412 protein-coding genes, 5 tRNA genes, 2 pseudogenes and 4 riboswitches (2 of these 423 running past the window's edge) are annotated in these 461373 nt (G+C 44.6%); of the genes and pseudogenes, 61 read left to right on the top strand and 358 right to left on the bottom strand.

Going from position 1 to position 461373, the window contains the following annotated elements:
* Positions 1 to 184, top strand: the end of a protein-coding gene (locus K401_RS0112460) for an ABC transporter ATP-binding protein (RefSeq protein ID WP_027352470.1). Its footprint begins 599 nt before the window's first position; the window shows 184 of its 783 coding nt (coding positions 600–783); its start codon lies beyond the left edge, outside the window; the stop codon is at positions 182 to 184.
* 47 nt (positions 185 to 231) lie between these two features.
* Here K401_RS0112460 and K401_RS0112455 read toward each other — a convergent pair whose 3' ends face one another.
* The 4 genes from K401_RS0112455 to K401_RS0112440 form a co-directional block, all read right to left on the bottom strand.
* The gene (locus tag K401_RS0112455) at positions 232 to 801 is read right to left on the bottom strand and encodes a DUF1697 domain-containing protein (RefSeq protein ID WP_024293261.1); all 570 of its coding nucleotides are present in this window, start codon (positions 799 to 801) and stop codon (positions 232 to 234) included.
* A 32-nt stretch (positions 802 to 833) separates the two neighbouring features.
* On the bottom strand, positions 834 to 2396 hold the full coding sequence (locus tag K401_RS0112450; RefSeq protein ID WP_051152900.1) for a sensor domain-containing diguanylate cyclase: 1563 nt from the start codon (positions 2394 to 2396) through the stop codon (positions 834 to 836).
* Positions 2397 to 2415: 19 nt separating this feature from the next.
* Positions 2416 to 2727 (bottom strand): nucleoside triphosphate pyrophosphohydrolase, encoded by a 312-nt coding sequence (locus K401_RS0112445; protein ID WP_024293259.1) that lies wholly within the window; start codon positions 2725 to 2727, stop codon positions 2416 to 2418.
* A gap of 226 nt (positions 2728 to 2953) precedes the next feature.
* A complete protein-coding gene (locus K401_RS0112440) occupies positions 2954 to 3928 on the bottom strand; it encodes an SIS domain-containing protein (RefSeq protein ID WP_024293258.1) in 975 nt (324 codons plus the stop codon).
* A 170-nt stretch (positions 3929 to 4098) separates the two neighbouring features.
* On the opposite strand from K401_RS0112440, the gene K401_RS0112435 reads away from it, so the two are divergent.
* Complete coding sequence (locus K401_RS0112435) at positions 4099 to 5067, top strand: SIS domain-containing protein (RefSeq protein ID WP_024293257.1); 969 nt, start codon at positions 4099 to 4101, stop codon at positions 5065 to 5067.
* A 113-nt stretch (positions 5068 to 5180) separates the two neighbouring features.
* Here the strand turns inward: K401_RS0112435 and K401_RS0112430 are convergent, their stop codons facing one another.
* From K401_RS0112430 to K401_RS0112405, 6 genes are all read right to left on the bottom strand, one after another.
* A complete protein-coding gene (locus tag K401_RS0112430) occupies positions 5181 to 6080 on the bottom strand; it encodes a PfkB family carbohydrate kinase (RefSeq protein ID WP_024293256.1) in 900 nt (299 codons plus the stop codon).
* Between the two features lie 28 nt (positions 6081 to 6108).
* Complete coding sequence (locus K401_RS0112425; RefSeq protein ID WP_024293255.1) at positions 6109 to 6915, bottom strand: histidinol-phosphatase HisJ family protein; 807 nt, start codon at positions 6913 to 6915, stop codon at positions 6109 to 6111.
* Positions 6912 to 7751: a carbohydrate ABC transporter permease gene (locus K401_RS0112420; RefSeq protein ID WP_024293254.1), complete on the bottom strand. Its 840-nt coding sequence runs from the start codon at positions 7749 to 7751 to the stop codon at positions 6912 to 6914. The genes K401_RS0112425 and K401_RS0112420 overlap by 4 nt, the downstream gene beginning before the upstream one ends.
* A 14-nt stretch (positions 7752 to 7765) precedes the next feature.
* Complete coding sequence (locus tag K401_RS0112415) at positions 7766 to 8641, bottom strand: carbohydrate ABC transporter permease (RefSeq protein ID WP_024293253.1); 876 nt, start codon at positions 8639 to 8641, stop codon at positions 7766 to 7768.
* 71 nt (positions 8642 to 8712) lie between these two features.
* Entirely contained in the window at positions 8713 to 10071 is a 1359-nt protein-coding gene (locus tag K401_RS0112410) for an ABC transporter substrate-binding protein (RefSeq protein WP_024293252.1), read from the bottom strand.
* A gap of 271 nt (positions 10072 to 10342) precedes the next feature.
* Entirely contained in the window at positions 10343 to 11050 is a 708-nt protein-coding gene (locus K401_RS0112405) for a GntR family transcriptional regulator (protein WP_024293251.1), read from the bottom strand.
* Between the two features lie 246 nt (positions 11051 to 11296).
* Between K401_RS0112405 and K401_RS31225 the strand changes: the two genes are divergently transcribed.
* Together K401_RS31225 and K401_RS0112395 are read left to right on the top strand one after the other, a co-directional pair.
* Positions 11297 to 13336 (top strand): methyl-accepting chemotaxis protein, encoded by a 2040-nt coding sequence (locus K401_RS31225; RefSeq protein ID WP_024293250.1) that lies wholly within the window; start codon positions 11297 to 11299, stop codon positions 13334 to 13336.
* Between the two features lie 101 nt (positions 13337 to 13437).
* Positions 13438 to 14049 carry a hypothetical protein gene (locus K401_RS0112395; RefSeq protein WP_024293249.1) on the top strand — a complete coding sequence of 204 codons (612 nt, stop codon included), beginning with the start codon at positions 13438 to 13440 and terminating at the stop codon, positions 14047 to 14049.
* 204 nt (positions 14050 to 14253) lie between these two features.
* Here K401_RS0112395 and hydE read toward each other — a convergent pair whose 3' ends face one another.
* Positions 14254 to 15291 carry a [FeFe] hydrogenase H-cluster radical SAM maturase HydE gene (hydE, locus tag K401_RS0112390; RefSeq protein ID WP_024293248.1) on the bottom strand — a complete coding sequence of 346 codons (1038 nt, stop codon included), beginning with the start codon at positions 15289 to 15291 and terminating at the stop codon, positions 14254 to 14256.
* Positions 15292 to 15343: 52 nt separating this feature from the next.
* Complete coding sequence (locus tag K401_RS0112385; protein ID WP_024293247.1) at positions 15344 to 15706, bottom strand: VOC family protein; 363 nt, start codon at positions 15704 to 15706, stop codon at positions 15344 to 15346.
* Between the two features lie 300 nt (positions 15707 to 16006).
* On the opposite strand from K401_RS0112385, the gene K401_RS0112380 reads away from it, so the two are divergent.
* A complete protein-coding gene (locus K401_RS0112380) occupies positions 16007 to 18178 on the top strand; it encodes a glycoside hydrolase family 88/105 protein (RefSeq protein ID WP_024293246.1) in 2172 nt (723 codons plus the stop codon).
* Between the two features lie 101 nt (positions 18179 to 18279).
* Here the strand turns inward: K401_RS0112380 and K401_RS31850 are convergent, their stop codons facing one another.
* The 19 genes from K401_RS31850 to K401_RS0112285 form a co-directional block, all read right to left on the bottom strand.
* Positions 18280 to 18564, bottom strand: coding sequence for a GGDEF domain-containing protein (locus tag K401_RS31850; protein ID WP_242842354.1), 285 nt, complete (start codon positions 18562 to 18564; stop codon positions 18280 to 18282).
* Positions 18561 to 18686 carry a hypothetical protein gene (locus tag K401_RS33850; protein ID WP_278246362.1) on the bottom strand — a complete coding sequence of 42 codons (126 nt, stop codon included), beginning with the start codon at positions 18684 to 18686 and terminating at the stop codon, positions 18561 to 18563. The genes K401_RS31850 and K401_RS33850 overlap by 4 nt, the downstream gene beginning before the upstream one ends.
* A 61-nt stretch (positions 18687 to 18747) precedes the next feature.
* A complete protein-coding gene (locus K401_RS33845; protein ID WP_024293244.1) occupies positions 18748 to 19905 on the bottom strand; it encodes a GGDEF domain-containing protein in 1158 nt (385 codons plus the stop codon).
* Between the two features lie 382 nt (positions 19906 to 20287).
* A complete protein-coding gene (locus K401_RS0112365) occupies positions 20288 to 22831 on the bottom strand; it encodes a bifunctional diguanylate cyclase/phosphodiesterase (protein WP_024293243.1) in 2544 nt (847 codons plus the stop codon).
* Between the two features lie 538 nt (positions 22832 to 23369).
* A complete protein-coding gene (locus tag K401_RS0112360; protein ID WP_024293242.1) occupies positions 23370 to 24071 on the bottom strand; it encodes an MBL fold metallo-hydrolase in 702 nt (233 codons plus the stop codon).
* 136 nt (positions 24072 to 24207) lie between these two features.
* A complete protein-coding gene (locus tag K401_RS0112355) occupies positions 24208 to 24750 on the bottom strand; it encodes a DUF4256 domain-containing protein (protein WP_034620242.1) in 543 nt (180 codons plus the stop codon).
* 13 nt (positions 24751 to 24763) lie between these two features.
* Positions 24764 to 26944: a HelD family protein gene (locus K401_RS0112350; RefSeq protein ID WP_024293240.1), complete on the bottom strand. Its 2181-nt coding sequence runs from the start codon at positions 26942 to 26944 to the stop codon at positions 24764 to 24766.
* Between the two features lie 213 nt (positions 26945 to 27157).
* The gene (locus tag K401_RS0112345; RefSeq protein WP_024293239.1) at positions 27158 to 27823 is read right to left on the bottom strand and encodes a class I SAM-dependent methyltransferase; all 666 of its coding nucleotides are present in this window, start codon (positions 27821 to 27823) and stop codon (positions 27158 to 27160) included.
* A 10-nt stretch (positions 27824 to 27833) separates the two neighbouring features.
* Positions 27834 to 28364 carry a PadR family transcriptional regulator gene (locus K401_RS0112340; RefSeq protein WP_024293238.1) on the bottom strand — a complete coding sequence of 177 codons (531 nt, stop codon included), beginning with the start codon at positions 28362 to 28364 and terminating at the stop codon, positions 27834 to 27836.
* Positions 28365 to 28473: 109 nt separating this feature from the next.
* Positions 28474 to 29358: a VOC family protein gene (locus tag K401_RS0112335; RefSeq protein WP_024293237.1), complete on the bottom strand. Its 885-nt coding sequence runs from the start codon at positions 29356 to 29358 to the stop codon at positions 28474 to 28476.
* A gap of 288 nt (positions 29359 to 29646) precedes the next feature.
* A complete protein-coding gene (locus tag K401_RS0112330; protein WP_024293236.1) occupies positions 29647 to 30249 on the bottom strand; it encodes a class I SAM-dependent methyltransferase in 603 nt (200 codons plus the stop codon).
* Positions 30250 to 30363: 114 nt separating this feature from the next.
* Positions 30364 to 30843: a flavodoxin family protein gene (locus K401_RS0112325; RefSeq protein WP_024293235.1), complete on the bottom strand. Its 480-nt coding sequence runs from the start codon at positions 30841 to 30843 to the stop codon at positions 30364 to 30366.
* A 150-nt stretch (positions 30844 to 30993) separates the two neighbouring features.
* Positions 30994 to 31557, bottom strand: coding sequence for a PadR family transcriptional regulator (locus K401_RS0112320; protein ID WP_024293234.1), 564 nt, complete (start codon positions 31555 to 31557; stop codon positions 30994 to 30996).
* A gap of 112 nt (positions 31558 to 31669) precedes the next feature.
* On the bottom strand, positions 31670 to 32884 hold the full coding sequence (gene mef(A), locus K401_RS0112315; protein ID WP_024293233.1) for a macrolide efflux MFS transporter Mef(A): 1215 nt from the start codon (positions 32882 to 32884) through the stop codon (positions 31670 to 31672).
* Positions 32885 to 33441: 557 nt separating this feature from the next.
* Positions 33442 to 34197 (bottom strand): MerR family transcriptional regulator, encoded by a 756-nt coding sequence (locus K401_RS0112310; protein ID WP_024293232.1) that lies wholly within the window; start codon positions 34195 to 34197, stop codon positions 33442 to 33444.
* Positions 34198 to 34269: 72 nt separating this feature from the next.
* Positions 34270 to 34824 carry a flavin reductase family protein gene (locus K401_RS0112305; RefSeq protein ID WP_024293231.1) on the bottom strand — a complete coding sequence of 185 codons (555 nt, stop codon included), beginning with the start codon at positions 34822 to 34824 and terminating at the stop codon, positions 34270 to 34272.
* Between the two features lie 371 nt (positions 34825 to 35195).
* Positions 35196 to 36110, bottom strand: coding sequence for an aldo/keto reductase (locus K401_RS0112295; protein ID WP_024293230.1), 915 nt, complete (start codon positions 36108 to 36110; stop codon positions 35196 to 35198).
* A 68-nt stretch (positions 36111 to 36178) separates the two neighbouring features.
* Positions 36179 to 37357 (bottom strand): iron-containing alcohol dehydrogenase, encoded by a 1179-nt coding sequence (locus K401_RS0112290; protein ID WP_024293229.1) that lies wholly within the window; start codon positions 37355 to 37357, stop codon positions 36179 to 36181.
* A 35-nt stretch (positions 37358 to 37392) separates the two neighbouring features.
* Entirely contained in the window at positions 37393 to 38244 is an 852-nt protein-coding gene (locus tag K401_RS0112285) for an aldo/keto reductase (protein WP_024293228.1), read from the bottom strand.
* A gap of 171 nt (positions 38245 to 38415) precedes the next feature.
* Here K401_RS0112285 and K401_RS0112280 point away from each other — a divergent pair, with 171 nt between their 5' ends.
* The 3 genes from K401_RS0112280 (at position 38416) to K401_RS0112270 (ending at position 39524) form a co-directional block, all read left to right on the top strand.
* Entirely contained in the window at positions 38416 to 38814 is a 399-nt protein-coding gene (locus tag K401_RS0112280) for a MerR family transcriptional regulator (RefSeq protein ID WP_024293227.1), read from the top strand.
* Between the two features lie 293 nt (positions 38815 to 39107).
* Positions 39108 to 39257 carry a hypothetical protein gene (locus K401_RS33195; protein ID WP_013274485.1) on the top strand — a complete coding sequence of 50 codons (150 nt, stop codon included), beginning with the start codon at positions 39108 to 39110 and terminating at the stop codon, positions 39255 to 39257.
* A gap of 27 nt (positions 39258 to 39284) precedes the next feature.
* Positions 39285 to 39524, top strand: coding sequence for a hypothetical protein (locus K401_RS0112270; protein ID WP_024293226.1), 240 nt, complete (start codon positions 39285 to 39287; stop codon positions 39522 to 39524).
* Positions 39525 to 39624: 100 nt separating this feature from the next.
* Here K401_RS0112270 and K401_RS0112265 read toward each other — a convergent pair whose 3' ends face one another.
* From K401_RS0112265 to K401_RS0112215, 11 genes and pseudogenes are all read right to left on the bottom strand, one after another.
* The gene (locus K401_RS0112265; protein WP_024293225.1) at positions 39625 to 40365 is read right to left on the bottom strand and encodes an SDR family oxidoreductase; all 741 of its coding nucleotides are present in this window, start codon (positions 40363 to 40365) and stop codon (positions 39625 to 39627) included.
* 154 nt (positions 40366 to 40519) lie between these two features.
* Positions 40520 to 41458, bottom strand: a complete 939-nt coding sequence (locus tag K401_RS0112260) for a metallophosphoesterase (protein ID WP_024293224.1) — start codon at positions 41456 to 41458, stop codon at positions 40520 to 40522.
* 262 nt (positions 41459 to 41720) lie between these two features.
* On the bottom strand, positions 41721 to 44153 hold the full coding sequence (locus K401_RS0112255) for a glycoside hydrolase family 94 protein (RefSeq protein WP_024293223.1): 2433 nt from the start codon (positions 44151 to 44153) through the stop codon (positions 41721 to 41723).
* A 20-nt stretch (positions 44154 to 44173) separates the two neighbouring features.
* Positions 44174 to 50293 (bottom strand): glucoamylase family protein, encoded by a 6120-nt coding sequence (locus tag K401_RS0112250; protein ID WP_166435269.1) that lies wholly within the window; start codon positions 50291 to 50293, stop codon positions 44174 to 44176.
* Positions 50294 to 50806: 513 nt separating this feature from the next.
* The gene (locus K401_RS0112245; RefSeq protein WP_024293221.1) at positions 50807 to 51625 is read right to left on the bottom strand and encodes a P-loop NTPase family protein; all 819 of its coding nucleotides are present in this window, start codon (positions 51623 to 51625) and stop codon (positions 50807 to 50809) included.
* A gap of 93 nt (positions 51626 to 51718) precedes the next feature.
* A complete protein-coding gene (locus K401_RS0112240) occupies positions 51719 to 52078 on the bottom strand; it encodes a cupin domain-containing protein (RefSeq protein ID WP_024293220.1) in 360 nt (119 codons plus the stop codon).
* Positions 52079 to 52189: 111 nt separating this feature from the next.
* Positions 52190 to 52336 (bottom strand): annotated as a pseudogene (locus K401_RS31215) (TIGR04076 family protein); the annotation flags it as partial.
* 25 nt (positions 52337 to 52361) lie between these two features.
* The gene (locus K401_RS0112230; protein ID WP_024293218.1) at positions 52362 to 52883 is read right to left on the bottom strand and encodes a nitroreductase family protein; all 522 of its coding nucleotides are present in this window, start codon (positions 52881 to 52883) and stop codon (positions 52362 to 52364) included.
* A gap of 28 nt (positions 52884 to 52911) precedes the next feature.
* Complete coding sequence (locus K401_RS0112225) at positions 52912 to 54786, bottom strand: ABC transporter ATP-binding protein (RefSeq protein WP_024293217.1); 1875 nt, start codon at positions 54784 to 54786, stop codon at positions 52912 to 52914.
* 3 nt (positions 54787 to 54789) lie between these two features.
* Complete coding sequence (locus K401_RS0112220) at positions 54790 to 56508, bottom strand: ABC transporter ATP-binding protein (protein ID WP_024293216.1); 1719 nt, start codon at positions 56506 to 56508, stop codon at positions 54790 to 54792.
* Between the two features lie 175 nt (positions 56509 to 56683).
* Positions 56684 to 57586 (bottom strand): LysR substrate-binding domain-containing protein, encoded by a 903-nt coding sequence (locus K401_RS0112215; protein ID WP_024293215.1) that lies wholly within the window; start codon positions 57584 to 57586, stop codon positions 56684 to 56686.
* Positions 57587 to 57699: 113 nt separating this feature from the next.
* On the opposite strand from K401_RS0112215, the gene K401_RS0112210 reads away from it, so the two are divergent.
* The 3 genes from K401_RS0112210 to K401_RS0112200 all read left to right on the top strand — a co-directional run bounded on the left by K401_RS0112210 (position 57700) and on the right by K401_RS0112200 (position 60137).
* Positions 57700 to 58155 carry a hypothetical protein gene (locus tag K401_RS0112210; RefSeq protein WP_024293214.1) on the top strand — a complete coding sequence of 152 codons (456 nt, stop codon included), beginning with the start codon at positions 57700 to 57702 and terminating at the stop codon, positions 58153 to 58155.
* Between the two features lie 14 nt (positions 58156 to 58169).
* Positions 58170 to 59450 carry a cation:proton antiporter gene (locus tag K401_RS0112205; RefSeq protein ID WP_024293213.1) on the top strand — a complete coding sequence of 427 codons (1281 nt, stop codon included), beginning with the start codon at positions 58170 to 58172 and terminating at the stop codon, positions 59448 to 59450.
* A gap of 183 nt (positions 59451 to 59633) precedes the next feature.
* Positions 59634 to 60137, top strand: coding sequence for a cupin domain-containing protein (locus K401_RS0112200; RefSeq protein ID WP_024293212.1), 504 nt, complete (start codon positions 59634 to 59636; stop codon positions 60135 to 60137).
* Positions 60138 to 60229: 92 nt separating this feature from the next.
* Here K401_RS0112200 and treC read toward each other — a convergent pair whose 3' ends face one another.
* Both treC and K401_RS0112190 read right to left on the bottom strand, forming a co-directional pair.
* Positions 60230 to 61921, bottom strand: coding sequence for an alpha,alpha-phosphotrehalase (treC, locus tag K401_RS0112195; protein ID WP_024293211.1), 1692 nt, complete (start codon positions 61919 to 61921; stop codon positions 60230 to 60232).
* Positions 61918 to 63297, bottom strand: a complete 1380-nt coding sequence (locus K401_RS0112190; RefSeq protein WP_024293210.1) for a sulfatase family protein — start codon at positions 63295 to 63297, stop codon at positions 61918 to 61920. The genes treC and K401_RS0112190 overlap by 4 nt, the downstream gene beginning before the upstream one ends.
* Positions 63298 to 63584: 287 nt before the next feature.
* On the opposite strand from K401_RS0112190, the gene treB reads away from it, so the two are divergent.
* Complete coding sequence (treB, locus tag K401_RS0112185) at positions 63585 to 65003, top strand: PTS trehalose transporter subunit IIBC (protein ID WP_024293209.1); 1419 nt, start codon at positions 63585 to 63587, stop codon at positions 65001 to 65003.
* Between the two features lie 65 nt (positions 65004 to 65068).
* Here the strand turns inward: treB and treR are convergent, their stop codons facing one another.
* The 74 genes and pseudogenes from treR to K401_RS0111815 all read right to left on the bottom strand — a co-directional run bounded on the left by treR (position 65069) and on the right by K401_RS0111815 (position 149396).
* Positions 65069 to 65791 (bottom strand): trehalose operon repressor, encoded by a 723-nt coding sequence (treR, locus tag K401_RS0112180; RefSeq protein ID WP_024293208.1) that lies wholly within the window; start codon positions 65789 to 65791, stop codon positions 65069 to 65071.
* A 212-nt stretch (positions 65792 to 66003) separates the two neighbouring features.
* Positions 66004 to 67038 (bottom strand): substrate-binding domain-containing protein, encoded by a 1035-nt coding sequence (locus K401_RS0112175; RefSeq protein ID WP_024293207.1) that lies wholly within the window; start codon positions 67036 to 67038, stop codon positions 66004 to 66006.
* Between the two features lie 102 nt (positions 67039 to 67140).
* The gene (locus K401_RS0112170; protein ID WP_242842304.1) at positions 67141 to 68166 is read right to left on the bottom strand and encodes an ABC transporter permease; all 1026 of its coding nucleotides are present in this window, start codon (positions 68164 to 68166) and stop codon (positions 67141 to 67143) included.
* Between the two features lie 4 nt (positions 68167 to 68170).
* A complete protein-coding gene (locus K401_RS0112165) occupies positions 68171 to 69667 on the bottom strand; it encodes a sugar ABC transporter ATP-binding protein (protein WP_024293205.1) in 1497 nt (498 codons plus the stop codon).
* Between the two features lie 388 nt (positions 69668 to 70055).
* Positions 70056 to 70922 carry an AraC family transcriptional regulator gene (locus K401_RS0112155; protein ID WP_024293204.1) on the bottom strand — a complete coding sequence of 289 codons (867 nt, stop codon included), beginning with the start codon at positions 70920 to 70922 and terminating at the stop codon, positions 70056 to 70058.
* Positions 70923 to 71026: 104 nt separating this feature from the next.
* Positions 71027 to 71716: an RraA family protein gene (locus tag K401_RS0112150; protein ID WP_024293203.1), complete on the bottom strand. Its 690-nt coding sequence runs from the start codon at positions 71714 to 71716 to the stop codon at positions 71027 to 71029.
* A gap of 9 nt (positions 71717 to 71725) precedes the next feature.
* Positions 71726 to 73396, bottom strand: coding sequence for a dihydroxy-acid dehydratase (ilvD, locus tag K401_RS0112145; protein WP_024293202.1), 1671 nt, complete (start codon positions 73394 to 73396; stop codon positions 71726 to 71728).
* A gap of 1 nt (position 73397) precedes the next feature.
* On the bottom strand, positions 73398 to 74165 hold the full coding sequence (locus tag K401_RS0112140) for an SDR family NAD(P)-dependent oxidoreductase (RefSeq protein ID WP_024293201.1): 768 nt from the start codon (positions 74163 to 74165) through the stop codon (positions 73398 to 73400).
* A 385-nt stretch (positions 74166 to 74550) separates the two neighbouring features.
* A complete protein-coding gene (locus K401_RS32880; protein WP_156945277.1) occupies positions 74551 to 74727 on the bottom strand; it encodes a hypothetical protein in 177 nt (58 codons plus the stop codon).
* 76 nt (positions 74728 to 74803) lie between these two features.
* Positions 74804 to 76162 (bottom strand): 8-oxoguanine deaminase, encoded by a 1359-nt coding sequence (locus tag K401_RS0112130; protein ID WP_024293200.1) that lies wholly within the window; start codon positions 76160 to 76162, stop codon positions 74804 to 74806.
* Positions 76163 to 76586: 424 nt separating this feature from the next.
* On the bottom strand, positions 76587 to 76928 hold the full coding sequence (locus tag K401_RS0112125) for a phage holin family protein (RefSeq protein WP_024293199.1): 342 nt from the start codon (positions 76926 to 76928) through the stop codon (positions 76587 to 76589).
* Positions 76929 to 76950: 22 nt separating this feature from the next.
* Complete coding sequence (locus tag K401_RS0112120) at positions 76951 to 77265, bottom strand: hypothetical protein (RefSeq protein WP_024293198.1); 315 nt, start codon at positions 77263 to 77265, stop codon at positions 76951 to 76953.
* Positions 77255 to 77698 (bottom strand): SHOCT-like domain-containing protein, encoded by a 444-nt coding sequence (locus K401_RS0112115; RefSeq protein ID WP_024293197.1) that lies wholly within the window; start codon positions 77696 to 77698, stop codon positions 77255 to 77257. The genes K401_RS0112120 and K401_RS0112115 overlap by 11 nt, the downstream gene beginning before the upstream one ends.
* Before the next feature lie 19 nt (positions 77699 to 77717).
* Positions 77718 to 78107, bottom strand: a complete 390-nt coding sequence (locus K401_RS0112110) for a DUF2089 domain-containing protein (protein WP_024293196.1) — start codon at positions 78105 to 78107, stop codon at positions 77718 to 77720.
* Positions 78108 to 78212: 105 nt separating this feature from the next.
* Entirely contained in the window at positions 78213 to 78410 is a 198-nt protein-coding gene (locus tag K401_RS0112105) for a hypothetical protein (protein ID WP_156945276.1), read from the bottom strand.
* 299 nt (positions 78411 to 78709) lie between these two features.
* Positions 78710 to 79993 (bottom strand): 4Fe-4S dicluster domain-containing protein, encoded by a 1284-nt coding sequence (locus K401_RS0112100; protein WP_024293194.1) that lies wholly within the window; start codon positions 79991 to 79993, stop codon positions 78710 to 78712.
* Positions 79994 to 80101: 108 nt separating this feature from the next.
* Positions 80102 to 82651, bottom strand: coding sequence for a PEP/pyruvate-binding domain-containing protein (locus tag K401_RS0112095; protein ID WP_024293193.1), 2550 nt, complete (start codon positions 82649 to 82651; stop codon positions 80102 to 80104).
* Between the two features lie 167 nt (positions 82652 to 82818).
* Positions 82819 to 83490, bottom strand: coding sequence for a FadR/GntR family transcriptional regulator (locus K401_RS0112090; RefSeq protein WP_024293192.1), 672 nt, complete (start codon positions 83488 to 83490; stop codon positions 82819 to 82821).
* 169 nt (positions 83491 to 83659) lie between these two features.
* Entirely contained in the window at positions 83660 to 85762 is a 2103-nt protein-coding gene (locus tag K401_RS0112085) for an ADP-ribosylglycohydrolase family protein (RefSeq protein ID WP_024293191.1), read from the bottom strand.
* Between the two features lie 62 nt (positions 85763 to 85824).
* Positions 85825 to 86814, bottom strand: a complete 990-nt coding sequence (locus K401_RS0112080; protein WP_242837827.1) for an ADP-ribosylglycohydrolase family protein — start codon at positions 86812 to 86814, stop codon at positions 85825 to 85827.
* A 20-nt stretch (positions 86815 to 86834) separates the two neighbouring features.
* Positions 86835 to 88154: an extracellular solute-binding protein gene (locus K401_RS0112075; RefSeq protein ID WP_207641459.1), complete on the bottom strand. Its 1320-nt coding sequence runs from the start codon at positions 88152 to 88154 to the stop codon at positions 86835 to 86837.
* A gap of 221 nt (positions 88155 to 88375) precedes the next feature.
* Positions 88376 to 89263: a carbohydrate ABC transporter permease gene (locus K401_RS0112070; RefSeq protein ID WP_024293188.1), complete on the bottom strand. Its 888-nt coding sequence runs from the start codon at positions 89261 to 89263 to the stop codon at positions 88376 to 88378.
* A 10-nt stretch (positions 89264 to 89273) separates the two neighbouring features.
* Positions 89274 to 90194, bottom strand: coding sequence for an ABC transporter permease (locus K401_RS0112065; RefSeq protein ID WP_024293187.1), 921 nt, complete (start codon positions 90192 to 90194; stop codon positions 89274 to 89276).
* Between the two features lie 18 nt (positions 90195 to 90212).
* The gene (locus tag K401_RS0112060) at positions 90213 to 90533 is read right to left on the bottom strand and encodes a DUF4387 domain-containing protein (RefSeq protein WP_024293186.1); all 321 of its coding nucleotides are present in this window, start codon (positions 90531 to 90533) and stop codon (positions 90213 to 90215) included.
* A gap of 18 nt (positions 90534 to 90551) precedes the next feature.
* Positions 90552 to 91916, bottom strand: coding sequence for an acyclic terpene utilization AtuA family protein (locus K401_RS0112055; RefSeq protein ID WP_024293185.1), 1365 nt, complete (start codon positions 91914 to 91916; stop codon positions 90552 to 90554).
* Positions 91917 to 92108: 192 nt separating this feature from the next.
* A complete protein-coding gene (locus K401_RS0112050) occupies positions 92109 to 92558 on the bottom strand; it encodes a YaiI/YqxD family protein (RefSeq protein WP_024293184.1) in 450 nt (149 codons plus the stop codon).
* A 36-nt stretch (positions 92559 to 92594) separates the two neighbouring features.
* On the bottom strand, positions 92595 to 92744 hold the full coding sequence (locus K401_RS32875) for an RNA 2'-phosphotransferase family protein (RefSeq protein WP_156945275.1): 150 nt from the start codon (positions 92742 to 92744) through the stop codon (positions 92595 to 92597).
* Positions 92745 to 92816: 72 nt separating this feature from the next.
* Positions 92817 to 94133 carry an MFS transporter gene (locus tag K401_RS0112040; protein ID WP_024293183.1) on the bottom strand — a complete coding sequence of 439 codons (1317 nt, stop codon included), beginning with the start codon at positions 94131 to 94133 and terminating at the stop codon, positions 92817 to 92819.
* 294 nt (positions 94134 to 94427) lie between these two features.
* Positions 94428 to 95303, bottom strand: a complete 876-nt coding sequence (locus K401_RS0112035; protein ID WP_024293182.1) for a hypothetical protein — start codon at positions 95301 to 95303, stop codon at positions 94428 to 94430.
* Between the two features lie 100 nt (positions 95304 to 95403).
* Positions 95404 to 95877 (bottom strand): flavodoxin, encoded by a 474-nt coding sequence (locus K401_RS0112030; RefSeq protein ID WP_024293181.1) that lies wholly within the window; start codon positions 95875 to 95877, stop codon positions 95404 to 95406.
* 197 nt (positions 95878 to 96074) lie between these two features.
* Positions 96075 to 97163 carry a DNA alkylation repair protein gene (locus tag K401_RS0112025; RefSeq protein ID WP_024293180.1) on the bottom strand — a complete coding sequence of 363 codons (1089 nt, stop codon included), beginning with the start codon at positions 97161 to 97163 and terminating at the stop codon, positions 96075 to 96077.
* Positions 97164 to 97742: 579 nt separating this feature from the next.
* Entirely contained in the window at positions 97743 to 98693 is a 951-nt protein-coding gene (locus K401_RS0112020) for a 2-hydroxyacid dehydrogenase (protein WP_024293179.1), read from the bottom strand.
* Positions 98694 to 99078: 385 nt separating this feature from the next.
* The gene (locus K401_RS0112015; protein ID WP_024293178.1) at positions 99079 to 99828 is read right to left on the bottom strand and encodes a GNAT family N-acetyltransferase; all 750 of its coding nucleotides are present in this window, start codon (positions 99826 to 99828) and stop codon (positions 99079 to 99081) included.
* A gap of 719 nt (positions 99829 to 100547) precedes the next feature.
* Entirely contained in the window at positions 100548 to 101537 is a 990-nt protein-coding gene (locus K401_RS0112010) for a RelA/SpoT-related domain-containing protein (RefSeq protein WP_024293177.1), read from the bottom strand.
* A gap of 860 nt (positions 101538 to 102397) precedes the next feature.
* Positions 102398 to 102745, bottom strand: a complete 348-nt coding sequence (locus tag K401_RS0112005; RefSeq protein WP_024293176.1) for a cupin domain-containing protein — start codon at positions 102743 to 102745, stop codon at positions 102398 to 102400.
* A 200-nt stretch (positions 102746 to 102945) separates the two neighbouring features.
* Complete coding sequence (locus tag K401_RS0112000) at positions 102946 to 104700, bottom strand: ATP-binding cassette domain-containing protein (protein WP_024293175.1); 1755 nt, start codon at positions 104698 to 104700, stop codon at positions 102946 to 102948.
* A 329-nt stretch (positions 104701 to 105029) separates the two neighbouring features.
* Positions 105030 to 106421, bottom strand: coding sequence for a dihydropyrimidinase (gene hydA / locus K401_RS0111995; RefSeq protein ID WP_024293174.1), 1392 nt, complete (start codon positions 106419 to 106421; stop codon positions 105030 to 105032).
* 406 nt (positions 106422 to 106827) lie between these two features.
* Positions 106828 to 107469, bottom strand: a complete 642-nt coding sequence (locus K401_RS0111990) for a Vat family streptogramin A O-acetyltransferase (RefSeq protein ID WP_024293173.1) — start codon at positions 107467 to 107469, stop codon at positions 106828 to 106830.
* Positions 107470 to 107526: 57 nt separating this feature from the next.
* Positions 107527 to 108405, bottom strand: coding sequence for a Vgb family protein (locus tag K401_RS0111985; protein ID WP_024293172.1), 879 nt, complete (start codon positions 108403 to 108405; stop codon positions 107527 to 107529).
* Between the two features lie 653 nt (positions 108406 to 109058).
* Positions 109059 to 110432 (bottom strand): amidase family protein, encoded by a 1374-nt coding sequence (locus tag K401_RS0111980; protein ID WP_024293171.1) that lies wholly within the window; start codon positions 110430 to 110432, stop codon positions 109059 to 109061.
* 87 nt (positions 110433 to 110519) lie between these two features.
* The gene (locus tag K401_RS34400; RefSeq protein WP_498371132.1) at positions 110520 to 110741 is read right to left on the bottom strand and encodes a hypothetical protein; all 222 of its coding nucleotides are present in this window, start codon (positions 110739 to 110741) and stop codon (positions 110520 to 110522) included.
* A 273-nt stretch (positions 110742 to 111014) separates the two neighbouring features.
* On the bottom strand, positions 111015 to 112316 hold the full coding sequence (locus tag K401_RS0111975) for an alkaline phosphatase family protein (RefSeq protein ID WP_024293170.1): 1302 nt from the start codon (positions 112314 to 112316) through the stop codon (positions 111015 to 111017).
* 25 nt (positions 112317 to 112341) lie between these two features.
* Positions 112342 to 113571: an MFS transporter gene (locus K401_RS0111970; protein ID WP_024293169.1), complete on the bottom strand. Its 1230-nt coding sequence runs from the start codon at positions 113569 to 113571 to the stop codon at positions 112342 to 112344.
* Positions 113572 to 114015: 444 nt separating this feature from the next.
* A complete protein-coding gene (locus tag K401_RS0111965) occupies positions 114016 to 114885 on the bottom strand; it encodes a PhzF family phenazine biosynthesis protein (protein ID WP_024293168.1) in 870 nt (289 codons plus the stop codon).
* 361 nt (positions 114886 to 115246) lie between these two features.
* Positions 115247 to 115987, bottom strand: coding sequence for a peroxide stress protein YaaA (gene yaaA, locus K401_RS0111960; RefSeq protein ID WP_024293167.1), 741 nt, complete (start codon positions 115985 to 115987; stop codon positions 115247 to 115249).
* A pseudogene (locus tag K401_RS0111955) lies at positions 115984 to 116184 on the bottom strand (redoxin domain-containing protein); the annotation flags it as partial. The gene yaaA and the pseudogene K401_RS0111955, both read right to left, overlap by 4 nt.
* Positions 116185 to 116312: 128 nt before the next feature.
* Positions 116313 to 116723: a peptide deformylase gene (locus K401_RS0111950; protein ID WP_024293166.1), complete on the bottom strand. Its 411-nt coding sequence runs from the start codon at positions 116721 to 116723 to the stop codon at positions 116313 to 116315.
* A 485-nt stretch (positions 116724 to 117208) separates the two neighbouring features.
* A complete protein-coding gene (locus K401_RS0111945) occupies positions 117209 to 117967 on the bottom strand; it encodes a class I SAM-dependent methyltransferase (RefSeq protein ID WP_024293165.1) in 759 nt (252 codons plus the stop codon).
* Between the two features lie 101 nt (positions 117968 to 118068).
* Positions 118069 to 118956 (bottom strand): AraC family transcriptional regulator, encoded by an 888-nt coding sequence (locus tag K401_RS0111940; RefSeq protein WP_024293164.1) that lies wholly within the window; start codon positions 118954 to 118956, stop codon positions 118069 to 118071.
* A 423-nt stretch (positions 118957 to 119379) separates the two neighbouring features.
* The gene (locus K401_RS0111935; RefSeq protein ID WP_024293163.1) at positions 119380 to 120438 is read right to left on the bottom strand and encodes a PDDEXK nuclease domain-containing protein; all 1059 of its coding nucleotides are present in this window, start codon (positions 120436 to 120438) and stop codon (positions 119380 to 119382) included.
* A 264-nt stretch (positions 120439 to 120702) separates the two neighbouring features.
* Positions 120703 to 121662, bottom strand: a complete 960-nt coding sequence (locus K401_RS0111930) for a DUF2971 domain-containing protein (RefSeq protein WP_024293162.1) — start codon at positions 121660 to 121662, stop codon at positions 120703 to 120705.
* A 184-nt stretch (positions 121663 to 121846) separates the two neighbouring features.
* Complete coding sequence (locus tag K401_RS31845; RefSeq protein ID WP_024293161.1) at positions 121847 to 122698, bottom strand: HNH endonuclease; 852 nt, start codon at positions 122696 to 122698, stop codon at positions 121847 to 121849.
* 599 nt (positions 122699 to 123297) lie between these two features.
* Positions 123298 to 124770: an FRG domain-containing protein gene (locus K401_RS0111920; RefSeq protein ID WP_024293160.1), complete on the bottom strand. Its 1473-nt coding sequence runs from the start codon at positions 124768 to 124770 to the stop codon at positions 123298 to 123300.
* 289 nt (positions 124771 to 125059) lie between these two features.
* A complete protein-coding gene (gene rlmD, locus K401_RS0111915) occupies positions 125060 to 126427 on the bottom strand; it encodes a 23S rRNA (uracil(1939)-C(5))-methyltransferase RlmD (RefSeq protein ID WP_024293159.1) in 1368 nt (455 codons plus the stop codon).
* Positions 126428 to 127022: 595 nt separating this feature from the next.
* The gene (locus K401_RS0111910; RefSeq protein WP_024293158.1) at positions 127023 to 128702 is read right to left on the bottom strand and encodes a DEAD/DEAH box helicase; all 1680 of its coding nucleotides are present in this window, start codon (positions 128700 to 128702) and stop codon (positions 127023 to 127025) included.
* A gap of 222 nt (positions 128703 to 128924) precedes the next feature.
* Positions 128925 to 129854, bottom strand: coding sequence for a magnesium transporter CorA family protein (locus K401_RS0111905; protein ID WP_024293157.1), 930 nt, complete (start codon positions 129852 to 129854; stop codon positions 128925 to 128927).
* Positions 129855 to 130129: 275 nt separating this feature from the next.
* Entirely contained in the window at positions 130130 to 130726 is a 597-nt protein-coding gene (locus K401_RS0111900; RefSeq protein ID WP_024293156.1) for a cytidylate kinase-like family protein, read from the bottom strand.
* A 16-nt stretch (positions 130727 to 130742) separates the two neighbouring features.
* A complete protein-coding gene (locus K401_RS0111895) occupies positions 130743 to 131405 on the bottom strand; it encodes an amino acid ABC transporter permease (protein WP_024293155.1) in 663 nt (220 codons plus the stop codon).
* A complete protein-coding gene (locus K401_RS0111890) occupies positions 131399 to 132133 on the bottom strand; it encodes an amino acid ABC transporter permease (protein WP_027352480.1) in 735 nt (244 codons plus the stop codon). Before K401_RS0111890 ends, K401_RS0111895 begins: the two co-directional genes overlap by 7 nt.
* Positions 132134 to 132156: 23 nt before the next feature.
* Complete coding sequence (locus K401_RS0111885; protein ID WP_024293153.1) at positions 132157 to 133053, bottom strand: transporter substrate-binding domain-containing protein; 897 nt, start codon at positions 133051 to 133053, stop codon at positions 132157 to 132159.
* A gap of 41 nt (positions 133054 to 133094) precedes the next feature.
* The gene (locus K401_RS0111880; RefSeq protein ID WP_024293152.1) at positions 133095 to 133826 is read right to left on the bottom strand and encodes an amino acid ABC transporter ATP-binding protein; all 732 of its coding nucleotides are present in this window, start codon (positions 133824 to 133826) and stop codon (positions 133095 to 133097) included.
* 145 nt (positions 133827 to 133971) lie between these two features.
* Positions 133972 to 134964: an ABC transporter ATP-binding protein gene (locus tag K401_RS0111875; RefSeq protein ID WP_024293151.1), complete on the bottom strand. Its 993-nt coding sequence runs from the start codon at positions 134962 to 134964 to the stop codon at positions 133972 to 133974.
* A 1-nt stretch (position 134965) separates the two neighbouring features.
* Positions 134966 to 135985 carry an ABC transporter ATP-binding protein gene (locus K401_RS0111870; protein WP_024293150.1) on the bottom strand — a complete coding sequence of 340 codons (1020 nt, stop codon included), beginning with the start codon at positions 135983 to 135985 and terminating at the stop codon, positions 134966 to 134968.
* Positions 135986 to 136001: 16 nt separating this feature from the next.
* The gene (locus tag K401_RS0111865; protein ID WP_051464028.1) at positions 136002 to 136886 is read right to left on the bottom strand and encodes an ABC transporter permease; all 885 of its coding nucleotides are present in this window, start codon (positions 136884 to 136886) and stop codon (positions 136002 to 136004) included.
* Positions 136887 to 136892: 6 nt separating this feature from the next.
* Entirely contained in the window at positions 136893 to 137846 is a 954-nt protein-coding gene (locus K401_RS0111860; RefSeq protein ID WP_024293148.1) for an ABC transporter permease, read from the bottom strand.
* A 124-nt stretch (positions 137847 to 137970) separates the two neighbouring features.
* A complete protein-coding gene (locus tag K401_RS0111855) occupies positions 137971 to 139599 on the bottom strand; it encodes an ABC transporter substrate-binding protein (RefSeq protein ID WP_051464026.1) in 1629 nt (542 codons plus the stop codon).
* A 181-nt stretch (positions 139600 to 139780) separates the two neighbouring features.
* Complete coding sequence (locus K401_RS0111850; RefSeq protein ID WP_051464024.1) at positions 139781 to 140473, bottom strand: MgtC/SapB family protein; 693 nt, start codon at positions 140471 to 140473, stop codon at positions 139781 to 139783.
* A 236-nt stretch (positions 140474 to 140709) separates the two neighbouring features.
* Positions 140710 to 141486, bottom strand: a complete 777-nt coding sequence (locus K401_RS0111845; RefSeq protein WP_024293145.1) for a 5-deoxy-glucuronate isomerase — start codon at positions 141484 to 141486, stop codon at positions 140710 to 140712.
* A 28-nt stretch (positions 141487 to 141514) separates the two neighbouring features.
* Positions 141515 to 142528 carry an inositol 2-dehydrogenase gene (gene iolG / locus K401_RS0111840; protein WP_024293144.1) on the bottom strand — a complete coding sequence of 338 codons (1014 nt, stop codon included), beginning with the start codon at positions 142526 to 142528 and terminating at the stop codon, positions 141515 to 141517.
* 28 nt (positions 142529 to 142556) lie between these two features.
* On the bottom strand, positions 142557 to 143456 hold the full coding sequence (gene iolE, locus K401_RS0111835) for a myo-inosose-2 dehydratase (RefSeq protein ID WP_024293143.1): 900 nt from the start codon (positions 143454 to 143456) through the stop codon (positions 142557 to 142559).
* A 63-nt stretch (positions 143457 to 143519) separates the two neighbouring features.
* Positions 143520 to 145451, bottom strand: coding sequence for a 3D-(3,5/4)-trihydroxycyclohexane-1,2-dione acylhydrolase (decyclizing) (iolD, locus tag K401_RS0111830; protein ID WP_024293142.1), 1932 nt, complete (start codon positions 145449 to 145451; stop codon positions 143520 to 143522).
* Between the two features lie 21 nt (positions 145452 to 145472).
* Positions 145473 to 146507, bottom strand: a complete 1035-nt coding sequence (gene iolC, locus K401_RS0111825) for a 5-dehydro-2-deoxygluconokinase (RefSeq protein WP_024293141.1) — start codon at positions 146505 to 146507, stop codon at positions 145473 to 145475.
* Positions 146508 to 146725: 218 nt separating this feature from the next.
* On the bottom strand, positions 146726 to 148249 hold the full coding sequence (locus tag K401_RS0111820; protein WP_330362272.1) for a CoA-acylating methylmalonate-semialdehyde dehydrogenase: 1524 nt from the start codon (positions 148247 to 148249) through the stop codon (positions 146726 to 146728).
* A 298-nt stretch (positions 148250 to 148547) separates the two neighbouring features.
* Entirely contained in the window at positions 148548 to 149396 is an 849-nt protein-coding gene (locus K401_RS0111815) for a class II fructose-bisphosphate aldolase (RefSeq protein ID WP_024293139.1), read from the bottom strand.
* Positions 149397 to 149839: 443 nt separating this feature from the next.
* Between K401_RS0111815 and K401_RS0111805 the strand changes: the two genes are divergently transcribed.
* Entirely contained in the window at positions 149840 to 150616 is a 777-nt protein-coding gene (locus K401_RS0111805) for a DeoR/GlpR family DNA-binding transcription regulator (protein ID WP_024293137.1), read from the top strand.
* Between the two features lie 77 nt (positions 150617 to 150693).
* On the opposite strand, the gene K401_RS0111800 is transcribed toward K401_RS0111805, so the two are convergent.
* From K401_RS0111800 to K401_RS0111790, 3 genes are read right to left on the bottom strand one after another with little or no spacing between them, the layout of a single operon-like run.
* Positions 150694 to 151542 (bottom strand): sugar phosphate isomerase/epimerase family protein, encoded by an 849-nt coding sequence (locus K401_RS0111800; RefSeq protein WP_024293136.1) that lies wholly within the window; start codon positions 151540 to 151542, stop codon positions 150694 to 150696.
* 23 nt (positions 151543 to 151565) lie between these two features.
* Positions 151566 to 152720, bottom strand: a complete 1155-nt coding sequence (locus K401_RS0111795) for a Gfo/Idh/MocA family protein (protein ID WP_024293135.1) — start codon at positions 152718 to 152720, stop codon at positions 151566 to 151568.
* Between the two features lie 3 nt (positions 152721 to 152723).
* Positions 152724 to 153743, bottom strand: coding sequence for a Gfo/Idh/MocA family protein (locus K401_RS0111790; protein ID WP_024293134.1), 1020 nt, complete (start codon positions 153741 to 153743; stop codon positions 152724 to 152726).
* Positions 153744 to 153865: 122 nt separating this feature from the next.
* Here K401_RS0111790 and K401_RS0111785 point away from each other — a divergent pair, with 122 nt between their 5' ends.
* Entirely contained in the window at positions 153866 to 154711 is an 846-nt protein-coding gene (locus tag K401_RS0111785) for an AraC family transcriptional regulator (RefSeq protein WP_024293133.1), read from the top strand.
* A gap of 2 nt (positions 154712 to 154713) precedes the next feature.
* Here the strand turns inward: K401_RS0111785 and K401_RS0111780 are convergent, their stop codons facing one another.
* The 10 genes from K401_RS0111780 to metK form a co-directional block, all read right to left on the bottom strand.
* A complete protein-coding gene (locus tag K401_RS0111780) occupies positions 154714 to 155472 on the bottom strand; it encodes a DUF6062 family protein (RefSeq protein ID WP_024293132.1) in 759 nt (252 codons plus the stop codon).
* A gap of 439 nt (positions 155473 to 155911) precedes the next feature.
* On the bottom strand, positions 155912 to 156601 hold the full coding sequence (locus tag K401_RS0111770; RefSeq protein WP_024293131.1) for a response regulator transcription factor: 690 nt from the start codon (positions 156599 to 156601) through the stop codon (positions 155912 to 155914).
* Positions 156598 to 158127: a sensor histidine kinase gene (locus K401_RS0111765; RefSeq protein WP_198018242.1), complete on the bottom strand. Its 1530-nt coding sequence runs from the start codon at positions 158125 to 158127 to the stop codon at positions 156598 to 156600. Before K401_RS0111765 ends, K401_RS0111770 begins: the two co-directional genes overlap by 4 nt.
* A gap of 218 nt (positions 158128 to 158345) precedes the next feature.
* On the bottom strand, positions 158346 to 159620 hold the full coding sequence (locus tag K401_RS0111755) for a zinc-binding dehydrogenase (protein WP_024293129.1): 1275 nt from the start codon (positions 159618 to 159620) through the stop codon (positions 158346 to 158348).
* A gap of 37 nt (positions 159621 to 159657) precedes the next feature.
* On the bottom strand, positions 159658 to 160587 hold the full coding sequence (gene pfkB / locus K401_RS0111750) for a 1-phosphofructokinase (protein WP_024293128.1): 930 nt from the start codon (positions 160585 to 160587) through the stop codon (positions 159658 to 159660).
* On the bottom strand, positions 160587 to 161054 hold the full coding sequence (locus K401_RS0111745; protein ID WP_024293127.1) for a PTS mannitol transporter subunit IIA: 468 nt from the start codon (positions 161052 to 161054) through the stop codon (positions 160587 to 160589). Before K401_RS0111745 ends, pfkB begins: the two co-directional genes overlap by 1 nt.
* Positions 161055 to 161218: 164 nt before the next feature.
* Positions 161219 to 163324 (bottom strand): BglG family transcription antiterminator, encoded by a 2106-nt coding sequence (locus K401_RS0111735; RefSeq protein ID WP_024293126.1) that lies wholly within the window; start codon positions 163322 to 163324, stop codon positions 161219 to 161221.
* On the bottom strand, positions 163314 to 164663 hold the full coding sequence (locus tag K401_RS0111730; protein WP_024293125.1) for a PTS sugar transporter subunit IIBC family protein: 1350 nt from the start codon (positions 164661 to 164663) through the stop codon (positions 163314 to 163316). The genes K401_RS0111735 and K401_RS0111730 overlap by 11 nt, the downstream gene beginning before the upstream one ends.
* A 267-nt stretch (positions 164664 to 164930) precedes the next feature.
* The gene (locus K401_RS0111725; RefSeq protein ID WP_024293124.1) at positions 164931 to 166310 is read right to left on the bottom strand and encodes a PTS mannitol transporter subunit IIBC; all 1380 of its coding nucleotides are present in this window, start codon (positions 166308 to 166310) and stop codon (positions 164931 to 164933) included.
* A gap of 446 nt (positions 166311 to 166756) precedes the next feature.
* Positions 166757 to 167944: a methionine adenosyltransferase gene (gene metK, locus K401_RS0111720; RefSeq protein WP_024293123.1), complete on the bottom strand. Its 1188-nt coding sequence runs from the start codon at positions 167942 to 167944 to the stop codon at positions 166757 to 166759.
* 188 nt (positions 167945 to 168132) lie between these two features.
* Positions 168133 to 168261, bottom strand: a riboswitch (SAM riboswitch).
* Between the two features lie 212 nt (positions 168262 to 168473).
* A riboswitch (glycine riboswitch) is annotated at positions 168474 to 168566 on the top strand.
* Between the two features lie 106 nt (positions 168567 to 168672).
* On the opposite strand from metK, the gene K401_RS0111715 reads away from it, so the two are divergent.
* Positions 168673 to 170058 (top strand): alanine/glycine:cation symporter family protein, encoded by a 1386-nt coding sequence (locus K401_RS0111715; protein ID WP_024293122.1) that lies wholly within the window; start codon positions 168673 to 168675, stop codon positions 170056 to 170058.
* A gap of 98 nt (positions 170059 to 170156) precedes the next feature.
* Here K401_RS0111715 and K401_RS0111710 read toward each other — a convergent pair whose 3' ends face one another.
* The 3 genes from K401_RS0111710 to K401_RS0111700 form a co-directional block, all read right to left on the bottom strand.
* Positions 170157 to 171032, bottom strand: coding sequence for a carbohydrate ABC transporter permease (locus K401_RS0111710; RefSeq protein WP_024293121.1), 876 nt, complete (start codon positions 171030 to 171032; stop codon positions 170157 to 170159).
* Positions 171033 to 171044: 12 nt separating this feature from the next.
* Positions 171045 to 171950 carry a carbohydrate ABC transporter permease gene (locus tag K401_RS0111705; protein ID WP_024293120.1) on the bottom strand — a complete coding sequence of 302 codons (906 nt, stop codon included), beginning with the start codon at positions 171948 to 171950 and terminating at the stop codon, positions 171045 to 171047.
* A gap of 82 nt (positions 171951 to 172032) precedes the next feature.
* The gene (locus K401_RS0111700; protein WP_027352484.1) at positions 172033 to 173328 is read right to left on the bottom strand and encodes an ABC transporter substrate-binding protein; all 1296 of its coding nucleotides are present in this window, start codon (positions 173326 to 173328) and stop codon (positions 172033 to 172035) included.
* A gap of 229 nt (positions 173329 to 173557) precedes the next feature.
* Here K401_RS0111700 and K401_RS0111695 point away from each other — a divergent pair, with 229 nt between their 5' ends.
* The 3 genes from K401_RS0111695 (at position 173558) to metF (ending at position 177729) form a co-directional block, all read left to right on the top strand.
* Positions 173558 to 174466 carry a helix-turn-helix domain-containing protein gene (locus K401_RS0111695; RefSeq protein ID WP_024293118.1) on the top strand — a complete coding sequence of 303 codons (909 nt, stop codon included), beginning with the start codon at positions 173558 to 173560 and terminating at the stop codon, positions 174464 to 174466.
* A 139-nt stretch (positions 174467 to 174605) separates the two neighbouring features.
* Positions 174606 to 176879 (top strand): 5-methyltetrahydropteroyltriglutamate--homocysteine S-methyltransferase, encoded by a 2274-nt coding sequence (gene metE / locus K401_RS0111690; protein WP_024293117.1) that lies wholly within the window; start codon positions 174606 to 174608, stop codon positions 176877 to 176879.
* Positions 176866 to 177729 carry a methylenetetrahydrofolate reductase [NAD(P)H] gene (metF, locus tag K401_RS0111685; protein WP_024293116.1) on the top strand — a complete coding sequence of 288 codons (864 nt, stop codon included), beginning with the start codon at positions 176866 to 176868 and terminating at the stop codon, positions 177727 to 177729. The genes metE and metF overlap by 14 nt, the downstream gene beginning before the upstream one ends.
* A gap of 56 nt (positions 177730 to 177785) precedes the next feature.
* Here the strand turns inward: metF and K401_RS0111680 are convergent, their stop codons facing one another.
* From K401_RS0111680 to K401_RS0111660, 5 genes are all read right to left on the bottom strand, one after another.
* On the bottom strand, positions 177786 to 178628 hold the full coding sequence (locus K401_RS0111680; RefSeq protein WP_027352485.1) for a hypothetical protein: 843 nt from the start codon (positions 178626 to 178628) through the stop codon (positions 177786 to 177788).
* A 182-nt stretch (positions 178629 to 178810) separates the two neighbouring features.
* Positions 178811 to 179170, bottom strand: a complete 360-nt coding sequence (locus K401_RS31205; RefSeq protein ID WP_027352486.1) for an acylphosphatase — start codon at positions 179168 to 179170, stop codon at positions 178811 to 178813.
* A gap of 150 nt (positions 179171 to 179320) precedes the next feature.
* Positions 179321 to 180337 (bottom strand): UDP-glucose 4-epimerase GalE, encoded by a 1017-nt coding sequence (gene galE, locus K401_RS0111670; RefSeq protein ID WP_024293113.1) that lies wholly within the window; start codon positions 180335 to 180337, stop codon positions 179321 to 179323.
* A gap of 130 nt (positions 180338 to 180467) precedes the next feature.
* A complete protein-coding gene (locus K401_RS0111665) occupies positions 180468 to 181580 on the bottom strand; it encodes a phosphotransferase enzyme family protein (RefSeq protein ID WP_024293112.1) in 1113 nt (370 codons plus the stop codon).
* Positions 181580 to 182509 carry a nucleotidyltransferase family protein gene (locus K401_RS0111660; protein ID WP_024293111.1) on the bottom strand — a complete coding sequence of 310 codons (930 nt, stop codon included), beginning with the start codon at positions 182507 to 182509 and terminating at the stop codon, positions 181580 to 181582. The genes K401_RS0111665 and K401_RS0111660 overlap by 1 nt, the downstream gene beginning before the upstream one ends.
* A 180-nt stretch (positions 182510 to 182689) precedes the next feature.
* Here K401_RS0111660 and K401_RS0111655 point away from each other — a divergent pair, with 180 nt between their 5' ends.
* Positions 182690 to 183619, top strand: a complete 930-nt coding sequence (locus tag K401_RS0111655; RefSeq protein WP_024293110.1) for an AraC family transcriptional regulator — start codon at positions 182690 to 182692, stop codon at positions 183617 to 183619.
* A 27-nt stretch (positions 183620 to 183646) separates the two neighbouring features.
* Here K401_RS0111655 and murA read toward each other — a convergent pair whose 3' ends face one another.
* The 41 genes from murA to K401_RS0111450 all read right to left on the bottom strand — a co-directional run bounded on the left by murA (position 183647) and on the right by K401_RS0111450 (position 220958).
* The gene (gene murA / locus K401_RS0111650; protein WP_024293109.1) at positions 183647 to 184939 is read right to left on the bottom strand and encodes a UDP-N-acetylglucosamine 1-carboxyvinyltransferase; all 1293 of its coding nucleotides are present in this window, start codon (positions 184937 to 184939) and stop codon (positions 183647 to 183649) included.
* A 109-nt stretch (positions 184940 to 185048) separates the two neighbouring features.
* Positions 185049 to 187526: a hypothetical protein gene (locus K401_RS0111645; protein ID WP_024293108.1), complete on the bottom strand. Its 2478-nt coding sequence runs from the start codon at positions 187524 to 187526 to the stop codon at positions 185049 to 185051.
* A gap of 269 nt (positions 187527 to 187795) precedes the next feature.
* Positions 187796 to 188521 carry a hypothetical protein gene (locus K401_RS0111640; protein WP_156882258.1) on the bottom strand — a complete coding sequence of 242 codons (726 nt, stop codon included), beginning with the start codon at positions 188519 to 188521 and terminating at the stop codon, positions 187796 to 187798.
* Positions 188522 to 188644: 123 nt separating this feature from the next.
* Positions 188645 to 189574 (bottom strand): nucleotidyltransferase family protein, encoded by a 930-nt coding sequence (locus K401_RS0111635; protein ID WP_024293106.1) that lies wholly within the window; start codon positions 189572 to 189574, stop codon positions 188645 to 188647.
* Between the two features lie 160 nt (positions 189575 to 189734).
* Positions 189735 to 190133: an ATP synthase F1 subunit epsilon gene (gene atpC / locus K401_RS0111630; protein WP_024293105.1), complete on the bottom strand. Its 399-nt coding sequence runs from the start codon at positions 190131 to 190133 to the stop codon at positions 189735 to 189737.
* 11 nt (positions 190134 to 190144) lie between these two features.
* Complete coding sequence (gene atpD / locus K401_RS0111625; RefSeq protein WP_024293104.1) at positions 190145 to 191539, bottom strand: F0F1 ATP synthase subunit beta; 1395 nt, start codon at positions 191537 to 191539, stop codon at positions 190145 to 190147.
* Between the two features lie 122 nt (positions 191540 to 191661).
* On the bottom strand, positions 191662 to 192516 hold the full coding sequence (gene atpG, locus K401_RS0111620) for an ATP synthase F1 subunit gamma (RefSeq protein ID WP_024293103.1): 855 nt from the start codon (positions 192514 to 192516) through the stop codon (positions 191662 to 191664).
* Between the two features lie 16 nt (positions 192517 to 192532).
* On the bottom strand, positions 192533 to 194035 hold the full coding sequence (gene atpA, locus K401_RS0111615) for a F0F1 ATP synthase subunit alpha (RefSeq protein WP_024293102.1): 1503 nt from the start codon (positions 194033 to 194035) through the stop codon (positions 192533 to 192535).
* A 123-nt stretch (positions 194036 to 194158) separates the two neighbouring features.
* A complete protein-coding gene (atpH, locus tag K401_RS0111610) occupies positions 194159 to 194707 on the bottom strand; it encodes an ATP synthase F1 subunit delta (RefSeq protein ID WP_024293101.1) in 549 nt (182 codons plus the stop codon).
* Entirely contained in the window at positions 194695 to 195210 is a 516-nt protein-coding gene (gene atpF, locus K401_RS0111605) for a F0F1 ATP synthase subunit B (RefSeq protein ID WP_024293100.1), read from the bottom strand. The genes atpH and atpF overlap by 13 nt, the downstream gene beginning before the upstream one ends.
* 72 nt (positions 195211 to 195282) lie before the next feature.
* The gene (gene atpE / locus K401_RS0111600) at positions 195283 to 195540 is read right to left on the bottom strand and encodes an ATP synthase F0 subunit C (RefSeq protein ID WP_013274565.1); all 258 of its coding nucleotides are present in this window, start codon (positions 195538 to 195540) and stop codon (positions 195283 to 195285) included.
* A gap of 35 nt (positions 195541 to 195575) precedes the next feature.
* The gene (gene atpB / locus K401_RS0111595; RefSeq protein ID WP_027352487.1) at positions 195576 to 196277 is read right to left on the bottom strand and encodes a F0F1 ATP synthase subunit A; all 702 of its coding nucleotides are present in this window, start codon (positions 196275 to 196277) and stop codon (positions 195576 to 195578) included.
* 48 nt (positions 196278 to 196325) lie between these two features.
* Entirely contained in the window at positions 196326 to 196727 is a 402-nt protein-coding gene (locus K401_RS0111590; protein ID WP_024293098.1) for an ATP synthase subunit I, read from the bottom strand.
* Between the two features lie 15 nt (positions 196728 to 196742).
* Entirely contained in the window at positions 196743 to 197078 is a 336-nt protein-coding gene (locus K401_RS0111585) for an AtpZ/AtpI family protein (protein ID WP_024293097.1), read from the bottom strand.
* 273 nt (positions 197079 to 197351) lie between these two features.
* Positions 197352 to 197636 carry an ethanolamine utilization microcompartment protein EutM gene (eutM, locus tag K401_RS0111580; protein ID WP_024293096.1) on the bottom strand — a complete coding sequence of 95 codons (285 nt, stop codon included), beginning with the start codon at positions 197634 to 197636 and terminating at the stop codon, positions 197352 to 197354.
* Positions 197637 to 197677: 41 nt separating this feature from the next.
* Entirely contained in the window at positions 197678 to 198313 is a 636-nt protein-coding gene (locus tag K401_RS0111575) for a phosphate propanoyltransferase (RefSeq protein WP_024293095.1), read from the bottom strand.
* A 24-nt stretch (positions 198314 to 198337) separates the two neighbouring features.
* A complete protein-coding gene (locus tag K401_RS0111570) occupies positions 198338 to 199885 on the bottom strand; it encodes an acetaldehyde dehydrogenase (acetylating) (protein WP_024293094.1) in 1548 nt (515 codons plus the stop codon).
* 68 nt (positions 199886 to 199953) lie between these two features.
* On the bottom strand, positions 199954 to 200520 hold the full coding sequence (locus K401_RS0111565) for a BMC domain-containing protein (RefSeq protein ID WP_024293093.1): 567 nt from the start codon (positions 200518 to 200520) through the stop codon (positions 199954 to 199956).
* An 11-nt stretch (positions 200521 to 200531) separates the two neighbouring features.
* Positions 200532 to 201167 carry a EutQ-related cupin domain-containing protein gene (locus K401_RS0111560; protein WP_024293092.1) on the bottom strand — a complete coding sequence of 212 codons (636 nt, stop codon included), beginning with the start codon at positions 201165 to 201167 and terminating at the stop codon, positions 200532 to 200534.
* Positions 201168 to 201182: 15 nt separating this feature from the next.
* Entirely contained in the window at positions 201183 to 201446 is a 264-nt protein-coding gene (locus tag K401_RS0111555) for a EutN/CcmL family microcompartment protein (protein WP_013274574.1), read from the bottom strand.
* Positions 201440 to 201745, bottom strand: coding sequence for a BMC domain-containing protein (locus tag K401_RS0111550; protein WP_013274575.1), 306 nt, complete (start codon positions 201743 to 201745; stop codon positions 201440 to 201442). The genes K401_RS0111555 and K401_RS0111550 overlap by 7 nt, the downstream gene beginning before the upstream one ends.
* Positions 201746 to 201759: 14 nt before the next feature.
* On the bottom strand, positions 201760 to 202605 hold the full coding sequence (gene eutJ / locus K401_RS0111545; protein WP_024293091.1) for an ethanolamine utilization protein EutJ: 846 nt from the start codon (positions 202603 to 202605) through the stop codon (positions 201760 to 201762).
* Positions 202587 to 203204, bottom strand: a complete 618-nt coding sequence (locus K401_RS0111540; protein WP_029700739.1) for a hypothetical protein — start codon at positions 203202 to 203204, stop codon at positions 202587 to 202589. The genes eutJ and K401_RS0111540 overlap by 19 nt, the downstream gene beginning before the upstream one ends.
* Entirely contained in the window at positions 203204 to 204340 is a 1137-nt protein-coding gene (locus K401_RS0111535; protein WP_024293089.1) for a 1-propanol dehydrogenase PduQ, read from the bottom strand. The genes K401_RS0111540 and K401_RS0111535 overlap by 1 nt, the downstream gene beginning before the upstream one ends.
* Before the next feature lie 99 nt (positions 204341 to 204439).
* On the bottom strand, positions 204440 to 204871 hold the full coding sequence (locus K401_RS0111530) for a EutP/PduV family microcompartment system protein (RefSeq protein ID WP_024293088.1): 432 nt from the start codon (positions 204869 to 204871) through the stop codon (positions 204440 to 204442).
* Positions 204868 to 205206, bottom strand: coding sequence for a BMC domain-containing protein (locus K401_RS0111525; RefSeq protein ID WP_024293087.1), 339 nt, complete (start codon positions 205204 to 205206; stop codon positions 204868 to 204870). Before K401_RS0111525 ends, K401_RS0111530 begins: the two co-directional genes overlap by 4 nt.
* 16 nt (positions 205207 to 205222) lie before the next feature.
* Positions 205223 to 206176 carry a choline TMA-lyase-activating enzyme gene (gene cutD, locus K401_RS0111520; protein ID WP_024293086.1) on the bottom strand — a complete coding sequence of 318 codons (954 nt, stop codon included), beginning with the start codon at positions 206174 to 206176 and terminating at the stop codon, positions 205223 to 205225.
* Between the two features lie 22 nt (positions 206177 to 206198).
* Positions 206199 to 208742: a choline trimethylamine-lyase gene (cutC, locus tag K401_RS0111515; protein ID WP_024293085.1), complete on the bottom strand. Its 2544-nt coding sequence runs from the start codon at positions 208740 to 208742 to the stop codon at positions 206199 to 206201.
* A gap of 103 nt (positions 208743 to 208845) precedes the next feature.
* Positions 208846 to 210342, bottom strand: coding sequence for an aldehyde dehydrogenase family protein (locus K401_RS0111510; protein WP_024293084.1), 1497 nt, complete (start codon positions 210340 to 210342; stop codon positions 208846 to 208848).
* Between the two features lie 30 nt (positions 210343 to 210372).
* Positions 210373 to 210681: a BMC domain-containing protein gene (locus K401_RS0111505; protein ID WP_024293083.1), complete on the bottom strand. Its 309-nt coding sequence runs from the start codon at positions 210679 to 210681 to the stop codon at positions 210373 to 210375.
* A 17-nt stretch (positions 210682 to 210698) separates the two neighbouring features.
* Entirely contained in the window at positions 210699 to 210995 is a 297-nt protein-coding gene (locus K401_RS0111500; RefSeq protein WP_013274585.1) for a BMC domain-containing protein, read from the bottom strand.
* A 19-nt stretch (positions 210996 to 211014) separates the two neighbouring features.
* Complete coding sequence (locus tag K401_RS0111495; protein ID WP_024293082.1) at positions 211015 to 211296, bottom strand: hypothetical protein; 282 nt, start codon at positions 211294 to 211296, stop codon at positions 211015 to 211017.
* A 4-nt stretch (positions 211297 to 211300) separates the two neighbouring features.
* Positions 211301 to 212299 carry a DMT family transporter gene (locus tag K401_RS0111490; RefSeq protein WP_029700738.1) on the bottom strand — a complete coding sequence of 333 codons (999 nt, stop codon included), beginning with the start codon at positions 212297 to 212299 and terminating at the stop codon, positions 211301 to 211303.
* On the bottom strand, positions 212299 to 212589 hold the full coding sequence (gene eutM, locus K401_RS0111485; RefSeq protein WP_024293080.1) for an ethanolamine utilization microcompartment protein EutM: 291 nt from the start codon (positions 212587 to 212589) through the stop codon (positions 212299 to 212301). Before eutM (K401_RS0111485) ends, K401_RS0111490 begins: the two co-directional genes overlap by 1 nt.
* Positions 212579 to 213553, bottom strand: coding sequence for a DMT family transporter (locus K401_RS0111480; protein ID WP_024293079.1), 975 nt, complete (start codon positions 213551 to 213553; stop codon positions 212579 to 212581). Before K401_RS0111480 ends, eutM (K401_RS0111485) begins: the two co-directional genes overlap by 11 nt.
* A 320-nt stretch (positions 213554 to 213873) precedes the next feature.
* Positions 213874 to 214707, bottom strand: coding sequence for a MerR family transcriptional regulator (locus tag K401_RS0111475; RefSeq protein WP_024293078.1), 834 nt, complete (start codon positions 214705 to 214707; stop codon positions 213874 to 213876).
* A 278-nt stretch (positions 214708 to 214985) separates the two neighbouring features.
* Positions 214986 to 215306, bottom strand: coding sequence for a thioredoxin (gene trxA, locus K401_RS0111470; protein ID WP_024293077.1), 321 nt, complete (start codon positions 215304 to 215306; stop codon positions 214986 to 214988).
* 290 nt (positions 215307 to 215596) lie between these two features.
* Positions 215597 to 216787 (bottom strand): hypothetical protein, encoded by a 1191-nt coding sequence (locus K401_RS0111465; protein WP_024293076.1) that lies wholly within the window; start codon positions 216785 to 216787, stop codon positions 215597 to 215599.
* The gene (locus K401_RS0111460) at positions 216744 to 218939 is read right to left on the bottom strand and encodes a YhgE/Pip domain-containing protein (RefSeq protein ID WP_024293075.1); all 2196 of its coding nucleotides are present in this window, start codon (positions 218937 to 218939) and stop codon (positions 216744 to 216746) included. Before K401_RS0111460 ends, K401_RS0111465 begins: the two co-directional genes overlap by 44 nt.
* A 187-nt stretch (positions 218940 to 219126) precedes the next feature.
* Positions 219127 to 219828 (bottom strand): deoxyribose-phosphate aldolase, encoded by a 702-nt coding sequence (gene deoC / locus K401_RS0111455; protein ID WP_024293074.1) that lies wholly within the window; start codon positions 219826 to 219828, stop codon positions 219127 to 219129.
* A 20-nt stretch (positions 219829 to 219848) separates the two neighbouring features.
* Positions 219849 to 220958 (bottom strand): SIS domain-containing protein, encoded by a 1110-nt coding sequence (locus K401_RS0111450; RefSeq protein ID WP_027352489.1) that lies wholly within the window; start codon positions 220956 to 220958, stop codon positions 219849 to 219851.
* A 259-nt stretch (positions 220959 to 221217) separates the two neighbouring features.
* On the opposite strand from K401_RS0111450, the gene agaB reads away from it, so the two are divergent.
* From agaB to K401_RS0111410, 7 genes are all read left to right on the top strand, one after another.
* Positions 221218 to 221694, top strand: a complete 477-nt coding sequence (gene agaB, locus K401_RS0111445; RefSeq protein ID WP_024293072.1) for a PTS galactosamine transporter subunit IIB — start codon at positions 221218 to 221220, stop codon at positions 221692 to 221694.
* 98 nt (positions 221695 to 221792) lie between these two features.
* Positions 221793 to 222575 carry a PTS sugar transporter subunit IIC gene (locus tag K401_RS0111440; protein ID WP_024293071.1) on the top strand — a complete coding sequence of 261 codons (783 nt, stop codon included), beginning with the start codon at positions 221793 to 221795 and terminating at the stop codon, positions 222573 to 222575.
* Positions 222562 to 223353, top strand: coding sequence for a PTS system mannose/fructose/sorbose family transporter subunit IID (locus K401_RS0111435; protein ID WP_024293070.1), 792 nt, complete (start codon positions 222562 to 222564; stop codon positions 223351 to 223353). Before K401_RS0111440 ends, K401_RS0111435 begins: the two co-directional genes overlap by 14 nt.
* Before the next feature lie 394 nt (positions 223354 to 223747).
* Positions 223748 to 224497 (top strand): GntR family transcriptional regulator, encoded by a 750-nt coding sequence (locus K401_RS0111425; RefSeq protein WP_024293069.1) that lies wholly within the window; start codon positions 223748 to 223750, stop codon positions 224495 to 224497.
* 31 nt (positions 224498 to 224528) lie between these two features.
* On the top strand, positions 224529 to 225002 hold the full coding sequence (locus K401_RS0111420; RefSeq protein WP_084492853.1) for a PTS sugar transporter subunit IIA: 474 nt from the start codon (positions 224529 to 224531) through the stop codon (positions 225000 to 225002).
* A gap of 3 nt (positions 225003 to 225005) precedes the next feature.
* The gene (locus K401_RS0111415; protein WP_024293067.1) at positions 225006 to 225662 is read left to right on the top strand and encodes an HAD family hydrolase; all 657 of its coding nucleotides are present in this window, start codon (positions 225006 to 225008) and stop codon (positions 225660 to 225662) included.
* Positions 225663 to 225988: 326 nt separating this feature from the next.
* Positions 225989 to 227293 carry a LysM peptidoglycan-binding domain-containing protein gene (locus K401_RS0111410; protein WP_024293066.1) on the top strand — a complete coding sequence of 435 codons (1305 nt, stop codon included), beginning with the start codon at positions 225989 to 225991 and terminating at the stop codon, positions 227291 to 227293.
* Between the two features lie 158 nt (positions 227294 to 227451).
* Here K401_RS0111410 and K401_RS0111405 read toward each other — a convergent pair.
* A tRNA-Gly gene (locus K401_RS0111405) sits at positions 227452 to 227524 on the bottom strand.
* 430 nt (positions 227525 to 227954) lie between these two features.
* Between K401_RS0111405 and K401_RS0111400 the strand changes: the two genes are divergently transcribed.
* The 4 genes from K401_RS0111400 to K401_RS0111385 are packed head-to-tail and all read left to right on the top strand — an operon-like array spanning position 227955 to position 230903.
* On the top strand, positions 227955 to 228719 hold the full coding sequence (locus K401_RS0111400) for a GntR family transcriptional regulator (RefSeq protein WP_024293065.1): 765 nt from the start codon (positions 227955 to 227957) through the stop codon (positions 228717 to 228719).
* On the top strand, positions 228709 to 229494 hold the full coding sequence (locus K401_RS0111395) for an SDR family NAD(P)-dependent oxidoreductase (RefSeq protein ID WP_024293064.1): 786 nt from the start codon (positions 228709 to 228711) through the stop codon (positions 229492 to 229494). Before K401_RS0111400 ends, K401_RS0111395 begins: the two co-directional genes overlap by 11 nt.
* A gap of 54 nt (positions 229495 to 229548) precedes the next feature.
* Positions 229549 to 230064, top strand: a complete 516-nt coding sequence (locus K401_RS0111390; protein WP_024293063.1) for a NanQ anomerase/TabA/YiaL family protein — start codon at positions 229549 to 229551, stop codon at positions 230062 to 230064.
* A gap of 11 nt (positions 230065 to 230075) precedes the next feature.
* Positions 230076 to 230903 carry a M28 family peptidase gene (locus K401_RS0111385; protein WP_024293062.1) on the top strand — a complete coding sequence of 276 codons (828 nt, stop codon included), beginning with the start codon at positions 230076 to 230078 and terminating at the stop codon, positions 230901 to 230903.
* A 34-nt stretch (positions 230904 to 230937) separates the two neighbouring features.
* On the opposite strand, the gene K401_RS0111380 is transcribed toward K401_RS0111385, so the two are convergent.
* The 4 genes from K401_RS0111380 to K401_RS0111360 form a co-directional block, all read right to left on the bottom strand.
* Positions 230938 to 231960, bottom strand: coding sequence for a zinc-binding alcohol dehydrogenase family protein (locus K401_RS0111380; protein ID WP_024293061.1), 1023 nt, complete (start codon positions 231958 to 231960; stop codon positions 230938 to 230940).
* A gap of 60 nt (positions 231961 to 232020) precedes the next feature.
* Positions 232021 to 232896 carry a dihydrodipicolinate synthase family protein gene (locus K401_RS0111375; protein ID WP_024293060.1) on the bottom strand — a complete coding sequence of 292 codons (876 nt, stop codon included), beginning with the start codon at positions 232894 to 232896 and terminating at the stop codon, positions 232021 to 232023.
* 242 nt (positions 232897 to 233138) lie between these two features.
* Positions 233139 to 234053, bottom strand: coding sequence for a ketopantoate reductase family protein (locus tag K401_RS0111365; RefSeq protein ID WP_024293058.1), 915 nt, complete (start codon positions 234051 to 234053; stop codon positions 233139 to 233141).
* A gap of 15 nt (positions 234054 to 234068) precedes the next feature.
* Entirely contained in the window at positions 234069 to 234758 is a 690-nt protein-coding gene (locus K401_RS0111360; RefSeq protein ID WP_024293057.1) for a cyclase family protein, read from the bottom strand.
* A gap of 256 nt (positions 234759 to 235014) precedes the next feature.
* On the opposite strand from K401_RS0111360, the gene K401_RS0111355 reads away from it, so the two are divergent.
* A complete protein-coding gene (locus K401_RS0111355; protein WP_024293056.1) occupies positions 235015 to 235662 on the top strand; it encodes a GntR family transcriptional regulator in 648 nt (215 codons plus the stop codon).
* A gap of 47 nt (positions 235663 to 235709) precedes the next feature.
* Here the strand turns inward: K401_RS0111355 and K401_RS0111350 are convergent, their stop codons facing one another.
* The 17 genes from K401_RS0111350 to K401_RS0111255 all read right to left on the bottom strand — a co-directional run bounded on the left by K401_RS0111350 (position 235710) and on the right by K401_RS0111255 (position 255685).
* Positions 235710 to 236162, bottom strand: coding sequence for a NanQ anomerase/TabA/YiaL family protein (locus tag K401_RS0111350; protein WP_024293055.1), 453 nt, complete (start codon positions 236160 to 236162; stop codon positions 235710 to 235712).
* Between the two features lie 40 nt (positions 236163 to 236202).
* Entirely contained in the window at positions 236203 to 237252 is a 1050-nt protein-coding gene (yiaK, locus tag K401_RS0111345; protein WP_024293054.1) for a 3-dehydro-L-gulonate 2-dehydrogenase, read from the bottom strand.
* Positions 237253 to 237269: 17 nt separating this feature from the next.
* Positions 237270 to 238046 carry a hypothetical protein gene (locus K401_RS0111340; protein ID WP_024293053.1) on the bottom strand — a complete coding sequence of 259 codons (777 nt, stop codon included), beginning with the start codon at positions 238044 to 238046 and terminating at the stop codon, positions 237270 to 237272.
* A gap of 6 nt (positions 238047 to 238052) precedes the next feature.
* On the bottom strand, positions 238053 to 240191 hold the full coding sequence (locus K401_RS0111335; protein ID WP_024293052.1) for a hydantoinase/oxoprolinase family protein: 2139 nt from the start codon (positions 240189 to 240191) through the stop codon (positions 238053 to 238055).
* 395 nt (positions 240192 to 240586) lie between these two features.
* Entirely contained in the window at positions 240587 to 241978 is a 1392-nt protein-coding gene (locus tag K401_RS0111330) for a hypothetical protein (protein ID WP_024293051.1), read from the bottom strand.
* A 213-nt stretch (positions 241979 to 242191) separates the two neighbouring features.
* Positions 242192 to 242905 (bottom strand): GntR family transcriptional regulator, encoded by a 714-nt coding sequence (locus tag K401_RS0111320; protein WP_029695067.1) that lies wholly within the window; start codon positions 242903 to 242905, stop codon positions 242192 to 242194.
* Between the two features lie 454 nt (positions 242906 to 243359).
* Positions 243360 to 243833 (bottom strand): hypothetical protein, encoded by a 474-nt coding sequence (locus K401_RS0111315; protein ID WP_024293049.1) that lies wholly within the window; start codon positions 243831 to 243833, stop codon positions 243360 to 243362.
* Positions 243834 to 243848: 15 nt separating this feature from the next.
* Positions 243849 to 244163 (bottom strand): rhodanese-like domain-containing protein, encoded by a 315-nt coding sequence (locus tag K401_RS0111310; protein ID WP_024293048.1) that lies wholly within the window; start codon positions 244161 to 244163, stop codon positions 243849 to 243851.
* A gap of 139 nt (positions 244164 to 244302) precedes the next feature.
* Positions 244303 to 245448: a GGDEF domain-containing protein gene (locus tag K401_RS31840; RefSeq protein WP_024293047.1), complete on the bottom strand. Its 1146-nt coding sequence runs from the start codon at positions 245446 to 245448 to the stop codon at positions 244303 to 244305.
* A gap of 172 nt (positions 245449 to 245620) precedes the next feature.
* Positions 245621 to 246322, bottom strand: a complete 702-nt coding sequence (locus K401_RS0111300; RefSeq protein WP_242842303.1) for a flavodoxin family protein — start codon at positions 246320 to 246322, stop codon at positions 245621 to 245623.
* 176 nt (positions 246323 to 246498) lie between these two features.
* The gene (locus K401_RS0111295) at positions 246499 to 247764 is read right to left on the bottom strand and encodes a zinc-binding dehydrogenase (protein ID WP_024293045.1); all 1266 of its coding nucleotides are present in this window, start codon (positions 247762 to 247764) and stop codon (positions 246499 to 246501) included.
* Between the two features lie 165 nt (positions 247765 to 247929).
* Positions 247930 to 249060: an extracellular solute-binding protein gene (locus K401_RS0111285; protein ID WP_024293044.1), complete on the bottom strand. Its 1131-nt coding sequence runs from the start codon at positions 249058 to 249060 to the stop codon at positions 247930 to 247932.
* A 44-nt stretch (positions 249061 to 249104) separates the two neighbouring features.
* Positions 249105 to 250751 (bottom strand): ABC transporter permease, encoded by a 1647-nt coding sequence (locus K401_RS0111280; RefSeq protein WP_024293043.1) that lies wholly within the window; start codon positions 250749 to 250751, stop codon positions 249105 to 249107.
* Positions 250748 to 251905 (bottom strand): ABC transporter ATP-binding protein, encoded by a 1158-nt coding sequence (locus tag K401_RS0111275; RefSeq protein WP_024293042.1) that lies wholly within the window; start codon positions 251903 to 251905, stop codon positions 250748 to 250750. Before K401_RS0111275 ends, K401_RS0111280 begins: the two co-directional genes overlap by 4 nt.
* Positions 251906 to 252052: 147 nt before the next feature.
* Positions 252053 to 252841: a response regulator transcription factor gene (locus tag K401_RS0111270; protein WP_024293041.1), complete on the bottom strand. Its 789-nt coding sequence runs from the start codon at positions 252839 to 252841 to the stop codon at positions 252053 to 252055.
* 4 nt (positions 252842 to 252845) lie between these two features.
* Positions 252846 to 254558, bottom strand: a complete 1713-nt coding sequence (locus tag K401_RS0111265) for a sensor histidine kinase (RefSeq protein WP_024346039.1) — start codon at positions 254556 to 254558, stop codon at positions 252846 to 252848.
* A 284-nt stretch (positions 254559 to 254842) separates the two neighbouring features.
* The gene (locus tag K401_RS0111255; RefSeq protein ID WP_024293038.1) at positions 254843 to 255685 is read right to left on the bottom strand and encodes a 5'-3' exonuclease; all 843 of its coding nucleotides are present in this window, start codon (positions 255683 to 255685) and stop codon (positions 254843 to 254845) included.
* Positions 255686 to 256345: 660 nt separating this feature from the next.
* On the opposite strand from K401_RS0111255, the gene K401_RS0111250 reads away from it, so the two are divergent.
* Together K401_RS0111250 and K401_RS31195 are read left to right on the top strand one after the other, a co-directional pair.
* The gene (locus K401_RS0111250) at positions 256346 to 257095 is read left to right on the top strand and encodes a LytR/AlgR family response regulator transcription factor (protein WP_024293037.1); all 750 of its coding nucleotides are present in this window, start codon (positions 256346 to 256348) and stop codon (positions 257093 to 257095) included.
* Between the two features lie 14 nt (positions 257096 to 257109).
* Entirely contained in the window at positions 257110 to 258471 is a 1362-nt protein-coding gene (locus K401_RS31195; RefSeq protein WP_024293036.1) for a sensor histidine kinase, read from the top strand.
* Between the two features lie 185 nt (positions 258472 to 258656).
* Here the strand turns inward: K401_RS31195 and K401_RS0111240 are convergent, their stop codons facing one another.
* The 7 genes from K401_RS0111240 to K401_RS0111210 form a co-directional block, all read right to left on the bottom strand.
* On the bottom strand, positions 258657 to 259076 hold the full coding sequence (locus tag K401_RS0111240; RefSeq protein ID WP_024293035.1) for a VOC family protein: 420 nt from the start codon (positions 259074 to 259076) through the stop codon (positions 258657 to 258659).
* 79 nt (positions 259077 to 259155) lie between these two features.
* On the bottom strand, positions 259156 to 260439 hold the full coding sequence (locus K401_RS0111235; RefSeq protein ID WP_024293034.1) for a sensor domain-containing diguanylate cyclase: 1284 nt from the start codon (positions 260437 to 260439) through the stop codon (positions 259156 to 259158).
* Positions 260440 to 260484: 45 nt separating this feature from the next.
* Positions 260485 to 261009 carry a V4R domain-containing protein gene (locus tag K401_RS0111230; RefSeq protein WP_024293033.1) on the bottom strand — a complete coding sequence of 175 codons (525 nt, stop codon included), beginning with the start codon at positions 261007 to 261009 and terminating at the stop codon, positions 260485 to 260487.
* Positions 261010 to 261391: 382 nt separating this feature from the next.
* A tRNA-Gly gene (locus K401_RS0111225) sits at positions 261392 to 261462 on the bottom strand.
* A 44-nt stretch (positions 261463 to 261506) separates the two neighbouring features.
* Positions 261507 to 261579, bottom strand: a tRNA-Phe gene (locus K401_RS0111220).
* Between the two features lie 139 nt (positions 261580 to 261718).
* Complete coding sequence (locus tag K401_RS0111215; RefSeq protein WP_024293032.1) at positions 261719 to 262600, bottom strand: MBL fold metallo-hydrolase; 882 nt, start codon at positions 262598 to 262600, stop codon at positions 261719 to 261721.
* A gap of 215 nt (positions 262601 to 262815) precedes the next feature.
* Complete coding sequence (locus tag K401_RS0111210; protein WP_024293031.1) at positions 262816 to 263751, bottom strand: DUF1848 domain-containing protein; 936 nt, start codon at positions 263749 to 263751, stop codon at positions 262816 to 262818.
* 480 nt (positions 263752 to 264231) lie between these two features.
* Between K401_RS0111210 and K401_RS0111205 the strand changes: the two genes are divergently transcribed.
* Positions 264232 to 264624 carry a desulfoferrodoxin family protein gene (locus K401_RS0111205; protein ID WP_024293030.1) on the top strand — a complete coding sequence of 131 codons (393 nt, stop codon included), beginning with the start codon at positions 264232 to 264234 and terminating at the stop codon, positions 264622 to 264624.
* A gap of 78 nt (positions 264625 to 264702) precedes the next feature.
* On the opposite strand, the gene yicI is transcribed toward K401_RS0111205, so the two are convergent.
* The 39 genes from yicI to K401_RS0111005 form a co-directional block, all read right to left on the bottom strand.
* A complete protein-coding gene (gene yicI / locus K401_RS0111200) occupies positions 264703 to 267009 on the bottom strand; it encodes an alpha-xylosidase (protein ID WP_024293029.1) in 2307 nt (768 codons plus the stop codon).
* A 65-nt stretch (positions 267010 to 267074) separates the two neighbouring features.
* Positions 267075 to 269069, bottom strand: coding sequence for a glycoside hydrolase family 31 protein (locus tag K401_RS0111195; protein ID WP_024293028.1), 1995 nt, complete (start codon positions 269067 to 269069; stop codon positions 267075 to 267077).
* Between the two features lie 23 nt (positions 269070 to 269092).
* A complete protein-coding gene (locus K401_RS0111190) occupies positions 269093 to 269929 on the bottom strand; it encodes a carbohydrate ABC transporter permease (protein ID WP_024293027.1) in 837 nt (278 codons plus the stop codon).
* 43 nt (positions 269930 to 269972) lie between these two features.
* A complete protein-coding gene (locus tag K401_RS0111185) occupies positions 269973 to 270872 on the bottom strand; it encodes a carbohydrate ABC transporter permease (protein WP_024293026.1) in 900 nt (299 codons plus the stop codon).
* A gap of 94 nt (positions 270873 to 270966) precedes the next feature.
* Entirely contained in the window at positions 270967 to 272277 is a 1311-nt protein-coding gene (locus K401_RS0111180) for an ABC transporter substrate-binding protein (protein WP_024293025.1), read from the bottom strand.
* 114 nt (positions 272278 to 272391) lie between these two features.
* Positions 272392 to 273144, bottom strand: coding sequence for a response regulator transcription factor (locus K401_RS0111175; protein WP_024293024.1), 753 nt, complete (start codon positions 273142 to 273144; stop codon positions 272392 to 272394).
* A 20-nt stretch (positions 273145 to 273164) separates the two neighbouring features.
* A complete protein-coding gene (locus K401_RS0111170; protein ID WP_024293023.1) occupies positions 273165 to 274985 on the bottom strand; it encodes a cache domain-containing sensor histidine kinase in 1821 nt (606 codons plus the stop codon).
* 192 nt (positions 274986 to 275177) lie between these two features.
* The gene (locus tag K401_RS0111160; RefSeq protein WP_024293022.1) at positions 275178 to 277178 is read right to left on the bottom strand and encodes a methyl-accepting chemotaxis protein; all 2001 of its coding nucleotides are present in this window, start codon (positions 277176 to 277178) and stop codon (positions 275178 to 275180) included.
* Between the two features lie 176 nt (positions 277179 to 277354).
* Positions 277355 to 278362: a Gfo/Idh/MocA family protein gene (locus K401_RS0111155; protein WP_024293021.1), complete on the bottom strand. Its 1008-nt coding sequence runs from the start codon at positions 278360 to 278362 to the stop codon at positions 277355 to 277357.
* Between the two features lie 4 nt (positions 278363 to 278366).
* Positions 278367 to 279584, bottom strand: coding sequence for an ROK family transcriptional regulator (locus K401_RS0111150; protein WP_024293020.1), 1218 nt, complete (start codon positions 279582 to 279584; stop codon positions 278367 to 278369).
* A gap of 120 nt (positions 279585 to 279704) precedes the next feature.
* Positions 279705 to 281210, bottom strand: a complete 1506-nt coding sequence (locus tag K401_RS0111145) for an ABC transporter substrate-binding protein (protein ID WP_024293019.1) — start codon at positions 281208 to 281210, stop codon at positions 279705 to 279707.
* Between the two features lie 67 nt (positions 281211 to 281277).
* The gene (locus K401_RS0111140) at positions 281278 to 282120 is read right to left on the bottom strand and encodes a carbohydrate ABC transporter permease (RefSeq protein WP_029695507.1); all 843 of its coding nucleotides are present in this window, start codon (positions 282118 to 282120) and stop codon (positions 281278 to 281280) included.
* A 17-nt stretch (positions 282121 to 282137) separates the two neighbouring features.
* The gene (locus tag K401_RS0111135) at positions 282138 to 283094 is read right to left on the bottom strand and encodes a carbohydrate ABC transporter permease (protein WP_024293017.1); all 957 of its coding nucleotides are present in this window, start codon (positions 283092 to 283094) and stop codon (positions 282138 to 282140) included.
* A gap of 215 nt (positions 283095 to 283309) precedes the next feature.
* Complete coding sequence (locus K401_RS0111130) at positions 283310 to 284896, bottom strand: sulfatase family protein (protein ID WP_024293016.1); 1587 nt, start codon at positions 284894 to 284896, stop codon at positions 283310 to 283312.
* A gap of 18 nt (positions 284897 to 284914) precedes the next feature.
* Positions 284915 to 286186 carry a phosphoglucose isomerase-related protein gene (locus tag K401_RS0111125; RefSeq protein WP_024293015.1) on the bottom strand — a complete coding sequence of 424 codons (1272 nt, stop codon included), beginning with the start codon at positions 286184 to 286186 and terminating at the stop codon, positions 284915 to 284917.
* Between the two features lie 21 nt (positions 286187 to 286207).
* Entirely contained in the window at positions 286208 to 287929 is a 1722-nt protein-coding gene (locus tag K401_RS0111120) for a glycoside hydrolase family 3 protein (protein ID WP_027352493.1), read from the bottom strand.
* Between the two features lie 27 nt (positions 287930 to 287956).
* On the bottom strand, positions 287957 to 288802 hold the full coding sequence (locus K401_RS0111115; protein ID WP_024293013.1) for a sugar phosphate isomerase/epimerase family protein: 846 nt from the start codon (positions 288800 to 288802) through the stop codon (positions 287957 to 287959).
* A gap of 14 nt (positions 288803 to 288816) precedes the next feature.
* Positions 288817 to 289917: a Gfo/Idh/MocA family protein gene (locus tag K401_RS0111110; protein ID WP_024293012.1), complete on the bottom strand. Its 1101-nt coding sequence runs from the start codon at positions 289915 to 289917 to the stop codon at positions 288817 to 288819.
* Between the two features lie 14 nt (positions 289918 to 289931).
* The gene (locus tag K401_RS0111105) at positions 289932 to 290801 is read right to left on the bottom strand and encodes a sugar phosphate isomerase/epimerase family protein (protein ID WP_024293011.1); all 870 of its coding nucleotides are present in this window, start codon (positions 290799 to 290801) and stop codon (positions 289932 to 289934) included.
* A 153-nt stretch (positions 290802 to 290954) separates the two neighbouring features.
* A complete protein-coding gene (locus K401_RS0111100; RefSeq protein ID WP_024293010.1) occupies positions 290955 to 292466 on the bottom strand; it encodes a sulfatase in 1512 nt (503 codons plus the stop codon).
* A gap of 30 nt (positions 292467 to 292496) precedes the next feature.
* On the bottom strand, positions 292497 to 293537 hold the full coding sequence (locus K401_RS0111095) for an ABC transporter permease subunit (protein ID WP_024293009.1): 1041 nt from the start codon (positions 293535 to 293537) through the stop codon (positions 292497 to 292499).
* Positions 293538 to 293569: 32 nt separating this feature from the next.
* Complete coding sequence (locus K401_RS0111090; RefSeq protein ID WP_024293008.1) at positions 293570 to 294889, bottom strand: S-layer protein; 1320 nt, start codon at positions 294887 to 294889, stop codon at positions 293570 to 293572.
* A gap of 28 nt (positions 294890 to 294917) precedes the next feature.
* Positions 294918 to 295922: an ABC transporter permease gene (locus K401_RS0111085; protein WP_024293007.1), complete on the bottom strand. Its 1005-nt coding sequence runs from the start codon at positions 295920 to 295922 to the stop codon at positions 294918 to 294920.
* 13 nt (positions 295923 to 295935) lie between these two features.
* Positions 295936 to 297444: a sugar ABC transporter ATP-binding protein gene (locus K401_RS0111080; RefSeq protein WP_024293006.1), complete on the bottom strand. Its 1509-nt coding sequence runs from the start codon at positions 297442 to 297444 to the stop codon at positions 295936 to 295938.
* Between the two features lie 217 nt (positions 297445 to 297661).
* Positions 297662 to 299254, bottom strand: a complete 1593-nt coding sequence (locus tag K401_RS0111075) for a response regulator transcription factor (protein WP_024293005.1) — start codon at positions 299252 to 299254, stop codon at positions 297662 to 297664.
* Positions 299255 to 299271: 17 nt separating this feature from the next.
* The gene (locus K401_RS31835) at positions 299272 to 300999 is read right to left on the bottom strand and encodes a sensor histidine kinase (RefSeq protein WP_024293004.1); all 1728 of its coding nucleotides are present in this window, start codon (positions 300997 to 300999) and stop codon (positions 299272 to 299274) included.
* Positions 301000 to 301312: 313 nt separating this feature from the next.
* Positions 301313 to 301398 (bottom strand) — tRNA-Leu (locus K401_RS0111065).
* A 40-nt stretch (positions 301399 to 301438) separates the two neighbouring features.
* Positions 301439 to 301520 (bottom strand) — tRNA-Tyr (locus K401_RS0111060).
* Positions 301521 to 301600: 80 nt separating this feature from the next.
* Entirely contained in the window at positions 301601 to 303664 is a 2064-nt protein-coding gene (locus K401_RS0111055; RefSeq protein WP_024293003.1) for a glycoside hydrolase family 13 protein, read from the bottom strand.
* A gap of 369 nt (positions 303665 to 304033) precedes the next feature.
* Positions 304034 to 305851, bottom strand: coding sequence for an ATP-dependent zinc metalloprotease FtsH (ftsH, locus tag K401_RS0111050; RefSeq protein ID WP_024293002.1), 1818 nt, complete (start codon positions 305849 to 305851; stop codon positions 304034 to 304036).
* Positions 305852 to 305863: 12 nt separating this feature from the next.
* Positions 305864 to 306391: a hypoxanthine phosphoribosyltransferase gene (gene hpt, locus K401_RS0111045; RefSeq protein WP_024293001.1), complete on the bottom strand. Its 528-nt coding sequence runs from the start codon at positions 306389 to 306391 to the stop codon at positions 305864 to 305866.
* Positions 306384 to 307760 carry a tRNA lysidine(34) synthetase TilS gene (gene tilS / locus K401_RS0111040; RefSeq protein WP_024293000.1) on the bottom strand — a complete coding sequence of 459 codons (1377 nt, stop codon included), beginning with the start codon at positions 307758 to 307760 and terminating at the stop codon, positions 306384 to 306386. The genes hpt and tilS overlap by 8 nt, the downstream gene beginning before the upstream one ends.
* Before the next feature lie 74 nt (positions 307761 to 307834).
* Positions 307835 to 309250: a SpoIIE family protein phosphatase gene (locus K401_RS0111035; RefSeq protein ID WP_024292999.1), complete on the bottom strand. Its 1416-nt coding sequence runs from the start codon at positions 309248 to 309250 to the stop codon at positions 307835 to 307837.
* A gap of 246 nt (positions 309251 to 309496) precedes the next feature.
* Complete coding sequence (locus K401_RS0111030) at positions 309497 to 309820, bottom strand: septum formation initiator family protein (protein ID WP_024292998.1); 324 nt, start codon at positions 309818 to 309820, stop codon at positions 309497 to 309499.
* 17 nt (positions 309821 to 309837) lie between these two features.
* On the bottom strand, positions 309838 to 310194 hold the full coding sequence (yabQ, locus tag K401_RS0111025; RefSeq protein WP_027352495.1) for a spore cortex biosynthesis protein YabQ: 357 nt from the start codon (positions 310192 to 310194) through the stop codon (positions 309838 to 309840).
* Between the two features lie 17 nt (positions 310195 to 310211).
* Positions 310212 to 310496 carry a sporulation protein YabP gene (yabP, locus tag K401_RS0111020; RefSeq protein WP_024292997.1) on the bottom strand — a complete coding sequence of 95 codons (285 nt, stop codon included), beginning with the start codon at positions 310494 to 310496 and terminating at the stop codon, positions 310212 to 310214.
* An 89-nt stretch (positions 310497 to 310585) separates the two neighbouring features.
* Positions 310586 to 310825 (bottom strand): RNA-binding S4 domain-containing protein, encoded by a 240-nt coding sequence (locus K401_RS0111015; protein WP_024292996.1) that lies wholly within the window; start codon positions 310823 to 310825, stop codon positions 310586 to 310588.
* A 3-nt stretch (positions 310826 to 310828) separates the two neighbouring features.
* Positions 310829 to 311131 carry a non-specific DNA-binding protein Hbs gene (gene hbs / locus K401_RS0111010; protein WP_268875600.1) on the bottom strand — a complete coding sequence of 101 codons (303 nt, stop codon included), beginning with the start codon at positions 311129 to 311131 and terminating at the stop codon, positions 310829 to 310831.
* Positions 311132 to 311194: 63 nt separating this feature from the next.
* Complete coding sequence (locus K401_RS0111005; RefSeq protein ID WP_024292995.1) at positions 311195 to 311587, bottom strand: MazG nucleotide pyrophosphohydrolase domain-containing protein; 393 nt, start codon at positions 311585 to 311587, stop codon at positions 311195 to 311197.
* Between the two features lie 178 nt (positions 311588 to 311765).
* On the opposite strand from K401_RS0111005, the gene K401_RS0111000 reads away from it, so the two are divergent.
* Complete coding sequence (locus K401_RS0111000) at positions 311766 to 312746, top strand: ComEC/Rec2 family competence protein (RefSeq protein ID WP_024292994.1); 981 nt, start codon at positions 311766 to 311768, stop codon at positions 312744 to 312746.
* A gap of 97 nt (positions 312747 to 312843) precedes the next feature.
* Here the strand turns inward: K401_RS0111000 and K401_RS0110995 are convergent, their stop codons facing one another.
* From K401_RS0110995 to pth, 5 genes are all read right to left on the bottom strand, one after another.
* Positions 312844 to 312987: a hypothetical protein gene (locus K401_RS0110995; protein WP_024292993.1), complete on the bottom strand. Its 144-nt coding sequence runs from the start codon at positions 312985 to 312987 to the stop codon at positions 312844 to 312846.
* A gap of 41 nt (positions 312988 to 313028) precedes the next feature.
* Positions 313029 to 313577 (bottom strand): stage V sporulation protein T, encoded by a 549-nt coding sequence (gene spoVT / locus K401_RS0110990; protein WP_024292992.1) that lies wholly within the window; start codon positions 313575 to 313577, stop codon positions 313029 to 313031.
* Positions 313578 to 313771: 194 nt separating this feature from the next.
* Positions 313772 to 313957, bottom strand: a complete 186-nt coding sequence (locus tag K401_RS0110985) for a hypothetical protein (protein WP_024292991.1) — start codon at positions 313955 to 313957, stop codon at positions 313772 to 313774.
* Between the two features lie 133 nt (positions 313958 to 314090).
* Complete coding sequence (mfd, locus tag K401_RS0110980) at positions 314091 to 317639, bottom strand: transcription-repair coupling factor (RefSeq protein ID WP_024292990.1); 3549 nt, start codon at positions 317637 to 317639, stop codon at positions 314091 to 314093.
* Positions 317640 to 317648: 9 nt separating this feature from the next.
* On the bottom strand, positions 317649 to 318215 hold the full coding sequence (gene pth / locus K401_RS0110975) for an aminoacyl-tRNA hydrolase (protein ID WP_024292989.1): 567 nt from the start codon (positions 318213 to 318215) through the stop codon (positions 317649 to 317651).
* Positions 318216 to 318456: 241 nt separating this feature from the next.
* On the opposite strand from pth, the gene K401_RS33190 reads away from it, so the two are divergent.
* From K401_RS33190 to K401_RS0110960, 3 genes are all read left to right on the top strand, one after another.
* Positions 318457 to 318627 carry a hypothetical protein gene (locus K401_RS33190; RefSeq protein ID WP_166435268.1) on the top strand — a complete coding sequence of 57 codons (171 nt, stop codon included), beginning with the start codon at positions 318457 to 318459 and terminating at the stop codon, positions 318625 to 318627.
* Positions 318597 to 320255: a DUF4091 domain-containing protein gene (locus K401_RS0110965; RefSeq protein WP_024292988.1), complete on the top strand. Its 1659-nt coding sequence runs from the start codon at positions 318597 to 318599 to the stop codon at positions 320253 to 320255. The genes K401_RS33190 and K401_RS0110965 overlap by 31 nt, the downstream gene beginning before the upstream one ends.
* Before the next feature lie 51 nt (positions 320256 to 320306).
* A riboswitch (purine riboswitch) is annotated at positions 320307 to 320402 on the top strand.
* Positions 320403 to 320413: 11 nt separating this feature from the next.
* The gene (locus K401_RS0110960; RefSeq protein WP_024292987.1) at positions 320414 to 321823 is read left to right on the top strand and encodes an NAD(P)/FAD-dependent oxidoreductase; all 1410 of its coding nucleotides are present in this window, start codon (positions 320414 to 320416) and stop codon (positions 321821 to 321823) included.
* Between the two features lie 114 nt (positions 321824 to 321937).
* Here K401_RS0110960 and K401_RS0110955 read toward each other — a convergent pair whose 3' ends face one another.
* The 8 genes from K401_RS0110955 to K401_RS0110920 all read right to left on the bottom strand — a co-directional run bounded on the left by K401_RS0110955 (position 321938) and on the right by K401_RS0110920 (position 330403).
* Positions 321938 to 322735, bottom strand: a complete 798-nt coding sequence (locus K401_RS0110955; protein WP_024292986.1) for an HAD family hydrolase — start codon at positions 322733 to 322735, stop codon at positions 321938 to 321940.
* Positions 322732 to 323316: a xanthine phosphoribosyltransferase gene (locus K401_RS0110950; RefSeq protein ID WP_024292985.1), complete on the bottom strand. Its 585-nt coding sequence runs from the start codon at positions 323314 to 323316 to the stop codon at positions 322732 to 322734. The genes K401_RS0110955 and K401_RS0110950 overlap by 4 nt, the downstream gene beginning before the upstream one ends.
* 171 nt (positions 323317 to 323487) lie before the next feature.
* Positions 323488 to 324582 carry a trigger factor gene (tig, locus tag K401_RS0110945; RefSeq protein WP_024292984.1) on the bottom strand — a complete coding sequence of 365 codons (1095 nt, stop codon included), beginning with the start codon at positions 324580 to 324582 and terminating at the stop codon, positions 323488 to 323490.
* 126 nt (positions 324583 to 324708) lie between these two features.
* On the bottom strand, positions 324709 to 326103 hold the full coding sequence (locus K401_RS0110940; protein WP_024292983.1) for an aminopeptidase: 1395 nt from the start codon (positions 326101 to 326103) through the stop codon (positions 324709 to 324711).
* 37 nt (positions 326104 to 326140) lie between these two features.
* A complete protein-coding gene (gene dtd / locus K401_RS0110935) occupies positions 326141 to 326590 on the bottom strand; it encodes a D-aminoacyl-tRNA deacylase (RefSeq protein WP_024292982.1) in 450 nt (149 codons plus the stop codon).
* A gap of 14 nt (positions 326591 to 326604) precedes the next feature.
* Complete coding sequence (locus tag K401_RS0110930; protein ID WP_024292981.1) at positions 326605 to 328404, bottom strand: glycerophosphodiester phosphodiesterase; 1800 nt, start codon at positions 328402 to 328404, stop codon at positions 326605 to 326607.
* An 80-nt stretch (positions 328405 to 328484) separates the two neighbouring features.
* A complete protein-coding gene (locus K401_RS0110925; RefSeq protein WP_024292980.1) occupies positions 328485 to 329162 on the bottom strand; it encodes a GTP pyrophosphokinase in 678 nt (225 codons plus the stop codon).
* 308 nt (positions 329163 to 329470) lie between these two features.
* Entirely contained in the window at positions 329471 to 330403 is a 933-nt protein-coding gene (locus K401_RS0110920) for a S1 RNA-binding domain-containing protein (RefSeq protein WP_034620250.1), read from the bottom strand.
* A gap of 180 nt (positions 330404 to 330583) precedes the next feature.
* On the opposite strand from K401_RS0110920, the gene K401_RS0110915 reads away from it, so the two are divergent.
* From K401_RS0110915 to rbr, 5 genes are all read left to right on the top strand, one after another.
* Entirely contained in the window at positions 330584 to 331309 is a 726-nt protein-coding gene (locus K401_RS0110915; RefSeq protein WP_024292978.1) for a phosphatase, read from the top strand.
* Positions 331306 to 332244 carry a LysR family transcriptional regulator gene (locus tag K401_RS0110910; protein WP_024292977.1) on the top strand — a complete coding sequence of 313 codons (939 nt, stop codon included), beginning with the start codon at positions 331306 to 331308 and terminating at the stop codon, positions 332242 to 332244. Before K401_RS0110915 ends, K401_RS0110910 begins: the two co-directional genes overlap by 4 nt.
* A 98-nt stretch (positions 332245 to 332342) precedes the next feature.
* The gene (locus K401_RS0110905; RefSeq protein ID WP_024292976.1) at positions 332343 to 332738 is read left to right on the top strand and encodes a Fur family transcriptional regulator; all 396 of its coding nucleotides are present in this window, start codon (positions 332343 to 332345) and stop codon (positions 332736 to 332738) included.
* 111 nt (positions 332739 to 332849) lie between these two features.
* Complete coding sequence (locus K401_RS0110900) at positions 332850 to 333392, top strand: NADH peroxidase (protein WP_024292975.1); 543 nt, start codon at positions 332850 to 332852, stop codon at positions 333390 to 333392.
* Positions 333393 to 333500: 108 nt separating this feature from the next.
* Positions 333501 to 334037 carry a rubrerythrin gene (rbr, locus tag K401_RS0110895; RefSeq protein ID WP_024292974.1) on the top strand — a complete coding sequence of 179 codons (537 nt, stop codon included), beginning with the start codon at positions 333501 to 333503 and terminating at the stop codon, positions 334035 to 334037.
* An 81-nt stretch (positions 334038 to 334118) separates the two neighbouring features.
* Here rbr and K401_RS0110890 read toward each other — a convergent pair whose 3' ends face one another.
* Complete coding sequence (locus tag K401_RS0110890) at positions 334119 to 334331, bottom strand: hypothetical protein (protein WP_156945274.1); 213 nt, start codon at positions 334329 to 334331, stop codon at positions 334119 to 334121.
* A gap of 96 nt (positions 334332 to 334427) precedes the next feature.
* Here K401_RS0110890 and K401_RS0110885 point away from each other — a divergent pair, with 96 nt between their 5' ends.
* Both K401_RS0110885 and K401_RS0110880 read left to right on the top strand, forming a co-directional pair.
* Positions 334428 to 335135 (top strand): LytR/AlgR family response regulator transcription factor, encoded by a 708-nt coding sequence (locus K401_RS0110885; RefSeq protein WP_024292972.1) that lies wholly within the window; start codon positions 334428 to 334430, stop codon positions 335133 to 335135.
* 4 nt (positions 335136 to 335139) lie between these two features.
* Positions 335140 to 336471 (top strand): ATP-binding protein, encoded by a 1332-nt coding sequence (locus K401_RS0110880; RefSeq protein ID WP_024292971.1) that lies wholly within the window; start codon positions 335140 to 335142, stop codon positions 336469 to 336471.
* A gap of 44 nt (positions 336472 to 336515) precedes the next feature.
* Here the strand turns inward: K401_RS0110880 and K401_RS0110875 are convergent, their stop codons facing one another.
* From K401_RS0110875 to K401_RS0110855, 5 genes are read right to left on the bottom strand one after another with little or no spacing between them, the layout of a single operon-like run.
* The gene (locus K401_RS0110875) at positions 336516 to 337847 is read right to left on the bottom strand and encodes an extracellular solute-binding protein (protein WP_024292970.1); all 1332 of its coding nucleotides are present in this window, start codon (positions 337845 to 337847) and stop codon (positions 336516 to 336518) included.
* Between the two features lie 51 nt (positions 337848 to 337898).
* Positions 337899 to 339002 (bottom strand): glycoside hydrolase family 172 protein, encoded by a 1104-nt coding sequence (locus K401_RS0110870; protein ID WP_156882389.1) that lies wholly within the window; start codon positions 339000 to 339002, stop codon positions 337899 to 337901.
* Between the two features lie 28 nt (positions 339003 to 339030).
* On the bottom strand, positions 339031 to 339891 hold the full coding sequence (locus K401_RS0110865) for a carbohydrate ABC transporter permease (protein WP_330362370.1): 861 nt from the start codon (positions 339889 to 339891) through the stop codon (positions 339031 to 339033).
* Positions 339892 to 339903: 12 nt separating this feature from the next.
* Complete coding sequence (locus tag K401_RS0110860) at positions 339904 to 340779, bottom strand: carbohydrate ABC transporter permease (protein ID WP_024292967.1); 876 nt, start codon at positions 340777 to 340779, stop codon at positions 339904 to 339906.
* Between the two features lie 54 nt (positions 340780 to 340833).
* A complete protein-coding gene (locus K401_RS0110855) occupies positions 340834 to 342105 on the bottom strand; it encodes an ABC transporter substrate-binding protein (protein ID WP_024292966.1) in 1272 nt (423 codons plus the stop codon).
* 220 nt (positions 342106 to 342325) lie between these two features.
* Between K401_RS0110855 and K401_RS0110850 the strand changes: the two genes are divergently transcribed.
* Together K401_RS0110850 and K401_RS0110845 are read left to right on the top strand one after the other, a co-directional pair.
* On the top strand, positions 342326 to 344131 hold the full coding sequence (locus K401_RS0110850) for a sensor histidine kinase (protein WP_027352498.1): 1806 nt from the start codon (positions 342326 to 342328) through the stop codon (positions 344129 to 344131).
* A complete protein-coding gene (locus tag K401_RS0110845; protein WP_024292965.1) occupies positions 344128 to 345741 on the top strand; it encodes a helix-turn-helix domain-containing protein in 1614 nt (537 codons plus the stop codon). Before K401_RS0110850 ends, K401_RS0110845 begins: the two co-directional genes overlap by 4 nt.
* A gap of 104 nt (positions 345742 to 345845) precedes the next feature.
* Here K401_RS0110845 and K401_RS0110840 read toward each other — a convergent pair whose 3' ends face one another.
* The 37 genes from K401_RS0110840 to K401_RS0110635 all read right to left on the bottom strand — a co-directional run bounded on the left by K401_RS0110840 (position 345846) and on the right by K401_RS0110635 (position 388042).
* Positions 345846 to 346439 (bottom strand): hypothetical protein, encoded by a 594-nt coding sequence (locus K401_RS0110840; RefSeq protein ID WP_024292964.1) that lies wholly within the window; start codon positions 346437 to 346439, stop codon positions 345846 to 345848.
* A 14-nt stretch (positions 346440 to 346453) separates the two neighbouring features.
* Positions 346454 to 348877: a glycoside hydrolase family 3 C-terminal domain-containing protein gene (locus tag K401_RS0110835; RefSeq protein ID WP_024292963.1), complete on the bottom strand. Its 2424-nt coding sequence runs from the start codon at positions 348875 to 348877 to the stop codon at positions 346454 to 346456.
* Positions 348874 to 351729, bottom strand: a complete 2856-nt coding sequence (locus K401_RS0110830) for a glycoside hydrolase family 3 N-terminal domain-containing protein (RefSeq protein WP_024292962.1) — start codon at positions 351727 to 351729, stop codon at positions 348874 to 348876. Before K401_RS0110830 ends, K401_RS0110835 begins: the two co-directional genes overlap by 4 nt.
* Before the next feature lie 702 nt (positions 351730 to 352431).
* On the bottom strand, positions 352432 to 353160 hold the full coding sequence (locus tag K401_RS0110820; RefSeq protein WP_024292960.1) for a hypothetical protein: 729 nt from the start codon (positions 353158 to 353160) through the stop codon (positions 352432 to 352434).
* Positions 353161 to 353605: 445 nt separating this feature from the next.
* A complete protein-coding gene (locus K401_RS0110815) occupies positions 353606 to 354169 on the bottom strand; it encodes a hypothetical protein (protein WP_024292959.1) in 564 nt (187 codons plus the stop codon).
* A 234-nt stretch (positions 354170 to 354403) separates the two neighbouring features.
* Positions 354404 to 355045, bottom strand: a complete 642-nt coding sequence (locus K401_RS0110810) for a hypothetical protein (RefSeq protein WP_024292958.1) — start codon at positions 355043 to 355045, stop codon at positions 354404 to 354406.
* Positions 355046 to 355081: 36 nt separating this feature from the next.
* Positions 355082 to 355924, bottom strand: coding sequence for a hypothetical protein (locus K401_RS0110805; RefSeq protein ID WP_024292957.1), 843 nt, complete (start codon positions 355922 to 355924; stop codon positions 355082 to 355084).
* A 52-nt stretch (positions 355925 to 355976) separates the two neighbouring features.
* Positions 355977 to 356402 (bottom strand): hypothetical protein, encoded by a 426-nt coding sequence (locus tag K401_RS0110800; RefSeq protein ID WP_024292956.1) that lies wholly within the window; start codon positions 356400 to 356402, stop codon positions 355977 to 355979.
* A gap of 175 nt (positions 356403 to 356577) precedes the next feature.
* Entirely contained in the window at positions 356578 to 357258 is a 681-nt protein-coding gene (locus tag K401_RS0110795) for a hypothetical protein (RefSeq protein ID WP_156945273.1), read from the bottom strand.
* A 123-nt stretch (positions 357259 to 357381) separates the two neighbouring features.
* Positions 357382 to 357546, bottom strand: coding sequence for a hypothetical protein (locus tag K401_RS0110790; protein WP_156945272.1), 165 nt, complete (start codon positions 357544 to 357546; stop codon positions 357382 to 357384).
* Between the two features lie 389 nt (positions 357547 to 357935).
* The gene (locus K401_RS0110785) at positions 357936 to 358649 is read right to left on the bottom strand and encodes a hypothetical protein (RefSeq protein WP_156945271.1); all 714 of its coding nucleotides are present in this window, start codon (positions 358647 to 358649) and stop codon (positions 357936 to 357938) included.
* Positions 358650 to 358702: 53 nt separating this feature from the next.
* The gene (locus K401_RS0110780; protein WP_084492845.1) at positions 358703 to 359725 is read right to left on the bottom strand and encodes an RHS repeat-associated core domain-containing protein; all 1023 of its coding nucleotides are present in this window, start codon (positions 359723 to 359725) and stop codon (positions 358703 to 358705) included.
* Between the two features lie 27 nt (positions 359726 to 359752).
* The gene (locus K401_RS0110770; protein ID WP_498371137.1) at positions 359753 to 360301 is read right to left on the bottom strand and encodes an RHS repeat domain-containing protein; all 549 of its coding nucleotides are present in this window, start codon (positions 360299 to 360301) and stop codon (positions 359753 to 359755) included.
* Between the two features lie 97 nt (positions 360302 to 360398).
* Complete coding sequence (locus tag K401_RS0110765; RefSeq protein WP_498371136.1) at positions 360399 to 361952, bottom strand: hypothetical protein; 1554 nt, start codon at positions 361950 to 361952, stop codon at positions 360399 to 360401.
* 66 nt (positions 361953 to 362018) lie between these two features.
* Positions 362019 to 362720, bottom strand: a complete 702-nt coding sequence (locus K401_RS0110760) for a hypothetical protein (RefSeq protein WP_024292948.1) — start codon at positions 362718 to 362720, stop codon at positions 362019 to 362021.
* A gap of 72 nt (positions 362721 to 362792) precedes the next feature.
* Positions 362793 to 363254: a hypothetical protein gene (locus tag K401_RS0110755; RefSeq protein ID WP_024292947.1), complete on the bottom strand. Its 462-nt coding sequence runs from the start codon at positions 363252 to 363254 to the stop codon at positions 362793 to 362795.
* 344 nt (positions 363255 to 363598) lie between these two features.
* Entirely contained in the window at positions 363599 to 364288 is a 690-nt protein-coding gene (locus tag K401_RS0110745; RefSeq protein ID WP_278246360.1) for a DUF6531 domain-containing protein, read from the bottom strand.
* Between the two features lie 52 nt (positions 364289 to 364340).
* Entirely contained in the window at positions 364341 to 364724 is a 384-nt protein-coding gene (locus tag K401_RS0110740; RefSeq protein ID WP_024292944.1) for an RDD family protein, read from the bottom strand.
* 17 nt (positions 364725 to 364741) lie between these two features.
* Positions 364742 to 369772, bottom strand: a complete 5031-nt coding sequence (locus K401_RS0110735) for a DUF6531 domain-containing protein (RefSeq protein WP_024292943.1) — start codon at positions 369770 to 369772, stop codon at positions 364742 to 364744.
* 40 nt (positions 369773 to 369812) lie between these two features.
* Positions 369813 to 370358, bottom strand: coding sequence for a hypothetical protein (locus K401_RS0110730; RefSeq protein WP_024292942.1), 546 nt, complete (start codon positions 370356 to 370358; stop codon positions 369813 to 369815).
* Positions 370337 to 370906 carry a hypothetical protein gene (locus K401_RS0110725; RefSeq protein ID WP_024292941.1) on the bottom strand — a complete coding sequence of 190 codons (570 nt, stop codon included), beginning with the start codon at positions 370904 to 370906 and terminating at the stop codon, positions 370337 to 370339. The genes K401_RS0110730 and K401_RS0110725 overlap by 22 nt, the downstream gene beginning before the upstream one ends.
* A gap of 15 nt (positions 370907 to 370921) precedes the next feature.
* The gene (locus K401_RS0110720; RefSeq protein ID WP_024292940.1) at positions 370922 to 372322 is read right to left on the bottom strand and encodes a phage baseplate assembly protein V; all 1401 of its coding nucleotides are present in this window, start codon (positions 372320 to 372322) and stop codon (positions 370922 to 370924) included.
* Complete coding sequence (locus K401_RS0110715) at positions 372303 to 372896, bottom strand: hypothetical protein (RefSeq protein WP_024292939.1); 594 nt, start codon at positions 372894 to 372896, stop codon at positions 372303 to 372305. Before K401_RS0110715 ends, K401_RS0110720 begins: the two co-directional genes overlap by 20 nt.
* A gap of 30 nt (positions 372897 to 372926) precedes the next feature.
* The gene (locus K401_RS0110710; protein WP_156945270.1) at positions 372927 to 373448 is read right to left on the bottom strand and encodes a hypothetical protein; all 522 of its coding nucleotides are present in this window, start codon (positions 373446 to 373448) and stop codon (positions 372927 to 372929) included.
* 9 nt (positions 373449 to 373457) lie between these two features.
* A complete protein-coding gene (locus tag K401_RS0110705) occupies positions 373458 to 373670 on the bottom strand; it encodes a hypothetical protein (RefSeq protein ID WP_024292937.1) in 213 nt (70 codons plus the stop codon).
* 29 nt (positions 373671 to 373699) lie between these two features.
* Entirely contained in the window at positions 373700 to 375286 is a 1587-nt protein-coding gene (locus tag K401_RS0110700) for a contractile injection system protein, VgrG/Pvc8 family (protein ID WP_024292936.1), read from the bottom strand.
* A gap of 320 nt (positions 375287 to 375606) precedes the next feature.
* A complete protein-coding gene (locus K401_RS32390) occupies positions 375607 to 375738 on the bottom strand; it encodes a helix-turn-helix domain-containing protein (RefSeq protein ID WP_084492843.1) in 132 nt (43 codons plus the stop codon).
* Positions 375739 to 375992: 254 nt separating this feature from the next.
* A complete protein-coding gene (locus tag K401_RS0110685; protein ID WP_024292935.1) occupies positions 375993 to 376766 on the bottom strand; it encodes a DUF2087 domain-containing protein in 774 nt (257 codons plus the stop codon).
* Between the two features lie 359 nt (positions 376767 to 377125).
* Complete coding sequence (locus K401_RS0110680; RefSeq protein WP_024292934.1) at positions 377126 to 378025, bottom strand: fumarylacetoacetate hydrolase family protein; 900 nt, start codon at positions 378023 to 378025, stop codon at positions 377126 to 377128.
* A gap of 12 nt (positions 378026 to 378037) precedes the next feature.
* Entirely contained in the window at positions 378038 to 378598 is a 561-nt protein-coding gene (locus K401_RS0110675) for a glycerol-3-phosphate responsive antiterminator (RefSeq protein ID WP_024292933.1), read from the bottom strand.
* A gap of 192 nt (positions 378599 to 378790) precedes the next feature.
* Positions 378791 to 379522 carry a glycerophosphodiester phosphodiesterase gene (locus tag K401_RS0110665; RefSeq protein WP_024292932.1) on the bottom strand — a complete coding sequence of 244 codons (732 nt, stop codon included), beginning with the start codon at positions 379520 to 379522 and terminating at the stop codon, positions 378791 to 378793.
* Between the two features lie 227 nt (positions 379523 to 379749).
* Positions 379750 to 380112, bottom strand: coding sequence for a DUF1667 domain-containing protein (locus K401_RS0110660; protein ID WP_024292931.1), 363 nt, complete (start codon positions 380110 to 380112; stop codon positions 379750 to 379752).
* A 1-nt stretch (position 380113) separates the two neighbouring features.
* Positions 380114 to 381379 carry an NAD(P)/FAD-dependent oxidoreductase gene (locus K401_RS0110655; RefSeq protein ID WP_024292930.1) on the bottom strand — a complete coding sequence of 422 codons (1266 nt, stop codon included), beginning with the start codon at positions 381377 to 381379 and terminating at the stop codon, positions 380114 to 380116.
* A gap of 13 nt (positions 381380 to 381392) precedes the next feature.
* A complete protein-coding gene (locus K401_RS0110650) occupies positions 381393 to 382829 on the bottom strand; it encodes an NAD(P)/FAD-dependent oxidoreductase (RefSeq protein WP_024292929.1) in 1437 nt (478 codons plus the stop codon).
* Positions 382830 to 383025: 196 nt separating this feature from the next.
* Positions 383026 to 383718: an MgtC/SapB family protein gene (locus tag K401_RS0110645; RefSeq protein WP_024292928.1), complete on the bottom strand. Its 693-nt coding sequence runs from the start codon at positions 383716 to 383718 to the stop codon at positions 383026 to 383028.
* 18 nt (positions 383719 to 383736) lie between these two features.
* A complete protein-coding gene (glpK, locus tag K401_RS0110640) occupies positions 383737 to 385236 on the bottom strand; it encodes a glycerol kinase GlpK (protein WP_024292927.1) in 1500 nt (499 codons plus the stop codon).
* A 199-nt stretch (positions 385237 to 385435) separates the two neighbouring features.
* Complete coding sequence (locus K401_RS0110635; protein ID WP_024292926.1) at positions 385436 to 388042, bottom strand: cation-translocating P-type ATPase; 2607 nt, start codon at positions 388040 to 388042, stop codon at positions 385436 to 385438.
* A gap of 303 nt (positions 388043 to 388345) precedes the next feature.
* Between K401_RS0110635 and K401_RS0110630 the strand changes: the two genes are divergently transcribed.
* Complete coding sequence (locus K401_RS0110630) at positions 388346 to 388828, top strand: S-ribosylhomocysteine lyase (protein WP_024292925.1); 483 nt, start codon at positions 388346 to 388348, stop codon at positions 388826 to 388828.
* 106 nt (positions 388829 to 388934) lie between these two features.
* Here K401_RS0110630 and K401_RS0110625 read toward each other — a convergent pair whose 3' ends face one another.
* The 6 genes from K401_RS0110625 to K401_RS34200 are packed head-to-tail and all read right to left on the bottom strand — an operon-like array spanning position 388935 to position 396811.
* The gene (locus tag K401_RS0110625; protein WP_024292924.1) at positions 388935 to 389654 is read right to left on the bottom strand and encodes a response regulator; all 720 of its coding nucleotides are present in this window, start codon (positions 389652 to 389654) and stop codon (positions 388935 to 388937) included.
* Positions 389655 to 389656: 2 nt separating this feature from the next.
* Positions 389657 to 392350, bottom strand: a complete 2694-nt coding sequence (locus K401_RS0110620; protein ID WP_024292923.1) for a DUF4118 domain-containing protein — start codon at positions 392348 to 392350, stop codon at positions 389657 to 389659.
* Between the two features lie 26 nt (positions 392351 to 392376).
* Positions 392377 to 392952 carry a K(+)-transporting ATPase subunit C gene (kdpC, locus tag K401_RS0110615; RefSeq protein ID WP_024292922.1) on the bottom strand — a complete coding sequence of 192 codons (576 nt, stop codon included), beginning with the start codon at positions 392950 to 392952 and terminating at the stop codon, positions 392377 to 392379.
* A 14-nt stretch (positions 392953 to 392966) separates the two neighbouring features.
* Positions 392967 to 395024, bottom strand: coding sequence for a potassium-transporting ATPase subunit KdpB (gene kdpB, locus K401_RS0110610; protein WP_027352500.1), 2058 nt, complete (start codon positions 395022 to 395024; stop codon positions 392967 to 392969).
* Between the two features lie 15 nt (positions 395025 to 395039).
* Complete coding sequence (kdpA, locus tag K401_RS0110605) at positions 395040 to 396725, bottom strand: potassium-transporting ATPase subunit KdpA (RefSeq protein ID WP_024292920.1); 1686 nt, start codon at positions 396723 to 396725, stop codon at positions 395040 to 395042.
* Complete coding sequence (locus tag K401_RS34200) at positions 396722 to 396811, bottom strand: potassium-transporting ATPase subunit F (protein WP_034620252.1); 90 nt, start codon at positions 396809 to 396811, stop codon at positions 396722 to 396724. Before K401_RS34200 ends, kdpA begins: the two co-directional genes overlap by 4 nt.
* Positions 396812 to 397105: 294 nt before the next feature.
* On the opposite strand from K401_RS34200, the gene K401_RS0110595 reads away from it, so the two are divergent.
* Both K401_RS0110595 and K401_RS0110590 read left to right on the top strand, forming a co-directional pair.
* Positions 397106 to 397453 carry a PadR family transcriptional regulator gene (locus K401_RS0110595; protein WP_024292919.1) on the top strand — a complete coding sequence of 116 codons (348 nt, stop codon included), beginning with the start codon at positions 397106 to 397108 and terminating at the stop codon, positions 397451 to 397453.
* A complete protein-coding gene (locus tag K401_RS0110590) occupies positions 397446 to 398447 on the top strand; it encodes a DUF1700 domain-containing protein (protein WP_024292918.1) in 1002 nt (333 codons plus the stop codon). The genes K401_RS0110595 and K401_RS0110590 overlap by 8 nt, the downstream gene beginning before the upstream one ends.
* 176 nt (positions 398448 to 398623) lie before the next feature.
* On the opposite strand, the gene K401_RS0110585 is transcribed toward K401_RS0110590, so the two are convergent.
* From K401_RS0110585 to K401_RS0110550, 8 genes are all read right to left on the bottom strand, one after another.
* A complete protein-coding gene (locus K401_RS0110585; RefSeq protein WP_024292917.1) occupies positions 398624 to 399568 on the bottom strand; it encodes a transketolase family protein in 945 nt (314 codons plus the stop codon).
* Positions 399553 to 400392, bottom strand: a complete 840-nt coding sequence (locus tag K401_RS0110580; RefSeq protein ID WP_024292916.1) for a transketolase — start codon at positions 400390 to 400392, stop codon at positions 399553 to 399555. The genes K401_RS0110585 and K401_RS0110580 overlap by 16 nt, the downstream gene beginning before the upstream one ends.
* A 108-nt stretch (positions 400393 to 400500) precedes the next feature.
* A complete protein-coding gene (gene ulaA / locus K401_RS0110575) occupies positions 400501 to 401850 on the bottom strand; it encodes a PTS ascorbate transporter subunit IIC (RefSeq protein ID WP_024292915.1) in 1350 nt (449 codons plus the stop codon).
* A gap of 23 nt (positions 401851 to 401873) precedes the next feature.
* Positions 401874 to 402155, bottom strand: a complete 282-nt coding sequence (locus tag K401_RS0110570) for a PTS sugar transporter subunit IIB (protein WP_024292914.1) — start codon at positions 402153 to 402155, stop codon at positions 401874 to 401876.
* A 20-nt stretch (positions 402156 to 402175) separates the two neighbouring features.
* Positions 402176 to 404248, bottom strand: coding sequence for a BglG family transcription antiterminator (locus tag K401_RS0110565; RefSeq protein ID WP_024292913.1), 2073 nt, complete (start codon positions 404246 to 404248; stop codon positions 402176 to 402178).
* Between the two features lie 279 nt (positions 404249 to 404527).
* A complete protein-coding gene (locus tag K401_RS0110560) occupies positions 404528 to 406363 on the bottom strand; it encodes an alpha-amylase (protein ID WP_024292912.1) in 1836 nt (611 codons plus the stop codon).
* A gap of 54 nt (positions 406364 to 406417) precedes the next feature.
* Entirely contained in the window at positions 406418 to 408277 is a 1860-nt protein-coding gene (locus K401_RS0110555) for an ABC-F family ATP-binding cassette domain-containing protein (protein WP_024292911.1), read from the bottom strand.
* Positions 408278 to 408306: 29 nt separating this feature from the next.
* A complete protein-coding gene (locus K401_RS0110550) occupies positions 408307 to 409062 on the bottom strand; it encodes an exodeoxyribonuclease III (RefSeq protein WP_024292910.1) in 756 nt (251 codons plus the stop codon).
* A 321-nt stretch (positions 409063 to 409383) separates the two neighbouring features.
* Between K401_RS0110550 and K401_RS0110545 the strand changes: the two genes are divergently transcribed.
* On the top strand, positions 409384 to 410286 hold the full coding sequence (locus K401_RS0110545; RefSeq protein ID WP_024292909.1) for an ROK family protein: 903 nt from the start codon (positions 409384 to 409386) through the stop codon (positions 410284 to 410286).
* Positions 410287 to 410391: 105 nt separating this feature from the next.
* Here K401_RS0110545 and K401_RS0110540 read toward each other — a convergent pair whose 3' ends face one another.
* The 20 genes from K401_RS0110540 to K401_RS0110420 all read right to left on the bottom strand — a co-directional run bounded on the left by K401_RS0110540 (position 410392) and on the right by K401_RS0110420 (position 429944).
* A complete protein-coding gene (locus tag K401_RS0110540) occupies positions 410392 to 410709 on the bottom strand; it encodes an energy-coupling factor ABC transporter substrate-binding protein (protein WP_024292908.1) in 318 nt (105 codons plus the stop codon).
* Position 410710: 1 nt separating this feature from the next.
* Complete coding sequence (locus K401_RS0110535) at positions 410711 to 411460, bottom strand: energy-coupling factor ABC transporter permease (protein WP_024292907.1); 750 nt, start codon at positions 411458 to 411460, stop codon at positions 410711 to 410713.
* A gap of 203 nt (positions 411461 to 411663) precedes the next feature.
* A riboswitch (cobalamin riboswitch) is annotated at positions 411664 to 411849 on the bottom strand.
* Between the two features lie 26 nt (positions 411850 to 411875).
* On the bottom strand, positions 411876 to 412712 hold the full coding sequence (locus K401_RS0110525; protein ID WP_024292906.1) for an energy-coupling factor ABC transporter ATP-binding protein: 837 nt from the start codon (positions 412710 to 412712) through the stop codon (positions 411876 to 411878).
* 43 nt (positions 412713 to 412755) lie between these two features.
* On the bottom strand, positions 412756 to 413577 hold the full coding sequence (gene cbiQ / locus K401_RS0110520) for a cobalt ECF transporter T component CbiQ (RefSeq protein ID WP_242837929.1): 822 nt from the start codon (positions 413575 to 413577) through the stop codon (positions 412756 to 412758).
* A 183-nt stretch (positions 413578 to 413760) separates the two neighbouring features.
* A complete protein-coding gene (locus K401_RS0110510; RefSeq protein ID WP_024292904.1) occupies positions 413761 to 415398 on the bottom strand; it encodes a hypothetical protein in 1638 nt (545 codons plus the stop codon).
* Positions 415399 to 415420: 22 nt separating this feature from the next.
* The gene (locus K401_RS0110505; RefSeq protein WP_024292903.1) at positions 415421 to 416788 is read right to left on the bottom strand and encodes a PTS transporter subunit EIIC; all 1368 of its coding nucleotides are present in this window, start codon (positions 416786 to 416788) and stop codon (positions 415421 to 415423) included.
* Positions 416789 to 416921: 133 nt separating this feature from the next.
* On the bottom strand, positions 416922 to 417926 hold the full coding sequence (locus K401_RS0110500; protein ID WP_024292902.1) for a LacI family DNA-binding transcriptional regulator: 1005 nt from the start codon (positions 417924 to 417926) through the stop codon (positions 416922 to 416924).
* Positions 417927 to 418107: 181 nt separating this feature from the next.
* Positions 418108 to 419748 (bottom strand): ABC-F family ATP-binding cassette domain-containing protein, encoded by a 1641-nt coding sequence (locus K401_RS0110495; protein WP_024292901.1) that lies wholly within the window; start codon positions 419746 to 419748, stop codon positions 418108 to 418110.
* Between the two features lie 225 nt (positions 419749 to 419973).
* Positions 419974 to 420621 (bottom strand): hypothetical protein, encoded by a 648-nt coding sequence (locus K401_RS0110480; protein ID WP_024292900.1) that lies wholly within the window; start codon positions 420619 to 420621, stop codon positions 419974 to 419976.
* Between the two features lie 601 nt (positions 420622 to 421222).
* A complete protein-coding gene (locus K401_RS0110475; RefSeq protein ID WP_156945269.1) occupies positions 421223 to 421432 on the bottom strand; it encodes a hypothetical protein in 210 nt (69 codons plus the stop codon).
* 22 nt (positions 421433 to 421454) lie between these two features.
* The gene (locus K401_RS33555) at positions 421455 to 421595 is read right to left on the bottom strand and encodes an N-acetylmuramoyl-L-alanine amidase (RefSeq protein ID WP_242842302.1); all 141 of its coding nucleotides are present in this window, start codon (positions 421593 to 421595) and stop codon (positions 421455 to 421457) included.
* Between the two features lie 280 nt (positions 421596 to 421875).
* The gene (locus tag K401_RS32860; RefSeq protein WP_156945268.1) at positions 421876 to 422037 is read right to left on the bottom strand and encodes a hypothetical protein; all 162 of its coding nucleotides are present in this window, start codon (positions 422035 to 422037) and stop codon (positions 421876 to 421878) included.
* A 362-nt stretch (positions 422038 to 422399) separates the two neighbouring features.
* Entirely contained in the window at positions 422400 to 423164 is a 765-nt protein-coding gene (locus K401_RS0110455) for an amino acid ABC transporter ATP-binding protein (protein WP_024292898.1), read from the bottom strand.
* Positions 423165 to 423176: 12 nt separating this feature from the next.
* Complete coding sequence (locus K401_RS0110450; protein ID WP_024292897.1) at positions 423177 to 423827, bottom strand: amino acid ABC transporter permease; 651 nt, start codon at positions 423825 to 423827, stop codon at positions 423177 to 423179.
* A gap of 75 nt (positions 423828 to 423902) precedes the next feature.
* Positions 423903 to 424766, bottom strand: a complete 864-nt coding sequence (locus tag K401_RS0110445; RefSeq protein ID WP_024292896.1) for an amino acid ABC transporter substrate-binding protein — start codon at positions 424764 to 424766, stop codon at positions 423903 to 423905.
* A 92-nt stretch (positions 424767 to 424858) separates the two neighbouring features.
* Positions 424859 to 426487 carry a hypothetical protein gene (locus K401_RS0110440; protein ID WP_024292895.1) on the bottom strand — a complete coding sequence of 543 codons (1629 nt, stop codon included), beginning with the start codon at positions 426485 to 426487 and terminating at the stop codon, positions 424859 to 424861.
* 52 nt (positions 426488 to 426539) lie between these two features.
* Positions 426540 to 427829, bottom strand: coding sequence for a dihydroorotase (locus tag K401_RS0110435; protein ID WP_024292894.1), 1290 nt, complete (start codon positions 427827 to 427829; stop codon positions 426540 to 426542).
* A 78-nt stretch (positions 427830 to 427907) separates the two neighbouring features.
* Positions 427908 to 428375, bottom strand: a complete 468-nt coding sequence (locus tag K401_RS0110430; RefSeq protein ID WP_024292893.1) for a threonine/serine exporter family protein — start codon at positions 428373 to 428375, stop codon at positions 427908 to 427910.
* Positions 428372 to 429184, bottom strand: coding sequence for a threonine/serine exporter family protein (locus K401_RS0110425; RefSeq protein ID WP_024292892.1), 813 nt, complete (start codon positions 429182 to 429184; stop codon positions 428372 to 428374). Before K401_RS0110425 ends, K401_RS0110430 begins: the two co-directional genes overlap by 4 nt.
* Positions 429174 to 429944 carry an MBL fold metallo-hydrolase gene (locus K401_RS0110420; RefSeq protein WP_024292891.1) on the bottom strand — a complete coding sequence of 257 codons (771 nt, stop codon included), beginning with the start codon at positions 429942 to 429944 and terminating at the stop codon, positions 429174 to 429176. Before K401_RS0110420 ends, K401_RS0110425 begins: the two co-directional genes overlap by 11 nt.
* 386 nt (positions 429945 to 430330) lie before the next feature.
* Here K401_RS0110420 and K401_RS0110415 point away from each other — a divergent pair, with 386 nt between their 5' ends.
* From K401_RS0110415 to K401_RS0110385, 7 genes are all read left to right on the top strand, one after another.
* Positions 430331 to 431236: an ABC transporter permease gene (locus K401_RS0110415; RefSeq protein ID WP_024292890.1), complete on the top strand. Its 906-nt coding sequence runs from the start codon at positions 430331 to 430333 to the stop codon at positions 431234 to 431236.
* Positions 431237 to 431256: 20 nt separating this feature from the next.
* Complete coding sequence (locus K401_RS0110410) at positions 431257 to 432111, top strand: carbohydrate ABC transporter permease (protein WP_024292889.1); 855 nt, start codon at positions 431257 to 431259, stop codon at positions 432109 to 432111.
* 42 nt (positions 432112 to 432153) lie between these two features.
* Positions 432154 to 433680, top strand: coding sequence for an extracellular solute-binding protein (locus tag K401_RS0110405; protein WP_024292888.1), 1527 nt, complete (start codon positions 432154 to 432156; stop codon positions 433678 to 433680).
* Positions 433681 to 433880: 200 nt separating this feature from the next.
* A complete protein-coding gene (locus K401_RS0110400) occupies positions 433881 to 435632 on the top strand; it encodes a sensor histidine kinase (RefSeq protein WP_024292887.1) in 1752 nt (583 codons plus the stop codon).
* Entirely contained in the window at positions 435620 to 436369 is a 750-nt protein-coding gene (locus K401_RS0110395) for a response regulator transcription factor (protein ID WP_024292886.1), read from the top strand. The genes K401_RS0110400 and K401_RS0110395 overlap by 13 nt, the downstream gene beginning before the upstream one ends.
* Before the next feature lie 6 nt (positions 436370 to 436375).
* On the top strand, positions 436376 to 438412 hold the full coding sequence (locus K401_RS0110390) for a hypothetical protein (protein WP_024292885.1): 2037 nt from the start codon (positions 436376 to 436378) through the stop codon (positions 438410 to 438412).
* Between the two features lie 67 nt (positions 438413 to 438479).
* Entirely contained in the window at positions 438480 to 439766 is a 1287-nt protein-coding gene (locus K401_RS0110385; protein ID WP_242837930.1) for a Gfo/Idh/MocA family protein, read from the top strand.
* 214 nt (positions 439767 to 439980) lie between these two features.
* Here K401_RS0110385 and K401_RS0110380 read toward each other — a convergent pair whose 3' ends face one another.
* Together K401_RS0110380 and K401_RS0110375 are read right to left on the bottom strand one after the other, a co-directional pair.
* Positions 439981 to 440283 (bottom strand): hypothetical protein, encoded by a 303-nt coding sequence (locus K401_RS0110380; RefSeq protein WP_024292883.1) that lies wholly within the window; start codon positions 440281 to 440283, stop codon positions 439981 to 439983.
* Between the two features lie 344 nt (positions 440284 to 440627).
* Positions 440628 to 440954 (bottom strand): MmcQ/YjbR family DNA-binding protein, encoded by a 327-nt coding sequence (locus K401_RS0110375; protein ID WP_024292882.1) that lies wholly within the window; start codon positions 440952 to 440954, stop codon positions 440628 to 440630.
* Between the two features lie 110 nt (positions 440955 to 441064).
* Here K401_RS0110375 and K401_RS0110370 point away from each other — a divergent pair, with 110 nt between their 5' ends.
* Positions 441065 to 441634: a nitroreductase family protein gene (locus K401_RS0110370; protein ID WP_024292881.1), complete on the top strand. Its 570-nt coding sequence runs from the start codon at positions 441065 to 441067 to the stop codon at positions 441632 to 441634.
* Here the strand turns inward: K401_RS0110370 and K401_RS0110365 are convergent.
* The gene (locus tag K401_RS0110365; RefSeq protein WP_024292880.1) at positions 441627 to 442421 is read right to left on the bottom strand and encodes an EFR1 family ferrodoxin; all 795 of its coding nucleotides are present in this window, start codon (positions 442419 to 442421) and stop codon (positions 441627 to 441629) included. The genes K401_RS0110370 and K401_RS0110365 overlap by 8 nt on opposite strands.
* Positions 442422 to 442438: 17 nt before the next feature.
* Positions 442439 to 442819: a zinc ribbon domain-containing protein gene (locus tag K401_RS0110360; protein WP_024292879.1), complete on the bottom strand. Its 381-nt coding sequence runs from the start codon at positions 442817 to 442819 to the stop codon at positions 442439 to 442441.
* A 1046-nt stretch (positions 442820 to 443865) separates the two neighbouring features.
* Here K401_RS0110360 and K401_RS0110350 point away from each other — a divergent pair.
* Positions 443866 to 444423 carry a Uma2 family endonuclease gene (locus K401_RS0110350; protein ID WP_024292878.1) on the top strand — a complete coding sequence of 186 codons (558 nt, stop codon included), beginning with the start codon at positions 443866 to 443868 and terminating at the stop codon, positions 444421 to 444423.
* Between the two features lie 154 nt (positions 444424 to 444577).
* Here the strand turns inward: K401_RS0110350 and K401_RS33550 are convergent, their stop codons facing one another.
* From K401_RS33550 to K401_RS0110315, 7 genes are all read right to left on the bottom strand, one after another.
* Complete coding sequence (locus tag K401_RS33550; RefSeq protein ID WP_024292877.1) at positions 444578 to 446692, bottom strand: flagellin N-terminal helical domain-containing protein; 2115 nt, start codon at positions 446690 to 446692, stop codon at positions 444578 to 444580.
* A gap of 113 nt (positions 446693 to 446805) precedes the next feature.
* The gene (locus K401_RS0110340; protein ID WP_024292876.1) at positions 446806 to 447009 is read right to left on the bottom strand and encodes a carbon storage regulator; all 204 of its coding nucleotides are present in this window, start codon (positions 447007 to 447009) and stop codon (positions 446806 to 446808) included.
* A 378-nt stretch (positions 447010 to 447387) separates the two neighbouring features.
* Positions 447388 to 448197, bottom strand: a complete 810-nt coding sequence (locus K401_RS0110335) for a tyrosine-type recombinase/integrase (RefSeq protein WP_024292875.1) — start codon at positions 448195 to 448197, stop codon at positions 447388 to 447390.
* 200 nt (positions 448198 to 448397) lie between these two features.
* Positions 448398 to 448610, bottom strand: a complete 213-nt coding sequence (locus tag K401_RS0110330; protein WP_024292874.1) for a DUF378 domain-containing protein — start codon at positions 448608 to 448610, stop codon at positions 448398 to 448400.
* A 53-nt stretch (positions 448611 to 448663) separates the two neighbouring features.
* Positions 448664 to 450178: an ATP-binding protein gene (locus tag K401_RS0110325; protein WP_024292873.1), complete on the bottom strand. Its 1515-nt coding sequence runs from the start codon at positions 450176 to 450178 to the stop codon at positions 448664 to 448666.
* Positions 450179 to 450192: 14 nt separating this feature from the next.
* Complete coding sequence (locus K401_RS0110320; protein WP_024292872.1) at positions 450193 to 451512, bottom strand: vWA domain-containing protein; 1320 nt, start codon at positions 451510 to 451512, stop codon at positions 450193 to 450195.
* Between the two features lie 318 nt (positions 451513 to 451830).
* The gene (locus K401_RS0110315; RefSeq protein ID WP_024292871.1) at positions 451831 to 452811 is read right to left on the bottom strand and encodes a leucine-rich repeat protein; all 981 of its coding nucleotides are present in this window, start codon (positions 452809 to 452811) and stop codon (positions 451831 to 451833) included.
* A 406-nt stretch (positions 452812 to 453217) separates the two neighbouring features.
* On the opposite strand from K401_RS0110315, the gene K401_RS0110310 reads away from it, so the two are divergent.
* Positions 453218 to 454507: a LysM peptidoglycan-binding domain-containing protein gene (locus tag K401_RS0110310; protein WP_024292870.1), complete on the top strand. Its 1290-nt coding sequence runs from the start codon at positions 453218 to 453220 to the stop codon at positions 454505 to 454507.
* 147 nt (positions 454508 to 454654) lie between these two features.
* On the opposite strand, the gene K401_RS0110305 is transcribed toward K401_RS0110310, so the two are convergent.
* The 9 genes from K401_RS0110305 to K401_RS33545 all read right to left on the bottom strand — a co-directional run.
* Entirely contained in the window at positions 454655 to 455020 is a 366-nt protein-coding gene (locus K401_RS0110305; RefSeq protein WP_024292869.1) for a hypothetical protein, read from the bottom strand.
* A 140-nt stretch (positions 455021 to 455160) separates the two neighbouring features.
* Complete coding sequence (locus tag K401_RS0110300) at positions 455161 to 455940, bottom strand: CHAP domain-containing protein (protein WP_024292868.1); 780 nt, start codon at positions 455938 to 455940, stop codon at positions 455161 to 455163.
* Between the two features lie 94 nt (positions 455941 to 456034).
* On the bottom strand, positions 456035 to 456454 hold the full coding sequence (locus K401_RS0110295; RefSeq protein WP_024292867.1) for a phage holin family protein: 420 nt from the start codon (positions 456452 to 456454) through the stop codon (positions 456035 to 456037).
* An 11-nt stretch (positions 456455 to 456465) separates the two neighbouring features.
* A complete protein-coding gene (locus tag K401_RS0110290) occupies positions 456466 to 456606 on the bottom strand; it encodes an XkdX family protein (RefSeq protein WP_024292866.1) in 141 nt (46 codons plus the stop codon).
* Position 456607: 1 nt separating this feature from the next.
* Complete coding sequence (locus K401_RS0110285) at positions 456608 to 456919, bottom strand: hypothetical protein (RefSeq protein ID WP_024292865.1); 312 nt, start codon at positions 456917 to 456919, stop codon at positions 456608 to 456610.
* A 15-nt stretch (positions 456920 to 456934) separates the two neighbouring features.
* Complete coding sequence (locus K401_RS32845; RefSeq protein ID WP_024292864.1) at positions 456935 to 458245, bottom strand: glycine-rich domain-containing protein; 1311 nt, start codon at positions 458243 to 458245, stop codon at positions 456935 to 456937.
* 3 nt (positions 458246 to 458248) lie between these two features.
* A complete protein-coding gene (locus tag K401_RS0110275) occupies positions 458249 to 458698 on the bottom strand; it encodes a hypothetical protein (RefSeq protein WP_024292863.1) in 450 nt (149 codons plus the stop codon).
* The gene (locus K401_RS0110270) at positions 458699 to 459097 is read right to left on the bottom strand and encodes a hypothetical protein (RefSeq protein ID WP_024292862.1); all 399 of its coding nucleotides are present in this window, start codon (positions 459095 to 459097) and stop codon (positions 458699 to 458701) included. It abuts the gene before it with no gap.
* Positions 459075 to 461373 carry the 3' portion of a hypothetical protein gene (locus K401_RS33545; RefSeq protein WP_024292861.1) on the bottom strand. It continues 509 nt past the right edge of the window, so 2299 of the gene's 2808 nt are visible here — the last part of the coding sequence; its start codon lies off the right edge, out of view; its stop codon occupies positions 459075 to 459077. The genes K401_RS0110270 and K401_RS33545 overlap by 23 nt, the downstream gene beginning before the upstream one ends.

Below are 461373 nucleotides of genomic sequence, written 5' to 3'. Positions count from 1 at the left end.
TCATGCGCTCCGCATTGCGGACAAATGCTTTTTGCTGGGCGAGGAGGATTATATCACCGGCAATACAGAGCAGGTGATGACAGGCGCAAACATTCAGAAGTTTTTTGGTGTATATTCTCACTCTGTTGAGTTTTCATATAAGGGAAAGAAGGTCACCTGTTTCTCATTCCTGGATGAGGTATAAAGCAGCATGATACAATCCCAGCCCAGCGAAAGCGGGGTATAAAGGCCTTACTCTTCGGAGATCCTGGCAGTTACCATGGCGTGGAGCTTTTCCATGGTCTTCCAGTTCCGCACTGTTACAGGCCCGCCCAATAGGGACATTTTATCTGAAAGCTTGGAATTGCGGATGCTGTGGCAAAGGAGAAGATAAATCTCCCTGCCCTGCATCCGGTAATCATCCTTCTCATTTACAAAAGGGTCCAGGCGCTTTGTCTCTTCTTTAAGAGGCGCCTGATGGAAAAGGCAGACATAAAAGCTTTCTCCTTCTGAGTTTTGGGCCTTCGCCGCCTCCCTTTCCTTTTCCGTATAAGGACAGCTCCTGATCAGCTGACCCAGCTGGTCAGACGTTCTCAAAATTACGCTTACGGAAAAACCAAATCTCTCCCTGATTTGATCCTCCAGCTTTTTCTTCAGCTCATCTTCCCCATCTTCTGACTCAAAAATGACATTGCCGCTCTGGATATAAGTCTCCACCCGTATCAGCCCGGCCTCTTCAAGCACCTGCCTTAATTCAGCCATTTTTATCTTGTTTTTTCCGCCCACATTGATTCCCCGGAGCAGAGCTATATAAATGGTCATCTTCCAGTCTTCTCCTTTCACAGCCTTAATTTCTACATGATGACATTGGCCTGATTCCGCCCTTCCGACTTAGACTTATAAAGGGCCTCATCTGCCCGCCTTAATGCCGCCTGATAGTCTTCATCCCCTTCCTTAAAGAAGGAAAACCCTGCAGATACGGTGATGCCGATCTCTTCATCGTGATCCTGTATTTTCAAAGAAGATATGGAGGCCAAAAATTTGTTTCCAAAAGCCAGTGCATGTTTCTTCTCCATGCCGTAAAGAATGACAACGAATTCATCTCCGCCCCAGCGGATGATCTTGTCCGTATTTCTTAAAGTTTTTTTCATCATCTTTACGAACTCTGCCAGAGCCATGTCCCCTGCGTAATGGCCGTATTTATCATTGATCCCCTTAAAGTGGTCCATATCGCACATCATAATTCCGGGGCTTAAGCCTGTCCGCTTAAATTCCTTAAAGGCATTGGCCAGGTCATTTGTTCCGCTTCTCCTGTTGCCTGCTTTTGTAAGGACATCCTGGTTAAGCTCAGATTCCATCACCTTTCTCGCATGGCGGTAATAGAATTTCTCCAATAAAGAAACAGAGAACAGGCTGATGACCAGTATGATGATAAGAAGCAGCACCAAAAGCATGGTGAGCCTGGATACCAGCACCTTGCTTTCTCCATTGGTCTGGTCAATGTAAGGCTGCAGATCATCCAGATAAACGCCCATGGCAATTACCCAGTCATAATCCTTATAAAGCTTGGCATAAGTCAGCTTTTTGGATACGTCATTGTCATCCAGCTCTTTGAAATAATAAGAGAAAAACAGCTCTCCATCCTTTTTAATCCCCTGAAGCTCGGTCAAATACGGATAATTCCCCTCCATGTCTGTCATATCCGTAGAAAGATAGGTCCCCTCTGTCTCCGGCAGGTTGGGATGGATCCTTCGGATAGCGTAATTTTTACCCCCCTCATAATTCAGTATCTCGTTTACCCAGATATAGGAATTTCCATCAAATCTTGAGTTTTTGATCACATTGACCATATCTGCTTTCACAAGGCCATCCACATAGCTCTTTGTCAGTCCAAAAAGGAAGGAGTAATCCCCGTGAATGAAAACCCTGTAAGAGGATAAACCTGAGGTGTTGGCCTTAAGAGTATCCTTCCAGACAGACTTTGCCAGGTTCCCCGGATCAAAAACCGGCTTATTTGCCTCATTGTCCCACACAATCACAGTCATATAATTATAATCCGGATTGTCCCGGAAGAACTGGATGAAGAAATCATTGAATTCCCGGTCTGAAAGATCCTTTTTCATGTTAATGATCTCAGCTGTTCTGGAAACAAAGGTTTCCACATAGGAAGCTTTGGCTGCCCGCCTCAGCTCTATTTCGGAAATCAGGTTATTGACCGTGTCCTTTAGAAAATCCTTTTTAATGTTATAGATTGCTTCCTCTGATTTCTCAACATAAATATCGCCCACTTTGTCAATGGAAAATAAATAAAAGCAGGCCATGACAGTACAGATGATGCTGATGATTGTGGATAGAAATATTGTGTATTTACGCCGGATAACGCATTCCTCCCTTTTTGGAATGTATTTTTTTACCATAGTACCTAAGCGTTTTCATCTACTCATCCACATACTCCAGAAAAATCCTGTCTTTAAAGCCGCCCCTGTTTTTTGCCTTCTTTTCCCGCTCTGCTTCCAGTTCTGCTGCGGTATAACCCCTGGCACTGCAAATGGAATACAACACTTCCAGTACATCTGCCATCTCTTCCAGGCTCTTGTCCTCCTGGTATTCCTCTACCTCCTCATAAAGCTTTTCTTCCAGTTTCTCTAAATGTTCTTCCTCAGTCAGGATGCGCCATACCACCTTTTTCCCTTGTGCCTGGATCACCTCCGGTATTCTGTCCCTGACTAATTTATCGTACCTTTTCAATGGCAAATCCCCTCTTTCCAGTTGATTATATAACGACAGCCTGTACTTTGCGAAAGATACACTTTTAAGACAGTATATCACATTCAGGGAAAAATGTCGCTTTTTCCTGTTAATAATTGCAGCTTAATGTTTTTGCTGTTTTCCCTTCATTTTAAGAATTTAAAAAGCCCCCCAGACCAGGGGAGGCTGTTCCCTTTGTCTGCGGGGCGGCTGTCTTATAACGAATTTAATATTCCACCTTCCACATATACCTCCTTGTGGAAAGGGGATGCTGTCTCCTGCCTGCCAGGGCATGATTGTAAACATCATATACATTATTAAATAAGGAGTGGTTAAAGTAGGAGACAACAGAAGAGTCAATAGTGGACAGACCTAAGTCTTTTGCGTCCAGCACTTCGATCCTGCCCGCATATTTTCTCAAAAAGGACAAAGCCCTCTCGTCCAGTTCTCTGGCAGGCCCTTCGCTGATCTGGATCATGAACGGGGATTCGGCATCGGTAATTTCAAAGGGACCGTGGAAAAATTCTCCGGCATGGATGCTGGAAGAATTGATCCACTGCATTTCCATGAATATGCAGATGCTTTCCATATAGGCTGCCCCATAAGCGGCGCCGCTTCCCATGGTATAAATCACCTTGTCATCCTTGTATTCCTCTGCAAAGGCCACGGCCCTTTTTTCCACATGTTTGCGGGCATATTTTACGATTCCGTCAATACGGGATACTCCATCCTGGAATTTGTCGTAATGTTCATAGCCCTCTGTCTGGTCCAGCAGCTCCACCGCAGCCATCAGCCCGACCATGGTCTTTTCTCCTCCAATATCCTTTTCCTCACCAAAGGTATAGGAAACCACATAATCCGATGCCTTTGTGATTGGGGAATCAGAAGACCAGGTAAGGGCTATGACCGTGGCTCCTGCCTTTTTTGCAGCCTGGGCGGCTTTTACGGTTTCCGGGGTGTCTCCCCTGTGGGATGCTGTGATGACGACTGAGTTTTTTCCTAAAATCCTGGGCGTGTTATGTACGAATTCATTGCTGTTATACCAGCCCGTCCGTATGGACAAAGCTTCTGTTTCCAGAAAAATTTTAGCTGGGTAAAAGGCTCCCAGGGAGCCGCCGCAGCCGACAAAATATACTTCCCGGACTCCTCCCGCTTCTTTCTTCTTTTCCACGATTTCAGTTATGATTTCCTTGACTGTCATAATGTTCTCCTCCGCTTTTTAATTAATATCTTATATGACGTATTATAACATTATGTTTATATTTTTCAAGTACATCCTTGAATTTATTTCATATATTCGTTGACTCTTGTTATATGATGTTATATAATGTATTTATAAATCAAGCAAATTTATTTTTGGAGGTACATATTATGACAGTTAAAGAAATTGTTTCTGCAATCAAGGCTGAGCATCCAAACATCACTTCTGTCTGCTTCGTGGGTTGTGGTGCTTCCATGTCAGAATTATTTCCCGGCAAATATTTCCTGGAAGCAAATTCCAGGAGGCTTCGGGTGAGCATTTACACTGCCAATGAATTTAACTATTCCACCCCGGTATCCGTAGACGAATCCGCAATCGTGGTGACCTGCTCCTTAAGCGGAAACACCCCTGAAACAGTAGCCGCCTCAAAAAAAGCCATGGACCTTGGCGCTGCCGTCATCTCTGTGACTCATATAGAAGGCTCTCCCCTTGCCCTGGCGTCCCATTACCAGATCATTCATGGTTTTGAAGCCAGCTACGCGGCAAAGATGGAGAAAATGACCGATGTTCTTATGCTTTCCGCGGAAATCCTGAACACCTATGAAGGATATGACCATTACAATGCAATGGAGGATGGATTTTCAAAGATTTACGGCCTGATCGAAACCGCCGCTGCCATGAGCCTTCCGGCCGCAAAAGCCTTTGCTGAAAACTACAAAGACATGCCTATTTTATATGTCATGAGCTCAGGAGCAACACAGATGGTTTCTTATTCCTTCTCAAGCTTTCTCATGATGGAAATGCAGTGGATCCCTTCAAGCACCTTCCATGACGGCGAATTCTTCCACGGGCCCTTTGAAATGGTTGAAACGGGGGTTCCCTATCTCCTCCTGATGAATGACGGGCCGACACGCCCCATGGATTCCAGAGCCCTCACCTTTCTTCAGCGGTTTGATGCAAAGGTAACGGTCCTGGATGCAAAGGATTTCGGCCTCAGCTCCCACATTGATAAATCCGTTGCAGAATATTTTAACCCCATGCTGATCAGCGGCGTCTTAAGGATCTATGCGGAACAGCTGGCGGCCATTCGCAGCCATCCCCTTACCAAAAGGCGGTATATGTGGAAGCTTGATTATTAAGCACTTTCAGTCCCCATTGCAGATTTTAACTGATATTCCATAAATAAAAATGTCCCTGTATGACAGTCCTTAAAAAAACCGGATGTCTTACAGGGCTTTTTATATGCTGCGGATCACTCTTCAAACTTTTTTCCATAGCCAAAGGAACCATCCTTCTGGCAGTTCTGGGAAGAATAAACAGCGGCCTTATAAAGGCTGGTCTTTATGACCAGGTCCTTGAATTCCTGCCCTGAGGTAATTCCCCACATTCCTGAACCGTCAGGAAAATCCACCGCATATTTCATTCCGTCCAAATAACTGACCAGAAAACAGGTGATAAAGGAATCCCCTGCTCCCATGGTGTCCTTGGCCTTTACCAGACAGGGTGACTGTTGGTATATGTTTCCATCCACATACACAAATGCTCCCTTTGCCCCTCTGGTGGCGATGACCATGCTGCGGCAGCCATAGGAAATGATGGAGCTTATCTGATCCCGGATCTCCTCCTCCGCCATGTCTTCTCCGCAGGAGATGCAGGCGCAGTCAATATAAGGGCAGGTCTCCTTTAAGTACTCCAAAGAGGCGCGGTTGGAAAAATCCATGGAAAGAAAGGCCGCCGCTTTCTTAAGAGCCGGGAGCTGGGCCTCCATATAGCTGAAAATGCTGGTATGCACCATGTCATACCCTGCTATATATTCCATGTCCAGCCTGGTCAGCTCCAGAGGATGGTCCAGGGAAACTCCGCCTTTATTGCTTCCTATGAATACCCGGTCCCCGTCCTCCAGCTTCACCTTAGCCGCACCGTTTTCCCCTTTCCAGAAGCGGCATCTGGAAACGTCAAGTCCCAGGGCCGAAATCGTATCATATACGTGCCGGGCTTCCCCGTCATCTCCGAAATTCCCCATATATCCGGCTTCATAGCCAAAGAGCTTTGCATACACCGCAAAATTCAAGGCATTCCCTCCCGGGTACATGGTCATGATGTGCATGTACTTATCCACCACATTATCTCCCAAGCCTAACACTCTGATCATGGTTTGTTCTCCTTTTACCGTCATAATCCTATATTTTTACAGGAAAGCCCCGCCTACGCTTAAACCTTGTGACCTCCCTGATGCCCGCTTCTTTTAAAAGCTGTTCCGCCACATGAAAATCCGCCGCCACATCCTCCGGCTTATGGGCATCCGATCCGACCGTTACCACAGTTCCCCCCAGCTGGACAAACAGCTTTACCGTTCTTAAGGATGGAATGGTCTCTCCTGCCCCCTGTCTGATCCCGGAGGTGTTGATTTCTATTCCCTTGCCCCTTGCCACCAGGTTTTTAAGGATCCGTGTAATTTCTTTCTCATACCTGTCATAATAATCTGGAAGGCCATTTCTTACGGAATGCCTTTTAATCAGATCCAAATGCCCCAGGCAATCAAATTCCCCCACCTCCGAAAGCCTTAATAAATGACGGTAATATGCCTCTGCAATCCGGGGCATGGTTTTTTCCGTATATTCCATCTGGCTGACATCCACATTTTCAATCTTGTGAAGAGAGCCGATAATAAAGTCAAAGGGGTATTCAAAGATGACTTTCAAAGCATCTTCCGGACATAAGTGCATCTGCCCCATCTCCAGCCCCCGGCGTATCACCAGCTTCCCTTCGAATTTTTCCCTGCACTTTTCCAGGCACTTCCAGTACTGTTTTAAGTAATCCTCATGAAAATACTCCTTCACCAGCCCATGGGCATAAAATTCATAATGATCCGTAAAGGCGATCTCTTCCAGCCCCTTTTTTATGGCGCTTTCGCACATTTCCTCCATGGGGGCCCCTGCATCGGGAGAAATGCTGTGAACATGATAATCCGCTGTCAGCATGGTCATCCCTTTACCGCCCCCTGGGTGAGTCCCCGGACAAACTGCCTCTGCATGCACAGGAACAAAAGCACCATGGGAAGGGAGGCAATGAAGATCCCTGCCAGCATGACCACGTAATCGGACTTTAAATCTCCCTGGAACGCCATAAGCCCCAGAGGAATGGTCATGATGGCCTTGCTTTCCAGAAATACATTGGCAAAGAGGAATTCATTCCACACAAAGTTTAAATTCACAATGGCACAGGAAGCCAGGACCGGCCTGCTGATGGGAACGATGATCAGGAAAAACCGCTGCAGGCTGTTGCAGCCGTCTACGATGGCCGCCTCCTCCAGTTCCTTTGGGATGGAGATAAAATAAGACCGGAGCAGGAACATGGTAAATGGGATGCGAAATGCCACATAGGGCAATATGATCGCCCACTGGGTATTATAAAGCTTCATGGACTGCAAAATCTTGTAAAGAGGGACAAGGGCCACCTGCTCGGATAAGGCCATACCACCCAGCACCAGAAAAAAGATAAAGGTACTGCCGGGAAGCTGGAACCTGGTCAGTCCATAGGCCAGAAAGGAACTGATGAACAGAATACATACCAGGGATACCGTACTCACCAGAATGGAATTCTTAAAGTAGTTAAAAAGGCCCTTGTTCCATGCCGTCACATAATTGACTGCCATCCATTTTTTCGGCAGGGCCAGAGAATTTAAAAACATTTCCTGGTTCGTTTTTAATGAGTTAAGGATCAGCCACATGACCGGGAAAAGTATGACGCACACCAGAAAAATCAGGAAAATATGCAGCAATATCCTTAACAGAAATACCTTTGAATTATTAAAATGTTTCAACCCGCATCCCTCCTTTATGCCTCACCGGACCTTGAAACCTTCAGCTGTATGATGGATGCGGTCAGGGTTATGGCAAATATCAATACTCCCGTTGTGGCCGCCATACCCATATCATCATGCAGGAACGCATTCTGATAGAGAAACAGGCCAAGCACCTGGGAATTGTTTCCAGGGCCGCCGCTGGTGGTGGAATAAACCTCGGTAAATAACTTAAATGCTCCGATAATGGTGATGATGGAGCATACCAGAAGCTGTTCCTTTGCAAGGGGAAGGGATATGCTTAAAGCCCTTCTCACAGGCCCTGCCCCGTCAATGAGGGCTGCTTCTAAGTAATCTACCGGCACGTTTTGGAAAGCCACCACCATAAGCAGCGTGATATAACCGGTAAACTGCCACTGGCTCATGGCTATGATACAGAAAATGGCCAGCCTTTTATCTCCCAGCCAGGTCTGCTGGAACTGGGAAAGTCCTGCATTCTTTAAAAAAGTATTTAAAAGGCCCACCTGGGGAGAATAGACGAAATTAAACATCAGGCCAACTGCTGTCAGGGAGATCAGGGATGGAATAAAATAAACATTTCTGTAAAATCCTCTCGCCCTGCCGGTGAGCCTGCTCTCCAGCAAAAGCGCCAGAACCGTTCCAAAGCCCACCTGCACAAGGAGGGATATGACGCAGTAATACACGTTGTTTCTCAACATGATGGGAAATACTTCATTGGTAAACAAACGCCTGAAATTATCCAGCCCTACGAATTTCATGGTGGAGGAGTAGGATGACAGGCGGAAAAAACTGTATATGCAGTTGACTATGATAGGAATGTATACAAAGCCCAGCACCATAAAAAGCCCCGGCAATACATACAGATATGGCATGAATTTCTTTTTTTTCATCTGGATCCCATCCTTTTTCGTGAACAGGGAGCGTGATACGCTCCCTGTTAAGCTGATATTCTTTTCAGAAACTAAGGGACCAGGGACTGTGCTTCCTTTGCCGTTGCCTGAACCTTTTTCATGGCCTCTTCCGGGGTAACGTCTCCGTTGGTAATATCGGAAATAGCGGTCAGATATGTATCACATACGGTGGAATACAGGGAGCTGTCAAACCATGGTCCCATCTCCTTTGCAGAAGCAATTGCCTTGTATGCGTCGATCAGGGAGGGATCTTTAAGGCCTGCATCAACACCCTTGGAAGCATTGAACCAGCCCACCTCTTCCGCCTGTGCGGCACCGACTTCCGGTCCAAGGAACCATTTTAAGAACTGGATGCATTCTTCCGGATATTTAGTCTTGGAGGAAACCACAAAGCCTTCGGGAGAACCGGTGAGAAGATCCGGGTTTCCCGGCCCTTCCACAACCGGGAAGTTGAACATTCCCCAGTTCAAATCTGCATTTTCCTGTTTGATGTTTGTGATTTCCACCAGTTCGGCGTACAGCATGGCCGTCTGTCCCTGGGTGAAGCCAAGCCTTGCCATATCATGAGTCTGCCCGTTGACGCCGGGATTCATGTAAGGCACAAGCTGCTGATAATATTCCAGAGCCTTTTCATATCCCGGATCAGCAAATTCCCCTGTCTTCGGATTATAGTCTCTGGCTCTTACATCGTCTGCCACAAGCATCTGGTTTAATGTGCCTACATAATGGCATGCAGGCCACTGATCCTGGTTTCCTTCCGCAATGGGCGTAATTCCGCCGGCTTTCAGCTTGTCGCATAAGGCCAGAAATTCATCCCAGGTTCCAGGAATTTCAAGGCCTTCCTTTTCAAATATATCCTTGTTATAGAAAAACAGCTTGCCGTCTAAGCGGAAAGGAACGCCGTAGATCATCCCGTCATCAGTGGTATACTCTACCATCTGAGTGGGCAGAAGAGAATCCTTCCATGCCGTATCCTTTTCCATGTACGGTGTCAGATCCAGGATCAGATTCTCACGGATAAAGCGTTCTGAGAACTCACCGCCCCAGCTGAAAAAGATATCAGGACATTCATCGGAGCCTACGACGACTTTGATCTTTTCTTTATAGGGCTGATTCTGGGCACTGGTGATCTGAATATCAATATCCGGATGGGCCGCTTCATATTCTGCCACCTTTTTCTCAATGAATGAGTTACAGGGATCATCGGGAAACCGGTGGAACAGCTTGATGACCTTCTTATCTCCTGCAAGGGCTGCTGCCGTGGTGTCCCCGGAAGCGGACTGTGAGGATTCGGCGGAGGCTTTGGCGGACGGGGATTGGTCACCGGTATTGCCGCTGCAGGCAGTCATGGACATGGCCATGATGCAGGATAAGCCTGCAAACATCGCTTTTTTAAAGCTTTTTTTCATAATTTACTCTCCTTTCTTGTATCCGGTAAAATAGTTGTGACCGTTATGTATTGTATGCATACATCTTATTACAACTTGGATACATTATATTATGATATATCATATTTTGCAATAGCTTTTTTCATTTTATTGTCTGTTTTATCCCAGAGTTTATGCATATGCAAGTTCTGCATAGTAAAAATGACGAACATTTAAGAAAATAAAGTTTTACTTTCCTAAATCCTTCGTCATTTAAGCGATTATTTTCTTTTATTAGATCCCCTTTGTTCCGTTACGTAAAGATGGTCAGTTTATATCTTTCCGGATTTATGATCAGCTTGCTGTAATGAATGACCTGGCCATTCTCATCCATGACCTGATCCTTGTGCAGCAGGAGGACCTGGCCTTCCCTCACCTTCAGATATTCTGCTTCCTCTTTTGTTGCATAGCAGATTTCCACGGTCTTCACCGCATGGGTGGGCACGGTGTCATGTCTGCGCAGAATGGAATACACAGAGCTTGTTAAATCTTCTCCCATGAGATAGGAGTACTTTGACGGAAAATACCCTTCTTCCAGCATAACCGGTTCCTTGTCGCTTTTCCGGATCCGGATGATCTTTAACACACGGTCTTTTTCATTTATATGAAGATACTGGCTGATGGAGACGGAGGCTGATGTCCATTCCAGGGAAACCATTTCCGTAGACGCCGTTTTCCCGTCATTTTCACACATCTCCGTAAAGCTTAAAAGCTTGTTCATGACCCGGTTCAGCTTTTTCGCAGCAACAAAGGTACCGATCCCCTGGTGCTTTGTAACATATCCCTCGTCAGCCAGTATCTCAATCGCCTTTCTGACCGTGATCCTGCTGACGTCATAAGCCTGGCTGAATTCCAGCTCCGTCATAAGCTTGTCATTTTCTTTTAATCTGCCTTCCATAATCTGCTGCTTAATGTCATCTGCAAGCTGCTGGTACAAAGGGGTGATTGAATTCTTATTCATATTTCTCCTTTCTCAACTCTGTCCTTGACTTGTATCATACATCTTATAATATCACGCCCATCCAAAAAGAACAATTATATTTCAGCCTAAATTTCAACTCATCATCCCTCATGGTGCTTTATCCTTTAATCGCAAATTTCGACATAATTTTACAGTAACTGCATTGAAATATTAAGAAAAAAGTTATAAAATAATCATAAAGTTTAAAGTTTTTTCCATTATTGGAAAATCAGGAGGAGGACACTTATGAAGAGATCGGTTCGGACAGAATTTTTAGCAATTATTATCCCAGTCATCGCAGTCTCAATGATCCTGCTATCATTCCTAGGTTACATAGCTGCCAAGGAAATAATAAGAAAAAACACCCAGGAGAAAATGGAGCAGAGCCTCACATCTGCGGTGGAAAGCATCCGGGTATCCTTAAGTAAAAACCAGAAGGTGGCGGAGCTCCTGGCAAGGTCCTTTGAATCAGCTTCCGATGTCATGAAGGAGGACAACTTTAAAAACGTACTGACTTCCTTTGCAGGCACCAATAAGGAGACTTCCGGAGCCGGGATCTGGTATGAACCGGGACAGATGGATCCTGGTACCCGGTATTTTTCACGCTACTGCATGAGGGAAGGAGACCAGGTGGTCTATGTTCCCGATTACTCCTTGGGAGACGGTGTTTATTACAATACCCAGGACTGGTACACAAGCGTCCAGAACACGGACAAAAGCGCTGTCTGGTCTTCTCCTTACTACGATGATGTTGCCAAAATCTCCATGGTGACCGCCTCTGTTCCCCTTTATGATAAAAGCGGAAAGTTTATAGGTGTATCCACGGCAGATATGGACTTGACAGACCTTCAGAGCATGGTAGCCTCAATTAAGCCGTATGCAGAAGGAACTGCCTTTTTGATCGATGGAAACGGGACTTATATTGCAAGCGAAGACAGTTCAAAGGCTTTGAAGGTGAATATAAAGGAGGAAACGGATCCTTCCATGGCAGCCCTGGGAGGCGAAATATTGGCCAAGAGAGCGGGAGCCGGAAACTATAAACAGAACGGGGAAACCTACGGTATCTGGTACACCCAGATACCGGAATGCGACTGGATCATCGCCATCGCGGCCCCTGAAAGTATCTTATATTCTGACCTTCATTCCCTTGGACGGAATTTAATCCTTTTATGCATCACAATAACTCTCATCCTGGTCACCATGCTCTGTCTGTTCATCAACAGCCGGATCATACGTCCCTTAAAACGCCTTCAGGATGTATCTCAGGAGATCAGTGCAGGAAATCTTTCCGTAATCATCAAATCAGCCTCTAACAACGAATTTGGACACGTATCAACGTCCTTAAAGGATACCGCAGAAAGGCTTGGCACCTATATTGATTACATCCATGAGCTTTCCATGGTGCTGGACATGATCGCAGAAGGGAACTTAGATTTTACCTTACAGTTGGAGTATTCCGGGGAATTTTCCAGACTGATGCGCTCCATTGATAACATCAAGCAATCCCTTACCCACACCTTAAGGCAGATCCACCTATCCGCCGGCCAGGTGTCCACAGGGGCCTCCTCTATCTCGGAAAATGCCCAAATGCTGGCCCAGGGAACCACGGAACAGGCTCATACCATGGACAAGCTTACATCAATGGTTCAGAATATTTCCGACAATGTAAAATCCAATGCAGAGCATGCAGCCCAGGCAAGTCATAAGGCAAAAAACGTGGAAGCCCACATGCAGGCAAGCAACCAGAAAATGGATAGCATGCTGCAGGCCATGAAGCAGATCAGCGACTCTTCCGGCAAAATCAGCAAGATCATAAGCAGTATTGAGGATATCGCTTTCCAGACAAATATCCTGGCCTTAAACGCCGCCGTGGAAGCCGCCAGAGCGGGGGCCTCGGGAAAAGGCTTTGCAGTGGTAGCCGATGAGGTACGAAACCTGGCAAGCAAAAGTGCAGAAGCAGCAAAAAATACCTCCGGTCTCATCGTGGAATCCGTTTCCTCCGTGGAAAACGGCACCCAGATTTTAAATGATACTGCAAGGACCCTTTCCATGGCCGCCAACGGGGTCAATGAAATTTCCGGCTCCATTGAACAAATCAGCTCCGCCACCAGGACCCAGTCCGATGCCATCACCCAGATCGTCCTTGGCCTGGAAGAGATCTCCTCCGGCATTCAGGCAAACTCCGCCACCTCCGAGGAAAGCGCTTCTGCCAGCGCCGAGCTTTCCAATCAGGCACAGAATCTGTTTAAGCAGGTATCAAATTTTAAAATTGCGGAAGGAAAATAACTCTGGTACAAAGATTATTACCGTCCGGGTTTAAATTTCGGAATATTTCCCTTAAGCGGTTTATAATATTAATTAAATCACATGCCATTTAGGGGATTTATATGAATGAGGCCAATATGGGCAAGAGGGGAAGCATAAAAAAAACCGGCAGTATCCTGCGCATCGAAAATGCCTTAGTAGAAGACATCTATACGCCTAACAGCAGGACCGGATATATCCTGGTTTCCTACGTGACTCCCAGCCAAAATGAGATGGTCTATATTGACCTTCTCCGATTGAATATAGGCTGGGATACCATTTTAATAAATCAGTTCGGCGACCCCATCAGTTTATGTGTCGTCAGAAAGGGGATGTGGGTCAATGCGGAATTCTCTGCCGCCATGACAAGAAGCATTCCTCCTCAATCCAGGGCTTACAGGGTGGTTGCCATGGTGCAGAAACCTTTATTCCGCACAACCACGGACCGGATCGCCTCCGTTGATATTGAAAACAGCTTCATAAACACAGGCGATCCTGAGGATGAGACAGACCAGATAAGATTTGTGATTTCCGGGGCTACGGAAATCCTGGACCAGAACGACAATCCCATTCTCATAAGCGACCTTAAGCCAGGGCAGCTGGTCCGGATCGAACATTCCAACTTTCAATCTGCCAGCATTCCTCCCCAGTCCACGGCTTATCGCATTAAACTGGTTACTCCTGCCCAAATATAAGGAAATATTTCATAAAAAAGTCCGGCCGAATGATCACTTCCCATCATTCAGCCGGACTTTTTGCATGTCAGAGGACTTCTGACTCCCCATACAGACAGGACCACGATCTTCTCACTGCCGCTGATGGCTGCCGCTATGGGATCTGTATGTAATTGGGGCAAAAACGGCCTACAATCCCCAGAATATATCCTGAGCTATGGAGGCTCATTCCTTATAATCTCCTCTTTTTTCGACCACATGATAACCAATGGAGGCAACACGGTTTCTCAGACAGACATTGCACTCTGCCGCTTCCTCACCGGTACAGATCTTATTGTCATACAATTCATATTTCTTCCGGACGCCGATTGGAGATAGATTTGGCATCAGCACATTGGCTCCTGATAAGATCCCCTTTTCCCGCCCCTTAGGGTCAAGGGTCCCTAATGCCGTGGTAGAGGGCAGCAGCGCCCCCGGCAGCATCAGCCTTAATATCCCTATGAGAAATAAGGTGAGATCAACGCTTCCTGCAGGGAAGGACGCAAAGGGCGTATCCTTATGGGGGATAAAAGGTCCTATGCCTACCATCTGAGGAGACAGCTCCTTGATAAACTCTAAATCTTCCGCCAGACATTTTGCTGTCTGGTGAGGGGAGCCTACCATGAATCCGGTTCCTACCTGATAGCCGATCTTCTTTAAATTTCTTAAGCATTCCTTCCTGTTTTCCAAGGACAGGGAATGAGGATGAAGAAGAGAATAATGTTCCTCATCAGCCGTTTCATGGCGGAGGAGAAAGCGGTTTGCTCCTGCTTCATAATATCTCAAATACTGGTCATATGTTTTTTCCCCAATGGAAAGAGTGATGGCACAGTCCGGATACCCTTCCCGGATGGTTTTTACAATGTCCACCATCACCTCATCAGTAAATGCAGGGTCTTCTCCTCCCTGCAGCACAAAGGTCCTGAAGCCTAATCCATACCCGGATTCACAGCAGGAAAGGATTTCTTCCTTGCTTAACCGGTACCGGCTGGCATTGGTATTGCTTCTTCTAATGCCGCAGTAGTAGCAGTCATTTTTGCAGTAATTGGTAAATTCGATCAGACCCCTGATAAAAACTTCTTTTTCATAGTGATCCTGACTGTAGGACCTTGCCAGGGAAAATAAATATTCGCTGGCTTCTTTATCATAATTTTCCAGCAGGTAAATGAACTCGTCCTTTTCCAGGTTATGAGTTTCATACAGTTTATCAATCAGCTGCTTCATATTTTTACTCCTTGCTCTGTAGTTTCCGCCGCTGCCCGGTCTTTTCCGTTCCTTACCCCAGATTCTCCACAAGCTGCACTCTCATGCCATTAGGATCCTTTATAAAGGCAAACTTTACGTGTGGATTGGGCTGCACCGGTTCTCCTAAAACAGCCGCGCCTTTTTTCTTAGCCAGGGAAAGGGTCTGATCAAGGGACTCCACTTCAAACCCCCAGCTGATATCATCTCCCACATGGATTTCCCTGTCCCCGCTGCATATGAATTCGATTTGTGTTTCCCCGTCACCTAAAAATGCAATTTCAGTACCAGGGCCGGCAGGGAATCTTTTGGTTACCTTCAGGCCGATAATCTCCTCATAAAATCTGATTGACTCTTCTAAATTCTTAACATTTAAAGTGCTCCAGCAAAACTTCATATAAATTCCTCCTGTTATAATCATATTTTGTATTTTATCTTAGTCCATGATGAAAGGGTAGCTGTACTTAATCATACCAGAATAACATGTTTATTCTATCATTTTCTATATAATAGTTAAAGATAATTTTAAAACATTTTTTTCCATTCCCTCCCAGCTTCAAAGCAGTAGCCAAAAGTATAATTTTATTAAAAAAGGCCCCAATTGCATGAGATTTATAATACTGGAACCCATTATAATATAAAATATAGAATCAGAGACCTTTTATCAAATGTATTCTTATAACAGGAGGACTCCCTTATGAAATTTGAAAGCACCAAAGCCAGCGGCAGCAGTTACTTCCCCTGGGAAGAAAGCGCCTTCCACGTATATGGAGAGCGGGACCGTGAAGTAATCGCACTGATGGCCAACCGTTTTATCGGTCAAAATCCCCAGGCGCCTTATCAGTACCGGCTGGATTTCACATCCGGCATCCTATGTAATACAAAAGGCTGGTATCAGTTTGATTTTGACAGCCGTTTTTCCCAGGCTGCCGTTGGTGAAGTCTGCTATGGGGCAGGAAATTTATACAGCCACAGTCAAACCGTCTCCCAGTTTCAGATTCAGTGCTGCGGGCCGGCCGTTCTATGGGTAAACGGAGAAAAAGTATTTCACTCTGCCCCGTCTCAGGAAGGCTTAAAATCCTGCAGTACATGTTCTATTCCTCTTGTGGCGGGCTTTAACCATTTTCTGTTGGAAACGGAAAAAACGGAGATCGGTTTCGGCCTCTCTCTGCGCCATGCACAGCCCCAATGGCAGCCCTCCCATTTTACGTCGCCTTTGTCTGAAAGAAAGGGACAGGCAGGCTTTGTTTACAGCGCTCCCATTGGCCGGGAGTCAGCAGATGTTTCAGCCCTTATTGATGGTTCTTTTGAGGGGATTACCTGGTTTCCCAGGCAGACGTATGAGGAGCCAGCTTCCTCCTGCCCTTTATCCCGGATTTTCGGCCTGGACAGCCAGGGAACTGCTGCTGCCAAAAGCACCTTCTTTCATGTAAATTCCGGCAAGGTCCTGATAAACGGAAGCTCCAGAGCGCCGCTTAAGATCTGTATCAATGAAAATCTGGCCCTGGAATGGATGGAAGGGACATTTGAAAAAGAAGTTTTCCTGCCCAGAGGATGGTATGAGGTCATCCTGCTTTGCGAGAAGAAAGCAGGCGAAGAAACAGGACTTGCCATTGAATTTCAGGATGAATGCGGTCTCCTGCCCCTGTGCGCCGGGGTAAAGGGATATGAAGGGGAATGGATCTATACCGGTCTTTTTGACAAAGAGATTCCCCCCATCAGCCATTTCACAGGCATGGATCGGGTGTACTCCGGATCAAAGGGCACCTGCTGCTGGAAAGCCGACTTACCGGACTCCTTTGTCCGGATATTTGCGGAGCAGGAATTATACGGCAAATGGACCTATCCCTGCGGAGTTACCCTTTACGGCCTTTTAAAAGCCGGAGAACACTTTGGCCGTGCCGACTGGCTTCAATACGTGCAGGAGTACGCCCGGATGACGGCGGCCATATACAATTATTCCACCTACGACAAGTCCGTGTTTGGCTACCCGGGTGTGAATACCCAGCTTTGCTGGCTGACCGAGTTAGATGACTGTGGTTCCTTTGGTTCCTTCCTGCTGGAAGCCAACCGGCAGAAGCCCATAAAAGAAGTTCCCGCCCTGGCGGATGTGATCGCTGATTTCATGAAACACCGGCAGCGCAGGGAAAAAGATCTGGTGTTCTCCAGAAATGACAACACCATGTGGATCGATGACATGTACATGAGCATCCCGTTTTTATGCCGGTACTACCAGTTAAGCGGAAAAGAGGAATACTTAACGGAAGCCTGCCGCCAGGCACTTCTGTTTAAACAGTACTTTTTTATGCCTGAGCAGAATCTCATGTCCCACATCGTGGACCTGGAATATAAGAAAATGAATAAGATCCCCTGGAGCCGCGGAAACGGCTGGGTTCTGCTGGCCTTATCAGAGCTTCTGCTGATCCTTCCAAAGGATCATCCGGAGCAGAAATCAGTGGCAGAGTTTTTCACTGAAATGGCAGAAGGCATTCTTAAGGTACAGGATGACAGCGGCTTATGGCATCAGATCCTGGACGATCCTTCCACTTATGAAGAATCCTCATCCACTTCCATGTTCATCTGCGCCCTTTCCAGGGGAATCCGGCTGGGAATTTTAAACCAAGAGCTTTGCCGGGAAAGCATCTCATCCATTCAACGGGCATGGGAAGGGATGAAACAGCGGGTGATCGACCGAAGAGGTGACCTTTACGGGGTCTGCCAGGGCTCCGGCTGTTCCTTCAGCCGGTCCTATTACAGGCAGCTTGGATGGCGTTTTAATGATCCACATGGAATCGGAATTGCCATTCTGGCGGGAGTGGAAAAGCTCACATTGGATGAATACCTTCAGCACAATCCCATTCACAAATAAATTCTGCGAAGGGGCACCATGGAATGGAAGCTACTCAATTCTGTTTCTTCCAAGATCCTTTGCCTTGTATAAATGTTTGTCTACAAGCCTGATCACGCCGTCTACAGTGGTGCATTGGTATCCTTGCAGACTGCATGTATTCCAAAGCTGCAGGTCAGCCTGATCTTCTGATCTTCTGCTGTAAATTCCTTTTTTTCTATCCCGCTCCTGATCCTTTCTGCCACCTGTTTTGCAGCATCAAGATCACAATTGGTCAGGCAGATGAAAAATTCCTCTCCTCCAAACCTGGCCACCCAATCCTTGCCCTTTCGCATATAGCTCTCCAGCTCCTTTGACAAATCCTTTAGCACGGAATCTCCTGCCGAGTGGCCGTAGGTATCATTTATTTTTTTGAAATAATCAATATCAGCAAAAACAACAGATAACGGTTCGGATCCACGATCCGCATAACATCATAGGTCTTTTCAAAAATTTTCATTTTATCCAATAAAGCTTCATATTCCTTCATTTCTGATACCTCCTGATTTTAGCTGTTGTACCTGAATGATTCCTGTTCAAACCAGAAACGGTCAAAAAACACGGATTGCATTACGAACCTTTTTTGCTTCATACAGAGCACGGTCCGCATGAATAAAAAGCCTTACCGTATCAACCTGGTCCGATATTGCCGCAAGTCCAAAGCTGGCCGTCAGCTTAAGCTTTGGATAGTCCTCAAAAAACAGGTGATTCACCCTTGCCAGAATCTTTCCGCAGATGGACTCTGCCTCTTCCATGGTTTTATCACGGAACAATAAGCAGAACTCATCACCCCCATACCGAAAGGGCGTCATATCCGAACGAAACTCTTTCAAAACCCTGGCAAATTCTATTAAGCAGCGGTCTCCCACATGATGTCCCCAGGTATCGTTGATACTTTTAAATCTGTCAATGTCTACAATTGCAAGAATATAGCTCCGGTCCGATGCCGTATCTTCCACATATTTCAATTCATTCCGGAATGCCTTCCGGTTGTATATTCCCGTCGTTTCATCCATGTGGACGCTCTGCTGCAGGAGCTGCCGCTCAATTTCCTTTTGTATGCCCGCACTGTTTTTCCTCCGCTCAAACCGGATCACGGCCATACAGGCAATGGAAAAGGCGGTCAGCACGAAAATAGAAATCAAAAAATCCCCCATCCGGTGGGTGTTTTCAAAAATGCTGACCTTATCCGCATCCCATTCCATGAACAGCTCGGAAATGATAATGGAAATAATGCTGGTCAGCGCCGTAATACATGTTACACGATAATCCGCATAGATCGCCGTCAGCATGATGGCGATGGCAAAAATATAGTAGGTTGCGGTAAACGTGCTGTGCACCGTAAAAAGAACGAAGCCGATCCCCACAAAGATAAGGGAAACGGAATAAATTTTCTGGCTCCGTGAAAAATACTCTGACTTCATGATCAGCGTTTCGCCTGCAATACATAGGAGATTGACCACACTTGGAACGATCAGGAACTTTATGAAATACTTATAAACCGTTGTTGTCAGCATATCTGAATTAATCAGGAACATTCCCATTACAATCTCCACCAGCATGGAAAACACAACCAGGATAACGGAGGTTTTATAATGCAGTTTCAGCCAGCTTTCATCAATTCTTGTATATTCATCCTGTACTGCCCTGATATACATGTCATCTAAACTTTCTTCATCTATGTGAAACTTAAAGCCTTCAAACTCCACGTTCTTACCTCCAGGTGCCATGCATGATAATGATTTATAACAATTCAAAAATAATCTTTCTCAGGATGCCGGGCAGGGACACCCGGTTACAGGGGAGATGCACCCTCCTCTTTAATTATATATCTGATTTTCATTGAACGGTCAAATAAATTTATGCATTTCCACACATTTTACCGCAAAACAGGAGTTTTATTTGCCTTATCCTCCTCTTCTTAACCTGTCCGCACTGTAATGGAACAGAATATGCAGGAACAATCATCTGTTTATATGAAATCGGCTGCATCCAGGTTAAACAACCCTGGAAATGCAACCGATAAATCAATCATCATGAAAAGTTTTCTTCTGCAGTGGCCCCATTGGCCTGAACCTTCTCTCCTGCTCTTTAGGAAATTCTGCCTTTTTTTAACCACTTTTCAACGGTTTCTGCATCTCCCGGCTTAGCAAAATAATACCCCTGGATATAATCACAGCCCATATCCCTTAGAATCTGCTTTTGCTCTGCCGTTTCCACCCCTTCGGACACCACCTTTAAGTTTAAGCCATGTGCCAGCTCGGTAATACTTTTTATTACCTGATGCTCTGTTTCACTTTCAAGAGCCTTTCCTAAAAATGACTTGTCAATTTTTAGAATGTCAATGGGAAGGACGGTCAAATAGTTAAGAGAAGAATACCCTGTACCAAAATCATCCAGGGCAATGCTGACACCAAGTGATCTTAATTTTTTAAGAATCTCAATATTGTTCTGGGAAAATTCCAAAAGGACGCTTTCCGTAATTTCAAGCTCCAGCTGGCTTACGGGGAACTGGGTTTCATTGAGAACCTCTTTTACCAGATCATAGAAATTCTCATTGCGCAGCTGATGTACGGAGATATTAACGGACAGCTTTCCAAATTTACAGCCGCTGTCAATCCAGGCCTTTCCCTGCATACACGCATTTTTTAATATCCAGTTGCCTAGAGGAATGATCAGTCCCGTGTATTCAGCCACAGATATGAACTCAAGAGGCGGAATCATTCCCATTTCTTCCGAATACAGCCTTGCCAGGGCCTCCACTCCTCTTATTTCATTCCTCAATAAATCCTGCTGGGGCTGATAGTAAATGAGAAGTTCATCCTTTGCCAGAGCTTCTCTGATGCATCCCTCCACATTGGATTTTCTGATGATCTCATCATGCATCTGTGCGTCATAGATGCAATACTGGTTTTTTCCGCTTTCCTTTGCCTTGTTAAGAGCCGTATCCGCATTCCGCAGCACATCATTTGCCGTCTGCCCGGCTTCCAGACAATGGACAACACCTATGCTGACAGATAAATAAACGGACTTATCCATCAGGACAAACGGAGCGTCAAAGATAGAGAGAATGTTCTGGCAGAGCCTTTCCACAGCTCTGATATCCTTGTGGTCCCTGATAAGAATTAAAAACTCATCTCCGCCAAATCTTGCCACCGTATTTTCCTGGCCTAAGATCTGGGACAGCCGGCCGCCCACCTGGTTAAGCAGCCGATCACAGAAATCCAGCCCAAGCAAGTCATTGTGGATCTTGAAATTATCCAGGTCGATCATCAGGATAGAATCCCTGCACATGGTTTCCTCTATGCTTTCTAAGGTTTCCTCAAGGGTGCTCATAAACTGCATCTTATTGGGAAGTCCTGTCAGCATATCATAAAATGCCATGTATTCCATCTTTGATTCTCTTTGTTTCCGTTCTTCAATGTTGGACACTGCCCCTGCCACCTTGCTGGGAATGCCTTCCCCGTCAAAATAGACCTTTCCCTTGTTTAAAACCCAGGTGTAAGTGCCATCCTTGCTCCTGATGCGGTATTCCCGGTGAAACTCTCTGGTCTCTCCTCTTAAGCAGGAATCAAAGGCATCCAGCACTGCCTGATAATCCTCCTGATGGATGGTCTCCTTCTGTATGACCGCACCGAGTCCATGGCCTTCTAATGCATTTCCGGTGATGTCGATCCACTTGTCGGAAGTGATGATCTCATCGGTTATGAGGTTCCACTCCCATAGCGCGTCATTGGCACTGTCAAGAGCCAGGGTGTAGCTTTCCTTCAGCCTTTCCAGTTCTTTGTGCAGGCTTGCAAGATGCTGGAGGTTTTCATCCTTTTTGAAAAGTCCCATCTGCATATAAATGAGAATTCCCATAAGAAACAGGACCAGCAGGGAAATAAAGCCAATGAGCGCTCCGTTGGCATTGACGCTGCTTTCTTCCTTTGACAGCTTCATGGTCCAGTAGGTATCCATGACCGGGATACGGATGATATAGGAATCCCTGTCCTTCCATGGTGAAGCTCCCCAGATAAGCCCTCCCTTGTGGTTAAAAATGCTGATGTGATAGGAATCCGGCATCGCCTCTTTGATCACCTTATCCATATATGTATTAAAGTTAAAAACCACAATAAAAAATCCATTAAACTCATTGTCTTTATAAAGGGGATACCGTATTACCAGCCCCAGCAGATCCTTGGTATCCTTTAAAATAAAGGGATCGTTGACTGTTGTGGTCCTGTTTTTGATAGCTTTTTCAAGGGCTTCCTCCACCTCCGGGCGCCCCCTAAGGGAAGCACCCAGGGTGTAATCATACACATCAGGATAGACCATATCTGTGACCGTAGCTTTATCCTTATGCTGGATGTAGAGGATGTCCGGGTTATCCTCCATATATCTGGCTGCCAGAATATCGAACTTGCGCTTATCAATATGGTCATCAATTTCATAATTATAAGCCAGGGAGGTTAATACGCCTTCCGTTATGGCAATATGCTGCTGCACAGAGTAGGACACGGATTGTCCGATGCTTGAAAGAAGATAATTGCTTTCCGCCTGCTGGGAACGCAGGAGAACAAAAACAATCGTCATGAAAATCGTGAGCATAATTACCGTCTGTACGGCTATATATCTGGAATATTTATTTCTCATCACAGCCCCCCTCAGTGCCGGTCCATTTTTCCGTAACCAGCATTCTTTTCTATGAATAAAAAAATAATCTGCTATGATCAAGAATACAGCAGATTACTTTTTCCCTCATACTCCATTATGCAGTATATTAAAGTTTTCTGTCAGAATTCCTTTGTATCCAGCTCAGTTTTTGAATGAATACCAAGTTTGCGATACACACTTCTTAGTATTGTTCTGACAGTTGCTTCGGATATACAACTTGTCGGCAAAGCTGCTTCTGATGCCCCACTATTTCCAGATTCTTTTCATGGTCACGCGGATATTCCCAATCCGCTTCGCCACTCATTTGATTCAGTTAAATATCCTGTCATACTTTCTTAATTTCCTATAATTTACCACAAAATTCGACATTTTTCAACACATACTCATTTGCAGCATATTGCAGGGAACAGTTCCTGTTAATTTTATAACAAGGCCTGTACTTCCTATTTTCACACAAAAAAGAGGCTGTGTTTATTGGTGATGATCACCTGTAAATAAACACAGCCTCCTGCTTAGATCACTTTTTCCGGCCTTCAAATATCCCTCCATGATAACAATAATAACGGTCCGCGTCCAGGGATATGAGCCTTTTAAGAGAAGCCTTGGCCTTATGTAGGTCCAGGGTATACTGAGGGTTTGCGATAACCAGCCGGCCGTCATTCAAGACTGCGGCGTCTCCTGTAATAACGGAATGGCTCTCTTTTAAATATAAGGAAATATGACCCGGCATATGGCCTGAAGTATCCAGAATCTCACAGCCTCCGGCCCAGTCAAAATGATCTCCGTCCTTGACCGTCCGATCCACTGGAACGGGCCTGACCTTTCTTAAAGATTCACAGAATTGGATTCCAAAGGACTTTTGCTCTTCCGGCAGCACATTCAGCATTTCTTCCGCCTGCAATAAGCGCAGAGATTTTCTCTCACCGGAAATATACCTGCTTTCCTCAGCGCCTGCCACAACCTCCACATCCGGATATTTTTCCTTTAATTCATATAAGGCTCCCATGTGGTCATCATCATGGTGAGTGATCAGGACTTTCGTTAAAGTGCCTGGATCAATTCCCTTTGATCTCATCTCAGTCTCTAACAACGGCAGGAAACCGGGATATCCGCAATCCACCAAAACGACTTCACTGGAGCTTAATAATAAAACCGGATGAATGGTCCGGTTTTCATTCCCATACTGAAAATTGATATCCAACATAATTATTTGGTTCATAATATTCTACCTCACAAAATTTACTGCCGATCAGTAATGATTATATAGCTTACCGGCCTTTTCGGCAATGAGAAACTGTTTTTTCTGATCAGTTCCTGATGGGGCAAAACCAGATACCTCTTTTCACCCATGTCTGTCAAACCCTCAGCAAACCGCGGAACGCCCTGCTGCTGTAAAAGCTGGACGCGCCATTGTGGTACAGGAAAACATGACCGTAGCGGAAGTCGGCAAAGACGGCGCCGCCCAGCTTTCTGATATCAGAAGGCGTCTTCACCCAGCTGGATGTCTTCCTGTCAAAATTCCCAAGCTTCTGCAGCTCCCTGTATTGTTCTTCTGTTAACAGTTCAATCCCCATATCAGCCGCCATACCCACGGCACTGCCTTCCGGGTACACCCCTTTCCGCTCCCTCTCCTCCTGTCCTTCCCGGTCATAGCAGATGCTTCTGCGGCCTTTGGGGCTTTCATCTGAACAGTCACAAAAAATGTATTCACCTGCTGCCTCATCTAAGGCAATCACATCCGGTTCCCCGCCGGTTCTTTCCATCTCATTCAGCGACCAGAGCTTTTTAACATTCCCCTCCAGTCTTTCCTGCACGTTTTCCCACTTAAGATCTTTATGACGGTTCATGTTTTCCTCAAACCGTTTTTTCAGTATGTGAAGCAGTTCTTCATTTGACATGGATATTACCTCCTTACAATTCCTTTTCAGCAAGCAGCGGACTGGCCTCTCCCATGGAAAACAGGCTGAGTCTGTGAAGCGCCCTTGTACACGAGATGTATAAAAGCTTTTTATCATCTTCACTGTAATAATTTTCCCCGTTGACATCGCATATTAAGACGGCATCAAACTCAAGTCCCTTGGACATATATACAGGCATGATAAATACACCCTGCAAATCTGCCGTCTCCCCGTTTTTCACTAAATGAACATCAGCTTTGTCCTTTAAACGCTTAAACAAATCAAGGGCATTTTTTTCTGTTTTACAGATCAGCCCAATGGACTGGCAGCCTGCTTCTATACAGGATCTAACCTCCGAAACGATCATATTATGAAATGACAATTGGTCTTCGGCTGTATATAGCTTCGGCTCATCTCCTTTTCGGTTGAAGCTCTTTATTTCCGTACTTCCCTCAAGGAATCTTAAACCATAGTTTAAAATCTCATTTGTACAGCGGAAGCTTTTGTCCATGGTCACAAGGGAAGACTTTTTCTTATGAAAGATTTTCCTGATCTGTTGGTATAAGGATAAATCTTCCTTTTTCTCAAGGGTCTGGTTAATATCTCCCAGAATGGTGAATTTCGCTTTTGGGAACAGTAAATTGAATATTTCAAAATGGAGAGGATAATAATCCTGAGCTTCATCAATGACTACCTGTTTTATGGTTTTGTATTCGTTGACTCCGTTTATCCTCAAATTCAAATAGGTGAGGACAGTTGCATCGTCATAGTACAGCAGAAAAGTATCCAGATTTTCCTGTGTAAAAGCCAAAATATCATCCATGCCGCCGGGAAGCTCCACACCTTCTGCCAGGCTGTAGAAATATTCTTTATCATGAAACAGTTTTCTATACACAGCCTTCACGTCAAGTTCCATGAATTTCAGCATTTCTTCCTTTATCAGAAGCTTTTCCGGCTTTTTCATACGGTATTTCTTGGACTCACTGATCAGCTCCAGAATATATTCCTCTATCAGTTTCAGCCTCACACCCAAAAGAGTCTCATTTCTTCCGGATAATACCTTTTCTTTCAGCATTTCTTTGCTTATGATGCACTTCCCATCATAGATTACATCCTTGAAATCCATCCATTTATGGGGAAGGTCATCAATAAAACGGTCCAATATTTCCAGAAACTGACGGGAAGTCTTGAACTCCATGGTGCTTTTTATCATATCCCTGTATTTTGAATTTGAAATCAGGTTTTCCAAAAACTGATTTCTTGTCTGCACCTGTTCATTCTTTAAAGACAAAGCAATGATATCTTCAAACACCACAGAAACCACATGATCTTCTCCAAGTTCAGGCAGCACATTGGAAATGTACTGCTCAAATAACGTGTTTGGCGAAATGATCAGGATATTATCAGCAGACAGCCTGGAGGTAAGTCCCTGGTACATAAGGTACGCGGCCCTGTGAAGGGCAATGGACGTCTTCCCGCTGCCTGCCACTCCCTGCACCATCATTAAATCATTTTCCATATCCCTTATAACAATATCCTGCTCCCTTTGAATGGTTTCTACAATGGTCTTCATTTTGGGAGAAGTATTTTGCGACAAAAGCTTCCTTAAGAATTCATCTACGATCTGCACATCGGCGTCAAAGAAATATTCCAGCTTCCCTTTGCTGATTTCATACTGGCGCTTTAAATTAACTTCTCCTGTTATCCTTCCCCCAGGAGCATCATAAAAAGCCTGCCCCAGGACAAAGCGGTAAAATACGCTTGCAATGGGGGATCTCCAGTCATAAATATAGAACTCGTTTGTATTGTCTTTCTTTAAGGAAGAACGTCCTATATAGATTTTTTCAAATGTATCCTCATCCTCGAACCTAAAATCGATCCGTGCAAAGTACGGGCTCTGGATCATGTTCTCCAGCAGTGCGATCTTATTTTCTACCGCTTCATAATCTGCGATTTTATCTGTAATGGGATTTGCATACTGATTCAGGGCTGCAAGGGCCTCAAAGCCTTCACTGCTCCAGAGGTCTGATATGGAGTGTGAAGTATTCTCCCGCAGCTCTTGCTTGGCAGAAATAATGGCCGACTTGTTTTCCTCATTGCGCTCCCTCGCCTGATCCAGCTGTTCCCTGGCCAAGGCTATGGTTTGTTCCAACCTGATATTTTCAAGTTCTAATTCCATTTTACTATTTTCCATAACAAATACCACCTCTCTTTTAGAATCGGCAGAAAATCCATTTCCTAAACTGCCATTCAAAAAGTCTAGCACAACCGGAATCAGAAAAACAGTCTTGTTGTTGGTAATTCTATGTGTTACAATTAAGGTAGAGAGAAAGGCGACTGTTCTTCATGCACAATCACCTTTCTCTCTTTCTATGTCATACCCTGTATCAATCCGGCCTTGCTCCTGTCATATAACAGCTTTCTTTCCTGATATGCATAAGCCGAAAAATTCTTTGCTTACGGCGGCAGACTTTAATTCCGACTGACCAAGCAGTGTTTTAATCTCATCACCGGTATAGGCTGCATTGTAAGAGGTTAAAAACCCCGGACGTATGGCCTTTGGCCTGGTTGAAAAATAAATAAGCCATTTGATCAGAGGGTTCACATCCCGCCGCATGTCTGTGATGCAAAAAAGTCCTCCCGGCTTTAAGACCCTGTGTATTTCATGGAACACCTTTATGGGATCCTCCCATTCATGAAGCGACCCGTTGGAAAAAACAGCATCAAAGGAATTGTCTGAAAAGGGCATCTCCATGCAATTGCCTTCCACGTAGCCTGCCCGGTTTTCAAAACCATAATCCCTTGCATTTTTCTCCGCAAGCCTGATCATTTCCCGGCTTATTTCACATCCCGTAAGAGCTGCATCAGGAAACCTTTTTAACCACTCAAGGCCAACATATCCGGGTCCCGGACCGATCTCTAAAACCTTTCCCTTTGTGATTCCTGCTCTGATAAAGCTGTCCACATTGTTCCAGCCTTTATCCCGCATGATCCTGGCAAAATCGTCGAAAATTTCAACAGTCAGTTTATCCTGAATGCCTTCCTGTGTTTCTATGATCCTTTGCTTTTTCATAATACCTCCCCTATAAATTCAAACGATTCAGTGATTCTTCCGCCCAGTCCAGCTCTGCCTGAAAATGGTGTTCATGATGGCTGAATATGATGTGGACCATTTCTCTGTCCTCATCCGGAACAACATGCATGGTTTCTTCCCTGTGCTTTTTAATATTGGACAGGGATGCCTTCAGTTTATCCATATAATCCGCCAAATGGCTTACAAGCTCTGCCTTTTCAATATAATCGGCAAAGTAAAAAACGCCGTCTGAAGGAAAGGTAGGCCGGTACTCAAATTCAAGCAGTCCTGCAATCATGTTCTTAAATGCCAGGATTCCTTTCTCCGTAATGGAATAGATGGTTTTTTCCGGCCTGCCGCCGGGCTTTTCCCTGTTTGCGGAAAGCAGGCCGTCCACCTCCATTTTTTCCAGATGATAATAAATGGTGGGAAGTTTGATCTGCGTAAAGTCGGAAAGCTGCTCTGCAATGATTTTTTTAATCTGGTATCCGTGCTGTGGGCCGAATCTTTGAAGTAAACCGAGAATATAAAGTGGGATCATACCATTCACCTTTCTGAATAACAAATTAGTCAGTCCTGACTATAATTATACTCAGCACTGACTAATTGTCAAGAACAATATTGTCAACCGGATATTCGCAGCCTGCTTGTCATTCTCCTGACCACGCCTTTTCAAGAGCAGCGATATCCAGCTTTTTCATTTTTAAAAATGCCTCTGTGATTCGTTTCACTTCTTCTTCGGTTCCTTTGGCCATAACGTCATCCAGGTTCTCAGGTACGATCTGCCATGATAAGCCAAACTGGTCTTTTACCCAGCCGCATTGCTCGGACTCAGGAACAAAGGAAAGCTTATCCCAGAAATAATCGATTTCCGCCTGGTTTGCACAAGGGATCATAAGGGAGAATGCTTCATTAAACGTAAAATCCCCGCCATATCCATGATCCATGGCAATCATCTGGTGCCCCTGAATATTCAGCTCGCTGTAGTTTATCTTTGCCCTTTTATCCATAGCCTCCCCTGCCTGAAAATGGTTTACGTATCCTTTTGTGGAACCCTGGAAAACGGAAAGGTAGTAATTCAGGGCTTCTTCCGCTTTTCCGCATGCGTCTCCTGAAAACAGAAAGGAAAGCCTGATCCTTTGATGCTCTTCCATGTTCTCAACCAGCATGAGCTGCCAGCTTAAGCCATATTTATCCTGGAGCCAGGCATAACGTTTGCTGAAGGGATACTCTCCCAAAGGCATGAGCTCCATTCCACCTGTTGATAAATGGGAATGCAGCCTGTCCACCTCTTCCGGACCGGAGCAGGCTACCATAAGTGAAATCGAGGGGTTGAGGGTAAAATAAGGTCCTGCGCTGATGGCAGAAAACCTCATGCCCGCAAGCTGAAACTCAACGGTCTGCGTATCTCCTGACGGAGTGTCACGGATTATGCCGGTACGAAGGATTCTTGAATTCTCAAAAAGTTCTACATACCATTGGGCCGCTTCAACTGCTTCTTTGTCGTACCATAAATGTGGGATTACTTTCTGCATCGTACTACCTCCTGAATTTTTGCATTTTTTAAAATAAATTATGAAATTGGGGTAATAAATAAACAATATAATTACTTAATACAAGTATACACAAGAGCATTCAATCTCACAAATATATTTTATTTTCAATTAAAAAAGCATACTGTTTCCACTTGACCATTAATATGATGAGAGAAATCAGATGGCGGCTGCCGAATTACTAAAAAGTAGTCCGGCAGCCGCCAAAACCCGGTAACGGTCAGGAAGAAATGATTTGAAAAGACATAAGAAAAGGGTTGTACTGAAAGCTTATTTTTGCGAATCAAGTATGAATAAGGACGCATCACGGCCCATAAACAGATTGCTGCCTTTATGGAATGTTCTGGACCGAATATGCTTAAATCCTATTTCTAATAAATCCTTTGCCAGCTTCTCCTGGTCAAAACCATTATGAACCAGATCTGAAACCACTTCATGGTTCTTGTTAAAATCAATAATTATCAAATGCCCTCCCGGGTTTAAAACATCATACAGCTTTAATAAAACTGACTTAAAGTCCCTGATATGAAGTAAAACCTGAACCATAAAAATATAGTCAGTCTGCAAATCCGAAAGACTGTCCTTCTCAAAATCAAAGCACAATGCAGCTGCATTCTGTACATTGGAGCCGGAAATCTTTTGATTTACCTGGTTAATCATGTTTTGTGATGTATCCAGAAACAGTATTGATTTAAAATCATCCAGCAGATTCATGCCCACAAGACCTGTTCCGCAGCCAAAGTCAATGGCGTTTTTGTTCTCAGCACCAGCCAAATATTCACGAATGGCGTTTGATGACACCTTTCCAATCCGGATCCTTTCAGGAGTGTCATATATATCAGCTATCAACTCAAACTTATCCGTATTTCCCATTATTCATCTCCAATCCACCTTAATAAAGGTCTGATGTCAGCCTGAATTATCCCCGGCCGCTTACGGCACATAACAACAGGCGGCAGTTTATGGCAGGCAATTACATGCAGGTTATCAGACGGCAATGCTCCTGGCCCACTTAACAGCTTTAGAAGTATTTCCCTCACGATTTTTCTTAGGTTCCACGAAATCTATCTCACAGATGAATTCATTGCCGGAAAGCTCCTTTTTTAGTTTTGCAAAGCACTTTTTGGCTCCGCCTCCTCCGTGACTGGCAAACAGCGCAATCCGTTTGCCCCGGATTTTATATTGGCTGATAAAACTTTTTATAGGCGGCGCAAAGGATCCTGCCCAGACGGGCGTTCCGATTATAATGGTATCATAACGGTTCCAATCAATTGGCTCGTTTACCAGATCCGGCTTCTCTCCAAAAATGACGCTCTTTCCGCCAAAAAAATACTTCTTAAATCCATCTGCCGGATATTCCTTGCTGGTTTTTAACTGGGCAATATCGGCGTTCATAGTTTCCGCAATCTTTTCTGCAATAAATTTTGTGCTGCCAGTAAATGAAAAATATACAACCAGAGTGCTCATAACGATTCTCCTCGTATAATAAGTTTGTAGCCAGGAAAAACTGGTTATTGGCTTATTCTTTTTGTGATATAGATGAATGGAAGCTTAATGAGGGATTCCTCTCTTCCCAGCTCATTCTATATAGTTGACAGTTACATTGTCAATGGGATATTATTGATCAGCTTCTTTCCCTGAAATGACTTTCTTTGCCTCAACAGCCCAATCCCTCATTGCAGAATATATATAAACGCCGCAGAGCGCGGTCAGCTTACTGTAGGAGCAGTCAATATCCTTGTCTTTGAACTGCTCAACAAGCTCCATATAGCCGTTCATATCCTTGACCAGCTTATCATTCCTTCTGATAAAATCGTCCAGATGTCCAAGCAGCACCTCAGGCTCCGTATTCTCACCAAAGGAGATCTTGAGTAATATTTCGTACCTTATCTTCTCGATTTCAGGCTCCTCACGCAGCCAGTCTGAAAGCTCCTTTCTGCCTGCGTCAGTGATGCTGTATACGATCTGCCCCCGCCCATTTCCAGGCTGGGTGCGATCGGAGCTGGCGGCCAGTCCCTCAGCCACCAGTTTCTTAAGAGTGGGATAAATCTGCCCAAAACTCTCCTGCCAGAAATGGCTGTATTCGTTCTCCAGCCATTTTTTGATCGTATAGCCGGTCTGCGGCATGCGGGCAAGCATTCCCAGCATCACGTATTTTGATTTCCCAGCATTCTCTCTCATCTGTACACCTTCTGTCTATTTTTATATCACAATAATATATCATAAAGATATATCGTGTCAAGACCTTTTGATGAAAAACTTATATCACCTCCTCCTATAAGTTTTTTATTGATTAATCCAGCTTTCTGACATCACTTGCCATCAGGCAAATGACTGCAATTCCGATTATTAAAATACCTGACAGGAAAAACCAATGGTTTACACCAATCCGATCTGCAAAAAATCCTGAGAGGATCAGACCAATGGGCATGGCCAAAGACATGATGCTTCCTGTCAGAGAAAACACACGTCCCAAATATTCAGGCTTCACCTTCTCTTGAAAAAGAGCCGTTTGAATACCGCTGTAAAAGGGAACGGAAAGACCCATCGCTGCGCAGCAGATTACAAATACGGCAAATCCGCCTGGAGGCAGCAATCCCGAGATGGTCAAACTGAATCCCATCATAAAAATAGAAGCTGTTATAAATGAGACCCTCTTTTTCAGATTGCCAAACAGTCCTAATATCAAACCACCTGCCAGCATACCGGAAGCGTAAGCAATTTCAGTAACAGAGACATGCACCGGTGTTCCGCCAAAATATTCCATGCTGATCAAAGGATAAAGTGCATTAATCGGCATATAGACAAACATATACAGTGTGCCTATAAGCAGCAGCACAAATAACCCTCTATTTTCTCTTAAAACAGCAAATCCTTCCTTCATTTCCCTCATAAAATTCTGCTTTGGTCTTTGCTCCTCAACACAAGGTCTGGGAATAGGTACAAGACCTACCGTAATGCATGCAATGATTGCGCCAGCCACGTCCATGGCTATAATCGAATTCAATTCCCAGACAGAATATAAAAATGCAGCTGCAGCAGGACTGAGAATATAGCTCACAGACTGTAAAGACTGACTGTAACCTGCGCATCTGGTCAGCTGCTCTTCCGGTACCAGCAGGGGCGTAACTGCGCTTAATGCGGGAGAATGAAACGCTGTCCCAATACTCCGGATAAACAGAACTGCCATAACCATCCAAACCGATAACTCACTATACAAAGCAATAACAGCCAGCACTGCACCTGCGGCAGCAATCATCAAATCAGCACCAATCATGATCTTCTTTCTATCATAACGGTCAACGAATACACCGATCACAGGCCCAAGGACTGCGTACGGCAGAAATCCAACAAATGAAGTAATTGACAGCACCATGGCTGAGCCTGTTTTTTCCGTAAGATAAAAAATTATCGCCATTTGCAGTACGGCGCTGGTAATAAGTGAAATTGCCTGTCCTGCCCATATGGTAAAAAATGCTTGTTTCCATTTTAAAGTTTTATTTTTCATATATTTTTTCTCCTTGCACCTTTTATTGTTGTTTTCACTTGATTTTTGGCAATAAAAAATGCAGGCTAAAATCCCCAATGCGGGCTTTAGTCTGCATATTAACGTTAAAAAGACTTAGAGAAAAAACGCATAGCCTCAGATAGCTACACTTCACCCGTATCCATGTCTTAATTCGTAAAATAAGCATAACAAAAAAGCCCACCTTTGTGGATGATATAACTGCTTCTTTATTGCCAGCTTATCTTAAACGAACAGAATACATAGAACGAATGCCCTCCTTTATTAACCAAATTTAAGTTATTCTATCATGAGTCATATATGATTGTCAATTTCCAAAAATTAAGGAAAGTCATTCGGATATCCTCACTGACCAGGGGGCAGATCCTCCGCTCCGCTGCTTGATCAGGTTAATATTCAAAAATAGAACCATATCAGGCTAACCTGATCTGATGAGCATGGAATCCCATAAAATACCAGAAAAACCCCTCCCATTAATCCAGAAAAAAGCCCACTTGCTTTTCAGCAAGTGAGCTTTCTATCCTTCGCCTTCTATGAAGTTATTTGCAGTATATTGCTACCGCGTCACGTAAAAATACTGCGCAGCCGGGTGCGATCTTATCGTAATACGCCGTAAAGCGGGAATCGTCCACATACATCTGGGTCACGCCTATATGGGCTTCTTTGCTGTAAGCGTCCCAATAAAAGCACAGCCATTTTTTATGCAGCTCGCAGGCTTTTTGTGCCAGTTCTCCGGCCGGATCGCCTTGCTCAAAGGCTGCTTTTAATGTCCCGTTTAAATCTGACGTCAGTTTTTCCAATTCAGTATACTGTTCTTTGCTCATGTTCAAAACCTTGGCGTTGGAACGGCTGACGCTTTCGTCCCCGTATTTTTCCCTGGCTTCCTCCCCGTATTGACGTTCGTTATCATCCACCAGCTTTTGAAGAAAGCCTTCAAACTTCTCCTGATCACTCATTATCATTTCTCCTTTTTTGGCCTTAATGGTTTTCTCTACATTGGCGACCAGCAGATCCAATTGCTTTCGCCTGGCAAGCAGGGCAGACAAATGGCTTTCCAACGCTGAAAGTCCGTCAAAGTCCTTTGAATCCAGAATATTTCGGATTTCTTCCAGCGATACCCCCAGCTCACGGTAAAAAAGGATTTGCTGCAGCCGATCGATCTCCTTTTGTCCGTAAATCCGATATCCATTGGAACTGACCCTGGCGGGTGTAAGTAATCCTAACTCATCGTAATACCTCAATGTTCTTGTACTGACCCCCGCCAGTTTCGCCAGCTTATTAATGGTGTATTCCATCTTTTCACCTCCTTGCAAAAACCACTATAAACTATTACGCCGCGTGAATGTCAACAGTTTTATAAAAAATTTTCATACGGAACGGCTGCCGCTGCACGATTGAAATATGGAACCCACTCTGTCCCTTAAGTCAAAATACCCGGAGTCCATTAAAATGGTAGGCTTGACCTTTAATGCATCCGGCCTTCCGTTTTCCAAACAGCCTTCCTCTGCATAAGCAGAAACGATTTCACCAAGAAACATTGTAAAATCAAATATAGGAATCGTTTGAATGACCTTACAAAGATAATTGACCGGACATTCCTTTATCATGGGCGCCTTTCCTGCTTCATCATAAAATGACTCAAAAACATTTGATTTATCTGTTTGATTGCCCGTGGCAGTCCCGCAGTAATCCGTTTTTTCTATATCGTCAGAAGAAGGAATGTTTACAGAGAAGTATCCATTTTCTATAACTCCGGCAGTTGTATAATGGGAATTTTTCAACGAAATGTAAAGCACAGGCTTCTGGCTTACAACTCCATAGGCTCCAATTGTGGCATAATTGGGCTTTCCCTTTACAGTAGCACCCGCTAAAACAGCGACATATGGTCCATAAGGGATGTTTGCTATCTTTGTTTTTGTCATGTTTATTCTCCTATCAATCTTTTATATTTGTTGCAGCAATGAAAATTATATAGGAAAATTTTATAAATATATAGACTTTTTCTTTCTTATGGATTACCATATAGATAGAGTGCGCCCCAGGGTGCACTCTTTTTTTGTTATATCCCTTATTTTATGATTATTATGCCCTCAGCGGTCCAGATCCAATTATTGAATGTTCAAACTTTTTATCTCCCAATTTATAAACCTTGCAATGAAGAATCGTAAACTTATATCCGCATAAATAATGCCGCCATTGCTGGCGGCATATGAATAATGGTTTTGTTTTTTGCATCTTAGGGCAGCTTTTTTAACATGCTGGATATCATTTTTAAACAAGCCCATCCATTTTCTTACGGTAAAATGTTTCCTGCGCTGAGGTAAATCTCATACCACTCCTCACGGGTGAGCTTAATATCAGCAGCTCTGACACAATCCTTCAGACGCTCTGAATTCATGGTACCGGTCACAGGCTGCATCTGGGCTGGATGGCGCAGCAGCCACGCCATGGCAATGGTTGTGCCGCTAACCTCATATTTAGCAGAAATCTCATCAATCTTGGCATTGAGTTCCGGGAATTTATCACTTCCCAGGAATACACCCTCAAAAAATCCGAATTGGAAAGGAGACCAGGGCTGAATAGTGATATCATTGATACGGCAGAAGTCTAATACACTGCCGTCCCGGTTTACCGCCTGATCATCAAGCATATTGACATGAATCCCCTGGGAGATCATATTGGCGTTTGTAATACTCAGCTGCAGCTGATTAGCGATAATCGGCTGCTTTACAAACTTTTTCAGCAGCTGTATCTGCATGGGATTTTGGTTGGAAACGCCAAAGTTACGTACTTTTCCTGCGCTTTGCAGGATGTCAAATGCCTCGGCAACCTCCTCCGGCTCCATCAGCGCATCCGGACGATGCAGCAATAACACATCCAGATAATCGGTTTTCAGTCTCTTTAAGCTGCCGTCCACTGCTTCCAAAATATGCTCTTTGGAGAAGTCAAACGCCACACCTGGGCGGATACCGCATTTGGATTGCAGAAACATCTTTTCACGCACAGACGCGTTCATGTGAATTACATCTGCAAATATTTCTTCACACACACCGCCGCCGTATATGTCCGCATGATCAAAAAAATTAGCACCAATATCCAGAGCTGTCTGAACAAAACGCTCTGCTTCAGACTTATCTATTCTATTGATACGCATACATCCCACCGCAACCGTGGGCACCTGTAAATTCCCTAACTTGATTGTTCTCATGATATTGAACCTCCTTAACAGATTTAGTCTGTATACAATAAAAACCGATGTTAATGTTCTGTTTTCTCCTATTGTGCCAGCTTATAAATCTCCAGCACATCCTGCCAATACAGCTTTTTTAAGCCGCCGATGGGGGCTTCATCTTCAAAGGCTGCGCCTGTCGCCTTTTTAGCCATTAATTCAAGCTGGCTTGCATCGATTCCCAGTTCCCCAAGGGTTGCGGGAAGTCCAAGCTTACAGAAAAATTCACGCAGGCGCGTGATGGCTTCCTGGACAATGGCGTCCGGATCGCGGTAGCTTCCCTTTACGCCCATGACATTGACTGCAAACTGCACAAACATGTTGACATTGTCCTTATAAACATACTTCATCCACGCAGGAGTCAGTACGGCCAGACCTGCTCCGTGAGCCACATCGTAGATGGCGCTGAGTTCATGCTCCATTCCATGGCATGCCCAGTCCTGCTGGCGTCCCATGCCCACCAAACCGTTATGAGCAACCGTACCTGCAAAGCCTACCTCACACCAGGCATCGTAGTTTTGGGGATTTTCAAACACAAGAGGAGCGTTCTTTATAATGGTCTTTAATACTGTTTCGCATAAGCCATCCGTTAAGTCAGTATGCGTGGTGTTGGTAAAATAGCGTTCAAAAACATGACTCATCATGTCCGCCACACCGTTGGCGATCTGATTCTTTGGCAGGGTAAAGAACAATTCCGGATTCATGATGCTGAGCAAAGGCCGCAGGTGGGGGCTGCCGTAACCGTATTTCAGCTGTTTTTCTTCATTGGTGATAACCGTATCGCCGCTTGCTTCGCTGCCGGCGGCAGGAATGGTGAGAATCGTGGCTACAGGCAGCGCTTTTTCAATTGCTTTACCCTGTTCATAAATCTCCCAGACGTCACCATCATAATATACACCCATTGCAATAGCCTTTGCAGAATCAATAGCGCTTCCGCCGCCCACGGCCAGAATTAAATCCACCTTTTCTTCTTTACACAAGGCGATTCCTTCATGTACCAGGGAGAGGCGTGGATTGGGCACTACGCCGCCCAGCTCTACAAACGAAAGCCCATTCTCCTTTAATGAGGTGATCACTGTGTCATATAATCCGCTCTTTTTGATGCTGCCTCCGCCGTAATGCAGCAAAACCTTGCTTGCATGAGGTTTTAAAAGCGCACCGATCTGTTTCTCCATTTCTTTTCCAAAAAGTATACGTGCCGGTGAATAAAAGTCAAAATTCAGCATTTGTTTTCATCCTTTCATTTTGTTCGTTTTTTGTTTTACCATGTGATCGTATCAGGATCATGAGAATATCCGCAGCATCCTTTTAAGCCGGCAATCGTCTCCACATCCTCAGGGGAAAGCTGGAAATCAAACACATGGGCATTTTCCCGGATGCGCTCCGGCGTGATGGATTTGGGCAGGGGCAAATATCCCCGTTCCAGGCTCCACCGCACGCAAATCTGAGCAATGGACTTGCCGTACTTCTGTGCCAGTGACTGCATTTGCGGAACTTCAAAAATCCTTCCTACACCAAGAGGGCTGTATGCCTCCAGAAGAATCGAATGATCCCTGCAATAATCCACCACTTCATCCTGTGTATCGCCGGGACAAAGCCTGATCTGATTGACCATGGGCTGTACCTTTGCCGTCTGCATAAGCGTTTCAAGATGATGGGGATGGAAATTGCTGACACCTATGGCGCGGATGAGCCCGGCTTTATGAAGCTCTTCAAAGGCTTTCCATGTTCCGGCATTGGCCTCCTGCCACTGATTGCGGAACTTGATTGGGTTCGGCCAGTGAATCAGATAAAGATCCAGATAATCCATATCCAGGTTTTTAATCGTCTGCTTAAATGCTTTCATGGTATTTTCATATCCATGCATATCATTTTGCAGTTTGCTGGTGATAAAAATATCTTCACGGGCAATCCCGCTCTCCTTTACGGCAATGCCGACGCTTTCCTCATTACCGTAACCTGCGGCGGTATCAATATGGCGATAGCCGCATTTCATTGCTTCTTTTACCGCTGCAACAGCCATATCTCCGTTTTGTACCTGCCATGTGCCGAAGCCAATACAGGGAACCTTCACACCGCCTGAGAGTTCATAACAATCTGTTAATGTTTTCACTATATTCTCCCCCTATTTGCAATTTGACAAACCATTGGTTTGATAGTATATTTGTATCATAAACCTTAACCTTAGCTCTAAGTCAATATAGAAAATTAAAAATTTCTGTAAAATGCAAAGGTCCGGGAAAAATGAAAAACACCCCCAAAATAAGGGGAGGAGGGAATCCAGATGGGTTATACAATCAAGCAGGTATCGGAACGGACAAATCTAAGCGCGCATGTACTGCGTTTTTACGAAAAAGAAGGTCTTTTGTCCCATATTAACAGAAGTAAGAGCGGCATTCGTAATTATTCCGAAGATGATCTGGAATGGCTGGGTTTGATCTGCTGTCTTAAAAATACGGGCATGTCCCTGAAGCAAATTAAAGAGTTTATGGATTTAAGCGCAGAAGGCGGAAAGACTCTGAAACAGCGTTGTGATATATTGATCGAACACAAAAAAAATGTGGAAGATCAAATTCAGGAGATGAACAAACATCTGGAAAAGGTATCCCATAAAATCGACCATTATACAAGACAGTATAAAGAATATAAGTGTAACGAAGCTCATCGTATTGCGAAAGCATGAGAATAATAAGTTCATTTGCGTAAACACAGGTATGATGATTGATTTAATTTTACCTATATAAAAGGTTGCTTGCTAAAACAGGAGCAACTTTTTGTATTTTACACTCTAAAAGTTCCCATATATCCATTCCTATCCGTTTTCACCCATAACTCACCTTCATACATAACAAAGCATGCTCCATTATCATTTACAAAAAGCGATACTGTTTTATACCATAGTCTATACAATTACATTTCTGAATAATATCCCTTTACCTGCAAATAATAACCCTATTAATATTAAGGAGAACAATTATGTCTAAAGATTCACAACTTGATCCAAAATCCATTCGAAAGAAAAAAGCCAATGGCGGTCCCACCATGGCTGAGAGCGCATTAGACGGAGAAAGCCGAAATACCAAGAAGCAGTCCGGCAGCCGCCACAAACCCGGCAACGATAAATAACAACTTTTTATGCAAAGGAGCGATTATATGAATCGTGATGAGCTCATAAACCAAGTTAAAAACGAATATGCACGAATAGCCTCTTCTGAATCCCAGCAGCATTTTCATCAGACCACAACCGAAATAACACCTGAGGCGTATTATGAAAACCTGTTAAGCAAAGCTATCAGCGAAATCAACAGAGGAACCTTTGACAATTTCAAATCGGGAGAGGAAATAGTGACCGCTATTGCAAATGACAAATCCTGGCTTTCCGATTGGAAGTAATTTTGACCCCAGATTTATGACCTTTATCCCAGACCCCTAATGAAAACCGCAGTCCTTTTTACAAGGGAATGCGGTTTTCATCCAATTTCAGACCCAATTTTCAGTCAACATTATAATTCCAGTTCCAATCACCATGATAAATCATCCGCTTATTCATTCCTCCATCCACGGTAATGGTCTCCCCTGTAATAAAATCCTGTTTACATAAAAACAGCACCATATCCGAAATATCCTTTGGATTTCCTACTTTTCCCGCCGGGATCGCAGAACAGTCCTCACGGCTGAATTCCTGCTGCCCGGTTACATTGATCCAGCCTGGTGCAATGCAGTTAACAAGGACATCCGGCCCCAAAGATATGGCCAGAGCATGTGTCAATGCAACAATTCCGCCTTTTGCACTTGCATATGCCTCTGTATCAGGCTCTGACTGAAATGCACGTGAAGAAGCAATATTAATAATTCTTCCTTTATTTTTGATTAATTCATCTTTACATAAACGGCTTAATTCAAATGGAGCCTTTAATCCGATTGATAATGTATAATCATATTCTTCATAGGATAAACCTGACAAAATACCTTTATTTCCACGGCAGGCATTGTTGACCAGGACATCAATCCGCTTAAGCTTTTCCATAGAAAATTCAATAAATCTTTTTAATGTCAGCGGGTCTGCAACATCTCCGCAAAAGTAAATCAAATTTGGATTCCCTTCTGCAAAATCAGCGGATTTCCTTTCATCTATATCAATAAAGCATACCTGATCACCGGCCTCCATGAAATCCAGACATATTTGTCTGCCTATGCCATGTGCGCCTCCGGTAACAACAATCCCTCTATTCATGACAGCCTCCTCAGTTTTATAATATCATATTGAATATAAAGACAATATAACATTAAATCCATCATTCATGTCAAGGTTTTCTTTTGTTTCGATTTATTTTAAAGAATTTAACCCGGAGCAGAAACAATGCACTTTATCCGCTGCTGAATGCTTCTTAATCATCATCATCACAACTTATACATTGGGCAGAATATGGATTGTTTTTATAATCATACTTTTCAATTGGTACCGGCCCCCTGACTACTGTCCTGTGAACGCGCAATTCTCCGTTTTCTCCGGCAGCAATTCTCCAGTCGACCATCTGTATCTTGCCATCAACAATTTCAATCCCGGAAAGACCACGGGTCCGTATACAACAGCCTGTATTAAAGTATGGAAGGTCATCTGCTTTCGGAAATTTAGGCCTGTGAGTATGTCCGCAGATAAGCATCATTTTATGTTTTTCTATCCACCGGCAATAAACCTTCTCCACTTTATGTCTTTTATATAAATTACGAGCCGGGCTGGTGGGATTATCAAATCCAACAATATGAAAATACCTCCAAAAATACCGAAGTAATAACATGGAAAAAAACCACAACTGATCATTCATAAAATCACCCTGATGACCGTGCAGCACCAAAATTTTCTGATTCGTTTTTTTATGCTTAAGAATTACAGCCTCCTTTGGCTTCAGCCCCCTGAATAAATCCACGCGTATTTGATTGTATTCATCATAATATTCATAATAATTTTCTTTGATAAACCGCTTTGATTTTAAATAAATATTATGATTGCCGTATAACATAATAAATCGGCCCGCATCATAGAACTTTTTTATTACGGTAAAAACATCGCTGTGCGCCAAACGGATCACACTAAAATTCTTATATTCCCAAAGCTCATCTCCATCCCCAACTTCAATATATTCATATCCTTCTTTATAATAATAATTTAATGCATGTAAAAAAACATTCTGATTCCTTGTGAATTCATCTGAGACGCTGTCATCCCCCCTGTGGACATCGCTAAAAAATATAATTTTTGAACTGTCATCAAAATGTACAGTATCAGCATTTTGATAAGCACTTGTCAACCGTCTGTCAGTCTTCATGTTACCTCCATTAATGTCAAATTTATATAATCATAAAAGACAGAGTCAAAACTTTAATAATCATCCGTCTTTAAAATGTTGCAGGCAATATTCATTCAAGGCATAAACAAGTTGCAGAAAAACTTGTCTATGCCCTTTTATGATCGGTTCAAATTAAGGCAGACTTGACGGAAGGCCGGCAATAAATTCTTGATCCATGGGGACTTTGAGCCTGTTTCATAACAGTTCTATTCCAGAGCAAAAACAACAGCAATGCAATGAGCTAAACAATAATCCGATGGGTTTTTCCGTCATCCTCCAGCATAACCCTGTTCCCCTGAACAAGCCTGCCATCCACAGTGACCGATTCTGTTGTCAGCATTCCCTTGCTTCTGCTTTCCACCCTGATCTCATAGAGAGATTTCCCGAACTTATATTCAACGGAAAAGTCCCCGAAGCTTGCAGGTGTCGCCGGATCAATGATCAGCTCATTCCCCTCTTTCCTGATACCCAGAAACCAGTTTAACAGCCCCTGATACATCCAGCCTCCGGAACCGGTATACCAGCTCCAGCCGCCTCTTCCTGTATAAGGAGGACTAAGGGATATATCTGCCGTCATCACATAGGGCTCTTTTTCGTACCTGAGCACATCCTTCCTGTTTTGTGTCACGTGAATCGGGTTAAGTATGGTGAACAGGGTTTGCGCCATGGGATAGTCATGAAGCATGGAGGAAGCAATGGCCAGCCAGGCCGCCGCATGGGTATACTGGCCTCCGTTTTCCCGTATGCCGGGAATATAATTTTTGATATAACCGGGGTTTTTACTTGTCTTATTAAAAGGCGGCGCCAAAAGCAGGGAAATGGCATCCTGCTCCCTTACCAGATAGTGATAGGCAGACTGCATTGCTGTTTTCGCCCGTTCCTCTTTTGCCCCCTTTGATATCACGCTCCAGGACTGGCTGATGGAATCGATCCGGCACTCATCGTTTTCCTTTGAGCCCAGCTTTGAGCCGTCGTCGTAAAAGGCCCGAAGATACCACTCTCCATCCCATGCGTGTTCTTCAATGCTTTGAAGCAGGGTTTCCCGTTTCTGTTTCAGTTCCAGGCCGTAAGCCTCATCTCCCTCCTGATCGCACAAAGGGATGAAGTCACCCAATACAGTATACAAAAACCAGGCCAGCCAGACACTTTCTCCCTTGCCCATGATTCCCACCTCATTCATACCGTCATTCCAGTCGCCTCCTCCCATGAGAGGAAGTCCATGCTCACCAAAACAGGTCCGGTCAATGGTCTTTTTACAATGTTCATAAACACTGTCAAAATGCTCCGATACTTCCGGAGTAAACATGACATCATGCTGATCCTCTTTAAGCACCGGCCCCTTAATGTAAGGCACCTTTTCCTTTAAAATTGTGGTATCTCCGGTGCTTTTCACATAGGCAGCGGTGCAATAAGGCAGCCACAGCAAATCATCGGTGATTTTCGTTCTCACACCGATCCCCATGGGAGGATGCCACCAGTGCTGGACATCCCCTTCTTCAAACTGCCTGCTGCAGGCAATTAAAATTTGCCTGCGCAGGATACTTGAATCCGTAAAAAGAAGGGAAAGGGTATCCTGAAGCTGGTCCCGGTATCCGTAAGCTCCTCCGCACTGATAAAAGGCAGCTCTTGCCTGAATGCGGCAGGATACCGTCTGATAGAGCAGCCAGCCGTTGACCAGAATATCCACCGCCCTGTCCTTGGTTTTCACCTGAATTGTCCCTAATAATCCGTCCCAATAGGATTTCACCCTGTCAAGCTCCTTTTGAGCAGCAGCAGCCTCCCTGTATTTGTCTCTGATTTTGTATATTTCTTCAAGGCTGGTGCTCTGCCCCAGCCCGAACAATATTGTCCTGGTCTCTTCCGGCTGTATTGCAACGGATACCTGAATTGCTCCGCAGGAATCATAGCATACACCTGTATTACAGGATAGCTTAACTTCCGCTCCGTGAGGTTCCCGGATGCTGCCCTTCTGCCCCAAAAATTCCTGTCTGTCGCCGGTATAACCGACAATGGTTTCACTGGAAAACAGGTAGGAATAGGTGTTTTGAAAGTTCATGGTATAAATGTTTTTTGCATATAAACATTCATGCTCATTGTTATAGGTGGTGAGAATATAGGGATTGGTCTGCTCTCTCTGGGTGCCCAGAACCCATTCCACATAATAGGTCAGGCTTAAATATTTCACTTTATCCGAGCGGTTGGTCAGTTGAAGGCTCCATAGCTTTAAGGACTCATCCAAAGGGGTAAAGACAGTCAGCTCCTGGTCCACCATATCTTCCTCATGAAGAAACCTGCTGTATCCAAACCCATGCCTTACCCGGTAAATCCCCTTGTCAGATCTTCCAAGGGACATAGGCGTCATCACCTCACCGGTTATTTCATCCAGAATATAGATTGCCTCGGAAGCTCTGTCACTTACAGGGTCATTAGACCAGGGCGTAAGCTTATTTTCCCTGCTGTTGATACTCCAGGTAAAGCCTGCACCCGACTCCGATATCTGGAATCCAAAGCTCTTATTTGAAACAACATTGATCCAGGGCGCCGGCGGTCTGTTATCACCCTCCAGCAGAATTTCATATTCCCTGCCCCCACAGGCAAATGCCCCGAAGCCGTTAAAAAATTCGTAATTCTCTGTTTCTTTCTCCTGTGTTGTTGGTGCATATGCTGTGTCCAAAGCTCTTTCCTCCTTAAAGCCTAATATTCTTCAAGTAATTCATACAGATTTTCTTTTCCATTGGTAAAATAAATCCCCGATTTCTCTGAGAATACAACCCGTGCTACCGTATACAGCAGATCAATCTCCGCCGGCTTCATATCATAGGTGTGCAGTGTAAAAAAGCTTGGCTTTTCCCTTCCCGAATCATAAATCCGCAGAGAGCTTGTCATATCCCTGATCAATTCATCCACTTCCTGAAGGTAGCCATGTTTGGAATCGATCAGGATAATTAAATCCACCATAACACGGTTGATCCTTAAATATTCGTAAGCCTTTAATACATCCTTTACGATTCTTTCCTCTTTTATGGACCGAACCATTAAAAGCATGATAGGATTATCCCCGGACACGCCGAATTTCCATAAAAAGCTTTGATTCATAAAGTTCCGCCTTATATTTTCATCCGGCCCTCTGTAAATGCCCGCAGGGTAGAAGACCGGGCTGATTAAATCCTGAAAGGCGTTCAGCTGGGTCCTGTTAATCTCCAGATATTTTAACTCCAGATTGGTTTGAAGCCTGAATTTCTCCAGGATATCATCGATCCGGTAAGTTACTTTCAGTTCCTCAGCGATTTTTATTGCTTCCTCTTTACTGCCGCACACACCGGTAATGAAAGAAATGCAGGCAGTTTCACCTGCTCCTATATAAAACTGTGCCCTCAGGCTCATAATCGGATCATTACAAAAGCCTGAATGATTGAAAAAGGCAATGCTGTTCATCACCGTGTCCGGATTCTCCAGGGTATTGTTTCTTCCGATAAAATGCTTTCTGTCATTTTCGTATTCCAGTTTTTTGCACAGCTTCACCCCAGTTCTTACCATATGCATCACATAAGAATTATCATCCTCCTTCTTCCGCCGCCTTTTGGCGAGGAAGATCTCCTGCTCTTTCACAAACTCACTTTCCAGAAAGAGCTTATTAAATGCAGGATGGCTGATCTCTGCCAGATGGGTGTCATCCACCACCTCCAGATAGCTGGTCACTTCCAGCTGTTTTTCCTCATTCCCATGATTGGTGAATATAACCTTGCGCACCTCAAAGTTATGGTCTGCATCCAGGCTGACGATCATGTGCGATGAAATATCCCCGTCCCTGCGTTTAAATTCCGCCTGGTGAGGGCTGAAAATCACCTGGTACTCCTCTGGCTCTGTTTTTGTAGGATGATAAGCAGCGCTCCAAACCTTCCCCTGCTTCATGTCCTTGATATAGATATAATTACCGGTATTCGCATAAATATCCGACCGCCACCGGTAAAGCATACGGTCCTCATATTTGCTGAAGCCATCCCCATCGGCCGTTACCATCAGCGAGTATTTGCCGTTTGATAAATAATTCACAACCGGTGGATTCATGCCTGTACTGTTGATATACCGGTTACTGTAAATGTCCTCTTTAAAAAGAGGCTTTCCAATCTTTATTGTATATCCCTGCTTTGCAATGGAGATCAAATAGGACTGGCGTTTTTCTTCCAGCAGGACTTCCGAGGCCTTTATCATCATCTCCCCATGGAACCGCTCCCGAAGGATTCCCTCATTCATATGATTGTTGATGGCTGCCAGAATCATCCCCTGATGATGGGCCATATAGGATTTTACAATGCAATACGGGGTCAGCTCCAAAGAATTGGGCACGTTAAAATCAACGGACTCATAGAAGCCGTAATTGCCGTAAGCGCCTAATTTTTTCAGCCTTTTTAAATTGCTCATGCTTTCCTCTTCTGCAACATCCAGAGCCAGCATTGTTGCATAGGGAGCAACCACAAGGGAATTCTTACGGACCGGCTGGAGTCTTATCTTTGGAACGCCAAAGGCTTTGTATTGGTAATTTGAGTTTAAATCAAAACGGTAATACTGGGATTCCGATATGCCCCAGGGTATTTCCGCCTCCTTTGCATACTTGATGTGCTGGAGCACCGCTGCCCTGGAAGTCTCCGAGTAGACAGAGCCTTCATATTCTTTAAATACAAGATTCGGCATCAGATATTCAAACATGGTTCCGCTCCAGGATACAAAACATGGAATTCCCTTAACAATGGTAAGAGGTCTTCCCAGCTTATACCAATGCTTTAACGGCACTTCTCCCATGGCTATGGCAAGAAGACTTGTCAGTGCCGATTCCGATGCCATTAAATCATAACAGCCGTCATCCAGGGTGTGGGAGGATACATGATATCCAATATGAAACAGCATTCTTTTTTCGTTAAACAGGAAACGGAAATCTACATTTTCTAAAATGCAGTCTATTTTACTGCTGATTGTTTTGATCCTGTCAATCATGCTGTCTGCAGATTTGTTTTCCTCCGATGCAATACGGCTGAGGACCGGATAAGAAGAGATCTTCTCTTCCTTGAGCTTTAAAGCCGCAGCCTCATTTACAATGGTGTCTATGAGAGCCATCAGCTGTCTGGTCCATGGATAGTCTCCAGGCGGCTTAAGCTCCATTCCATTTAAGTTTTCCCAGATATCCGCAAGATCTTCTACCAGCTGCCCGATCCTTTGATACCCGGTCTTAAGCTTATTTAGGGCAGGATTGCCTGTTCTCCTCTGTATTTCCTTATTGCTGTTCTCAATTGCGATTCTAAGTTCAGAAAGAAAATTGTCCGGATAAACCGGCTTGTTGATCTGATCTAAAAGGCCGTTTTTTAAAGTAACTAAATGCCCCAGGAAATTGCCGCTGTCCACGGTTGATATATAGGCAGGGTTCAGCACCTCCAGGGTTTTAATGTGATACCAGTTATAAAGATGCCCGTTCCATTTGGGCATTTTCTGAACTGTTTCCATCAGGTTTTCCACGGCTTCAACCGTAGAGCTGAGAGTCTCCAATCCAAGATCCCTGGCTGAAAGAATTGCCAGAAACTGAAGTCCCATATTGGTGGGCGAGGTTTTATCGCTGACTTTCTCAACCACTGAAATCTGATAATTATCCGGACAAAGCCAGTTATTTTCCTTTGTGGAGAGCTCCTTAAAAAACTGCCAGGTTCTGCGTGCAGTATCCAGAAGCAGCTCATTATCCTGAGTCTTATCTCTTAAATGAAGCTTCTCCTCCGGCTGGCTGATCCGGTATGCAATTTCAAAGGAAAAAAACCAGTCAGCAATTACCATTGCCGTCAGAATCACTCCTGCCAGGTTCAAATACCCCATGAATAAAATAATCCCAAGCACGAATGCCGGAAGAAGAGAACTCCACATGGTAAGAAAATATCCTCTTCTTGTATTGACAATGGATGCATCCACTGACTCCGCCGTATTCCAGCGAAGCAGATTTTTTTTGCTGACAAAGATCCGGTACAGGGTTCTGACAATCGCATCGGCTGCTACATAAGCACGGTAAGGAGTGATTGTAAACTCCAGAAATGCCCTGTAAATCATCGCAGCAAGCTCCTTTAAGAAGCCTTTATAAACAAGGGCAAGCTTGGGCCGGAACAGTTTCTGGGTAATTACCGCCAGCAATAGGATCACAAGGCTGAACATATCATTAAAGAAAACAAGGAGTAACCAAAGATTATATGCTTTTGGCATCCATGCCAGATTCAGCAATACAAACAGAGTTTTGCTTAAAGGAACCAGGCTTCTTCTTAAATTGTCAAAGATTTTCCATCTTGATAATGCACAAAGGCTTTTCCCATCCCTGGTTTTCTTCATAAACAGCCAGGGCAGCAGCTGCCAGTCCCCTCGCAGCCACCGGTGTTCTCTTTTGGTAAAGGACAACACACTGCTGGGAAAGTTGTCCATGATCTTGACTGTGCTGGAAAAAGCCGTCCGCGCATAGCAGCTCTCAAAAAGGTCATGGCTGAGAATCCGGTTTTCCGGCACCTTATTCTGAAGCACCTTGTGGAAGGCCTTCAAATCATAAATACCCTTCCCTGTATAAATTCCTTTGTTGAAAATATCCTGATAAATATCTGATATTACGGTTCCATAATGGGCAAGGCCTGATTCTCCTCCAAAAATTTTCGTAAACCTGCTGCCGGTCTTATCCGCAATATGGTTTCTCACCGAGGGCTGTATGATGACATATCCCTCCTCCACCCTTTGGCCTGCCGGATCCAGAACCGGTTTGTTTAAAGGATGATCAATCAGCCCCACCAGTTTCGAGGCATTGTCACGGAGCAGATTTGTATCCGCATCCAGTGTAATCACATATTGGAAGGTGGTAAGAAGCCTTTCGTCACAGTAAATAGAGGAAAAGGTGGTATCCTCCTTTCCCGCTCCATTTAAAAGACTGTTAAATTCCTCCAGCTTTCCTCTCTTACGCTCCCATCCCATATAGCAGTTCTCCGCCTTATTCCATTTGCGGCAGCGGAAGAACAGGGAAAAACGCTGCTCCTCCGACGGATAGAGCTCATTCAATTCCTTCATTCGCTGGACAAGGGCGTTTTCGATCACCTGGTCCTTTGCCATGAGCTGGTCCGGCGAATCCTCAAAATCAAGGAGCAATGCAAAAAAAAGGTTTGGCTGCCGGTTTGCCAGATAATGCTTTTGAAGGCGTTCCATGTATCCCAGGCCTTGTTCCTTAGAGGAGACGATAACCGGCATGATCACAAAGGTTCTTGCTTCCTTTGGTATTTCCTGTAAATAGTTCAGGGAAGGAATCTTCCTGACCACAATTCTTCTGGTAAATATAAAATTCGTAATTTCAATGGCAACACCGATCAGCAGCGGCAATGCGGCCAAAAGGATTATCACATACCGGCTGACAGCCTGCAGCCCGCCAAGGGTCCGGAACGCATAAGCCAAACATGCACTCAGCCCCAAAACAATGAGGAACAGGGTAAAGAAATAAAGGAGGCCATTTACGTTCACCCGTTTCTTAATATGTTCAGGGACCGGCTTCCCCAATGCTTTTGCTTTCAGGACCGGATACCCCTTACCTAAAAGGTAGGTTCCCACATGATGGGAACAATGGAGATCCTCTCTTCCCTGAACCGCCAGTTCCAGGCAGTCCTTTGCTATCTTTTCCTCCAGCAGCCGGTAGCGGAGCGACAATTTAACAATGATCCCGCGGTACATGCCCCTGGATTCCATATCCATCTTGGAATAAACGTCATCCGGATCCTGTGACAAAATCTGCTCAAGACAAGAATATTCCTCAAAAAAGGTTTCCTCGTCCACCTCATTGATATCTCTTAAGCTGACAATTAAAGTCCGTATATTTGTCTCAAGAAATGATTCAATCCTTCCTTCCTCCATGAATATGCCGGAGGTTTTTACCTGTCTTTCCACGGAAGAAAAATGATGTTCCAGATATCTTTGAGTGGAAGCCTCATCAAATGACATATTTTTCAGCAGGTATATGACGTGGGCATGGAACGAGTAGTTCAGCCTTAAGCTATCCTCTATTTTGCAAAGCAGTGCCGATATATCAGCCGGCCCCTGTTTATCAGCCAGCTTATCCCGGAGAAACTTTTCTGCTCTTGACTTCACATCAATCATACGTAGGATCTCTTCTGCGATCACAATAATTTCTTCAAGGAGGCAAAAACCCAGCACTTCCGGTAAAACCCAGATTTCCTTATCCGTAAGGGGTATCTTCTGCTGATAGGCATTCAGCATTATGGAAATATTTTCTTCGCTTAAGTGTCCGCCGGAGAGAGACACCATCTTTTTTGCTACAACATAAATACGGGGAAAGTTACGGTATTCCTTTCCCTTCAGTACCGGCAATACAGCATAGCTGGTTCCCGAGGTACGCACTCTCTTAATTTCCCGGTACAGCATCTGGAAATTATCAAAGAGCCAGCGCGCTGCCGGAATCAGGGAAATGATATCCGTAGATGCAGCGGAGATGCTGTCTCTTATTTTATTCAGTTTTTTATAGGCAGCCTGATTATAATCATTAAGGACAAAGCTGCGTCCCACCAGTCTGACCTGGCTGTGGCCTTCTGCCAGATCAAGCATTTGCTTCTCCCACTCGCTGGGCCCCGGTTTATTATCTTCTTCCTGGAAACAGGCCGGAAAACGCGCCTTCTTATTAAAGTGATACAGCCGGTAATACTGGATAAACAGTGCAGAACAAATCAATACCGCCAGTATCAATAAAATGTACAGCAAAAACGGAGAATTTATATAAAAATTAATTTTTTCCAACAAGCTTTCCAATTGAAGCTCCTCCTTATTTAAGAAATCCCTCATACATGCCAACATCCTTTTACAGATAGTTTGTCTGTTTTTCCGTAAAAAATAGCGCAATATTATATTGTAGCACTTTTTACGTTTTTTTATTAATTTCCTGTCAGATTTATAAAATTTATATGAACTTTGTGTTTCTGCGGGCAATTGAGTTTTTGAGATTTATTATGGTCAGGAGTTACGGAATATATATGTGATTTTAATAAAACGACGGTTAGAAAGTCAGATTGCAGGAAATGTGGATCATTGAGAAATGGCGGGCATTTGAACATGACGATCCTATGAAGGTGATAATCATTGGAAATTGATAATTATCATGCACAGATAGCAGAAAGAGCATCCCTATCCAATGAGGGATGCCCTTTGAACCGGCGACAAACAGGCTGCCGGAAGCAGCAATTGTTCTGACAGCAAAGTTATCAGCCAATTAATTCCTTATCGTTCATGAGCTGTTCTCTTTTGTTATCCAAAATCCCAACTCCTTTACAGTGTTTTCGAACGAGTGATATCATTCCCTATCCCTTTTACAACACCCCCAATATCATAAGCTTTAGAAGGCAAAATAATAGAATGCTCTCCCAGTATTTCTTTCATTATTCTCAATTCTAAATCCCTACGTCTCCTAAAATGAGCAATCATGTGAGACATATCCACAAACTCACATTTCTTTCCATAGGGTGAAGCATTTAAATATTTCATCATGAGGGGAAACCACATCTCCACACCATTTTCATCGGCCCGTTCTTTTTTGATCCTTAGAACATCGCCTTCGATATTATCAGAACAGAGATAGAGCAATTTAAAACTTTTTTGCTTGATAACTGTAAATAGTTCTCTGTAAAAATCAAGAATTTCTTCTTCTGATTTACAATAATACAGCATCAACTCCTCAATTATGTTTTGAAAGAATGAACATTCAAACAGATTGCCTGTACCATGAAAGTTTTCTAAGCGGCTAAAAATCACATTTTTAAATTCATCAAAGGAACGCCTTCCGCCATATATTTCATACTGCTCCATATATTGATGAAACCCCTTTACATCAGTAATGATCCGCGTATACGCCGTGATAAAGTGACTTTCTTCTTTTACCGTATACTTTTCTATTTCTGGTGCCAGATCAGGAAATGCCGCAAGAGCCTGTTGATATTCTTCCTCTGTCATGTAACTGCACCATGACAGTTCTACCGGCGAAATATCTCCTTCCAGATACATGTGATATCCATTTAGTTTCTCATGTAGTGATCTCATTAATGTGGTTTTGCCAGAACCCTGCATTCCCTCTATAAATATATTTGTCATCTGATTCTCCAGTTCTGCCGGCTTTATGTATGCATTTTTCCTCAGCAGCCTATTGCTCTTCCATTACCGAAATTCTTTTAAACATGCGGTCAGTTATATCTTTTCTAAAACTTCCACAGTTCTTTCGTTTTTAATATTTCCAGTATTCAATGTTGTCTTGGGTTCAAGGAGCATTACATGGACTTCCTCCTCAGCAACAGGCATGTGTTCAATTCCCCTTGGAATAATAAAAAATTCCCCTTCGTTTAGAATAATATCTTCTGTGCGCAGCTTAATCAACAATCTTCCCCTGATAACCATGAACATTTCATCTTCATTCTCATGCATATGCCATACAAATTCGCCTTTCAGCTTTGCCAGCTTTACATAGGATTCATTGATATCACCAACGATTTTGGGACTCCAGTATTCACTAAACGCATTCAGCTTTTCATTGATATTAACTTTTTCCATTCTGTTTACCTCCAGGTTTCGCATTAATAATCCTTTTCCCGCCATTTAAAACAACTTATTCCAGCCTTCCAAAAACAAAAAACCATTATTATTTATAAATTTTCTTCCTGTTTAGCGATTAACAGGCTCATATTCTATATGTGACTTCTCCTCCATGGCTTCCAGCTTAAATATAACTGGCCTTAATCCATCATTGCAGCTGCAAATCGCAACACCCGGTTCACGAATCCAACCGCCGTAATAAAATACATCGTTCCCTCTTTCCCATTCCCGGATATTAAAGTTAAAATTTGTTAAAATGGAGTTTTTGATATGGCAGCGCATTTTCTTCATATGGCTTTTTGTCCTCCGCAGGATAACCAACGGCAACCATACATTCCACACTATATTGTTCAGGGATCTCCAGCACTTTTTTAATGTATTCCCCTGCTGTCTCTTGCTTTGTATGAAATCTTTCTCTTACCTGAATCCAGCATGACCCCAGTTCTAAATCTTGTGCCATCAATTGAATTATGGTTGCCGATATGGAAGCATCTTCAATCCACACATCGCTGGAACCGTTATCCGCTATTACTACTATTGCTAATGGTGCACCTGCTAAAAACTGAGAACCAGGTTCTCTGCACAGAGAGAGCTGCCGAATCAGTTCTGCATCGGTGACGGCAACAAACTGCCAAGGTCTTATTGATCGCGATGACGGGGCTAACAGGGCACTTTTAAGAATTACATCGATCTTCTCCTTTTCAACTTCCTTATTTTGAAACTTTCTGATACTTCTCCTGGTTTTTAAAATATCAAATAACATAAATTACTCCTTTCTGAACTTTATACGTTTATAGTTCTTTAAAAACAATAGATTTCTTTGAAGCTAATGTCTTTCCCATCTGATTCATAACCATTTCATAATAACGGCCCTGCTCCTTCATTAAACTTTGGTGATCTCCGCTTTCCAGGATCTGTCCGTCACCAATTACCATAATGTGGTCCGCGTCCCGGATTGTTGAAAGGCGATGGGCAATCAAAAAGCTTGTGCGGTTCTGCATGAGACTGACCAAAGCTTTCTGTATCTCTTTCTCAGTTTTTGTATCAACGCTGCTTGTTGCTTCGTCAAGGATTAAAATCGGACTGTCACAGAGAACTGCTCTTGCAATGGATATCAGCTGTCTCTGTCCCTGGCTCAAATTATCAGTGGCTGCGGAGATATTTGTAGAATATCCTTTGGGAAGTTTACTGATGAAGTCGTGGGCACGGGCAATTTTCGCCGCTTTGATCACCTCTTCCTCTGCAGCGTCATTTTTCGCATAACGGATATTATCCATGATCGTTCCGCTGAACAGGCTGGTATCCTGAAGCACAACGGAGAAGCATTTTCTTAAGCTGTCCCGTTTGATATGGGTGAGGGGTATCTTGTCAATCATAATTTCACCGCTGTCCGCATCATAAAACCGGGTTAACAGATTGACGATTGTGGTTTTTCCTGCCCCTGTTTCTCCGACTAATGCAATGACCTCACCTGGATTTACATGAAAGCTTACGTTTTTAAGAATCGGTTTTTCCTTATCATAAGAAAAGCAAACATTATGAAAAGAAACCTCTCCTATGGGATGCCGGACTTCAATTGCGTCTATTTGATCTTTTGCTTCTTCCTCGTGATCCAATATTTCAAAAACCCGCTCGGCTCCGGCCAGTGCAGATTGTATTGTGTTAAACATGCCTGCCACTGAATTCAGCGGTTGTGCAAATTGCTTTGAATAGCTTAAAAAGCTCACAACCGTACCTACTTTCAGGCCATGGCTTACGGATAAGATACCGCCTAAGATGGCAACAACAGCAAATACAAAATTATTAATGACATTCATTAAGGGCATCATATAACCAGACCAGACCTGCGCTTTATTGCTGCTTTCACATAAACGATCGTTGATTTCCTTAAACTGCCAAATAACCTCCTCTTGTCTGTCAAAGGCCTTCACCATTTTTAAACCAAGAATATTCTCTTCAATGACACCGTTAAGTGCTCCAAGACTTCTCTGCTGTGCCAAAAAGTAAGCACGGCTTTTGGAAGCAATCATCTTGGTCAATAAGGAAACCAGCGGCACACACAGCAAAACCGTAAAGGTAAGCGGCAGATTCAGACGAAGCATGACGGCCAGAGAACCCACAAGCGTTAAGATACTGGAGATCAGCTGCGTCGTTGTCTGCGCTATGGTGGAACTGATATTATCCACGTCATTGGTAATTCTGCTCATGGTATCTCCATGAGACCGTGTATCATAAAAATCCAGAGGAAGCTTCTGCATCTTCCCAAAAAATTCAGTACGAAGCGTAAAAACCAGCTTTTGGGAGATCCGCAGCATTATGACACCGTTTATTAATTGAAGCAGCCAATTGACCAGATATAAACTGAATATGATGATCAGAAGCGAAACCAGTCTTTGGGAGTCCACGCTCCTATTGGCAGTATCAAAGGTATTGAATACCTTACCCACATAATACGGAATTGCAACCGATATCATAGAAGAAATAACTGTTAAAAAAATTGCAGCAAATATAGTCTTAGCCCACCGCATATAGATTTTTACAATCCGGATTAACGTTCCTTTTGCATTCTTAGGTTTTGCAGTCGGAGCAAAACGATCCCTTCCGGCGCCCAGACGGCGCCCCATGGCCGGCACTTTTGGCTGCTGCTGACTGAATTTTTCTGCCATATGTTATGCCTCCCTGCCGCTTTCAATCTGTGTATGATAGATATCCTGATAAACTTCACAAGACTCCATTAATTCCTCATGTGTACCAAATCCCACGTTCCTTCCATTCTCCATAACCAGAATTTTATCCGCAGACATGGCTGTTCCACAGCGCTGTGTGATCATAATGACCGTCTGGCTGAACTCTTTATTTTTAAGGTTTTCCCGTACCTTTGCTTCGGTGACGGCATCCAGTGCACTGGTTGCGTCATCTAAAATCAATACCGGAGCTTTTTTCAGCATCCCCCTGGCGATTGAAAGGCGCTGCTTTTGTCCTCCTGACAGATTAACTCCGCCGCTTCCAAGAAGACTGTCATACCCATCAGGCATCTGCATAACAAAGTCTGCCTGTGCTCTTTCAGCTGCCTGCCGCAGTTCCTCAATAGCGGCGGATTTATCTCCCCATCTGAGGTTTTCCGCTACTGATCCTGAAAACAGCATTGGTTTCTGAGGAACGATCGCCACATTGCTTCGGACCTCATCTGCGCCCAGCATTTTTATATCGTAATTGTCCAGAATTATCTTTCCCCTGTCCACATCATAAAAACGAAGGAGCAGCCAGGTAATTGTTGATTTGCCGCTCCCGGTTGGGCCGATTATCGCAAGGCTTTCCCCGCTGTTTACGGTGAAAGAAAGTTCTTTGATTGCCGGAACTCCACTTCCGCCGGGATAGGCAAAGGTGACATTTTCAAAGGTGATTTTTCCACTGAGTTTTCTGTCTTTGTTACTTCTTAAACAATCTTCTTCACAGTCAAATACTTCACGGATCCGGGCTGTAGAAGCTTTAGTACGAACAAAGACAGTAAATACATTTGTTATCATAATGAGAGAAGTAAGTATTTGCGCCATATAGATCGTAAACGCCGTAATATCTCCCGTATTTGCCAGATTCAGGGCAAATAGCCTGCTTCCAATGAAAATCACAATTACCGTACCGATTCCTACAACTAAGGTCAGAAAAGGCGAGATCACTGTGATGACCATTTGGGAGGATATTCCCTTTTGCATTAAATTTGAGTTTGCTTTTTCAAATTTATCTGTTTCCCTTTCATAAGTACCAAATGCTTTGACCAGCCGGACACCGATCAAATATTCCTGTACCTTTGAATTAACCTGATCCATAGCCTTTTGCAGTTGATAAAATCTTGAATAGCTGATTTTCATACTGATATAAATTAATATGGTAACAGCGGCTACTACTCCATAAATAACAAGGCTGAGCCGGAAGTTGAGCAGGCTTGCCATTACAATACTGCCGATACAGGTAATGGGAGACTTAAGGAAAATACGCATGATTCCATTTACAAACTGTATGATCTGAGAAGTATCATTTGTCATTCTGGTTATGAGTGAACCGCTTTCAACCTTATCCACACTTACTTCCGAAAAGGACATGATTTTCTCAAATAAGTCCGCCCGTAAATCCGCGCCCATTTTTTGAGAAACCTGGCTTGACAGAATATTTCGTGAAACAGCAAAGCAAGCGCCTGCCAGAGTTACAATGAGCATCAGCATCCCCCAGTAATAAACCTTTGCCAGAGAGCCTTTTTCAATTCCGCTGTTCACGATGCGGGACATCAGTGTGGGGCCCAGCAAATCGCAGACCGCTTCCAGCGTCACACACACAACTGCTATAAAAAACGGCACTTTGTATCTTCTGAAATATTTACCATATAGCTTCATTATTTGTCCCTGCTTCCGTTATGATCTTATTCCTGCAATGATTGATAGACGTAATAAAATAAGTATATCACTCAAAGCGCAGAAATGAACAATTTCTAAAGATTTCTTTTACATTTCTGGTATCAATCAGCAAGCCGCAGCGATTGGTGCGGTTTGACGCTTTGTTGATCTGGCTTTAAGAAGCATAGAACTTTATAACCTTATTATATTCCTTCATAATACTTTGTAAAATATCTACATGCTTAAAATCACTGTGATATAGAATATTAATTTCCCGAATCATGCTGAGATTTTCAATTGGCAGTACAGTGATCTTCCCTTTCTTCAGTTCATCAAGACACACGCTTCGGGAAAGTATAGAAACGCCTATATCCCGTCTTATAAGATCTTTAATCGTGGCAATATTATCAACCTCTAAAATGACATTCAGATCATCAAGTGAGATGTTATTGCTTTCTAAGTGGGCAGTAAACAGGTTTCTTGTCCCTGATGACGGCCTGCGAAGAATTAATGGCTCCTCTTTTAATTCGTTTATGGTCACCATGCTCTTTTTTGCTAAAGGATTATTGTTTGATACCACCAGCATTAAAGAATCTGTATCAAGAAGAAGCGAGTTAATGCTGGCATCTTGAACCTTCCCCTCAACAACAGCTATATCTACCTCATAATTTCTAAGCATATCATAAAGATTATTTATGGAGTCAGAAATAATTGTTATGCTTGTGCCTGGACTTTTGGAGCTGTACTTTCCTAATACTTCAGCCACAGCATTGCTTTCCGCAGTATGAGTAATTCCAACCGTAAGCCGTCTTATATGGCGCTGTTCATCCAAAATACTTTGTTCCATCCTCTGATATAAGGCGATGCTTCGCCGGGCATACTGAATTACGATATTCCCTTCATTTGTGGGCTTTATCTCGCTTCCGGCACGGTTAAAGATCTTAATATTCAATTCTTTTTCCAATTGTTTTATGTGTTGAGTTACGGCTGGCTGTGTCAAAGACAAATGTTCTGCCGCACGTGTGTAACTGTTAAATTCCACCACTGCCAATAAGGTGTAGAGTTTAGCATCAACCATTTAGTCCATCTCCAATTATAAGTATTTATTATTATATATTAAAATATTATAAATTTACATTATAAAATTTATGACTATAATGATAGCATAAGTCAGAAAGGGAGGCAAGGATAATGAGGCTAAAACTTTTATTTGTATGGCACATTCTAATTTTTAATGTAATAAAACCGCTGCCATATTCTTCTGACTATTTTAATAATCACTTTCGGACAACAATACAAAATTCTGCTGATTGTGATTCACTATCCCGCTACGTAGAAATTGTTAAATTCGGAATGAAGCATTCAGGTTGGTCTGGAATAGTCTTGGCCAATATTGCACTCATGTTTTTCTGTTTACCACTTTGTTTTTCAGCGGATTTAGTAATTCATGCCGCACACCTGCTTTCGATAAAAATAACAGTCAATGCTGTTCTTGTTCTGATGATGCTGGAAAAGTTCGATATGCTTCGTTTTCGCGACAGGCGAAATTATTTAAAACTACTTTATCTTTTTATTTGTCTTGTCTCATCATCATATTGGACTTTAACATGCGTGTTCTTATCCGCATTTGAAAATTTAATGTTATAAAGGAGTGTTAATCAATGGGTAATCTTTTAAATCATTCAAATGACACAACAATTGTTCTTTCATCTTTGTCAGTAATTTTACTTTCCGGATTTCTGTTCACCCGTATTACAAAACTGGCTAAGCTGCCGAATGTAACTGGCTATATTGTGGCCGGTGTCCTGATAGGGCCATATATTTTGAATTTGATTCCACATGAAATGGTTGAAAATATGGGCTTTATCAGCGACATTGCTTTAGCCTTTATCGCATTTGGTGTGGGACGTTTTTTTAAAAAAGAGGCTTTTAAAGAAACCGGAATGGGCGTTATTGTTATTACTTTATCGGAAGCTTTACTGGCCGGAATATTCGTAACTTTGTCCGTGCACTACATATTCCATTTAAACTGGGGCTTTTGTCTGCTTTTGGGAGCGATTGCAACGGCAACAGCACCTGCAAGCACTATGGTTACCATTCGGCAATATCATGCACGTGGAAATTTTGTGAATACTTTACTGCAGGTAGTTGCACTTGATGATGCTGTGTGCCTTATTGCTTTCAGCTTAGCTTCTGCTTATGTCAGTGCTAATGTTGGTGAAAATATTTCTGTTTCAGAAATTACCATGCCTATCGTTTATAATATTGGTGCTTTGGTAATTGGTTTTATAAGCGGTGCTATACTTAGCAAGCTAATGACTCCTAAACGGAGCGAGGATAACCGGTTGATATTAACGATCTCACTTCTTCTTGGAATTGCGGGTCTATGTTCCGCGGCAGATATTTCACCCCTGCTTTCTTGTATGCTTTTTGGCGCCACCTATATCAATATGACGAAAGACAAGGAATTATACAAGCAAGTTGAACGGTTTACTCCGCCTATATTATCAATATTCTTTGTTGTATCAGGGATGAGTTTAGATATCAGCTCGTTCAGTACTCTGGGGGTGATCGGCGTAACTTATTTTGTAATTCGAATTGCAGGAAAATATCTTGGCGCTTATTTGGGTTGTATGATGGCTAAAACACCAAAAGCTATACGAAACTATTTAGGATTAGCCCTGATCCCTCAAGCCGGGGTCGCAATTGGCCTTGCATTTCTGGGCAGAAGGGTATTACCCGACAGTATGGGAAATATGCTGCTGACAATCATATTATCTTCCTCGGTATTGTATGAATTAATCGGGCCAGCCTGTGCTAAAATTGCTTTGATCTATTCTGGCTCAATAAAAAAAGATAAGCTTTCAGCTCATAGGAAAAAAATCGAACCGGCAGCTGAGAGCGCGCCAGAGGACCAAAATACTATAAAAATAAGTTCGTGATTCCATAATTAAACATAGAATCTTATCGCGCTGTAAATCAGGCCGGGACCATGGGTGCTGCCGGCATCTGCTGTTTTGTACCCAGGCCCAGATGGCCTCATACATATAAATTTTATAGAATCAAATGTACATATGGAAATAATCCGTTATAATATAATAAGGAAAATTGAAAGGAGCATCACTATGCATACAGCAGATTATTTTATTAAGAACCTGAACATGACAGCACATCCGGAAGGTGGGTTTTATAAAGAAATTTATGCGTCAGAAGAAAGTATAACATCAAAAGAGTTAAAAGTTGACTTTGAAGGTTCACGAATACTTTGGACAAGCATCTATTTTTTACTCAGAGACGGAGAAGTATCTAATTTCCACAGACTAAAATCAGATGAAATGTGGTACTATCATTCGGGTTCTCCCCTGACTATTTATATGATCAGCCCAAAGGGAGAGTTTTTCACCGAACAGCTTGGACTTGATATTGAAAATGGTGAAAAGCCTCAGGTATTGGTGCCAAAGGATTATATATTTGGTTCCGCTATGAATAACAAGGGATATGCATTAGTGGGCTGCATGGTATCGCCAGGATTTGAATTTAAAGACTTCGAGCTATTCAAAAGAAGTGATTTAATAGAAAAATACCCTCAGCATCAGCAGATCATTCACAAACTGACTTCCAATGAATAAATGTTAAAGGCCTTCCAGTCACATAGTTGTTATTGGAAGGCCTTTAAAGGGCACATATCAGTTACTCAGCAGCAGGTTCTCATGTTTGGCAGTCAAATTCCCGCAAGTCCATTGGAATGGAAACGATCAAGCAGATAACAGATTGATTCATAGGGACGCAAGGAAATAGAACGGGTCATTTCAGGAGAATCTTCATAGTTGGATATTAAAACTTTCGATTCACAGCCATTGATATTTATTTCTTCCGGTAACAGGAATTGGGTATTTTCTCCGTAAAAGTTATTTAAAACGATCAATCTCTGCTCCTCAAGGCTCCGCATGTATGCATATACTTTTGGATGCTCAATGGATAACGTTTCATAGTTTCCATAAGCAATAATGTCATGCTGTTTACGAAGCTTAATAAGCTTCTTATAGTGGTAAAACACAGAATCCTTATCACGGAGAGCATTTTCCGCGTTGACTGACCGATAGCTTTCTCCCACGGACAGCCATGGAGTTCCTGTTGTAAAACCGCCATGTTCCTTATCCTTCCATTGCATGGGTGTACGAGAGTTATCTCTGGATTTTACGCTTAAGATCCTTAACACTTCTTCTTTTGGTACTCCCTGAGCACATAAAATATCATAATAATTTAAGCTTTCCACATCTTTATACTGTTCAACGGAATCAAAGTAAGGGTTTGTCATTCCAATCTCCTCGCCCTGATAAATATAAGGGGTTCCTCTGAGCATATGAATGGCTGTGGCAAGCATTTTTGCAGATTGCTTGTGGTATTCCCTGTCATTCCCGATTCGCGAAACAATACGGGGCTGATCGTGATTGCACCAAAACACTGCATTCCAGCCATTGCCTTCTGTCATTCCATTTTGCCATAAATCGAAGATGTTTTTCAGCTCTTCAAAATCAAAATCCTTTAACGACCATTTTTCTCCATCCTTATAATCGATTTTTAAATGGTGGAAATTAAACACCATTGATAATTCTTGTTCCTCTGGATTGGAGTAGCGGATACAATGGTCTATGGTTGTTGATGACATTTCTCCCACTGTAATAATATCATCATATTTTCCAAATGTTTCTCTGTTCAATTCCTTTAAAAATTCATGAATCCTTGGACCGTCCGTGTAAAAACGCCTTCCATCTCCCATATGATCGTCCTTCCAATCATCAGGCTTGGAAATCAGGTTAATGACATCCAGGCGGAATCCTTTGATGCCTTTATTAATCCAGAAGTTTACAACATCAAAAATTTCTTTCCTTACTTCTTGATTCTCCCAGTTTAAGTCTGGCTGAGTTTTGTCAAACAGATGAAGGTAATATTCATCGGTTCCTTCAACAGGCTCCCAAACAGACCCGCCGAATTTAGATTTCCAGTTGGTTGGTACTTTACCGCCTTCACTCTTTTTAAAAATATAGTAGTCCCGGTATTTCTTCTCTCCTACAATTGCTTTTTTAAACCACGCATGTTCAGAAGATGTATGATTAAATACCATATCAAGCATAATATCCATATTTCTTTCCCTGGCGGCAGCTACCATTTCTTCAAAATCATCCATTGTCCCGAAAGCAGGATCTATATTCCCATAATCCGCAACATCATAGCCGTTATCATTTTGCGGTGACACATAGAATGGGGTGAGCCAAATGTAATCCACACCCAGTTCCTGCAAATAATCTAATTTTTCGGTTACACCCTTTAAATCTCCAAATCCATCCCCGTTTGAATCCTTAAATGATTTTGGATAGATTTGATACACAACGCTTTTTTTGAAATCTATCATGATTGAACTCCTCCCCCTTCCGGATGCAGTTCATAATACTTCTTTTTTCCGGGGTATGCCCTGCCCTCTTCTATCTCTTTCTCCCATCTTTTTGATCCGGTACCAATGACCGGGCCTTTTAAAAGGGGATCCTTTGTCTGAACCATCCAGTTCTCTACTTTCTTTCTGAATTCAGAGGCAATATGCTGATAATCCGGATGATTGATCACGTTGTTTTCCTCTAAAGGATCTTTTTGTAAATCGTACAATTCTTCTTCTTCATTTGGAACATAATATTTATCTCTGGTATCAACGCCGGATAAGCTTAAATGGGAATCTATGGGCAAGTACACTTTCGGACCATCTGCGAAGTTTTTCACATAACTGAATTCCCTGGTTCTTAATCCTCTCATTGGGTGGTACCGATCATGCCAGGTCAGTTCTGAAAAGAACGATTCTCTTCCGGTATCCTCATTTGATTTCAACAAATGAGCAAAGCTTTTTCCATCGAGATTATCAGGAATTTCTGCTCCGATCAAGTCCAGAACCGTTGGCAGCAGATCAACGTTACACAGCAATGCCTCTTTTTGAGCGTTCTTTTGTTTGCCGTCAGGCAAAACAACGATTAATGCGGTTTCCAATCCTGCATTCTTTAAAGTTCCTTTTGCTCCCGGAAAATCCACTCCATGATCTGTTGTAAGAATAACAATGGTGTTTTTATCTAATCCTGTTTCTGACAATGTATGATTGATCTTTCCAATGGCAGCATCTAAGACCTTAGCAGAACCGTTAAATAGTGTAATATCTTCTCTTACATTAGGCGTATCCGGCAGAAAGTCAAACACCTTAACTTCTTCCCGTTTGTCTGCATATGGTGCATACTCGTCAAAGCTCCTGTGAGTTTCAAAAAAACCGACATTTAGGTAAAATGGCTGTTCTTGATTTCCCTTATGCCTTTCTAAGAACGTAATCACTTCTTCTGCAACTCTCGGAGCTCTGTCACCTGGAACAGGAATAAAGTTGTCATACCCTAAGTCATAGGTTGAAGAGAAAACCCGCTCTTCAATGGGCGGAGCAACGTTGATCGTTTCATGGCTTAATCCAATCAATGTGGTTTCATATCCGTTCTTCTGCAATTCTTTAGGCAAGGTTGTATGACTTCCGTCAATGCAGAAACCTAAGTGAGCCAGCCCCATCATTCCGTTATTATGGGGATACAGACCTGTTAAAATGCTGGCTCTGCTGGGACTGCACTGCGGCGCTGTGCAGAAGTATTGATTAAATTGAATCCCCTCTTCTGACATCTGCTGAATCGCAGGAGTATCTACTTTATATCCGTAGCTGCTAAATTTCCTTCCGCTGTCATGAGAAATCATCAACAGAATATTTGGTCTCATTGTAATCTCCTCCACTATCTTTTTTCTTTGCTGAAACTGAAACATTTTTATTCTCAAAGGCATTTGCTCGAAATTTGACTAGACAAATGTTACATAGTAATTATATTCACTATTCATAAAAAATGCAATACTTTTATGAGAAGAAGAAAACAATCAAATAAAGTACAGATAAATACATGTTTTTTTAAAGTATACCTTGACATGCATGATTCAATCATGTTAAATTATATTTATAATTTGTCTAGTCAAATTTAAAAGGGCATACGATTAAGGAGGAGGTAGTTTCTATGGATTTAAACGAGCAGGTCAAACAAATTATAAATGCTGTCGGCGGACTTCCCAATATAACATCCGCAACGCATTGTGTCACCCGGTTAAGATTTATTTTAAAAGATGAAAAAGCGGTTGATACAAAAGAATTGGAAAAAATAGAAATTGTAAAAGGCAGCTTTTCAGCCAATGGACAATTTCAAGTCATTGTCGGGCCGGGATTGGTTAACAAAGCATATGCTGCGCTTATCAAGGAAACAGGGTTAAAGGAAGCCAGTAAGGAAGAAGTAAAACAGGAAAGCAATAAAAAGTTACATCCTGTTCAAAGAGGTGTAAAGGTCCTTGCTGATATCTTCATCCCGATTTTACCAGCCATTGTTGCCGCCGGCATATTGATGGGATTGAACAATCTTCTTGCCAATCCGGGAATCTTTTATGAACAGCCCGTTTTAGAAGTTCATCCTGGCTGGGCCGGCATTTCTAATATGATAAACGTCATCGCCAGCACATCATTTTCATTTTTACCTGCATTAGTTGGCTGGTCAGCAGTTAAAAAGTTTGGCGGAAATCCGGTTTTAGGTATTGTACTTGGACTTATCTTAATAAATCCCGCATTGATGCCAGGTGCACAATATGCAAGGACACCTGAGGAGGTTCAGTATTGGAATATCTTAGGGCTGAACATTGCGAAAATCGGATATCAAGGGCAGGTTATACCTATTTTATTCTCATCTTTCCTTTTAGCAAAAACTGAGCAGTTTTTATCCAAGAGAATACCGGATATGGTCCAGCTGATTTTTGTTGCTCCTTTGACACTGTTAATCACCGGATTCTTTACTTTTACAATTATTGGACCTGTAACAATGTGGTTTGCAAACTTAATCACAAACGGAGTTGTCGGTTTATTTGATATTTCTCCTGTAATAGCCGGAGTAATATTCGGAGCTATCGTATCTCCCCTTGTTGTTACCGGAATGCATCATTTATTCTTAGGAGTTAATTTACAAATGATTGGGGCTCTTGGTTATGCAACACTTTGGCCAATCCAGGTAATGGCAAGTCTCGGACAGGGTGCCGCAGCTTTGGCAATATTCTTCATCTGTAAAAACAAAAAAATGAAAGGCGTTGCAGTATCAGCCGCTATTTCTGCATGGTTGGGAATTACAGAACCTGCTATTTTCGGGGTGAATTTACGTTACCGTTTCCCATTTATTGCTTCAATGATTGGTGCCGGAGTTGCAGGAGGAATTGTTTCATTTGCAGGTGTTAAAGCCGGATCAATTGGAATTTCCGGATTACCTGCCTTCCTTTCTGTCTTTACGGAATATTGGGGCGTATATTTCCTGGCAATGGGAACTTCCATTGCGATCACGGTTGTTCTTACTCTTGTATTTTCTAAAATGAAAATTTTTGAAAAGCAATTACAAGAGGAATAATTTTATACTTAACATATGAAATGAGGCTATGAAAAATTAATTGTTTTTTCATAGCCTCATTTCATTTAAAAATCTATTAAATTTTTTCTTCTTGCGAAATCAACAAACCGAAATGTATCCACACGCTGCCTTGCTTCATGGTATTGAAAAAATCTCGTATCTTCTAAATAAACTTCACTTCTAATAACCGCCACATGCGTGTCATTATGAATATCCAGCAGTATTTTATCTTCCTCTGTCACAGGTTCAATGGTAATTTCTTTGTTGGCATACCCAATATTCAGACCCAGATCATGTTCAATATAATTGTAGATAGAAAGCTGTGCCGCTGATGATGGAATCTCAGGAATAATTTCAGCTATTAAGTAATCCTTATCTAAGATAATTGCTTCTCCATTTATTTTTCTCAGTCTCTCAAGAGAAAGCACTTCCGTTCTTTTACTTAAATCAAGCTTCTTAGCTAATTCTCCTGAAATTCTTTCTCTTTTATTTTTCAAAATGGCTGTTTCACTTTTTAAATGCTGCTTTTTTTGCATTTCATTAAAACTGACCAGACCAGAGCCGGCGAATTTAAGTTTATTAATATCAAGAACGATAGCCCCGCGGCCCTGCTTTTTCTGAATAAGGCCATTTTCCATCAAAAGTGCCTGAGCCTTTCTCACCGTTTCTCTGGAAACATGATATTTTTCAACCAACTTCATCTCAACAGGTAAAAAATCTCCCGGCAAATATTTCTTTTCTTTTATATCCTTTACTAAGTCCAAGTATATATCATAATATTTATTCAAAGAAATCACTCTCACTTTTTATTCTGCTGTTCTTATTATAGCAAAGATATACTTGACTGTTCAATACTATTCTCCAGTATTTTGCCTATATAAGGAATAAAAGGTTTTTAATCATGCTCAATCAGAGTATATGCCGTACAGACATACTTCCATATACTTTTAATTTTAGGTTAATAAAGTTTTCATCGCTTCGGGGATCTTACCAGGACCTTCTATTCTGCATAGCTTCCCATAACCTCTTTATAGGTTTCCGGAGTAACAACAATTGCATCTACCGCAATCTCCTTTTCTACCTCTTTTCCATTTATAAGGTCCAACAGTACCTTAACGGATCCTGCACCTACTGATTCGGCCGAGAAATATGCGGAAGCTTTTACACAGGTTCCTTCCGCTCCCTTATTATTCCATTCGTCTTTGGACATATAGGCGCCAAGCCCTACTACGCATGCCTCCCCATCAAGCCCGGCGCTTTCCAGTGCACGTGCCGCACCAATACAGCCTTCCTCATTTGCACCTGTTACAATCCACTTTTTAATCTGTGGATTCGCAGTAATGACGGCGGCGGCGGCCGTATTCCCTTTATCAGTGGTTCCATCGTAATCCGCTTTGAAAATATTACCGGTATTAAAATCCGGAACTAATTCTGTGAATTTATCCAGTTCGCCTTCTGCTCTGGGCACGCAACTGGATACAGTATCCATAGTCATAATCAGAAGTCCGGCTTCCCCATCGGAAGAAAGATTATTATCCTTTACGTATTTCCCCAGCCATTCTCCATTTGCTTCACCAATTTTATAAGCATTGATTCCAACCCATGGAGCAAGTTTTTCACCGGCAGCATCCTGAAGGGCATCATCTGCGGCAACAATTGGAATGCCTGCTGCCTGTACCTTGTCTATGACTGCCTGGGACATGGTTTGATCCGGGATGCAGGTTACAATACCGGAAGCATTGTTTGCAATTGCGTTATCAATGGCCTTTAAATATTCTTCTGGATTCATTTTAGCATCAACATAGATAAACTCTCCGCCGGCCGCTTCCACTGCTTTTTTTGCAGCTTCCCCTTCATCAATAAACCAGGTCTGATCTCCTGCTTTATAAATACCATAAACAACTAATTTTTCTTCCTCCTGAGTCTTTTTTTCTCCGCCTGTTTCCGTCTGCGTTGTCTCCCCTGTGCTGCATCCAACTAACATTGCCCCTGCTATGGCCGCACATAACAATACACTTAACAGCTTTTTTTTCATCTTTTATTCCTCCTCTAAGAATTTTATATCCATCCACATTCTCATGTGAAATGTTACCGAAGCCTGTATGTATCCATACTCCTGGTATTATACCGGGTGTTTCTATGATGCACTTTTCATGCTTGCCGCTAATAACTCCTTTTCCCGCCGTTCCTTTCTGATGTAATCCGATGCCAAAGCAAACAGCAATAAAGCTCCACGGGCTACATACTGCCAGAAACTGGGCACATTAACCATAATAAGTCCTGTATTAAATGCCTGAATCAAAATGACTCCCAACACGGTCCCGCCCATACTGCCCACACCGCCTAAAAAAGAGACTCCGCCTAATATAACAGCCGTTATGGCATCAAACTCCAGGTTGATATTGGCTGACGGCTGGCCTGAATTCATTCTTGCGGAAAATATGATTCCTCCTAAAGATGTAAGCAAACCGATAATAATAAAGCAAAGAGTATTCATTCTCTGTGGATTTAATCCTGCCAATCTTGCTGCTTCCGTGCTGCCGCCAATTGCATAAATGCTGCGTCCGAATCTTGTTTTTGATAGAATGAACCCAAAAATTACAAAAGAAAGGATCATACACCAGACTGCCAGCGGAATATTGAGGATTCTCAGTTTTCCTAAAAGGATAAAGGATTTGTTGCTTATAGCAACCGGCTTTCCATTGCAGATGATATAGGCAAACCCTCTCACAATTGCCTGGGTCACCAGGGTGGCGATAAACGCCTCCAGCTTGATTTTATTCACCATCCAGGCATTGAACAGTCCCACTGCAGCCCCGCTGCATAAGGTGAGCAAAATTGCAACGGGCAGCGGCATACCCCAGTTCAGCAATAAGGCCACAACAACCCCGGAAAAAGCTGCCAGGGAGCCTGGAGACAAATCATTCTGCCCTGCAATAATCAGATAGGTATGACCGACCGCTACCATCCCAACCAGTGAGGCGGCAACCAATAGATTAATCATGTTCTGCATGCTTAAAAAATTGGGGTTTAAGGATGTAAACAGTATAAATACTACAACGATCGCAGCAGACAAAACTAATTTATCCTCTCCGATTCCATTCATAATCCGTTTTGCAGCGCCATCTTTCATCTGTTTTATCTTTCTCTCATTTTTGTTCATTATCTTATTCTCCTATCATTCCCAATCTTAATAATTCATCTTCCGTTGCTTCTTCCCGACTGACTTCTCCTGATATCCGCAAGGATTTCATTACAATAATCCGATCGGAAAGACCAATTACTTCGGGTAATTCTGAGGATATTAAGATAACTCCAAACCCTTGCTTTGCGAATTCACAGATCATATGATAGAATTCAGACTTTGCCCCTACGTCAATTCCTTTGGTGGGCTCATCCAGGATCAGTACTTTGGGATTTGTTACAATCCACCTGGCAACAATGCATTTTTGCTGATTACCCCCGGATAATTCCACAATTTTCTTATCCGGTGAAGGAGTCTTTATCCGAAAATCCTTTATGCTTTTTTCTACTTTTTCTTTCTCTTTCTTTGTATCAATTACACCGAACCTGTTAGAATTTTTATCCAATAAGGATATATTCACATTGCCTGAAACACTTAAGTTGGATAAGATCCCTTGCAGTTTACGGTCTTCCGGCACAAGAACAATTCCGTTTTCTACCGCCTCCTTTGGGGAATGGTTGGTAATCTTCTTTCCTTCCAGATAAATTTCTCCGGTCCGAAGCTTATCTGCCCCTATAATCGCCCGCATTAATTCTGTCCTGCCGGCCCCAACTAATCCGGAAAACCCCAGTACCTCACCTTTTCGCAAAGTAAAGGAAGCCTTTTTCACATAATCGGAGGAAACATCTTTTATTTCTAAAAGAACATCCCCTATTTGCTTATTCCTGTCCAGACTTTTGAAAATATCACCCAGGTCACGGCCGACCATCATCTTGATCAGCTTTTTTTCCTCAATTTCTTTGGTTATTACCGTGTCCACATACCGGCCATCCTTGAAAATTGCCACCTTATCCGCAATCCGCTGTATTTCACTCATTCGATGAGAAACATAAATAATAATTTTTCCTTGCTCTTTTAGCTTTTCTATGATACGAAACAGGCTCTCAATTTCAGAATCACTTAAACTGGCTGTTGGCTCATCAAAACAAATGACCTTCAAATTTTCTCTGCTGTAAGCCTTCATGATTTCAACCATCTGCTGATAGGCAATGCTTAAATCCTTTACCTTAGCAGCGGGGGCAATCGGCAAACCAAATTCATCAATGATTTTTTGTGTCATTTTATTGGCTTTGGCTGTATCAATCACCCCCAGCCGGTTGGCCGGCATTCTTCCCAGAAAAATATTCTCTGATACACTTAACTCCAGCAATATCTGCCTTTCCTGATAAATGACACTGATTCCCTCCTGAATTGCTTCATGAGGCGTGTTAAAATGCTTCTGGACCCCGTCAAGCAGGTACTCTCCCTCTGTTGGCTGATAATCTCCATTTAACACCTTTAACAATGTGGATTTTCCAGCTCCGTTTTCTCCCAGGAATGCCAGAACCTCTCCCCCAAATGATTGGAAGCATATCTGATCCAGTGCCTTCACACCTGGAAAATATTTTGAAATATTTTTAAACTCAAGTACATGGCCCATGTGTATTTTCTCCTCACCCAATGTCAAACCATTATGACCGTTTCATGATCAGCACTTATTTCTGTTAAGTTCCTTAAGCAAGTCATGTGTTATACAAATCAAATAAAATAATTTCATGTTTTTCAATTTTCTATAGACATTATATCAATGATTCCAATGATTCTCTTTAACTCACAGGAACTTTATATGATTTTTTGTGTATTTTTCGGAACTGATTGATAATAACTTTACACAAAAAAACAAGGGAGAATGTACCATGATCGATTCTCCCTTGTCTTTTTCTTTCCGGGCTGTAGTCACAAATAAAAGATTCTAATAAGCGCCGCCGCATTCTTGATCCCATATACACCCTTCTCCCAATTGAAGGCCTGTGACAAAAACATTCCTTTTAAAATTCATCCGCAATTTTTCCTCTCCACATTTCTCTGTAATCAGCCGGTGTCATACCGGCATATTTGCGAAATACACGGCTGAAATACTGGGAACTGCTAAATCCCGTCTGCATGGCTATGTCAGTAATACTTTTACTGCTGTTCCAAAGCAGTTCTTTGGCCTTTGCTATGCGGAGCATGGTGATATATGTTGTGCAATTCATGCCAAGATATTTATTGCAGTACTTTCGGATATATCTGTCGCTGACATGGTATTTCCTGGAAATCTCCTCCACATTGAGTTCTTCCTCTATGTGATCATTGATATACCGTATCACTTTCCCCACCACCCCATGTAATTCCGAATCTTCCTCTTCCTTCATTTTAATATACTGCTCCGAAAACACCACGTACATCTGAGCCAAAGCCAGCTCCAATTGTGCGCTTGTATATTCATTTTCTTCCGTCTGTTCCCGGAATATTCTGCTCACATTTTCCAGGGCTTTACACAAATTCTCACAAGACACCACTTTTGTGTAAATCCCCGTCTGATCCAATACCGGAATTTTTCCCTCAAGCTCTTTGGGTACGGTTACGGAATACTCCAACTGAGTTATGCAGCATGCATTGCTCATGTCAACCATAAAAGAATGTCTTACATAAGGATTAATAATAATACAATCCCCTGCTTTTAAGGGAACATACTCATTATGTATCTTCATGACGCAGCAGCCTACGTTTATGTAGTTGATCTCATATTCCTGGTGCTTATGCATCTCAAATCTATAACTTTTTTGGAACTTGTATTTACCGGCTTTTCTTATTGCCACTTTATACTCTTCATTGTTTAATAATGTACAAATGCTTTTCATGATTTCCTGCATATGATATCTCCTTTGATTCCCTTCGTAAAAAACAACCAAAATGCAGCAGAGCAATATTCGGTATCATGATATCATAACCAGTCAGATATAGCAATTCCAGTTGTTTACATAATCCCAAACTTGTCAAAGGATTCTTTTGCTCCCATTCCGCCTTTTATCGCCTCTGCCACCATCTTCTCCCCAGTAGCTTTTTCATATGCTCTTTGAATGACTTCTTTTTCTACTGCTTTAGGAATCACCAGAACCCCCTCCAAATCCCCAAAGATAATATCACCCGGGAAAATGCGAACCCCTTCAATCTCAATGGGCACTCTGAAGTCAATAACCTTTCCTCTTGGTGCCTGATCCTGGGCATATCTGCCATAGGAAAAACATGGAAATTTTAATTCCTCTATTCCGTTTGTATCCCTGTGGAAACCATTTGCAACAGCCCCTGCTGCGCCTAAAATCTGCATTCTGGTACACATCAGTTCACCCACCAGAGCGTAAGAAGGTGAAGAACCGGTACAGATATATACTTCATTCTTTTTTAAATCATCTAACGCCTCCAGCATCAGTCCAAAAGGTTTCTTCATAAGGGGATTCTGTCCATAGGAAAGTTCTTCAAACGCATCGGCCTCCAACACCGTCATTGCACGCCCCGCCACTACCATTCTGGTATTGACCGGCTGTATCTTCTGGGGCAGAAACTGATGAAAATAGCCCATCTTATCTAAAATATCACCGATTACGGCTGAATACATTTCACGCCTCATTAATTCAAATAATTCATCATCATTTTTCCATTCTATCATACCCTGCTCCTATCCCACCACTGCGCCTTGTGCCGCTGACTGGCTGATTTTTTTATAAGTATTTAAGTATCCGTCCGAAATTTCTTTTTCCGGGCGGATCCAATGTCTTTTTCTTTCATTTAATACGGCGTCTTCCACTAATAAAGAGATTTCTCTGTTATCTATATCAATTCGGATGATATCGCCATTCTCCACCAGGGCAAGGGTTCCTCCTTCGTAGGCTTCCGGCGATATATGGCCTACAAAGCAGCCCCTGTTGGATCCGGAAAACCTTCCGTCTGTTACCAATGCACAGCTGTCTGACAAATTCATGCCTTCCAGACATTTCATAGGACGATACATTTCCGGCATACCAGGGCCTCCTTTGGGGCCTTCATATCGCAGAACCACTATGGTATTTTTTTCCACCAGTCCATCTAATATGGCGTGGCACGCTTCCTGTTCACTCTGGAATACCCGTGCCTTCCCCTCTATTCTCATCAAATGGCCCGGCATGGCCGCAGGTTTTACAACGGCCCCAAGGGGAGCAAGATTTCCACTTAAGACTGCAACTCCTCCTGTTAAATGAAAGGGGTCACTGATGGATCTGATTACTTCCCTTCGTTTAGAAAAACCCAGCTGCTTTAAAGATTCCTTCATGGTATGACCGGTAATATTCAGGCATTCCAAACGAAGCAGAGGCTCCAATTCCTTCATGACCGACGGCACACCTCCAGCTTCATAAAAATCCACCATATCGTAGGGAGACGCAGGATAAACCGATGCTATTTGGGGGATTCTTCTGCTTAATTCATCAAATAAAGTCAGAGGCAATTCCCCTAATCCTGCTTCCTTGTGTATGGCCTGTAAATGCATAATGGCATTGGTCGATCCGCCGATTCCCATTAAAACGGCCATGGCATTATATATGGAATCTTTTGTAATGATCTTACGGGCTGTTATATTTTTTACAACCAGCTCAACAACTGCTTCTCCGGTGGTGTATGCAATCTGCATGCGCTTGGAGTGAATTGCAGGTACCGCCGCACTTCCCGGCAAACTCATTCCCAATGCTTCCGCCATACAGCCCATGGTATTTGCAGTCCCTAACATGGCACAGGAACCAACACAGGGCTCCGCCAGGTTCTCTATTTCCCGGAACTCCTCCTGTGTGATTTCTCCCCGTTGTTTCCAGCCAATTGCTTCTGTTACAATATTTCCGTCATAATGCTTATCCTTATATACTGCAGGCATCATGGGGCCGCTATTACAAAAAACAGAAGGAATATCCAGTCTTGCAGCAGCCATCAGCAGCCCCGGTACAATTTTATCGCAGGAACCAAGCAATACCAGTCCATCAAATTTATGGGCCCTTACCATGCATTCAACGGAGGCGGTTATTAAGTCCCTGGATGGCAAAATGTACCGCATCCCATCATGGCCTTCCGCTATGCCGTCACATGGGGCAATGCTGCCGAACACCATAGCTGTACCCCCTCCGGATTCAATTCCTTTTTTCACCTGTTCACACATTTCATTTATGTTGAAATGGCCCGGCGTTGCATTGGTGTATGTATTGACAATGGCAATCAGCGGCTTTTCCAGAGCTGAATCCGTAAATCCCATAGACTTATACAACGCTCTTTTCAGTGCGCCTCCATCTCCTTTTAAGAGCTGATTGTAGTATTGATACTCCTCCATTCTACTTTACCTCCACAAAGTCATTGGCTGCAACCACCGGAAGGGTGGCCCCTCCCTCTATCATTAAAGAAGTCCCTGTAATATATGCCGCTTTATCCGATGCCAGATAAACCACCGCCTGAGCGATCTCCTTTGTCGTTGCAAACCGTTTGAACGGAAGCCGTTCTGCCGCTTCCAGCCGGATATCCCCAGGCTCCCAGCCCACATCCGTATAGCCCGGAGCCACTGCTACCATACGTATTCCTTTTAACGACAGCTCCATCGCTGCATTTTTTGTAAACTTGGCAACAGCCGCTTTTGTGGGCCCGTAAATGGTGGCTCTTGGCCAGCATCCTTCTACCTGATTGGATGAGATGTTAATGATTACTCCTTTCACATTTTTTTCCACCATTCTTTTTGCGGCAATCTGACTGCTAAAAAACAATCCTTTCCAGTCAATTGCCGTCATATCATCAAACATCTTTTCTGTTGCCTCGAGAAAATACACTTCACTGCTGATACCTGCATTGTTCACAACCAAATCTATTACATCGAATTTATCAAAGGCAATCTGATACATATGCTCAATATCTTTGACACTTCCCAAATCCGCATATACAGCCAGACTCTCTACCCCATGCTCCCTTGCCGTTTTGCATATCTCACAGGCTGCTTCCTTGTCATTGTGGTAATTTATAACGATGTTGTACCCTTCTTCCGCTAAATCCAAAGAAATCTGTTTCCCAATCCCTCTTGCTCCACCTGTAACCAGCGCTGTCTTCCGATGCATCTTTATTCCTCCTCGTTGTTTAAACAAACCCTTTTTCTATATTGTAATTAATTTTGCATAAAACAGCTTTCACAATATGGCACTTTCTCAATGTCTTTGTGTATTATTCGGAACCAAAAGACGCAGTCCCGATTTTCGGACTGCGTCTGACTTTTCCTTAATTCTCTAAGTTTCATCTTCAAAATAAAAAGCGAATTTCCCTTTCGTCTAACTCTATACGTTCTGAGGCCTTTAAACCGGAACGTTTATAAAAGCCTGCAGCATGAGCATTTTACACATTTTCATCAGCTGTCTGCATAAAGCTGCACACCTGATCACTCACTATTTCCAGTGTGATGGGAGTCGTGTTTCCTTTAAGATTTGAAAAAGCTTTGTTCCTGATACATCACCAATCATCTTCATCTTGATCAGATTGAAATTCTCTAATAGAGCAGCCATCCGGTAACTCCATATCCTGAGGTCCTGTAATTTCTTTGACCAGGATAAAAATATATCTGCCAACTGCAAAATGAAGATTTTTTACAGTATCTGAAAGCTTACTGTTTGTAATCGGTACAAACAAAAGTACCCCTCTATCTTCCTGATCTGACAGAGGGGCAGCATTTCCCGCCACTCTGTTCAGTGATACAGGAAATGTTTTAGTTATTTAAATAATCAGCTACGGCCTCATTCGCTTTCCGAACCAAATTCTCTTCGTCCATTCGCACCAGCCGGCCTTCTTTCACAACAATATTGCCGTTTACAACCGTATAATCCACACTGCCCTTCAGCCCTACCGTACACAAAACCGACATTGGGTCAAACTGAGCGCCTATCATATCAATACGGTTTAAATTGACCAGGAAAAAATCCGCCGCCATACCTTGAGAAATTTCTCCTAAATTTTCCCGGCCCAGCACCCTTGCACTGCCCTTGGTTGCGATTTTCAGCATATCATATCCGCTGGGCGCCTTCCGGCTGTCATTCAGCCTGTGGAGAAGGTAGCCCACTCTCATTTCTTCCAGAAGATTGGAGCCGTCGTTGCTGGCTGATCCGTCCACTGCCAAACCTACAGGAACATCCAGATTCAGCATTTCCGGGATGGAAGCAATGCCTGAAGACAGCTTCATGTTGGAAATGGGACAATGAGCCACACCTGTCTGAGTTCTGGCCAAAAGCTCCAGTTCATCCTCGTTAAAATGAATCCCGTGGGCATACCATACATCGGGGCCGACCCAGCCCAGGCTTTCCATATATGCTAAAGGCCGCATACCGAAGTGAGAAAGGGTAAATTGTTCCTCATCCTTTGTCTCCGCCAGATGAGTGTGAAGTCTTACCCCCAGCTTTCTGGCCAGCTTTGCCGATTCCTCCAAAAGTTCCCCGGTCACACTGAAGGGCGAACAGGGAGCCAATGCCACCTGGCGCATGGAATATGGGCTGGGATCATGGAACTTTTTCACAGCAGCTTCGGAATCCTTTAAAATCTCATCCACTGTCTGGACAACGGAATCCGGCGGCAAACCGCCGTCCTTCACACTCAGATCCATACTGCCTCTTGTGGCGTGAAAACGGATGCCAAGCGCTTCTGCTGCAGAAAACTGGGCATCCAATAGCCCTGTCCCGGCATTCTTTGGGAACACATAATGATGGTCCAAACAGGTGGTACACCCTGTTTTTAACAGCTCCCCAAGTCCGGTAAGGGAACTGTAATAAACCACGTTCTCGTCTACGTGCTTCCAGATTTCATATAAAGTTTTTAACCATGGGAATAATTCCATCCTCTGAACCTGAGGTAAATTACGGCTGAAGGTTTGATATAAATGATGGTGAGTATTAATAAGTCCCGGATACATCACCATATTAGATGCGTCAATCACATCATCAGCTGTTTGTTCATTGCTGCCGATTTCGGCTATTACACCGTTCTTTATCAGCACATTCACTCCCTCCAGCAGTCTGTCATCTGCGTCACATGTCACAAGATGTTTTACATTCTTTACAAGCAGGGTTCCTTTCATCATTACCTCCTAGTATTAAATACATAACAAGCTTTGTTTCATAGACTATATGACTGGTGTACTGCCGGCGGTTCGGGTGGCCACGAAACACCCTCATACGCTAATCGGTATATATGATACCAGCAGTATGCCGCGTGTTCCCAGCTACGTTTTAAACAGCTATATAGATATGATTTTTTCAAAGAACAATTGATACTCTGTTATTATATTGGTTTTCTTTTTATTATTCAATGTTAATTATATAACAATTATCAGAATTATTTTGTGTAAAAATCACAATTTTTTCAGTCTTCTCCCTTCGGCTTTATTTGAAGGACGCAACAAATAAGAGGATACTCCAAAATCATATCCGGACTACCCTCTTTCTCTTCTTTTCTTCGATTATAATATTTCCATATGCGCCCAACACTTATAACCTATTTATTTACCCCTTATTCATATCTCTGAGCAGATGATTAAAGACAGCAATGATAAAGGCAGCCAGCAGTGAATTAAGAAAACCTCCCATGCTTATGTCTGCTACAAAATGATCTGCGATCATAATCGTCCAGGCATTCACAATAAAGCTGAATAGTCCTAAGGTCAGTAAGTTGGCCGGCAGTGTAAGCAACAGCAGAATCGGCTTTAATATAAAGTTTACTGCCAACAGTACCAATCCCATAATAAGAAGTGCCGGGATGCTGCCAATATAAACCGTGTGTGATACATATGACATCAGATATATGGTTAATACGATTGATATATATTTTATGAACGGCTTCGTCATTTTTACCTCCAATAGACATGCTTTACCTGATTTTAATTAATACTTTGACTTTGCCGGTGGTGACATCCACAAGATTATATGGTTCATCCCCGGATAAGGAATCCAGCAGCTTCATGGCTGCAATAATGAGTACTTTCACTGAATGGACGGTGATTGGGGAGGATGAACCGGGATCAGGCACTTTTGGTACAAAAAAACATGCGACAGTCAGTAAATCCTGAAAACAGTCCAATAATTCCTGAAAGATATACAAGGGGATTGGAAAGGGAATACTTATGAACCTTCTGTTCTCGATCTGGAGCTTGATCCTCAAAAAATGAAAGCCCTTAATCGACATACACTTTCACCTTTACCATTGCTTTATGGCTTTCATCCCAGGCTTCCACATCAACGATATTCGGATCATCCAAGGTACCGTTTATGATCTCCTCGATTATCTTTGCAAAATCGATGCTGGAAATATTGATCCCCTTGGCTTCCATCTCTCTTCTGGCATCAGCAGGAACCATAGTAGTCATCTTATCAGCAATTTCACTGATCGTAGTCAGCAAACGTAACGGTATATTTACGTTAACATTAACGGAATTATCATCCGACGTTACTTTTACTTTAAGGAACTTATAGTTTCGTCTTGCAGCAGTTACAGCTTCAACCCTTTGGATTGATTCTGTTCCCTTAGTCACATTCAGAGCTTCCAAAAGCTCCATACCTTCGGCAGCGGTAATCTGCCCTTTTTCTATCATTTCCAGTATTCTTTGTTGTTCACTCATGGACTGACCCTCCTATTAATTATAGATTTTTAATTCGTTCCGTTGCTTCCTTTGGGGAGATTTTACCTTTTGATAATTGGTCAAGAATTTCATTCCTGGCGGTTGCTTTATCTTCATTCTCCTTAATTGATTCTTTTGATGATACTTCATACCCAAGGCCTCTTATGACCGAATCCAGTTTCCCCCGGACCGTGGGATAAGAGATGCCCAGTTCTTTCTCAACATCCTTGATATTACCGCGGCATCTTATGAACACCTTGACAAACTCAAGATCTTCTTCCGGAAGGCGGCAGAATTCACAAGGCTGGAAATCTCCTTCAATGATTGTGGAGCACTTGGGACAGCCAAGCCTTGTTATGGAAAGCTTTTCGCCGCATACGGGGCATTTGCCCGGAGCTTTGTATTTCATTATTTTCACCATCCTGATGTGTTATTTGACTATAATATACAACTATATATTAAAAATGTCAATATTAAAATCAATTATATTAATTTTTATATTAATATAATTGATTTAAAAATCAAATATATTAAGCCTGTTCTTTAATGATTTTAATTTTGCTGAAAGATGGAGTGGATTCATGATCAGATTCATTTGATAATAAAAATCCACCTGTCTCTTTCCTGTCTCCTTTGCCCCGCCTGTCCAGGCTCTGAGTTTTTTTTCAATCATCCGGTTTACACACAACCGGCCAAGGATCACTTTGGGCATAAGAAATAGACACTTACACAGGACATACATTGTACGGGTTTCCATTTTCATTTTATTGTCTGTACCTTTGAGAAAATTATTGCCTAGGTCTAAAACTGCCCCACTCTCTACAGAGCTTACATCACGCTGCAGCCTCTTGATAATATCAAATATTCAAACGCACTGAATAAATTACATTTTCCTCTAACAAAAAAGGAGCAAAAGCCCGATTGCCTCTGCACCCCGTTTAATATTTTGATAAATTTTTTATAATTTCTTATTTTGTACATTAAAACATGGCTATGGACTTGCAGTGCATATTACGGCCTTTTGGCACTTTTATTTGACAGCAGTTTATCTAAATATATGGATTTAAATTGTTTGCTGGCCATTACCTGCTTTAAAGGGGGCAGCTTAAGAATCACTCCAAGTACTGCCGCCATCGCACGATGATTGGCAAATGCCTGGTTATCAAATATGAGATTTTGGAGGGTTCCCTTTTCGATTGCCTGCAGTACAAATCTATGGGTACTATTCACCGGCGTAATAACTTGAACCTCTCTTCGCACTAACTCAATGGCATCTTTAGGACAACTCCGCACACATACTCCACAACCAAGACATACTTCATGATCCACTTGAGCTGTTCTCTTACCCCCGCTGTTGTTTTTCATAGAAATTGCCAATACCGGACATACCTTTTCGCATTTGCCACAGCCTACACATTGCTTTGAAATCTCAGGTATATAATTTGTAGTGGCCACCGGCTGCATTGGGCTGAATTTTCTTGCTGCCTGCAGTGCTTCACAGCAGCAGCCGCAGCAATTGCAGATAAATGCCGGGGCTTCACGAACATTTTCTCCAATTTGCACCAGATTAGCAGCATAAGAACGTTCTAATACATCCATTGCCTCTTTCTTATCAATTAACCTCGCATGGTGTCCATTTTCTGCAAGAGAACGGGCAACATTACCAAAGGTGAGGCAAACATCCAATGGGGCATTTATTTCACATGGGTGGCCGGCATGCAGCATCTTATGCCTGCAATAACAAGTTCCAAGGCCTATATGAACCGCTTCCTCAATAATATGGCTCGCTCTTTCGTAATCCAAAATATGAATTGTATTTTCATTAGTCAGAACCGGCTCCTGCACGTAAACTCGTCCAAGGTGCGTCTCTGTTGCGAAGAATAAGTCCTTAACAAAATCTTCTTCTACGTTCATATACTGATAATACAATTCACTTAAAAATTTCTGGTCAATATCACCTCTTGTGCGCATCAATGCAAATTCAATAAACCCTGCCATTGGCGGCGGCATTACAAATTGACGCACCCCATCATAAAATGAATCCACAAGTAACGCTTTCCCGCAAAGATGTTCTAAAAAAGCTTCTGCTTTCCATTCACTGGTATTCCAGATTTTTGCTGCTTTTTTTGCAGTAAATGGACGAACCGGCAATAGCGAGACCCATTTGGCTTCCTTTTCCGTATAAAGGACCTGCAAAATTTTATACAGGCTGTCCGACGGAGGGGCCCCTTGTGTAAACCAATTGATTCTTTCTTCTAAATTCTTATAGGCATCCTTACTTGTAATATGTCCCATGGATTCACCTTCCTAATATTAAGTTTGGATAGACTTATAACTACTTTATCAAATTGTATCCATTAATGTCTGATTCACACCCTGTACTTCCTCAAAACCGGCGTGACCTTATCTGCATAACAGCCTTTGTGTCACAACATCAGAATATATCTCCATGCCAGCGGTTTCAGCAATATGAATTACATCTGAAAACTGTTCGCTTTGGGGTAATAAAGAAGCCAACCGATTCTCCTCCTTAAGAATGCGGTCAGGGTTAAATACTACATCTTTGTATCCATCAAAAATGGCCACATAAAAAATCCCTGCCTCAACGATATCCTGAAAAAAATGACTTCCATAGGACAGCTCCGGCATAAATCCTGCTTTTCTCGATGAGTACTCACAAATGACCGTCATGTTACACAATTCAGTAAAATGTACCGGTACACCTAAGGATGGTGTTGTACTTCCCCATCTGCCCGGACCTGCCAGCATGACATGTTTCCCTTTCATTTCTTTGTTGATCAAACCGATCTGCCTGGCCACAGCATATTTCCCCTGCTCGTTCAGCTCTAAGTATGTGTTCGCCGGAATAAACACAATAAAATCAATGGGCAGGCGTACACTTCCCCCCATAAAATTTCCTTTTCCGGAGAAAAAGCAATCCTTATGATCCGCCAGCTCCGGTATTTTTACTGTGCTGCCTAAACCTTTGGTTTGCAATGGGCGGCATTGCAGAAGATTGATTTTGAAAAGATTGTCTTTTTTTAGATTAGCTGTAAATTCAATATCAACAGGGTAATCATAGGCTTGGGACAATAATGCCAGAATTTCTTTCAATACTGAGGCGATCTCTGTATCCGTGAACAATTTCTTAAAATCTAAAATATGAGGAATCTTTCGATCCATATATCCCAGCTCACGCATTCGGGACTCTGTTGCATAATCAGGGCTCATAAACATCTTCTTATCTGTTTTTAAATCCAGCGAAAGGATTTCATCCAGGTCTATGCTTTCTAAATCATTATCTTTAAAAGAAAGAATATCCAACCGATGCTGGGAGAACTTATTCTGATCCTCATAATTCATGGGGGGAATTCGCAAAGGATTATCCAAACATACAACCTTCACATAATCACCATCCGTCCGGTTAACTGCCCTTGTACCAAGGCCAAATACCAGACGAAGCATCCCTGAATTCATATCAATGCTCTCATCCCAGACATAAAGATTAGAAGAATTTCCCACACCGGCAACATGGGGAAAAAAGTATTCTCCATATTGATCGCCTGAAACACGCTGGACCAATATAGCCATTTGTTCGTCCAGTTCAAAAAGCCCCCTGTTCATCCTGTAATCAAGTGCATCCTCATTCATTGTGCTTGCATAAACAGTACGAATGGCCTGTTCAAAGGCTTCATACCGGTCCTCAGGAGTTCCTTGATTCACGCAGAAAACACTTTCATATTTTCCCGCAAATGCATTCCCAAAGTTATCCTCAAGCAGAGAGCTGGAACGAATGATAATTGGAGACTGTCCGAAATATTCCAGCATCTGCAAAAACTGTTCCTGAATGTCCTTAGGGAACTTTCCGTGAAAAAGCTTATCTCTCAGTTCAGGTGCATACTTATAATATCCCTCCTTCGTCTTTTGCTTTGCACGAAGTCTCCACCAACCGTTTTGTACAATATAGGTGTAAAAAACATCCGCCCCGATATAGAAGGAATCATGAGGTTCCATGAATGGCGTGAAACGATTTTTTCCTTCAATCTCCAGAATCTTTCTGGCCAAAAGCATACCCACACTTTTTCCGCCAATAAAACCGCTGCCGACTTCCCTGGATGCAATCATCAGAATATCTCTTAAGGTAAAATAGCGGTCACACAGTTCAAACATTCTGGAATCACTGCCTATCAGCATATACATTAAGTGCTTCTTCGTTTCTTCCTGCTGCTTAAGGGAACCGTTCAACACCTCTTTTGCTCTGTTAAAAATGACATTCCAATAATCTAGCCGGTTTTCCCCCCGCTGAATGTTAGTAAACAACTCAGAAGCGTCAGAGCTGGCCGTGATACAGACAGCCTCCTGGCCTTGAATCAAATGAGGGAAAAACATGGTAGGCGAATACCGCTGCCATACCTTGAGGGGGTGAATATATGTTTTATTATTTACCTGATATATATCAAGTAAAAGCTGAGTCGTTTCACGAATACCTGCAATTGTGCTGTAGGTATGAAAGTTTCGTATAATAGCGAAATATGCTACCGTATCCAATTCATATAGATATGGACAGGTGGCCTTAAAAAAATTGCCGATCATCAAATCCGAATGCCAGTATTTTAGCAGATCAGTCAGACAATCAAAAACATACAAGACCCTTTTACCCTCTTTTTTAATCAGGTTATATATTTCTGTAGTAAAACTTTCAAACCCTTTACTGGCATCGATGCGATATACCTTGATATCCTGGCTGTCAGCCAGTATCTGTTCATGGCTGGCAAAACGGATGTAAACCAATCTCATATGATCCATCTTAGCCTTTACAACAAAATGATCAACCATTTTCTTATAGTCAGAGACCGAATCCGCCTGCCAGACTACATTATCTCCAAGCCGAAGATGGTCAATTACCTGATCAAAACCATTTAAACCGGTACTTACTTTATCGTGTAAATTCATAGCACACCCCATTTCAAATTTATCACTATTTCATTATTTCAGCTTAACTATTTTTTCATACCGTTATAAAAACACCTCCAAACTGAGTCATTCTAATTTACATCAGCTTGGAGGGTTACACATTCCTTGAGATACTCCCGTCAGCTTTATGCAACAGAGCTCTGCTCTCAACCGTTTTTAATATTTTGTAATACATTTTTAAGATGGCCTACCACAGCTGCTTTTGCCTTTTCTTTATCTCTTTCCTTAAGCGCCTGAATAATGTCACGATGTTCTTTATATATCTCCTGTCTGCGGTTTGCATTCTTAGTAGTATGGGCAGCAACCTCATCAATGATATCATAATAGGAATCAATAAAATTCATAAACATCGCATTATGGGAAAGCTCTGCAAGACGATAGTGAAAATAGTGATCAATGGAACGCGCTCCTTTTTTCTTGTCTGTTTCTGAAATCAGATCATATAATTCTGCAATCTCCTCATCAGATGCAGTTTCAATAATTTTCTCCACAGTTCTTTGTTCTAAGCAAATGCGCATTTCAATTAAATCGCTGTAAGTACCTTCTTTTAGTGTAATTCCTGCTGAAACATTCATAATATCTAAAATATTCGGATTAACAAATGTACCTTCTTTCGGCTTTCTACAGATATAATTTCTTGCTTGTAATATCGTCAGGGCTTCTCTTAGAATTCCTCTGCTTACGCAGAATTCATCAGCCAAATCAAGTTCATTTGGTAATTTATCTCCAGGTTTTAAAGTTCCGTCTTTTATCTGTTCCATTATAACCCGTACAACTTTATCTGATAATCTTTCATTCTCAATTGGAGCAAAACCCATATTGATACCTCGCTTCATCTCTAACTTTACGTTTAAAAGGTCTAATACTTTAATTATACCTTAATTAATAGATAAGTCAACGAATTGCCTTGACCTCTCCCTGCAATACAGAACCTATATCCTATCCTGTGAACGGATCGGCAGAGTTTCACAGCAAAGATAATATATGCTAAATCTCTATAATTTCAAAATCACCGAATAAGGTTCTCCCCATACCAATGGACCCACAGCCAAACATGCCGTACCGGAAGCTGTCATCTTTTATTTCTAATATCTTCTCATCATCTATGGACAAGGCAATCCAATCACCTGCTGCTTCCAGAGTGAGTTTATAAGCAGTCCCTTGCTTCCAGTCAAAATCAGTTTCCACCAGTTTCTTAAAACCAAAATCATTTTTATAAATTGCAGCTTTTCCCTCTTCTGAAAATCCGGCAATATATCCACGCATTACACCTTGAGCACGGATTTGTAACAGGTGGCTTTCCCCATTGACCGGAGTAACCGGCACCGTCAGCCTTACATCCTTTGAAAAATAATTACCGGCATAAGCAAAAGATGGTTCACACCTCATCAGAGACAGCGCTTCTCCGTCTTTTGCCCAGGCTCCATGATTCATAGAAAATGGGGTAATTGTACCAAATTCATTTCGCTGCTTTGCGATTTTAACAGTGTACCTGCTTTTACCTGTAATAGAAAATTCATCTAAGTATAAGAATCCCAGGGTTTTGGCCTTTGCAATGGAATAACCTTCAATTACAATACCGACTTCATCAATTAAATCCCCGTCTGCCTCCGGTATCACAAAGGTCAAGTCAATCCATTCCCCCTGTACTGATTTAACATATCCCTGTAAATGCTCCTTCTTATCGCTCATGGAACGGACATAAGGCGCTATCCCAAGTGTTTCCCAGCCGTTCCATTGATCCAGATAAAGCTTCATGGATACTGTCTGGCCCGGATATGCCGTAGGTGTAAAAACCGGCATATAACGCTCATCAGAAAATTCATCCCGGCGGTAAAAAGGTTTATAGTAAAGCTTACACTGATTTCCCCGTGTCATACGATCAATTAATATTTTCAGGGAGCCGTTTCCTTTGTATGCTATATCAGTGGAATGGCCTGCAGTGCAATAAAATGAATCTGATAACCTCATATTATGAGTGGATCCCGGAAGTTCAAAATCAAAATGCACTTCTCCTTCTTTTATACTGTTAAGAAGGGAGGCAGGGGCTTTTTCCCCGGCCAGTCTGTACCCCAGCAGAGCAACTTCCTTTGCGTAAGTAGGTACATCCAGATTATTCAAATAGCCGGAAACTCCGGATAAAATAATGCCATCATTGATTGGCTTGCGATACCTTTCCGGCAGTCCTTCGATCCCGCACATAACACCCAGCACGGTTCCTGCATTGCCTGCATTACAGTCTGTATCCCAGCCGCACATGGTGGCAATTTCAACTGTCTTTGCAAAGTCTCCATTCCCATATACCATGGATAAGGCACATACTCCTGCGTTAGGTATTATATGGCAGACACCGCCGTATTTATCATACCCCCAATCACGTACCAGCATGTTATAACAATCACGCCAATTATTATTTTCTTTGTGAAAATCAAGTACTGCATTTACAACCTTTGTATATAAGCTATGTTCAGGGATCTGCGACAGCCCGACTTGGATAATTTCATGGATATCCTGGCATTGGAACGCATGGGCAATGCATGCGCAGAAAAAACGGGCGCCATATATTCCTTCTCCGTCATGGGACACACTGGCGGCACTCTGCCCGAACTCAGCTGCTTTGTCCGGCCGGCACGGATTCACCAGTCCCCAGGTATCAATGAATATCTGGCCTCCGATCTGTTCTGCAAGCAATTGGCCATTTTGATTCACGGACCCGGATTGGGGTGCAGGAATGCCATGCTTTAAATTTAAGTAAGCCGTATGCTCCGTGCTGATGCCATAGCCGCCCCACCAGAACATGCCAACACCCTCACGGGCATAATTCAGCCATGCCCTGGCAACATCCTGGGGTTTCAAATCACCGTCTTTTGCATCATCATATAAAGCCCGGAGAAAATAAACCGGCCCATTCACATCATCATCTGCGGCAAAATTTTTATAGTCTTTTACATAATCCGTAATTTCACCGTATGTATTTAAAATACGCTCATAAGTCCATATGGTTGGCTCTACAGGAGCCCCTAAACGAATACCAATATTCATCCCCAAAAATCCGGAATATACCTTTTCCAAATATTTATCAGGTATCATATTCTCATTCTCCTTTGATAACTATGACCTGTCCGTCAACCAGACAGACAGGCCATAGGATATTATTTAATTAAGGCTGCCAATCTGGCTGCCCGGTCAAAGATGTCAATTCCTTTTGTAAAGCCCAAACAGGTTCCGGATGGATATCTGGTTTTTTGCAGCCACTTCTCCGGTATGCCTTTTGCCCCGTATTTTGCTCCAAGAACAGCCCCGGCTACAGCTCCAATGGTATCTGCATCCCGCCCGAAATTGCCGGCGAGAATCAAGCCTGACTTAAAACTGCCATGTTCTAATTTCAGGCACCCAAATACTTCCGGCAGCGCTTCGGCCACCGTAGAACGGTGTGTGGAGAATAATTCATAATGCAATGGCATCCAGGCATCTGCAATATCACCGTTTGCATCATCTACTATTTGAAAGGCTCGTAATAATGTTTCTCTGAACCAGGACCCTTTTGGTGCTGTTTTTAAAACAGAGTCTAATATTTCGTCCATGGAAGCATCCACCATTGCCAGGGATACTGCAACGGCAACGGCCTGTGCTCCCCAGACGCCATCCATATGATGGCTTACGCTGGCATCAATTTCCGCCAGTCTGGCCGCTCTTTCCGGATCACCTGCACATAGGATACCGATTGGGCCGCTTCTCATAGCAGCTCCATCGCTTAAATAGTAAGCATTGAATCTTCCTGATTCCGGCGGACGCATGCCTCTCCGCAGATTATTGCATGCTTCCACTTCGCTGACACCGCCGCGTTTCAGCTCATCTTCTGTTGCCACATGTCTTAACCACATCGTTACTACATCTTCTGAAGTAAAATCACCACCGGCCTCAATTATGGTTTCTGCCGTCAAAAGGGCAAATTCCGTATCATCCGTACTCCAGGAAGAGCCTTTATTAAAGTCCGTAGTGATTCCGTAATCTCTCTGGTTTTCCGGGCTTCTTGCGGCATCACCGAAGGAGTCACCGATCGCTAAGCCACAGAGTGAACCGATTGCTTTATCCAGCGCAGCTTCTTTATTTTGAATCAGATATTCTCTTGTTAACATCATACGTTCCTTTCTTCCCCTGGTTATTTCAATATTGTGTTCGCGTATTCCGTAATTTCCGCTCCGCCTAATGCATTCCAATCTGCAACAAATTGATCAAATTCATCAATGGAACGGTTACCGCTTATTACATCCGCGGCAAATTCTATGTAAAGTGCCTGACTTGCATCCCAGTTTGTTGCATATTCATCCGGTATAACAAATCCATTGTCAAAAGAGGAATAGGTATTGACCATGTCTAAAGATTTAAGGGCTGCTTCGCTGAAATACGGAGTCTTATCTGATATAGGCGCATCAAAATTTGCAATTGATTCATGGAAACGAGGCCACCATTCTGATATTTTATCGGTTAATACAATTTCATTGTTCTCTATATTGTATTCTTCACCTTCGTAGCCCAATTTATCAAGAAGCTGACCTTCCTGACCAGCCATATACTCTAAGACTGCAAAAGCAACATCCTTATTTTCAGAATATTTGCTGATTGCCCAACCGCGGGATTCCTTGCTGACATCTCCTGGAGTATATCCTTGTGCTGCACCCTTTGCCGGGGGAAGAATAACTAATTTCGCATTTTCACCATTTTGTGTAACCATCTTATTATTGTAAATATTAATCACACTGCCCTGGGTTCCGCTTACAACTCCAACTTCGCCATTGTAAAAGGCACTTTCTTTTGTATCCCATTTTTTTGTTAACCATTCATTATCCAACAAGCCCTCTTTATAAAGCTCTGCATAAAAAGCCAATTTTTCTTTTTCTGCATTTGTAACTTTACTGTAAACATATTTATCACCTTCTTTTATCCAGGTTGCCTTAACCCCAAAGGCCAGATTAAATACAGTATCCAGCTCTGTTATATCTCCAGGAACGGTAAATGCAGCTTTTAGATTGTTGTTCTCCTTTAATTCCTGAAAGAATGCTTTATAATTATCTGCAGTTGGGTCATCCAAAAGTGTTTTACTTGATTTTGCCGCATCAAACCAGTCTTGTCTCACAACCGGAACCTTTATTCTATCCGGTGACAACCATATAAGATATGGATAGTTGGCTAACCTTTCCTTGTTATATGGCTGCATTAATGCTTTAATATTCGTTGAATCATTGACATATTGGGTCAAGTCTTCCAAAATTCCCTGGGTAATGGCAAATTGATAATCACCGCCCTGGAAATACATCAGATCCGGAATCTCGCCGCTTTGAAGCAGCAGGCTCATACTTTCAGAGTAAGTTCCATCAGAGATCGGAGCCAGTTCAATATGTACTTCCCGGCCAAGCTCTTTTGAAACACCGCTGCTTACTGCCTCCAGAAATCTTACGGAAACTTCATCATCTGCTGACAAATCCTTAATTACTGCCTTAATTGTTACAGATGCCGAATCATTGGCAATATCCTGGGTGCTCTGTACATTGGAACTGGAATCAATCTTTTTTCCGCAGCCTGCCAGGGACAGTACTGCCATTCCCACAACGAATAAATATGAAATCGTTTTTTTCATTTTACATTCCCTCCATAAAATTAATATAATTTTTTTCTGTGCCTTCTCACAAAACTATCTGTAATCTACTCTTTTACACCTCCTGACATAACACCGCTGGTATAGTATTTAAGAATAATTGGATATAGTAATAAAATTGGTACAACAGCCACTACAATGGTTGCAGCTTTTAAGGAAGCGTTATCCAGCTGTGCAATATTATTATTAGCTAAAATATTGGATGCTCCCACAATTACCTGGGAATCTGAATTAACTACAAATTGTCTTAAAAGCACCTGTAAAACAGTGTGATTTTTGCTGGTTAAAAAGATACTTGATTTAAAAAATTCATTCCAGCGGAACACCGCATAAAACATTCCTACCGTGATCAATGGGATTCTGCATAAAGGAATCATGATCTTAAATAAGATGTTATAATGCCCGGCTCCATCAATTCTTGCAGCATCTTGAATGGAAGCCGGCACCTCTTCCATAAATCTCATTAATATGATCAGGTAATAAACGTTTACGCTTCTGTAAATAACCATGGAAAACAGGTTATCCAATAAATGAATATTCTTCATCAAAAAATATTCCTGTACAATTCCCGGTTCAAATATCATCATAATAATAAAGAAATACATAAAGACCTTTTTGCCAACCAGTCCCGGCCTTGTTAATACATAGGCCGCACTGGAAGTCAATGTTATATTTAAAAACACACCTGCAGCCGTAATAAATAATGAGTTCAGTATGCTTCTGATTACAATAGGCTGTCCTAGAATGACCTGATAATTCACCGTAGAAAATCCCTTGGGCAGAATATCATATCCTTTCAGGCCATGAACCAAATCCGGTTGTGAAAGAGATCTTGCCAGTATATTCAATAATGGAACTAACATACATAAAGCTAAAAGCATCATAATAAAGCCGCACAGAAGTTTGCCAATTGATATTTTCTTTCTTCTTTTCATACTTATCCTCCTACCATGCCCCCTTACCGGTCAGCTTTTTGGAAAACAGATGGGTAGAAACAATTAAGAGCGTACCTATTACACCTTTAAATAAGTTCGCTGCTGTTGCCAAGGAATACTGGGAATTCTGCAGACCGATCCGGTAAACATAGGTGTCTATGATATCGATCTTAGAATTGACCGCAGCATTGGTAAAGTTCAGCACCTGATCCAGACCTGCATTCATAAAGAAACCGATATTCAGAATTAAAACCGTGACCATTGTTACAGCCAAAGCCGGCAGTACGATGCTTCCAACAATCTGAAAACGGTTGGCCCCATCTATTCTTGCAGCTTCATATAGAGTGGGGTCTATCCCCATAATTGCCGTTAAATATACAATGGAATCCCACCCAATGGATCTCCAGGATTCTGATGCCAGCAGAACCCATCTGATTGAACCTTTGCTTGTTAACAAATTTACTTTTTCAAAACCAAGACCAGTCAAAATGCTGTTTAAAATCCCGGTAGATGGGGATAAAAACTCAAACCATATTCCCGCGATTACAACCCAGGAAAGGAAATGAGGCAGATAAGAAATCACCTGTACACTCTTTCGAAAAGGACCTGCTTTAAATTCATTTAACATAATAGCGAAAATAATAGGCATAGGGAAAAACAGGAATATCTTCATCCCACTGATAATCAAAGTGTTTTCCAGTATCTGTAAAAATACCGGAGTTGAAAATAACTTTTTAAAATATGTAAATCCTACAAATACATTGTCACCCTTGATTCGGTAATCATAAAAGGCCAATTTCATACCAATGATCGGAATCACATGGAATACAAAAAAATATAGTAAAGTGGGCAGTAAGGTAAGATATAAAACCCTGTCCCGCCAGATGCGCTTTAACTTTGATTGTCCCCCTCCTGCTTCTCGTTTTGCCATCACCCGTACACTCCCTTTCTAAATGCTGACGATTAATTCACTTAAAGGTGCATGTTGTTGTGCCCCATAAACATCGGTATCATAACAAGTACCTGATGATATTTTTCTCGCAAATGTAATTTTAAACCCCAACGCCTTATCATAAAATACAATTTGTGTAATCTTATCCTCTGTCAACCGGTATAGATTGCAAATCGTAGTTTTATTAATAATATTACTGTTTTTTATTTTTTGATATATTACCGGATCATCAAAAAGCACATCCAGCGTAATCTCAAAGGGTCCACTGTTTTTTGAACGTATTACTTTTGCACAATCGTATAAACTGCATTCCGCCATTTTATCTCCTCCTTTCCATTACATATCAGGGTATTCAATGGGAAACATCTGACAACTATCTTCTACTTCCATTAAGTGATAAACAGAAAATTCATATACTGCACCAAATGGAATATCACTTGGCGCGAACGGAAAAGCCAGATTTCCGGCAGTTGATTTTCTTCCGGCATAACCATAATGAAGTAAACCGGATCGGAGCGAACCGCACACTGCATTGGCAAGTTCCTGGGATTTTGCAATTACCTCAAAAACAATTCCCACTTCATGAGGTAATTCTTTTGAAGGCTCCAACTCTCCCATTACACCATTCATTCCATAATTAATAAAGTGAATGGTATAATCTTCTTCCGGTATATCCGAATAATAAGTTCTAACTTGTTCTTCTGCGAGTCTCTCTATTTCCTCTAACCGTGATATCATAAGAGAATCCCTTACCCCAGCTACCACAAAGGTTCTGTAGGCGACCTTCATGGCTCCCTCTAATTTAATACAATAAGGAGTAGATTTTTCGATCCTGCTTCCGGTTACAAATACGCTCTTTTCATCAACCTGCTTAAATTCACAATCTTCTAAATCAAGGGTAATCCCCGGACCGTGGAGGATATAGGGATGATCTTTTTCATAAAATGTGTGTGCTGCCACAGAAAGAGGAGTGCAAATTCTTTCATCAGATAACGGTGTGATCATAAATCCTTCCTCTGTTATTGTTCCAAGCATACAATCTTTCGTAGTTCCCGGTACGGCACAAAGGGCTGCACACTCAAGAATCTTGCCGGCATGATATCCATAGCTTAAGGGAAATCCGTGATACACGGCTACCGCCGCAAAGGGAGATGGGTCATAAGCTCTTCCGCAGATTATTATATCAGCTTTGGATTCTAATGCTTTAGCAATGGGTTCATGCCCCATCTGAGCCACAATCCCATTGGTCAGTTCCAACCGTTCTTCCGTCAATTTTTTTACAGAAAGACCTAAGGGCTGCACTTTGCCATGATGTAATTTTTCTCTTACCGCTTCCTTAGGAATATCCGCCCATATGATTGCTACCTTTTGTGATTCCAAAGCCTGTTCCTTAAGAATTTCTTTTATAATATTCCAGGTCCATTCCACATGAACTCTTCCCCCGCTTCCTCCGGCTGACCCGATTATTACCGGAATCTTAGCTTTTGCACCTTCCGTAATCATGATTTCCAAGTCTTTTTTACAGGCCTTTTCACTTACAATTGCCACTCCGGCACCTAATTTATGGGGTCCTGCATCAGTACTTCCCGCATCCACAACAATTGCATCCGGTTTATAAGACATTCCTTTCAGAAAAGAGGACTTGGGATATCCATAACCCAGTATTCCGCATGGCGCCAGTATTTTTATTTCTTTCTTCATATGACCTCCAGAATTTAATGTACTATTAAAAACTCATAAGTTTATTTATTTAATTGTTTAACAATTAAATTATAGCACAACAAAGGATCAAGTCAATAATATTTTCCAGAATTTAAATGTTTATCTTTAAAAGTTAAAGAAGCTTTTGCATTTAGCTGATTCGCTCTTTGCAAAAGCTTCTATATCAAATAGTTATTTTTCTACAGCATGAGCAATTAATTTCCGGAACGACTCTTCAAAATACTTATCATCTTCCATAGTTCTCTTTCTTGGTCCGCTTAGATGATTTTTAGATTTTGCTCTTCTTGCTACTTTTGCCATATGCCGTTCCATGAGAAGCTGATCTATGTTGTCATTGGTATACCATCTTCCAGATTGATGAATCGCATAGGCAGCCTTTCCCAGTACCATTGCTGCCACACCATAATCCTGTGTCACCACAATATCACCAGATCTGCATAAGTTTACCAAGGCAAAATCTACTGCATCCGCTCCTGCACCGACAATCTTTATGTCACTGTAAGCAGACTGTAACACATGATTTGTATCACATAGCAGACATACTTCTATCTTATTTCCTGCTGCTACTTTTTCCACAATTTTAACTACCGGACAGGCATCTGCATCCACATAAATCTTCATTTATTTTTTCTCCTCATCAAGTCTATTAAAAGGGAATTATTTTACTTTTTCAAGAAATATTTCAGGCACTTCTTTTATCAGCAATATACTATTTACAGAGTAATTAAATGTATAACCAGCCTTTGGCATGAAACCGGCATTAATCAGATGAACAACAGGCCTTTCATGTCTGCTTCCTGCTTTCATGGCAGTTTCCATATTTATTGTAAACGGACTAACATCATGCTTTTTGGTTCTCATTGCTGTAACAGTTTGCGTTTAATCACTGATACCACAGGCCGCGGGATCATCCGCTTCCCTATGCTCTTGTTCTTTAGCGAATTCGGGATCACGGATATTGCCAACGATAACAATTGCTACGATGAAAATAGTAAATGTGAACACAAATGGCAAGCGGCGGTCAATGCTTGATAACCAGCCGGCAAAGTAGCCAAACGGTGAGGCAAAAGCAATGGTAAAGGACATAATCAAAGCATTAATACGGGCACGCTCCTTTGGGTTAATGTTTAGCTGGAGCAAGGCATCTTTACGAGGCACTACAAGAGCACTGGCTACTGCCGCAACAAAAACATAAATGATAATAAGGGACATACTTCCGACCGGAGCCAATATCAGAAGAATCGAGCACGCGGCGTACAATATTAAACCGATCCACATGGGTATCCGGAATTTCACCGATTCCAGGCGGTGCTGTATTCCAATCATGAAAATCAACATCACAGCAGCATTTAAAATAGGGAAAAAAGCCAGATAACGATCTGCAATGCCTAATCTTTGTGTTACATACAAGCTGAAGAAGTTGGTATTGACAAGATTCGTTATATGTAATATCACAGAGACAATCAGCACTTTCATAATCTCTTTATTCTTTACTACTTTGGGTATCAGATCCTTGTATTCGTATAACATCTGTAAAACAGGGGTATCTTTCGTCTCAGCCATACGAATCTTTCCCTGCCGGGTTTCTTCACAATGCCGAAAAGTAACAATCACTTTAATCAGCATATTCAAAGCGAAAACAAAATATAAGACACGAACAACCGGAACCACGGTAAAGGAATTTATTAACAACCCTGAAATTGGCGCAAAAAAGATTGCAACCAGACCGCCTATGTTGACCCAGGTATATATTCCTAATAAATCCTTGGAATCGGCATCTTCAATCAATAAACAAAACCATGCCGTCTGGTTAATCTGCTCAAAACTGTTAAATAAAACTGCAATTAAGAAGAGCCAGAAGTTTCCCGATACGGCCCATATCATGCAAGCAACACTCCAGCCAAAGAAATCACCCATCATGGTTGTAAATTTTCGCCCAAACTTATCTGTGATGATACCGCCAATGAAGGAAAAAAACACCTGAACAAACATGGCAACCGACAGCATCAGCCCGATTTGAACGTCCGTGATTCCCTGTGTGTACATATACAGTGTGGCAAAAGGTGCGATTAAGTTATACGGAATCCCCCAGAGAGGCTCTATAAAAATTAGAGTTCTTGGATTTCCTTTATTCTGTTTCAATAATTCAATTAGCGGATGCTTCCGCAGAGTTTTTATTTTTTGTGCTGTATTCACTGGTTTCTCCATTCTACGAATGTTTCTATATTATATTCATGGCTGTTTAGTCAATTACTATGGAAGAGAACGAAGCGACAAGCAGACAATGCTGTACCAGCCATTTCACTCCTTGGTTCTGAGATGAAGGATGCTCAGTCCTTGTTTTTTATAAAATAGCTATACTGAATATAGTATTTCAACTCTTATCTTTCGATATGTAATTCAGCAATCTTTTTACCAGAAGCCAATACCTCCGTTCCTGTTTGTCAGTTCTCTTTGTAAATCCAGGAATTTTGCGGCTGCATATAATCCTCATAATGGGATAGACAGCCATATCTGAAACAATGCCGAAATCCATTCCGATGCTTTGCGTCTGGTTTCAAAACCAACGTAACCTTTATAATTATAAAGGTAATCTATTTTCCACTGGCCTGCTTGTATTTGTTTCTCCTGAAGGAGATCCAGCAAGGATTCACAGTTTTCTGTTGCAGTTAGCTGTCTTTTTCCAACGATATAGATTAAATCAGTGAGGGAGAGCGCATAATTTGGGGGAAACATTATGTCTGTAATATGCGGACTGATGGGTCTCCCATCCGATAACCGCTGAAACATATTATGACGAAGCATATAGTCTGTCCCCTGCATAAGAAGACTTTCTGCTTTGCGATCTACACATTTTGCACACTCCATATAGGTGGCAAGCGCACGGACGGTTTTTCCGACTCCAATATAGCATGGTGTTTTTCCAAGACAACCACCGTGTTTGCAAATACCTTTATAAGGCCATGGAGTGGTTTGATTACGTTCAAATAGCTGATATTGCTCGATCCACCTTAAAGCGACTTTTACTTCTTTACTATCAGAAAAACCAAGCCGGCAATAGGCTTCCAACAACATGGCATTGTAGCAAGGGACGATTTCTTCTACCCCGCCCAAACATGAAAAGCCTTCGGTTGTGGCAATGTTTCGGTTTATATAATCAATTATTTTTTTGGTGTAAGGCAATCTTTCAATATAAGGGATTTCACTTAGTCCCATAACCCGAAATACAGCAAATAAAGGGTGATCCACAAAATCACCGGTAAGCTTGCCGACCAGTTTGGATTGACTTAATAGATGAGCAATTTCGTTATTATCTAAATATTCGTTTTTTTCATGGGCAATCCTTAAAATTAGTGCTGTATCCATGTTACACCTCTTAGAAATTTAATTGATTAAATAATCGTGGTTATCTGCATTGTATTTAAATGGCCTTTGGTTCAAAGCTACTCGATCAATTGGATTTCCATTATGATTCATAACCAATTGTTTCAAGCCAATTTATGACGTCTTCCTGTGCAGCAGCACCGTTTACAGCAATGCCAGGTAAGATTACAGACTTTGAGCATTCTTTCATTATATCTTTTTCAATCTGTCCAAACCCACCGCCTCCATGAGTGCAAAAGGGAATTACAATTTTGCCTGTAAAATCATGCTGCCTGAGGAAGCTCAACACTGGCGGCGCTACTGTCTTAAACCAGTTAGGTGTTCCTATAAATATTGTTTTATAATCATTTATTTCCTCATATCCAGATATTAGCTTAGGAGTGTATCCTAAAGAAATTTGATTTCTCACTTCTTTAGCAGCTGTATTATAGTCAAAGGAATAATTCTTTTCAGGAATTAACTCTCTTAAAGTGCCGCCAGTCTGCAATGCTATTTCTAATGCCAAATTCTCTGTGTTATGAAAAAGTGAATAATATACAATCAACGTATTATCCATATGGGCTATATCCTTTCGTAATCGTAAATTTATTTTGGCAAGGCCATGCCTTTTATCAGTCATAATATCCACAATGGCATATCCATAGGGCTTAAACTGGCTTAGTTATTTACAATATGACTGTATTCATCATATTCATCTCCCCACTATCTAAAAATAATCTAAAATCAAGATATTGATATTCCTTCCAGACAGAATTAAGTAACTAATTTAAAATCTATTTTGCCTCGTTCCACACCGTTGACAATAAGTGTAATTGAATGAATTCCCGGATAATGCTTCCTTGTACTTAAATCTGCAAAGGAATGTTTTTTAGTGTAAAACTTCTTCTCATTTTCATTCAATGAAATTTCAGAAATTTGAAAAATCTTTCTATTTCTTTTTCCATTAGCTTTTACATAATCGATCCCATATTCCAGCCTTACTTTTGTCGCTTCATTTGTCAAAATATTAAATGAAAAAGTAATATCCTCTCCAAGCGAAATAGAGGTCGACTCTAAAATAAAATCAGCAACATCTATAGAATTAGCATCATGGTATCCAAAAACAGCCAATACATCACGATTGCCTTTTTTTAGCAATGTTCTGCATCCGTGCTTTACAATCCAGTTAGTGTATTCATTTTTACCATACCAATCCTTTGCCAGCTTTGCAACTAAATCCGGGTGTGTTTTAGAAATGTCGTTTAGATTATTGGCAACACTCTTTCGTACATACAATGATGGATCGGTTTTTAGCTGCTCCAATATCGGCAGAATTGGCGTAGGGTCTTTTTTATATTTGGTTAATATCTGACTCCATGGCAACAGAGGCCGGCAGCCCTCACTAGCAAGCCTGCGGACGTGTTCATTTTCATGCTTAGACCAAGCATACATCTGTGCCATCATACGTTCCTCATGGTTAATGATAAATGGCCTTACTGCAAACTCTGAAGATGAATGTGAGGTGTATCTCTCTAAGGCGTTTATGGATAAATCCCAATTCCCTTCATCCTGCCCATAAACCTCAACAAAGTCCGGGAAAAAAATACCTGAAAAACCAGAAGGACAGCCCTCAACAACTTTATTAAGTATGACAAGAGCTTCACTATATTCTACCGGTAAATATTTTCCCAGACTCATACTTATTTTTCGTACTCTGGCTTTTAACTCTAAATCATCCCAAGTCTCGTCCATTGTTGTTTTTAAGAACTCGTCGACCTGAAATGAGTGATAAACTGATTGAATAGCCAATGCAATCTCACGAAGCGATTCATGATTGAACATATTTTTTAATAAATCCGGCATTTTTTCTCCTTTTGCAGTATGCTCTCTCCTAATTATTTGCTTCACAAAATATAAATTCTCTACAACTGCTAAAACAAAGACTCTTAACCACAATAACGTCTTATATAATTAAACTTTATTCGTTTTCTTACCCACTCTACTAAAAGGGAATATATTTAACGAATACCAAACATAAAAACACACCTACAAGACAATCTCAAGATCTGAAAGACCTTTGTATTACTGGGATTTCTGCTCCAGCTATACGACTGTTTCCACATGTGTTGTTGCTGCAATTTTGATAACTGTCGAACCTGATACCCCTTGACGCGAGGGTATAATTATATTAATTCCAACACTCAACACTTGTTCTTTATAAAATATTTATACTAATGATAACACGGCAACGCTCTTTTTTCGATATCTAATTTGGCAAAGATAAAAGCTACTAAGACTAAAAACCCTCATCGTACTGAGATCCTTTGCCTTAACAGCCTTTAATATAAATCAATATCTCATTTTTTTAATTATTTCTCTTTATAAATTGAAATATGACAACGTACCATTATATTTATAAGGATATAAGTTTAAATTTTCTTTTTAGTCTACTCTATTGATCGGCTGTCCATTAGAAAAAGCTCTAATATTATCTTGGATCAATGAAACTAAACGTTGTCTAGTTTCTAATCCCCGCCATCCCATGTGTGGAGTAACTATAACACTATCCATTGTATATAATGGACTTGCATCATCTAATGGTTCAAATTCTTGCACATCTAATCCCGCACCTGCAATTACATTATTTTGCAATGCGTCAATCAATGCATTTTCATCAATTAACGCTCCACGTGCAGTATTGACTAAATATGCTGTCGGTTTCATCATTGCTAAGGTTTCTTTATTGATCATGTGTCTTGTTGATTCGCTTAAAGGGCAATTAAGAGAAATAAAATCACTTTGCATTAAAACTTCTTCATTTGTTGTAAAGTGAATATTCTCCTCATCTGCTCTGGGGGTTCTGGTCGATACTAAAATTTTCATTCCCATTGCTTGAGCTACTTTGATTATTTCTTTTGCAATATTTCCATAACCGATAACTCCCAGTGTTTTACCATTTAATTCCACATGGTCCACCATTAAATGTTTATGAAAATTATCATGATTACCTTCCGAAAGCATACGAATTTGTTTTTGCATTGAGCTTGCCAGGTTTAAAATCATAAGGATTGCTGTATGGGCCACTCGTTCACTGCTATACGCAGGGATGTTACATAATATTATTCCTTTTTCACGCACTGCATCCAAATCTATATTATTATATCCAGTTCCGGCTTCGCAAATCATCTTTACACTATGGGGAAATTTTCTAATAAAATCACCTGTGACTTTCATTTCTTTCGTTACAACAATAGTAAAACCGTCGACTCGCTCTAAAATTTTATCTTCAGACGTTTCATCATAGATTACCACTTCAGATGCAATTTGTGAGTAATCAATGTTCCCATCATAATTTACCAAACTGGCATTTAAAACCACAGTTTTATCATTCATAATTTTATCTCCTTCATATCACCTATATTTTAACCTGTTTTAAGGATGTTAAAAGCAGCTTTTTCAGCCTGTATTTCACCTCAAAATCGTCCGCAATTCATAACATCTTGTGGTCAAATCCTACGACTTACTTTCCAAGCTACAACGCTGCAGCACCACTACACATTCCACATGCATTGAGGCGGAAGTCTTATAATACATGGCGAAAACATACTAGCATATTAAAGTGGGAGGTAACCTTTTTCCCCATTTATTATATTTCCGTGCCATAATAAAACATTACTCTTAATTAAGTCTTATCTTTACATTATATAGATAACAAGCATTCGGCTTGCTGTTTAACATACAGTCCTAATAATCAAAAGAAAAAAGCCGAAATACAACCTTATTTTTTAAGTATTCTCTTTATGGAAGCGACATCTAACAAATTCACTGTCTCAAATTTTCCTTTATAAAACACCCCCCAGTTATTGAAAACACAAGGCAATTCCTTTGCTTTTTGTAGCGTATCCACTTGAATAAAAGATACAGGAACGTCATTCATTTCACAATATTGTTTTACCATTTCAATGCTTTGATAGACATAGGGGCATTGCATATCATAATAAATAGTTAGCTCTTTGCTTTCAATTTCTTGGTTTTTAACATTTTGTGCGAACTTTGGCGTTGTTCCGTCAAAAGAAAGTGCAAGCAACTCATATCCGTTATTGGTAGTATCAACAACCTCAAAGCCGAACTTCTTCGCAAATGATTGGTCAGAAAGAAAAGATTTTTGTTTTTTTGCTCCAAGCATACAAATGCCGGATTTCCCCCTTTCTTTAGCATCATCCAAACAATACTTCATCAGCAATTTCCCATACCCTTTTCCTTTGTAACTGCCAGAAACCCATAAGCAATACAGATAATAATAGTTTTCACCAGTTATGGGAACCCAAGCTGTTTCAAGAGGAGCGTATTCAATAAAAACTGTAGCCTTCTCATTTAACTTTCTAAAGACATGACCTTCATTTAGCCGGTCTGAAAGCCATTGTTTCTTTGCTTCAATACCTTGATGGGGCTTTTTACTGCGGATAATGCAGCATAAATGCTCATTGACAAGATTTTCTGTTGTTAAGTTCACAAAATCAGTATTCATATTTACCCTCCTTTAAATTATCATCTCTTGCTTATTAGGCTGCTAAAAAATGATTAACATATACATTTATTGTGATTGTTCAAATGATGTGTTATTTAAAAAAACTTCCTCCATCTTTGCATCCGAGCTTTCTATAGAAATGCTGGGCTCCTTCGACAACTGGTGTATCATTCACTACCACATGATCATTTATCCTATGTAAGATTGCTTTAACCCCTTAAGTACTCCGCACCACCAGGGATAGACACGATAAAATTATTTAAATAATTCTTTCCACCATTATCCATCGATTTCACTCCAATAATCCACATACAATCCATATCTAGTTTGATCTCAAATTCCTATATAAAAACCACTCAAAGCACTTAAAATATCCATTCTACTGAACCCTCTCCATAAAAACAATCTCAACCGTACTGCTTCATTTCAGCCATACGGTTGAGAGAATGGTATTGATGTCAATAAAACAACTAATACTATTTAGACTATATTCTTTGCACGAGGATTTGTAATATTTCTTCATAAGATAGTCCTGTTGTTTATTATGATTCTCTAGTAAATGCTATAAAAAAATTTTCGCTGGTCTTGTTACAAAAGTTACAGGCAATCCTAATAAATCAAGACATTTGTTCCTGATCTCTCAGATTGTCTATGTATAAAGCTGTTTCTTCTGAAATATTCGTACCACTAATATATATTCTAAATTGCTCCACAAATAATTAATCCACAAGGTCATTTTGGAATCTTGAAAGATGCTCGTACGGAAGAATAAGTCTTCCTCGGTAAAGGCCGCAGCCATCATTAATAAGTGAATTATTCACTGCTGAAAACATATTTACATCCAATTTTGATAATTCAAGCTGCTGCAGCATGATACCTCTTTCATAAGCATCATCAAAATAAATATTTTCTCCTTTAGGAATTGCATCTCGTTTGGCTCTTTCACTTTCCTGTCGTTTTTCGTAACCTAAATGATTGGCAGGACCAATTTCAGCGAAATCGTCCATTTCTTTTGTACGAAGTTGTACTTCCACATAACAACGTGCTATGTTATCATAAAATGTTATATGCAGCGAACGATAGCCATTAGTCTCTGGATTTACAACATAATCTCTATAATATGGGCTTATGCTCTCTCTTAACAAAGGCGATTTTTTCTGACCCTTTAAAGAAGCTATTTCTGCAGTAAATCCGCGTTCCTCCATGAAACCCAGCAACTGGTTGGCAACATCATATAGATATTTTTTTTCTTCATCCGCGCAATTTTCACCTTCTTTCAGATGACATTTGGGAAGGGAAATCACAATTCTGTATGCAATCAGGTCCCGAAAACAGTTTAAATAGTCTTTCAGTTCAGGAAGAGAAGGATAATTGCCGTGTTTCATATAATACTCGTAAATATATTCCACAATATATCCGTTAAATTTTGCTTCCGCGCGTATCAGAGATTTAATTCGGCCCTTAAAAGTAAATGCAAGAAAAGGATATTCATTTGCCATATATTTATAGAAGTCCCGAATCCGCTGAGACTGTGAAGTCAGGAATTCGTTGTGCTGTAAAAGTTCCGCAATTTGAAGTAGAAAATTACAGTGCACAAGATCAATCTGATTATGAGTTTCTTTCGACGACTGTTTCAAATCCTCGGTATATCTCTGTAATATCTTAAGAACGGTATCGCCTGAATATAAATAATCATTTAACTTTTTCATTATAATTTTCCGCATCTGTTCATTTTTTCACAGATGCAATTTCCTTTCCTGAGTGCTTAAATATCTATTTATCAAAAAATGATCAATATTTCCAACTCATTTTATCGCTGAAACAAAATCAAATATATCAGATATATTCAATCATACCCAGCTCTTTATGTGTTATAGTTTCCCGTCACCATCCGACCTGACCACTCACCCGACTATGACATCTAAATCACTTTGTCACAAGCATTACGGCTAGTTTTGATATGTTCCCGTTCAGCCAAAAAATAAAGCTTTTCAAACATCTGATTTCAACCTCTTAATCACACAAAAGTCCTGTATCAAGCCTTTAAAATAGCCTTTCCTACACCTTGTCATCAAAACTCCACATGTGATGTTACTGCAATTCTGATGACTGCCGAATCTGGTGCCCCCTTGGCGTCAAGGTACATATTCAATAATTCTGACGCTCAACCTTACTTATTTATAAATCAGCTATACCAATTATAACATGACATCCCTTATTTTTCGATGTCTAATTTAACAAAGATAAAAGCTGTTAACAATAAAACCCCCATTACTGAGGGTTTTAATTTTAGCAGTTTTCCAACAAAAACCAATATCTCTGTTCCTGCTTGTGTTTTTTTATTGTAATTTTATTACTATCCACTCATCATAAAAACGAAGCCCCATAGTTTCAATTCGATACGAGCCCTTTGTCGTGCTGATGCAGATTACCGCAGCCTTCAAGTTTTTTCTCATCCAACCAGCTATCAGAGCTGCTGTATGCGAATCCGGCCTTCTATCTATCAATTTTAACAGACAGTATAAATGGTGAAAAAAGTTTTTCACATGGCAGGGATAAAGATAAATCATTAAACATCTGCATCTGTTGCAAAGGCCTCTGAACCCATTGGCGAAATTGTGACATAAAGGCGTAAGATATCTTCACCGGTGTTTATAACCTGCAGGCTTTCCTGCCCATCAACCTGCATTAACTCGCCCACCTGCAACGAAGTTTCATTGCCATCTGTGACAACCTTGGCATTTCCCTTCATGACCTGAAGGAAAAGGGTTGACTCTAGATGTGTGTGTCCCGGTAGTATCTCCCCTTTTGCAATGTTTAAAACAAAGGCAATTACATTATCGCTTTTAAAAAGCATCCGCTTGGCGATTTTTCCTTGTGGCTCATGAAAATAATCATTGAAAATAAACTTGTTCATGGATTAATCCTCCTTTAATTTAAGCTTAAAATTTAATATACCCCAATTGGGGGATTAAAATTTTTTTCAATCCCTTTTTCCAAAAACATTTTCGGCTTTATTTTGTGGGGAAAATCTAATAAAACAGATTCTGAATCAGAATCACTGACTCACATGCTATGGGACAGCAATTCTATATTATATAATGTAACCTATTGCAACTATTTCATAGACATTTTCAATTTTTTAATAATCTCTTCTAATGACTCCATCAGAGCCTTTGCCATTTCAAATTCATTCGTTCGGAGCAGCTGTTGAATTCTGGTTTCTAACTCTTTTTTCTTTTGCTCCAGCAGCAGATAATCTTTGTCGAAATGATTGGCGTAAATCATCTGTCTGAATTTACGGTTGCTCATTCTGCGCACAGTATTATTTTCTACCAAAAGCACATAATCCATGCAATTGGCTACCGTATAATAATCATGGGACACCATAAGAATTCCACCTTTGTACTCTGAAACCGCCTGTTCTAATGCAATCTGAGCATAAACATCCAAATGCCCTGTCGGTTCATCCAACAGAAGGAGGTTGGCTTTTTCTAATGAGAGCACTGCTAATTGAAACAAATCTTTCTCTCCACCAGATAATTCACTCACTTTCTGGCCAAGGGTATCTCCTTCAAAACCATATTTTTTCAAATAGTTCTCTGTATCATTTATTGTACCAAATCCTTTATCTTCGAAAATTTCAAGCAACGTTTTCTCATTGTCATATAATGAGCCTGTAATCTGGGAAAACATGCTGACCTTTGCATCTTCACTAATCCTGATCGTGTCTTTCTTATTTTCAAAGATTTCGCATAGCATTGTTGTTTTTCCGGTTCCATTATTCCCCACAATTGCCACATGCTCTGCAGGCTTCATTTCAAAATCCACATGTTCTAAAAGCTGCTCATCAAATGCAACGTTATAATCCTTTAATTCCAGAATATTTTCATCTGCCACTTCCTTTTCCAGTCCAAAATAAATCTCCGGCTGTTTGATGTCCACAAAAGGAGCCTTTGTTTTTCTTTCTTTCAGCCGATCCACCAAGGTCTGTCTTGCATGTACGGCTCTTCCAAGGGATGCGTTGTCCATTTCCGACGCTTTTGCTCTGGATCTTTGTAAGATTTTACTTTGACGGTCAATCTCAGCTTGGTCTGCAGCTGCTGCTTCTTCTAAATCAATCTTCGTAGCGAGAAGTTCATAATTATATTCTGTATAGGTTCCATTAAATTCCTGAACATCCATATTTTCCATGTGAAGTATCTTGTTAAAGCAATGGTTTAACAAGTACCGGTTATGCGTGATAATAAGAAGCGTTCCCTTGTGGGCATTGATCAGACTTCTTAATGCATTCAGATGCTTAAAATCCAAAAACACATCCGGCTCGTCCATAATAAGGAACCTTGGACTCAGCATCATCTCCCTGATCACCTGAACCAGCTTAAATTCCCCGCCACTCAGGCTGCTGATCTTCTGATCTTCTAACTTTTGCAGATTGGCTAGTTTTAATTGCTTCTTAATATTGATTTCGTAAGACTCTCCATCAATCGCATTCCATTCATCTAATTCCTTTTGATACCCTTCGAATATCTTTTCCAGATCTGCAGCAGTTTCCATTTCCTTACAAAAGTCAAATATCTTCTGCTCATGCTTTACAAACTCATCACTGATATACTGAAACACGGTCATATCTTCTTTTGGATCTAGCTGCGAAAATTGACTGACATATCCAATTCTGTCTGTGTTGTCAATTTCTATTTTTCCATCATACAGATACTCTTTGGAGTGCATCAGCAAATCGAGTAACGTACTTTTTCCTGTACCGTTAGAACCAATCAATGCACAATGTACATCATCTTCTATTGTAAATGAAACTTTTTTATATAAATCCTTTTGCGGATACGAGTAGGACAAGTTTTGAACCTTAATCATGATTGCCTCCTGTGGCATTTATTTTCGATATAATTCTGATACAAGTTTCACAATGTGGTGGGGCCGTTTTTTATAATTCATATCAAAATCCCCTTTACCACACCTGATGTTAATTAAACAAGATTATTAAGTGAGCAATTGATATGAGTAGGAAGAAAGTTGATGGCAGCGAACGATGGACCATAACGGCTTTTCTTCGCCTCTTTCTCCCCAACTTTAAAAGGTGCTGGCGTTCCAAGAAGCTAACACCGGCACCTTTATTTAAGCCCGGACTCCACTGTTTTTGCAGTAAATCCAGTGCTGTACTATAGTTATAACGCTCAGCAGTTTTAAGCCTCCGCTAATACACTCTTATGTCGCTTCAAATATCTACCGCTGCCTTTCTTTCCAAGGAATTCATTATCTTTGACAATGACACATCCTCTCAGCAGTACAAGGTCAATATCACCTTTTACCTTCATTCCTTCGTAGCAGGTGTAGTCGGCAGCACCATGCATATCCCCATGAGTCAGAGTACGTTCCTTATTGGGATCTAAAATCACTACATCCGCATCAGAACCTGGTAAAAGTGTCCCCTTCTGCGGATACATGCCGTACATACGGGAAGGATTGGTGCATAAATATTTCACCATCTGAGGAAGTGTAATTCTTCCCTTTTGTACCCCCTCTGAAAAAATAACGCGCATCCGCTCTTCCACGCCGGGGGCGCCGTTGGGACAAGCGGTAAAATCATTGGCACCAGCCTGTTTTTTTGTAGTAAAATTAAATGGGCAGTGATCTGTTCCGATGGTATCAAGCACATTGTCCTGCAGCGCCTGCCACATGGCTTCAATATCTTCATTTTTACGAAGCGGCGGGGAAAGGATTGCTTTAAATCCTTCGATATCATCCTCGTACATCTCATCAGTCAGAGTCAAATACTGAGTGCAAGTTTCCACTGCAAAATTCTTCTGATGAGCGGCCTTCGCTTTCATGACCTCAAGAATACCTTCTTTGCTGGATAAGTGCACGATATAAAGCGGCGCCTCCCCTGCCATGGCTGCGATATGCAGCAGTCTGTCCACTGCTTCTGCCTCGCAGCGGGCCGGACGGCTTAAGGGGTGATATTTGGGCTGTGTATATCCTTTTTCCACATAGGTCTTTCTGAGATAACCTAAAACGCCGTCATTCTCACAATGTACGGCAATCACAATCCCATCCTTTTTTGCCTGCTTCATAACCTGGTATATCTCATCATCATTCAACTTAAAATTATAGGTTGTATAGATCTTAAAGCTAGTAATTCCCTCTTTTTGGGATATTTCACCCATTTCCTTCAGGATAGACTCATTCACATGCTGAATCACACCGTGAAACCCATAATCAACTACCGCTTTGCCATCAGCCAGTCTGTGATATTCCTCTACCTGATGCCAGAGACTGCAGCCAACCGGACCAAATGCCATATGATCTACAATCGTCGTCGTTCCTCCGCATGCCGCCGCAACCGTCCCATCATAAAAATCATCTACCGCACGATACTTTCCGGACTGTAAATCCATATGGGTATGAACATCCACGCCGCCGGGAAGCACATACTTTCCCGTAGCATCAATCACCTCGGCCTCCTCAGCAGGAAGATTTTTTCCGACTGCCTTAATCCATTCACCTTCTATAAGGAGATCCCCCTGAAACACTTCTGAATCTGTAACAATCATGCCATTTTTAATTAATTTATTCATAATGCCTCCTTATGAGCTTGTAATCGTAATGGTTTTATAGTACACCCTATATTGTGTACTTGTCTATTCTTTTCTTTCAGCCGGATATTAAATCCTGTGAGAAAAATTATTGATAACAAAGCACCGATGACTGTCTTGTGATTTTTAAGAGCTTTGACCTTCTCTCAACGTCTCAGCCACGTTTTCCTCTTTCAGCTACTCTTATATCCTTATTTATTGCACGTTATTTTCTGATTTTTTCAGGCGTTTTTGGGGGCAACAGAACTATGGATTTACATGCCCTGCGGAGTTAATAAGGATATTAACAAAATCTAGTCATTCATTGGCGGCAATTTTTTCAGTAAAAATGGATTTATATCATATTCTATTTCTACATAGAACATCAAATTATCTTTAAGACAACAGCTTAAAGGTATTGTTCCATTAACTGTTCTAAACCGATTTCTGATGTTAGCTTTTCAAGATTATTAAATATTTTCTCTTCGTCCCAGTTCCACCATTGAATCATTAGCAAAAATTCAACCTTTTGATCACTAAATCGTTTCTTGATAAACTTAGCTGGATTCCCGCCATGTATTGTATAGGGTTCAACATTTTTTACTATAGTAGAGTTCGCGGCAATGATTGCACCATCGCCAATTTTAACACCTGGCATAATAGTTACATTTTGCCCTATCCAAACATCATTACCTATCACTGTATCCCCCTTGAAAGGCAATTGATCTACTGTTGGAGTGATCTTTTCCCAGCCACCGCCAAAGATATTAAATGGATAAGTTGTAATTCCGTCCATTCTGTGATTTGCTCCATTCATAATAAACTTAATGCCCTCTGCTATTGCGCAGAATTTACCTATTATTAATTTATCTCCCATGAACTCATAATGATGTTCTATATTATTGTAGAATTTCTCTGGAGAATTTTTATTATCGCTGTAATAGGTATATTCTCCAATCTCTATATTTAATTTTTTAGGCAGATTACTTATATAGCAAACCGTCTTTATATTTTCATTTGGATAAAGTTTATTCTTATCTGGTCCAATCATAACCATTCGCTCCTCCCAACCTGATTAAACGATAGATAAAGATATGAAGCAAACTTGCTAGTAGATTAACTGACCAATCTTCCCGCATTCCTCTGTAAACCATATGGCTCCGTCTGGTCCAAGAACAAGGTCATGTGGTTCTGAACCTATGGTGGGAATTTGATGTTCAATTATTTCGCCACATGATTTAAGCCTGCCAATCTGGTTGCTTCCCCATTCTGTAAACCAGAGTTCACCTTCTTTACCCGATATAATTGCATGGGGTTTAGCATCTCGTGTTGACAGCGAGTATTCAGTAAATTGGCCCGACGTTGTAATTCGACCTATTTTGTTACCTATTATTTCTACGAACCAAATGGCTCCATCTCCCCCTTTACAAATTCCAACTGGGCCAGAGGCAGTAGTTGGAATGCTAAATACAGTTATCTCCCCAGATATACTAATTCTACCGATCCTGTTACCTTGGTTCTCTGTAAACCAAAGTGCTCCATCTGAACCGTCTATAATCATTGACGGAAATGAACCCAGGTCAGGTAAATTATACTCACTAATTTCCCCATTCACGGTGATTCTTCCAATTTTATTGCCAGTAATCTCTGTGAACCACATTGCTCCATCAGGGCCTGATGTTATCCCGCAAGGACCTGCATTGGCAGTCGGTATATCATATTCTGTAACTTTTCCTTCTGTTGTAATTTTTCCTATTTTATTAGCTTTATATTCTGTAAACCATATAACTCCATCCATTCCTTTTGTTATAATTAGTGGCTCTGCATCTAGGGTCGGAAGTAAATACTCTGTAATTTTACCTTCCATTGTAATTCGTCCTATTTTATTTCCTGTATTTTCTGTAAACCAAATAGCTCCGTCATGTCCTGCAGTAATTCCATATGGCCCTGATTTGTCCATCTCGAGCTTATATTCATTTATATTCATTTACTTATTATCCTTTCATTTTAAAAACAAAAAACCTTTCCCAACTAAAAGTCTCGGAAAGGTTATAAGTGTCTCATCATAGAAGTTTAATATTAAAGAGCTATTTTAAAATAAAAATAGCAAATTAACACGATATAAATTCTAATTAAATTGACATTATTATAATCCTATCCAAAACTTACAGCAGTTTAAGTAATACAAAACCAGCATACCTTAAATATTAAAAGTATACCCGCTTTGTCTATACTACTATAACTTATAAAAACTGGATATGATTATATGATCATTTTAATTAATTACCTCGTGTTTATTTTTTATATATTTAAAGTATATTACTTTTAAGCTTATAATTCAACAATTTGCTGTGAATTTTTTATTTATTATCATAAATGCATTTTAGCACTTTAATCTGGGGAGCAAGATGGATTAAGTTCACTAGCTCTTGTTATCAGTGCTATCGTTTCTGTATGCCTTATTGCTGCAATTTTGATAACCATCGAGCCTGGTACCCCCTTGGCGTCAGAATATATTTTCGACAAATTCGACGCTCAACCTTTTTTTATAAAATAGCTACATTTATTATAACATGGAAACTCTCATTTTTTGATATCTAATTTTAATCTTAGCCGCTTTTCAGTATAGCAACTGCTTTTTTAATACCCAATAAATTTAGGTTTAACTCTTCTGCCTGCGATTTGTTCTATTGCATAAGCTGTGTTTAATAGTTCTTCGTCCGTTTGAGCGATGATATTTATTCCAAAAGGCATTCCATCATTATATAGCCCGCAGGGTACTGTAATCGCCGGTAAACCTGTATATTGAACAATTGGGTGATCTTTAAATACAATACATACATTTAAATCCTTTAGCTGATCCTTCATATATAGTTTAGTGAACTCTATATCTTTTAACGTATCCAGATAAATAGATTCTGTCATTTCACCAGAGGTATTATTCTGGGCATCTTCTAATAATATTTGACCATATCTTAAAGTTTCTTCTTTATGAATATTGTTAAATTCAATTATTTCCTTTAAATTTTTTATTTTATAATCTAGTGGTAACTCAGCTAAATATTGATTCATAGCATGCTTAAACTCATACTTTTTAATATTATCTATTTTTTTATTAGGAATTGTTTTGAGATGGATTCGTTTTAAGATCGCACCAGCATCCTTTAACTTATTTAAAACACCATTAGCCTTCTTTTCTTCTTCCTGCGACATATTATCTATAGCAGATTGATCAATTCCTATTACAGTACCTTTAAGATTTGTCCTTTCTGTAAAGTGTATTTTATTAGCTGATATTTCATTAATAATAATGATTGAATCTTTAACGGTTCTTGTCATGGGACCAACCATATCAAGAGAAAAGCTTATCGGAATAATCCCTTTTATGCTTAAAGTACCCTTTCCTGGACGATACCCTACAATACCATTCTTTAAACCGGGAGATATGATAGAGCCGGAAGTATCTGTGCCAAAAGCTGCCGTACATAAATTAGCTGCTACTGCAACTCCTGAACCGGTGCTGGAACCTGCCGGGTTTTCACCTAAAACGTATGGTGATTTTACAATTCCTCCTTTGGAACTATATCCGTTTGGCATTCCTTTCGTCATATAATTGGCAAATTCAGTCATATTTGTTTTTCCAAGAATAACAGCACCCTTTTTTCTCAAAATTTCAACAATCTCAGCGTCCGTTTCTGGACTTGAATCTGCCAATGCCAGTGACCCTGCGGATGTGTGCAAACTATCTGCAGTATTTATATTATCTTTTAAAAGAATAGGCACCCCATAAAGCAAACCAGAATCATCCTTATTTCTTTCATCAAGCTCCTCTGCTATTGTAATAACATCAGAATTTATCTCAAGAATAGAATTTAATCCATTTAAACCTTTGTCGAAAGAGTCAATTTGCTCTAAATATTGTGAAACAATCTCTTTTATTGAGAAAGTCTTATTTTTTATTATCTTACTTAATTCAGTTATTGTTATTTCGCTTAAATTTATTTTGGCTGTCATATTAATCTCCTGCATCTATTTGACGTTCTCACATGAATCAATCATAGTTTTATCTTTTCTATTATCTTCCTATATATTTCGATTTATTCATAGTAATGTCAGCAGATAAGTATTATAAAGCTTATACCCAATAATACGTTGCAGCATTGCAACACTGAAAAGAAATGGTGTTATGGGACAATTGACAAAAACTTTTTGCCATTTCCTCCTGAAACTTATTAAAACTTGATCTGAAACAATAGCCGGATGGCTGTCCTGTACATAATAATGATCGCGTTGACTGATATTCTTGCTCTTCTTACCTGTCAAGAAATCTTCTGTAAAAGTCTTTTGCAGAATTGTATCGCCTTTATACTTTTCATTTATAATTCTTCATTATCGATATAAAATGTGGCAGCAGATTAAGACTCCACCCAAAAGAAAAGACGTGAAAGTATCCTCTCACGTCAAAATATGTTGCTATCTATAATTCTATAAATCCTCTATTTATCAAGTATCTAACCGTTGCAACAGGACTATGAAACCTACATGCCTTGAGTGAGTAAAAATAATGCTGAAAACGCATACTCCTTCCCAGGGGTTTTACGCTTTCGTATTAATTCTGAATATCTCATCCAACACTCTGCCGTCACAAGGACCGAAATCAATGCCTAGGATTGCTGCAATCGTAGGAGCTATATCTACCATCTGGATTTCTCCCAACTGGTATTCTTTCTTAATACAATTTCCTGATACCACAAAGCCACATCCATACTCTGGTCTCTCCGGTGAATACCCATGTGTTGCATACTTTCTATTTTCTTTCTCCAAGTCAGTCACAAGGGACCCGGTAAGGCTGTCATCAAAACAGTAACCAGTCTTCGCTTCCAGCATATACTCAGAAACCGGGAACGCATGAAAACGTTCCAGTTCTTCTCTGGTATAGATCCTCTCAATACCTAAGTTCTTCTCTTCTGCCGCTTTTAGAAGAATCTGTAGTACACGCTGCTTTGCTTCCTCGTCATTTTCCTTTAAGTGCAGATAGGCAGACCCTCCTGCAGACTGTATATAGGCTCTCCAAAACATTTTCCCTTTTTCTTCATAAATGAGGCCTTCTTCTTTTAACAATTGATTCAGCTTCACCTTGTACCTTACATTTTTCTGCCCATGATCTCCCAACACCAGAAAAACCGTTTCCTCAAAAATGCCTGCCTCCCGAACTGCCTCCATAATCTTACCGATTCTTTCATCCATCCGGGTCAGAACCTTATCAATCTCAGGACTGTCTGTCCCATGATGATGCTTCGCGTCGTCCAGTTCAATGAAGTGCATCATCAGAAGTTCCGGTTTTTTGCTTAGAATGGTGTCTTTTCCGCACATAGCTGTAAAATCATCCAGGTAAGGCTGTTCAATCCCTTTTCTTGATTTTCCATATTTTTTCTCAAGCCCAATACAAAAAAATGGACTTCCATTTTTTAAGATCTTAAGAGATTGATTCTCACGTCCGATTGCCTTTATCTCCGGAAGATTATAGCGAATGGAGGCCTTTCCGGTAACAGGCCACAGGATTCCTGCTGATTTCATTTCACTATTTCTTAAAGCATCATACACAGCAGGTGCCTTGATATCCTTTTTAAACCAGAACCACGCCTGTTCTTCTTCATCAATAAAAGGCTGGAGAGGGGTATTATGATAGATTCCATGCTTATCCGGATAAACGCCGGTCACCATAGTGGTATGCACTACATAGGTAAGAGTCGGATAGACGCTTTTTAATTTTGTACTGAATGCTCCGCTTTTTATTAATCGGGAAAGGTTGGGAAGCCGACTTGCCTTTTCCCAGTTATCTTCAGAAAATGCATCATAGGAGATCACTACCAAATGCTTTGCTTTTCCTTTGCTCATTTTTCCAGCTCCATCATCTTTCATCTTATTTTTGTTCTTTAGGAAGTATCATAAAAATCACTAATCCAATTAAAAAAAGAGGAATAATTCCCAAAATACTCCATCTGGCATTACCGGTAATTGCTGTTATAAGGGACATCAGCGTTGGACCCAAAATGGCCGAGAATTTACCGAATATATTATAAAATCCAAAAAATTCATTGGATTTTTCCTTTGGAATAATCTTTGCATAATAGGACCGGCTTAGCGCCTGAATCCCTCCCTGTGCAGAACCAATCATGGCTCCAAGAATGAAAATATGCCATAGGGAAGCTAAAAAAAATGCAGCAATACAGGTAATGATATAAGTAAATATTCCGATGATAATCATGGTTCTGGCAGAAAGCCGTTTCGCCAGGTTTCCATAAAAGATGGCACAGGGAAAGGCGATCAGCTGTATTATCAGTAAAATTCCCAGCAATGAAAATGTATCCAGTGTATGGTTCCCAAGGACAGCGGTGGCATAAGGAACTACCATTTTAATTATGGTATCCACACCATCAATATAGAAAAAATATGCACCAAGAAAGTAGAATACGGTTTTATACTGCCTGATCTGTTTAAATGTTTCCGCCAGTCTTTTAAAACTGTTTCTTATTGGATGTTGTTCGGGTTCCACATAATGAATCTGTTTTACATCTTTTATCATAGGAAAAGTTAAGAGTCCCCACCATAAAGCAGTAATGATAAATCCGATCTGATATCCGATTGACTTGTCCATCCCCAAAAGAAATATGAGCGCCAGACTGATGCCAAAAGGTATGACACTGGATATATAGCCGAACGCAAAACCAAGGGAAGATATCTTATCCATTCTCTCATCACTGGTAACATCAACGATAAATGCATCGTAGAAAATATTGGATCCTGCAAATCCAATTGCCGATAAAATAAAAAAAAGAATTAAAAGCTGCCATTGTCCGCTGGAGGGAGGAATAAACGCCAGCGAAGCGGTTGCAAGGACACCCAGACAGGTAAAGAATACAAAAAACCGTTTCTTTTTATCTTTATAATCGGCGGCGGCACCTAAAACCGGACTTAAAACCGCCACTAGAATACTGGCAATGGAGTTAAAATACCCCAGATCCATGCTGTATCTCACATTGTCAAACATTCCGAACATAATCGGCAGTAATGCAGTGGTGACAGCCATTGAGTAAGCCGAATTTCCGCAATCAACCAATATCCATGATTTCTCTTCTCTGCTTAACTTCATTATTGAATACTCCTTCCAGCCTTTATGATCCAATTATATCATAAGGTTAAGCATTGTCTTGTAAAAACATTGTAAAAGAGCATTTGGCTTTCTGCTTTATTTATAATCCATTCCTTACAGTACGGCACCTTCCGTTAGTTTCCCTCTTTTTTGATCCGACAATCGGATTGCCATGTTTGTCTTTCTTACATTTGCTTTAAAAATCCTTTTTGATTCTTTTGCCAATTGAATCTGTTATATTATGCTCTAATACCATTTATTGCCCTCCTAAAACATATTTATATATCACAGCATCGAATGTTACTTTTCTTTCCTCCTCATAGCCGGTCATGTTATCCTCTCTTCCGACACAGTTCGTCAATGCATACTGTGTGTCTTGAGAGGTCAAAAAAGATGCTGCTTGAGCCTGGGAATACCTTGAAGGAAGGTCGCTTAGCTCTTATTCTATATTTCGACTTCCGTTAAGGTTAAATTCATCGCTCTCCCTCCGACCTTGACTTCAAAAATTTTATTTTCCTTTATAGCTAAAGACACTCTGATTTCAGATGGCCTATTCATAGAATAACCTTGTTCAAAAATAATATGTGAAGCTTGCTCCTCGTCGATTTTTCCATAGTGGTACAAATAACAACCAAGTGCACCGCTTGATGTTCCTGTGGCAGATTCCTCCGGGATACCATATAAGGGAGCAAAGTTTCTACAATAAGCGTTAGCACCATGTAAGGATTTCAAAGAAAAAACATGGTATCCAACCGTATTGTACTTCTGGCTGATTTCTTTTACTTTTTTCATATCCGGTCTGATCGCATCTAAAATCTCAATGCTTCTTACAGGAACCATAATATCCCGAAGCACTGTTGATACAACTTGAACCAACAAGTCTGCTGTAATTTGGGAAGTACTGATATTCAAGGAATCTGCTACTTCATCTTTGTCTATAACTTCCGAAAATACAGGAATGGATTGATCCATCATAACAAAATTATCGTTGTGAATTTCAATGCCAAGTATTCCTGCTCTGGTTTCCTGCTCATACTTACCTTGCTTTAACAAATTTAGACTTGACATTGCATTGAAGGTGGCAATCGTGGCATGACCACATAAGTCCACCTCTTCATTCGGTGTGAAGAATCTCACTTTAAAATCTGCCACGTTTGATTTGAAAACAAAAGCAGTTTCACTGAATCCAAGAACAGCAGCAGTTTTTCTCATTTCTTCCTCAGATAATGAATCTGCATTCATAACAACACCTGCTGGGTTTCCGCCTTCTTTCGTTTTAGCAAAAGAATTTAATGTGTATACGTTTATTTTCATATATTCCCAAACTCCTATATTTCACTTAAGAATTAACTTACTATAAAAACAATTGAATTATGTCATGCTATGTTATAATTCGACAATTACTTCAGTATGCCTTAATGTGCAATAATGATGCCATATGTATCTGTTAACCACTTGGCGGCAGGATATCACCTCCAAAAGTCTTCACTGATCGATCAGCAAAAAAATAGAATTAGCTTCTTTTCTGCCTGATTGTATGAATAAACGATCTCATTTTATATTACTCTGCATCTGGAAACTTGTGCCGCCATTCTCTTTCATAATACTTGCTTGCATCATCCAATTTGGTGCCAATGAAGCTCAAACAGGTATGTTCTCATGACAACCTCTCGCCTCACATTATGAATACGTATTTTGAGTTGCTGGAAAGCTCCTTGCAATAAGCAAATCCTAGCTCCTGAAAATCCTTGAGACCATTCAGATCTGAAATATTATTCTCTGCCATGAACCGCACCATATCACCGCGAGCCATCTTAGATATTGTTCCCTTTTGTTTCACTTTCCCTTCCACTAGCTCACCAAACTCAATCGTAATAAATCGATCCTTTGGTGTGATATATTTCTCGATGCATTGTGAGTATTCTTTCGAAGCCAAGTTAAGGATAATTCTGTCATCGTCCACTAGACTATGATACAACCGGTCTCCCCAGAAATCATATAAATCTTTACAATCATTCACGGATAGCTTTGCCTGCATTTCTAGTCGATATGGCGTTACCCCATCAAAGGGCTTAAGTACTCCATAGAAGCCTGACAAAATCCGCAAATGATCTGATAGGTACGAAAGTGCCTTAGTTGTAAGCACTTTCGGAGCCATATGCTGATACTGCAAGCCCTCATATGCTATTACTGCCGGTGTCAGTCTATGCATCAAAGCCATATCTTTGTAGCGCTTATAGTTTAATTCTGCCAATTTATCATTGCATTTCCACAATGCTTTTCCCTCTGATAAGGACAAGGACTTCATTTCATGCATCAATATTATAGCATCATTAATAAATCCGGGCACTCCGGTAACCTCAATAGAATCCGTATCCTCAATCATCTTCTTTGCCGGAGAAATTATTATCTTCATATCCTAAACTGCGCCAGCATTTGTGCCGGATTCTCCTCTGCCTTCACTTTGCCAAAGGCTTTTACAATTATTCCATCTTCATCGATGTGATATGTGGTTCGAACCACTCCCATGCTAACCTTACCATAATTTATTTTTTCCTGCCAGACATCATATGCCTGAATACAGGTAAGTTCCGTATCAGAAAGCAATGTAAATGCTGGTGTTTTTGTTCCTGCCTGTACCATGATCTTACCTCCTGGTTCTTATGTTAAGCATAAAATCCTTCTATTCCGCCTTTTTAGTATTCATTTCACTATTACAACTTCCTTCAATGCCTATACTTCTATATCACTATGCCATCGCAGTGGTCGATTTCATGTTGTATAATTTGTGCAATCCATCCGGAATACTTCTGGCAGTGTTTATTGAAATTCATATCCTGAAACTCTACCACGATATCCTTATATCTGATGGTCTTGCGAACTCCAATCAAAGAAAGACAGCCTTCTTCCGTCTCGTACGCACCAGACTTCTTCACAATCACCGGATTAATCATAGCAATATTAGCAAAACCCATACTCACTGCTATTATTCTCTTCTTGACACCTATCATGTTAGCCGCCAGTCCTACACAACCTACTTCATTCGCCTTTAACGTATCAAGCAAATCCTGAACCACCTGCTTATCCGCTTCCGTTGCCGGTTCTGACTTCTGATTCAGAAAAAAGACATCCTTCATTACTGATCTAATCATTACAAACCTTCTTTCATTTGCTCAGGATAGTTGTATTTCAGAGCATTCTACCCCTAAGACATTAATGTATATTTACCCTACGGTACAATTACGCTAATGCCTATCTTTATTTACTGTATTATTTACTTATCCGTTTAGATATGTCAAATTGGTATATTTACCCTACAGTACAATCACACCAATGCCTATCTTAATTTTTATATTATTTACTTATCCGTTTTAACATGTCAAATTAGCATAACTTTTCTGCACTTCTGCCTCAGGTTTTCTGCAACAGAGTTATTACCTCCACATGTGTTGAGTGTGCAATTCTGATGACCGCTGGGCATGGTACTCCCTTGGTGTCAGAACATATTTCATAAACTGTTCCATTCAGCCGTTATTGTTTTTATCTATACTAAAAAAATAACTTTCTATGTTCTTTATTTTACCATAGAAAGCTATTTTTGTTCAGAGCTTTTTTCAGTATTCTGAGAATCTTATTTTTATTTAATAGGCACAGCCTCAAAAGTAATGACATCTTTAACATTTGATGGATACTGCCCAAATTTATAATCTGAAGAAATCACGATATCTTTAAACCCCGTGCTTTCAAGTATCAATTTAAACTCTTCCAGTCCATACCATTGTAGCGGAAAGCGTTCTAATTCGGTTTGAATAAGCACTCCCTCACGCCATTTTTCATACCTGTTATGTGAAACAGTATATTGATTTATATAGTCAACTTCCACGATTTTACTTTCTAAAGTAATGATATCGCCATTCAAACAGACCCATGCCCTTGTGGAAGCCGTACCTACAGAAAAATCTGTCTGCATGAATATATCAATCATTAATCGTCCTCCAGTGCATAAATGCTTATGAAAATTTTGCAGTGCTCTTATTGAGTCTGCTCTTTGGTGCATCAGAAGGAACGTTCCCGTTGGAACTATAATCGCATCATATCTCGTATCCTGTATAAAAGATTCCATATTCGCTTCAAAAAGCTTAGGATTAAGACCTTTTTTTATGCAATTGTCACGGCATATATTCAGCATGTCTTTTGAACTGTCAAAGCCATCTACTGTAAACCCTTTTTCTAAAAGCGGAATCAGCATACGACCGGTTCCAGTTGCAGGCTCAAGAATATGCCCCCTGCACAAGCTTAATCTATCAATGTAAAATTCTACATCTCCAAAAGAATGACCTATAGGCTTATCTATATCATATACCTCTGAAGACAGGCTGCCATAATAACTTAACATATTTTAGTTCCTCTTTTATTAATTCTAAACCTATTAAAACCAGCTTAATTGAGTTGACTCTTTATAAGTAGCATATCATCAAATCGTATCGCACAAGAATATTATTTTACTTTTTTAATAGGAATATAAATATCCATAACGGTATCTTTTCTGTGATGACAGCGTTCATCATAGAATTCAAAATCAATTTTACTTTCATCGTAAATATACTCACTATCTTTAAACCAATCTTCAAAAATATATTTCCACGTACTTGCAATAATCTCTGCAAACTCTATTTGTTCTTCATCATTTGAAGTATCCACAGGAGCCGTTGTAAAAACTGCATACTCAGCCTCCGGAACCTCTACTGTCAGCATATCTTTCTCTGCCCTTGAAAAATCATCAACAATTACCCCTAAAAGATATATTACATTTCCATCTTCAGATAACGGAACACACAATCCAACTTCACCGTGTTTAGCGGGATTTAAAATTCTGTACATTTTGCTTTCTAAATTTTCACCTTCATAATTATTCCAATAAGATGCAATATCTTTTGTATATGTAATCCCGGTAATATTGGTTTTGATTCCATAACCAGCAACTTTAAATGCAGGTCTTTTAACAATAACAGGCTCCATAATATAACCTCCCATTTCAAATGTTGTTTTTGTATCAGCATATTGAGCCAGTCGCATCATGTACTGTGTAGGACTATAACCATAAGCTTTACGAAAAGCTTTAGCAAATCCGCTGGGGGTTTCAAATCCATAATCAAAAGCAATATCAATAATTTTTCTTTTATTGAATAATTCTGTTGTTGCTAAAGCTAACCTGCGTCCTCGCATGTATTCCATAACAGATATACCCTTACATAAACTAAAAACTCTGCAAAAATGGTAAAGCGAATACCCTGATTGATTAGCAATTTCTTCAATAGTAATATCTTCTTTTATATGGTCTTCAATGAATTCAATACATTTTTCAATTTCTTTCCTATAATTCAATGCTTACCACCCCTGCCTTTCTTCCATAGGATAGCTTTATTATAACAACAACTTATAAAAGGAGCTGTTCCTGTTTTGCTAACTATGAATACACAATAAAATTATAACTGGTTTACAGCTGAAGTGTCCTCTTGTTCTTTTTTAACTAAAAGAGGCTAAAATCGAGTATTTCAACTCCAATTTTAGCCCTTTTCTTCCTTCATGTGTCGACATCTTGTGGTCAAAGTTTGCTTTTGTTCATAAAATCGCAAAACGTCATCATTATTATAGTATCCACATACCTTGTTGCTGTAATTCAAATGACCATCGAAGCCACTTATCCCTTGGCGTCAGTGTATATTTTCAAAGAGCCAAAATATAATTACTTACTTTTCATTCAACTTAAAGCACAAATTCGAAAATCATGCTACAAGATGTACACTTTCATTCCAACTCTCTCTCAATTTCTTCGATGGAAGGGAGGCTACTCCGTAATTCTTCTGGTAAGGATTTCTCCATTTGATTTTTCCATTCTGCTACACCAATTGGATTCTGATATCCAGATAAAGAATACTCCACAACTGTCTGATTTTTGCCCTTAACCAAAAGTAAACCAATAGTTGGTTTATCGTCTGGATGGCATAGAATATCATTTACCACATTTTGATACATATTAAGTTGACTTATAAAACCAGGCTCAAAATCACAGGCTTTCAATTCAATGACTACATAGCAACGTAATTTAAGATGATAGAACAGCAAATCAATATAGAAGTCCTGCCCACCTACCTCCAGATGTACTTGTCTGCCCACAAATGCAAATCCCTGCCCTAATTCTAATAAAAACTTCTGGATATGTGTAGTCAATTGACGCTCGATTTCAACCTCACGTCGCGGCATATCTGTTCCTAAAAAGTCAAATAAATATGGATCTTTAAATATTTGATTTGCCATATCAGAATCTACCGGCGGAAGCGCTGACGGAAAATTATTAACGGTTCTACCGGTACGCTCCATCAATTTGCTTTGTATCTGCAAGTCCAAAATAGTGCTGCTCCACCCATTTTCCATTGCTTTTTGTGCATACCAGATGCGGCTTTCTTCATCTTCCAATTTATCTATCAGTTTGAGATTAGTTCTCCATGGAATTTGTGCAGCAACCTGTTGCACAATTTCATAATCTGGCCAACACTGAGCAAACTTACGCATGTACTTTATGTTTCTTGGAGAGAAACCGGACATTTCCGGAAATGCTTCCTTCAAATCTTTTGCCATTCGGTCTATAACCTTGGCTCCCCAGCCTTCTTCCTCTTGCTTCTTCAAAATTGCTCTTCCAATATTCCAGTAGAGGCGGATCATATTGGAATTTGCATTCATTACAACAGTAATTCTCTGTTTTTGAACTTCATTTTTGATTTCTTCTATAAACTGCAAATAGCTATCACTCATTTCGGAAAGATTTGGAGCAACCGGAAAAATAACTCCCTCTTTATTGTTTCCCATATGTTTTCTGCTATTCAATATTTTCACCTCCAAGTTCCATTATTATGATAAAGTATTTGAATTTACTAATCAAAAATTCAAGTGGAAATATTTCTAAAACAAATTTACTTTTTTTACAGTACCTCAATATAATTGACAAGTTCTTTATCTTCAATATTATTCTACACTGGTTTCTGTATGCAGTGAAATAATTTTTTTATATTCCATAGCATAAGAAACAAGTAGATTTCTATTACCCTCATTACTCAATTTCACGTATTATAATTATTGATAAGTTGCATTTGACTTGTATATTTTAATCTTATCAAAATCAAAACCTTGTGAAGCTAAAAAAAACTGAATATCAAAAATTGTCACTTCACATTTAGATCCAATAATAACTTCTTTTAAAAAGTTATCCTTTATTTTGGTAAAGTTCAAGTCAAAATAAGGAATCAATTTTGTTTGTGTTGTTCTAAATGATATTTTTTCCCGAACAAATCCATTATTATATTGACATTTCTTATTATAATTTTCATCTATTTGTCCAGCCACTTCATCGTTATTATCATGCTCATAGCTATATACATTAGATAAATGAATATTTACATATAATCTCCACTCCTTTTCTTCTTTAAAGGCATTATTTTTAAATTGTGGACTATCATTGCGTATTGCTCCTATATGCAAACACATATCCCATATAAACTCATTTAATGTTTCATTGTTAATTTCATTTGCCTCTGCCAACTCATAAGCAGTTACTAATTCGCCCAAATAATTTTCAATATATTTTCTTTGCTCCTTAATACTGTACATCACCTTCTTAAAATGAAAATTATACCCCCCAGTATCAAAAGTCTTTAAAACCTTTTTATTAAACCCCAAAGAAATACCCCTGGCATCGTTTGCATACCCTCTCCATTGACTTAATAAATCTCCTTGTTCAGAAAAACACGCTATATATGTAACCATTTTCCTTGTGTTCTCATGAAATACTTTATTAATTGTAGCGTCTATCTGCAGACCTATTTTTTCAATCAAACTATCTGTAATACAATATTTAGTACAAAATAGTTCACTATCTTTTATTTTACTTAAAAATATATCCTTTACCAAATTTGCAATCCATTTAGTTTCTTGGTTATCATTTGTTTTTGTACAATCCGATAATCTTATAGTCTGATTGCTGATTATACTGTTAAAAGTCTCCAAACTGCAATAATGATATAAAATATCTTTCATACATCAAACCTCTTCTGTATCTTTAATGGAATGCCTCACACTCTGTGCAAAACAAAGTTTCCTTAAAGGTTAAAAAATAGTTTCTCACATTCCTTTGATTGGAAGTTTTATATTGAGTAGCAAAACCACCTTTCATTTTTATATAGAGAGCAAAAGTTTCTCTACACTTCAAATTAAATGTATGTTATTTACCACTCTCATCTGAAATATTGCTCCTTCTTCTATGCTCCGCAAGAGCTACACGATCTGGTTCTATTTGACCTTTTGATATAGTCATGCCTATATATCGCAAAATATACGCTTTAAATATTTGACTATGATCACTCCTTTTTTTTACGCATATTCTGAAGTTACTATCTAATGAGAAATAGCCCAATTCAAATGCTTTGTCATGAATAGGACATAAACACAAACCATTAGATGTATCTCCACGCTTTTCACTATTATCGGCCCACCTAGCAATATGAGAGGCAATTAAAAATTCCCTATCTGAAATCGTACATTCCGGAAAGCAACATCGATTATTATAATTATTTTTTACATTAGCCGAAAAATGCGCATGTCCTACCCGAACCTTTATTTGTTTTATAGCCACAGATGTCGGTACGGATAAGCCAACAGAAAAGCCTTCCTCACCAGACGCTTCGTTATTCTCTAATATTATATCCAATAGCATTTCATCAACTTCAGACAGATATCCTCCGTTTAAGCATTGTAATCTATTCGATTGTATTGTATAAAATATATTCCTTGGTTTGGCTTTTTGCTCATAATACTTCTTAAAATCCAGACTATGTTCCTTGAATAATTGATAAAGACTGATGGGTTTATTAAATCTTATAAAGTCGCTTAAAAAAGCTCTATAAAAACTGCTACAATAAGCCCAACTTCCGGGGCTCGGAGGACGTTCCAAGGTTTCATGACCATCAGCCTTAGCAATTGAATATCCAACAAATTCTGCCTTTTTCCCTTTTCCTCTAAGATGAAAGACAATATCTCCAGTCTTCACTTTATTCACATTAACCAAAATGGCCATGACTTTTTTTCTCCTTCACTTTTCTTATATGTCGGAGCCCAGATACACTTTGTAAATCCCCATTCATCACCCCCATGTTTTTCGTCACGGCTCATCTCAATCCACATTTTCATTTCTCGTCACTCCCCAATTTAATCTTTATCGGCACATAATGCTTTGATAGCCTGTTAAATAGCTGTATAGTCTTACATTTTGAGGTTAATAAATATCGTGCCTTTGGTCAAAACGTCCTTTTTCCTTACTCCCTGAAATACTTTGACTTACTGGGCTTTCTTTTCCAGCAGAACCACCGTCTTCACTTGCGGTGAAAGTTGTCTTTTATACTACATGGCAAAAGATTTTCCTATCTTTTTTATTATAGAGTACCTAACTTTGGGAATTACCCCTTTTGATGATTTTTCACCCCTCTTAGTAAAAATTTACCCCCCTTTACCCCACATTAAATAGTAAATGCATTGCTGAAATGTATGCATTGTTTTCGCATAATAATATTTTTTACTATATCAAGTTCGAAACAGCAACAACTTTTCTATATCCCACCTCTTAATAATATATTAATTATCTAAATTTCCTTTTTGACAAGTTCCTTCTATTGTGTTCTAAATTGATAGATTTCTTACAGCTAAATAGTATAATTCATAATTTCTCAAACACTTTTCATGCCATTTGTCATAACGCCACTCTAAAAAGCTATCTCGCTCCCCTTTTCCTATGTCATTACAAAGTTCCCAAGCTAAATCGTAAACACTTTGGCAAAAATTATAAGCACTTTCATAGTACGTATCATATCGCTCCCCGCCATGCTCTATATCATTTAAATCACCGAAAATTATTTTATGTCGTTTAATATAAGCCATATTTAAAACTTCGCCATATTTATCTCTCATAATATATCTATTTTGGAATAAATCATATGCACGTTCTACTTCTAACAAAAATTGTTTACATTCTTTAACAATTGGTTCTGTTAAACCCATAATTTCAAATATAGAAATTTCCTTATTTAAATTAATCATTCTTGAAGTTCGATAATTTTCATTAAATATTAAATTATAATTAGTGAAATTACTATCAGGAATCGTTCTCGCAATCCAATTAGAACTGGTAAGTCTCCTATCTTCTAAATCATGATACACATTAATCCATATTCTTGCCGATTTGCCATATTGGGTCTTGTATTTTATGTATACTTCATCTACAATCCTTTGAATATCATCATCGGTAAATGACAACTCGGACACATATACACCCAATGTTACTTTTTGACCAAAAGATTTTTCTCTATTTTCAAATTCTTGGATATCAAATGACAGTCTACTGTTTGACACAGCTTTTGCCTTATCATAAAGCAAATCACCATAAATTCCAATCGTATTTAGATATTCAATAATTTGGGGTTTTATATCATGTGGAATAATTATCTTTTTGATAATTCCTTCAATATCCAAGCTCCCTTTTTCCACTAAATTGTCTTTACGGTCAAAAGCATAACCAAAATATATACCTGTTCCTCCTTGTATTATTGCTCTAGGGTTTGAATACGCTATACCCATGTCATAATCAATAACAGCATTTTTTGTAATAGCTTCTTTAATTTCTTCATCAGATAGATCTAGGTGTAATTCATTTTTCACTGCATCCTTTATTACTCGAAAGTTATATAAATCCCCTTGTGCTATTCGCATCAAAATTTTTATTTGTACACTGTTAAAATTGCATGCTTTATCTCTATCGATTATAAAAACAGCCCCATCTTTATCATGTTGTGTATCGTCTTCTATTACAAAATAAAGTGACACAGACGGATTTATAGACAAATCACATAAACGTGTCTTCTCACCCCAATGCTGTAATTCTAGTATTTTCTTTAAAACCTCTTCCGTCTGAACTAGACTAAATTTTCGACATTCTTCTGCCACCTTATCCTTCACACAATTCCCTCGAAATGCCCCTGGAACTATATCCCACTCAGAAACAGCTTGACCTCTGAATAAATTATTGCCTTTGTACTTCTCAACTATTTGATAATATTCTTCTACTGAATTTATTCTGATTGTTTCAACATCAATCATTAGAATATCCCCCTCTTATCTATTATCAGTTCAAATTACATCATACACTACGAGTTTTTACACAGAAAAAGAGTTGACTAAAACAATCCTAATACTAAAGTCGATACCAACTAATAGTTTTGCCGCCGAATATACATTTTGCAAGATTGTATCTTTTATCCAACAAAACCCTCATTTTTAAACTATCCGGCGTTATCCCCGTCCCCTTATCTGCGAAAACTTATCCATCTCACCTTCCGCAAAAACACAACTTCATTTTACACTGAAAAACCCGCAACCCCGCCTAGAATCAAGGTTTCCGCACGAGCAATGCAACCGTTTCCACATGCAGAGCCTGCGGAAACATATCACACCCTCTAACCTTCTTCACCTCATACCCTCTCTCCGCCAAATACTTCATATCCCTCGCCAAAGTAGCCGAATCACAGCTCACATAAACCACTCTTTTCGGTCCCATCTTTACAATGATATCCAAACACGCCGCATCACAGCCCTTTCTGGGAGGATCAACCACGATCACATCCGCATACACATGATTCTTTTCATGCTGCTCCGGCAATACTTCTTCCGCCTTCCCCACAAAAAACTCCACATTATCAATCCCATTCAACCTGGCATTTTCCCTGGCATCCTCGATGGCCTGGGGCACAATCTCCACTCCATACACCTTCTTTGCCTTTTGCGCCAGGAAAAGAGAGATCGTCCCAATGCCGCAGTAAAGATCCCAAACCGTTTCCCCGCCTGTCAGTCCTGCATATTCAAGGGCAGTGCCATAAAGCTTTTCCGTCTGCACCGGATTAACCTGATAAAAGGACAGAGGAGAAATGCGGTATTTCACCTCTCCAATATAATCTGTAATATACCCCGGCCCGTAAAGGTTTTCCACCCGATCTCCAAGGATCACATTGGTTCTCTCCTTATTAATATTAAAGGAAATGCTGGCCATACCCTTGATTTCCAGAAGGCTCTCCACCAATTCCCCGCTATGTGGCAAACTGCTGCCATTAATAACCTGACAGACCATAATTTCCCCTGTCCGGAACCCTTTACGGATCAAAGTATGCCTGACCAGTCCCTTATGAGTAGCCTCATCATAAGGCAGCAAATGATACCTCTCCATATGTGCCTTAATCCGCCTTAAAACCTCCTGGTTCTCCTCTATCCCCAGGAGACAGTCCTCACACCCTATGATGGAATGGGTACGCCCCGCATAAAACCCCGTAATAATATTACCGTCCTTATCCAATCCCCATGGAAACTGTGCCTTATTCCTGTATCTCCAAGGCTCGTCCATTCCCATAATAGGCAGCATAGGAACTTCAGAAAAACCGCCGATCCTGGTGATATTATTATAAATCTTCCGTTCCTTATACCGGAGCTGTTCCTCATAATCCATTGCCTGAAGCTGACAGCCACCACATGGGCCGGCAACCGGACACTTAGGTATTACACGGTTTAAAGACGGCTCCGTGATCCGTTCCAGCTTTGCGAAACCATATGATTTTTTAGTTTTCATCACCTTGGCCTCAACCCTGTCTCCAATAACCGTATCTTTAATAAACCAGGTAAATCCATCAGTCTTTCCGATTCCCTCCCCAGTTTCGCTCATATCTTCAATTATTACCTCTATTCTATCATTCTTCTTCCACTCTGCCATCATAACCTCCAGTTTATATATACACTTCAGGTTTGGCTGCCCTGCCAAGCCAAAAACATTTTCAAGCAAAACTTCCTCAGACCCAAGCATTCCCAAACCAAAATCTCCTCAAAACAAAGCATTTTCAAACCAATACTTTTCAAACCAAATCCACCTCAAAACAAATCTTCCTCAAGTCAAATCTTCCTCAAGTCAAATCTTCCTCAAGCCAATTCTTCCTAAAACAAACCTTCCTCTAGCCAATTCTTCCTCAAGCCAATTCTTCCTCAACCCAAACTTTCCTCAACCCAATCCTTCCTCAACCCAAACCTTCCTCAACCCAATCCTTCCTCAACCCAATCCTTCCTCAACCAAATCCTTCCCCAAACCAACTCCACCTCAAACCAATACCTTCTCAAACTCCCCCCAGCCCCCACCTCAATCCTACATCACCCACACACCATATCCACATCCTGACCTTATTCTAACTTCTTTTTCCACAAAAAACAAGAAAACCTTGCAAGAAACCTATGGCCCTCCCCCAAGACAAAAAAACAGGAGCAAGACGGCTCCGGTAAGACATGTTGTCTTCCTTCCTCGTCCAGCTCCCGGAAATTTATCTGCCTTTTCCGTTGGCTTTTTCCATATGGATATTTTTTCCTTTGATCTTTACATCCTTCATGGCCTGTAATATGGCGTCAGCGTTTTCTCTCGGCACCTCTACAAAGGTATACTTGTCATACATGTCAATGCTTCCAACCATCTTTCCAGGCATACCGGATTCTCCGGCAATGGCTCCAAGGATATCTCCCGGCTTCACATTCTGATTCTTTCCGATATTAATGAACAGACGGGCCATATCTTCTCTGGGAGAAGAATCGTATCTTCCTCCCCGGCCGTTTCCGTTTCTGCTGCTACTGCTGCGTCCCCGGCTTCCGCCGCCGTAGAGATTATCCAGGGTATCAAGGGAACGAGGCTCTCTTGTATCGATGATATCCTCATTTTCCTCACCCATCATCATTTTAAGCAATGCAGCTGCCAGGTCAAGAGAAGTGTAATCTTCTTCCAAAAGCTTCTTTTCAATGATGTTCACTGTCTTGCTTAAATCTGTATCTCCGATGGTGTCCGCCACGGACTCTAAAATCTTATCCACCTTTATGGCTGTTACGTCATTTAAAGATGGGATAGCCTGAGGAACGATCTTGGTCTTGCAGTAACGCTGAATGTCACGAAGCTTATAAACCTCTTTACCAACTACAAAGCTGAACGCAATGCCTTCACGGCCAGCACGGCCGGTACGGCCGATTCTGTGAACATAATATTCATCATCCTGGGGAAGGTCGTAATTGAATACGGCTTCTACGTCGTCTACGTCGATTCCACGGGCTGCCACGTCGGTTGCCACAAGGATCTCCGTCTTACCGTTACGGAAGCTGCCCATGACCCGGTCACGCTGGATCTGCTTTAAATCTCCATGAAGTCCTTCCGCAAAGTATCCCCGTCCCTGAAGAGCCTGTACAAGCTCGTCTACCTGCTTCTTGGTGTTGCAGAAGGCAACAGACAGCTTTGGAGCATACATGTCAAGGAGACGGCACATAACCTCTACCTTGCTCTTTGGCTTTACCTCATAATAATACTGGGTCACCTTTGGAACAGTCAGCTCCTTCTTCACCACCTTAACAGTCACCGGATCCTTCTGGAACTTTCTGGCGATTTCCATGATGGCTGAAGGCATGGTAGCGGAGAACATAACTGTCTGCCTCTCCTCTGGAAGCTGGCTTAAAATAGTTTCCATATCCTCCAGAAAGCCCATATTCAGCATTTCATCAGCTTCATCCATGACCACCGTATGAACATGATCGAATTTCACGGTCTTTCTGCGCATATGGTCCATCACGCGTCCCGGAGTTCCAATGATAATCTGGGTGCCGTCTTTCAAAGAACGAATCTGTTTTACAATATCCTGTCCCCCGTAAATGGGAACAACCTTAACACCATGCATATATTTTGCAAGCCTGCGGATTTCATCTGCCACCTGAATGGCAAGCTCTCTGGTAGGACAGAGGGCAACCGCCTGAAGCTTTTTCACCTTAGGGTCAACTTTCTGTAACAGAGGGATACCAAAGGCTGCCGTTTTTCCGGTTCCTGTCTGAGCCTGGCCAATAATATCCCTGCCCTCTGCCTGGACCGGAATGGCCTGGGCCTGAATGGGGGATGCCTCTTCAAATCCCATATCCGCTACTGCCCGCAGAATTCTTTCATCTAACTGTAATTCATCAAATCTAACTGTTTCCATAAATGCTTGATCCTTTCTTACGGCCAACCGGGTTCCCATGTTGCCGTCGGCCTCGCACACACTTTTCGCAAACAAAACGAGAGGTAGCAGGCACGTTTCAGACCTTCATCCTCTCGCTTCACACAAATGTATATTATAGCAGAGTTCTTTTTGAGTGTCAAGGGACATGGTTTTAATTTTTTATGTTTTTTTACATTCAGTAAAATTTATAATCTTTGCTTTCTATTTCTTTAGCCACCCGTTCTTATTAAAATACCATATCTCTCCCAGGAGGATCAAAATGCTGGCTCCCACACAGACCAGATAGCCATAATCCCAGTTAAGCTCCGGCATGTTTTTAAAATTCATGCCATACCAGCCGGCAATCAGCGTAAGGGGCATGAAAATGGCGGTCACCATGGTGAGAAAGGACAGCGCATGGTTCTGCTTCATATCCATGTGTACCTGGTACATTTCCCGTATCTGCAGCGCATATTCTCTCAGCTCCTTCCCGTACTCCGAGAGTCTTGACATACGGCCGGAAAACAGGTGGAACAAGGCACATTCCTCATCCTTTAACAGGCCATTGTAATTTTCTGTCAGGGTCTGGCTGATATTCAAAAGCTGGCCATAATAGGAGGATATCCTTGCCAGCTCCTTTCTCGCCTTTAGTATAGCTCCTGGAACATCGCTCCGGTCTCTTCTGCCGCTCATGATCCGGTCTTCCATTTCTCCCAGCCGCTCCTCATACTTCTGCAAAAATTCAATCTCATCTCTTACCTGATACTCCAGGAATTCAAAAAGTATATGGGAGACACAGGTTTTATCAAAGATCTGGATCCGTTCCATCTCATGAAGCATTCTTTCCGCTTCTCCGCTGTTATCAATGAATATGAGCCGGTTCCGGTCCATGTAATAGCCAAATACAGCAGGCCTGCCTAAAAGCTCCTTTTTAATAGGAATAACAAGGGTTCCTATGGCACAGTCCTTTAATAAGTCTGCTCTGCAGTACTGGGCCTTTTCTAAGTTTCTCATCAGCAGATGATCCTCATACCTGGTATGATAGGTTTTCCAGTATTCTTCCTTAGTCATGATCTCCACAAGAGCTTCTCCTTCGGGAATCATCTCATCCGCTCCCACAGGAACCAGCCTTTTCTTTAATCTGTAACGCACGTTCCTTTCCTCCTGCCTCCACATATTTGTGAAACTGATATGCCGTCTTAACTCCAGCCCTGCCAGCCGACCCTTTTCTCCTGTTTCATTCCAGTCTTTCCAAATATCAATAATTTTTTACAGTACTGATATGACTTACCTAACAGGAGCAATCACCTGTCCAACACCCGTAAGCTTCCTCTACACAATAAAACAGGCCTCTCCGGCGAAAAACCGGGGCTTTCACCCATGCTTCACCAAAAAGGCCTGTTCTTATAAAAAGCTTCCCATTCTGATTATTCACCATACAGCTGGTGCACGATCTGTGCAATCAGCTTTGCGGTTCCCGTGACTCCAAGAAGGGAAGAGTCGATCATCAGATTCTTATGCTCCGGATCACCTGGAAGGTAACCGGCGTATTTCTTATGATAGGCATTTCTGGCCCTGTCAACAGACGCGATCATCCGCTTTGCCTCACCCTCAGTCATGCCAAGAGCGTTCACACAGTTTTCCAGCCTTTTTTCATAAGGTGCATAGATGAAAATGTTGATGTTGTTCTTTTCTTTTTCCAGTAAGTAATCGGAGCACCTTCCTACCAGGATGCAGCTGGTCCTTCTTGCCAGATCCAGAATAATGCCCTTTTGCACATCAAAGATAATATCCTGTATATATGCCTCGTCCGTTCCCAACGGAAACATCCGGGGCAAAAAGCTCTGCTTTGATTTTTCTTCTTCATCGCTGACCGTGGAAACCGGCAGGTTCAGCTGCTTTGCAACCTCCTCCACAATATCACGATCATAGAATTCCACCCCCAGCTCTCTGGACAGCTCTTTGGCGATGGAACGCCCCAGGCTTCCGAATTCCCGGGTAATGGTAATTGTAAACTTTTTCATAGCAAGATGTTCCTCCCTAACTGGTTACAATTGTTTTTTGATATCCCCTCACCGCACAGCTGAGGGCAAAGCAGATAGTAAAATAGCAGAGCGCTTCGAAAGCAAACAGCATCAGCATGCCTCTTGCATCATAAATGCTTCCAAGGACAACGGAGCAGTTTCTCATAAACTCCGCCACATCCACCATTTTTAAGAAGGAAGTGTCCTTAATAATGGTGATTACCTGACTGAGCAGGGCAGGAATGACCTTTTTATACGTCTGTGGAAGCACGATATAAATAAGAGTCTGTGCAAAGCTGAATCCCTGGGACTGGGCGCCTTCAAACTGTCCCTTTGGAATGGAGTTTAAGCCCCCGCGGAATATTTCAGCCATAACTGCTGAGGTAAAAAGGGAAATCGCAAATACCGATACTCCAACCTTATTCCCCTTCACAGTAAAATAGATCCAAAGTATCCACAAAAGATTGGGGGTACAGCGGAAAAATTCCGTATAAGCGGCCACGATCCCTCCCGCCCATTTCCACTTTCCGGTGGAATAGGTCCTGATGAGCGCCAGGATGGTTCCGAAAAACATACTGATGACTGTGGCAAAAACGGCGATCATCACCGTCATCCTCAACCCTTTCAGCATGAATAATACATTAGCCTGTGTAAATATCTGGTGAAATAATTCTAACATGCTGCCTCCTCATCTGCCTGAAGATCAAGCGTTTTTGCTATGGGCAGCCGCATGGATCTGATCTCTAAATAGCGGGCCAGCCTTGCCAGAGGGAAACAGATGATAAAATACATAAGAGCACTGGTAAAATACGCCTGGGCAAAATATCCCCTGTCAGCGCCCCAGGAATCCGTAAAGTACATTAAATCCATACCGGCCACCATAGCCAGGATGGAGGTGTTCTTCACCAGATTCAGCGCCTGATTTGCAAGGGGAGGCATGATGATCTTTATGGTCTGCGGCAGGATGATATGATACATGGTTTCCAGATAGGAAAAGCCCTGAGATGAAGCTGCCTCGGACTGGCCCTTTGGTATGGCTTCGATTCCGGTCCTTATGACCTCCGATATATAGGCGCCGTGATAAACACCCACTCCGATCACTCCCAGAACGAACTTGGGGATCCGGAAGCCTGAACTGGAAAATAACATGGGCAGTACGGAATAATAGCACATCACCTGCAAAGCCAGAGGCGTATTCTGTATGAATTCCACATATATTCGTGAAATTATCTTAAGCAGCTTAAATTTAGCCGAAGAAAACATACCAAATATCACTCCAAGGGCCAGCGCAACGGCCAGCCCCACCAGTGATATTTTAAGCGTCATAAGAAAGCCAGGTATATAATATTCAGGAAATGCCTGAAACAGGGCATTCCATCGTTTTGCATCAAAAAGACCTTTTATCATATCATCTATCCTTTACATAAGGTTTACTGCAATCCCCACTGGTCCTGAAGAGCCATAAGGGAACCGTCGGAAAGCATGGTAGTAATCTTTTCATCAACAAGGGCAGCAAGGCCTTCGTTCTCCTTTGCAGCCGCTACGCCGTAATCCTGCTCTGCAAAACGGTCCTGTAAGATCTGATTTCCGTCATTTACATAACCTGCTAAAATAGCACGGTCTACGGAGAAGCAGTCGATCTGCTTGGTTGCCAGCGCCTGAGCCAGTGCGGGATAACCGTCAAACTCCTGGAACTGTGGGTTTACTTTCAATCCTTTTTCATCAACATATTTCTTAAAGCCGTCCTTTGTTGTAGAAGACTGGGCTACGCCGATAATCTTTCCATCCAGATCTTCGATGGAGCTGATTCCGGAATCTTTATTAACCAGAAGTCCTACTGCATCGGTATAATATGGAGTAGAGAAGTTATAAGTCTCTTTTCTTTCCGGTGTAATGGTAAAGGTAGCAATAACCAGATCGATCTCTCCGTTCTCTAAGAGAGGTCCTCTTGTCTTAGCGGTTACACCCTGGAATTCCACCAGCTTCTTTTCCTTTGCCTCATCTGCGGTACAGCCGAAAATGGAGCCGGCGATCTCATAAGCCAGGTCATCCTCAAAGCCTTCGTATTCTCCGGTTGCCGTATTCTGTAAGCTGAACTTTGGAATATCAGCCTTACAGCCAACCTTTAAAACTCCGCGGTCAATAATTTTCTGTACGTCTGCGGTTACGTTTCCGCCTGCTGCCTCTGTAGAACCAGCTGCCGTAGTTCCTTCAGCCGTTGTCTCTGCCGGGGCCGCCGTCGTGGTTTCCGTGGTCCCTCCGCCGCATGCGGTTAAGGATGCCACAGTTGCAAAAGCCAGTGCCAGTGATAACATTTTCTTCATCATAATTGGTTCCTCCTCATCTTATAATTATCTTAAACATCATCCTAATGAAGGATTTTGCTTAGAAACGCTTTGGTCCGCTCATGCTCCGGACATTCGAAAAAGTGTTCCGGTGTTCCTTCTTCCAGAATGTACCCTCCATCCATGAAGATCACCCGGTCTGCCACCTGGCGGGCAAAACCCATTTCATGAGTCACACAGATCATGGTGATATTTTCATGAGCCAGCTCCACCATAACATTTAAAACCTCCTGAACCATTTCAGGATCCAGTGCTGAGGTCGGTTCGTCAAAGAGTATCAGGGGCTGTTTGGTGCATAAAGCCCTGGCTATGGCCACCCTCTGCTGCTGCCCGCCGGAAAGCTGGATCGGATAATTCCCCGCTTTTTCCTTTAAGCCTACCCGTTCCAGACATTTAATGGCGTTTTTCTTTGCCTCTTCCTTGGGAACATGCTGCAGCTTGATTGGTGCAAGAGTGAGATTTTCTAAGACAGTGAGATGGGGATACAAATTAAACTGCTGAAAAACCATGGAAGAATATTTTTTAGCCATTTCCAAATGGTTCTTTTTGGTCACTTCCGTTCCTGCCACGATTATTTTTCCGCTGGTGGGTTCCTCAAGGTAGTTGATGCAGCGGATAAAAGTGGACTTTCCTGAGCCGGAGGGTCCGATGATTACCAGTTTCTCGCCCTCCTTTACCGTCAGGCTTATATCCTTTAAAACCTCTAAATCTCCGAAGTTCTTTTTTAAGTTCTCAACTTTCACCATATCTGGCATAATTCCATCCCCTCTCTGTAAATTTTTTCCGTAAATATGCAAAAAGACGCCTTAGATTCTGAATTTCTTAAGCGTCTTTGCTTAGTCTTTTTAATTGTTGTTATTATAAAAAGTTTTATTTGAAAAGTCAAGGATTATTTTCTTTTTACCCTATGAGAGGCAGGCAGGAGCAGGCTACAAAATGTCCGGGAGAGACCTCTTCCATCTCCGGAACCTTGCTGCTGCACTCTTCCTGGGCATACATGCATCTGGTGTGAAAATGACAGCCTGAGGGCACATGCATGGGGCTTGGAAGCTCTCCATGAAGCATCTGCCGCTTTGACTTTGCGGAAAGCTCCGGATCAGCCACAGGGATGGCGGAAAGCAGCGCTTTTGTATAAGGATGAAGGGGATTTTCATACAGTTCATCGCTGTCTGCGATCTCCACCAGCCTGCCAAGATACATAACGCCGATCCTGGTGGAAATATGCCGCACCATGGATAAATCATGAGCCACAAACAAGTAGGTAAGTCCCATTTCCTCCTGCAAGTCCTCCAGCATGTTTACTACCTGGGCCTGAATGGAAACATCCAGGGCTGAAATAGGCTCGTCACAGAGCAAAAATTCCGGTTCCACTGCCAATGCCCTGGCAATTCCGATCCTCTGGCGCTGTCCTCCGGAAAACTCATAGGCGTACTTGTACATATCATCTGACTTCATTCCCACCTTTTTAAGCATCTCTTCGATCCTGCCGTCCATTTCACTGGCCGCCATGCCGGACACTGCCGTCATGGACTCCCCAATGATTTCCCGCACATTGTGGTGGGGATCCAGAGCAGAATAGGGATCCTGGAAAATGATCTGCATCTGACGGTGGATGGGGAGCAATTTTTTCCCCTTTACTCCGGTGATGTCCTGACCCTTAAACAGAATGGTCCCGCTGGTGGGATCGTACATGCGGATTAAGGTCCGCCCTAAAGTGGATTTTCCGCAGCCGGATTCCCCTACCAGCCCAAAAGTCTCTCCCTTCCGGATGGTAAGGTTCACCCCGTCCACTGCCTTTACTTCTGCCTTTTTCCGGCCGAAAAAGTCCTTGGCAGGAAAATATTTACAGACCTCCCTGGCTTCCAGCAGGATTTCCTGGTTCCTGTTCTCCATATCACTCCACCTTCCTTTCCCTGGCATCAAGCTCTTCTGCCGAAAAGATGCACATGGCCCTCTGGGTGTCCGAGTATACCCGGTACTTTGGAATCCCCTTCTCACATTGTTCACAGGCAAATTTACACCGTTCTGCAAAAGGACATCCATCCGGCGGATCTACCAGGGACGGGGCCATTCCCGGAATGGGCTCCAGCCGTTTCCTGTCACCTGCCTGGGGTTTGGGGATCGCCTGGAGAAGCGCCCTGGTATAGGGATGCTTTGGTGCGTAAAAGATTTCTCCGGTCAGCCCCTCTTCCATCAGAAGCCCGCCGTACATAACCAGGATCCGGTGGCTTAAACTAGCCACGACTCCCAGATCATGAGTGATGAGTATGATACTCATTCCCGTCTCATCCTGCAGCTTTTTCAAAAGCTCCAGGATCTGGGCCTGAATGGTCACATCAAGTGCCGTAGTCGGCTCATCTGCGATCAGAAGCCTGGGCCGGCAGCAAAGGGCCATGGCAATCAGTACCCTTTGCCTCATTCCTCCGGAAAATTCGTGAGGATACTGGTTCAGCCTCTTTTCAGGGGACGGGATGCCCACCTGTTCTAAAACAGCGATCGCCTCTTTTTCAGCCGCCCGTTTATCCATTCCCCTGTGGCGTTTCAGTACTTCTGTCAGATGAAAGCCTATGGTCCTGACAGGATTCAGTGCTGTCATAGGATCCTGGAAGATCATGGCGATCTCTTTTCCCCTCATCTTTCGCAGCTGTTCCGGCGTCAATTTAAGTATATCCTTATCCATAAACATGATTTGGTCCGCATTGACCTCTGCATTCTCCGGCATCAGGCCCAGGATGGATTTCATCAGAACACTTTTTCCGCTGCCTGATTCTCCCACAACAGCCAGGATCTCCTGATGGCCTGCGTGAAAGCTCACTCCTCTCACAGCCTTAACTGATTTTCCGTGGGTATGAAAGGTGGTATGGACATTTTGGGCGGACAGGATCTTATCATCATTTTTCTTAGTCTCTTCCAATTCCTGTTTCCTCGCTTTACTCTTTCTCGTCATTCATAATTTTAGGTTCCACGAAAACCCGGAGCAGATTTCCCAGTTTATTAAAAGCAAAAATCGTTATTATGATCAGAAGGCCCGGGATCAGTGCCATGTAAAAGGTGTTCTGCATGGTTCCCTGGGCGTTTTGCAAAAGGCTTCCCCAGGAAGACATTGGCTGCTGGATTCCCACTCCCAGAAAGCTTAAGGAAGACTCCGTCATAATTGCATTTGCCATGCTGGTGGTTGCTGACACAATAATTGTGGGAAATACGGAAGGTATGATATGGCTGGTAATGATCTTCCAGATGCCCACCCCTGAAAATCCGGCATACAGGATAAATTCCCTTTCCTTGAGAGAAAGGGTCTCAGCCCTCACCAGCCTGGCAATCTCCATCCAGGTAAAAAAGCCGATGACCAGAATGATGGATTTTAATCCCGGCTTTAAAAAGATGCTGACAACAGTGACCAGGATCATCCATGGGATTGAATACAAGACATCCACGATTCGCATGAGTATCATGTCCACCATTCCGCCGCAGAAACCGGAAACAGTGCCCACTGCCACCCCAATGGTAAGGCTTGTGAGCATTGCCAGGAATCCGACCAGCAGGGAAACCCGGCCTCCGTAGATGACCCGGGCAAAATAATCCCTTCCGACTTCATCGGTCCCGAACCAGTGCCCGGCAGACGGCGGCTGAAGGCGGCTTGCAATATTGGTTGCATTTGGTTCCACAGGAAGAAAAGGTGCAATCAATGCAAATAAAATAATCAGTCCCAGAAGAATCAGGGAAATGACCGCCGCCTTATCATGTTTTAATGAAAGCAATACACTGTCCACTCTGACGGATCTGCTTTTCTTTGTGTTCTTTTCGTTTCTTTTCATCTTCTGTCACCCCATTTCCCTGATGCGTGGATCCGTAATGCAATAAAGGATATCCGACAGCAGGTTTCCAAGAATTACAAGGGTTGAGGACAGTACCAGAATGATCATGACAATGGGGTAATCCATGCCCTGAATCGCCTTGATAAAATAAGGTCCTATCCCAGGCCAGCCAAATACGGTCTCAGTTATGATAGCCCCAGTCACCAGCAGCTGAAGTGCCAGCCCAAGCCTTGTAATAATGGGAAGCAGAACATTCTTACAGACATGCTTGAACATGATTTCCCCTTTAGAAGCTCCAAAGGCCCGCTGAACCAGCACATAGTCTTCAGAAAACTGAGTGACAGTGGAGGAACGGACAAATTTTAAATTAGCCGGCAAAAAAGAAAAGACAAGGGTGGTAAAAGGCATGATATAATGCCTTAAAAAGTCAACCACGGAAGCTTCCTTTCCTACGGAGTGCATGCCCACAATAGGAAGAAGCTTCAGCTTATACCCAAGGATAAAAATCAAAAGCATGGAAAACCAGAAGGAAGGAACGGCGATCGCAATGGAAGAGATCCCGTCAATCACCTTGTCTGCTGCCTTGTTCTTGTGGGAGCCTGCCAAAAGTCCAAGGATGATTGCCAGGATATAAGCGACAGCATAAGCCGGAAGCACCAGCTTTATGGTGTTGGGGATTCTCACCGCAAGGTCTCCTGCAATGCTTTGCTTGGTCACGATGGAATATCCGAAATTGCCGTTTAATATTCCGTTCAGCCAGCTGAAATACTGGATAAACAGAGGCTTGTCATACCCATATTTTGCCTTAATCAATTCAATTGTTTCCTGTGACATCCTTGGTGTTGTCATTGCGTCAATGGCATCATAGGGTGCAAAATGCATCAAAGCAAAACATAGAATTGTGATCAGAAGGATCATGGGTACGGCTGTCAATATTCGTCTTACTATATATTTCGCCATATGGTTTCTCCTTAATAATAAGAAAGAGGTGCCTGCTGCCGGAATCCTGCAGCAGAACACCCTCTACTTTTCACAGCTGCTCCTTGCCGCACCATTTCTGCAGCTTACACACCTGCTGTCTGCATTATTTCATCTGCAGTTTGGAAGTATCTTCAAAGGTATAAACAGGAACCAGCTTTGCATCCTCAATTCCTGATACGTCTTTGGATACTACAAGAAGGCGCTTATTGGAATACAGCGGATAGAAGCAAGCGGTATCCTGCAGCTTCTGCTGGATGGTTGTATAGATTTCTTTACGCTTTGCCTCATCCGTTTCCTTCCGGCCCTGAGCAAAAAGCTCATTGATCTCAGGATAGTCATAATGCATGTAATTGTATGAGGCGCCTGTTTCAAATAAGCTTGAAAACGTATCCGGATCAATGCCCATAATATAGCCGCCAAAGTACATATCATAAGAATTGTCAGCCTGCTTCATCTGCTGGCTTAAGGCGGTGGAATCCACGCCGGTTAAGTTCACCTTAATGCCTGCCTTCTGAAGCTGCTCCTGTATCATGATGGCAGAAGTGGACTGAAGGCTGTCAGAAGCGTTATAAGCAAGTGTCAATTCTGGATTTGTTACGCCGGAAGCTGCAAGAAACTCCTTGGATTTATCCAGATTCTGTTCATATTTCTCCACATCCTCGGTGAAAAACTGGCTGTTGGGAGGCATGAAGCTCCATGGCAAATCATAATACTGGGGATCCAGAAGAGCTGCATCTGCAATGGCACTTTTATCCAGGGCAAAGAGAATCGCTTTTCTGAGGTTCTCATCCTTTACACGGGCTGCATTGATCATCATATATCCCACACGGCCTTCCTGGTATGGATAAACCGTTAAATTAGCTGCTTCCAGATTCATCTGCGCAACCTGGGCCGGAGTTCCGATCCAGGCATTTACTTCCCCGCTCTGAATGGCTGTCATGGCAGTATTTTCATTTTCAATGATCCTGTATACGAAATTGTCAATGGACGGAGCGCCCAGGAAGTAACTTTCATTCTTAGTAAACTTCACATAGGAGCCTGGGGAGTACTCTGCCATTACATAAGGCCCTGTTCCCACGGGCTTGGTGTTCACATCATTGTTTTCAAAGTTCTCCACATTTTCATAGACATGCTTTGGCATGATGAATATCTGGGAAAACATCTCTACCGCTGCGGAATTGACAAAAGGCATGGTAAGGGCTACCGTATAGTCGTCGATCTTTTCGATTTTTACCGCTCCTTCAGGGAAAACCAGCTGAGAATATGCCCAGCCTGCGTTTTTCTCATCTTCCATTGCCTCAAAGGTAAAGACAACGTCATCGGCTGTGAATTTCTCTCCATCCGACCATTTTACATCATCCCTTAAGTGCATGGTATAGGTCAGCTTGTCATCAGAAGTATCTATGCTCTTTGCAAGGAAATAATTGATTCCATCGGCATTATACATATACAGAGGAGAATAGATCATTTTAATGGTCATAAGGCCAAAACGGTCGCTTGTGGTGATCACATTCACATTGGCTCCCGGATCACCTGCAATGGCATAGGTAAATGTACTCTCACCCCCTTCTGCCGTATTACCGGCCCCATCACTTGATTCGCCTGCTGAACTGGAGTTGGCAGCCGTAGTACCCTCTGCAACCGGATCCTTTCCTCCGCAGGCAGTCAGCCCTCCAAGCACCATGACAGATGCAAGCAGGAAAGCCGCACTTTTCATAAAAACCTTTTTCATAAATATCTCCTTTCAGTTCTCCATTAATAATAACCCACATCACATGTGGTTATCTTTCAGAAAAGTCAGATTTATTATAAACACATTTCTGATCTTTTTGCAACTGTTTTCGGATCATTTCCTAGTTTTTCTATATGTTTTTAGGTGATGGCCTCTTTTGCGGAAAATGAGCCTCACAATCTTAACCGCTGATGGATTCGATCCTCTTGTCATTTGACCACTTGATGATTAAGTCATTTTTCCCATATCCCGCCGGATAAAGAAGGTCCAGCTCCACCTTGGCGCAATCCTTCGCTTTCCCCACTTTCATGTTTAAAACCTTGATCTTTTCCTCGTTTAAATCAGAAATCAGCTCCTCTATAAGGCTGTCATACTGGCTGGTTGTGATCTTTAAAACGCTTCGGTACGGCTCCCTGGAAAGAAAGGGGACGTCATGAAGGATGATCTGGGTAAAAATAAGAAAAAACCCTGCACCGCACCCCATATAATAGGCGCCTGCACCGATGGCCATACCCACTCCCGCAGTCGCCCAGATGCCTGCCGCAGTGGTCAGACCGCTGACCGAATGATTCTTAACAAAAATCACACCTGCTCCCAGAAATCCGATTCCTGATACGATCTGGGAAGCGATCCTGGATGCATCAAAATTCGGTACATCGCGAAATCCATATTTGGAAACCACCATCATAAGAGCCGCCCCCATGGCCACAATGGCATGGGTTCTCATTCCGGCTGATTTATAATGATTCTTCCTCTCATATCCGATCAGACACCCTAAAAATCCCGCCACAACAATTCTGAAAAACAAACCCGTCTGGTAAATAAGGTCATACCGTTCCACAAGGCTGACCAGCATTTCCCAAGTCTGGCCCATGATGATTCCTCTTTTCTAAATATTAATTCATGTCTTATAAAATATGCTTGGGATTCATCATGTTGCGTAAAAGGGCCTGCAGGGAACTGCCTGTCCGGGCCGGTTCAACTTCCCTGCCTGTTTAAAAAAAGCTGCATTACAATAAAGACCGGAAAAAGACAGAAGCGGCCTGTTTTATCCTAAATAAAACTGCACGCGTTCCATCTCTTTCCGGCCTTTAGCGAAAGGGTATGTGATTATTTTACTTCCTTGATCCAGTTATATCTGGGATCATCCGTCCGTGTGGTCCAGGGATTGCCCGGAAGGTGGCGGATCATCCAGCAGTAGTACATGGGAAATCCAGGTGCTGTCACCTGGGGGTGGGTCCTGCCGCCGGGAATGGCAGCACAGCTTCCATCCTTGATTTTAAAGGCCTCTTCCCCAATAAAGCAGGCCCCAAAGCCCTCAGGCCGCTCAAAGCGGTAATAATAGACCTCAGGCTGAGGATGATCATGAGGGGTGTAGCTGGACCAGCCGCCCTGGTGATTGATGACTTCTCCGTTTACCATATTGGAATAAGGAGCGTTTCCATAGTCAAAGATGGTGCGGACGGTCCGCTTCATCTTGTTTTCCCAAAGCCCTTCCCCAAAAATATCATTGGTGCAGTCCTCCGGCCTGTAGAAAACGCTGTCAAACGTCCTGTCATTTTTCGTGGACTGAACCAGCACCTGACTGTCTTCCTTTGCCTTCACGTTCACCGAAACTCCCTTTGAAACGTGAAGGCAGTACGGCCCTTCCTCCATCAGGCTGCTTCGTTTTCCCCATTCCTCCCTTTCTTCCCAGGAAAACCGGATCTCTCCGGTGAGGAGAAGGACTGCCATCTCATCCGACCGGCTGGAGAAGGAAAGTTCCTCCCCTGCCTTCATCTGGTAAACGGCAATGTCCATCAACATATCATTTTCCCCATCCCCCGCTTTTGTCAGGGTCTTTACTCCTTTGGGATCAAACTCCGGATAACTGAATATTTCGCTCATGGCAGCTCCTTTCTCCTCCTTTTATTTCTTACATCATGATCTCAGAAATCTTCACAGGCCTGTGCTCCTGCACGGACTTTTTGGCTGCGATCCCCATTAATACAGGCTTTAATCCGTCTTCCACACCAAGAGGGGTAGGAGTATCATTCTCAATGGCCTCAATGAAGCAGTTCACTTCCTTTGCAAAGGACTGCATATAGCGCTCTAAGAAGAAATAAAGGGGCTTTTCACTTCTAACTCCATCGGCGGTGCTCACCACTGCGCTGGACTCGGTATCATTGGCGGTTGCTACCATGCCCTTGGACCCAAATACCTCTGCCCTCTGGTCATAGCCGTAAGCGGCTTTTCTGGAATTATCAATGACTGCCAGGCTTCCGTTCTCCATCTTTAAGGTGATGACAGCCGTATCCACATCTCCGGCTTCTCCAATGGCAGGATCCACTAAAACAGCGGACTGAACGTAAATTTCCTCTGCATCGCAGCCTGCTAAGTAGCGGACCATATCAAAATCATGGATGGTCATGTCTAAGAACATGCCGCCGGATACTGCCGCATATTCTGCGCTGGGCGGCTCCGGATCTCTGGAAGTTACTTTAATGATGTGAGGCTCGCCGATTTTTCCGGCTGCAACTGCATTTCTCACCGCCTCAAAATTATGGTCAAAACGGCGGTTAAAGCCTACCTGATATTTCACCTTACTGCTCTTTAATGCTTCCATAACCTCTTTGATCTTCTCAATGTCGTGATCAATGGGTTTTTCACAAAATACATGCTTTCCCGCCTGAATGGCCTCAACGGAAATGGGGGAATGGGTGTTGGTGGATGAGCAGATCAACACGGCGTCGATCTCCGGGTCTGCTAAAATTTCCTTGTAATCCTTTGTGGTATTGGGAACTCCCATGCCTTTTGCCCATTTTTCTGTTTCCTCATTCATAAACGGATCGGCAATGGTTTTGATCTTTCCGTTCTTTACCAGGTTACAGATGCTGGTGGTATGTACTTTTCCGATTCTTCCTGCTCCAATAATTCCTACTGTTACCATAATATCTTCTCCTCTCTCTTTCTTCCTCTTAAAGGCCGGTCTTTTCGGCAATGAATTTCCTTGCGCAGATGGCATATTCCAGTGGATTCGCCTTTGCAGGATCCTGCTCTGCTTCCACTACCATGTATCCCTCATAAGAAGCTTCCTCAAGCACCTTAAAAATCGGATCAAAGTCAATGCAGCCGTCTCCCGGAATGGTGAAAGCCCCCGCCCGGACCCCTGCCAGGAAGCTCATCTTTTCTTCTCTTACCCTTTTTACGATTTCAGGGCGGATGTCTTTTAAATGTACATGCTTGATACGTCCCACATATTTTTCCACCATTGCCACCGGATCCTCGCCGCAGTATGCAAAATGGCCGCTGTCAAAGAGGAGGCTCACATATTCCGGATCAGTTCCGGCCATCATGCGTTCCACTTCCGCTGCACTCTGGACAACGGTTCCCATATGGTGATGGAAGGTTAAAGCCACTCCGTATTTTTCCTTGGAAAGCTTTCCAAGGCGGTTTAAGCCCTCACACAACAGATTCCATTCCCTGTCATCCATTTCATGTTTTCCTTCAAACACCGGCTGATCCTGGATTCCCTGGGTGCTGTAGCTCTGCTCGGAAACACCTACCACCCTGGCTCCCATGGCTGCCAGGAACACCACATGCTTTTCAAATTCTTCTTCCGTCTCCTCATAAGGTTTGCTGATCAAAAAGGTGGAAAACCAGGCGTTGCAGATCTCTACGCCCCGAAACTCCAATGCCTTTTTTAATGTTTCCACATCTCTTGGATATTTGTTGCCCACCTCGGAACCGGTAAATCCTGCCAGAGCCATTTCGCTGACACACTGTTCAAAGGTGTTTTCCTTCCCCAGATCCGGCAAATCATCGTTGGTCCATGCGATCGGTGCGATTCCTAATTTCACTTTCTCCTTGTTTAACATGTTTGAATCCCCCTGTCAAATAAAATATTTTTTATACCGCCGTTTTTCCTGCGGGTCGCCATATTAATACTTTCTGGCTTCATTTCTTCCTTCCATGACCTTTTCCCACGCTTCTCTCACGCTGCTCTTTTCTGAGGTCGCGGCAAGTCCTACGTTCCACCAGGATTCATACCCATCCGACATGGTCTTGGGGATCACCTTTAAATCAAACAGGCAGGCCCTTTCCTGTGTTTTGGCATCTTCCAGAGCCTCTTCCAGTTCTTTGATGGTTCTGCAGGTATAAGACTTCAGTCCGTAGCCCTCCCCGATCTTGGCATAATCAACGGGAATTAAATCTCCGGTGGGCTTTTTCCCGTCCGTATAGCGGAATTCCGTGGCAAGGCTTCCGATTCCGTGGTTCATTTCCAGATTATTGATGCAGCCAAAGCCGCAGTTATCAAAGATCAGAATATTGACCTTCTGCCTTTCCTGCATAATGGTCATGATCTCACTGTGGAGCATCTGGAAGCTGGAGTCACCTACAACACAGTAAACTTCCGTTTCCGGCTCTGCAAATTTAACGCCCAGCGTGGCCGCTACTTCATACCCCATACAGGAGTACCCGTACTCTGCATGGTATCCGCCCCGCTTGTCAGTTGTCCACATGCGCTGCATACAGCTTGGAAGGGAACCTCCGGCCGTAATGATGGTAGCATCTTCATCAATGACTCTTCTGATTGCTGCAAGAGCGGCGGTCTGGGTGATCTTTCCATTGGTTAAGCGGACAAACTCCGGAATAGTTCTGGGATCCCGCGCTTTTATATTGGGCTCAAAATCATCTCCAGTGTATTCAATGCTGCCTAAACGCACCATCTCTTCATCCCATTTTCTTTTTGCATCAATGATCTCGTTTTTGTACTGAGACACATATTGTCTTTCCTTAAGCTTCTCCGCCAGGGCCTGAACGGTCACCTTCGCATCCCCTACAGCCTTGACTGCATCCATTTTGTATGCATGGAATCTGCTGTTATTGATGGTGACAAATCGGACATCTTCCTTTTGATACAGCCACTTTGAGCTTGTGGTAAAATCACTGAGCCTGGTCCCGATGGCAATTACCACATCTGCATCCTTTGCAATCACATTGGAGGCATAGGTTCCGGTAACTCCGATTCCGCCAAGGCAATAGGGATGGCTCGATCTACAGGCGCTCTTCCCTCCCTGAGTCTCTCCAAAGGGTATTTTAAATTCCTCGCAGAATTTTTCCACGGTTTCCCCTGCATCAGAGTAACGGACTCCTCCGCCTACAATTACAAGAGGCTTCTTAGCTTCTGCAAGGATGTCCGCGATCTCATCCAGTTCTTCTTCTACTGCAAGAGGCCTGGTGATCCGGTGTACCCGCTTCTTAAAGAAGTAATCCGGAAAATCATAGGATTCACCTTCCACATCCTGACAGAGGGAAATGCAGCACGCTCCGGTTTCCGCCGGGTCCGTAAGCACACGCATGGCATTGATCAGAGCGCTCATGATCATTTCCGGTCTGGTGATCCTGTCCCAGTATTTGCACACCGGTTTGAACGCATCATTGGTAGTGGTTGCAAGACTGCTGCTTTGCTCAAGCTGCTGCAATACCGGGTCAGGCTGTCTGGAGGCAAAGGTATCCGCCGGAAATACCAGCAGCGGAATGTTATTTACCGTTGCGGTAGCACAGGCTGTTACCATATTGGCCGCACCCGGTCCCACGGATGAGGCGCATGGAATGATTTTCTTCCGGATGTTCTGCTTTGAAAATGCGATGGCAGCATGGCACATCCCCTGCTCATTTCTTCCCTGAAGCACCTTAAGCTGTCCGGGGTCCGAATCCAGAGCCTCACCTAAGCCAACCGCAATTCCATGACCGAAAATAGTAAAAACACCTTCAACAAACTTTGTTTCCACTCCATCTGCAGAAACATACTGGTTATCCAGGAACTTCACAAGTGCCTGTGCTGTTGTCATCCTTATTGTTTTTGACATGTTCCGCTCTCCTTTATATTTTTATACACGGGCGATCATTTCACCAAACTTTTCCTTTTCTTCTTTTATAAATGCATGCACTTCCTCAGGCGTTGGCAGGGAAACCGAACAGTTGTTGCTCTTTACCATCATGGAGGCCTCTGCCGAACCAAACTCCAGGCAGTCTATGATATCCCAGCCCTGATACAGTCCATAAAGGAAGCCTGAACCATATCCGTCGCCGCCGCCGAATCCTTTTCTGGCCTCCACAGGGAACGGTTTGATGGAAAATGACTGTCCGTCACAAGTATATGCGGTAGACCCCTTCATTCCATGCTTAATGACCACGATCCTGGCGTGATAACTCTGCCACAGAGCCGCACTTTCTTCGTCCGTCATTCCCTGTCTGATCAGTTTTTCTGTTAAGTTAAATTCTTCTCTTGAGCCCATAATGATATCAGCTTCTTTGGCTACTGCAGAGTAGTAAATGGATATTTCATCTGCATTTTTCCAGTTATATGCCCTGTAATCAATATCAAAAATGATTCTGACATCGTTTCTCTTTGCCAGCATGACCGCCTTAAGGGCTGCTTCTCTTGACGGGCTTTGTGCAAGCGCCGTGCCTGATATCAAAATTGCTTTTGTCTTCTTAATATACGCTTCGTCTATGTCTTCTACGTCCAGCTGTAAGTCAGCAATGCAGTTCCGGTACATCAGGATATTGCTGTCACTGGAAGAAAGCATTTCTGTAAAGGTCAGTCCCAGCTTTTCTCCATTTTTGCATTTTGTAATATGAGAAGTATCGATCCCCTGTTCGTTGAAATAATCCACTACAAATTCACCGAACTGGTCATCGGATACTTTCCCGATAAATCCTGCCTTCATGCCATGTCTTGTCACGCCTACGGCGATATTAGCCGGAGAGCCGCCCACAAATTTTTCAAACATGTGCACTTTCTTTAAGGGCTTGAATTCTTCTTTCACATACTCATTGTAAGCCGGATTGAAATCAATTGCCACCCTTCCAAGAAGAATTAAGTCCATTTCTCTGGTTTCATCAAATTTTACATATTCCATCGCTGCATCCCTCCCATTGGTTTTGCGTGTCTTTGTTCTTAATTTTCTCCCGGTGAGCCCTGTTCCTCATTGAATTTTTCCGGTTGGTTTTTGAATCCCGCTCCCGTCATTTCTCTTATATTATATCAGATTGACAGCCATTTCATAGCGCGAAAAAACACACTGCAAGGTTTATTTCACCTTGCAGGGCGTTTTTATCCATCATTGGCCGGTATCTTTTAGATCGTACCATCCCAGGTGTTCACGTTTGTGGATTCTCCGGTTTCTTCGTCGAACCACCTGCTGGTGACAACTTTGTTTTCTGTGAAGAATCGGTATCCATCCTTGCCTAAGCAGTGCAGATCTCCAATGAATGACAATTTCTTGCCGTTAAAAGGAAACATGCCCACCGGAACCGGAATCCCCACATTGATACCGATCATACCGCCGTCCGTATGTCTGGCAAACTCTCTGGCATAGTGACCGCTTTGAGTAAAGATAACAGAACCGTTTGCATATGGATTGGCATTCATGATCTCCAATCCCTCTTCAAAGGTCTTTACTCTCTTAATGCACAGCACCGGTCCGAAGATTTCTTTTTCCCCTATGCTCATGTCAGGAGTTACATGGTCAAAGATCGTCGGTCCTAAATAAAAGCCGTTTTCATAACCTTCCACTACAATGTCGCGTCCATCCAGTACAAGCTCTGCGCCTTCTTCTATTCCTGTCTCAATCCACTTTACGATGGACTCCCTATGAGCCTTATTTACCACCGGGCCCAGTTTTGTACTCTTATCATAAGCGGGTCCCACTTTAAGAGTCTTGGCCTGAGCGATGATCTCCGCAACAAGAGCATCGGCAATTCCCTCCTGTACCACTACAACAGGCAGAGCCATGCACCGTTCTCCTGCGCATCCGAAAGAAGAATTGATGATACCCGCCGCTACACGCTTGACCGGAGCATCATTTAAAACCAGGGCATGATTCTTGGCTTCGCAGAGAGCCTGAACTCTCTTGCCCGTTGCCGCAGCTGTGGAATAGATATGCATACCCACAGAAGTAGAGCCCACGAAGCTGATCCCTTTGATATCAGGATGAGTGAGAAGAATCTCTGCTTCTTTTCTGGAGCAGGTAACAATATTAATAACTCCGTCCGGCAGTCCTGCTTCTTTATACAGTTCTGCTATACGCATACAGGACTGAGGGGTAAAGGATGCTGCTTTAAGCACGATGGTATTGCCGCAGGCAATACACATGGGAGCCATCCAACCCATAGGGATCATAGCAGGGAAATTAAACGGCACGATACCGGCAAATACTCCTAAAGGCATTCGGTACAGCACCGTATCAAATCCGGCAGAAGCGTCCATCAGGCTTTCTCCCATCATCAGTGAAGGGGCACTGATAGCCTGTTCGGTTCCTTCTTTGGCTTTCAGTACATCGCCCTGAGCCTCTTCCCAGCTTTTACCGTTTTCCTTTGCCACCAGCATGGTCAGTTCGTCCATATGCTCGATGAGCAAATCTCTGAGCTTATAGAGTACCTGAACTCTTTTAATCACAGGGGTAGATGACCAGGACGGAAACGCCGCTTTCGCTGCCTCCACAGCCTCCTCCACTTCTGCCGGAGTACAGCATGGAACCTGGGCAATTACTTCACCGGTACTGGGATCATAGGCATCAGAATACTTATCTGTCATTGATTCCTTCCACTGACCATTTACAAGATACTTTAATTTTTTTACTTCTCCCATTTTTATATCCATTCCTTTCTCTTCGCTTAAGACATAATACGTTATGAAAAACAGATGCTTTAAGCGGTTTTTATTTTTTAATTTTATACATGGAACCCGGTACACTCCACTTCATGAAAAGCAGGCGGGTTATCCGGCTCTCGGACAACCGTATCTTTCTATATGCAGTCCGCCTTTTTAAGCATAAATACGAGTGCTTCGGGTAAGTAACCTTATTGTCAATCCGGCAAGTTCCGGTTCCGGCAAATATATCGTGGCCGGCAGTTTTCCTTTATTCCGTCATGTAATCGTTTCATTACATCATACTGATTTATGTAAGCGGCTCCACACATTGAAAGATCCGGATATGCTGCTTCACATTCTCATACACTCCCCGGACCATAGCTTCATTCAGCCCGAAATAATCATGTTTTCCTTCTGATTCCAGATACTTTCCAGCTTCCTTTGTAAGACTGTCAAAGCTGGCTGTTGCAATGTTAATCTTCCGGATTCCAAGGCCTATGGCTTTCCGGAAGTCCTCCGGGGTGATTCCGGTTCCGCCGTGAAGGACCAGAGGCACAGCAATCTTCTGATCAATCGCTTCCAGAACGTCAAAAGCCAGTCTGGGAGCCACCGGATAATTGCCGTGGGCATTACCGATGGCGACTGCCAGTGCATCCACGCCGGTTCTCTGGCAAAATGTTCTGGCATCGTCAGGATTTGTACAGCGGATTCCCTCATCAATGCTCCCATCCTCGCTGCCGCCCACCAGGCCAAGTTCTGCTTCTACGGTCGCTCCGTATTCCCTGGCGAGATTGACCGCTTCCAGGGTCTTTGTTATATTTTCTTCAAAGGGAAGGGTGGAACCATCCATCATTACGGAAGTGAACCCATAATCCAGAGCCTGTTTTAACACCTCAATGGACTTGCCATGGTCCAGATGAACCGCAATATCCACCTTTGCAATCTTTGCTGCTTCCACCATCATAGGCCCCATCAGAGTCAGCGGGGAATGGTGCAGACGTACTTCTGCGATCTGTAAGATAATGGGTACTTTCATTTCTTCAGCTGCTTTTACAGCTCCCTTCACCATCTCAAGGTTTCCCACACTGAAAGCTCCAACCGCCAGATTATCTTCTGAGGCCTGTTTCAGCAATTCCTTCATTTTTACTAATCCCATACCTTTTCTCCTTTATCCGGCTTTTCAATCCCGCATGCTGGGAAAATCTCCGCCATATTATTCCTTCTCACCCCCGTCAACTCTTTTCTGACAATGAAAAACTTTTCCCTTTTCAGTGCCGTAAGAAAATCACATCTCTCCTTCTTGCAGCTATCCGCTCCGGCGGCGATCATGGTATCTTCAGGCTCGTTCCTGAATCCACCGCCATTTTATCAGTGACAGCAAGAGCATTTATCTTCTGTTCACTTTATGGTGATATGTTGATTCTATTTGTGTTATCTTTTGGTCATATTCTACCATTCATTTAAAAATTAGTCAAGAAAATCTTTTGTATTTTTACTTAATTTGATCATATCTTGGTTGCTTCTTGATATTTTCTAATGTATCTGTTATAATTTCACCAGAACAGCATGCCAAAAAGCTGCCAAGTAAGGAGTACACCTATGAGAATTTCCCGAATCGATCAACTGGAACAATATATATTGGAGCACAAGGCGGCCTCCATTGATGCCCTGTGTGAAGAATTTGAGATTTCAAAAAACACCCTGCGACGGGACTTGGAGATCCTAGTCTCAAGGGGCACCGTGGAGAAGGTTTACGGAGGTGTGGTCGCATGTGAAAATACGGCAGCCATCCCAAGTCTGATCAACTTCCATGAACGTGCCGGAAAAAATGCCCAAAGCAAGCAAAAGATCGCTGCACTGGCCGCTTCCTTTGTACGGGAGCGGGATATCATATTCATTGACAGCGGAACCACCACCATGAATATTGTGGATCACCTGGCCCATTTAAACTCGGTTACGGTCATTACCAACAGCCTCCAGGTCATCAACAAGTCCATGAGTTACCCAAACATCAATGTGATCGCCCTTCCCGGATCTTTAAAAAGAGATACCGCCTCACTGGTGGGCAGTTCCTGTGTGGAATATTTGGAGGATTATAACATTGTCCGGGCATTTATGGCCTGTACAGGGCTCTCCGCCCAGGCTGGAGTCTGCAACGCTTCCACAGAGGAGTACACCATTAAGAAAACGGCATTAAAAAAGAGCCAGAAGCATTATCTTCTGGCAGATTCCTCGAAGTTTGGGCGCACCTCTCTCATGACCTTTGGAGAGATCAGGCAGTTTGATTATATCCTGACAGACCGGCTGCCTGATGATGCCTTCTGTTCCTACTGCAGAGAGTTGGGCTGCGCCATAGAGACGGCACCTGAGCAATAGGAAAGGCGTATCCCGGAGTTTCTTCCTGAACGGACTCCTGGATACGCCTTTTATATTTTAGCCTTACTCTTATGCAGTTAAATCTTCTCCAAAATGTTTCTAAGAGATTCATATGCCATGGTAAACGCTTCTTCCCCGCTCATCTTTTTCTTCTGGGAGGAATTCTGCTCCAAAGCGTTAAAGCCTGCAAAGTCACTTAAATGAGGTTCCAGGGATAAGAAGCCCTCATACCCGCCGGCTTTCAGCATCTTTAATATCTCTTCCACATGCCCGTCTCCCATGCCTGCCGGAACCACGCTTGCATCGGACCACAGGGCATCCTTTATATGGATGTAGGCGATGTAGGGCTTTAACATTTCATAAGCTTCCAGAGTATCCTGTTTGCACTGAACGAAGTTGGCAAAGTCAAAGACTGCCTTAAAATGCTCCCCATAGAATTCTTTCATGATTTCCAGGCATCGGTCCGCCATGTCTCCGTAAATATCCTTTTCATTCTCATGGAGAAGCACCACACGGTTAGCCTTTGCGTAATCTGCAAGCTGGCCCAACTGATCCATGACCTTTCCCCGGTATGGGGAGTAACTTTCATTCTCAGGCATGAAAAAGCTGAACATGCGGATGAATGGAACCTCCATCTCATGGGCGATTTCCACCGTGTGCTTGTAAAGCTCCATATGAGGGGCAAAATCATCGGTGATCTGGATCTTTCCAATGGGAGAGCCTACAGAGGACAAACGGATTCCCCCTTCCTCAAGGTGCTTTTTAATTTCCTTTACCTCGCTCATGGAATGCTCTACCAGTCCTTTCCCGTTGACCCCCCGCATCTCCACATGATGAATTTCCAGCTTCTTTAATACTTCCATCTGCTTTCCCAAATCCATATCGATTTCATCTGCAAAACCGGATAATTGAATTCCATCCCACATAATCATTTCTCCTTTTTTATCTCTTAATAGCTTCCTTCTGTGTCAAATACCACGCCTGTTCCTTCTTTTTTCCTGGATTCCCTGCGGCGCTTATTAAGCTCCTCCAAGAATAAATCCTCATCAAAGGGGATCTCAACCTCTCTTTTTAACCAGCTGGATAAATGCATGGCGTTTGATAAGGTCAGACCGTTGATCCCTTCCATGCCTTCCGCGATCAGAGGTGTGCCATGAAGGATCTTACCAGCAAATGCCTTTAAGACGCCCACATGCTGCTCATTTTCCCCGTCTGTATCAACCTCTGTCACCGTACATTCCGGGGTATCAAAACCGCCCTTTGCTGTTTTGCAGAAGGTACGCTCGTTTTCCGCCAGCTTATGAAGCAAAAGCTTGTTATTTTCGCAGACCAGCTTGCCCATTTCCAAAGTGATCTCAAACCGGTTGGTTCCCGGAGCATCTGCAGTTGTGGTGACAAAGACTCCTGTGGCGCCGTTTGGATATTCCATATAAGCCGTTACATCATCTTCCACTTCAATGTCATGCCATTTCCCGTTGTGGCAGAAGGCCTGTACCTTGCTTGGCATTCCGCAGATCCACTGGAGCAAATCCATGTTGTGAGGGCACTGGTTTAATAAAACGCCGCCGCCTTCTCCCTCCCAGGTGGCTCTCCAGCTTCCTGAGTCATAATAGGACTGGGTGCGGTACCAGTCTGTCACGATCCAGTTCACCCGTTTGATGGCGCCCAGCTCTCCGCCTGTTACAAGCTCATGCATTTTCCGGTAAATGCAGTTGGTCCTCTGATTGAACATCATGGCAAAGATCCTGTCGCTCTTTTTGGCCGCTTCGTTCATTTCCCGGACCTGCTTTGTATAAACTCCCGCAGGCTTTTCACACATCACATGAAGCCCGTGGTTCATGGCATCAATGGTCAGCTCCGGATGCTGGTAATGAGGCACTGCGATCAGGACTGCGTCACACACACCTGCTGCGATCAGATCCTTTCCTTCCTCAAAGACAGCAACCGATTCCGGCAACTTCTCCTTTGCCCATACTCTCCTGACTTCCTGGCGGTCTGCCACGGCAGTCACTTCCATCTCAGGAACCTTACCCTCCAGAATGTTCTTTAAATGGCCGGTTCCCATGTTTCCAATTCCGATAATACCAAGTCTTACCTTATCCATGTCTTATCTCCCCTCATTTCTTGCAGAATCATAAATATCCATCATGGTGTAAAATGTATTCTGAACCGAGGCTATGTCATTGAAATAGTCCCTCCCGGTATCCAGACAATCATAAAAGTCCCTGATACAGGCTTCATGGCCGTTTCCCCAATAGGTTTTTCCCAGAAGGGAGCTCTTTTTCGCCTGCCAGACTACAGGCTCCTCCTGCTCCTTTGTCTGATACCAGACAGAATTTCCTTCCAGGCGGACGAACCCGTTCTCACAGGCAAGCTCTAAGAAAACCGGTGCATCCACGGCGTAAGCAGTTGTTGCATAAAAGCTGGCACTTACCGGTTCTTCAGCCTCTGTAAAGGTCATATACGCTTCCAGGGTGTCCTCCACCTCAACAATCCCCTTTAAGTGGTGGTTATTCATGGCCGCTTCCGTTTTCACAGGCTTTCCAAGCCAGGATAAAAGTAAGTCCAGAGCGTGGATAGACTGGTTGATCAATGCCCCTCCGCCTTCTGTCTCAAGCTTTCCCCTCCAGCCGCTTTCTGTGTAATAGGGCGCATCCCTGTGCCAGGTCACAAAGGCCCTTCCGCCTTTTATCCTGCCAAGCATTCCCTGGGCTAAAAGCTCATTTACCTTTTTTGTGGTTTCATTATACCGGTTCTGGAAGCAGATACCCAACCTGCCCCTGCTTTGGTCTGAAACCCTTAAAAGCTCATTAAACTGTTCCCTGCTTATTGCAGGCGGCTTTTCCATGAACACGTGAAGGCCCTTTTTTAAAGCATCTGAGGCCATGGGCACATGGCAGTGATGAGGAGTGCAGATATGGACCACATCCAGTTCTTCCTTTTCAAGCATTTCTTCCATGGATCCATAGGCCTTTGCCTTTCTTCCTGTAAAACGGGCTGAATATTCCTCCGCCCGCTCCAGCCGGTTATCTGCCAAAGCGCAGAGGCTGACCTCTTCTATTTCATTCAGTACCATGGCATGAACTCCCCCGATGTTTCCGCAGCCGATTATCCCAACCCGAACCATGATTACCTCCTCTTTTCTTTTCCTTCTTTTTGTGGTAAATTAATTATATACTGTTTTTAACGCAATTTGTTTGCGCAGATTGAGAAGAAGTATGCGCAGATTGTCTACTTCAGGAGGACCTCATGAATAAGGAAACGCCATACCATTACAGTGAATTTTCCGAACCCTTCAGCTGTGACTTTACTACCAGCCATATGGCCGGAAACGTGGATTTTCACATGCATAACAGCCATGAAATCTACTTGCTCATAGACGGCCATATCCAGTACTTTGTAGAAAACGTCTGCTATGATATGAGCCCGGGAAGCTTGATCCTGTTTTCCAACCGGGAGATTCACAAGGCCATCAATACCACAAACCAAGCCTTTACCCGCCTGGTCATTCACGTGAACCCCGCCTTTATCCGCCCCTACTCCACTCCTGACACCAATCTTTTGGACTGCTTTCACCGTGAGCCTGCCAAAGGGAATCTGGTCCTGCTTTCAAAGGAGGAATATGGCAACCTGGTTTCCATGGCCCAGGGCCTTCATGAGGCAATAAAAAACCGCTGCACTTACGGCAGCGATTTAACGGCAATGACCACATTGCTCCAGATCCTGATTCTCATTAATAAAGCCTGGCAAAAGACAAGCTCAGCAAGGACGGCTCCAAAGCCTCACCGGGCACAGGCGATTATGAGTTATATTGACAAGAATTTAACAACTCCCATGACCCTGGATTCCATATCCCAGGCTCTTTCCCTTGATAAATATTATATCAGCCACTTATTCAAGTCAGAGACCGAAAGCAGTATCTTTCAGTACATTGTGGTAAAGCGGGTGGCACTGGCAAAAGATCTGCTGTCTCAGGGATATACAGTTTCAGAGGCCTGCCATTTGTCAGGCTTTCATGATTATTCCAACTTCATCCGCACCTTCCGCCAGACTACGGGCTATACGCCGGGACAGTTTAAGCGGTTGAGCCGGTAAACCTACCGCTGCTTATAGGCAGGATCTGCCGGATATGCGCCCCGGATCTTTTGCATCCCGCGCTGCAGGGCGTCCTTTGACTGCTTCCAATCCGCATCCTTGTTTAAGTAATCAAACTTCTCAATGAACCAGTCGATATCACCGGATATCCGCTCCATATTTTCCTCCATGAGCTTGAAAATTACGGGATAGAACTCCTTCCGTTCCCTGTCATTTAAATGCTCATCAGCCCGGCTGCACAAATCTGCAAAATGGTGGAGGCAGAATCCCTTACTCGTTTCAAGCTTTTCCCGGAAGGCAGGATCCTTTTTGTACAAATAGAAAAAGGTCGCAACATACCGCTCATAGATTTCCGAAAACCGGTCGCATATATAGCAGGTCTTTGTCTTTTCCTGGATCCAGGTACTGACGGAATTGCGGTTTCCCCCTTTTCCTGTAAGCCGGTCCTTTAAGGAGGTCTTTCCGGGAACAAACTCCTTAAATTCCTCACTCATTTCTTTTATCAGCTTTTTATAATAGGTTTTTAATATCCAGCCATTTCCCAGGGCATTGCCGTAATCAAACATCTTCTTCTGATGGATACGGCAGAAGCCTGACCGGTCTGTGGCCTCTCTTGTATCACTTTCCATATAAGAGGCACAGGAACCTAACACAAAATCCATAAGCTCCTGTTCTGCTTTTCTCTCAAGAAAGCAGAACAGGCACTCGTCATCTGCATCCATGGCGTCGTTTAAGGGTATTTCGTATAGTTTTTCTTTCATCTCTTATACCTTAGATCGGTACTGCATAAGCTGTTCCCTGTTTAACTACTTTTATAGCCATTATCGGAGAGTTTACGTACCTTGCCCTTTCATTTGTGGTAGTACGGACGTTCCATTCTACCATGAGAAAAAGTCAAAAAATCACTTGGTTAATTTCATAGACACCCCTATTATACTGCGATATAATGGATATGCTGTCAACTCTTTCCAGCAGGAAGGAGGTGTCTGCATGGAATTCTTAACTACTTTCATTCATTCTGTCGCGGCAAGTGTAGCTGGCTACTACATATGCAAATGGTTAGACAGAAAACATAAAGGCAGCTAACCTAAAATGAAATCCCGCGCACTGGCATACGCGGGATTTCTCTTTGTGACCACATGGTCTTAACTACTTTCTTAGCTACTGTTATATTACACCATTTTGGGTGTATTGTCAAGTTTACACCTTAAACCGGTACCCAACTCCCCAAATCGTCTCAATATACTGAGGCTTGGCCGTATTAAACTCAATTTTTTCCCTGATCTTCTTAATATGAACGGTAACCGTGGCAATATCCCCGATGGATTCCATATCCCATATTTTATTAAACAGCTCTTCCTTGGTAAATACATGGTTTGGATTCTGGGCAAGGAATGTTAAAAGGTCAAATTCCTTGGTGGTAAAGTTCTTTTCCTCTCCGTTGATCCATACCCGCCTGGCTGTTTTATCTATTTTAAGACCCCGGATCTCAATGATTTCATTGTCAGGAACTCCGCTTCCGATCAGCCTTTCATAACGTGCCAGATGGGCCTTCACCCGGGCCACCATCTCACTGGGGCTGAATGGCTTTGTAATGTAATCATCAGCACCTAAGCCTAATCCCCGGATCTTATCGATATCTTCCTTCTTGGCAGAAACCATAATAATGGGGGTGTTTTTTACCTCCCTGACCTTCCGGCAAATCTCAAAGCCATCCACTCCAGGCAGCATCAGATCCAGAATCAACAGATCAAAATCCTCATGGAGCGCCATTTGAAGTCCTTCTCCACCGTCATTCTCGATCTCAACCTCAAATCCGCTCAGCTCCAGATAGTCTTTCTCCAGCTCTGCTATGCTCTCTTCGTCTTCTACAATCAGTATTCTGCTCATTCCTGTATGACCTCCTGATATTTTCTCAAAACAAAATGTATCTCCGTTCCAATGCCTTCCTTGCTGGTGGCCCAGATCCGGCCTCCATGATCCTCAATAATCTTCTTAACGATGGATAAGCCGATCCCGCTTCCGCCCTGAGAAGAATTTCTGGAGGAATCTGTCCGGTAAAACCGGTCAAAAATGCTGGGCAGATCCTTTGCCGGGATCCCTCTTCCGTTGTCCTCGATCTCCACCTGGATAAAGTCTCCCACATCCTTGATCCGGATGTTGATAATTCCGCTCCTTTTATCCATATATTTCACAGAATTGCTGACGATGTTATTGATGACACGGCGCAGCTGCTCTGCGTCTGCAATGACCACCACATCTTCATCCACATAATTAAAATATCCCAGTTCAATGCTCCGGTCTTCCATTTCAAGTCCAACTTCATCCACGCAGTCCCTGAAATAGCCTGCCACATTGATCTTGGAAAAGGTATAAGGAATCTTATTGGTGTCGATTTTTGAATAAAAGGTCAATTCATCGATCAGTTTGTCCATGTCATTGGCCTTGTTGTAAATGGTGCGGATATAGCGGTCCAGCTTTTCCGGAGAGGAAGCCACTCCATCCATGATCCCCTCCACATACCCCTTAATAGCGGTGATCGGGGTTTTTAAATCATGGGATATATTGCTGATCAGCTCCTTGTTCTCCTTATCATACTCCACTTTTTCCTCTGCGGATTCCTTAAGGCGGATCCTCATCTCTTCAAAATCCTGGCAAAGCTGTCCGATCTCATCGTCATTTTCCACTTCAAGAGAGAAATCCAGATTCCCATCCCGGATCTTCTTGGTTGCAACCTGGAGCCGCCCCAAGGGGCTTACCACGGACCGGTACACCCACATCATTAAGATGGCATCGGTAAACACGATGATCATAATGATTGCCATGAGCATTTCCGCCATCATGACCTTGATCTCAGGAAGAAGGCCGTTTACATTGGAAACAATGAACACGCTTCCCTTGTTCCCGTCAGGATAAAGAAAATCCATCTGCTTTACCAGATGCTGGGTCTCTCCATCTAAGTAAATGGCGCCGTCAATGTTGCTATCCATTTCCTCGTATTTGGGAAGCTGGCCGTAAAGGCCCTGGGTGATGTGGCTGTTTCCGTCAAAAATAAGAGAATCTCCCTTTCGGACGATCATATAGGCATATTTAGATACCAGATTCTCGTTAATCTTTGCCAAATAATCCGTATCCTGAAACTGCCCCGGGTCGCTTTGAAGGATCTGGCTGATTTCCTTTTGCTCCGACCTGGTCAGGCGGTTAAATATCTGCAGGGAATTACTTGAAAGAAGGTCGATCTGCTCCGTCAAATTATAGGCCTTCCGGAACGCCTTCATCTGGTAATTGCCAAGCCCTGCAACCACTGCAAAGATCAGGACCAGGGGGATTACCGTTATGATCAAAAATGCTACAACCAGACGGGTTCTCAATTTTAATTTCACTATTCTCGTCTCTCCCATGCTCTGAAACTTCATTTATAACGAAAAATTAATATTACATAGGGGTATTATAACACACATGGACAAGAGAATTTATAAAACAATTCTAAAATTTAAGACATTGCTGCTAAATAACAGGGTTTTATCATAGAATTTTCCAATTCTGTTACTCTTTTCATTAATATTAAAAATGCTGTATCCTTTTCGCAATAAAAGGATACAGCATACATGATCATTTAATATTTTGTATTCAATCATAATTCCTTTGGATCTACTCCGAAATGGTCAAAAAGGATCTTTTCTGCTTCCCCATTCCATAATCCCTTATGGGCCTTGCAGGATTCACTGAGCTTCTTAAACAGAGGATCAGTCTTTCCCAGCTCTTCAAAATCGTCAATGGCTGTCAAAGGCATATCAAACTGGGTATAGGTAAGCTTCTTTCCACCGGGTATGGAAGGCAGATTCTTGGTCGCCTCCGCGATGCTGTCGATCCCTCCCACATGGGTTACCATAACAGCTGCTTCAATGGCTCCTTCCGCAGACAGCTGATTGGCCTCCACCAGATCATCTGTATTGCCGCCGGTGGTCCCCATAATGTGGGTGCTTGTATAGTGGCAGTTATAAAGGTTGATTTCCGCCTTAAACTGGCTGTCTGAAGGGCCAGCAAAGAAGTTCATGCAGCCGTCAAAGGCCAGAAGCTTATCTCCCATTTCCGCCACTTCTTTTACTGGAACATATACAAACACATCATCATAGCCATGGCCATGGGTGAGCGCCGTCAGTTCAGAAACAGGATCAGCCATTTTTGCTGTATTTACATAAAGAAGTTCAATTCCTCTCTCTTTTGCAGATTCTTCTGAAATCACTTCCTTTGCCCTGGCGATCCTCTCATCACTGATATCCGTAACTACGATCCGCTTTGGCTTATTTTCAAACTGAAGGCCATAGCTTACCGCTCCCAGTCCCATGGGGCCGCAGCCGCCCATGATCAGGATGTTTCCATCCACTTTTGTTCCCATGGCATGATCATAATTCCTTTTGTTGGTATGATAATTGGCATGGAAGCCGCCAATGATGCAGCTCATAGGTTCTCCTAAGGAAGCCTCAAAAAAGCTCTCTCCCGTGTATTCCAGCAGGCAGCCCAGCTCCATGACCTCATTGGGCATAATGCAATACGTACATGCGCCTCCGCAGAATTCATAAGAATATCCCGGGGAATCCAGTTTCCCCTTATAGTTTAAAGCAGGCTGCAGAGAAAACTTCTGTCCAGGCTGGAATTGATCCTGCCACTTTTTGCCCACTTCCACAATCAGTCCCGAGCATTCATGACCGATGATCACCGGATTGGTATCTATGTTTTGAGGAGCTCTTTTATGCTTTTTTCCCTGTTTTACCAGCTTGTAGGTGGACATGCAGATACTGTCACTCATGATCTTTACAAGAATCTCATCTTCATGAATCTGAGGAAGCTCAAACTCTTCCAGCCTTAAATCATCTGTGCCATACATTCTTACCGCTTTTGTTATCATATTTCCATCCTCCAACCTTATTTATCAAATTTTACTCCTAAATTTCCAGCAGCTGCACCTGCTTCACCAGTTCATCTACCAGACTGCGGTGAGGCGGCTTGGTCCCTATGCTTGTGACCGCGCCTGCCGAGGCTCCCATACATAAACGGATGCAGGTTTCAAAAGGAAGCTTTTCATCCCAGCTGTAAGCCATGGCAGCTACCAGAGCATCTCCGGCTCCTACGGTGGAATGGGCCTTTACCCGAAGCCCCGGACAACGGTACCGTTTTTCCTTAGTCAAAAACATGGCACCCATCTGGCCAAGGGAAATCACGGTCATGGCTGCTCCATGTTCCAAAAGCTTCTCCCCCATGGAAACCAGCTCCTGTTCCGAAGCCCTGTAATCCATTTGGTAATGCCGCTCCAGTTCTGAGCGGTTGGGCTTTAACATATCAGGCGCCGCTTTCAGTGATTCGGAAAATAACGGGCCGTCTGCATCCAGCAAGACCTTTGCACCTTTCCTGTGAGCCAGTTCCGTGATCCTGCGGTATATATCCGTCGGTATGCCTGCAGGTATGCTTCCTGCCAGAACAAACAGGGTATCAGGCTTTGCATAGCCCTCCAGCCTTTTAAGCAAGTCGTTTAGCTGCTCCTCTGATACCTCAGGTCCAGGCTCATTAAGCTCCGTCACCTCTCCCGTTTCTTCCACCACTTTCAGATTCGTTCTCGTCTCCCCTTTTACTTCCACGAAATCTGTCTGAATGCTTAAATCAGCCAAAACCTGTTTGATGATCGTGCCGCTGGTTCCTCCCACAAAACCAGTGGCAATGCTTTCTCCGCCTAATTCCTTAATGGTCTTGGAAACGTTGATGCCCTTTCCTCCGGCATCCAGTTCCACCCGTTTGATCCTGTTTAAATCCCCCCGTTCAAACCGCTCAATATCCACGGTTTTATCAATGGCCGGATTCATGGTAACTGTAACGATCATTAGGAACACCTCTTTCCTGTAAACATGGTATGGATCTCCTCCGCGCTGCACTTAGTAATCCGGTCCACATCAGCCGGATCAGCAAGGCATTCTGCAATGACGGCGAGTATTTCTAAATGTTCCTCCCCTGCCCCTGCAATCCCGATAACCAGCTTCACCATTTCTCCTCCCCAGTCTGTTCCGTCAGGAAATACCATAACAGCGATTCCGGAGCGCTTAATGGCCTTTTTAGCTTCCTCCACGCCATGAGGAAGTGCGATCCCATTGCCTATGTTGGTGGGAAATGTCAGCTCCCTCTTAAGCATTGCCTCTATATAGGATTCCTCCACACAGCCGCTTTGGCAAAGCATTTGCCCTACCTGCCTGATGACCGCCTCCTTTTCTCCAGGTCTGCAATTCAAATGAATATTTTTAAGTTCCAGAAGTTCTGTATTTTTCTCCTCATTCTTTTTTCCGTATCCAAACACGCGCTTACCCTCCTGTGTCAACTTTCTAAGTAAATTATAGGGGTGTCAGCTCCTCTTTTTCAATGAAAACAAAATGGCATTTGGCGCCATCAGATGGTGCCAAATCTGAAATACAGGAAAAAAGCCGGACCCTTTTGGGACCCGGCTTCTCTCGCTTTTATTCATTACATCTTATCCAGATAATGCTTGAAATATTGATTCAAATACTGGGAAACAAGGGCTCTTATCTCCTCTTTTCCCCTATATCTTACGGCTTCCAGGAATTCTTCTTCCTCGACCAGCCGTTCGCTTAGCACACCCAGTATCTCGCTGTTTTCAGCAGCATGGTCATCCTTTGGCACCAGCATGATCAAAACAACGCTTACCCCCTTAAAATAAGGGTCGCTGAAAGATTCTCCGTCTTTTGTCTGGCAGACCGAAAACACCGGCTTTGCCACGCCTTCTGTCCTGGCATGAAGCAGGGCAAAGCTGAAATCGGGAAACATCTGACTGCACAGCTCTTCCCTCTTCATAATATCCTCCTGGATCATGATCTGCCGGTCTGCATAGGAAGCCAGTTTTTCGCTGGCTGCTATCAGCAGTTCCTCAAAGGTGATCCCATTGTCCACCCTCTGATATTCCATAAACCTTATGATATTTTTAATCTGGACGGCTACAAAATTCACCTGATCCAGCTGAATGGTAAACTCCTGGTTGTCCTGTTTTTTCGGCATATATTCACACTGGCGTACCTTTCCCGCGATCCGCTCCATCTCATCAGCAGAAAGCAGAGGGCTTACATACAGGATATCAGCCTCTTCCTTAAGGGGCACCGTTGATACAAAGAAATCCGTCTTGCTCAGCACATAGGGAGACAGATCCGTCATTCCATAAACGGATAAGTCCACTCTGTCTGAAAAATCCCTGGCAATTTTGGAAGACATGAGCCGGGAGATTCCGATCCCGCTGGCACAGACGATCCCGATATTCACCTTTCTCCGGCTTTCCTTTCTGCTTTCCATCCGAACCTCCGCCGCACCGAAGTGGACGGCAAGAAATCCGATCTCCGGTTCCGGCACCTCATACCCATACCGGTCTTCGATCACCTTTGCGACAATTCTGCACCGCTCAAAAATCGCCGGATAGTCCTGCTTAATCTGTTCCAGCAGGGGGTTCTGAATCTTCATTCCGTTGGCAAGACGGACCAGGGTGGGTTTTAAATGTGCGATCAGGCCCTGGATCACAAATTCCTCATCCTGCTTTAACAGGTAGGCAAGGTTGTCGTCATAGCGGTCGATCATCTCATTGACCACTTCCCACAGTTCCCTGGACTCCTCGATCTCACTTCTTGACTTCTCGTCAATATTCAGCTGCTGGATCTTAGAGCCTTTGATATGCAGACAGATATAAGCGCATTCAATTTCCGGAATCTGAATCTGAAATTCCTCTTCCAGGGATCTGGTGATGGTCTCCGCCAGATCATAGTCCTGGTCATTTTGCAGAAAGTCCGCCATAAGAGGATTTTCCTCAATGATCTCCTGCCTGCGGATCCGGTTCACCGCGATTGCCACATGAATCACCAGCCCAAGATAGGAATCCTGGGTCAGATTGAGTATGCGCTTATCCCGTATCCTTAAAATACAGGCTGTCACCCGTTTTACAATATCGTCATCAAGGATCCTGTAAATATTCCTCTCACTTTTATTCTGAATCACCTTTAGCACGGACTGGTTCCTGTCCTCATACATTTCCTGTATGATCTCCGTATGGATGTTTTCATCAATAAACACCCGCAGGGCCCGGCGGAAATCCCGTTCGCTGCCCTCAATAAACACGCCGTACCCAGGCTTTCTCTTTATTTCCAGATGATACTTGTGAAACCATTCCTTTACCGCCTCTAAATCCGAGCTGACAGTGGCCTCGCTGACCCCGAATAAGTCACTGTAATAATACAGCTTTTTTAAGGTCTTGTCCTTGAGGATTTCCAGGATCAGCCGCTTCTGGCGTTCGATGCGGTCGGAAACATCAAGGGCATCATCTGCTTCAAGCTCAGCCTTTAAGGCTTCCATCTGATCCCGGTCCCCTTCCAGCCAGATTCCGGTCCCTGTCTTGGAGCAAAAGGTCAGCCCATACTTTTTTAATGCCCTTGGAATGTATTCCAGCTCTCTTTGTACCGTTCTTTTACTGATATGGATCTGATCTGCAAGCTGCTTTACTGGAACAGGACTCTTCTCATCCAAAAGAGCCAGGACGATCTGCTGCATCCTGGGAGTAAAATCATTACCTGCCATCTTCTCCACCTCCCATTAACCAGTTCAGAAGCTCTTTATAACCGGACATATCCGTTAAATTATCCACAGTAAAGCACGGTTTATCAATTCCTGATAAAAAACGGGCAAAATCCTTCTGACAGACAATGACATCTGCATCAGCCGGAATGCGGTCAGCCGACACATGGAATACCTCCACACCTGTCAGGCCTTCCAGCTTAAGCCTTTTCTTAAACAGAGCACCGGCCATGGCACTGGAGCCCATGCCCACATCACAGACAAAATATATTCTGGCATGTTCCATTCTCTTCGTCTTCATCTGCACCTCTTCGTTCCTCTGTATAGTTTCCTCATGGGAGACTGCTTTCCCCTTCTTTCCCGACATGATCAGACAGGCCAGCAGGCAGGTCACTGCGGCGGAAACCAAAATTCCCAAAAGAATCCCCAGCCAATGCTTTTTATCCGCCATGATCATAATGGTGATAATACTCCCTGGGGAAGCCGGACCCAACAGTCCGCTGCCGGTTATCATAAAACAGTAATTTCCCACAATGCTGCCTGCTATGGCAGCAGGCAGAAGCCTGATATTTGACAGCACATACGGAAAATAAACCTCATGAATACCGCCAAGAGACTGTATAATGAGGCTGGAAACCATTTTCTTTCTCATGTCCCGGTAAACCAGGGCATGGGCAAGAAGGATCCCAAATCCCGGCCCGGGATTGGTCTCCAGGAGAAACAAAATGGAACTGCCTTTTGTTTTCATCTGTTCCAGCCCCAACGGAAGGAAAAAGCCGTGATTGATCCAGTTATTAAAAAAGATAATTTTTAAAGGCTCTACCACAAAGCTGATAAAAGGGATGATTCCCTTTTCTATCATAAATGATAAGCCATTTCCCAATAAAGTGATCAGCCATTCCGCTACCGGTATCAGCATGAAATAGGCCAATGCCCCTGCCAGCAGCCCCAGCATCGCTAAGTATAAGTTAGTAAAAAGCATCTCAAACCCAGCGGGAATCCGGTCCTTGATCCGGTCCAGCCCCTTCCGGCAGAGAAAACCTGCGATGCTGCCTGCCAGGGCAGACAAGATCATGGCAGAAGCAGGCTCTGTCATAACAACAGCAGAGGCGGCAAGGGTGCCGGCCAAACCGCCGACATCCCCGCCGCACACTGTGCCTGCTTTGTATCCCATAAACACCGGAATCACCAGAAAGGACAAAATATTGGACATTTCATACAGGTGCTCATTCTGGAATATGCCTGCTGAAAAGACTGGCAGCAGCCCTGCTGTCACAAACAAAGGTATGCACTCAGCGATCACTCTGCTGTAATACTTCAGTACTCTCCCTGCTAATTTCATCTATGTAATTCCCCTTTTGAACCCAATATACATAAGTTATAAGCATTGTATTATAGCTCCGCAGCGGAGCTGGTAAAACCGCAGGTTTTACCAGCTCACGGGCATTCGCCCTATGAAATAAGACTGGAATAAAATTTCTTATGTGCAAGCACAACGAAATTTTATTCCTGCCTTATTTCGCACTGCTCAACGCTTTCGTGTACATTATACCATGGTTTACAATAGGATACCAGAAAGGCTGTCTTTTTATTCTATATTTTTGCCTGTTTATTTTTTTAAGGATTCCACTAACTCATCGTATTCCGGAGCTGCCATGAAATTGGTGATCAGAACCAGCTGGGCTTCAGGATTGCTGTGAGCCGCACGTTCCTTCAATTCCTTATGAGTCACCACGATCTGGGCATCCTGGGGAATGGAGGACACCGGTGAATGAACCACCTCAATATCTCCAAGCCCTGCTGACGCCAGCTTCTTTTTCAATACGGTTGCGCCCATAGCGCTGGAACCCATACCTGCATCACAGGCGAACACGATCTTTTTAACACTTCCCCCAGATACTGTTTTCTTTTCTGCAGTCTGATTTCCCTTGGACTCCTGCTTCATTTGTTTCACTTTATCCTTAGATTCCTCCAGTTCCCCGCCTTTTCCGGTAAACCGCAGCAGAGGAAGAGCAACAACAAAGGAAACTGCAGCCGCTACAGCAACACCTGCCAGCACGCCAAAGTAACCGCCTCTTGGTGTCATTGCAAGAACAGCCAGGATACTTCCGGGAGATGCCGGTGAGGTCAATCCCACACCAAGGAGCTGGAATACAAAGATCCCGCTGGCTCCGCCTGCCATAACCGCCAGAAGTAAAAGAGGATTCATCAGGATATATGGGAAGTAAATCTCATGAATTCCGCCTAAAAAGTGAATGATAATGGCGCCGGGTGCAGAACTCTTGGCAGATCCCTTACCTGCAAGGCAGTAAGCCAGTAAAACGCCCAGTCCAGGTCCCGGGTTTGCTTCCAGAAGAAAGAAAATGGATTTTCCCATTTCTTCTACCTGCTGGATTCCCATAGGGGAAAGAATTCCATGGTTGATAGCATTGTTTAAGAACAGAACCTTGGCAGGTTCAATGAAGATACTTGCCAGAGGAAGCAGCCTATTGTCCACGAAGAATCCAACTCCTGCCTCCATTACCCGGTTCAGCACCTCAACAATAGGTACAACTCCCTTCAGGGCGATAAGCGTCAGGATGGCGCCGATGATACCCATGGAAAAGTTATTTACCAGCATCTCAAATCCGGCAGGGATCTTGTTCTCTATCTTTTTGTCAAACTGCTTGATCACCCATGCGCTGACCGGTCCTACGATCATTGCACCGATAAACATAGGAACACTGGAACCAACAATTACGCCCATGGCTGAGATTGCGCCGATCACGCCGCCTCGCTGTCCATAAACTGCCGTACCGCCCGTATATGCGATCAAAAGCGGCAGCAGCATGCTGGCCATAGGGGAAACCAATGCCCCCAGCGTCTCATTGGGATACCAGCCGGTGGGAATAAACAATGCCGTAATCAGTCCCCATGCAATAAATGCACCGATATTGGGCATTACCATACCGCTTAAAAAGCGGCCAAATACTTGTACCTTCTCTTTCATATTTACATACCCTCACTTCATTATATAGTATTTACTGTGTGATCCGTGGAAGGTATGATTGGCCAATCAATTCCTTTTCATAGCCTTATTATAATCAATATGAGCTTCAGATTTCAACACGAAGAAACTGGGATTTGGCGCTAGTTTTAGTGCCAAATATTAAAAAAATATAAAATCTTTGTCCTATTCCCTCTTAAGCCTCTCTTACAACCGGCTTCAAGGCCTTGTACATAGGGACTTCTCATAAAAAATCAGCCTTAAATCAGTCTTATGGAAATCAGCTTTATAAGATTTGATCTCATGGGGAAAATGGGAGAAATAAAGCTTTTATGGCAGAAACAGAGTATAAGAACAGAAAGTTTTCCTGCTTTGATCCATATAGAAAAAGATGCCGCTCACCAGCAATGGATCAGCTGGTTTGGGGCATCCCTCTCATATAATAAAAATTATAAATATTCTTTTAAAAGGGAAACCTTATCAAGCTTTTCCCAGGGTAAGTCTAAGTCGTTTCTGCCAAAATGGCCGTAAGCCGCCGTCTGCCTGTAGATCGGACGGCGTAAATCCAGCATCTTAATGATTCCCGCCGGACGTAAGTCAAAATTCTGACGGATGATATCCACAAGCTTTTCATTGCTCAGTTTTCCGGTTCCAAAGGTATCCACCATAATGGAAGTGGGGTGAGCCACACCGATGGCATAGGAAAGCTGGATCTCACACTTGCCGGCTAAGCCTGCTGCCACTATATTCTTTGCAACATAACGGGCCGCATAAGCAGCGGAACGGTCCACCTTAGTGCAGTCCTTGCCGGAAAATGCACCGCCGCCGTGACGGGCATAACCGCCGTAGGTGTCTACAATGATCTTGCGGCCTGTTAAGCCGCTGTCGCCGTGAGGTCCGCCGATAACAAAGCGGCCTGTGGGATTGATATAAAAACTGGTATTTTCATCTACCAGCTCTGCCGGCAGAACTTCATCAAATACATATTTTTTAATGTCAGTATGGATCTGTTCCTGACTCACGTTCTCATCGTGCTGAGTGGACAAAACCACCGCATCTAAGCGGAGAGGCTTGCCGTTCTCATCGTATTCCACCGTTACCTGAGTCTTTCCGTCAGGACGGAGATAGGTCAGAGTTCCATCCTTGCGGACCTTTGTGAGCTTAAGAGCCAGCTTATGGGCAAGAGCGATGGGATAAGGCATGTATTCTTCCGTTTCATTGCTGGCAAAGCCAAACATCATTCCCTGGTCTCCTGCTCCAATGGCATCGATCTCTTCGTCAGACATCTTGTGTTCCTTTGCTTCCAAAGCCCGGTCAACGCCTAAGGCAATGTCTGCAGACTGCTCATCTAAGGCTACCATAACGCCGCAGGTATCGCAGTCAAATCCGTATTTTGCACGGTCATAGCCGATTTCCCTTACAGTCTCCCGCACCACCTTCTGAATGTCCACATAGGCATGGGTGGTTATTTCTCCCATGACCATGACAAGCCCGGTGGTACAGCAGGTTTCACAGGCCACACGGCTCATGGGATCCTGCTTTAACATCTCATCCAGAATCGCATCAGATATCTGGTCGCACATTTTGTCCGGATGTCCTTCTGTAACGGACTCGGAAGTGAATAATAATTTTTCCATGTTGTCATTTCCTCCTTCTTACCCATGTACTTTGGGCATGCAGGCATGCCGCAGGGTGTTTTCCTTTCTGCCCTCACTCTTAGGGCTTACAGGTATACCCCTACGTCATCCCTCCTTATATGATATGGGGGAATAACAAAAAGAAAAGTCCGCAGCAACGCGGACTTGATTCAACAATGTATCAAATCCTCTTATTGCTCGATTTCTCGCTCAGGTTGGCACCTTCCAATCGCGCTTTGTGGCGAAACGCCATCATTACCGGTCGGGGTTGCCGTGACTTCACAGATCCTTTGTATCTCCATCACTCTGAATAAGGGATATTACGTACTTTTCATTTGTTATTCAATTGTAAGCAGCATATACTGCAAGTACATTTTAACGTATTTAAAAACTGCTGTCAAGGGAATTCTATCCTTTGGCGAAATGGATAAAGTTCTTGCAAAAATTTAATCACTATTGTATAATGACACCATTCTTTAAATGTTCGCCATATGAAATCTGTGGAGTGCGCCCAGCGCAGACCGTGGACGGATGGCACTCTGGAGACATCTGCAATCATGCAGGGGCCGAAGGGGCAAGCGCTTAGGCGCGAAACTCTCAGGCAAAAGGACAGAGGCGATTTTTTCCCTTTCTTTTTGGAATATCGCATTATCTCTGTTTTTTTGTGAGTGGGAGTATCTCCCACTTTTTTTATTTCAAAAATCATTAAGGAAGGGAAGTAGAAATTAATGCAAGCAGTTGTTGAATTTTTTAACAAGCTGGACTCGGCAATCTGGGGGATACCCATGATTGTGCTGCTGTTTGGCACCCATTTGTTTATGACCGTGCGCACGGGCTTTATCCAGCGCAAAACCTTAACAGCCATTAAGCTGTCCGTAACAAAAGATCCTGATTCACCTGGAGAGGTCAGCCAGTTTCAGGCGCTGACCACTGCCCTCGCTTCCACCATAGGCACGGGCAATATTGTGGGTGTTGGTACGGCAGTATTCTTAGGCGGTCCGGGCGCTGTTCTCTGGTGCTGGCTGACCGGTGTATTCGGCATTGCCACCAAATATGCAGAATCCCTGATTGCGGTCAAATACCGTGTTCAGACCAGGGACGGCCGCATGCAGGGCGGAGCCATGTATGTGCTGGAACGGGCATTGGGTCTTAAATGGCTGGGCATACTCTTTGCACTGTTTGCTCTGTTTGCATCCTTTGGCATTGGAAGCGGCACACAGATCAACGCCATTGCCGAGATCATTGAAAACAACGTGCCCCTGCCTATCCCGCGCATTGTAATCGGCCTTGTCTTCGGCGCGATTACCGCTGTAGTCATTATCGGCGGCATCAAGTCCATTGCAACTGTGTGCGAAAAGCTTGTGCCGTTTATGGCCATTTTCTATGTGGCCGGCTGCCTGATCATTCTGTTTATCAACGCTGACTTCATCATACCTGCACTGAAGGCGATCATCACCCTGGCTTTCCAGCCCGGCGCGGTTGCCGGCGGTCTGGTCGGACGCGGCATTATGCTTGCCATGCAGTATGGTATTGCCCGCGGCCTGTTTTCCAATGAATCCGGTATGGGTTCTGCACCGCTGGTGGCTTCGGCCGCACAGACTCGAAATCCGGTGCGTCAGGCACTGGTTTCCTCAACCGGCACCTTCTGGGATACGGTTGTCGTCTGCCTTATGACCGGTCTGGTACTGGTTTCAACCATAATGAAAAATCCCAACATCAACATGGATATGATCCAAAACGGCGGACAGATGACCACTGCCGCTTTCAGCCAGATTCCTGTCCTGGGGCCGGTGATCCTGGTAATCGGCATCATCACCTTTGCTTATTCCACCATTCTCGGCTGGTCTTATTACGGGGAGCGCTGCTGTGAGTATTTATTCGGCGCCAGGGGCATGCTGCCTTATAAGGTCATCTTTGTGGCTATTGTAGTTGTAGGCCCTGTGCTGTCTCTGGATCTGGTTTGGACTATCTCCGACATCTTAAACGCTTTGATGGCCATCCCCAACCTGGTAGCTGTACTCCTTCTGTCAGGTGTCGTGGCAAAAGATACCAGATATTATTTAAACCACTTAGACGAAAGGGACGAAACACCGATTCCTGTGGTGGACAAATAAAAATGGAAAACCTCCTGCCTGTCATGGACTGGGGAAAATAATTCTGCCAATAAATTATTTATCCCGCAATCCCACGTAAGGCAGGAGTTTTTTTAATTTTAACCCTTGACCCCGCCTCCTGTAATGCCGGCGATGATCTTCTCCGACAAAAAGATATAAAGGATAAAGGTCGGAAGAAATACGATGATAACCGAGGCAAACATTCCTGACCAGTCTCCCGTATATTTCATGGAATTGATCATGGAATACAGTCCCACCGCAACCGGCCGCACTCTGTCGGAGTTTGCAAAAATCAGGGAAATAAAATACTCATTCCATATATTGATAAAATTGAAAATTGTTACCGTTATGATCCCGGACTGGGCCATGGGAAACATGATCAGCCAGAATGCCCTCATGGGAGGACAGCCGTCAATGGCAGCCGCTTCCTCATAAGCCCTGGAAATATTGGCAAAAAATGTGAGAAGAAAAATCGTTGTATAAGGAACGTTGATCCCCACGTAAAGGAAGATCAGAACCGCCTTATTGGCAATGTAGTTGTTCAATACGTTCATACCGGCTATCAGGCTGAACAGGGGAAGAACGATCATGACCACAGGCACGCCCATGGCGGATACCAGGCTGGTCTGGATCATTTTATTCCCTGCAAATCTAAAACGGGACAGAACGTACGCAGCAGGCGCACAGATCAATACCAGAAGCGTACACGAAATAACAGAATACATCAGGGAATTAAAGAAAATAGCGGACACATTGGAATTGGTCCATGCCTTTGCATAGTTTTCAAAATGAATCCCCTGGGACAGGACATGGCCTGAAAAAATGGCCTTTGTGGTAGAAAAGCTGGCGGCCACCACCCAGCCCAGCAGTACAACGGTAAATAAAATCCAAACAATCAGGAGCAGATATCCCGGAAAAAGCCTAAGCTCTCTCTTCCAGTTAAATGGCTCCATAAACTTTCCTTTTCTAGCCATAGATTCCCCTCCTTAGAATTCCAGATCATCATCTTTTATCAGTTTATTGCATATCAGGAAGACCCCTACCACACAAATACTTAACAGAACACCGATTGCCGCTCCCAAGCCAGCATTCCGTTCCGTCATACTGTTGCCGGCTCCAAAGATCATCATGTACATGTAAACCATGGGGGTGATGGTCTGGGTATCCGCCGTAACCGTTGAGAACAGCTGAGACCAGACGAAGAAACCTACTGAGGTGACGCTCCACATGGTAATGTTGGTTTTAAACACCCCTTTTAACAGGGGAAGGGTAATATAGCGGAACTGGTTTACCTTATTTGCCCCATCCAGGGTAGCCGCCTCATAGTAGTCATCCCCGATCCGTTCGATTCCGCTTGCAAATATCAGCATATGATATCCAACCATGCCAAAACAGTACGCAACAAGCAAGGCCATGAATTTATGATCATTATCAAGCCACTGGACCTTGGACAAAACTTTAAGTCCCATGGCTGAAAATACATTTTTAAGGAGACCGAACTTAGGGCTGTATACATACTGAAGCCACATGGTGGCAAGGGCAACCGCGCTGACTACGTTGGGAAGATAGATCATTGCCCTGAAAAAGCTTTTAAAACGTATCCCGCTGGTTATGATGACCGCAAATAAAAGACCCAGGGACATGACGATCAATCCGCCGATCAGCCAGATGCGGAACAGATTCCACATGGATATGCGGAACAAGCTGGTCCCTGCAAGCTTGCTGTAATTGGCAAGTCCTGTGAACTGCCACTTGGCCATAGAATCCGTGATTCCTTCGATCTTAAAAAAGCTCATTAAAACTGTTCTGAGAATAGGATAAAGGAATACAAGGACAAACATTAGGACTGCCGGTATCAGAAATACGGCAATCATGGTCTTATTCTTCTTCACGTTAAATACCTCCCCGGCTTTCCTTAATTACACGGTGACACCGCCTTGGCGGTGTCACCCTATAGAATCTTATTATTCCGGATTATTTGCCTGCTGCTATAAGAGCGTCCACGAACTCTGCTGCCGTAACGGAGCCTCCGCAAAGCTTCATAAAGTTCTCTTTGATAATAGGTGTTAAGTCTGCATTGGCTTCTGCTCCCGCTGCCCATGGATACCGCACTGTCAGGCTTTCCATTACAGGCTTTACGCTGGCAAGCTGTGCCGGCCATTCTGCATTTCTGGTATCTGCAGGAATTCCCATTGACATTTCGGACATTTTCTTGTCAAATTCACCCTGGGTAATGTACTGGATCAGCTTAAACGCATTTTCTCCATTTTGGGAATTCTTATTGATGGCCAGAACCTGAGCGCCGTAGTTGGAGGCATTGGTTCCATCCTTTCCGCCTTCTACTGCAGGGTAACTGAAGCAGCCCCATTTAAAGTCTTCTCCTGCCATATCCTTTACTTCGTTTGGAAGCCAGGAACCGTTTAAATACATGGCGGCTGTTCCCAGGGCAAGCTCCTGGTTCTGTCCTGCAGGCCATACGTTAGAAGCGATGGTCTCTGAAAAATACCCTTTCTTTGCGAAATCCTCATAGGCCTGAGCCGTCTTAAGGACCGCCGGGTCATCCCATTTGCCTTCCTTCACAATGGCTTCTGTTCCCGGTTCACCTAAAAGTCTGGACATATGATAGCCAAACATAGCTGTAATGTAAGCATCATCACAGGTAATTGGGGTATAACCTGCATCCTTGATCTTCTGGCATGCCCCGTCAAGCTCTTCCCAGGTCTTTGGCACATCCTTAATTCCTGCCTCATCAAAAATGGACTGGTTATAGAAGAATGCGAATACATTGGGCTGGTAAGGAATGGACTTTAATGTACCGTTTCCTACTTCCCTGCAGGCTGACATTAAGCCTGCATTGGCATTGTCTTCATAGCCGGAAGCCTTTACCAGTTCCTCCAGATCCATTAAATACTGTCCCCATGTGGTATTTACACGGTCAATATCCTCGTCAAACAAATCGATGTTGGTTCCTGCATCCAAGGCAGGCTGCAAGCCTTCCCTGATTCCCGTACGCCCCTTAAACTGAACGTCTACCTTGACTCCTGTATCTGCTGTAAATTTGTCAATTGCCATCTGGATCGCCTGGCCCTGAGGCTCCGTTGCCTCCCACATGGTCCAGTAAACAAGCCCGTCACCGCCGCCAGCTGTTTCCCCTTCCGTAGAAGCCCCGGCGGCCGTTGTGGCAGCTGTGGAAGCCCCTCCTGCACATCCTGCCAGCACACCGGCAGCCATGACAGCACTCAGCATAATACTCATAAAACGTCTTCTCATAATTTTACCTCCCTCTGTTATCCAACCTTTTTGTCAGATGTTCTTGGTGAGTCTATATTATTATACTTTTGGGCAAAATGCTTTGTACAAAAGGTTATCATTTTTTACATTTTAGGTTTTTTGTTTGCTTTTTTCATAATTAGAAGTTAAAATACAGGTAACTTCTATGCTATTTGCACAACATCATTTTATAACAGGCTTTATTCTGCCTAAAAATCAGGGGGAACGTATGAAATACAAGTATACAGAATTGAGAGAAGAGCTGACCATACACCGGATTATCAGCATCCACTATTTTGAATATATGAGCGACTTCACCTTTGCCGGGGAATCTCATAACTTTTGGGAATTGCTGTGTGTGGATAAGGGAGAAGTGGACGTGGTAGCCGATCATGAACGGCTTACCCTTCAAAAGGGAGAGGTCATTTTCCATCAGCCCAATGAATTTCACCGGGTCCTGGCCAATGGGGTCATTGCTCCCAACCTTGTGGTCATTGGATTTGACTGCCAGTCGCCCCACATGGCTTCATTTAAAGAACAGATCTTAAACGTAGACCAGGAGGAGCAGGAGCTTCTGGCCAGGATCATTGCGGAAGCGCGCTTATGCTTTGACGGAAGGCTTGACAATCCCTATCAGGAGGTTCTGGTTCGAAAGGATCACGGACCTTTTGCAGCAGAGCAGATGATAAAAACCTATCTGGAACAGTTCCTCATACAAATGTACCGCCACTCCCTGTCCGTCCGGCGGGCTCCCGCCGTTCACAAGGACACCTCTTCCGCAGAGGACATCTATGAAACCATCCTTCACTATTTTGAAAAGAACATCTGCACCCAGCTGACCATTGACCAGATCAGCCGGGATAATCTGATCAGCACCTCACAGCTGAAAAAGCTTTTTTATGAAAAGGGAAACACCGGGGTCATTGAATATTTTAACAGCATGAAAATTGATGCAGCCAAGCAGCTGATAAGAAACAGACAGCTTAATTTTACCCAGATCGCCAATCACCTGGGTTATACCTCGGTCCACTATTTTTCCAGGCAGTTCAAGCATTTGACCGGGATGACCCCTTCTGAGTATGCTACTTCTATAAAAAAACTATCGGAGAGAAACATGCTGCGGGATACAGCTCTTTAGGCCTTTGCCTGTGACCGCTTCATTTGATTAAAGGGTCATAGTTTTTTCCTATAGATACTGATATTTTTTTGATATTACGTTATAACCAGGTCCTCATGTTATTATTTATAGTAAAATAACTTGAAAGGATTTTCGCTGTATGAGGACATCTGTTGTCGGCTACCCAAGAGTGGGGGCTTTAAGAGAGTTAAAATTTTCATCTGAAAGATATTTTAAAGAAGAAATATCCTCTGATGAATTGCAGACAATTGCAGGAAATTTAAGAAGTACACACTGGAACACGCAGCAGAATCATGGGATTGATTTCATTCCAAGTAACGATTTTTCATTTTATGATACAGTTCTTGACACCGCAGTTCTGTTAAATGTGATTCCGGCCCGATACCGCAGTCTGGCGCTGCCGCCTCTTGATACTTATTTTGCCATGGCAAGAGGCTATCAAGGTGCCAACGGGGATGTGAAAGCCCTGGCCATGAAAAAATGGTTCAATACAAACTACCATTATATGGTTCCGGAAATTGATGATAATACAGAAATACGTCTTGCAGGAAGTAAGCCATTTGATGAGTTTGAAGAGGCATTGCAGCTGGGAATTCAAACAAAGCCTGTCTTAATTGGAGCATTTACCTTTTTGAAGCTGGCAAGGTTTACCGGTGAAAAGCACACGAATGATTTTACTGAGGCCATCATAAGAGCTTATCAGGAAATACTTACAAGGTTTCATGAACAAGGGGCCAAATGGCTGCAGTTTGATGAGCCAAGCCTTGTACACGATCTCACCCATGAAGACATTCTCTTATTTAAGCAGCTATACAGCGCCATCCTATCTGAAAAGGGCACCGTAAATGTGCTTTTACAGACGTATTTTGGCGACATACGGGATTGTTATGAGGAAATAACGGGATTGGCTTTTGACGGGATCGGAATGGATTTCGTTGAAGGGAAGGAATCCCTGGAGCTTATAAAGACAAAGGGCTTCCCCTCCGGTAAGGTACTGTTTGCAGGCATTGTAAACGGCAAAAACATCTGGAAAAATAATTACAGGAAATCTTTCAGGCTTATCTCTGAATTGCATAAGCATTGCAGCCATATTGTTCTTGGAACCTCCTGCTCGCTGTTACACGTTCCCTATACCTTACTGAATGAAACAAAGCTGCCTGAGAAACAAAAATGCTATTTTTCATTTGCAATGGAAAAGCTTAATGAGCTTAAGGAATTAAAAGAAATTTGCCTATCTCAAAGCCCTTTAGAAACAGAGGAATACAAAAAAAACGCCGGTTTGTTGAAGGGAGACAGAAATTGCAGCAATGAAAAAGTACAGCAAAGGGTACGGAAAATTTCGGAAAGTGATTTGACTCGGCTTCCGGAATTTGCGGTTCGTGAAGAGCTTCAGCAAAAGAGCTTCGGACTTCCATGTTTCCCCACCACAACAATCGGTTCCTTTCCGCAGACAGCCGAGGTAAAGGCCAACCGCACCGCCTTTAGGAAGGGCAGCATTACAGAAGCACAATACTGTGATTTTATTAAGGAAAAGATTTTTGAATGCGTCAAAGTACAGGAAGAAATGGGATTGGATGTATTGGTACATGGAGAATTTGAACGCAATGATATGGTAGAGTATTTTGGTGAATGCTTAAATGGATATTTGTTTACGGAGAAGGGATGGGTACAGTCCTACGGTACCCGCTGCGTAAAGCCCCCTGTCATTTGGGGTGATATTTCCAGGGAAAGGCCCATGACCGTTGAGTGGTCTGTTTATGCCCAAAGACTGACCCATAAGCCTATGAAGGGCATGCTTACAGGGCCGGTTACAATACTGAACTGGTCTTTCCCCCGGGAGGACATTTCACTGAAAGAAACCGCGTTCCAAATTGCCCTGGCCATTGGCGATGAAGTGCTTGACCTTGAATCAAACGGCATCAGAATCATTCAGATTGATGAAGCTGCTCTTAGAGAAAAGCTCCCTTTAAGGAAATCCGACTGGGACAGGGAATACTTAAGTTGGGCGATTCCTGCATTCCGTCTGGTACACAGCCGGGTAAAACCTGAGACCCAGATCCATACCCACATGTGCTACAGTGAATTTACCGATATTATTCCTGCCATTGACAATATGGACGCTGATGTGATCACCTTTGAAGCTTCACGTTCGGATTTGATGATTCTGGATTCCCTGAAAGAAAATCATTTCAAGACAGAAGTGGGGCCCGGCGTTTATGATATTCACTCTCCAAGAGTCCCGTCTGTGGAAGAAATTGAATCAGCTTTGCATGAGATGCTTAAAAGGCTGCCAAAAGAAAAGTTATGGGTGAATCCGGACTGCGGGCTTAAAACACGGCAATATACAGAAACAAAACTCAGTCTTGAACATATGGTTCAGGCAGCAAGGCGGTTAAGAAATGAAGCTGTCTAACATCCTAAAAAAACAGGTAACTCTTTCCTTTGAAATCTTTCCGCCTAAAAGGACCGGATCGATTCAGACAATTTACGATACCCTTGATGCGCTGCATGAACTAAGTCCTGACTTTATCAGCGTGACCTACGGGGCGGGCGGCAGCGGTAACAGTCACGCTACCTGTGAAATCGCTTCTGCAATTAAAAATCAATATAAAATTGAGAGCCTGGCCCATTTACCTTGTGCCGGCCTGACAAAAGAAGATGTACTTACTCAGCTAGAAAATTTTAAGCAAAACGGCATTGAAAATATTCTTGCGCTTCGGGGAGACATTTTAGATCCCAAACAGCCCAAAGGGGATTTTACCCATGCCAGTGATATGATTGCGTTTATTAAAGAGCATGGAGATTTTGATATAACAGCGGCCTGCTACCCGGAAGGACATACAGAGTCAAAAAATCTCGTTGAAGATATCCAAAATCTGAAGAAAAAGGTGGATTCGGGCGCTGATCAGTTGATTACCCAGCTTTTCTTTCATAATGACTATTTTTACAGATTTCAGGAGCGTTGTTCCATTGCAGGGATCCACGTTCCCATTGAAGCAGGCATTATGCCGGTAGTTAATAAAAAGCAGATTGAGCGCATGGCATCTCTTTGTCATGTGGACCTGCCCCCCAAATTTATTGCGATGATGAACCGGTACGAGAATAACCCTGAGGCAATGCGTGACGCAGGCATTGCTTATGCAATTGATCAGATTGTTGACCTCGTTGTTCAGGGTGCTGACGGCATCCATCTTTACACAATGAATAACCCTTATATCGCCGCAAAAATATATGAAGCAGTTCACCGGCTGATTTCAAAATAATATTTAAGCTGTTGTTCCGGCAAATCGAATGATCCGCCGGAACAACAGCTTTTTCTTTACACCACAAATTTTATATACGTCCGGTCATCAATGGAACTCTTCCCGTTTGTGAAGCCGGATCCGGCTTTGTAGCAGTCAATACATAATGGGTCCTTTTCCTTCAGCTCTTTTAAAAACAGCTCACTTTCCTGTAATGACGGCTCTAAACTGGGATATCCGTCAGAGGCCAATATAACCGTATCCCCAGCTTTCACATCAGCTACGATTACTTTGGAGAAATCATCACAAAAACCATCTAATACGCTGAATTCGTATTTGCCGCCTTTATCACAATTGGAAAAATATAATTGATTTCTTATGAAAGGCAGTAATATTTCCTGGGAGGGATCCGAAAGGCAAAGCTCCTCTGCCGATTTCCCGCTGATCAGTACCGAATGCAGATAAGCGGATCTTACCTCTGCCAATAACACATCAATCTCCATTTCTTTTTTAAACGACTGCCCGTTTATTCTGAACTGACAATCTCCAAAGCACCAGATCTGCTTGTGTCTCTGGCTGTATATTACAATGGTTGACCGCAATCTCTCCGCAGTATTTTTAAGAAAATAATCTTCATTGCCATTATATTGCTTATGAAGCTGAAAATATAAGTATTCAAGCACCTGAGACGCACCTTCCTTTCCATCTAATTGTTCCATTGCTTTGATCAGAATTTCCTTTGCATGAAATCCGCTGGTTTTATTGTTCCATAAAATTTCCCCTTTGGCAGTTACCCCATCCATAACTGCAATAAATTTATCATTGATAAACAGACCGTCTTCACACAAAGCATCCTCACCGTATTTAGAAGCAATAAACTTTTCAATAATTTGCATCTCTGTTATGTATGCAGTATACAAGCATACCTTCCTTTCTTAATTTTTCACCAGAGGTTCTATTGTGAGCATAACACTTAAAACATCTTCTTACAGCTGCAGCAAGGTAAAAAAAAAGTATCCGCCCAACGAATGATAATCATAAGGATAGATACTTTGACAACGGAAATCTTCCGCTTTAATTATAATAACGTATATAGTCAGGATTATAATATTTCAAATTCCTGCTCCTGATTAAGAACTGGTTGTATATCTTTTTTCATTTGATTTATTTTCATTCGTTTTAACGAATTCATGAAATCCAAAAGGAAATCTATCTTATTTTTCATTCCCTGAATTTCCATCTCAACACTTCCGCTCTCAAGATTTTTTATCCAACCTGTCAGTTTTAATCTCAATGCCAGCTGTTCAATCTCCAGACGAAAACCAACGCCTTGTACTCTTCCCGAAAAAACCATATGATACCGTATGATCTCATCCGGTTCAAATTCCAGAATATTAATTCCTTTCACTTGGTTAATGACATAATTATTCCTGATCTGCTTAAACATCTTTTTAATTTTCATCTTTAACCTCAAAATGATTTGAAATTTTATCAATAGAAAGTGAAATATATGAAAATGCAATCATTCCCCATAAGCATCTGCCCCCGGCTGACCTACAGCCAGGTCAGCCGGGACATGATGCAGGAAGCAAGCTTTCAGGCTTTTAGTCTCTTACCTGTACCCATTTGGATTCCCTGACTGCCATCTCCAGGAGTCCTGGCACATTTCATCAATTCCACGCTCCGCTTCCCAGCCAAGTTCTTTCTTTGCCAGGGAGGCATCCGCATAGCATTCTGCAATGTCACCCAGACGGCGGGGCTTAATGGAATATGGGATGGGTTTCCCGCATGCCTTTGAAAATGCTTGGATCATCTGAAGAACGCTGAAACCCTGACCTGTTCCCAGATTGTAAATCCGGACTTCCGGTTCTGAAGAAGCAATTTTTTCAAGGGCTTTTACATGTCCGATGGCCAGATCCACCACATGAATGTAATCACGTACCCCTGTTCCGTCAGGCGTGTCATAATCGTCGCCAAATACTCCCACCTCTTTTAACTTGCCCACAGCAACCTGGGTGATGTAAGGAGTCAGGTTATTGGGGATTCCAGCAGGATCCTCTCCGATTAAACCGCTTTTATGAGCGCCTACAGGATTAAAATAGCGCAGGAGGATTACGCTCCACTCCGGATCTGCGGTATGAAGGTCCGTAAGAATCTGTTCCAGCATGCTCTTTGTCTGTCCATAAGGATTGGTGATCTTTCCCTTGGGGCAGTCTTCCGTGATGGGTACAAAGGCCGGATCCCCGTATACAGTGGCAGAGGAGCTGAATATGATATTCTTCACCTTATGTTCCCTCATGACATCGCACAGGTTCAGAGTTCCGGTAATGTTATTGTGATAATATTCCAAAGGTTTTACAACCGATTCTCCCACAGCCTTTAACCCTGCAAAATGGATTACAGCATCGATCACCTCATAATCAAATATCTCATCTAATGCATCTTTGTCTAAAAGGTCTGCCTCATAAAAGGCCACCGTTTTCCCGGTAATGGCTTCTACCCGTTCCAATGAAACCCTGGAGGAATTGCAAAGATTATCCACCACAACAACCTCGTGGCCCTGTTCCAAAAGTTCGATACATGTATGGCTGCCGATGTATCCGGCGCCTCCGGTTACCAATATTCTCATGTTCTCTCCTCTTTCTTATTCATATTTTAATACCTATAAATCAAACGGATATACAAGTATATCCAGTTGACACCCAATGAAGCGGGAATGCAAACACTCCCATTTGACCCAAAATACAAGAGCAAAACATTTATTTTTCACTCCTGCGGACGATTTCCTCCATTTCCTTCCACTTCTTTTCCATGTCAGCCACAAGTGCAAACTGGGTCCTGGTCCGGTCCAGATTGTGGTTTTCTCTGCTTATATGAAAATAGGTATCTCCCTGAAGAAAATCCGTTAAAAAACGCATGCCGCACTCAAAGGTCATCAGCTTTGCCCCCATGGGAAGCATCTGTTTTTCCTCCGGCGTCAGGCTTCCCTTGCACCCTTCTAAATATCCTTTTGTATAAATCTCAAACAAGGGCAGGGATAAGGATACTTTGCTTACATCAGGCTCATCCTCCTCTGCCGTATTGGCCCCGAAACGGATGGAATCCCCGAAGTCAAAGATCGATAAGCCGGGCATGATGGTATCTAAGTCAATGATGCAAAGGGCTTCCCCGGTAACATCATCGATCATAATGTTGTTAAGCTTGGTATCGTTATGGGTGACACAGAGAGGGAGCCTGCCAGCCTTTAACATATCCATGGCAATGGACGCCTCCTTCTCCCTGTCAAGGACGAATTTTATTTCCTCCTCAACCAGATGGGCGCGGCCGCATACATCGGCCTTTACAGCCGCCTTAAACGTTTCCATGCGAACCGGAGTGTTATGAAAATTGGGTATGGTTTCCGACAGTTCATCAGCCGGATACTGGGCCAGCTGGCGTTTAAACCGCCCGAATGCCTTGCCGCTCTGGTAAAAATCCTCCGGATTCCTCACCTTATCATAGGTGGTGGCCCCTTCAATAAAAAGATAACCTCTCCAGTAATTCCCGTCGCCATCCTGGCAGTAATCCTTTCCATCCCTTGCCTTTATTATATTAAGCGTCTCCCTGGACGGATCTCCGCCCTGGGCCTCGATCCGTTCCCGCAGAAAGGAAGTGACACCCGCAATGTTTTTCATAAGAGAAACCGGATCCTTAAAGACCTCATGGTTGATCCTCTGGATGATGTAGTGTTTTTCCCCTTCTCCGATTTTGCAGATCAGGCGAAACGTATCATTAATATGGCCGCTTCCATAGCGCATCCATGAGACCGGCTCCCCCTCAAAGGCCAGAAGTCCGATAGCCTCTTTAATCTTTCCGCACTGTGCGTCTCCCATTACATTTCCTCCCATAGCTTTTCCGGATACAGACCGGCTTCTTTCAATCCTTTGATGGCATTCACTACTGTTTCCTTATCTTCCTTGTAGGTGACACCGTACCAGCGGTCCACACTCTTTAATACGGAAACCTCTGCCTTGCCTTCCTTTAACAGTTCATCCACCACAAAGGGAAGGAAGTATTCACATTTTACCGGATTTTTGGGAAGCTCCCTGTCTAAAAATGCGGCAAACCGTTGTTCAAGCTCTTTTAATATGCTGTTTGTAAAACCCCACATATTCATGGAAACGATGGTATCCTCTGAAAGCCCGGTCCAGGTTTTCCCATCATCCTCGGTAAATTCTGCCTTGCCGCCGTGCTTTTCGATTCTGGTCCGCTCATTGATATCAACAAGCTTTCCATCTTCATCGGTGCTGCACACGCCTCTTGCCACATGGCCGTTTTCCGTCAGGGTGTTGTAAAGCTGGTAGCCCACCATGGTGTACTGATACTTCTCTCCGTCAGAAACCCTGTTAAGCTGGTCATAAATGGATACAAAAGCACTTCTGCCATAAAAATCATCTGCATTAATGACTGCAAAGGGTCCGTCAATGGCATCCTTGCAGCATAAAATGGCATGTCCTGTTCCCCAGGGCTTCACTCTTCCCTCCGGCACCTCATATCCCTTTGGAAGCTTACCAAGCTCCTGATATACGTACTCCACCTGTACATGCGCCGCCATGCGGTCTCCGATGTTTTCCTTAAATTCTTTTTCAATGTCCTTTTTAATAATAAAGACAACCTTTTCAAATCCTGCACAAACCGCATCATAAATAGAAAAATCAATGATCTTGTTTCCATGGGCATCTACAGGGTCAATCTGCTTTAAGCCCCCGTAGCGGCTTCCCATGCCTGCTGCCATGATTACCAGAACCGGTTTCTTGTTCATCGCTGTTACCTCCTAAATTCTAATATCCTCAGTATAATGAATGCGTGTCAAAAGATATTTGCACTATTTATTATTTAATTTGTATTATCGTACTCTTCTCACCATTTCATCACGGATTATGGTATAATGATTGCTGTCCAATCATTATACCACAATCCCGTCAACCGGAAGGAGGTTTCCATGGCATACAAAAGCACCTCGCTGCGTTCCTCTGCTGTCGTTAAAAAGATCATAACCATCCACTATTTTGAGTATATGAGCGATTTCTCCTTTCCTGGAGAAAGCCATGATTTCTGGGAGTTTGTCTGCGTTGACAAGGGGGTCATCGATGTAATGGCCGGAGACAAACGGATCCCTTTAAAACGGGGAAACATCATCTTCCACAAGCCCGGAGAGTTCCACAACATACTGACAAACGGGACCGTTGCCCCTAATCTGGTGGTGGTGAGCTTTGAATGCAATTCCCCTTATATGAAGGCCTTTGAAGGAGAAGTCTTATCCGTACAGGAAACGGAAATGGCTTTGCTGGCACAAATCATCATTGAGGCGCGGAATGCATTTGCAGGGCGGCTTGACGATCCTTACCAGGAAGAGCTGGTCAGAAGGCAGCCTCCCCTGTCCTTTGGGGCGGAGCAGCTTATCGGCAATTATCTGGAAGAGCTGATCATCCATCTTTACCGCAGATACTTTATAAAGCCCCAGCAGATCTCCACCGGACGGGTCATGGAAAGCCCCATGCACGGAGATGCCCATAACCGCATCGTCCGGTATATGGAAGAACATATCGGAGAGCACCTTACCATTGAAGCCATCTGCCGGGATAATTTAACCGGACGGTCACAGCTTCAGAAAATCTTCCATAATGCCTATGGCTGCGGGGTCATGGATTTCTTCATCGGAATGAAGATCGATGCAGCCAAGCAGCTCATCCGCAGCAATCAGCTGAATTTCACTGAAATTGCGGACCGTTTGGGCTACACCTCGGTCCATTATTTTTCCAGGCAGTTTAAAAAGCTGACCGGGATGACGCCGTCGGAATACGCTACCTCCATCCGTTCTCTTTCGGAAAAGGGCACAGAGGCATGTTTGCCCGGCTCCTCCTTTGAGTAAATAGGAAAAGGCGGGAATTCTCCCCGCCTAACCTACTTTTAATTTGAATTTCTTTGCTTCATTTTCAGAGTCCACTTTTTCAATTATGGCACCAAGGCCCTGAAGCTTTTCTTCAAAGCATTCATAGCCCCGTTGGATGTATCCGATCTCATCCACAACTGTATAACCATCCGCAGCCAGCCCGGCAATCACCAGAGCCGCACCTGCACGGAGATCAGGAGCATTGACAAATGCTCCGGTAAAACCGACTACGCCGTCAATAACGGCTACGTTACCCTCTACCTTTACATTGGCTCCCATGCGTGATAATTCATCCACATAACGGAAACGGTTCTCAAAAATGCTCTCTGTGACCACACTGGTGCCTTTTGCAAGGGCAAGGGTCACCGTCATCTGAGGCTGCATATCTGTGGGGAATCCCGGATAGGGAAGGGTTTTGATGTCCGTATGCCTTTGGTTGGTTTTCCCTACAACACGGACCGCGTCATCGAATTCCACCACCTCGCATCCCATTTCCAGAAGCTTTGCAGAAATGGCTTCCAAATGCTTTGGAATGACGTTTTTCACCATAACATCACCCCTGGTAATGGCTGCAGCGCACATAAAGGTGCCTGCTTCGATCTGGTCCGGGATGATGGAATACTCAGTTCCATGGAGCTTTCTCACTCCCCGGATGCGGATGGTATCCGTACCGGCGCCCTTGATGTTGGCACCCATGCTGTTTAAAAAGTTTGCCACGTCAACCACATGAGGCTCTTTTGCCACGTTTTCCAGAATTGTCTGTCCCTCGGCAAGGGTCGCAGCCATCATAACGTTGATGGTGGCCCCAACGCTTACAACGTCCAAATAGATATGGCTCGCCACCAGATCAATGGCATGGGCGATCACAGCTCCCCGTTCAATCCTCACATCAGCTCCAAGGGCGCGGAATCCCTTTAAATGCTGGTCAATGGGCCTGCTTCCAATGTTGCAGCCTCCCGGAAGGGGGACCTGGGCGCTTTTATACTTACCCAGCATGGCACCGATAAAGTAGTAGGAGGCCCTGATCTTACGGATGTAATCATCATCAACCGAGACCTCCCGAATGGTCTTTCCATTGATGCGGACCGTATGCCTGTCAATCCGCTCTACTCTTGCTCCAATCTCCTCTATGGCTTCAAGCAACACGTTTATATCTCTGACATCAGGCAGATTATCGATCAGAACATCTTCATCTGTCATGATCGCTGCTGCCAGAATTCCCAAAGCGGCATTCTTTGCCCCGCCGATGGTCACTTCGCCCACCAGGGGATTTCCGCCCTTCATAATATACTGCTCCATTTCACACCTCTGATTATCATGTTATCTATTTACAAATTTCTTAAATTTCATCCATTAGCCTTTAATGATTATAACATATCTTACGAATTTGTAAAGAGAACGCATTTTCTTATTCCGTAAATACTCCGCAGACAAAGTCATTTCCCTGGCCTGCAAAGTATGCAGAGGCATCATTTAAGCCCATTTTCTGGCTCTCTCCGGATACCGGGTTGTAGACAGTCACATTATAGGAATCATAACCGGAAAGGAGCACATAACCGCCCTGAAGGTTGTAGGCGGCCACCGGACAGCCGTGACCGATAAAATATAATACCTGGCTTAAGGTGCAGCCCCTGGCATCCATCATGAGAACCCCTTCCCCATAGAAACTGTCTGACTTAAAACCTTCCAGATTCCGGATAAAGGCTGCTCCTGTTTTTAAAGGCTCTTTCATATTGCGGGAGGGCGGACGGTTTACCCGGTTCCATAGGATTTCCTGGTTCTTATCGGTCACGACTCCCATTTTATCATAGGCAAGAGCTAAAGCATCAGTAAATCTGCGGCTGCTTCCAAGATAACGCCCTCCTCCGTAGGCATAAAACATGTTCTCCTGGAACCTTCCATTGCTCTTTAATTCCACGACTTCCGTGGTTTCATACGCCACCTTTTTAGGAACCGTGATCTTTACCTCCTTGCCTTCCGTGTCTTTATCCAGCTGGACAAAATAAAGCTTTCTCCGGTCCTCCGATGCGTACCAGCCAATCCCCTCCATCTCTCCGTTTGTAAGCTCCTGATTGCAGACAATGGTATCCTGCCTGGAGGCAACATAGGACTGGTCTCCTGATTTGGCCACCTGAGTTAAATGAATCCGGCTGTCATCCACGGATACATCTGCAATATAAACATTCTCATTTTCATATTCCTTTACGATCTTTCCGCTTTGGTCCATGATCTCGATCCGGTACATGGGGGCATCCTTTGTTCTCCCGTTTTGCACCCACACATCGCCTTTTTTGGCAATCCCGTAAATGAAATCGTCTCCCACGAACCCAAGGGGCCTGTAAATGTTATCCTCCCCGCCGGTTATTTCCCTCTTCACTCCTGTATCCAGATCCATGAGGTGAACCACTCCGGCTCCGTAAAGGTCACTGCCTTCCTGCCATGCAAAGCGGCGTTCTGTACTGCTGACCGCATATCCGCCCTCCGCCAGGGAGTCCGCCAGGACCATGTATTCATTGCTGTTTAAATCAATGCCGTAAACTGCCCGGTCCGCCATTAAATAAAGCATTCCGTTGGCTCCCACATGAGCCAGCTGGTCTATATCTTCCTTAAGCATCTCAAAGGACAGGGTCACAGGAGTGAAGAAACGTTCTGTTGTGGCGTTGTCCTGGATGCTGTACTGATACATGGCAATCCCTAAGCCGCCCTCATGGATCCCTCTGTTCATGTATCCGTAAACCAGAAAATTCACATCCCCGTTATCGCTGACCGACAAGACCTTAATATCGTGCTGGTTATAGCTGCTGCGCAGCCCATCGTCTTCGCCGCTTCGGAAAGAGAACACCTTTACCCCATGCTCCTTACTCTGGTCAAAGGTCCACAGATCCCGGTTTACCACATAGGCCAGCCAATCCCCTGACGGGCTTTTTGCAGTCCGTATCTCATCCTGGTTGGAAATGCCCAGCAGGATCCGTTTCCCGGAAAACAGCCCCTTTTGGCCGGAAAATATCTGATTGGTATTCCGCTCAAAGTCCATGAGGTAGATGCGCCTGCTGTCCCATTTCATGGTAAAGCTGTCCTCCACCTCATACAGCTCCTGAATGCCGTCTTCTCCCTCCCTGGATATCTCATAATCCAGCTGGACACTGCACATGATTCCGTTTAAATCCTTTAAGGTCGCCCTGATGTCTCCTTCCGGCTTCACAGAAAGCCCTCCCCAGGTAAGCTGGGAAAAGCTGGACCGGATGGTCACATGACCAAGGGAGCTGTTATCCTCTCCCTCACTGGTTTCCAGATAAGTGGTAAGCTGCCGGGCCTGGTCATAATCAAAGGTTTTGGTGGTGAAATCCACTGCGAAGTCAATCATGTCCTTTACATTGGTGCTGTCTGTCCACATGATGCGGGTATAATAAAGGAGTTTTCCGTTCCCTGAGGTATCCAGCGACAGGATTAAAAGGTATTCCTTATCCTTTGTCAAAAGATTCTGGATAGGAAGCGTCGCCGTGACGCTTCCTTCCTCCTGGTTCCACTTATCTACCGTTGTCCGTTCCACCAGACGCCCCAGATCCATGCTGCGGACCTCATATTCCAGCCCCTGGATACTGCCTTTGTAGTCAGATATCTGTATGTTCATGGCTCTGTCAGGCGGCAGGACTGTAAGAGCTTCCCTGGAAACCGCCTGCTTCATGTCCTGTGTATAGCCATGGAGAAGGTTCATCTTTCTTCCGTACATATGGGAATATACTACGGGCAGAGAAGCTTCATCCATGGAGGTATATACCATAACATCACTTTTTTCTGTATTTTTTTGATCCCACACAAAATAAACTGCGATCGCCGCAATAAAAACCGCAGATAATATCCCTATTTTTTTTATTAATCGACTCATCCAAAACTTCCTCTGTTTCCGTATTTTTGTACACTAATGAATCAAGCGGGTATGCAGGGATATCCGGTCGATTCGTAAACGAGGGGTGAAAGATAGGTTTCTTTCAACCTTATACTCTCTTATACTCTTTATTGTATACAATAATATCCAAAACTACAACGAAAACTTTCTTAAACATTCGTTAAGCGGCCACGGAATAACCAGGCTTCAAACCACATAAAAAAGCAGCTATCCTGCCATAAACCGACAAGTAACTGCTTTTCTTTTCCTTATTTGCAAAGTCCGCTGCGGCATCTCCTGCGGTGCATCTCATTGATAAGGAGCACATTGACCACACCGTTCAGCCAGCCATCATTGTAACGCGGCCCCCGCGGGCCCCATGGCCCCCATGGTCTTTTAGATCCCGGCGGACAGCACGGCGGTTCCCATGGCCTTCCTGGTCCCGGCGGACCCCACGTGCTTCCCGGTCCCCACGGTCCTTTTGATCCAGGAGGCCCCCACGGTCCTCTCCGTCCCGGATGCCTTCCTGGAGGTCCCCATGGCGGCGGACCCCAACGGGAATCCCGGTCCTGTGACTGCATATCCGTTTCATCTGTCTCGTCTTCCTCCCAGTCCATCTGTTCCGTTGCATCTACAGACGCCTGTTCTGTATCTTCTGCTTCCTCCGTCATTTCATCCATTATGACACCATCCCTGTGTATCTGATCGCATATGGAATCGCAGATCTGGTTGATCATTATACGGTCCGGATATTCGTCATACATGGGACTGTTTTTATAATCCAGATGATCACACGCTGAAACTACATATTCCTGCAAACGCTTCATATGTCCCGGGTACATCCCCTGGAGATATTCCAAATCCTGTACAATGAGATCCTTTCTTTCCATCGGGCGCCCTGCAGCACTCCTGTCGCCATAAAGCATATATGGCTCCAGTTCCTGAAAGTTGTTTCCATAAGTATAATCCGGGTTAATCGGCACGGTCGTTATCACTCCCTGCTTTCTGCTTATACAAAACCATTGTATGCAAAACACACAGAAAAAGTGCAGAATTCCCGGGAAACGAAACACGGCGTTGTGACAACCTGCCAGCTGTCACAACGCCGTTTATCACTCTTAACTTATGTCAAACAAACGCTCCGGATATACTCCTTCTGATACCAGGTTCCTGATCGCTGCCGCAACAGCCGGTTTGTCCTCCTTATAGGTCACACCAAACCACCGGTCCTTTGTTTCAAGGACTTTTACCTGAGCTTTTTGGGAATGAACAAGCTTATCAATAATTTTTGGAAGCAGGTACTCCGTCTTCACATCCCCTTCCTTTAAGCTGTCTAAAAATCCCGGAAATCCTCTCTCCAGCTCCTCAAGAAACGCCGGGGAAAGTCCCCACATGTTCATGGAAACATTCTGGCTTAAGGGAATTACTACAGGAGTCCCTTCCTCGCTGCGGCCTTCTGCCCGGTCTTCCCGCTGCCTGATTTCGTAGGTTTCTGTAACCCTTTCCAGTATCCCATTTTCATCCACCTGGCATACTCCCCGGGTCACTCCCCCATTCTCGCTTAGGGTGTTGCCCAGAATAAATCCTCCCATGCAGATATCAAAAGGTTTTGACGCCGGATCCATCTCATTTACCAGGTATTCATGAATCTTTATAAAACCTTCTTTTCCATAATAGTCATCCGCATTGATCACGACAAATGGTTCATGAATCACCGGTTTCGCGCATAAAAGAGCTTGTCCGGTTCCCCATGGCTTGGTTCTTCCCTCTGGTTTTGTATAGCCTTCAGGAAGGTCATCCAGTTCCTGATAAGCGTACTCCACAGGAGCAATTTTTTCGATCCTGTTTCCGATGATTTCCTTAAAGTCCTGTTCCAGATCTTTTCTTATAATGAACACAACTTTGTCAAATCCAGCTTTCAAAGCATCATATATGGAATAGTCCATAATGATCTCCCCGCTTGGTCCTACAGGTTCCAGCTGTTTGATTCCCCCGCCGAACCTGCTTCCGATGCCAGCTGCCATAATCACTAATGATGTTTTCTTCATAACACTCTCTCCCTGTTAGATTAATCTGCCTAATAGTATATCACAAAAGAAAGGGTTAATCCATAGATAACGGAATTTGTCCCCTTTCCCTCACTTTACCGGTTATGAAAATGAAAAAAGAGATTTAAACCCGTTTTATAAGGTCCAAATCTCTCTTTCTTTACTTTGTAAGCGAAAGCCTTATAAGGGCCTTTCTCAAAGCTGTTTCTGCTCTTATAATATCAATCTCTCCGCTCTGTTCCTTTAAGCGGCGTTCTGCACGGACCTTAGCCTCTTCTGCTCGGCTTGCGTCGATTTCTCCGGGCCATTCTGCAACTTCCGCCATAATGACGATCTTTTCCGGTAAAATCTCAATAAAGCCGGACATCAGGGCTGCTTCCTTCACTCCGCCCTCCTCGTGAATCTTTAAGACTCCCGGGGCAACAATGGCAGTCATGGGGATATGATTCCGGTATACACCGATTTCCCCTTCCGTGGTAGTAAGCTCCACCATGGAAGCATCTCCCTCGTAAAACTTCCGTTCCGGAGTGATGATATGCAGTTTAAATAAATCAGCCATATTCCCACCCCCTATTTTTTCACGCGGGCAAGAACGTCCTCAATGCTGCCTGCATTTAAGAAATAGCTCTCCGGAATGTCATCATGTTTTCCTTCCAGAATCTCCTTAAAGCCCTGAATGGTATCAGAAAGCGGCACATAGCGGCCTTCCAGACCGGTAAACTGTCCTGCAACGAAGAAAGGCTGAGACAGGAATCTCTGGATCTTTCTTGCGCGGGCTACCGTGATTTTATCTTCCTCAGAAAGTTCATCCATACCTAACATGGCGATGATATCCTGAAGTTCTTTATATTTCTGAAGTACTTCCTGAACACCACGCGCTACGCGGTAGTGCTCCTCACCTACGATTCGCGGATCAAGAATTCTTGAAGTGGAACCAAGGGGATCAACCGCCGGATATATACCCAGCTCCACGATGGAACGGTCAAGAACCGTGGTCGCATCCAGATGGGCGAAGGTGTTGGCCGGAGCCGGGTCCGTAAGGTCATCGGCCGGAACGTAAACTGCCTGAACCGATGTGATGGAACCATTCTTCGTGGAGGTGATTCTCTCCTGAAGAGCACCCATCTCAGTCTGCAGGGTCGGCTGATAGCCTACTGCGGAAGGCATACGTCCAAGCAAAGCGGAAACCTCGGAACCTGCCTGGGTGAAACGGAAAATGTTGTCAATGAACAACAGCACATCCTTACCGCCCTGATCACGGAAATACTCAGCCATGGTAAGTCCGGTTAGGCCCACTCTCATACGGGCTCCCGGCGGCTCGTTCATCTGTCCGAACACCATGGTTGTTTTATTGATAACGCCTGATTCCTGCATCTCGTGATAAAGGTCATTTCCTTCACGGGTGCGCTCGCCAACGCCGGTGAATACGGAATATCCGCCGTGCTCTGTGGCAATGTTACGGATCAGCTCCTGAATTAATACGGTTTTACCTACTCCGGCACCGCCGAAAAGGCCGATCTTACCGCCCTTTTGATAAGGGCAGAGAAGGTCGACGACCTTAATACCGGTTTCCAGAACCTCTGTTTCCGTTGACTGCGCCTCAAAGCTTGGTGCCGGTCTGTGAATCGGAAAACGTTCCTTTACTTCCGGTGCCGGTTTTTTATCGATTGGATCACCCAGAACGTTAAAGATTCGTCCCAGAGTCTCCTCTCCAACCGGTACGGTAATAGGAGCGCCGGTAGCTACCGCGTCCATACCACGTACCAGTCCATCGGTGGTTCCCATGGCGATACATCTTACTGTATCATCGCCAAGATGCTGGGATACTTCTACAACCAGTCTGCCGCCATCCTTAGTCGTGATATCAATGGCCTCATTGATATCCGGCAGCTTGCCCTGGCTGAACTTGATATCCAGTACGGCACCGATGATCTGGGTGATCTTACCAATATTTTGTCCTGCCATCTTGTTTCTCCTTCTTTTTATATTTCTCTCGTTCATTACCTCGAACGGCTATTTTCCTAAATTCAAGCTGCGCCTTCGCTTGCTTTCATTAAGTAAAATATGCCAAGGAAGTTTGGTTCGCCTTATGAAATCGCATTGGCACCTGCTATGATCTCCGTAAGCTCCTGGGTAATGGAACCCTGTCTTGCCCGGTTATATGCCAGTCCAAGCTCTTCTATCATCTCTTCCGCATTGTTGGTTGCAGAATCCATGGCTGTCATCCTGGCTCCGTTTTCACTGGCAACGGCCTCCAGCAAAGCGCCATAGATCAGGCTGCTCATATACTTTGGAATAATGGAATCCAATACCTGATCCTCATCCGGCTCATAATTCATTAAGGTCAGATCCATCTTTTCACTTCCCTCTGCCAATTCAACCGGGAGAAGCTTTTTAAGGGTCGGTATATGGGTCACTGTATTCTTAAAAGATGTATATGCCAGATAAATTTCACCTATCCGGTCCTGTCCAAAGGCGTCCAGAAGCTCCATGGTAATATCGGCCGCATCCCGGTAGATCGGTTCATTGATCACCTCAGAATAATCCTCAGCGATGGTATAACCCTTTCTTGCCAGTGCTTCTTTCCCCTTCCGTCCAACGGCGTAAACATCTGTCAGTTCCGGCGTAAGCCTTTTATCTCCATTCACCAGCTTGACAATGTTGCTGTTATAGCCGCCTGCCAGACCCCGGTTTGAAGTGATGACAATGACTGCCTTTCTCTCAGAGCCGCCTGCCTTTAAATACTTATGGTCAATACTGCCGGATTTGCGCAGCATGGAACCTATGGTATCATACATCATGCCGTAATAGGGTTTGGATTCCTCTGCCTTTGCTTTGGACTTCTGCAGCTTAACGGTAGATATGAGCTTCATGGCTTTTGTAATCTGTTCGGTACTGGAAATACTGTCTCTTCTTCGTTTGATATCCCTAATGGATGCCATGATTGTTCACCTGCCTTTAAAAAACGCCTGCTTTACATTCGTTGATTGCCTTTACCAGCAATTCCTCCGTCTCAGGCGTGATCTGCTTCGTCTCGCGGATGCTTACAGGGATTTCAGAATATTTGCTGTCAATGAAGCTGGTCAAAGCCTTTTCAAAATCAAGGATTTTACCAGTAGGTATATCCAGGAGAAGCTTCCTGGTCGCCGCAAAGATAATGATGATCTGGTATTCAACCGGAATCGGCTGATACTGACCCTGCTTTAATACTTCTCTGATCCTCTCGCCCTGAGCAAGCTGTTCAGCCGTCTCCTTATCAAGCTCGGAACCAAACTGCGCAAAGCTTGCAAGTTCGCGGTACTGCGCCAGTTCCACACGGATGGGAGCTGCGATCTTCTTCATTGCCTTGATCTGGGCGGAGCCGCCTACACGGGATACGGAAAGACCTGCATTGATGGCAGGACGGAAGCCGGAGTTAAACATTTCTGTCTCCAGATAAATCTGTCCGTCTGTAATGGAAATAACGTTGGTAGGAATATAAGCGGATACGTCACCCGCCTGTGTCTCAATGATTGGAAGTGCTGTTAAGGAGCCTCCTCCCATTTCTTCTGAAAGCCTGGAAGCTCTCTCCAAAAGTCTGGAATGGAGATAGAAAACATCGCCCGGGTAAGCCTCACGGCCCGGCGGTCTCTTAAGCAGCAGGGACAGGGTACGGTAAGCTGCCGCATGTTTACTTAAGTCATCGTAAACAACCAGCACGTCCCCGCCGTTTTCCATCCATTCCTCTCCAATGGCACATCCGGAATAAGGAGCAATGTACTGAAGTGGAGCAAGATCGGAAGCGGTTGATACCACGACGGTCGTATAATCCATGGCTCCATACTCTTCCAATGTTTTAACAATGGTTGCAACTGTAGATGACTTCTGGCCGATGGCTACATAAATACAATGAACCCCCTGGCCCTTCTGATTAATGATGGTATCAAGGGCAATCGCCGTCTTACCTGTCTGGCGGTCGCCAATGATCAGCTCACGCTGTCCTCTTCCGATGGGAATCATGGCATCAATAGCCTTAATACCTGTCTGAAGGGGAGTATCTACTGATTTTCTGTCAATAACTCCGTGAGCCACACGCTCAATCTTACGGAATTTGTCTGTCTGGACCGGTCCCTTTCCATCAATGGGCTGTCCTAACGCATTTACAACACGGCCGGTTAATGCATCGCCTACAGGCACTTCCACCACTCGTCCGGTAGTCTTGACGGTATCGCCCTCGCTGATCGCGCCGGTACCCAGTAAAACCGCACCAACGTTATCTTCTTCCAGGTTGAGCACCATGCCGTAAATTTCTCCCGGGAACTCAAGAAGCTCTCCCTGCATGGCATTCTCAAGGCCATGGATACGGGCAATTCCGTCAGCCACCTGAATGACTGTACCGACATCAGAGACATCCAGTTTCGTTGAATACCTTTGAATCTGTTCCTTGATGACAGAACTGATCTCTTCTGGTCTTAAATTCATTAAGGTTTGCACCTTCTTTCTAAGATTATTAATGAAGTCCGATCGGCCAGACGGCCCTCCGGACAACTGATTTCCTAAATTCAGACTGGGCCTTCCCAAAAATCATGGACTGAAAAAAGGAAATCATGTCAGCTGCAGCTTTAACAAGCTGCGGCGCAAATCGTAAATCTGCGTCTTAACGCTGGAATCCACCACCCGGTCTCCGATCCGGATCACCATTCCGCCAATGAGTGACGGGTCTACCTGATAATCCATCTCAAATTCCACATAGGTCGTCGTATTCAGCAGTTTTTCTGCAAGACGGGCCTTTTGCCCCTCACTTAACTCAACAGCGCTGGTCACATGGGCCACGCCGATATTCTTATATTCCTTGACAGCGTTTACGAAGTATTCACAAATTGCCGGAATCTCCTTCTGTCTGCCTTTGTCGACAATGACTGCCAGAAAACCCATCAGATCATCCGATACGCGTCCGTCAAAAATATTCTTAATAATGCCGATTTTCTCTTCCTTTACAATCTTCGGATTATCAAGAAGCTCCGCCAATGACTGATTCTCACGCCAGATCATCTGCAGGCCTTTCACTTCCTCAAATAAAGCGTCCACTTCCTGCTTTCTTAAGGCTTCCTCAAACAATGCATCGCCGTATACTTTTGATACTAGCTTTGCCATGTGCTCTCACCCATCTCTTTCAAAGTCTCGTCAATCAGGGCATCCTGCACCGTAGTGTCAATGGAAGCAGCCACGACCTTACCGGCCATAAGAGAAGCTATGGATATGATCTGATCCTTCATATCATCAAGCGCTTTCTTTCTCTCCAGTTCCACCTCGCGGTTGCCCCGTGTAACAATGCGGTCCGCTTCTTCCCTGGCTTCTGCAATAATTTCTGCTTCACGCTGCTTCGCTCTTTTTCTGGCATCCTCTAAGATTGCTTCTGCTTCTTTCTTCACTTCCTGAAGTCTGGCCTCGTATTCTTCCTTCATTGCATGCGCAGCTTCCTTATCGTCGGCAGCACTTTTTAATTCTCCCGCGATCTTCTGTTTTCTTCTTTCCAGGGCTTCCCGTACCGGATTGAACAGCATATAGGATAACGCGAAGAACAAGATGAATATGTTGACGCCTGTCACAAATGAATCGAAAAGCAGCTGTGGGTCAAATCCCAATAATCGTTCCAAGGTTTCGCCTCCTCTCGCTCTTTATTCTTTCCCTGTTCTGCGGGGCGGCTTTTGCACCCGCCATTCCATTCTTTAGCTGAATGGCTTTAAGAACATGAGGATAGCAGCAACAGCGAAACCATAAAGACCTGTTGTCTCGGCAACGGCCTGTCCTAAAAGCATGGTAGATGTAATATCAGATTTTGCTCCCGGATTGCGTCCAACTGCAGCAGCCGCATGTCCTGCCGCTATACCCTGTCCAATACCAGGTCCGATACCTGCGATCATCGCAAGACCTGCACCGATTGCTGAGCAACCTAAGATAAAATCCTGTCCTGAAAAACCGTTCATAGAAAAATTCCTCCTGAATTTAATATTATTGAAGTTTAATCCATCTTATCATTGACATATACCATAGTCAGCATACAGAACACATAAGTCTGAATACAGCCTGAGAATATGTCACAATATACATGTAAAAATGATGGGATACCGATCTTTACAAAAATTGGCATCATCCCATACCACAACCCCATGATAACAACACCCGACATCATGTTGCCGAATAAACGGAGCGCCTGGGATAATGGGTTTGTAATTTCACCGATTAAGTTAATCGGGAACAAAACCGGAAACGGCTTAAACATGCTTGTGAGATGACCGATTCCATGATTCTTGATTCCCTGGTATTGCACCATGCAGAATGTGAAAACTCCAAGCATGAATGTAACACCAAAGTCACCCGTTGGCGTTCTAAGACCAAATAAGCCGCCAATATTGCAGAACAATATGAAAATAAATATAGTCCCAATATAATTAACAAACTTTTTTGCATTGTGACCCATCGTACCGTTTACCAGGCTGTCAAGCGACTCCACGGCAAGCTCCACAATATTCTGAAAGGTGCCTGGTACTTCTGTGGCCCGCTTCATTTTCCGGTTAGCAAGCACTGCTATTATTAAAATTACGATTGTCACAATGCTAAGGCCTATTTCTGTGGTAGTAATCCAAAGCTCCTGTCCAAAGGCCTGAAACTTTGTAACGCCTTTGATCATAAAGTCCACATTATTGGCACTCGCAACGACCATACGCTTAATCCTCCTTTCTTAAGAGATCCCACTTGACCGCAAAGGAGATCACTCTCCCTTTGCCCTACGGACAGCGATCTTGTGGATGGCAGGCTGTAAAAATGCCCCAGCCTTGAGTCCGAGGACTCCGATTACTACTGCGACCGGATTAAACCAGTTGGAAAACCGGATAATAACTGTCACCAGTATAACAATAAGCAGTAAATAGCGGATGACTGCACTGATCACACTCCGCTTCTGAACAGTCTTTGGATCCTCCGTCTTCATAGAGCGCTCAAGAACCAAAGCCATGGATAAAAACATGGCCATAGCTATTATCATACCCAAAAGTAATCCCGCAAAAACAGTACGATCGGGATACATAAAAAATGCCACCACCATAGCTGCCGCAGTGAAAAATACAATTCCGGCCGAAACCTCAAGCATCAGATTCTTTGTTTCCTTCCCCATTACAAGTCCTCCTGTCTACGAAAGCTTCTCATCGTCATGTCCTTTCACCCGGCTTGGCTGCTTCGGTTTATGCACCTTGGGTCTTTCTTCCTCCTGCCGCTCCATGCGAGACTTCTGATCTTCTTCCCGTTCTTCCCTTTCATTCATGGCAAGGGTGGACTTCGCCAGCTTATAAGCATTTAAGCCTCCTGCCAGAAATCCGAGAAACAGAAATAATAAAGTCAGCTTTGTCCCCGCATACCGGTCAATGTAGTAACCGGCAAGAATACAAAAAAATACAGGCGCCATGACACTCAACCCCAGTTGGGTCACCATCATGAAACTTCTCATTACGCTCTTATTATGGCGCATAATTCCACCTGCTTTCTGCATCCTGCACATATACTTGGTATTATACCTAAAAAAATTTGTTTTGTCTATTATATACGGAAATTTATCTGGGTTTTAAAGGAAGATGTATATAATACCAAAAATTGTATATCTATTATAAATCAATACCTTAAAAAAATATTGACACGCCAAAAAACTCCAATATTTTGCATGTTTAAAACAGAAAATCCCTAAAAAAAATTCTGGTTTTTACGAGAATGACTCATAAAAACCAGACCTTTTTCAAATTTCTATTTACGCTTCTTTTGTACCCGGAAGAATTGTTTCAACTTCTGCATGTGGACGAGGAATTACATGCACGGATACCAGCTCGCCTACGCGCTGAGCTGCTGCTGCACCTGCATCGGTCGCTGCCTTAACAGCTCCTACGTCGCCTCTTACCATAACGGTAACAAGACCGCCGCCTACAAACTCCTTGCCGATCAGGGTAACGTTCGCTGCTTTTACCATAGCATCTGCTGCTTCGATGGATCCAATCAAACCTTTTGTTTCAATCATTCCTAATGCATCGTATTTCATTTTATAATCCTCCTATTTATAATTAATTTTTAATGGTTCTCTTACTTTACAATAGTTACGCTTGAAGAACTGCCAAGTCCCATGGCATTTGCTTCTTCCGTATCAAGATGGCATTCCAGGCTGGATGTATCGGTTACGCGGATTGCCGTATGGTGAAAGATGCCGCCCCGGATTCCCTCTGTCTGAATGCTTACTGTCTGTCCGTCATGAACGCCGAATTTCATGGCATCCTGAGGAGTCATGTGAATATGTCTTTGGGCAATGATCAGCCCTTCTCTTGTCTGAACGGAGCCCTTGGGTCCCACCAGGGTGATCCCCGGTGTGCCGGTTAATTCGCCGGACATTTTAGGCTGAGAATTTGTTCCAAGCTTAAAACAGTCGGCCGCCAGAACCTCGATCTGAGTCTGTCTTCTGACCGGACCTAATATACGGACCTTTTCAATGGCGCCTTTCGGACCGCATATGGTGACTGTTTCCTTGCATGCATACTGTCCCGGCTGGGATAAGTCCTTCATTTTGGTCAGCTGATAACCCTGGCCGAAAAGGATATCCAAGTCTTCCTGAGACAGATGCACATGGCGGTTGGAAACGCCGACTGGTATTCGAAACTCATCGGTTCCGGATTCCGCTTTCACGGCCTCCATTAAGAGTTTGATTACCGCTTCATACTTATCCATTCCTGTTCTCCCTTCCTGGTTCATTTACTGGCCCTTCATAGCCAATACGATCTCCTTTACAAGAGCAGCCAGCTTCTCATTGTCATCGCAGCTTCCCTGAACAGATGCAGCCGGAGAACTTTCTTTCTTACCGAAGGAAGCTACAAAATCGGCAGGACTTAAGGATGCGCCCTGGGATTTTTCCTTCCATGTAAAGGTAGGATCCTCTTCTGCAATGGTGGAACAATCCTTTAAGCCAAAAGCTACCTTTTTCACATTGAGGAGATGCTTTGGACTTACGTTTTCAGAAACAGAGCTTCCGCCGCAGGTTCCGCAGCCTAATGTAAAAGAAATAGGAAGGCCTGTGCTGATTCCGGTTCCGCCCTGGCTTCCTCCTGTGTTCACAAGGATCCTGGAAGCAGGCTTTGCAGCAAATTTAAGAACCATATCCCTGTCCTGGGTATGAATGCTCATGGTATGTCCGATCCCGTTCTGTAAAAGGCGGATGCTTAAGCCGCAGGCTTCTTCCCAGTTCTTTACGGTATAAAAACCAAGGACAGTTGTCAGCTTTTCGTAGGATAATGGATATCCTTCTCCAACGCCTTCCTGCTTGCCGATGAGGACCCTGGTCCCTTCCGGGATCTGGATGCCTGCTGCCTGTGCAATCACCTGGGGAGAGCGGCCGACAAATTTGGCATTCATGTTATGGCCGTTCTTAAATAACAGATCGCAGACTTTGTCTGTTTCTTCCTTTGACATAAAGTAACCCCCCTGGCTTTTTAACTCCGCAACCACTTCTGAATGGTTGCTTTCCTCGCAGATGATGGACTGCTCGGAAGCACAGATGGTACCGTAGTCAAAGGTCTTGCTTGCAAGAATTGTCTTTACCGCCTGCTTCACATCAGCTGTTTTTTCTATGTAAGCCGGGGAGTTACCTGCACCTACGCCAATGGCCGGCTTTCCTGCACTGTATGCAGCCTTCACCATACCAGGGCCGCCGGTTGCAATGATAACGGAAACTTCCTTGCACTTCATCAGCTCGTTGGTAGAGCCCATGGATGGCATGGATACACAGCCGATGATCCCCTCCGGTGCGCCTGCTGCCATTGCGGCATCACGCATGACCTCTGCAGCCTTTAAAGTGCATTTCGCAGCAGACGGATGGGGAGAAAATACAATGGCGTTTCCGGATTTAATGGCAATCATGGATTTAAAAAATACGGTGGAGGTGGGGTTGGTGGAGGGAACGATTCCCATAACAAGTCCGACCGGCTCTGCCACATCAATGGTTTTATTCACCGTATCCTCCTCAAGGATCCCTCTTGTCTTCATATCCTTGATTTCTTCATATAAAAGAGTGGAGGCGGCATGATTTTTATATGCCTTGTCAATGACCTTTCCGAAACCGGTCTCTTGGGCAGCCATTTCCGCCAGACAAAGAGCGTGTTCCTCTCCTGCCTTTGCCATACTCTTAAGAATGGTGTCAATCTGTTCTGCCGTATATCCGGCAATTTTTTTAGCGGCTGCTTCACCGCATCTTGCTAAGTCCCTTGCTTCCTGAATGGAACGCAAATCATAATCAAAATTTTCCATGTTCCCGTTCTCCTTTCTACGAGACGAAACACGCTCCGCGAGTTTCGCTCGTTGTCGCGGCTGCTACATTAATTATTCTGTCCATAATACTTCCCGAATTCTTCCAGCAGCAGGGTTTTATTTGCCTTTGAAATTTCCCGTCCGGCTATGGTAAACTCCGGATATTCACGGGCAAGGGTTCTAAGCTCTGTTACCTTCATATCTTCAAGTATCTTCATCGTTTCTTCCAGACCATCCTGCTTCATCCATAGGTCCATGGTTTCCCGCTTGATGGTATCCACCGTTTCCGGTTCATTGAAAGGCTCCAAAGACGGTTCTTCTTTGATTTCCGGAACCAATGCCTTGTCCGGTTCATCCGGAGTTCCTCCGCCGACTACAGCCGTCAGCTCATCATGAGGCCTGGCAATCACATGGCGTGTTACTAGAGCAGCGCTGTTTATGCGTTCTACCGCTGCTGCACCGGCGTCCACCGCTGCCTTTACTGCCGCCACATCGCCGGTCACCGTAACAGCTACGAGACCTCCGCCGACTTTGGTCTTTTCCAGAAGAGACACGTCCGCCGCTTTTAACATGGCATCTGCCGCCTCAATGGCTGTCAGCACGCCTTTTGTTTCTATAAAGCCAAGTGCCTGCATTGTTTACCTCCTTAAACCAAGTCAGCCCAGTTCGCCGGATACGTTGCGTAAAATACTCTCGCCTTGTCCGGAGAACCCCAGATTACTTTGGAACCTGATGGTACGAAGAGCACATCACCGGCTTTTGCCGTGTAGATCTTTCCGTCAATGGTAACGGTTAAGGTTCCTTCAATTACATAATCGATCTCCTCATAGGTCAATTCCCATTCAAAGCTGGAATGATCGATCACAAGGAAACCTGCACTGATATGGGACTCATCCTTGCTTACCAGTTCTTGATAGTAAGCCTTAACAGATGGATCACCCGTATCAAATACGTCCATTTTTACAGAACTTCCGCGGACTACTTTAAGACCGTTTCCATGGTTTTCTGACTCATAGGGCTTTAAAATGTCATTTAACAGGCCCTTTTCCATTAAAGTCTTCAGTACCATATAAATTTTATCGCTGTCCATATCAAATCCTGCAAAAGCCGCCGGGGCCGGAGCCAGTGTCTGCTCCTCTGCCTTATCACAGAATTTGATGCCAAAGGCATCAGCTGCATCCTTTGCAGACGGAGTGATGATGCTTCCGCTTTCCATGTAAAATACCTTTTTTCCCTCAGCGTTTAACTTTTCTACATCCTTTGCACAAATCAACTGCTTCATATGATCACTTCCCTTCTATATAAATTGGCAATCCTCATCAATGATCCCGATCACTACGGCATCTACGGGAACCTCATCGCTTCCCAGCATCCGTCTGGCAGAAGATCCGGTGGAAACGATCACACGGTCACCGATTCCCGCGCTGATAATATCCGCTACGATCAGCCGTTCCCCTTCCCGTGTGCCTCCAATGATCTCGGCGAGCATAAATTTATATCCGTTTAAGGACTCCGCTTTTCTGGTTGCCCATATGTTATCAATCAGTCTTGCCGCTACCATTCTTCCACCCCTCTCTTTTCTCTTTGTTTAATTTCGTCCAAGGCTGCCTCTACCGATGCCGTATCTCCAAAAATCGCCAGCATGATCATGTTCTGGGGGCAGCTTCCTCTGATGTCTTCTACCGTAACACCTACTGCCTTTTCTGCCACATCAGCAGCACAAACCATTTCAATGATCCTGCCCTGTATCAGTCCTACTGCGTCCACCGGTCCTATGGGGGATGAGGTACCGGAGCCCTTCCTGCGGTTTAAGATATCAATGGTTCCCTGTGACGGTGATTTAATTATACGGTATTCCATATTGTCCACATCCTTTATGCCAGCTCTTCCCGGGTGCAGGAAAATGCGATTCCAAGAGGAGTCACAAACATTGGGTTCTCAGGTTTCCGTGTCCTGATTCCCGTCTGTTTTTCAATGATTGCCTCGATTCCGGTAAGGCAGCAGGTACCGCCTACCAGATAGATTTCCTGTACATCATGTCCTTTAATATGGCGGCTTATGATGGAAGCCACCTTCTCCACAACCGGTTTTAAAACCGGAAGCAGTTCTTTATGGTTTTCTTCTTTCCGCTTATAAACTTCTGCTTCCTGAAAGGGCATTTGGTAAGCACCGGAGATCACCAGGGAGAAATGAGTCCCTCCTGTTGGTTCATCTGCTACATACACCACTTTTCCATCCTTTAGAATGGAAATTCCGGTGGTGCCTCCTCCGATATCAACGACTGCGCCGTTCTTTATTTTTAAAACTGCGTTTGCTGCCGTAGGCTCATCCAGAAGAGCCGTGATCTCAAATCCAGCTCCCTGGACCACGTTCTTGATGGCTCCTCCGTCTAAGGAGTCGGTACCAGGAGGAATGGCTGCAGCTGCAAAATACAGTTCCGTTCCCAGCTTTTCCTCCAGCTCTTCCTTCAGCTCCCGTACGATTCTTATGGCACCGATATAATCCACTACCATTCCATCCCGGACCACATCTGCATACCGGTAAGCGCCTGCAACAGGTTTGTAATTCTCATCTAAAACAGCCAGCACCACACACGCCGTTCCCAGATCAACTCCGGTATAGTAAACAGAGGAGCCACCCATTACGGGCTGCTTAACAACTGCCTCGAACCGGCTCACCAGTTCATTGCAGCCATCAAATGTTATATCTTCCTTTGACATGTTTTTCCTCCATATTCCAGACATATCATCTGCGATAAGCGGTTAATAACCGGGTTTAAGTTTTCGCTCCCTGCTTCAGCCGCCAGCTCTCTTGTGCTGCAGCGCAGGCGGTGCAGAAGAAGGATTTCTTTCCCTTTTTCTGACTGTGCATGAAAACCTGTTATTTCAAAGCAATCCTCAAAGGGTTCCTGTAAGTTATCCTCATGAAATCCGGTGCAGGGTTTAAATCCGGTTTCCTCTTCCCGGCCCTCTTTTTTAAGGTTGGAAAGTTTTCGTTCCAGATCAAATACCTGTTCTGCCAGAAGAACGTCCCGGCCTAACAGTTCAAGGCCCACTTCCAAAAACTGTGCCTGAAGCGTTTTCTTCCTTAACACGAAATGATCCTTGCAGATTTCTTTTTCCGGTGCTGCTTCCTTTTTCTCCGCAGGTTTTATACTTTTCTGTTTTGCCATCATGGGGTCATCTGTTATGGAAATCTTCTTATCCACCAGAAACTGGCGGGCTCCGGGTGTCAGTCTGGTTCCCACAGGGAGGTCATAGGCGGTAAAGGGTTCTTTTCTGAATAAAATCCTTAAATCATCTTCCGTGATGAATTTCATCAATAGCCCCCCTTACACAGTTTCCGGTAAATGGCTTCAATTTCTTCTGCCACAGGCACTCTTGGGTTGGTCAATGTACAATTGTCAGCCAGAGCTTTTTCCGCCATATCCCCTACGGCCTGCTCAAATTCGTCTTTATCAACTTTTAAATCCGTAATCTGCTGAGGTATTTTGATCTTATTCATCAGATTTTTGATGTGGCGCACCAGGCCGTGTACCGTGGCCTTATCTGTTCCGGCTGCGATTCCAAGCATATTGGCGATTGCCACATACCTGCCGCAGGCTTTCTGTTCACCTGCGTCTTCCAGTCCGGCATTGTAGCTGATGACATGGGGAAGCAGGATGGCATTGCTTCTTCCGTGAGGAATGTGAAACCGTGCTCCAAGAGCATGGGCCATGCTGTGGCAAAGCCCTAAGGAAGCTCCGTTAAAAGCAACTCCGGCCAGACAGGATGCATTGTGCATGTGAGTTCTGGCTTCCATGTCGCTTCCGTCCTCTACGGTACGTGCCAGGTAGTTCCATACCAGCCTTACAGCCTTTTCTGCGCAGGCATCGGTAAAATCACCTGCATTGGTTGAAACATAAGCTTCCAGGGCATGAGTCAGAACATCCATTCCGGTATCCGCCGTAATATGAGGCGGAACAGACACCGTAAACCGGGGATCAAGGAATGCCGCATCCGGCACCATGCTGTCGGAGCGCAGCGGATATTTGGCCTGGGCCTGGGGATCAGAGATCACGGAAAAACTGGTCACTTCACTGCCGGTACCACTGGTTGTGGGAACTGCGATCAAAAACAGCTTCCCATTTCCCATCTGGCTGTAAATATGGCTTGCTGCCTTGGCAGTATCAATGGCAGAACCGCCGCCAAAGGCGATCACTGCATCCGGACCAAAACACTTCATTCCGCCGATGGCCTTTGAGACCACTTCAATGGTAGGATCCGGCACTACTTCGGAAAACACTTCATAGCTGCTCCCTTTTTCCTTCAAAAGCTCTGTGATCATGTCCACCTTGCCGCATTGGGCCATAAAGGGGTCACAGATAATATAAGCCTTTGTCACAGGAAGTTCCTTCATCTTATCCAGACAGGAAGATCCCATATATACCTTTGTATTCATTACAAATTGCTCCACGTTACATTTCCCTCCTTTCCTCTTATTTGCCCATGTATTTTGGGCATTCAGGTATACCCGCAGGGTGTTTCCTCTTATTTGCCCATAGGGCATTTCCTTTTATTTTAATTCTTCCAATAATTCAAGAAGTCCGGTCCCTTCAGACAGATTGATATGGTAATAGGGCTCCTTTGCCCCGGTTTTTTTCAGCTGACGGATACACCAGCCATCATTTTCCGTTTTTTCTCCGTCTCCTGTAATCACGCCGATCACCGGGACCCGGAAGGCTTTTGCAAATCCAGGCGGATAACTTTCCCGGCATGATGACTGGTCTACCAGCATCAACACATGAGAGGCATCCTGTGCCGCCGCTATGATATGCTTGTGCATCCAGGGACTTTCCAAGTAAACCCCCGGCACATCCAGAGTTTTTTTCCCATATACCATGTTCTGGGTTTTCCTGGCCGGACCGGTGAGACCGTTTATAACGTTGGCCAGGGAAGTTTTCCCGCTGCCGCCGGGACCGATGATCATGATCCGCTTTTTTCTCATGTTTTTGTTACCGCGGGCACCATATAACCTAGCCCCCGCTTTAAGGTATCACATACCGCAGTCAAAGCAGTTTCCACGCTGTCCACATCTCCTGCAATGATTACAGAGCCTGTAAAACGGTCTAAAAAGCCGATTTCCACGTCTGCCGCCTTTGCCGCAATATCCGCCGCAATGATGGAGGTTTCAAAAGGGGACAGGGTGAGAATTCCGATGGCTCCCATTTCATCGATGCCAAGGCATTCATACACCTCCGGTATGGGAGATGCGATCACATGGGCTATGGTCACCTGCTTGCCCGGAACGGATTCCTCTATGACACGCTGCATCTCAATCATGGCCTCTTCCCCTTTCTTAATGCTTCACCACAGTGACCGGGAACCGGTATTCCTTTATCCACCCTTCGATCCGGTCTAAATCCTCCATGCTTAAGCTTGGATCACCTTCAATGGGGTATTCCATATCAAGCTGATTGTATTTATTAACTCCCAGCTTATGGTATGGAAGTAAGTCAATTCCCTTAAAATTTTTATAATCACGGAAGGGCATCAGGAATTTAATTACCCCGTCGATTTCCTCCCGGCTGTCATTGATTCCCTTCAGCATGGGCATGCGGACCTTTACGTTGAAACGGCGGTGAAGCAGTTCCTTTAAGTTGGTAAGAATCTGTTCATTGTTCACGCCCACCAGCTCATTGTGGCGGACAGGGTCCATATGCTTGATATCAAACAGGAATAAGTCCACATACTCCGCGATTCTTAAAATGGTTTCCGTACTTGTATAACCGCAGGTCTCAATGGCTGTATTGATCCCTTCCTGCTTGCAGGCCATTAACAGGTTTAAAGCCGCTTCCGGCTGGGCGGTCACTTCTCCGCCGCCAAGTGTCACGCCGCCGCCTGAAATATCATAAAAGGCAGCATCCTCTTCCACGATTTTAAGCAGTTCTGAAATGGTCTTAACTTCTCCGGCAATGGTCAGCGCTGCATTGGGACAGGCATTTTTGCATTTCATGCAACCGATGCAGTCCTTTTCCCGCTGGATTTCATGTTTTCCCGTCTCTTTGGACATTACATGGATTCCTACGGGGCACACATCAGCGCACGCCCCGCAGCTTACACAGGAATTTTGCTTATACATCACCTGGAATTTCCGCACCATTCCTTCTGGATTGGAGCACCATTTACACCGGAGGGGACAGCCTTTAAAGAATACCAGGGTTCTGATTCCCGGCCCGTCATACATGTTGTATTTCTGCACGTTAAAGATAAACGCTTTACGCTCAATCTCTCCTGTTGTTCCATGGTCCATTGTGATTGTTCTCCGTTTTCTTTTAGAAATGTGTCAGCATGGTTCTGCTTATGATCTCATCCTGTACATCCTTGCATAGCTCTACAAAGAATGCGCTGTAGCCGGCTACGCGGACGATTAAGTCACGGTACAGCTCCGGAGCTTTTTGAGCCTTAACTAAGGTATCGTTGTCCAGATAGTTAAACTGCATCTCACCGTTTCCGAACATGCAGGCCGTACGAAGGAGGGTGATCAGGCTTTCTTCCCCTTCCGGAGTATCTAAAAGTCCTGCCATGATCTTAAAGTTATGAACCATACCGATGTTCATGCTGTCATTGGACATCTTGGATACGGACTTGATGATTGCGGTGGGTCCCTTGAAATCTGCACCCTGGGTCGGGCTGATTCCATCGGAAAGAGGCAGCCATGCGTTACGGCCGTTGGCAGAAGCGCCTGTCATCTGTCCGAATGGGGTGTTATTGGAAATGGATAAGGTACCATGGCTTAAAACAGAATATAACGTCTTATATTTCCTGTGTTCATGCTCTGTAAAGTCAACCAGGTCAGCAGCAATTAAATCTGCATAATCATCATCATTTCCGTATTTCGGAGCATTAAGGCAATCGGTACGGATCTGGTCATATCCCACAAAATCAGCCTTTAAAGCCTGGTTTAACTGCTCCAGTGTATACTTTTTCTCTTCAAATACAAGCTTCTTGATGGCTGCCATGGAATCTGCATAAGTAGCAAGTCCGGACCATACCACACCAGGCCCGAAGTTATACATGGCGCCGCCTGCGGATACATCCCTGGCCTTTTCCATACAGCCTTCATACATGATGGACATGAGTGGCTTTGGAGCTAAGTCCCTGTGAACTCTCTGGGAAATTACGGTGGCAACATCGGTCCACTTTGTAATGTATTTAATTTCTTCTTTTACGGCAGCTTCAAACTCTTCATAAGTTTTGAAATTGCTTAAGTCACCCATATCCGGGCAAACCTGCTTGCCATACCATAAAGGAGCGCCGTGGTTTAAAACAAGCTCAATGCAGATGGGCCACTGGGTATAGGCAGTGGAGGTCCACTGATACAGACGGCCGGACTTCTGAGGCTCTACGCAGCCCATGAGGCAGTAATCACGTGCATCTTCAATGGATACGCCTTTTGCAAGCATCATCTTGATGTGGGCATCGTCAAAATGGCATGCAGGGAATCCCATACCGGAACGAACCACATCCACGATCTTTTTCATGTACTTTTTCGGGGACTTGTTGTGGATACGGCATGCAAGAGACGGCTGGTAAATCTTTACATGACGTACTGCATCCATAAGTAAGTAAGTTAAATCATTGGTGGCATCGTGTCCGCTGCGGGTCACGCCGCCTACACACATGTTTACAAAGGGCTGGTATCCTGCAAAGAATTTGGAACCGCCTTCGCTGGTGATCCACATCATCTCAGACATTTTGATCAGCATACAGCCTGCAAGCTCAAATGCCTGGAAATCATTCATACGTCCGGATTCGATATCATCTTTGTAGAATGGATACATATACTGGTCCACACGTCCGATGGACATACCGGTCTGGTTTTCTTCTACTACGAGCAGGGATTCAATGGTCCATACGGCCTGGATCGCTTCCCAGAAGGTTCTGGGCTTGTGTGCAGGAACGTAAGCATTTACTTCAGAGATCTTTAACAGCTCTTCCTTACGCTTTGGATTGGTTTCCTTTGCTGCAAGCTCAGCTGCATACTCAGAAAGTCTTTTTGCATAGATCATAACGCCTTCTGTGGTATCGATAATGGATTTGTAGAAATAAATCTTCTCAATATCATCAGGATTCTCATAATCCAGTTCCTTTAAATGATCCTTGGCTTCCTGCTGAATGTCCAGCATGCCCTTCTTCATAAGAATCACATCATAGCCCGGGTTGGAGTCACCGCCGCCGTTGATGGCATGGTAGGAGCAGTCAGATACAAAGGATTCCCCTGATAATTCCCATACCCCTGCTTCACGGTACTGATCCTCACAATACTCATCAACCGATTTGCCGGACCAGTATGGGAACAGCTCTTCTTTCATGATTTTCTTGTCTTCTTCAGAAATATAGAAGGGATCCTGAGGACGTGTGCCGATGGTATCGATCTCATCTACCATCCATCTCCATGCGATATCCGGGGAGAATGCACCTGCACGGGGAGCGCCGCAGGGAGCACCTACGATAAGCTCATTATCCTGAATGACCAGGGGCGCAGTCTCACAGCAGTAACGGAAGCATTTTGCACGAAGCATGATCTTTGGCATGCCGGGATTTTCTTTTGCAATCTTGGTAATGGCCCGCGCACGGTAGGTTGTAATAGATGGCTTATGTGTTAAGTAATTATCTTTTAATTTCTGAAGTCTTGAAGTAATCCCTTCCGGTACCTCTGTACCTCCCTCACAGCATGCTGCTGCCTGAGATGAAGGTTCTTTTTTGTTGATTTCATCAGAAACAGTTTCAAACATTTTCATCAGGGAAGCTCTTTCTTCCGGTGTCATGTTCTTCGTTGCTTCCACAAATTTATTTGAAAATTCACGAATATCCAATCTGATTTCCCTCTCTTTCAATTATTTACCACCTAATGAATCAAGCGGATTTGCTTGCATATCCAGTTGATTCACAAATTCAAGGTTGAAAGACGCTTTTCTTTCAACATTTATCATCCAGCTCTTTTGACAAGGCTTCCAAAATCTGCTTAAGGAGCTCTTTTGCATCTTCACAGTTTCCCTTTGTCTTAAGAGCTTTCTCATATCCGCCTGAAGCTTTCTCTGCCGTCCCAAGGAACTCCCTGGCTCCCCGGACGCCATATCCCACACTCCGTATGTAAATGAAGTTCATAGGTGAGACGTTGTCAGCCGTGATTCCGGCGCCGGCCGTAATGCTTCCTAAGGTCATGGCAGGAAACAGGTTGGTGGTGGCTCCCATGCTGCCCAAAGTGGCGGGAGTATTGACAAGAACTCTGCCCACCGGCTTCTTTAAGGCGAACTGGCGTATTACTTCCTCATCCCTGGAATGGATCACCAGGGTATGTCCATGGCTTTCATTTACAAGAAGGCTCATGCATTTTTCACAGGCGTGCATCCAGTCATTTTCGATGTAATAAGCCAATACAGGACACAAAAGCTCTTTTGCAAAGGGATTCTTCTCAGAAATATACTTCTGCTCAGAAACCAGCACTGTTGTGGTCTTAAGCACTGTAAATCCTGCCCTGTCCGCAAGCTCTGCCGCAGGCCTTCCCATAATTTCCGTATCCGGCTTCCCGCTTTCCAGGCAGAGGAGTTCAATCAGCTTTTTCTCCTCTTCCTCATTCATGAAGTGAGCTCCGTTCTTTATCATTTCAGCCTTTACCTCTGCGGCAATAAGGCTGTCTACCACCATATACTGCTCGGCCGCAGACACGATGCCGTAATCAAAGGTGCGGCTGGCAATGATATCCTCTACTGCCTGTCTTACATCGGCAGTCCGTTCCACAAAGACCGGTCCGTTTCCCGTACCGCCGTAAATATAAGGCTTTCCGCTTTCTGCTGCCTCCCGGCAAAGCTCAGGAACTCCGGTGTTGACCACCATGGCTGCTGCCGGGTGACGGATCAGCTCCAGGGCTCCCGCCCTTGTCACTGTCTTTAAATACCCGATGGCTCCTTCCGGAAGTCCGCAGGATATTCCTGCTTCCATGAGCCGGTCAAGGAGTCTGCCGGTTACCTTACTTGCCCTTTCATGAGGAGCGATCACAATGGGATTGCCCGACTTAACGGCTGTCAGTACGTTGTAAATCGCCGTAGAAACCGGACTCACTGCCGGTGTCAGGGCAGCAATCACGCCCACAGGAACGCCTACTTTCATAGTTTTTGACCGGGAGTCTTCTTCCAGGATGCCGACGCACCTCATATCCTTTAAGCGCTCCGGAAGAAAATTGCAGACAAAGGTATTTTTCACGTACTTATCCTGGTAACGTCCATATCCGGTTTCTTCTGCGGACATGACCGCCAGTTCCTCTGCCAGTTCCTTTGCTGCCGCCGCAAGGGTGCCGGTAATGAGATCAAGCTTTTCCTGAGGAAAGGTAAGCATGGTCTTTCTGGCTTCCCGTGCACCTTCCATTAAAATCCTTGCCTCCTGTATGGAGAGCAAGTCTTTATCTACAAAACTCATTTCCTATTCTCCCTTCATCCGGGATGCCTGCTATTCCTGTACCGGAGCAGTTATTAAGGCATATCGTCTGATAATTTTTTCAAGGTGGGGATGAGGTCTTGGAATCACGATTGAGCTGTAAACTTCCGCTCCCATATCCTTTACCGCCTTGATACCGGCTTCCACAGCCGTTTTGCAGGCTCCTACGTCTCCCCGTACCAGAACAGAAATATAACCGGAAGCTACATTTTCATAACCCACCAGTTCCACATCTGCCGCCTTGCACATTGCATCAGCCGCTTCGAGAACAAATACCAGACCAAATGTTTCTATCGCACCTATGGCTTCATATCTTTCCATATCCTGTTTTCCTTTCTCTATGCGTCAATATCGTGCACGGACACAATGTCTCCGACCTCTTTGATCGGCCTTGGCATCACGTTTTTTGCAGTCATCTTGCCGATGGCTGCCGCCGCTTCTGCACCTGCATCTACAGAGGAGCGTACTGCTGCCACATCACCCTTTACCATGATGGTCACCAGGGTGGAACCTACGTTTTCATAGGAAATCAATTCTACATCCGCTGCCTTAAGCATTTTGTCTGCAGCTTCCAGTGCCGGAACCAGTCCGACAGTCTCTACAAGCCCTAACGCTTCATCTCCGTAATATCTCACCTTTGTAAACCTCCTCTTTTTATTTGCGGTATTTCTTATCCACGTATTTGTCAACCGCGCTTCTTCCGTCATCGTTAATTTCATAACACATACGCAGTTCTCCGTTCTGATCCAGATCATAGCCGCATAAGCTGACCATGCCATTTGCCTCTAAAGACATGACATGATCCAGATAACGATCCTTGGTAAACTGGCGTTCTCCGCCGTAAAGAGGTTTTAATGCCTCCATGATCTGGCCGATATCCGCATTTTTTACCCCATACAAATAATTTAAAACTGCTGTTCTTGCAGGTAATAACATTTCTTTATTCCCCTTTCCTGAATAAATCCAGCGGATTCATGGTTACCAGAATCGCACCGAACACGATTACAATAGAGCCGATTACAATCGTAGGGGTCACTGCCTGTCCTAAAAACAGGATACAGAAGAAAACTCCCCAGAACGCATAGGTTACATTTAAGGACATTCCCACGGCACAGCCGACAGTGGAGTTGCTCTTATACCAGCAGAGGAATGACACTGCGGCACTTAAGCCGGATACTGCAAGCCAGATTGCCGGAATTCCTGCAAAAAGTGTTCCGCCCAGAAGTCCCATTCCTCCAACGATAGGCAGGATCACGAATAAATCCACAACACCGGAAATCAGCTGGCGTAAGTTAACTGCCACATCAGTGTCAATCATGGCGCCGCCGTAAGTGGCAAATACGCCTTCTAAAGCCCAGCAGATTGCCGCAATAAAGGAGAATATAATTCCCAGTGTAAAGTTGTCACTGCCTTCCGGCTTTGTCCAGTTGATGATGATGGCACCGGCTACGCATACCAGCATACCCAGCATAACTCTCTTGGTAATTTTCTGTTTTAGGAAGATCCATGCAAAAATGGCTCCGAACAAGCTGCATAATGCGGAAATCGGAATCGCATAGGCACCGGCCATTGCAAGGCCTACCAGATACGCGCCATTTGCTATGGGACCGCCAAGAAGGGATCCGATGACGATCATTTTACCAGGGAATGTATGAAGACTTCTTCCCATCTCACGGATACGGCCGCTTTTTGCATTATAAACAGTCAGCCAAATTCCTGCGAAAAGATCGTTTAAGCCGGAGCACACATATGGTCCTGCCAAAAGTCCTGCCGCACTGACAAGGGGTTCATAATATCCGGCCACCAGCACAAGTACGGTATAGATTCCGTATGTAAGTCCGGATAATGCACCGGTTGTCATTCCGGTCGTCCTGAATTTTTTGTTAACTGCTGCCATTTGTGCATCCGCGGATGCAGATGTCATTCCTTGGTTACTCATTATTTATTCTCCTTCTTGTCTTTTGGAAGAATGATTTCAACCTCTGCGTGAGGACGAGGGATTACATGAACGGAAACCAGTTCTCCAACTCTCTGGGCAGCTGCCGCGCCTGCATCGGTAGCTGCCTTTACAGCACCTACATCGCCTCTTACCATAACGGTAACAAGACCGCCGCCTACAAATTCTTTTCCTACCAGAGTTACGTTTGCTGCCTTCACCATTGCATCTGCAGCTTCAATAGAACCGATCAGGCCCTTTGTTTCGATCATTCCTAATGCATCAAATTTCATTGCTTACTTCCTCCTTTTTCATGAGCAGTTCAAATGGGTCCACGGATACTAAAACCGCGCCCAGAATGATAATAATGGAACCAATGATTATGGTCGGGGTCACAGGCTGTTTTAAAAACAGGATACAAAACAGCACACCCCAGAATGCGTAGGTAATATTCAGTGACATTCCCATGGCACAGCCAACCGTGCTGTTGGATTTATACCAGCACAAATAGGATACTGCGGCACAAAATCCGGCGATCACCAGCCACAAAACCGGTGGCAGGGAAAAAAGAGTGCCTTTTAAAAGTCCCATTCCTCCTGCAATCGGCAAAATAACAAACAGATCCACAATACCTGATAAAAGCTGGCGGATGTTGATCACCACATCAGTATCCAGCATGGCACTTCCGTAAGCCGCGAACACGCCTTCCAAAGCCCAGCCTATGGCCGCAACAAAGGCGCAGATGATTCCAAGGGTAAAATTCGTGCTTCCTTCCGGCTTTACCCAGTTAATGACTATGGCTCCCACCACACAGATCACCATTCCAATGCCGACTCTGGGAACGATTTTCTGTTTTAAGAAAATCCTTGCAAACAACGCTCCAAAGAGAATGTACATGGCGGAGATTGGTATGGCATAGGCTCCTGCCATGGCCAGTCCCATCAGATAGGCACCGCTTGCTATGGGGCCGCCTACCAGAGAGCCGATCAGGATAATTTTTCCCGTGAACAGGCTTATGCTTCTTCCGATCTCCCGGATCCTTCCGGTCTTTACGTTATAAGCGGTCAGCCAGAGACCTGCAAATAAATCATTCAGGCCTGAGGTTACATAGGGAGCAGCAAACAATCCCACTGCCCCGGCAAGCGGCTTGTAATAACCTGCGATCAAAACGAATGTGGTATATAACCCATACATAAGTCCGGATACCAAGCCTGTTGATATGCCAATTGCTTTAAATTTTTTTCGTGCTTCTGTCATCTAAGTTTTCCTTCCCCATTTGAATACTGCACAAAATTCATGTTAGCCTGTTTCTCTGCTTTTTTCTTTACGTTCAGCTGAAAACGTTAGAAAACACATCACGCCAGTTAATGTTACTAATTTTACGGAATCGCTTTGTGTTTTTCTATGCATTTAGTATAGATCTTCCCCCTATGGGGAATGTCAACCGGTTTTTAAACTTTTTTATGCTCCAAATATTGGGAGCAGCTGCCACCTCCGGAAAAACAAAAGGGCTCCCCCGGTTCAGCGTCCTTTTAAAACGCCGTATCCGGGGAAGCCAGCCGATTCCATATGCTCCCTTAATCTCTGTATATGGGAACAATTACTTCTGAAACAAATTCAGCCGGATCTCTGGTGGTCCAGTAATCCACCACATACCGTTCAAAGCTTTCTTTCCCACATTTATAACCTCGTTTAGCCGCCCAGTTAAGTATTTTCTCATACTCTTCATCAATTGATTCATGCTTACCGATATGATAAACCGATGCAGCCATAAATCCTCCAAAAGTCTGCCTGTTTAAACAGTCCTTGCATGGATGAATTGCCTGCTGCATGATCCTGGCGCGGCTGCACCTGCCTGCCATCTTTTCTTCAAATGATTCGAATTTTAAAATTACCGGCCCTGTAATTTCATTCTCAGCCGATTCTAAGTGATTGGTCCACTCTATGTTAATAATGGATTCCATGTAATTGTAGCCAAAGTCCTGCTCCATACCGCAGTAGGTCACCGGCTGTATATACTTTACGGAAACTTCATTCACATCATTTTGGAGCACCAGCTTGGCTTCCTGTATCAGCTCATACCAGTCCTTAACCGCAATATAGCTGTTATGGATCTGCTGCTCCTGAAGGCATAGCTGGTCAATCTTATTGCGGAAATTCTGTTCCAGATAATAATAAGTATTGCCTTCCACCAGCCCTTCCATCTCTTCCAGCTTAAATCCCATTTGTTTGTAGTATTTTACCACCGGAACAGTCAGAAGCGTCTCTTTGTTATAATACCGATAGCTGTTTTCCTTGCAGATCATATCAGGGGATATGATCCCGATTTTATCATAAAATCTCAAGGCTTTTGTAGATATGTTGCAGATCTTACTGACTTCCCCAATTGAATACAGTTTTTTTTCTTCCATTGAAACCCCCATAAGCATATGCTTTGTCTAAGTGTTCATTGTTCATTACCGTTTTATTTATGAGTCTTCTTGTACTGATTAACTTAGTATAATCCTTCCTGTATAGGGGAATGTCAACAACTACTTATGTAATCTATATTATACGAAAATGATTGCATCGGAAAGCAGTAAAAATCTGGAACAAGGAGTATGCAGCCACGGCGGAGTGCATTTTATGAATAAAAAAGACCACCGGCCTTTCCGATTATCCGGATGACCCGTGGTCTGCTCCTGCCTTTTTATCTTAACTTCTCAATCATTTCCAATACTTCTTTCTTGGATTTCACTCCAACAGAAGTGGCTGCTGCCTTTCCATCCTTAAAAATCACAAGAGTAGGAATGCTCATAACCCTAAACTGCCCTGCCAGATCCGGCTGCTGGTCTACGTCCACCTTTCCAACCTTTACGTCAGGAATATTTCCTTCTGCAATTTCGTCGATTACAGGTGCAAACATCTTACATGGGCCGCACCAGGTCGCCCAGAAATCCACCAGCGCAATGCCGCTGCTCTTTACCACTTCTGTTTCAAAATTCTCCTGTGTCAATGTTAATACTGCCATATCATGTTCCTCCTTCTTAACCTGCTCTTTGTGTATTCACAAACAGCACCATTTATTCATTATTCACAGCATTCCCCTGTTTCCAGGAAATGCCGCTGCGTCATATCATGAACAGTTCATCCTCTGCAATGATCCCCAGCTGCGGTCCTCTTTTATAGTTTTATCATTATTGCCTTAAATATCCCCGTTTTTTGAATCATTGCCTATAGGATAACTGTAACTTTGTAAGTTTCAGTACCTTTACTGTTATTATAAAAGTTACAGTTGTATTTGTCAATAGATTTTTTTATTTACTTATAAAAGTCAAGGCCCAGCTGTCCGGTTCTTCTAAGGAACTCATCCTTGACCTCCTGCAGTCCCTCACCGGCTGATTCTCCCCCGGTACCGGACAGTTTCCCGTATTCCAATACCTCAGAAGAAATTTTACCGCCTTCATAACCTCCGCTTAACTCCAGTCCAAGCCGGAATCTTCCATTATAATATGTGATGTTTAGTTCCGGTATCTGGAAAGACCTCTTCCCTTCCTCGCCATTGCCGAAATAAACCCTTGTGCTCACACTTAGCTCCCGCTCATGAAGCGTGATCTTTCCTTCCATCCACAGCCCTTCATGAGACTCCAGTAAAAGGCTCATATCAGCCAGGCCCTCCACCCGGACCCGGGTTATATGTAACTGTTTATCAATGGTAAATAAAATTTCCTGTGCTTCTCCCTGGGTTTTCCGCTCTTTCAGCATCCGGCCCCATTCCTTCATATCTTTACCAGGGCCGTCTTCCAGCAGTTCTCCCATTTCGCTTATATAAGCATCAAACAGATCGGAAGAGACCAATGCCTTAATGGTCACGCCATTCTTATCCCTTCCCATAAATTCTATACGGCTGCAGTTCATCATTTGGATGGTATCTTTTTTTAAGGTTTCCAGCCGGTCCTTTCGCTGTTTCCTCTCTTCCGGGACAATGGAAAATCCCACAACCTTTTTTAATGCTTCCTGGCTGGTCCTTACGGATGTCCTGGTAATCCCCGGAACGGTGAGCACGGCATTTTCCCTGTCAGCCCAATAATGGACCCCATCCCTTATGGCCCCCAGAAAATACACGTCAAGGCTTCCCTGGGCAAAGGTATTTTCCTCATCCCTTTGCTCCTTCCAGGAGATTCCAAATCCTCCCGGAAGCACCAGCACCGAATGGCCATTCCATACCACTTCATCAGCCACCAGCTTTAAAGAATCCTCGTCAGCCCCTTCTCCCTTGGGATCCCTGCCCCATAAGCCCATAAGACGTCCTCTGGTCTGCAGCACCGACCGTGTCAGATAGAACCTGGCATAATACTCAGGAAGGCAGCGCCATGCTAAAGCTCCAAACACAAGGAAAAGCAGGATCCCCGCACCAATACACCCAAGCCAGCCTCTGATTCCCAGGGGTCTTTTTTTCTGTCCGGCCTTACATAATTCCTGTCTGGCTGAGTTTTTCTTCAAAAAATTCATTCAGCTTTAACACCTTCTTCCGCAATACGATCCCAATCAGCAATGATATGGGAATATAGACCAGCACGTTTTGGAGGTCTTTCCAATAGGCACCCTCATAAATTCCTCCCACGCACTCCCTCATGGCATTGATGAGATGAGTAAAGGGAAGCAGAGGATTGATAATCTGGAAAAACCGGGGAGTCACCTGTATGGGGAAGGTGCCGCCGGAGCCTGCCACCTGAATGACCATAAAGACCACCACAATCGCTTTTCCCACATCTCCAAAGGAGACCGTCATGGAATAAATGATATTGGTGAATATGATGCTTGCGATCACGGCTGCCAGCACAAATTTCCCTGGATAAAGGCACTGGATCTTCAGCATATACAAATCTCCCAGGGCCACCACCAGCGCCTGGGCAATTCCAAACAGCATGAAGGTAAGATACCTTCCAAAATAAGTCTCATACAGCTTAAGTCCCTGCGACCTGCTCTCTTCCACCCTGCATTTTACCAGTGCGACTAAAATAAGCCCTCCCACCCAAATGGCCAGGACCGTATAAAAGGGAGCCATGGCAGAACCATAATTCTCTACCGGATAAATCTTATTGGTAACCATATCCGCAGGCATCATCAGAAAGTCACTGAGCTGCTCCGGGTCATTCTTCATAATGTCCATGATCTTATTCAGCTGCTTGTTATCTGCCAGCTTGTTTACACCGTCGATCATATCATCCACCCGTTTCTGGCTCCTGTTCATCAGGCTGACAGCGCTGTCCAAAGCCTGGATCAGGCTCTGGGAGGAGGCAGTCACGCTGTTCAGGGTGGTATCGATCTCTCCCACCATGCTTCCGATACTGTCCAATGCTCCTGCAGTGGTTCCCAGAGCATCATAGCTCTTATCAAGGCTGTCTTTTAAGGGAATCTCCACCTTGCCGTTATAAAAATCAAGAATATCTGATATGGAATTGTAAACCGTATCAAGAGAATCTCCAATATCTTTTTTCATGGTATCGGGCAGCCTTTTTGTCTGTTTTACAGTCTGCTGGGCGGTCTGAAGCTTTTTGACCAGATCCTGCTGCTGTTTCACGGTATCTGTCAGCTGCTGCTGAAGGGCCGTTATCTCTTTTAAAGGAATGGGAAGCTTCTGGTTAATCTCTCCTAAAATCCTGTTTATGCTATTGCACTGGCTGATGCTTCCTGCCACCAGATTTTCCATGGCTTTCAATGCATCCAAAGCCCCGTCTGCAGAGGTATCCGTAAGCCTGCCGATCACCTGGAAGGATTCGTACACTGATTCTTCTATCTGCATGATCTGATCCAGAGTATCCTTAAGCCCTCCGGTCATTGTATCGGAAAAGCCTCTGGAGGAGTCGATGAGGGTTTTTGCGCTTTCAGCCGTTTTTCCGCCTGAGCCGATCATTTTACTCACATCCGGAAGAGTTCCCTTTATACCGTCATTTAAGCTGTTCACCGTGCGAAGGGTGGACTGCAGCATGGTGATGGTATCCACAAGCTGATTCAAATCTTCCTTTACCTCTGTAAGAGAGCTGACCGCATCGTTTCTGTCTGTTTCCTTATCAATGCTCCAGTCGTCTGAATATTTGTTCAGGAGCTTTCCAACCACCTTTGAGGTGGAATTGATAAATGTCTCATTGATCTGCTGCTGTACGCTTTCCACTCCTTTGCCGGTGATCTTTGTGGCAATGGCATTTTTCTTCTCATTTACATAATACTGAAGCACCGGGCGTTCAATGTGAGAGGTGAGAACGCTGGAAATTTTCCGGCTGAAATCTTCCGGAACGACCACAGCAGCATAATATTTCCCTGATTCCACTCCATCGATGGCCTCTTCCCTGCTGACAAACTGCCAGCCGATCTGTTCATTCTTTCTAAGCTCATCCAGGATCATTTCACCGATATTAATAGAAGAATCATCAATATCCGTGTCAAATATATTGTCAATGGAGGCCCCTTCATCCTGGTTCACAACCGCAACCTTAAGACCTTTTGTATTGGCATAAGGGTCCCAGCTTGCAGCGATGTTAAACCATGCATATAAGGCCGGAATCAGCATAAGTCCCAGCGAGATGATAATTGCAACCGGATTAAGTGCAATGCGCTTTAAATCCCCGGCAAAAATTTTTATTATGTTCTTAACATGTATCATGTGTGCCTCCTTGGTATGTGGGCTATGAAATTTTGCATTTCCGTATTATAATATTTTCCCGCACCAAATGCAATGCCTGATTCCCAATATTTTACAAATGGAGAAAAAAAGCTGTTAAGTGATTCTTTGCATCAGAATGCATACGGTCACTTAACAGCTTGCCACATTTAGAAACAAAAATATTTTTTCAGGGCGTTCCAGCCTGCATACCCATCTTAAGCTCTTCCACAATGGAAACACCCGCAGTAGACCCGATCCGGCTGACCCCAAGGTCTATCATCTTTAAAGCAGTATCTAAGGTCCTTACGCCTCCTGCCGCCTTAATCTTAATTTCATCCCCTACCATGCGCTTCATCAGAGCCACGTCTTCAAAGGAAGCCCCGGCCGTTCCAAAACCGGTGGAGGTCTTGATGAAATCAGGGCGCACATTCAGGGCGATCCTGCACAATTCTTCTTTCTCCTGATCTGTCAAATAGCAGTTTTCAAAAATCACCTTTGATATCACTTTGTTTTTTCTGCACACTTCTGTGATCTCTGCCATTTCCTTTTCAATAAAACCGTAATTCCTTTCCTTAAGCTCCGTAATATTGATCACGTAATCGATCTCATCGGAGCCGTTTAAAATGGCGGTCTTTGTTTCATTTACCTTATCTTCTATGGTCGTCTGGCCCAAAGGAAACCCAATGGCAGCGCCCACATGGACAGGGCTGCCTTTTAGCAGCTTCCGGCAGCGGACCACCTGAGCCGGGTTGATGGCTACCATTTTAAAACCATATTCCATGCTTTCCTTACAAAGCTTTACAAAATCCTCATGAGAGGCCCAGGCTCTCAGCTGGGTGTGGTCAAAATAAGAGGCCAGCTCCTTTGGACTGATCTGAATCTTCCCCATAAATCGCCTCCTTTACAGCTTTAATCATCGTCATCCTGATTCTCATAATTTTCCGTCTTACATGCGGCAGTATCCTTCATCTTCTTTAACAGAGGATGCTGTTTCCATCTGTTTAAGGCTGTGGTGGCCTGATAGGCAAGGATCTGGAAAAACGGAAGAAAGCACAGCGGGGTCAATAATTCCGGAAGCTCAAAAGAAAGATTTAAGATCCCTTCTCCGGTGCATCCAGGCTGATTGGTTATTAAAAATGCCCTGTCGGTCACCTCTCTGCATGCTTTAAAAATGGTCTGGATCCGGCTGCTGCTGTTTCCTCCGTCAATGAGAAATACCGTATAACCAGGGGTCATCTGAAGATTGGGTCCATGAAGGAATTCCTCCGATTCATAAGCAGTGGAAGGGATTTTTACGGTTTCACCCAGCTTTAAAGCTCCTTCTAAAGCCGTGCCGTAATTGGCGCCGCATCCGCAGACATATGCGTTTGTCATGGAAGTGAATTCTTTATAATGATCTTCGAAGAATTTCATGGTTTCCTTTTGAACTGTCTCATGGATTTGTGCCGCCTTTTCCATATCCCGGCATACTGCCTCTGCTTCTTCCTCCTTCATCAAACCTTTTCTTACAGCAGCCTCAAGGGTAAACAGCATCAGAAACAGTGCAAAGGAGGTCACACCCTTTGTCACATATCCTACGGTCTCCACCCCCACTCCATAATCGATCAGCACATCCGCATAATCCTTCATATCACTGGAGATACTTCCCGTAATTCCTATGGAAGCACGTCCCTGCTCACGGATCATCTTTAAGGCATCAATGGAATTGGTGCTGTATCCGCTTTGAGATACTACAAAAACAAAATCCTTGTCACTAAAATCGTGTTCGCTGCAAAGAAAGGTAAAGGGAGATACGATCTTTACTTCCGACTTTAAATACTTTCTCATAAACTGGCGGGCGCAGTAGGAGCCATTATAGGAGGAGCCGGAAGCTACGATCCAGATGCTTTCGTAATCCCCTTTTTCATATTCTGCAAGCAGCGGGGCTGTCAGCTCTTTCCGGTTTTTCACATTTTTAAGTATTACCTCAGGGGACTCTTCCACATACGTCATCATTGTTTCTTTCATAGTTTCATTCATTTTGTTACCGCTCCTTTTTTTATTTAGTAAAAATGAGACCAAACGCGTTTTGTGCAATAATTATATCATATCCTTAAGTATAGTCAATAATGTATTAAAAACATACAAATATTTGTAATTACATATTGACAAACTTTACCCATGAGACTATGATTTGTTTATACATTGTTTATACTTTTTTTATAAAAAGGAGTGGAAAAATAAAAAAGAGCACAAAATACCAGAGGGGATACAAAATTTAAAAAGGAGTGACAAACATATGCCCAACATTCTATTAACAAGAATCGACAACAGGCTGGTACATGGTCAGGTGGGATGCTCCTGGGTGGGAGCCATCGGCTGTAACCTGATCGTTGTGGCGGACGACGAAGCTGCAGGTGACCCGGTCCAGCAATCTCTGATGAAAATGACCGCGGATTCTACCGGAGTAGGGATCCGGTTCTTCACCCTTCAAAAAACCATTGAAGTCATTCATAAAGCAGCACCAAGCCAGAAAATATTTATTGTGGTGCGAAATCCCCAGGCTGCCAGAGTCTTAATCGAGGGCGGGGTTCCCATTGATAAGCTCTGCATCGGCAACATGCATGTGGCTCCCGGAAAAAAGGTGTCAAATGAACCTCATGTGTATCTGGGAGAACAGGACTTAGAGGACTTGAGGATGATTCGTGGAAAGGGGATTGATGTGTATATCCAGATCGCTCCCGGGGATAAAAAGCATGATTTTGAGGTAAAGTAAACACATTTGTTCATGGAAATTGAGAAGGAAAAATATGGGCAATCATGATGAAAACCGCAGGAACCACCTGCGGTTCAATAATAAAAGGAGGGTTTAATATGCAAATCACTTTAATCCAGGGGATTTTGCTGGCTTTACTGGCTTTTATCTGTGCCTGTGATGCCTGCTGGGAAGCCTTTTTCTGGTTCCGTCCCATTGTTGTCGCCTTCTTCGCCGGAATCATCCTGGGCGATGTGCAGGTCGGCTTAGCCGCCGGTGCCGTTGCAGAGCTTTCTTATCTTGGTCTGCTTACCGTAGGCGGCACGGTCCCCCCTGATCCGCTTATGGCAGGCATGATGACAACGGTCATCGCATTCACTACCGGCCAGAGCGCGGAAACAGCTCTGGGACTCTCGCTGCCCTTTGCATTGCTGGCACAATGGGTCGGAATTGTCTGCAATACCACTTTCGCAGGCTTTTTACGTCCCCTTGACCGTGCATGTGAGAACGCAGACACAAAGAAATTTACACAGATCGTTATTCTTGGAATTGTAATTAAGGCAGGCATCTATGCCCTGATCACATTCCTTTCCGCTTTTGCATTGCAGAACCAGATCTCAGGATTTGTAAACATGTTCCCGGAATGGCTGATCCACGGCTTTGAAATATCCGGCGGCCTGCTCCCTGCAGTCGGTCTTACCCTGTTGCTTGTTGTCATGCTTAAAAAGCAGAACGTGGCTTATCTTTTTATTGGCTTTTTAATGATGACATTCTTACAGCTTGGCAATATCCTTCCGGTAGCTATCGCAGGAATCGCCGTAGCATTCATTGGCTATCTCAATGATGAAAACATCAAAAAGAACGCCGTAACTGTAGGAGGTGCTGACGATGACGGTATCTAGAGATAAATTGACAAAAAAAGATATCAACCGGATGAGCCTGCTTTCCATATTGGAACAGTCCTGCTTCAGCTTTGAGCGCATGCAGGCCCCAGGCTTCTGCCTTGGTTTGCTTCCCGGATTAAAGAAGATTTACGGCAGCCAGAAGGAAGAAATCGCGGATGCCATGAAAAACAACATGGACTTTATTAACACTGAGCCACATATGGCCACCTTCCTTCAGGGACTTGTCCTTTCCCTGGAAGAGAACGGACAGGACAGAGCACTGATCAAGAATATTAAAACCGGCTTGTTCGGTCCTCTGGCAGGATTGGGAGACGCGATCTTCTGGTTTACCCTGCTCCCCATATCAGCGGCGATCTGCTGTTCCCTTGCCAGCGGCGGTTCGGTACTTGGTCCCATCCTTTATATTGCCATCTGGTTTATAGGAGCCATATCAAGACTGTGGTTCGGCCGCATGGGATATAACATGGGTGTGGGAGCCGTTGACTTAATCAGCTCCAATGCCAGCGCCATCACAAAGGCAGCGGGCATCCTGGGCATGATGGTGGTAGGCGGTCTGATCCCAAGTTACGTATCCCTGCATTTTGCAGAAACGCTGGTAGCTCCCGGCGGTGTTTCCATACAGGCGATATTTGATTCCATCATGCCGAACATACTGCCACTTGGGTTTGTATTCGCTCTTTACTGGCTGTTTAAGAAAAAACATGTTAATACGCTGATGCTGATTATTTTCATTATCCTTGTATCAGTCGTATTGTCTTTCTTTAAAATCATGTAACTCACGGAAGGAATCCTATCGAATTCTGCCGGGGGCCGTACAGGAAGATCTGGAAGAATTTACCTATCTCCTGTATGGCCCTTGTGCGTGTGAAATTGCAGGGAGCCTTATCACATCTGGATAGGAGCCGGGGATGCCTTCCTGACCGCCTTTCTCTTAAGCCTCGCAGGCCAGGGCTGGAAAAAGGGCTGCCAGATGACGGAACAGTCCTTAAAAAAGGCCCTGGAAAACGGCGCCCGCTACGTGGCAGAAAACTGCATGTTAAAAGGCGGCCTCTGACGCCGTTTTAAGCACCGCGGACATCAATCGCGATATCCGTCAAAATAACGTTGCAGGGAAAATTCCCCAATGGTATACTGTACAGACGGGATCTCCCTGTTATGGAGGTGTATACATGAAGTTTGAATTTATACAAATTGATAAATATAGTCCGGTTCCATTGTACGAACAGCTAAAGGCCTGTCTGATCAAGGCTATCCGGAACGGAACTCTGACTCCGGGGCAAAAACTGCCCACAGAAGAGGAAATATGCCTCAAATTCGCCATTTCCCGGCCTGTGGTCCGGCAGGCTTACGGAGAGCTGGACAAGCTTGGACTGCTGGAGAGGAAGCGGGGCTCCGGAAGCTTTGTGAAGTCCAATACGGACCGGGGAGTATTTTTGATGCAGCTTGTCAGCTACAATGAGGAGCTGGCCATGATCGGCATGAAAGCCGGAACCGATTTAAAAAAGAAGGAAGTCGCCCCTTATCATGCTCAGATTTACGAAAAACTCCGTTTGGAACCCCAGCAGCACTGTCTTCATCTGGAACGGATGCGCTATGCGGACAAACGCCCTTTTACCTATATTGAAAATTTCGTTCCCTTGGATCTGTTTCCGGGAATTGAAAATCATGATTATGGGACAGAATCCCTGTATCATATTATGAAGGATGTATACGGTATCTATCCGGCCAGGGCGGTGCGGTCCATCCGGGCGGAAATCATCGATCCCGCACAGGCACGCTTATTTCACATTGAAAAAGGCTCCCCGGTGCACATGCTGGAAAGCACCGCTTACGACCAGTATGACCGTCCCATTGACTACAGCATAGAAACTTATCCCGGCAACACACACCGATTTGACTTTGTGGTTTACAGAGAATAAAAATGAATGAACGCCCCGGAGGCATACTCATATGCCCAAAAGCGCGGGTGGGAAAGAGGAGATTATGACTGGAATCATTATTACAGGCCATGGATCATTTGCATACGGCATTTCAAGCGCACTGGAACTTCTCACAGGTCATCAGGATTTTTTAATTCCAATAGATTTTAAGGGAGAGCACAGTGAGGAACAGCTGAAGGAAAATTTAAAGGCAGCCTTTGAACGTTTCAGGGACTGTGAACAAATCCTTGTGCTATGCGATATCCTTGGCGGCTCCCCATTTAAAAATGCAGTGCTTTTAAGCTTTGGAGATGAACGGATCAAGGTTCTTTACGGAATAAACCTGGGTATGGCAGTGGAACTGGCCATGCGCTGTATGACGGGGCAGATACCGGAAGGAGACACCCTGGCCGATGAACTCATTGAAGTCGGAAAAACGCAGATCGGAAAATACCGGTATGAACCGGTAGAAACGTCTGAGGAAGAATATGAGGAAGGAATTTGACCAATGATAAAAGCAGTGATATTTGATATGGATGGAGTTTTGATTGACAGTGAAATCGTGTACTTAGACCACATGCATGAGAAGCTGAAGCTGAAGTACCCTGATATCAGCAGGGATGCACTGTTTACCGTTGTGGGAGCCACTACGAAAAGGACCATGGAGATTTTAGGCGAGGTGATCGGAAAGGATACGGATTCCCTGGAATTTCAGGAAATGTATGCCGGAATCTGGGCCGATTGCCGCCCGGATTATTTTGCTATCCTGCGTAAGGAAGTACCGGAGCTTTTAAAAGAGATTCACCGCAGAGGTTATCTGGTGGCTCTCGCATCTTCTACCAGCAGGGCAGGGATTGAAGAGGTTCTAACGACCTGCGGGCTGAAGGGTGACTTTGATTATATTATAAGCGGCGAGGAATTTAAGGAAAGCAAACCTAATCCGGAAATTTATCTCCACACGGCTGAAGCCCTCCATTGTGCGCCGGAGGAATGCCTGGTGGTAGAGGATTCCACCTATGGAATCATGGCTGGACATGGGGCGGGAATGACTGTGGCTTCTCTTGTTGATGAACGGTTCCGTTTTGACCGGAGCCTTGCGGATTATTCCATTCATAGCCTTGGGGAGGTGTTGGAGGTTCTGGAAGGGTTGGAAAAGAAGGGATGATGTGGATTGGATTCCGGGCGGAAGGGATTCATGTGGAAAAGTACCCGGCATGTTTGCTTATAGATTGATCTGAATCAAACATTTTTTATAATATCCACCATTAGATTGTGCTAAGCATAGGACCTGTTGAAAAATAATGCCTTCAACAGGTCCTTAATTTTATGTCACTTTATTATTTATGATTTTCATTTAAAATGATCATTCTGCGAGGTGGCCTGCTGCTATCACTGAAAATTAACCATCTAAATTAATAAATCTCCACTTGGTATGATATTACAGGCCACAGCATATACATTTTAGGATTAATAAGATCATTCGGAGGGATCATGGTCATACATGTTGTACAACCCGGTGAAACCATCAATTCAATATCAGAGTATTATAATATCCCCGTTTACAGATTAATATTGGAAAACGGAATAACAAACTCTGACAATTTAGCAATTGGCCAAACCATTGTGATTGTTCAACCAGAAATACTATACACCGTCCAAATCGGCGATACTTTGGAAAGTATAGCAGAGAAGTACGGTGTTTCACCCATGGAATTATTAAGGAATAATCCCTATCTTTCTGATAGAGATTTTTTATACTCCGGTGAAACCATTGTGATAAAATACCAGACAAACAAGTCAAGAACGATTGCCACTAGTGGTTATACCTTTTCTTATATAGATAAATCCGTTTTAATAAAAACGCTTCCTTTTTTATCATATCTGACCATATTCAATTACAGAGCCACAAGTGAGGGAGAAATTATCTCCATTGATAACGACGCCGAACTGGTTCAGCTGGCTAAAGCTTATGGCGTTGCACCTATGATGTTTGTTTCTACGATTACGGAAGAAGGAACAATTATTCGTGAAATAACCTACAATATTTTAAATGACCCTATTGTGCAGGATCGCCTCATTGATAATATTCTTCAGATGCTGAAAACAAAGGGTTATTATGGAATAAATATGTATATCGAAGATATTACATCGGAAAACCTAAATAAAATTGTAGAATACATAAAAAAAGCTTCTGCGATATTTCATTCAGAAGGTTACAGAGTATTAGTAACCACAACACCAGTTATGAATATTGATGGACCTAGAGTCAGTTTTGAAAAGCTGGACTATTCACAATTTTCTGAATATGTAAATGGAATTGTGTTTGCTTCCTATGATTGGGCCAGATCTTATAGCTACCCAAGCTCAATTTTTCCGGTTAATGTTTTAAGAGAATTATTGGACTACGTCGTTAGTATTATTCCATCTGAAGTCTTTTTCCTGGGAATCACCACACTCGGTTATGATTGGACACTTCCTTATGTTCCAGGCGCTACAGGGGCTACTGCTATAGCAAATGATAATGCGATACTAATTGCAGCAGAAAACAATATACCAATCCAATTTAATGAAGCAGCACAGTCACCTTATTTCTATTATATGGATATTGGTGGGATTCTTCACTTAGTATGGTTTAATGATGCAAGAAGTATTGACGCACGAGCTGAACTGGTAGCAGAATATAACCTTCAGGGTCTGTCTCTCTGGACAATTATGAGATTTGATACCCAAATGTGGTTTATTATTAATAATAAATATTACATAGAGAAAGTCTCAGTGATAAACATTGAGACATAATAGTTCCACAGAAAATCGCTGAAATCCACTGACAGAAAAAGAAACTTAAAACTTCATAGCAAAGGCCTAATAAACTGTCTATAACAGTCTATCAGCTAACAAAGGCGCAAATATAGCGGAAACCCTGATAAAACCTAGGTTTCCGCTACCAATAAAAAAGCGCGAGACGGGACTCGAACCCGCGACCCCGACCTTGGCAAGGTCGTACTCCACCAACTGAGCCACTCGCGCATAAACAACTTTTTTATTCATTTATTACAACACTGGAATTATACCATATGTCTTTAATAAATGCAAGAGGCTGCAATAAATTTTTTGATTTTTTTGTGCAATTCATTTTTAAATCTGTTTACTGATTCAATTCCCTTCGGTTGTACCAATTCGCAATCGGAATCCCACCATCATTTGCAGTTCAACCACCATTATCGTCATCAAATTCAGTAGCTTTTTTTAGCAAATAATGATAAAATAACACTATATATTGCATACAAGTTTCTATACATTCCTGTCTTGTCCGCTCCTGGCACTCATAAATCAGCCATGTACCGGACAAGCTTAATAAAACAACTGGAAATAAGACAAATACAGGACAGCATTCCAACGCCAGCGGCGTTATTACTTGACCTGTGCCGCCGGTATAGGCGGCAGAACGGAGTTTTACATGTCACTCATACCGTTTCAAAAATTACCTCCCCGGAGACACACGGAAGATGCACGCCAATATGCATACCGGATTATCCGGCATTTCATTTTAAATCTTCATCTGCCCCCGGGCCGTAAGATGAACGAGGTAGAACTTGCCGATGCTCTGAGCATAAGCCGGACACCGGTCCACGATACGCTCTATAAGCTTTCCCGTAAAAATCTGGTGGATATCATCCCACAGAAGGGAGCCTTTGTATCCAGGATCGACATCAGCCGGATCGAGCAGACCCTGTGGATCCACAAGCAGCTTGGAACAGCGATGCTTCAGAACATCTTCATCCGGAACGTGAAACGGCCCCAATTTGATATTCTTTATCATAACCTGATGCAGCAGGAGGACTATCTCGCTCAAGGAGATCTATCCCAGTCCGTCCGTCTGATCACTGATTACTACCGGCTCCTTTATGATCTGGCCGGCAAGATGGATTACGTCTGGGAGCCTGTACAAAAGGCCGGCATGGACTTACAAAGGCTTCTCTACCTATCTGTCTCAGATGCTTCCGTAACAGAAGATTTCCTAAGGGATCTTACCGCCCTTACCGATGCGCTTGCAGCACGGGACACAGACCGGGCATGCACCATTTACCAGCATCATCTGGCCCGGATCCTTTTAGCCATATCACCTTTAAAGGAACGCTACCCGGACTATTTTATTGAAGGCAGTAAGGGGCATGCAGATTCCAAACTTCAGGAACAGAAAGGGCTTCTTTATGAAAAATGACTTCTATCAGAACTTGTTTAATCTGGCTGGAAAAAAGGCCCTGATCCCGGGAGGGACCGGAGGTCTGGGAAGCGCCATTGCCAAAGCTTTTCTCCAAAGCGGAGCTGATGTGGCCGTGTGCGGCGGACATCCGGAAAAGGCTGCACACCTTGAAAAAGAGGCAGAACAGTCAGGCCGCAGTTTTCTTTCCCTGCGCTGTGATATCCGTGACCGGGAGGACGTGGCGGAAATGCTGAATCAAGTGGGCAAGTCATTTGGCCGCATCGATATTCTGGTAAACAGCGCCGGAATGAACCGCCTGCTGCCTGCGGAGGATTACGATGAAGATACCTTTGACCAGGTCATGGACTTAAATGTAAAAGGCATCCACACGGTAACACGGGCTGTGGGAAAGGGCTTCATGATCCCCAACCGGTACGGACGCATCGTCAACCTCTCTTCCGTAAAGAGCCTTATAGGCACAAAACAGGATTATATCGCCTATTGCACCAGCAAGGGCGCTGTCAACATGTACACAAAGCAGCTGGCCTGTGAATGGGGAAAATACGGCATTACCTGTAACGCCATCGCCCCAACCTTTGTTAGGACGCCGATTAACTCATTTCAGTTAGATGATCCTGCTTTTTTAGAAAAGCTGACGGACCGGATTCCTCTTGGGCGCATCGGCCGGGAAGAAGATATTTCTGCCGCTGCACTGTATTTATGCAGCGATGCCGCTTCCTTTGTCACCGGCCAGATCCTTGGGGTGGACGGCGGCTTGACCGCCATGCAGTAGCAGAAAGCTGCAGAGGGAACATACTGACAATCCATCAAACAGGAGGAGTTACCCATGATTTTTGGAAATATCTATAAAACCATGCTGGAAGAACAGCTTGCCGTGCTGCCTGGTCCTCTGCGCAATGCCATCAGTTATTTAAAAGACAATGACATGGCTGCTCATGAGCCGGGAGTATTCAACATAGAACTGGACGGCCTGCCTGTCATCCTGCAGGTCCTTGATTTGGAAACGAAGGACAGGGAAAGCCTGCGTCCGGAAATACACAGAAAGACCATTGACGTGCAGTTTCTTGCCGCAGGCGGTCCCGAAGAGGCCGGCTTTTACAGCAAAGACGAAACCGGGCAGGTGGACGAAGACCTTCTTGACACTCCCAGGGACATCCTTTTCTTCCGTAATGACTCTGAGGCCCCGGAAGGGCGGATCCGCCTGACTCCAGGTACTTATGCCATCTATTTTCCATGGGATGTCCATATCCCCGCCATCAAGGCCGGAGAAAACCCGGCACCTATCCGCAAGATCGTCATCAAGGTGCCTCTGGAAAGCTGCCTGCCCGGCAGCGCCCGTTAGGGGGAAGGATCATGAGCCTGAACCAATATCTGATTGAACTTTCCTTGAAGGATCCCGACCTGCGCCGTATGGCCCTGGAAAGAGTCTTAAGGCAGGAAAACCTGCCCTTTGACCGCCAGGAAGAAGAGCCGTCTGCCAAAACTCCCAGAGGAGCCGTCAATTATCTGATCTCCCCGGAAATAAGCGGGCCCAGCCTTTTGTTCTGCGCCCATTATGATGCAGTATCCGGAAGCTATGGGGCAAATGACAACGCAGCGGCCCTTTGCATCCTGATTGCCCTTGCCAAAGCCCTCCGCACCGAAGGCTTCCCCGCCCGTTTTGTTTTTTTTGACGGAGAGGAGTCAGGCAATACAGGAAGCCGCTTTTACGTCAGCCAGATGGACCGCCAGGCCATCACCGGCGTGATCAATCTGGATGTATGCGGTTACGGTGACACCATTGCAGTCTACGACCGGGGAAATGCAAAGAAGGCTTCTGTACGCTCGTTCTGTGATCAGGAAATTCTGGCAGCCCACAACGGCCTTCTGGTAAAATATTTACCCAAAAGTGATGAAGCCTCTTTTTCCGGGCTTCGTATTCCCGCGATCAGCATCGCTTCTATCCCCAGGTGGGATATTCAGTACCTGAAGGCTCTTTCCAGCTTAGGCAGCGGATTTTTAGGCCATCCCCCGGAGTTTGATATGATACTCAGTCAGATGGATGTGTCTACTACCATGCATGGGGGCTACCGGGATTCCCCAGAATGGGTGGAGCCGGAAGCCATGATCCGCATTTATGATTATCTTATGGATGCGCTGCACGCGCCGGAAAATAAAAAAAAGCGGTTCCTTCTGTTTTAAATGCAGAAGGAACTGCTTTTTTAAGTAATGATGCCTAAAAATCAAAGGTAAGGACGATTTTGCGGATAGACGGATCATGGCTGTCCACAAAGTTAAATGCCTCCTGAGCCTGGATCAGCGGGAAGGTATGGGAAACGGAACCGCTTAAATCCAGTTTTCCTTCATGGATCAGCTCAATGGCTTTTCCAAACATTTTATTCTGCAAACGGGAACCTCTTACATCCAGTTCCTTGGAGGTGACGGCAAACTGGGTGATCTCCGTAGGAGAGGTGGAAAAGCCCATGGTCATGACCCGCCCTGCATTTCCGGTGGCCTGAAGAAGCTGGATCAGGGAATCCTTGTTGCATACGGCATCAATGGAAACCGTGGCTCCTCTCATGTGTGTATACTCCTTCACCTTTTCCTGCAAGTCTTCCTTTAAGGTGTTGATCGTATAAGCAGCCCCGTTCTCTTTGGCTGTTTCCAGCTTATCATCCTGGATGTCCGCAACAATGATGTGGTCACAGATCAAACGGGCTGTCTTTAAAATAGAGCTTCCAAGAGCCCCGGAACCATAGATCAAAAGCATGTCATCCTTATTCAGCTCCGCACGGGTGCAGGACTGGATGCCAATGGTGGCGGGCTCGATCATAACGGCATCTTCATCGGAAAGGGAATCCGGCAGGATGTAACAGTCAGACTCAGGTACAGCCATGTATTCACGGTAGCCGCCGTCAATGTGAACGCCCCGCACTGCCAGGTGATCACAGACATTGCCCCGTCCGATGCTGCAGGGATAGCAATGGCCGCAGCTTGTTACCTGGTTGATGATCACCCGGTCACCGACTTTTAAATTCGTGACAGAAGGGCCGGTTTCCGCCACTCTTCCCACCATTTCATGGCCGATGATCCTGGGATAGGTAGCCGCAGCATTGGTTCCATGATAAATGCCGACATCAGAGCCGCAGATTCCCGCAGCAGTCATTTTGACCAGCACATTATTTTTTTCGTCAATGACCGGCATGTCTACATCAATGACCTTTAACTCATAAGGTTTTACAATTTGTACCGCTTTCATAAATCTTAAATCTCCTTTACTGTTCTTAAACCCGATTCCGGTGACTTGTATACTAAAACACTAGCGGACCTCCAAGTACTGTTTAAGGACCTGCTCCATCTCGGCCTTTTTCTCTTCCGTCAGGGGCAGCATGGGCCTTCTCACCTCTCCCGCCGGGATGCCCTGGCTGGAAACAATGTACTTTAAGTTTGCGCACAGTCCGTTCTTTAAAAGCACATCCAGGATGTTATTGGATTTAGACTGAAGAATTCTGGCCTCTTCTTCCTTTCCGTCCAGATACAGCTCCATAATACGCTTAAACTGAGGCAGCATAAAATTGAAGCTGCTTCCGATAAAGCCTTCGCAGCCAAATGCAAGAAAGGCCACCATGCAGCTTTCAAAACCGCCGAAGCACTTAATATCCGGATTTATATTCCTCAACCGCTCCATTTCAAGGAGATTTAAGTTGGTGTGCTTTACGGAGCCGATGACACCGGATTTTAAAAGTGCCTGAATATCCGGGTTGGAAAGCTGAAGCTCCTTATGGGTGCTGGATGGGATGTTATAATAAAGAACCGGCTGTCCCACTGCCTCTGCAATATCGTAATAATACCCTGCGATCTCCTTTTGGGAAAATCCAAAGTAAAGAGGCGGAGTTGCTGCAATATTCCGGATGCCCATATCCTTAGCCTGCTTTGCATAAAACACGGCCTCCTCCGTGCTGATGGCCCCCACATGGGCGAATATGTCTGCACGTTCCACATATTCTGAAGCCAGCTCAAAGGAACGGACCCTTTCCTCCCTGTTCAGCAAAAAGCATTCCCCGGAGCTTCCCCCGATGAAGAATCCGTCCGCCCCTTCTGAAAGGTTTCTTTCCCACAGCTGCTTTGCAGCTGATTCATTGATTCTGCCCTCCTCTTGGAAAGGTGTAATAGAAGCAACATATATTTTTTTCATGGTTTGTAATCCCCCTTATGATTAATCGTTCCCCTGTTCAAATACCAAATCACTTCTCCTGATCAGGCTGTTCCAGTTGCATACCTCACAGCAAGACGGGAAATATTTAACTTCGCGGACGATCAGCAAAATCAGTAAGCTTGACCTTGTCCTGCTTCCTTTTCGAAAATAAAAAGCAAAGAGGCCGGTATCCGGCAGCGCATACACCCTGCGGCAGGAAACCAGCCTCTTTCTATATCCTGTTACCGGCTCTTGTCTTCCATAGCGTGTATCGTTTCCACCACAAATTCGTGGGTCGGTACCGGAATGCCGCATTTCCTTGCAGCCCGAACTACGGAGCCGCTTATGGTATCAACCTCTGTTTTCCGTCCGTTTTGTAAATCCGCCCGGATGGAAGTGCAGCCCTTAGGAGACATTTCCGAGGTCTTTCTCACCTTTTCCATGATCTCCTCATCATCTGCATGAAGGCCCAGGCCACGGGCCACGGCAGCCGCCTCCTTGATCAGACGGGCCGTCATGTTCCATGCATGTTCATTGGACGCAATATATCCCATATCCACCTGAAGAATGCCTGTGACTGCGCTTAAGGATACGTTGGTAAATAGCTTGTTCCAGATAAGCTGCTGAATGTTGGAATGGACATTCACTGTAAAACCGCAGCATTCAAAGGCTTGTTTCAGCTTTGGAAGAAACAGCTCCTGATCCTCCGCCAGCATACCTACGTTGGTGTTTCCAGCGCCGCCTCTTTTTACATAGCCAAGGCCTAAAACTGCGCCATTGTCTTCCGTGGTGCCGATGACCATATGATCCCTGGAAACAAACTCCTCCAGGATGTCCTCATGGCCGGAACCGTTCTGTAAGGTCATCACATAGGTTTCAGGACCGATCAGGCTCCTGTTTGCCTCTAATGCCCCTTTGGAATACAGGGATTTCACGAACAGAAGTACAAGATCCACCGGTTTCATGCCGGCTGTAGAGGTAACGGCATTGGGACGGTAAACGTGCTCCTCATTATTTTCCAGAAGCTTAATCCCTTCCTTTTCGATGTGTTCCACAACAGCAGGCGCCGTATCCACCATATATACTTCATTATTTAAGGACAAATGGGCACCATAGATGGAACCCATGGCCCCCGCCCCTATGACTGCAATTTTCATAGATTTCACCCTCTGTTATTTTGAAAATTCCCCAAGTCCCTCAATGGCATAAGCGCGGATGGGGCAGGAATCCAGTCCTTTGATCGGAATCGGAGCATAAGACATGAAGAATGTGTCAGTGGTCAGTTCTTCTAAGTTCTTTAATACCTCTAAGAATACCACATCAACCTCCATGAGAACATCATGGAATGCGCATACATCCTCGTTGTTGCTCTCAATGGAAACGCCGTCGCCAAAGCCAACGCATTTTACCTTCTTCTCCTTTAACCACTCTGCTGTCTCCCGGCAGATGAAAAGACGCTCATCCTCAGGAGTGTTGGAAGCAGGGGTGAACGGCGGAATCTTCCGGGGAGAATCCAGGATCACAATATCCCCCTCTTTGATGCGGCCGCCGCAGGCCTTTTCTAAATCTTCTCCTTTGATTTTGCCATTGGGCTCCATATGGGTGATGTTCACATAAATGGCACGTCCCATGAAGGTGCTGATGGGAAGCCCCTGTACATCAGTCCAATTGTCATTGTGGTGATATGGACACTCCACATGGGTTCCCAAATGGCTGGTCAAGTCCATGATGGTGTGGAAATCCGGGATCGGACCACCTGTGTTAAAGCGGAATAAATGACAACGTCTTGTCTCAGTCTCCGGATCCAGCTGCTTTGTTAAATCAATGACTCTTAACCCATTTCCCAGTTCGTATGCGCTCATTTTTATACCTCCTGCTTTATAATATAATTTATTTTGTGAACGAATGAATCCACTGGATGTGCAAGCATATCCGCTTGATTCACAAACTCAAGAGTGACAGAGTTTTCTTTCACTCTTTCTTTTTATTATACCAGTATACCGGTATACCGGTCAATCTTTTTTTATTGACTTCACGGTTCTTTTCGGGTATGATATGTTCCATAACACGCACATCCAGACAAGGAAGTCTGGTACTTCAAAACGACAGGAGTTTTCCATGAACGATACCGGTTCCCTCCAATTTCAGGCTTATCATACAATCAAAGAACAGATCCTATCCAAATCCCTTGACTCAGAGGTTTTATATTCAGAAACCAGGCTGGCAAAGGAATTGGGCATTTCCAGGACACCACTGCGGGAGGCCCTTCAATATCTCTCCCAGGAAGGCTATATCACCATCATTCCCAGCCGGGGATTTAAGATCAGGCGTCTGGACAAGGAGACCATGAAGGAGTCCATTGAAGTCCGCTGTGCCATTGAAGGTTTTTGTGTCCATCTGGCCGTTGCCTGTGAAGATGGAAAACGGCTTCAAAAGCTTTTAAAGGATATGGAAGAATCCCTTACAAGGCAGAAAGCTGCCCTTTCCGCCAGGAATTTTCCGGATTCCTTTACAGAAGAGGACCATCAGTTCCACATGCTTTTGGTCCATTTCGCTGAGAACAGCGAATTTGACCATCTGTTCCAGCGTCTTCTCTATACCATACATCTGACCACTGCCAATGCTCTGTCCATCGCCGGCCGTGCCCAGTCGACCTATGACGAACATTCCGCCTTTTATCAGCATTTGAAAAAGAGAGAAGGCAGCCAGGCCTATCAGGTCCTCATCGACCACCTCATGATGCCTTTGAACATGAATCTCATTTGATTTTCTCTGTCCGGCCCGGGTTTTCCCTGTGCCGGACAGATTTTTATTTAAAGAGCGATCTTGACTACGACCTTTTTTACCTGGCAGGGTTCTCCTGCTGCACAGCGAGGCTTGTGGGCATCTTCCGGAGCCACTACGATCAAATCTCCCTCTTCCAGCAGAATGCTGCCGCTAAGCTCCGGTTCTTCATAAAAGATCACATCGTTTTCCTCTATTCTCTCCTTCACCTTTAAGCCGTCCCTTTTACAAACGCCGAACTGTTCCCTGCCGGAAACCATGTACTGAATATCAAAATATTTCTCATGGGTCTCAAAAGAACCCTGGTCTGCCGGAAATGTGGTGTACTCCTGTACATTTGCCACCACAATATTTTCTTTGACCGGATAGCTTCCTGCCGGTAAAGAACGGATATCCGTCTCTTTCAGCCACTCATAGGCTGCCCGGAATTTATCTTCCAGATAATCGTATTTTTCTGCAACTGAAATATTAGAAAAAAGCATAAGTTTTCTCCCTTCTGCTCCCCACGAAGAGCAGTTCCTTTTATTTGCTTGCAACATCCTTTGTATCCAGCCGGCCTTCTGAAATGGCAACGACCTGGGCCCAGACAGTCTCATCCACGGATACGCCTTCCTTCATGCTTTGTTCCCTGGATGCAATGGTCCGTTCTCCCGGACAGGTGACCTGGCCGCCTTCCCTCTCAGGATGGCTGGCATCTGCTGCCGCAACCCTGCGGTTAAGCATTTCCTGGATCTCCTCTTTTGTGCCGAAAAGATATGGATCATAGGCAATGAAAATCTGGCAGCAGCCAGTGCAGCTTCCTCTTCCTTCCTCATCTAAATCAGAACCGCTGTTTCCGTTTGCCATAAGGGCAGCCGCCAGATCCAGAGCAATGGCCATGCCGCTTCCCTTCCAGTAGCCGGTGGGAAGAATTCTCATGCTCTCTTCAATGGCTCCAGGATCATCCGTTAAATTTCCTTCCTTGTCAAAGCCCCCGGGGAATGGAAGTTTTTTGCCTGCCAGACGGTAAACCCCCAGTTTTCCGTAAGCATACTGGCTCATGGCCATATCCAGGACAATGGGGCCGTCTTCTCTTGGAATGGCGATGCAGAACGGATTATTTCCCACTCCCGGCTTGTCGCTGCCCCATAAAGGCATACAGCTTTCCGTATTGATCCAGCTCATGCCCATGAAACCGGCTTCCGCCATTTTCCATGCATAGGTGCCGCCCCGCATCCAGTGGGTGGTATTCCGTAAGGCAACGCAGCCGATCCCATGTTCCTTGGCAAGCTCCATGGCCCGGTCAGCACAAAACAGGGCATTGGTAATGCCGATCCCTAAGTGTCCGTCATAATTTTCAACGGCTCCCCTGGCGCCAATAAGCTCCGGCTCTCCCTTGGGGTCCACCCAGCCTTTCTGCACATATTCCACAAAACGGGGGACACGGTTCAGTCCGTGGCTCTCCACTCCGTCAGCACTGGACTGGGCATGGATGGTGGCACAGACCTCAGCCTTTTCCTCCGTAAGCCCGGCATTTAACATAGCCTTTTTTACAGTTTCTTTTACGGTTTCATAAGGAATTCTTAAACTCATATCTTCTCCTCTTTCTTTTAAGCGGTCCGCGGCGTTCTTCCCGCGCAAACCATCATCTCTTCATAAAGTCCGCTGGCTTCTTCCGGTGAATAGCCATAGACTAAAAATACATCCATTACATAGGGGGAATAGGTGATTCCCATGATCTCCTGGGCAAACCCCATTGCCGCGATCTCACTGAAGGCGATCACATTGGAATCGTTATGAAGGAACCCAAGGGACCACAGCCTGACCTTTTCGGTTTTCGTGAAAATTTCATTCTTGTACTGTTCTTCCACACAATGAAAAAGCTCATGAGACAGCAGAAGCCGGCTGATGTCCAGCCCTCCTGCCAGCAGTTCCTGAATTTCCGGTCTTTCAATGAGCTTCTCCGCTTTCTTCACCGCGTCCATATAGATGCAGATTTTATTGGGCACCCGGTATTCTGCAAAAAGCACCCGGTCGGTTTTTTCCGGGAATTCCGGATAGGAAATATCCATGCCCATGGCTTCCGCCATTTTCTCAGGATCCCTGGTATGGTATTTCCTGCAGATTTTCTCCGCATATTCTCTTCCGCAGGCCAGGCATTTCTCCATCCATTCCCTTCGCTGTTCCTGGTTGAATTTGCCGTTTAAAGGCTCTCTGGAAAAGGCATAGGAAAACCATTCCACTGGTTCGATTTCTGCCAAGTCCTTTACCATGTACTCAATCGGACGCACATCAAAGTGGGGGCGTTCATACCCGCCTGTCCTCTGTTTTCCAAAAAGTCCGTCTGTAATGGGCTTTAGGGCATTCTGAAACTCTTCCTTTTTCATGTTTGTTTAGATCTCCTGGACGGAAGCTATGATAAGGACCTCCTCCTCTGGTTCCCGGTCTCCCAGATCCAGATTCATAAGAAGCAGAATCTGTTCTAAGTCCACCGCACTGTAGTCGCATACCCTTGGTCCGAAACATACGAAGAAGTCAGGACGCAGTACCGTATCCGTCTTAAATACGGCGTTTTCCTTCCAAAGCTTTTCTACGACTGCTTCGTAATCCTTTACCTTGCATTTCTCCACAACGCCGTCTGAACACTGTACTTTAATGAACCCCTTGCTGTCTACGATCCGCAGCGGTGTTTTGCTGTCTTTTTCTCCTTTATAAACAAAGAACTTGTCTGTCTTCTCTGCCAGTACCACGTTGGAAATCTTTGGACCGAAATCCTGTAATGCAAGCTCGCAGGCCTCCGGCTCCTCGCAGGCCTTTAAAAGGTCTGTGGTCTTCACCTCTGTGGATCCTGTGGCTATGGCCGTTACCTTGCCCGTCTGACTGTCGATCTCAATGTGGATCTCCACGGTGTCAGGAGATGCGCCGGAGCTGACCGCCAGGTCCGCTGCCTCCTTTTTCAATTCCTTAATGTCTTCCTGGGTGGGGTTTGGAATCACGCGCTCTACCACGTCGCGGACCATGGACAGAGCCACGCCGATGGAGGAGATCACTTCCGCATTTTCCGGTATACTGTACTGCAATCCCATCTTTCCTGCACAGTAAGGGACCAGAGAAGCAGCGCCGCCGCCGCAGCCCACCAGCCTCATGCTGTCATGATCCAGCTTGTACTTTTCAGCCAGGGAGTTGATACAGGCATTGATCTTTTCAAAGTCCTTGTCAAGAATCTGGGTAGCCAGCTCTTCTATAGTAATGCCAAGCTTATCGGCAACCGGCTTCATGGCCTTTCTGGCGGAATTGGCATTGCCGTGAGCAAAGTATTGTTCATCAATAAGGCCCAGCACGTTTGCCGCATCCGTATTGGTAAAGCAAATGCGCTTTCCATTTTTTAACCGCAGGGTCACATAGTCGCCGGGATCTCCCGGTTTAGGGCTGACCATTTCGATCTGTGGATCGACGATCTCTTCTTCCGGCATAAAGCAGGCATATTCACAGCCCGCGATATGAGCGGAACGGGGACCAACGTCTACCACACATTTGTCGTTGACACGGACCATGGAACCGCCTGCACAGCCTAAAATCCGCACATCCAGGGAGTTGATGTAGGTGTCGTGGCCTCCGATCCTGGCATAATCCACGCCGGGACGGCCGTTCTTTATAACACCGATGTTGGTGGTGGTTCCTCCAACCTCAAAATAAATGGCATTGGAAGCACGAAGATACATGAGAGAGCCCATAACGGAGGCTGCCGGACCGGAGAGGGCCGTCAGAATCGGACGTTTTCTCATTTCGTTGATCTCCATAACACCGCCGTCGCCTCTCATGATCATTAAGGGCACGTTGATTCCAGCAGATTTTACGGAAGATTCCGTAGCGTTTGCAGTCATCATCATTTTGGGCAGAATGGAGGCATTGATTGCCGCCGTACGGGTCCGGCGGGTGAGTCCGTAAAGTTTCGTAATATCAGAAGCCATTGTTACCGGCACATTTTTCCTCTTTGCACAGTCATGGATCAGCTGCTCTTCTCCCATGCTGTCTACGCCAAACGCCATGGAAGCTACCGCTACCTGGGCGCCCTGGGCCAGCAGATCATCGATATTCTTGTTGATGACCTCCTCTGTCAGCATTTTCTTCTTAATAAAAGTATTATACACCTTGATCATACGGCCAACTTTTTCATCCAGCACAATGTCCTTTAAAGCCAACTGGCGTTTTGCCAGAAAGCCTTCCAATCCGCCCCCTGCTACTCCTACAACTCCCACACTTGCCACATCACCCTCAATAAAGGCATTGGTAGCCTGGGTGGTGGAGTGAGCCACGAAAACCACATCATCCGGGGAGATATTGCTTTCGTTCATGCAGTTTCTAAAACTCTGCACAACACCGGCAGCAACGCCGTCTTTATGGTCATGTGTCGTCTTTACCTCATTTTTTCCGATAATTTCATGGGTATCGTTATCCATTGCAACACATTTGGTATAGGTACCGCCTACGTCGATTCCCATACGAACCGATCTGTGTACTCGTTCTGCCATTATTTTCCATTCCTTTCCTATTTTATTGCCATGAATTCTGGCATAAAGGTATACCCGCAGGGTGTTTCCTATTTTATTGCCATGAATTCTGGCATAGAGGTATACCTGGAGGGTATTTCCACATTTACTGCCAGTTATCTGGCATAAATATTTTTTATTTGAAAAATCTATGATCTTGCACCTTAGTTTTTACAATATTTAATCTCTCATTCAGATAAATGGTGAAAAGCGTCCGGGTGCGCAAGGGCGCGCCCGGACCTATGGGTGATCTATCTCAGGTTTGGAGAGAGTGATTTTACTTATTTTTAAAGAAGTTCCATTTGCCTGCTGCTCACCGAATGCTATTTTTCTAATTCAGACTGCACTTGCGCCTTTCTTCATTAAGAAAAATATGCCTATGAAAGGAACCACGCGGCTCCAAGTCCGCCCAGCATAATAAAGGTTGCAACATACTGCAGTACACCGGTAAGATATGCATTGGGGATGGATAGCTTTAAGAACTCTCTGGACTCCACTTTTGTATAAGCAAGTCCCCATGCAACCCATGACTGAGTGATACAGCTTCCGATATTTACCGTAATTGTCGGAATGGCAAATACCGCATATAAGAACGGAACAGAGAAGGAAGCAACATTGGACAATACGCCAAGGGTTGCGGCCCCACAGCCAACCAGGGTCATTGGTCCGCGGAACAATCCCATGCAAAGCAGAACAGCGAATACGATACATACCACGATTTCACTTCTTGGCATTACGTTGCCCAGAATCACCTTAAAATAAGGAGAAGCATAAGCTGCCACCTGGTTAAACATAGGCAGGGTAAGAAGGAAGCCTACAAGCGGAGCAGTATCAACCACACCGTCATAATACAGCTTATTCACAAGCTGGCAGTTCTCTTTGAAGGTTCCATTCATTCTTCCGCAAAGGAACAGAGCCAGGAATCCTGCGATCACAAAGCCTCCGATTACGGAGAAATCCAGCCAGATCTTAAGAACAACAGGAACGATCGGAAGGATCAAGGTGTAGAAAGGAGCATTTTTCTGTTCAGCTGCGCCGCTGCGGGTCTGTGCAGCCCAGGCATGAACAGTTTTTGCACGCTTTAAGTAGAATGCGGCCAGTACCGTTGTTGCAACCAGCATGATGATCAGGGCAGCATAACCCCAGTGTGATGCATACCAGCCAAGAGTAAACTCCGGCATCTGCTCAGGTTTAATGAAGAATGCACGGTACTGTGCAAAGTTTACAGGATTTAAGTAAATGCCTGCTGCAACAGAGCCCATGAAGGTGAACAGGGCAACAGACTTGGGAATACCTAAAGACATAAGGATGGGAAGCACGATAACTCCGATTGCGATAACCGGGCCGGCTCCTGTCATGGCGGTAAAGATCAGCGCCGTAACGATGTTTAACAGTGCTACAGTAACAAATGGCTTATCTCCGCCTAATTCAACAGTCTTACGGATCAACGTGGAAGCAATTCCGGTATCCATAAGCACGCGGCCAAACCATGCACCCCAACAGACGTTTACCAGAGTGGTTCCCCAGCCTTCAGGAGCAGACTGGTAAATCTTGTTTAAGGCAGCGATCAGTGTATTGTCTTTTCCAAACTGCAGAATCGGATTGGATGTCAGAAATGCCTCGCTTGCAAAAAATGTTCCTCCAATTGGAAGGATGGTCCAAAGAAGCGTAATCAGCAGGAAGCCGATCATCAGGTTATGACCCTTGATACAGTAATACGCCAGGCCAAAGAAAGAAATTAATAAAATAATACCAATAATGTACTCCAAAGTAATACCTCCTATGACTTTTTATTCTCCACTCATTGCAACTACTCCTGCCGTTCATTAAAACGGCTTCTCTCTCAAACCTTGCCCCCAAACTCCTTTCCTTTTTTCTGCCCATGCTTTTTTGCCGGGTCCGCTCCGCTTTATCGGGCGTAAAGGGATACCCGCAGGGCGTTCATCATAATAATAAAAATTTATTTCCATCCGGACCGGCTTTTAAGCCTGGCCGGAAAAGAACTGTGGGTAAATTCCCCGAAGCGTTCCCGCATTCCAGAGAACCGAATTAAAGTGGTTGGCGCAGATCAGGCATGCGGCTTCCGCATCCCGGCGCCTTAAATTATCGAGCAAAAGGCGGCCCTCCACCTGAACATGTTCCAGACTCGTCAGAGAAGACATATCTGTCTTATAGTTAAACGTCGTATACTGAAGATAATTCAAACGCAGCAGATCGCAGTCCATGGTCCGGAAGACCTCCCAGACATACTCGCGGCCGCAAAAGGAAGAAAGCAGATAATGAAGCTGCTGCTCCACGATCAGAAAATCAATGGGATTTTCCTTATTTGCCTCGTTCTTCTGATAATTAAGGACCTCTTCCAGCTGTTCAAGCTGAGACTTTGTAAGCCCCTGACGGCAAATTTCCTCAATCATTGCCTGTTCCAGCACGTTATGGGAAAAAACGGCCTGTCTGATCCGCTCGCTGTCAAGCAGAGTCACCTCGGTTCCCCTCTGTGGATATACAACTATGTATCCTTCTTCCACCAGGCGGGAAAGGGCATCCCTCACCATGGTCCGGCTTGCATTCATCTGGCTGGACAAAATATTTTCACTCAGCCGCTCTCCCGGCCGAATATCCAGGTTCAGTATCTGCATGCGCAGCTGATTATAAATGTCGCTTCTCTGGTCCCCTTTTCCTACTTCCACTTCTGTCACTTCTTCTGCCTCCCTGTAAAAACAGCCGGTATCCCAGTGCACACAAGCATTTATCAAGATTGCATATCAGTATCCCGCCAAATGCATATCAGTACCCAAAATACGTCCTTCTGTCTTTCTTCTCTTGTTGTTCACTTTGTAAAATATATCATATCCACTCTTTAAAATCAATCATTTTATTAGCATTTTTTACATTATTTTTTTACCAAATTTTAATCTTATTGTTTTTTTTACAAATAATCCCCGAATTTTTCCAGGAAATTGCCGTTCCAAGATTGCATACAAGTTTGTTTTTAACGGTTAAAAGCCTTTTGACATACCGCAGGGAAGAATCAGACAGACAATTCTTTTTCCAAATACAAAGGGAGCCTCGTTCCATGACCGAATCACGGTCATGGAACGAGGCTCCCTTTGTAAAGGATGAATGGTGGTCTGCAGATGTTTTCCGTTACAGTCATCCTCCTCTTATTTCCTTTCGGCGCTGCAAATGAATGCCAATATGTCCAATCCCCAGAATCACTGCGGAGATCATAAGCCATACCACGTTCCCATAGACGCCCAGAAGAAAAAATGCGGCAACAGGCAATGATGCGCCGGCCACAGGGATTCCCAAAAAACTGCTGTAAAAGTCCGGCAATGTCTTCCTGCTTTTAAAATATCTGATCCACCACCCTTCATACAGGATCATTAATACCACTGCTGCAAGGAGCCATAACGACCATAAGGACCACTTATAAAGATTAAGATCAGAAAAAATGAGAGACGTGCAGGTGACAAGAACCTGGCCTACACGTTCAAAGATCAATAAGACCTTATTCTCACCATGAAAGTCATACCCTTCTGGCTGATATTTCGTCCATATCACATTAGGAATTACTAACATTAGTAAGAAAATCAACCCTAAATAGGAAAAACCCAAGTGCCCCATCGTTTCATCTCCCTTTTATCCCTTTTCCAGTATACCCCGGTATGCGGATATCCCGCCAATATCCGTAACAGAATAGCCATTGGCCCGAAGATAACGGCAGGCCTGTCCGCTGCGCGCTCCGCTTTGACAGTAAACAAAAACAGGATTGCTTTTATCAAGCTTCATGGATTCCAGCCGGTCAAGGGGCAGGTTAATGCTGCCGGAAACATGGCCGCCTGAATATTCCTGTGCTGTACGAACATCCAGCAGCACTGCATTTGGCGTGTTTCTTGCCTGTTCAATTCCCGCAGCAAAATCCGTACGGTTTGAAAAAAAACTGAATATACCCATTTCACCATCTCCTTTCCATTCTCTTTGATTTTACATCTGAGAAAGAAACAGACGCAACATCAACGCTTATGCCATGTTTTCAGTATACCTGGTTTATGAATATCTCTCAGTGACATTGTTACACATACAGGAGTTACTGTCAGTCTTTCTGATTCCTGCGCCCAGCAGGACTGTCATATATCACGATTCGGTTCCTGCCGTTATTTTTAGCCGCATACAGCGCCACATCAGCGGCCCTTAACAGCTCTTCATGACTGGTGCGCTGAAGATCCAGGCAAGCCAGCCCGCAGCTGAAGGTGATGTTGTTTTTATCGATCTGGTTTAAAGAGGAGGCTTCCATAACTGACCGCATTCCTTCACAGATCTTATACGCCTCCTTTTCATAATAACCTTTGAAAAGGATTGCAAACTCTTCGCCGCCTATTCGAAATGCGTTGATGTTCTCAGCCCCATTGCTTTTGAGAATCTGGGCCAGATGGAGCAATACCCGGTCTCCTGCGGCATGACCGTACTCATCATTTACCCGTTTGAATTTATCTACATCAATGATTGCGAGGGAAAGACATATATTGGCGCTTCTGCATTCTTCCACTGTTTCGGATAAACAGGTGTCAAAGGTTCCCCGGTTATACAGTCCTGTAAACGGATCGAGCTTTAGCTGTTCCTGCATATTTTCCTTCATATAATATAAATGCATTAACGACATAAGATTATTATGACCATTTAAGATCATAACCTTAGCTAACAGATATGAGCATAAAAGAATATCCCACGCAACAAATATTGCCATGAGCACACCGCCGTCACTGTCCCCGCCTTTGAGCAGTATGATCCCGCTGGCAGCAAGGGCAGCGCTGTTTACCAGAAAGATCCGCCTTGTCATCTTCATATTTGCAAAAATAGTAGAAGCAAATACAGACATGGTAAATGTTCCAAGCAAAACAGTAGCCATCTTGTGAGTGGATGAAAGGTAAAAGGAAAGGGCCGTAAAAAGCATCAGCACCAGGTATTCCTTTACCAAAAGAGGAATATTGGGCAAACGGACAAGAAAGTCTGCTAACAGATTCAAAGCCAGAAGGCCGATAGCAGGCAGCACAATATAACGGCGCATATAAACTTCCGGCGTCGAGGCAAGAATGCTTTGCGCTGCAAAGTACCAGATGATATGTGCCAATGTGATCATAGCCACAGTGGCATAACCGGCTTTTACAAGATAGCGGCACCATTTTATGGGCCTGATAACGGCACCCGCCTCATTAAACTCTAAATCCTGATCCATAGGCATAATTACACCTCCCCAAACGCTTCCCCTCCCGATTATACTTGAAAAATCAGCAAACAGCAATCCGCTTTTGTATCTGAAAAGCTTCATATTGTAAATATATTTCCAAAAATCAGAATGCGAGGGCAGGTCATGGCCTATGATCGAAAACAAACCTCCAAATGGGGGATATGCATCACCACGGCCTTTCTTTTTCAAACCAGCCAAGGGATTCCCAGTAATGCACATCTGCCGGATTGAACTTAAATTTCTGCTGCATAAACCTCATAACGTAAAATAAAGCTTTGGTCTTCATGGAAGGGGTCACATGTTTGTCCGTTTCTTTTATCCCGGCGGAAAGTCTGTCAATTTCCTTTTGAAGCTTTAACTTTCTTTTCTCATCAACAGTATCCCAGTCACTTCCATAAACGTTCCTGCCGAAAGTATGGATACGGGAAATTCCCCAGAAGGTCATGCTGTCTTTTATATCCCGGATAGCTGATCTTGTTCCTGCGCCTGCGGCCGTAGAAATGAGAAGAGCCTGCTTGTGAAACATTTCCTTTCTTGGCTGATGAGCCATCCATTGATATCCAAAATGGTCAAGAAATGCCTTCACCTGCCCCGGAACGTGATAGACATAGACCGGCGCTGTAAAAACCAGCAGATCAGCCTCAAGCATGGCTTCCAGAATCGGCTTTAAATAGCCATAATCCGGGCATTTCCTGTAATCGGTAAAACAGTTCCAGCACCCTTTGCAGAATTCAGGCATATCTTTCGGAAGGAAAAACTCTCTTACTTCATTCTGTTCCGATAAGTTCCGTATAAACCGCTGGGCAATGTTGTATGTGCTGGATTTTGATTTTCGCTGAGTTGCATAAATCACCGTAATTTTCATCATTCAATCCTCCTGCAAGAGAATTCTCAAAAAAGACAAAGGAATGGAAAGGCACAAGACTTCCTGTCATAGTATGACCGGAAGTCTTAAACAGAGCGTAATTTACTCCACATATTATTATAACAGAACACAAGACGCAATAAAAGAAAAATCAAAAAGGGCAGATAAAATCCTCATTTCTATGCTTCCACTCCAAAATGCTCAAAAAGGATTTTCTCGGCTTTTGCACACCAAAGTCCGCGGTTCTCCCTGCATACTTCATCCAGCTTTTTAAATAAAGGATCCGTTTTTCCCAATTCTCCAAAGTCCTCAATGGCCGTCAGAGGCATATCAAACTGCGTATAGGTCAGCTTCTTTCCTCCCGGAATCCTGGGAAGGTTCAAAGTCGCTTCTGCAATGCTGTCAATGCCGCCTACATGGGTCACCATAACTGCCGGTTCGATCTTTCCCTTTGCCGCCAGTTCATTTGCTTCGATTAAGTCATCATTATTCCCTCCCGTTGTCCCCATAACATGGGCGCTGATATAATGGACATTATAGAGATTGATCTCAGATTTAAACTGATTATCTGTGGGGCCGGCAAAAAAGTTTAAGCAGCCGTCAAATGCCAGAAGCTGATCTCCCATTTCCGCCACTTTGCGGTTGGGAATATAAACAAACACATCGTCATAGCCCTTTCCTCCGGTGACCGCCCGAAGCTCCGCCACCGGATCAGCCATTTTCCCGGTATTGATGTATTGAAGCTCCACTCCGTTTTCGGCGGCAAATTCTTCCGGTATGACTTCCCTGGCCCGTTCAATCTTTGCGTCATCGATATCCGTCACAACGATTCTCCTTGGTTTGTTCCGGTACTGGATTCCGTAGCTTACGGCCCCCAATCCCATGGGACCGCAGCCTCCCAGGATAATGATGTCCCCATCCTCCTTTGTGCCGATAGCATGATCATGGTTTCTCTTATTGGTGTGATAATTTCCATGATACCCTCCGATGATACAGCTCATGGGCTCTCCCAGGGAAGCCTCAAAAAAACTTTCCCCCTCAAAGGGCATCAGGCATCCCAGCTCCATAACTTCATGTGGAAAAATGCAGTAGGTGCAGGCCCCTCCGAAAAACTCATAGGAATAACCGGGAGAGGCCAGGCTTCCCTTGTAATTTAAAGCGGGCTGCTGGGCAAACTTCATTCCCGGCTTAAACTGGTCTTTCCATTTATCTCCAACCTCTACGATCACACCCGCGAATTCATGGCCGATAATCACCGGATTGGTATCGATATTCTGGGGCGCTCTTTTATGTTTCTTTCCCTGTTCCACCAGCTTATAGGTGGACATGCAGATGCTGTCACTCATGACTTTGACAAGGATCTCATCCTCCTTAATGGGGGGCAGCTCAAACTCTTCCAGCCTTAAATCCCGTTCACCATACATTCTTACTGCTTTCGTTTTCATTTTTTTCTTTTCCTTTCAACTCTTTTATCATTGCATCTGTCTTTTAAGCTTCCATTAACTCCAATCCTGGAGCGTCCCTTCACGGGTTTCTGGAAAAAATGTCCCAAAGGTCCATTGCCGAACTGATATCTTTTTTCGGACCATGACCTTTGGGACACCATCATTTTAGTTTAATTCTGCATACAGTTCATTCCACTTGTTAAGGATTTCATCTTTGTGCTCCGCTAAATAAGCAAAGTCAAGATCCCTGATATATAATGTTTCCTCGTCTGGCAGACCGCTTAAATTGCACAGTCCATTGGAGCCTCGTCCTGCAGAGGCAACTGCGCGGGCATCCTGGAATTCCGCAGAGGACAAAAGATCCATCATGGCCTGGGCTGCCGGAAGGTTTGGTGCACTCTTCACGATTGCGGCGCCTCCTGCCATTGCCGTATTTCCCTCTTCCATATAAACACACTCAACGGGAGCTCCGTCATTGATCAAGGCTGCTACACTTGATTCATAGGAAAGACCTGCCACATATTCACCATTGCTGACAAGGTTATAAACATCCTTTGATGATGTGGTGGAAAAGCTTGCCGGAATCAGCTGCTTAATGTAATCCCAGGATTTTTCATCGTTAAATTCATCGCCCATAACCGCCAGAATGGTCTGCAGCTGACGCCATCCGGAAGATGTGGAATCCGGAGCAGCAAGAATGATCTTCCCTTTCAAAGCAGGATTCAGTAAATCCTTATAACCCTTGATCTCAATTCCAAGCTCATCCCTTAAGGCAGGATTTACAACAAGACACATTACCTGTACATCATAGAAGGTATAATATCCGGAATCGTCATGGTACCCCTGCTCTTTGTCACACGCTGCTGTATAAGGCTGAAGGATATCGTGATAGGTTTCACCGTCAGCAGCGAACATGCCGCCTATTACCACATCTGCATCACAGGACTCGTCACTTCTGATTCTGGTTGCCAGTGTTCCCACGGAGTCCGCCTGGATTTCCAGTTCACAGTCAGGATAATATTTTTTCCACATATCACTTAAAACCTGCTGCTGGGTCTCTTCCATTGTGGTGTAAACCGTGATCTTCCCGGTCACCTCACCCGCCGGTTTCACATAATAGGGCAATCCGGAAGCAGTTGTTTCTGCAGCCTTCGTATCTGCTGATTGAGCTTCTGTTTTTGAATCCTGTGCAGTTGTTTCTGCTTTTGTCTCCGGTTCCTTTTTCGTGCTGCATGCAGTCACGGACAAAACCATCACCGCTGCAAGACCTGCTGCCAATAACCTTCTTTTCATCATAATTTCTTCCCTTCTCTCTATAAATTTTGGTTTCATAACCATTTTTACAGGCGCACATCCTCCATCTTGGTACATATTAAATAAATTGCCAGACAAAGTACTGTCAGCACCATTGTAATTGTTGCAAATACTGCTGCTACCCCGTAAATACCGCTGCTGATTGCGGAATAGGTGCTGATTGTCAGAGTAATTGTTTTATTGTTATACAGAATTACCCCGGAGGACATCTCCGTAATAATTGACACAAAGCTTAAAACTGCTCCTGATATGATTCCGCTGGACATTAACGGCACTGTGATCTTTATGAATGCGGACACCTTGGGAGCACCTAAATTCAGGGCTGCTTCTTCCATGCTCACCGGAATCTTCATCATGGCCGCCGTCGCGGAACGGCTGGTAAAAGGCATTCTCCGTATGGCAAGGGCAATGATCATGATGACCAGCGTTCCGGTAAGCGTAAACGGCTTTCTGGAAAATGCCACAACCATGGCAATACCAATCACTGCTCCAGGCATGATATAAGGCAGCATGGAGATGGTATCAATGGCATTGTTTAAGAAATTACTGCGCCTCACCACCAGATAAGCAATCAAAACTGCAATGACGATAATGACCGCCAAAGTCACAATGCTGACAATCATGGTGTTTCCAATAGAACGGAACAGCATTTTTTCCATTGCTTTCTGATAATTGACCAGGGAATAGCCTGGTTTTAAAATACTGTTCTTATAATTCCGGAAAGACATGTTCACTATATAAATCTGCGGCAGCAATGAAATGCCCACAAGAAGATAACAGTAAGCATGCATGATAATATTGGCAAACCCTGAGACAGTCTTAGGTTCTATGGGGTGAAGAGCGCTTATGGTAAACTTAAACCGGTTGGACGCAGTCTTCTGGATCAGGAATATGACTGCGGTTACCAGCACCGCAATCACACTGATTGCAGCCGCAAAATGATAATTGGTTCCATTTTCACCAAGGTACTGGTTATAAATCAGGACGGGAAATGTGCTGTATCCGCGTCCAATCAGCACCGGCGTTCCAAAGTCCGCAAAGGATCTCATGAAAACCAGCAGGGCCGCCGCCAGAATGGTGGGCATGGTCAGGGCCATGATTACCCGTTTAAAGCGGTCAATTCCTTTACAGCCCATGCTTTCCGCTGCTTCCAGCAGGGAATTATCTATATCCCGGAACGCTCCGTTCATATAGATCACCACCAGCGGAAACAATTTTAAGGTTTGCACAAACACAATTCCCCCAAAACCATAGATGGAAACCCCGGAAATTCCAATTGATTTTAAAAATCCTGTAATCAGTCCCGAATTTCCCATAAGTAAAATCCAGGCATAAGCGCCGATAAATGGAGCCGACATGGTGCAGAGAAGACAAAGCACAAAGAGCACCTTCCGTCCCCCCAGCCTGTAAAAAGAATAAAAGTAGGCAAAGGGCACTCCCAAAAGCAGACTGGAAAACATAACGCAGACCGCTATTTTGACGCTTTGAAAAATGGAGCTGTAGTAATAGGATTTGCTGAAAAACTGATGAAAGGCATCAAGGGTAAATTTACCGTCTGCATGAACCGCTTCCATGAGAAGCTTCCCAATGGGATAAATTAAGAATACCAGAAATATTACCAGCAGCCCCCAGGAAACTGCACTCCAAAAATCACCTCGTTTTTTCCGGATCATCCCTTCACCTCCTGTCTTTCGAAACCTGTTGGCAGGACTGTGCTGTTTTTTACCCCCTTCATCAAGCTGCATGTGGATTCAGAATCAAATACATTGACCTTATTGATATTGATCGTCAGGACAATGTCACTTCCAGGCGAAATGATGGAATCAATCTCAGATTCCTGAATGATTTCCACCTCTTCTCCTGTTTCCAACTCCGCAAAATAATGGGTATTCAATCCCAGAAATACGCTGTCACGGATCACTGCCCTGATTCCCTGTCCCTTTGATTTGCTTTCTGATCTGGAGACAATCAGCTCCTCCGGCCTTGCAGATACCACAACCTCTCTGTCCCTGATTTCCTTATTTCTTATGGAATCAACAGAAATCTCATATCCGTCCTGGAATACAACGATTGCCTTTTCCCCTTCTTTTCTCAGTCTGGCATTTAAAAGGTTTGATTTGCCGATAAAGGTTGCCACAAATAAATCTGCCGGCCTCTGATAAATATTTTCCGGTTTCCCGATATGTCGGATCACTCCGTCTTTCATGACTGCGATTCTGTCCGAAATGGCCATTGCCTCTTCCTGATCATGGGTGACATAAACGGTGGTGATTCCCACCTCCTTCTGAATCCGCTTAATCACACTGCGCATCTCCACCCGCAGCTTGGCATCCAGATTGGAAAGGGGTTCATCCATCAAAAGTACATCTGGGCGGATTACCAGGGCACGGGCAAGAGCTACCCTCTGCTGCTGGCCGCCGGAAAGCCGTTCCGGCATTCGGTCCGCATACTGATCCACATGGACCAGCTTTAAGAATTTATCCGCCTCCTCTTTCATCTGCTCCTTTGACATGTTTTTGTATTTCAGACCGAACTCCACATTTTTGCGTACCGTCATATTGGGGAAAATCGCATAATTCTGAAATACCATACCGATTCCCCGCTTACCGGGCTCCATGTCATTGATCACTTTATCGTTAAACCGAAAGCTTCCTCCTTCAATGGAATTAAATCCGGCGATCATTCTCAGCAATGTGGTCTTTCCACATCCAGACGGGCCAAGAAGAGTAAATAACTCCCCATTCCCAATGGTAACCGACAAATCCGGTATCACTGTCACTGTTCCATACTTTTTCACCGCGTTGCTAATCGAAATCGTTACACTCACTTTTCCTACCGCCTTTTGGATATATTGTATATTTTTATCACTCAACAATTAGTATTTTATACATTTTCATGATTGTTTTCTACCCAAAATACAGTCTTAATGGAAAAAATACCAAACAAATGCTCATAGCAAGAAAAAAAGCAGCTTTTATTTCAGCTGCTCTTTTACTTTCCACGAATACTCTTTCGGACTGCACCCTATGTACTTTTTAAATACCATATTAAAATATTTGTAATCACCGATTCCGCACATCCAGGAAACATCCTGAATGGTTATATTTTCCTGCTTCAAGAGCTCCACCGCCTTTTGAATGCGAAAGCGGTTTAAATATTCGATGAACGTGGTTCCCATCTGGTTTTTGAACTTCCGGTTTAAAAAAGTCTCGCTGTAATTCATGGCCTCCACCACATCCTGCCAGCCCATTTTTTCCTGATAATGATCTTCGATGAACTTCAGCAATTCTTTTACAATATCATCATGTTCCCCGTTTTCCTCTGCTCTGGAAACCAGCCTTACCTTTTTCAGTTCTTCCGCCTCCTGCTGCTGGGCAAGCCAGGTCTGATAGATCCAGCGTTTTTCTTTTGCATTCTCAATTGCCTTTACTAACTCCTCCCGCTTCAGCGGCTTTAAGAGGTAATCCGTCACTCCGTAGTGGATGGCACTTTTTGCATATTCAAAATTTGAGTATCCTGACAGAATTATGGCGGAATAACTGTATTCCTCATTCGTCTGCCGGATCATTTCGATTCCATCCATCATGGGCATATTGATGTCCACAATCAGGATATCCGGTCTCATCCTTTCAATCAGCTCCATTCCCTCTATTCCATTGCGGGCCTCACCGACTATGGTGCAGTCCAGCTCTGCCCAATGGACCGAATACATCAGCCCCTTCCTGATAATATCCTCATCTTCTGCTATTAAAACACGGTACATTTCATCACCCCTTCTGCTCAATCCGAACCGTTACCTCAAAACCAATACCTTCTCTGTTTCTGATTAAAATCCCGCTGTTCTCTCCATATTGAAGATAAAGCCTGCGGGACAGATTGCACAGCCCAATGGAGGAAGAACTGTTGTCATGCTCCTTTAACTGCCGCTCCAGCTCCTTTGCTTTCTGAGGTTCCATGCCCAATCCATCATCCAGGACATGGATGACCAATGTATGTCCATCCATATAACCGTGAATCAGGATATTTAATTCCATTTTCTTTTGAAAACCATATTTGATGCTGTTTTCAATCATGGGCTGAAGCAGCATTTTAGGCACAATACACTGGCTGCATTCTGTCTCAATATGGATTTCACAGTGGAAACGGTCACCAAAGCGGCAATTCTGTATCTCCAGGTATGCATCAATAAACTGCATATCTTCTTCCAGAGTCATTTCTTTTCGGATCGTATTCACGCTGTAGCGCAAAACCTCCGTCAGCTTTACGATCAGCTCTTCCGCTTTCGGCGCATCAAATATTACCAGATTCCGGATAATTTCCAAGGTATTATAGAGAAAATGGGGATTCATCTGCTGGGTCAGCTGTTCCATCTCAATACGGCTGTTGAGCTTAAGCAGCTCTGTGTTTCGTTCATTTAAATTCTGTATGTTATCCAGCATTCGGTTCACCTGATGCCCCACCTCCCCGAACTCATCATCCGTTCCAAGCTGAATCCGGTGTTTGTGATCCCCTTTCTGGATCATGCGGATCTCTTTCACAAGTTTTTCGATGGATGCGGCATTGTTGGCAGCCATGGTCCTTGACATCCAGCATGCAACCGTATACCAGCACACTCCCACTGACAAAAGAATTAAAAGCCCTATGGATACCGCCTGGTTCCGGGGATAATGTACCAGGGAATAGATTACGGCTGAGTATTCCGGCAGCTCTTTTGAAACACTCCAATACCGGTCCCCTTTACTTTCCCAGATTCCATGCCCCACTCCATAAAACTTATTATTGCTGTCAGCCAGCCCCGGTTTACTTATGTACATCACATTCTGTCTCATATCTGTGATTACACCGTCAAAACTGCTCTCAGAGAGATAAAAATTCCACTCGCTGCCGGACAGGAATAAGGTCAGGTACCCCTGAATGCTTCCTTCTTCAAAAATCGGCTTTACAAAAAGGGAATCCGCATAATTTCCTCTGTCATAATAAATGGCCCGGTAAATTTCTCCCTCTTTATGATTTCTTGCATTATAGCAGATTGCATTATTATAATTCAGCAAATAGGAGGAAACCCGGTTCTCATTGAAAGAAGTAAATACCACCTTGCCGCCTTTATCTACAAGCAGAACCTCATTGTGAACCTTACATTCCTCATTAAACTGGCGGAAAAGATTTTTAAATTCATCTGCTGCACCGGAATCCGGCTGTGAAAGCATCCTCCTCACAATATCATTGATCCGGTCATTCAGCAGGAATTTTCTATTCTGAAGATCAAGATCAAAAAATGTTTCTTTCAGGCGTTCCAGATGGGAAACCGCGTTCAGCTCATTTTCCGTCAGAGTAATGATCGATTGTCCTGCCCAAAAGAAGAAAACGCTGATTATCATCAGCAGAACAATCTTCCTGGTTACCGACTTCTGTAAGTTTTTTTGAAACCGTCCCTCTTCCGGAACTCCGTTTTTATTGGAAGGATGTAAAACAAATCCCATAGTATTCACAGTCCTTTCCCATTTTCATCAATTCCACCCCTATTTGTCATAACCATGATTTTTTCTTTCACTTTATCATTTGTCCCGGTTTTATAAATTTTAACAATAAAGGCATCGCTGAACAGCCATTTTTTATTAATAATTCTATTATAAGAGGTGTATTGGGGTTTTTCAATAAGAATCGGAGTCATCCGCTCAGCCGGGCACTGACATAAGAAAATAAAAAAGAACGGTGAGGAGTTTTGCCTCACCGCCTGCACATTATGCTTATACCGTACATTTCATCACTTCAAATTTATTCCTGCCAGAACCTCATTGGTGGTAATACCGTTATAATTATAAATAAGCTCATTTATGTCAAAAGGAATGCCCGCTTTATCATCAAGCTTAATAAGTTTATAGTTGTTATGCAAACGTTCCGTGTTACGCAATATGGATTCCCGAATAGATGGCTTGGTTATCTCACCCGCATTAGTTACCACATTATGTAAACTTCCAAATTGATTAATCAGTGCCGCCGCAGTTTTCGGCCCAACTTTTTCAGCTCCTTTGATATTATCTGAAGGATCACCCGTCAATGCTTTGAAATCTGCATACTGACCAGGTGAAATTCCATATTTATTCCGGATATATGACGGATCACAGAGTATGGTATGATCACCCCGGTATCTTAGAATCGAAACACTGTCGTTAATAAGCTGAAAAAAGTCACTGTCAAAGGATGAAATAATGATCTCCATTTTCTTTTCATATTTTAAGACATAGCTTGAAATAACATCATCTGCTTCATGTTCAGCAATCTCTGTGTACTTAACATCTAAAAAATCAAGAGCATGATATATGTCTTTAATCTGCGAAAAGGGATTGTTTTCATCCGGAACTGTGGAGTAGTCTATACGATTTGCTTTATAGTCTGCAAGTAATTTGGTACGGCTGTTTTCATGTTCACCGTCAAATAATATAATAAGATGTGTAGGGCTTGTCATTTTAATTATTTTAATAAACGCACCCACAAAGCCCAGTACCCCTTGAATGGCCTTTCCATCTTTATTTACGATTCTTGATGACATGCCGAAGAACATCTGAAACAGCAAATTACATCCATCGACGATCAATAGTTTTTCCATAGGGTTTACCTCCATACTTCATCTGATCTTATTGCTTATATAAAAATATAGATCCTATTCACTTCTTCCCAGCTACTATATCACAGCTTTATATGATATGTCCATGCCTGACAAGGACAGCCTCAGTTCCTGTTCCCTGCATTGCCCCCCTAGGAATAGGGACCGGAGATACATGAATTTCCTCGCCAAAGGATAAGACATCTCTTCCGGCAGTATCGATAATTACATAAGCCTGACAACCCTTGGCTATTTTATTTATTCAATTTATTTAATTCATATTGTATCCGCAATAGGAACATAATATTATTTACAAGCTTATAATCCATTATTACCTTTTCTGACTGCAGGGTTTACATGAAAAAAACAATAGTTAACAATTAAACCTAAGGCTTCCTATTGGTGTTAAAGCTGAAAGGCTTGACGTTTTTAGTCCTTGCCTTTATCATATAAACGTGAGGTTTAAACCTGCCACAAATACCTTTTGACGATGTATCATCTTTTGAGACGCTAAGGAAAACACGGAAAATCCTGATCCGGCATCTTTCCATCATGAGAGAAAACAGGACAGCCAATCAAAATAGTGTATACAGCAATGGGAGGAGAGGATTAAAAAGAAAATCTGTAAAACAGTTTTTCATAAAGAAGGGAGCTAAACAAGTTATGCTAAAAATAGCATTATGTGACGATAACCGCAGCGCGATCAAGAGATATGCGGAGTTAATTTCCCAAATCGCGGAAAAGCATCAGATAAATATCGAGCTTTCCTATTTTTATAGCGGAGAATCCCTGCTTTTTCATTATTCTGAAGCACCTGAACAAACAGATATTATATATTTAGATATCTTGATGGGAAAAACAGATGGGATGGAGACGGCCCGGAGGCTGCGTGACTGTGACTGCAAAGCCCAAATCGTTTTTTTGACCAGTTATGAGGATTATGTTTATGAGGCCTTTGATGTAAGTGCACTTCAATATCTGTTAAAGGAAAACACAAGCCCCGAAAAATTTGAGGAAGTTTTCTTAAAGGCAGTTGAACTCGCCTCGAAAAAAGATGATGAATTATTTACCTTTGAGTTTGACGGCAAAACCAGTGCGGTTCCTGTTAATCAAATCTCCTATTTTGAAATTTGGCAGCGAATCGTAACGGTTCATTACAGCGATGGGAAGACAGCAAAATTCTATGACAGTATGGAGCACATAGAAAATAAGCTTTCCGGAAAGGACTTTGTACGGTCCCATCGTTCCTACCTGGTCCATCTTCCCTACATCGTGACGTTTAAGCAGCAGACCGTGCAGTTAAAAACCGGAGAGACAGTTCCCGTAGGAGTCACATATGCACAATCCCTGAAAAGGGCATTTTCTGATTATATTTCACGTTTTCACATTTATAATTCCAAAAATTCAAATTAGAAAAAGGAGAGGCCATGTTTTACATTGTTGTCCCGGTAGTTCTCCTGTACTACTATTCTTTTCTGTATTATTACCGTAAGCTCTTTCCTGTACAGGGGAGACGATTTATCCAGACCCTGCTGCCTCTGATGGCCATTGCCGCATCATATGTCTTCCTAGACCCCTCGGAAATGCGCTGGTTAAGGATTCCGATCATCATGTTCTCCATGATCCTGGGGATCCGTTTTTCCACCGGAATGGACTGGCTTCAGTCTGTCTACGGGGGAAGCTGCTCCGTGTTAAGCGCATACTGCTTCCGGGGCATATTTGCGGTATTCAGCGCCTTTGCTTTCCGCAACTATGATTGGACCAATATAGAGATTTACTATGGAAGCACCGTCATGATCCTTCCCTTAGCACTTGTATTCTTTGTAATTCTGTACAAAACCATCCTTCCTGACGACAAGCTTAAGCTCTTTTTATTTAACCGCAATCAGCTTAAATATGTCGTGGTATATGAGATTACAGCTGCACTCAATCTGACTGTCATAAATTCAGGACGCGACCTGTTCCCTTTTGACTTATTGTTTTCAGGCAATCTTTTATCTCCTTACGGCATATGGTATGTGGAAGTAGGTTTAGGAGCTTATGTCCTCACTATCGGCATGCTGATATATGCCATATACCAGTCCATCCAGAGCACGGAGCTGCTGGAATACCAGTGGAGAACAGAAATGCTGGAAGGGCAGTATGAACGGCAGATGCGGCATTATAAATCATATCAGAAATACACGGAAAGCTTCCAGGCATTCAAGCATGATTATAAATCCATGATGGTATCATTAAAATCATTGATCCGGACAAACGAAAATGAAAAAGCTCTTCAGCTGATCGATGACATATTTGACGAGATGCAAAAAAAGGTACAGGTCCACAAAAAATATTCCGACAACGTCATATTGGATGCCATGCTGCAGGATCTTGCAAATATCTGCTCAGAAAATCAGATACGGTTTTCGTCAAGCGTATTCGTTCCCCGCGACACAGGACTGTCGGTCATTGACGCCATCCGTATTTTTTCGAATTTTACCAACAATGCCGTGGAAGCCTGTCTGAAAGTTCCGGTTTCAGAGCGTTTTATCGATGTTGCCACTACCAGCGAACAGCAGTGGGTCACGCTTCAGGCAATCAATTCCTATGATGGTCAAACACGCGTGGAAAACGGGAAACTCCTTACAACCAAACCGGATAAGCACAATCATGGACTGGGTCTTAGAATCGTAGCGCAAATCGCAGAAGATTTAGGCGGATTTATGATGTATGAAACGGATCCTGAAACCAAGATATTCCTGGTAAGGATCCATATCCCCCGGTTAAGCGAAAAACAGTCTTTATAAGTTGATCAGCTTTCATATTTTTATCAGGACAAAGCTTAGGTTGTAAAAGAACCTCAGGAAGTTGATATGCTCCAATTATAATTTCAAATGCCCCGGCAATTTGCCGGGGCATTGACTATAATAAAAACAAGAAATCACAAATCAGTTTCCGCAAGGCCAGGATCAGGTCGCATTTATTTCATCTTCTAATCCAGTTGTGCAGAGAGCACCCATGTAAAACCATATTTATCCGTAACGCAGCCACTCATTCCATGATCGTGAGGAGGCGGGTTTTGCTGCAATTTATGAACTCCGGCTCCTTCTTCTGCAAGAATATTAAGGGCCTGTTCTGCCTTCTCAACCGAATCACAATAAACATGGATACTGATTGCCGAACCTTTCTCCACCGGCCACATTGCATCTGCACCGCTGACACCGTAAGTTTCAGTCAACATGACATGCCCGTGCATGATCTTCCTTTTTTGTATTTCATCCATAGGCCGGTCCGGATCCTCCGGCATCTCTCCATACCGGGCTAAAAGCGGCTCCTGTCCGTCAAAAGCCCGTTGGTACAGCCGAAATGCTTCTTCGCAGTCCCCGGTAAAATTAAGATATGGCATAATCATAATCATTCCCCCCATATTATTCCGCGTATCTTCTATTTTTTTACAGCCATTTGTTATTCTCCGGATTTCCTTTTCCGTTTTAGGATTCCCCGTTTATACCGCCTGGCTTCCGCTCTTTCTTTTTGTACTTTTTGCATGCATACATTCTGCGGTCCGCTTCCTGGAGTATATCTGCCAAGCGATAGGCAGTGCCGGAGCTAAAGGAAAAAGTGCCGTGGCTGAATGACAGCGGATAAGGCTTTGATGACGAGCATTCCAGCTTTTTCAACTCACTGCACATTCTTACAATGATCTTTTCAGCAATATCTTCCCTGCAATTCCTAAATATAATGAAAAATTCATCCCCTCCATACCGGCAGACAACATCCGAACTTCGGATCGAACTGAGGATCACTCCTGCGATGCTCTTAATGGTAAAGTCCCCCTCATCATGTCCATATGTATCATTGATCGCTTTCAAATCGTCAATATCTATAAATGTCAGACAGGTTGGCGTATCGTTATAAAGCAGGGTCTTTTCCAACTCCTTCAACCCAGCCTCCCGGTTATAGGCTCCCGTCATAAGATCGGTAGCCGCAGTCAGCCATAGCCGATGCTCTCTCGTTTTCCAGTCACTGACATCCTCAATCACATAGAGGAACAGGACCTGTCCATTGGGCAGCAAACACCTGCTGGACATGATCCGGTACCATATGTTATTGCTGCTATCAAAAACTTCACGGAAAGCCGGAAAAATGTCCTGCTTGCCAAGCTCCGCCATCATCTCCAACAGGAGGCTGCTCTGCTCCTGCCGGGAGGATATATACTCAACATCACCTAAGGTCTGTCTTGCAGGACGGTTGGCATATACCACTTTCCCATTAAAATCTACCTCCAGCACTAAAATATGGAGGAGATCAAGGGCCTGAAGAATCTGATGATAGCGCCAGCTGCTGACAGGCGCAGGAATGTCCCAGGTATTATCCCCTCTGTCTTTTACAGAAGCGGACGCCACCCGGTCGATCAAATCATTAAACGTATCAAACAATTCTCCGGAATATTCCAGTTTGCTGACTACATAACCTTCTTTCAGCTGTTTCACGCTCTGGGTCAAAACAGAGAGCTGGGAGTGGAGCTGCTTAAGGGGAGCAGATAAGTAATTGTACCGGGACGGAAGGGGCCCATCCAGCTTGCCCTTCGATAAATCAACCGCCAGGCGGTTCATTTCATTGATATTTGGAATCAATTGATTGATCCTTCCAATAAACTTCTGCCATTCCGGCGCAAAGGCATCTTCTTTCATTCTATCGCACTGCTCTCCCGACAGCAGCTTCTCAAACAAATCCTCCACTGCCTCAAGCATTGTATGGTCTTCATGGTTCATACCCTGTCTCCTTGTCTCTGCCCATCTCCTGCTTCCCTCTTTTCCTTATCTCCGGCTTTCAGCCACAAACCGGCAGGTCCTGTCCCCGGTAGACCAGCAGTCAATCTCTTTGACTTCAAACTGGTATCCGCTGTAGGTCTCCAGAATGCCCGCAATAAAACCCTCGTCATAGTCACATACGGTCTTTCCGGAAATTGGGAGGCCGGAGCAGTCTAAGTCTTCTGATACTGTCAAAGTGAATGAAAGGGAGTCCATATCCACCTTTTCAATGCGCAGGATACCGATTTTCAGCTCCTTCAGCTTATTCGTTAAGTTGGCGATGAAGAAATCAAAATCGCCGGAAAGATCCAGCACGTTTTTTGCCAGCTCCTTGCCGGCCAGATGCCCGGCAGCCCAATACAGGCGGCTGGCGGTCTCTTCGTCATATTCACGAGCCAAAACGTCTTTTAAGGTATATTGCAGCAGACGGTAGACAATTACCGGCATATCGGAGCCCAGATTTTTCCTTCCTTCATCAACATTGCCAAGGCTCTTCCAGGTGAAATGAGACGGTTTACTTTCATAACGCATAAAAATTCCTCCTTTAAATGTTATATGACAGAAACGCTCACCCGCTATCTTCCCGGTATGCTTAAAACTTGCAGACCAGTATTTCCACGAAGCCATTACCGGTTCTGAGAAAACTTCTTTAAGAAAAAACACGTAATTCCCTGTCGGCTTTCAGCAGGCACAGATGATGGCATGATTTCTCTGTAGGGAAAAGGACATTTTTTTCATTTTATAATATCTTCCTTTTATTTAAGGATAAAACGTTACAAATAGGCTTTTTAATGTCCTGAATAATGAGCCTTTGCCCATAAAACCTGCGTGTTGCGGTTTATACGTTCTTTTTCTAACTGCAAACAAAAAGACCCATTTTTAACTGATGTTAAAAATGAGTCTTTTTTATGAAAGCGGGTGATGGGAATCGAACCCACGTATCCAGCTTGGAAGGCTGGTGTTCTACCATTGAACTACACCCGCAAGGAATTTTCGAAAAGATTTCAAAAGTGCTTTGAAAAGCACAATGCCCAAAGCCGGAATCGAACCAGCGACACGAGGATTTTCAGTCCTCTGCTCTACCAACTGAGCTATCTGGGCCTAATCATCTGCAACACAGATGATTTTACAAGATTTCTTTCCTCTTGTCAAGCTAAGTTTTCTAAATTATGTCAAAAAATCATAATTCTTAATGAGATCTTTCCAATACTCATGACGGGCAGTAAATCAGCTGGGCAGCTTATGGGATTCCGTTCCACAGCAGCTGTCCGTTTTCAAAAATCACTCCTATCCGCCCCGTATCCTTTAGCCAGGAAAGATAGGAACGGACAGTGCTCCCCACAAGTACATATTGCTCAAAGGTCATTTCCAGACAATAGGTATTGAAAAGCTGCTGCAAGACCTTTTCAAAGATAACCGGCTCTTTACAGATCTCAAGGATCTGATCCGCTATTTCATGAACCTTGTCAATGTTAATCTGAGCCAGCGGGGCAATGTTGTCCGTTACTTCTGCGTGAGCAGGTACGAAAACCTTTGCTTTTAATGTCTTCACCATTTCCAGGGTGTCAAGATAAGCGGATACATCATAGATAAATCCGATCTGGTATTTTTCCAGTGTTTCCTTGCTTGATAGGCAGTCTGCCAAATAAACCACGTCATCCATATTCCGAAAGCCTACCATATCAAAGAAATGACCAGGAAGGCGAATAATGCTCATGCACTTTGGAAGAACAGTTTCAGTAAGATATTCTGAATTGCTTTCCTGCGCCATGAGGAATTTGTGCCGCAAGTCCTTTGGAGGACACCCGCCATATAAAAAAGAGGGCTCAAGGAGCGTATGATTTGTAAAGTCACATTCAATACCCGGAGCATAAATTTTGCATCCCGTTTGATTCTGCAAATACTTATTGCCGCCAATATGATCAGCATTGGAATGAGTATTATAGATTGCTGTCAGCCGCCAGCCATTGGCGTCCAGAATCTGCCGGACTTTTCGCCCTGCATCCTTATCACTCCCACTGTCAATAAGGCAGACATCTGTATCGTTAAGCTTAACAATGCCGATCTTTGCAGGACTTTGAACATAATAACTATTTGCGCTAACCTGATTCAGCTCGTACATCTGAGAAACCTCCAATCAGTAAAAATTCTGTTATGATGAATTGTATAAATCCCCTTTTATCAACTTCCATTGATATCAAAGAATTATACCATGCCATCCATAGCAGTATAACCGGCTTTAGCCTCTTTGGCAACAAAAGAAACACAAACAGAATGAGAAAGGTTCTGCCCCAGAAAGTTACCCTTTGCGGGTAACGACCGAGGGCATCAGCCCGGTTACAGGAAGGGGAGTATGGGATACTCCCGGACAGGCCTTCCTTTCCGCAGCGAGATCTTATCTCCTTCCTCCACCTTTCCGCAGAGCAGAGGACTGTTCACATCATATAAAGCGGACTTTCTCTTTACTGCCTCCACGCTGTCATTGGCATAACAATACTTGCACCCGGCCAGACAGGTGTCATAAGTTCCCACCTCAACGCTTTCCAAGCAGCCGCATTCCATTCTCTGGTTTTTATCCTTTCTCCTGCATACCGGGCCGCCCAGTAACTGTTCCGCCATAACGGGATCAATGCAGCTTCCCCTGGCAACTCCCACAGAGCTTAAATCTGTTTTTTCCGCACATGCTTCGATCCTGAGCCCGAAAGTTCCTGCAATGGCGGCCAGCTTTCCGCCCAGTTTCTTCATCCCTTCTTCATCCAGTTCTTCTGCCGGGATTCCCTTCATGTTGCGTTCCGTTTTACCATACTTATCCAGAAAGCTGATGACAACCTTTTCCCCGCTGCCGCACACGCCGTTTGCTATCTCCTCAAAGGCCCGCAGATGGTATTCCTCCCTGTACCGGCTGTTAAGGAATATGGGATCATACCTCCAGACCATGCGTTCCCTTCCTACCTGTTCCGCCGTTTTTTTGAAAACATCGATCATATGCTTTTTATCCGGCAGTCCAGGCTCCACATCTGCCCCATATCCGGTCAGGGTGAACTGGATATAATACGGGATATCTCCCAATTCCCGGATCCGTTCCATCATTGGCTCCGGGTTTTTCGTCCAGAATACAATCAGCTCCACCTGCGCGGGAGAAAGGTCGATCCGGCTGATCTGGCGGCTGTTCATGGGGTTTTTCACGTAAAGAAACCCTTCTTTTAATCTGTTAAAAAACCAGTCCGGATAAAACTGAGGAATATCCGTCCGCCTGCTGACACTGAGTATCATCTCATTCCGCTCCTGACTCTTCTTAGTAAAACCATTATACTACGCCAAAGGACTGACTTCAACCGCCGTGAATTATATTCTGTCAATCAGATATTCGCAATCCGCTTCGCTGCTTAATGAGGTTAAACTCCAGAAAATACTTCGCCTGGACGGAAACAAGTTATTTATAAAGTACAAAAGGCAGAACATCAAATATTATCACATCTTTATATATATTCATAATTTCATAAATATTTAGTAATTAATAAATTTTCGCAAATTTAGTAATTATTTAGAAATCTTTTAATCTGTATTGACGCGGAAAATATTAAAAGTTTAGAAAAACATGTAACAGGCTGGAATAACTTGGCATAATGTTTCATCCCCCATCTGGGAATTCTGATAAATGAAATGAAGCAGCTTTACATCAGTGCCCGCAATAATACTTCATCCCATATTTACATGAGACAGAAAAGCAGAATTAATGATTGGAGGATTCCCATGAAGAACGAACCCGTATTTTTAACCGACAAAAACCATAACGTCATTCTGGAAGCCATCACCGGAACGCCCAATGCCGCACTTCCCGACAGCTTAAAACCTTTTGAAATATTGGAGCCCAATACTTCAGACGGGGCCGCAGAAAAACACGTGCCGGTCATTGAAACAAACGGAAATCATGTGACCGTAAAGGTGGGCAGCGCATTCCATCCCATGACCGAGGATCACAACATTGCCTGGGTCTGTTTACAGTCAACGGCAGGAAGCATCACCAGAGTGCCTTTAAGCCCGGACTGCGAGCCGGTGGCGTATTTTACACTGGAAAAAGGAGATTCTCCAAAAACCGCTTTCGCCTACTGCAATCTCCATGGATTTTGGAAAACAGAAGCATAACAAAAAAGCCTTCCCAAATCAGGGATGGCTTTTTTAATTTCCCTTAAGCAATGCTTTTATTGTTTCACAATGATTCAGTCAGTTTTTTACATCGCGGTCGGGCGAACCCTGTAAAATGATTTCCGCGCCATTCTCATGGTATCGTATCTTTGCCTCCGGATATCCGGGCACTTCTATTTTCCAGCCTCTTCCGCCGTTAACGTTGACCGAAATCCTTTCAGTCTTTTTTAAAACCTCCACCTTTATGGCTTCCCTGCCATTCTCATCTGGTATTACCGTTTGGAACTCAGCCCCTTCCCTGATCTGAAACAGCTTTAATAATGTCCCATCCGTATAATCATAATCCGGCTTTTCTTCACAATTTCCTGCTGCCAAAACCGTGTTTTCCCTTACCATGAGGGGAAGATGGAAATAGTCAAAGATTTCCTTATGCCATTTTCCTCCTGCTTTCACCTCTCCTGTCAGATAATTGGTCCATGTTCCTTCCGGCAAATAATAGGAAACTTCTCCATTTCCTTTCAACACCGGCGCCACCAGCAGGGAATCCCCCAGCATATACTGCTTATCCAGGGTTTCACATGTGAGGTCTTCCGGAAACTCAAGAAACATGGGGCGCATCATCGGGATTCCTTCTTTATGCGCTTTTACTGCCTGGCTGTAAAGATAAGGCATCAGGGAACACTTCAGCTTTACAAACCTCCTCAATACATCACTGGCCTCTTCATCAAACAGCCACGGAACCCGGTAAGATGAGGAACCATGCAGTCTGCTGTGAGAACTTAAAAGGCCAAACGCACACCACCGCTTATATACGTCAGCGGAAGCAGTTTGTTCAAACCCGCCGATATCATGGCTCCAATAGCCATATCCTCCAAGAGATAAGGACAAGCCTCCCCTTAAATCTTCTGCCATGGACGGATAGGTGGCGGTGCAGTCACCGCCCCAGTGAACAGGAAACTTCTGTCCTCCTGCTGCCGTTGATCTTGCAAAAACCAGAGCCTTATCTTTTCCCAGCTTTCTTTCCAGAAGTTCAAAAACAGTCTTATTATAAAGATAGGTATAATAATTATGCATTTTAACCGTATCTGAACCATCGTAATATTTCACGCCCGTAACCGGTATCCTTTCCCCAAAATCAGTTTTAAAGCAGTCCACACCCATGTCAATGAGCCTTTCCAGCTTATCCTGATACCATTTGCAGGCCCTTGGGTTGGTAAAATCGATTAAAGCCATACCTGCCTGCCACCGGTCACACTGCCATATATCATCATCAAGGGTTTTTACGAAATATCCCTTTTCCAGCCCTTCCTCAAATAATACTGATTTCTGGGCGATATAGCTGTTGATCCAGACGCAGATATGCAGCCCCCGCTCTTTGAAACGCCTTAACATTCCTTCCGGATCAGGGAATGTATCCTTATCCCACTCAAAGCTGCACCATTCATACCCTTTCATCCAGAAGCAGTCAAAATGGAAAGTATGAAGAGGGATATCCCTGTCTGCCATGCCCTGGATAAAGCCGGTGACGGTTGCTTCATCATAGCTTGTTGTAAAAGATGTTGTCAGCCACAGTCCGAATGACCAGGCCGGGGGCAATGCCGGTTTTCCCGTAAGCTCCGTATACAGCTGCACGGTTCCCTTAGGCGTCTGTCCATTGAGAATATAATAATCCAGTCTCTCTGTCTGTACACTGAACTGCACCCGTTCTACCTTCTCGCTTCCCACTTCAAAATGCACGTCTCCAGGATGTCCCACAAACAACCCATAGCCTTTATTGGTGATATAAAAGGGAACGTTTTTATAAGTTTGTTCCGAAGCCGTTCCTCCATCCTCATTCCAGATTTCAACTGTCTGGCCGTTCTTAATAAACGGAGTATACCGTTCTCCCAGGCCGTAAACATATTCTCCCACATCCAGAAGCAGCTGTTCCACCATGTAGTTCTTCTTTGTCTCCCGGTTCTGCATATAAGCAAAATTGCGGTAACCGCTTTCCGTCAGCAGCCGGTCTCCTTCTTTGAATTCCACCTTCCAGCCGTTTGCAGATTTATATATGACTGCACTGGTTCTTCCTGATGTATATGTGATTTTTTCATTATCCTCAGTTATGGATATAAAATCACCCTTTTGTTCCGCCACCTCATAATGGGGTCCTTTATAAGCTGCTCCCTTAAAATGCACGGCAGATACTTTAATGACATTTTCCATGGGACTTGAAAACGTCACGGTGAGCAGCGGCTGATTCAGGGTATCCCCACGGTCCCCCATATGCTTTGTTGCAGCATATACTGTCAGCTGATCACAATTCCGTTCCCACTCATAACATTCCACTGCATAGACCGGATCTATTTCTTCCCTGATCCGCCAGTAGCCATTTGTAAACTTCACTTCTTATCCCCCTTTTCCTGCCCGGTCAAGCGGATATTCGCAATCCGCTTCGCCACTTGATTCGGTTAAAAACTGCGGTTATTTCTTGTAAATACCGGAAGCCTGTGAAGAGGAGCATCAGCTTCGATTGTTCTGCCGCCTTCCATTGTTTCTCCCGTCCAATAGTCCTTCCATATACTCCCCTTTGGCAGATACACCTTTCTATTTCTCATATCTGCATAAAGGATGGGAGCTACAAGAACATCCGGGCCAAACAGATACTCATCTTCCACCTCCCAGGACTGTTGATCTTCCGGGAAATCATAAAAGAGAGGGCGCATGACAGGAGTGCCTTTCCGGTGGGCTGCCTCCATCAATTCCGCAATATATGGTTTCATACGATTCCTTAACTGCAAATACGTCCTGCAGATCTCATAGGCTTCCTCCCCGAAAGACCATACCTCATTATCAGCGCCGGAAACACAAGCAGCACCGCCTTTTGTTCCCATTGGCTCTTTTAATGGCTCCCGGTAGCCGTGAAGACGCATAACCGGACAAAACGTACCGTATTCAAACCAGCGGATCAAAAGTTCCTGAAACGCCGGATCCTTTGGATTTCCTCCATGAAATCCGCCGATATCCGTAGTCCACCAGGGAATTCCTGCGATCCCCATGTTAAGCCCTGCTGCCAGCTGATTCTTAAGGCTTCCAAAGCTGGAATGGATGTCCCCGGACCAGACAAGAGCGCCGTATTTCTGAGAACCTGCCCATGCGCAGCGAAGCAGATTAATGATATTCTCCTGCCCCTCCGCTTTCATTCCATCAAAAAAGGTCTTGGCATACATTGCCGGATAAATATTTCCGATCTGCACATTAGGCCCCAAATAATAACGGTAATTATCAAAATCGTAAACGCTGTATTCCGGTTCTGCTTCATCAAGCCAGAATATACGGATACCTTTTTCAAAATAGTTTTTCTTTGCCTTTTCCCACACAAATTCCCTTGCCTTTGGATTCGTGGCGTCGAAATGGACTGTATTTCCCTGGAAATCCATTGCGATCCGGAATCCTTTGTCCGTCCGGATCAGGTATCCCTTTTCTTTCATTTCCTGAAAGTTTTCACTGCGGTAATCTACGGTGGGCCATATGGATACCATAAGCCGGATCCCCATCTCCTCCAATTCCTTTATCATGGCATCCGGGTCCGGCCAGTAATTTAAATCGAACTTCCAATCTCCCTGCAATGGCCAATGGAAATAATCAATCACGATCACGGATATGGGAAGCTCTCTCCTTTTATACTCCCTTGCAACCTCCAAAAGCTCATCCTGGGTCTGATATCGCAGCTTGCACTGCCAGAACCCCATGGCATAATCCGGCATCATGGGAACCGTCCCCGTAACTTTTGCATAGGACTCTTCTATTTTTGCAGGTGTATCCTCCGCCGTGATCCAGTAATCCAGCCCCTTGGCAGAATAGGCTTCCCAGGTTGTGATATTTTTGCCGAAAATGGCTCTTCCCACTGCCGGATTGTTCCAAAGGAAGCCATAACCCAGAGAGGATATGGCAAAGGGCACACTTGCCTGGGAGTTTCGCTGTGCCAGCTCTAAGTCCGTGCCTTTCAAATTCAGATAAGGCTGTTGATACTGGCCCATGCCGTATATTTTTTCTTCCGGCTCGGATACAAAACGCATGGATAAATGATAATCTCCTCCGGGAATGGGTTTTAATTCTCTTGCCTCTACCTCCAGGGCACTGCAGTAGCCGGCAAACACATCCAGCCGGTTCCTTAAATATTCGTCAAGCAGCACCTCGCCTCTCTGATTGTAAAAAGTCAATTTTCCATACCGGGAGATTCTGGCCTCAATTTTTCCGTTCTTAATGCCGGCATAGTCCTTTTCTATTTTGATCTCAGGCATGATGGCCTCTGTTTCTACGGACAATGCCCAGTTTTCTTTTGGCATTTCAGCCATTTTCGTGGCTCTCACGCGAAAGCTGTTATCTCCCCATGGCTCGATCCAAAGCTCTTCCGCATCGTAATGGTATTTCAGGCAGTTATTTTCTTTTCTGAAAACATTCATTTTCTTTTTCTCCTTTTAATCAGCTATCCCTTTACGGAACCGCTTGTCATGCCCTCTACAATATATCTCTGCATGGTGACAAAAATCAGGCAGCTTGGCAAAATAAGAAGCACTCCATATGCCATAATGCTGTTCCACTTTGTGCCATACTGGTTCATAAACGTATAGATGGCCGATGTCATGGGCCGCATGGTTTCCTTTGTATTAAAGGTCATGGAGTATGCCAGATCGTTCCATGCAAAAACAAAGCTGAAGCATGCCGCCGTAATCACAGTTGGTTTGGAAATAGGGATCGCTATGCGAAAAAAAGCACCGGCCCCGCTGCAGCCATCGATTTTAGCAGCATCCTCCAACTCCGCCGGAATGCTTAAAAAACCAGGGCGGAGCATCAGCACGATAAACGGTATGGATATGGTAGCAGTGGACAATATGGGAGCTAAATAGGAATTTAATATCCCAAGCTTTGAAAAGATCAAAAATAACGGAGTAAGAACCAGGGAGGCAGGCAGCATCTGTGTGAGCAAAAACACCAGAACAAATAATTTCATCCCTTTTACCCGGAACCTGGCCAGACCATATGCGGCGGGCACCGCAAGGCACAGGGACAATATCATGGAACCGCAGGCAATGATCACGGAATTTTTCATTGTTGTCTGCAGATTCCCCAGCTGATCCTCATAAGCCCTTAAGGTAAATTCCCTGGGCCACAAGGTGGGAGTGCCTGCAAAGATTTCACTGTCCAGCTTAAAGGAATTCACAACGATCCAGTAAAGGGGAAATAAAAATACGCAGGCGATCAATATGGCCGTCAGGCATAAAAGTATATTCTTCTGCTTATATGTAACATGGATTTTCTTCAATACGTTTCTCTCCTTTCTGCGCGGTTTTACACGTTTATTTAATTTACATAACTTCTTCCCTGGAAATGGTTCTTAAATAAACCAGCGCAACAAGGAACAGGCAAAGGAACAGCACATTGGCAACAGCAGCGCCTTCCCCAAAGTGAAACAGCTGAAAGGACAGTTTATAGGAATAAGTAGACAAAACCTCTGTCGCTGTGACAGGTCCTCCGCCGGTCATCACATATACCAGGTCAAATACTTTAAAGGTCAGCACAAATCCCAGGACCAGAACCGACATGATGGTAGGCTTTAACAGCGGTATGGTTATCCGAAAAAACCTCTGGATCCCGCTGGCCCCGTCAATGGACGCTGCCTCATAAATATCCCCGGGAATATTATTAAGCCCCGTAGTGAGCAAAAGCATGTTGAAAGGAATCCCCACCCATGAATTGGCAATGATCAGTCCAAGCATTGCAGTATTCCCCCTAAGAAGCCATCCAATGGGCCTTTTAATGATATGCAGGCTCATCAAAACCTTATTGATGATGCCGTTCCCCTCTGCAAACATGAACTTAAAGACCAGGGCTGTGACTGTAACCGGAAGCATCCAGCTGATCACGATAAATCCTCTGATATATTTTGAAAGCGTAAACTTCCTGGCAAAAAAAACAGCAAACAGAAAACCAAATGAAAATTGTATCACCAGGCAGCCAACCGTATAGACCAGTGTGTGCAATAATGATTGCCGGAATGTTGCTTCTGCAAAAACGGCCTTATAATTTTTAAGACCAATAAATTCCCTCATTTTACTTCCCAAGGTTTTTGCAGTCACATCCTGAAAACTGATGATCCAGTTATAAACAATGGGATACCCGATAAAAATCAGCATGTAAATAACAGCAGGCAATATCAGGCAGTATCCAAACAGCAGCTCCTGTCTCTCCCTTCTGGTCAATTTCATCCGCGACTTCTCCTTCCCTTACTTTTATGTAGAAAAGGTCTCACCACATCACAATGGAGCATTGTACATGGGATGAGACCATTCCGCTTATGTCTTACTGAGCCTTTATTTTATCAATTTTTGCCTGGGCATCAGCCATTGCCGTATCCACATCCTTCTGACCGGTAAAGACTTCCTGCTGGGCCGTATAAATCGCTGCAGACATTTCCGGCCAGTCCGGTGACGGTCCTCTTGACTGGGCATCCGGCATAACTTCTGCAAATACGGAATTTAAAGGATCATCGGCAAACATCACCTGGATATCCACGTCAGCTCTTGGAGAAAACCGGCCCATTGCCTTACAGATTTCCTGAGATTTCTCTTTGCTTGACATCCAGGTCAGGAACTTCCAGGATGCCTCTACATTGGCATCCTTGCAGATGGCTAAATTTTCTCCTCCCAGCACGGAGGCATAAACACCGTCATCTGCTTTAGGAACCTTTGATACCCTGTAATCAAGTCCGGGGGCATCCTGTTCCAGACTGGAAAACTGCCACGGTCCGTTGATCATCATCGCTGCCTGGCCTGATGCAAACTGCTTCTCCGCATCTGCCTGGGTCCAGTTCACACACTCTCTGCTTATGTAACCCTTTTCGATCAGGCCCTGTAAAAATGTCATGGATTTCCTGGAACCTTCTGAAGTAAGGTCTGTAACACTTCCGCCGGAAGACAAGAGCCACGGCATATACTGGAAGGTGCCTTCCTCATTTCCGATGGCTGAGATCGCCAGCCCTTTTACCTTATCCGTTGTCAGCTTTTCGCAGGCCGCTTCCAATTCTGACCATGTAGCCGGCACCTCTACGCCTGCGGCCTTTAACATCTCTCTGTTATAAAAAAGCCCCAGACAGTTGTTCCCCCATGGAAGACCGTAGAGTTTCCCCTCGTAATAACAGGAATTAATGGAACCTTCCATGAAATTCGCCTCTGGCCATGACTTGTAAAGGTCGGTTATGTCCTCAAAAACTCCCATGGAAGCATATGAATTGTGGTCCGGATTGTCCACCATACCGCAATCCGGCAGCTCCCCTGATACGACGCCGATGGTATACTGCTTCATAAGCTCTTCTCTTGGAAGATATTGGGCCGTTACATAAATCTCATCCTGAGAATTGTTAAACTCCTCCACAGCCTGAACCACATATTTTCCTTCTTTATCCTCCGACATATAGTGCCAGAACGTGATTTCCTGCCTGCCCTCTTTAGAAGCTTTTCCGGTGCCTGGACTTCCCGTGGTTTCTAAAGCCCCGCTGCTTGCCGCGGCAGACGTGGTTTCAGTCGGCACAGGTGCTTCCGCCTTGTTTGCACAAGCAGCAAGCGTCCCCATTGCCATAGCAAGTGCTGTAAATACAGCCAATCTTTTTTTCATTGATTACCCCTCCTGTATTCTTTATGTGTTTAGTATAATCTTCCTGTAATCCTAAAAAAATATCATTATCTTAAGAAAAGTGTAGAAAGTTAAAGTAACGCCGGGCAACAGGAATTATTCTCCTGCCGGCCGGCGTTCCTCTTTTCGGCTGTCTATTGCAAACTGCTTTGCCGAGACTCCCGTATATTCCTTGAAAACCTTTGAAAAATACTTTTGATCCGGGTATCCGACTCTGCATGCAATTTCATAGATTTTCATATCTGTAGCCAATATAAGCTCTTTTGCCTTTTCGATCCTGATTCTTTTTATGTAATTGGAGAAGGTCATGCCGGTTTCTCTGCCGAAAAGATTACTGATGTATTCCGGCGTTAACCGGAACTTCTCGGAAAAAGTATCTAAGCCAATGCGCATTCCATAATTCTCCTCCATTGTGGTGACCATTTCCCTCACCACCCTGGAATACTGCCCTGTTTCAAAATTACGGGGCGGACTTTCTTCTTTCCTGTCCCCTAATTTCACCAATAACTCCTTCACATCGGATATCATAACCGGCTTCAGCAAATAATCCTTTACTCCAAGGCGCATTCCTCTCCTGGCATATTCAAATTCAGCATAACCGCTCAGGATTACAAAGGTACATGATGCACCTATGTTTCTCGCCTTTTCAATCATCTCCAGCCCGTCCATTTTCGGCATGCGGATATCAGTGATTACGATATCGCATTCCATATCCTGAATCATTTTAAGCCCCTCATATCCGTTTTCCGCTTCCCCTATCACCCGGCAGCCCATGTTGACTTTATTAATCAGATTGCTGAGCCCATGCCTGATCCGAAACTCGTCTTCCACGATAATGACCGTTTTCATTTCCCGTCTTCGCTTCCTTTCTATCCGTAAAGCTTTCCTTCCTGTTTGTCCGGTATGATTAAAATAAACTCCGTTCCTTCTCCTGGTTTGCTCTTCACAACAATATCTGCTTCATCCTGATAATAAATGCGAAGCCTGTGGACCACATTGCTGATGCCGATGCTTCTGCCGTTTAAGGCTCCTTCTTCCGATATCTCTTTTTTAATTTCCGCAAGAGTCTCGTCTGCCATGCCGCATCCATTATCTTTTACTCTGATTTCCAGCTTTCCGTCTTCCCGGATAAATGCTTTCACATCAATCATGCCGCCTTCCTTCACTTCTTCAAAGGCATGCAGGATTATATTCTCTATGATCGGCTGCAAAAGCATCTTATAGATGGGAAACACCATTGCCTCATTTGTAATATCATATTGACAATCAAAAGAATTCTGGAAACGGTCTCTTTGAAGAAATATATATTTTTCCAGCCAGCTGATTTCCGCCTCCAGCATCACCATCATATCAATATTGGATACGCTGTACCGTAAAAGACTCCCCAATGTACCAAGCATATTGCTGATTTCCTCTTCGTCATGTTCAACAGCTCTCCAATTAATGGAATCCAGAATATTATATAAAAAATGAGGGTTTATCTGGGCTTCCAGAGCCTTGATTTCCGCATGCTTCTGGCTGATGGCAGCGGCTTTTATCTCTTCATTTCTCTGTCTCAAGGTCTCTACAAGGGAATTCACCCGGGCAGTCATCTTGTTAAACTGCCTGACGATTACGTACAATTCATCTTCTTCATTCAAATCCGTTATGATCTGATCCGCATCTGTTCCCTTAAAGTCATGGATATTCTGGGCGATCTTCTGAATGGCTCCAAGATACCTTTTTGATATAAAAAACAATATAACAAAAAAGAGGAAGGTAATTGCCACCATTAACACCAGAACAATGCGGATAAAATGATAGATCTCCTTTTGATAGACTGCTGCATCAATAATATTCACAATCGTCCATTCTGTGCCCTCTATTTTTCTCCGGTTCTCTGAAATCCCCCTCATACCGCCAAACTCTTTATCCAGGTAATCCTCATATCTGCCATTTACATAGGCCGGTCCAATTCCTGCAAGAATCTTATCACTGCCATCCACAATTACCGTGGTGACACCGCTGTCGCCCCCTTTTCCTTTTTGATCCTGTCTGCCGTTATCAAATAACAGAACATTGTCTTCCAAGGCTACCACCAGGACACCGCTTTGTTCCTTTGTCCTTAAGTTCTTTACCGGATATCCCATGAGAATGACAAAATCATCTTTCTGAGGGGAGTTGCTTAAGTTCACCGTCGCTATAAACGTCAGCTTCTGGCGTTTCTCAATTTCATCATGGATCTTCTTTCTCTGCTCCGGCTCTGACCAGATATTTTCATTCATGCTTCCATACCATTTGGAATATGTCACATATCTGCCGCTGTCCGCCAGAAACGTAATGCTCCTGATCCCGTCATATGTGTAAACACAGCTACGAAGCAGCGTCTCCATATGGGCACTGTCTATCAGCAGGGAATTTTCATCCTTTGTATTAATGTCTTTTGATAATTCAATATATTCTTTTTTAGTAATGAGTTCATATAAAACATTTTCATAAGCATTCATCCTCTCCTGTACAACGATTTCATGCAATCGCGCATTTTGTTCCACCAGGCCATAGGCTTCCTTTAAAAAGCTTCTGTAGTAAAGGATACTGGCTGACAGGGTAATGATGAGAAGGGGAAGAACTGCAATTAAAAGGTATGCTACAACAACCTTTCTTTGTATGCTTGATTTTTTTCCAAGAAAACGCTCCATATGGACTTTCATACCTATGTAATACCTTTCATTGGTCTTCTGATTGGCTATTCTTTACAAATATATCATAACTGATTGATAAATACAGCATTTATATTAAAATTCTGATTGCCGGGCCGAGCACTCTGGCGGAAGTTTTTTGATTCACAGGATGAAATTTTTCCATGAATCAAAAAAACCCATCCCGTGTCGGGATAGGCCGTTTTAACATTCTTCCGGATCCTCCGGCTGTTCCTCATTATCATTATCTTCTGGAGGAGCATATTCTTCAATCAATTTGAATTTTGAAACCTCCTGATTTAAGATCCTGGCCTGGGCAGCCAGTTCTTCACTGGAGGAGGAGCTTTCCTGGGCTGTTGCGGCATTGGCTTGAACCACAGCCGATACCTGGGACAATCCTTCTCTGATCTGTTCCATGGCCTGCGCCTGATCCAGGGAGGCCGATTGAATTTCCTCGATCACCTGCTCCAAAAGGAGTGATTTTTCAGATACCTCCATAAGGATCTCTGCCGTCTCATCAGTCTGCTTCTTTCCCTCTGAAACCGCCTTTACCGTATGCCCGATCAGCTGAGCCGTCTGTTTTGCCGCCTCCGCAGATTTCGCCGACAAGTTCCTCACCTCTCCGGCCACAACCGCAAATCCCCTGCCTGCATCCCCTGCACGGGCAGCCTCCACGGCAGCGTTTAAAGCCAGAATATTGGTCTGAAACGCAATATCTTCGATCATCTTTGTGATCCCGGATATCTTTTCAGAAAACATGCTTACCTCATTCATGGCCTCATTCAAACTTTCCATATGCCGGTTACCATCATTGACCCTTGCCCCGGACTGATTTACATAATCCGAAGCCCTTTTCACATGCTCCGTATTTTTTACAGCCTTTTCTGAAACATTTGCAATGGAAATATTCAATTCTTCCACGGTTTCTGCCTGCAAGGCTGCTCCTGAGGCAAGAGCCTGGGAAACGCTGGAAACCTGTCCGGCACCGTAATCCACTTCCTGGGCGGAGGCACTGATGTTTAGTATGGTATCATTTAAGCGGGAAGCGATCATTTCCATGGAACTGCGAATGCCGTCAAATTCACCAGGATATTGGCAATCGCTTTGGACCACTAAGTTTCCGCAGGAAACCTCCTGGAGAAACCGGGAAATATCGCTGATGATATCCCTGTATTTTCCCGCCATTTCATTGACCTTTTCCCCGATTCCCCCGATTTCATCCCGACGCTCCATGTGAAGCTCTATGCCCAGATCACCGGCAGATAACTTATCAATAGAATCCACCACCTGCCCGATGGGTTTTGTGATCCGGTTGGTGATCCGAAGCATGATGAAAACCGCGATGATCATAGAGACAAGCCCCAAAATAACGGAGCTTAGCATGGAGGCTTTGACCCCGGACATGAATTCCGATTCCGAGGCCGTCACATTTACCGACCAGCCATTGGTATCTTTCACAGGAGTATAGGAGCCAAACTTACTTTCCCCGTTCCAATCATAGAAATCAAAGCCGGTTTCTCCCTTTACCATTGCAGTTTCCAGCTTTGCGATCTCTCCATATACAGCCTGATCTGTTTTTGCTGCCTCCATATCATTTTGCTGCGCCAGCACCAGAGAAAAGTCCTCGTGAGCCACTTTCGTGCCTTCCCGGTTCAGGATATAGGTGCTTCCCGTATCCCCAAGCTTTGTATCCGCGATAATTGTTTCAAAAACAGAATAAGGAAATTCCAGCATAATGATCAGGTCGTCATAGGGATACGCATATTCAAAGGACACGGACTCTTTATGGATCACAGGGTCTGACAAAAAAGGGGTTCCGTTTTTTGCCTGCAAGTATGCAATGTCCTGTTCATAGGACTTTCCGTTGACAGCAGACAACCCGTCAGACGAAATGATATCGATATTTTTAAGACCATACTGGGAACATGCGATTCGCAGGAATATATTGATGTTGCCCCCTTTTTGCACATTTCCTTTCATATACAGGGCAATTGCCTCGGATATGATGGAATACTCCTTTAGCTGCTGGGTTATTTTCTCAGAAACCAGCTCTGAAGTTTCCTTTAAGCTTTTTGCCAGGGACTTTTGTGTCGTATCATAAGTCAGATAAATGGAGCCTGCGGACAGCACGAATACAATGGAAATGATACACGCCATTGTGAATGTCACCAATTCCTTTTTTATTCCCTTGTGTTTCCCTTTCATATTTCGTTATCCTCCGATATCCAGTTTACGCCTCCGTTGTCAGACTTTACGGAGGCTCAATGTGTATATCGGCCAATATTTAGATAACTATATGCATTTTACCAATATTTTACAATAACTTGTTCAAACTTTTACAGATGCACAAAAAATTAACAAAAAAACAAGTACGCTAAAAGTCACAATGCATTCTTTTCTTTTCCAGAGCGGTAAATATCCAAAACCAGCTTCAAGGTTTTCTTTGCGTCTTCCGGATCCGTGGGGACCTTTCTTCCCTCTTCCAGACACCGGTAAAAATCACGAAGCTGGACTTCATGATAATTTCCCCAGTAAGCCTCGCCCTGAACATCCGGTCCGGCCGCCGGATACACAGTCCTTTCCGGTCTCCCCTTCAGCTTAATGAGGACTTCATTCTGGGTCAGCAGTGCGGTACCGTTTTCACCGCTGATCTCCACACGGATGGCACTGTTGCTTGTGTAATAATTGCATGCAAAAAAAGAATATACGGCGCCATTTTCAAAGACAATGGCTGCATCCGCCACATCTTCCACCTCAATATTTGTCAGAACCCGGCGGTCGATGCTTGCATTCACCTTTACGGGCTCGCATCCCATGAGATAACGGACCAGATCCAGGCTGTGAATGGCCTGATCAATAACAACGCCGCCGCCTTCTCTTTCCCAGCTTCCTTTCCAGTCGCAATCGTAATAGGACGGCGGCCGCCACCAGTTCAACGTGGAAAAGGCGCCGGTCAGTCTGCCGAATTCCCCCGCCTCTATCAGGCGTTTTACTTCCCGTATCCCTTCAATATACCGGTTCTGGAATATGACCCCCAGCTGCTTATGATTCCTTTTTGCTGCCTCTGTCATAAGGTCCGCATCCCCTAAATGGATGGCAATGGGTTTTTCCGTAAGCACGTGAAAGCCTGCATTTAAGCAGGCAATTGCATGTTCCTTATGCAGGTAATGGGGCGTCAGAACATGGACCGCATCCAGCTCCTGCTCCAGTAAGTCCTCCAGCCTGTCCGAAAAACCGCATCCCGGAAATCTTCCGGCAAAGTTCTTTGCCCGCTCCAATTCTTTATCCACCGCAAAGCAGACTTCTATCTCTTCCATATTTTTAAATGCCGCAGTATAAACAGAAGAGATTCTGCCGCAGCCGATTACCCCGATTCTCCATGTCTTCATTTTGTCACCCCTTAATAAACAATTCCTTGATTGCTAAAGCGGCACCGCCCCTTGCGCCTATAAACGGATCAAAATCAATAAATTCAAAGTCAATTTCCTGCTCATTCAGTGCAAAAATGTGTTTTCTCGTTTCTTCCAGAAGCTGGCGCCTGTTCCTGTTAAGCTTCATAATATAGCCGTCAATGATGACAAGGGGAGGACTGATGAGATTGATGATATTGGCCAGCGCGATTCCAAGATATACAATTGCCTCCTCCATTACCTTAATCACATACTCATCAAAGCATTCCTGGGCGGTCAGGACCTCTTTCATGGTCAGGAGGTCAATATCCGGGCAAAGCTCCGCCAGCATGGAGGCTGTGCCCGCTTTTATATCTGCCTTGCACCGCTTTATTATGGCCCTCTCACTTGCCACCTCTTCCAGACACCCGTAATGCCCGCAGGTATCGCATTTGGGCCCGTTCATATTCACTACCATATGCCCTGCCTCGCCTGCCATGGAATTGGAACCGGTGATCATACGGCTTTTTACAAACATGGGGCACGCAATTCCATAAGAAATCAGATAATAGGCAAAGCTTTCCGGCCGCAGGGTCTTGCTCAGCAGTTCCTCCCCGATCACCCGTACCCTGGCATTGTTTTCGATCAGAACAGGGATTTCCATTCTTTTGGATAAGTCACGCACAATATTTTTGTTGTTCCATTCTATGTTAAAGCTCTCCCTCAAAACGCCTGCATGGTATTCCACGAAACCCGGCAGTCCGATCCCGATTCCCAAAATGCGGTCAGTGTCCACTCCGCTTTCATGGATGAGCTTATGAATCCTCTTCGCCAGCAAATCCAGCTCTGTCTCATAGCCGGCTTTGCGCGGCTCATAGCGGGCGCTGCAGATTTCATTTCCCCGCAGATCCAGCATGCAGATGGCCGTATGATAGGGGTTTGTCTCTACCCCAATGGCATATCTGGAGGTTTGAATAAAATCGATCTTCACCGGGCGGCGGCCCAGGGGTCTTTCCTCACATTCGGAATCTTCCGCAGAAAATTCGTGAATCAGCCCCTGTTCAATGAGGGATGCAACATTGGTGGTTATGGTCGGCGGAGTCAGAGACAGCATTTCCGCGATCCTGCTTCTGGATATGGGGCCATATTTATAGATGATTTCCTTTATAAGCGTTTCATTTTGTTTTTTAACTCTAGGAAGATTATTTCCACGGACAGCCACGATTCTCTCCTCCACTCTGCTTTTATGTATCTTCTATTATAGCGGAAAAGTCCGCATATTACCAGCAGAGGATGCCGTTTTCTCTGCACCCTCTGCCTTTTTCCTGTATTTTCTTCTGTTTTACTTCAGTTCTTTATAATCCGCTTCCGTGTAATCTTTTAACGGATCCCAGTTGGGGAAATCAAATACGCCAAAGTCAAGGCCGATTGCCTGGGAAGCTCTCTTCCACTCAGCGGTGGATCTTTCAGACAGCTGTTTCAATTCGGCGGTATAATCCGTGATGCTCTGAGCCAGAACACCCTGGGTGATTGCGCCCAGACTGGGCTGCACATCCTTTACCTCCGTATAGAAATCATAGACCTTCTCATCCCGCGCGGTGGCTTCCGGCACGTCTTTGGCCTGGGCGGAAGCGACTTCGTAATACTCCTTCATCACTTCGTTAGACATATGCTTTTCGTTCACGCTGGGAATGACGGAAACGTAATTGCCGTCTGAAACACAGCCGGACTGATAACCGCCTCCCTCACTGAACAATGCCATCAGATATTCAGCCGCTTCCTTTGGATGTTTTGACTGCTTATAAATTCCCATCCATGGAGCCAGCTCAACCTGCTGAACTCCGCCTTTTGCTCCGCCGTCAGGCACGGGAACCGCCATAACACCGTAATTCAAATCCGGATACGCCTGTTCCCAGGGCGGGATGCACCACATTCCCTGGCAGATAAAGCCCGCCTGCCCCTGTGCGAACAATTCCCTCGCTTCCGGCGCACTGATATTTACGGTATCCGGATGAACGCTTCCATCCGCCACCAGCTGTTCCAGCAGGGCCATGGCGGAGATCACTGCCTCGCTGTCATAGGGCGCCTTTCCGTCAACCGTAAGCACCTTGGAATATGGAGCGATCTTACCGCCTCCAACCGCTGCGAAGGAACGGACCAGCGTATCCAGCCGGTTCAGCTGCTTTCCGCCTTCGACCAGCCCATAGACCTGGCCGCCGCCGGTTTCCGTTATCTTTTTGCATGCCTCAATAAATTCCCCATAGGTCTCCGGAACTTTATTCACCCCGGCATTTTTCAGCACATCTTTATTGTAGAAAAACAGACAGTTTACAACCGGCATGATTTCTGAAATGGTATACCACTGGTCCCCCTTTATGGTAATGCCTTCCTTGACTGCAGCAGGGTCGACACTGTCCTTGAATTCCTGGGTTATGTAATCGTCCATGGGCTGATACCATTCTTCCTTTAAGGCCGTGCTTAAGGTCATGCCTGCCGGAATAGGAAACAGATCCGGCCCATCCCCTGATTTTATCATTGTCACAATCGTATTTTTAAACTGGTCTACGGTCAGCATCGTATATTCGATCTGAATGTCAGGATGTTCCTCCATGTACTTTTTGTTAAATTCTTCCCTTCGCTTTAAAGAGCTGTCACTCCAGTCCACAACTCTTATGGTGATCTGTTCTTTCCCCGCTTTCTCTCCGGCTTCCTCCGCCTGTGCAGCTGTCTCTTCCTTTGACGCCGCGGTTGTCCCCCCTCCTCCCGTTTTTGGCATTGCACATCCGGTCAAAACATGTGCTGTCATGACCAGGGCCAGCGAAAGGGCCCCTGCCTTTTTTAATTTCATAAACCACTCCTCCTTTATTTATTATATTTTCAGGGAATGCTGCTGCCTTTTCCCTTTTTACCGCCGCCTAACTTTTTACCGCTCCGGCAATTCCTTCTACAAAATAACGCTGTAAAAAAATAAATAATACAATAATCGGTATGACCGCAATGGTTCCTCCCGCAGCAATGCCGGTCCAGTCCACCGTATTTTCTCCCCGGAAGGCATACAGTCCCACCGCCAATGTACGGGAAGCAGGATTGTTTAAGGTCAGTACCAGAGGAAGCATAAATGCGTTCCAGGTCCATATGGTCTCCATGATGACGACCGTCGTTGCAATCGGACGGGACAGGGGCATCATAATGTGGAAGAACGTTTCAAAAAAATTACATCCATCCGCCCTTGCGGCATCTTCCAGCTCCCCCGGAACCTGTTTGAAAAAGCTGGAGAACAGAAGCAGAAAAATAACGTGGGCGCCGCCTGCCTGTGCCAGAATCAGCCCCAGCCTTGTGCCTACCAGATTCAGGCTTTTGACAACTTCATAGGTAGGTATAATGGTACTGACTATGGGAATGGCAATGCTGCTTAAAAATACGGCCATGATCACCTTTTTCCCGATAAAATCATATCTTCCCAGGGCATATCCGGAAAGCATGGTCATGACCAGCACCAGCAATACCACAAAGACCGTAACAGTCACCGTATTGAAAAAATAAGTTTCGAAATTGGCTTTCTCCCAGATCCTCAGCACGTTGTCAAAGGTGGGCTCCTTGGGAATCAGTCCCAGCCTGTTGTCAAAGAATTCCTTCTGACTTTTAAAGGAGGCTGAAATCATCCATAAAAACGGATAAATCCAGGCCAGCCCAATCACCAGTAATATTACATGTGTAAGCAACGTCTTTCCATTGCGGATCCTTCTCTCTCTGCTCATCTTTACCACCTCCCGATTCACTGCATCCGTCTTTGGTTCAGCCGGTCTTTGATCACATTAGACACCGTACCGATGGCAATGACCGCCCCGCCGAAGAGCAGGGCCGCCGCGCTGGAATATCCCAGCCTGGGCATTCCCACTTCGCTGGAAAAAGCCATACGGTAAACGTAGGTTGCTATTACATCCGTTGCATAAAACGGTCCTCCCTCTGTCATCGTCTTTATCATATCAAATACCTTCAGGGAATTGATGGCACAGAGGATTGCTATCACGCCTCCCACCGGTGCGATCATTGGAAGGACAATATGGAAAAAAACCTGCCCTCTGCCCGCGCCATCCACGGTTGCAGCCTCATACACATCTTTCGGGACTCCCTGCAGACCGGCCAGCCAGTATATCATGTATGTTCCGCAGTCCTTCCAAAGCGAGATGACCACCAGTGCCGGCATTGCGAACTTCGCATTTCCCAGGAAATTGACCGGTGTCCTGCTTATATGTAATGCCACCAGCAGATGGTTCACAGGCCCCTGGACGCCTAGCAGGAATATCATAATAATTCCAACAACGGAAGCAGTGGTGACCACAGGAATAAAATACATGGTCCGGTAAACCGTACGCCCCCTTAACCGTTCGTTGTTCAGCATGTAAGCGAGAAACAGGGAAACTGCCAGCTCCAGCGGCACGATCATGGCCGTATACTTGAAACTGTTAAAAAATGCATTCCAGAACAGTTTGTCATGGATCAGTTCCACATAATTCTGAAGGCCGATAAACACCGCGTTATGGGTCAATCCTGACCAGTCGAGAAATGAATACTGTATGCTGCAGATAATGGGATATCCCTGGAACAGGATATAAAAAATCAATGACAGGGACATAAACAGCCAGCACCATCCATTCAGAATAATTGCTTCTTTCCGCTTATTTCTTTTCCTGACCGCAGACACTTCCCTTCCCCCCGCATTCTTTTCCATAAGGCACCTCTTTTCCCCAAATTTATAGTTGTATTTAATTTTTTAATTTAATTAATATTATATCTATGTGTATAATTATTGTCAATATATTTCTTTTTTTTGTGCTTTTTTCACAAATCCTTAACGTGAAAAATCCTGCAGAATCATTACTCATGATGATTCTGCAGGATTTCTTCCAGCTGATTGGTCACTCCAATCATGGTATAGTATGAGGTCTACTTAAGGCCGCGCACATACTGAAACAGAAGTCCCTGTTTGATGCCGCCTCTTATTTTTTCTTTTACATCCTTTTCGTGGTCTTTGGGACAGATATTCTTCACCTTTGCCCAGAGCATTTCATGGGTAAACCGGTCATCCGGCTTGTGAGGCACCACATCGCAGGTCCGCTGATACCACCGCATCAGTTCAAGCCGGAGCCTGGAAATTTGCGGGGAGTAGTCCGGGTTATGTATCTGATTGGAGGTTTCTCCCGGATCTGCTTCCAGATCATAGAACTCATCCTCCCCTGTGATCCTGCTGATGTATTTGTACTTCTCACTCCGGATCATGGTTCCCTTGGCATGGGCGTCATCATCTGTCTGCGCCATCATTTTGGGCCAGTATACAAAATCCCGGGGCGGACCTTCCGGGCCGGAGGCATGATATTCGTCACAATGGAATTCCCCCGGCAGCCTTCCTCCTTCACAAAAGACATACTCCCGGTTTTTCACGCCGCGGTTTTCCAGGACCGGCCGTAAGCTCCTGCCAAACTGTGTACGTTCCGGCTTCACCCCAGCATAGTCCATGGCAGTCCCATAGAAATCAATCAGTTCGGCCATTGACTCCGTGACACCGGGGTCCACCCCGCCTTTTGGGGGCTTTACCAGAAGAGGGACCCTGGTCAGGCAATCTTCAAAGCAGCTCTGCGCCTTTTCCGTCAGTCCGTAATCTCCCTCAAAATCTCCGTGATCACTGAAAAAGAAGATCAGACAGTCGTCATAAATTCCTTTTTCTTTCAGCCCGTCACATAATCGGTGAAATTGTGCGTCAACCTTCATGCACATTCCCAGATATACCGCTCTAAGCTCCTGCCAGTCCTCTTCCGTATATTCATCCATCCGCTGGTACCCACGGATTAAATCTGCCATTCTGGATTTGCCGGTACAATCCTCCGGCCGGATCCTTTCCGGCAGCTTACTCCGGTCAACTGCCGAATAATAAGGTTCTTCCACCTGATACGGCGTATGGGGAAAATTAAGGCCCAAAAACATGCAGACAGGCTTTTCTCCGCCATATGCGTTTAAATGCCGGATTGCCGCGTCCACCCCTTCATCGTCCCCATTATAATTTCTGCCATCCTCAGCCAGCTTTAAACGCCCCTCAAAATGGGAGTACTTATCTTTCTCCCCTTTTTTGTCACACTCCGGGCCAGGGGGCGCCGGAATATCTCCGCCGTAAAAAATTTCATCTGCATTTGACTCCGCCCAGCCCGGGACCTGGCCTGCAAACAAATCATTTCTCGCGTTCATCCAGATATGATATCCGGCTTCCTTTAATTCGGAAAACAGATTCTCTTCCCCCGGATGGAGTAAATAACTCATCGTCCGGTGTCCGTGGACATGAGGATACAGCCCTGTAAAAAAGCTGCATCGGCTGGGCACGCACACCGGATTCTGGCAGAAGGCATAACGGAAAGACACTGCCTCCTCTTTTGCAAACCGATCCAGAAACGGAGTCACCGCTGCAGGATTTCCCATATGCCCCATCCCGTCATAGCGCATCTCATCGGGATTAAATATAATGATATGCGGCCTTTTTTCCATAAAGCATCTCCTTCCCGGTCAACCCTGCTGTTTTCCTTTTCCCAATGCTGCAAACATGCTTCGTTTATACTCCTCCACCCCTTCCTGATCAAAGGGATTGACACCCATCAGGGTACCGGACACCGCGCATGCCGCCATAAAGTAATAAAACAGTTCTCCAAAGCTTTCTTCCGATATTTCATTTACTATCAGACGGATGCAGGGCACTCCGCCGTCCCCATGAGCTTCCCAGGTCGCTTTTTCAGCCGCCTTGTTGATCTGGTCAAAGTCCATGCCATCCAGATAGTCAAATGCATCTCCAAATTCCCGGTCCGGTTCGATGACCGCACTGGCTTTCGGATCCTTGACCGACAAAAAGGTTTCCAGAAGGTTCCGCCTTCCCTCCTGCATGTATTGACCCATGGAATGAAGATCCTCGGAATAGATCGCCGCGGCCGGGAATATTCCCTTTTTCTCCTTTCCTTCGCTTTCTCCGAAAAGCTGTACCCACCACTTGGTTAAAAATGCATACTGGGGTTCAAAGGAAACCAGCATTTCAATGTCATAGCCATTCTGGTACAGGATGTTTCTGGCTGCCCCATATTTTACCGCCGGGTTGGTAGCGGGATTGTTTCTGCAGTCTTCCATGGCATATCTCACCCCTGCCAGAAAAGCATCTACGTCAAGACCGGCTGCCGTAATGGGGAAGAGACAAACCGGGGAGAATGCGGAATATCTTCCGCCGACGGAAGCCGGAAACTGCAAAAACAGATATCCGTTCTCCTCTGCAATCTCTTCCAGCCTGGATCCCGGCGTTCCCGTCAGTATGATCCGTTCTGCCATTTCCGCCTTTGAATACCGTTTTTTCATCCATTGGCGCAGAATCCGGAAATGGCTTCCCGGTTCCAGGGTTTCAAAATTCTTTGCTATCACATTTATGTAGACGCTCTTCCCTTCCATCCGCTCCAGCATATGGCTGATGTAACAGGGGGACAGAGTATTTCCAAGATAAATGATCTCCGGTCCCTTCCGGCCGGCCACCGCCTCGATCATGGCTCTCGCCGCCTGATTGGAGCCTCCTACCCCGACAATGACAAATACATCCCCGTGGTTTCTGACTTCTTCTGCCTTCGCCTTCAGCACATCCAGCTGAACAGCCGAGGTTTCCAGAGTCCGCCAGCCCAGCACCTGTTCCCTGTCTTCCTTTTCAAGAAGCCGGCTTAAAATTTCTGAAGCAATGCGCTCATTCTCCTCCCATGCGTTTTTTGAAACGTAATCCGTTATGTGGTTTATCTCGATTCCAATGCTCATTTCCGGCCTCCTGTGCTGCTCTTAAAATCGGGTGTCCCAGGTTCCGCACCAGACGTCATCATCGTACCGGCCTTCAAACTCCGCCAGTCCTGCAATGCGCCTGATGGTTTCATCAATGGTCTCCGGGCGGTTGTTATAAGCATTGATAAAGCCCGGCACTCTGGAAACATCGATTAAATGGTTGGTATAGTTAAAGGATACAAATACAGTGGGAACATCGTGTATGTACCAGGGGTAACAGCTGGACATGGGATCCGGCCACATGAGACGGACTGAATTCGTCTGTGCAAAGCCGCTGATATCGGCAAACAGCATCACTGCGTCATATCTCGCCTTAAAATCCCTGATCTTCCCCTTTTCCATGGAAGATTCCATCAGCTCCGGTTCATATCCGTACCGCACCAATGTTTCCAGAACATGGGAGGCGGTGTCTTCACTTCCGCCGGACTGGACTCCCTGACCATAAATGCTCTTCTGGTGTCCCACATTCCCTGACAGCACGAATACTCCGATCTTTTTATAGATATCAGGCTTAAAAGGCAGCTGTCCCTTTGTGTTCTTGACCAGTGTGACCGCCTTTGCCGCCGCCTTTCTGGCTATGGCAGTATGTTCCTCACATGCAATGTAGGATAAAGCTTCTTTTCCCGGCCGGAAACCTTCCCCGGCTTTCCTCTTATGCAGTCCGATGGCCGCCTTACAGGCGAGAATCCGGTATAAAGCATCCTTCAGCCGTTCTTCCGTAATAATTCCTGAACGGATTCCTTCCTCCATGGCACTGTAATCTTCTTCCATATCGTTAATGCCCAGTACCATATCACAGCCGCAGGCTATGGTCCATGGGATGGCTTTCATGCGGCTCATACCGTAAAATCCCATCATTTTTGTCTGGTCCGTCACCGCCAGACCGTTGAATCCCAGCTTCTGCCGGAGCAGTCCGTCCACCAGTTCCTTGGAAAGGCAGGCAGGCTGCATATCCTTTTCCTCAAGATCCGGATTCAGCCCTTTTTCATAAGCCGGCAGTGTAAAATGGGCCACCATAATGCTGAGAAGGCCATTGTCAATGGAGGTCTGATAAATCTTTCCAAAGGTTTCATCCCACTCTTTACAGGATAATCCGTTATTGCCCACAGCCAGATGCTGGTCCCGCTCCTCCCAGCCGTCTCCTGGAAAATGCTTCAGGCATGGAATGACTCCGTATTCCATGCAGCCTTTGTTGTAGGCCTCCACACACTGGCTGACAAAGTCCGCGTCGCTGCCGAATGCCCTTGTATTGATCAGGCTGTTCCTCCAGTTCATCAGAACATCCCCCACCGGGCCAAAGGTCCAGTTATAGCCTACTGCAGCAGTTTCTTTTCCCGTAATGCGCCCCACTTCGTAGGCAGCTTCCGGGTCTCTTAAAGCCCTGACCTGGGCCCCGGAAGCGACAAGGGTGCCGCCTCTTAAGACTCCGTTAGGTCCTGATTCACAGTTTCCCGCATAAAGATAAGGGATCCTGGAGCTTTCCTGCAGCTCAGCCATAATGTCCTGGGCTTCCTCATTGCCAAACAGCGCAGCCCGGAAGGGAATTCCTGCAATGGGATACTGTCTGAGAAATGCAGCCAGCTCTTCCCTGCTTTTTCCCATGAGGGGATCTGCAAACAGCTGACAGATCTTTTCGTGCATGCTCATGGAATTTATCGTATCTTCTACCCAGCACGCACCTTCTTCATCCAGGTAAAAGGGATTTGCTTTTATATCGACCATATGTATGTCCTTTCTTCCGCCAACGTATCAAACAGCCGGGCAGCAAAGCTGTTTTAAATAGCTGACCGCATTTGTGTAGCGTTCAAAGCTCACCTCGCCCTTTTCATATTCAATCACTGCCCAGCCGTCATCCGGCATGCTGGCCTTCAGTGTTTCCATAAGCTCCTTTAAATTTACGTCACCTGTTCCAAGGTCCGCGTAGCTGTTCTGTTTTTCCTCATGGGTAGAGCACTTTTCCATCTCCGGCCGTTTAAAGTCCCTGATATGGACGTAAGAATAGCGGGAGGGATGATCCTTTATCATGGAAACCGGCTGCCAGCCGGCGGATAATGCCCAGCCGGTATCCAGGGCAAGCTTCATTTCCGGAGCATGTGCAAGGAATGACCGATACAAAAGGCCGTCGTTTTCAAATTCCCAGTCATGGTTATGGTAGTGGATCTGCACGCCCTGCTCCTTTGCCCTGCGGGCCAGCTCATTGAGCTTGCAGGCCATTTTCTTCCCCAATTCCGGATCCGACAGCCGGCTGTCAGCCTCTTTCCCGGCTCCTGTTTCTCCCGGCATACTCTTTACTCCGGTCAGTATGATATTCCTGTTGGGCATGATCCGGAGAAAATTTACAGCTTTCTGAATATTAACCCACACTTCCTCCGGCCGGTCCAGCAGATCCGTTAAAAGGCATACTGCATGAAGGCCCGAAAGCTCCAGCTCATGGATTTCGAGCTGCTGCTTTAATTCCCGGCTTCTGTCAACTCCAAAAAAGCGTGAACCGACTTCAATTCCCTGACATCCGGTTGATTTAAGGCCTGATAAAACGGTTTCCGTATCATTGGCGATCCGGTCGGTAAATAATACCGCATGGCATCCTATTTTCATTTTTTCTGCTCCTTTCACTGAAAATCAATGGGCACACTGCAGCCTGTTTTTGAGGATTCCCAAAGCGCATCGATCAGTCTCTGGATATAAATCCCCCGGGAAAAATCAGTGGCAGCCGGAACTCCTTTTTCAATTGCGTCAATAAAGTTCCGCATTTCAAAATAAAAATTAACAGCAAATCCTTCTTTGGGAACGTAATCATTTATCAGATACAGTCCTTCCGGTACTTTAACGGTTTCCGGCGATTCCCTATAGCCTCCATCCGGGTCCTTCTTCTGAATCCGCAGGGAAAAAGGGTCACTTCCGTCAAAAAACGCGCTGCCGCCGCTTCCGTATACTTCTGTTGTATGTCTGCTTCCGACCCGGCTTGCCGTATAGGAAAGCAGCACCCCTTTTTCAGTCTTTGCGGAAAAAGATGCAATATCGTCGTTATCAACGATTCCGGTTCCATTGCCGTTTACGCGGTCCCTTTCCTTTAAGCACGTGACACTCATGCACTGCAGCTCCGTAATCGGCCCGGCCGTATCACGGAGCAGCATATCTCCGATATCCAGCATATGACTTCCGAAATCTGCCATGGCTCCCGGCCCTGACAGTGCCTTCTGCATCCTCCATTCCAGCTTTACCCTGGGATCGGCGATCCTGCTGCCTCCCAGTGACTGCCGGACATAGAAGATATCTCCCAGCGCCCCCTCGTCAATCAGCTGCTTTAAATACATATAGGCGGGAATTCCCCGGTAACAGAGCCCGATCATGCAAACCTTCCCTGAGCTTTCCGCATAGGAAAGTGCCGGCTCACATTCCCTGGCATTGGTGCCGAAGGGTTTTTCACACAATACATGCTTCCCCGCCTTTAACGCCTGGATGGCCAGTTCCACATGATATGCATTGGGGGTGCAGAGACTGACTGCATCCACCTCTGAAAGAAGCTCTTCATAGCTTCTGCAGGCTTTTGCCTCTTCCAGCTGAAACTTGTCTGTATATTCCTGTGAACGCTCCTGTATAATATCGTATACAGCGGTAATTTTCGCTTCCGGTATCCGCAGATATCCCTGAATATGCATTCCCGCGATTCCAATGGTATTTCCTGCCCCAACAATTCCTACACGCACCATAAATCATTTCCTCCTTATAAATATTGTTTTAAACAGCCGGCTCCCAAAACCAGCCCGTTAAGTACTTCCTCCAGACTCCCCTCATAGGACGGATCCTCATGTTCCAGGCTTATGGTCTTTTCATATCCAGCTTCCTTTAAGGCATTTATGAGCCGCTTCCAGTCAAGCTGCCCATGGCCGGGGATCCGGTAACACCACCAGCTGAAGTCAGTGAGAATGCCGCACTCTTTTAATCGTTCTTCATCAATCTCCGTATCCTTTGCATGAACATGGAATATTTTGCTGCCAAATTCCTGAATCGGAGCATAGGGATCAATAAACTGCCATACCAGATGGGAAGGATCATAGGCCAATCCCACCTTTTGGCTGTCCAGTTTTTTAAATATTTCACGCCACATCACAGGGGATATGGCAATATTTCCCATGAGGGGACAGTTTTCAAATGCCAGTTTCACCTTTCTTTTTTCCGCAAGATCCACAATCGGGTCAAAGGTCTTTACAAAACGCTCCAGGCTTCTGATGGGGGTTCTTCGAATGGAATCCGCCTTATCATAAATTCCCTCTTCCAGGGTTTTGTCAATTCCGGTAGACGTAACGATCTTTTCAATTCCCAAAGCTCCCGCAAACTCGATCCTTTTTTTCAGTTCTGCAAGATGCGCGCCTGCCTCTTCCTCATCCGTGCTTAAAAAATTTCTGCAATAGGTAAGAGAAGTAATTCCTACAGCTCCCTTTTCCATTACCTGTTCAAATTTATCCCGTTCCATGGGCACCGTAGGCCCTACTTCCAGATCCTGAAATCCACGGGCTTCTGCCCAGGCAGCAATTTCATCCAAATGCTTCATTCCCTGTTTCACCAGAACATTGGTCATAAAACCCAGCTTCATTTCTTCCCTCCTACTTATTTAATTATTTTAATTAATTATATATTATATTCCGGCTCTTCAAATGTCAATTATTTCTTCTTATTTTTCCGTAATGATCTTCAAAAATGCAGCAGCAAGGATGCCGATATGCTCAGCATCCCTCCCGCGTTTGATTTACATATCCGCTTTCAGCCCGTAACGCTCATACACCTCGTCCGGCGCCTCATTCTCCTTGAACAGCTGTGCCATGGCACCAAGCATCCGGCTCTTTACCGCATCCTCCTGAATCGGGTGCTCCTGTTCTTCATCTACTGCAAGATCATACAGAACATCTTCTTTCAGCTTTCCCAGAAGTCTTAAGGTATTGCCGGCGGGTATCTTCAGGAGCGGACATTTTTTCGTGAACCCAAAGGGCGGAGCCAGCTCTGCCTTCTCCATCTCTTCCGGCGAAAACAGGGAATCCATATGAGTTGGCATCAGTGTATATTCATTCATGCAGATATTCTCGTTCTGCACGGCACGCATATACACATACTGTCCGTCCGTGATATTCACAGGCCCTCCGTGATAGCCAAATATTCCATAGCTGCGCACCTTCCGGTCCTCAGCCACTGTTCGGCGCAGTGATCTACCGGTCATATCCTTCGGGATCTCCAATCCAAAGAAATCCAGAAGTGTGGGGGCAATGTCAATGGTCTGAACCAGGGCCTGGCGCCGCTCCCCTCTCTTTTTGCTTCCCGGATCCCAGATGAACAGGGGCGTGTGGACCAGTTCTTCAAAGTCGGGCATGCTGCCCTTCCCCCACCATCCGTGGTCATTTAACAGAAAACCGTGATCCGTGTTTACGATCAGCATGGTATCCGCCCAGAGGTCCTGTCTGTCTATTTCATCCAGAACCAGCCCAAGGCAGTGGTCACAGTATTCTGCCAGTGAGAAATACTTTTTCCTCATATTTTCAACGGTTTCTTCATCCTCAGATACGGGAGAATAGGGCGGCCAGTCCGGCAGGAATGGCTGATCCGGATCAAACCATTTTCCTTCAAAATCCTTTGGCGATGTAAATGGCTCATGGGGATCAAAGGTCTCTATCTGCAAAAACCAGTTGCCGTGTTTTCCATTGCGCTTTATGAAATCAATTCCGTCGGCAAATGTCTGTGCCTGGGGGTAATGGCTTTCATCCTTTAACACGGAACGGTTTGCAAAGTTTCTCCATCCGCCCCTTTGGCGCCGCCTTTTTATCATTTCCGGTGTATTCTCATTTAAGAGCACATAGGGAGACTGTTCCTCTCCTCTCGGCGTGCAGTCCCCGATCCACGCATCGCTTTCCTGCCCCCGGTAACAGGCCCAGGAGGAATAGCGTCCGCAGTAAGTCGCTCCTCCATCCTGTATGTAATGGTAATGGTCCGTGGCTAAATGAGAATGGATCCCCGCCTTTTGAAGCAGCTCCGGCATGGAGTCGTCAAAAGGTTCTACCGGTCCCCAGCTTCTGTGCAGAAAATTTGCTCTGCCGGTATGCAGCTCTCTCCGCGCAGGCATGCACGGAAGGCTGCAGACATAGCTTTTATCAAAGGTAACCGTATGCCCGGCCAGCCGCTTAAAATTCGGCAGATCCATGGGATCAGGCCCCTCGTAGCAGGGAAGCAGATCCCGGCGCAGGGAATCATACATAACCATAATCGCTTTCATTTTGATTCTCTCCTTTCTCTCTCCGGTCTCTTATGCTGATTCCTGAAGCACCGTACGTTCTCTGCGGGTATTCTGCGCCAGATGGATCCTCGCCCGCTTTTCTCTGGCATAATCAAACCGGTAGGCATTCATACGGTAAACGTTTAACAGCAGAAATAAGCTGTAAATAATGATGTTCTGCATACTGCTGTCCATTGCAAGCTTGGATAAACACATGGTCAGTATCTTGACGCTTAAGGATCCAAGAAGTATCCCTACCACCGGTCTCTGGCAATAGGAACCGATCAATAAGCCCAGCGCCATGGGAAACATGTTTTTGAATACCTGGGTATTGCTGGTCATGCCCATGACCGGTGTGAGCCCGCCGGTATACGCAGTGTCAAACACTCCCGCGCATGCGACCAGGGCGCCGGCCAGCACATAGCATAAAATACAGTTTGTATAAATATTTATCCCGCTGTCCGCCGCCAGCTTCTGGTTTCCCTGGATGGCACGGCGCTTATATCCAAATCCGCTGTATTGGAACAGGTATGTGACACCTCCCACCAATGCGAGGGCAACCACCAGGATAAATCCTATATTAGATAATATCTCCACACCCGGCTTTGCAAACAGCTTCAGTCCCTGCTGGGAGTATGCGCCGAAGGAAAGGCATTCAAATACCAGGCTGACGCCTAGTCCAAGCACCATGGGCAGTATGCGCAAATGAACGAAAAGCACGCCTACAAGCAAACCGCAAAGTGCACCGGTGAGCATGCTGAGAATCAGGACCCCCACGCCTCCAAACCCCAGGCTGAGCGCCATATTTCCTCCAAATATACAGCCCATGTACATCTGTGCCCCGGCGGATAAATCCATCCGCCCGCTGGTTAAGTTGCAGTTAATGGCAAGGGCAAAGCTGAAGGAGGTCAGCAGGGTACGCAGCAGCGCCTTTACATCCGCAATATTGGAAACAACTCCCGTGCCTGCCGCCGCCCGGTCGATCAGCTCGCAGACCAGCCATGTTATAAACGGAATTGCCAGGGTTTTTAATAAGGGTATCATTTTTAATGATCTGATGTTGCTTTTCATGGTTTCCTCTCCTTTTGCCAGAAAGGCATTTCCTATTTGTCTCCAAGTCTTATCAGTGTGGATTCGTAAGTAATGGAATCCACGATGGACTGGATATCACCATTGGTAATGTCCGGATGGTAAATTCCCAGCATGCTGTCGATGATGTTATATCCCACAATCCACTTGTCTCCCTTTGGAACATCCCATTTGCTTGCAATATCCAGGTCTTCCAGTTTTGTAATAGGCCATAAGCTGGAATTTAACATACCGGCATCTCCGTTGGGCGCAAGAGTTGCGCTCTCGTATCCGGTGAGAAGGTTATACGCCTGGCTGAATCCGGCCGCACACAGAAGGCTTACCGGTTTCACGGTTGCCATGTTGATGGTCGGGTTTCCAAACTGATCCTTTGTTTTGAATGCGGTATGCAAAGATTCCGCAATGGTTGCCACGCCTGCCACCTTGATATCTTTTCCAATGGCTGCTTCTGTTTCCTGAACGATGACGCCGGTCTGGTCATATAACTGGACGGACTGCAGCATAACGCCGTATTTACCCGTCTGAAGAGCTGCCGTCAGCCCCTGGAGATAGCCTTCCACACGTGTCACATGGCCGGGATAAACATATATATTGATTCCTTTGTCATTGACGGCCTCAATGGGGGCACTTGAGGTGACCAGAGCATCAAAGTCCTCTTCATAGGTCAGGCCATACAGTTCCGAAAGGGACTTTAAACAGGCCTGGGTGATTTCCGTCTGCTGCAGGTTTCCGGTATACGCCAGACCGCTGCATATTAAAAAGCCTTCGCTGCCATCCTCACTGGCATTTTCCTTCAGCCAGTCGCTGAACACTTCCGCGATGGCAGTCTGGTTGGAGCCAAAGGCCGCAAAATTATCATAACCGCCTGCAAAAGCCGCCTCAGTTTTCGGATTAATGCGTACCGTATTCACGATATATTTCATTCCGTATTCCTGACACACCTGAGTCATCTGTTCAATATCATCATTGTTATAGCTGATCACCGCATCACAACCGGCATCTGCACAGTTTTCGATAAACGTCAAAAGCTTTTCCGTATCAGAGACCTGTTCGGAGAACACAAATTCCACATTATACCGGGGTGCCACATAGTCTTCAAAATAGGAACGTCTCTGAATGCTTTCATCATTGGCCTGAACCTCTGCAACACCGATTTTAAACTTCTTAAAATCCTGGGGCGTCTTTCCCGCTGCTTCTGAAGCTTCATTGCCTTCCCCTTTCTGTGTGGCAGCCTGGGATTCTGCCGCCGGTTCATTTTTAGGGGTTCCCCCGCTGCATGCTGTCAGGCCGAATGCAAGGCCGCACGCCAGTAACGCTGCAAAAAATTTTTTCATAATTTTTTCCTCCATTTTTATTTATGAATCAAAACTGCTGGCGGGACGGTAAGGTTGCCGGCCGCTCACTGTTTAAAAATACCAGAAGCAGGAATATAAGACCTCTTACTCCCTGTATTACGGTGCTGGAGACCCCCAGCATCAAAAGCCCCTTGTTTAAGGCGGAAACCGTCAACGCACCGATAATTCCGGAATAGCTGTTTGATTTCGCGCCTCCGAAAATGGACATTCCGCCAAGAACCGTTGCAAGCATTACATCCATCCCCATGCCGTTTCCAGTTGAATTGCCCACGCTCCCGGTTCTGATAATGGTAAATACCGCCGCGATTCCCACTCCGATCCCTGCCATCAGAAAGCTGACGTAGGTGGCGCGGGTGGGGTTCATGCCGGTTTGCTCCGCACATTTTTCATTTCCGCCGATGAACCGAAGCTGCCGGCCGATCTTCGTATAATGGAAAACCAGCAGGCAAACCACAAAATAGGTCAGAAAAGCCCCATAGCGGAAGCCTCCGGTTTCCAGAACCTTGCATACCTTAAAATCCACCTTCAGGGTATCGGCTCCCACCACCTCACTGATGATGGCGTTATAAAGCTGCATCACCACAATTGCCACCATGGTTGTCTTGATATGAAAGACCACGCTTAAGGTACAGTTAAACATCATCAGAAATACACAGACGATGACCGCAGCAGCGATCATAAGGACAACACTTGCCGTGACGCCGTAAACCAGGGCGCCTGCCACGGCTCCAAGCCCCATGACGGACCCCACCGAGATATCCAGATTTCCGGTCGTATAAATAAAGGAAACCGCGGTTGCCATGGTGCCAATGATCAGCGCCTGGTCAAACACCCCTTTGAGCACGCTTCCTTTCACAAACTGGCCTTCGGTCGCCATTTCAAATGCAAAGACAATCAGGAGCAGAATGGTAAGCGGAAATACCAGAGTGAACATGCGTTTATTCTTAATCATATCAATGCGGTCATTAAAATGTAGCCGGGGTGCCTCTTTTACAGCTGCCATGTCAGTCATTTTACTCTCCTCCTTAAATCATGCATTCGATCAGCTGGTGTTCCTGGAATCCATCCCTGCGGAAAAATTCACCGTTCACCATCCCGTCCTTCATAATCAGCAGGCGGTCTGCCATACCGATCAGCTCCGGCATTTCCTCGGAAATCATGACAATGGATTTCCCCTTCTTTTTCATGTCATAAATCAGCTGGTACATGGAGGCCTTAACCCCGATGTCCACCCCTCTTGTGGGGCAGTCCAGGATCAGTACATCCGCATCGTCCGCGATCCATTTTCCGAACACGACCTTTTGCTTATTTCCGCCGGACATGGCCCGGACCGGCTGCCAGATATTTACGCACTTGATAGCCAGCTCATCCACCACCAGCTGCACATACTTCTGCTCTTTCTTTCCGGATATAAACGGTCCCAACAGACGGTTCTTCTTATAACCCACGCTCTGGATATTCGCTCCGATGGACGCATTCAGCTCCAGGGATTCCTGGTCACGGTTCTTGGATACATATCCCATACCGTTGTTAAATGCGACCTCCGCATTCCTGACAACCACATCTTTTTCTGTCAGCACGACTTTGCCATCCACAACCTCATCAAGACCGTAAAGAGCCCGGCCCAGGCCGTGCATCCCGCAGGCAGACAGACCTCCGATCCCAAGGATCTCTCCCTTGTGCAGTTCCAGATCAAAGCAGAGAAGATCCTTCATGGTCGTGATGCAGTCCGCCTTCAGCACGACCTGGCTGCCGTATCCGTCCATATCATTCCGGTAATAGTCTTCCCTGACCTCCCGGCCCACCATCTTGCGTTTGATATTCCCCGGCTCAAAATCCGCTTTCTCCAGGTTGTCAATGATGACACCATCCCGCAGGATCGTAAGTGTATCACAATGCTCCATCAGCTCATGAAGGTCATGACTGATAAAGATAACCGCTTTGTTTCTGGCTGCGGCATCATGCATGATCTGATACAGCAGTGCTCTGCCGCTGTGAGAAAGAGCGGTGGTGGTTTCATCCACAATGAACAGCTCCGGCTCCCCTGCCATCACCCTGGCAATTTCTATGAGCTTTCTTTCCTGCATATCATAGCGGAACGCCGGCTGGGAAGGATCAATCGTTGTGATTCCCACGCGTTCCATGGCTTCTGCGGCTGCACCATTCATCCTGGCACGGTCAATGAGCGGTCCTTTTTTGAATGTTCCGTAATTTCCCAGAAAAATATTCTCTGCCACCGTGATACCGGGAATCGTTCCTGCCTCCTGTACGATCATTCCAATTCCATTTAAGGCCGCCTCTAAGGTATTGGCCGGCTTCCAGGCCGTTCCTTTATAGATCATCTCTCCGCTGGTAGCCGGCTGTATCCCTGCAATTATGGAAGAAACTGTGGATTTTCCAGAACCGTTTTCACCGATCAGTCCCCGGATTTCCCCGCGGCGGAACTGGATATTTACGTGGTTCAGCGCAACCGTCACACCAAAATTTTTGCACATGTCCTTTACTTCTACCAGAACCTCTCCTTTTTCCGGCATGACACCCCCTCCTCCCTTTTGTTTGTTCAGCCTTTGTCCCCCAATGGGATTTTTATTGGCATACTGCTATTATAGAATCCCGCCATGAATTGCGCTGTAAATAATGCTACCATTCTCCATTGTTTTTCCGACTTGTTTTTGTCCGTTCAAAAAAAGCAGGCTCCAAAGAACCTGCTTTCCTCCAGGGAAACTTCAGTACAGCTGGGACCAGGTCCCATTATTTTGATTCCTCAGGAAGATTCCGCTCTTCCTGAGGAGTAATTCCCATCACCTTTTTATAAGCCTGGGTAAAATGGCTGAAATTGCAGTAAGCCAGCTTTGCTGCAATAAAGCTCACCGGAAGGGAGGTAGTTTTAAGCAGGCTCTTGGCTTCTCTCATTTTTCGCTGTATAATGTATTCCTTTACAGTGACTCCCATCTCCTTCTTAAAGATTCTGGTCATATAATCCGGATTCAGATGGACATGCTCCGCCAGCTCTTCCCGCTTCAGCTCACAGTCCAAATGATCATTCACGTACTGGATCAGCTGAAAAACTGCGGTCTTGCTGTCCACGTTTTCTGTCTCCGAAAGGTAATTAACGGCCACATGGTGTACCAGTTCCTTCATCTGGCTCACAGATTTCATTCCATTCTGGTAAAGACTGAGCTCATCCTGGGCAGAGAACAGCTTATAGAGCAGTTCTTTTGAATCATCAATAGCGCCGTAAAGCATGGAAAGGAAATCCTGGTAAAAATGGAGCAGTGTCTGTGCATCCATGGTTCCATCCTCAACCATCTGGTCCAGCATGTGAAACGCTTCCTCTTCCATGACTTGGGGATACCCGTCCATTAACAGCTTTCCCCAGTATCTGATGCCGGCCATGTGATATTGCCTGTTCTGGGACCGGTCCTCCTGTTTTTGGCTGGTAAATATCCCGCCTTTCAATATCACATTTTCCTGCTTCTGCTTCACCAGAAGGGGCCACACCGACGGTATCTCCTTCATGTACAAAGGACCTTCCAGATAACAGGCTATTCCGCATTTTAAGGATTGTTCACAGACGCTGCTGAAATACAGAAGCTGGCACTTCAGCTCTTCCTTCCTCACTTCCATGCTTTCACTGTCCTGCAAAACCATGGCGAACATATTTTCTTCCATAAAGCAGACTACGATGGGGCAGCTGTTTGTAATAAAAATTCCATTTACCAGCCTACTTAGCTCCTCTGCCAGGGATGGGCCGTTCCATTTTACAGAGAGGGAATACCACCGCACGATCTGGATCAATACCAGATGGCAGGGACGCCCCTTCACCGGAAGGCAGCCCAGCCCTGCAAGAGTCTCAAAATAGTTCTGGTTATTGATACCAAGCAGATAATCCCTCTGGACGTTGGCAGCAATGCTGATCTCCTGCTCCTGAAATGCCTGTCCCATATCATATACCAGCCGTTTTTCATTTCTCTTTTCCACATTCTGAACCGCTTTTCTGACAGCCCGGACGATCTCTTCATAGGGTGCCGGCTGAAGAATATAATCAAATGCGCCCAGATGAAGCGCTCTCTGGGCATATGCAAATTCCGCATGGCTGGTCAGAAAGATACAATACGTGTCATATTTTTCACTGCATACCCACTGAAACAGCAAAAGTCCGTTTTCTTCAGGCATTTCAATATCACACAGCATGACATCCGGGGCCTGCTCCCGGAATACTTCTTTTGCCTTCATAGCATTCTGGGCTGTTTTTACGGTTTCAAAACCTTCCTTTTTCCAGTCGATCCCATTTAAGAGACCATGCAGGACTCCCGGCTGATCATCAACGATCAACAGTCTCATACCTCTTCTCCTTTCACTTAAGCCAGATAAAACAAAAGCTCAATTGCGGCCCCCTCCTTATTCCAGCAGCTGACCGCAAAATTTTCTCCGTATAAAAGCCGGAACCTCCGGATTACATTGAACAGCCCCACATGTACTTCATTGAATTCTCCGTCCCCGTTCCGGTTCAATTCATCCATGATTTCACCGGCAAAGCCCGCTCCATTGTCCTGGATGATAATATCCACCAAAAAACCATTTTCTATGGTCTTTTTTACGGCAGTGATTTTTACGGACAGGGCGCGGTCCTGTACGGTTCCATGCTTTACACAATTTTCCACCAGGGTCAGCAGGCTGATGGGAGGCACCTTAAAATCCAGCAGATCCGGGTCAATATTTAATAAGCACTGAGGCTTTTCTTCCTGCCCGACGGCCTGAAGCTGAATATAGTTTTCGCACATCTGCAGCTCCCGGCTTAAGGGCACCAGATCACTGCTTATTGTGAACGTATAACGGAGATGACTGGAAAGAAGCAGAATCATCCCCTGTATATCCTGAAAGGAACCGGCCTGGGCCATTCCGTAAATATTTTTCAGGCAATTGAGATAAAAGTGAGGATGAATCTGCATCCTCAATGCGGCCAGCTCCGCTTTCTGGGCATTCATTTCTGACTGCTGTGCCAGGAGCCTGTCATTTTGGGCTGAGATTCTCTGTTCATAGTTTTCAATCTTTAAATTGGTTATGGTATCTATCATTTGATTGAACGTTTCATTCACCTGCGCAAATTCCTTGCTGCTGTATCGGCCCGGACGGCTTTCCAGATCATTGGCCCGGATCCGCTCCATGGTTTTTACCAGATCGGACAGCGGGCGGAAAAAGCTGTATTTCAAATAAATCCATGCGGCCAGAAGCACCAGCGTGGACACGCCGGAAAACAGCCATGGACCAAGCCGCAGCCAGCCTAAGGTCCCCATGTTGTTCCGGTAGGGAACTCCATATAAAACATCAAGTCCCATCAGGGTCTCTTTCACCACCATGTACTGCTGCTCTTTCCCGGCAAAGCGGAAATCCTTCACTTCGGGAATTTTGTCCACCCAGGTTTTCTTCAGCCACATAGCCGGAGTCAGAGGTTTTCCCTTCTGAACAAACACAACCGGCGAAGCCATGGCATAATTGGCCTGGGACCGTCTTGAAATGTCCTGGATATCGATCAGGCACACGGCCGAGGTCGTTCCCTTCTGAACGATGCGGACAAAAAACCAGTCTTCCCCCGCGTGTTCCATAAACCATCCGAGCCGTTTTTCTCCCTGGTCCTCCAGCAGCCGGAGCATCAGCCCTTCCATTGCCTTTTTCTCGCTGTCCGAGTACTGGCTTCTGCCTGCGTATGTTTCGCAGGCCATTCCAAACGCTGGTGAATAGATGGCAAGGCTGGAAATGGTCTGATTGCTTTCCATACGGTCTTCAAATACGGTCTCCAGCTCCGCCAGTGCCGGCTCCGGCCGCTCAGTTTCAGAAGCCTGGCTGATCCGGGCAAAGGCCTCGCTCTCCCCCCATAGCAGGTTCATGGTACTTTCCGCCAGCTGGATCTCGTCGGTGATGGCCGTGCAGAAGCTCAGCAGAGTATTCCGATTCGCTTCCGCCAGCTGCCGGTTTAAGTGGGAAACCGCTTTTGTGGTAAATATGCTGAACACCAGAGTGAGCGGAACCAGGATCAATATTACGGCAAGCAGAAACCGGTATTTGATTGAAATTCGTTTTTTGCTCAAAAAAACACCCCCTTGTCCCCTGTCATAGCAAAAAAGGGCGCTGTCGCATACTGTCGGATCGCTCCCTTTTTCATCGGATATTTGTATCCGCATGGATCTTATTATGTCCATTCCTATCACCGGATGAAATCATTCAACGGCAATTTCTTTTGTTCTGATCATAGAATAACATAGCCCTATTATGATTTGTACAAATTTCACCCAAACGTTTGAGTATGATGTTATACTTTTACTCTCCATCTCATTATATATCGACAAAAGGCTATAAAAAAAGAGCTATCGTATGGTTACATACGATAACTCTCTTTCATCATGCCGGCGACCGGAATCGAACCGGTACGGGAGGTAAGTCCCGCAGGATTTTAAGTCCTGTGCGTCTGCCAGTTCCGCCACGCCGGCATTCTCATATACCGTTTTACTTCTTTCCAACGGTACGGACTGGGTGGAGAAGGATTCGAACCTTCGAAGTCGTCGACAACAGATTTACAGTCTGCCCCCTTTGGCCGCTCGGGAACCCACCCATGCTTTTATTAAGCAAGCGAGTGTTATTTTATCACAGGGACATTAAAAAATCAAGGTTTTTTAGAAAAAAATAAAAATTCTAATCCGGGTCAGCAACCAGCAAAACAGAGCTTATTCCGGGCATGGAGACAAGCACCTGGCCGTTCTCTACCTCATAGGATATCTTCCCCACATTGTAGCCATTTTCATAGGTCAGCATGTAGCGGGACATGGTTTCTCCGTCTTTCATTCCCAACTGCCAAACAGGGATCATGACCTGCCGTTCCTCCGGAAGATTGTTGACCGCCACGGCACAAATGCTGTCTCCGCTGAAACGGCCGTAGGAGATCAGATGCTTTCCGGCCAGAAGCTGCTTTAAGGATCCAAGGCGCAGCGCCGGTATGCTGTGGTGAAGTCCTGTCATATACCGGTGAAATTCGATCAGCTCTAAATCCTCTTTCCCCCAGGGATAGGTCCTCCGGTTATCCGGGTCCGTCCAGCCGCAGACCCCTGCCTCGTCTCCATAATAAATCGTAGGCGCACCGGGCCAGGTCATCTGGATCATAACCGCTTCTCTGAATATTCCATTATTGATTCCCTGGGAAGCCGCCTCCGGGCCCAGAGTGGATGTCCGTCCCACCCTTCGGTTGGTTCTTGTCATAAAACGGGAATGATCGTGGTTTGACAGCTCATTCATAGCTATCTGGATGGAGCCTGTCATCATACGGCTCATATGATAATTCATGGACTTAAAAAAGCTTTCCCCATCCCCGAACAGGCTGGGATTGCTTTCGTCGCTGTGTTTTTCCATCCCTGTCAGAAACCAGGTCACAGGCTCCATGAAGGCATCATAATTCATGACAGTATCCCACTGGTCGCCCTGGAGCCAGCCGGATGGGTCTCCGTAGTGCTCCGCCAGCACAATGGCCTCAGGATTTGCTTCCTTCACCGCCTTCCGGAAATCCCTCCAGAATTTATGGTTGTACTCGCTGCTGTGCCCTAAATCAGCGGCCACATCAAGACGCCAGCCGTCCACATTATAAGGCGGGGACACCCATTTACGGGCGATCTGCAGGATATACTCGTACAAGGCCAGGGAATCCTCATAATTCAGCTTAGGAAGTGTGGAATGCCCCCACCAGCCATCGTAAGACCCGTTATAGGGCCAGGCTTCCTGATCGTAAAATTTAAAAAACGTCCGGTATGGACTGTCCTTTGACACATAGGCTCCCGGCTCGTACCTTCCTGACATTTCATAAATACGTTCCCCATCCAGCCATTTATTAAAAGAGCCGCAATGATTAAATACTCCGTCAAGGATCACCCTCATCCCCCGTTTGTGCACCTCTTCCACAAACCGGGCAAAAAATTCATTGCTGGCTTCTAAATTCTCTTTATCTGTTGTCCGGATCATGTATTTTGTGGCATACTGGTTATCCTTGGCATCAGGAGCCACCGGCTCCCCCCCATCTTTTGCGATCACGCCATAATGGGGATCAATGTGGTCGTAATCCTGGCAGTCATACTTGTGATTGGAGGGTGATACAAAAATAGGATTAAAGTAAATCACATCAACTCCCAGATTCTTTAAGTAATCCAGCTTATCCCATACTCCCTGGAGATCGCCGCCGTAAAAATACCCCACATCCATCTGGTTAGGATATTTTCCCCAGTCCTTTACACCGGATACGGGACGGCCGATGTACACATATTCCCCGTCCACCACGTCATTAGTCACATCTCCGTTGCAGAACCGGTCTACATAAATCTGGTACATGACCGCACCCTTGGCCCAGTCAGGCGTAGAAAAGCCGGGAACCATACGAAAGTAAAAACCTTCCGGATTATCCCCGGAAGGACCCAGCCGGTTATAGTAACAGACCTCTCCGCCCTTTATAACCTTAAAGCTGTAGCTGATATTCTCATAAACTGCCGTCAATCTATATTTATAATAATCGAACTGCCCGTCGGACTCTGCCTTTTCCATGGCTGTCTCTTCATTTAATCCATCCTGGATATAACAAACCTGATCTGCATCGTCCTTTGCCGTCCGAAAAAACAGGATCACATCATCCCCCAAACCGGGTTCTGCCGGGAATCGGAAACTTTCTGTCTCATCAGTAAATAACGCATCTTTATTTAACGCCTCAGCCTGGAAGCACATATAATTTTCATTTCCTTTCTCGTCGTCTATACGTTCTATTTTATCCGATTGAATCAAAATATACAACCCGCCTTTTTAAGTAAGAGGCAGAAAAAACGGTCAGCGGGGCAGCTGACCGTTTTTCGGAGAAGGTATTTCGTTTCTTATGGGGTGTAGCAAAAACTATATAATGTATTGGGGGGGTTTACGATTATTACTATACCACGACTAAGAAAATAAGTGTGCACAAACATCATTTTTTTACTTGTAATTTTTTATGCATTTTTCCTCTGTCTCCGCATTAAACACAAAAAAGCACAGAATCCAGGAAAAAACTTAGATATTTTCCCAGATTCTGCGCTTCTATCTCGTTTAAGACGGCAGATGACTTTAGCCTTCTGCAACTGCAGAAAACAGACTTTCGAATTCCTGCTGTCCAATTTTTTCCTTTTCCATGAGCAGCTTACAGCAGGCGTGGAGCACTTCCTCATGCTTTAAGATGATCTCCTTTGCCTTTTCATAGCACTCATCTATGATCCGTTTTACTTCATTGTCAATGGTGTTGGCTACCTGGCCGCCATAGCTCTTTGCATGGGCCAAATCCCGGCCGATAAAGACTTCATCGCCGTCATTATCATAATTTATCATGCCCACCTTATCGGACATCCCGTACTGGGTCACCATGGCCCTGGCCACAGCTGTGGCCTGCTTAATATCCTGGGAAGCTCCGGTGGTGATATCTCCGAAAATAAGCTCCTCTGCGATCCTTCCGCCTAAATCCACCATAATATCCTGAAGCATCTTGCCTCTGGTGTTGAACATATGGTCGGTTTCCGGCAATGGCATGGTATATCCGGCGGCTCCGACTCCCGTAGGAATGATGGAAATAGTATGCACCGGCCCTTCATCAGGAAGCAGATGGAACAAAATCGCATGGCCTGCTTCATGGTAAGCCGTGATCCTCTTTTCCTTTTCAGTGATTACCTTGCTCTTTTTCTCGGCTCCGATTCCCACCTTCACAAAGGCCTTATCAACATCAGCCTGATTAATGAATTTCTTGCTGTGTCTGGCTGCATAGATGGCCGCCTCATTCATAAGGTTCTCTAAATCTGCTCCGGTGAATCCGGCCGTAGTCTGGGCGATCCTTCTTAAATCCACGTCCTCTCCTAGGGGTTTTTCCTTGGAATGAACCTTCAGGATTTCTTCTCTTCCTTTTACATCAGGCCTTCCCACTCCTACCTTCCGGTCAAAACGGCCGGGACGCAGGATCGCCGGGTCCAGGATATCCACACGGTTTGTGGCCGCCATAACGATGATCCCTTCATTGATCCCGAAGCCATCCATCTCTACAAGAAGCTGGTTTAGGGTCTGCTCTCTCTCGTCGTGTCCGCCGCCCATGCCGGTACCTCTGCGGCGGGCTACTGCATCGATCTCATCGATGAATATGATACAGGGGGCATGCTTTTTTCCTTCTTCAAATAAGTCTCTCACGCGGGAAGCACCCACACCTACAAACATTTCCACAAAATCAGAACCGGAAATGGAGAAAAACGGCACCCCTGCCTCTCCTGCCACTGCCTTTGCAAGAAGGGTCTTTCCTGTTCCGGGAGGCCCTACAAGCAGGATGCCCTTGGGGATCCGTGCACCCACACTGGTATACTTCTGAGGATTCTTTAAGAAATCAACCACTTCTTCAAGCTCCTCTTTTTCCTCTTCAAGCCCTGCGACCTTGCCGAAGTTCACCTTATTTGCATCCTTTGCAAGATGAGCCCGGCTCCTTCCAAAATTCATCATTTTGGCATTTGCGCTTCCTGCTCCTGCCCTGGCGTTCATTAACATGAACAGAAAAACTAAAACTACTGCCGTCAGGATCAACGGAAGCGTAATGGTCAGGAATAAATTTTCCTTTTGTACTGCATCCACCGTGTAGGTGACTCCATTGCGGTCTAAACGATCCTGAATCTCAATTACATTAGACACATTGGCCTGCTTTGATGAGCCGTCAGTCATGGCCATCTCGATCCTTCCCGTTGGGGGCGGGTCACTCTGCCTGATAGTTGCCGAAGCTATGGTCCCATTATCAATCGCCTGCATAAGCTCCTGGTTGGTAATGATCTCACTCTTTTGGGGCAGCCTACTGGCAAATATAAGCATGATGACCAGAAGGAGCAGAAATCCCAAGCCTCTGAATGGTTGCTGTTGTTTCAACATGCTGCCTCCTTATTGCTGTTCTATAACTCCAATATATGGTAAATTCCTGTATTTCTGATCGTAATCAAGGCCATATCCAATGATAAACAGATCCGGCACAGTAAAACAGGTATACTTCACCTTAACCTGATCCTTCACCCGGCGCTCCGGCTTATCAAGAAGAGTACAAAGCTCAATGCTGTTTGGGTTTCTCTGCTTTAACACCTCAATTAAATAGGCCAGGGTATTGCCGGAATCAATGATATCTTCCACGATCAATACATCCTTCCCTTCAATGGGATCATCAAGGTCTTTGATGATCTTAACGATTCCGCTGGACACCGTTCCGGCGCCGTAACTGGATACGGACATGAAATCCATAGTAAGGGGCAGATTGATCCTTTTTGCAAGTTCACAGGTAAAGAAAACGCCTCCCTTTAAAATGCAGATCAAATGAAGAGGTTTTCCCTCATAATCCCTGCTTACCTCGTCTGCTATTTCTTTTACCCTTTTTGCTACCTCTTCCTCTGATAACAATATGCGTATCTTTTCATCCATTGTTCTTTCCTCCGTCTAACTGCATTTGTATTACTGTATGGGTATCATCTGTTATCTTATAATATTCACTGATCCGGTATCCGATGACCCAGAGGACATGGGAACCTTCCGCCACCAGGGGAATTTTTTCCCGTTCCTCCTTGGGAATCTTCTCATCAATCATAAATGCCTTGATGGTTTTTCTGCCGCCTCCGGCCAGTGTCATGTAATCTCCGGTTTCACGATACCTCACTGAGAGTGCACATTTGATTTTATCATAATCAAACCATTTCGTATACCCGTTTTTGGGAATTTCCTGGCCTTTTTTGTAAGGAAAGACCTTAAAATCCAGTTCAGGGAGAGGAAAATCCCTTTCCTTATCCACCAATTCTTCCCGTTTCTTCTTTTTTATCCACAATTCTCCTGCCGTGCGCACCGCAATAAGCCCGCAGGGCAGATCCACCTGTCTGCGGTCAGAACCAAAAAGAAGCGCTGCTGCGCTTTCCACGTGAGTCATGGTAATATCCTTCATGGATTCATTGACAGACCGGATCATCCTCCGGATCACATAGTTCTTTATAATGTCATCTTCTGCCAGAAGGGCCTTTGCCTCCACGCCAAGGCCTCTTTCTGTTCCTGCCTCATCCGTTTCCCATACTCCCCGGGCCTTTAGTATCTCTTCGGCCTGTTTCTCCAGATAGGCATCGGCCTGAGCGGCCATTTCCCCTGCATGAAGGATGTTTTCTCCTGCCCGTTTATTGACCTTTTCCCTGATCTCCGGCAGGATCCTGCTCCTTATGCGGTTTCTCACATAATCTGTCTGGGCATTGGTGGAGTCCTCACAATAAGATATCCTTTTTTCCTCCAGATATGCAAGAATTTCCTCTCTTCCAACACACAGCAGCGGTCGGACAATCCTGTCCCGGACGGGACGCATTCCCCCAAGTCCCTTTAGCCCTGTTCCCCGGAACAGGTTATAAAGAATAGTCTCCGCCTGGTCATCCTTATGATGGGCCACCGCTATTTTTGTTCCTGAAAAGTCCTTGCGCTCTTTTTCAAAAATCTGGTAACGCAGATGCCGGCCGGCCTCTTCCACCGACATTCCCTGTTCCTGGGCATAAAGGGCCGCATCCACCTGGACGCAGGAAAAAGCCACCCCCAGCTTTTTTGCCAGCTCCCCGGCGTAATCCCTGTCCCGGTCCGCCTCTTTCCCTCTTAGGCCGTGATGGACATGGACTGCCTTTAATTCCAGTCCCAGCGCTTCCTTAAGCTCATTTAAGACTACAAGAAGACAGACCGAATCGGCCCCTCCGGAAAGCGCCACTATGACGCGGTCTCCCGGAGCAAACAGCCGGTTCCGTCTGATATAATCCAATATCGTTCTGTACATTCAGTCACCTTCCTTAGTTGATTTTCTCCCCTCTATATTATAAATATACCCACAAAACATGTCTGTTGCAATTATTATTTTCTTTTCCATATTCCGGCAGTCATAACTGTCATGTCATCGGCCACCCTGTCATGAAAGGATCTTGCGAACAAAAGGATCCTGTCCGCCATATCCTGGGGATTCTTTACCGGCATTCCGGCAATGAATTCCTTTAACATCAGTTCCTTGTCATCCGCCGGAAGGGCGTCTAGCACGCCGTCACTTACCATAATGATCCTGTTGTCATCCCACAGCTTTTTAGATAAGAGAACAGGTTCCACCGGGTTTAAGATTCCCATGGGGACCTCACCGGCTTCCAAAAGCTCCACTCCCTTTTCACTGAGAATATAGGTGGCCGCCGCTCCCAGCTTCATGGCCTCTAAGATCCCTGTTTTTAAATCAATACAGCACAAATCCAGGGTTGCCGGATGCTGGGAGATCCCGGTCAAAAGAAGGACCGTATTGACCATCTTAAGGGCCGCTCTGGTGGAAAACCCGGCCTCCAGCAGTCTTTGGGTCAGTTCAATGGCCTGTCTGCTCTCCTCTTCGGCCGCCCTGCCGCTGCCCATACCGTCGGACAGGCTCATGATGACTTGTCCCGGCTGGACTTGTCCAAAGGTGTAATTATCTCCGGACACCTCTTCCCCGCTTTTTACCGCCTTAGCCACACCGTAAAGGACCCGGTACTCTCCTTTTTCAACAAACCGTATGGTATCGGCCTGCTTTGTCACTAAGTTCCTGCCGTCAGGGGCCACTGTCCATTCCCCTTCCTCTATGGCTTTTTCCAGAATCTCTGCGGCCTCCTTTACTGTCACACACCGGCCGTTTAAGGTTCTCATGGTCAGAAATGCTTCCCTCTGATGGTTCTCGTATTCTAAAATGAGCATCTTTTCAACAATGATATGATTGCGGCGGAATGCCCGCTTTATTTCCTCCTCCCAGTCCGGAGTGATGTCCACAGAATGCTCCACCTGATGAGAAAACTCCTCCAGAATCACAGCCAGCTCCTTAAACTGGACAATGACCGCATCCCGGCTTTCCAAAAACCGGTTTTTCCAGGCCAGATTCATAGTGGCTCTTCCCAGGCCCCGGTTTAAATGAGCCATGTATTCATCCTTTTTCTTACAGGTCTCAAGAAAAAAACGGGGCATGTCCCCGTAGTCAACACTCCCTTTTTGTTCAAATGCACGAACCAGATATTGCAGATAATATTGATTGTCCTGTTCTTTTCCGGAATACACAATGCATTTATTGCAGCCTGCGCATACCATGGCCGCCGCTGTCTGAAGCGCCGCAATGCCGTCTTCCTTTGTAAGTCCCTGTTCTGCTGACAAGTCATCTGTACAAGCCCTGGCAAGCTCTCCCAAAGAGTTCGCCATGTCGTTTAATCTTTTTGCCGTATATACATTCACATCAGCCATATCGTGATGTGCCGCCTTACGTCTGAACACAAAAATCCCTCCTGCCTGTATCATGCTTTAAACCATACTATGAAATCAAGCTTTCATAATTTCTTGGCCGGTGCAAAAGCAGCACCCTTTTATGAGAGGCTGGAATGCAGCGTCTCATAAAACACATTATATACAGGCAGAAGGGAAATATTTGTCAAAACGGCTGACTCATGACCAAAAATCGTACGACATGTTTCTGCTTTAATGTCCACGCATTTCGGACGCAGAGGATGCTCCAAAAGTATCTCACTGTCTTTGGGATGGTTTCAGCAAAATCTCATCAGGATTGACCAGCCCCAGTTTTTGCTTTGCCACCTCTTCTATGTATTGCTTCGTCTGGACATACACCCGGTATTCTTCCAGTTTTTTGGACCGTTCCTCTTCCTTGTCCACCTGGGCCTGAAGATTCTCCAGACGAATTTCATATTCTCTCTGCTTTTCCTTTAGGGTGACTCCCTTAATGGTTACAATCACGGCAAGGCTGAATACGACAAAGGTAATGCCGATGATCGTCATTCGATTGCCCCACCTGTCTTTTCTTTTTCTTCTTGATTTTCCCATTTTGTCCATACAATCACCAATTACCTTTAACGCCGTTTCTTTTTTCGGTTACAGCTATCTACCTTCATTTTAAGATATTTCCGAAAATGTTTCAAGAGTTTTAGAAAATGTCTGCTTACTATTTTATCATACAATAGCATTCCAAGAAATACCCCGGCAACGGCGTACCCTCTTAAACCTCCGTCATTCTGTTCATACAGCAAAGAAAACGTGACCAAGGCAGCATAAACCCAGTATATCATGTCCTCTATTCCTACAAACACATAGGAATGGGGAATAAAAATACGGAAGATACGTAACAGGTCATATGTGATCATAAGCCCTGCGCCTGTTAAAAAGCTGTAGAGCAGAAGTTTTACTTCGTAAATGATATGAACGCTCATATGACTCCTTCTGGTTCTTATTTAAACAGCCTGGAAAGCATGGATTCCCCTGACCTGCGCAGCGCTTCATTAGAGGAATAGGTAAGGCTCTCAATGTTGCCGTTTAAATCCACTTCCCCCTTTTCAAGGGTCAGGCGGCTCACATGGAGTTCCTTCCCTTTTAAAGTCAAAAGTCCCATGTCCGTATCAAGTACCACCTGGTTCTCATCAAAGGACACCACTTCCCGTATTCCTGTCATCGTCCCGGAGGCCCGATTTTCTATTGTCAGCCTGTGAGGGCGAATCGTCACTTTTTCTTCCATACAAAAACCTCCTAATATACCTGTCTAAAGTATATTAGGAGGTGCGCTCCAATATTACTGAAATTTATCGTACGTATCGAAACTGTGAGCTAGAGATAACGGTAAAGCTCCTTTGCTTCATCCTTTTTAACGGTTTCCGCCACATCAAGAACTTCCACCTTTACCGAGCTAGTCCCAAAATGAATCTCTATTATATCGCCTTCCTTAATGTTTAAGGAAGCTTTCGCAGGCTTGTCATTAACAAGTACACGGCCTGCATCACAGGCTTCATTAGCTACGGTCCTTCTCTTGATCAGCCGGGAAACCTTAAGAAACTTATCCAGCCTCATGGATTAAGCGTTCACCATATCCTTTAAAGCCTTACCAGCCTTAAACTTTGGTGTTTTAGAAGCAGGGATGTTCATAACTTCTCCGCTCTTTGGATTTCTTCCCTCTCTTGCCGCTCTTTCAGATACCTCAAATGTACCAAAACCAACTAACTGGATCTTCTCGCCTTTTACCAGTTCCTCAGATATTACATCTGTCAAAGCCTTAACTGCCTTCTCTGCATCCTTTTTGGACAGCTCTGCTTTTTCTGCGACTGCTGCGATTAACTCTGCTTTGTTCATTGATATCTTCCTCCTAGAATGTAGCACCAGGCTACGATTTTTCGCATAACACGATTACTATATCATTTATAGCTGTTTCTCCCGTTTTTGTCAAGGTTTTTCGCACTTTTGGAAGGCTTTCTCCTGCTTTTTTATTGCATCCCAGAGAGCTTGTCCTTCTTGGTGCAAATCTGGGTTTTTCCCGCCGAAAACGTGAGGGTGTCTGCGTATCATTTTTTCACTGATTCCGTTCACCACATCATCCATGGAAAAGTCTCCTCTTTCCTCTGCGATCTGGCTGTAAAGCATTACCAGAAACAGCACATCTCCCAGCTCTTCACAAAGGTTTTCCATATCCCCATGATCAATGGCTTCAAGAACCTCACCGCTTTCCTCTTTCAAACATTTTTTCAGACTCTCGTAAGTCTGCTCCCTGTCCCAGGGACAGCCTTCATCGGAACGCAGTTTATTTGTAATATTTACTAAATCATCAAAAGTATGCATGGCTCCTCCTTCTTTTGCGACTATTATGGCTTACGTCTATTATATCATGGCATGGCAGCCCATACAGAATGCTTTTTTTAATTTCTGAAGATTTTCTGACAATTGCTTGTTCCCCCTGTTAAAAAAGGGCTTGTTCTTATATAATAAGAGGGATTATTTAATGAAACCGGAGGTAGCCATGAAAAATTTTAGCATATGGAAAAAAATAGCAGCTTTTGTGCTGTTTTTGAACATTGTATTTACCGCATTTACCACAGAGCTTCTCACACCTGCCACTTCGGCCGGAGACTTGACGGCACGGGGCATGAGCTTTGGACCTGCCCTTAATATCGGACCGGGCAGCAAGATATTTAACGGCGGCAGCTTATCCCTGCTTGCAGACTACGACAACCGGCAGATGCTTTCCATGGTTTTGCAGGACAAGGACGGAACCCTTGTGGTCATTGACGGCGGCTGGGACATTGATGCAGCACACTTAACGGATGTGCTTCGTTCCAAGGGCGGACACGTATCCGGATGGTTTATCACTCATCCTCACTCAGATCATGTAGGTGCCCTTGTCCAGATCCTGAATAACCCGGACAGCCAGATCACCATTGACAATGTGTATTATTCCCTGGCTGATATCTCCTGGTATGAAAAGGTGGAGCCTTCCCGGAACGATATGGTGTACAGCCTGATATCAGCGCTTGCCACTCTTCCTGCAGAAAAACTCCATACCGTGCAAAAGGATCAGGAGATCCAGCTGGGACAGATAAAGGCAAAAGTTTTGAATAACCCTTATCTTCTGGATACCACCTCTGTAAATAACAGCTCCGTTGCTTTTAAATTTTTCTTAAATAATGTGAGCATCCTGGTGCTGGGTGATATGGGCCCTGAAGCCGGCCAGCTCTTATCCCAGGAATGCACCCCGGAAGATTTAAAAAGCGACATCGTCCAGATGTCCCATCACGGCCAGTACGGTGTCAACAAGGAAGTATATGCCATTATCAAGCCTCAGATCGCCCTTTGGCCCTGTCCCCTCTGGCTGTGGAACAACGACAACGGCGGCGGAATCGGAAGCGGAGACTGGAAGACCCTGGAGACACGAAAGTGGATGGAAGAGCTGGGAGTAAAGGTAAATTACTGCATCAAGGACGGAGACCAGATCATTTATTAATAAGTTCCCATGAAAAAGAAACGGCATCTGAACACAAAACCAGTGTTCCTGCCGTTTCTTTTTTTGTGTAAACCTGGATTATTAGAGAAGTATCTGATTAGTTTCCTCCAGGACCGTCCCGCCTGGGGCGCTCCGATTCCGGCAATGGTTCAATGTAAAATCCATCTTTGTATGGCTCCGTATCAATTTCCGGGATATCACCATCACTGTAATCATCTTCCTCCGGTACAAAAACCTTCATATTTATTCACCTCCTGATTCATGTATTCTGATCTGCATTTGTTAGCCTTCCATCTGACGGCCTAAAAATCCTGCTGCCGTCGTAGCCAGCTTTGTCTCCATATCTCCAAAACGTGCTCTGGGCTCTCTGCTCAATAAGGCTACAGCTCCTATGGCATCACCTTCGCAAATAATGGGAGCCACCACCTGAGCCGTTATTCCTTCCAGGGTTTCCCCTGACAGAGGAATAAAGCTCTTGTCGTCTTTTCCGGACACCACGACCGCCCGTTCATTGATAAGGTTCTCAAGCTGCTTGCTGATGGTCTTCTGGAGAAGCTCCTTTTTGGACCCTCCAGCCACTGCAATGATCTGATCTCTGTCGCTGATACATACGGTAAGTCCGGTAGTCTGAGCCATGGCTTCTGCATATTGGGAAGCAAAAGCAGTAAGTTCTACCATCGGAGAATATTTCTTTAAAATGATTTCTCCTTCCCTGTCTGTAAATATTTCAAGCGGAGTCCCTTCTCGTAACCGGAGCGTCCTTCTGATCTCTTTTGGAATTACTACGCGTCCCAGGTCATCAATTCTTCTTACAATACCAGTTGCTTTCATAATAAAAATTCCTCCATCTTGTGCATTTTAATGTCGCTGATATTATTTTGCTACGAATGCAACAGATTATACTTAAGTCTGCCATTTTTCCCAAAATTTAAAATCAGGGCCGACTGTTAAAAAAAAGTCGAACCCTGATTTTTTAGATCAAACTCAGTTTATTGCTTGCAGAAGCCGGGGTTTTTGAAGCCCAGTTAAAAGTCACCCTGCCTCACACGGCGCAGCACTTCCTTTGAAGATGATAAATATCCTTCATGGGCCGCCCTTGCGGCCGCGCTATCTGGAATGGGAGTTACAAAATGGTTTTCAAAAGAACCATACTTTTGAATCGTCAATTCATTTGATACTCTTTGCAGAAGATACATACCTAAAACGTCCATAGCTACCACCTTTCTCCGAACCATAAAATTTGAAGCAAAGAAAGCATCTGGGACTAAATCCCTTCTTCTACTATTAGTATATCACAAAAAAGACAAAAATCAACCAAACGAACTCATTTTATAAATACAACTTTTATATTTTTTCATTCTTTTCAGACAATTCTTGCATCTGTTTTAAGATCACCTCTGCCTGGCTGATCATGGCATCGGTGGACTGGTTCTTCTTTCTGTCAAGATACGAAAACCTTGGTTCTTCTCCCATCTGGAACTTTAAATCCCCCTTATACTGGTCAATCATCCCGGGAATTCCTTCCACCTTCAGCTTTGCATTCTTATACATGGTCAGGCGGATCTCCTGACGGTTGATGTTCACTTCGGTCACATAGGCGCTGTGAGCCAGGGCTTTTAAGCTGGCTACCTTTAACAGATTATCAACCGGTCTTGGAATATCGCCGAAACGGTCCATGAGTTCATCCTGCATATCCATATACTCTTCTTCATTCTCAATACCGGAAATCCGCTTGTATATATCAAGCTTCTGATATTCGTTCTTAATATAGGAAGTGGGAATGTATGCGTCAATGTCGCAGTCCACTACTGTCTCATAGCTTTCCTCTTCTTTCCTCTGTCCTTTAAGCTCTAAAACCGCCTGATTTAAGAGCTTACAGTAAAGGTCATATCCCACTGCTTCCATGTGTCCGTGCTGCTCTGCACCCAGAACATTTCCTGCTCCCCGGATCTCTAAATCCCGCATGGCGATCTTGATCCCGGATCCCAGTTCCGTAAATTCCCGGATGGCCTGAAGGCGTTTCTCTGCTTCTTCCTTTAGCAGCTTATCCCGCTTATACATAAGAAATGCATAGGCAGTCCGGCTGGAACGCCCCACCCGTCCCCGCAGCTGGTACAGCTGGGAAAGGCCCATGTGGTCTGCATCCTGGATGATCATGGTGTTTGCATTGGGAATATCAAGGCCTGTTTCAATGATGGTGGTGCAGACCAGGACGTCGATTTCCCCGTTTACAAAGTCAAACATGATCCGTTCCAGTTCATGCTCATGCATCTGTCCGTGGGCAAAGGTCACCGCTGCTTCAGGAACCAGACCGGCGATGTGGTTTGCTACCTCATCGATGTTGCTTACCCGGTTGTATACATAATACACCTGTCCTCCTCTGGAAAGTTCCCGGTGAATGGCTTCCCGCACCATTTCATCGTTGTACTCCATGACATAGGTCTGGATGGGCATACGGTCCACAGGAGGCTCCTCCAGAACGCTCATGTCCCTGATCCCCACCAGGCTCATGTGCAGGGTCCTGGGAATGGGAGTTGCCGTCAAGGTCAGCACATCCACGTTTTCCTTCAGCTGCTTGATTTTTTCTTTATGGGCCACGCCGAAACGCTGTTCCTCATCAATGATGAGAAGCCCCAGATCCTTAAACTGCACATCCTTTGACAGGACCCGATGGGTTCCGATTACAATGTCCACCATGCCCCGCTTTAAATCCTCCAAAGTCTTTTTCATCTGGCCCGGAGTCCGGAAACGTGACATTAAATCAACCCGGACGGGAAAATCCTTCATCCGCTGGGCAAAGGTGTTGTAATGCTGCTGGGCAAGGATGGTAGTAGGAACCAGGTAGACCACCTGCTTTCCGTCCTGAACTGCTTTGAATGCGGCCCTTAAAGCGATTTCCGTCTTTCCGTATCCCACGTCCCCGCAGATCAGACGGTCCATGATCTTCCTGCTCTCCATATCCTCCTTGGTGGCCTCTATGGCATCCCACTGATCCTCAGTTTCCTCATAAGGAAACATCTCTTCAAATTCTTTCTGCCAGACCGTATCCACTCCGTACTGGAATCCATGGGTCTGCTGCCTGGCCGCATAGAGCTGTACCAGCTCCTTTGCAATCTCTTTGACCGCGCCCTTTACCCTGGTCTTAGTCCGGTTCCACTGGTCGCCTCCCAGCCGGTTCAGCTTTGGCTTTTTCGCCTCGGCGCCTGCATATTTCTGGATGCCGTCAAGCCTTGTGGCAGGGAGATACAGATTTCCGTTATCCGCATACTCTACTTTTAAATAATCCTTGATGACCCCATCCTGCTCGATTTTTTCTATTCCTCTGTAGATTCCAAGGCCATGGTCCTCATGGACCACGTAATCGCCGATGGAGAGGTCGGAAAAGTTCTGGATCTTGGTCCCTTCATAGGTGGTCTTTTTCCGTTTCCGCTTCTTTTTTTCTACTCCGAACATATCGCCTTCCGTGATGACGATAAACTTTATCATGGAGTATTCAAAGCCCCGGTGGAGGTTTCCAAAGGTGACCAGGATTTCCCCCGGCCTTACCTCCTGGCTCTCTCCTCCCTCGTCAGGACAGTAGGCCCGTAAGTCATATTCCCTTAGATCCCCTGCCAGACGGCTGGCCCTGGTCCTGGAGGCAGATAAAAGGATCACCCGGTACCCTTCTTTTTTCCATCTGGTCAGATCTTTTATTAAAAGCTCAAACCCGTTTTGATAAGTATTTACATTCTTTACCTGGAAGCTGTAACGGTTTTTTACCGTAAAGCCGGAAAGCTTCTGTTCCAGGCCGGTGAGATACACCGTGGTTTTCGTCTGGACCCTTGCCAGCATTTCTTTGGCTGAGAAAAGAAGCCCGGTCTGTCCGGGGAGAAGATAGCCGTTTTCCAGGCGGTGTATCATGCTTTCCCGGAACTCCATTTCCACGGTTTCCCCTTTTTCCTTAAGCCGCTCCGGCTCATCCAGGAATAATACGGTATTTTCCCCATGAAAATACTCCAGAAAAGACACGCTCTCCTGGCAGAAATAATGGATATATCCGTCCAGCCCATGCTGTCTGAACCCCACTTTAAGCCCCTCTAAAAATTCGGAGACAATGGAACGGATCCTGGCAGACTCTTCGATCTTTGACTGGGCCCTTAAATCCTTTTCGTACTTTTTTGCTTCCTTTTCAAGTGCTTCGATCCCTTCCTGGATCTGCTTCCCTGTCAGGGCCATTTCCGTGGCAGGATAGATGCGGATGCTCTCCAGCTGTTCAACGGACCTCTGGCTCTCAATATCAAAGGTCCTGATGGAGTCCACCTCATCATCCCACAGCTCAATGCGCACCGGCAGTTCTTCGGTTAAGGGGAACACGTCAATGATTCCGCCCCTGATAGAGAACTGGCCCATGCCATCCACCTGGCCCATGCGCTCATACCCCAGCTCTGTAAGACGTTTTTTCCATTTTTCCACGTCAATGGTCTGGCCGCCCTCCACGGTCAGCACCTGCTCCTTTAAATACTGAAGAGGGAGAAGATGGTCCATAAGCCCGTCAAAGGTGGTAACCACCCATCCGGAGGACTTTTCCATTAAATGGCGGAACACGGTCATGCGCTGCTTGGTAAGCAAATTACCGTGGATGTCCGCGCTGAAAAACAGAAGATCCCTGGCCGGATACAGCCACACATCAGGATCAAAGAACCGCAGATCCTCATAGATTTCCCTGGCTCTTGTATCGTCATAGGTCACCACCAGCCTTAAGCCTTCCTGCTTCGCCGCTTCATACATCAGGTGGACCTTTTGGGAATCCATGCAGCCGCTTGCCATGACAGGGCCGGCCTTTTTTAATAAATCGCCGGAAAGATCTTCAAAATCCTTTAACTCCCTCAATGGTTTTTCAAATAGATCACTCATGAAATCTCCTTATTTCTTTCTGTTAAAATAATTCATCGCTGCTTCCGCTCCGTCCGTGACCATCATAATAGCAGCCTCTGCCGCGTCCTTGTAAGCCTGGGCCATGACCTCCTGCTGTTCTTTGGGAAAACGGCCAAGAACATAGTCCGCCAGATCCATTTCCTTTGGCTTTTCTCCCACTCCTACACGGACCCTTGGAAATTCCTGGGTTCCCAAATGGCTTATGATGTTTTTTAACCCGTTATGGCCTCCGGCACTTCCCTTTGTACGGATCCTCAGCTGGCCTTCCCCTAAGTTGATATCATCGCAGATAATGATGATATGGTCCGGCTCCACCTTGTAAAAATCCGCCATAGCCCGGATGCTCTCTCCGCTTAAATTCATAAAAGTCTGGGGCTTTGACAAAATCACCTTTTCCGGCCCGATCCTTCCGGTCCCATAATATGCCCTGTGCTTTTTTTCCGTCACCCTGGCTCCCAGTTTGTCCGCCAGAACGTCCACGGTCTCAAAGCCCACATTGTGTCTGGTTTTTTCATATTCCCTTGTGGGGTTTCCCAATCCTGCGATGATATACATGATGATTCTCCTTACTATTGTCTATATTAATTACGGTTCCGATTCATGACTTTTTAGATGTTCCAAACGCCCGAAAAGCGTTAGATTTCCCAATACCGGGGGTCTAACGCTGCTTTTTTATTTTAACAGTTCAATCTTAAGATGTAAAGGCAAACACCGCCTTTTTATTTTTTAAACTGTTGAAATGCAAAATGCTTCCAGTTATAATAATAATAATTTTTATTCTGGAAGGAAGGATAGCATGAAAAATTATAAAAACCCACAGTTTGTCCGGCTGAAATCATTCCTTATTTCGATCTTGCTTCTCTTAGCCATGGAAGCAGTTTGTGGAAGGAATCTCTTCAGGCGGCATGAAGGGCTGATAATGGAAAGGAGATTTTTATGGAACAATGTTCAAACACTTACCGCATGATCGTTTTAAGCTCTCTGGAAAAGGTATTTCCCCACCAGGAACCTGTATTCTCACCTGAATGCTGCCGTTTTAACGGCCTTTACGGGGAAATTCTCACCTACCAGGCCGCCTGCTGTCTTAAAGGCCTGAGAAAAGAAAAATTAAAGGTGAGAGTTTTCTCTGCCTTAAAGGACAGCATCCGGATCCGGCAGGTACTTCACGTGCCCTCCTCTTACCCTGCCCATGAAAAACGTGACAGCAATTATTTAAGCCATACCCCTGGTCTTTACCCGGACCTTCTACGGAATCTGGAGAACAACAGCCTGGTTCTGGTGCCGGGCCGCTGGCAGAGCCTGTGGATCGATGTCACCATACCAGGTATCATTCCGGGAGGCCTCTACCCGGTGACCGTCTCCCTGACTGACAGCCAGGACAGGGAAGTGGTTTCTGTGACCGTGGGCATTGAAGTGATTCCAATCCCCCTTCCGGCACAGGAACTCTACCATACGGAATGGTTTCATGGGGATTGTCTGGCGGATTATTACAAGGTTCCCGTGTTTTCCGAGGAGCATTGGAATATTCTGGGCCGTTTTATTTCCCTTTATGGAAAAAGGGGAATGAACATGATTCTCACTCCCATCTTTACGCCGCCCCTGGACACTGCAGCAGGAGGAGAGCGCACCACCATACAGCTGGTCTCCATCCGCCAGGAGAAAAACCGCTTCTTTTTTGATTTCTCCCACCTGGAACGATGGGTGAATATATGCAAAGATGCTGGGATCGTCTATTTTGAAATGGCCCACTTATTCACCCAATGGGGTGCTCACCATGCTCCAAAGATCATGGCTGAAAGAGACGGGAAGGAGATCCGGCTCTTTGGCTGGGATACCCCTTCCACCGGCGCCTATACCGTTTTCTTAGACCAGTTCCTTCCGGCCTTAAAGAAGGAACTGAAACGGCTTGGGATCTTTGAAAACACCTTTTTCCATATTTCCGATGAACCGGAAAAGGCTCATCTGGAATCCTATGCCCTTGCCAAGGAATCTGTGATGCCCCATTTAAAGGACTGTAAGCTCATAGATGCCCTGTCCGACTATTCCTTTTATGAGATGGGAATTGTGGAGCGTCCGGTCTGTTCTACCGACCATATAGAACCGTTTCTGGATCATAAGGTTCCCCATTTATGGAGTTATTACTGCACGTCCCAGTGCGTGGATGTTTCCAACCGTTTTATGGCCATGCCATCGGCCAGAAACCGGGTTTACGGCCTTCAGGTATATAAATATGGAATCGAGGGAATCCTTCACTGGGGATTCAACTTTTATAATTCCCAGCATTCCCTGCGCCACATAAACCCTTATGAAGTGACGGACTGTGACGAAAGCTTCCCATCCGGCGATGCCTTCCTGGTCTATCCCGGCCCTGACGGCGCTCCCGAAGAATCCATACGCCTTATGGTCCTCCATGAGGCAAAACAGGATCACAGGGCATTAAAACTCCTGGAATCCTATATCGGAAAAGAGGCTGTCATTGAACTTTTGGAAGAGGATTTATCTGAGCCCATCACCTTTTCTTCCTATCCAAAATCAAGCGCCAGCTTAATAGGAATTAGAAATAAGATCAACCGGATGATAAAAACGTACATATAAAAAAGTTCATCCGAACCATGGATATTACTTGTCATTTCCATATCCATTATGATAGAATAAAGCTGTTGCGCTTATATAAGTTCATAATCGGTTGAGCGTTTCTACCAACTACCATAATAGTTGACTATAAGGGTTAGAAGGAAAAAGGAGTGATGTTCATGAAGGATGTTTCAAAAAATTACGATGTAATCATCATCGGTGCAGGCCCCTCCGGCATTTTCTGCGCCTATGAGCTGATCGAGAAAAAGCCGGACCTTAAGATTCTTATGATCGAAAAGGGCCGCCGGATTGAAAACCGGACCTGTCCCAAGAGAACCACAAAAACATGTGTAGGCTGCAAGCCATGCTCCATTACCACAGGCTTTGCAGGAGCCGGAGCATTTTCCGACGGAAAATTATCCTTATCTCCCGATGTTGGCGGAAACCTTCCTGAAATACTTGGATATGATACGACCGTAGAGCTGTTGAAGGAATCAGACAACATTTACTTGAAATTCGGTGCAGACACCAATGTTTACGGCATTGACAAACAAAAGGAGATCCAGGAAATCCGCCGCAAGGCCATCGGAGCCAACTTAAAGCTGATCGAATGCCCTATCCGCCATTTAGGAACGGAAGAAGGCTATAAAATCTATACCCGCCTTCAGGAGCACTTATTGGAGCAGGGAGTTGAAATGGCGTTCAACACGATGGTAAAGGATATCATCATCGAAGACAATAAAGCAATAGGCGTCATTACTGACAAGGAAGAGGTCTGTCAAGCGCCGGAAATCGTGTCTGCCATCGGCCGGGAAGGCTCCGACTGGTTCAGCCACATCTGTGAAAACCACGGAATCGAGACAAAGGTGGGAACTGTGGACATCGGTGTCCGGGTAGAGGTCCGGGATGAGGTCATGGAATTTTTAAATAAAAACCTCTATGAGGCCAAGCTTGTTTATCATACCCCGACCTTTGACGACAAGGTCCGTACCTTCTGTACCAATCCTTCCGGCGAGGTAGCCACAGAATACTATGAAAACGGTCTGGCAGTTGTCAACGGCCATGCCTATAAATCCCAGGAATACAAGACAAACAACACCAACTTTGCCATCCTGGTATCCAAAAACTTTACAAAACCCTTTAAGACCCCTATTGAATACGGCAAACAGATCGCCCAGCTGAGCAACATGCTCTGTGACGGCAAGATCCTGGTGCAGACCTTCGGCGATTTCCAGAGAGGCCGGCGCACCACGGAAGAGCGCTTATGCCGCAACAACTTAATCCCAACCTTAAAGGATGCGGTCCCAGGCGATTTATCCCTTGTATTCCCTCACCGCATTATGGTTGACATAAAAGAAATGCTTCTTGCCCTGGATAAGGTGACTCCCGGCATTGCCAGCGATGAAACTCTGTTATACGGCGTAGAGGTAAAATTCTACTCCAACAAGGTAGTGGTCAATGCTGACTTTGAAACCAGCGTGGAAGGCTTACGCGCCATAGGCGACGGCGCCTCCGTAACAAGAGGGCTTCAGCAGGCATCTGCCAACGGCTTAAGTGTTGCCAGGAGCATTCTGGCTGCCATGAGCTAAACGGAAGGAAATAATATTCACACATATGTGTTAAGACAGACAGGGAGCACCCATGGGTGTTCCCTGTCTGTTTTCTTTTTCTGAATTATGAAAGGAGCTTGTAAAGTCCGGGAATTATACCAGCCTCAGCTTCTCCATGGCATAAGCCACCCCGTCATCTTCCACGTTTTTTGTATAAAAGGTTGCATAAGGCTCCAGCTCCACGCTGTGATGCCCCATAAGGATACAGTTCTTGGCGTATTCAAACATAGATAAGTCATTGGTGCTGTCACCGAATACGTAAGTATCTTCCAGGGCGATCCCATAGTGCTTTAATACCAGTTCAATGGCCGTTGCCTTGGAATATCCCGAAGGAACGCACTCATAAAACCCGTCACCCCGGTCAATGATCTCAAAGTCCAGCCCCAAAGCCCGGGAAAAGCCTTTTAAATCACTTTTTTCATCTGCAAAGACACAGAATTTATCAAAGTTATAGCAGTCCTCGTCCCAGCCATAAGAAGATAAATTCCCTTCCTGTTCCACGATTTCCTTTAATCTCTCCACCTGGGGAAATCGGGAGGTTTCCTTTCTGAAATAACAGCTTTCCGTTCCCTCTAACACTCCGTCCAGATCATGGTCCCGTATGATGCGTTTGATCTCCAGCCCTTGCTCGTGGGGGATTGCAGAGGAGAAAAGGACCTGGTCTCCCACAACGATACGGGTGCCGCACCCGCAGCAGTAGCCGTCCACTTTAACGAGCTGCTCAATTGGTCCGATGAGGCAGTGGGTCCGCCCGGAGTTTATGAATACCAGATGGCCCTTTTTCCGCGCCTGCTCAACCGCCTGCTTCGCACTCTCCGGCACGTTCCGGTTTACCTCAGAAAAAAGCGTGCCGTCAATATCGAAAAACAGAGCCTTTCTTCCCTCACTCATCGGTCACCCCGAAAGCATATGGTTCCCGTGGTTTCATCCATGCTTTCCACGATCGCCAGGGATTCCACCAGGATTCCTTCCGCCCTTAAACGGTCCCCTCCGGGCTGGAAGCCCTTTTCGACCACAATTCCCGCGCCAACCAGCTTTGCGCCGGAAGCCTTTACAATGGCAGCCAGACCTTCCAGGGCTTTTCCGTTAGCCAGAAAATCATCGATCAGCAATACCTTGTCCCCTGCTCCCAGAAATTCCTTGGACACCATGATGTCATAGGTCCTTCCGTGAGTAAAGGATTCCACAGGGGTGGTATATACATCCCCTGCTATGTTCTTTGTCTTGGATTTCTTTGCAAATACTACCGGTACATCAAAATACTGGGCCACGATACAGGCAATGCCGATGCCGGAAGCCTCAATTGTCAGAATCTTATTGACTTCATAATCGGAAAAGCGTCTCTTAAACTCTTTCCCAATCTCCACGAACAGCTTGATATCCATCTGGTGATTTAAAAAACTGTCCACTTTCAGCACATCACCGGATTTAATCTTTCCATCTTTCCGTATTCTGTCCTTTAAAAGCTGCATAAAGGTTCCTCCTCTTTATAGAATCCGCAGTGCAGCCGTTGAAGCTGTACGGCTTCAACGGCTCACGGGCATTCGCCCTATGAAACAAAGCATGAAAAAATTTTCTTATGTGCGGGCACAACGAAAATTTTCTCCTGCTTTGTTTCGCACTGCTCGTTGCTTTCGTGAATTTTATTTAATAACTGCATTTTCTGTAAGGAAATCCATTACCTTGTTATTCATAATATAATCATCTACGTCAAACTGGCCTGCTGTCTCGATCATCGCTTCAACGCTTTCATAGCCCATCTGATCTGCAACTTCCTTGCGGTCTTCATCGGTGATCACGATCCCCTCTTTTTCCGCAATGGCGGTTACTACCAGTCTCTGTTCTACGGTGGCCTCTGCCTGGGTCATAATGATGTTCTTAAAGTCCTCTTCTCCCATTCCGGAAAATGCTCCCACAAAGGTCTTAAAGTCCATGCCGTAAGCAGCTGCCTGGTTTGTATATCTGGCAATCATGTTGTTGAAATTGGCATCAATGGCTTCCTGCTTTGGCTCTACCTTGGAAGCATTTAAGATGGCAGTATAAATGTCACTTTTCACCTTCTGCTCTGCCTGGTCGTTCTTATCTTTTAAAAGAGTCTGCATCTTGTCATCCTTATATTCATCTACCGTCTTAAAGGACGTATTTTCCTGAACAAAGGCATCGTTTAATTCCGGAACCTGCTTCTCCTTAACGGAATTGACAGTCACATCAAATACTACGGCCTTTCCTGCCAAGTCCGCATTCTGGTAAGCTTCAGGGAAGGTAAGGTTTAAGGACACCTTGTCCCCCTTTTTCGCACCTACAAGACCTTCCTCAAAGCCTTCAATAAACTGGCCGGAACCAATGTTTAAATCATAGCCCTGAGCAGTGCCGCCGTCAAATGCAACACCATCCTTGGTACCTACATAGTCAATATTGACCACGTCACCATTCTGAATGGCCCGGTCCACCTCTGCATCCTTTGCCTGGGCGGATAAATCGCTCTGAACCGCCTGGTCCACCTCGTCATCAGTCACTTCAACCGGATCCTTGGTCACTTCAATCCCCTTGTATTCTCCCAGGGTAACAGTACCGTTATCCATTCCCGTCAGATCTTCAACAGCCAGGGTTTCCTGTGCCGCTGATTCCGTTGCTTCCGTCTCTGTTTCTGCCGGCTTTGCCGCAGGCTTTTTCCCGCATCCGGAAATAAGGGCGGCGGCAACCAGACCGCACATACAAACTTTAAAAATCTTCTTCATAATACAATCCTTTTTCTTTCTATTTTTAATAGTTAATAAAAAAACCGCTTCCAGTCAGTTATACCATATCAGACAAGGTAAAAAAAGCTTTTTCCCGAAATTAACAAAAATTTCAAAATTCCGTTATTATTTATAAAATGCCCGGAAAGCCTTGTATGTATTGTATACATCAAGCTTGGCAGAAAGCTCGAAGGGAGAATGCATGGAAAGAATGGGAACTCCTAAATCCACCACATCCACATTCATATGTGCAACATATTTGGCAATGGTGCCGCCGCCGCCCTGATCCACAGCCCCCAGCTCTCCGATCTGCCAGTAAACGCCTTCCTGCTCCATCATTGCGATGATCTTTGCCATCAGCTCGGCGCTGGCATCGTTGGAGCCGGCTTTTCCACGGACGCCGGTGTACTTGGTCAGAACGCAGCCCTTGTTTAAGAAACAGGAATTGCGCTCCTCGTATACCTGGGCAAAGGTGGGATCATAGGCCGCATTGACATCTGAGGACAAACAGATGGAATTTCTAAGCACCTTTCTCACATCAACATGGGCCATGGCAGCCAGATCTTCAATATAGTGAAGCACAAAGTCGGAATTTAAGCCGGTATTTCCGTCGGAACCGATCTCCTCTTTATCTGCAAGAACGGTGAGAGTCGTAAATTCAGGCATGTTGGCATCGATCTCCGCCATCAGGGCCGTATAGGCACATACCCTGTCATCCTGTCCGTAAGCGCCGATCATACTGCGGTCCAGCCCTACGTCACTGGCCTTCTGGGCAGGCACCATTTCGATTTCCGCCCGCAAAAAGTCCGCTTCCGTGATCCCGTAGCGGTCATTGAGGAGCTTTAAGGCCAGAAGCTTCACAGGGTCCTTAAGCTCTGCTTCGTCAATAAATGGAATGGAACCAATGAGTACATTCAGCTCCTCTCCTTTTAACCCATCCCTTAATTTTCTTTCACTCTGTTCTCCTGACAAATGGGGAAGTAAATCCGTCACACAGAACACGGGATCGCCTTCCTTTTCCCCGATGTTTACTTCCACGATCTCACCGTTTTTCTTTACCACAACTCCGTGCATTGCCAGAGGAACGGTTCCCCACTGGTATTTCCGGATGCCGCCGTAATAATGGGTCTTAAAATAGGCCAGGTCATTCTTTTCATAAACAGGGTTGGGCTTTAAGTCAAGCCTTGGAGAATCGATGTGAGCACCGTTGATGCGAAGCCCCTGCTCCATTCCCGCTTTGCCGAAGGTGGTTGCGATGATGGACTTGCCCCGGTTCACAAAGTAAACCTTATCTCCTGCCTTATATGTCTTTCCTCCGTCAAAGGGACGGTATCCCTGCATCTCAAGCATTGCCACAGCCTCTCTGACACATTCCCGTTCGGTTTTTCCGTTATCCAGGAAACGCTTATAACCCTCGCAGAACATCTCCGCTTCCTCACGCTGGCTTGGCACTTCCTTTGCAATATGGGGAAATTTAAATGTCAGCTCCTCCTGTAATTGTTGTCCTTTTGTCTTTTCCATTGTTATGATTCCTCCATCGTTTTTTTATGATAATTGATTAACAGATTTCTTCGCTGTCAAGAACAAGCGTAAACGGTCCGTCATTTAATAGCTCTACCTTCATATCTGCTCCAAAGCTTCCATGCTCCACCCGGTTTCCCTGGGAATTTAACCGATCCACCACGTATTCATAAAGGCTGTTTGCAAGCTGGGGACTTCCCGCCTTCGCAAAGCTTGGGCGGTTGCCTTTCTTACAGTCCGCGTAAAGGGTGAACTGGCTGACCACCAGAATCTCCCCTCCCACATCCTTTAGGGAAAGGTTGGTCTTTCCATTTTCATCGGGAAAGATCCTCAGCTTGCATACTTTATCAACCATTTTTTCGGCAATGGCTTCCGTATCTGTATCAGACACTCCCAAAAGGAGCAGAAAACCGTTTTTTATGGCGCCGATCTGCTTCCCATCCACTGTGACCTTTGCATGTGCAACACGCTGTAAAACAATCTTCATATCCATTCTCCTGTCTATTTTAATACCAGTCTTAAGTATTCCAAAAGGCTTTCGGTAGCCGCCTGCCGGTATACGATCTCTCTGGCGAGCACCGGGTAATCCGTTATGATATTATCCACCCCAAGCATTTTCATCCGTTCCATCTCGCTTTTGCTGTTCACAGTCCATGCATGAACCGCTTTTCCCCTTTCATGGGCAGCTTCTACCAGTCTTTCGCTTACAAAGCTGGAACGGAGGCTGATGAAGTCGATCATATCGCTGGAATAATAATCCCCGTATGCGGCTGAAATAATATATCCGGTGCGGATCTCAGGGTCCAGCTCCTTGATCCTGGATAAATAGGAAAACCGGACAGAGGTCACCACGCACTGTTCCCTCATCTGGTGTTTTTGAATCAATTCCACTACCTTATCCGGCAGCATGCTGCCGATTCCCAAGTCCTTGATTTCAATATTTATGCTGACCCGCCCTTTGCAGTATTCCATGACCTCCTCTAAAGACGGGATCTTCTCTCCCTCGTAATCAGGGGAAAACCACTTTCCCACATCCAGCTGCTGCAATTCTTCAAAGGTGTAAAAGCTTATGGGGCGGTTTATCCCTGATACCCTTTTTAAACTGGCATCATGCCCCAGGACCACCACGCCATCCTTTGTCTCCTGGACATCGATCTCCACAAAATCAGCCAGATCGTCAACAGCTTTTGTCATGGCTGCCATGGTGTTTTCAGGGGCCTCCCTGGAGCTGCCCCGGTGGGCGGTGATCTGAATCATGCTGAGCATGTCGGCCGTGATCGCGGAACCGTTGCGCACCACTCCGAAAAGAGAAGACAGGCTGAATACCGCAGCTGCTCCTATGAACAGGGCCGCCAGCCTCCTGTCTCCATACTTACTCCCATGATAATCCATGATTCTGCGTTTTTTTACAAGTCTGCTGGTGAAGCTGAAATACTGGACGCTTAAAGCCCCGTAGTTTCCCATGGTCAGCAACATGCTGGTCAAAAAAATCAACACCAGCTCGATCCGGTCACATGCCGCCGGAAGGATTGCAAGGGCCAGGCTGTTGTCGGTAAACAGGGTCACTCCCACGGCAGCGATCAGCACACAGAATGCATAGACCAGCCAAAGTCCCGCCACTGCTGCCGCATAATAGAAGGCCAGAAGAACTGCTACCTTTAAAAACCGGCGCCTTAAAAGCCACAGGCTTTTAAAATACCCATCCCGGAAATTTTTCTGTTCCACCATGCAGGCGTGGAAGGTATAGACTCCCGGAATGACCACTGCAAGAAGAAACAGCAGAAGGAGCACCAAAGATACCCTTCCCACAGGCTTTTTCAAGATCTCTGATATGACAAAATTAAGCGGTTTTACATGGGTCAGCATCTGGTATATGAGATATAAGTTCACAAGCCCGTAATCAGCCAGAACCAGAAGCCCCAGCCGCCAGTTCTTTCTGCGGATCTCAAGGGCCAGCTTAAAAAAGCCCCCCGTCAGAATTTGCCACGGCTTCAGCTTTCTGGAGTAGAATGCCCCTTCAAATAAGGTCAGAAGGCAGCCGGTCTCCAGCGTAAGGATCAGGATCCCCACAGCCGCCATCACTACGATCAAAAGAATCGTCCAGGGCTTTACCAGGAAATAACCGATGTTGGCGGCAGTTAAATAGCTGTATCCGGCCATTCTCAACGTAAATAAAAGGCCTTTGTTTAAGAGCAGTAAGTACAGGGTCGTGGTGACCAGACGAAACAGCAGCTCAAAAACAAACGCATTCTTTTGATTGAACTTTATGATCTTCCAAGTGTCTTTTGTTAATGTGCTCATACGATAACCTTCTTTTTACAACGAGAACGAAGGAAGGCAGCCTCAGCGAGCGGAATCGTCGAGGCTGCCTTCTTTTAAGTCTAATCTTCCTCATCCATCCTGTCCTCTCCTGCTGTCTCCCTCTGCTGCGCCTCACTCAGTTCCAGAATTGCCTGGTTTAAGGAAAACATCCTTCCATCCAGCATATTCACCACATCTGCACAGGCCTTCAGTTCCTGCTGTAAATATGCCGGGGCATTGCCTTCAAACTTATAATATATCTTATGCTCCAGGCTTGCCCAGAAATCCATTGCAATCGTCCTGATCTGAATTTCTACTTTCGTGTCCACCGGCCCATCCGTCAGATAAATGGGAATGGTCACTACCATATGATAGCTTTTATAGCCATTTGGCTTTGGATACTTAATATAATCCTTTACATAAAGAACCGTAACATCGCTTTGCTTTGTTATCATCTCCGCAATCTGGTAGATATCCGATGTAAAAGAACAGATAATCCGTATCCCTGCAATATCATTTAACTTTTCCACCATATTGTCGATCGTCACGTCATAGCCGTACCGCTTCAGCTTTTTTACGATGCTGTCCGGGGTCTTAAGCCTTGACTTGATATGTTCAATGGGGTTGTAATTGTAGATATGCACAAACTCATTATTAAGTATCTCAATTTTCGTACTGATTTCCTTTAATGCCGAGTCATACAAAAACATCACAGATTTCCATTGATCGACCTGGTTAAATGATTTGGGAATATTCATTCCACATTCCCCCTCTCTCGCATCCGTACTCCTGACTAAGAAAAACACGCTTTGAGGGCTTTTCTTAGCTGCCGCGGCATTTTTCCAATGAATATGCAAGCATATTTGTTCGGCTTATAACCCGCGCAAGTCAGTGAGACAGGGGCAGCCCCATCGCCCGGCAGCCCCTGCTCCTCCAGAATAGTATATCATGAAAGCAATAAACCAAGTGCCGCTTCACCGGCATTTGGCGACTGCCACAAGATAATGAATGCTTGCATTCATTATACCATAGAAACATGATATTTTATATCCCTTTTCCCGACTTTCTAAAATTTCAGTCCCTTTAAGAGGGCTGACAGCCCTGTAAATGCGGAACCTTCCTCCTTGTAATCAAAGACCTCCTGGCTGGCTTCTTCCTCCTCCTGAACAGCCTTCATGCTTAAGCTTATCTTATTATCAGCAATGGACAGGATCTTGACCTTAACCGTCTGTCCCTCCTTTAACACGACACCTGGATGCTTGATCCTCTGGCTGCTGATCTGTGAAATATGAAGAAGTCCGGTAAGACCGTTTTCCAAGTTAATAAATGCACCGTAGTCCTTTAAGCTGTCCACCGTTCCTTCCATGATAGACCCAACCTGGCATTTTGCGATCTTTCTGCCGGTTTCTTCCTTCTGCTTCATAAGGGCAGGCTCTTTGCCTGAAAGCACCAGCTTCTTATTTTCCTCATCAGCGGTGATGACCGTGACATCAATTGTTTTTCCATTATATTCCTCTAAGTCCTCCACATATTCCCCTGCAAGCTTGGAAGCCGGGATAAATCCCCGTATCCCTTCCAGATAGGCGACCGCTCCGCCCTTTACGATCTCGGCGATTTTCACCTTGACAATGGTGCGGTCATTTAACATGGAACCAAGCTTTTCCCATGCCAGCTGGTCATTGGCTAACTTTTTGGAAAGAACAATATTCCCTTCCCCGTCATCTGCGCTTACGACCATAGCCGTGATCTCATCACCGGGGTGGATCTCCCTTAATAAGTCGAATTCCGGATCATTGCTTAAATTTTCCTTATCTATGATCCCTTCCGCATAATATTTTAAGTCCAGGGTAACCATGTCCTCATTTACACTGATAACGGTCCCGGTAAGAACATCTCCCTCTCTTACTTTTTTAAAGGACGCTTCCAGCTCTGCGGCGTAAGTCTCCATGGTTTCCACTACTTCTTCTTTTCCGTCCGCTGCCTTCATCTCTTCGCTCATTGAAATTTCCTCCGTTCATAAAATACTCAGTTCTGCATAAAATCTAACTATATATTTATCACATCCTGCCCGATATTTCTATAGTTTTCTCAGTAAAAATATGTTATATTTATGATATAATGAAATATTTTCCACTGAAGGAGCTTTCCTCCAGGTGCTGATACAGAAAGGACAAGAATTATGAACGACATTATGGACCTGCATACCCACACCGTAGCCAGCGGACATGCATACAACACTTTATATGAAATGGCCAAATCTGCCTCTGAAAAGGGCCTCGCCCTCATGGGCTCTACGGATCATGCACCAAAGATGCCAGGGACATGCCACGAGTTTTATTTTATAAATTTCAAAGTGATTCCACGTAATATCTGCGGGGTGAACATCCTCATGGGTGTTGAGCTTAATATTTTAGATTACACAGGCCGGGTGGATTTAAGAAAAGGCCTTCTGGAAAAAATGGACTACTCCATCGCAAGCCTCCATGAGCCATGCTATAAAAGCGGGACTTCCGCTGAGAATACAAGAGCTTACATCGGGGCCATTGAAAATCCCCTGATCCACATCATCGGTCACCCTGATGACAGCCGTTTTCCCGTGGATTATGATACCCTTGTTTCTGCCGCCGCAGAAAACCATACCCTTTTGGAGCTTAATTCCAGCTCCCTTCACCCATTAAGCGCAAGAATCAATGCTGCAGAAAATTACCGGATCATGCTGGAATTGTGCAAACGCTACCATGCTTCCGTCATCATTGACAGCGATGCCCACATAGAAGCTGATGTGGGAAACCACACAAGAGCCTGGGAGCTTATCAATGAAATGAATTTCCCGGAAGAGCTTATCGTAAACAGCTCCTTTGAAAAGCTCCTTCCCTATATTCCAAAGCTGGAGGCTTATTTATGATCAACTTCCTGAACCTGGAATATTTTCTGGCGGTTGCGGAGGAACTTAATATCACCCGCGCTGCCAAACGGCTGTACATCTCCCAGCAGTCCTTAAGCAGTCACATTTCCAATCTGGAAAAGGAGTTTGATGTCCAGCTTTTTAACCGCACCATGCCCCTTACCCTGACCTATGCAGGGCGGGCTTTAAAGGTCCGGGCCAAGCAGATGCTGGACTTAAAGGATGAGACCTACCGGGAGCTGGCCGATATCAAGGACTTTACCACCGGACAGCTTTCCATCGGCATTTCCCACACAAGGGGACGTTTTCTTCTCCCTGCCATTCTACCTGCTTACAAGGAAAAGTTTCCAAACATAGAGATCCATCTGGTAGAGGGGAATTCTTCCGAGTTAAGCACTGCCCTGATCCACGGGAACATCGATTTAATGATCGACCTCCTTCCTTTTAAAGCGGAACATGTGGAAACCGTCCCCATTTGTGAGGAAGAGATCCTTCTCGTGGTTCCTGATCAGATCCTGGACCGGTATTTCCCGGGAAAACAGGAAGAGATGATCAAGGTGCTGGAGGAAAATGCGGACGTGCAGCTTTTAAAGGACTGTCCCTACCTTCTCATCAATAAAGGCAACAGGGTGCGGACCATTGCCGATGAAATTTTTGAGGAAGCACAGCTCACCCCTTCTATCCTCCTGGAGACAGAGAATATTGAAACGGTCCTCGCCCTTGCAGCCAAAGGTATGGGGATCACCTTTTATCCCAAAATGTTCATGTCCGGAAGCGGAAACACCGGCAATGACATTATGAAAAAGGCCGGTCTTCATTACTTCTCCTTAAATTACAGGCGCAGCCACGGCGTTCTGGCATTCGGCAGCCACAAGGGCAGATATCTATCCCGGGCTACGGAAGAATTCATACGGATCGCACGGGAGAACATATAGGTAAATATTAACTATGGATTGACAAAAGGGCTGAAATCCTATATTATTAAATAGTAACAATTACTAATATAATTATTATTTATAGAAAAGGAGCGGCCATGAAAACATTAAAGTATAGCCGTCAACGGGAATCCATTAAGGCCTGTCTAATGACAAGGCACGACCATCCCACCGCCGATGCCCTATACACATTGATCCGTGAAGAATATCCCAACATCAGCCTTGGAACTGTCTACCGCAACTTAAACCTTTTGGTTGAGCTGGGTGAGATCAAAAAGCTGACATGCGGAGATGGTGCAGATCGTTTTGATGCGGACACCTCACCCCACTATCATTTTGTATGTAAAAAGTGCGGGAAGGTCTATGATCTGCCCATGGAGCATTTGGGAGACATCAACCAGATGGCTCAGGAGCATGTGGACGGCACAGTAGACAGTCACACGATTTATTTCTACGGCACCTGCAAGGACTGTTCTGAAAATAATTATCGATAAGGCTTGACATCAGGATAAAGATGTGCTAAATTAATATCAGTAATCATTACTGTTATTGATTGCCATAAACATACTAAAAAATCATTAAAAATAAAAAGGAGACATGAGATCATGAAGAAATGGGTTTGTACTGTATGCGGTTACGTTCACGAAGGGGAGACAGCTCCGGAGTTCTGTCCAGTCTGTAAGGCTGGTTCCGAAAAGTTCAAGTTACAGGATGAAAGCATGTCCTGGGCTTGCGAGCATGAAATCGGCGTTGCACAGGGTTCTCCGGAAGACATTATGATGGATTTAAGGGCGAACTTCGAAGGCGAATGCACCGAAGTAGGCATGTATCTTGCAATGTCAAGAGCTGCTCACAGAGAAGGCTATCCTGAAATCGGCTTATATTATGAAAAGGCTGCTTTCGAGGAGGCTGAACACGCTTCTAAATTTGCAGAGTTATTAGGCGAATGCGTAACCTCCAGCACAAAGAAGAACCTGGAATTAAGGGTTGCTGCTGAGAACGGCGCAACTGCCGGTAAATTCGACCTTGCAAAACGTGCAAAAGCATTGAATTTAGATGCAATTCATGATACCGTACACGAGATGGCAAAGGATGAAGCCCGTCACGGCAAGGCATTTAAGGGCTTATTAGAAAGATACTTTGGTTAATATCCTTTCTTAAAGGATTTGGCACCTTTCGGGAGCGGCAGAACGGGTCTCCGCTCCCCTGTTTGCAAAGTAAAATCATTCACAATTCAAATCAGGAGGGTTTATACGATGTCCAAATATGCGGGAACAAAAACAGAACAGAACTTAAAAGACGCTTTTGCAGGCGAGTCCATGGCAAGAAACAAATATACATATTATGCCTCAGCCGCAAAAAAAGCCGGCTACGAGCAAATGGCTTCCCTATACTTAGAAACTGCCGACCAGGAAAAAGAGCATGCTAAGATGTGGTTTAAGGAATTACATGGAATTGGTTCCATGGAAGAAAACTTAGCGGATGCCGCTGCCGGTGAAAATTACGAGTGGACCGATATGTATAAGAGAATGGCTGAAGACGCCAGAGCAGAAGGCTTTCAGGAACTGGCTCTTAAATTTGAATTCGTTGGAAAAGTAGAAGCTGCTCATGAAAAACGTTACTTAAAGCTCCTTGACAGCTTAAAGAACGATAAGACCTTTAAGGGCGATGCCCCTCTTGGCTGGAAGTGCCGTAACTGCGGTTATATCCACGAAGGACCGGAGGCTCCGGAAGTCTGTCCGACCTGCGCTCATCCAAAGGCTTATTTTGAAAGAAAAGTAGAAAATTATTAATACAGATTTTTTAGTCTGTTGGGAAAATCAGGACAAAACCTTATGGTTTTGCCCTGATTTTCATTTATTAGACTGATCATTTTAAAAATAAGATAATATGAGCTCAAAGGCGATCTTATGGCCCTCCTTTAAGCTGGCTGTCTCAATCCATTCCTGCCTGGTATGGGCCAGTACTCCCCTCACGGCTCCAAAGCAAATGCTTGGGATGCCCATGGATAACGGTATGTTGTTGTCTGTGGAACCGGGGCCTTCTTTGGGCTTCCTGCCGGTGTGCTTATAAATGACTTCAGACACATGTTCAGCCAGTTCCTGTAAAATACCTTGGTTTTTTTCGGGGCTCATGCTATACTTTTAAGGTAGAAAATGAACGACCGGTTAGAGGAAAAAGATATGATTAAAATCGCTATTGTGGAAGATGAGACGGAATATGTGGAAACGCTGAAAAGCTACCTTACCCGGTTTGAAGCAGACTATTCCGTCAGCTTTCAGATTCAGGCTTTTACCGATGGCCTTGATATTGTATCGGATTATACCGCCAGCTACGATATCATACTATTGGACATTCAGATGAAATATTTAGACGGCATGAAAACGGCGCAAAAGATCAGGGAGCTGGATGAGGATGTGATCTTCATCTTTATCACCTCCTCCGCCCAGTTCGCTGTAGAGGGATACACGGTAGATGCCCTTGGCTATATATTAAAGCCGGTCCCTTATCTTTCCTTTTCCCAGATATTAAACAAAGCCGTCCGCAGGATACTGAAAAGACAGGCAATACATTATATAAATATCGACACGGATGGAGGCATTATGCGTCTCGGCATTGACTCCGTTTATTACATTGAAAGCCAGCTTCACCATGTCCTCATCCACACGGATAAAGGGAACTTTGTGGCTTCCGGGCCTATGAAACGGATGGAAGAGGCTTTAAAGACCTTTGGCTTTGCCAAGTGCCACAATGCTTATCTGGTCAATTTAAAACATGTGACCGGCTGCCTGCCGGGTGATGTACTGCTCCTCTCCGGTGAGCAGATTCCTATAAGCAGGGGCCGGAAAAAGTCATTTATGGAATGCCTGGCTGATTATATGGGAGGATAAATCCATGGACTTTGGCGAACTGATGAATACACCCCGTCCTTTTACCGCACTGGCCGAATGGTGCGCCTGCATCATCTACATCCTTATGCTTCGCAGAAGGCTTAAAGGACCGGGGCTTGCCGTTTCTTTTGCGGCCATGCTGGGCCTGTTTTTCCTTCTCCATTTGATTGCAGGCACATTGCCGCTGTATTTGTGGTTTCCAGGGATGATCACTGCCATCCTGCTGATGTATTTCTCTATTTATGCCTCCTGCCGGATCTCTCCCTATGATGCGGGATTCCTCTGTGTCCGCGCCTTTGTTTTGGCGGAGTTTACGGCCTCCTTTCAGTGGCAGCTGTATGTATGGTGGGCTCTCAGCTCCGGAAGGGTAAGCCAGACACTTTCTGTTCTGATCATGGCGGTTTCCTATGGATGCATTTATACCGGATATTATTTTCTGGAAAAAGATCACATTTCAAAGGATGAAGGCATGGAGGTAGAAAGGAAGGAGTTTCTCAGTGCTGTTTCCATTGCTATGGGGGCTTTTCTGATCAGCAATATCAGCTTTGTTATGCCAAATACACCGTTTTCCAGTGCCACCAGCTCTCTTCTCTATGTAAGGACCCTGGTGGATTTCGGAGGACTTTTGATGCTCTTTGCCCAGCAGAACAGGAGAAAGGAACTGCGGGTCCGCAGCGAAAACCATGCAATGAACGTGGTTTTGCAGAGACAATACGACCAGTACCGTATGGCTATTGACAATATGGAGCTGTTAAGGCGGGAATTCCATGACTTAAAGCACTATATGATCGCCATACGGGCGGAAAAGGATCCTGAAAAAAGGGAACAATACTTATCGGAAATGGAAAAGGCCATTCTCACCCAGGAATCCCTGGCTAACACAGGAAACCAGGTATTAGATGTGGTGCTGACCACCAAAAGCACCTACTGTGCCCAGAATCATATTACCTTTACCTTTATGGCCGATGGAAAACTGATCTCTTTTCTCCATGTAAAAGACATCTGCTCCATCTTCGGAAATGCCCTGGATAATGCCATTGAATGCGTTTCTCAGTTTGAAGATCCTGAAAAAAGGCTGATCACCCTTTCCATATACAAACGAAACCGTTTCTTAATGATCCAGTGTGAAAATTATTCGGAAAACCGGCTTGCCATGACTCCCAACAGCCTTCCGCCTACCACAAAGGGAAATAAGCTGTATCATGGATACGGTTTAAAGAGCATTCAGGCCGCAGCTCAGAAATACGGCGGTTCCATGACCATTTCTTCTAAGGATAACTGGTTCTGCCTTCAGATCCTTATTCCAATCCAGGAAGAGGGGACGGCGGGCCATTAAAAGGTGTAAGCCCATAACAGGAATAAAGGAGCAGAAGGGGAGAATCACGGACTCTCCCCTTCTGCTCCTTTATTCCTGTTTTTATCCACCATTTCCTGCATTTTCATACAGAACTCATCCAGATCCATTTCTCCGGCAATGTATTTTTGAAATAAAGCCCCCAGATCTGCCACATATTCGATGGAATTTTTCGGCATGAATCTGGCCTGCATTCTGGTCGTCTTTAAATAATCCCGCATTTCCTTATAGCCTGCAATATCAAAGTTCTCCTCCCAGATCACATCCTCCCTTGCAGGCATCCGGTTCATCTTTTTGGCATAGCTGATGCTGCCTTCCCGGCTGGCCGCATAGGCCAGGAATTTCCGGGCCGCCTCCTTATGGAGGGAGGCCTTATTAAGAACATACTGCCAGGTCGCAATGTAGGTGGTTCTGCCTCCCAAATCAGGCAAAGGGGTCAAATGGATCTTATCCTTTCCGTGGACCCCGGAATCCACAAAGGTATTCATGGTGCCGCTGTACAAAAAGACCATCCCGTATTTTCCGTCTATAAACTTCTGCTCCAGCTGTTCATACTGGTCCAGCAGCTGATCGATGGGGGAGTACCCCTTTTCCACACAGCCTTTTAAAAATTCCATTGCCGCCCTTGTCTTTGGATCATTCCAATTATAATAATCACCGCCGAACAAATTGATGAATTCCCCTATTTCATTATATACATAAGTCTTTTCCCAGGCCCCGCCGTAGGCATAACAGCCTTCCCCGTAATCCATGGATAAAAACTTATTTAAGCGCTCCGGAGTGGTGACATCCGTAAGCCCCGCCTTTTTTAAATAAGCATCATTGACCCACAGCATCAGGATGTCCATCATATAGGGCACAGAATAAATCTGATCCCCATCCATTGCCATTTCCTTTAAATACTCTTGAGGAAAATGTGAAACCACCTGATTATTCATCACATCATCCTGAAGGGGCTCCAGATAACCGGCATGCTTGAATTCACTGATCATTTCGTCGTTTACGCTAATCACATCGACGGAGGTATCTCCCGCTGACAGCAGGGAAGAGATCCTGGCATGCCTGGAATCTGCGTTGATGGGGCTTTCCACCGCATGAATCCGCATATTAAGGGCTTTTTCCGCCTCATCAAGAAAGGCTTCAAACTCCTTCTTTCCTGCATCAATATGCATGATGGTGATCTCATCCTCATAAGTCTCCCTATCTGGCCCATGGGAAGCTGCCAGTGTTTCTTCCTGGTTTTGTTCTGGACCCGTCCTCCCGCATCCCGCACAGAAACAGGCTGCCAGAAAGGCAGCCATAATAAAGACGGCACAGCGGTGCTGCGAGTACGTTTTCTTTTGATTCAGAGTTTTCATAGGCTCTCTCCGTTTTTATTTCTGCACACAGCAGGTTTCCGATGTTTCTCCTTACCTGGGCCACCGTTCTTCCTTTTTCATAAGCTGCGGAAATGGCTGATGAGGCAGGGTCTGGTACCAGTAGGCAACACTGGCAACGTCATCCTGACGCTCAAAATTCCCCTTATGGCAGGTTCCGATCTGCTGAATGGTCACCCGGAGATCCTCCTCAAAGAGGATGGGATCCATGATGTGCCACCGGTAAAATCCCCTTTGGGGCATGGTATCATCGTTATGGTAAAAATTGTGCACACCCTCATCATGACTGGAATAGTAAGGATATCCCATAAACGGGGTACAATACGTGGTTTCTATGGTTTTCCCGTTCTCCTGGGCCCCATAGCTCCATGCCCCACCGAAATAATCCTCAGTCCCGGTGCCGCAGATGGTGGGATATTCCTCATCTCCATCCAGATAGAATTTCACTTCTCCCTCTCCCCACCAGTAACGTTCCAGAGTTGTCAATGCCATATATGTACCTACATAATGCCCTTTTCCTTTTACGTTGTCAAGAACGGTATAATCCTTCTGTTTCTCGGTCAGGCGCTCCCTTCTCCACTGGGCGTGGAAATACAGGGCATCCTCAGGCAGCTCATCCACCAGACAGTAATCCACCTGATAGAAAAAGGCAGGTACCTGGGCTCCATGCTGGTTTTCTATGGTGATCTTTGCTTTTTTACGGAAAGGCATGGGGAAATAGCAGTTCATGCCTCTGGTAGGATTGACCGCCACCGGCAGGGAATTGACCAGACATCCTCTGGCAAACCCGCAGCAAAAGAAATCTCCCAAAGGGGTTTCCACCGAAGGATTCTCCTCTCCCTCCCAGTACATGCGCAGCACCAGATCCCTCAGAACATGGTAATCTAAGTCCGTCCGGTCCGTTACAGTGATCCAGATATGCTGGATCACACCCGGTCCTTCCATCTCCGCCAGGGTCGTCACACTGCCCGGCTCAAGCCCTCTGATACAGGGCGAGCCTTTCCTGGAAGGCCCTAAAGAACTGGCAGCCATGCCGCCTTTGCCCTTTTCTCCATGGGGATTTTCCCCATTAATGGCACAGCTCCTTCCATGCTTTGCCTGGGAAAGCATACCAAGCCCCCCGAAAATTGATTCCATCATTATATTCTCCTTTCAGCTTTCTGGCTCACGCCTTCACTCCTCCTGCCATAATACCGTCCATAATCTGTTTTTCAAATATTGCAACGAATAAAATGATTGGAAGCAGGATGATCCAGCCCATGGCGCTGACCAGATCCCATGGCACCCCATACATATTATCCCGCAGAGGAAGCTGCACGATGGCAACGCTGAGCACCTGAATGCCGTTGGAATAATACAGGGGAGTGAAGAAATTGTTTAAGCAGGTAATAAAATTGATGATGCATACCGTGGCAATGGCAGGCTTCATCAAAGGCAGGACCACATAAAACAGCCTCTGCCGGAAGCTGGCCCCGTCAATGGCGGCCGCCTCCTCCAAAGATTCCGGGATCTCCCCCACAAAATTCCGCAGGATCAGCACTGTAAACGGGATGATGGCACTTACATACAAAAGGATCAGGCCCTGATACGTATCAAATAAGCGTACTTTCTGCATGAATTCATACAGGGGTCTGGCCGTGACCACCTCCGGAATCAGCATGGTGGCAACAATGAACCCAAAGGCCAGGCTGATTCCCCTGGAACGGAACCTGGCAAAGGCATAAGCGCCCATGGCACAAAACAGAGTCCCCACCACCAGAGTCACTCCGATAATCACAACCGTGTTGCCGATTTTAGACAGCAGCCCTACATTCCGGATCAGAAACTGGTAACTGTTCAGGGTCGGGTGATCCGGCAGGTAATCAATGGGCATTTTAAAAAGCTCTCCCGGCGGAGTTATGGAGGAAATGAATATCCAGTATACCGGGAACAGGATCAGAAACGCCACGGCCCCAAACAAGCACCATCTTCCTGCTGCCACTCCCCATCTGTATACTTTATACCTTCTATCAGTATCCATTTTCATATCCCTTCCCTCCTAGTCCTCATATCGGTTCATAAACTTTAAGTTCAGAAAGCTGAATACAGCCATGACCAGAAACAGCAGGACTGCCAGGGCCGAAGCGTATCCAACGTTTAAGTTTGTAAAGGCCTCCATGGTGATCCGGTATGCGATCAGGGACGTATCCTCTCCCGGCCCTCCGGAGGTCATGGAATACACCAGGTCAAAGGCAGTCAGTCTCCACAAAGTGAAGGGAATGCATAGGGTCAGCACGTTTTTCATGATCATGGGGAGGGTGATGTACAAAAAGGAGTGAACCCCGTTTGCGCCATCCACCCTGGCCGCTTCATAAATGTCCCCGGAAATGAACTGCAGCCCTGACAAGACTAAAATCCCGAAAAAGGGCAGGTCCTTCCACAAATCCATGGCAATGACCGCGGCCCTGGCCGTCCCCGTGTTAATGAGCCAGTTCATCTGGAACCCGGGCACAAACCACCGGATAAAATCGTTGACCAGGCCGTAATCATTGTTAAAAGCCCATTTGGCAGCCATACCGATCACAACAGCGGGCATTGCCCACGGAATCAGCACAATGGTCCGTAAAAACCGGCGGCCCTTAAAATTCATGTTCAGGATCATTGCCAGAGCCACCCCCAGGATCACGTGGAGAGCCATGGAAATGAGGACAAACATCACCGTAAATTTCAGGGTAGTGATGACCTTCTCATCCTTAAATATGTTCAGATAATTGTTTAACCCTGCAAATTCATCGACTCCGCTCAGCACCCGGATATCAAAAAAGCTGTTGATAAAGGTTCTTACAATGGGATAAATCGTGGTGAATCCGCGGATGATGATCACCGGTAAAATCAGCACCCAGGCGATCCATTGCTGTGATTTCCTGGAAATCATACAGGCTGCCTCCTTTCACTGCCTTTCTATTCGCCGGACAAAGTTTCCTCTGCCCTACTTATTGTACGTCTCCACATATTCCTGGGCCTTTTTGCAGAATTCATCTACCGTGATCTCATCCTTCATGCAGGACTGGTAAATGGTTCCCATGGCTGAAATGAATTCCATTGTCTGGGGAAGCATTGGGCGCCCCTTGACCACACATTCGCTTGCATATCTGGAATACATTACTTTTGCAGGATCCGTATCCGGCACCACCTTTTCCGCTACATCCTTTCTTGCAGGATAACGGTCAAAGGCTTTATAAGAGGCCTCCATGCCTTCTTCGCTTGCCATGTATTGAAGGAATTTCACCGCAGCCTCCTTATTTTTAGAAGCCTTATTCAGCACATAGCTCCAGGAATCCGTAAAAATATATCTCTTGTCCGTGAACTTCGGCACCATTGCCATATGGATCTTGTCTTCTTCCAGCATGCCGGCCTTATTATAGTCAGCCCCAAGACCCCACATGAACAGGCAGCCATATTTTCCGTCATTGAATTTGGGATTCATCTGCTCATATTTATCTGCGATCTGGTCAATCGGCGTATAGCCTTCTTTTACCATATCCTTTAAAAACTCAATGGCTTCCTTGTTGGCAGGATTGGTCCAGTCCAGATAATCTCCGCCAAACATGTTGACAAACTGGGCGATTTCATTGAAAACGTAGGTCTTTTCCCAGGAACCGCCGTAGCCGTACCTGCCGTTTCCTGACGCAGCCTTCATGTAAGCCATAAAATCCTCTTTCGTATCCAGGGAAGTGATTCCGGCTTCATCAAGGATCTTCTGATTCACCCAAAAGGCCAGATAACCGGAATATCCCGGCACTCCAATGATCTGTCCGTCCTTGCCGGTGATCATGTCCTTCACATATCCTTCCGGAAACTGTCCGCGGATATCTCCTGTCATAACTGTATCGTTTAATCCTTCCAGCCAGCCGGAATTCTTAAAGGATGCGCTCATCTCGTCATTGATTTCCAGGATATCCACGCTGGCATCACCGGTAGAAAGGATGGTGGTGATCTTCTGCTGCCTTGTGTCCGAATCCGTGGGCGCGGCGATGACGTTGATCTTCAGCCCCGTGGCCCCTTCCACGTTTGCCAGCCATTCCGGGAAATCCGAATCAGTGGTGTTGATGGTATACAGGGTCAGATCGTATTCCCCGGCCTTTTTCTCCCCTGTTCCGCTGCCGGTTCCTTCTGTTTTTCCTCCTGTGCTGCAGCCGGATAAAAGTCCGCAGACCATGGCTGATGCCAAAGCCAGGCTGATTAACTGCTTCTTTCTCATAATGAATCCTCCTTCTCTTTACTGAGTTCTCTTTTTTGAGATACTTTCCTCATCGGTAGATTCAGGATAACAGAAACCGTTTTTCATCAAAATACAATTTGTTTTGATTCGTTTATATTATTTTTTGGTGCTATTGAATTGTTCTTTTGCCTTCTCTATAATGAAGATCAGCCGGGACTCCCGGAATATGATATGAGACTGGAAATGAGGATTGGTATTTATGAGAAAAGTTATGAAACGGCTGTTGATCGCATTTTCCCATTTTCAGGCCAAGCTTCTCCTGGCCTTTCTGCTGTGTACCTTCATCCCTTTAAGTGTTATCGGCTGTATTTCCTATGCCGTCTCCTACTCCATTGCCAGGGATAAGATCCTGGATTCCGCTATCCTGGCTGCCGACCAGCTCCATGTCCAGCTAAACAGCCGGATCCGGCAGGCCGAAAATGTGGCGGATACCATTCAATATAATATGTACACCCTGGGAAAATCCTCCGGGCAGGAGCTTTCTGCCCAGCTTGAGGCGCTTACTTCCGTGCGCAATAACATCTCTCTTTACAAGTCCACCTTTAACTTTTACCATATCTGCATCTTTTTAAAGGATGACCAGCTTGGAAGCGGGGAAGGACTGTTTTTTTATCCCATCAGCGCCATTTCCGGCTACGGCCTGTCCTTAAAGGAATTAAATCATTTAGGTTCTTCCTCCCTTTGGCTCTACCAGCCTCAGGTAAAGCTTCCCGTTGTATTAAACCATGACAAGCCTCCTGCCGATACAGTGATCTGCTGCAGGGCAATGGTGAATCAAGGCTCCAAGGAGCTGGAATATGCTTATTTCATCATGATGAGTACACAGGAATTTTCCGATATGCTCACCGCCTCCTTTTCAAATACGAAAATCAGCTGCTTTTTACTGACTCCTGACGGGACCTTGGCTGCCGGATCTGAAAAGGAGAGGAAAGAACAGCCCTTAAGCTTCATCAGTGAGCTGATCTCTTCCCCTGACACCGGTTCTTATTATGAAAAAAACGGGGACTGTTACTATGTCCTGCCCTTAGAAAATGGCTGGCATCAGGTGACTGTGATCCCCCAGTCCTATATCACAGAGGGAACTGCAGTCCTTTTGCGCACCATTCTGGTGGCCTTATTGCTGTCCCTGCCTCTTACCGCCCTTATCATACTGCTGATCTCCAGGAACTTGTCAAAACGGGTCAAGCTGCTGTCAAAGGCCATGGAAGACTTCCGCCTCAGTGCGGACATGAAGGCGGAAAAACATTTTCCCCGTCCAAAGGATCAAAGCCTTTATGACGAGATCGACCACCTGGGCCTGGCGTTTGAGCAGATGCAGGCCACCATCCGCCAGAACGTCCGCTCCATCCTGGAGCTTTCCCTAAAGGAAGAACGGCTGAAATACCAGCTTCTCCAGTCCCAGATCAACCCGCATTTCCTCTACAATATCCTGGGGTCTGTGAATACATGCCAGTCCCTTGGAAAAATGGATACCGCCAGCCGGATGATCAAGGACTTGACCCGCTTTTACCGGCTTACTCTAAGTAAATCCGGCGACCGGATCACCATCAGGGATGAAATCGAAATTGCAACCCTCTATTTAAACATGGAAAAGCTCTGCCACAGCAGCGAGCTTTCCTGGGAAATCGACTTGGAAGACGGTATCGAGAACTTCCTGATCTGCAAATTCACCCTCCAGCCCTTCCTGGAAAACAGCATCCTTCATGGAATCTCCAACAGGACGCCCAACCTGTTCATTGGCATCCAGGCCGTCTATGGGGATGACACGGTCATCATCCGGATCAAGGATAACGGGGCCGGAATACCGGAAGAAAAACTAAATGAGCTGAAGCTGGATCTGAAAAGAAAAACCGTGAATTACGAAAAGCATTTCGGCATCTTAAACGTCAATGCCCGTATTTCCAGCGAGCTGTACGGCTGCGGACGTATTGACATAGACAGTAAGCCCTGCCAGGGCACTTGCATCACCATCACCTTTGCACAGATAGAAGGAGACCTGGAATGAAGAAGATCATGATTGTGGATGACAACTGTCTGTCCGTGGAAGGAATCCAAAAAAATATTGACTGGGAGGCCCTGGATTCTGCCGTGATCCATATCCGGTACGACGGAACGTCTGCGATCCAGGCCATGGAGGAGGATCCTGCGGATATCATCATCTCAGACATTGAAATGCCGGACTTAGACGGGATCTCCATGAGCAAGCTTGCCATTGGCTTCAACCCCTTTGTGAAGATCATCCTCATCAGCGCCTATGACCGGTTTGACTATGCCAGACGCGCCCTTCGGATCGGCGTTTACGATTACATTGAAAAGCCCATTGACTATTCCTATCTGGCGGAAAAGGTCCGGGGCGCCTGCGCTCTCATTGACCAGGAAAAAAAGAACATGGAGCTTTTGAACCAGAGCCGTCCCCTTATGACGGAAAAATTCTTCCGGGACTTGATCCATTATTCCGGAAAGGAGGCCGCCTATCATCTGGCTTCCTACATGGAGTACTTAAATCTGGGCTTAGATTATAAATTCTTTGCCGTGATCTCCTTAAGCGTTGAAAATGCCTCTGAACGAAAGGCCGCTATGGGTGTGGCACAGTATGAGATCCTGCTGTACAGCATCCGGGATACTCTCAGCCGGTATTGCAGGATCTTTGATTTTCACTATGTGCTGAAGGACTTTGACGGCCTTACCCTGATTCTGTGCCAGAACAGCTCAAACCCGGATCACTTTCTCCAATCCGTCCACAAGATCGCCTCCATTGTGGCGGAGGAATACCAGAAATCCGATATTTCATTAAATATTGGCATCGGAAATGTGGTTTCTGATTTATGGAACGTACATCTTTCTCATGAAAGCGCCGTTCATGCCCTGGAATACCGTTTTTTCTTTCCCCAGAAAAATGTGTTTAACGCCAGGGAAGCCCTGGGCAGGAACCTGACTCTGGAACCCTTCTCAGACACAGGGGAGGAGGAATTGATACGCCTCATCTGCCAGAAGGATTACCCTGCCCTGGAACAATGGATCAAGGAGTTTTCTTCTGACTTACTGAAAAAATACCAGACAAAAAATCTGGTCTTCATCCGCATCTACTCCCTCCTTGGAAGGATCCTGAAGTTTTTATATGAATTGAACATTAATGCTGAGGAACTGGAAATCAGCATTATCAAGGCCTACAGCAGCCTTGATACCTTTACCACCAGCGGCCAGTTCTTTTCCTGGCTGTACCGGATCTGCACCATGGCCTGCCATAAGCTGGACACCTCGTTAAAGGCCTACCATGACACCCTTTGCGGCTCAGTCCTGGCCTATATTAAAAACAATTATGAAAACAGCGATTTGTGCCTTCACGACATTGCAAAATACGCAAACGTAAGCCCTGCTTATTTAAGCGCCTTGTTTAAAAAGAATACAGGGGTGAATATCAGCGACATCATTGCTTCCGCCCGCATTGACGCTGCCTGCCAGTACTTAAAAAACTCCACCCTTTCCTTAAAAGAAATCAGCGAGAAATGCGGGTACGCCAACCAGTATTATTTCAGCACCAGCTTTAAAAGAAAGCTTGGAGTATCTCCTTCATCCTACCGGGAGGCTGAAGTTTATGACCAGACCCGGCTTTAACAAAAAACTCAGGGAACCAGTAGGCATGAAGCTCAAACTGGTTCCTTGAGTTTGTCAAGCGGATATTTGCAATCCGCTTTGATACTTGATTCAGTTAAATCCATCTATTTTCCATCGTTCTTAAATATGATCTTAAAGATGGGAAAGAACACCCAGAAGGAAATCGCAGAATTGATCAGCATGGTGATCACGTCTGCAATGGTCTCTCCTCCACCGCCCAGCTTTAAGCCATTCATGAAGAAATGGTAGACCGGGGCCTTATAAAGACCCTGAAGGGCAGCAGCGCCGATGGTGATGATGATATAGGCGATCACATACCACATGGCCGCCTTTGCCGCGCTGTTATTTGCTTTAAAGGTGACATTTCTTTGAAGGAAAAAGTTGATGACCTGGGCAATTCCCATGGTGATCTCCACCGCCAGAAAATACGCAAGTCCTCCGCCTCCTCCCTGGGAAAGGGCGCCTGCCCCATAGTTAAAGATATAATAAGGCGTTCCATCCAGATTGGAACCCACATGCCATATCTGGAAATTCGTATCCACCAGAGAGGTCATCCCCAGCATGTTCCGGAAAACCGGCATCAGAATCATCTGTAAGACCGTTACTCCATTGGACACAAGGAAAAACAGTAAAAATTGTGCTAGAGTCGGATGGTTCCCGGCAAATGCCTTCCATCCGGCTTTTATACCTGACAGCATGTGCTCCCTCCCTTCTATTTTCCGGAGAGCTTCTTCTCATAAGCTCTGTTCGCTTTTGCATTGGAAAAATATCCGCCGATGATCTGCTTCATTCCACGGAAGAAATGGCCGTTCACCGCAAGGACCATCCCTTCTGCCATTTCCATGCTGACCGCTCCTCCTGTCATCTTGGCAATCCCCCGAAAGGGCATGTTATAAATGAACAGAAGATTTAAGTCCGGCTTTCCCTTTGCCTCACTCCTGTTTTTCAGGGCTGTGAGGATCCGCCAGGCCAGCCTTGCCAGCGGGCTCTTAGCATAATACATCTGACAGAGGGCATCATTGACTCCCAACTCACCGGACCATTTCCCATCAGGGACCGGATGGCCCAAAAGGGCTTCAAATTCTTCCTCAGGCACCTGGCCGATCTTTCCGGAATAGTAGGATTTAAGCATTTCCGGCTCATAAGGCCAGCTTTCCGTGGTCCCTTCCCGTGTCACAGTCTGATAAAGCCTGATGTCTGCCACGCTTCCACCGATCAATACGGTATAAATGCCCCCCTCCACCTCAAAGCGGTTTGTCACCCTGTTCCAGTAACGGAAGGTCTTATCATCAAAAGGAATGGTGACCATCCTGCTTTCTCCTGCCTTTAAGAATACCTTTTTAAAGCCTTTCAGCTCCTTGTCCGGGCGGAATATCCTGCCCTTGGGTCCTCTCACATAAAGCTGGACAACTTCCTTTCCGTCAACCTTTCCCGTATTCATAAGGGTGAAACGGACTTCATTCTCCAAAATCTCCATATTGTCATAAGAAAATGTGGTATAGGACAGCCCAAAGCCAAAGGGATACTGTACTTTAACCTTTTCAGTATCATAATACCTATAACCCACATAAAGGCTTTCCCGGTACTGGGAGCAGCGCTCTTCTCCCGGAAAGTACTTATAGGCAGGAGTATCTTCATATCTCCGGGGATAGGTTTCGCTTAAGCGGCCGGAAGGATTCACTTCTCCCGTGATCACCCGAAGCATGGCAGAAGGACCTGCCTGCCCGCTTAAATAGCCGTGAAGAATGGATTTACAGCATTCATGCCACGGCATTTCTATGGCAGAGCCTGCGCTTAAGATCCCGGCAATTCTGGAATTTACCTCTGCCAGGGCCGTGAGAAGCTCAATCTGGTTTCCGGGGACCCTCATATGGCTCCGGTCCATTCCCTCTGATTCACTGATCTCATCAAGTCCAAAGCAGTAAAGCACCACATCAGCCCGGGCTGCCAGATCAAGGGCCTCCTGCCTTAAGGCAGCATCATCTGCTCCGCTTCGGGAATAGCCTCTGGCACAGCCTATGACATTTAAGGGGTAAGCCCTTATCCTCTCCTCCATGGTTTCCAGGCGGATGGGGTTTACCAGGGAAGACCCTGCCCCCTGATACCGGGGTGTAAAGGCAAAGTCCCCGATCAGGGCCACCCTGCCTCCGGGTTTTAACGGAAGCATTTCATCCTGGTTTTTTAACAGCACGATGCTCTCTTGTGCTGCCTTTTCCGCTAACATGTGATGCGCATCCTCATCAAAGGAGCTTTGCCTGTTTTCCTGATTCCCGGTAAGGGTAAATACCGCCTCCAGCAGATCATCCACGCAGGCATCCAGCGCTTCCATGGATAGGCTGCCATTTTCCACCGCCTTGATCAGTTCTCTGGCCGTATGAAGGCCGGGGGAGGGCATCTCTAAGTTAGAGCCTGCCGCCACCCCCTTCACATGGTCGTTGGAGCCGCCCCAGTCGGTGATGACAATGCCGTCAAAGCCCCACTCTCCCCGAAGGATATCCTTAAGAAGGTGCTGGTTCTCATTGGCATAGACCCCGTTGACCTCGTTGTAGCTGGTCATAATGGCTCTTGCCTTGCCTTCCTTCACTGCTATTTCAAAACCTTCCAGATAAATCTCTCTAAGAGTCCTCTCATCCACCACGGAATTCATTGCCATGCGGCGCTGCTCCTGGTTGTTGACTGCAAAATGCTTGGGACATGCGTGCACTCCCTGGCTCTGGATCCCCTTTATATAAGCCGCCGCCAGCTTTCCCGACAAATAGGGATCCTCGGAAAAATACTCGAAATTTCTCCCGCAGAGAGGACTTCTTTTGATATTAAGGCCAGGGCCCAAAAGGACGTTCACTCCCAGAGCCGAGGCTTCCTCTCCTAAGGCCTCCCCGATCTCCCGGCAAAGGTCTTCATCCCAGCTGTTTGCCACAGAGGCTGCCGTTGGAAAGCAGGTGGACGGAAGGGAGGCATTTAAGCCCAGATGATCCCCTTCCTTTGCCTGTTTCCGTATTCCGTGAGGGCCGTCGGAGCAAAATATGGACGGAATTCCCAGACGGTCAATGTTCCAGGTCTGCCACACGTTTTTTCCGCTTAAAATGGCCGCTTTTTCTTCTATTGTCATTTTTTCAATGATATGGGTATGTTTCATGTTAATTCCCGTTTCTTTTTATAGACATTGAGGATCCTTACCTCCAGAACAACAAATCCCGCCGCCAGGATCACATCAAGGGCAATGGCAGCCATCTGCCATGGAAGCAGTCCGCCCTTTGCGTTATCTCCTTCATAGGCACGGCTGTTTACCACTGTGTACATGATGTTTTTGCTTGCCTTTCTCATGGCCAGAAGGCTTGTGGCGCTGGAAGTATCCTTCACATGGTTGGTTTCCGTATCATAGGCGACCAGCATGGCGTCGTTTCCGTTCCGGATTTCCTGGTCTGCGTTCTGATATCCGTAGCCTCCGAAATAATCTGTCAGCACAAAGCCGCGGAAGCCCCATTCATCCCGGAGCACCTTATTAAGCAGTGCATCGGAAGCTCCTGCATATTCTGTTCCAATGTAGTTAAATGCGGACATGACTGCTTTTGCTTTGCCCTCTTTTACTGCAATCTCAAAAGGCTTTAAATAGATTTCACGGATGGCCTGTTCATTTGACCAGGTACAGAGCATGTTGTTCCGGTTGGTTTCCTGGTCATTGAGCGCATAATGTTTGATATAAGCATACACTCCATGGCTTTCTGCACCGATGATGGCACTGGCCGCCATTTTTCCTGCCAGGACTCCGTCTTCGGAATAATATTCAAAGTTTCTTCCTGCAAAGGCGGAACGATGGGTGTTCATTGCCGGTGCATACCAGCCGGACACCTTCATCTCATCTGCCATCTTACCGATGCTTTCCCCGAATTCCTCCGCAATATCCCGGTTCCAGGTGCTTGCGATCATGACTGCGGATGGAAAACCGATGGACCCGGTCCCTGTAAAGTTATTGTTAATGGAAGCCGGTCCGTCACAATCCACGGTTCCCACCTTATTCACACTCTTTGCTGCGGAAGTCTGATATCCTCCGATGGCGATCATGGTATCCATTTCCGTCACGGTCAGCTGATCCAGAAGATTCTCCCACTGGGGATCGTCATAATCCGCACCGCGCATGGAGGCAAGGCTTAATCCGTTGCGGGCACCGGTCACCGGCATCACATCCTCCGCCCGGTTGTGGACCGCCGGATCATAGTTGCTGTTATTCACAAAAGCAGCCTTGTATGCTTCCGGCATGGTCAGGCTTTCCGGCTTTGCCGTAGCCTTTTCATAGTTTGCAAATCCGTCTGCACGGGATAAATAGGTCAGGCCTCCGTCTGCATCGGCAAACTGGTTTGCAGCAGCCGTCTCATCAGAAGAACGGGGATTGGTTTCATCGTATACGATTTCTCCGGCTACGGTATATGTCTGTTCTTTGATGATGCTGTGGGAATCAGACCGGATAGAGATCCCGTAATCCCCTGCTTCCAGGACATAAGTTCCCTTTCCGGCTCCATCATAGGATGCCATGTCTTCCGCCTGGAAGGATATTGCAATGGTCTGGGACTGACCCGGCTCCAGAAGATCCGTTTTATCGAATGCGATTAAGTTCGCGGAAGCCTTTTCAATTCCTCCGTTGGTATAAGGAGGATTGTAATAAACCTCAACCACATCCTTTCCTGCCTTATCGCCAGTATTGGTAACGGTCACATCAAAAGAGATGGTACCGTCTGCCTCTGTAATGGCGCCCATTTCCTGAGAGAAAGAGGTGTAGGTCAAGCCATATCCAAAGGGATAAAGAACGGTTTTATTGTAGTCGATCAGCCCTTCTTCTGCGGCAGTTTCATAAAAACGGTACCCCACGTAGATGCCGTCCACATAATTGATAAAGCTGGGATAGGTTGCTTCTCCCTTAAATGCCTTGCCTGCGAATTCACTCATGTTATCGTAAACAAAGCTTCCAAAATTATTGTAATGGGGGGTTGCGGTTAAATCCGTCACAAAGGTATCACTTGCTTTACCAGATGGGTTGACCGTACCGCTTACGATCTCACCAAGGGCCTCAAAGCCGGACTGGCCGGTTCCCGGGCACCAGATGGCGCTCTTGATCTGGCTGTACTCATTGACAAAGCCAAGCTCCATGGCATTGGCTCCATTGTACACCAAAACCACATTGTCGAAATTGGAGCATACCAGATCAACCAGGTCTTTTTCCGTTTTGCTTAATTGCAGATAATGCTCACCAGGTTCAAAGTCCTTATATTCCGTGGAATTATCCGTATAGGTAACTGCACTGACATCAGTAGGAAGATCGGCTCCTTCCCCGCCTACACGGGTGATCACGATCATGGCCGTATGGGAAAATGCCTTTGCCTCCTCCATCAGCTCACTGGTATAGGATCCCTTTACAGGCTCCGGAAGGGTCCAGTCCTGTTCCCACATCCCCACATTGGGGCGGTCTGCCCGGTATGCGGCGTAGAAATCAGAAATCCCTGAATTCAGCTTAAAGCCTGCGTGTTCAAGCCCCTGAAGAAGGGACACGGTTTCATATGCGTCAGAGAGAGAACCTGAACCGGTACCGCCGTAACACGGATTGGTGGAAGCCCAGCCAAACACGTTTAAATTAGAATCAGATTTTAAGGGAAGCAGATTTTCTTCATTCTTTAAAAGCACGATCCCTTCTTCCGCGATCCTGGTACAAAGCCCGGTTGCCTTGTCTGAAGTCTCTTTTGAAATGGTTCCGCTGCCTGTTGCAAGGGAAATCAGACTGGACATGGGGCCCCAGCAGATCATGTTTGCCACAATAACTACGGAAAGCACAATGGCCATAAGCCCCTGGCACCGGATCAGATACCTGGCGGCAGCTTTCTTTTTTCTGCATGCCACCATTGCCGCAACCGCAGCTGCAATGACAACGGCCAGCCCGATCAAGTACGGCACGCAAAGGTTGACGATCTTTAATACATCATCCATGTTGATTTGTAACATTTCTTTCATCCTCCTCCATAAAAATTACCACAGATTGTGTGGTACGCATCTCACTTTAACACATTATGGACTTGGGAAACGGCTTTTTGCATAACCGGTATTATTTTCTGCATAATTGGCAGGCGGCTTGTCCTGTTTAGGAGGTTTAGTAATAATTTTCTGCTGCAATAAGAGCCTCTTCCATGGTATCCTTAAAAATTGGTTCCTGGTACTCAACGGTTGGAATTTTTCCTTTCCCTTCATACTCCAGTATTATGCTTTCTGAATTATTTCCGATACTTCCCTTATTCTCCAAATTTAACCCAGAAAATATAATCAGAGCAGCCAACACCATGAATAATACAATTATTACAAGTATAAAAAGTCCTATGTATTTAATATTCTTTTCATTGTCATCTCCCTTTGGCTATTATACAATGCTATACTCTACATAGTAGACCTAAGGATGCTACAGCAATGGAAACTAATGCAACCACGCCAACACACTCTACCACAATATCCCATGGCGCCATTGTTTTATCTTTTGAAACTGACCATTCGGAAGTTTTAAGTATATCAATAAATACTCTTCATTATAGATCCTATATGCTTTCTGCCCCAAAGCATTGAGTATTTACATTAAATCCCCACAGCTATCATATGTACACAGTGTCACATTCTCGCTTTTAACTGCATAACAATCCTTAAATTCCGGCCATTTCACTATTTTTCTTCTATCTCTATGTCAAATTCCGAACTTGGTTTATCACTAATTAAATTTTCGTAATACCAGAAATAATTTTTTTCTCCATAAAGTGAAAATTCAATAATTTCAGTTGGACTCTGTCCTTCTATTTTTAGTTGATTCACATCTACAGTATCAATACCACCAAATATGAAACGGTCTCCTTCATTAATTCCATATTCACTCAAATTACCAATATCAAATGCTTGTATGTACTGACAAAATAGGCTAAATTCTTCTTCAGGCGTCATTTTATTTTTACCATGGTCACCATATCCCATGTGCATTGTATAAAGTAGTGCATATTGTTTCTTACTGTTTGTAGTTTTTACAATAAACTTAGCTCCAACAAATGCACCTTCCTTTGAATTTTTATCAGATAAATAAAACATTGTCGAATATTTATCATTTTCAAAAACTTTTATGATATAACTCACTTGATCAATATATTTATCATCGCCAAAATAAAGCTCATGATTTACCACTGCAAGTGCTTCTTCCATGCTGTCTGCAAAAACTGGTACCTTTTTCTCAAGTTCTGGCATCTTTTTTCCCTCAAACTCCACTATTATATTTCCAGAATCACTTTTAGTACTTCTATTATTCTCTGAGCTAAACGCAGAAAATATAATCAAAATAACCAATATCATAAATAATCCCAGCATTGCAAGCATAAAGAATCCTATATATTTTATTATCCTTTTCATTAATATCTCTCTCCTGCTAATTCCGGTAGTGTCAAATTTCACTACCATTTTTTATTGTTAAGCCATGGTTCTATGGGAGTTTGCAAATAAAAAAGCAATGACCTCCATTTTTTGGTATAATATTAATCACCAAAGCAATCATAAGAATATAAGATGAGGCTCCCATATACATCTGTTACGCCAACAGGATTTCCTATATCATCATATTCAATTGTTGATTGATTCCCGTAGTTATCCATTACTTTGATTACACGGTTATTACTATTGTATTCATAAGTTGTTACGAGACCATCTGCCTCTGTTTTGCCGATAAGCTCCGGCTCCTACCACTACCAGACCAGAATTCTTCAGCCATTCCAATACGTCTTTTGGCACTGCTACCATTTCCTCCTGCAGTTGCTTTTTCCTGACCTAATATGACCAGAAGATCATTCCTAGATAGTTTTTAACAGTATGGTAATGTATCCTGAACATTCACATATTTTTCTCCTCGCATTTTCTCCAATTCTTTCTTTAGCAGCTGTAGCATATCCTCTTCTGACAATTCATCCGCATTATGCTGTTTAATGAATTTCCGTGCCAATACAGAATTCTCTACATATAACTTTTTATGCATTTCAGGAGTTGGATAAAGCCATTCTTCCATCTCTTTTATCTTCGCTCTTGATTCTTCCGCCTTTTCCTCCAGCTTCTTCAATCCGTATTGTTCAACCAAATCTAACAGCCTGTTTAACACAGCAATCTGTTCTTCTTCGTTATGAAAGGGCAGGAAGTCTAATTTACAGTTTGGATCACCGGTTATTTCTTGCGATCTGCCGAACCAATAACCATTGTCCATTTCCAAAGTATAATCATTTCCATGGTAACTTTTCTGAATCACTACGCTTTGAATCAATCCATCTACCTCTCTGCTGAATCTCCAACGATATCCTTCATAATCCGCATATTGAAAACCGTAGGGAGCCAACCTCTTTTTCATCACTTCAATTACGATACTCTTCTTTCCCATTCTCTCTCTCCACGATTATACATAAACATGATAATCACATTGGCGGTACTTTCCATTTCGCATAACCGGATGTTGGTTGCCAATCTTCCCCATGCGATTTTCTACAAGTTCTTACCCATTTAATAATTCCATTACAATTATCATAATAATAATTTAGTATTAATTCAACGTCTTCTCTTTGCCATATCCTTACCAATTCCTGTAATACATCACGCCAATGGTATAAAGTTATATCTACGCCAGATAATCCATCACTTTCTGTATATTTCCAACGTCCACCCACTTTTTTATAAACATATTCCCGTATACCGAAGCAAGCTCTATTAATTTATCCTGTACCTCCTCATACGGCTCTCCCTTGACTTTTTCTAATTCCTTTTTTAACAGCAAGAGCATATCTTCTTCTGACAACTTATCTGCATTATGTTGTTCTATAAACTTTTGTGTCAATACAGAATTCTCTTCATATAACTTTTTATACATTTCACGAGTTGGATAAAGCCATTCTTCCATCTCTTGTATCTTTGCTCTTGATTCTTCCGCCTTTTCCTCCAGTTTCTTCAATCCGTATTGTTCAACCAAATCTAACAGCCTGTTTAGCACAGCAATCTGTTCTTCTTCGTTATGAAAGGGCAGGAAGTCTAATTTACAGTTTGGATCATCGGTTATTTCCCTTGATCTACCAAACCAATAACCATTGTCCATTTCCAAAGTATAATCATTTCCATGATAACTTTTCTGAATCACTACGCTTTGAATCAATCCATCTACCTTTCTGCTGAATCTCCACCGATATCCTTCATAATCCGCATATTGAAAACCGTAGGGAGCCAACCTCTTTTTCATCACTTCAATTACGATACTCTTCTTTCCCATTTTCTCTCTCCCCACGATTATACATAAACATAATAATCACATTGGCGGTACTTTCCATTTCGCATAACCGGATGTTGGTTGCCAATCATCCCCATGCGATTTTCTACAAGTTCTTACCCATTTAATAATTTTATTACAATTATTATTATAATCATTTAGTATTAATTCAGCGTCTTCCCTTTGCCATATCCGTACCAAATCCTTTAATATATCACACTGGCGTAATAATGTTATATCCACACTAGTAATTCCATTTAAAACACTATGATCCCATCGTCCACCTACCTTTTTTATAAACATATTTCCATATACAGAAGCAAGCTCTATTAATTTATCCTGTACTGTTTCATACGGCTCTCCTTTGACCTTCTCTAACTCCTTTTTTAATAGCAGAAGCATGTTTTCTTCTGACAATTTATCTGCATTATTTTTCTCAATAAACTTTTTTGTCAATACAGAATTCTCTTCATATAACTTTTTATACATTTCAGGTGTTGGATAAAGCCATTCTTCCATCTCTTTTATCTTCGCTCTTGATTCTTCCGCCTTTTCCTCCAGTTTTTTCAATCCGTATTGTTCAACCAAATCTAACAGCCTGTTCAGCACAGCAATCTGTTCTTCTTCGTTATGAAAGGGCAGGAAGTCTAATTTACAGTTTGGATCACCGGTTATTTCCTTTGATCTACCAAACCAATAACCATTGTCCATTTCCAAAGTATAATCATTTCCATGATAACTTTTCTGAATCACTATGCTTTGAATCAATCCATCTACCTCTCTGCCGAATCTCCACCGATATCCTTCATAATCCGCATATTGAAAACCGTAGGGAGCCAACCTCTTTTTCATCACTTCAATTACGATACTCTTCTTTCCCATTTTCGTTCCTTTCTCAAACACTGTGTTTGATTCATCTGCTTACTCCGATATATTAATTTACTGCTGGGCAACTGCCAAATACTTGTGTAAATATTTGTGCTGCTTTTGCAAAAAGCGCCACAGCAACGCCATCATCGAATCCTCCAACACCAGTAAAATCATCTGCTATTAAAACACCCCCTGCTATTACTGCTCCGACTCCTACCAGCACTAGGCCAGCATTCTTCGCCCATTCCAATGCATCTTTTGGTACTGCTACTATTTCCTCCTGTGGCTGCTTTTTCCTATTCTCATAGGACCAGAAGATCATTCCGGGATAGCCTGCATCTGTATGGTAATGAATAACTTTATTTGGATATCTTTTGCTGGGAACATCGCAGTTAAATATAGCATTTAAGGATTCCCCCGGTATTGCAGTCCTTCCCTTATATCTTTTATCAGCCTGATTCCTAGTTATTGCATCTACATATGCATTCAACTGCACTTGTCTTCTGGCTCTACTATAAGCCGTAGATGGGGAATATTCTCATGTCTGCGCATAATAGGTCCCGCTGTCTCGGAAACACCTACTACGAAGCATAAGCAAAACGAGTCAGAACTGACAGCATATATAATTGATATATTTAAGGCTAGCCTATAGTGTACTTTTAATTTTACTCTTCCTCCATTTCTATATCAAATTGTGAACTTGGTTTATCACTAATTAAATTTTCATAATACCAGAAATATTCTTTTTTTCCCTTCACCATATATTCAATCACTTCGGTAGGGCTTTGACCCTCAATTTTTATCGTTTTTACTTTTTCAGTACCAAAACTGCCATATATAAACCGATCACCTTTGTTAATGCTAAACTCTGCTAAAAAATCATATAACGGAGCTGCATCACGCATCGTCTGTAGCGGTGTCGATATCATTGGGGTTCCTTTTTCCGTAAGATTTACTGAAATCAGAGCATATTGCTTTTTTCCATCAGTTTCTCTTACTTTAAATTTACTGGCAACTAGTCCTTCTCTTTTAGAATCTTTAATGGTATGGTAAAACATAGTTGCATATTCATCATTTTCAAAAACTTTTACTATATCATTCACCTTTTGCATATAGGGATAACGTTTAAAATAGTAATCGACATTAAAAGTAAGTGCCCCCTCCATTGTATCCGCATACACTAAGTCCGGTGTTTCAAAATTGGGTGTCTCCCAATTTCCACCTTCATCCATCCTTATATTTGCCAGATTAGTTTCTTTTACTTTACTCTGGAGATATGTTAATGCATAAAAAACGACAAATGCACCCATTATCATTAAAACAAATACACTTAAAATAATAAGCATATACTTCCTTATATGTTTTAATAACTTCATCATTCTGCTCCATTTTTTATTTTCATTTTTTATCAATATGTTCTGATAATGCTGTTTATAATATTAATCCCCGCATGCAGCAATTACATAGTTTCATGCTTCTGCAATTATCGCTATCCCTCCTGCAATCAATCCCCCAAGTGCAACTTCCTGACCTATATCCGTCAAAGCGACTACTCCTGCAGTTACAACACAGACACCTCCAATTGCATCCCTGGGCAGGATTTGTTTTATCTTCAGATATTGACCAATTAACATTCGTATGGGAATCAATAATCACACCATTAGGAATTGGAATCGGAATATTATCTATCGTTCCACTTATCTCTCCGTTAACATAACAGCTTCATTATTATACCCATATCCTGCCGAATGACTTAATTTTTCATTCAGCTTTTTCTTTTCAAAATAGCATAATGTTTTCCATGAATTTTTCTTAAAAATACGGTTACCAAATACATCATATGTATATTCTTGTAACTCTTTTCTGTTCCTTAATACTTTGGTAATTTGGTTCAGAGGATTGTATTTGTATCGTTCTGGGAACAGGCTTAGTCTTCTGGTCCCAGAAAATATTCTTTAATAATCGTGTCTACTTGCTTGACTATTGTTCTGTTATTATTCTTTACTAAAATGTCTTTTAATTTTTACTCTTCCTCCATTTCTATATCAAATTTTGAACTTGGTTTATCACTAATTAAATTTTCATAATACCAGAAATATTCTTTTTTTCCCTTCACCATATATTCAATCACTTCGGTAGGGCTTTGACCCTCAATTTTTATCGTTTTTACTTTTTCAGTACCAAAACTGCCGTATATAAACCGATCACCTTTGTTAATGCTAAACTCCGACATAAAATCATATAGCGGAGCCGCAGCACGCATTGTTTTTAACGGAGTCGAAATCATTGCCCCCCCCATTTCTGAAAGTTCTACTGAAATCAGTGCATATTGCTTTTTTCCATCAGTTTCTCTTACTTTAAATTTACTGGCAACTAGTCCTTCTCCTTTAGAATCTTTAATGGTGTGATAAAACATAGTTGCGTACTCATCATTCTCAAAAACTTTAATTACATTGTTCACTTTATGCATATATGGATAACGTTTAAAATAGTAATCAACATTATAAGTAAGTGCCTCCTCCCTTGTATCCGCATACACCAAGTCTGGAGTTTCAAAATTGGGTATCTCCCAATTTCCATCTTCATCCATCTTTATATTTGCCAGATTAGTTTCTTTTACTTTACTCTGGAGATATGTTAATGCATAAAAAACTACAAATGCACCCATTACCATTAAAACAAATACACTCAAAATAATAAGCATATACTTTCTTATACGTTTTAATAACTTCATCATTCTACTCCATTATTTATTTTATTTAATATATATTGATAATACTGTTTATAATATTAACCCCCGCATGCAGCAATTACATAGCTTCCTGCCTCAGCTATAATCGCTCCCCCTCCTGCAATCAATCCTCCAAGTGCAACTTCCGGGCCTACAACCGCCAAAGCGACTACTCCTGCAGTTACTACACAGACACCACCAATTGCATCCCATGGTAAGATTGTTTTATCTTCAGATATTGACCAAGTTACATTCGTATGGGAATCAATAATCACACCATTGGGAATTGGAATCGGAATATTATCTGTCGTTCCACTTATCTCTCCGTTAACATAGCAGCCTTTGTCATTATACCCATATCCTGCCGAATGGCTCAGTTTTTCATCCAGCTCCTTTTTTTCAAAATAGCATAATGTTTTCCATGAATTAGGATTCATGTTTTCACCAGAAAGTGTAAATCCAGTAGAATAATTTGTGGTGGGGATTTCTATAGATGCATTTAATGACCACCCTGAAAAACGACCTTTATCATTTCTATTTATAACTATAATTTCTCCTCCAGTATGAGATTGTAAAGTAAAGGAGCCCTTTTTATAAATATCAGTATCCACCCCATAAATTTCATTCCCCCAGAATTCACTTACTGCTGTCGCAGCACTGCTGATTCCATTTCCAACTGATTTTCCTATATCATCAATGGTATTAGATACATCATCCTTCCAGGAATTAAAAGCTCTTTCATATTCGTCCAGATAATAACCGGATATATATTGATTTGCTTCTCTCTGCGTAAACTGTCCATTAATATCCACCCATTTACATGGATTTCCCCAACAATAATTATAGTGATTTAACGTTTCCGGCAATCCAACAATGTCATTTACAATATCCTCACTAATAAACGAACCTGTAGATGGACAATACTCCCTTGCCTGTGCATAATAGGTACCGCTGTTTTCATCCCACTGATAACCGGTAAAACCAAATGGCTGGTGCGCTCTTTCATTTTTATAGGTGATCTCTCCAAACTCACTGTATCCATAAAGACCTGCATCCCTGCCATTACTGAAACAGGTACGGATAGTGCTTCCTAATTCATCATTTAGATATTATTTCTTTCCACTTTTCCCTGTAGCCACAACAATATTGTTATCCCATATATATTCCTCTGCCTCACCGTTTTCTATCTTTTCCAGCAGGTTATTACCTCTTTTGGTAAAATCCAAAATATACTCGACATCCGTTGAAATATTTCCATCAGAAACCTGTTTCCCAATTCTATGTCCTAAACCATTATATTGATAAGTATGGAGTACCCCCTTCTCATCGGTAACTGTCTCCATGTGATTACTTATACCAAATTCATAACTCCTGCTTATTATGCCATCTACGGATACAGTTCTTAAATTCCCTCTTAAATCATATTCATAATCTTTTATTTCCTCTCCCATTTCCCTTATTAACTGGTTATTGGCATTATAAATATAATTAGTTTCAATTTCTCCCTCTTTCTTAAAAATACGGTTACCAAATACATCATATGCATATTCCCGTAACTCTTTTCCGTTTCTTAATACTTTGATAATTTGGTTCAGGGAATTGTATTCGTATTGAAAATCGCCACTTTCCAATGGTATTCCTGTTCGTTGTTTGTTAATACCCGTCTTGTTTCCTATCGGATCATAAGTATAATGATATTGGTCTAAAATCTTTTCATGATCTTTATTAATAATACTGATCAGCTGCCCTGCCTCATTATAGGAATAATTGACCTTTAATCCGTTTGTAAAAAATTTTTTCCTGCAATAACCCGTTTTTATTGTATCGATAACCTACATTTTGGATTCCATCTGCCAGATTAGATAAACGTAAGCACTCATCATACGCGTACTTCACATTCTTCCCATTTGGATAATTCATTTGAAGCAACTTTCCCCTAGGAGAAAACTCATAGGAAGTTTTTCGCCCCTTGTAATCTGTAATGGATTTAAGATGCTCATAAACACCCCATTCTACTTTTGTAGTTCCATACCAGTCTTCTATTTCATTTAGCCGTCTTAAACCATCGTATTTCAGTGTTACCTGTTTGTCATCTGTATATTTTATATTTTCTAACAAACCAGCGAGAGAATATGTAAAACAGCTTTCACCTCCATCTCTGTCCGTCTTTTTAATTACATTACCATTTTTATCATATTCATAATACTCTGTATTTCCTAATGCATTGGTAATAGCTTCAATCTGCCCAAGTAAATTTCTTTGGTAAAGATGTGTTTCTGATTCCTTTCCACCTAGCTTCATGGCAGAAAGAAGTTTCCCCATACAATCATATTCATAAAAAGTACTATTGCCTAAGGCATCAATTACTTTTGTAATGTTTCCATTAAGCGAGTATTCAAATCGAGTAATTTTACCATTGGCATTTACCATTGATGTGATATTTCTATTTTTATCATATAAATAACTTTTTTTATTGCCCAGGGAATCCGTTACTGCAATACATCTGTCTAGGCAATCATACGTAAAATTAACAGTAAAACTATCTTGATTTTTTATCTTTGTTATATTCCGGTTTCCATCATAAAAAAACTCTTTACTTGTACCGTCGCAATACTGTACCTTTTTCAGAAGTTTTCCAGGATAATAGCTATAATCCGTCTTTCTGCCCGCTCCATCCATCTTATTTACTATTTGTCCCAGACAATCATAGGAAAAATCACTGCAGTTCCCATATACATCGGTTACTTTCGCAGGTCTTCCTGCTAAATCGTACTCCGTCAATACCTCATTTCCGTAATTATCCATCGTCTTTGTCACATTATTACTAGTATCGTATTCATAATTTAAGATAAATCCATCTACCTCTGTTCTGCTTATCAGTCGATTTAAAGCATCATAAACATATACTGTTTCTGCTCCATTGGGTTCCGCGACCTTTATACAGTTCCCATTGGGATCATGCCAGAACTTTGTAGTATTTCCTAATGGATCCACGGCTGTTTGTATATGACCTAAATGAGAATAAGAATACAGATAAGCCCCCCCATTAGTGAGACTCTTTTTAACCATTTTCCCCATACTATCGTATTCATATGAGGTGACATTTTCCTCCGGATCCGTATATTTACAGCAGCGGCTGCACGCATCATACTCCATTTGGTGAATACTGTTGTCAAAGTCCTTTATTTCAATTATTCTTCCGCTGTCATTGTATTGATACCTCCGTTTATCCCTAACTGCATTCGTAATTTCTTCCAGCTTACCAGCATTGTTATAAGAATACAAAGTCTGATTCCCATTTCCATCAATGTATTTTTCCTGCTGACCTAATTCATTGTAAAAAAACCTTCTGCAATTTTAATTTAACATTGCACCCTATTCCTCTATTTCTATATCAAATTCCGAACTTGGTTTATCACTGATTAAGCTTTCATAATACCAAAAGTATTCCTTTTCTCCATAAAGCGTATATTCAATGACCTCAGTAGGGCTCTGGCCTTCTATTTTCAGTGTCTTTATTTTTTCCGTTCCAAAACTTCCGTACACAAATCGACTACCTTTGTCAATACTAAAAACCGCCAAATAATCATACAATGGAACCATCCGACGCATATCTACCAGTGATAACTTTTGTCTATGTCGTCCTTTTGTCATCTCTGTACTATCCAAAAAAATCAATGCATATTGTTTTCTTTTGTCTATTATCCTCACTTTAAATTTAGCTCCGATAAAACCTTCTTTTTTTGAATTACTAATTGAATGATAAAACATTGCTGAATATTCATCATTCTCAAAAATTTTTATTACATCACTTACCACACTCATATAAGGGTATTCCTTAAAATAATAGTCAGCACTTGCGGCAAGAGCCGCTTCCATAGTATCTGCATAAATAAGTTCTGGTTGCTCAAAGTTTGGCATTTCACCAGTACCGTTATACTTTATTATAGCGTTTCCAGATCCATTCCCTTCATTCTCTGTACTTAATGCAGACAAAATAGTCAGAACAACCAGACCCACAAATATTCCCAGCACAATAAGCGCAAATATCCCTATATATTTAAATATCTTCTTCATCAATTGCCTCTTTGTCCTCACCTTCTCATATATTAATTAAATAATCTTACCACATAATTTTTATTTTCAATATTATGCTCCACAAAAAACCAAGGAAGCTCCTCCTGTTTCAGGAATAAGCGCTATAGCTAATGCAAGTAATAATACTGTTCCAACACATTCTACTACTGTATCCCATGGTGCTATTGTTTCATCTTTAGAAATCGACCATGTTACATTGGTATAAGATCGAATACTTACTCCATTAGATAGTATCAACGGCAATTTATCCGTTCCTCCTCCCCAACTTTCGTTATAATATACTCCTTCCACTCCATCATAGATAACCTTTCCTGCCACATTCACCCCATTATGGACGGATTTCCCAATATTATCAATCGTACTGGAAATATCATCTTTCCAGGCTTCAAATGCTCTTCCATATTCATTAATTAAGTAATCAGCAATCAGTTGATTTGCCGCCTGTTGGAGAAAACGTCCGTTTTCGTCAATCCATTGATTCGGATCTCTATCGCAATACGAATAATGATTCATTGTCTTCGGAAGCCCAATGATGTCATTTATACTAGTATGCCAGTAACCTTCAGAACAAATATAACAGGGAGAAACAACAAGCGAAAGACTGAGGGGGTACAAGAACGTGTTTCATAACCCCATCGGTGACTTTCGCAGAAAGGCGGATTTATAATAATGGACTACTATAACCGTTACGGGTTGGAATTTAATCCCTTCCTCAAGAACTCCAAAGAACTTATCGTAAAGACCAATGAATACAGCGAGGTTCTTTTCCGACTGGACTACCTTGTAAAAACAAGAGGCTGCAGGCCGTCAATGACTGTGAACTCAGATAAGCATAACCTTAGGATTTTCTTCCCTAATTAATTTGCGGGAGAAAATCCTTTCTTAAAATAAACTGCCAAAACAGCCACCACTAAAGTGACGGGATTACCTTTTTGTACAATGAAATAACTGAAAATAATCTGTCGGATAAAGTATCGTTTAATTTGCCAAATGACAGTATAGGTATTTCCCATGGAATTGGTAAACCACCGCAGTTTCCCATACTGGTATTTCAGACTGATTTTTCTTCCGGTATGATCCTCCACATAAATCAGTTTTCTTTCTTTGTTATAGGTATAATTCAGCCTGCCTCCAGTCCCATTATCCACACATTCCAAAAGTCCGTCACTGTTGTAAGTAAATTTCCGGTTGTTTCCATTCCTGTCTTTCTGGCTACATAGCCTTCCCTCCTGGTCAAACTCATAAACAGTGCCATCTTCCCGCTCAAACCGGTAGCCGTTTTCTGATTTGCTTAGTATTCCTCCGTCTCCCATAACCGGAGCATAACTATTCCCCAGCTTCCGGCAGTAAGGCAACTCCCGCCCGTCTTCCAGGACAATTCCTAACAGTTCTTCCTCTTTGATTTTTATCAGACGAACCCCGTAATTATGATTCCAGCCCTCTCCAAGTACCTGCTGGTCGCCGCAATCCATAGCATTATAGAACAGCTGTAAACTTAACGGCAGATTCCCATTTATCACTAGGTCCTCTTTTTCATAAATCAGCAAAGAAACCAGTCATTGTATCAATTAGCTTCCGTGGAGAAGCAAATAATCCGAATTACTGAATTTCTTCTATCTCTAAAATCCCATCATAAAACATCTTATGTCTGATACAATAGTATATCAACGCTATTGGCCAAAGCGCACCACTCGCCAATATTTTCAATAGGCTATGTTTAATAGCAAACCCTATTGTATCTTTTTTATACCTTAAATTTAATTTAACAATCTTTTTCCCAAAACTCCTTCCTTTAAAAAAATAATCTTGTACGAAAATATATAAAAATAATAATATACAATAGACAACAAGCCAGCCATCTGAAATCTGAAATACCGTATCTATATACTTCATAATTATTCCAACTGGATATAAAGAAAAGATAATGGTGTAAATTATGGAAAAAATTACGTAATCAATTATTGTTGCAAAAAAGCGCTTCATAGTTTTTCCTCTCTCAATTAATTGCTTGCTTCACATTTAGTAGCATTACTTGGGTTGGCAACAGGACCAATTACAATATAGGGTATCGTAGGATCCTTTTTATTACCTCCATCGGTACTTCTTGACTCGCCTTTCGTTGCATTGCTAGGATTGGCAACTGGGCCAATAACAATATTAGGTGTTGTAGGAATCTTTCTTCCAATGGCACTGAGATTTATATCCAAATTGATTTCTCCTCCCACTCCAAGATAAGCACCTATACTATTACTTAAAATAATGTCTTTTTCCCCACTATCTGTACCTATTACAATTCCCCCAATTTGGACATTTGCATAGACTATATTTTCTTTATGTTTTCCTGAAGAAGCGTATCTTGTTCCTGTTACACCTACCTCACCATTAAGAAACGGAGTTACGTCTACAGCACCACCTAAATCCATGGATTCTGTCCACTCGTTTACATCCAAACTATCAAAAGTATAATAACGCAAAAGCCCTAATTCGGCACCAACCCCAAGCACTTTTACTTTAGCCTTTGCTCCTGTACCAGCGTTTATAGATAAGTGTAATATTTGATCTGATTTCTTTGGAACTTCTGGCTTTTTACCATTTAAATCAACTAAATTGATGGAATTTCCCCAACAGTATTCATAAGAATTCAAAGTAAATGGCTGTTCAATAGTTCCTTTTATAATATCCTCTCCAGCAAATCTCCCAATTCCCGGAAAATATTCTCTTGCTTGCGCAAAATATGTATTTGCTATGCTGTCGCTTTGATATCCTGTATACCCAAACGGCTGAACATCTCCCTGCGTTTTATACAAATCCTGTCCAAACTCATCATACCCATATATAGTCTGATGTTTATCCTGAATCCCGGTCAAACGAACCGTACTTCCCAGCTCGTCCTGCAGAATAATATACCCATGTTCTCTTTCTGTCAAAAATAAAACATTGTTGTTATCCCAGACATAAGTTTGTGAGCCCATGCTATCTCCTGTTGTCTCTGTCTTTTCCAGTAAATTATGATAATTCCTGGTCAAATCCAGAAGATAATCCGTTTCTCTCTTCGGCTGTTCCATCAACAGCATTTCCGCCTGAAGGCCGCGATCAGACTCTAAAACAGAAACATCAAATTCGTGTCTTCCAATCCGGTTCCCCAGCCCGTCATAATTGTACCTGGCAGCCTGTCCTTTGTTATTAAAAGCTGCCGCTAACCGGTTCGTCTCATCATATGTATACCGATTGGACTCTTCCAGTCCATAAAGAACAGCGGTCAAATTTCCTCTATCATCATACTCATAGGATGGTTCCGGGAAAATCCCCTCCTCACAAATCAGTTGGTTTGCCGCATTGTAATTGTAACGAATATTTCTTGTCCCTGCCTGCTTTCTGATCCGGTTTCCAAAAGCATCATACTCGTATCGGCTTATACGCTCCCGATCCTTTATCACTTCTGTAAGCCGGTTCATCGAATCATATTGATACTGATAAAAACCACTCTCCTCCTGAACTATCCTGCTCATTTCCCGTGAAATTCCATCTGAGGAAAAAACATCAGCCTGCCGCCGCTTCCTTATGGAAGTTTTATTTCCCATAAGATCGTAATCGTATTCATAATGATCTAGTATCTTCCCGTCCTGTTGATGAGCCAGGCTGCTTAGCTGTCCCATAGAATTATAACCATAACTGGTGACTATTCCGTTGGGAAAAATCTTTTTTGATAGATAGCCATTCTCATCATAAGAATAATAAATTTCTCTCTCTCCTTCTGTCAGTCTAATTAAGCGAATCAACTCATCATATTCATAAGATACGGTTCGTCCATCTGGATAGGTCAACGCTTTCCTCTCTCCCAATTTTCCCCACTGATAAGACATTTCACGTCCTTTATAATCAATGATTTTCTTTGCTCTTCCAACTTCATCAGGCTCAATCCTAGTTGTTCCCAGCCAGTCCTGTATTTCAATCAACTGCCTTAAGGAATTGTAAGTGAATGCAACGCTGCGTCCGTCAGAATAGGTGACATGTTCCATTTCTCCCTGCGGATTGTAAGTATAATTGGTTTCATATCCTTCCCCGTCCATTTTCAAGGTCATTTTTCCTGCCAGGTCATAGGTAAAATGCTCCTTAATGCCAAGGGGATTGATAATTGTCTTAATTTTCCCAAGCACATTGCGTTCATATTGAGTCACATGGATCTGATTTTCATCAAGAATGTTCTTCCCACGGAAAGTCTCCTCTCCATTTAACAGGACCTTCTTTCCCTCATGCTGACAAATGGTAACCAATTCTCCCATATCATCATAAGCATACTCCGTCCGGTTTCCTGCCGCATCAATCACTGAAGTCAGTTTCCCACCCGGAGAGTATTCATAATGGGTTACATGCCCCAAGGGGTCCGCTATGGAAGTCACTTTTCCCGCAGCATTGTATGTATAGCTCTTTTCCTGTCCAAAACTGCTTTTTACCCTTATTGGCTGGTTCACACAGTCATAGGTAATTTCAAGAAAATCCCCTTTATGGTTCTGGCGGCGTATCAGATTCCCATTATTGTCATACAAATAGGCTTCCGATGTTCCATCGGGATAAATAATTCTGGACAAATCCCCGCCCTTGGCATATTCATAAACGGTCTGTCGCATCTCAGGATCTGTCCTACAAATACATTTTCCCAATTCATTATACTCATAACAGGTCTTATTCCCCAGAACATCTGTCTCACTGATCATCTGTCCCATCTCGTCATAAACATAGGTATGAGATTTTCCCATGGCATTTGTAATTCCAATTAAATGCCCTTCCATATCATACTCATACCTGGTTGCTGCACCAGAAGGATCCGTTATTTTTGTCATCCAGTTCCGTTCATTATACCCCATGACTGTGCGGTTACCATTGGGATCTGTTACCGCAGTACGGTTCCCATTGGAATCATATTCATAATGAATGGTTCCTCCTGTGGGAAGTTTGATCTGTTCCATACGGTTCAAACTATCATAAGCGTAAGCCAGTTCTCCTCCGTTTGGCAGAATCCGGCGGGTTACATTCTGCAGCTGGTCATATTCCATAGTGAATTTCTCTCCGTCCGGTCCAGTATAAGCTTCCACCATATTCATGCAATTATAGCTCTGACTGATAACGGCTCCATTAAAATCTATGATTTTTTTCACTTTTCCATTTTTCGTGTATTCATAAATACGCCGTTTCCCTTGTGCGTTAATAACGCCAGTTATCCTGTCACCTGTATCATATTCATAACTTGTACTGTTTCCATTCCCATCAACAGTTCTTACTATCCTATTTAACGCATCATAACCATAGCTGGTTGTATTCTTAGACCCATCCATAATTCTAGAAATATTACTATGCTCATCATATTCTAGGTAGATATGGCTTTTATCTTTTTGAACAACCTCCTTTACTCTACCCTGCGTATCATAAATAAATTCCTGTTCTCTTCCCAATGCATCCTCCATATGGAGTAGATTTCCTTTGTTATCATATGTGTTTTTTATTTTCATTACGCCATTTACGGATAATACCAGTAGGCGGTTATTCGCATCATATGTCATGCTATGTTTACAACCGTCTGGATAGATAATCTGGGACAAGTTTCCTTTATCATCATAAGCTAATTTTATCATGTTTCCGTTCTTGTCGACATACCTAGTCAACTGGTTCCTGTCATTATATTCAAATGTTTCCTCTCCATCCTCATAGATGGTACGGATATTACGCATTTTCTTATCACTTTCATATATAATCAGGTTCCCATTTTGCTCTTTCATGTATGTACGGTTATTCTTATCATCATAGCGCAGTTCCACTACACCTCCATCCGGCAGTGTCTGCTTCACCACACGGTCACCCCCGTCATATTCGTTTTTTACGCCTACAATATTTCGAGGTGTCACAACTCCATTGAGCTTTCCATTCTCGTTATAATCATATGTATAGGTACAGCCGCTTGAATTGATAAACCAGCGAAGTTTACCATACTGATATCTTAAGCTCACCTTTCGCCCGGTATGGTCCTCCACATAAATCAGGTTCTTTTCCTTGTTATATGTATAATTTATCTGACCGCCTGTTCCGTTTCCCACACTCTCCAGAAATCCATCCTCGTTATACATAAATATCCGGCGGTTACCGTTTTTGTCTCTTTGGGTACACAGCCTGCCATCGCAGTCGAACTCATAAACAGTCCCTTCCTCCCTCTCATAAAAATACCCGTTTTCTGACTTCTTAAGACTTCCTCCATCCCCCATTACCGGGGCGTACTTTCCCCCCAGTTTTCGGCGGTATGGAACCTCCCTTCCATCCTCCAGAACGATACCTAATAAATCTTCTCCGACAATTTTTATCAGACGTACTCCGTAATTATGGCTCCATCCCTCTCCCAGGTTTCCCTGATTTCCACATTCCATTGTATTATAAAACAACTTAAAGCTTAAGGACATAGTCCCTTTGATGACAAGATCTTCTTTTTCATAGATATAATTACCCGTATTCATATTGATTGGATCCTTGCCAAAGACATGGCAAAGCATATTTTTCCCAGAGACCCAGCGGACCACGTTCTGATAACGCTTCAGGAAGGCAGCCCAATTAATTTTCCCATCATAACCCTGGCCGGATGTGACCGGTATGATGATTCCGCCTTTTTTACACAACAGAACGGAACTCATACTAATTGCTTCTTCCCCACCAACTATTTCAGCCTTTGTGGCTGACACTGCAGTATTCTCCCATTTTTCCACTAAATCCATAAATCCTTCACATTGATGGGTATTTTCATTTTTCTTACATTCACCAAAATAAGGAATATTAACACATGCCTTACAATCCTTACAATTGACCTTTTGCTTTCCACCACTGGTATAGTTATGGTTTTTCGGTAACTTAAGCTGTGTAACACAGCTTCCATTCACACACATCAGTTTGGCTCCCTCCACCAGATACTCTTTACTGTCTACGGTCTTCTGCACCTGATTGAAAACCGCTCCAACCCCCAGTCCAGAATTCAGTTTCCCTTTTTCACTCATCAAAGTTTCTCCTTACCTTATTTACACTTTTTCCGATCTTCTATATCTGACTAACCCATCCATCTGTCAAATGTACCTCTTTCAGTTCCATTCCAACAATTTCCCGTTCCAGCAAACTTTCCGCTAAGTCCATGCGTATGATTGTCGCGCTCTCCAGCCCTATCCTTACACGAAACAGAGGAAGCCCGTTCATTTTTCTTCTGTCCAGTATAATCCCGCGCTGTCCGGGGCCTGGTTTTCCTGCCAGACACTCCTCTTCTTCCAGCACAGGACAGTAATAGGAGGCACATTCCCCTTTTTCCGTATCAAATAGTACAATAAACAAAAATGGAATATTTAAATCATATAAAGCCGTCACCTCAATAGCTGGCCTGGAAAGCAAAAGAAATGGCTTAACAATAACATCCGGAAATATCCCGTCAATTCCAAGTTTGGCATTAAGCTGAAAGAAAGGCGGTATCTTCTGGTACTCGTCCCGTGTCAGCTTCCTTACATCAATGGTCTGGCTCCAGTTTATGATCTGCGGAAAAGGATTTTTATCTCCGTTGGTCAATATAAAATATTTCATCTTTCCTTCATACGCCAAAGGATCTCCCCCTCTCCCTGATATCTTCCGAAAAAGGCAATAAAGTGTTCTGCCTTTACTGCCTTTTGAAAAGCTTCCGTTTCCATGATCTCTCCTGCCAGGTCAAAGCACAGCTGACGGACAGCCGCATAGTAATATTCCACACATTTCCTGCTGACAGCCTCTTCCTCATACCTCCAGATCCTGGGGTAGTTTCTGCGTAAGCCTGTCATCACGGATTCCATGTCTTCCTCAAAGCATTCAAAAAAGCAGGGAGGACGCCAGTACAGTTCTGCCGGTGCCGGATCAAAATAGAATTCTCTGTCATACAGGGACAACAGGAATTCATGGCTGCCAGTCTGAAGGCTGGTGCAGAGATAGCAGATCCCCAGCCATGATACTTCTTTCTGCGTTTCTACCGCCTGACTGAATAACTGTACAAAGGCATCCACCGCTTCATTTCTGCATTCCTTTTTCCGGTAATCCATCTCCAGCCTGCGGCACTGGGAAGCAAATAACTCTTCCTCTGCACTTTGGGCGGCCCTCTCCAATTCTTTTATCCGGTCCATCAATACCCCTCCTGCTTATTGTACTCTGAATTCTCCACCGGTAAATGAGATGCCCTGGTCAATATCGATGCTGGTTGTCTTCTGTTTCAGATTTACGGAGGTTGTCCCGGCTGCTATGAGAGAGCCGGTTTCGCTGGAAATCGTTAAGTCGTCCTTTGCTTTTATCACGATGTCATGCTGGCTGACAATCTGCACCCCTTTTGCATCATTTAATTCAATTTTCGTTCCCTGGTTATTGGTAATTACAATGGAATCCGGTGTAAAACGGACTTCCTTGTGGTATTTATTCTTGATGATCTTGTGCTCCGGATTTTTCCGGTCCGGGCTTACCGTATCCAAATGAACGGAGCTGACCACATAAGCCTCTTCTTCCCTTTGTTCCGGTATATGCAGCCGGACCACATCGCCGATTTCCGGCATACAGTACCAGCCGGTCCCGTCAGGAGCAGAATAAACCGTAGCGTATGGATACCACAGATTGATATTCTGCTCCTGGTTTTCATCCTTTAAGACCTTTACCATCACTTTATCCTCTTTCACCTTCAGGACCTCTGCCTGGAAGGAACATCCTGACCTGTCTTCCTGGAATGTTTCCGGAAAGTCCATGCCGGACCTGGATTTTAAATGGCATGTATGAAGCATTTCTCCTCTCTCATATGTGCTGTCCATTTTCCAGACAAAGAGTTTGAAACCGTTTACTGTCAGCTGGTCCCCGATCTGGTAATCCTCCCGGCTCTGTAGGATGTATTCCAGACAGGCCTCTTCCTGCATTTCCCGAAGCCCCTGATTCCGTTTTCTGCGGTAGCCTCCCAGATCCTTTTTCACTGCATATTTGATGGAATCTGGAAGTTCATAATGCTCACCCTCCGGTAAATCATAAAAATATTTAACACCGTATGTCCTGGTGCTTGGCACAAGAAAGCTGTGAAATCTTGCTGCTATCCGCTTTAAAAATTCCCAATCAGTTTCTCTGTGCTGCAGCACCAGTTTTCCTGTAGTGTCTGTGAGCGGCCGGGTTTTGATGAGCCCTGGTTTCTCATAAGTACCGGTGATCTGTTCAAAGATCTTTTCATATGTGACTGTACTGTCCTGAAAGGTCCTGAAATACGGTTTTAAATCCATAAAGCAGGTACCCGTAGTGATCTCCAGGGTCATCTTTTTCTGGTCCTTCATGCTTTCAATCGAGAAACCGGTAACAATTCCCCAGAAAAGGATCTTTGCTTCGCCTTCTTTTCCTACTTCTTCTATTTTTTCCCATACGTCTCCGGTCAGCTGCTTTACATAAATTTCTTCATCCTGATCTGCTATGTATCCGCTTATTACAGCTGTGCCATGTTCATTAATTTCTCTGCTGACCTTAAGTTCTCTGATCTCTATAAACTGTAACGGTTCTGTTTTAAGATTGTATTCTTTCATGCTCTTCCTCCTCTGTCTGTATCGTCCCAAGCATGGTAAGGATTTTCGGCTTCCATCTGTCGTAGTCCTTAAATATGCAGTAAAAAGTTCCTATGATTAATTTTTCCTCTGAAAGGAACAGGAACATCATATTATAAACCCGTTCATCGGCGGCAAAGCTTTTGTAGTCAAACCACAGGACAGGGCGTTTTCCAGATACGTTTCCCTGATCATAGAAAACGTTCTTTCCGTCTGCCTGTTTCAGTATCTGGCAAATTCGTTCCCTCTCAGCTTCCAGATCTATCACGGCTTTACCACCTTCCAGTCTTGCAGTCTGAAAAGTAAGTCCTGCGTGTTCATGAGGATTGAGGAGAAACATTTCCGGCCTGTTCTTGGAAAAGAAGACAGACGCTGCCTTTTCCTTTCCGATCTCTTCAAAACCACCAGGTATCTTCAGCACAAAACCCGGACCATAAAACTCAGGCCAGCCAGACGGTTCTCCTCCCCGCCTCTTCGCTTTCGGTTTTATCCTCTTCAGCTCCTTCTTTATTTGAAGAAAAACTTTATCAATATCATCATCATGAACCTCTTCCATCCAGTCCACCTCCCGACATATCCTGGTACACTATGTTGTTTCATGCAGCGTATGAAAGAACCGCTTCAACAGAACCTCCCATTTCATGCCATCCTGCTCCGGATAGGTAGCTGTAGCAAGGAACATTTGGTTACGAACTGACAGGACCGCCTTTGTATGTTCCTGCTTTTCTCCAGGTTCTTCCAGTTCCATAGTAAACCAGCCGGCAGGATACTGCCCGGCCACATACAAATGGACCGGTGACAGCTCACTCCTTGGATGTCTGCTGCTGATATATTCTCTGACCGCCTCTGCTGCCTTTCTCGTTTCTTCCGGCCTTAGCTTTTTATCAATCCGCTGGAATGTCATCTGATTTTTTCCATCCGCATCTGCCAGGATCATTTCCGGGCGTTTATCATATGGGTAAAACATCTCTTTCATGATCTCCGGCATCTGCTTAAGCTCTGCCGGGATCTCTGCCGATAATATTCCATCGATCAACACAATTTGTTCCATGGCAACCCGTTCCTGGAGACACCCTTCCGTATCCTGATCATACAATATGTTCATCATACATACACCTTATTCATTCTTTTCCTGAAAGCTGATGGCAAAGTCATTTATGATCTGCTTCCTATTCTTCAAGCTTTGCTGTGCCTTGTCCTGCTCCGAGCGGAATACCTTCTGTTCAAGCATGGCTGCGGCATCCAACTGGCTGCTGATTGCATTCAACCGGTTAATTTTTTCAATTGCAGGACTTTTCCCCACCCCGCCGCTTTTTATGGTTTTACTCATTTTTTGTCTCTGCCTCCCTTGGTTTTTCCCTATCTGGTCTTCACCATATCCACCTTTGTCCCTGTTATCTGCTGTTCCAGCCCGGCAGAGCCGGCTGCACATGGAGTAGAAGCCAGCACCGCATTCTCCGCTCCGCTGATATCATATGTTTCAGAATCCGAAGAATCGAACACGGGAAATCCAGCCACTTTGCTTCCTTCCATTTTTACTTTTCCGAATTTTCCAATGGAATCAAATCCGTTGCACATATTGATAACTGTTGGTGACAGGATATTCCTTCTTACAATCGAAATCTCCTGAGGAGCTTGAAAAGATACCCGGCTCCCTTTCAGCCACACCCCTTTCCTGGCTAAGATTGTCACCTCCCCACTGCTCTCGATGTTCGCTCCCACCCTGTCATGAATTTCTGCTTTTAACGGGACTTTCTGTTTCATATCTACAAATCCCAGGCTGTCCGGCAATAGATACATACGTTTATCCTTTGCTGTTGTAAAATACCGCTTTGAAGGATCTCCCATCTCTTCATTGCCGGTTCCGTTTTTTCTGATACAGCTGCTGGCCCTGGCATTTCCTTCTTTGTCATCAAAGGTGATCGTGATACGCTCTCCGATTTCCGGCATACAATACATCAGATTACCGGTTTCCGGCATCCAAGGATACCAATACCCTTCACCGGAAGGCTTCTCCCCGTCAATATCCAGTTTAACCCGTACACCTTCCTGTTTCGTTTCCAGTACCGTGCCGCCCAGGGAAACCCCGGCTATTTGGGGATTGTCGTATCCGGCCGTTCCGAATGCTTCGGGAGAACCCGCTATATAATGGTAAACCAGCAGACCATTTTCAAGACTGCACTTTTTTGATAAAACCACCTTCTCTCCGCCATCAAACATAGATATGTGGTCTCCTGCCTTCCAGCTTTCATAGCTGCTTATCTCATAACAGATAAACTGGGGCTTTTCAAAATGGTACTGATCCCGGTCATAGGTATAGTAAGCCTTATCAAACCAGATTCTCTCCGGCCGAATTCCTTTCCCTCCTGCCGAGTCCCCAAGGGGCAGGCCAAAATACAGTTCCGGTTTTAAGGACCCCCCTCCCGGAAGCAGGGAAGTTCCTAATTGCCCTGCAATCCGTTTTAAAAATTCCCAGTCCGTTTCTCTGTATTGATAAATCGGTTTTTCGATGTTCCGGTCTTCGATATGAAAGATTACATCAGCCTTTTCTGTATCGGATAACACACTTCTCACCAGTTCCTTATAAGTCATATCAATCTTTTGGAATGATCTGCTTTTCTCTTCTAAGTCCAGCAATTCCGTGGGCGATATTGCTTCAATCCTTGCTTTATACTCATTCCCTTCCTGCCATATCTCAACATTTTTTATGTAACCGCAAAATATAGGCGGAACAGCCTCATTTCCATTCACATCTTCCGCTGAAACCGTCACACTGCTTCCTGCCAGTTTCTGAAAAACAGGAGACGCTCCTGTTTCAGCCGGTACAAATCCTGTAATCCTGGCGATGGTATGGCAGTTTTTTTTAATATCCAAATCAAATTCCTTAATTTCATTGATATTTAACCCGCTGCTGATTATTAGACTTCCTGATGTAACTGCATTCATAAAATAACACCTCCCCCATTTGGTTGGATTCCCTTTATAACATCCAAAAAATTCCTGCTATATTAAATTTACATTATACGCCAAGAAACGCCAAAAATATTTTACATGTATTAATTAACCATTTATATGTAATTTTAGGTAATACTTTGCTTTTTTATTGAGGATTGTGCTCAATTTCAATCCGAAATTCACGTCTTCTGGTATCTGTTTTTTCGTTCCAGCCGGTGGTTTCATCTTCCGATTGATATTCTCCTGCATCCTTTTCGATACTTACATACATTATGGGGAAAGACTGAATATCCTGTACATTGCTCTGCTGCTTAGTTGGAGACTTCTTTTGTAATAGTACTCCTGTCCCTCCCCAACTTCTTGCCTGTCTCTGTAAAAGTCAGATCCTTCTTCAGTCCACCTTCAATCTCCAAACGGTCTTTATAAGATAAAAACTTAGCCATAGTGTCTCCTTTTCCCACCGGCTAAGTTTAATATATCACGAAAGGCAGGGACTGCGCCCTGCCTTTTTGTAACACGAATTTCTCTATGCTATTTTCAAATATTTGTACCTAACTTTCCCTTTCAGACGGGAAAGTTATTTTACAATTGAGGATTGTCATTTATGCTCATTTATTGTTATTGTTATTTATGCAGGGAATCTCCTATTGGCATGATGGAAAACAAAATTGAGGAGGCTATAAAAACATCGGACGTTTTATTCCTTGAGCCAATATTCAGAGCCGGAATCCGTGCGGCATAAAAAGCCGTATTCGATTAACAGCCGCCTGATGTAGGGGAAATCATGATACAATTCCTTTAAAGTGCCGTTAATCTCACTTTCGCTGTAACGGGTTCCCGGTAAGAACTTGTCTGATACTTCACGCAAGACCACTATTTTGGCCTTTTCCCTTGAAGGGAACTGCTTGATTGCCCCACTTTTATCAAAATACCTGGACAGGATCTTCATTCTTTCCTCCACAGTAACATCATACCGGTCATCCATCATTGTTGCTGTTTTATGGGCATCATAAAACTCTGCCTTATCATTTTCTGCTTTCATGGCTGCCTCCCTTTTATTAAATATTTCCATTGCTGCTAAAAATAACTTTGATTGTTTTTCCTGTTCATGAAGCTTATAACGGTAATTTCTCACAGTCGAACAGGAAATACCTTTTTGCGCAGCTATTTCTTTATCAGATAAGCCTTCTATCATTAAAGATAATATGGAGTGCTGTATCTTTGATAAGCCTAAAAACGCAGGGTTCATATTCATTAAATAATCCAGCATTGATTCATGTTTTTCCTCAATATGAACCTTTGCCATTTTGTTTGCATCATAAAAATGGCCGCTATGAGGATATATCTCCCCCTTTGTATACTGCTGGCTGCAAATCAAACAATAAACGGAATCATCGTCTTCGTAATATCCGTTCATTAATTCATCAGGAGCAGCCTGCCACAGAGATTTTCTGTCAAACGAATTTTTCATGATTTTCTCCACTTCATACATTTTAACATTGCATTTGTAATTTGAAATTTCGCTCACAATAGATATTATATAGTAATATTTTAAAAATGTCTATGTATAAGTAAACATTTTTATATTTTGTTTATAATTTATATTAAGATTATTATTTGACGCAGTCAGGGATTATGTATTTTATTATCTTTATTCCGCCTCATCCGGGAGGCTGTCACCAACTGCTTATAAGGATTATCATGAAATTAAATGCCCTCAAACATGCAGGTGACCCGTAGAACGTCTGAAAAATATTTGTCTAAGAAATACATACAAAAAATGCTGCCCAATAAATGAGCAGCATTCCAAAGTTCTATACATTCATTATCTTATACAACCTTATTTTTAATGGTCCCGATCCCCTCAATTAAGCATTCCACTTCATCTCCTGCCGCCAGAAACTTCGGCGGTTCAAATCCCATTCCAACCCCCTTGGGTGTCCCGGTGGAAATGATGGCTCCTGCCCTGAGGGTCATTCCCTTGGACAGCTCGCTGACAATATGATCGATGTTAAATATCATAAGACGGGTGTTGCTGTCCTGTCTTAACTCTCCGTTTACCTTGGACTGAATGCCAAGCTCCGGCGGATAGGAAATGGAGTTTGCAGTCAGAATACAGGGGCCCATGGGAGTAAAACCGTCCAGGCTCTTTCCAAAATACCACTGTTTATGGGCATTCTGCACGTTGCGTGCACTGACATCATTGATAATGGTGTAGCCGAAAATATAATCCTTTACCTGTTCCGGGGCTACATCCTTTGCATCCTTTCCAATAATGACTCCCAGCTCCGCTTCATAATCCAGGCTGTCCACCATATCGCTGTGGCTTAAGATCTCCCCGTATGGGTTCACCGCCTCATTCACTCTCTTGGAAAAATAAACGGCATTGGGGCGCGTCCAGTCAAAGTCCTCTTTTTTAAAGCGGGCAGACTCCTCGGCATGTTCCATGTAATTAAGCCCCAGACAGATAATGTCCTGCTCCGGTGTCCGGATGGGCGCCAAAAGCCTTACCTCTTTCATCATGGCAGCTCCGACGATGTTGCTCTTGTAAGGATCCAGGCCGGAAGCATGTTCCAGAAGATCAAGCTCAGACTGGCTCAGACCCTTGATAACCTCCAGCATCTCCTTATACTCCATACCAAATGCCCTGAGAGGAAAGACCCACATCTCGTCCTTGCTCACTACCCCGATATCTTTTCTCCGGTCAACCTCGTATGTAACTAATTTCATAACATCCTCCTTTTACATGAACCATAGCTCTTCCTTTGTGGTGGAGATTGCATCCGCACCTGCGGAAAAAGCCGCCATAATATCCTTTTTATCTGATATCAGTCCGCCTGCAATAACAGGAATATCCGTATAGGCCCGAATCTCTTTCAGCACCTTGGGCATGACACCGGGCATGATCTCAACCAGATCCGGATGATAGGTATCAATCTGCTTTTTGGTCGTACTCATGGCAAGGGAATCAATGATAAAGGTTCTCTGTACCCCAACCAATCCCAGCTCAACCGCCCGCTTTACAAGAAGAGGCTTTGTGCTGATGATCCCATCTGCAAAAGTATTCTGCTTAATAAAATCTACAGCGATCTCCCTGGAGCTTAAGCCCTGTGCTAAATCCGCATGGACGATGGCATGTTTCCCATGTTCCTTTATCTGCTTTACAATGCTGCTGATGTTGCAGATATTTCCATACAGAATGAACACCACCTGGCATTCTGATTCAAAGCATCTTTTTAACCCATTATCATCCTTAACCGCTGCAATCACCGGAGATGCCTCCAGTAGTTCCATTGCCTTCATCAATATTCCTCCGCACCCACAAAATATGGATCTCGTTCTACTTTATCAATCCTTTTCCCCACCGTCAAGGCAATTTTTGCCCTTTCTGGCTTTTCCTGAGAAAGTAAAGCACATTTTAACGTTCTTTTTTCCATACAAGATAGCAGGAGCTGCGGTCTCCGGAAACGGACGCCTCGCCCCTGCTATCGTTATCTACAGTTCTTTGCTCTGTGCCCACCGCTTACAGACTTCCGGAAAGTTGCTGATGACTCCGTCGCAGCCCCATTCATAGACCTGCTCCAGTGCGGCCATGTCATTGACCGTCCACACATTCACTGAAATTCCGTATTCCCTGCAGTTGTCCACAGTCTCTTTTGTCAATCCCTTTACCCCCGGGTGGTAGCATTCAAAATGATACCTGTCACAGTAGTATCCTGCATTTCCCAGGCCCTGATGGTCAAGGAGGGCGCCGCACAGGATTTCCGGAGCCAGTCCCTTTAACCGGGTTATGGAAGAATGGTTAAAGGAAGAAAAGATAACTTTTTCCTCAAGTCCGTATTTACGTACAAGCTCCAGGGTCTTCTCTTCCAACCCCTTATAATAATATACGCCTGTCTTAAGCTCAATATTAGTAATAAGTTCCTGATTTTTTGCCCATTTACAATATTCTTCAAAAGTCGGAACAGATTCAAATCCGTGGATCCCTCCCCAGACCGCATCCGCATCGAACTTTTTCAGCTCCTCATAAGTAATATCCTTCACAAATCCTGTTCCGTCCGTGGTCCTGTCAATGGTTTCATCGTGGATCACCACCACCGTTCCATCCTTTGTAAGCTGTACATCCAGCTCGATCCCGTCACAGCCTGTCTCTGCCGCCTTCCGAAATGCCAGCATGGTATTTTCCGGATACCTGCCGCTGTAACCTCTGTGTGCGAATACCTTCATATCAACCCTTCTTTCCTTTTATTTCCGCAGGCAATAAGTCCGGCACAGGAATGATTGCATCCCTGCATTTGACACTCTCTTTTAAATCTCTTTCCAGTATAGCATTTCCCGGATAATTTTTCCACAGATTCCCTTGTTTTTATACAAAACAGCCTCGTTAATCTGCAGGCTGCCCAAAAAGATCAGGCTGCCTGCAGCAATTACGAGGCTATTTTCCGTGAATCATTTTAAATCTTTTCAACGTTCCTTGTGGCGACAATGGAAACACCGGTTCCTGCACAGTCCGGAATGATCACATCTCCAATGGTTACAGGTGCGGAAACAACCGTTTTCCGGATTTCCTTCATGCATTCAAAAATTTTGCCCTTTGGAATATCCTGCTTTGTCTTTACAGGTACCATTTCCAGGTCACCGCCCAGTATTCGGACCGAGGAGGTCACTACCCTGGTGGGGCTTAAAACCTCTTTCCTGCCGTATTCTTCCCCACGGCTGCAGGAATTCCCTGTCACCTCAACCTGGTCTCCCTCTATGCGCACCGTCAACGGACAGCCTAAAGGGCAGCGGATACAGATCAGTTCTCTTACCTCCATATCATTCCACCTCCGTACAGACAACAATTCTCTTAAGTTCCGGATATTCTTTAAAGCTGTCTTTCCTTAATACTACCTGTTCCATTTCACCAGGAGCCAGAATCTTCTTCTTTTTATGGGAAACCCGTACATCATCATAATAAACGCTGATGAAGCGATCCTTGTATACATCGGCCACACGGAAACGGACCGTGATCTTATCCTTCATATTCTCCACGTCCATCATCTGAGGCACCGTATAGCGGACACCGTTCTCAGCCGCCAGCTCCACCGTATGAGCCGCCTCTTTTTCCATATCCTCTTTTACATAGGCTGCAGCGCTTTCTCCTGCCAGGGCGGCTTCCTCGGATACATAATCCACCAGATCATGGACATGAAGTACATTTCCGCAGGCAAAGATGCCTTTTGTGCTGGTCTCCAGCCGGTCACCCACCACAGGACCTGAAGTCACCTGGTTCATCCGCACTCCCGCTCCCCTGGAAAGCTCATTTTCCGGGATCAGGCCAACGGAAAGGAGAAGGGTGTCACAGCTGTAATATTCCTCTGTGCCTGGAATTGGCCTTCGGTTTTCATCAACCTGGGCAAGGGTAACTCCTGTCACCCGCTCCTTTCCCTCGATATTCACTACCGTATGACTGAGCTTTAATGGAATTCCATAGTCATCCAGACACTGGACAATGTTCCTTTTTAAGCCGCCGGAATAGGGCATAAGCTCTGCCACCACCTTCACCTTGGCCCCTTCCAGGGTCATTCGCCTTGCCATAATGAGCCCAATGTCTCCGGAGCCTAAGATCACCACTTCTTTTCCCACGCTGAAGCCTTCGATATTCATCAGCCTCTGGGCGGTTCCTGCGGAATAAATTCCTGCCGGACGAAAGCCCGGTATATTAAGGGCACCTCTGGGACGCTCCCTGCACCCCATTGCCAGGATAATTGCCCTGGCTTTTATGGTTGCCAGGCCGTCTTCCCTGTTAATTATTGTCACTTCTTTGTCCTCGCTGATAGAAAGGACCATGGTATTTAATTTATATGGAATGTTTTCCCCTTCCGCCATCTCAATATAACGGGCCGCATATTCCGGACCGGTTAATTCTTCCTTAAAGGTATGAAGACCAAAGCCGTTATGGATGCACTGGTTTAAAATGCCGCCAAGACAGGATTCTCTTTCCAGGATCATTATATCCGTAATGCCCGCCTTCTTTGCCGCCACTGCCGCAGCAAGACCGGCCGGACCGCCTCCGATTATCACTATATCATGCTCTGTCATGTCGCTGTCCTCCTTATTTATGACCGGTCACTAAATTGGAGCCGGGCCTGTTCTTACAGATATCCTCCATGGTCCTGCCTGTTTCCCTAGCCAGGATCTCCATGGTCCTTGGAGCGCAAAAGCCCGCCTGGCACCTTCCCATGCCGGCGCGCACACGGCGCTTGATCCCGTCTAAGGAAACGGCTCCTAAGGTCCGTGTAATGGAGTCCACGATCTCTCCCTCACTGACCCCTTCGCAGCGGCAGATAATGGTTCCGTACTGGGGGTTCTTCTTAATCAGTTCAGCCCGCTCATCAAAAGACAGCCTTTGAGGATCCAGGATCCCCTTTCGTGTGGCCTTAAAGTTCTCTTTTTTGTAGGCGCCCGCCTTTCCGGCAACCAGCTCTGCTATGTAGACCCCAATGGCCGGGGCGCTGGTAAGGCCCGGTGATTCTATTCCTGCCGCATCAAAGAAACCGGCAGCATCGGAAATCTCTCCCAGGATAAAGTCATCCCCATCCTCATGGGCCCGAAGCCCTGAAAAGGAGGTGATGATCTGGCGGAAGGGTATGTTCTTCACTCCCCAGGCAGCTTTTTCCATGATGTCCGACAGCTCCTTTGCTGTCGTCCTCACGCCTTCCTTATCTTCCACATCACTTGCCGTAGGCCCGGTCAGTAAGTTGCCGTGGACGGTAGGGGTTACCAGCACGCCTTTTCCCATTTTGCCCGGAAGCTGGAAGATAGTATGGGACACATGGGTCCCTGCCTCCTTATCCAGCAGGCAGTAATCCCCTTTTCTTGCGGTGATGCGGATCTTTTCTTCACTCACCATGTTATGAAATACATCGGCATAGACTCCTGCAGCATTGATCACATAGGAGGCATGGATGATCCCATCTCCGGTTTTTAAGTCATAGCCCTTTTCTGTTTTATGAATTTCTTTCACCTCAGTATTAAATAAAAATTCTACGCCGTTGTCACAGGCATTTTCCGCCAGTGCAATGGTCAGGCCAAAGGGGCAGACGATCCCGCCGGTAGGCGCATATAGGGCCGCCACAGCCTGATCCGTCACATTAGGCTCCATTGCCCTCACCTCATCGCCGGAAAGGATGGATAAGCCGGGGACACCGTTTTCTATCCCCTTCTCATAAAGCTCTTTCAGAGCAGGCATATCTTCTTCCGAAAAGCAAAGCACCAGAGAACCGTTCCGGATCAATGAGAAATCCAGTTCCTCTGAAAGCTCTCCCATCATGCGGTTGCCTTCTACATTGAACCTGGCCTTAAAAGACCCGGGCACCGCATCGTGTCCTGCATGGACAATGGCGCTGTTGGACTTTGATGTGCCGGAACAGACGTCCTCCTCCTTCTCAATGACGCAGATGCCAAGATCATAGCGGGCCAGTTCTCTTGCAATTGCACAGCCGATTACGCCGCCGCCGATGATCGCTGCATCGTAACTCATTTCCTTCATGTTTTTCTCCTCCATATCCATAATGGTCACCCATATTTGTGGAAATTGTTTTTATAATATAAAAAAGAGTAAGGAAAATACACGGATCCCTCCGTATTATTCCCTTACTCTTTCATCTCAAAGGTTTTTATATTCTGTTGACTTAATGCTAGCACAACCCTTGCGGGATTGTCAAGATTTTTCTGCCATGAGCATCCTATTCGCTCACCGCCATGACCGTATTCTCCTCCGCCAGCTTGGATAACAAGGCCCCCTTGTCAAAGCCCGGCGGATAGATGACTTCAAATTCCAGCTTGATCTCATCCTTTTTATTCTTGTTGATCTTCACGGAAGAGATTTCTACCTTTTCCTTTTCTAAAAACTCCTCCATGCTTTTCACTGCTCCGGACTTCTGCGCTATGGTCATACGCAGGCAGCCGCAGGAGGCCACCTGGGCAAAATAGCTGATCCTGTGGGTCAGCATCTGCATGACAATGATGAGAACCGCTGACAATATGCCCACAATGTACTGGCCCGCCCCAAGAGCCAGCCCTACTCCGGCAGTAGCCCATATTCCGGCTGCCGTTGTCAGACCGTTTACCAGATTGTTCCGGACAAAAATAACACCTGCCCCTAAAAATCCCACTCCGCTGACTACCTGAGCTGCGATCCTGGCCCCGTCGCTGGTGGGAATGTCCGGAAATCCATACTTGGAAACCACCATCATAAGGGATGAGCCGATCGCCACAATGGCATGGGTCCGGATTCCGGCTGATTTATTCCGGTTTTTTCTCTCACTGCCGATCAAAAACCCCAAAAGGCCGGCAGTAATGATCCGCAGCATATATTCCAGCTGAATCATCACATATGATAAGGTAAATCCCCCAAACAATATATATGTACCTTCCAAATCCTACCCCTCCACGTTCTACGACTCGTCCTCAGACCATAAGAGCGCACATTTTACAGCCCTCTTCCAGCCCTTTACCAGCTTTTTCCGGTATTCCAGCTCCATCTGGCTGTCAAACGCCCTGGAAGCCTTCCAGTTTTTCTTGATCTCTTCCCGGTCCTTCCAGTATCCTACCGCAAGACCTGCCAGATACGCAGCACCAAGGGCAGTGGTCTCAATGCATTCCGGCCTGACGATCCGTGCATCCAGCACATCTGACTGGAACTGAAGCAGGAAGTTGTTGGCGCACGCTCCTCCATCCACCCTCAGCTCCTTTAAATGTATTCCGGAATCCTGTTCCATTGCCTCAATCAGATCATACACCTGGTAAGCCATGGATTCCACCGTAGCCCGGATAAACTGCTCTTTGCTGGTTCCCCTTGTCACCCCTACAATGGTTCCCCTTGCATACTGATCCCAATAAGGAGCTCCCAGCCCTGCAAAAGCAGGAACCACATAGACTCCTCCCGTATCTTCCACTGCATTGCAGTATTCCTCTGTCTGGGGCGCGGATCGGACCATGCGCATCTCATCCCTGAGCCACTGTACGGCAGCCCCTGCCACAAAGACGCTTCCTTCCAGGGCGTACTGAATCTTATCCTGTTCACTGGCTGCTATGGTGGTCAAAAGCCCGTGCTCTGACTTTACCGCCTTTTCTCCTGTATTCATGAGGAGAAAGCAGCCGGTTCCATAAGTATTTTTCATCTCTCCCGCCTCAAAGCAGCATTGGCCGAACAATGCCGCCTGCTGGTCTCCTGCCGCTCCTGCAATGGGAATCTTCCCTCCCATCACATCCGAAGAAGTGTAGCCATAGACACAGCTTGAAGGCTTAACATCAGGCAGCATGGTGCGGGGAATGCGGAAATATTCCAGTATTTCTTCATCCCAGCACTTTTTATGGATGTCAAAAAGCATGGTACGTGAGGCATTGGTATAATCGGTCACATGAATGCAGCCCTTGGTCAGGTTCCAGATCAGCCAGGTGTCCACGGTTCCAAACAGCAATTCTCCCCGGTCCGCCCGCTCTCTTGCACCCTCTGCATTGTCCAGGATCCATTCGATCTTGCTTCCTGAAAAATAAGCGTCAGGGATGAGCCCGGTCCTTTCAATGATAAGCTCCTCCAGGCCGTCAGATTTAAGCTTCTCGATCCTGTCTGCCGTCCTGCGGCACTGCCATACAATGGCATGGTAAACCGGCTCCCCTGTCTCCTTATCCCAGACCACCGTGGTTTCCCTTTGGTTGGTGATCCCGATTGCAGCAATGTCGCTGTAATGGGCCCCTATCTTTCCCATGGCCTCCATGGTCACGGAAAGCTGTGAGGACCATATCTCCATTGGATCATGCTCCACCCACCCCGGCTGCGGAAAAATCTGAGTAAACTCCTTTTGTGCTGCACTGCAGATGTTCCCCTGCTCATCGAACAGGATGCATCTGGAACTTGTCGTGCCCTGATCTAAGGCAATGACATATCTTCCCATAATTCCCTTCCCCTTCCAGTAATTGCCTCCGGATTTTATCCCTTGTTAAATTTTTCTCAAGGAATAAAGAAAGAGCCTTGGAAATGAACGGTTACCCGCACTCATCACCTGGCTCTGTCATCTCTTAGGCTATGTATTTATATTTACTTAATACTACCATGTACCAAAAACTATGTCAAGATTTAAGGGCATTATTTTCTCAGTGAAGGCTCTCTCTTACGGTCTTAAATGCCTGGATCACAAGCGTGGGTATAAATGCAAAAATGAAGATGGTAATAAACTGCCTTGCAGTCAAATCTGCCACATAAAAAAAGGTATGAAGCCCTGGTATGAACAGCACGGCCGCCAAAAGAACAGCCCCTGCCTCAAAGGCCATAATGCTCCACAAATTGCTTTTAAAGCCGATCTTCAAAATGGAATGGCCGCTTCTGCAGTTAAAGCCGTGAAACAGCCTTGCAAGGGTCAGGGTGGAAAATGCCATGGTGCTGGCTGCTGCCTCACTTCCTGTCACCAGTCCCGTGTGGTAGGAGGTCATGGTACAGGCCGCAATAAGGGCCCCCTGAAGCAGGATCTGAAAGACAAAACGCTTTGTTAAGATTCCTTCTTTAGGGTTTCTGGGCTTTTGGGCCAAAAGATCTGCTTCCGCCTTTTCCATGCCAATGGCAATAGCTGGGAGAGAATCTGTCAAAAGGTTGATAAACAGTAGGTGCACCGGCGCAAAGGGGGTGGGAAGTGCCAGGAAGGATGTATATAACACACATAAGATCCCTGCCATATTCCCTGATAAAAGAAATTTAATGGCATTCCTGATGTTCCGGTAAACATTGCGGCCGTTTGCAACCGCCTTGATAATGGTTGCAAAGTTATCATCAGTAAGGATCATGGCAGATGCATCCTTTGACACTTCTGTCCCCATTTTTCCCATAGCCACTCCGATGTCCGCCTGCTTTAAGGCGGGAGCATCATTGACCCCGTCTCCTGTCATGGCTACGATATGGCCCTTTTTCTGCCAGGAACGGACGATCCGTATCTTGTGTTCAGGTGAAACCCGGGCGTAAACGCTGATGTGTTCCAGCCTGCGGTTTAATTCCTCTTCCGGCATTTCATCAAGCTCCGGTCCGCTGACCGCCAGATCATCTTCCCCCAGAATGCCGATTTTCTCCGCAATGGCCGCTGCGGTAATCTTATGATCTCCAGTTATCATCACCGGACGGATGCCTGCTCTCCTGGCATTCAGCACTGCATTCCTGGTTTCCGGACGGGGCGGGTCCATCATTGCGGCCATTCCCAGAAAGGTATAGCCGGACTCCGACTTTTCCGTCAGCCTTTCATCCTCTTGCATCTCCCTGCAGGCAAAGGTCAGGACTCTTAGCCCCTGCTTGGAAAACTCCATGTTCTGTTCTGTCAGGTTCTGCCGGTCCCCATCCCTTATGGGACGGACCCCTTCCCCTGTCCAGATATGGCTGACCCTGGGAAGCAGCACATCCACCGCACCCTTTGTGAACAGGACTCTCTTTCCCTCGATCCTGTGCATGGTGCTCATAAGCTTTCTCTGGGAATCAAAAGGGAGCTCACCTGCCCTGGGGTAATAGGACTTCATGGCTTCCTCTTCCATTCCTGCCCGCTCCGCCATCTGCACCAGCGCAGCCTCCGTGGGATCTCCGATCAGCTTTCCTTCTATATAAGCGGAATCATTGTTTAAAACAGCATCATACAGCAGATATTTATGTACAGGAACTTCCTTGTTTAAAAGCTCCGGAGGATAAAGGCGGCTGTTTACGTAGACCTGCTGCACGGTCATGCGGTTCTGTGTCAATGTTCCCGTCTTATCGGAACAGATGACTGAAACGCAGCCAAGACTTTCCACGGCCTTTAAATCCTTTATAATTGCATTTTCCCCGGCCATTTTCTGAGTGCCCATGGCCTGCACAATGGTGACAATGGAGCTTAGCGCCTCCGGGATCGCCGCAACTGCCAGGGCCACGGCAAACATCAGGGAATCCAGAACCGGCATCCTCCGATAAATGCTGAGTCCAAAAACCACCGCACAGACAAACAGGATTCCTGCCGCCAGCCTGCTTCCGAACTGGTCCAGGCTCACCTGGAGAGGGGTCTTTTTTTCTCCGGTGTCATTCATGAGGGAAGCGATCCTGCCGATTTCCGTATCCATTCCTGTCCCTGTAACCAATGCCTTTGCCCTGCCTGAGGCCACCAGGGAGCCGGAAAATACCATGTTTGCCTGCTCTGCCAAAGGCACCTTTTTTTCCATGATCCTTCCCGTCCGTTTCTCCACATTGACGGATTCTCCGGTGAGAGAGCTTTCATTGACCAAAAGGGAGTAATTTTCTAAAATCCGGCCGTCTGCCGCCACCATATCCCCTGCTTCCAAAAGCAGGATATCCCCCGGCACGATCTCAGAAGACAAAATCTCCTGCTTCCTGCCATCTCTTATGACCTTTGCAGCCGGCGATGACAGAGCCATAAGGCTATCCAGAGACTTTTCCGCCTTCTGGTGCTCCACCGTCCCCAGCACCGCATTCAGCAGAAGTACCGCAAAGATCACTCCCGTGCTTTCCACATCACCGGATATCATGGAGATCACTGCTGCTATAATCAGGATGATGACCAATAAGTCTTTAAACTGGTCCAAAAATACCTGGAAAGCGTTCTTGCGTTCCGCCTTCTTCAGTGTATTGGAACCATATATCTGCCTGCGCCTAAGGACTTCACGGGAATCCAGCCCGTTCCTGCCTGCGCCAAGCTCTGCAAGGACTTCATCCTCTGATAAACGAAACCATTCTTCCATTATGACGCTCCTTCCCGTTTCTCATATTATGAAAACAAAAAGATGTTTTCATAATCGGATGGACGGCAGTAAAAGCACTGCCTTTTAACAGAAATCTGAAAGGCGATTTCTGATAACCTATACTATGGTATGAGACAGGAAGGGAATTTTATTCTAAGACCGAAGGATAATCCGGGAGGCGATTTTATAACCGGCCGAAACGTTTTCTCTTGCAGGGAGCTGTTTTTTTTATTATAATTTTAGCAATAGAAAGAAAAAAACTATGAACCCCATAAAACCATTCTCAGAAAGGACATGATAACCATGGAAAAAATAACCAGCTTTACCATCAACCACTTAAAACTTCTTCCAGGCATCTATGTCTCCCGCAAGGACCAGGCCGGGGACTCTGTCATCACCACTTTCGATATCCGCATGACCCGCCCCAACTTTGAGCCTGTCATGAATACAGCCGAAATTCATACCATTGAGCATCTGGGGGCCACCTTCCTGCGCAACCACGAAACCTTTGCTTCCCGGGTCCTTTACTTTGGCCCCATGGGCTGCCGCACCGGCTTTTACCTTCTGCTGTCCGGGGATTACAAGTCCAGAGACATTGTTCCGCTGATTACAGAAATGTACGAATTCATCCGGGACTTTGAAGAGGAAGTTCCAGGCGCTTCTGCCAGGGACTGCGGGAATTACCTTGACATGAATTTAGGGATGGCACGATATTGGGCTGGAAAATTCCTTAATTCCGTGCTGTATGGGATCGATGACGACCAGCTGCTTTATCCTCAGAACTGACGGCTTCTTTCCCCATACAATCCCCGCTTAAGGAAAAAATGAGGAAACCGTTTATCCGCAAAAAGCCGAAGAAGAGGCAATCAAATGCCTTCTCCTCCGGCTTTTATCATTCTTCCCGCATTTCCGTTACTTCTTCCGCCATCCGGTATCCCACACCCATTTCCGTAAGGATGTACTGAGGCTCTCCGGGATTTGTCTCTATCTTTCTCCGTATGTTAGCCATGTTGACACGAAGGGTATGGCTTTCATCCGTATAGACTCCCCATATTTCCCGTATGATAAAATCGTGGGTGAGAACCTTGCCCGCATTTTGGGACAGTAAAACCAACAGCTTATATTCTATGGGCGTTAAATGGATTTTTTCTCCGGCTTTGTATACCGCCCGTTTGCTGTAATCGATCTCCAGATTTCCGATGATGACCTTTTCTTCTCCTGAAGCTTCCGCTCCGGCCGTCTGGGGGCTGTGCCGCATTGCTGTCCTTATCCTGGCCAGGAGTTCCCAGGTTCCAAATGGCTTCACAATATAATCATCAGCGCCAAAATCAAGGGCAGCCACCTTTTCCCGCTCATGGCCCCGGGCAGAGACAACGATCACAGGGGTTTTAGACCATTGGCGTATGGTTTTCAGTATCTCTGTTCCGTCAATGTCCGGCAGGCCTAAGTCCAGAAGGATGATATCAGGAACATGGGAGGTGAACAGGGAAAGCCCTTCCCTCCCTGTTTTGGCTTTCACCACCTGATAACCGTTTGAGGTAAGAATGGCAGAGATAAAATTGCAGATGGCCTCCTCATCCTCAATGATCAATACCATTGGTTTCATATCCATATTCATTCACTTCCTTTCAAAGGCAGGGTAAAGCGGAATATTGTTCCTCCGTCTTTTCTGTTTTCCGCTTCTAAGCTTCCCTGATGGGCACTTACTATGGTCTTGCAGATGGACAGGCCGATCCCCATTCCTCTGGAGGAATCGGCACTTTTGCTTTCACTGGGCCTATAGCCTGTAAATAAATGGGGAAGATCTTCATTGGGAATCCCCCTCCCCCTGTCCAGCACCTGGAATCTGGCCCATGCTCCTTCTTTCTCCAGGCAAACCTCAACGGGAGAATCCCCCGGAGAGTATTTTATGGCATTTTCAAGAAGGTTTATGAGCACCTGCACGATCAGGGTCCCATCCATTGGTACCTCTAAGAATTCCTCAGGGACATGGACAAGGATCCGGGCTTGAGGAAATCTCCTTTTGACCCGGCTGACAGCTTCTCCGATAACCTCCTCGGCTGCCTCCTGACTTTTGGTAAGATTGGAAGCGTCCTCGTTGATCCGTGTCACGGAAAGGAGATTTTCTACCATGCGTATGAGCCACTGGGATTCCTCCTGTATGTTGGCCACCAGACTGTCCCGGGTATTCTCGTCAAGCGTTTTCCCGTTTTCACGGATGGCAGAGCTGGCTCCCAGGATACCTGCAAGGGGAGTGCGAAGGTCATGGGAGATGGCCCGCAAAAGGGTGCTCCGCATCTTCTCCTTTTCCGATTCCACCATGATGTTTCGCTGTTCATCAGAAAGCTGCTGCCGCTCTAAGGCCATTGCCACCTGGGAAGCGATCATGCGCAAAAACAGGCGGGTGCTGTGATCAAGGGTTCCATTTTTGCAGGAAACTCCCCAGACGGCAAGAACCTTTCCCTGTGAGATCACCGGCATATAAAACGCCGCCGCTCCCATAAGGGTATCAGTTCCCGCTCCTGCCCGCTTCTGGTTTAAGAACACCCAGTGGGCGACTGCTTTTTCATCGGCAGAGTTTAAGACAGAGGCACCCAGGTCATCCGATGCCTGGGCCACTTCCCCGTCCTCTCCCTGTTCAGGGTCAACGGTGAAAAAGATTATGGAACGTCCGAACAGCTTGACAACGTAATCATTTGTAAGTGCCACGATCCGGTCAAGGCCCCTGGTGGCAAGAAGCCTTTTGTTGATCTCATACAGAATTTCCGTGCGGTGTTCCCTCCTTACGGCAAGCCGGGCTTCTGCCTTAATGCGCACGGTAAGGGCACTGGTGATCAGGGCCACTAAAAGCATGATCGCAAAGGTGAGGGGATAACCGGTCTGGATGGCATTAAAGGTGAAATAGGGTTCCGTAAAAAAGAAGTTAAAGGTCAGCACGCTGATTACTGAAGCAATGATTCCGTACCAATACCCTTCTGTCATACGGGAAACCAGCAGAACGGAAAAAATATAAACCATAATAATATTCTGGTTCATAATGTCAAGCCTGCGGATTCCATAAGACAGCAGAGTGGCAGCCACCAGAATGGAGAAGGTTTTTATGGCATCCCCCCAGGAAAAATGGAACGTTTCAAACCTTACTCCTTTTTTGGGCTTTTTATAGCTTCGCCTGCCTGTATTTCCCGGTATAATATGAATCTCAATGTTTGGCAAAAGAGAGATGAGCTTGTCTTCAAAATCCATATCAAACAGGTTTTTAAGTGTCTTTTTATTTCTGCTTTTTCCCACCACAATATTTGTGATTCCGGAAAGCTTTGCATATTCCGATACGGTAACGGCAATATCATGGCCGGTAAGGTTGACGGTCTCTGCCCCCAGCTTTTCCGCCAGGTCTAAGTTGGACCGAAGGGTTTTCTGCTGTTCCGCAGTGAGATCCTCATTCCCTATATCCTCCACATACAACGCGGTCCAGCTTGCATGGAAGGCTTCCGCCGCCCGGGCTGTCCACCGGATGCATTTTGCCGATGAAGGAGAAGCACCGATGCAGACAAGCAGCTTGGTATTTGCCATTTTATCAGACAGGCTCCGCTCATTCTGATTTTCCAGGCTGATCTTGTCCGCGGCACAGCGGAGGGCAATTTCCCGCAAAAGCCGTAGATTTTCCTGGGTAAAAAAGTTCTGGACGGCAGCCTCCGCCCGTTCAGGACGGTATATTTTCCCCTCTTCCAGACGGCGCAGCAGTTCGTCCGGCGCAAGATCCACCAGCTCAATCTTTTCAGCACGGTCAAAAATGTAATCCGGCACGGTTTCCCGGACCCTGACCTTTGTAATGTTTTCAATCATATCATTGAGGCTTTCCATATGCTGGACATTCACCGTTGTATAAACATCGATTCCTGCTCCCAACAGCTCTTCAATGTCCTGATAACGCTTTTTATTCCGGCCGCCTTCTGCATTGGTGTGAGCCAGTTCATCCACAAGGATCAGCTCCGGCTTTCGCTCCAGAGCTTTATCCAGGTCAAACTCCTTTAGCTCCATGGTCCGGTATGATACTGTTTTCGGGGGAAGGACCGGAAGACCATGCAGCTTCTGCATGGTCTCAGGACGGGTATGGGGTTCAATATACCCCACCAGAACGTCGATCCCGCTTGTTAACCGGTCATGGGCATCGTCAAGCATTGCATAAGTCTTTCCCACTCCGGCAGCATACCCAAAAAATATCTTTAATCTTCCCGGCCTTTGATCCCGACGCACCAAAATATCTTCTAAAATCGCGTCAGGGTCAGGTCTGTGATCCAATGGTTCCATTCATCCACCACCTTTATATTCCCATATCATACCACTTTTTCCGGTTTCAGCAAACCATCAAGCGCTAAATTGACCTGTAAGACATTGACCGCCGGCTGGCCTATGAATCCCAGGAAACGGCCTTTTGTATAAGTCCTGATAATGCTTCTCACCTGATCTTCTGTTATATTCCTGGCAGCCGCGATCCTTGCTACCTGGTATTCCGCCGCATCAGGGGAAATATGAGGGTCAACGCCGCTGCCTGAGGCTGTAACCAAGTCCATGGGGATATCCGCCTTATTATCCGGGTCAAAGGAATGCCACCGGCTGATACGCTCCGAAACAAGCTCCTGCTGTTCTTTTCCCACAGGGGAGAGGTTTGACACGCCTGACGGCCTTCCTATCAGGTATTGAGGTTTTGTAAATTCCTGAGCGATCCACTCCGATCCATACTCTTTTTGAGACCCGTCTTTTTGGGTGACAACGATCATGCTGCCGTTGGCCTGATCCGGAAATAACAGCTGGGCAGCTCCCGTAACGGCTGCCGTATAAACGATGCCGCACAATATGGTCATGATGCCAAAGCATACGGCCGCGGCTCTGAATAATTTCATGATTTTCATAGTCTCCATCTCCCTTATGCAAGACCGCACGCGGTCAGAATCATGTCAATCAGTTTGATTGCAAGAAACGGTGCGCAGATCCCGCCCAGGCCATAGACCAGCAGGTTCCGTTTCAGAAGCTTTTCAGCAGGCAGTTCCCGGTACTTTACCCCCTTAAGAGCCAGAGGAATCAGGGCAATAATGATCAGCCCGTTGTAAATGATCGCGGAAAGCATGGCGCTTTTGGCGCTGGTCAGCCCCATAAAATTCAGGGCCGAAAGCTGGGGGTAAATACCAAAGAACAGCACCGGAATAATGGCAAAATACTTTGCCACATCATTTGCCACGCTAAAGGTGGTCAAAGAACCTCTTGTCATTAAAAGCTGTTTGCCGATCCGGACAATATCAATGAGCTTGGTTGGGCTGGAATCTAGATCCACCATGTTTCCCGCCTCCTTTGCGGCCTGGGTCCCTGTGTTCATGGCCACCGCTACATCTGCCTGGGCCAGGGCAGGAGCATCGTTTGTACCGTCACCTGTCATGGCCACCAGATGGCCTTTTGCCTGATAATCGCGGATAAGGGCCAGCTTTGCTTCCGGCGTTGCCTCTGCCAGAAAATCGTCAACTCCCGCTTCCGCAGCGATAGCCGCCGCAGTCATGGGATTGTCGCCGGTGATCATAACGGTTTTGATGCCCATTTTCCGCAGATCCTCAAAGCGTTCCTTTACGCCGTTTTTTACGATGTCCTTTAAATAAACCACTCCCATCACCTGATGGTTTTTTGCCACCACAAGAGGGGTGCCTCCTGCCTCAGCAACATGCTTTACAAGCTTCTCACATTCCTCAGGGTATCTGCCGCCCTTTTCCAGCACATATGCTTTGATGGTATCGGCGGCGCCCTTTCTTATCTCATTGCCCTGGTAGTCAATGCCGCTCATCCTGGTCTTTGCCGTAAACGCCACAAAGGCCGCGCCCAGGGCTGAAAGCTCTCTGCCCCGTATTCCAAACCGTTCCTTTGCCAGTACCACAATGCTTCTGCCTTCTGCCGTCTGGTCCGCAAGGGATGAAAGCTGAGCCGCATCAGCAAGCTCCCGCTCCGTAACGGTTCCGACCGGGAGAAATTCGCTGGCCTGACGGTTTCCCAGGGTAATGGTCCCGGTCTTGTCAAGCAGCAGCACATCCACATCTCCGGCGGCTTCAATGGCACGCCCGCTCATTGCCAGAACATTGGCCTGATTTAAGCGGCTCATGCCGGCAATTCCGATGGAGGAAAGAAGAGCACCTATGGTGGTAGGAGCAAGGCATACCAAAAGTGCTATGACATTGGTGATGGAAATGGCGGAACCGCCCCCTGCCTGAAGGCTCGCAAAGCCGGTAAAGGGCCGAAGAGCTGCCGTTACCACCAGAAAGATAATGGTAAGGGTTATGAGCAAGATCTGCAGAGCCACTTCATTGGGCGTTTTCTTTCTGGATGCGCCCTCTACCATGGAAATCATTTTATCCAGGAAGCTTTCTCCTGCCTCTGCCGTCACCTCAATGACCAGCCAGTCGGACACCAGGGTGGTTCCCCCTGTGACCGCGCTCCTGTCCCCGCCTGATTCCCGGATGACCGGCGCCGATTCTCCGGTAATGGCACTTTCGTCCACAGAGGCAGCCCCATCGATCACTTCTCCATCCATTGGGATCTGCTCACCGGCCTTTACATATACGACATCGCCCTTCTTTAATGTGTTGGAAAGGACTTCCGTATAATCGTCCGTATTGGCGGGAGAGCTCAGCTTTTTCGCTTTTACATCCTTTTTAGCGCTGCGAAGGCTGTCTGCCTGGGCCCGCCCCCGCCCTTCTGCAATGGCCTCTGCAAAGTTGGCAAACAACACGGTAAACCATAAAATCAACGATATGGTTAAGGTATAACCGGAATTTTCATCCTTAAGCCCTGCAAAGGAAAGAAAATATAAAACCCCGGTCAGGACCCCGCCTATATAAACTACCAGCATGACAGGATTTTTCACCTGCACACGGGGAGACAGCTTTACAAAGGACTGTTTCAGCGCATCATAAAAGATGCTTTTATCAATACTCTTTTTTTCCATTTCAATCACCTTCTATCACTGGATTGTTAAAAAATCAGCAATCGGGCCAAGGGCCAGGGCCGGCAAAAAGCTTAAGGCGCCTATGATGAGGATCACTCCGATCAACAGCCCGACAAATACGGTATTGCTGGTGGACAGCGTCCCTTCACTGACGGCAACTGCCTTTTTCTGCGCCATATTCCCTGCAAGGAAAATAACTGCCGTCATGGGAATAAAGCGGACCATCAGCATAATGACCCCGCCTGATACATTGGTAAATACGGTATTCCCCTGAAAACCTCCAAAGGAGCTGCCGTTGTTATTTGCCATGGATGAAAAGGCATATAAAATTTCCGAAAATCCATGGGCTCCTGAATTGGTCAGCCATGACCGGGCCTCAGGCGCTAATACCGCGGCAGAAGTTCCCAAAAGGGTCAGAAGCGGAGGAACCAGGACGATCAGGCACACCATTTTCATATCAAAGGGGTCTACCTTTTTCCCCAGATACTCCGGCGTCCTGCCGACCATCAGACCCGCAATAAATACGGTGAGGAGTACAAAAGCGAGCATCCCGTAAAGTCCGCTTCCCACGCCGCCGAATACGATTTCACCCAGCTGCATGAGGAACATGGAAACCATTCCTCCAAGGGGAGTGAGGCTGTCATGCATGGCGTTTACGGAACCGTTTGATGCTGCGGTGGTAATGACTGCCCATAAGGAGGAAGCGCCTACGCCGTGTATCACTTCCTTGCCTTCCATGCTGCCGGAAGCTGCCACCTGTTTAAATACAGGACCTGTAAACTGCTCGCTGGCAGTTGCTGCTGCCAGGGCAGCCGTGAGGAAAATCATCATGGTGATATAAACCGACCGCCCCTGCCTGCCGTCTTTTACCGCCTTTCCAAAGCTTACGCAAAGGGCTGCAGGAATCAGCAGGATGGATAAGGACTGTATCATGTTCGAAAAAGCCGTGGGATTCTCAAGGGGAAATGCAGAGTTCGCCCCAAAGAATCCGCCCCCGTTTGTCCCAAGCTGCTTGATGGCGATCTGGCTTGCCGCAGGGCCTAAGGGAATCGTCTGCAAAGCCCCGCTTTCCAGCATGGCAACATCTTTGTATTGACCAAAGGTCTGCACCACGCCCTGGGAGACAAGGAGCAGGGCTGCCACAAAGGAAAGAGGGAGGAGGATGTAGAGGGTGGCTCTCACCAGATCCGCCCAAAAGTTGCCGATGGTCTTTTTCTGTTTCAGGGCAAATCCCCTGATCAAAGCAAAAAGGACCGCGATTCCCGTTGCCGCTGAAACGAAGTTCTGGACGGCAAGGCCGGAAAACTGGGTAAAGTAGGACAGGGTGGACTCACCGGAGTATGCCTGCCAGTTGGTATTGGTAACAAAGCTTGCAGCCGTGTTAAAGGCCAGGTGCCAGCTGGTTCCTCTCAGCCCTTCCGGATTAAAGGGCAGTGTCCCCTGGAGCATGAGTAAGAGGAAAAGAAAAATAAAACCGGCCCCGCTGAATAAAAAGACAGAAAGCGTATACTTCCACGCATTCATTTCTTCCTCAGGGGCAGTGCCCATAAGCTTATAGATCTCCCGTTCCACAGGACCAATGACAGGGGTAAGAAACACTTTTTGCCCTGTCATCACCCTGTATATATAGATTCCCAGGGGAATGGACAATCCAATTAAAACTGCAATATAAAACAGATCCTGCATCACCATATAGTTCATAAACGGTCACCTCGAAACAGTACGTAAAATAAATAAATTAACAGTGAAACACCGATAATGCTTACCAGCGTTAAAATAACTCCCATGATTTCATCTCCTGATCATTTTATTTTTCTCCTGCTGCCGGCTTCATTTCCGGAGCATTACAGCAGGATCCCTTGTGACCACAATCATATCAAAGAAAAAATCAAGACAGTGTTAAAATGGAAAGGAGATGTGTCAAGAAGTTGTCAAGAACCCTCCGGCTTGATCCTCCCCTCTCCAATACCCTGGTTTTGCACAACTGGAGAATGAACGGAAGAATAAATGGTTTAAATTTACAATAAATTGATATTGACAATATTGTGTATCACACAATATAATAAGGCTGAGGTGATATTATGACGGAAAATGAACAGTTTCAGAGCTATATTACAGAGCTGCGCCGCGGCAGCTTAACACTGGCGGTGTTGGGATGTCTTCATCAATCACATTATGGCTACGCCCTGCTTCAGGAGATGCAGGGAAAGCATATAGACATTGAAGCCAACACGTTGTATCCGCTATTGCGCCGGCTGGAAAGCCAGGGCCTGCTTGTCAGCGACTGGGACACCAGCGAAAGCAGACCCAGAAAGTACTACATTATCAATGAAAAAGGGAAAACGATATATAAGGATTTGATTTCGGAATGGAGAAGAATGCAGGAAAGTTTTGAATCCATTATAGGAAAGGAGGAGCACAATGAGTGATTACATTGAACGCTATGTGTATGATGTGACCCGACGGCTGCCTGAAAAAGAACGGGAGGAAATAAGCAAAGAGCTGACGGCCAATATTTACGATATGCTTCCGGAGGATGCAAATGAAAACGAGATAAAGTCGGTTTTATATAAGCTGGGAGCCCCCGCATTCCTGGCGGGGAAATACCGGAAAAACCCCAGGTATTTAATATCTCCCGGCATTTATGATGAATATATCAGCGTATTAAAATGGGTTTTACCCCTGGCCGGTGTAGTGGGTATGGTGATCGGCATAATCGTGGGTTCCACCGGTTCCATAAGAGATGGAATGATAAATATAAGCAAGGCGCTTTCAACGGGGATCTCAGCAGGTCTGTCTGCAGCTTTCCAGGCTCTTGCATGGACAACAATAGGCTTTGTGATTGCCGAAAGAACCGGGAATAAAAATTCTGAAAGCACAAACTGGAAGGTGGAGGATTTACCGGAAGTGCTTCCCCCCAGCAAATACCCCATCTCTTTGTCCGACAGTATTGCAGAGCTGGTACTTGTCGTTGTGTTTGCAGCCGCAGCAATCCTCATATGCAGCGGGACAGTGCCCATTGCATTTATGATCCAGCACGGCAGCACACAGGTACGTACCTTATTCAGTCCCGGATTTTTGGAAAGCTCCATTCCCCCGATCATAGTTATGGCCCTGTTTGGAGCCGGGGAATGCATTATCAAGATAAAAGACCGCCGTTGGACGGTTCCTGTATGCTGTACAGTCATTCTGAGCAATATAGTAAGTGTATCTGCCCTGATTTATCTTCTTGCCCGCCCGGACATTTTAAGCGAAGAGTTCAAAGGGTTTATGAAGGCAAACCTCTGGGTGTCTTCCGGTCCGTTCCTATGGGGAATAAATCCTGCTATGATACTTCTCTTAATTGCTGTCCTGTGCTCATTTGCAGAGTGCGGCAATGCCATTTATAAAACGATTAAAAGCAAAAGGATTGAAACACCATAAAACTAACCGAATCAGAAGGATCGATTAGATATACAATCTGATGTTCTCAACAAATGAGCAAAAATAGCATCCTACTCTTTAAAAAGCAGAAGGATGCTATTTTTTATGGTCTATGTATGACATACTGTGACATCATGAGTATGAAAGCCAATCTCCTGGCAAAAAATGCAGCGCCATCATCGATGATAAAAATCTAAAATACGCCTTGCCAGGCTTTCTGAATCCAGTTCATAAGCTCTTAGCAGTTCCATTGCAGAGCCTGATCTTCCGTAGACATCATTGACACCTATTTTTAAAACAGGGACGGGATAATTTTCAGACAGAGCATCACACACTGCGCTTCCCAATCCGCCGATAATGGAATGTTCCTCCACCACCACTATTTTCCCCGTCTTTTTTGCCGACTGGATCACCAGATCCTTATCCAAAGGCTTAATGGTGTGGATATTTATGATTTGTGCCTGAAGCCCTTTTTCCGCCAATATTTTCTCCGCCTCCAGCGCTTCATTTACCAGAATTCCATTTGCAATAACAGTAATATCCGTCCCCTCCTTTAAAATTACCCCTTTCCCAATTTCAAAATGACAGTCCTCCCTCTGATTAATGAAAGGAACAGGGACTCTTCCAAATCTTAAATAAACAGGCCCTTTCCGTTCATATGCTGCTTTTACCGCCGCTTTTGTTTCCACATCATCAGAAGGACATAAAACAACCATTCCAGGTATAGCTCTCATCAGTGCAAAATCCTCATTGCACTGATGAGTGGCCCCATCCTCTCCAACGGATATCCCGCCGTGAGTGGCTCCTATTTTTACATTCAGTCCAGGGTATCCAATGGAATTGCGTATCTGCTCAAAAGCACGGCCTGCCGCAAACATGGCAAAGGAACTGGCAAAGGGAATTTTACCGGTTAAGGACAATCCTGCCGCAACTCCCATCATATTGCACTCCGCAATCCCGCAGTCAATATGCCTGTCTGGAAAAGCCTTTTTAAAAAGAGCGGTCTTTGTGGCCGAAGCCAGATCTGCGTCCAATACATATAAATCTTCATGGATACGGCCTAAATCTGCCAGCGCTTCTCCATAGCTGTCCCTGGCCGCTTTTTTTATGATCTCTGACATAAAAGTTTCCTTTCCCTTTCCAGTTCTCCCATGGCAAGCTGATACTGCTCCTCATTCAGTGCACCGCTGTGCCATGACAGATTATTTTCCATAAATGAGATCCCTTTCCCTTTTACTGTTTTTGCAATAATCACCGTTGGTTTTCCTTTTGTCTCCCTGGCCGTCAAGAGAGCCCTTTCCAGCTCCTCAAAGCTATGGCCATCAACAGTGATGGCATGAAAGCCAAAGGCCTCAAACTTCTTATCAATAGGATAAGGAGAGCAGATTTCTTCAACGGTACCGTCAATCTGAAGATTGTTATTATCCACGATCACTGTCAGATTGTCTAATTTCCTGTGGGCTGCAAACATGGCAGCTTCCCATACCTGCCCTTCCTGTATTTCCCCGTCTCCTGCCAAAGCATAAACACGGTAGTCTTTCGAAGAAAGCTTTCCTGACAATGCCATTCCCGCTGCAACTGAGACTCCCTGTCCCAGGGAGCCGCTGGACATATCCACACCAGGTGTTTTCTTCATATCCGGATGCCCCTGCAGCCTGGAACCTATTTTCCGGAAAGTCGACAGTTCGGCCGCAGGGAAAAAGCCCCGCCGGGCCAAAGCCGCATAATATCCCGGTGTTACATGACCCTTTGATAAGACAAACCGGTCACGGTCTTCTTTTCCCGGATCATTTTCATCAATATTCAATTCTTTAAAAAATAAGCAGGTCAGTATTTCTGCTGCGGATAAAGACCCACCCGGATGCCCGCAGCCAGCATGATATACGGCATCTATGATTCCTTTGCGTATATCATTGGCTGTTAATTTCAGCTCCTCATATTCCATCCCGATCCCTCTTTCTAAACGATCTGACAATACGCTCTGTCTATTGGTGAAAGAAATGCTGCAATGCCTGAACAGATCCTCAGGCATTACAGCCTACCTTATGTATCACTATTTCGGATCTTTCTTGTCAGGCTTTACAACTGAGACAGCAATCATGACTGCCAGCACTCCAAATACGAATATGGTAGCTGCCATAGGCCCTAATTGTCCTGCCTTTCCCATTAAGAATCCGGAAGCTATAAAATCCAGATCAGAGAAGGTTGTTCCCTGGTAACCCAGATCGCCCAGGAGAGGCATTAATAAAAGCGGTGCAAAGGTCAGCATCAAACCGTTTATAAAGGAACCGAATACAGCTCCTTTTACCCCTCCGTTGGCATTGCCGAAGACTCCCGCCGTGGCGCCGCAGAAGAAATGAGGCACAACTCCCGGCAATATGATGATTCCGCCGGTGAGAACCAGAATTGCCATACCCACGATCCCGCCTGCAAAACTGGAAAAGAAACCAATCAACACGGCATTTGGCGCAAAGGTATAAACGATCGGGCAGTCCAGTGCCGGCTTTGCATTGGGAATCAGTTTTTCTGAGATGCCTTTAAAGGCCGGCACGATTTCTGCAAGGATCAGGCGGACTCCCTGTAATATAATCACCACACCTGCCGCAAACTGAATTCCCTTTGTAATGGAAAACATCATATAATTCTTTCCGTCTGACCAGTTTTCCTTTATGTAGTCCGGTCCGCAAAAGAGTGCAAGAATCACATAGAAAAGAACCATTGTCAGGGAAATGGAAACGGAACTGTCCCTTAAAAATGCAAGGGATTTGGGGAATTCAATCTCCTCTGTTGACTTTGAATTTTTCCCCACTAATTTACCGATCATTGCAGAAGACCAATATCCGATTGTGCTGAAATGGCCAAAGGCCACATCATCGGTTTTGGTTATCTTTTTCATGGTCGGCTGCGCCAGGGCAGGGAACAACACCATCACAATTCCAAGGGCAACCGCGCCCACCACTACGGTCATAGCCGTAGACATGCCGATGGTAATTAAGATAACGCCGATCATACAAGCCATGTAAAGGGTATGGTGCCCTGTAAGGAATACATATTTAAACCTGGTAATACGGGCAATGATAATGTTGGCAAACATTCCGAAAAACATAATCAGGGCAGTGACCTGGCCGTACTCCTTTAACGCCACCGCTATAATGGCCTCGTTATTGGGCACAACCCCTGCCGTATGAAATGCCTCCTGAAACATTCCTCCAAAGGGAGCCAAGGATGCGACGATCACATCTGCTCCCGCCGATAACACGATAAAACCGAGAAATGATTTTATGGTTCCCCTGATGGTATCTGCCGCCGGTTTCTTTTGCAGCAGCAAACCAATGAATGCAATTAATGCCACTAACACTGCAGGGGTTGAAAGAATTTCCTGTATGATTTTTAAAACAGCCATGGTTTTCTCCTCTCTATGCGCAATCAGATTACATTCCGTTTCTTTAACGCCTCTTCCAATTTTTCCTTCAGTTCTTTTTTATCCAGCAGGTTTTCCAGCTCCACCACTCCTTTTAAATGGGTCATCCCCATTGCAATATCTCTTCCGGCAATAAAGATGTCCGCTGCTCCCGGCGCGGCACCTCCCAAATCACTGTGATCCACCTCGATCCCTGCTGCCCCGATCTCCTTTAAAACATTTTTAATATTCATCTCCACCATAAAGCTGCTTCCAAGTCCTGAACCGCACACCGCCAATATCTTCATATGACTTCCTCCTGACTTTTTTATTCTTCTTCCATATCGATCAGTTCCATCACATCCTCTACGGAACTGCAGGCTAATAATTGTTCCCTGGTATCTTCATTGGTCAAAATATTAGATAATTGGGCAAGGGCTCTTAAATGTGTGTGATTATCAATGGCCGCCAGGGTAATGAAGACCTTCACCGGCTTCTGGGGATTATCCAGCACGCAGACCTCTTTTTCCAGCTTTAAAAAACTCATTCCCAGCTTATGGACCCCTGCCTGATTCTGAGCATGAGGGATCGCTACATAGGGACATATTACGATATAGGGACCAAAGCCCTTCACATTGCCGATCATTGCATTGATGTAATCTTTTGTTATGGAACCATTCTCCAATAAAGGCTTTGCCCCCAGCCAGATTGCTTCCTCCCAACTGTTTACACTGGAAGCAAATTGTATGGTTTCCTTCGTAAGAAGGTCTTTTATCACAGGTAATCCTTCCTTTCCGACTTTTTCTTTTTTATATTGTTTTTGCAGAAGGTCCTTTAAGTCACCGCTTAACCCCTTCCGGTCATGGATCACCGCGTATTTTTCCACAATTTCCAGGATTGAATGTACGGTCATACCGGCCTCTGACTTGATTCCAAATACAGAAGAATATACCGCTTCACTGATAATAAACCGTTCTTCTACCGTTAAGATGGGGGAGGATACGAACATATGCTTCTCTTCCGGCACATCGATTCCTTCCGTAGTGGAAAAAACCATATCATAGGTTTCCGGGGGAACCTCTTTAAACTCTTCTGCATTACAAGTGTCCGCGAAATGTATTTCAGGAAATATCTTTATTAACTGGTTTTTCATCATCACAGAGCTTGCAAGTCCGTTCTGGCATACGATAATGGCTCTTTTTCTGATCTTATCCTGATCCGGAAGATCCATTACCGTCATGAAATGCAAAGCAATATAGGCAATCTCATCATCAGGAATGAAGCAGTCTAAGTAGTCTCCAAAGGGTTCTAGCACGAGCCTGCATATGTCAAACACCTCTCCAAACTCTTTTTTAACCTGCTTCAATGCCGGATTCACCACCGGTATCCCGTACTTTAACCGAAAATAGGCCAAACGCAGATGCATCAGCATATTTTCCGATATGCCCGCCTTCTTTTGTACCACAGTTCCGGTAATGACTTCAAACCGGTTAATCAGACTTTGGCACAGCTCCTGCAAAAACACACTCTCCTGGTTGTAAAGGTGGAAATACATTTTATCCCCTAAAACCGTGCTTAACAAAAGGACAAATAAATAGTCAGCCTCTTCTTCGGGCAGATGAAAGGTCAGTGATTCATAAAAAGCTGTTACAGCTGCATAAAGGGGGAGTTGATTCCACGTGGTTTCATGTATATGGACAGGCAAGTATGTAATGGATTGGCAGTGATAAGGGAGCAAGCTGATAAAATATATCACCTGGATCAGATATTCCTTCATGATCGGCAGATTAAATTCCTTAATCAACGACTCTGCCTTAGCTTTTGTCTCCTCAAATACCACATCATAGGAAGGATCCGAAACAGCCAGTGAAATTAACTTTTTACATAAAAAATTGTCCTTCAGGTTAATAATTGCAAGCAATACCAGAGAACGGATCTTAACCGGCTCCCCTTCAAAGTAATAACCCGATTTTCTTGAGTATTTCAATTCCACCTTATACTGCCTGCCGATCTTTGCAATCTTTCTTAAATCATTTAAAACGGTATTCTTGCTTGACTGCAGATTAATAATAAAATGATTCAGCCCCAGGGGTTCCCTTGTGCAAAAGATCTGGATACAGATGATCCATATTTTGTTTTCCCCATTAACAGCAAATTTCTGCCGGGGCAGGTTTAATCCGGATATTTTGTTGATGGTTTCCTTATTAATCAGAAACTTGCCTTTTGACAGTCTGATCAATTCAATCTCATTTTCTTTCAGCAGTTCATTGATTTTGCTTACATCATATTCAATCTGCCTTTTTGAACACCCCAGCAGATCCATGGCCTTGCTTACGGAAAAATTCCTGTCATTCAGCAAATACTGCAGCAAATTGAACGCGCGCTTTTCAATAATTTGCATTGTCCCACCTCTTTTTTATGCAATATATCACTGATTCCCTGTAATTATTATAATTAATCAGGCACTATTTTTCCATTTTAATTGGTACCTAAATTTGTTATTTAAAATAAAACAAAAATGTGCTCATATACAATATGAAAATTAATAAATACAACCAATTGCTGTCCAAATATTTTGTATCATTGATTCAAAGTTGATAAAACCATAAAAAATAAGGGCAATCCGGATTGATTGCCCTCAAACACATCATAACCATATATAATTTTCTTTTAACACCGGTCATTTTTTCCCCATCAGCACCACAATGGATCTGGGCGGAACCAGAAAACTCTTGCCTTCAGCCACAGGCTCCTTTCCTTCCGGGTACATTCCGTTTGCATCTGCCCGATCCGTATGAAAGGCTACATGCCACCGCTCCTTTTTAGGCAGGTTGGGAAGATCAAATTCGTGGGGTTCCCAGTGCATGTTATAAGCCACATAAAAGTTGTTGTCATAGGTTCCATCCGGTCTTTTTCCATATTCCCCGCAGTAAAAGACTCCAAGCTGGCGCCGGTAATTATCAAATTCCGGACACCATGCCTTTACTCCGTGATAGGAAACATCAGGAAGACCGCAGGCCAGATAATCCATGATCCTTGGCTCCTTAGGCATATGGAACACCGGATGAGCCTTTCGGAAAGCGATAACAGCCTTTACAAACTCCAGAATATCCTGGTTGGTCCTGACCAGATTCCAATTAAGCCACGACACTTCGTTATCCTGGCAATAGGCATTATTATTACCTGACTGGGAATTGCCGAATTCGTCTCCCGCCATAATAAGAGGAGTTCCCTGGCTTAAAAGTAAAAGAAGGAATGCGTTGCGAAGCTGCTTTTTCCGAAGCTCCATCACCTTCTTCCGCTTGGTAGGTCCTTCCACCCCGCAGTTCCAGGAATAATTGTAGGGACTGCCATCCTGATTGTTTTCTCCGTTTTTCTCATTATGCCTGGTATCATAAGATACCATATCCATCATGGAAAAGCCGTTGGTATTGGCCATATAATTGATGGTCCCGTATTCCGGCGGATTTCTCCTGGTCCGGAGGGCAAGGTTTTTCATCTGTTCCTCATCCCCCTTTAATACCCGGCGCATGTCTATGAGAAAACCGTCGTTATATTCTCCTAAATGTTTGATTTCTCCCTTTGAGACCGGCTCCCAGGAGACCGCAAACAGTTTGATCCTGCTTAAATAAGGATCTCTTCCAAGGAGGTCCAGGGGCAGGGTCCCCACCAGATGGATCCCATCCACATGGAACTCATCAGCCCAGAAACGGACCGCATCAAGAACAAAAGAGGGCGGTTCCTTACCTGTAAAAAAAAGCTCCACAATCAATTCCAGACCTTCTCTATGGAGGGCCTTCACAAGGCTTTTAAACTCCAGGGCAGGGTCCTTTCCCCATGCATAGGAAGCCTTGGGAGCAAAATAATAGCCTGAGGTATATCCCCAATAATTTAATTTTCCTGTGGGTTTATCCACACCGGAGGGGTCTCCATGCACATATTCGGGCATAATGACCTCGGAAAATTCATTCACCGGCATCAGTTCAACAGCTGTCACACCTAATTCTTTTAAATAAGGAATCTTCTCTCCTATGGCATCAAAGGTTCCTCTATGCTTTACCTTAGAAGAGGCATGCTTTGTAAACCCACGGTTATGAAGCCTGTATATGATGGTTTCCTCATATGGAATCTGAGGGAGCTTATCCCCTTCCCAGTCAAAATCAGCAAACTCCATGGGTGACCTTAAAAGGGCAGAAGCATGTTCAAGATCTCCCCAGGTCTCCCGTCCGGTAAAGTGTTTCCCGTAAGGATCTGAAAACAGTTTTCCATCGATTTCAAAGCAGTATTCCAGATCATTAAAATCCTCTCCCAGAATGGTCATATTCCATACATCGCCCTTTCTGCACTCTGACGGAAAAGACAGGGTCTGGACCGGTTCTTTTGCTCCGGTCTTATAAATATGGACCCTGCATTCCTTCCCTTCCGCAGCCACACACAGGCGGATCCCTCCGGATACTTTTGTAAGCCCCAAAGGATATGCCTCCATCTCATGCTTTGCAATCTTGTACTGTTCCATATCACTTATCTCCTCCGTCTCTTGGTCTGATTCCGGGACAGTTCCTGCTTGTTTTTACTGATTTTCAATCTGCTCTGCCAGATCGTTTAAATACATCCACCGCTCCATCTTCTCTTCCAGCAGTCCTTCCTGCTCTGTCTTTTCTTCCATCAGGGCATTCAGCCTGCCATAGTCGCTGGCTGCTTCTCCCATCTGCTTTTCCAGGTTCTCAATTTTAGCTTCCAAAGCCGCAATATCCTCTTCAATGGTATCCCATTCCCGTTGTTCTTTAAAGGAGAATTTAAGCTTCCTCTCCCCTTTTGGCTTTTCCTTATTCTTTTTCTCCGGAGCTTCCGCATTTTTTGCAGGACCCTCATCCTGGCCTGGAAGGCCCTGAGGATATTTCTCCTGGAAAGCCACCTGATAATCGGTAAAACCGCCCTCATACTGGATCACCTGACCCTGGCCTTCAAAGGCAAAGATCCGGCGCACCACACGGTCCAGAAAATAGCGGTCATGGGAAACCGTAACAACGATTCCCTGAAAGCTGTCAAGGTAGTCCTCTAAAATCGTCAAGGTCTGGATATCCAGATCATTGGTGGGCTCGTCAAGCAAAAGCACATTAGGTGCTTCCATCAGGATCCGAAGCAGATAAAGCCGTCTTTTCTCCCCGCCGGACAGCTTGCCCACGTTGGTGTACTGGACACTTGACGGAAACAGAAAGCGTTCCAGCATCTGGGAAGCGCTGATGCTGCCATCCTTTGTCTTCACATATTCCGCCACGTTCCGAATGTAGTCAATGACCTTTACGCTCTCATCCATGTCCTCGCTTTCCTGGGAAAAGTACCCCATTTTCACGGTCTGACCTATGGTAACTGTTCCTGAGTCAGGTTCCAGCCAGCCTGCTATGATTTTCATCAAGGTGGATTTTCCGCTTCCATTTGGCCCTATGATGCCGATGCGGTCGTTTTTAAGGAAAATATAGTTAAAATCCTTCATCAGCACCTTTTCCCCATAGGCCTTGGAGATCTCATTAAGCTCCACAGTAGTCCGTCCCAGACGGCTTGCTACGGAATCCAGCTCCACGTTCTGATCTGTCTGAAGCCCCTTTTGGTCACGAAGAGCCTCATAACGCTGAATATGGGCCTTCTGCTTAGTGGAACGCGCCCTTGCTCCCCGCTGCATCCATTCCAGCTCCACCTTAAGAATGGACTGACGCTTCCGCTCTGTGGCCGCCTCCATATCCATGCGCTCTGCTTTCAGCTTTAAATATACACCATAACATCCCAGGGTGCTCTCTCTCTCGCCTCCGCCGCCATTCACCTTGTTTTCCTGATAGCTGTAAAGCTTTCCCTTATCAAGCTCCACGATCCGGTTGGTTACGCTGTCTAAAAAATACCGGTCATGGGTCACCATCAAAAGTGCACCTTTAAAGCGCCGCAGATAATCCTCCAGCCAGTCTGCCATGCTGCTGTCCAAATGGTTGGTAGGCTCATCAAGAATCAGTAAATCTGTGGTCCCAAGAAGGACACTGACTAATGCCACCCTTTTTCTCTGCCCTCCGGACAGGGTTTCCACCCTGGAATCAAAGTCCGAAAATCCGAGCCTGGTGAGCATGGACTTTGCCTGGCTTTCTAAATCCCATACATGCTCATGCCCCTCATTGTCCCTGACAATGCTTTCCAATATGGTATCCCCTTCATGAAACCTTGGGTTCTGGGACAGAAAGCGGATATCTAAATTCCTTCCCTTTACCACGGTCCCCTGGTCCGGCACCTCAAGACCTGCCACGATCCGGAGCAGTGTGGACTTGCCGGTCCCGTTAATGCCGATCAGGCCGATTTTCTCCCCCTCATTGATGCTGAAGCTGGTATCATCAAAAAGCAGACGCTCCGTATATGATTTTGTTAAATGTTCAATGGTCAGTAAATTCATTCCTTATCGTTCTCTCCTGTTTGGTTCTTCTAGCGGATCACAAGCTCCACAGGGCAGTGATCAGAGCCCATGACTTCTGTATGGATTCCCGCGCTCACAAGCCTGTCCTTTAAGCTTTCTGAAACGCAGAAATAGTCAATACGCCACCCTGCGTTTTTCTGCCTGGCGCTGAACCGGTAGGACCACCAGGAGTATATCCCTTCCTGCTCCGGATAGAAATAACGATACGTATCAATGAAACCGTTTTCCAGAAGAATGGTGAATTTTTCCCGTTCTTCATCGGTAAAGCCCGCATTTTTACGGTTGCTCTTGGGATTCTTTAAATCAATTTCCTTATGGGCCACATTAAGATCTCCGCAGAAAATCACCGGCTTTTTCTCTTCCAGCTTTTTTAAATAGGTAAGGAATGCCTCTTCCCATGTCATCCGGTAAGGCAGGCGGGCCAGTTCATTCTGGGAATTGGGAGTATAGCAGGTAACCACGTAATATTCCGGATATTCCGCCGCAATCACCCGGCCTTCCCTGTCATGCTCCTCTGTGCCGATGCCGTAGGCCACTGACAAAGGCTCTTCCTTAGTAAACAGGGCTGTTCCGGAATAGCCCTTCTTTTGGGCATAATTCCAGTATTGATAATATCCGGGAAGATCAAGGTTGATCTGTCCCTCCTGAAGCTTGCTTTCCTGGATACAAAATACATCTGCATCCATTTCTTTAAAATAATCCAAAAATCCCTTCTCCACACAGGCACGAAGGCCGTTCACATTCCAGGAAATCATTTTTTTCATTGTTTTTCACCTCGGATAAAAGATAGGAATAGTATATCATTTTCCCGGAGATTAGGAAAGGGAAGAATTTTAATTCCCAGATTCTGCTTTAAAAAAACATGACTTTCCTTATTTCATTTATATGATCAATAATAATTACGCCTTAAACGGAAATATCGTTGACGAATCCTCTTCTTTTGAGATATTATAATGATATTTTAAGGGTACACGAGAACTGTGTTTACACAGGAAACACTCCCAGGCTTTTATGATCTGGCGGTGTCAGTTCATAAGCTATGACGAATAACTTAACAGAATGGTCAATGAGATAAGGAGGAGTATATGGAATATCGTTTAGGGATCGATATTGGGGGAACATTTATTAAATATGCGTTAGCAGATGAAACGTATAATATAGTAGAAAGGTGGAAAGCCAAATCCATAAAGTTTGACAGCATACATGAATTTTACGACTACATATGTTCCAATATTAAGGATCTCAACTCAGTAAAAAACATAGGAATAAGCGCTCCAGGACTTATTGATGAAGACTCTAATGTGAAATCTTATGCTGCAGCAAATGTATGCATTATGAAAGGCAGCAATGTTAATCATGAAATAGGAAAAAGGACAAATAAAAAAGTGGCGACCATCAACGACGCAAAAGCAGCCGGCCTTTGTGAGTTTAAAATGGGAAACGCAAAAGGAAGCAGCTCCTCCGCATTTTTAATTATCGGTACAGGTACCGGCGGGTGCTTATGTGATGAAAAAGGCGTTATATATGGCAAAGATGGCTTTGCAGGAGAATTTCACCATCTGCCGTTTTTAAACTTTGAAACCGGAAAGATTCTTAGACAGGGTGATTATGCTTCCATGTTTGCTTTAATTGAAATATTTAATAATAAAGCAGCTTTAGAAGATCAGGCGGTCTATGGAAGTGAAGTATGTGAAAAGTACTTAAATGGAGACAAGACAGCCAAGGAAGCTGTTGATGAGTGGATCAATCATATCTCCATTCAGCTTCTGACGATCACTGTATTTTATAATCCGGAAATCATATGCATAGGAGGAGGGATATCGGAAGAGACCTGGTTTATAGAAGCTGTCAGAGAAAAATTTGATAACATATGCAAGAACTATTTTGGAGACGCAGAATTTATAACAACTAAAATCGATAAGTGTAATTTTAACAATGATGCCAATATATTAGGCGCTATAATAAACGTAAACGAAATGCTTACATAATTTAACAATCAAGATAATGAAACAGCCTTTCTTTTCCAGCATGGGACAAGATGATCTTAAGAACCTGACCGAGGACACCCTCAGTCAGGTTCTTATCCTATCTCATTATTTCACCTTTTCCTGCCACTTCTTCCGTTCCACAAACCGTCCCATGAAAAAGGCCAGGACGCCTACTCCGATTCCGGTCTGGACGCAAAAAAGCAGGCTTTCCACTTCTCCGGGAAGCTCTCCGTCTATGAAGGTTTCCATTACCGGGGTAAACCATGGCTCATATTCCGTTCCCTGTATTTCCGATATCATCTGGCTTCCGGCATCATCGGAACCGCCGAATTCGGCTCCCTTTAAGGCAAAGAGAGGTACCGCTGCGATGAGGAAGGCTAAAATCAGGAGAGCAGCTACGATCTTTTTATTTTTACTGGTCATATTACTGAACCTCCTTTGAAAATCCAATTGCCTTAAGCTCCGGAAGGGCATAAGTTTCAAGGGTAATGATGATCACTGCGGTGAGGATCCCTTCAATAACTGCAAGGGGAAGCTGAGTCGGAGCAAATACTCCTAAAAATTTTACGGCAGAGGCAAAAACCCCGCCTGTTTCAGACGGATAGGCCAACGCAAGCTGAATGCTGGTCACACAATATGTAAACAGATCACCGATCATCGCTGCCAGGAAAATACTGACCAGCTTGTTCACCTTCAGCATCTTTAATAATTTATAAATTCCAAAAGACACAAACGGTCCTGCAATCGCCATGGAAAAGGTATTGGCTCCCAAGGTGGTAAGGCCGCCGTGAGCCAGTAAAATGGCCTGAAAGATCAGCACGATCATTCCCAGAATGCTGACCGCAGACGGCCCGAATAAAATGGCTCCAAGGCCGGTCCCTGTCATATGGGAACAGCTTCCTGTTACCGATGGGATCTTTAAAGATGATATGACAAAAATAAAGGCTCCCGACATGGCCAATATGGTGATGGTCCTCCTGTTCTCCTGAAGCGTTTTTCTGATGGAGAAAAATCCCGCTGCCAGAAACGGCACACAGACAGCTCCCCAGGCGATACAGTATCCCACAGGAAGATACCCCTCCATAATGTGCATTCCATAAGCACTTGGAACAATTCCAAAGGCCAGGGCAAATGCAATGACAAGTTTCATGACTCTTTTTTCTTTCTTACTCATTTTCATTCTCCTTTCCGTTTTCCCACCCAGCTTTTTTGGCAGAGCCCACTCCTCTTTCTCAGGAGAAAAGGGATACCCGAAGGGTGTTCCAATAAAATAAGCACCAAATTCCGATGATTCCCACTCATCAGACCGGCGCTCACAGGGTAAATCTTTGCACAACAAAAAGACTTCCCGGCATCCGGTCATCGCTCGTAACCGAATGCGTCGCAAAGCGAAAGGCAGGTCTTCTGACTCGTGTATCTTCACAGCAGCTCCTCTTCCCGGTTTCCCAGTGATTTATTGAGCCCTGCTCCCCACTTACAGCGGCGGGACCGTAAGGGATTTCCACCCTTTTCCCTATTATCCTGCGGAGAATTTTCACAGGCACCTTTCACATGATACGATAGTATTGTAGCTGTTTCATACCTTTCTGTCAATTTCTTTGTGTTTTTAAGAGCATTTCCAGCTCCCCGGCATCCTTGGGGCAAACCATGGCTTCTTCTAAAACGTGATGCCTCACCAGGCTGTTGTAGACCTCTAAAAGGACCGGTCTTTTTAAATTGGCCTGATTTAATACTTCATCATCCTTAAACACTTCCTGCACAGGCCCGTCTGCAATGATGCGTCCGCCGGCAAAAATTACCGCCCGGTCCGCCCATCGGTATGCAAAATCCACATCATGGGTGGAAATCAGAAGAGTTTTCCCCACTTTGTTCATCTTATCCAGAATACCTTCCAGTATTTCCACATTCACCGGATCCAGGGAGGCCGTCGGCTCGTCAAATATGACCACCTCAGATTCCATGGCAATGATATCCGCTATGCTGACCCTCTTTTTCTCTCCTCCGCTTAAATAGTGAGGCGGCCGGTCTCTCATTTCCGTCAAATTCATGTATTCCAGAGCATCCTCCACCCGCTGCTTCACTTCGTCTCTTGGAAGCTTTAAATTCATAGGCCCAAAAGACACCTCTGCAGACACTGTGGAAGCGATGATCTGATTGTCTGCATCCTGAAAAACGATGCCTACATTCTTTCTCAGCTGGTTTAAATCTTTTTTTCCTATTTCCTGTCCACGGTAAAGGATCCTCCCGGAATCCGGACGGTATACCCCGTTTAAATTGAGAAAACAGGTGGATTTTCCCGCACCGTTAGAACCGAGAACCACAATCCTTTCTCCTTTTCTCACAGTGATATTGATCTCCTTTAACACCTGCTTACCCTGTCCATAAGAATAGCATAAGTTTTCCGCCTGCAAAAGAATCTCCTCCATCTTTCTTCACCTCCCTCCTATGTTGTCTCCGCCAGATAGCCGGTTAAGCCAGTAAATGTACGGATAAAAGAACCAGAAAATAACCGGCGGCCCCCCAAAGCTGCCATCCCTTTACCTTCTTTTCCTCCTCCAGAAACAAAAGCTCTCCATCATAACAGCGGGCGGTCAGCGCATCATAATAGGTATTGGCCTTTTTTAAGGAAACCACAAACAGATTTCCAGCCGTGCTTCCAAAGGAACGGCAGGATGTCTTAAAATCGCAGTAACCCATTCTGGACTCGGCTGCCTGCTTCATGGAGCACTGGGTATCCATCATCACAAAGATAAAGCGGTAAATCATGTTCATCAGCTCCAAAATTATCTTTGGAACATGAAGCCTCCGGAATACACAGATGATCTCGCTTGCAGGAGTGGAAAGCACCAGCATGTACATGGCGCTTAAGGCTGCCAGTGCCTTTAAGATCAGTCCCAGGGCAAGGCCTGTTCCCCCTTCCGTCAGGTACAGATAAACTCCTCCAACGGATACAAACGCCTTTCCATAAGGTACCGGCGACAATCCGATTACAATGGCCGCTGTTCCCAAAAAAAGAAAAGTAAGGGGGATCTTAAGAAGAGTCATATAATTCCTCCAGGGATACCCACCCCCCAATATGGTAATTGCAGCCATCGTCAAAAGCACCAAACACGATACCTTCTCATCATCCGCCCCTATGCAAAAAAACAGGGTTAACACAGCCACTGCTGCCTTAAACTGGGAATTCCAGCCTTTCATCCGGGAAAGATAGGCATAATGATCAATGGTATAAATAATTCTCACCTCCTTTTCAAAGAGATTATACGCCATAGGAGAATATTGTGCAATCATGGTCCCCCTATTAAGAAAAAAATCCTTACTTTTTATAAACTAAAGCCCCCGAACAGATGGAATGATAACCAGCCGTCCAGGGGCATATCTTTTTACCGGCCTGTTTCCGCTTATAATTTCGGAGTCAGGCTTTATTTTTATGGTTGGGAAGGCCTTTTCCCGCTCCTCATGACTGGAATACTGTCAGTCATCTTTGTTCCCGGTTTTAAGCTCCGGAGAGCCTGCCCCAAGATAACCGTGGCTTTTTCCTTCTTCACTGTCTGTAATCCAAAAAGCGTATATGGAAGCATTGTGCAGAATAAAGCGGATCCTTATTTTGTCTGGACTCACTCCACTTAAGCTTTGTTTATCCCGCCACCTTATTTGAAATTTTGTCTTATCTTCCGTCATCACACAGCAATCCTGCCTGGAGTATCCCGGTATCACATTACCTTCCTGATCCAGGATTTCGGCTGTCAGCCTTCCCTCTGTGCAGTTCGCATTTACAAATAAGAATTCTCCCTGGTATTTTAATACCTCTGTCGTCAAAGTTCCTTCTGAGCTTTCCGCCTTCATTGCAGCGAACCCATCCCGCCTTAGCCTGGCAACGCCCACTGCTCCTCCGGAATACTTATGACTTCCAAAATTAGGAGACTTCCCAGAAAAGGCGGAATAATAAAAATACAGCTCATCTCCCACCACTGTGCAGATCCCGTTTGCCGGATGAAGATATCCGTAGTCCCAGCGTCCTTCCTGCCTTGAGGAACTTATAAAATCCTCGTAGGAAGGTCTGTCAAAATGAAAGCCATCTCTGCTGAAGGCAAGCTTTAAGTCATTGATTTTCGGCAATCCGGTGGTTTCACATACAAAATTAGGGGGGCCCATAAATACGGAATAAATGCTCAGCATTACACTTTCATAGGCCACTGCATCCAGATTATACAACTGTGTATAATACCCTAAGTCTCTGTCGGGTTTATCATAAATATCGGTTCTGGCCCAAAAGCTTAAATCCTCCTTTGACCACTGACTGCCCTTATAAAAGTCATCCGTCTCATAATAGCTGCGCACTCTCACTCTGCTGTCCAGCTCTGAAAAGGTCCTCATACTGTAAATCCACTTTTTACGGAATGGATTATAAAAAAATGTTGTATTATCCCCTGAGGGGCTTGTTTTGCAAACCTCAGTCCAGTGTATCCCGTCTGCCGACTTATATAATACCGTAATTTCCTTAGGCGGAACTGATGTGGGATCATCATGTGCGTGCTTGGGCTTAAGATGATAATATTTAAAATCCTGAGAAAAGCACCGGTAAAATACCAGCATTTTATATTTCTCATCCGGGGTTTCTGCATACTCATCCAACCAAACGGCATCTCCATCCCTCAGATACCCCGGAATGTGTTTCAGTATCCGGTCGGAATGACCGGAAGGATCAATCTCACTTAACCGCTTCCACTTAAATCCATCATCACTTTCTGCATAAGCGCTGCCGTCAAACCAGCCTGCATGATACCACATTTTAAATTTATGGCTTTGAGCATCATAAAACACCCCGCCATTAAAAGGGCAGGCACATGTGCAATAACCATCATTCAGCTCCATCGTGGTCTGAGGCCATAAAACAGGCTGATCCGATACTTCAGGCTTTCCAAATTCCCTGACCAGATCTGTCTCGCTGATGAGAAAATCATCTACAAACAATTGTCTGCCAACCGATATGTCAATATACTCCGGCTTGTCCTGAAGATATAGAACTTTTAAGGGCTTGTCAAGCGTTTCCTCTTTGTTATGAGGAGGCCATAAATCTGGCAGTGTTATGTTATTATATAATCGTTCCATGATACTCCTTATTAATCATTCATTATTCTTCCGTCTTATAAAATATATAGGTCAATACAAAAGCCACTGCAAAACCAATGGCACAAGCGATTAAATATTTTCCCAGCTGACCATTTAAATACAGCAGGATACCTGGTAATGCAGTTATGGACATACCTGTTCCAGCAAGTCCCACAAGAGAGGAGAAGATACCGGCAACGCCGCCTCCAATACAACCGCATACAAACGGGGTAAGCCTGGGTAAGTTTCCGCCGAATATTAGCGGCTCGGTAATTCCTAAAAATGCAGGCAGAACCGATGTAAGATACAGAGATTTCTCTTTCTTATTTCTCGTTTTCAAGGCAGCTGCAATCCCTGCTGCTCCCTGTGCAACAATGGCGCCGCATACCAGTGCATTAAAGGGATTGGCACCCGTATTGGCCAGAAGCTCAACCTCAAGAGCCTTAAACGTATGATGGAGCCCGGTGATCACCACCGCCTGCTGCAATGCACCAACAATAAATCCCCCGATTCCAAACGGTATGTTCATCAGGACGGAAATTGCCTCTACCAATCCTTTTTCAATAATATGCATGATCGGCCCTATTACAACCAGCCCTATCACCATGCTGGAAAACAGGGTAACAAATGGAGTGATGATCAGATCCAGAACATCCGGCACAACCTTTCTAAGCCATTTTTCAATTTTAGCTGAAATAACTCCAAGCATTAATGCGGGAAGAACGGATCCCTGATAGCCTAAAATTGGTATGTTCAAACCCAGCAGGCTTAAATAAATCGGTTCGATTTTTCCGCTGGCCACCTGATTGGCATTGGGAAGCTGAGGCGCCACCAGCATGAGTCCTATTACTATCCCCAGTGCAGGCGAAGCTCCGGACCGTTTCATAACTGAATACGTAACCAGTGCCGGAAGGAACGCAAATGCAGTATCAATCAATACCTGGGACAAAGCCAGAAATGTGGGGTCCAATTCCACCCCAAGATTAGTAATGAGGCTGCGAAGGCCCATAAAAAGACCAGTTGCTACTAAAATCGGTATAATAGGCAGAAATACATCTCCAAGCAGCCTGGATGCCTTCTGGAATACGTTCATGTGAACCGCTGCGGCATCAGATTTTGACATCATATTTCCACTGTCCATTTTTGTAATATCCATTACTTCTGCATATACCTTATTAACAAAACCCGTTCCCAGAATAATCTGATGCTGCCCTGATGCCAGAAAGCTTCCTTTTACACCGTCAATTGCTTCTATTTCCTTTTTATTAAACTTTGTTTCATCCTTCAGAACAAGTCTTAGTCTTGTAGCACAATGTTCTACGTTTAAAATATTTTCCTGACCTCCTATATGGAGCAGGATTTGTTCTGCTGTCTGTCTCTCTTTACTCATTTTAGCCTCCTTGTTTGTGCAACAATGTACGCGCGTTCATTTGCATGTATAAAGAATATAACATAAACAGCAAGCTGTCAAGACGGCACATGCTTTTTATCTATGATGACATATTTTCCTTAGCTTTTTTGTGCTATTTGTATAATCCTCTGGAAGTTGATTCACGTATTACCAGTATGGGAGATAAGTTTATCAGCTCCTCCTCTGTATTTCCGTTAATGCAGTTAAGAACCATGCTGACCGCATTCCCTGCAATTTCTTCTATGGGTGATGCTACTGAAGACAGGGTGGGGATCATTTTTCTGGCTAAAAGCGTATTATTATAACCGCAGACAATCACATCTTTCGGTACCTGCAGTCTATGTTCAGCCAATGACTTGATCACATCACTGGCCGCAATATCACTATGGGCAAACCATGCCGTGACTTTACCTGGATCATGGGTCTTAAAATACTGGCTGATGATTTCATAAGCCCTCTGGTTTTCTACTGTCTCATGCTGGTTGCATTCAAGGACAGCTTTTAATTTCAATCCGTTTTTATCAAGCTCAGACCGAAAACCTTCTAATTTGTTGTTTCCGGCCAAAGATTTTAACGGCCCTATATAACCGATATTTTTATGCCCTAATTCCAAAAAATGCTTTGCTACCTGAATGCCCCCTTCTTCCGAACTGATTATGATATTTTTCTTTTCCGTTTGTTTAAAAAGGCTGACAACAGGAATATTAATACCGCTGTATAATTTTTTATTGGGTGTTCCTATGGGCCTTACGATGATCCCATCCACTTTGCGCCTTTTAAATCCGTTAATAATATTGGTTTCCCTGGCTTTTTCCCTCTGGGCATCACCTAAAATAACATTATATCCGTATTTCTCAGCCTCATGTACAATTGCCGTCATTAAAGAGGCATACAATGGGTTCGATAAATCAGAAAATAATACGCCGATGATATTGGTCCTGTTTCCCGCCAGACTCTGTGCCACCTGATTTGGCTCATATCCCAGTTTCTTCACCCAATACATGACATTGCTACGTGTTTCCATCTTGATGGATGGATGATTCGACAAAACTCTTGATACAGTAGCACGCGACACATGTGCTGCCTTAGCTACCTCTTCCATCGTAACCATGGTCATTTCAAGTCCTTTCGCTGTGGTTCATTGATCCACCTTTTTTCTATCATACTATTTTTCTGATCTTTCTGAAACCTCTAAAATAAAAAATCTTTGTGTTTCCTGAGATTATTTCCTCTCCTCTAAATAAAAAGAGACAGCCTGACAACTTAAGTGCCAGGCTGCTGCCTCAGTAAAACATAATCTATTTATTCTCCTCGACCTGCTCCTCAGTCAAGGTAAATACCTGTCTCTTACGAGCCATCTCATCACTTGCCAGATACTCGTCATAGGTAGTGATCTTATCGATCAGCTGGCCGTTCACGATCTCCATGATGCGGTTAGCCGTTGTCTCAACGATCTGATGGTCACGGGAGGAGAAAATCAGAACTCCCTGGAATTTTACAAGACCATTATTAAGCGCCGTGATGGACTCCATATCCAAGTGATCCGTAGGCTCGTCAAGTATGAGCACATTGGCGCCGGAAATCATCAGCTTGGAAAGCATGCAGCGCACCTTTTCCCCACCGGACAATACCCGTACCTTTTTCACTCCATCCTCTCCGGCGAACAGCATACGGCCAAGGAATCCGCGCACATAGGTAGCTTCCTTTTCCGGAGAATACTGGGTCAGCCAGTCAACGATGGTATCATCGTTGTCAAATTCCGCTGAGTTGTCCTTTGGGAAATAACACTGGCTGGTGGTAAGTCCCCATTTGTAATCGCCTTCATCCGGCTCCATTTCCCCTGAAAGGATCTTGAAAAGAATGGTTTTTGCAAGTTCATTGGGTCCCACCAGGGCCACTTTATCTTCACGGGTTAAGGTGAAGGAGATATTATCTAAAATCTTGACTCCGTCAATAGTCTTTGATAAACCATTAACAGACAGCACCTCATTGCCTATCTCGCGGGCCGGGCGGAAATCGATATACGGATATTTCCTGCTGGATGGCTTGATGTCATCCAGCTCGATCTTCTCCAGGGCGCGTTTTCTGGAAGTAGCCTGCTTGGACTTGGAAGCATTGGCGGAGAAACGCTGAATAAATTCCTGCAGTTCCTTGATCTTTTCTTCCTTCTTCCTGTTGGCTTCCTTCATCTGCTTTACCATCAACTGGCTGGACTCATACCAGAAATCATAGTTTCCTGCATAAAGCTGGATCTTTCCGTAGTCAATGTCCGCAATATGGGTGCAGACCTTATTTAAGAAGTAACGGTCATGGGAAACCACGATTACCGTATTTTCAAAGTTAATGAGGAATTCCTCAAGCCATGCAATGGCATCTAAATCCAAGTGGTTGGTAGGCTCGTCAAGAAGCAGGATGTCCGGATTTCCAAACAATGCCTGGGCAAGGAGCACCTTAACCTTTGACCCGCCGTCCAATTCACTCATATATTTGTAGTGAAGATCTGTCTCTATTCCAAGGCCGTTTAAGAGGTTAGCCGCATCAGACTCCGCCTCCCAGCCGTTCATGGTAGCGAATTCTCCTTCCAGCTCCGCTGCCTTAATGCCGTCATCATCGGTGAAATCTTCTTTCATGTAGATGGCATCTTTTTCTTTCATGATCTCATAAAGTCTGGCATTTCCCATGATAACGGTGTCAAGCACCTGGAAGCCATCGTATTTAAAGTGGTCCTGTTTTAAAAAGGAAAGTCTCTGTCCCGGCGTTATAACGATATCGCCGTTTGTAGGCTCCAATTCACCGGAAAGTATTTTAAGGAAGGTGGATTTTCCTGCGCCGTTGGCGCCGATCATCCCGTAGCAGTTGCCTTCGGTAAACTTGATATTCACCTCTTCAAACAATGCTTTTTTCCCGAGTCTTAATGTTACGTTATGTGCACTGATCATCTTTAATTCCCTTTCTGCAATCTGGTTATCATTCGCTCCGGAACTTCCCCTTCCTGTTTACAGGGAACTGCCGGATGGCCAAAATCATCAAAATAGGGGTCCATTGGCCCCTTCTTCTGTCATCTCTCTTATTGTACATGAAAATCCCGAATTTGCAAGCTTTTTATCTTGAAAGAAGAAGTTCCAGATAAATTTTGCCTGCATGTCCGGGATTTTCATCATTTTTCACTTTACTGCTTCCACCCTTAAGGGGAAATTGGATTTGCTTCCTGCGTCATAGGTGACGGTCACATAAATCACCTTCACCATGGCTCCGCTTCCGTTGCTGTCATCGGTTGCTGTTCCAAGGACATCAGAATCCAGTCCCTCGCAGTTGTCCTTTATAAACCCAATCTCTGTGCCGGATTCCGTTTTAATCGTAAAGGTGCTCATGGCCTGATCCACGACACTTCCGGTCACCTCCTGCACCTTCATGCTCTCCTGTCCGTCCAGCACCAGGACAGGCTTGGCATTTGCAGTATCTGAACCGGAAATCTCTCCCTTATAAATGAGGGAAACCTTCACCTCCGGTTCCAGCGCATAAGAGGTCTCCACCACAGTGCCGCTTAAATCAAAGGTCAATTCCTTATCGCCGCTTTGGATAGACATGTTTTCTAAGTTGTCCCCAACCTTTTTGACCGTACCGATGAGGATCTTAAATTCCTCTCCATTTCCCGGCGCCTCCTGGCTCACCTCTTCCGTAGCTTCAGTGCTTGAAGCCGTGCTTTCTGTTACCGTATTTGCCACACTTTCCGTATTCTTTGCCGATTTTCCACAAGCCGTAATTAAAACTGCCGCACAGACAGCCAATGCTATAATCCATGTTTTTTTCATAAGCATCCTCTTCCTTCTTTTCTAAATTACCTATGATTTCACATTTAGTATACCATCCGATTGTGAAAAATCTTTATCTTTTTTCTTAAGTAATTTTAATAATTACCTAAAATTGGAAGTTTTTTGCATAAAATCGAGGTTTGGGAGACTTACCGTCTCACCAGCTTTTACCACCTAAATGCAGTCAAAATGTAATCTGACGCCTACCTATATTCTATGCCGCAATCACCCTTATTTTTTGTAAAGATTCCTTTACTTGTAATATTTTAAAAGTAAGTATAATATAATAAAAAAGGCAATCGCCACAGGGTGGTTGGCTAATTAGAAAAGCAAAAACCTTCCCAACCGGCCAAAGTACAGGGAAGGCTTTTTGTATTTAGCGACACGTCAATAAGACGAATGTCAGCAGTGCCAGAAAGAACATGCCAAAAGACATTAAATCCTTAAAGTCAAAATACTTCATGAGCAACACCTCCATTCTATGTAGAATCGAGGCCTACCATCCTATACACGATTGCCAGCAGTTTGTACCTGCCAGTATAATTATATGTTCCAACTTAAGGCTGTACTATTAATAATATCTTACAAATTCCAATGGACCCTATTCAGCCAGCCCCGGATACTGCAGCGCTCCATCCTGATCAGGCGTGAGTGTCACCTGCTTCGTTGCCATTTTTCTGTCCTGATCCAGAATCCAATCATTCCGGATCGGTTGGCCAGTATCTCCCAGGTAGGACCTCCAGCCGCCTTCCTCTTCTATCCAGCCGGAATTTAAGCCGGGGTCCTGCAAACAACGCTGTATTAAAAACATTCCAGGTATGCTGGGTTTGATTCTATGCATAAGGGTTCGGGCAGATCTTCCCCGTCACATCGTAATGGCGGATCACCTGCACAGCAGGTACATTATATTTATCCATCAGTTCCTTGGCGTTCTGGAATACCTTGACCCGCTTATTCTCTTTTGAGCTTCTCAAATTCCTTCACGGCCTCCAAAGCTGCTGACCTTGCTAACTGCTCTGCTGTTTCTTTAATCACCCATTCACCTCCCTGCTGTCAATATCTTCTTTCTTACCTTGTCCCACTCTATGAATAACAGATCTGTGCAAAGCACCAGCTCCTTGTCAACCTCAAGGAATTAATGTTTCGATTTTTGTCATCTTTGCCTCACCAGCTGCTGCCACTTAAATGCCGTCAAAAAATGTTAGAAACTGCTATGTAAAAGGCGGGTCCGGAATACCGGACACCCGCCTAACATCATCTAACAATCACATTCGTTGTTGCAATCATCTTCATTAATCCCACGACAAGGAGCATTTCTACAATCATCCCGACATCTCTTGCAATTACATCTTCTTTTTTCCTCTGCACAAGGATCATTATCACTACAATTATTCCAGCGCCTGCATCTGCATACACATCTGCACACACACCTGTTATCTGAACCTGAGTTAGAGCAACTCATAAAACAACACCCCCTTGTTTTTGATTGCACTATATTATATGGGACAGGACGGAAAAGGGTGTAAATGCAGAAAACAAGTCCTAAATACTGTAATACCCCGTCCCTGGTCTGGAATGAGCATCACTCCATCCCCGGCCGCACTGATTCCATATTCGGGCCTCCTGGACACTCACACTTATTTAGGACAGGTTGAAGTTAAAATAGACAAGCCGGAATCCCATTACATGCAGTCAAAAAATACTACCCCTGAAACATCCATAAACAGAAAGTTTCAGGGGTTTAATTAAAATCTTTATCCTTTTGAATTTTTCGATTTCTACAGTATTTCACCGTACCTGCCCAAAAAGCTCTGCGTACGTAAATTACTGGAGGAAAAAACTTCCTCAGGAGTTCCCTCCTCTACGATTACGCCGTCAGCCATAAAAATAACTCTGTCTGAAATATCTCTGGCAAAAGCCATCTCATGGGTCACGATGACCATGGTAATTTGCATATCAGCAAGGGATTTAATGACCTTCAATACCTCGCCCGTAAGCTCCGGATCCAGGGCGGATGTGGGTTCGTCAAAAAACAGGATCCTGGGATTTAAGGCCAGGGCTCTTGCTATGGCCACCCGCTGGCACTGTCCTCCGGAAAGCTGGCAGGGATAGGCTGCTGCCTTATCCTCCAGCCCCATTTTCCGAAGAAGCTCCATTGCTTCTGAAAAAACCTCTTCTTTATCCCGTTTCTGTACATGGATCGGCGCATCGGTAATATTCTTCATAACCGTCATATGGGGAAATAAATGAAAGTTCTGGAACACCAGACCGTAATTTTTCTGTATTTCCTTCCGCTTCTCCCCTTTTGCATAAACGGCCCTTCCATCAGGCCCGTTCCATGCGGCCTTCTCTCCCAGATAATTAAGCTCGCCCCCATCCATCTCTTCCAGCATGGTGGCGCACCGAAGCAGGGTAGATTTTCCTGAGCCGGATGGACCGATGATGGATACGATCTCGCCTTCCTCTACCGACAGGGAGATATCGCGAAGCACGCCCTGGCCATCAAACGCTTTTTTCACATGGTTCATTTCCAGTAAGTACATCATCTCTTCCTCCTATTGATAATAGTTCATCCGTTTTTCTATGTATTCCATCCCCACCGCCACGATAAGGTTGAAAATGTAATAGAATAAACCTGCTGCAACGAAAGGAATCAGACTAGTCTGGGAAGAAGCCAGGGCCTTGGCAACTGCGAACATCTCCAGAACGCTGATGGTAAAAGCCAGGGAAGTGTCCTTGACCAGGGTAATGACCTCGTTGGTCACAGACGGCAGGATCCGTTTCACCACCTGGGGAAATATGATGCGGAAAAAGGTCTGGGGCTTTGTATAGCCCAAAAGCTTTGCAGCTTCATACTGTCCTACAGGCATGGACTGGATCCCGCTCCGGTATATTTCCGCAAAATACGCCGCGTAATTGATGACAAAGCCGATGAATGCCGCCCAGAGACGGTACCCATTTCCCACCTTTAAGCCAAATAAGTAATAAGGGCCGAAGTATACCACCATCAGCTGCAGCATCAATGGAGTTCCTCTCATGACTGAAATATAGAATTTAACAATGGCCTGTATGACAGGGTTCTTTGACATCCTCCCAAAGGATACCAAAAGTCCCAGGGGCAGAGAAAAGACCAGGGTCACCACAAAGATCTGGATGCTGACCCACATTCCCCCTGCCAGTTGTGATAATATCTTCGTTAAAGTCATGATTTCTCCTCCATGTTCTCTGAAAAACTACAAGATCCGGCCCATGGACACGGGACCGGAACCCATTTTATTGCTTTATTTTTTAACCGTAGTTACATCTTTGCCGAACCATTTTTCAGAAATCTTCTTAAGTGTCCCGTCAGCTGCCATGGCGTCCAACTGTTCCTGAACCTGATCTCTTAATGCATCATTGCCTTTCTTAAAGCCTACGCCGTATTCTTCCGCGGCAAGAGCTTCATCCAGTATGATAAAATCCGCTTTTCTCTGCTCGATCTGGTATGCCGCAACAATCACGTCCATGGCAATGGCATCCACTGCGCCCATTTCCAGATCCATGAATGCTGTGTTGTAATCCGGCGTAGTCTGAAGGGTCCCAAAGGTACCGGTCAGCTTTTCATCCGCCTGAAGCGCCTTTTCTGCGGAGGAATCCGCCTGTACCTCAACGATCTTACCTGATAAGTCGGCCAGAGCATTGATGCCGGAATCTTTTCTCACCACAAACACCTGGCTGTTTTCCATGTAGGGGCTTGTCCAGGTGTAACCTTCTTCACGCCCTGTTATAGTAAAGCCATTCCAGATACAGTCAATATTTCCTGATTCCAGCTCCATGTCCTTGGCATCCCATGCGATTGGCTGGGGAACATACTTCTTTCCGAGGCGGTTTGCCACCTCTTGTGCCAGCTCTAAATCAAAGCCGGTATATTCTCCATTATCTCCTACAAAGCCCATGGGCGGGAAATCCTGGTCAAATCCAACGGTAAAGGTGCCTGTACCGGCATCTTCCTTTTTGCCTGCTTCCGTTTCCTTTGCAGTCTCTTTTTCTGTTGATGCCGCCGTATCGGAAGCCGCAGAAGCAGTCACTGCATTCTTTTGCCCGGAGCAGCCGCTAAGCAGGACTGCCGCTCCCATCACTGCTGCTATTAAAACCTTTTTCTTCATAATTGCATCCTCCTCTTGCTTTTCATGTGTTACCATGGTAGCATAGTAAAGTGTTTCTGTAAAGAAGAAATTTGCAGTTATAAAAATCAGGTTCAATAGAAAGATAAAAATAATATCAGGATGAGAATCACGGCCGCAGCTCCTGCCAGAAAAACCGGACCTGCCGTACTCCCTCCCTTTTTAGGAAATAATTCCGGTTCCGCAAGCATTCCCCATGGACTGAGCTCCATGATCCCCAGAGGAATCCCGCCTAAATCTTCTCTTCCCATAAAGGAAAGAAATTCCTTCCAGTCCCGTTCCACGATCCGCTTTCCCTCTTTCCAGTCTTCCCTTGGATCCTTTTTCTCTTTTGTAAAAAAGGACCCGGAATCTTCTCCGCCTTCCAGACACTCCCTTTCCTTTAAGAACTGCTGATAGGCATGTCTTATCCCCTTATTTGCGGTCTCCCGAAGATCCCTGGTGGTCTGATAGAGATTCATCATATAATAGTAGACCTTATAAGCAGCCCTGGGCTGGAAAGGGGTGTTCCTGCTTCCCGGCCTTTTTACCATGTTTTCAGACTGTTTAAACGCTTCTTGTATGTAAAAGTCGATCATTCGGTCGACGGCTTCCCGCAGGTCGGCAGCCAACCCCTTATTGATCCCGGAATAGGCTCCATAGGTTTGGGATTTAATCGCCATCAGCGCGGCCAGGAATCCATAAAGCTCCTCACTTCCTCCGGAAAGACCGGAAGCCCTTAATAAATTTCCCCTGCGGTTCATATACCCGGCAAAACGCTCCGCCAATGCAAGATCAGCGGGAGAATAAACCTCATTTTTGCCTATAGAGGATAAGGAAGTCTGGGCGCCATGGACTTGATTCACCTTAGCTCCTGGGATACCGCTTCCTTCCAGAGCTGATACAGACGCTTCTTTCCGCATCCGTTGGGCATACAGGGGATCATTCTTTATCCGTCCCTCTCCGGCAGGCTGGTAGATCATTCCCTGTTCCCCGTCAACTCCCGATTCATTGACAGGTGTTCTGATGCTTCCTGGATTTAATGCAGCCGAATCCCCGCTCTTTTCCGGCTGTCCTTTAAAAACCCTTTCCAGCTCCCTGCCGCTTAAAGTATTCCCCGTAACGCCGCGGTAAAGCGCAGCCTTTAGGGCTGTCATAGAGCTTTGAGGCCCGAACCTTCCCAGAAGCGTTTCCAGCTCTCCCATGCGCGCTTCCAGCATTTTCATAAGGATATCCGACAAGGCAGCTTCCAGAGCAGCAAGCTGATCCTCCTGTACTCCTGCTGTGGTATGTTCCAGGATGGTCAGAAGCAATTCCTTGTAAATCGCTGCAAGACTGTCCAGCTCATCGGAAAAAGAACTGAAGGCAGACGGACTCCACCCCAGGATATCCTTCCATGCCAGGTCTGCTTCTTCCTTTCCCCACATTTTATCAAGATCAGAAAGCTCCTCCTTGCCCAGCTTATAATACCCGCTTTCTCCCGACAGGGCGGCTATGTCCCGGCCCGGTCTGGTTTCTTTGGTTTCTCTGCTGTCCCCGCTGCCTTCCCCGCTCTTTTGTTCATGACTTTTCTCCGCGTTCCGGCTCAGCTCCTCTATAAACTGCTCCCCGGCCCGGATCCTTTCCCTTACGTCCGCTTCTTCAACCGCCCTTTGCATATCCCCAGCCCCAGGCTCGCCTATGGGAGCCCCGGCAACCGGCGGATCCTGTGCCTTTATCTCCATGTTTTCTCCCTTTTGGGCTTCTTTTGTAAAAGTATTATTGATCTGTCAGCAATCAGTCTTTTTCATCCTGATAAACAATCCGCCCGCCGCAGATCGTATATTTCACCTTTCCAAACAGCTTTTCTCCTGTAAACGGGGAGTTGGAAGATTTGGAAACGTATTCTCCCACAATCCATTCCTCATTGGGATCAAAAATCACCAGATCCCCGGCCCTTCCTTCCTCAATGAGGCCGAAATCCAGCCGGTACAGTTTTGCAGGATTGAGGCTCATCTTCTCCATCAGCTCCATCATAGTCAGATGTCCGGGCCGCACCAAATTTGTCACTCCCAGTCCCAGGGCTGTTTCCAGGCCTATGATACCGCTTGGGGCTTCCGTCAGTTTCTTTGATTTTTCCTCGGTGCTGTGAGGCGCGTGATCCGTTGCAATGATATCAATGCTGCCGTTCTTTAATCCCTGGATAATGGCCTTGCGGTCCTCTTCTGTCCGAAGGGGAGGATTCATTTTCGCCAGGGTCCCATGCTTTAAAACAGCTTCCTCAGTCAGAGTAAAATGATGAGGTGTCACTTCCGCATATACCTTTGCTCCCAGCTCCTTTGCAAGCTTAACCATCTTCACAGAGGCGGCGGAGCTGATATGCTGGATATCCACGGTGGCACCGGTGTGAAGGGCGATCATGCAGTCTCTGGCAACAAGGCAGTCCTCTGCCAATGCCGGAGAGCCAAAGATCCCAAGCTCAGCAGACACCTTTCCGTGATTGATCCCATTATTTGTGATAAAAGCAGGGTCTTCCTCGTGAAAGCTCAATGGAACCTCCAGCTTTGCAGCCATTTCCATGGCTTTCTTTACCAGCTTTTCATCCAGCAATGGAATTCCGTCATCGGTAAATCCTACCGCTCCATGGGCCTTTAATTCCACCATATCCGTCAGCTCTTTCCCAAGAAGTCCCTTGGATACTGCGGCAGCCTGCAGCACATGGATGCCCGTTTTCTTCCCTTCCCGTTCCACATATTGAAGAGTTTCCACGTTGTCCACAGGAGGCTTGGTATTTGCCATACACACCACCGCAGTAAACCCTCCTTTTGCAGCCGCTCTGGCTCCGGTCTGGATATCCTCTTTATAAGTGAAACCAGGATCCCGGAAATGGACATGAACATCAACAAACCCTGGGGCAACAATGAAGCCGGAAGCGTCAATCACCACATCCTCTTTTGAAGTTGGAAAGGCATCCAGCTTAAGCTGTTCTCCAATACCTGCAATCTTACCATCCGCAATGCAGATGTCCATATTTCCTTCCACCTGGTTCCCAGGATCCACCACGTGAGCATTTTTAATCCAAATCATCTTCTATTCCTTCCCTTCTCTTTTATTTCTGTAAACTACAAAAATCATGCTATGCAAATGTCATATGCCTGCAGATTGTTACGGGATATTAGATTTATCGTCCGTTTGTACCTGTTTCTTTGCAGCAAATTTAAAAAAACCCTGAGGCAGCTCAAAAACAAACACAATTCCAAGTACAATGGCAACTGCCACCTTAAGCGCAAGAAACCCGGTCCGGACCGCCAACGCCAGTTCATCCGTCACAATATAATAAGCCGTCCAGTATAATCCTGCACCAGGCACCACCGGAAAAATACCGGATATTAAAAATATGGTGACAGGGCACCGTTCTCTCACGGCAAATGTTCTGGAAAGAAGGATCACCACAATGGTGGCCGCCAAAGCAGCCGACGGAGTCGTCAGGATTTTCACAAACCCTGCATAAACCAGCCAGCCTGCCCCTCCGATCAGTCCGCAATATGGATAAAACCTCCTGGGGACCCCGAACAAAAGGGAAAATGCAACCGTTCCCACAACCGCAGCGGCGGCTTCCGCAACAGTGCTCATAGAAGCACACCTCCTGTCAGATGGCGGAACAGGCTGAACACCAGTCCAACGCCCATGGCAATACAGAAAAATACCAGCAGCGCATCAAGCATCCGGACGGAGCCGGAGATATAATCCCCGTCAGCGATATCCCGAATGGCATTTGTAAAAGCAACTCCAGGAATCAGAGGCATGATGGAACCGATGATCATGAAATTTAAGTGTTCTCCAAAATGGAGCAGATAAAGAACCGTACACAAAAAAGTCACCAGAGCGCCTCCCCCGATGATCCCCACAATCTTTGAGAGATGAGGGACGCTTATAAAAATCACATATACATATAGAAGAATCCCGGTGCCAAAAGCTGAGAAGCTGTCCCTTAAGTTTCCCCCGAACAAATAGCAGAAGCAGGCGCTTCCAATACCGGAAGCCAGAATCTGCATGGTTTTTGGTTTTCCCGGAATAACACGGATCTGATCCAGACGCCGAATTACTTCACCTGGATTTAAGCAGCCTTTCTCAATCTCTCTGGAAAGCTGGTTTACCTCCGCCACCCGGTCCAAATGGGTCCCGCTCACCGGAATATGCTGGACCTTTGCAAATATTTCTTCTCTCTCATTGCCTGAGGTGGTAAATATCCCATTGCTGAGAACAAAGGAATTTACGGACTGGATCCCATAGTGGCGGCAGATACGGTCCATGGTTTCCTCTACCCGGAAAATCTCCGCTCCGTTTTCCAAAAGAATGTGCCCGGCCTGCATTGCGGCCTCCAAAACCTCTCTCTGTTCTTTTAGCGTCAGCTCCCCCGGCTGTCCCTTCTCATTTTCCATAAGAACCTGTCTCCTGCCCGATTTCAAAGCACTCCCCGTCTTGGCGGATATCCACGATCCGGTCCCTGTAAGGTTCAGAAATATCCATTTCCTTTAACTTGCCTATAACGGAAAAATCCCCCCAGCAATGCATGGGAAATGCATGGCTAACCCGGGTCTTTCTCATGAATTCATCAAAGCCAAGGCAGAAAGCATTTTCCTGTCTGGGGTCCAGAGGGAGAAAGGCCACATCAATATGCTTGCCTGACAGCTTGTCCACCTCTTCGGAATACTGCTTTGCCATATGGTCATTCCAGTCGTCCGGTTCCCCTTCCCATCTCCAGTTGTTTAAATCCCCGGCATGGTAAATGACCGCACCTTCCGCTTTTAAAAGAAATGCTACGCCTTCATCGGTGGAGCGGAATGTCAGAATTTCTGCATTTGCCTTTCCTTCCTCAGAAAATGGGCCAGTGAGACTGCCTTCTGAAATGGAAAAGCCTTTCCTTTCTCCGGGCTTTACAAAGACTGCCTCGCTTATAAGCTCCTTGGGCAGCCGTCCTTTCGGAATATCATCCGACAGGATATACCTGGTTTTTTCATGTTCTTTTTTAAACTCCAGTATTTTTTCAGAAAAATGGTCCCCGTGACGGTGGCTTGCAAAAACCAGAAGGGGTTTTTTGTCATTGAGCTTTGGCAGAGTACCCTCTGTATAATCAAACAGCAAGGCTACTGTCTCAAGCTCCACCAGAAATGCACTGTGATGGATATAGGTGATTTTCATTGGAAAAGGCCTCCTTTTATGGATGTTTGAAAAAATTATATCACAACAGCCATCACTCTGCATAGCATGTGGACGTAAAAAGAGTGGGGACAATTCTCCCAATGTCATTTTGTTGAGATATAATAGCAAACGCTCTCCTTAAGCAGGGGATATGGAAATATTTTTTTCTTCCTTTTCCTGTGATCACGTTGCTTTGAATCCTGGCTGTTCTTTTAAGCCTCATTAATCCACTTAAATATTATAGAAAAAAATACCATACAGGCCTATGCAGAAAAGTAAAAATAACGAACAAAAAGTAAAAAATAGGACGTTCAACAGTCAAAATAAACATGATATGATTTTATCAAGGAAATTAAAAATACACTTTGCACAAAGAGGAAATGATTATGGAGAAAAGCAGTTTTAAGATTACTACGATTCTGTATAAGCAGCGTTATCTGTTTATGATGCTCTTGCCAGGTCTGCTATGGTTTGTTATCTTTAAATATCTTACATATAGCGGATTACTTCTGGCCTTTACCAATTACGGATTCCGGGCAGATGTTGATTTTGTGGGATTGAAAAATTTTCAGCGCTTATTTAAATCAGCAGTGTTCTGGAATGCGTTCCGGAACACAATTATCATCAGCTTATGTAATATTATTTTTTATTTTCCCTTTCCGTTAATTATCGCACTGATGATTAATGAGTTAAAATCACTGACGGCAAAGCGCTCTGTCCAGTTTTTAATCTATATCCCTTATTTTTTTTCCTGGGTTATTGTAGGAGCGATATTTGCTAATATTTTATCACCGTCTTCCGGAGTGGTGAACAATATCCTGACAGCTTTGGGGCGGGAGCCGATTTACTTTTTTGCCAGTACCAAATGGTTCCGTCCGATTTTGATACTTTCTTATATCTGGCGGCAGATGGGATATGGTGCGGTGATTTATGTTGCGACCCTGACAACTGTGGATCCCCAGCTTTATGAAGCGGCAGCCATAGACGGTGGCGGAAGATGGATGCAGATGTGGCATATTACTCTGCCAAGTATCAAATCAACAATTATCACCATGCTGCTTCTGAACCTGTCCCATGTGCTTAAGATTTTCGAACAGGTACAGGTAATGTATAATTCATCTGTGTACTCCGTCAGTGATGTGCTCCAGACCTACGCATACCGGGAAGGTGTTCTGTCAGGAAATATCGCTTATTCAACGGCAGTCAGTCTGCTGGTGGGAATTATCAGTCTGATCCTGGTGCTTGGGACTAACATGTTCAGTAAGAAGCTATTGGATGACAGTATTTTATAACAGCATAAGGAGGCCTGGTTATGAAGATAAAAGAAGCGAGATCCCGGATTATATTCCGTATTATTAATAGTATTATTCTGATCCTGATTTGCGCAATGGTGATATTGCCGATCTGGAATGTCATTGTTACATCTTTTGCTGAGGATAAGGATGTTATGGGAAGTGCTTATTTATTGTGGCCCAGATCCCTGACCTTAAAAAATTATCAGAAAGTGCTGGGCAGCGGATATATGAAAGGATTTATTAATTCCCTTTGGGTAGCAGCGGCAGGAACCGGATTATCTATGCTGCTCACAATTCCCATGGGATATGTACTGGCACAGAAGAAGTTGTTGTTCCGCAGACAGATTATGAGGATTGTAACGATCACTATGGTGTTTGATGCCGGAATTATGCCGTTATATATTCTGGTTAAAAGCCTGGGACTTATTAACAGTTCCTGGTCGCTTATCTGGCCTTTTGCCATATCCACCTTTAATCTGATTATTGTGAAGAATTTTATGACCTCCATACCAGAGAGTCTGGTTGAATCAGCTAAGCTTGACGGTTGTAATGATTTGATGGTACTGATCCGGATTGTAATTCCGCTTGCAGTTCCGATTTTATCTGCCGTAATGCTGTTTTACTTTGTTTCATACTGGAACCGCTATACAGAGGCCGTAATGTTTATTAACAGCAATGAAAAGTATACGTTACAGGTAATGCTGCGGGCTATCGTTTTTCAGGGTGACGGTTCATTAGGAGACGGAAACGTAGTCTATAACAATATTAAAATGGCCGTTATGATGTTGGGTATGCTGCCAGTACTGGTTATTTATCCGTTCGTACAACGCTATTTTGTCAGCGGATTGATGCTGGGCGGTGTAAAGGAATAGAGCAACACAATTAAAACAACCAATTGGAAGGAGAGTATTAAGATGAAGAAGAAAAAAATTGCAGCATTGGGGCTTACTGCAGCAATCCTGCTATCGTCGCTTGCCGGTTGCGGCAGCAGCACAGCCATAGGGGGGAATGGTCCGAATACAGCGGACGGGCCCCAGTCTCAAGGAAATTCGGGTGAGGCAGCAAAGGAATCGGTCAGACTTAGCTTCAGTTCTCCTGATAATAACTTCGGTATCAGTACAGATGCTGATCTGCAAAAAGCAGTTACGAAAATGCTGGAGGAGAGAGTGGGTGTTTCTCTTACAACCATTATCCCCCCAGTAGCAAACTACAGTGAAAAGGTAGAGACTATGATTTCCAGCGGCGATGTGCCGGATGTGGTATCCTTGTCACAGGTTATGACCAAGCTGCCTAACTATGTGTCCAGAGGGAAACTGATGAATCTGGATCAATACATTGCCGGTTCTGAAAAATTATCAGCAATTCCGGCTGATAATTACGATATTCTGAAAATAAATGGTTCCATTTATCATGTACCATATAATCAGCCCAGAGTAAAGGTTCTGTTTATGCGTAAGGATATTATGGAAGAGCATGATATTCAGCTTTCTCATACTCCAACCACGGAAGAGTTTGTTACAGAACTCAGCAAGCTGAAGGGAACCGGGATCATTCCATTTAGTTTTCCGAAATGGATCGATAATTTCCAGTACTTTATGAATTCTTATGGAGCCTATGCAGGCATTTATAAAAATGAAGAAGGTATGTATGTAGATGGTTTCCAGGAACCGGAAATGGTAAAAGCTCTGGAATATCTGTGCCGGCTCTACAAGGAAGGGATCATTGACCAGGAATTTATTACTACGGAAAATGCCACAATGCGGGAATATGTATACACAAAAAAAGCGGCCAGCGCAATTGACTATGTAATGAATTATACCAACTATCTGTCACAATCAGAGGCTGCCGGTAAGTACTCAGATGTATTTCCGATTTATGCGGTAATCGGACCAGATGGAGACGGCGGTGGACTGAATGAGGCCATTCAGACAGCGTTTGCAGTTTCTGCTGACTGTAAGAATCCGGAAGAGGCAATCAAACTGATCGAAGCTCTGGTTTGCGATGCGGAGGTATACTCTGCGTTCTTTAATCTGGGAATCGAAGGTCAGCATTACACTTTAGATGAAAATAATATGGCAGTAGCGACAGAAAAGGCCGCCAATTCCGGCTATACACCAAAATATACTTATCTGATTGAATCATTCATTGATGATTTCAGCAGCTTAAAGGTAGTGCCGCCGGCAGGGATTGAAGCGTCTCTGAGTACCCAGAATGAGATGACAGCTCTGGCTCAGCAGTATAAAGGTCCCAAACACGTAGTTCCTTCTGGTATTTCTGATACTCATGACCAGGTAGCTTCTTCCATTACAAGTGCCTGGCAGGAAGCAGTATCACAGATAGTTCTTGGGACTGTGACAGTAGAGGAAGGAATGGAAAATTACAGAAACTTCTGGAACAGTGTTGATGGGGACACCATTTTAAAGGAATTGAATGGCCAGTAATTAGATCGTGTAGCTGAAGACAGAAAAATGAGGGGGTGCAGTTGCGGCCTTAAGAATGTCTGGTTCGCTGGACAGGAACCGCTGCTGCAGACCCTCCTTTACTCTCATCTCTTCCCAACCCATACAGGCCATTCTTATATCACAAGTTGCCCCATACCGCAGATACTGTTATAATTTTTCTACAGACAGGAGGATGTGGTGTGAAAAAACATGAATATCAGTTAAAGAGAGAGTTGCATACCTATTTTTTAAAGGTTCTCCTAATGGCCGGGGTTATTATCAGTGTAATGTTTATGACCTATTATTCCGTACGTGAGACGGCAGTTGTAGCAAATGAAAAGTATTGGCGGCTGGCCCAGTCGGTCACTTATGCTGACCGTATCATGGAAGAGATTGCAACCATCGGCGGTTCTATTTGGACCAGCTCGCAGATTCAGGGAATTAAGGCTGCGAATATAAATCAACGGAATTATCTGTATTACCGGTCCTGTATGGATTACCTTTCCAATATGGAAGCCAGTGCTAATAACGTATACCGGATCAGGGTCTTTGACCGGACAACCAAAACATTGATTACTTCCAGAAACGGAGTCTTTTACGATGTAAACGAAGATGCGGCTGCTTATTATCAGAATTATATGGATAATATTAAAAATTCTGCCTGGGTAATGGATTTTAACGAAGGTATTGTTCCGCGGGAAAGCAACGGAGAACTTTTTTTATATTACCTAAGCCCAATATATTCAATTGTTACCGGAGAAAAAACCGGACTTGTGTGTATTGATGTTTCTAAAGACGTATTTTCTGCTTTAATGAAACAAGGAGAGAGCGGAGATGGCTTTGTCATTATCAGTGAGACTGTGGAAATTCCGGCAATGCGTCTTGCGGATAATGATATTGAGTATTTAAAGGCAGCTGATAATCGTCAGAGCTCAAACTTTAAATTTTATGTCCGGCACCGTCCTTTTCATGCTGTATACCAACAGTCTGACTACTCAGGCTGGCATTTTTATCTTTATTATCCGTCAACCGGGATTTCCTTTGACTGGGGTATTTTTGTAATCGCAGTACTGCTGCTCTGTGCCATTTTAATTTCCGCTTATGCCATGATTGTCCGAATCTCCCGAAAGAGGGTAGAAGAACCGATGGAACAGCTTTTACAGGCAATGAAAGATTTTGAGGAGGGGGAATTTGGAGTACAGGTAGAAGGCGGCAGCCAGGATATGTTTGATGAAATCTTTTGCCACTTTAATCATATGTCCCTGCGGACGAAAGAATTGGTCCATGAGCTGATCGTAGAACGGATCCGCTTAAAGGACGGAAAACTGAAGATGCTTCAATCACAGATAAAGCCGCATTTTCTGTATAATATTTTTAACAGCATGATCTGGATGACGGAACAGAAACATTACGATGGATTGGAGCAGATGGTATATGCCACTGCCGGATATTATAAGACCAGTCTGAACTTTGGCAATGACGCAATAAACCTGTTTGATAATCTGAATCAATTAAAGTATTATGCAAAAATTCAGGAAATCCGTTTCCCGGATAAATTTCAATGTAAGATTGTTTTTGACGAAGAAATACTATGCGATTCAATACCCAACCTGTTGCTTCAGCCATTGTTGGAAAATGCCATTGGCCATGGGGCAGCGGTTGGGAAAGAAACGACGCTGATCACGGTAAACGGTTACCGCCAGAAAGGTGATCTTGTCTTTGAGATTCAGGATAATGGAACAGGGATTGAGCCGGAACGGCTGAAACAGATTCAGGAAGTGCTGGAACAGACGGACTATCAGGAAGATGAATTCTTTGCTTTGGCCAATATCGCTCAAAGAATCCGGATGTCTTATCACGGAAAAGGAAGCTTGATAATTGAAAGTGTTTTTGGCAAGGGGACTAAAGTGGTAGTCCGGCTGCCAGAGGAGGAAAGCGGATGTACAAGTTGATTGTCGCAGATGACGAACGCAGCGTGCTGGACGGGATTGCGGATACCATTCCATGGGAGGAATATGGAATCTGCGTGGCGGCTAAGGCAGAAGACGGTGAACAGATGGTCAAGGCTGCACTGGAACATCAGGCTGACCTTTTATTGACTGATATCCGAATGCCGGGCATGGATGGCCTGACTGCGATTCAATGTCTAAAACAGAAGCTTCCTGACTTACAGTGTGTTGTCATTACGGCTTATCAGGAATTTGAATATGCGAAAAGGGCTATTGAACTGGGGGTAAACAGTTTTGTGACCAAGCCGGTTCTAAAATCTGAAGTGATCGAGCAGGTCTTAAATGCCAGGGATAAACGAAAAAGTGTTCTAGAAGCGAAACAGGCCCTGGAATCTGTGCAGAAAACCTTAAATCCGGTTCTGCTCACCCCCATCGAACGGAGCCTTCATTACATGAAGGAGAAAATAGATACTCCGTTTACCATGACTGATGTTGCTGAATTCATGAATATGAATCCCTCCTATTTCAGCCGCTATTTTAAAGAAGAAATGGGAATTTCATTTATTGAGTATGTAAAACAGATTAAGGTGGAGCGGGCAAAAGTGTTTTTAACCACCTCGAATATGCGAATATATGAGATATCGTCAACCCTGGGATACAGCAGTGTGCAGTATTTTTCAACCTTATTTAAGAGCATTACCGGAGTTACACCTCAGGAATATAAAAACAGAAAGGGATAAAAAAATATGGAACAGGAAGTGATATTATTTTATGATGATTTTTCCGGTTTCAAAATCGGGGAATTTCCCTATGACCCGGACCATTCCGCAATGGGTGAGTATCAGCTGGTCAGCCAGAACGGGTATGCAGGGAAGTGGGTTGACCAGGTATGCAATTACAGCTATAACGGAACCGGGCCTACCTGGATTATTACCGGTGACGGGAAGACACATTATATGGAACAAATGCGGATTGAAAAAAATCATCCCCATCGGATGTTCCCGACGCTTCAGACCGGACTGCCTCAGTGGCGGGATTATACTTGCGAAATCAGATTAAAACGGTTATCAACCAAAGGTGTTGCAGGCCTGGCCTTTTGCATGGCAAACAGCATCAATACGCTGGTTCTGCAGATGGAGAAGGGGAAAATTTCGCTGGTACACCGGCATAAAGAAGAAGTACATTATTTGGCCGGGGCGGCTTTTGAAAGTGATTGTGATACGTGGTATCACTTGCAGGTTGTATGCAAAGGCAATCAGGTCAAGTGCCTTGTCGATCATCAGGAATTGATTGCTTTTCAATCGGCTGGTCTGGTGGCCAGAGGCGGAAAAGTCGGAATTACGGCTGATTGTCCCACCCAATTTGCATCAGTAAAAGTAACAACAGACAAAAATGGCTACGAACAGATACAGAAACGGATACAGCAGGAAAAGGAACGGGAAAGGGAAGTGCAGCGTCACTATCCAGGGATGAAGCTATGGAAGAGTATTGATTTGAAGGATTTTGGAACCAGCCGTCAGATCCGCTTCGGGCATCTGACCGGGAATGAAAAGTGGCATATTGTTCTGGCTCAGGCGCAGAAAAGAGTCAGCCGGGATGCCTACCCCCATATCAGCTGCCTGACCGCCATTGATCTGTCGGGGAATATTTTATGGCAATGGGGAGAACCTTCCGTTCAGACGGAAAAGCTGGGAAAAATATCAGCTGATCTGCCATTTCAGGTGTATGATATTGACGGTGATGGTAAGGATGAGGTGATCTGTGGGATTAACTTTGAGCTTCTGATTCTCGATGGAGCTACCGGGGCTGTCAAAAAGAAAATAAAGACACCTCTCAGTGATGATGATGACACCAGTCTGATCGGTGTGCCTTTTGGCAGCTATGCATTTGACCGGATCAATCCGGATGGAATCCGTATTGCCAACTTCTCCGGCAAAGAGAGACCGTCAGATATTTTAATCAAGGACCGCTACTGCCGCATCTTTGCTTTTGATTCAGAGCTCAATCTGATGTGGCATTTTAAGAGCCCATTGAATACAGGGCATTATCCGCTGGCAATTGATATAAATGGGGACGGGTTTGATGAACTTCTGTGCGGCTATATTATGCTGGATCATAAGGGGAATCCTATGTGGAGTTATCCAATAAAGGAAGATCATACAGATGAAATTGTTGCAGGTAAATTTATGGCTGGCAGTGACAGGGGTTATTTTGCCTGTGTATCTGGAACCGAGGGATTTTTTATTGGTGATTTTCAGGGAAAAATTCTGACACGGGATAAGATCGGCCACGCTCAGCGGGTCAGCGTTGGTAATTATTGTCCTGACCGTAAGGGATTTGAGCTGGCTGTCAGTAATTTCTGGGGACATCAGGGCGTAGTATATTTCTATGACTGCTTCGGCAATCCATTGTGGGAAATGGAGAACGAGCAAAATGGCAATGTCCTGGTTCCGGTTAACTGGAAAGGCGATGGCAGTGATTTATTCATTTTAAATGCAGATCCGGATAAAGGAGGTTTACATAATGGTGACGGAATGGCAGCAGTTAGATTTCCTGATGACGGACATCCCCAGATGTGCTGTGATGCCATTGATCTGTGCGGTGACTGCCGAGATGAAATTGTGGTATGGGATTATCAACGGCTGTGCATTTATACTCAGGAGGATGAACAGGATAAAAATCAGTATCAGCCTGTGAAATATCCTCACTATAATGCTTCCAATTACCGTGGTGAATATTCCTTTCCTGATGCTTCTTATATTACATTTGCTGAAAGAAGCTGAAATTCATTAAGGAAAGAACCGGCTGATCTGGATCAGGCAGCTGAATTTATTAAAAAAGGAGAACTTAATGATGAAAAAGCGATATGTTCAGGTAGGAACCGGAGGAAGAGCAAGATTTTTTTATGAAGCTATTGTATCTACATACAAAGAAACCAGTGAGATGGCGGCGTTTTGTGATGTCTCTCAAACCAGAATGGACTATGCAAATAAGATTATTTCTGAGCGGCATGGGGCGGACCGGGTTCCGACCTATCACTATACGGAATTTGACCGGATGCTTGATGAGATCAGACCGGATGCAGTTATTGTGACCAGTGTGGACCGGACACACCATGATTACATTATCCGGGCAATGGAAAAAGGTTACAATGTAATTTCTGAAAAGCCAATGACAATTGATGAGGATAAGGCACAGGCAATCATAGATACCCAGAAAAAAACAAAAAAGGAACTGCGGGTCACCTTTAATTACCGCTATGCCCCGCACAATACTAAGATCAGGGAGCTGATCCGTGACGGAGTGATCGGTGACGTATTTTCAGTACACTTTGAATGGCTTTTGAATACCCAGCATGGAGCCGACTATTTCCGCAGATGGCATCGTAACAAATACAACAGCGGCGGTCTCCTGGTTCATAAATCAACGCATCATTTTGATCTGGTTAATTTCTGGATTGACAGCAAGCCTAAAACTGTATTTGCATTTGGTGAGCTGAATTTCTACGGTATGAAAAATGCCGAGAAAAGAGGGGAAACTAATTTTTATTACCGCTGTCATGGAAGTGATGCTGCAAAAGGCGATCCCTTTGCGATCGATCTGGAAAGCAATGAGGATCTGCGGGAACTTTATCTGAAAGCGGAAACAGACAGCGGGTATATTCGTGACCGCAGTGTCTTTGCTGACGACATCTCCATTGAAGATACCATGGGCGTAACGGTAAAATATAAAAACGGAGCGATTCTCACCTATTCCCTCAATGCTTACATGCCTTGGGAGGGCTTTCAAGTGGTCTTTAATGGCAGCAAAGGCCGGATTGAAATGAAAGCAGTGGAAAAGTCTTATATCAATGCAGGTGGAGACAAAGCAGACGAAGGGGCATTGACCGGAAAGTCATTGATGGTTTATCCGATGTTCGGAAAGCCTTACGAAGTGGAAGTGGCAGAAGGTGCCGGTGGTCATGGAGGCGGTGATCCGGTCCTGCTGAATGATATATTCGGCAACCCTGAGCCAGATCCATTCCATCGGGCCGCATCTCATATTGACGGAGCAATGTCAATATTAACCGGAGTGGCGGCAAATAAATCAATTGCTTCCGGATTGCCGGTGGAGATCGATAGTCTGGTAAAATTCTAAAATAAAAATCAGAAGGCTTTCTGCTTTAATTACCGCCAGTTTTTGCTGTTCATTCATATCATTTCTACAAAAAAAGGACAGAGTTGGAAATTTCCCAAAACTCTGTCCTGGAAAGCAAGGACCTGCGTAAAATCAATTATTAACTATAAGACATTAGACAATTGTCCCTGCCCCGGAAATTTAACATTCCTGACCGAACCGGTAATCTGACCGATTAATTTGCAGCCTTTGTGGATTCAACTTCTGCAGACTCTGTTTCTACATCATCTGCTGCTGCATCTTCGCTGTTTTCTTCTTCGGAAGACTCGTCTAAGGAAACTTCTTCTGTCTTGGACTCATCTACAACTTCCTCTGACTCTTTTGCAGTTGTAGCTTCTTCTGTTGCTGCTTCTGTTGTGATGGATGCCTCGGTAGCTGCTGTTGTTTCAGCTTCCTTGGTGCTGCCACATGCAGAGATGGATGCCATAGTTAATACGGCTGCTCCTGTAAGTACCAGTTTCTTTGCTGTTAATTTCATAATAATTCTCCTCCTTGCGACTACATAGGTGTTATTGTTCTTTTGTATGCCGCGGCTCCATGTTGTCCTATGTCCCTGAAGCCGAGTCCCAGTTTAGCACCTTAAGAAAATAAAGTCAATGTTCCCATTTTGCCATTTACTACACTTGTAATCAAGTAAAATCTTAAAACTAATGACAATTGACGGGGGAGAAGTATAGCTTTAAATTATGAAATTATACTCTTGAATTTTTTTTATATCGATCATTCCAAATTTGTCCACTCCAAAAACATCACAATAATCATTCGAAAAACAAAAATATTTTTGTTAGTTTTTACCACAGTTTGTTCGACAAAACAAGACAATTATGTGGTTAAATCATAACTTTCCCCTATCATCCGCTTGATCTCCTTCTCTGGTACGGATCCGTCCATGAGGATGGTATTCCAGTATTTTTTATTCAGATGATACCCCGGAAGCACGCCGGAAAATGCATTTCTCCAAAATTCCACCCACTCCGGATCACATTTTAAATTAATGCAGACCAGTCCATTCCGTTCATAGATCCAGGCAAATACCTTTCTGTTTTTTTTGTGCCGGATAACGGTCCACTGGTGGTCATGAAAAGGGTAATCTTCGTAAACCTCAGGATAGCCTAAGCAATAAGTAATTAATTCTGCCCTGGTTTTCATTATAATCTCTCCCTTCCTTTCCCATGTCCATTGCAGATCAAGCCAATACCTGCTATACTTTTAAGATAAGCAAACGGATAATAATACAAACAAAACAGGAGGAATTTTATATGTTGAAAGAACTGGTTACCAAATGCCGTACCTTCCGCCGCTTTTATGAGGCAGAAACCATTTCCATGGATGACTTAAAAGATCTGGTTGATTTAGCCCGGCTCACCGCCTCAACAGCCAATTCCCAGGCCCTGAAGTACAGGCTGTGCAACACTCCCGAGGAAACCTCCAAGGTATACCCGACCTTAAGCTGGGCGGGCGCTTTGCCGGACTGGGACGGACCAAAAGAAGGGGAACGCCCTTCTGCCTACATCATCATTTTATGCGACTTGTCCCTTGGGAAAAACAAGCTGTATGATGACGGGATCGCCGCTCAGACCATCATGCTTGGAGCCGTGGAAAAGGGATACGGCGGATGCATGTTGGCCAGTGTCCAGAGAAATCATTTGGCAGAAGCCCTCTCCATTGATACTTCCAGGTATTCCGTAGACTTAGTTCTTGCTCTAGGAAAGCCTAAAGAAGAGGTGGTCATGGTTCCTGTTAAGGCGAATGGGGATACCCACTATTACCGGGATGAGAATCAGGTACATTACGTTCCCAAAAGAGCTCTTGATGATATTATTATTTAGGTTGAAACAGGAACAGCTCGCTCTCCTTCCTCTCTTTAAACTCTTCTGCAAGAGCCTGGGAGAGCCTGGATACCTTTGACTGGTCTAAATTTCTGGCTCCCACCGGACAGACGGAGATGCAGCGCATACAGGAGATGCACGTTTCTTCGTCGGTTTCGGACGGAGCCTCGCCCGGAATGGCGTGGACAGGGCATTTTATGGAGCAAATACCGCAACCGGTGCATGCCTCTCCTGCTGCCGGTTTTAGAAGGACTCCATTGGACTTTCGGTAATCCGGATTTCCTTTGACAGGAAAGTCTGGTATTTCTATGGTGGTTTCTATGTTATGAAAGCTTTTAAGGATGGTTTCTCCAAAATTCTTTATCTTTCCTTCATCTGTTTCATCCGGCCGTCCCGCGGCATAGTGGCGCATGATGGAATGTTCTGCTACGGCTGATATGGCTGCTGCGGGAATAAAACCGTTAGCAGATACCAGATCCTTAAGCTCTAATAGGGCATCCTCATAATCCCGGTTTCCATAGACTGCCATTACAATGGCAGGAGTGCTATTTCCATGGAATCTCCTGATTTTTTCTGCCGCTGCGGACGGAACGCGGCCTACGTATACTGGGACTGAAAAAATGACTAATTCATCAGGGCTAAAAAATTCGGGTTCTCTTCCTGCCTCATAATCAGTGATATCCATATCTTCCATGCTGAATCCAAGGGCTTCTGCCAAAAAGGCGGAGACCTTTTTCGTGCCTCCTGTTGGACTAAAATATACGGAGGTTACCTTTTTAATCTCCATACCTTCTTTCCTCCTTCTTAAAACCGCTGTCCGCATTTGGGGCAGTATTCAAAATCTTCTGTTGTTTCGTATCCGCAGTGGGAACATTGCTTCCGGTTCCAGTCTGAGGTCCTGTGGCCAGACTGCACCAGAGTCAAATCCTGCTCACTGATTTCCACGGACTCCCTGCGGCTCAGTCTTTTCCCTTTTTCCGGGTCCAACTCGTAAATGGTATTACAGCAGGACATTTGTACGTAGTAATGCCGGTCCCATTTTATAATGGGAATGAAAAAAATGCTGAAATAGCTGTAGGTCATAAATACCTGGTACCTGCCGTAGCCTCCGCACAGACCGCATATTACTGTTTTGGTGTAATCCAATAGTTTCTTTCCCTGGCTCATGCCGCATATGAAAAACATAATTTCCTCCTAAAATGGAATGTTGATTTTTTATGTGTATTATGCTACAATACAGTTAGAAAAGGAACAACCGCCCACAAGGTGGTTGACCGTTATAGAAGCAGAAATTCCACCCTCTCAACTGCCAAGTATCAGGGTGGTTTTTCTATGTATGGCTACTTACAAAATGTAAAAACGAATGTAAGTAATGCTAAAAGGAAAAGGCCAAAGGTCAATAAATCCTTAAAATCAAAATTATTTTGATTTTTCATAGACATCACCTCCATTCTTATGGAATGAAGGACAACACACCCGGCAACACGATTGTTCCATGTTAATATTCTACTATAATTCAACATAACTGGCAACCTGTATAAGACATAACAGCTATGTATATGTAAATAATTTTCTGCAATTAAACAGACTAATATTAGCCTATTTTAACTCTCTCTTAAACCCTTAATCTAATTTTGAAGTATTCCAGTAATTCAGATAGTTACAATTTGGAAGATACACGTTTTAAAAAAATCTTTATTAAAAATCTCACTTAACAATCCTATTATTTGAGATATTTGATATATTTATTTCCATTTATAAAAATAGGGAACCTAATTTAACCATTTAATGAAAACCATTTTAATGATATTTTCCCCGTTTATAGATATTTAAGAATGTTATTACTCTTTCGTATATTTATATATGCTTTTACCATACCTATGGATTGGAACATGTTGCATGGCTGAGTAGGGTATGATACTATCATGGTAAGGGATAAATGTTTCACTGCAAGAGTGTTGAATTTCTTACCTTTATATTCAATAATCGCAATTAAATCTTTCTGAAACCTTGGAAACAGGGATAGAAAAGCCATCCATGTAAACTTTGGACGGTTTGAACGGTGCCAATTCTATCTTTTTATTAGCCAGCCCCTTGTAGGAGATAGCCGATTCTCTTATAATTTTTTTATTGGTATATGAAAATTAAAATAGCAATGGTTTATTAAAAATATAAAAGACAGAAACGATTGGATAGCAGTGCGCTATCGTACCAGGAAAGGAAGTGTTATCATGCCATTATCGCAACAGCGTCTGACTACTATAGAGGAATATGAGGCTCTGCCCCATGATATCAGAGCAGAGATTTTTGATGGGCAAATTCAATACATGGCCAGTCCTTCACAGATACACCAGGAGATATCAAGAGAACTTCTATATACCCTGACGGATTATATCAAACAAAAAAAGGGGACTTGTAAGACATATTCCGCTCCATTTGATGTAAAACTGAATGATAACCCTCTTACAATTGTGCAGCCTGATATTATCATTGTCTGCGATAGGGATAAACTGGATGGAAAGCGATACAACGGCGCACCCGATTTTATTATAGAAATCGTATCCCCTGGAAATCCTTCTGATGATTATATTAAAAAGTTGTATTACTATAAAAATTATGGAGTCCGTGAATATTGGATTGTAGATCCTGGTCGCCGTATTGTGACTGTTAATTACTTTGAGGGTAACAGCATCTCAGTTCAATATCCATTTGAGGCTGTTATAAAAGTGAATATTTATGAAAATCTGTATATTGATTTCAAGGGGATTGATCAGCTGATAAACGAATAATGAAAATAGATGGGATTTATGAGATAGGAATTAGATAATATTGGTTAGCTTTTTTATAAAATGAAATGTATAAGTTAAAGGTGCTGCAAAATGATTAGATGTATGGTCATTTTGCAGCACCTGTTCTATATTGCCATTAAGAAATTATATCGGATTACCGTAATAACTGTAATACGCCCTGAGGAAGCTGGTTTGCCTGAGCAAGCATTGCCTGGGATGCCTGAACAAGAATGTTATTCTTTGTATAAGTCATCATCTCTTTTGCCATATCAACATCACGAATGCGGCTTTCTGCTGCTGTCATGTTCTCGCTGGTTACGCTTAAGTTATTAATGGTGTGCTCCAGGCGGTTCTGGATAGCACCGAGGTCACCGCGGGTTGAAGATACGGAGTTAATAGCCTTTTTAATTACTGCAACTGCTGAAGCTGCCCCTGACTGTGTTTCAATATCGATTGCATCAATTCCCAAGGCTTTTGCACTGGTAGAACCAATCTGTACAGAAAGCTTGTTGAACGAATCAGAGGTATCACCAATCTGAAGGGTAAGTCCTGCCCCCTGTGTCGTTGCATTGGCAAGTACATTGGTGGAACCTGTTACCTTAACAGAAATGCCATCTGCAGCAACCCCTGTTTTGCCATCTGCAGTCAGCTTATCTGCTAATAACTTTGCCAAATCCTCACTCTTATCTGTATCCTTATAAAGAATTTTTTCTGCGCCTTTTGCGACAGTATCGGAATCACTGGTTACAAATGTATAGGTCTTATCCCCAACGGTAACACTTGTTCCGTTTACCATCTTATTAGCATCAAAGGTTGCCAATGTACCGGCCCCTGTTGTTGTCCCTGCTGTTATTATAAGTCCCGGGTCAGAAGCAACTGCTGAAGCTTTTCCTGCTAAAGCAGGATCATTAGCAGTGAGCACCTCCTGGGCTTTATTGGTGGACTCGCTGATTGTAAGGACATTTGCAGCGGCAGAAGCCACATATTTGCCATTATCAGGTTCATCAGCACTGATTTTTGCTGCAAGCTTACTCGCTACATCATTAGCAGAATCTGTTGCGTCTACCTTTACAACTTCATAATCTGTTCCTTCTGTCTTTCCTTCCAAGCCCTTTAATGCTTCGGTACCATTTTGAATCACATACATCTTACTTCCAACAGTGATAGCACCGTTATGGAGAGATGATCCGGTAGATGTTGAATCAATTGTAAGCTTTTTGCTGGCTACCTGATAAGATGGATCTTTTGCTGCCACATAACTTGTTGCCTCACCTGCTGCCGTTCCATATCCAATGGGACTTTCAGTTGTTCCATCATACTTTTCTTTCATTTTATCTATGGAAGCGTTCCTGTCAGCAGCATCAAATGCTGTTGCATCAAAGCCTGCGGCTTCGATTCCCAGTTTGCTGCCATCAACATGTGAAGCTGCATCAAATGTTGTACCATGAGCCTTAGCAGTAATGGTTACAATATTACCATCAACAGTTACATCGTAGAGATCTTCAAACTTACCATTTGCATCAGTGCCTTGAGAGTCAACTCCACCTGCTAAAGCCGTTGCAATATCTGCTGTATTAAAATCTGCACCTGCAGCAACAGTCATTGTAACAGTCTGAGTGGCCCCTGTATTGTCTTTGTAGGAGAGAACAATATCTTTGCCGGCAGCGTTATTATTCGTGATATCTCCAACATAGAATTTAGCAGAATATTTTGTTTCATCCTCTGCCGGATTCAGCTTACCATCTACATTTGTAGTTGGGGCAAATGTTCCGATGGCTGGGGCCTTGGCTTCATTTACAGTAGTAGAAGTAATAGTACCAACCTCAATTGCTCCTTTTGATGCATTTATGCTGCCATCCAGCAGGTTAATTCCATTGAAGTTTGTGCTCTCAGAAATACGGTTGATCTCACTTCTTAAAGAGTTTACTTCTTTCTGTAGATTTTCGCGGTCAACTTCATTCTGATAAGTACCGTTCGCAGACTGATCAGCAAGTTCTACCATACGGTTTAGCATGGAATGAACCTCTGTCAAAGCGCCTTCTGCCGTTTGAACCAAAGAAATTCCATCATTGGCATTCTTCTGAGCGGTATCAAGACCAGTAATCTGTGCTCTCATCTTCTCAGAAATAGCAAGACCGGCTGCATCGTCGCCTGCGCGATTGATTCTAAAACCAGATGATAATTTCTCAAGGTTTTTGCTTACTGAGTTATTATTATTTCCCAATTGTCTGTGTGCGTTTAAAGCCGTAATATTGTGTTGAATTCTCATATGTATTACCTCCTTGAATTATGACGGGGACATCCTTTTCCCCCGTGTTTCTTTTTATCTATCCCAAACTCCCCATTCGGGCCCTGAATGAGAAGCTGAAACCAGTTTTCCTTTTACCATCTCATGCCCTTTTCTTTCAAGCGCTTTAAGCATTGAGGCATTGGATGGCGTTTTTCATAAATTTCACCTCTGACAATAGAAATGTCCTTTGGGGCGTCAATAGCAAGTCTTAAATCTCCGTCCACTGAAACCACCTGAATGACAATATCTCCATTGATGACAAGATACTCACCCGGATTCCTTCCTAACGATAACATTCGCATCACCTCCTTGTTATTCTGCGAATTACACTTTGTTAAAAAATTGACATATTTACAAATATTCCCAGAATGTGTATTACAACAAGTACCTTTTAAATATAAAAAAGTTGATTTAGACAGGAAATTAAAAAGATTTTTAAAAAATTCCTTATGAAACCATTTGGAATGACGATATATGAAATAGAACAGAAATTGCGTATTTATAGGGGAATAATAAAGCAAATCATCTTTCTTTCATGTTCCTATAATACACATTATCAGAACATACCTATCCTGCGATTCCTTCTATGAATCAAGTTCAGAAGAATCACAGGTTTTTTTATAAAAAAAAAGCGCAGCACCATGACCATATCCTGTCATGATGCTGCGCCTTATTTACCATGTAACGATCCTGTCAATGAGGCTTTGCTGCTCTGTAGCCGTCCTTCTCAAATAAATACGGGTGGTCTCAATGCTTTCATGCCCCATTAAATCCGCCAGCAATGAAATATCATTGCATTTATCCAGAAAATTTTTCGCATACCGGTGGCGAAAGGAATGGGGATAGACAAGCTTTGGATCAATCCCGTACTTTTCCGCATAACGTTTCAATTGCAGCCCGATCCCCCTGGTTGTAATCCGTTCCCCAAAGCGGTTTAAGAACAGATATCCGCAGGTGATATTTACTTCCTTCAGCCATTTCATACTCTCCTCCTTTAATTTTCCGGGAATATAGAGCCTCCGGAGTTTTCCTCCCTTTGAATAAAGATCCAGATACCCCATTTCCACATGCTCCACCTTGACCTGTATCAATTCGCTGACTCTGGCTCCTGTGGCAGCCAGGTACCATACAATAAAATACCACTGCATGTTTCCATCCTGCTTTAACCGTTTTTTTAAATATTTATAATCCGCATTGCTTATCACATTTTCCAGAAAATTTTTTTGCTGTATTCTGACATTTTTTAACTGCAGCGGTTCCTGCTTGATGTATAGCAGATATTTATTAATAGCCTGAACCCTTAAGTTTACCGTCTTCGGCTTATAATACTCCATTAAATATCCTTTATAAGCCAGAAGATTTTCTTTACTTATGTCATCGTAACGGGTAAAATAAACTTTTATCGCAGACATATAAGAAAATATGGTGCTGTCTGATAAATTTTCATTACGAAGATATGATTCAAACTGCATTTGTGTTTCCATCTGTAATCCTCCGTACACTAAAATTGGGCCCCCCATGATCCTTTATGTTGAGGATATTATAAAATTCAAGTCATATTTATCCTTATGTAAAAAAAGAAAACTCCCTGGTATGCCCAAGTAGTATCCCGTAAAATGAGTGGAGGCACCACAGCACAATAGGTTATCCCATCATGCTGCAATGCCCCTGTTTAAATCATCTGCTATCTTTCTGTGCCGGCTTCTGAACGTCCATAAAAGGTAAGCAGGTACAACCCGCAAATTCCTACCAGAGCATACACGATTCTTGTAATCCATGTCATGCTGCCGAAAATAAATGACACCAGGTTGAAATTGAAGAAACCTACCAGCCCCCAGTTTACCGCGCCAATAATGGCTATGGTCAGAGCTGTATAACTTAATGCTTTATTTCCCATGGCACTACCTCCTTTTCTTTCTTATTATGGAGTAGCTTTCTGGTTTTTATACATTATTTTCCCAAACTATCGATCCTGGCCCTTATGTCATTCTCCCGGTCTTTAAATAACAACCGCTCATTGTATTGATAATACCGTTCACAATCATACTCTTTTAAAAATTTGACGCTGTAATATCCGGTATTCAGCTCCGTCAGAAACACCACCATTTCCTGTCCGTCTCCAAAGGCTGCTTCCATGAAATCAAAGGCGTGCTCCAGGGACTTTCCTCCCTCTTCCAGAAGAGCCTCATACCTGGCATTTTCCCCCTCAAACATCTCCCGTATCCGGCCCCAGGCTGCCTCGTTCTCTTCGATCCCTTCTCTGCGAAGGGTTTCCTCATACTGAAGAAGAAGGGCTTCCACGTCCCGGCGCAAATAATCTTCTCTTCTGTTTAAAAGACCTGCGTTTCGTTTCCTATCCCAATCCCCGCTCCACTGATCCCGTAAAAGAGCCAGCCGGTCCGCCATGGAAGTCTCCGGACTGTCACCGCTCTCCGGACTAATTTTCTTCAACTCTTCCATTAAAAGGCCGGTTTTGTCTTCCTGCTGGGATAAGTCGCGGAAGCTTTGTCCCAGTCTGGACAATAAAAGGCCGATGACATTTAATTTCTCGTCAAATGGTGCCCGTTTTAACCTGTTGCACAGGCTTTCCCGGATGATGCCGGACAGAATTTCATCGATCTGGTAATCATCCCGGTACTTATAATATATCTCCAGATAATTTGTAAAGTCCTTGGCAATCTTAGGAAACTGGATATACTCTCCCACCACATCCCGGTCCGCCTTTTTTCCCAGGCGCTCATAAATCTCAATAAATTTCGATAAGTCTTCCCAGCCCCTGGGTGTAGCAAAAAATTTTCCATCCACAGTGGTTTCGATCCGGCAGAAGTTTTCCGTTCTGGCAGTCAGATAAGAAATGACCGCCGGATGAACAGCTTGTTCATAGGCATAGGCCTTCCACACCTCAAAATCCGGTTCCACATGAATGAGCTTGATTCGGTCCAGGGTCACCACATCAAAATCCCGTACCGACTTGTTATATTCCGGCGGGTTTCCGGCCGTAACAATGATCCAGCCATCAGGAATCCTGTGGTTGCCAAAGGTCTTATATTGGAGAAACTGGAGCATGGTGGGCGCTAGGGTTTCGGAAACACAGTTAATCTCATCGATAAAAAGGATTCCTTCCTTAAGGCCGGTAGTCTCGATCTTATTGTAAATGGTGGCCACGATCTCACTCATGGTGTATTCCGTCACGCGGTAAATATTTCCTCCAAATTCCTTTTCGTTTATAAAGGGAAGGCCAACCGCACTCTGGCGGGTATGGTGGGTAATTGTATAAGCCACCAGCCCGATCCCGCACTCTCTGGCAATCTGCTCCATGATCTGAGTCTTACCCACTCCCGGAGGTCCCATGAGGAACACCGGTCTTTGATGGACTGCCGGTATCTCATAGGCGCCGTATACATCCTTTAGCAGATAGGCTTCTATGGTATTCTTAATTTCTTCTTTTGCTCGTTTAATATTCATGTTAAAATCTCCTGTCATGTAACTTCCAGATCTTCTGATTTAAGGATCACCTTCATGGCCCAGCCCGGTACGGAAATATCCTCATACTGATCCTCCACAAAAACAAAGGCCGTATCATAGGGCGGCATCTTCACCGGATAGATCCCCTTACCGTCGGTAAAATACAAAAGACCCCTAAGCTTCCCAAAAGCGCCTTTGCTCAAAAGGCCGTTCACATATTCGAATGCAGGGCGGAAATCCGTCCCTCCAAACCCGGATAATGTGAAATGCTCCATATAGTCTTCCATTTCCTCTCTGCTTGTGATCGTCACATCAGAGCGGATTTCCTCGTCGCACTGGATGATATGGATATTGATCTTCCGGAAATAGCTTTCCGATTCCCCGAGAACACCATAGGTTTCCTGAAGGAAATTCCGTACCAGTTCCCCTGACACGGACATTGAGGTATCAATCACGATCACAAAATCCTCAATCCTATAAACCTCTTTTGTTTCCAGAGGTTCAATAAGAGGCACATTCCGGTAAAGAGAAAGGCCGTAAGTATAAAACACAGGATCAAAGGAGTCTGGGTCGATCTCAGTCTCTTCCCTTAATACTGCGAACTTCCTTAAAAACTGCTTGTAATCATATTTTTCCCGGTTTTCTATCCTTACCTGTTCCAGAAGATTTCTTGACGAATCCTCATTCTTTTCCCCAAAAGACTCCATTTCCGTCTGCATTTTTTCCCTGATATTCTGCCATTTGTTCTGGCGTTCCACTTGAAACCGGGGATTTTCTTCCGTTTCCCACCGGTCATGATTGTCCACATAAAATTCTGCTGCCATCCGTTCATACTGTTCCCTGGTCAGCTTCATATCCTGAAGGTCTTTGTAAATCCCCTCAGCAGTAAATACCTTTCGCTTTTCCGCCAGTCTCCCATACACCTCTCTGCGGTAAGGAGTCTGATGACGGTATACAGGTTTAACATAAAAACTGTCCAAAATGGATTCTATGGTGATGTCACATGCCAGATCCCAATATTCCTTTTCCCGTCCCCCTCTTCCGCCCAAATGGCAGAACAGGCAGTGGAAAAGCATATGAAGATAAGCCCTGTTCATCAGGATACGGCTTCTTTTGTATATGGAAAACAAATGCTCCGGCTGATAATAGATCACAAATCCGTCTGTCCCCACCCCCCGGCCCGTCCAGTCAGCTTCAAACCCAAGGCTGCTTAGGGCCACATCTAAGTACCGGAAGCTTAAATAAAGCTCATTGCGGGCATTGGAGAGGATCTCATGGCCCAGTTCCACCTCTGCCAGTTCATCAAGCTGCCTTTGTCTCACCGGATCGATCATGTTTCCACCCTCTTTCTGTTTTATCTGTGCAAGGAAATTCATTCGCTTTTGTCTCACAAAACAGCTGATTTAGTCAAGCGGATTTTCGCAATCCGCTTCGCCACTTGCTCACTGCGTCCCCGATAGTGCGGGGGAGGCCCTGCCCCGCTTCATCGGGCATAACCGAATAGCAGCTTTCGCTGCCTGTCAGGTGGAGCTTGTACTCCACCTGACACAGGCAAGTCCCCACCCACCACTTAATGCTTTTCGCATTTGAAGTGGGGGACTTACTTGATTCGGTTAAATTCAAACCCTATGAATTTACTTTCATTCAGTTACTTATGTCAGGGAAAACCTCCTCTTCCCAGCTGTAAAACGCTGGCGGCGGAGCTTCATAAGAACGCTTAATACCTCAGGCCTGTCCCCGTTTCCCGCCATATCCACCATTCCGTCAAAATCCTCCTGATTGTGACCGTACTCTAAGGCAAGCCAAAGGAAAAGGGCCGGGTCCTTTTCCTCAAGCGCCAGCCTTGCCGCCCCCTTAAAATGCTTCGTTAAGTAGGCCTCGTACACCTCCTTGTCTTTTTCAAGAAGATTCACAGGAGTATAAAGCCTTCCAAGAACCAGAGCAGCTGTCACCCGCTCCGGCTCCTGCACCAGGATATGAGGAAACAGGGCATCGTATTTATGGAACTGAAACTCTGTCCGGTCAAAACAGTAACGGTACATATGGCCGCAGCCATGCATTTCCCGGAGAATGATCCTTGCTGGTGTATGTTCCACAGACTCCTCATACATTTCAGGAAAAACCAGCCTTGCCTCCCCTTTGATGCTGAAATAGTTTACATAAAGTTCCTGCCGCAATTCCGCCAGCAGCTCCTTCATACAGGAGCGCTCTCCATCAATGATATGAATATCCAAAAAACGAACTCCAGAGCAGCCGGTAAACAATCCGGAGCCCACATCAAAAATGGAACTGAAGCACTCCACATGGCCTAACTCATAACAATTATAGAATGCATAGTTTCCTATTTTTCTAATCGTATGCGGCAGATATATATCCTTAAGTCCCTCGCAGCTTATTTCCGGCGGAATATCCTTTTCTTCTATTTCAATTGGATTGCCCTCTTCATCACACAGGCATATCTCTTTTCCCGCCGATGCAAGCACCTCTCTCTTCCCCCAGCCATCGGAAAATGCATAGGCAGCCAGCTCTGTCACCGGCAGACCCCTTATTTTCTCCGGAATCCGTATGGAACCGTCATACCCCCTGCAGCCCAGGATCTGTACATGATCATCCGTAATCTGATATAAAAACATCCTGAAATCCTCTCCACTAACCGTTTAACAAATCAATATAACAGAAAAATGGGAGAAATGCAACGGGTTTTATTTTTAAATATTTATAAGTCCCGTAAATCTGTACTTTTCCGCTTATTTTCGAGATTCTTGTAACTTTTAACCTCACCAACAACGACCATTTGATAACAGTCAAAATCAGGGGTCATGCAGTCAAAATGCAGTCAGAAAATGATATAATTCTACCATGCAAAAAGGCGGGTCCAGAATGTACCGGATACCCGCCTATTTCATTGGCTAACTATCCCAACCTCCCAAACCAGTATATTGCATAAGATTATTGTAATACATTATTATCTACACTACGATGTTATGAACATGTAAGATTAGCATATAATAGTATCAATAAGATCATTTGAGGGAATCCATGATCATACACGTTGTCCAACCCGGTGAAACCATAAATTCAATATCAGATTATTACAAGATCCCTGTTGACAGATTAATATTGGAAAACGGAATTATAAACCCTGGCAATTTAGCAACTGGCCAAACTATTGTGATTGTTCAGCCGGAAACACTCTATACTGTCCAGGCTGGTGACACTTTGGAAAGTATTGCAGAGCAGCATGGTACTACGCCAATGGAATTATTGAGAAATAACCCCTATCTTTCCGATAGAGAACTTATGTACGCCGGTGAAACCATTGTTATTAATTATCAAACGAATAAATCAGGAACAATTACCACTAGTGGTTATACTTTTTCATATATAGATAAATCTATTTTAATAAAAACGCTTCCCTTTTTAACATATCTGACGATATTCAATTATAGGGCCACAAGTGAGGGAGAAGTTATCTCTATTGCTGACGACTCTGATGTAATTCAGTTGGCTAAAACCTATGGTGTTGTGCCCATGATGTTTGTTTCTACAATTACGGAAGAAGGAACAATTATTCGTGAAGTAACTCAGAATATTTTAAATAACCCCTCTGTGCAAGATCGCCTCATTGACAATATTCTTCAAATAATAAAAACAAAGGGTTATCACGGAGTAAATATGTATATCGAAGATATCACACCGGATAACATAAATAGTATTGTGGAATATGTAAAAAAGGCTTCAGCCATATTTCATTCAGAAGGTTATAGAGTTATAGTCACCACAACGCCAATTATAAACATTCAGGGTCCCATTGTCATCTTTGAAAAGTTGGATTATTCACAATTGTCTGGATATGTAGATGGAATTCTATTTGCATCATATGATTGGGCCAGATTTTATAGTTATCCAAGCTCAATTTTCCCAGTTAATGTTTTAAGAGAACTAATAGACTACGTAACCAGTATTATTCCATCCGAATTATTATTCTTAGGTATCACCACACTCGGCTATGATTGGACGCTACCCTATGTTCCGGGCGCAACAGAAGCAACTGCTATAGAAAACAATAATGCAATACAGATTGCAGCAGATAGTGGCATACCAATACAATTTAACGAAGCAGCACAGTCACCTTTTTTCTATTATATGGATAGTGACGGGATTCTTCACTTAGTGTGGTTTAATGATGCGAGAAGTTTTGAGGCAAGAGTCGGGCTGGTAGCAGAATATGATCTTCGAGGTTTATCTCTCTGGACTATTATGAGATTTGATACCCAAATGTGGTTTATTATTAATACGCAATATTACATTCAGAAGTTTCCCTTTTAATGCTAGAAGGGCTAAAACATCTATGTTATTGGCAGATTGTCAAAGTATCTTTATAGGCGGGCCCGGAATACCGGATACCCGCCCTTCATAACGTTTTTATTAAGTTCTTCTTTACAATACTTAAAGACTTTACTGCATCGCGTAACCTTACGAAATGCATCTAATACTTTGAATATCAGAAAAGCTGATTTCGTCTTCCTTCCAGCCAAAAACTAAATCCCAAACTTGGCCAGTAACAGATTTATCAGTACTGCTCCTAGGAATCATCCAAAAGCCACCTCCACTATTTAGCCGAATGAAAACCATGTTATTCATGCAATCTTCAACAACTCCAGCGATCGTGTTTACGGATGCGGGAAAAGGATTTGAGAGCTCAATTTCTTCTGATTCTGGACTTGTAGGGTTGGTCCCCATATCTTGATCTGCCCCAGAACTTTCCTGTTGCACCCAATATTTTTTTTGATTCCCTCTTCTACTTCGATCTATATTAATATCATCATAACCGTATTGCATATTATTAATTCCTTGATAATTCTTATTATACTTATATGCTTTGATAGATTGGACAAATACCTGTCTATTAGAAAAATTTAATCCCCGGCCTTACACCAGTCCCTGCCACCGTAATGCCCACTCTGATTGGATCACCGGCTTTAAAATTTTCCTGGCCCCTGCACACCATCCCGATCTGATACATACAGCGCACATTCCAACGGGTGTCCGGCTCTTGGCTCAAAATAGAAATCTTGGCAATCAATCACCTGCCAATCGGTGACCGCGTACCCGTCCGGGTTGAAATAATACTTATGGCCATTGATGATCTGCCAGCAGGATTTATAATAGGTAGTCTTCGAGTCAGCATACCACCAGCCATTCTTGTCGTGATTCCAGCCCATTGTATATTCCGGTTGCTCTACCAGGGACCAGTCAGGGCGTCCGTATCCGTCAATTCTGCTATTGGTAAGAGCATATTCCTTCTGGCAGACTGCCCCGCCATTGGCAATTACTTCCGATCCGCTGCTGGTGTTTCCTTCAATAGTATAGACCTTTGAGCTCGTTACTTTATAGACTATTCCAGTGTGGTAGATCCTGGTATCGTTCCGGAAGAATATCTGATCACCAGGGAGTGGATCTGATTTATAATATCGTCCTTTATTTTTATAATACTGCGCGCTGGTGGGAGTGTAAGCACTGAATCCACCACACAGCAGCTGCTTAGCTGGTCCATCCCCAAATCCCTGGACGAAACACCAATCTACGAACATATCACACCATGGTTGCGCCTGAAGGGAGGGATATAGATCACGGGCATACTTGGTATAATTATTATCCCCGGCATTGCCAGTCTTGCTGTCAAGCTGACTATTCGACTTTTTTTCAAGATATCCAACCTCTGCTTGTGCCGTTTGAAGTAGATTCTCAACTGCGCTCATAAAAATCACCTTATCCTTTCAATAGAAAAAGGCCCAGGATTACCCGAGCCCGAAAAGTTGTGATGTTACAACTTCGTTGCGATATCGCAACAGATTATTCAGTAACCTCTGATTTCTTTTTCAATACGTCAATGGCTTTCACAAGAATGGCAGGAAGCGGCAAGCCCATAAGCCCGGCGTTCTCCACGATAGATATAAGCTCATTTGCCATGAATCCAATAATCACCGCGTCCCTTATGTATGTGGTTCCAATCGCCAGATCCAGCCGGTGAGCGACCAAAACAAACAGAAGCGTCATGCACTTGCGGCATAGCCCTTTAAAGCCGGCTTTTGATTCCAGGGCTCCGGTTTCTGTTTTGGTGCTCCTTTTAAACACTCCGGCCACGGCCAGTCCAGAAAGAAAATCAATGACCATAAAAAGGACCAGGGTACCGATCCCGGTATCCCAGCCCCCAAATAATGATACTATAAAGCTTCCCACAGCTCCTGCGGCTGTACATAAAATATTTTTCATTCTCATTTTCCTCACTCTTTCTTATATTCTTCCCCTGTGATCTCCTGGTATTCCTCCACTGTAATCCAGCGGCCTACAGCATTCCACACCATTCCCTCTGTCCACAGATCTGCATCATAAAAACCCTTTACTTTTTCAAAATTCTTACTCATATTAGACTCCTTCCATATCAATATCGGACATCATGGACAGATACGCTACCTGAGCATTCAGAGCCTGTACCTCCTGTTCCGCTGTAATAACGGGCTTCACCTCTGTTTCATTCCCATCATTGCCTACATGATAAAAGGCCCCATCATGGTACTTATCACCTATTCCGCAGGGATATTGCAGGCAGTCAATCGCGAATGCATTATTTCCATAAGATGCTCTCGCCAGCCAATTGGCCATTTCATAATTATCGCATACGATAACATTTTTTATTTCTCCTTCGCATATCTGTGCGAATACTTGATGTGCAACCATATATTATTCCTCCTTCTAATATCCCCATCTTACAATGCATATTCCTGATCCACCGGCTTTTCCTGCATTACTGGCATCCGTACCGTGTTGAGCGCCACCACCGCCACCACCACCTGTGTTTGCAGTTCCAGCTACAGCCCAACCATCATATACATCTCCTCCAGCACCTCCACCACCGGAACCGCCAGATCCGTTAGTTACATAAGCGCCACCGCCTCCGCCCCCCGCATAAAGAGTGTTAGATGATTCACCAAAAGCTCTCGTAGTGGTTCCTTGTCCTGCGCCACCACCGCCTTCAGATCCTCCAGAGCCATTGCCGCCGTTAGAACCACCATTACCCCCCCAATCATATCCAGCAGCACCACCACCGGAACCACCATTCCCTCCCCAATAAAGGGAACCGCCCTTACCACCTTCAGCGGCTGCCACGGAACCAAAAGATGTAGTACCTCCATCTACTGCCGGACTTCCACCTGCACCAATAGTCACTGCAAAGGATTGACCCGGAGTTACTGCATATTTAAGTACAGTTTTTGTGTATCCACCACCACCGCCGCCGCCAGGAGCACTACCAACACCTGATTTTCCACCGCCACCACCACCAACTACAAATATATCAATAGACCTCACACCAGTTGGAACAGTAAATGTCCCAGATGATGTAAACGTTTGTTGTCCTCTTGATGTAGTAGCGGCAACTGCATTTAGTGTATTTCCCCACATATCTGCAGGGGATCCGGACGCATAAGCTGTAGCGCTAAAATAATAAGTAGTTCCCATTGATGGCATGGTAACAAGGGCTTGTGACCAACCACCGGGTGTTGTGTTATTTCCAGCCCCTGTATAAATTCTAGTTCCTCCAGTTCCTGGGTATCCATTAGTAGAGTAGTTAATAAATACCCCGCTAAAAGGTTTTCCGGTAGCCGCATACGGGTTTTGCCATTGTAATAAAATTTGCGTTGTACTGTATGCGGCAGCACTAAAAGACAGTATACTGTTTACTGAGAGAGTCCCAGTAATCTTATTTCCATTTACATAAGCAGTATATCCGTTTAAAAGCCGCGGTGCTGTTGCCGTTGCGCTGGTCTGGCTCGCAAGGCTGTTTGCGGCCACCGTTCCGGAACCATTGTGGTAGCCTGCAGGAATCGTATAGCTTGCACCTGCGTTAAGAGCCTGACTGACTGCTCCCCTGTTTGGCATGGTTCCCGTTAATGGTTCCCCGTCCTTATCCACTATAACCTTTCCAGCCAGCACATCACCGGCCCCGGCGGTTATTACATCCAGATCAGCCCCGCCACCGCCTCCCGGCATCCATATCTTTCCCATGCTTTACACTCCCTTCAAGCCGATTTTAATATCCGTAACCGGCTTTTTATAAACTTTAAACGTGGCCGTTCCATTTCCCAGGGAAGCTGTCCCGCTTGTCACAATACCAAATGCCTTGCTATACACCTTCTGGACGGCCTCTGTAGCTCCATCTGCCAGAGCACTCACAACCATAGCCTCTATGTCTGCCGTGGCCCCTGAGACCGTTACAGTCTGCGTATAAGGAGCTGCACTCCCGGTCCAGCCTGCCACGGTCAAGGTGACCTCTGTTACGTGATCAAGACGGTTGATGGCTTTATTCGTAGTGTTAATGTCATTTGCCCCGAACTTATCCCCTTGCTGAGTATAGGCAGTTGCATCAGGCAGGCTGTAGGTCCCGTCTTCGTTTGGAATCAGGCGGTAACGGCGCTGGCCGTCATACATGGCGTCCTTATAATCTGTCTTTAATCCCATCTAAAAAGCACCTCCATTCAATGTGATTTCTAATGTTTTCCGGCCATTTATTCTACTTTGGACATTACTGTAGATCAGCCGGCAGGCCTCCTCGATCCGATTCAGTTCTTTCCAGTCAATGAAAGGCTGGTTATCATAAAAGGTCTGGCGGCTTCCCACCGGGAAAGGGAAAGTCCCGGAACAGATGTGGTCCACGTTGGACTCAAACCGGTTGATTTCATCCGCATGGAAGCCGTAATCCTGATAGGTCTTATCTGATCCCATTTCCTCAAACGTAAAATCCGGCCAGAGGATAAGTGCCTGTGACCGGATCTCATTTAAGTTTCCCTTTATACGGTTGTAATCTTCTATATTAAAGTAATCAGTTTCTTTCCAGTTAGTTTTTGGTTGCTGCCACATGACTCATATCCCTCCTTGCCTTGATTGTCCCTGACAGAGCTCCATTAAATTTCAAAGTATGCTCATATACCCGGAGGAGCAGATCCGGAACGTATTTGTTCTCCATGAACGTAATATCATTTGCATCGATCCGGGGCTCTCCACGGTACTGCAAATCATACTCCCGGTCCGCTTTCATGTAATCACCGATCCAGTTGGACAGATCTACCGCATGGATCAGATCGGATACCAGGGGATTCTCCCAGGTCTCCAGGCTCCCCGTTGGGTTAAGCTGCCGGCTTACTTTAGTCTGGCTCGTAAGATATTCACGGCCTGATATAGAAACTTCAACGGCCCCGGTACCCCCTGTGATCTCCACAGTAGCAAAGTAGTTACTGCTCTCCACTATGGCGGCCACCTGCCCTTCCTGTGGCTCTGTCAAAGCACAGGATAAATCATAGACAGGATTGTTAAAATAAAAGGTATACCGGTTATCCGCAGCCGTGACGGTAATTGTTTCCTTTGCCAGCTCCTTCACCTCGTTTGACTGCTTGTAAAGCGTTCGGATTACCTGCAACTCTCTCACTTTTGCCAGCTGTGTCCCCTTTGGGGTCTTGGTCAGCTCATGGCCATACTCAAAAACATAATCGGTGCTGTCGCCAAAGGTGATATTATTTAGGACTACCCGATTATTCGGATGCCCCTTTGTAAACTCCAGAACCAGCTTGTCAAACTCCTCAAATTCATGGCTGATGACCGTTGTTGCGGTCAGGCCGGTTACTATGTAATCCTCCACCAGCTCACCGTCCCGGAAGGCATGGAAGATCATCTCAGCGGGATTATTGTTCCCAAACTCCAACGTCAGGCCAAAGCATTTGAAAGAAGCTTCCAGGGTAATTTCCACCGTTGGATTGACTGAAAAGAACCCATCACTACCTGCCACTTCTTCTGAGGTATATCCGGTATTTAAGTATGACGGGTTCACATACTCCCCTATCGGTATCCACTCATAATTACTTGGATCAGCAAGCCAGTCTGAGGGGGAAAGCTTATATTCTGAGCCGGGTACATCACTTAAAATGGCTGATATAGGAGTGACTGTTGTCGTTGGTAAAATATAGTCCGCCCTAAAATCCAATCGATTAAAAAGCAAAAGTTGTTCAGAAGTCCATTGTGCGCCCCAGGTATTCTCGACCGTTTTAGATGAAATAGAAGCCCAAGGACTAAAAGTTGAAAAGTCATTGGCACATTGTACGCGTATTCTGGAATTTGATGGATTTTCTTCGGTAATGGCGATTGAATATTTAACATTAAAATAATACAATCGATCTGCAATTATATTGGTTTTATTTACCAACCATCTTGTGGCCCCTTGATTATTGACGTTTTGTCCCATAAATGGCGCGAAAGCTGGATTTGTGGTTTTGCTCAATAAATTCTCATGCTCCCATATCTCCCTCGGCATATACCCGACACCCACATACTGGCTATTCGCTTGCCTTTCCTCGGTCATGTTGAAGCAATCTGGATTAGGAGAATAACGGAGAGTTTGTTTCTTTGGCAGAAAATACTGAGTAGGCTTTACATCCGTATAATCCTGGGGCGCCAGAGCATAGGCCTTCTTAGCAGTGTTATCCAGGACTGCCCCTGCGCTGCTAAAATAGGTCTCGTTATCAGATCCGGCCACCATATCCGGGATAAAGCTGGACTTTAAAAAGATAATCCCTTCCCGGTCCTGGTAGAGGATACACCTCCCGGCATTGGCAATCAGCTGCAGAGCCTCCTTGTGAGAAATAACCGGTACAGGGTTATTTACTCGCACAGACTTTAAATAAGGATCGATCCAGTAGGTCCGATAGTCCACTCCAGCATCAGAAAACACATCAACTGCCAGATCGTACAGGCTGATCCCTTCTGGCCGGTACAGGCCCTTATAATAGGTTCCGTCCATGCCGTCAAACCGGTCCGTTGCTGAAAATTCCATCTGCTCATCATCGGCGGACCATTCCTTTAACTGAACGGTTGCACCAGGAAGCCATTCCACGGATCCGTCATCAAGTTCCTGGCCGTATAAAACGGTAATGCCCTGACCGATCTCCAGAAAGTTTACGGAGCTTTCCGCATTCTCAATGTCAAAGGTCCGGTCCTTGTTATTTACTGTCAGGTTAAAATCAATGGTCGGCAGCTCCTCCATGATCGGGCTGATGTGTTCTTTCTTCGTGGCAGAGAGGATCTTTCTGTTATCAAAGTAAATGCCGATCCCCATTGTGATCTTGTGGATCCGGAACCGGCTTTGA

The organism is Lacrimispora indolis DSM 755 (genome assembly GCF_000526995.1).
GTDB lineage: Bacteria > Bacillota > Clostridia > Lachnospirales > Lachnospiraceae > Lacrimispora > Lacrimispora indolis.
This window is presented reverse-complemented; position numbering and strand designations above follow the sequence as displayed.

Coding starts and splice junctions, on each gene's coding strand:
- K401_RS0112455 (WP_024293261.1), bottom strand. CDS start 801: ATGACCATTTATATAGCTCTGCTCCGGGGAATCAATGTGGGCGGAAAA.
- K401_RS0112450 (WP_051152900.1), bottom strand. CDS start 2,396: ATGGTAAAAAAATACATTCCAAAAAGGGAGGAATGCGTTATCCGGCGT.
- K401_RS0112440 (WP_024293258.1), bottom strand. CDS start 3,928: ATGACAGTCAAGGAAATCATAACTGAAATCGTGGAAAAGAAGAAAGAA.
- K401_RS0112435 (WP_024293257.1), top strand. CDS start 4,099: ATGACAGTTAAAGAAATTGTTTCTGCAATCAAGGCTGAGCATCCAAAC.
- K401_RS0112430 (WP_024293256.1), bottom strand. CDS start 6,080: ATGATCAGAGTGTTAGGCTTGGGAGATAATGTGGTGGATAAGTACATG.
- K401_RS0112425 (WP_024293255.1), bottom strand. CDS start 6,915: ATGACCATGCTGACAGCGGATTATCATGTTCACAGCATTTCTCCCGAT.
- K401_RS0112415 (WP_024293253.1), bottom strand. CDS start 8,641: ATGAAAAAAAAGAAATTCATGCCATATCTGTATGTATTGCCGGGGCTT.
- K401_RS0112410 (WP_024293252.1), bottom strand. CDS start 10,071: ATGAAAAAAAGCTTTAAAAAAGCGATGTTTGCAGGCTTATCCTGCATC.
- K401_RS0112405 (WP_024293251.1), bottom strand. CDS start 11,050: ATGAATAAGAATTCAATCACCCCTTTGTACCAGCAGCTTGCAGATGAC.
- K401_RS31225 (WP_024293250.1), top strand. CDS start 11,297: ATGAAGAGATCGGTTCGGACAGAATTTTTAGCAATTATTATCCCAGTC.
- K401_RS0112395 (WP_024293249.1), top strand. CDS start 13,438: ATGAATGAGGCCAATATGGGCAAGAGGGGAAGCATAAAAAAAACCGGC.
- hydE (WP_024293248.1), bottom strand. CDS start 15,291: ATGAAGCAGCTGATTGATAAACTGTATGAAACTCATAACCTGGAAAAG.
- K401_RS0112385 (WP_024293247.1), bottom strand. CDS start 15,706: ATGAAGTTTTGCTGGAGCACTTTAAATGTTAAGAATTTAGAAGAGTCA.
- K401_RS0112380 (WP_024293246.1), top strand. CDS start 16,007: ATGAAATTTGAAAGCACCAAAGCCAGCGGCAGCAGTTACTTCCCCTGG.
- K401_RS33850 (WP_278246362.1), bottom strand. CDS start 18,686: ATGAAGGAATATGAAGCTTTATTGGATAAAATGAAAATTTTTGAAAAG.
- K401_RS0112365 (WP_024293243.1), bottom strand. CDS start 22,831: ATGAGAAATAAATATTCCAGATATATAGCCGTACAGACGGTAATTATG.
- K401_RS0112360 (WP_024293242.1), bottom strand. CDS start 24,071: ATGAACCAAATAATTATGTTGGATATCAATTTTCAGTATGGGAATGAA.
- K401_RS0112355 (WP_034620242.1), bottom strand. CDS start 24,750: ATGTCAAATGAAGAACTGCTTCACATACTGAAAAAACGGTTTGAGGAA.
- K401_RS0112350 (WP_024293240.1), bottom strand. CDS start 26,944: ATGGAAAATAGTAAAATGGAATTAGAACTTGAAAATATCAGGTTGGAA.
- K401_RS0112345 (WP_024293239.1), bottom strand. CDS start 27,823: ATGAAAAAGCAAAGGATCATAGAAACACAGGAAGGCATTCAGGATAAA.
- K401_RS0112340 (WP_024293238.1), bottom strand. CDS start 28,364: ATGATCCCACTTTATATTCTCGGTTTACTTCAAAGATTCGGCCCACAG.
- K401_RS0112335 (WP_024293237.1), bottom strand. CDS start 29,358: ATGCAGAAAGTAATCCCACATTTATGGTACGACAAAGAAGCAGTTGAA.
- K401_RS0112330 (WP_024293236.1), bottom strand. CDS start 30,249: ATGGGAAATACGGATAAGTTTGAGTTGATAGCTGATATATATGACACT.
- K401_RS0112325 (WP_024293235.1), bottom strand. CDS start 30,843: ATGAGCACTCTGGTTGTATATTTTTCATTTACTGGCAGCACAAAATTT.
- K401_RS0112320 (WP_024293234.1), bottom strand. CDS start 31,557: ATGAGAGAGAATGCTGGGAAATCAAAATACGTGATGCTGGGAATGCTT.
- K401_RS0112310 (WP_024293232.1), bottom strand. CDS start 34,197: ATGGAATACACCATTAATAAGCTGGCGAAACTGGCGGGGGTCAGTACA.
- K401_RS0112305 (WP_024293231.1), bottom strand. CDS start 34,824: ATGACAAAAACAAAGATAGCAAACATCCCTTATGGACCATATGTCGCT.
- K401_RS0112295 (WP_024293230.1), bottom strand. CDS start 36,110: ATGAGAACAATCAAGTTAGGGAATTTACAGGTGCCCACGGTTGCGGTG.
- K401_RS0112290 (WP_024293229.1), bottom strand. CDS start 37,357: ATGCTGAATTTTGACTTTTATTCACCGGCACGTATACTTTTTGGAAAA.
- K401_RS0112280 (WP_024293227.1), top strand. CDS start 38,416: ATGGGTTATACAATCAAGCAGGTATCGGAACGGACAAATCTAAGCGCG.
- K401_RS33195 (WP_013274485.1), top strand. CDS start 39,108: ATGTCTAAAGATTCACAACTTGATCCAAAATCCATTCGAAAGAAAAAA.
- K401_RS0112270 (WP_024293226.1), top strand. CDS start 39,285: ATGAATCGTGATGAGCTCATAAACCAAGTTAAAAACGAATATGCACGA.
- K401_RS0112265 (WP_024293225.1), bottom strand. CDS start 40,365: ATGAATAGAGGGATTGTTGTTACCGGAGGCGCACATGGCATAGGCAGA.
- K401_RS0112260 (WP_024293224.1), bottom strand. CDS start 41,458: ATGAAGACTGACAGACGGTTGACAAGTGCTTATCAAAATGCTGATACT.
- K401_RS0112245 (WP_024293221.1), bottom strand. CDS start 51,625: ATGACAAATATATTTATAGAGGGAATGCAGGGTTCTGGCAAAACCACA.
- K401_RS0112240 (WP_024293220.1), bottom strand. CDS start 52,078: ATGGAAAAAGTTAATATCAATGAAAAGCTGAATGCGTTTAGTGAATAC.
- K401_RS0112230 (WP_024293218.1), bottom strand. CDS start 52,883: ATGTTATTTGATATTTTAAAAACCAGGAGAAGTATCAGAAAGTTTCAA.
- K401_RS0112225 (WP_024293217.1), bottom strand. CDS start 54,786: ATGGCAGAAAAATTCAGTCAGCAGCAGCCAAAAGTGCCGGCCATGGGG.
- K401_RS0112220 (WP_024293216.1), bottom strand. CDS start 56,508: ATGAAGCTATATGGTAAATATTTCAGAAGATACAAAGTGCCGTTTTTT.
- K401_RS0112215 (WP_024293215.1), bottom strand. CDS start 57,586: ATGGTTGATGCTAAACTCTACACCTTATTGGCAGTGGTGGAATTTAAC.
- K401_RS0112210 (WP_024293214.1), top strand. CDS start 57,700: ATGAGGCTAAAACTTTTATTTGTATGGCACATTCTAATTTTTAATGTA.
- K401_RS0112205 (WP_024293213.1), top strand. CDS start 58,170: ATGGGTAATCTTTTAAATCATTCAAATGACACAACAATTGTTCTTTCA.
- K401_RS0112200 (WP_024293212.1), top strand. CDS start 59,634: ATGCATACAGCAGATTATTTTATTAAGAACCTGAACATGACAGCACAT.
- treC (WP_024293211.1), bottom strand. CDS start 61,921: ATGATAGATTTCAAAAAAAGCGTTGTGTATCAAATCTATCCAAAATCA.
- K401_RS0112190 (WP_024293210.1), bottom strand. CDS start 63,297: ATGAGACCAAATATTCTGTTGATGATTTCTCATGACAGCGGAAGGAAA.
- treB (WP_024293209.1), top strand. CDS start 63,585: ATGGATTTAAACGAGCAGGTCAAACAAATTATAAATGCTGTCGGCGGA.
- K401_RS0112175 (WP_024293207.1), bottom strand. CDS start 67,038: ATGAAAAAAAAGCTGTTAAGTGTATTGTTATGTGCGGCCATAGCAGGG.
- K401_RS0112170 (WP_242842304.1), bottom strand. CDS start 68,166: ATGAACAAAAATGAGAGAAAGATAAAACAGATGAAAGATGGCGCTGCA.
- K401_RS0112165 (WP_024293205.1), bottom strand. CDS start 69,667: ATGGGCCATGTACTTGAGTTTAAAAATATTTCAAAATATTTTCCAGGT.
- K401_RS0112155 (WP_024293204.1), bottom strand. CDS start 70,922: ATGCAGGAAATCATGAAAAGCATTTGTACATTATTAAACAATGAAGAG.
- K401_RS0112150 (WP_024293203.1), bottom strand. CDS start 71,716: ATGATAGAATGGAAAAATGATGATGAATTATTTGAATTAATGAGGCGT.
- ilvD (WP_024293202.1), bottom strand. CDS start 73,396: ATGGAGGAGTATCAATACTACAATCAGCTCTTAAAAGGAGATGGAGGC.
- K401_RS0112140 (WP_024293201.1), bottom strand. CDS start 74,165: ATGCATCGGAAGACAGCGCTGGTTACAGGTGGAGCAAGAGGGATTGGG.
- K401_RS0112130 (WP_024293200.1), bottom strand. CDS start 76,162: ATGAAAGGAACCCTGCTTGTAAAGAATGTAAAACATCTTGTGACATGT.
- K401_RS0112125 (WP_024293199.1), bottom strand. CDS start 76,928: ATGACGAAGCCGTTCATAAAATATATATCAATCGTATTAACCATATAT.
- K401_RS0112120 (WP_024293198.1), bottom strand. CDS start 77,265: ATGTCGATTAAGGGCTTTCATTTTTTGAGGATCAAGCTCCAGATCGAG.
- K401_RS0112115 (WP_024293197.1), bottom strand. CDS start 77,698: ATGAGTGAACAACAAAGAATACTGGAAATGATAGAAAAAGGGCAGATT.
- K401_RS0112110 (WP_024293196.1), bottom strand. CDS start 78,107: ATGAAATACAAAGCTCCGGGCAAATGCCCCGTATGCGGCGAAAAGCTT.
- K401_RS0112105 (WP_156945276.1), bottom strand. CDS start 78,410: ATGCCCAAAGTGATCCTTGGCCGGTTGTGTGTAAACCGGATGATTGAA.
- K401_RS0112100 (WP_024293194.1), bottom strand. CDS start 79,993: ATGGGACATATTACAAGTAAGGATGCCTATAAGAATTTAGAAGAAAGA.
- K401_RS0112095 (WP_024293193.1), bottom strand. CDS start 82,651: ATGAATTTACACGATAAAGTAAGTACCGGTTTAAATGGTTTTGATCAG.
- K401_RS0112090 (WP_024293192.1), bottom strand. CDS start 83,490: ATGGGTTTTGCTCCAATTGAGAATGAAAGATTATCAGATAAAGTTGTA.
- K401_RS0112085 (WP_024293191.1), bottom strand. CDS start 85,762: ATGATACCTGATAAATATTTGGAAAAGGTATATTCCGGATTTTTGGGG.
- K401_RS0112080 (WP_242837827.1), bottom strand. CDS start 86,814: ATGATGTTAACAAGAGAATATCTGATTCAAAATAAAGAAGCTGCGCTG.
- K401_RS0112070 (WP_024293188.1), bottom strand. CDS start 89,263: ATGAAAAGAAGAAAGAAAATATCAATTGGCAAACTTCTGTGCGGCTTT.
- K401_RS0112065 (WP_024293187.1), bottom strand. CDS start 90,194: ATGGCAAAACGAGAAGCAGGAGGGGGACAATCAAAGTTAAAGCGCATC.
- K401_RS0112060 (WP_024293186.1), bottom strand. CDS start 90,533: ATGGCGGAATGCAGTTTATACGATTGTGCAAAAGTAATACGTTCAAAA.
- K401_RS0112055 (WP_024293185.1), bottom strand. CDS start 91,916: ATGAAGAAAGAAATAAAAATACTGGCGCCATGCGGAATACTGGGTTAT.
- K401_RS0112050 (WP_024293184.1), bottom strand. CDS start 92,558: ATGAAGATTTATGTGGATGCAGATGCCTGTCCGGTAGTTAAAATTGTG.
- K401_RS32875 (WP_156945275.1), bottom strand. CDS start 92,744: ATGAAAGCAGGAAGCAGACATGAAAGGCCTGTTGTTCATCTGATTAAT.
- K401_RS0112035 (WP_024293182.1), bottom strand. CDS start 95,303: ATGGATACAGCACTAATTTTAAGGATTGCCCATGAAAAAAACGAATAT.
- K401_RS0112030 (WP_024293181.1), bottom strand. CDS start 95,877: ATGGATAATACGTTGATTGTATATTATTCACTTTTTCATAACACAGAG.
- K401_RS0112025 (WP_024293180.1), bottom strand. CDS start 97,163: ATGCCGGATTTATTAAAAAATATGTTCAATCATGAATCGCTTCGTGAG.
- K401_RS0112020 (WP_024293179.1), bottom strand. CDS start 98,693: ATGAATGATAAAACTGTGGTTTTAAATGCCAGTTTGGTAAATTATGAT.
- K401_RS0112015 (WP_024293178.1), bottom strand. CDS start 99,828: ATGAATACTGATTTTGTGAACTTAACAACAGAAAATCTTGTCAATGAG.
- K401_RS0112010 (WP_024293177.1), bottom strand. CDS start 101,537: ATGAAAAAGTTAAATGATTATTTATATTCAGGCGATACCGTTCTTAAG.
- K401_RS0112005 (WP_024293176.1), bottom strand. CDS start 102,745: ATGAACAAGTTTATTTTCAATGATTATTTTCATGAGCCACAAGGAAAA.
- K401_RS0112000 (WP_024293175.1), bottom strand. CDS start 104,700: ATGATTAAGGTTCAAAACTTGTCCTACTCGTATCCGCAAAAGGATTTA.
- hydA (WP_024293174.1), bottom strand. CDS start 106,421: ATGAATAAATTAATTAAAAATGGCATGATTGTTACAGATTCAGAAGTG.
- K401_RS0111990 (WP_024293173.1), bottom strand. CDS start 107,469: ATGATTGGACCAGATAAGAATAAACTTTATCCAAATGAAAATATAAAG.
- K401_RS0111985 (WP_024293172.1), bottom strand. CDS start 108,405: ATGAATATAAATGAATATAAGCTCGAGATGGACAAATCAGGGCCATAT.
- K401_RS0111980 (WP_024293171.1), bottom strand. CDS start 110,432: ATGACAGCCAAAATAAATTTAAGCGAAATAACAATAACTGAATTAAGT.
- K401_RS0111975 (WP_024293170.1), bottom strand. CDS start 112,316: ATGAGCAAAGGAAAAGCAAAGCATTTGGTAGTGATCTCCTATGATGCA.
- K401_RS0111970 (WP_024293169.1), bottom strand. CDS start 113,571: ATGAAGTTAAGCAGAGAAGAGAAATCATGGATATTGGTTGATTGCGGA.
- K401_RS0111965 (WP_024293168.1), bottom strand. CDS start 114,885: ATGAAAATAAACGTATACACATTAAATTCTTTTGCTAAAACGAAAGAA.
- yaaA (WP_024293167.1), bottom strand. CDS start 115,987: ATGAAGATAATAATTTCTCCGGCAAAGAAGATGATTGAGGATACGGAT.
- K401_RS0111950 (WP_024293166.1), bottom strand. CDS start 116,723: ATGATTAGATCAGTAATGAAGGATGTCTTTTTTCTGAATCAGAAGTCA.
- K401_RS0111945 (WP_024293165.1), bottom strand. CDS start 117,967: ATGTTAAGTTATTATGGCAGCCTGTCTTCAGAGGTATATGATATAGAT.
- K401_RS0111935 (WP_024293163.1), bottom strand. CDS start 120,438: ATGGGAAACAATAAAGAGGGAGTTATTTTTCCGGTTGCTCCAAATCTT.
- K401_RS0111930 (WP_024293162.1), bottom strand. CDS start 121,662: ATGAAAGATATTTTATATCATTATTGCAGTTTGGAGACTTTTAACAGT.
- K401_RS31845 (WP_024293161.1), bottom strand. CDS start 122,698: ATGGCCATTTTGGTTAATGTGAATAAAGTGAAGACTGGAGATATTGTC.
- K401_RS0111920 (WP_024293160.1), bottom strand. CDS start 124,770: ATGATTGATGTTGAAACAATCAGAATAAATTCAGTAGAAGAATATTAT.
- rlmD (WP_024293159.1), bottom strand. CDS start 126,427: ATGGCAGAGTGGAAGAAGAATGATAGAATAGAGGTAATAATTGAAGAT.
- K401_RS0111910 (WP_024293158.1), bottom strand. CDS start 128,702: ATGGAAACAGTTAGATTTGATGAATTACAGTTAGATGAAAGAATTCTG.
- K401_RS0111900 (WP_024293156.1), bottom strand. CDS start 130,726: ATGAAAAAGTTTACAATTACCATTACCCGGGAATTCGGAAGCCTGGGG.
- K401_RS0111895 (WP_024293155.1), bottom strand. CDS start 131,405: ATGTTAGAATTATTTCACCAGATATTTACACAGGCTAATGTATTATTC.
- K401_RS0111890 (WP_027352480.1), bottom strand. CDS start 132,133: ATGATAAAAGGTCTTTTTGATGCAAAACGATGGAATGCCCTGTTTCAG.
- K401_RS0111885 (WP_024293153.1), bottom strand. CDS start 133,053: ATGATGAAGAAAATGTTATCACTGGCACTGGCTTTTGCAACTGTGGCA.
- K401_RS0111880 (WP_024293152.1), bottom strand. CDS start 133,826: ATGCCAGATATGGTGAAAGTTGAGAACTTAAAAAAGAACTTCGGAGAT.
- K401_RS0111875 (WP_024293151.1), bottom strand. CDS start 134,964: ATGGAGAACAGGAACCAGGAAATCCTGCTGGAAGCCAGGGAGGTCTGT.
- K401_RS0111865 (WP_051464028.1), bottom strand. CDS start 136,886: ATGAAAAGAAACGAAAAGAACACAAAGAAAAGCAGATCCGTCAGAGTG.
- K401_RS0111860 (WP_024293148.1), bottom strand. CDS start 137,846: ATGGCGAAATATATAGTAAGACGAATATTGACAGCCGTACCCATGATC.
- K401_RS0111855 (WP_051464026.1), bottom strand. CDS start 139,599: ATGAAAAAGGTTTTTATGAAAAGTGCGGCTTTCCTGCTTGCATCTGTC.
- K401_RS0111850 (WP_051464024.1), bottom strand. CDS start 140,473: ATGGGCCAGACTTGGGAAATGCTGGTCAGCCTTGTGGAACGGTATGAC.
- K401_RS0111845 (WP_024293145.1), bottom strand. CDS start 141,486: ATGAGCGAAATATTCAGTTATCCGGAGTTTGATCCCAAAGGAGTAAAG.
- iolG (WP_024293144.1), bottom strand. CDS start 142,528: ATGGTAACAGTAGGAATTATTGGAGCAGGAAGAATCGGAAAAGTACAT.
- iolE (WP_024293143.1), bottom strand. CDS start 143,456: ATGTTAAACAAGGAGAAAGTGAAATTAGGAATCGCACCGATCGCATGG.
- iolD (WP_024293142.1), bottom strand. CDS start 145,451: ATGTCAAAAACAATAAGGATGACAACAGCACAGGCACTTGTGAAGTTC.
- iolC (WP_024293141.1), bottom strand. CDS start 146,507: ATGGAATATGTAAAATTTGATGAAACCAGAGAAATGGACTTAATTCTT.
- K401_RS0111820 (WP_330362272.1), bottom strand. CDS start 148,249: ATGGATATAAAAATGGGAGAAGTAAAAAAATTAAAGTATCTTGTAAAT.
- K401_RS0111815 (WP_024293139.1), bottom strand. CDS start 149,396: ATGGGATTAGTAAAAATGAAGGAATTGCTGAAACAGGCCTCAGAAGAT.
- K401_RS0111805 (WP_024293137.1), top strand. CDS start 149,840: ATGAGAATTTCCCGAATCGATCAACTGGAACAATATATATTGGAGCAC.
- K401_RS0111800 (WP_024293136.1), bottom strand. CDS start 151,542: ATGTGGGATGGAATTCAATTATCCGGTTTTGCAGATGAAATCGATATG.
- K401_RS0111795 (WP_024293135.1), bottom strand. CDS start 152,720: ATGGATAAGGTAAGACTTGGTATTATCGGAATTGGAAACATGGGAACC.
- K401_RS0111790 (WP_024293134.1), bottom strand. CDS start 153,743: ATGGTTCGGGTTGGGATAATCGGCTGCGGAAACATCGGGGGAGTTCAT.
- K401_RS0111785 (WP_024293133.1), top strand. CDS start 153,866: ATGAATAAGGAAACGCCATACCATTACAGTGAATTTTCCGAACCCTTC.
- K401_RS0111780 (WP_024293132.1), bottom strand. CDS start 155,472: ATGAAAGAAAAACTATACGAAATACCCTTAAACGACGCCATGGATGCA.
- K401_RS0111770 (WP_024293131.1), bottom strand. CDS start 156,601: ATGAGCAGAATACTGATTGTAGAAGACGAAGAGAGCATAGCAGAGCTG.
- K401_RS0111765 (WP_198018242.1), bottom strand. CDS start 158,127: ATGAAGTTTCAGAGCATGGGAGAGACGAGAATAGTGAAATTAAAATTG.
- K401_RS0111755 (WP_024293129.1), bottom strand. CDS start 159,620: ATGATAACAAAAGCGGTAAGAATGTATGGCACAGATGATTTAAGGCTG.
- pfkB (WP_024293128.1), bottom strand. CDS start 160,587: ATGATCGTTACAGTTACCATGAATCCGGCCATTGATAAAACCGTGGAT.
- K401_RS0111735 (WP_024293126.1), bottom strand. CDS start 163,324: ATGGCAGGTAATGATTTTACTCCCAGGATGCAGCAGATCGTCCTGGCT.
- K401_RS0111730 (WP_024293125.1), bottom strand. CDS start 164,663: ATGAAATTAGCAGGGAGAGTACTGAAGTATTACAGCAGAGTGATCGCT.
- K401_RS0111725 (WP_024293124.1), bottom strand. CDS start 166,310: ATGAAAGAGAAGGTACAAGTATTTGGCCGCTTTTTAAGCGGTATGGTA.
- metK (WP_024293123.1), bottom strand. CDS start 167,944: ATGGAAAAATTATTATTCACTTCCGAGTCCGTTACAGAAGGACATCCG.
- K401_RS0111715 (WP_024293122.1), top strand. CDS start 168,673: ATGCAAGCAGTTGTTGAATTTTTTAACAAGCTGGACTCGGCAATCTGG.
- K401_RS0111710 (WP_024293121.1), bottom strand. CDS start 171,032: ATGGCTAGAAAAGGAAAGTTTATGGAGCCATTTAACTGGAAGAGAGAG.
- K401_RS0111700 (WP_027352484.1), bottom strand. CDS start 173,328: ATGAGAAGACGTTTTATGAGTATTATGCTGAGTGCTGTCATGGCTGCC.
- K401_RS0111695 (WP_024293118.1), top strand. CDS start 173,558: ATGAAATACAAGTATACAGAATTGAGAGAAGAGCTGACCATACACCGG.
- metE (WP_024293117.1), top strand. CDS start 174,606: ATGAGGACATCTGTTGTCGGCTACCCAAGAGTGGGGGCTTTAAGAGAG.
- metF (WP_024293116.1), top strand. CDS start 176,866: ATGAAGCTGTCTAACATCCTAAAAAAACAGGTAACTCTTTCCTTTGAA.
- K401_RS31205 (WP_027352486.1), bottom strand. CDS start 179,170: ATGAAAATTAAAAAGATGTTTAAGCAGATCAGGAATAATTATGTCATT.
- galE (WP_024293113.1), bottom strand. CDS start 180,337: ATGAGAATATTGGTAACCGGAGGCGCCGGATACATCGGCAGCCATACA.
- K401_RS0111665 (WP_024293112.1), bottom strand. CDS start 181,580: ATGGGAGACGCACAGTGCGGAAAGATTAAAGAGGCTATCGGACTTCTG.
- K401_RS0111660 (WP_024293111.1), bottom strand. CDS start 182,509: ATGAACAAGAAACCGGTTCTGGTAATCATGGCAGCAGGCATGGGAAGC.
- K401_RS0111655 (WP_024293110.1), top strand. CDS start 182,690: ATGGCATACAAAAGCACCTCGCTGCGTTCCTCTGCTGTCGTTAAAAAG.
- murA (WP_024293109.1), bottom strand. CDS start 184,939: ATGGAGCAGTATATTATGAAGGGCGGAAATCCCCTGGTGGGCGAAGTG.
- K401_RS0111645 (WP_024293108.1), bottom strand. CDS start 187,526: ATGAGTCGATTAATAAAAAAAATAGGGATATTATCTGCGGTTTTTATT.
- K401_RS0111635 (WP_024293106.1), bottom strand. CDS start 189,574: ATGAAGAAAACATCATTAGTGATTATGGCAGCTGGCATCGGAAGCAGG.
- atpC (WP_024293105.1), bottom strand. CDS start 190,133: ATGGCTGATTTATTTAAACTGCATATCATCACTCCGGAACGGAAGTTT.
- atpD (WP_024293104.1), bottom strand. CDS start 191,539: ATGGCAGGACAAAATATTGGTAAGATCACCCAGATCATCGGTGCCGTA.
- atpG (WP_024293103.1), bottom strand. CDS start 192,516: ATGGCATCCATTAGGGATATCAAACGAAGAAGAGACAGTATTTCCAGT.
- atpA (WP_024293102.1), bottom strand. CDS start 194,035: ATGAATTTAAGACCAGAAGAGATCAGTTCTGTCATCAAGGAACAGATT.
- atpH (WP_024293101.1), bottom strand. CDS start 194,707: ATGGCAAAGCTAGTATCAAAAGTATACGGCGATGCATTGTTTGAGGAA.
- atpE (WP_013274565.1), bottom strand. CDS start 195,540: ATGAACGGTTTTTCAGGACAGGATTTTATCTTAGGTTGCTCAGCAATC.
- atpB (WP_027352487.1), bottom strand. CDS start 196,277: ATGGTCGTTGCGAGTGCCAATAATGTGGACTTTATGATCAAAGGCGTT.
- K401_RS0111590 (WP_024293098.1), bottom strand. CDS start 196,727: ATGGGGAAGGAAACAAAGAATCTGATGCTTGAGGTTTCGGCCGGAATT.
- K401_RS0111585 (WP_024293097.1), bottom strand. CDS start 197,078: ATGCGCCATAATAAGAGCGTAATGAGAAGTTTCATGATGGTGACCCAA.
- eutM (WP_024293096.1), bottom strand. CDS start 197,636: ATGAAATACGATGCATTAGGAATGATTGAAACAAAAGGTTTGATTGGA.
- K401_RS0111575 (WP_024293095.1), bottom strand. CDS start 198,313: ATGGATAAGTATGAAGCGGTAATCAAACTCTTAATGGAGGCCGTGAAA.
- K401_RS0111570 (WP_024293094.1), bottom strand. CDS start 199,885: ATGGAAAATTTTGATTATGATTTGCGTTCCATTCAGGAAGCAAGGGAC.
- K401_RS0111565 (WP_024293093.1), bottom strand. CDS start 200,520: ATGCAGGCACTTGGCTTTATAGAAACAAAAGGCGTGCTGACAGCCATT.
- K401_RS0111560 (WP_024293092.1), bottom strand. CDS start 201,167: ATGAAGCAGTTGATTTGTGCAAAGGATGTAGAAAAGTTAAACGCTGAG.
- K401_RS0111555 (WP_013274574.1), bottom strand. CDS start 201,446: ATGGTAGCGGCAAGACTGATTGATAACATATGGGCAACCAGAAAAGCG.
- K401_RS0111550 (WP_013274575.1), bottom strand. CDS start 201,745: ATGGAATACCGTATAATTAAATCACCGTCACAGGGAACCATTGATATC.
- eutJ (WP_024293091.1), bottom strand. CDS start 202,605: ATGTCAAAGGAAGATATAACATTTGATGGCTGCAATGAACTGGTGAGC.
- K401_RS0111540 (WP_029700739.1), bottom strand. CDS start 203,204: ATGAAATTCATCACGGAAGATGATTTAAGGATTTTATTCAGAAAAGAA.
- K401_RS0111530 (WP_024293088.1), bottom strand. CDS start 204,871: ATGAGAAAAAAGCGGATCATGATCATCGGTCCCGGCGGCAGCGGGAAA.
- K401_RS0111525 (WP_024293087.1), bottom strand. CDS start 205,206: ATGATTGAGATGCAGCGTGTCATAGAGGAATCCGTTCCGGGCAAGCAG.
- cutD (WP_024293086.1), bottom strand. CDS start 206,176: ATGGACCATGGAACAACAGGAGAGATTGAGCGTAAAGCGTTTATCTTT.
- K401_RS0111510 (WP_024293084.1), bottom strand. CDS start 210,342: ATGAGTTTTGTAGATAAAGACTTGCTCTCCATACAGGAGGCAAGGATT.
- K401_RS0111505 (WP_024293083.1), bottom strand. CDS start 210,681: ATGGAAAGATATGAAGCCATAGGTGCGATAGAAACATTTGGTCTGGTA.
- K401_RS0111495 (WP_024293082.1), bottom strand. CDS start 211,296: ATGTTATTACCTGCAAGAACAGCAGTTTTAAATTATTTGTATGGGGTA.
- K401_RS0111490 (WP_029700738.1), bottom strand. CDS start 212,299: ATGAGTAACCAAGGAATGACATCTGCATCCGCGGATGCACAAATGGCA.
- eutM (WP_024293080.1), bottom strand. CDS start 212,589: ATGAAATTTGATGCATTAGGAATGATCGAAACAAAGGGCCTGATCGGT.
- K401_RS0111480 (WP_024293079.1), bottom strand. CDS start 213,553: ATGACAGAAGCACGAAAAAAATTTAAAGCAATTGGCATATCAACAGGC.
- K401_RS0111475 (WP_024293078.1), bottom strand. CDS start 214,707: ATGGAAGAAAAAAAACTGTATTCAATTGGGGAAGTCAGTAAGATCTGC.
- trxA (WP_024293077.1), bottom strand. CDS start 215,306: ATGGCAGTATTAACATTGACACAGGAGAATTTTGAAACAGAAGTGGTA.
- K401_RS0111465 (WP_024293076.1), bottom strand. CDS start 216,787: ATGAATTTTTTGAAGAAAAACTCAGCCAGACAGGAATTATGTAAGGCC.
- K401_RS0111460 (WP_024293075.1), bottom strand. CDS start 218,939: ATGATACATGTTAAGAACATAATAAAAATTTTTGCCGGGGATTTAAAG.
- deoC (WP_024293074.1), bottom strand. CDS start 219,828: ATGGGGAAGATTCAGATCAGTCCAAAGGAGCTGGCCTCTTATTTTGAC.
- K401_RS0111450 (WP_027352489.1), bottom strand. CDS start 220,958: ATGAATGAAACTATGAAAGAAACAATGATGACGTATGTGGAAGAGTCC.
- agaB (WP_024293072.1), top strand. CDS start 221,218: ATGCCCAACATTCTATTAACAAGAATCGACAACAGGCTGGTACATGGT.
- K401_RS0111440 (WP_024293071.1), top strand. CDS start 221,793: ATGCAAATCACTTTAATCCAGGGGATTTTGCTGGCTTTACTGGCTTTT.
- K401_RS0111435 (WP_024293070.1), top strand. CDS start 222,562: ATGACGGTATCTAGAGATAAATTGACAAAAAAAGATATCAACCGGATG.
- K401_RS0111425 (WP_024293069.1), top strand. CDS start 223,748: ATGAAGTTTGAATTTATACAAATTGATAAATATAGTCCGGTTCCATTG.
- K401_RS0111420 (WP_084492853.1), top strand. CDS start 224,529: ATGCCCAAAAGCGCGGGTGGGAAAGAGGAGATTATGACTGGAATCATT.
- K401_RS0111415 (WP_024293067.1), top strand. CDS start 225,006: ATGATAAAAGCAGTGATATTTGATATGGATGGAGTTTTGATTGACAGT.
- K401_RS0111410 (WP_024293066.1), top strand. CDS start 225,989: ATGGTCATACATGTTGTACAACCCGGTGAAACCATCAATTCAATATCA.
- K401_RS0111400 (WP_024293065.1), top strand. CDS start 227,955: ATGTCACTCATACCGTTTCAAAAATTACCTCCCCGGAGACACACGGAA.
- K401_RS0111395 (WP_024293064.1), top strand. CDS start 228,709: ATGAAAAATGACTTCTATCAGAACTTGTTTAATCTGGCTGGAAAAAAG.
- K401_RS0111390 (WP_024293063.1), top strand. CDS start 229,549: ATGATTTTTGGAAATATCTATAAAACCATGCTGGAAGAACAGCTTGCC.
- K401_RS0111385 (WP_024293062.1), top strand. CDS start 230,076: ATGAGCCTGAACCAATATCTGATTGAACTTTCCTTGAAGGATCCCGAC.
- K401_RS0111380 (WP_024293061.1), bottom strand. CDS start 231,960: ATGAAAGCGGTACAAATTGTAAAACCTTATGAGTTAAAGGTCATTGAT.
- K401_RS0111375 (WP_024293060.1), bottom strand. CDS start 232,896: ATGAAAAAAATATATGTTGCTTCTATTACACCTTTCCAAGAGGAGGGC.
- K401_RS0111365 (WP_024293058.1), bottom strand. CDS start 234,053: ATGAAAATTGCAGTCATAGGGGCGGGGGCCATGGGTTCCATCTATGGT.
- K401_RS0111360 (WP_024293057.1), bottom strand. CDS start 234,758: ATGAGCGCATACGAACTGGGAAATGGGTTAAGAGTCATTGATTTAACA.
- K401_RS0111355 (WP_024293056.1), top strand. CDS start 235,015: ATGAACGATACCGGTTCCCTCCAATTTCAGGCTTATCATACAATCAAA.
- K401_RS0111350 (WP_024293055.1), bottom strand. CDS start 236,162: ATGCTTTTTTCTAATATTTCAGTTGCAGAAAAATACGATTATCTGGAA.
- yiaK (WP_024293054.1), bottom strand. CDS start 237,252: ATGAGTTTAAGAATTCCTTATGAAACCGTAAAAGAAACTGTAAAAAAG.
- K401_RS0111340 (WP_024293053.1), bottom strand. CDS start 238,046: ATGAAAAAGGAAGAGTTTCAGAATGCCCTAAAGCCCATTACAGACGGA.
- K401_RS0111335 (WP_024293052.1), bottom strand. CDS start 240,191: ATGGCAGAACGAGTACACAGATCGGTTCGTATGGGAATCGACGTAGGC.
- K401_RS0111315 (WP_024293049.1), bottom strand. CDS start 243,833: ATGGGGCACTTGGGTTTTTCCTATTTAGGGTTGATTTTCTTACTAATG.
- K401_RS0111310 (WP_024293048.1), bottom strand. CDS start 244,163: ATGGGTATATTCAGTTTTTTTTCAAACCGTACGGATTTTGCTGCGGGA.
- K401_RS31840 (WP_024293047.1), bottom strand. CDS start 245,448: ATGCCTATGGATCAGGATTTAGAGTTTAATGAGGCGGGTGCCGTTATC.
- K401_RS0111300 (WP_242842303.1), bottom strand. CDS start 246,322: ATGATGAAAATTACGGTGATTTATGCAACTCAGCGAAAATCAAAATCC.
- K401_RS0111295 (WP_024293045.1), bottom strand. CDS start 247,764: ATGAAAACGAAAGCAGTAAGAATGTATGGTGAACGGGATTTAAGGCTG.
- K401_RS0111285 (WP_024293044.1), bottom strand. CDS start 249,060: ATGATGAAAAGAAGGTTATTGGCAGCAGGTCTTGCAGCGGTGATGGTT.
- K401_RS0111280 (WP_024293043.1), bottom strand. CDS start 250,751: ATGATCCGGAAAAAACGAGGTGATTTTTGGAGTGCAGTTTCCTGGGGG.
- K401_RS0111270 (WP_024293041.1), bottom strand. CDS start 252,841: ATGTACCGTGTTTTAATAGCAGAAGATGAGGATATTATCAGGAAGGGG.
- K401_RS0111265 (WP_024346039.1), bottom strand. CDS start 254,558: ATGGGATTTGTTTTACATCCTTCCAATAAAAACGGAGTTCCGGAAGAG.
- K401_RS0111255 (WP_024293038.1), bottom strand. CDS start 255,685: ATGGAAAAACTATTGATCGTCGATGGATGTAATTTGCTGTTTCAGATG.
- K401_RS0111250 (WP_024293037.1), top strand. CDS start 256,346: ATGCTAAAAATAGCATTATGTGACGATAACCGCAGCGCGATCAAGAGA.
- K401_RS31195 (WP_024293036.1), top strand. CDS start 257,110: ATGTTTTACATTGTTGTCCCGGTAGTTCTCCTGTACTACTATTCTTTT.
- K401_RS0111240 (WP_024293035.1), bottom strand. CDS start 259,076: ATGATTATGCCATATCTTAATTTTACCGGGGACTGCGAAGAAGCATTT.
- K401_RS0111235 (WP_024293034.1), bottom strand. CDS start 260,439: ATGAACCATGAAGACCATACAATGCTTGAGGCAGTGGAGGATTTGTTT.
- K401_RS0111230 (WP_024293033.1), bottom strand. CDS start 261,009: ATGCGTTATGAAAGTAAACCGTCTCATTTCACCTGGAAGAGCCTTGGC.
- K401_RS0111215 (WP_024293032.1), bottom strand. CDS start 262,600: ATGTACGAGCTGAATCAGGTTAGCGCAAATAGTTATTATGTTCAAAGT.
- K401_RS0111210 (WP_024293031.1), bottom strand. CDS start 263,751: ATGATACTCAGTGTCAGCAGGCGGACGGATATTCCTCAGTTTTATCCG.
- K401_RS0111205 (WP_024293030.1), top strand. CDS start 264,232: ATGAAGAACGAACCCGTATTTTTAACCGACAAAAACCATAACGTCATT.
- K401_RS0111195 (WP_024293028.1), bottom strand. CDS start 269,069: ATGAATGTTTTCAGAAAAGAAAATAACTGCCTGAAATACCATTACGAT.
- K401_RS0111185 (WP_024293026.1), bottom strand. CDS start 270,872: ATGAAATTGACCAGAAGGGAGAGACAGGAGCTGCTGTTTGGATACTGC.
- K401_RS0111180 (WP_024293025.1), bottom strand. CDS start 272,277: ATGAAAAAAAGATTGGCTGTATTTACAGCACTTGCTATGGCAATGGGG.
- K401_RS0111175 (WP_024293024.1), bottom strand. CDS start 273,144: ATGAAAACGGTCATTATCGTGGAAGACGAGTTTCGGATCAGGCATGGG.
- K401_RS0111170 (WP_024293023.1), bottom strand. CDS start 274,985: ATGAAAGTCCATATGGAGCGTTTTCTTGGAAAAAAATCAAGCATACAA.
- K401_RS0111160 (WP_024293022.1), bottom strand. CDS start 277,178: ATGAAAGGGAAACACAAGGGAATAAAAAAGGAATTGGTGACATTCACA.
- K401_RS0111155 (WP_024293021.1), bottom strand. CDS start 278,362: ATGAAGACATGGAGAATCGGGGTAATCGGCTGCGGCAGAATCTCTTCT.
- K401_RS0111145 (WP_024293019.1), bottom strand. CDS start 281,210: ATGAAATTAAAAAAGGCAGGGGCCCTTTCGCTGGCCCTGGTCATGACA.
- K401_RS0111140 (WP_029695507.1), bottom strand. CDS start 282,120: ATGAGCAGAGAGAGAAGGATCCGCAATGGAAAGACGTTGCTTACACAT.
- K401_RS0111135 (WP_024293017.1), bottom strand. CDS start 283,094: ATGGAAAAGAATGCGGGGGGAAGGGAAGTGTCTGCGGTCAGGAAAAGA.
- K401_RS0111130 (WP_024293016.1), bottom strand. CDS start 284,896: ATGGAAAAAAGGCCGCATATCATTATATTTAATCCCGATGAGATGCGC.
- K401_RS0111125 (WP_024293015.1), bottom strand. CDS start 286,186: ATGAGCATTGGAATCGAGATAAACCACATAACGGATTACGTTTCAAAA.
- K401_RS0111120 (WP_027352493.1), bottom strand. CDS start 287,929: ATGGTCGATATAAAAGCAAATCCCTTTTACCTGGATGAAGAAGGTGCG.
- K401_RS0111115 (WP_024293013.1), bottom strand. CDS start 288,802: ATGAAAATAGGATGCCATGCGGTATTATTTACCGACCGGATCGCCAAT.
- K401_RS0111110 (WP_024293012.1), bottom strand. CDS start 289,917: ATGGTGCGTGTAGGAATTGTTGGGGCAGGAAATACCATTGGAATCGCG.
- K401_RS0111105 (WP_024293011.1), bottom strand. CDS start 290,801: ATGAAGCTGGGTTTTATGACCAATGTTCTGGTGAAACAGGGAATGAAG.
- K401_RS0111100 (WP_024293010.1), bottom strand. CDS start 292,466: ATGAAAGCGATTATGGTTATGTATGATTCCCTGCGCCGGGATCTGCTT.
- K401_RS0111095 (WP_024293009.1), bottom strand. CDS start 293,537: ATGAAAAGCAACATCAGATCATTAAAAATGATACCCTTATTAAAAACC.
- K401_RS0111090 (WP_024293008.1), bottom strand. CDS start 294,889: ATGAAAAAATTTTTTGCAGCGTTACTGGCGTGCGGCCTTGCATTCGGC.
- K401_RS0111085 (WP_024293007.1), bottom strand. CDS start 295,922: ATGACTGACATGGCAGCTGTAAAAGAGGCACCCCGGCTACATTTTAAT.
- K401_RS0111080 (WP_024293006.1), bottom strand. CDS start 297,444: ATGCCGGAAAAAGGAGAGGTTCTGGTAGAAGTAAAGGACATGTGCAAA.
- K401_RS0111075 (WP_024293005.1), bottom strand. CDS start 299,254: ATGAGACTGTTGATCGTTGATGATCAGCCGGGAGTCCTGCATGGTCTC.
- K401_RS0111055 (WP_024293003.1), bottom strand. CDS start 303,664: ATGTGCTTCCAGGCTGAGGCGTTAAATAAAGATGCGTTATTTACTGAT.
- hpt (WP_024293001.1), bottom strand. CDS start 306,391: ATGGATGAAAAGATACGCATATTGTTATCAGAGGAAGAGGTAGCAAAA.
- tilS (WP_024293000.1), bottom strand. CDS start 307,760: ATGTACAGAACGATATTGGATTATATCAGACGGAACCGGCTGTTTGCT.
- K401_RS0111030 (WP_024292998.1), bottom strand. CDS start 309,820: ATGGACAAAATGGGAAAATCAAGAAGAAAAAGAAAAGACAGGTGGGGC.
- yabQ (WP_027352495.1), bottom strand. CDS start 310,194: ATGAGCGTTCATATCATTTACGAAGTAAAACTTCTGCTCTACAGCTTT.
- yabP (WP_024292997.1), bottom strand. CDS start 310,496: ATGGAAGAAAAAGTGACGATTCGCCCTCACAGGCTGACAATAGAAAAT.
- K401_RS0111015 (WP_024292996.1), bottom strand. CDS start 310,825: ATGAGGCTGGATAAGTTTCTTAAGGTTTCCCGGCTGATCAAGAGAAGG.
- K401_RS0111005 (WP_024292995.1), bottom strand. CDS start 311,587: ATGCATACTTTTGATGATTTAGTAAATATTACAAATAAACTGCGTTCC.
- K401_RS0111000 (WP_024292994.1), top strand. CDS start 311,766: ATGAAAAATTTTAGCATATGGAAAAAAATAGCAGCTTTTGTGCTGTTT.
- K401_RS0110995 (WP_024292993.1), bottom strand. CDS start 312,987: ATGAAGGTTTTTGTACCGGAGGAAGATGATTACAGTGATGGTGATATC.
- spoVT (WP_024292992.1), bottom strand. CDS start 313,577: ATGAAAGCAACTGGTATTGTAAGAAGAATTGATGACCTGGGACGCGTA.
- K401_RS0110985 (WP_024292991.1), bottom strand. CDS start 313,957: ATGGACGTTTTAGGTATGTATCTTCTGCAAAGAGTATCAAATGAATTG.
- mfd (WP_024292990.1), bottom strand. CDS start 317,639: ATGAGTGATCTATTTGAAAAACCATTGAGGGAGTTAAAGGATTTTGAA.
- pth (WP_024292989.1), bottom strand. CDS start 318,215: ATGTATATCATCGCAGGATTGGGAAACCCCACAAGGGAATATGAAAAA.
- K401_RS33190 (WP_166435268.1), top strand. CDS start 318,457: ATGAAAAATTATAAAAACCCACAGTTTGTCCGGCTGAAATCATTCCTT.
- K401_RS0110965 (WP_024292988.1), top strand. CDS start 318,597: ATGGAACAATGTTCAAACACTTACCGCATGATCGTTTTAAGCTCTCTG.
- K401_RS0110960 (WP_024292987.1), top strand. CDS start 320,414: ATGAAGGATGTTTCAAAAAATTACGATGTAATCATCATCGGTGCAGGC.
- K401_RS0110955 (WP_024292986.1), bottom strand. CDS start 322,735: ATGAGTGAGGGAAGAAAGGCTCTGTTTTTCGATATTGACGGCACGCTT.
- K401_RS0110950 (WP_024292985.1), bottom strand. CDS start 323,316: ATGCAGCTTTTAAAGGACAGAATACGGAAAGATGGAAAGATTAAATCC.
- tig (WP_024292984.1), bottom strand. CDS start 324,582: ATGAAGAAGATTTTTAAAGTTTGTATGTGCGGTCTGGTTGCCGCCGCC.
- K401_RS0110940 (WP_024292983.1), bottom strand. CDS start 326,103: ATGGAAAAGACAAAAGGACAACAATTACAGGAGGAGCTGACATTTAAA.
- dtd (WP_024292982.1), bottom strand. CDS start 326,590: ATGAAGATTGTTTTACAGCGTGTTGCACATGCAAAGGTCACAGTGGAT.
- K401_RS0110930 (WP_024292981.1), bottom strand. CDS start 328,404: ATGAGCACATTAACAAAAGACACTTGGAAGATCATAAAGTTCAATCAA.
- K401_RS0110925 (WP_024292980.1), bottom strand. CDS start 329,162: ATGAATATTCCCAAATCATTTAACCAGGTCGATCAATGGAAATCTGTG.
- K401_RS0110920 (WP_034620250.1), bottom strand. CDS start 330,403: ATGAGCGAAGAGATGAAGGCAGCGGACGGAAAAGAAGAAGTAGTGGAA.
- K401_RS0110915 (WP_024292978.1), top strand. CDS start 330,584: ATGAACGACATTATGGACCTGCATACCCACACCGTAGCCAGCGGACAT.
- K401_RS0110910 (WP_024292977.1), top strand. CDS start 331,306: ATGATCAACTTCCTGAACCTGGAATATTTTCTGGCGGTTGCGGAGGAA.
- K401_RS0110905 (WP_024292976.1), top strand. CDS start 332,343: ATGAAAACATTAAAGTATAGCCGTCAACGGGAATCCATTAAGGCCTGT.
- K401_RS0110900 (WP_024292975.1), top strand. CDS start 332,850: ATGAAGAAATGGGTTTGTACTGTATGCGGTTACGTTCACGAAGGGGAG.
- rbr (WP_024292974.1), top strand. CDS start 333,501: ATGTCCAAATATGCGGGAACAAAAACAGAACAGAACTTAAAAGACGCT.
- K401_RS0110885 (WP_024292972.1), top strand. CDS start 334,428: ATGATTAAAATCGCTATTGTGGAAGATGAGACGGAATATGTGGAAACG.
- K401_RS0110880 (WP_024292971.1), top strand. CDS start 335,140: ATGGACTTTGGCGAACTGATGAATACACCCCGTCCTTTTACCGCACTG.
- K401_RS0110875 (WP_024292970.1), bottom strand. CDS start 337,847: ATGAAAACTCTGAATCAAAAGAAAACGTACTCGCAGCACCGCTGTGCC.
- K401_RS0110870 (WP_156882389.1), bottom strand. CDS start 339,002: ATGGAATCAATTTTCGGGGGGCTTGGTATGCTTTCCCAGGCAAAGCAT.
- K401_RS0110865 (WP_330362370.1), bottom strand. CDS start 339,891: ATGAAAATGGATACTGATAGAAGGTATAAAGTATACAGATGGGGAGTG.
- K401_RS0110860 (WP_024292967.1), bottom strand. CDS start 340,779: ATGATTTCCAGGAAATCACAGCAATGGATCGCCTGGGTGCTGATTTTA.
- K401_RS0110855 (WP_024292966.1), bottom strand. CDS start 342,105: ATGAGAAAGAAGCAGTTAATCAGCCTGGCTTTGGCATCAGCCATGGTC.
- K401_RS0110850 (WP_027352498.1), top strand. CDS start 342,326: ATGAGAAAAGTTATGAAACGGCTGTTGATCGCATTTTCCCATTTTCAG.
- K401_RS0110845 (WP_024292965.1), top strand. CDS start 344,128: ATGAAGAAGATCATGATTGTGGATGACAACTGTCTGTCCGTGGAAGGA.
- K401_RS0110840 (WP_024292964.1), bottom strand. CDS start 346,439: ATGCTGTCAGGTATAAAAGCCGGATGGAAGGCATTTGCCGGGAACCAT.
- K401_RS0110835 (WP_024292963.1), bottom strand. CDS start 348,877: ATGAAACATACCCATATCATTGAAAAAATGACAATAGAAGAAAAAGCG.
- K401_RS0110830 (WP_024292962.1), bottom strand. CDS start 351,729: ATGTTACAAATCAACATGGATGATGTATTAAAGATCGTCAACCTTTGC.
- K401_RS0110820 (WP_024292960.1), bottom strand. CDS start 353,160: ATGAAAAGGATAATAAAATATATAGGATTCTTTATGCTTGCAATGCTG.
- K401_RS0110815 (WP_024292959.1), bottom strand. CDS start 354,169: ATGGGAAAGAAGAGTATCGTAATTGAAGTGATGAAAAAGAGGTTGGCT.
- K401_RS0110810 (WP_024292958.1), bottom strand. CDS start 355,045: ATGGGAAAGAAGAGTATCGTAATTGAAGTGATGAAAAAGAGGTTGGCT.
- K401_RS0110805 (WP_024292957.1), bottom strand. CDS start 355,924: ATGGGAAAGAAGAGTATCGTAATTGAAGTGATGAAAAAGAGGTTGGCT.
- K401_RS0110795 (WP_156945273.1), bottom strand. CDS start 357,258: ATGCTTATTATTTTAAGTGTATTTGTTTTAATGATAATGGGTGCATTT.
- K401_RS0110790 (WP_156945272.1), bottom strand. CDS start 357,546: ATGTTAATTGGTCAATATCTGAAGATAAAACAAATCCTGCCCAGGGAT.
- K401_RS0110785 (WP_156945271.1), bottom strand. CDS start 358,649: ATGATGAAGTTATTAAAACGTATAAGAAAGTATATGCTTATTATTTTG.
- K401_RS0110760 (WP_024292948.1), bottom strand. CDS start 362,720: ATGAAGAAGATATTTAAATATATAGGGATATTTGCGCTTATTGTGCTG.
- K401_RS0110755 (WP_024292947.1), bottom strand. CDS start 363,254: ATGAATCATTATTCGTATTGCGATAGAGATCCGAATCAATGGATTGAC.
- K401_RS0110740 (WP_024292944.1), bottom strand. CDS start 364,724: ATGAAGCGCTTTTTTGCAACAATAATTGATTACGTAATTTTTTCCATA.
- K401_RS0110735 (WP_024292943.1), bottom strand. CDS start 369,772: ATGAGTGAAAAAGGGAAACTGAATTCTGGACTGGGGGTTGGAGCGGTT.
- K401_RS0110725 (WP_024292941.1), bottom strand. CDS start 370,906: ATGGACCGGATAAAAGAATTGGAGAGGGCCGCCCAAAGTGCAGAGGAA.
- K401_RS0110720 (WP_024292940.1), bottom strand. CDS start 372,322: ATGAAAGAATACAATCTTAAAACAGAACCGTTACAGTTTATAGAGATC.
- K401_RS0110715 (WP_024292939.1), bottom strand. CDS start 372,896: ATGGAAGAGGTTCATGATGATGATATTGATAAAGTTTTTCTTCAAATA.
- K401_RS0110710 (WP_156945270.1), bottom strand. CDS start 373,448: ATGATGAACATATTGTATGATCAGGATACGGAAGGGTGTCTCCAGGAA.
- K401_RS0110705 (WP_024292937.1), bottom strand. CDS start 373,670: ATGAGTAAAACCATAAAAAGCGGCGGGGTGGGGAAAAGTCCTGCAATT.
- K401_RS0110700 (WP_024292936.1), bottom strand. CDS start 375,286: ATGAATGCAGTTACATCAGGAAGTCTAATAATCAGCAGCGGGTTAAAT.
- K401_RS32390 (WP_084492843.1), bottom strand. CDS start 375,738: ATGGCTAAGTTTTTATCTTATAAAGACCGTTTGGAGATTGAAGGTGGA.
- K401_RS0110685 (WP_024292935.1), bottom strand. CDS start 376,766: ATGAAAAATTCGTTTGACAGAAAATCTCTGTGGCAGGCTGCTCCTGAT.
- K401_RS0110680 (WP_024292934.1), bottom strand. CDS start 378,025: ATGAAATTAGTTACATACGAGGTTGACCGGAGAAAAGATATCGGGGTA.
- K401_RS0110675 (WP_024292933.1), bottom strand. CDS start 378,598: ATGAAGGCAATGGAACTACTGGAGGCATCTCCGGTGATTGCAGCGGTT.
- K401_RS0110665 (WP_024292932.1), bottom strand. CDS start 379,522: ATGAAGGTATTCGCACACAGAGGTTACAGCGGCAGGTATCCGGAAAAT.
- K401_RS0110660 (WP_024292931.1), bottom strand. CDS start 380,112: ATGGAGGTAAGAGAACTGATCTGTATCCGCTGCCCTTTAGGCTGTCCG.
- K401_RS0110655 (WP_024292930.1), bottom strand. CDS start 381,379: ATGACAGAGCATGATATAGTGATAATCGGAGGCGGTCCGGCCGGTCTT.
- K401_RS0110650 (WP_024292929.1), bottom strand. CDS start 382,829: ATGAAGGAAATGAGTTACGATGCAGCGATCATCGGCGGCGGCGTAATC.
- glpK (WP_024292927.1), bottom strand. CDS start 385,236: ATGGGAAGATATGTCATTGCCTTAGATCAGGGCACGACAAGTTCCAGA.
- K401_RS0110635 (WP_024292926.1), bottom strand. CDS start 388,042: ATGGAAGAATGGTTTCGTTTATCAGAGGATGAAGTCCTTGCAGAGCTT.
- K401_RS0110630 (WP_024292925.1), top strand. CDS start 388,346: ATGGAAAAAATAACCAGCTTTACCATCAACCACTTAAAACTTCTTCCA.
- K401_RS0110625 (WP_024292924.1), bottom strand. CDS start 389,654: ATGGATATGAAACCAATGGTATTGATCATTGAGGATGAGGAGGCCATC.
- K401_RS0110620 (WP_024292923.1), bottom strand. CDS start 392,350: ATGGAACCATTGGATCACAGACCTGACCCTGACGCGATTTTAGAAGAT.
- kdpC (WP_024292922.1), bottom strand. CDS start 392,952: ATGAAAATCATGAAATTATTCAGAGCCGCGGCCGTATGCTTTGGCATC.
- kdpB (WP_027352500.1), bottom strand. CDS start 395,024: ATGGAAAAAAAGAGTATTGATAAAAGCATCTTTTATGATGCGCTGAAA.
- kdpA (WP_024292920.1), bottom strand. CDS start 396,725: ATGAACTATATGGTGATGCAGGATCTGTTTTATATTGCAGTTTTAATT.
- K401_RS34200 (WP_034620252.1), bottom strand. CDS start 396,811: ATGGGAGTTATTTTAACGCTGGTAAGCATTATCGGTGTTTCACTGTTA.
- K401_RS0110595 (WP_024292919.1), top strand. CDS start 397,106: ATGACGGAAAATGAACAGTTTCAGAGCTATATTACAGAGCTGCGCCGC.
- K401_RS0110590 (WP_024292918.1), top strand. CDS start 397,446: ATGAGTGATTACATTGAACGCTATGTGTATGATGTGACCCGACGGCTG.
- K401_RS0110585 (WP_024292917.1), bottom strand. CDS start 399,568: ATGTCAGAGATCATAAAAAAAGCGGCCAGGGACAGCTATGGAGAAGCG.
- K401_RS0110580 (WP_024292916.1), bottom strand. CDS start 400,392: ATGGAATATGAGGAGCTGAAATTAACAGCCAATGATATACGCAAAGGA.
- ulaA (WP_024292915.1), bottom strand. CDS start 401,850: ATGGCTGTTTTAAAAATCATACAGGAAATTCTTTCAACCCCTGCAGTG.
- K401_RS0110570 (WP_024292914.1), bottom strand. CDS start 402,155: ATGAAGATATTGGCGGTGTGCGGTTCAGGACTTGGAAGCAGCTTTATG.
- K401_RS0110565 (WP_024292913.1), bottom strand. CDS start 404,248: ATGCAAATTATTGAAAAGCGCGCGTTCAATTTGCTGCAGTATTTGCTG.
- K401_RS0110560 (WP_024292912.1), bottom strand. CDS start 406,363: ATGGAACAGTACAAGATTGCAAAGCATGAGATGGAGGCATATCCTTTG.
- K401_RS0110555 (WP_024292911.1), bottom strand. CDS start 408,277: ATGAATTTACTGACCATTGAACATTTAACAAAATCATATACGGAGCGT.
- K401_RS0110550 (WP_024292910.1), bottom strand. CDS start 409,062: ATGAAAAAAATGATTTCCTGGAATGTGAACGGCCTTCGTGCCTGTGTG.
- K401_RS0110545 (WP_024292909.1), top strand. CDS start 409,384: ATGGAATATCGTTTAGGGATCGATATTGGGGGAACATTTATTAAATAT.
- K401_RS0110540 (WP_024292908.1), bottom strand. CDS start 410,709: ATGACCAGTAAAAATAAAAAGATCGTAGCTGCTCTCCTGATTTTAGCC.
- K401_RS0110535 (WP_024292907.1), bottom strand. CDS start 411,460: ATGAGTAAGAAAGAAAAAAGAGTCATGAAACTTGTCATTGCATTTGCC.
- K401_RS0110525 (WP_024292906.1), bottom strand. CDS start 412,712: ATGGAGGAGATTCTTTTGCAGGCGGAAAACTTATGCTATTCTTATGGA.
- cbiQ (WP_242837929.1), bottom strand. CDS start 413,577: ATGATTGCACAATATTCTCCTATGGCGTATAATCTCTTTGAAAAGGAG.
- K401_RS0110510 (WP_024292904.1), bottom strand. CDS start 415,398: ATGGAACGATTATATAATAACATAACACTGCCAGATTTATGGCCTCCT.
- K401_RS0110505 (WP_024292903.1), bottom strand. CDS start 416,788: ATGAGTAAAGAGAGACAGACAGCAGAACAAATCCTGCTCCATATAGGA.
- K401_RS0110500 (WP_024292902.1), bottom strand. CDS start 417,926: ATGACCATGGTTACGATGGAAGAGGTAGCTAAGGCAGCACATGTGTCG.
- K401_RS0110495 (WP_024292901.1), bottom strand. CDS start 419,748: ATGATCAGTGCACATAACGTAACATTAAGACTCGGGAAAAAAGCATTG.
- K401_RS0110480 (WP_024292900.1), bottom strand. CDS start 420,621: ATGAAAAAAACATGGATTATAGCATTGGCTGTCTGTGCGGCAGTTTTA.
- K401_RS0110475 (WP_156945269.1), bottom strand. CDS start 421,432: ATGTTTTTAATACAGCGTTGTTTGCAGGACCCCGGCTTAAATTCCGGC.
- K401_RS0110455 (WP_024292898.1), bottom strand. CDS start 423,164: ATGTACTTACTGGAAATGAACCATGTGAAAAAAGCGTTTGATGGCCAG.
- K401_RS0110450 (WP_024292897.1), bottom strand. CDS start 423,827: ATGACTTTAACGAAGATATTATCACAACTGGCAGGGGGAATGTGGGTC.
- K401_RS0110445 (WP_024292896.1), bottom strand. CDS start 424,766: ATGAAGAAAAAGGTTTTAATAGCAGCAGTGATGGGAGCGGCAGTCCTG.
- K401_RS0110440 (WP_024292895.1), bottom strand. CDS start 426,487: ATGGAGATAAAGGCACAGGATCCGCCGGTTGCCGGGGCTCCCATAGGC.
- K401_RS0110435 (WP_024292894.1), bottom strand. CDS start 427,829: ATGATTTGGATTAAAAATGCTCACGTGGTGGATCCTGGGAACCAGGTG.
- K401_RS0110430 (WP_024292893.1), bottom strand. CDS start 428,375: ATGAGCACTGTTGCGGAAGCCGCCGCTGCGGTTGTGGGAACGGTTGCA.
- K401_RS0110425 (WP_024292892.1), bottom strand. CDS start 429,184: ATGGAAAATGAGAAGGGACAGCCGGGGGAGCTGACGCTAAAAGAACAG.
- K401_RS0110420 (WP_024292891.1), bottom strand. CDS start 429,944: ATGAAAATCACCTATATCCATCACAGTGCATTTCTGGTGGAGCTTGAG.
- K401_RS0110415 (WP_024292890.1), top strand. CDS start 430,331: ATGGAGAAAAGCAGTTTTAAGATTACTACGATTCTGTATAAGCAGCGT.
- K401_RS0110410 (WP_024292889.1), top strand. CDS start 431,257: ATGAAGATAAAAGAAGCGAGATCCCGGATTATATTCCGTATTATTAAT.
- K401_RS0110405 (WP_024292888.1), top strand. CDS start 432,154: ATGAAGAAGAAAAAAATTGCAGCATTGGGGCTTACTGCAGCAATCCTG.
- K401_RS0110395 (WP_024292886.1), top strand. CDS start 435,620: ATGTACAAGTTGATTGTCGCAGATGACGAACGCAGCGTGCTGGACGGG.
- K401_RS0110390 (WP_024292885.1), top strand. CDS start 436,376: ATGGAACAGGAAGTGATATTATTTTATGATGATTTTTCCGGTTTCAAA.
- K401_RS0110385 (WP_242837930.1), top strand. CDS start 438,480: ATGATGAAAAAGCGATATGTTCAGGTAGGAACCGGAGGAAGAGCAAGA.
- K401_RS0110380 (WP_024292883.1), bottom strand. CDS start 440,283: ATGAAATTAACAGCAAAGAAACTGGTACTTACAGGAGCAGCCGTATTA.
- K401_RS0110375 (WP_024292882.1), bottom strand. CDS start 440,954: ATGAAAACCAGGGCAGAATTAATTACTTATTGCTTAGGCTATCCTGAG.
- K401_RS0110370 (WP_024292881.1), top strand. CDS start 441,065: ATGTTGAAAGAACTGGTTACCAAATGCCGTACCTTCCGCCGCTTTTAT.
- K401_RS0110365 (WP_024292880.1), bottom strand. CDS start 442,421: ATGGAGATTAAAAAGGTAACCTCCGTATATTTTAGTCCAACAGGAGGC.
- K401_RS0110360 (WP_024292879.1), bottom strand. CDS start 442,819: ATGTTTTTCATATGCGGCATGAGCCAGGGAAAGAAACTATTGGATTAC.
- K401_RS0110350 (WP_024292878.1), top strand. CDS start 443,866: ATGCCATTATCGCAACAGCGTCTGACTACTATAGAGGAATATGAGGCT.
- K401_RS33550 (WP_024292877.1), bottom strand. CDS start 446,692: ATGAGAATTCAACACAATATTACGGCTTTAAACGCACACAGACAATTG.
- K401_RS0110340 (WP_024292876.1), bottom strand. CDS start 447,009: ATGTTATCGTTAGGAAGGAATCCGGGTGAGTATCTTGTCATCAATGGA.
- K401_RS0110335 (WP_024292875.1), bottom strand. CDS start 448,197: ATGGAAACACAAATGCAGTTTGAATCATATCTTCGTAATGAAAATTTA.
- K401_RS0110330 (WP_024292874.1), bottom strand. CDS start 448,610: ATGGGAAATAAAGCATTAAGTTATACAGCTCTGACCATAGCCATTATT.
- K401_RS0110325 (WP_024292873.1), bottom strand. CDS start 450,178: ATGAATATTAAACGAGCAAAAGAAGAAATTAAGAATACCATAGAAGCC.
- K401_RS0110320 (WP_024292872.1), bottom strand. CDS start 451,512: ATGATCGATCCGGTGAGACAAAGGCAGCTTGATGAACTGGCAGAGGTG.
- K401_RS0110315 (WP_024292871.1), bottom strand. CDS start 452,811: ATGTTTTTATATCAGATTACGGATGATCATGTACAGATCCTGGGCTGC.
- K401_RS0110310 (WP_024292870.1), top strand. CDS start 453,218: ATGATCATACACGTTGTCCAACCCGGTGAAACCATAAATTCAATATCA.
- K401_RS0110305 (WP_024292869.1), bottom strand. CDS start 455,020: ATGCAATACGGTTATGATGATATTAATATAGATCGAAGTAGAAGAGGG.
- K401_RS0110300 (WP_024292868.1), bottom strand. CDS start 455,940: ATGAGCGCAGTTGAGAATCTACTTCAAACGGCACAAGCAGAGGTTGGA.
- K401_RS0110295 (WP_024292867.1), bottom strand. CDS start 456,454: ATGAAAAATATTTTATGTACAGCCGCAGGAGCTGTGGGAAGCTTTATA.
- K401_RS0110290 (WP_024292866.1), bottom strand. CDS start 456,606: ATGAGTAAGAATTTTGAAAAAGTAAAGGGTTTTTATGATGCAGATCTG.
- K401_RS0110285 (WP_024292865.1), bottom strand. CDS start 456,919: ATGGTTGCACATCAAGTATTCGCACAGATATGCGAAGGAGAAATAAAA.
- K401_RS32845 (WP_024292864.1), bottom strand. CDS start 458,245: ATGGGAAAGATATGGATGCCGGGAGGCGGTGGCGGGGCTGATCTGGAT.
- K401_RS0110275 (WP_024292863.1), bottom strand. CDS start 458,698: ATGGGATTAAAGACAGATTATAAGGACGCCATGTATGACGGCCAGCGC.
- K401_RS0110270 (WP_024292862.1), bottom strand. CDS start 459,097: ATGTGGCAGCAACCAAAAACTAACTGGAAAGAAACTGATTACTTTAAT.